The sequence below is a fragment of the Mesorhizobium sophorae genome (assembly GCF_002270415.1).
Taxonomy (GTDB): domain Bacteria; phylum Pseudomonadota; class Alphaproteobacteria; order Rhizobiales; family Rhizobiaceae; genus Mesorhizobium; species Mesorhizobium sophorae.
Genome location: NZ_NNRI01000013.1, coordinates 336,278 through 673,613 on the forward strand (window position 1 = coordinate 336,278; position 337,336 = coordinate 673,613).

Below are 337,336 nucleotides of genomic sequence, written 5' to 3' on the forward strand. Positions count from 1 at the left end.
TACAGAAACATCGTTACCGGGGGGTTATCGAGAGCTTAAGCAAACCTAAATTTGACCGGTTTCTCTCAAGATACGCAAAAAACCCAGTTATATTAGGAGCTTATGGGTTGGCTCCGCGCAGAAAATTAATGATTCCGGAAAAATCGGCGCCTGCATGCCCCTGGGCGTTGAACAGCGCATAGAGCTGAGCTGCCTCAGCACCAAGCGGGGTCACCGCGCCGGAACCTTGCGCTGCCTCCTGCGCCAGCTTCAGGTCCTTCAGCATCAGAGCGGCGGCAAAGCCCGGCTTGTAGTCGCGGTTGGCGGGCGAGGTCGGCACAGGGCCGGGCACCGGGCAGTAGGTGGTCAGCGACCAGCACTGGCCGGACGAGGTCGAGGCGACGTCGAACAGCGCCTGGTGAGAGAGGCCGAGCTTTTCCGCCAGCACGAAGGCTTCGGCGACGCCGATCATCGAAATACCGAGAATCATGTTGTTGCAGATCTTGGCGGCCTGTCCAGCGCCGCCGCCGCCGCAATGGACAATGCGCCCCGCCATCGGCTTCAGGATCGGCTCGGCGGCGGCGAAGGCATCGTCGGAGCCACCGGCCATGAAGGTCAGCGTGCCGGCCGCCGCACCGCCGGTGCCGCCCGATACCGGTGCGTCGATGGACAGCAGGCCGTGCTTGGTGGCGACGGCATGCGCCTTGCGGGCCGATTCGACATCGATGGTCGAGGAATCAATGAACAGCGCGCCCTTTTTTGCCTTGGGAGCAATGTCTTCATAGACCGACAGCACATGCTTGCCGGCCGGCAGCATGGTGATCACCACATCGGCGTCCTTCACCGCGGCCGGTGCATTGGCCATGATGATGACGCCATGCTCGCGGGCGACCGTCAGATTCTCCGGCATCAAGTCGAAGCCATGCACGGCATGCCCGGCCTTGACCAGATTGGCCGCCATTGGATTGCCCATATTGCCGAGGCCGATGAAGGCGATCGTCGTCATTGTCTGTCTCCCAGGTTCGTCTGGCGTCAGCGGCCGATCAGGGCTCGCGCGATGATGACGCGCATGATCTCGTTGGTGCCTTCGAGGATCTGGTGGACGCGCAGGTCCCGCACCAGCTTCTCGATGCCGTAATCGTGCAGGTAGCCGTAGCCGCCGAGCAGCTGCAGCGCGTCGTTGGCCACGGTGAAGCCGGTGTCGGTGACGAAGCGCTTGGCCATCGCCGACCATTTGCCGGCGTCCGGCGCCTTGCGGTCGAGCTTCGAGGCGGCGGCGTAGAGGAAGATGCGCGCCGCCTGCAGTTCGGTCTCCATATCGGCCAGCCTGAACTGCAGCGCCTGGAACTGGTTGATCCTGGAGCCGAACGCCTTGCGCTCGGCGGCGTAGGACAGCGCCTTGTCGAGCGCCGATTGCGCACCGCCCAGCGAACAGGCGGCGATGTTCAGCCGGCCGCCGTCGAGCCCGGCCATGGCGATGCCGAAGCCGGCGCCTTCGCCCGACAAAAGGTTTTCCGCCGGCACCTTGCAGTCCTCGAAGATGACCTGGCGGGTCGACTGCATATGCCAGCCCATCTTGTGCTCGTTGGCGCCGAAGGATAGGCCGGGCGCGTCTTTGGGGACGACGATGGTGGAAATGCCTTTCGGCCCATCGGCGCCGGTGCGCACCATGACGGCGTAGATATCGCTGTCGCCGGCGCCCGAGATGAACTGCTTGGTGCCGTTGAGGACATAGTTGCCGCCGCTTTTCACCGCGCGCGTCTTCAGCGCCGCGGCATCCGACCCGGAGCCCGGTTCGGTCAGGCAGTAGCTCGCCAGCCATTCCATCGTAGTGAGCTTCGGCAGGAATCGCTGGCGTTGCTCCTCATTGCCGAAACGGTCGATCATCGAGGCGACCATGTTGTGGATCGAGATGAAGGACGAAAAGGCCGGATCGGCGTGCGAAAGCGCCTCGAAGATCAGCACAGCGTCGAGCCGGCCGAGCGCGGAGCCGCCGACATCGTCTCGGACATAGATGCCGCCGAGGCCCAGCGGCCCAGTCTCGCGGATCACGTCGGCGGGGAAGTGTTTCCTGCGGTCCCAATCGAGTGCGTTCGGCGCGACGCGGTCGGCGGCGAAGGCCTGCGCCATCTCCTGGATGGCGCGCTGTTCCTCGTTGAGTTCGAACTGGCTGGTGCTCGCATCGACCGCGGCGTCCATGGCGTGCTCCCTATGTGCTGGCCAGCTAAGATGTGTTGATATTCAGGTGATGCCGGCCTGCAAACGTCGGTTTCCTGCGCTTCCGGTGCTCACGTACTTTAAGTACGCTCCGCTCCGGTTCTCGAAAACCGCCGTTTTCGGCTCGGCCTGACCTGAATCTCAACACATCTTAAGCTCGCTGGCCTGTTGTTTTTGGCTTTGCGCGCGCACCAATCTAGACCAATGATGCCGCCGCGCAACCCGACCTCCTGCGGAGCGGCTGTGCACCAATGCATGTTCGGAGCGAGACGTGGCGACAAAATTCGATGAACTGCTGGAACAGTTCCACGCCTATCTCGCTTCCGTGGACGACGCCCTGGTGCGCTACGCCGTGGCGGGGATCGCCTGGGACATGCCAGCCCGCGCGCTGGAGCCGCATCCGCTTGGCTGCCTGCGCCACCTCGATCGCGCCGCCGAACTGGCGCCGCCCGATGCCAAGCCGCTGGTGCGATTGCTTGCGGAACGTCGGAATGATCTCCGCTGGGGGCAGACCTATAGCAAGGCGGATTTCGGTGAGGCATTCATCGACAATTACGGCTGGCTCGAAGTGTTCGGCACCCGTGGCCACTTCGCCAATGACCAGGTTGCGGCCGGCCTGCTGATTCTTGGCCCCGATATCGTCTATCCCGACCATCATCATGTTGCCGAGGAGATCTACATCCCGCTGACCGGCGGCACTGAGTGGCGGATGGGTGAGAGCGGGTTTCGCCGGCGCGCGGCCGGCGAGGTGGTCCACCATGCTTCCAACGTCAACCACGCCATGCGCACCGGTATAGAGCCATTGCTGGCGCTCTACATCTGGCGCGGCGGGCCACTGGCTGCAAAATCCACGATCACCGGAACCGTGGCGCAGGGCAGGGGCTGATGGCCAAGGCGATCATGCTGCAAGGCACGGGTTCGGATGTAGGCAAGACGGTGCTGGTCGCCGGCCTTTGCCGCGCAGCAAAAAAGCGTGGGCTGAAGGTGCGGCCGTTCAAGCCGCAGAACATGTCGAACAACGCTGCGGTCGCCGACATTCCCGGCGACAACAAGGCCGGCGGCGGCGAGATCGGCCGCGCGCAATGGCTGCAGGCGATCGCTTGCGGTGTGGCGCCGTCGGTCCACATGAACCCGGTGCTGCTCAAGCCGCAGACCGATGTCGGTGCGCAGGTCATCGTGCAGGGCAAGGTGTTTGGCGAAGCGCGGGCGCGCGACTATCAGGCACTGAAGGGCCAACTGATGGACGCCGTGCTGGACTCCTGGAACAAGGTCGGCGAGGGCGCCGACCTGGTCATCGTGGAGGGCGCCGGTTCGCCGGCCGAGATCAACCTGCGCAACCGCGACATTGCCAATATGGGCTTTGCGACGCGGGCCAACGTGCCGGTGGTGCTGGTCGGCGATATCGATCGCGGCGGCGTCATCGCCTCGGTGGCCGGCACGCATCTGATCCTGCCGGAAGAGGACCGGCGCATGATCGTCGGCTACCTCATCAACAAGTTTCGCGGCGACGTCTCGCTGTTCGACGATGGCATAAGGTCGATCGAGAAATTTACCGGCTGGCGGTGTTTTGGCGTGGTGCCGTGGCTGAAGGCGGCAGCGCAGCTGCCTTCGGAGGATTCGGTGGTGCTGGAACGGCTGGCGTCCGGCGAGGCGCGCGCGCTGAAGGTGGCCGTGCCGATGCTTGGCCGCATCGCCAATTTCGACGATCTCGATCCGCTCAAGGCCGAACCGCAGGTCGAGGTGGTGTTCGTGCCGCCCGGCAAGCCGCTGCCGGCCGACGCCGGGCTGGTGGTCATTCCCGGCTCCAAGTCGACGATCGGCGATCTCCTGAAATTTCGCGAGAATGGCTGGGACCGCGACCTTCTTGCCCATCGCAAGCGGGGCGGCCATGTCGTTGGCATTTGCGGCGGCTTCCAGATGCTTGGCCGCTCGGTGCACGACCCGAACGGCATCGAAGGCAGTGTCACCGAAGCCGAAGGACTCGGCCTGCTCGACGTCGAGACGATGATGGAACCGGAGAAGACGGTGCGCAATGTCAGTGCCCGCTCGGTACAATTCGACCTGCCGCTCGAGGGCTACGAGATCCACCTTGGCCGCACCACGGGTCCGGACACAATGCGACCGTCGGCGATCATCAATGGTGTCGAGGATGGCGCTGTCTCCGCCGACGGCAAGGTGATCGGCACCTATATGCATGGCCTGTTCGGCGCCGACGGCTTTCGCGGGAAATTCCTTGAAAGCCTCGGCATCAAGGGTGGCGGCATCGATTATCGGGCCGAAGTCGAGCGGGCGCTGGATGAGGTCGCAGCCGAGTTGGAAACCCACCTCGACTGCGACGCGATTTTCGCGCTGGCGCGCTAGACCTTGCCTATGCCTTTTCGCCAGCCTTCGGCCAGTAGGTGCCGAACGACCAGACATTGCCTTCCGGATCGCGGCAGATGAATTCGCGGCTGCCATAGTCGCGGTTGGTCAATTCCTGGATGATCGTGGCACCGGCCTTCCTGGCCTTGGCATAGGCGGCATCGGCGTCGTCGACGGCAATATAGATCGACTTGCCGCCGCCTAAGCCGGGCTCGCCGACCATCTTGCCGTAGTCGTCGTCGCGGACGGTGCCCAGCATGATCATCGACGAGCCGAAAACCAGTTCGGCATGGTGCACGACATCGCCTTCGCCATAGCGGGCACGGACGCTGAAGCCGAAGGCTTCGCACAGCCAGTCGATCATTCTTGCCGCGTTCTTGTAGCGCAGGGCGGGGTAGAGGCGCGGCGCTTCCGTGGTGGTGGGCATGGGAACTCCTTCAGTTGGGTTGGTCGATGAACCTTGATTGTGCATGCCCAAAACCGCTGCGCACTTTTGGGCGACATGCATCACTCTGGTCGAAGGCCGTTCCAGCGTCTTGAAGAAATGTTACCTGGCAAGTGCGGTCGGCGTCTCGCCGGCAAGGTCGCGGAATTCGCGTACCAGATGCGCCTGGTCGGCATAGCCGCAATCGGCGGCGATATCCGCCCAGTCGACGGTCTGCTGCCTCGACAGGCCGAGCGCCCGGTTGAAGCGCACGATGCGCGACAGCGTCTTGGGGCCGATACCGATCGCATCGGAAAAGCCGCTGGCGAGATGCTTGCGGCTCCGGCCCAGCCTTTCGGCGATTGACGAAATGCGGGTCCGGCCACCAGAGGTGATGATGCGGTCATAGGCCCAAGCGATTTCGAGCGGCGTTTCGGCGGCATTCTCGAGACGGGCCGCGACGAAGGCTTCGGCGATGTCGAAACGCGCTGCCCAGTCCGGCGCGTTGCCAAGCCGCTCGCGCAGCGCCATGCCTTCGGCGCCAAGCACGTCGTCGAGCACGACCATGCTGTCGGTGAGCTCGCTCATCGGCAGCTTGAAAAACCGGCGTGCGCCGAGCGGCGTGAAGTTGACCTGGACGCAGCAGGCGCCGCCGAAGGATTCAATCACCACCGGTCCGGCAAAAAGGCCGGCGGCGAAACTGGCGAAACGGTCATTGTCGCCCGGCGCCTTGCCGAGGCCGATGGCGAAGGGTTCGGCAAAGCTGATCACCAGCGGCACCGTCAGCGATGCATATTCGACATTGTGGAAATGGCCAGCAGCCGTTTCGCGATAGCTGCAGATGTCGGTGACGATGCCTTCAAGTGCAGGACTGGGCAAGCGCCGGCGCATCTCGAACCGCCCGGCAATGGAGCGGTCCTGTTCCTTCCGTTGCTGCATCTCGACTGGCATCGGCCATCCTTCTGCCGAGGCAAATCTAGCAGACCATTGGCCAGAATCAAAAGCGCCCGGCTTTTGGCCGGGCGCTCCAGGTCCCCACTTGAAGGGAAACTGGTCAGGCGCCGCGCATCAAGCAGCCGCCGGCAAGCACGATGAAGGCAATAAGAACAATCCACACCGATGCGAGTGGAATGAACGCAAGAACGCCAAGCGCGGCAAGAACACCGATGATGGCGATAACAACTGCAATGATGAAAACAATTTGGGTGGGTGCGCTAAGATTCATGTCTGGCTCCTCGCAACATGATTCGAACAGCGGCATTCTATCAGGGCGGGTGTTCACACACCAATCATGACACGCAGCGGGTTCGCCGGGTCGGCCAAGAGCTTCACGGCCAGCGCAAGGCAGACGACCACCAGCAGCGGCTTGATCAGTCTTGCACCGATGCGCATGGCCAGGCTGGCGCCGACGCGAGCGCCGAGGAATTGGGCAACGCCCATCATCAAACCGATCTTCCAGTAGACGACGCCGACCGCGGCGAAGACGATGAAGCCGCCGATGTTGGAGGCGAAATTGAGCAGCTTGGTATGCGCAGTCGCCTTGAGCACGCCGAAACCGGCGAGTGCGACGAAGGCCAGCATGTAAAAGGAGCCGGCGCCGGGTCCAAACAGGCCGTCGTAGAAGCCGATTGCGGGCGCGACAGTCAACCCGAACAGGAACGGTGACAGCCGCTCGGCACGGTCGACATCACCCATGTTGGGTTTTATGGCGAAATAAAATGCGATGGCGATCAGCAGAAGTGGCAGCGAGGCGCGTAGAATATCGCCCGGCACAATCGTTGCCAGCAAGGCACCGGCAGTGCCGCCGGCAACCGCCAGCAAGGCTGACGGCAGCTGTCGTCGCAGGTCGACATGGCCATTCGCGGCATAATGCATTGTGGCCGAGCCAGAGCCGAACATGCCTTGCAGTTTGTTGGTTCCAAGCGTTTCGATCGGTGAGAAACCGGCGAGAAGCAGTGCGGGAATGGTGATCAATCCGCCGCCGCCGGCGATCGAGTCGACAAAGCCCGCGGCAAAGCCGGCAAACGCCAGCATGGCGACGGTCTGGGTGGTGAGGTCGATCATTTGTTGTATGGAAATGTCCGGTCGGCTGAGATATCGGGCGTTCGACCACGACGGCCCTGTTTGCGCAAGGCCGATTCCGCGCTACCTCTATCCAAGCGCGTCGCGCTTGGGTGAAATCATGCGACGCATCTGAATCGGAAAGGGGCTCCTGATGGCATTCGCATTGCTGGACCAGATACGCTCGATCTTCGACGGCGACCCGGGCGTGCGCAAGGTGGCGGACGATCCGGTCCTGTCGGCGGAACTCTTGATGCTGTTCCGCATGATCCTGGCCGACGGGTCGGTCAGCGAGAGCGAGATGGTTGCCTTCCGACGCATCTGCAAGGACGCCTTCGGCATTGCCGAAACCAGCATCGATAGCGTCATCGAATATCTCAACGAGTTCGGCTACGAGACCAACGGCTCGCAGGCCATTGCGCTGTTCCGCGATCTCGACCTCGAGCGGCGCAAGCAACTGGCCCGCCATATGGCCGAGATCGCCAAGGCGGATTCGCAGCTAGCCGAGAGCGAGGTGCGGCTGCTCCGGCGCACGCTCGACCTGCTCGACATCAGTCCGGTCGACGTGGTCAAGCCGGAAGGCTGAGGTGTTGCTCGCGCAACGGTTTCGCTAGCTGCGGGGAGCGTTGGAATGGCCTTTGCCGACAGCTATCTGGGACAATTGCGGGCGCTGATCGGGGATCGTCTGGTGCTCATGCCGGGCGCTCGCATCGTCATCGAACGCGCCGACGGCAGCATCCTGTTGCAGAAACGAACTGATTTTGGCCTGTGGGGCCTGCCTGGCGGCAATGCCGAGGAAGGCGAGGGCCTGGAGACCCTCGTGGTCCGGGAGGTACTCGAGGAAACCGGGTTGATCGTCAGCGATGTCGAGCCGTTCGGGTTCGGCTGTGACCCGCACTATGAAACCTTCCAGTTTCCGAATGGCGATCGCGCCCAGTTTTTCGCGCTGATGTTCTACACGCGCTCCTTTGAAGGTGAGCCGGCCGTTACCGATGACGAGAGCAGTGCCGTCGGCTGGTTCGCGCCCGACGACTTGCCCGAAATGCTGCCCAATATGGCGCGCAGCATCGAGGCCTATCTCCGGTTCAAGACCACCGGAATATTCCAGATGATCTGATGGGCTAACCCTGTTCCTGCATCCGCCGAGCGATTGCCCGCTGCAGGTTCGGGGCAGCAGTGACCAGCACCTTGGCCGCCTCGGATTGCGGGTGATCCAGCACCTCGTTCGTCTTGCCGCGCTCGACGATCTTGCCGTCATGCATGACCAGCACCTCGTCCGTGACGGCGCGGGCGACGGACAGGTCGTGTGTGATGAAGAGATAGGCGATGCCGAGTTTTTGGTTGAGCTCGGCGAACAAATCCAGGATCTGGGCGCGGATCGAGACATCGAGCGCCGAGACCGGCTCGTCGGCGACGACCAGCTTGGGGCGGGTGATGATGGCGCGGGCGATCGAAAGGCGCTGGCGCTGGCCGCCGGAAAACTCATGCGGATATTTGTCCATGTCGCGCTGGTCGAGGCCGACTTCATGCAGCGCATGCGCCACCATTTCGTGGCGCTCGGCGCGCGTCGGCTTCTTGTCCAGAACATGCAGGGGTTCGGCGACCAGTTTTTCAACCTTCTGGCGCGGGTCGAAGGAGCCGTAAGGATCCTGGAAGACAACCTGCATGTCACGCCGGGCCGGCTTCAGTTCCGCTTCGCTCTTGTCGGTGATGGACTCGCCGCGAAACCGGATCGTGCCCGAGCTTGGTCGGTCGAGCGCCAGGATCATGCGGGCGAGCGTTGACTTGCCGCAGCCGGAGCGACCAACCAGCGCCACCGATTGGCCTGGCGCCATCGACAGGGATACATCGTCCACGGCACGGATATCAGGCGCACGCCTGAACAGCGAGGTGCGCCGGCCGGGATAGTCGCGCGTCACGCCCTCGACCTGAAGCAAGAGTTGGCTCGATCCGACGCCATGCGGCCTCGCCCGCGCCGGCACATGCATCGAGGCCTGCGCCAGTTGGCGCGTGTAGGGGTGGAGCTGTTCGGACAGCGTGCGCGCCGTGTCGCCGGCCTCCATCACCTCGCCGTGGCGCAGGATAGTGATGCGGTCGGCCATCTCGGTCACCACCGCAAGATCGTGCGAGATCAACAGCAAGCCCATGCGGCTCTCCGTGACGAGGTCGCGCAGGAGGTCGAGGATCTGGGCCTGCAGAACAACGTCGAGCGCCGTCGTCGGCTCATCGGCAATCAGCAGCTTCGGCTTCAACGCACAGGCGATGGCGATGACGACGCGCTGGCGCTGGCCGCCGGACAGTTCGTGTGGATAGCGCGAGAGAGGGAATTTTGCCGAGGGCAGGCCGACGCGGTCGAGCATTTTTCGCGCACGCTCCTCGGCCTCGGCGCGGCTTGCCCTGGTGTGCCAGCGTATGCCCTCGGCGACCTGTTCGCCGATCGTCTTGACCGGATTGAGCGCCGTCATCGGCTCCTGGAACACAATGCCGATGTCGTCACCGCGCAGTGCGCACATCTGGTCCTCGGTTGCCGCAAGGATGTCGATGCCGTCGAACAAGACGCGCCCGGACGCGCGCGCGGCATGAGGCAGAAGCTGCATCACCGTCAGCGCCGTCATCGACTTGCCCGAACCGGATTCACCGACCAGTCCCATGACCTCGCCGGGCGCAACGGAAAGCTCCATGCCTTTGAGGATCGGCGTGTCGCCTATGGTCAGCGACAGGTTCTCGACCTCGAGCAGGCTCATCGCTGCCGCCGCGATTTCGGGTCGAGGATGTCGGCGATGCCATCGCCCAGAAGGTTGAGCCCAAGCACGGTGACGACGATCGCCATGCCGGGAAAGATTGCCATCCACGGCGCCACCACCATGCGGGTCTGCGCGTCGAACAGCATGCGGCCCCAGCTCGGCATTGGCGGTTGGGCGCCCAGGCCCAGATAGGAAAGCCCGGCTTCGGCCAGGATGCCCAACGCGAACTGGATGGTGCCTTGCACCAGAAGCAGCGTGGCAATGTTGGGCAGGACATGTTCGATGCTGATCTGCGTGCTGCTCTTGCCGGCGGCGCGCGCGGCAAGGATGAACTCGCGCGGCCAGATCGCCAGCGCGCCGGCCCTGGCGACACGGGCAAACACCGGAATGTTGAAGATGCCGATGGCGATGATGGCGTTGACGGCGCCCGGTCCGAAGATGGCGGTGATCATGATGGCCGACAGCAAAGCGGGGAAGGCGAAGACGAGATCGTTCAGCCGCATCAGCGCCTCGTCGACGAGGCTACCGCGCGCCGCGGCAAAGGCGCCGAGCGGCACGCCGACACCCATGCCGATGCCGACCGCGACCAACGCCACGGCAATCGAATTGCGGGCGCCGACCATGACCATCGACAGGATGTCGCGGCCGAAATGATCGGTGCCGAACCAGTGCGCCAGCGAGGGGGCCTGCGTCTTGTCTGATATCACCAGTTTCGTGACGTCGTAGGGTGTCCAGACGTAGGAGATGATCGCCATCGCCAGGATCAGCAAGGTGATGACGAAACCGGCAACGAACGCGGTGTTCCTGAAAGCCTTGGCCAGGATGCTGCCGAACGTCTCCTCGGGGATTTCGATGTGCAGCGTCATTGCCGGCTCCTCAGACGCGGATCGACGACTGCATAGGAAAGGTCGACGAGGAGGTTGACGGCAATGACGGCGGCGACCAGCAGCATGACGACGCTTTCGACGACGATCAGGTCGCGCTGGGTGATCGCCTGGAATACCAGCCGGCCGAGGCCGGGCAGATAGAAGACATTCTCGATGATGATGGTGCCGGCAAGCAGGAAGGCGAACTGCAAGCCGAGGATGGTCAGCACCGGGATCATTGCGTTGCGCAGCGCGTGCCGCCACAACACCGCGCGGTAAGGCAGGCCCTTGGCGCGGGCGGTGCGGATATAGTCCTCGTTCAGCACCTCGATCAGCGCCGAGCGGGTGACGCGCGCCAAGATCGCGGCCTGCGGCAAGGCAAGTGCCACTGCCGGCAGCAGCAGCGATTTCAGCGCCGGCCAGAGGCCTGCGCCCCAGCCGGGAAAGCCGCCGGCCGGAACCAGCCGCAGCCAGACGGCGAAGACATAGATCAGCATCAGCGCGAACCAGAAATTGGGGACAGCGACGCCAAGCTGTGCGGCGCCCATCGCCACTGTATCGCCGGCCCGTCCGCGCCGGCTGGCCGAAAACAGGCCGACCGGAATGGCGATGATGGTGGAGAGCGCCAGCGCAATCAGCGCCAGCGGCAGGGAGACAGCCAGCCGCTCGCGTACGAGATCGATGACCGGCACCGAATAGGTGTAGGAGCGGCCGAAATCGAGACTGAGCAGGCCGCCGGCCCAATGCAGGTAGCGCCAAGGCAGCGGTGCGTTGAGCCCCATCTGATTGCGCAACAGCTCGACCTGGTCGGCGCTGGCGTTCATGCCCAACATCAGCCGCGCCGGGTCGCCGGGCAGGATCTCCAACACGGCGAACACCACGATGGAGGCCAGCACCAGCGTGGCAATGGCGATGGTGAGGCGCTTGAGGAGATAGACGGTCATGAGGCCGCTGCGTTGCCGATGGCAAAGAGCTGGGAATGGTGTGGCTCCGTCCCACCCCACTCAGCCCTGCCGGGCATCTCCCTCGCAAGGGGGGAGATTGCGCTCTCACCGCGGCTTTCGCCAACCACCGATGTCGTGCAAATCAATAAGATCGCAAAACGGGAGCCATCGGCCGAACTGCCGATCTCCCCCCTTGCGGGGGAGATGCCCGGCAGGGCAGAGGGGGGTGGGACGGAACGCAAGTTCCGCAGGAAAGAATGAGTCTTCAATCCGACCACTTCACCTTGGTCAGGTCATTGGCCTGGATCGGTGCGTTTTCCCACAGCCCTTGCAGCTTGGCATCCCAGACGCCGACCTTGGGCAGTTCGAAGAGGAAGCCGACCACGGCATCATCGGCCAGGATCTTCTGCGCCTGTCCGAGCAATTCCTTGCGCTTGGCCTCGTCGGAGGTGAGGTTCAGGTCGGCAATCACCTTGTCGAAGGCCGGATTTTCGTAGTTGAAGTAATAGTCCTTGCGCGAATAAATATCGATGTCGTTGGGCTCGGTGTGCGAGACGATGGTCAGGTCGTAGTCCTTCTTGGTGAACACCTGATCCAGCCACTGCGCCCATTCGACCGGGATGATCTCGAGATCGATGCCGACGTCGCGAAGTTCCGAGGCGATGATCTCGCCGCCGAGCCGCGCGTAGGAGGGCGGCGGCAATTTCAGCGTCGCCTTGAAACCGTTCTCCAGTCCCGCTTCCTTCAGCAGTTCCTTGGCCTTGGCGACATCATGCGGATAACGGCCGGTGAGGTCGACATAGTCCTTGTTGGCCGGTGACATGTGCGAGCCGATCGGCTGGCCGAGGCCGGCCGAGGCGCCGTCGATGATCGCCTTGCGGTCGAGCGCATAGGAGATCGCTTGTCTCACCTGCAATTTATCGAAAGGCGGCTTCTTGTTGTTGATCGACAGGAGGGTTTCGCCTTCGGTCGCGCCGATCACCACTTTGAAGCGCGGGTCGTCCTTGACCTGCGCGACGCTGTCGGCATCGAAGAACGGAAAAGCCTGGATGTCGCCCGACAGCAGCGCCGGTACGTAGGCCGCCGCATCCGGCACGATGCGGAACTCGGCCTTGTCGAGGGACACCGGCGTGCCCCAGTAATTGTCCGACTTGACCAGCGTGATCGACGACCCCTTGGCCCAGCTCTGGAATTTGAACGGGCCGGTGCCGATCGGCTTCTCCTTGTTGGTGTCGGCCGATTCAGGCGCCACGATCACCGCGTCGCCCCAGCCCATATTGTAGAGGAAGGAGCCTTGCGGGTTCTTCAGCGTCACCTTGGCCGTTGCCGGATCCACCACGTCGACCTTGTCGATCGCGGCGAACAGACCCTTCTGCGCATTGACCGAATTGTCGGCGCGGGCGCGGTCGAGCGAGAACTTAACGTCACTGGCGTCGAAATCGGTGCCGTCGTGGAATTTGACGCCGGTGTGCAGCTTGAAGGTGTAGACCTTGCCGTCATCGGAAATGGTCCAGCTTTCGGCCAGATCCGGCAGCACCTCGCCATTTGGCCCGATGCGGGTCAGGCCCTCGAACACATTGGCGTAGAGAACCTCGTCGATGGCTGCGGCAGCACCGGCGGTCGGATCGAGATGCGGCGGTTCGAGCGGGATGCCGATGACGAGGTCGGTTCGCGCGGCGAATGCCGACGTGCCAGTGGCCAGCGACAGCACCGCTGCGGCCAGGATGGTTTTCCACAATCTCATCGTGCAACTCCCCATGCGTTTTCAGACACGTGCTCAAACCCGGGCGATAGAAGCGTGATTTGGCCACGGAGTAAATTGCGTTTCGTTCTGCCCGGCAGGATGGCTGGGAATGTTTTTGCCGTGACAGCCCTGTCGGCTGGTCGAAGCTTGTTGCGATGCGACTATCCCGTGGCTGTGCCGCGCAGCAGCACGTTGAGCCCGATCGCCATCACCTTGGCCGCTTCCACCATGTCCGATATCCCGACCCATTCGTCCGGCCGGTGGGCGAGGTCGAGAATGCCCGGACCGTAGGCGATGCAATCATAGATATGGCCGATGCGGGCAATGTGCTTCTGGTCGTAGGTGCCGGGCGAAATGACATAGTCCGGTTCGCGGTCGAAGATCGCCATGATTCCTTGCGCCACCGCCTTGACCACGGGCGCGTCGCGCTCCGTCATCAGCGGCAGCACTTCCATCAGGTCGCGGATCTCGTAGTCGAATTTCTTCCGCTGGCGCTTCAGCCGGTCGAGAATGCCAGTCACTTCACCTTTGACCGTGTCGAGGTCCTCTTCGAGCAGGAAGCGGCGGTCGATGGTCAGCCGGCAGGAATCGGGCACATTGGGCGAAGGCAGGCCGGGCCGGAAATCCTCGGTCTGGCCACCGTGGATGGAGTTGATGTTCATGGTCGAGCGCTTGGCGCCTTCGGGCACCACCGGCATGCGCGTCGTCTTGCGGTCGAGCGCGGGGAACAGTTCATCCTCGAAGGCCTGCAGGACGGCGCCCATATGGCGCACCGCATTGTCGCCCAGAAACGGCATCGAGCCGTGCGCGATCTCGCCCTTGGTCTCGATCTCGGCCCACCAGACGCCGCGATGACCAAGGCAGATGCGGTCCTTGTTCAGTGGCTCGGGGATGATGACGTGGTCGACCCTGGGTTTCGAGAAGTAGCCGAGCCTCGCCAGATGGGCGACGCCGCCGAAGCCACCGGATTCCTCGTCGACAGTGCCCGATATTTCGATGGCGCCTGGAAAGTCGGGAAACACCTCCATGAAGGCTTCCGCTGCAATGACCGAGGCGGCAAGGCCACCCTTCATATCGCAGGCACCCCGGCCGTATACCTTGCCGTCGCGGACGACGCCGGCAAAGGGATCGACGCTCCAGCCGTCGCCGGCTTCGACAACGTCGATATGCGAGTTGAAGTGGACGCAGGCACCGGGCGACCGTCCGTCGAACCGTGCAACGACATTGACACGCGGGTAGCGATCGGTGTCGCCGGGTGTGCCTTCGGCGCGGATGAATTCGGTCTCGAAGCCACTCTTCCTCAGTCGCGCACCGAGATATTCGGCGCATGGCCGGTAGGCCTCGCCGGGTGGGTTGATGGTCGGAAATCGGATCAGGTCGGCGGTCAGCGCGACGACATCGTCGCGCCGGTCATCGATAGCCTTGAGGAGTCGCTCGTTCATGCGACGAGTTGAGCAGCGATATCAGCGGTTTTGCAAGCCCGACGGTGAACAGACCGGTGCGGCGTGTCGTTGCGGCAACTATCGCGCGAAATCGTTCAAATTCGCTGCTTTGGATTGGCGAATTGGTCAAGGAGTGTGTGCTATCGCATCACTTGCCATTAAAAAGATGAAAAACAACGTGATGGCAGGCAAGTAAGGGGCAATCAAAGGGGTTTGATCGCATGAAAAAGACTGTTCTCATGGCAGCCGTGTTTGTCGCGATGCTGTTCGGTGCCGCGGGGCAAGGCTGGGCGGCCAGCCTCGTTGCAAACATAGATGTGTCGTCGCAGACGATGACGGTCAGATACGGCTTTTCGGTTTACCGGTGGAGCGTGTCCACCGCGCGATCCGGCTATTTCACGCCGCGTGGCACCTATCGGCCGCAACGCACGGCACGGATGTGGTATTCGCGCAAATACCATATGTCGCCAATGCCTTATTCCGTGTTCTTCCATGGCGGCTATGCCATCCATGGAACCGGCGCCGTCAGGCAACTCGGCAGGCCGGCATCGCATGGCTGCGTGCGGCTGCACACGGCCAACGCCGCGACCTTCTATTCGATGGTGCGGGAAGTGGGTTTCGGCAATACGCGGATCGTCGTGACGAACTAGGGCCGTCGGTCGGGCATCGTCCGCGGCGCAGTCTTGTCTTATGTTAGCCGGTTCAACGTCGGTGGATTGCTGAACCGGTCCAAGTCGGAACGCATAACAATCCTGGCATGGTCACTGCCGGCTGCCGGGGCCTCTTTCTAAAGCGGCGCCAATTTTCATTACCATGTGGAAAGCATTGGTATGAGACGTTCCGCCGGTGGTGGCGGCACCTGGGCGACCAGCTTCTATATGAGATGTCTCTTACTTTTTGCAGGCCGGTCAATCGGTAACCAGAAGTCTCGCCACTGCGCACCGATTGTCGGATTTGACGGATGCTCTCCCAGCCAGAAATGGACGATCGTGTTTCCAGTCGGCCCGCCGGGGTGGTTATTCTTGGTGGGGCGCACGGGACGCTGGCGCTGGCCAGGAGCCTTGGCGCGCAGAAAGTGCCGGTCTGGCTGATAAGCGCCGACACGCCTTTGCCCCGCTTTTCGCGTTACGCTCATCGGCAGATGACGTGGCCCGGCCCCGAGGATGACGGCGCCGTTGCCTTCCTGCTCGACCTGGCTGCGACCCAGGGATTGGGCGGCTTTCTTCTGGTTCCCGGTGGCGACCCTGAAGTTCGCCTGGTGTCGCAAGCCATCGAGCAACTGTCCGATGTATTCGACGTGGTCCTGCCACCATGGCAGCAGCTGAAATGGGTCTGTGAGAAGCCGCTTCTGTATCGCCGTGCCCGCGAACTGGCGCTCGCCATTCCGCTGACCTACGAGTTGACTTCGGTTGAGCAGGCAGGGGCGGCCGAGCTTCGCTTTCCCGTCATCCTGAAGCCGAACATGGGCGGGCGCAGCCGTTTCGCCCGTGCAAAGGCCATTCTCGCCAACGACCAGGCGTCGTTCCTGACAGCCTACAAATGGGCCGCCGAAGACATTGGTTTTGAGAATGTCGTCGTCCAGGAAATGATACCGGGAGGAGGAGAAAACCAGTTTTCCTACGCGGCGCTTTGGAACCGGGGCGCACCGGTGGCCGAGTTCACTGCCCGCCGCAGCCGGCAATATCCGGTCGATTTCGGCTATACCAGCACGTTCGTGGAGGTCGTCGACGAGCCGCAGCTGATCGACGCCGCGCGCCGGCTTCTTGGATCGATCGGTCACCACGGACTGGTGGAGGTCGAATTCAAGCGCGACCCCCGCGATGGCTCGTTGAAGATACTCGATGTCAATCCGCGACCCTGGACATGGTTTGGGCTTGCCGCTGCCGCGGGCGTCGATCTCGGCGCCATGCTTTGGGCGATCAGATCGGGCCGCGAGGTCAGGGCGGTCTCGGCGCGGCCGAATACATCCTGGATGTACCTGGCTCGGGATATAGTGGCCGTCAGCAAGTTGATCTCAAGTGGCCGGCTGACAAGGCGGGCCTATTTGCGCTCGTTCGGTTCGGTGCGGGCATGGGCGACATTCACGGCAAGCGACCCGATGCCGGGCCTGATCGACATACCCTTGACCATGTGGAGAGTGCTGACGAGGCGAATACTTCGTAGGCGGTGAAAACATTAACCGACAACGCCAGGTCATCTGTCGGACAGGCGGTAGGATGCGGTTCATTTCCGCATTCTTAACCTGGGAATGTTTAGGACGACGGGGTGTCCGACCGGGTTTCAGTCGGGATCAGGCGTCGAGAAAACGGGACCACGAGACCAGTGACATGATCGCTCCCATGCCCAGGACCGATTGCGAGGTGGCTGTGATCGGTGCCGGACCGTTTGGGCTGGCCGTTGCTTCCGCCCTCAAGGCGGCGGGCATTGAAACGATTGCCCTCGGCGGCGCCATGTCCTTCTGGCGCGATCACATGCCGAGAGGCATGAGGCTGCGCTCACCCTGGCATGCGACCTATATCGGCCACACCAAAGGTTCGCTCTCGCTTGATTCCTACGCAGCGGTCCTTGGAATCTCGCCGCGCGAACCGCTGCTGCTCGAAAACTTCGTCGACTATGGACTGTGGATACAGGCCCAGGCGGTTCCCGATCTGGATACGCGCATGGTTGGCCGTGTCGAGACGGCGAGGGGAGGGTTTCGCCTCGCCCTTGCTGATGGTGATGCCGTCCAAGCGCGGCGTGTCGTCGTTGCCACCGGGCTGATGAATCAGCAGATGATCCCCGCCGTCTTCAATGGAATGCCCGCCGAACTGGTCAGCCATGCCAGCGAACATGCCGGCTACGAGGCCTTTCGCGGCAAACGGGTTGCCGTCATCGGGCGCGGGCAGAGCGCCTGCGAATCCGCGGTGCTGCTCAAGCGTAGCGGGGCGGATGTCGAACTTGTCTGCCGTGGCGACATCCATTGGCTTGGGTATCGAACGCTGTCGGGAAACAAAAGCTGGAGTTTGCGCGACTTCGCTTCGGAGCGTCTTGCGTCTCCCTCCAGGGTCGGCCCCTTCCCACTGTCCTGGCTGGTCGAAGTTCCAGGCTTCGTGCACCGGTTTCCGGAGGCAGCCAGAGACGGGCTCAACACGCGCAGTCTTGGGGCCGGCGCGTCAGGCTGGCTGAAGCCGGACTTCGATGGAATAAAGGTCAATGCTGGCAGCAGGATTGTCGGTGCTGCCGCCAAGGACCACGCCATCGAACTGCGGTTCGAGAAGGATGCCGCCACCTTCGATCATATCCTGCTGGGAACGGGCTACCGGATCGATATCGCCAGGCTCGGGCTATTCGCGCCAGATGTGCTTGCCGCCATCGCGCGTCGGGAAGGAGCCCCGGCGCTCTCCGCGGGGTTCGAGTCGAGCATTCCAGGCCTGCATTTCGTCGGTGCGAGCGCCGTCGGCAGCTTTGGTCCGCTGATGCGTTTCACTGCCGGCACGCCATACGCCGCGCGCAACGTCACGCGTTTCGTCAAGGCCAGAGGCAAGGGTTACGCCGCGGCGCGAAACTGAAAGACCGCGTAGTCGATGGTTCGGATCGCATCGAGGAAGCCGGGCATCGGCGGCACGGGAAGTTCCATGAAAATGCCGGCCTCGCGGATTGCAGGCCTTGCCCAATCGATGGCGCGATGGCTTGAGCTTCCGTAGACGACGAAGCAGTCCCGCTTGTTTCGTTCGAGCGACGACACGAGATTTTTCAGCACGATGTCGAAAACGTCGTTGGAAAAAGGATTGTAGAAATAGACCACCAGGGGCGCATCGGGAAATTCGTAGGTCGCCGCGTCCGCCTCGACGACACTGAGCGCGCGGCATTTCTGCGACGGGTTCCTGAAGCGCCTTATGTTGCTCCTGGCGATTTCGACCAGCTCGCGAGCGAACTCCACCCCGATGATCTCTGCAAACGGATAGCGCGACGCCAGCAACAGCGTCCGCGATTTTCCAGAGCCGATGTCGATGAATGTGCGGCCCTGGAGGTCCTGGGGCAGCGACTTCATGATGAAATCAAAGGTTTTCGGCGAGGTGCATACCGCTTCGTTGCCCTTGCTGCGATGCGGGCCGACAACATCGAGCGCGGCGAGCTGGATCGAACCGGCCGTATCGACATCGTGCCGGCGATCCCATTTTCGCGCGAGGCGGTCGGCGACGATATAGCGGACGTTCCGCAGGACAAAGCCAACGCTCGCGCCGATCCCATGCTGACGAACGAGCCTGACCGGCTCCAGCAAGCCTCGCTGGCGGATAAGGGACCAGGCCCTGCCAAAACGGCCAAACGAGCGGTCCTCGAGCCTATCCCGGTCGGCGCGACGCGTTTCGAGACTAACCATGCAACGGTCCCAGCCGATGAACATCCCTGGGATATCTGCGCCCTGGTCGTTTAAGATTCCCTGACCAACAAAGCTACGAATGTCAGGACCGGTGGCCAATCAACGGGCTTAGGCGCCAGCGACTGGCGCTCCCACCTGCGGGGGCCGCTTTCTGCGCCGGCCGCCGATCTCCCACCTTTTGTGGAACCACATCCACTGACCAGGGTCTTCGCGCACCCAGCGCTCGACCACGTCGTTGAGAAGCTGGGTGGTGGCACGGACGTCGACGATGCCGTCAGCGGTCCGAGGCAAGGTCAGTTTGTCCTCGATCTCGAGCCGGAAGCGGTTGCCCGGAAGCCTGACGCAGCGCGCCGGATAGACGTCGCAGTCGTAGTGACGGGCAAGGGTTCCCAGGACGCGATTGCTCTGGCAGGGGCGGCCGAAGAACGTCGTCTCCAGGCCGTTGGTGAATTTCTGGTCGACCAAGACGCCGATGTTGCCGCCATTCTCCAAGACCCCGGCCAACGCAAACGAGGCGCCGGCCATCGATGGCAGCAGTGATCCCATCGTCGAGCGGCGCGTCGAGAGGATGTAGTCGGCGAGATAGGGGTTGTTGGGCGGGCGAAACAGCGCCGTGATGTTCATGCCGAAGGTTGCGGCGGCCACCGGCAGCAATTCGAAATTACCGAGATGGCCGGTGAAGACGATGTGCGGCTGCTTTTCGGCGGCGATCTCGATGAAATGTTCTATCCCCTTGACCTCGACGCGTCCCGGGCTGGTGGCTGCGGGATCGTAGTCGAACAGGGCATCGAGAAAGATGTATTCGGCGGCCAGGCGGGCCATGTTGCCCCACATGTCGGAGGCGATGGCCTGGATCTCGGCTTCGCTCTTTTCCGGATAGGCCCTGCGCAGATTGTCGACGGCGACCTGATGGCGCCCGACCCGAGGGCCGACACGGCGTGCGACGCGGTCGGCAAAATTCAGCGCGCTGTCGGCCGGCAGCAGGCGCAGCGCCGAGATGACCATCATCGCCGCACGCGCCACCAGCCAGTAGTTCAACTGGCGCAACTGCCTGCCATAGCGAAATTTGAGATCCCGGCGAAACTTCTTGAGCACTGAGGTCAAGCTCTAGTCGACGCGCAGGATGATCTTGCCGAACACGTCGCGGCCTTCCATGCGCTTCAGCGCGGCATCGATATCGTCGAAGCCGACTTCGGTGTCGATGACCGGTGCGACCTGTCCCGCCGCCATTTTCTGCATGGCGTTGGCCATGTTCTCCATGCGGCAGCCGAAGGAGCCGAGCAGTTTCAACTGCTGCTGGAACAGCTGCATCAGGTTGATCTGCGTCGACACGCCCGAGGTCGAGCCGCAGGTCACCAGGCGACCGCCGCGCTTTAGGCACAGCATCGAGGCGGCAAAAGTGTCGGCGCCGACATGTTCGAAAACGACGTCGACGCCCTTCTTCTTGGTCAGCTTGCGCACGACGCCTTCGAAACGGTCGTCGCGATAGTTGATGACATGGTCGGCGCCGAGCGCCCTGGCCTTGTCGATCTTGTCGTTCGAGCCGACCGTGGTGATGATCGTGCAGCCCATCCGCTTCGCCAGCTGGATGGCCGCCGAACCGATGCCGGAGCCACCGGCATGGACAAGGATGGTCTCGCCTGGTTGCAGCCGGGCATTGTCGAACAGCATGTGCTCGACGGTGCCGAAAGTGACGGGCGCCACTGCGGCACCGATATCTGTCACGCCGGGCGGGGCGGGGACCAGAAGGCGCGCCGGCAGGTTGATCTTTTCCTGCGCGAAGCCGTCGAGATGGAAGCCGTGAACCCCCGAAACATGCTCGCAGAGATTGTCGCGGCCTTCGCGGCAGGCACGGCAAAGGCCGCAGGTGCGCGCGCCGTAGATCGAAACCAACTGTCCGGGCAAGAGACTGGAAAAGCCGGGACCGACCGCCTCGACCTCGCCGGAGGCTTCCGCGCCGACGACCAACGGCAGCTTGCGCTTGGCGAAGGCCATGCCGCGCCAACCCCAGACGTCGATGTGGTTCAGCGCCACCGCCTTGATGCGCAGCGTGACTTCGCCGAGTGCCGGCGGCGGGGGAGGCGGCAGGTCCACCGTTTCAAGACGGCGGTCCTCGATAAGTTGCAGTGCGCGCATGGAGCCTGTCGGTTCTGTTGAGCGGAAAAAGGTCGCTTAGACCGGTTCCCGCGCCATGACAAGGCAGGTGTTCTGGCCGCCGAAGCCGAAGGAGTTCGACAGAACGGTGCGAACCTCGGCATTGCGCTTCTTGTTCGGCACCACGTCAAGCACGATCGCCGGGTCGGGATTGTCGTAGTTAATGGTCGGCGGAATGACGCTTTCGCGCATCGTCATCAGCGAGAACGCCGCCTCGACCGCGCCAGCCGCTGACAGCGTATGGCCAATCATCGACTTGTTCGAAGAGATCGGCATCGAACCGATCCGCTCGCCGAACACCGTCGACAGCGACAGATGCTCCATCTTGTCGTTTTCCGGCGTCGAGGTGCCATGGGCGTTGACGTAGTCAATCTCGTCTTCGCCCAGGCCGGCATCGGCAAGGGCGGCACGAACCGCCGCGATTGCCGGCGAACCGTCGGGCTTCGAGCGGGTGCGATGGAAATCGTCGGCCTTCTCGCCGCAGCCGCGCAGGATGCCGAGAACAGTGGCGCCGCGCGCGAGCGCTGCCTCCAGAGATTCCAGCACGAGCGCGCCGGAACCCTCGGCCAGCACGAAGCCGTCGCGGTCCTTGGAGAAGGGTTTTGAGGCCTTTTCCGGAATGTCGTTATGGGTCGAAAGCGCCGACAGCAGCGAGAAGCGGATCAGTGCCTCGGCGGTCGCCGAACCATCGGCGCCGATCGACAGCGCGCGGTCGCATTCGCCGCGGCGGATCGCCTCGACGCCGAGCTGGATGGCAGTGGCGCCGGAGGCACAAGCGGTCGACAGCGTGATCGGGAGGCCGCGTGTGCCGAAACGGTCTGCGAGACGGTCGGCGATCGAGCCGAATTGGGTGGTCTCGAAAATGTCTGTTTCCTTCAGCCCGCGCGCCACCCGCAGCAGCCTTTCGGCGCCGGCATCCTGTTTGTCGGAATTGTAGAGCGAGAAGCGTTCGTGCCAGTCGAGTTCGACCGGTGGCGAAGCCAGGAACAGAGGGCCACCGAAATCACTGGAATTGAGACCGGCTTCGGCCACGGCCTCGTGCGCGGCGGTTTCGGCCAGTTCGTAGGTGAGGGGGCTGGCGCCCTTCGAACTCGACGCCAGGAAGTCGACGGTGCCGGAGATACGGGTGTTCAGATGATCGACCGGAAAGCGGGTGATCGGGTGGATGCCCGACTTGCCCGAGGTTAGCGCCGCCCAATTGTCGGCCTTGCCGACGCCAAGCGAGGTCACCACGCCGATGCCGGTGACGGCGACGATCGGCCTGCCCATGTGATCGTTCAGATTGGCCATCCGGAAGCCCTCGACCTTTTTGTATCGTTGCAGCATGGATCGCAGGGCACCGCCTCAGGCGGCGTTGACCAGCGCCATGCCCTCGAATTGGTGATAGCCGATCGCCGTTGCAAGGACGGTGGCGGGAACGCCTTCGAATGGCGTCTCGGCAGCGGCATCAAAAACAGGGTAGGCGGCCTTGCGGTCGACGGCGAGTGCGGCCAGCGCCACGGCGAACGGAAACTGCGCTTCCTTCATATGTCCGGTCAGCGTCGAGAAGCCGCGAGAAGCGATTGCCGGATTGGCATCGAGCGCCGCTTTCTCCGCGCCGGTTGCCGCATGCGCGCCCGACGCGCCCGACAGGGCAAGCAGCTTGCCGTTCGGCAGCGCCGCCTGGCTGAGCAGCGCCGCGATCTCGGTGTCGAGTTCTCCGCGCCGCCGCCTGGCGCGGCCGGAGACGACCGGCCCGAGTTCGGCATAGATCTTGCGCCCACGGCTTGTCGCGTGTTCGCGCTGCTCCAGCACCAGGAAGGCACCACCGGAGCCCGACACCACGCCGCCACCTTCAGCGCCCCGTCTTTGCCAGACCGGCTTCCACGGGCCGCGATGCAGGTAGCCGGCAAGCTCGTAGCCGAGCAGCATGTCGGAATGTTCGGTCTGGAAGGCACCGCCGACCAGGATGTGCGTCGACTGGCCGGAGCGGATGCGCGCGGCAGCCGTCTCGACGGCGGCGACGCCCGCACCTTCCTCACCCATGAAGGTTCTGGACGAGCCGGTCACCTTGTGGACGATGGAGATGTTACCGGCGAGCAGATTGGAAAGCTGCGCCAGGAACAGTGTCGGCCGCAGTTCGGTGGTGAGCTTCTCGTTAAGCAGCACGTCGCGGTCGTTGCGGCTTTCCGAAGCGGCGAGAATCGCGGCATCGACCGCCTCGTCGCGTTCGCCGCCACCGGCGGCCACAACCATGTCCATGGTCGTGCAGAGTTCGTCATTGCCCTTGATGCCGGCGTCGTCCAGCGCCAGGCCGGCGGCATAGGTGCCGAGCCTCTGCCAGGTTTCCATCTGACGCTGGTCGCCGCGCTTGGCGATCTGCAGGTTCCAGTCGATCTCCGGCAGCGGATGGACGGTGTAGGGCGCGAAACGCGCGGCCTCGAGCACCGGCTGCAGGCCGGGCTGGGCGAGCTTCTGCCAGTGGGCGTCCGGACCCTCTCCCAGAGAGGAGACAAGGCCGATACCAGTGATGACGACGTCGCGGGGGCTGCTCATGGGCGGCTTTGTGGGTCAGGCGGCAGAGCACGTCAAGATCGCGCGCTCAACTGACGTCAAGCAGTCTTGGCGGCGACCAGCGCGTCGATCTTGGCGCACAGGTTCTTCATGACGAAGTAATCGTCGGTCGAAGCCTTGCCGTCATTGACCTCCTGGGTCCACTTTTCCAGCGGCACCTTGATGCCGAATTCCTTGTCGATGGCGAAGACGATGTCGAGGAAATCGAGGCTGTCGATGCCGAGATCGTCGATCGTGTGGCTCTCGGGCGTGATGGTGTCGATATCGATCTCGCTGGTGTCGGCAATGATCTTGGCGACTTTGTCGAACGTGGTGGACAAGTGGCTTTTCCTTCGGTTGCGGGCGGAATCTGTCCGCATGTGTTTGGGCGCTGTCTAATCGGTTTTTCCCGGCAGGAAAAGGCCTGATACGCGGGGCGCAGATGGGTAGGGCGCTCAAGAAACGCAAGAAGGGCCACCGGTCGACCCGGCAGCCCTTCCCTTGACGATACGTAAGCTCAGCTGTCGCGGAGCTTGACCAGGTCGTTGAGCAGCCCGCCCGTTCCGTTGTGGACGGTCAGCCGCTCGACCTTGCCGGCGATGGTTTCCAGAGCCTCGAGCTCCTTCAGCCGCAGCATCACCGGGTTCTCCGCCATCACCTTGGCCGTGTTGAGCAGCGAACGCGTGGCGTTCGTCTCCTCACGGCGACGGATGATGTTGGCCTCGGCCTGCTTTTCGGCCGACACCACCTGGTTGAGGATCTCGCGCATCTCGCCCGGCAGGATGACATCCTTCAGGGCGATATCGCTCACCTCCACGCCGATCTCGGCCATGTCGGCGCGGACCTTGGCCGCCGCTTCCTCGTCGACCGTCACCTTCTTCTCAAGGATCTGGTCGAGCGTCAGCGCGCCAAGCGTCTTGCGGAAGGCGTACTGCAGGGCACGGTAGAGGGCTTCGGAGAAGTCCTTCACAGCGCTCACCGCCTTGACCGGATCGACGACCCGGTATTCGGCGGCGATGTTGACGCGGATCGTAACGCGATCCTTGGTCAGCACTTCCTGCCCGGCAACGTCGAGCGACTGGCGCTTGAGGTCGACGACCTTGATCTGCACCATGCGTCCGACGTTCCAGAAAGCATGCACGCCCGCAGACAGCGTCCAAACGAGGACACCATCGATGAACAGCAGTCCGGCCTGGCCGTCGACGACCGGATGGACGGACATCAGTTCCGCCTTCCGGGCCTGGCCGAGCCGGCGCATGACCGCCGCATCGATGGCCAGATCGGCCGACGTGTCGATCAGCGTCACCTTCCACGGACCGGCATCCGTCCACAGCACGAGCTTGCGATCCGGCGCCAGCACGGCATGCAGGTTGCCGTCACGCTCGATGACGGCGACGTCCGTGCGCCCGGTGCGAACGACGGTGAAATGACGCGCGGCTACATCCGGGAGCTTGTCGAACAACGCCTTCTCGTATGCCGAAACGAATTCCGGGTTCTTCAGATCGTGCCGCGACACTTCGAGGCTTCCGCGCCGGTTGGCGAGCCAATGTTCGCCCGGCAGCAGGACAGCCTTGATCTCACCCTTGTAGAGGGTGAGGGCACGTTCGTTTTCCCTTACGAGGACGCGCTCGCGTCCAAGAACCTTGTCGAGAATGGTCATTGTCTTACTCCTGTCGGGCATGGCCCCATGCGAGGCGTCAAGTCATGCGTCGATCTTCCCTTCGTTTCTCGTTTCACATCGTCTCTTGCGTCATGGTCCGGGCACGAATGATCCGGGGACTGGTGGCATCAATCCGTGGCGGGCCTGCGGGAGCGGATCGCGGGGCAGCGAAGCGGGCGCCGGAGGCCTTGGCCTCCCTTGCCGGCGACGTTGCGCCTTGACCATCACCGCGGGCCTGGCCGCGAGCCGATGGCGTCAGACTTTCAGGATGACCCACGCCCTAAGGCTTGGGCCGTCCGTCAGATCTTCAGCATTCCAGTCCCCGGACCGTTTTTCAGATAACACCGTGGCAGGGTGCTGGCTTATCAGGCCAATGGAGAAGGATTCGAACCTTCGACAATCAGAACCTAAATCTGATGCTCTACCAAACTGAGCTATCCGTGGTGCAGACAGCAGGAATCGAACCTGCGACCTCCGGACCCAAATCCGGCGCTCTCCCGCTGAGCTATGTCCGCGATCCCAATCCCCAAAGCGGCGCCGTATACAGGGCGGCAAAGCCGCCTGCACGGGCGGAGACGAAAGCTCCAACCGTTGTGCTCACTTCGGTTTTCGTGACCGGGTGCGCGCCTATAGCCCCTGCGACGGGTTGTCGCAAGCGGCATTGTCGTGACCAATTTGCGGCTTCTTTCAGTGGTGGCATTTCGGCAACACAAACGGCAGTCGCCGGCGTGCGCTTGTGTGTACCAATGTACCCTGGTACACGATGGCCATGGATATAGAGCGCGTGCAGACAGGGGTTCGCCTGGAAAAGCGGCTGGTGAAGGTCCTCAAGGCCTTGGCTGAACATCGCGACATGAGCCTCGGCGATCTCATCGAGGGCATCGTGCTGCATGCTTTCGAAGGGCAGTCGCCGTTTTCGCCGGCGACACTCGAAACAATCGGCCAATTGAAGCGCATCTATGGGCTGGAGCTTGGCGCCGCGGACAGCCACCGTCTGACCGAACGGAAGGGCGAAGGCGGATGACGAGCCATCTTGAGCGTTGCCACAGCATCGTCCTTTCCGGTCCGGTCGATCGCGTCTTTCCGCTGTTCTCGCCGATCGGCGAGACCTTGTGGGTGGAGGGCTGGGATCCGGAGTTTCTGCATCCGCAAGGCCGCGAAACGGAGCAAGGCATGGTCTTCCGGACCGCCCACGGTGACGAGACGACGCTCTGGGCCTGCGCTGACTGGGATCCTGTCGGGCATCGTGTCCGCTATGTCAGGGTCACGCCGGATTCACGTTTCGGATTTGTCGAGGTGGCTTGACATCCGGCGGCGGATGGCGGCACCGAGGCATCGATCGCCTACACGTTCACCGCCCTGAACGCGTCAGGCAGGTCGTATCTATCGGCGCTGACGGAGGACGCGTTCGCGCGCATGATCCAGGCGTGGCAAGTCCGCATCGATGCGTGGCTGCTCACCGACGCGTCAGTCGGTCATCGCCACGACTAGAACGTGACCCGGCCGAGCACGCGCAGCCCATCGCCCTGCGGCTCGACGATCACGGCTTCGCCTTCGCGGGGCGAGACGCCGGTCAGCGCCACGATGTCTTCCAGATGGGTGACCATGACCAGATTGTCGGAGCCGGAATAGGCGCGGATTTCCTTCATGATCGCCGCGATCTGCGCCGCCTTCTGCGTCTCATCCCCCTTCAGGAGATCGAGCGGCGCAAACAGCTCCGGCTCGGCCTCGAAGGCGATGCGCGCGGTGTCGAGGCAGCGGCAATAGCGGCTGGACAACACCCGTTCGATGGGTGCCGCCCGCGCCGCAAACAAGGCGCCGATCTTGCTCGCCTGCTGCTTGCCGCGCGCCGACAGGTTGACCTGGGTGGCACAGCTGTCGATGTCGAAATTGGCCGGATCGGTGGTGCCGGTGACCATGGCATGGCGAAGTAGCACGACATGGCCGCCGTCGCGTAACAGCGCCCAGCCAGCGTCCGTTGCATGGGCCGCGGCCGGGATGGCGATGAGAAGCAAAGCCAACAAAAATCGAATCATAGGCTATCCTTCTCCGGTTCCCGGCATGGGCTCCGGTGACTCGACATATAGGGACGGTAAAGCCAGCCGAAAGACAAGGCGCGGTCGGACAGAGCCCTACTTCTTCGCCAGTTGTTTCTTCACCAGATCGATCTTCTGGTCGGTCAACGGGATGGGCATCGTATAGCCGGCTTCGGTAAAGCCCTGCTTGGCGTTCTCGAAGAATTCGATCGCCTTTCGATATTCGGCCTTGCCGCCGCCATAGCTGGCGCGGTTCCAGTGGATGTCGCCGAGATTGTTCTGTTCGAAGGCCCACTGCATCGGCTGGCTTTCGCGGGTGAACACCTTCAACGTTGCCGTGAAGGCGGCCTCGGCATCGTTGAGATATTTGTCGGTCCGCTGGAGATTGCCGAGGTTGAGAAGGCTCATGCCGATGCCGTTCTGCGCATTGGCCCAGTCCACGGGGGCGGCTTCGACGGTCAACACTTCAAGTGCCGCCCGCCGCGCGGCGATGGACTCAAGCAGGGGTTTGGGGTCGGCATTGCTCATGCTCAGCCAGTGCAGCGTCGAGCCAAGGCCGGCCTGGGCCAGCGCCCATTGCCGCGGGTTCGTCTCGCGCTTGTATTCGCGCAACGCATCGCGGTAGGCGGCGATCGCCTCGCCATAGTGTTCCGGCTTGTCGGTCACGCCGCCAAGCAGCTGCAGCGTGTTGCCGAGATTGTAGTGGCTCATTGCCCAGTCGAGCGGGAATTTCCGTCTGACATAGACCTGTCGGGCGGCCTGGAACGCCGCCGCCGACTGTTCTAGCCTGGCCGCGTCGCGGGTGCGCTGGCCAAGCGTCTGGTAGATCGAACCGAGATTGTTCTGCGCCGACGCCCAGTCCATCGGAAAACGCTGCCGGGTAAACACCGTCAGCGCATCGTCATAGGCCGCCGCAGCCTCCTCAAGTGCACTGGTGCCCAAGTCGAAGCGGGCGACGCCGCTTAGGGCGTTGCCGAGGTTGAGCCGGCTGGTGGCCCAGGAGACCGGGAAGGTTTCACGGGTTCGCACCTCGAGAGCGGCGCGGAAGGCGTCGGCCGCCGCGTTGATCTTTGCCTTGTCGTTGAGCTGGATGCCAAGCGACACAAGCGTGTTGCCGAGATTGTTCTCGACCATCGCCCATTCCACAGGCGCCTTTTCGCGCGTGTATTCCTCAAGCGCCAGCCGGTAAGCCGCCTCCGCTTGCGTCAGATGCTCGCCGGCGGCCTCGCGCTCGGAAAGCGCATAGAGCGCCAGGCCGAGATTGTTCTGCGAAGCGGCCCAGTCGAGCGGCACCTTATCGCGCGGGCGCTTTTCGAGGGTGGCGCGCATTGCCGCCACCGCTTCATTCAGGCGCTTCGGGTCGCTCTCGCGTTCGCCGATCTTCAAGAGCACATTGGCGAGGTTGTTCTGCGCGGCGGCCCAGTTGAGGTCGTCCTTCTCGCGCTCGAACACGATGAGGGAATCGCGAAAAATCTGTGCCGCTTCGTCGAGATGAGCGGTTTCGGTCTCGCGCTCGCCGATGGTCTGCAGCACCACCGCCATGTTGTTGCGGGTGATCGCCCAGTCGCGATTCTGTTCGCCATTGGGGATGAAGTTCAGGATGATGCGATAGGCCTCGATGGAGCGCTGCAGCGCATCGAGATCGCCGGAGGCATAGCCATAAGCATTCAACGCCTCGGCTTCCTGGTTCTTGTAGTTCCAGCGCAGCTTGTCGTCCCATTTTTCGGCCAGCGAAAACGCCTTGGCGTAGTCGCCGGCAGCGGACTTGTAATCGAAGACCAGCGCTGAGGCATCGGCGCGCCTGACGTAGATCGCGGCATCGGCGAGGCGCTTCTGCTTGACGAGATCTTCTGCTTCATCGACCGCAGCGCCTGTCTGCTCGACCCGGCCGACCGCGTCATCGAGGAATTTACGCGCCGTCACGATGGCGCCCTGGGCGATGGCCTTGTCGGCGGAAGCGACGAGGCGTTTGATCTCGGGATCGTCGGTGCGCAACGCCGCGCGCTCGGACATCATCTTCTTCAGGCGCTCGGCCTGGGCATCGAGCACCTTTTGCAGATCTGTCGGATCCTCGGGGATTTTTTCCGTGCCAAGCGCCTTCAGCACGCCATAAAGCGCGTCGAGCGGCACGCCCTCCTGCAGCGAGGCCAGTTCCACCTGGGCCCGCTTCGGGTCGGGCAGGTCGGAAATGGTCAACAGCAACTGCCGCCGCTCGCCGGTGATCAACCCGTCGTCACCGGTCGGCTCCGGTGGCGCAATGCCGAAATAGAGCAGGCGGCGCAGGCTCTCATTGACCCAGGGGCGCTGCTTGGCCTTGGTGTCGAGGTAGACCTCCTCGGTCACCATGCGCATGACCGAGCCGAACTCGGTGCCTTTCATCGCCGCGAGGTGGCGCAGCAGAGCGGCCGCGTAAGGGCTGTTTTCGCCAACCGCGCCATCGAGTGCCGGGCGACCGGGTTCGGCGGCAAAGCCGACCACGGTCCCCAGGCTCGCGTCTGTCCCCGCCGCGTTGCCGAGGGCCTTGGCACCACGCACCGGTTCCAGGCCGCCAGCGCCAATCTGCGATGCGGAGGCGGTCGGGGCGCGCCGCACCACTGCGTCCGCCGGAAACGGATTTGTGCGGCATGCATCGAGCAGCACGATCGCCACCGGCACGGTCGTCTTCAAGGCACCCATGACGGCGGAAATCGGCACCAGGGCCGCGTCGGCATCCTTCAGGGACGATATGTCGGCATCGACCGGTACCAGATAGTTCTCGCCGCCGGCCTCGATGCCATGACCGGAATAGTAAATGAAGGCGACATCGGCGCCTTCGGCATCCTCGGTGAATCGCTCCAGGTCGCGCTTCAGCTTGGCGGCGTCGCGGTCGGTGACGTTACGGGCGTCGAAGCCGAGGTCGGTCAGCATCTTGGCCATGTCGCGGGCGTCGTTGGCCGGGTTGGGGAGGGCGGCGATATGTTCGTATTTCGACTGGCCGATGATCAGCGCCACACCCTTCAGGCTTTTCGTTTCGGCGGCCTGAAGCGCTGTCGCGGCAAGGCAAAACAGGGCAGTGGCGAAAGCTGTCAGCCACGCCTGCCGGAAAAGATTACGCTTCGAAGTTTCGACAAAGGCCATTTGTCGTTCGCGCCCGCCCCGGTGATCCAAACCCTCTATAACGCTGCCAGCCGACCATGATCAAATTCAGGCGCGATTGCGCCACGATCGTGGCTCGCCTATCACGGGAAAAATGTCTCCGCTCACCGAAACCGTCCTGTTCGTCTTCAGCCTTGTCGCGCTCGGCTGTCTCGCCGGGTTCACGGGGTATCTCAGACCGGCGAGCGGCGAGGGGATATCCGATTTCGCGGTCAGCGTGGCCATGCCGCTGCTGTTGTTCCAGACCATGGTGAACGCCGATTTCCATGGCGTCGCGCCATGGTCCCTGTGGGGCGCCTATTTCGCGGCAGTAGCGATCACCTGGGCCGCTGGCCATCTCGTCACCACGCGGATCTTCGGACGGGATGCACGTGCCGGGGTCGTCGGCGGCGTGTCGTCGGCCTACTCCAATGTCGTGCTGCTCGGTGCCCCCTTCATTCTCGGCATATTCGGCCCGAGCGGCTTCGAAGTGCTGTCGCTGCTCGTCTCCGTCCATCTGCCGGTCATGATGATGGCGTCGATCGTCCTGTTCGAGATGTTCGGCCGGGGAGGCAGCGAGCCTATGCACCCCTTGCGTATCGTCCGCAGTTTCCTGCGGCGGCTCTTCATCAATCCACTGATCATCGGCATTCTGGCGGGACTGGCATGGCGCCTCAGCGGCGTGCCGCTGCCCGACCTTGCCATGCGACTGGTCGATGCGCTGGCCGATACGGCGGGGCCGGTGGCGCTGTTTGCCATGGGGCTCAGCCTGCGCCGCTTCGGCATTTCGGGGAATGTCCGTCCGGCGCTGGCGCTTTCGGTGCTGAAGCTGTTCCTGATGCCGGCGCTGGTTCTCGCCTTCGTCTGGCTGCTCGGCCTGCCGCCCTTGACGGCGAAGGTGGCGGTCGTGATCGCGGCGCTGCCATCCGGCATCAATTCCTATCTCATCGCCGTGCAGTTCAACACCGGCCAGGCGCTGGCATCGAACCAGATGACCATCGCCACGGCCTGCGCCGCCGTGACGACTGCTTTCTGGCTGACGGTGGTGCTCCACGTTTTCTGACAGGTTATGCTGATATTCAGACAATGTCGGCCTGCGATCTTCATGCCATATGTCGGCCTGCTCTCGCCTCGGGCTGGCCCAACCCCTATATGCCATGTAGCGATTGCTTGCGGGCCTTGCCCTAGGTAAAGAGCAGTGGCTCCGGCGTGCCGGCTTCAGTTCCATGGCGCACGCTCACCGAAGACTTCACAGACCGGCCCGTCAGTGCGCCGAACGGAGGATAGACCATGCTTCAGAAAACCAGCCATTTCATGCGGCAGGCCAATCTCATCAACGGCGAATGGGTGCAGGCCGACAGCGGCCAGACGGTCGACGTCAACAACCCGGCCACCGGTCTCAAGATCGGCACTGTGCCGAAGTCGGGCAAGGCCGAGACCCGCCGTGCCATCGAGGCCGCCGAAGCTGCCTTCAAGTCGTGGCGCAAGACGACCGCGCTCGAGCGCTCGAAGCTGCTGCGCAAGCTGCACGACGCGATGATGGACAATCAGGACGTGTTGGCCGAATTGCTCACCATCGAGCAGGGCAAGTCCCTGTTCGAGTCCAAGGGCGAGATCGGCTCGGCCGCTTCCTACATCCTGTGGTTCGCCGAGGAAGGCCGCCGCACCTATGGCGACGTCGTGCCCTCGCCATGGGCGGATCGCCGCATCCTGGTGACCAAGGAACCGGTCGGCGTCATCGCCGCCATCACGCCGTGGAATTTCCCGTCCTCGATGCTTGCCCGCAAGCTCGGACCGGCGCTTGCCGCCGGCTGCACCGCGGTCGTCAAGCCGGCCTCGCAGACCCCGTACTCGGGTCTGGCCTGGGGCGCGCTCGCCGAGGAAGTCGGTTTCCCCAAGGGCGTCATCAACATCCTGACCGGTTCGGCCAGCGAGATCGGGGATGAGATCTGCGCCAATCCGCTGGTGTCGAAGATCACCTTCACCGGATCGACCGAGGTCGGCAAGCTTCTCATCCAGAAGTCCTCGGTCACCGTCAAGAAGGTGTCGATGGAGCTTGGCGGCAACGCGCCGTTCATCGTCTTCGACGACGCCGATCTCGAGCGTGCCGTCGCCGGCGCGATCACCGCCAAATACCGCAATTCCGGCCAGACCTGCGTCTGCACCAACCGCTTCCTGGTTCAGGCCGGCGTCTATGACAAGTTCGTCGAAAAGCTCGCTGCCGCAAGCAACGGGTTGAAGGTCGGTTCCGGCCTCGAGGACGGCGTGCAGCAGGGACCGCTGATCGACGAAAAGGCTGTCGAGAAGGTCGAGGAGCTGATTGCCGACGCGACTGCCAAGGGCGGCAAGATCGTCGCCGGGGGCAAGCGTCACGCGCTCGGCGGTTCGTTCTTCCAGCCGACGGTCATCGCCAATGCGACGCCCAAGATGCGCTTCATGAAGGAAGAAATCTTTGGCCCGGTCGCACCGGTGTTCAAGTTCGAGACCGAAGAGGAAGCCATCGCGCTCGCCAACGACACCGAATTCGGCCTCGCCTGCTATTTCTACACCGGCGATCTCGGCCGCGCCTTCCGCGTCATGGAAGGGCTGAAATACGGCATGGTCGGCGTCAATGAAGGCCTCATCACCACCCCCGAGGCGCCGTTCGGCGGCGTCAAGGAATCCGGCCTCGGCAAAGAAGGCGGACATCAGGGCATCGAGGACTACCTCGACACCAAATATGTCTGCATCGGTGGCCTCGGCCTCTGATAGACTAGCTCCAAGCGGGCAGGTCTGTGACCTGCCCGCTTGCGTCGAGAAAACCAGCCGAAATTCTCTGAATCAACTGGCGTTTGCGAGCATTGCGAATGAAGGACGGTGAGGTTTTCGGTACGACGCAGGCAGGCGAGCCGGTGCGTCGCTTCGCGATCAGGGGTGGCGGTCTTACCGCCAACATCATCGGGCTCGGCGCAATCATCCAGGATTTGCGCCTCACCGGACACGATGCGCCGCTGGTGCTCGGCTACAACAATTTGGCAGCCTATGAGACTGACACTGCCTTCTTCGGCGCCGTCGTCGGCCGCTATGCCAATCGCATCCGGGACGGCCGCTTCACCATCGCCGGCCAGCGCTACCAGACCGAACGCAATTTCCTGGACAAGCACACGCTGCATGGCGGCTCGCAAGGCTATTTCCACCGGCCGTGGACGGTTTCGCTGCATGGCAGGGATTTCGTCACGCTGACGCTGCATGATCCCGACGGCACGATGGGCTTTCCCGGCGCGCTCGACGTCACCTGCACCTACCGGCTGAAGATCCCCGGCACGCTCAGCGTCGAACTCACCGCGACCTGTGAGGAGCCGACGCTGTGCAACCTCACCCAGCATTCCTATTTCAACCTGGATGACGGTGGCGCCGGCGACATTCTCGACCACAGGATGATGCTGAATGCCGGCGCCTATCTGCCCGTCGATGGCGACATGATCCCGACCGGCGTGGTCAAGCCGGTTGACGGGACGCCCTTCGATTTCCGCCAGGCGCGGCCGCTACGCATGGAGACTGAGGGCGAACAGCTGCCCTATGACCAGAATTTCTGCCTCGCTCCAACGCGCGGGCCGCTCAAACAGGCAGCTTGGACGCAAGGGGCGAGTTCCGGTGTCGAGATGGAGGTCTGGACAACGGAGCCCGGCGTCCAGCTCTACACCGGCCAGTATGTGACGCCGCGCAAGGGGTTGGAAGGGCGAGACTACAAGGCCTTCTGCGGTTTCTGCCTGGAGCCGCAGGTCTGGCCGGATGCTCCGAACCGGCCATATTTCCCGCAGGCGACGCTGTGGCCGGGCGCGATCTACCATCACGTCACCGAATACCGCTTCCGGCTGCCGTAGTTTTCAGGTCATTCGTTCTCGAACGCCGCTCGTAACGTCTCAAATGGCGCCAGCGCGCCGCGCACCTGTACTACGGCTGCGGCGACGCGGTGCGCGCGCAATACGGCATCCACCGGGGCGTGACCGGCGAGGCGTGCGGCCAGATAGGCGCCATTGAAGGAATCGCCCGCGCCGGTTGTGTCGACGGGTGCGGCGACATGGATCGCCGGCACGTCGTGCGATGTTCCGTTGTCGGCAATCAGTGCCGGCGCCTCGCCGTTCTTGACGACAACTTCGCTGACCAGTTGCCCAAGCCGGGCGGCGGTCGCTTGCGGCGTTGCATCGCCGAACAGCATCTGCTCATCGGGAAAGGTCGGCAAGGCGATGTCGGTGACGGCAAGCGCTTCGGCAATCGCTGCCTGCGCATCCTCGCGCCGGCGCCAGAGCCGCGGCCTGTAGTTGGGGTCGAACGCGACAGTCGAGCCTGCCGCCCGCGCCCTGGCCACGGCCGCCAGCAGCGTAGCCCGCGCGGCGTCGTCCAGAATTGCCAAAGTAATTCCGCTGAAGTAGACAAGCGCCTGATTTTCTAGGTTTTTCGACAATGCCGCCGGATCGGAGGCGAGCTGCCGGGCGGCGGCGTCGCCGCGCCAGTAGGTAAAGGAACGCTCGGCGCCCGTCAGCGTGATCGCATAGAGGCCGGGCCGCGCCCCGGCTATGACCGGGCTGGAACCGATGCCGATGCCGTTTTCAGCGAAGAAAGCGATCTGGCCTTGCGAGAAGGGATCGTCACCAAAGGCTGAGACATAGGTTGCTGGCCGCTCAGTGCTCAACGCGTGCAGCGCCCACAGCGTGTTGAACGTGTCGCCGGCAAAACCCATGCGCCAGTTCGGGCCTGTCTGGCCAGAGAGTTCGAGCATGCATTCGCCGATCGAGGCGACGCCGTTTCCCGCCATCTACAATCCTCCAGTGATCCCGGTGCTGTAGCTTTTTGCCACGGGCAGCGCCATGCTTGGCAAGCAGGGTTTTTTCCGCCACAGCGTTTTCCCACAGGCCGGCGGGATGCGATCCGTCCGGCAAAGCGTTGTCTGCAGAAGAGGAACCGGTTTGGCATCGTTATGGCGTTACCTTTTGGCGGGTCTTGGTCTGGCTGCCTTGCTGGTCGGCATTCTTGCGGTCGTCTATCTGACGGCGCCGCGATCGTCGCAGCCTGCCGGCCCGGATGTCTCGCGGACGAAGAACACCGACAACGGGCTTTTCGTGGCAAGTTTTTTGCCGGAGCGGGGCGTCGTGCGGCAAGGCGAACTGGAATCCTGGTTGCTGACCCTGAAGACAAAGGCCGGCGCGCCGGTGGAGGGGGCCGCGATCGCGATTTCCGGTGGCATGCCGCAGCACAATCACGGCCTGCCGACCAGCCCGCAAGCGACCGACTATCTCGGCGACGGGCGCTATCGGATCGAAGGGGTGAAATTCACGATGAGTGGCTGGTGGCAACTGCACTTCGCCATCTCGGCCACGGCCGGCTCGGACACGGTGCTGTTCAACGTGGTGCTGTGAGCGACCGATGAGGCACTTTCCACGTTTTCTGGCGCTGTTGGCGGCCATCATCCTCGCTGGTTGCGGCAAGCCGGATTTTTCCGACGCCGAGAAGAAGACCGTCGCCTCGCTGGCACTGTCAACGCTGCCGTCCCTGAAGCCAGACTCCACCAACCGCTTTGCCGATGTGCCGGCGGCCGCCGCACTCGGCTCGACGCTGTTCTTCGATCAGGGGATGAGCCGCGACGGCACGGTCTCCTGCTCGACCTGCCACAAGATCGACCGCCAGTTCCAGGACGACCTGCCGCAAGCGGTCGGCGTCGGCCACACCAACCGGCGCACCATGCCGCTGGCGGGCGTGGCGCGCGATCCCTGGTTCTTCTGGGATGGCCGCCGCGACAGCCTGTGGGCGCAGGCGCTGACGCCGCTCGAAAATCCGCTGGAGCAGGCGGGAAACCGTACCGCCTATGCGCATTACATGAAGACGCGATTCGGCGAACGCTATGAGCGCATCTTTGGACCGCTGCCCGATTTTTCCGGCATGCCGTTGAATGCAAGCCCACTCGGAACTGATGCCGAGAAGGCAGCCTGGAACGCGATGAGTGATACGCAGCGCAACGCGCTCAACGGCGTCTATGCCAATATCGGCAAGGCGATTGCCGCTTTCGAACGGTCGATCGAGCCGGCGCCGACGCGCTTCGACCGCTTTGCGCTGGATCTCGGCACCGGCGCCGAGGCGAAAGGCGATGCCGCCTTTTCCCAGGAGGAAATCCTCGGGCTGAAACTGTTCATCGGCAAGGCCAATTGCGTGACATGCCACAATGGGCCACGCTTCACCGACAACAGTTTTCACAACACCGGCGTGCCACCCGTTGCGGATCTGCCGCCCGACCGCGGCCGCATCGATGCGGTACGCCAAGTCGAGGCCGACCCGTTCAACTGCCTCGGCGCCTATCGTGACGGCGACGCCAGCGCCTGCGGCGAGTTGCGCTTCATGGTCAAGGATGGGCCGCAGCTGATCCGGGCCTACAAGACGCCGTCGCTGCGCGGTGCCGCCACGCGTCCACCCTACATGCATGCCGGGCAGTTTTCGTCGCTCGAGGAGGTGGTCGCGCATTACGCCAAGGCCGCGCCCAGTGTCGAGGGAACATCCGAAATCCATCCGCTGGAACTGTCGGATCGCGAACGTGCGGCGCTGGTGGCCTTCCTGAAGACGCTGACCGAGTGATCTACCGATCCTTGACCGTCTCCATCGCCACGAAGGTCGAGGTCTGGGCGACATGGGGCAGGGCCGAGATGCGTTCGCCAAGCACGCGGCGATAGGCGGCGATGTCCCTGGTGCGGACCTTCAGCAGATAGTCGAAGCTGGACGCCATCATGTGGCATTGCTCGATCTCCGGTACCGCCTGCACGGACCGGTTGAAGGCATCGAGTGCTGCGGATCGGGTGTCGGACAGTTTCACCTGGACGAAGGCGACATGACCTTCGCCCATGCGCTCGCGATCGATGATCGCCTGGTAGCCCCTGATGTAGCCGTCCTTCTCCAGCCGTTTGACCCGCGCCTGCACCGGCGTCTTCGACAGGCCGACCTTTGCCGCCAGTTCGGACATCGAAAGCCGGCCATCACTTGCCAGCGCCGACAGGATATTCCGGTCGATGCGGTCCAATTGGTCTTCTGTCATCGAAAACACAGTCCATATGCCAAAACTAGACCGTAATGTTAGACCGAATGGCCTAAAATGTCGATTTCTTCGGACCGACTGAAATTCGCACTTGTGCTAGCTTGCGCCATTCGGTCCGGTGACCGCCGGCCCGATCCCCTTTGCTCGATCCACGGGACCGCCATGCCACTAGATTCCATCCGCCAGCAGATCCGCGCCAACTATCTGCCCGACGAAGATGAGGCCGTGCAGCGACTGGCCGAGGCGACGGAGCTTTCCGCGAAAGACCGCAAGGCGATCTCGACCCGGGCCGCCGATCTGGTGCGGGCGGTGCGCGGCTCGTCGGACCCCCGGCTGATGGAAGTCTTCCTTTCGGCCTACGGCCTTTCCACCAAGGAAGGCGTGGCGCTGATGTGCCTGGCCGAGGCGCTGCTGCGCGTGCCCGACACCGAGACGATGGACGATCTCATCGCCGACAAGATCGCGCCGCACGACTGGTCGGCGCACTCGGGCGGTTCGAGCTCCATCTTCGTCAACGCCTCGACCTGGGCGCTGATGCTGACCGGCCGAGTCCTCGATGAAGGCGAGGGCGGCATCGAAGGCACGCTGCGCTCCATGGTGCGCCGGCTGGGCGAGCCGGTCATCCGCAAGGCGGTGGCGGCGGCTATGCGCGAGATGGGCGAGCAGTTCGTGCTCGGACGCACCATCACCGAGGCCGTCAAGCGCGGCCGGCCGATGACGCAGAAGGGCTATCTCTATTCCTTCGACATGCTGGGCGAAGCCGCACGCACCGAGGCCGACGCGTTGCGTTATCACAAGGCTTATGCCGACGCGATTTCCTCGCTCGATTCCGGTTCTAACGGCCCGGACATCCGCCAGAATCACGGCATCTCGGTCAAGCTCTCGGCGCTGCATCCGCGCTACGAGGTGGCGCAGAAGGACGAGATGCTGCCTGTCATGGCCGAGCGGCTGTTGTCGCTGGCGCTGGCCGCGCGACATTCGCGCATGGGTCTCAACATCGACGCCGAGGAGGCCGATCGCCTCGATCTGTCGCTCGACGTCATCGAGCGGGTGCTGGCCGAGCCGGAGCTTGCCGGCTGGAACGGCTTTGGCGTCGTCGTCCAGGCCTATGGCCCGCGTGCCGCCTTTGCCATCGACTGGCTCTATGCGTTGGCCAAGAAATACGACCGCACCATCATGGTGCGGCTGGTCAAGGGCGCCTATTGGGACACCGAGATCAAGCGGGCGCAGACGCTCGGGCTTACCGGTTATCCCGTCTTCACCCGCAAGGCCAACACCGACGTTTCCTACATGGCATGTGCCAAAAAGCTGCTGTCGATGACCGACCGCATCTATCCGCAATTCGCCACCCACAACGCCCACACCGTCGCCGCCATTTTGTCGATGGCCGGGGACCGCGATTCCTTCGAGTTCCAGCGTCTGCACGGCATGGGCGAGGCCCTGCACGAGACGGTGCGCAAGGCCGAAGGCACGCGCTGCCGTATTTATGCGCCGGTCGGCGCGCATTCCGACCTGCTTGCCTATCTGGTTCGGCGGCTGCTGGAGAACGGCGCCAATTCCTCCTTCGTGCATCAGCTGACCGACGAGGAGGTCGAGCCGGAGGACATCGCCCGCGATCCGCTCGAAACGGTCGAGAGCCAGGGCCCCGCCGCCAATCCGGCGATTGCCCGGCCTTCCCAGATCTTCGGTGCTGGTCGCCGCAATTCGAAGGGTTTCGATATCACCGACACGGTGACGCTGGCGGCGATCGACAAGGCCAAGGCTGCGTTCGCCGGCCCCGATCGCTGGCATGCCAAGCCGATCACGCGGGCCGCCGGCTATGGCAAGCAACGGCCGATCGTCAATCCGGCCAAACCCGCGGAAGTCGTCGGCACGGTCAGTGAAGCCGCCGCCAAGCAGGTGGCGACCGCCGTGCGCATCGCCGTGGAGGCGCAGCCGGCCTGGGCAAAGCGTCCTGTCGCCGAGCGCGCCGCCATCCTCAATCGCGCCGCCGATCTCTATGAGGCCAACGCCGTCGAGTTCTTCGCACTGGCCACCCGGGAAGCCGGCAAATCTCTGGCCGACGGTGTGGCCGAGGTGCGCGAGGCCGTCGACTTTCTCCGCTACTACGCGGCCGAAGCGGCCAATGCCGAACCGGGCACGCAGGCGCGCGGCGCCATCGTCTGCATTTCGCCGTGGAATTTTCCGCTCGCCATTTTCACCGGCCAGATCGCGGCGGCACTTGTCACCGGCAATTCGGTGATCGCCAAGCCTGCCGAGCAGACGCCGCTGATCGCGTTCCGCGCCGTCGAAATGCTACGCGAGGCCGGCGTTCCGGAAGACGTCATCCAGCTTCTGCCCGGCGACGGCCCCTCGGTCGGTGGCCCGCTGACCGCTGACCCGCGCATCGCCGGTGTCTGCTTCACCGGCTCGACCGAGGTCGCCAAGCTGATCGAAAAGCAACTGGCCGAGACCGCCGCGCCCGACGCCATGCTGATCGCCGAGACCGGCGGCTTGAATGCGATGATCGTCGATTCCACCGCGCTGCCCGAACAAGCGGTGCGCGACATCCTGGCCTCGGCCTTTCAGAGCGCCGGCCAGCGCTGCTCGGCGCTGCGCGTGCTCTATGTGCAGAAGGATGTCGAGAAGAAGATGCTTGAGATGCTGAAGGGCGCCATGGAGGCGCTCAGCATCGGCGATCCCTGGCGGATTTCGACCGACGTCGGGCCGGTCATCGACGACGAGGCGCAGACTTCGATCCGCGAGTACTGCACGAAGATGGGCCTGCAGGGCCGGCTGATCGCCAAGCTCGAGGCGCCGAAGGATGGGCGGTTCGTCGCGCCACACGTCTTCCGGGTCAAGGGTATCGAGGACATGGAGCGCGAGGTGTTTGGGCCAGTGCTGCATGTCGCCACGTTCGACGCCGACGAGATCGACGCGGTCATCGCCGCCATCAACCGCAAGGGCTATGGCCTGACCTTCGGCCTGCACACCCGCATCGAGGGCCGCGTGCAGCATTTCGTCGACGGCATCCATGCCGGCAACATCTACGTCAACCGCAACCAGATCGGCGCCGTCGTCGGTTCGCAACCGTTCGGCGGCGAGGGGCTGTCGGGCACCGGGCCGAAGGCCGGCGGCCCGCACTATCTCCGTCGCTTCCGCAAGGGGCCGGAGGCCGGCACGCACATTGCCGAAGGCCACAAGGTGACGGCGACCGAGCTTGCCGACAATCTGCCCGATCCGGCATTGGGCGGCTGGTCGACGCGGCCCGACCGGATTGCCATCCTGAGGAAGCATCTGCGCGGCAAGGGTGCCGCGGCCATTGGCGCCGCCGCCGGCATCGACTTCGGCCAGGTTGACCTGCCCGGCCCGACCGGCGAAGCCAACACGCTGTCGCTGTCGCCGCGCGGACGGGTTCTGTGCCTCGGTCCCGATCAAGACACGCTGCTTGCCCAAGCGATCCAGGCACTCGCCGCCGGCAACGCGGTGCTGGCCGTTGCACCGGGCGCACCGGCGGCGCTGTCTGCGCTGACCGGCAAGGGCCTGCCGCTGGCCGCCATCGACGGCCGTCCGGATCCGGTCGAAGCGCGCTCGCTGCACGTTGACGTCGTCGCCTTCTCGGGCACACCGGAGGCTGCCCGCATCGTGCGCAAGGTCATCGCTGACCGCTCAGGGCCAATCGTGCCGCTGGTCAGCGAGGTGCTCAACCCGGCGGCCTATGCGCATGAGCGCGCCGTCTGTGTCGACACCACCGCAGCGGGGGGCAATGCCAGCCTGCTGGCCGGCTCCTGACGGGCCGGCTGCTCACACCTCTTCGGGTGCGCAGCCGAACTTCAGCAGATTGCCGTGTGGGTCCCGGATATGGAATTCCTTCATGTTCCACGGCCGCACCGTGAACGGACTGAGTTGCCTCACACCGCGCCCTGAAAATTCGGCATGCAGCGCCGGCACCTCGCCGCCCCTGATATAGCAGGAGGAAACTTCGGGAAGTTTGCGGTCATCGCTCTTCCAGAAATGGATCTCGATGTCTCCCCGGCGCACGATCAGATAGTCGTCCATCTCCGGCTCGACGACACCAAAGCCGAGCTTATCGCGGTAGAAATCGCGCGTTGCCTCGATGTCGGGCGAGGGCAGGATCGGAATGCTGCGCGCAGGATCTTGGGCAGGCATTGCCATCTCAGGCCCCTTCCACGACGGAAAAGCCCTCGAACTGCGGATGGCCGAGATAGTGGACTTTCGTGGTGCCGACATTTCTGTGGGCGGCGCGGAAATTCTCGGACTTGGTCCAGGCGACGAAATCATCGCGGCTCGCCCACACCGTGTGCGAGGCAAACAGCGTGTAGCCTTCGGCCTCGTTGACCGGGCCACGCAGCAGATGGAACTCCCGGAAACCTTTCATCTGTGCAAGGCTGGAATCGCGGTTCTTCCAGACGGCTTCGAAATCGGCTTCCGAGCCGGTCTGCACCTTGAAGCGGTTCATGGCGATGTACATGGAGGTTCCTTTCATTCGGGTGTTGATCGTTGACGCCGCGACAGTTTCAAAATGGGCCGATTTCGGCCTCGAACGCTAAACTCTTGCTCGCGGCCTGTGGTGGAATTGGAGAAAAAGGAGCTGCCTTGCGCACGATGCCGAGCGCGACCTTGTCGAAGTTCGGCGATCCAGAGCTTTGCACAATGCGCAGGTCATCAATGCCGCCGCGGCTGCCGATGACGAATGTCACAACGGCATTGTTGCGAGCGGCCAACTGTACCGAAGGCGGGACGCCGCGATTGACACGGCTGAGCTTTCGGAAGACGTCGCCGCGGTAATTGTCTTCCGCCGCGCTGCCTGCCTCCTTCTGTTTTTTGCCCTTGCTGGCCGCCTGCGCCAATCGGTCCTGGCCATTTGCCGTGCCACGCTTCTCATCCGCTTGGCTGGTGCTGGGCGGGGCGGCTGCCGGAGTTGGCCTGGCGCTGGGAATCGGTGGCTGCTCCGGGACGGCGACAGGCTCGGCCTGAACGGTCGGCTGTGGAGGGGTTTCAGTCTTTGCAACGATGCTCTTGTCATCGGCGCGCGGGGCTCTCGCCACCAGAATGTCCGGCGTGACGAAAGGCTGTTTGACAGGCGCTGACAAAGGCTCGACCGGCTGTTTGGCGGTTTCTTGAGCAGGTTGAGACGGCTCTGTTGGTGGCGTCGGCCTGGCCGCCTTTGAAGGCTCTGATTTGGTCGGCCGTGGATTGGGCACCAGCTTGATATTCACAGCCGCCGGATCCTGGTCCAGTGCGCTGCCGACCACCTTGTCTCCAGACTGATCACTGCCTTCCGACCGGATGGCGTCCTGGGAATCGAATGTCCCCGAGGGCGAAATCAGAAAACCCGCCGCCACCGCCGCATGGAGCAAACAGGAGACGATGATCGCCGCCGTCCATTTGCGGTTCCAGGCAGATGGCCGCGGCGGCGCAAGCGGCTCGGTTGGCACGATCGCCAGTTCGGCGCCGGGTTCGGGGAGGGGACTGATGTCACGCATGTCGCGGGACGAGACCTGCAGCGACCCGTGCGGACTTGTCAAATCAAGATCGCTTGGTCCAAACGACAAGCCGGCCAGGGGCCGTGCCACCGTGCTTTGCAGGAATGCGGGATGCAGTCCCATCTCAGACGCCGAAGGCGATACCGGTCTTGGTGTCGGTCTTGAGCTTGCGCATGCAGGCGTTCGGTTCGACGGCAGCGCCGGCGCATTCCGTCGCGCTGTTGATCAGCACACGGCTGACCTTGGCGCAGTCGGTGCCGGCCAGATCGAAGCGTGTCACCTTGGTCTTGCCCGCAGGCAATTCCTTGAAGTCGAGCACGGTCAGCCGGTCGACGACGCCTGTCTCGTTGAACAGGGCGATCTCGAACGCCGCCTTGGAGAGGTCGGCGCCGAGGTTGTTGCTGACCACGAAGGTCAGGCGGCAGCCCTTGTCGGAGGCTTGCGCGCCGTTGAGTTCGAGGGCCAGCGCCGACTGCTCAGCCCACGCCGAAACCATCGCAAGCGACATCGCCAACGTCGAGGTGAGCAGACGAAGGGATGTCCTCAAGCTCGTCATTGCCGTCAGCGTCCAAATCGCATCGTTGCCGCCAGCTTCAGCGTTATGCCCGGTTCATAGACCACGACCGTCGTGCTGCCGTTCAAAGGATTGGCGTATTTGACATCGAACAGATTGTCGGCGCGGAAATCGACCTTCAGATTGTCGGTCGCCTGATAGCTGGCGAAGGCGTTGACCAGCGTATAGTTCTTGGCCACTGCATTGCCTTTCGGCTTGCCATTGTACTGCACTTCGCCACCGACGGTCAGCTTGTCCTCGAGGAAGCGCAGGCCGAGTTGAGCCGTGACCTGTGAGGACGGGATGGTGGCAAGGTCTGCCCGGTCGCCTTCATAGGATATGGTGTGACCATTGATGATGGAGGCGGAAAGTCCGGCGTAGCCCCATGCCGCATCGTAAACCCCCTCCATCTCGAAGCCGTCGATCTTGGCCTTGGCAAAATTCTGGTACTGGAAGCAGATCGGGATGCCTGGGCCGAACGGGCAGCCGCTGGTCGGGTCGAACGGCGACAGCGTCACGCCGTCGATATAGTCATCGACATTGTTGTTGAAATAGGCCGCCTTGATGCGAAGCGCGTCGCCGGCCTCCAGGATGTCATTTTGCTTGTAGTTGACGCCGAATTCCGTCGTCTTGCCGGTTTCAGGCCGCAGATTGGGATTGGGCAGGAACGGGAAGGAAACACCGGCCGGATGGTTGCCGCTGATCAGCGTCTCCGTCAGCGAGGGCGAACGGTAGCCTTCCGCATAGGTGCCATAGAATTGCAGGCCGGCAAGGCCAGCGCTTTCGAAGGGCGAGACGCCGACAGTGATGCGCGGCGACACTCTATCGCCGGAAGTTTCGTGGGTATCATCCTTCAAGCTGTAATTGTCGTAACGCAGACCGGCGATGACTTCGAGCCAGTCCCAGGTGAGCTTGTCCTGGACATAGGCGCCGGAAACGTTGCGCTTGCCGGAAGGCGTGTAGAAGCTGTCACCACCGGCCGTGCCGCCGGTCTTGACGTTGTCGCCCGCCCAGTCACCGCCATAGGTCAGTTCGTGCGCGATGCCGGCGGTCTCGAATCTGGACGTGTTCCAGATGTCGATGCTGGTCGTGCCGACATCGAAGGTCGAGGTCGAACCTGTCGGCAGCACCACAGGCAGGCCAGTGACCGGATCGAAGCGTTTTAGCGGGACGAGGCTCGTCAGGTCGACGTTGGTCTTGTTGTAGGAGGTGTTGATGTGGAGATCGAGCCAGCTCTTGTCTTCGTCGGTGACGTTGTAGCGGGCTATGAATGTGTTCGACTTCAGGTCCACATCATTCACCGGCGCGCCACCGCTGATCTCGTTCCAGCCATCGCTTGAGCCGACCCAGCCGAGCTTCAGCTCACTGTTGTCGGTCGGTCGGATGGTGGTCTTGAGCAGGCCGCTGAGCACGTCGAAGCCAGTGCCCTTGACGCTGTCGCCATCGCCATCCTTGTAGTCGTCATAGTTGCGGTAGACGATGTTGCCGAGCGCATCCCAGTTCTCGTTGAAGCGATGGGCGCCGGATGCGCTGGTGGTCCAGCCCTTGCCATTGCTCTCATAGCTCCCGGTGACGGAGCCAGCCCATGTCTCGTTCGGCTTGAGGAAATCCTCGGCATCCTTGGTGTCGAAGAAGACCACGCCGCCGATGGCGCCCGAGCCATAGGTGTTGGCGACAGGACCGCGGATCACGTCGACGGATTTGACGAGCTCAGGATCGATGTAGAAGGTCGACTGCGTGCCGTGGTCGGAACGCTGGAAATTCTGGCGGGCGCCGTCGACGATAACCGCGACGCGACCGAAATCCTGCAGGCCACGGATGTTGATGCTGGTGCTGACACGCCTGGCGTCGGCCTGCGCCGCGACACCGGGCACACCAAGCAGCATCTCGTTCGGCGTCGTCGCCATGCGGCGGTCGAGTTGTTCCTGGTCGATATGGCTGGCCGAAGCCAGCGATTCGATCGCTGTCTCGCCGGTGCGGCTCAGCACCAGGATCTTGTCGAGCAGTGTTGCGCCCGCCGGGGCGGGCCTTGCCTCTTCAGCCTTCGGTGATTGCGCCGCTTGCTGGGCGCTGGCTGGTGGCGCCAGCAAAGCGACTGCCGCGACGCTTGCCAGCAAGGCTGCCATTGCTCTTGCCGTGGATCGCCCGCCGAGACCCTCATCAGACGGGCCAGTGTCAAACCGGCCGCGCCATTCCCAATTCATCAACCCCATGCCCCAACTCCAAAGTCCAGGTTCGGTGCTGGCTGGCCTGGGGCTCGCTGGCGTTTTTTGATCGTGTCCGGGGTCTTAAATGTTGACTCATTTACTCCGGTATTGCACTGACTAGTAAACATGATTATTATAGTCAAGAAATTAATCGGCATTTATGCAACGCCTGGCCAGGCGCCCGGCACAGGAAAGGGATCGATCCAGATGAACACACACAATCCCAATGACTTTCGCTATCGCGTCCGCCGTTCCGACGACACCTCCGCCCGTTTAGACCGGGTTCCGCTGGCGGTGCGAACGCTGTCCAGCAACACCCTGTTCCAGGGCGAGCACGAGATCGGCATCGAGCATCATGGCGCGCTCTACCGGCTCAAGATCACCCGCCAGGGCAAGCTCATTCTCAACAAGTAAGGCAAGGCAGTAGGGACGAAACATGGACCAGCGCGTAAAACCCGCCCCGCATGAAATCCGGCGGGCACGGACAGAGAATCCGAAGACGCGCGAGCGTGATCTGGCTGCCCAGCTCGGCATTTCGGAGGCCGAGCTCATCGCCGCGCATTGCGGCGACGGGGTTGTCCGCATCGAGCCGCGCGTCAACGATCTCCTGACCGGCCTCGAAGCAGTCGGCGAAGTCATGGCCTTGACCCGCAACGAAAGTGCGGTGCACGAGAAGATCGGCGTCTACGACAAGATCGTCACCGGCAACCACAATGCCATGGTGCTCGGCGAAAACATCGATCTGCGCATCTTCCCGAAAGTCTGGGCGCACGGCTTTGCCGTGGAAAAGCGCGATGGCGACGACATCCGCCGCAGCCTGCAGTTCTTCGACGCGGCGGGCGAGGCGGTGCACAAGGTGCATCTGCGGCCTGGCTCCAGTCTCTATGCCTACCAGAAGCTGGTCGCCGCGCTCGAATCGTCGAACCAGGAGTCGACGATCGACATTTCTGGACACATCCCCGACGACGAGGTCCATGGCGGGGAAACCACCGCCAATCTCGACGATCTGCGCGACCGCTGGAGCCGGCTGACCGACGTGCACCAGTTCTTCGGCATGCTGAAGACGCTGAAGCTCAGCCGCCGGCAGGCGGTGCGCATGGTCGGCCAGGACTATGCCTGGCTGCTCGACAATGACGCCGTCCGCGTCATGTTCCATCATGCCTCCGAGGGCGAGATGCCGATCATGTGCTTTGTCGGCAATCGCGGCTGCATCCAGATTCACTCCGGTCCGGTCAAATCCATCAAGCCGATGGGGCCATGGATCAACGTACTGGATGAGACCTTCCACCTGCACTTGCGCACCGACCACATCCATGAGGTCTGGGCGGTGCGCAAGCCGACCAAGGACGGTCATGTCACCTCGCTCGAAGTCTATGACGCAGACGGCAAGATGATCATCCAGTTCTTCGGCAAACGCCACGAAGGCGAGAGCGAGCGCGACGACTGGCGATTCTTGGCGGAACACCTGCCGCGCATCCCAAGCCCAACCGCAGCCTGAGGACGATACCTATGGTTTCCTTTTCCAGACTGGCGCCTGTTCTCAGGCTGGCGCTTGGACCGGCAATCGGTCTCTCCCTGGCTTTTGTCGCCTTGCAACCCGGCAACGCCGCCGAGGGTGCGACCGTCTTTGCCGATCGCTCGAAGATAGTTGCCATTGGCGGCTCCATCACCGAGATCGTCTACGCGCTCGGCGAGGAGAAGCATCTGGTGGCTCGCGATTCCACCAGCCGGTATCCGAAAGCCGCACTTGATCTGCCTGATGTCGGCTACATGCGCCAGCTGTCGCCGGAAGGTGTGCTGTCGGTCAACCCGACCGGCGTCCTTGCGCTGCACGGCAGTGGTCCCAAGGAAGCCGTCGATGTGCTGAAGAAGACGAGCGTCCCGTTCATCGAAGTGCCCGAACACTATAGCCACGAAGGCATCCTGGAGAAGGTCCGCATCGTCGGCAAGGCACTCGGCGTCGACGCCAAGGCCGAGGTGCTGGCCAGGGAGCTTGATGCCAAGCTCACCGCGGCCGAAAAGCAGACGGCCTCGATCAAGCAGCGCAAGCGCATCCTGTTCGTGCTGTCGATACAGGGCGGCAAGATCCTGGCGGCCGGCAGCGAGACGGCGGCCGACGGCATGGTCAAGCTGGCGGGCGCGGGCAATGCCGTGGAAGGCTTTTCCGGCTACAAGCAAATGTCCGACGAGGCGATCATCACCGCCAGGCCGGACGTGATCCTGATGATGAGCAATGCCGGGCCACCGGTATCGGACGACGAATTGTTCGCCAATCCGTCCATCGCCTCGACGCCGGCGGGTGCCGCACGCAAGCTGATCCGCATCGACGGCGCCTATCTGCTCGGCTTCGGGCCGCGCACGGCCGATGCTATCCACGATCTCGCCGTCTCGCTTTATGGCGGGCAGGTCACGGATTGAGCGGGCAGATCATGGTCGATCAATCAATCGCCGGCCCGGTGAAGGTGATGGCGGGTGCATCCGACGGCGATCGCTCGGATCGCGCCCGCATCGTCACTCTTCTGCTGTGCCTGGGGCTCGTCATCGCCGTGCTTTTGTCGCTGACGTCCGGAGCATCGGACGCATCGGCCGTCAATGTCATCAGCGACTGGCTGTTCGGCACCGTGCCTGATAACGCCGCGTTGAGGGCCCGCGACAGCCTGATCGTCTACGACATCCGCCTGCCGCGCATCATCCTGGGCTTGCTGGTCGGCGCAGCACTTGCCGTCTCCGGCGCTGTCATGCAGGGGCTGTTCCGCAATCCGCTCGCCGATCCCGGCCTGATCGGCGTTTCGGCCGGGTCCAGCCTCGGCGCGGTTGCCGTCATCGTGCTCGGTGCCACGGTGCTGGCGCCGGTGACGGCCTGGTTTGGCACGCTTGCGCTGCCATTGGCGGCATTCTGTGGCGGGCTCGCCACGACATTGGTGCTCTACCAGGTTGCCACGCGACGGGGACAAACCTCGGTTGCCACCATGCTGCTCGCCGGCATCGCACTGGCGGCGCTTGCCATGGCGCTGACCGGCATCCTGATCTTCATGGCCGACGACCGCCAGTTGCGCGACCTGACCTTCTGGCAACTCGGATCGCTCGGTGGCGCGACCTGGGCGAAGATCGCTTCGGTCGGACCGATCATCGTGCTGGCGCTGGCGGCGATGCCGTTCCTGGCGCGGGGCCTCAACGCACTGGCGCTGGGCGAGGCGACCGCCGGCCATCTCGGCATTCCGGTGCAACGGCTGAAGTACACGGCCATCATCGGTGTCTCGGCGGCGGTCGGCGCATCCGTCGCCGTCAGCGGCGGCATCGGTTTCGTCGGCATCGTCGTGCCGCATCTGCTGCGGCTGCTAATCGGTCCCGACAATCGCTACCTGCTGCCGGCATCGGCGCTGCTCGGCGCCTCGCTGCTGCTGTTGGCCGACGCCGCCGCGCGCACCATCGTGGCGCCGGCTGAATTGCCGATCGGCATCGTCACCGCGATCGCCGGTGCGCCGTTCTTCCTGTGGATACTGCTGCGCAAGCGCGGCGTCATTGATTTGTGAGATTCTGGGATTTGTGATTTGGGGACCTGTGAGGCTCGGATGATCGAGGCAAGGGACGTTTCCGTGGCGATCGCCGGCAAGCGCATCGTTGCCGGTGTCGATTTCGCTGCACGCCCCGGCGAAGTGGCGGCAATCGTCGGCCCCAATGGGTCCGGCAAGACGACCTTCCTCAAGGCGCTGTCCGGCGAACTTGCCTACACCGGACATGTCGTCCTCAACGGCGGCGATCTCTTGGCGATGAAGCCGGTCGAGATCGCCATCCATCGGGCCGTGCTGCCGCAGGCGACGACGCTGTCGTTTCCGTTCACGGTGCGGGAGGTGGTCAAGCTCGGCCTTGTCGGCGGCCGCTCGGGCGTCCTGCAGGGCGAGGACGCGCGGCTGCCGGAACGGGCGCTGGCGCGCGTCGACCTTGATGGTTTTGCTGGGCGTTTCTACCAGGAGCTTTCGGGCGGCGAGCAGCAACGTGTCCAGCTTGCGCGCGTGCTGTGCCAGGTCTGGGCGCCGGTGCTCGACGGCAAGCCGCGCTATCTGTTCCTCGATGAGCCGGTTTCCAGCCTGGATATCAAGCACCAGCTGATCATCATGAACATCGCCCGCGACTTCGCCAAAAGGGGTGGCGGTGTGGTCGCCATCCTGCACGACCTCAATCTGACGGCCATGTTTGCCGACCGGATTTTTGTCATGCATCGCGGCCTGCTTGCCGCCACCGGCTCGCCGCGGGACGTGCTCAGCGACGATCTGATCGAAAAAGTGTTCGACTGCCGGCTCAGGGTCGGCGTGCTGCCTGCCGGCGACATGCCATTCGTGTTGCCGCAGTCGACGGTCTGTTGATACTCAGGTGAGGCGGCCTGCGAATGGCGGTTTCCTGCGCTTCCGGTACTCACGTACCCGAAAGTACGCTCCGTTCGTTCTCGACTCAGCGTGACCTGATTCTCAACGGACCTACTCAGACTCGGGAGACTTGCTCAGGCAGCAGGTGCGCGGCGCTCCACCAGCATGTCGATACCGAGCAGGTTGCGCACATTCGGCCGCGCCGCCACGAGATCGGCGATCGTGTAGCGCTCCAGCACCGCGAAGAACGCGTTCAGCGCCTCGCGCAATGCCGAGTTCAGCGCACAGCTGTCGACCAGCGGGCATTCGGCGGCATCGTTCTCGAAGCATTCGGCCATGGCGAAGCTCTCTTCGGTCACGCGCACGACATCGAACAGGCTGATGGACTCAGCGGCACGGCCAAGCCTGACGCCGCCATTCCTGCCACGCACGGTCTCGACCAGGCCGTGCTCGACCAGCGGCTGCAGGATCTTGAACAGGAACAACTCCGACACCGAATAGGCGGCCGCGATCTCGGGGATGCGGCTCAATCGGTCATTGTTGGCGGCACAATACATCAGGATGCGCATGGCATAGTTGGTCTGGCGCGTAAGCCGCATTTTGTCCTCACAACGCGCTGGTGCGGTAGAACCGCGCCAGATTTCAAAACTTTACTGATGCGGCTTTGACTCCGAAATTTCGGATTCGCCACATTGGCCTGGGCGGAATATGGCCTATACCTTGGAACAATTCCAGACTAGCCGGGCACAATAGATGAACATTCTCGTCAACTTTGTGTGTGCATCTGGGCAAGGTGCGAGCGAAACCGGCTGTAACGGGCATTTCGCCTGACGAAACACTAAATAGGCCCGAGATTGACGAGGAGCAGCTCATCCATGTCACAATCGGTCCAGTCGCTGGCGCCTGTCCGTTTCGATGCCGACGCGGAGGCCAAGCTTTCCGCCTTGCGGTGGACAAAGTTTATCGCGGCGGCGGCGCTGGCGCTTTGCGTGCTGGTGTTTGCGCTCGCCAAGTCGTTCGAGCACACCTATCCGTGGCTCGGCTTCGTCGCGGCCTTTGCCGAGGCCGCGACCATCGGCGGTCTGGCCGACTGGTACGCAGTGGTGGCGCTGTTCAGGCGGCCGCTTGGATTGCCGATCCCGCACACCGCCATCATCCCCGAGAACCAGAACCGCATCGCCGACAATCTCGGCCGCTTCATCGAGGTCAATTTCCTGGCGCCCGAACCAGTGCGTGAAAAGCTTGCCGAGGTCGATTTCTCGGCGCTGGTCGCCGACTGGCTCGCCGATGCCGAACGTGCGGCCGGCCTGTCGCGCTTCGTCGTGCGGCTGGTGCCGCAGACGCTTGCCGCCGTCGAGCAATCCGGCCTGCGTGGTTTCGTCACCAGCCGCATGCTCGAGCAGATCGAAAAGGTGCCGCTGGCGCCGCTGGCGGCCGAGCTGTTGTCGGCGCTCACCGAGGACCGTCGCCACCAGAAACTTGTCGACGAATTCACCAAGGTGATCGGCCGGTTCCTAAACGACGAGCAGGCGCTGGCGACGATGCGCGAGAAGATCCGCGAGGAGTTGCCGTCGCTGTTCAACCTGTTCCGCGCCGACGCCTACCTGCTGAAGAAGATCGTCGCCTCGGCCGGTTCGCTGCTCGACGAGGTGCGGGCCGACCCAGAGCATCCAATGCGCGCCGAATTCGACCGTTTCGCTCAAGCCTTCATCGAAAAGCTCAGGACATCGAAGCAATATGCCAAGCGCGCCGAGAAGCTGAAACGCGATTTCCTGGCCCGGCCGGAGGTCAGGGGATTGGCCGGCGACATGTGGGCAAGCCTCAGCCAGTTCATCGAGCAGGACGCCAAGGCGCAGGAGTCGATCATCCGTACGCATCTCGCCAACATGTTCGTCGAGATCGGTCGCCATCTCGCCGGCGATGCGCAGATCCGGGCCGACATGAACCAGGGGTTCGTGGTGGCGCTCGCTTCGTTCGTGGAGAGCCAGAAGAGCGGCGTGTCGAAATTCATCGCCGACCAGGTCAAGCGCTGGGACCTGGCGCAGCTGACGCGGCTGATCGAGATGAACATCGGCAGGGACCTGCAATACATCCGCTTCAACGGCATGATCATCGGTGGGCTTGCCGGCGTCGTGCTCTATGTGGCCGAGCGGCTGTTCCTCGTCGGCTGACGCCCATTCGGCCCTGGACCGATTCCACTGCGTCCGAATGGACACGCAGCACTTCGGTGCTATTCTCCCGTCCGGGAGCCCAATCGGCGGCAACAGGGGAGAGAGACCATCATGGCCAAGCAACCGGAATCCGATTCCTTCATGGACATGTTCGGCAAGTTCGGCCGCGACCTGAAAGTGCCCAACGTCGATGTCGAGGCAATTCTTGCGCATCATCGCAAGAACCTCGAAGCGCTGGAAAAATCGGCCCGCGCCAGTGCCGCCGGCGCGACCTCGCTGTTGTCCAGGCAGCGCGAAATGCTGCAGGACACGCTGCGTGAAGTCACCGAGATGGCGCAAAGCTACCGGGCGCCGGGCAATCCGCAGGAACTGATGGCCAAACAGACGGAATTCGCGCGCAAATCCTTCGAGGCTGCGTTGAAGAACGCCGGCGAAGTGGCTGAACTGGTCAAGAAATCCGGCACCGAATCGGTCGACATCCTGCGCACGCGCATCAAGGAGGCGATGGAAGAAATCCGCGCCGGCTACGACAGGAAGTAGCGGTCTCCGGCCAAGGTGGCATTGTTGCCGCAGACAGCCCGAAAGCCAAAGAAATCCCGATTTACCCTGCCGTTGCGGTGGGCGGCATGGCATGATCGCGGCCGAAGTCGGCGGAACGGATTCGCGCAGGGCGAATTGACAGGGGCCGCCAGTTCGTGGTCCGGAGGCGTTGGAAGCTATCGGGAAACCAGGAATGACTGAAATACGGCCCAAGACGCCGCCGACCTACGAGCAATTGAGGACGATGGCCGGGCAGGAGCTTGGCGTGTCTGAGTGGACCACGGTCGACCAGAATCGTATCAACCAGTTCGCCGAATGCACCGGCGACCATCAATGGATCCATGTCGACCCCGTGAGGGCGCGACGGCAAAGCCCGTTCCGCACGACGATCGCACACGGCTACCTGACGCTGTCGATCATCGGCGCACTGGCGCTCGGCATGGGCATCGTGCCCGAAAACACCCAGGCCGCCTTCAACTACGGCTTCGACAAGGTGCGTTTCCTGGCGCCGGTCAAGGTCGGCGCGCGCATCAGGCTGCGCACCACGCTGCTGTCCATGGAGGACAGAGGCCCTGGCCAGTATCTGATGAAGGCGGCCAATACGGTCGAGATCGAAGGCGAGGAAAAGCCGGCGCTCACCGCTGAAACGCTGGTCATGCTCTACGAGCGCCGCAAACGGGCAGGGGCCTGAGCCTTACGAAACGCTGGGCTGCGCGCGGCCAACGGTGCGGGCCGAGAGCAGCGCAAGGAACAGCGCGACCAGTGCCAGTGCCGTTGCCGTCTGAAAGGTGACCTGCATTCCCCGGGCGGCGGCCACGGAACTCAGAATGTCTTGTTCCCCGGCCGATGCGATGGCGAAGACGACGCCCATCAACGATGCGCCGGTGATGAGGCCGAGATTGCGCGACAGATTGAGCAGGCCAGAGACGACACCGCGCTCGCCGGCGCCAACACCGGTCATGATCGCTGCATTGTTGGACGTCTGGAACAGCGCGTAGCCGATGCAGGTGACGGTGATCGGCACGACATAGCTGGCAATGCCGAGTTTCGTCATGGCGAGCGACAGCAGGAACGTGCCGATGGCAAGGCTGGCCAAGCCGGCAACCATCATCCTGTGGGCCCCGAAGCGATCGGTCAGGCGTCCGGCCAGCAGCGCCGACAGGGCCGACACGAGCGGACCGGTCGACAGCACGAGGCCGACCCTTGCGGCATCGAGCCCGAGCCCGCGCGACAGGTAGAACGGGGCAACCACCAGGGTCGCCATCATCACCGTTGCGACGACGAGGCTCATCGCCAGGCTGGCGCTCAACTGGAGGTCACGAAAGCTGGCAAGCTTGATCAAGGGGTTCTTCACTTTCGCCTGCGCTGCGGCGAACAGAACGACGCCGATGCCGGCAGCTATCAGCAGGCCGAGGTTGAGTGCGCCGAAATTGCCCCTGCCAAGCGTCATGGCCAGCGCATAGGCGGCCAGCGTCAGGGCCAGCAGGGCAGTGCCCACGGCGTCGAACTTGCCCCGATCAGCCTGGGCTGGCTTGCCGCGCGCCGGCAAGGCACGATAGGCGAGAGCGAAGGTGAGCATGCCCAGCGGCACGTTGACGAGGAAAATCGCCCGCCAGCCGAAGCCCGCGATCAGAAGGCCGCCGAGCGAGGGCCCAAGTGTCGTGCCGATTGCCGACATGGCGCCAAGCAGGCCCATGGCGCTGCCGGTTTTGGCCTTGCTCACCGTTTCGGCGACAAAAGCCAGCGTCAGCGCCATCATCAGCGCCGCACCAAGTCCTTGCACGGCCCGCGCGGCGATCAGCAGCCAGAGCGTTGGCGCCAGGCCGCAGAGTATGGATGCCAGCGTGAACAGCGCGATGCCGCCAAGCAGCAACGGCCGGCGCCCGAACATGTCGGCCAGCCGTCCGGCGCTGACAATCAATGTGGTGATGGCGAGCAGATAGGCCAGAACAACCCACTGCACCGACTGGAACGAAGCGCCGAACGCCTGCATCAGCGACGGCAGGCCGACGCTGGCAATGCTGGTTCCCAGCGACGACAGCAGCGTGGCGAGCGAAAGGCTCGCCAGCGCCCCGCGGGCGGATTGAGCCTGGGGCGGCACCGATAGGCGCTCATTTTGCTCTGCGATTGCCAAGGCGATCTCCTTTCCATCGGCTCCATAACCGGGGCTGTCGGAGATCTAGTCTCTTGGTTGATATGGCGGAAGGCGCAGCATTCGCATGTTATTCGTGCACCAAACGCCATATCATGTGCTATGATTCGCCGATGGCATCGCCCGATCTCAATTTGCTCGTCGCTCTCGACGTTCTGCTGGCCGAAGGCAGCGTGGCCCGCGCCGCCAATCGTCTCAGTCTCAGCCCCTCGGCGATGAGCCGGACGCTGGCGCGGCTGCGCGAGGCGACGGGCGATCCGCTGCTGGTTCGCGCCGGCCGCGGCCTGGTTCCGACACCGCGTGCGCAGGAGTTGCGGCAGCAGGCTGGTCGCGTCGTCCAGGATGCGGAAGCACTGCTGCGCCCTGCCAGGCTCCTCGACCTTTCGGACCTCGCCAGGACTTTCACACTGCGCACCAATGAAAGCTTCGTGGAAGAGTTCGCGCCGCGACTTGTTGCTCGCATCGAAGCGGAGGCGCCATGCGTGCGACTGCGTTTCGCGCCGAAGTCCGACAAGGATGTCACGTCGCTGCGCGAGGCGGCGGTTGACCTGGAAATCGGCGTCGCCGGTGAAACCGGGCCCGAGATGCGCATTCAGGCCCTGTTTCGCGACAGCTTCATCGGTGCCGTGCGCGCTGGCCATTCCTTGAGCGAGGGCGTCGTGACGGCCGAGCGCTACGCGGCCGGTCGCCACATCAGTGTTTCGCGGCGTGGCCGCGAGAAAGGGCCGATCGATGAAGCCCTTGAGCGGCTTGGACTCCAGCGGACTGTCGTGTGCATGGTTTCAAGCTTCTCGGCCACGCTTGCCCTGGCGCGTGCATCGGACCTGATCGCCAGCGTGCCCGAGCGGCACACCGAAGGCGCGCGCACCGGCATGCACAGCTTTCCGCTGCCGGTCGCCACCGTGGAGGTCACCATCTCCATGCTCTGGCATCCGCGTCTCGATGCCGATCCGGCGCAGCGCTGGTTGCGCGACTGTGTGCGCGAGGTCTGTGCGACATCTCGCTGACCACCTTGCAACATCAACGCGCCATCGCCGCCTCAACCACCTTGAAAATCCGTTCGTCCGCGCACTGGGCGACGTTGAAGCGCAGGAAGCGGCTGGCTGTCTGGGACAGGCTGAACGCATTGCCGGGCGCCAGCACGATGTTGTCGGCGAGAGCGCGGCGGGCGACTTCGGCCGCATCGACGCCATCCGGCAGGCTGCACCACAGGAACAGCCCGGCCGGCTGGTCGATCCAGGGCGTGATGCCGATTGCCTTCAGGCGGGTGCTCGTCTCGCCCATTGCGCGCGAAAGCCGCGCCCGCAGCAGATCCATGTGCTTGCGGTAGCTACCGTCCTTCAGCAGCGTCAGCACCAGTTCGGCCGCAAGCCGCCCGCCGCCGAAGGTGGTGGCGATCTTGAGATCGGTCAGGCGCTCGATCCAGTCGCGAGGCGCTGCGATGAAGCCGCAGCGAACCGACGCGGACAGCGTCTTGGAGAAACTGCCGATCTGGACGACCCGGCTCAGTCCATCGAATGCCGCCAGCCTGGGGGCGGGCGCATGTTCGAAATCGGCAAAGATGTCGTCCTCGACGATGGTCAGGTCGGATTGATCGGCGAGCTTGAGCAAGCGGTGGGCCGTGACTGGCGACAGGATCGCGCCGGTCGGGTTGTGGATGGCCGAATTGGTGATGTAGAGCCGAGGCCGGTGCTCGGCCAACGCCTGCGCGAACAGGTCGATGTCCGGCCCTGACTGCGTGTAAGGAACGCTGACGACCTTGGCGCGGTGGGCGCGCAGCAAAGCATGAAAATTGAAGTAGCAGGGATCGTCGACCAGTACCGTGTCACCGGGCTCGATCAGAAACCGGCACAGGAGATCGATGGCCTGCGTGCCCGATTCCGTCAGCATGATCTGTTCGGGAGAGGCTTCGATGCCATGCTCGGCCATGCGCCGAGCCAGCAGGTTCCGCAGCGGCGGCAGGCCGAGCGGCGTGCCGTAGTCGGCGAGCGCGACATCCTCGGCACGCGCCACGGTGCGCAGCGCGCGACGCAACCCTGCCTGGGGCATCCACGCGGCCGGCAGCCAGCCGCAGCCGGGTTTCAGACTGTCATCGCCTGCCTCCAGAGACTGGCGCGAGATCCAGAGCGGATCGACCGCGCGATCGAGCCGGGGACCGATCTCGGCCAGAGACAGCGGCGCCAGCGAGCCGGCGGCATAGAAGCCTGAGCCCGGCCGGGAACGGATAGCGCCTTCTGCGGCGAGCCGCTCATAGGCTTCGACCACGGTGGATTTGGAAACCTGCATGGATTTGGCGAAGGCGCGGATCGACGGCAATCGCGCTCCCGGCGTCAGGCTGCGCGCGGCAATCCGCTGGCGGACAGTCGCCATCACGCTCTCGACCAAAGTGACCGTGTCCTCAGTCTCAAGCGCTGTTATCGTCATCTGTACTGACTAGTCGACCATTACAGTTTTGCAAAATTGTACCCCATTGTCTCTGGCGACGCCATAGGTGCAGGCCCGATAGAGGGCGAAACAAACGGAGCCTGTGATGGACAAGATGGCGAGCGGCTGGGTGAACGGATTCGTCGGCGTGCTGATTTTCAGCGGCTCGCTTCCGGCAACGCGCGTCGCTGTGATGGATTTCGATCCAACCTTCGTGACATCGGCCCGCGCGGCGATTGCCGGACTGCTTGGTCTCGCCCTGCTGCTGGTGTTCCGCCAAAAGCGCCCGGAGCGAGGGGATCTGCTGTCGCTGGTCATCGTCGCGCTCGGCGTGGTGGTGGGTTTTCCCCTGCTGACGGCACTGGCGCTCAAGCACGTCACCTCGGCCCACTCCATCATCTTCGTCGGCCTGCTGCCGCTGGCGACGGCGATTTTCGGCGTGCTGCGCGGCGGTGAACGTCCTCGCCCGGCGTTCTGGCTGTTCTCGTGCGTGGGCAGCGCGCTTGTCGCGGGCTTTGCCCTGATGCAGGGCGTGACAGCCTCGCCGGTCGGCGATGGTCTGATGCTGGCCGCCATCGTCGTCTGCGGCCTGGGTTATGCCGAGGGTGCAGCGCTGTCGCGCAAGCTCGGCGGCTGGCAAGTGATCTGCTGGGCGCTGGTGCTGTCGCTGCCGATCATGCTGTTGCTGACTTTCGCGACGCTGCCGCCATCCTTTGCCAGCGTCGGCTCCAACGCCTGGATCGGGCTCGCCTATGTCTCGCTGTTCAGCATGCTGATCGGCTTCGTGTTCTGGTACCGCGGCCTTGCGCAAGGCGGCATCGCCGCCGTCGGACAGTTACAGCTTTTGCAGCCGTTCTTCGGCCTGGCGCTGGCGGCGACGCTGCTGCATGAGCAGGTCAGTCCGCTAATGGTCGTCGTCACGCTCGGCGTGGTGCTGTGCGTGTTCGGCGCGAAGAAATTTGCCAGGTAGTTCCGGGGCGGCGGCTCCTTTCCCTAGAACTTCGTCACCACCCCGATGCCGATACCCTCGAAGCCGCCCATCGCCATCAAGGCCGCGGGCGCTTCTTCGAGGCTGATCTTCTTGCCGACCAGAAGTTCGGGCTTGAGCTTGCCGTTGCGGATCATCTCCATCATCGCCTGGTAGCGATAGGCCTGCATGCCGTGGCTGCCGAGGATCTCGAGCTCGAAGGCAATCACCTTGTCCATCGGCACCTGCGGGCGGGCGTGCTCCCCCAGCATCAGGCCGACCTGCACATGGCGGCCGCGCCGGCGCAGGTTGGCGATCGAATTGAACGAAGTGGTGGGATGGCCGAGCGCGTCCATCGACATGTGCGCGCCGCCATTGGTGATCTGCTTCACGGCCTTGACGACATTCGGCGTTTTCGACGCGTTGATGGTGGCGACGGCGCCGATCCTCCTGGCGAAATCGAGCTTCTCGTCGGTGAGGTCGATGGCGATGACATTGGCGCCCATCGCGCTGGCGATCATGATCGCCGACAGGCCGACGCCGCCGCATCCATGCACGGCCACCCATTCGCCCGGCGTCACCCGACCCTGATCGACGATCGCGCGAAACGAGGTCACGAAGCGGCAGCCGAGGCTGGCGGCGGTGGCGAATTCCATCTCGTCGGGTAAGCGCACGAGATTGGTGTCGGCGTGTTCGATGGCGACATATTCGGCGAACGAGCCCCAGCCGGTAAAGCCGGGCTGTGTCTGATGTTCGCAGACCTGGTGATTGCCCGAGGTGCATTCGAAGCAGTGGCCGCAGCCGACGGCGAACGGCACGGTGACACGCTCGCCGGCCTTCCAGCGTGTGACATGCTTGCCGGCGGCCACCACGACACCGGCCAGCTCATGGCCCGGCACATGCGGCAATCGGATGCCGTCGTCATGTCCCATCCAGCCATGCCAGTCGCTGCGGCACAGCCCGGTCGCCTCGACCTTGATGACGACGCCATCGGCAGCCGGTTTCGGATCGGGAACGGTCTGGATCGTCGGCGCTTCGCCGAATTTCTCGAAGACGACGGCTTTCATTGGCAACTCCCAACCTTCAAACGGCCTGTGGGAAACGATAGCCGATTCCCTGTGCGGTCAAGCGGAAATCGATTCCGCCAGACGGGCTGACCGGGTCGCGCCGGTACCGGCGCTACCCGTCGGCGGCCTTACTCGGCATCGATCTGGTTCTGAGGAGCCGCCTTCTGGAACGCCGAAAGGGCCATGCAAGCGGCGTTGATGCGCGCGATCGTCGGGTAAGGCGTCATGTCGAGGCCGAAGCGGGCATTGCTGGTGACCTGCGCGGCCAGGCAGATGTCGGCCAGGCCCGGCATGTCGCCATGGCAGAATGCTCCGGTCTCGGCCGCGGCAGCCAGGATCTTTTCCAGCGGCTGAAAGCCCTCATTCACCCAGTGACGGAACCAGTTGGTGATGTCCTCGTCGCCGGCGCCGAATAGAGTGCGCAGCGAGGTCAGCACGCGCAGATTGTTCACCGGATGGATGTCGCAGGCGATCATCTGCCCCAGCATCCTGACCCGCGCCCGGCCAGGCGCATCCTTCGGCAGCAGCGGGGGTTCGGGACGGGTCTCGTCGAGGAATTCGATGATCGCCAGCGATTGCGTCAACAGCGTTCCATCGTCGAGGATCAGCGCCGGCACCAGACCCTGCGGATTGACCGCGAGATAGGCTGGCTCCAGATGCTCGCCGTGGCGCAAATGATGCGGGACATAATCATAGCTCAGCCCCTTCATCTCCAGCGCAATCCGCACCCGATAGGAGGTGGAGGAGCGATAGTAGTTGTGCAGGACGATGTCGCTCATGCGCTTACTTCGGCTGGCCGACGGTGATTTCGATCGTGCCGATGCCGTCGACGCCGCCAGTCATCGTGTCGCCTGGGCCTACCGCGCCGACGCCGGCCGGCGTGCCGGTGAAGATCAGGTCGCCGGGTTCCAGTTCCACCGCCTCGCTGCAGATCGATACGATATCGGCGATCGGCCAGATCAGTTCGGCGAGGTCGGCATCCTGCCTGACCTTGCCATTGACGGCGAGCCAGATGCGACCCTTTTGCGGGTGGCCGGCTTTCGCCGCGGGGACCAGCGGGCCGCAAGGCGCGGAGCGGTCGAACGCCTTCGACCAGTCCCAGGGCCGCGCCGTCTTCTTGGCTTCATCCTGCAGATCGCGGCGGGTGAGGTCGATGCCGACGCCATAACCCCAGACATGATCTAGAGCCCGCTCACGCGTGATGCGGAAGCCTGGCTTGCCGATCGCAGCGACCAGTTCGATCTCGTGGTGCAGATTGCCGGTCAAGGGTGGGTAGGGGATGGTGGTGCCGGAATCGACCACCGCATCGGCCGGCTTGGTAAAGAAGAAGGGCGGATCGCGCTCGTCATTGCCGAATTCGCGGGCATGCGCCGCGTAGTTGCGGCCGACGCAGAAGATGCGGCGCACCGCAAAACGCTCGGGCGAGCCGGCAACGGCCACCGATGATGTTGCGGGCGAGGGAAGGACGAAGGCGGTCATGTGGGTCTCTGCTTGGTTGCCGGAACATTCGGCCGATTTGTGCGGCCGGGCAAGGCGAATGGATCGAGAAAGCGCCGACGGCGCTTTCCGACGGAGATGGCGATGTACTATTTGGCAATAATCTGGCCATGGTCGCGAGGGTATTCTAAAGCGCGTCGCGTTTGAACGGATTTGAGGCGACGCGCTTTAGGTCTTTGTCTCCTGCATGTCGTTCACCCAAAACCGGGGCCACTTTTGGGCGACATGCATCAATCGCCCCTAACTGAAATGAACCCCATGACCGCAATCCACGATCGCGCCCGGTTCCTCATCATCGACGACCACCCGCTGTTTCGCGAGGCGCTGCACAGCGCGGTGCAGATGGCCTATCCGGAAGTCGACACGGTGGAGGCGCGCTCGATCAGCGAGGCGCTCGATCTTCTGGCCGGCGCCAAGCCGTTCGATCTGGCGCTGCTCGACCTCAGCATGCCCGACGTGCACGGCTTCGACGGACTGCTGCAACTCCGAACCCGCTATCCGCGCCTACCGGTGGTTATCGTCTCGGGCTATGAGGAGCCGAAGATCATTTCCGAGGCGCTGTCCTACGGTGCCGCCGGCTTCATCCCGAAATCGGCGCGCAAGAGCGACCTCGCCGCCGCCATACGCTCGGTGATGGAAGGTGCGATCTATGTGCCGGAAACCTATGAAGCCCGCACGCCCGACGCCGACAGCATCGACCGCGCCGACATGGTGCAGCGCCTGTCGACGCTGACGCCGCAACAGCTGCGCGTGCTGCAGATGCTGCGCCAGGGTCTGCTCAACAAGCAGATCGCATACGAGCTGCAGGTGGGCGAGACCACGGTCAAGGCGCATGTCTCCGAAATCCTGCGCAAGCTCAACGTGTATAGCCGCACGCAGGCGGTGATCGAGGTTTCGAAGCTGGACAATGCGGAGTTGTTTCGGGATCAGGCGGGGTTTTGAGTTTGTCCACAGCGATGGTCAGGAGAACATGGCAAAAAGTGCACTGTCACCGCGATTCACCCGAATTTGAACCGCTCCTTGGCCGCACTAAATACCAACTTAGTGTCCGTGTCCGACCCTGCATCTCCATTACAAAAAGGCGTGCGACCTTGGAGTAACGACGCCGGCTTTCCTAGACATTCAAGAATCCCATTGATCATTCGCTAAGCCAGTAGATGCGCCAGCAGCGCCCTCAATTGCGCCGGCTTCAGCGGCTTGCGCATCAGTTCGATGCCGCCGGTGCGCGCCGCCTTGGCGACGGCTTCGGAACTGTCGGCGGTGACGATCAGGGCCGGCACGGCGCGGCCGAGATAGTCGCGGACCTCGGCGATGGTGGCCGTGCCGAGGTCGCCGCCGTCGAGATGCTGGTCGGCAATGACGATGTCGGGCACCCAGTCGGTATCGCCCAGCATATCGAGGGCGTCGTCGGTCGAGGTCGCGGCCCGCACCAGGCATTGCCAGCGTTCGAGCAGGAAGGTCATGGCCTGCAGCACCTCGACATCGTTCTCGATCAGCAGCACCTTGGTGCCGAACAGGCCGTAGCCGCGCGGCCGTTCCATGTCGGCGCTGTTGGCGATGGCGTCGGCCGGGGCGCCGAGGCCGACCGGAACATCGATGTGGAAGATCGTGCCGCGCCCGACCTTGGATGAAAATGTCACGGGATGGCCTAGCGCGCTGGCCATGCGGCGCACGATGGCAAGCCCGAGCCCGAGACCGCCGCCGTCCAACTCCGCATTGGCCGACGAGGTGCCGCGATGGAATTCCTCGAAAACCGCCTCGCGCTGGTCTTCGGGAATGCCGCAGCCGGTATCGGCGACGTCGATGCGGATGGTGTCGCCACGATGCCTGGTGCCGACCAGCACACCGCCGGAGCGTGTGTAGCCCAGCGCATTGGAGAGAATGTTCTGCAGGATGCGGCGCAGCAGCGTGCGGTCGGAGCGGACCACGGCGTTGACCGGCCGGAATTTCAGCGACAGTCCCTTCAGTTCCGCCACCGGCAGGAAATCCGAGCGCAGCGACGAGAACAGCGCTTCCAGGCTGACGTCGCCGGTGTCGGGTTGCACCACGCCGGCGTCGAGCTTGGAGATGTCGAGCAGGGTGCGAAGCAGGTCCTCCATCGTCTCCAGCGAGCGCTCGACTTGCCGCACCAGCTTCCTGCCCTCGTCACTGGTTTGCACTTCGGCCAGCGCCGAAACCGAGAGGTGGGCCGCGTTCAGCGGCTGCAACACGTCGTGGCTGGCGGCGGCGAGGAAGCGGGTCTTGGACAGGTTCGCCAGTTCGGCGTTTTCCTTGGCGGCGCTGAGGTCGATGTTCGACTGCTCCAGCCGGCGCAAGGTCGAATGCAGTTCCTCGGTGCGCGTGCGCACCCGATTTTCCAGCGAAATCGCGGTTTGGAACAGCGAGAAGGCATTGCCTTGCTGGTCCATCGACCGCTCGACGCGGCTGACCAGTGCGGCGTTGATCTTTTTCAGCTTTTCGAGATCGTTTATGTCCCTGAGCGGCATCTTATTCCGCCGCCTGTCGTTCGCCAAAGGCGATGCCGGTGAAGGTCTGGTTCAAATGCATCGACCGGTATTGTTCGCCATAAGTGCCGAAGCCGATGACATTGTTGACCCGGTAGAGCTCCGAGATATCGCGAAACACCTGGCGGTTGTGCGCGTCCAGGCGGCGCAGCACGCAGTCGAAGCCGAGGATCATGTCGATGCCGCCAAGCCGCTCCTCGACATCCCTGAGCGCGGCGCGCGTCGATTCGACCATGTCCTTGGGCTGGGCGATCGACAGCACGACCCCGTCGTCTATGGCGCAGAAGAACGACAGCGAGCCATCGGGATGCATCTTCTGGATCGACCGGCAATAATACTCGCCCCCCACCTTCACCACCACCGGATGCGAGGCGAAACTCAGCGGCGTCAGCGTCTGCGCGACGATGCCGACGGACGCGGCATATTCCTCCGCCGCATTGGTGGCGTTGAACTCGCGCACGATGCGGTGATCGGGATCGGCCGAGGTCACCACCAGCTTCTCGTCGGTGGGAACGAAATTGTCGGTCTTGAAGACGTGGAAAGGGATTTCGGTGGCGATCAGCACGATGATGGCGCTGTCGGAGGTGACGTCGCCGTTCGAGATCAGGCGCGTCGTCTCGAACTTCAGGTCGTCGCCGGCCGAGCCGCCGAGCAGCGGTATGTCGTCGAGGCCCCAATGGATGGCCGAACTCACCGCTTCCTCGGCATAGCAGAGCCCATCGATGAAGCAGAGCGCGAACGTGCCTTTGGTGCGGTCGCAACCCAGGCGCGCGCGCAGCGACCGCCGCAAGGCCTCGACCTCGCTGGTGATCCTGTCCATGCCCGACGAGGACAGATCGTCGACCATCACGCTGACGGCGGTGAACGCGGCGGACGGAAGCAGCATGGCGAGCACGTGGCCATCCTCGAGGCCTTGCGGCGTGATCTCGCCGGCGGTCGAACAGCCCGCGTGATGAAGCGCCGGCGCGTGGCTCATGAGCGCCCGGGAAAGGGTGTCGGCCTCGACCAGGCTCTGGGAAAAAAACAGGAGTGCGAAGCCGGCGTCGATTGCCGCAGCCTCCAACGCGATCGCCTTGGCGAATGCGTCCATGTCGGGCTCATCCGTGGTGAGCGCCGACAGGCCGCATGCATAGCGCGTCCGTGAACTGGCCAGCCGTGTTCTCCGCATTTCCTCCGACGCTGTTTTATGCGCGGCTGTTTTTACATGCTTCTGGCGCGCGGGCGTCTGACAACATTGTTGCCCTCAAACCCTGTTTTGGCAATGGGCGACCGGGGTCGCACGTTGGGGCTCGGCCATGACCGAAAGTACAAGGTAACGAGTTTGCGACGTGCTGTTTTTTGTCGATTGTGCAGTGTACGAATAACCATGGCCGAAGCGCCAACACCGCGTCGGCAGCGTGATGACCAAGGTTGATACCCAGGGAGGAAGCATGTCGGACGTTTCGTTGATGGTGAACGGAAAACGGGTCAGCGGCGCTGCCGAGGATCGAACGCTTCTGGTTCACTTCCTGCGCGAAAATCTCGGCCTTACCGGAACGCATGTCGGTTGCGACACCTCGCAATGCGGCGCCTGCGTCGTCCATGTCGACGGCAAGGCGGTCAAATCCTGCTCGATGCTCGCGGTACAGGCCTCCGGCTCGACCGTGGTGACGATCGAGGGCTTGGCCAATGGCGCCGATCTGCATCCGGTGCAGGCCGCCTTCAAGGAACATCACGGGCTGCAGTGCGGCTTCTGCACGCCGGGCATGATCATGACGGCGACAGACATGATCAACCGCCACCCCGAAGGCCTCGACGAAGCGACGGTGCGCACCGAACTCGAGGGCAACATCTGTCGCTGCACCGGCTACCACAACATCGTGAAGGCGATCCTTGCCGCATCGAAGACGATGTCCAAGGGGTCGAAGGGCAAGGCCAGGCAAGCGGCGTGAGAAGGAAGTGGGTAGCGAACAGGGAGTAGCGAATAGTCAGCAGTCTGACGAAACGCCACCTCACCACAATTCGCCATTCACTACTCGCTATTCGCTATTTCAGCATTTCGGGAGGAATTTCTGATGGGCATTGAAGGTGTTGGCGCTCGGGTCGCGCGCAAGGAAGACAAACGATTCATCACCGGCGCCGGCCGCTATGTCGACGACATGGTGGTTCCCGGCATGAAGCACGCAGCCTTCGTGCGCAGCCCGCACGCGCATGCGCAGATCAAGAAGATCGACGTCAAAAAGGCTCAAGCGATGCCCGGCGTCATCGGCGTGCTGACCGGCAAGGAGCTCAAGGCCGACGGCATCGGCAACCTCATCTGCGGCTGGATGATCCACTCCAAGGATGGTTCCCCTATGAAGATGGGGGCGTGGTCGCCACTTGCTTTCGACCGGGTCCGATACGTCGGCGATGCCGTCGTCATCGTCGTGGCCGAGACCAAGGGGCAGGCGCGTGATGCCGCCGAGGCGGTCGAGATCACCTACAAGGAGCTGAAGGCCGTCGTCGATGCCTCGAAGGCGATGGACAAGGGCGCGCCGCAGATCCACCCCGAGGCCGACAACAACCTGATCTTCGACTGGGACATCGGCAATGCCGACGAGACGGCCGCGGCGTTCAGGAAGGCGGCCCATGTCGTCAAGATGGATATCATCAACAATCGCCTCGTGCCCAACGCCATGGAGCCGCGCGCGGCTCTTGGCCACTACGACAAGGCAGAGGACCACTACACCTGCTGGACGACCTCACAAAACCCGCATGTGGCGCGGCTGGTGATGAGCGCGTTCTACAATGTCGCGCCGGAAAACAAGCTGCGCGTCATAGCGCCCGATGTCGGCGGCGGCTTCGGCTCGAAAATCTACATCTATCCCGAAGAGATCGTCTGCCTGTGGGCGTCGAAGAAGACCGGCGTGCCGGTCAAATGGGTGGCCGACCGCACCGAGAGTTTTTTGACCGACGCACATGGCCGCGACCATCACACCCATGCCGAAATGGCCTTCGACAGCGATCACAAGATCCTCGGCCTGAAGGTCGAGACCAAGGCCAATCTCGGCGCCTACATGTCGCTGTTCTCGTCGGCGACGCCGACATACCTCTATGCGACGCTGCTGTCGGGCCAGTACAACATCCCCGCCATCCACGCCAATGTGAAGGCGATCTACACCAACACCGCACCCGTCGATGCCTATCGCGGGGCAGGGAGGCCGGAAGCAACTTTCGTCATGGAACGCATGATGGAGACCGCCGCGCGCCAGTTCGGCGTCTCACCCGCCGAGTTGCGCCGCAAGAACTTCATCACCTCGTTCCCGCACCAGACGCCGGTCATCATGTGCTACGACGCCGGCGACTATGCCGCTTCGCTCGACGCGGCGATGAAGGCGTCGGACTATGCCGGCTTTGCCAAGCGCAAGGCTGCCGCAGCCAAGAAGGGGCTGCTGCGCGGCATCGGCATGAGCTGCTACATCGAGGCCTGCGGCATCGCGCCCTCGGCGGCCGTAGGTTCACTGGGCGCCGGTGTCGGCCTCTGGGAATCAGCGGAAGTGCGGGTCAATGCCGTCGGCACGATCGAGGTGCTGACCGGCTCTCACAGCCATGGCCAGGGCCATGAGACGACCTTCGCGCAACTGGTCAACGAACGCTTCGGCGTGCCGCTCGATTCGGTCTCGATCGTCCATGGCGACACCGACAAGGTGCAGATGGGCATGGGCACCTATGGCTCGCGCTCGGGTGCTGTCGGCATGTCGGCCATCGTCAAGGCGCTCGACAAGGTCGAGGCCAAGGCCAAGAAGATCGCCGCTCATCTGCTCGAAGCGGACGAGGGCGACATTATCATCGAGAACGGCGCGCTGAAGGTCGCCGGCACCGACAAGAACGTGCCATGGTTCCAGATGGCGCTCGCCGCCTACACCGCCCACAATCTGCCGGGCGGCATGGAGCCCGGGCTGAAGGAAACGGCGTTTTATGATCCGTCGAACTTCACCTTCCCGGCCGGCTGCTACATCTGCGAGGTCGAGGTCGATCCGGAAACCGGCATGACCGAGATCATCCAGTTCGTCGCCGCCGATGATTTCGGCAACATCATCAACCCGATGATCGTCGAGGGCCAGGTGCATGGCGGACTGGCGCAAGGCATCGGCCAGGCGCTGCTCGAAGGCGCCCACTATGACAATGGCGGCCAGCTGCTAACCGCGAGCTTCATGGATTACACCATGCCGCGCGCCGGCGACCTGCCGTCGTTCAAGGTCTCGACGTCGAACACGCCATGCCCGGGCAATCCGCTCGGCATCAAGGGCTGCGGCGAAGCCGGCGCCATCGGCTCGCCGCCGGCGGTGATCAACGCCATCACCGACGCCATCGGCAGCAACGATCTTGCCATGCCGGCATCGCCGTCCACCGTGTGGGCAGCGATCCGCGCGACGACGAAACACTGAGGAGGAACGAGCATGTATTCGGTCAACTATCACCGCGCCGCCTCGGTCGCCGACGCCGCCAAACTCGTCAAGGCGGGCGATGCGAAGCTGCTTTCGGGCGGCATGACGCTGATCCCGGCGATGAAGACACGGCTTGCCGCGCCCTCCGACCTTGTCGACCTGTCGAAGATCAAGGAGTTGCAGGGGGTCAAAGTGTCGGGCAAGACGGTGACCATCGGCGCCGCGACCACGCATTACGACGTTGCCAATGACGAGAAGCTGAAGAAGGCCTGCCCGGCGCTTGCCCATCTGGCGTCGCTGATCGGCGATCCGGCGGTGCGCCACCGGGGGACGATCGGCGGCTCGATCGCCAACAACGATCCGGCGGCCGACTATCCGGCGGCGCTGCTGGCGCTGGGCGCCACTATCGTCACCAACAAGCGCGAGATCGCCGCAGACAAGTTCTTCAAGGGTCTGTTCGAGACGTCGTTGAAGGACGGCGAGATCGTCACTGCGGTCAGCTTCACCGCGCCGGCCAAGGCGGCCTACGAAAAGTTCCGCAACCCGGCATCGCGCTACGCGATCGTCGGGGTGTTCGTGGCCAAAGGCAAGGATGGCGTCAGCGTCGCCGTCACTGGCGCCGGTGATGACGGCGTCTTCCGTTCGAAGGAGATTGAGGCGGCACTGGCCAAGAATTTCGCGGCCTCGGCGCTCGATGGCGTGAAGGTGCCGGCGAAGAATTTGATGACCGACATCCACGCCTCGGCCGATTACCGCGCCAATCTGATCGCGGTGATGGCCAAGCGCGCGGTGGCAGCGGCCAACGCCTGACGTTATCAGCGCCGCGCACAAGGAAAGGGGCCACTGCGGCCCCTTTTTCGCCTGCGGTGACTTGCAGCCGTCCAGTTGCCGATGGAATCGCCGCCGCGCGCCAACCGTTTGCTCGAAGCAATTCCCGTCCATACTTCGCCAGGAACTGCGTCAGCGACAATCTCGCACTTGCACAAAGCGATATTGCACTGCACTATGCCGGTGACCAAACGCGAGCCGGGTTGTTAGTGTCGATCACGGCCTGCGACCCTTTCAGCATCTTTCAATGCGAAGGGAGCCGGCATGACCGACATCTCCGCGACGCATGTCGTTGCGTCCCGACCCGTCGCCGACAGAGCGGCCAGAACAAGACTGGCCTATCTCGATGGCTGGCGCGGCCTGTCGATTGCCCTGGTGCTGATCGGCCATTTCTTTCCTGTTCCCGGGATCAATCTGGGTGTGCTGGGCGTCGAATTCTTCTTCGTGCTCAGCGGCCGGCTGATGAGCGAGATCCTGTTCATCGAGCGCTACCCGCTGAAGAAGTTCTTCAAGCGCCGTTTCTCCCGCATCTATCCGGCACTTCTGGTCTTCGTGGTCGTCGCCATGATTGCGCTCTCCGGCACATTCATCGCCTTCAAATGGAAGGCGGCGCTGACCGCGCTGACATTCACCTACAATTATGCCGGCATTCTCGTCACGCGGGCGGGCGCGCTCGACCATATCTGGTCGCTCTGCATCGAGGAGCACGCCTATATCATCCTGGCGCTGATCAGCGTCGTCGTCTTAAGCCGCTCTCGCGTCGTCGTGCTGCTCTTGGCGCTGGCCTTGCTTGCCATGGCCAACGGCGCGGTTTCGTACTGGGTGTTCGGGATGGACTACGAAACCACCTACTGGCGCACCGATGTGCATATCGCCTCGATCCTGCTGTCGGCCTCGATCTGCCTGCTCAAGGCCGATGGCAGGCTGCCGGCGATCTTCAGAGGCAGGCAAGTGGCTCTGGCGGCATCGGTCTTCGCCGTTCTTCTGTTCCTCGATCCAGTACCGACGCCGATCCACTATCTCTTCGCGGTGCCGCTGCTGGCGCTGGCCGTCAACGCACTCGATTTCAGCCCGCGCTATCTGACTGGATTGCTGTCCTCCTGGCCGATGGCGACGCTCGGGCTGTGGTCGTACTCGCTGTATCTGTGGCAGCAGCCGTTCTACAAATTCGTCTATGAGCAAGGCAGCGCTCCGATCCCGATGCTGGCCGGGGTCTTTGTCTGCGCGCTTTGCAGCTACTACATCGTCGAGCGACCGGCACGCGAATGGCTTAACCGCAACTGGTAATGCCGCAGCGCTGTCGGCGCTAAGCCGACCGGCGCTTCTTGTCCGTCAGATACCGCTTGAGGCCGGCTTCGCCGCGCGGCGTCGTCCAGCGATGGTTCCAGGCGAAGGCCTGCCGTAGCAGCGGTGCGAGGAATTTGAGGATCGGCCGCAGCACCGTGACCTGCCAGGTCAATTGCACATGGGTGCCGGTGCCGGACGGCGACAATTCCGCCCGCCACAGCCCGTCGAAATCGCCAAGGGTTTTCACCACCACCAGCCTGCCGGGTTCGAGTTCGGCGGCCTCGATGATGAAGTTCAGCTCGTAGGGCAGGGCGCCGCGAGCCCGCGCCCTTGCGCGAGAACCGATGGTCGCCTTGCCCTTCCTGTCGAGCGGCACCACCTCCTTGTAGACATCGCCCCACCAGATCGGCAGCAGTTCGGCATCCGAGAGCACCTCCCACACTTCCTGCGGTGTGCCCTCGGGGATGTGCCAGCTTTCGTCGAAGCGAAAGACGTTGCTCGGCATCGCGTTTCCTCCGGTTGGCGGAAACGTTCATATTAGCTGCGGCTTCTTTGTGTGGCCAGCGCCAGCGGGATCAGGCGGAGATTCGCCTGATGTATCAGTCGGAAATCTGTCTGATGTAGTAGCGCACCGCCTTCTTGCCGCCGTGGATGACGGCGTCGCCGGCTTCGGCGAAGCCAAGCGCGGCGTGGAAGGCATCCGAGGCGGGGTTCGGCGGGTCGGTGTTGACTTCGCAGGTGACCAGAGTGTGGCCGGCGCGCTCAACGTGGCCGAACAGATCCTGGTAGAGCAGGCGGGCATGGCCGCGGCCACGCGCTTGTGCTGCCACGACGACACGGTCGACATAGACAAAGCGGGGGTAGCGTTCGCGGAACCAGACGAAGTTCGGGCTGTCGTAACGGGCGTCCTGGTCGAAGGTCATGATGAACGCTTCGAGATTGCCGATGCGCCGCGTGTAAAACGCCTCGCCGAGCAGGAAAGACAGCCGTTCGGGCTCCAGCCATGACAGTTCGGCTGCGTGCTCGTTGTTGAGCGCGAGGATCGCCGCTTCGTCTTCGGCCGATACAAGGCTGATCGGGGCAGGGGTCGCGCTCATGCCTTCGCAGCCGCAATGGTGGCCGCCACGAGGTCCGTGTCGGTCAAGGTGTTGCGGTACTCTCTGTCGAGGTCGGAGCCGCCCATGCCGACATGCGGGTTGCGGTAATCCATGGTGCTCGGCACATCCTTGAGGGCGGCGAAATGCATTTCTGACAACCCGGTCCTTCTGCGCACTTCGGCGATGTTGCCGAGGTCAAGCCCGCCACAGCCGAGGATGACGATGCGGGCGCCGGCCTGTCGAACCAGATCCGCCAACAGCGACATGCCCTCGACCGCCGTGTCGCGCTGGCCGCTGGTCAGCACGCGGCCAACCTTGCTGCGGATCAGCGCTTCGAGCGCCTCGGTGGGGTCGCGGGTCATGTCGAAGGCACGGTGGCAGGTGACGTTCAAGGAGCCGGCGGCTTGCGTCAATTCACTCATGCGCGCCTCGTCGATGGTGCCATCGGCGTTCAGGCAGCCGAATACCACGCCAGGCACGCCGAGGTCGCGCAGCGCTGCGACATCGGCGAGCATCGAGGCGTACTCGGTTTCGCTGTAGAGAAAATCGCCGCCGCGCGGCCGCACCATGACGTGGAAAGGCACGGTCGCCTGGTCGAGGGCAGCGCGCACCGTGCCTAGGCTCGGCGTGATGCCGCCTTCAATGAGGCTGGCGCACAGTTCGACCCGATCGGCGCCGGCTGCCTGCGCGGCCAGCAGGCCATCAATGCCTTCGACACAGATTTCGATCAGCGGCAGGCGAGTTTCTTTGGTCAAGGGGCAATCCAATCGATGATGTCGCCGCAAGCCCTAGCATCGGGCCGGTTGGCGCGAAAGCGTGAACAGCGCGTGGCCATTTGGGCCAGACGGCAAACTCCGCGCTTGACAGTCAAATAACCGTGGAGTTATGGAATAATCATAACCGGATGGTTATTAATCTCAGCTGTCCGAACTCAGAAAGCCTGGATGCGCGGCATCCGGGCCCGACGAGGCACGCCCTGACGAAACCCTTCAAAAGGAGAAGACCATGCAAGCAAGGATCAAGAATCCGGTGGTGCTCATTCCCGGATCCCTGCAGGCGCTGCTGGCGCTGGACAAGTCGTCCGAGGCGGCCGAACTGCCCTATGTGACGCGCAAGCTCATCCATCTGCGCGCCAGCCAGATCAATGCCTGCAGCCTCTGCGTCGACATGCATGCGCGCGAGTTGAAGAAGGCCGGCGAAAAAGACGAGCGCATCTTTGCCCTCGCGGCATGGCGGGAGACGCCGTACTTCACCGATGCCGAACGCGCGGCCCTGGCGCTGGCCGAGGCCGGCACACGGCTCGCCGACCGGCCCGACGCGGTGCCGGACGACGTCTGGGACGAGGCCGCCCGGCATTATGACGAAAAAGCGCTTGCCGCCCTGGTCATCCAGATCGCCCTGATCAATGCCTGCAACCGGCTGAACGCCACGACACGGCAGATTGTCGGCGCCTGGGGCTAGCCTTGGAGCAAAGGCGCGTCGGCCTTGGCCGCTACTGGCGCAACTCCGTGTTCTTGGCGCCTTCCTCGACCTGATCGATCACCAGCAGCTTGACCGGACCGTCGCCGATGTTGGTGGCCTGGTGCCATTGGCCGATCATCTCGATGATGAAATCTCCGGTCTTGTAGGTGTTGCTGTTGCCGGTCTCGACATTGGTGACCTTCAGCGTCCCGGCCTGGACGTAGGCGTAGCGCGGGAAGGGGTGCCTGTGGACTGGCAAGGTTGCACCCGGCGCGATGTCATAAGTCGACACCAGAACCTGCACGTTCTTCTGCGGCAGCGTGATCGGCTGGCCGGAGGCAGTCGTCGTGCGCGATGCCAGCGGCGTCACGACGACGGGCGTGCCGCTGCTATCCAGCGCGAGGGCAGGGTGTACAAATGACGCGACCGCCAGCAGCAATGCCGATGCCAAGATTTTCCGCATGAATCCTCCAAAAGCAACACATCTATCGCGCGGCGGCCTAGCGCGTGCAAGCACGCCTTCTCGACGCGAGCGGCTTTCTCAAGGTTCCATTGCCTTGAGCGCGGCCGGAACCGGATAGCGATTGCCGTCGTAGCGCAGCCGGTAGGTCCGCTTCACGGACTTGCCGGGATGAGATTGGCACTCGCCGTCCTTGTCGGGCAAGGGTTCGTCGGTATCCGCCTGCTCGATCGCTGTGATGTCGTGATAGCCATGGTGGCTCGCCGCGCCCATCGCCAGGCTGACCTGGCTGGAATGAAAGGATCCGGCGCAACTGGCGTCGCCTTCGCCGCCATGGCCGGTCACGGCAAGGCCGCTGAGCACCAAGCGCAAGGCATCGCCGGCGACTGCATAGAGCCGCAGGCCGGTTTCGTCGAATGGATTGGCCTGCGAATGGGTTGCCAGTTCGATGCGCAGGCCAAAGGCGGAGACATCGGGTGCCAGCCGGTAGCGACCGGTATCGAATTCGACCTTGCGGATGGCGATGGCGTCATCGGTCATCAGGCCGGGCTGGAGCAGGCGCTGGCGTACGCCCAGGCTCTTCCTGTCGACGACCAGAAGCTCAATATCGCCAACATGCCCGTCATCGCTGGATACGGCGCTGTCGATCAGCGGCACTGCGACCAGTAGCAGGTCATCATGGGCAGGCCAGATCTTGCAGACCAAGCCAACTGGGTTTTCGTAGTCCGGGAGCGTCAGGGGGATGCTGATATGGGGTTCGAGGGTCAGCGAGGTGGCGTCGACGCTCCTCTTGGCCTTGGGATAGGCTTGCTGCACCAGGGCGACAACGTCGCCGCAATCGCCGGCCACGACCCAGGCGGGCGACAGACTGGCCGCGGCGAGGCCGAGGAAGAGGGTGCGCAACACTGTTCGCATGGGGATTCTCACGTTGCAGGGCCGAGTTCGCTTGGCGATCCGCGTGTACCACAGTTGTTGCGTTTGGACGGGCCCGGATTTTGCAACGTCACCCTCATCAACAGATCAGTCGCCACTCCGCCTTCGCGGCTTGATGGAACGAAGCGTCTTATATTAGCCAGCAACGATATATTAACGGCTGTGGTGCAGCCTTTCCGATGGGGATGGGGGAATGCCCTCCCCATCGACGTTCCAACGCGCGTCCTTGGAGCCGCGGGACGCTCGACCAATGCGGGGAAAACGCATGAGTGTCGGAACAGCTCTCGAACAATTGCTGCGATTGATTCATCGCAGGGCCATGAAATTGGCTGCGTTACCGGAGGATGAAAGGGATTTACACTACGATCTCATTCGCCGCACATGTTGCGATGCCGCCGAGCACGTTGGGCAAAGCCCCGACAAGGCAGCCATCACGGCAAACGATATGGTTGAGTTTGTTCGCGCACTGGTCGGAATCATTGAAGTGGGTCGTGAACCAGACCAAGGGCGAAGCGCGGATCGCCCGCTGCCAGCACGCCATTTTGGCAGCCGGGAGAATGTCACTACGCCTAGCGTCGGCGCTTCATTGGTGTCGCCGATTTGGCGTGACATTCGGCGTACTTCGGGGGCTGGATCTCGCTAGTCCAGGCTGCCAGATCGAAAGCGACGCCTACGGCGAAATCCACTCCCAGTTGTTGCGTAGACGCCGGCGTTGCCGCCAGAAGGTCCGCTGCCCGCCGCAAGGGAAGCGCTAACTTGGGTTCTCCAGGCGGTTGGCTTTTCGCCACGCCTCGTACTCCCCGCGGGCATCGTCATGCAGCGGATAATATCGTTGCAAAGACCCGCCCTCCATGAGCTTCGCTCGCGAGAACTCCTCCCAATCGTGATGCTTCTGCGATTCATCGATCACTTTTGCGGCCATTGCCACGGGAAGCACCACCACCCCGTCGTCGTCGGCGACGATGATGTCGCCAGGGATCACCGTGACACCGCCGCAGGCAATCGGAACGTTGACGGCATTGGGATAGATGCTGGTCTGCACATGATAATTTGGCGTCCAGCCGCGCAGCCATAGCGGCAGATCGAGCTTTTCGACATTGGGCCGGTCGCGCATGCAGCCATCGATGACGATACCCGCGCCGCCTCTGCCCTTGAAATACGTCGACATCATATCGCCGAAGACGCCAGAGCTCATGTCGCCACGCGCGTCGACCACGACCACGTCGCCCTCCTGCGCGTGATAGAGCACGTGCCGGTGCAGTTGCGTCTCCGGATCGGCATATTCTCCCTCGTTGAAGAGGTCCGGCCGCTGCGGCAGGAATTGGAGCGTCAGCGCCGGCCCGACGATCGACTTCCCGTGGTTTTGCGGCACGGGACCAACCATGTGCGGATTGCGGAAGCCCATGTGGCCAAGCGTGCCGGCAACCGTCGCGGCGCCGATTTCCCTCAGCGCGTCGATCAGGTCTTTAGGCGGTCGCGTAATGTCGGGGGTATGCGTCATTTTAGACTCCGGTGGATGGAACTACCAGTTCGTAACAGAACCGTCGCGGCGCTTAAGGTGAGGCGCTTCCCAAAAGCGAAAGCTCTCCGCCTGGACTGCCTCTTCGTTGACCTCGACGCCGAGCCCCGGCAGGTCGCTGACTGGATAGTCGGGGCCGTCGAGCTGTGGTTGCACAGGGAAGAAGTCGGAATTGTTGAAGCCCAGCTTTCTTTCGGGCGCCCTAGTCTCAAGCCACGCGAAGTTGGGAACCGCGGCAGCGAGATGCACGGTCGCGGCCGTGCACACTGGGCCAAGGGGATTGTGCGGCATCAGGTCCACATAGTGCGCTTCGCTCCAGCCAGCGACTTTCATCGCCTCGGTGAACCCGCCGACATTGCAGATATCGAGCCGGTTGAACTGATGGATGCCGCGCTCGATGTAGGGGAGGAACTGCCACTTGCTGGCAAATTCCTCGCCGATGGCAAAGGGGATGTCGGTCATCGTCCGCAGGGATTCGTAGGCCTCCGGTGTCTCGTCGCGTATCGGCTCCTCGAGGAAATCAAGCACGCCACGGCCGAGCTTGTTGCAGAAGCTCGCCGCCTCGGCCACCGACAGCCGATGGTGATAGTCGATGCCGAGGACGACGTCGTCGCCCAGCGCCACGCGCGCCTTGTTCAGCATGGTCGCGGTAACGCCGATCGACTCGCGCGGCTCGAAGATGTCCTTGCTGCTTTGCCCGACAGGGAAGAAGCGGATCGCCTGCCACCCCTGTGCGCGCAGTTCGCGGGCTCGTTCGATGGCAACATCGCCCTCGGCCTCGTCTCCGGTCGAGGCGAAGGTGGGGATGCGGTCGCGCTGCTTGCCGCCGAGCAGTTCGTAGACCGGCACTCCAAGCGCTTTGCCCTTGATGTCGTGAAGGGCGATGTCGATGGCGGAAATCGCCGCCTGCAGAACCCGCCCGCCTTCGAAGTACTGGCTGCGATAGATTTCCTGCCAGATCCGCCCGATCTGCATGGGATCGCGGCCGATGAGAAACTCGCGATAGTGCTCGACCGCGCCGGCCACGGCCCTCTCGCGACCACTCAAGCCGCTCTCGCCCCAGCCGAAAATGCCGTGATCGGTCTCGACCTTGACGAGCATCTGGTTGCGCGTTCCCACCCACACCGGATAGGGCTTGATCGCAGTGATCTTAAGCTTCGTAGTCATCCAAGCCCACGTCCCACAGGCATCCGCCCGGTCTCAATCGGCCTTGAGGGCCATTTCAGTTTCGCCGTCGAACAGATGCATGCGCTCCTGGTCGAACTCGAGCCAGATCTGCTCGTCGGGCGCGACGGCAATGGTCGGCGGCACGCTGACATTGACGATGGCGCCGGACAGGAACGCCTGAACGAAGGTGACGTCTCCGGTCGGCTCCACCGTGTAGGCCTTTGCCGGGACGCTGCCTGGCACTGCACTCTTGTGGAGCTTGATCGTCGAGTGACGTGCGCCGAGCACGACTTTCTTGGTCGTTGCCTCCGCGACTTTGCGGGCGTTGCGCGGCGAGAGCTCGAGGGTCCAGCCCTCCGCGCTGGTCAGCACGGTGTTGCCGTTCGCTGTCGATGCCTGCAGAGGAATAAGGCTCATCGCCGGGCTGCCGATGAAGCTTGCGACGAACATGTTCATCGGATGGGCAAAGACCTGTGCCGGTGAATCGTATTGCTGCAGGAAGCCGCCGTTCATCACCGCCATCTTGTCGGCCATGGTCACGGCTTCGAGCTGGTCGTGAGTCACATAGATGATCGTCGCCTTGAGGTCCTGGTGGAAGCGCTTGATCTCCGACCGCATCTGCACGCGCAGCTTGGCATCGAGGTTGGAGAGCGGCTCGTCCATGAGGAACACGGCCGGGTCGCGGACGAGGGCACGGCCCAGGGCTACACGCTGCTGCTGCCCGCCGGAAAGTTCGCGCGGCTTGCGCTCGAGCAGGTGCGTCATGTCGAGCACTCGCGCCGCGTCCTTGACCTTCTTGTCGATCTCGTCCCTGGGCAATTTGCGCATCTGCAGCGGGAACGCCAGGTTCTTATAGACCGATTTCTGCGGATAGAGCGCGTAGTTCTGGAACACCATTGCGATGTCCCGATCCTTGGGGTCGAGGTCGTTGACTACCCGGTCGCCGATGACGATGTCGCCCGACGTGATCGGGATCAGCCCGGCGACGAGATTGAGCGTGGTTGTCTTGCCGCAGCCTGAAGGACCGACGAGCGCGACGAACTCGCCATCGTTGACCGTCAGCGAAACGTTGTTGACAGCTTTGAAGCCGCCATAGGTCTTGACGAGATCTTTGAGGACCACGTGGGCCATCGGCAACTCCCTAGTGTTTGACCGCGCCTTCTGTAAGGGCGCGTACGAAGTATCGCTGCAGGACGAGGAACAACACGACGACGGGCACGCTCATCATAAAGCTGGCCGCCATCAGGCCCGGAAAGTCCGTCGTGTTTTCCGAGAAGAAGCGCTGGATGCCGACCGGCAAGGTCAACTGCTCGTTCTTGGAAAGGAAGGTGTAGGCGTAGATGTACTCGTTCCACGCACCGATGAAGGAATAGATCGCGGTGGCGATGATCCCGGGCGTCGAAAGCGGCATCACGATCAGGATGAAGGCCTGGAACCGCGTCGCCCCGTCGATGCGCGCCGCCTGCTCGAGCTGCACCGGGATGTTGTCGTAGAAGCCCTTGAGCAGCCAGATCGCCAGCGGCAGGCCGAAAGTGAGATAGGTGAGGATCAGCGAGCCATGCGTGTTCACCAGCCCGAGCATGCGCATCAGTATGAACAGCGGCACGAGAAAGATCACAGCCGGGAACATGTTGCGCAGCAGCACGGCGAAGAACAGGAAGTTCCGGCCGGGGAAACGGAAGCGCGAGAAGGCGTAGGCCGCCGGGACAGCCACGATCACCGAAAGGATTGTCGTGGCAGTCGACACGAAAAGGCTGTTCCAGAAGAAGCGGAGGAAGTCCTGGCCGACGCTGTTCTGCGGATCGAGCAGCTTCTGGTAGCTGGCAAGGGTAGGCTCGTCTGGCCACCATTGCGGCGGAAATTGCATCGCCGCGAAGCCGGACTTGATCGAAGTGAGCAGCATCCAGATCATCGGCAACGCGGTGTAAAGCAGCATGAACACAAGGAAGATGCGCCCGCCCCACCGCCATCCGTCAACGCGCATGCGGCGACGGGTCTGACCCCGAGGGGCTGTCTCGGCAATCGTGCTCATGCGCTCCCCTCTTTCCGTTCGTTGCCGCTTAGCGCACGGACATAGAAATAGCCCAGCGTCATCAGGATGAGGAACAGGAGCACCGAATAGGCCGATGCCACGCCCCATAGCTGTCGTCCGAAGGCGAGCTCATAAATGTGGGTGATCCAGATATGCGATGCGTTGGACGGCCCGCCGCCGGTCATGATCCAGGGGATGATGAAGGAATTGAAGTTGGCCACTGCGAGCAGCAGGATGGTCACCGTCGAGACGCTGCTCAGATGCGGGAAGGTGACGTGCCAGAAGCGTTGCCACGCACTGGCCCCGTCGACTTTTGCGGCGCTCAGCAGCTGTTCGGGGACCGTCTGCAGGCCAGCCATCATCATGATCATGGCAAACGGAAACTCGCGCCAGATATTGACGACGATCAGGGAGGGCAGCACCGTGGTGACGTTGTCGATGAAATTCGGCGGCCGGTCGGCCCATCCGAGACCAACCAGCACCGCACCGATGACCCCGAAGTCCGAATGGTAGATCCACTTCCAGATGTAGGAGGCGGCGACGGCGCTGATAACCCAGGGAATGATCAGGATAGCGCGCAGGACGCCACGGCCGATAAAGTCGCGGTGGAGCGCCAGCGCGGAGCCAAACCCCAGGACGAAGGAGATGAAAGTCGATGCCAGTGTCCAGATCATAGTGTTCCAGGTGACTTTCCAGAACACCGGACTGGTGAGGATGTTCGTGTAGTTGTCGAAGCCGACGTAGATCTTGTCGCGCAGCTGTAGGCCAGGCGGCGTCTTAAAAAACGACAACTCGATTGTGTAATAGATCGGATAGGCGATGACGATGAGCATCACGGCGATCGCCGGGAGCACGTAGGCGTAGTCTGCGCGATGCTCCCATACCCTCCGCAGCACGCCGGATCTGGCGGATTGCAATCTTCGGCGAGCCTCGGCCGTACCGGTCACGATCGTCACTGTGGCGCGCCCTTATTTTCCTTGGAACGAACCGGCTGCACCGTCGGTGCAGGCCGGTCGAATCGTAAGCCAGGTTCAAACTAGAGTTTGCCTTCCACCAGGCTCTTCACCTTTTCGGCCGCGTCGTCCGCTGCCTGATCGACGGTCATCGCTCCGGTCAGGGCATTCTGCAGCATGTCCGGGACGATGATGTTCATGATCTCGGGAGACTGCGGCAGCGCTGGAAACGGGATGCCGTATGGCAGCATCGACGTCGTGACATCGAGGAACTTGATGCTGTCCAGACGTTCCTTCATCCATTTGGTCTTGAAGCCGTTGAGGTTGCCCGGGTTCGAGCCGGCGTAGGCCATCTTCAGCGACCATTCAGGGCTTGTCCACATGCAGATGATGGCCTTTGCAGCCGGCTCGTCCACCTTGCCGCCCTCGACATATTCGGGCTTGAGGATGTGAATGTTCGAGCCGCCGAATACAACGGCGCGCTTGCCGTCTGGGCCAGTCGGAATCAGCCCGTAGCGCATGTTGTCGATGACGGTCTGCGCCTTGTCCTTGTCGGTGCCCGTCGCCTTTTTCTGCAAGTCTAGCATGACGTTGTAGTCGGACGGGTGCGAGACCATCATGCCGAGTTGGCCGGCGAGGAACAGCGGCTGGTTATCGGCCTGCTGGTTGGTGAGTGCCGACACCGGAACCGACTTGTCGCGAACATACATATCGTACGAGGCTTGCAGCGCCGCCTTGCTCTGGGGACTATTGAGTTCGACCTCCTTGTAGGTCGGGTTTGCGGTGGCTTCGTCGAAGACGCCGCCGCCGTAGGCCCACAGCTGCGGCATGAACCGGTACGGCGTGTTGCCGGCATTCTTGCGAGCCACGAGGCCGTAACCGGAAATGCCGAGCTTGTCGTGGATCTGCTTGGAATATTTGACCACGTCGTCCCAGGTCGCCGGAGCCTTGTCCGGATCAAGGCCGGCACGCTTGAAGACGTCGGCGTTCCAGATGAACGCCATCGTCTCGTTGTTGGTTGGAATGCCGTAGGTCACCCCGTCCCAGGTCACCGCCTTCATGGCGCCGGGCCAGAAATCCTCAGTCGAATACCCCACATCCTCGGGCTTGAGCGGCTGCAGATAGCCCTTTGCGGCGAACTCGGTACCACCCAGGATTTGCAGGCGGACCGCCATCGGCGCGGCATTGCCCAGGAGCGCCGTCCGGAACTTGTCAAGAAGGTCGTTGTAGGTGAGGGCCTGTTCCTCAAGCTGGATGTTTGGATAGGTCTTGCGGAAGGTCTCGAAGAATTCCTTGTAGTACTGGCGCAGGAGGTCGGGATCGCCCTCGAACACGCCCTGATACCAGAAAGTCAGTCGCCCCTTGTAGTCGAGCGGGGTGACTTTGCCGCAATCGGCCGCCGTATCAAAATCCTGCGTGCCCGCAATGGAACGCACATATTCCGGCGACCACTTGCTCAAATCGACCGGCGGCGCACCCAGCGCCGATGCGGACAGCGATACCACTAAAGCAGTGGAGACAGTGCCGCGCAGGACGGCACCGCCGAGTGTAATCCTCGTCATAGGTATCCTCCAGGTTCTCTCCCATGCCGCTTTGCTTCGAGGCAAACGGTCCATGCTCGTTCGATCGCGGAACGTCTTCCTGTTCTGTGTATCCCTTCGAGCACTTTGTACGTTTTCAGATCATGGATTGTCTGTCAACGCGATAAATCGTACATTGTTTATGGAAACCGTGCGTGATATCAATTAAAGTGTGTATTGAATTGGGGAGCCGGCCTTGGCCGAAACAAGCGATTTCAAAGCAGAGCCACCCGCGGGGATTGATCCCATCGGGGCCTCCAGCGAGGGCGCCTCGCTTTATGAACTGATCAGGGAAGACATCATTGAGGGGCGGCTCGCCGCCAACGAGCGGCTTGTGGTGACCGATCTCGCCCGGCGCCACGGCACCTCGACCAACCCCGTGCGAGAGGCTCTGCAGCTGTTGCGCGGGGAGGGCTTCGTCACTTTTGTCGCCAACCGCGGGGCGCGAGTCCGACCCATAGATCAGGATTTTGTCCGCGATATCTACGAGATCGGAGTCCTGATCGAGCCAGCCCTGACGCGATGGTTTGTGAATATGGCGACCGTCGAAGACATAGCCGAACTCGAACGTATCCAAGGCCTGATTGAAGAGAACAACTTTGCTGACACGTTCAGGCACAGTGAGCTGGATACCGCCTTTCACACCGTGATGTACCAGCGGCACTATAACCGCCATGCCGCCGAGCTTTGGTGGAAGCATCGCGAGGTGCTGCGGGCCGTGAGCCGGCGATTCAATTTCACGCTCGCACGGCGCGCCGCAATCCTTCGCGAGCATCGCGAACTCATCGCACTCGTGAAGGCGGGAGAGGCAGACAAGGCCGCCGAACTCATTTCCCGCCATGTCGAGGGTTCCGGCCGGCATGTTCTCGAACAGATGCGTGCGCGCAACGCCGCTCGGGCCGGATAGACTCTCCGATCTGGAACATCGTTAGCCTGACAATCAGACAGAGGTAGTTGAGAGATGAAAATCACGAGCGTTCGGCCGTGGCTGATCAAGTCCGATGCTTCATATTGGGGAGAGTACCTGTTCGTCGAAGTGACGACCGATGAGGGGGTGAGCGGCTGGGGAGAGATCACAACCACCACCAGGCTCGCCAACCGCGCTCTCTGCACGATCCTTCGGCAGATCGGCATCGCCGTGACCGGCGAGGATCCCGCGCGGATCGAGCACCTCTGGCACAAGATTTTCCGCAGCTTCACCTATATGGGCAGCCGCGGCGCCGCCGTCGAATGCGTGAGCGCCATCGACATAGCCCTCTGGGACATCCGGGGCAAAGTCCTTGGTAAGCCGATTTACGAACTGCTGGGTGGACCGGTACGCGATAAAATCGCGCTCTACACCCATCCCAACCAGGCCAAATTTACCAGCAAGGAGGCCGTGGTCCGCGAAATTCGAGACATCGTCGAGTCCGGACACACCGGGCTCAAGTTTGATCCTTTCCCCCACCAGGGGCGCACCGCCGATGGCCTGTCCCGCGAACAGCGGGACGGCTACCTCGACGGCAGCATGACCCGCAAGGACGAGCGCGAAGCGGCCGAACTGACGGCGCTGATCCGCGAAACGGCGGGACCCGATGTCGACATCCTGATCGACGCGCATGGCCGCTTCGACGTTCCCACCGCCATTCGCCTGTGCCGGAGCCTTGAGGAAGCCGGCCAGATCGACTGGTTTGAGGAGCCTTGCCCGCCAGAGAGCCTCAACGCCCTCAAGCAGGTGCGTGAAAAGGTCAGTGCCGCCATCTCGTGGGGCGAGCGCGGCCACACGAAGTGGGATTTCGTGCCGGTGCTCGAGAACAAGCTCGCTGACTACATCATGCCGGACGTTACCTGGACCGGCGGCATTACCGAACTGAAGAAGATTTCCGCCCTGTGCGAAGCCTATTACATCCCGGTCTCGCCGCACGACGCCGCGGGGCCGATCAACGTGGTTGCGGGAGCGCAGGTGATGATGACGGTGCCTAACTTCTACAAACTCGAAACGTCGGAGTGGAACCTGGGCAAATACGATCACCTGATCGACAGACCGCTCGACGTTTCGAACGGCAGCCTCAAGCTGACGTCGAAGCCTGGTCTCGGCGTTGAGATGAACCGCGACTACCTGCAGGCCAACGAGATCGAGCTGGGCTAGCAACGCTCCATGCCGCCCCGGCGTGTGGCGACAAGCCTCGCGGACCAGAACAAGGATAAGTCATGCCAAAGACAGGTGGAGCCGACGGGGCGCTCAATCGGGTGAACACGAATTCCAAGCCGACTGACCTGCGCATCACGGACCTGCGCGTTGCCGAAATCGTCGGCGCGCCGTTCACCTCGGCGCTCGTTAAGATCTACACCAACCAGGGTATTGTCGGCCTGGGCGAGGTGCGCGACGGCGCCAGCGCCACCTATGCGCTGATGCTGAAGAGTCGGTTGCTGGGCGAGAATCCCTGCGACATCGACCGACTGTTCCGCCGCATCAAGCAGTTTGGCGGTCATGGGCGGCAGGGTGGTGGTGTCTCGGCAATCGAGATCGCTCTCTCGGACCTCGCCGGCAAGGCCTATGGCGTGCCGATCTACCAGATGCTTGGAGGACGGTTCCGCGACAAGGTGCGAGTCTATTGCGACACCGACGCGGACAAGCCCAGCGGCACCGAGACCGGAAGGCGGCTCAAGGCGCGGATGGACCTCGGTTTCACCTTCCTCAAGATGGACCTCGGGCTGGCGCAGATCTCCCACATCCCAGGCGCGGTCGTCGCGCCGGCCGGCGTGCTCGACGGTTTCCGCACGCATGCCGGCCGCGGGCGAGCAGGCACGCTGGACGAGCGCCGGGCGCGTAATGCCGCTTACGACGCGCAGAACGTGCCGCATCCCTTCACCGGCCTCCACTTCACCGAAAAGGGCATCGACCTGCTCGATCAATATATCCACGAGGTCCGCGAGGTGATCGGCTATGAGATTCCGCTCGCCATCGACCATGTTGGCCACGTCTCGCTGCAGGACGGCATCCGTCTCGCCCGGCGGATCGAGAAATACGCGCCAGCCTGGCTCGAAGACGTGATCCCCTGGCAGTACACCGACCAGTATCGGCGGTTGCAGGAGGCAACGTCCGTGCCGATCTGCACGGGTGAGGACATCTACCTCAAGGAAGGCTTCGAGCCGCTGCTCAACTCAGGCATTTCGGTCATCCATCCGGACTTGCTTACCACCGGCGGCATCCTCGAGACCAAGAAGATCGGCGACGCGGCGCAGGACCACGGCGTTGCCATGGCCATTCACATGGCGGAAAGCCCGATCGCGGCAATGGCCGCCGCGCATGTCGCGGTGGCCACGGAAAACTTCATGGCGCTCGAATATCACAGCGTGGAAGTGGACTGGTGGGACGACATCGTCACCGGCTTGCCCAAGCCGCTGGTCAAGGACGGGTTCATTACAGTGCCCGACAAGCCGGGCCTGGGCATCGACGACGTGGTCGATGAAGTCATCAGCCAGCATCTGCAGCCCGGTGTCACAGGGATATGGCAATCCACCGAGCATTGGGACAATGAATATAGCTGGGACCGGACCTGGAGTTAGCCCAGACCCCATTCCCACATTCCCCCCAGGCTCACAGGGCCAACGACGGACCATTCGTGTCGACCTCCTCCCAAGGGAGAGGCGAAGAAAGAAACGGACGAAACCATGATCTACGAACTGCGTATCTATGACTGCCTGCCGGGCAGGCTGCCGGCTTTGCTCAAGCGCTTTTCCGACCAAACGCTGGCCATCTGGGAGAGGCATGGCATCCGCCAAGCCGGGTTTTTCACCACGGCTATCGGCGAAAACAGCAATCGCCTCACCTATTTCCTCGCCTGGGAATCGCTGGCCGAGCGTGAGGTGAAATGGGCGGCTTTCGTCGCCGATCCGGGATGGCACAGGGCTCGGGACGAGTCTGAGCGCGACGGGCAGATCATTGCCAATATCAGCAGCCAGCTGCTTACGCCGACAGCTTTCTCGTCTGTGAAATAGGACTGCGCCATGAAGATCACCGACCTGCGCTGCGCCGTCATCGGGCGGCATCCCATCGTTCGCGTCGTCACTGACGAGGGCCTCTACGGTCTGGGCGAGGTGGAGTACACCAAGCCTTATCTCAAGCCTTGGGTGCTGCATTTTCGCGACGCACTGATCGGCGAGGACCCGACCGACGTCGAGCGCTGCATGCTGAAGATCCGCCAGCGCGGCTCGTTCAAGCCCTATGGCGCCGCTGTCTCTGCAATCGAGCATGCCTTGTGGGACATCGCCGGCAAGGCGGCAGGCATTCCGGTCTACAAATTGCTCGGCGGCAAGGTCCGCGACAAGGTGCGGGTCTATAACGGCTCCATCCGCAAAAAAAGGACCGGCGACAGGCCCGAGGACTATGCGGCGGATGTCAAATGGATGATGGAGCGGCCGCAGAACTTCTTCATGGTGAAACAGGGGATCAGCTTCCACTCCAACATGAAGACGAGCGTACCCGACTTCCATTACGGAGTCCGGCAGCCGCCGACCTATCACGGCGCGATGGACCAGGGGCAGATCAGCGAGCGCGGCATGGCGCATATGATCGACTGCGTCATCGCCATGAAGGAAGTGCTCGGCGACAAGGTTTCGCTCGCGCTGGATTGCGGCCCCGGCTGGTTCCTGCCCGACGCCATCCGCTTCGCGCAGGCGGTGGAAAAATACAATCTCATGTGGCTCGAGGACATGCTGACGGGCGACTATGTGCCGTGGGTCAATCCGCAGGCCTACCGCGAACTCACCACATCCACCTCCACGCCCATCCACACGGGAGAGCAGATCTACCTGCGTCACAACTTCAAGGAACTGATCGAAACGCAGGCGGTCCGTATCATCGGTCCGGACCCCGCCGATATTGGTGGCATCGCCGAGCTCAAATGGGTGGCCGAGCACGCCTATATGCACTCGATCCTGATGGCGCCGCACGGCACCGCGAATGGCCTCCTCGGCCTCGGCGCGCTGATCAATGTTTGCGCCACCTTGCCCGCCAACTACATCGCCTTCGAATACCCGAGCGCCTCGGACCCTTGGTGGAACGACATCGTCATCGGCCTGCCCAATCAGATTGTGAAGGATTCGATGATTGATCTGCTCGAAGCCCCCGGGCTTGGTCTGGACATCGACGCCAAGGCCGCCAAGAAGTATCTGCTGGAAGAGGACGCCGGGTTCTTCGACTGAACCACCCCGATTGAGCGAGACCGCGCCTTACGTGGCCGCCATGCCTTCCGAAGCCGCTGACATACTCGTCATAGTCCTTGATCAGGACATCAACTATCGCTGCGGCACGAGGCTTACCATTTGCCTCGTCAGTACCGTCAATCAATGTGCCATCGAGCCGGGGAAAATCGTCCTGACGCCCGGTGTCCTTTTTGGGCCCAATCTGCTCAGCTGTGGACTCATAGGAATCCACGCCGGTTTTTGTAACGTCCGCCGACCTTCTGTCTGAGATATTAATCACATAATCTGAAACATCGCAACAGTGTTAGCGCCGTCTACTCGACAGGTCAGGCTATTCGGAACAGGCGTTACTGTTACAGCGCGGTTCGCGCGTCGACAGGCGGCCTGTCGAGTTGATCGTGCGGCAGCACGTCTGGCTGTGCCCATTGCCTGCGGGCCGCTTCGGAGAGGACAAGGCCATGGCCCGGGCGCTCGGGGGCCTGAATCCACCCATCGACGATTGCCATAGGCTCATCGACAAGGTGGTTCAGATTCTGGAAGGAATATTCGAGCCACTCGACTTCGGGCAGGGCGCAGGCCATGTGCACCCCGATTTCAAGAAACGTATTGCCGAGGGTCACCGGGATGCCGAGTTCCGCCGCCAGCCGGCCGATGCGCATCACGTCGGTCACCTGTCCATGAACATTCAGCATGTCGGTCGCCCCGGCCTGCATCAACAGGCGCTTGCCGGCGGCATCGAGATATTCGCCTGAATTGATCATGGTTTGGGGGGTTGCCGCCTTGAGCATCCGAAGGCCTTCGAAGTCATGGCGCAGAATCGGATCCTCAACCCATAGGAGTTCATAGCCAAGGTTATGAATTTTATGGATTTTTACCGATGCTTCCTTTGCGCCCCAAGCCTCGTTTGCATCGATCATGATCGATGCGCCCGGCCGCACCGTCTTTCTCAACAGCTCCAGCCGGGACAAGTCGCGGTCGAAATCGGGGTGCCCCACCTTGATCTTGAACGCGCGGTACCCGAGGGCGTCGGCATGGGCAAAAAACGTTTGGAACTCATCGTCGCCAAGGTGGAAATCGAGACCTGAGGCATAGGCTCTCACGCGCTTGCGGCGGCTTCCCAGCAGGCTGTGCAACGGTAGGCCGGCCTGCTTGGCGCTCAGATCCCACAAGGCAACCTGAAGGGCTTCTTCGAAAGGCAAGCCGAAGAGGCGCCGGTTGCCGCCGCGCGGCCGCTGGACCCGGTGCACGAGCGCCAGCGGCGCCTGTCCGACAAGACCGGGCCAGACCTCTTCCTCAAAAACGCGGACGATCTCCGCCTGGGCGGGTAAAGGGTGAAACAAGCTCTGCACAAAGCCCAGTCCGATTTGGCCGTCCTCGCCAACGAGCTCGAGCGCGGCTACATGCACCGCATCGATGCGCACCTGACTGTCACCTATGATACGGTCACGAGCGAATTGATAACGAGTGATGCGGTATTCTGCGATGCGCATATTAAGTCTCTATATCTGATATGCCAGAATGTTGTTTAGATATTTCAGATTCAGTGAGGTGAAGCAAGTGGCAGAGCGTGAAAGGAAGCCCGACGGAAACGACGGAGCGGCAGCGGGCCAACGCCTTGGCGATCGTGCCTACACGCGAATTCTCGAAACGCTGTTTGACAGAAAGATCCCCGCAGGGGCCTTTCTGTCGCAAGGCGATCTCGTCAAAATGCTCCAGATCCCGGTTGCGCCGCTGCGCGATGCACTCAAGCTGCTCGAGGCGGATGGGATCGTCATCATCCACTCGCGGTCGGGCATCCAGTTCGTGAAGCCCGGGTTCGAATTGACCAGATCGACCTATCAGTTTCGCAGCATTCTGGAACGGGCGGCGACAGGTGTTTACGCGCAAACCGCCGAAGAGGCGGAGTTAGCGGAACTGGAACGACGACATCTGGCGACCATCGAAGAGATCGAGCGCACCGGGCTCACCGACCATGTCAGAGCCGACCTCGAGGAACTCGAGACCTTGCTGCATCACTCCATCATTGCCAGCCTGAACAATCCATTGATCGAGAGTTCTTACAAGCGGCTGCACAACTACGTTCGGCTGATCCGGCTGGACAGAAAAGTCACCGTGCCACTCGTGCTGCAATCCCTGCGCGAGCACATGCAGGTCATCCTGGCATGCAAGGCACGTGACCCGGAGGCAGCAGCAGCGGCGATGCAGGCGCATCTGGCATCGGCCCTGCAGCGGGGCCTGGGGCTTTACTACGGTTACTAGGCTCAGGACCCTGACGCGTCAGGCAACGGAGCGCGACCGTTCGATGCCACGAGGCGTTTCGCCGATCTCGCGCCGCATCCAATGGGAAAGGTGGGATTGGTGAGCGAAGCCCGTCAGATGCGCCACCTCGCTGATGCTCAAGTCGCTTGCCAACAGCAACAAACGCGCCCTTTCGACCCGGCGACGAAGCACATAGCGATGAACGGTCAGTCCCGTCGCAGCTTTGAACCAGGTTCTGAGGTGTGAATTGCTGACCCCAGCGACCCTGCTCAATGTTTCCAGGGACAGCGGGGTTTGGATTTGGGCTTCGATGAAGTCGACTACACGCTTTAGTTGGATCTCCGACAAACGGCTTGCTCGCTCGGTCTCCTTTTCATCAAGACCCAGCAGGCGAACCGCCAGCGCAACGCCGATGCTGTCCGCGAACAGCGATCCGCTCGGTGTGCCTGAGCGGAAATCTTTCTCGAGCGCGCGCGCGAGATGCTCAATCCGTTCGTCACGGAGAAGGTGACGCGTCTCAAGCCGTCGAAGGCTCCCCGAACCCAGTTCCGCAGCGACGTTCTCCATCAAGGCTGGTGAGAGGCTGAGTTCAATGGTGTTGAACCGCGTCTCGGCTTCAAATCCTCCTTCTTCTCCCGCGGGCACGAGATCGATATCGCCGGCGCGCCGTACGAAATACCTCCCAACCTGGCTGCAATAGGAACGCGTCGCTGCGCTTGCGTGGACGAAGACGCGGTGCCGATGGGCTTGGGGTAATTGGAAGCTGCCGGCCTCAACCTGCAATGCCGCGACGGTAACGGCGTTGGCTGCGGACGAAGCAAACTGCGGATGCATGGGCGGCCTCAACGATTGGCGAAACATGCTGAACATTTGGCGAATGCCGCGCGATTTTCAATGCGTTGCCTCGCTAACGTTGACGGTATCGCAATGTTCGAAGGGATTTGACATGAGTACCTATGTTGTTGTGGGCGCCGGTCCGGTGGGGCTCGAAACCGCTCGCCTGCTTGGAGAAGACGGACATGAAGTTGTTCTCACAAGCCGAGGTGTCGGCTCCATTGATCTGAAGCACGTGCGCGCGGTCCAGGGAGATGCCACGGACGCCGACGCGCTTGCGCGGATTAGCCGGGGCGCGGACGCCATTTTCATGTGCGCCATGGCCGCCTATGACCGTTGGCCAACTGATTTTTTCCCGATCATGGATGGGGTAACGCGCGCGGCCGAGATGATCAGCGCAAAACTGATCGTTCTGGGAAATCTCTATGGATACGGCGCAAATGCCAAGGGCCAGCTTCGCCCCGATCTGCCGCTTGATCCCACCTCGCGCAAGGGCACCGTTCGAACCATAATGTGGCAGCGAGCCCTTGGCGCCGGTGTTCCCACCATTGAGGTTCGTTCCAGCGATTACCTTGGATACGGCGCAGTCACCTACTTCTCGATTTTGGCATTGCCTTCTCTGTTGGAGGCGAAACCCGTTACCTTCCTGGGCAATCTTGATGCGGATCATGCCTGGACCTTCACGAAGGACGTGGCCAGAACACTTGTGGCTGCCTCATCCTATGCTGGAGAATGGGGCCGTGCATTTCACGTTCCGTCCCAGCATGCTTCGCCCCGGGTCATCATGCAGAAGACCTCGGCGATGCTGGGAAAAAAACTTCCCGAAGTCAGCACCTACTCGCATGCCCAGATGGACGCGTTGGGGATGCACGAACTCGTGGAAATGAGCTACCTCTTCGAAAGTCCGTTGCTGGTCGATTCCTCCGATTCCGAGGCGATCCTGGGAGTGTCGGCACAGAGTATCGATGTCATGATCGCCGACACGCTTCGCGAACATATCCAGTTGCCTGCCGAGCATGGCCGGCATGGTTGACCGGGGTTTCAGGCTGCCGCGACGTGGGCCAGCAGTGACGCGGCATCGGTGCCTGCCAAGCCAAGGTCGCGGACGCTGCTCATGTGGTTGGCAGCTGCAAGGGTCGTGCGTGAAACATCCAGTCCTTGTTGCTCCAGGTGGTCCGCATAGATTGCGGCCTGGCCGTGGAAGGGAGGCGTTTCGTCGGCTCCGACCGAGATTTCGACAGCCACTGTCGGATCGCAGGTTTTGCTGATTGGCGAGAACCGGCGGACCTCTTCGTCTGTGATCGCAATCTCGCTGGCAAGGAATGAGGTCTGCAATGGTTTCAGGTCGTAGAGGCCGCCAAGCAGCAGTGCGGCTCTTATGCCGCATGGCCGGCTATCGTCATCAAAAAGCATTGTTGCCAGATGCGCTCCGGCTGAATGACCGCTAACGGTCAGCCGGCCGGGATCGCCCCCATAGTCCGCGATGTGGTCGGCTACCCACTGTCTGGCGCGGCGTACCTGGTCCACGATCGCCGCCATTCTAACGGCGGGCATGAGGGCGTAGTCGACAATGACCGCGATCGCACCTGCAGAGGTGACGGTCTCGGCGACATAGGAATAGTCGCGTTTGGAGAACATCCTCCAGTAGCCACCGTGGATGAACATGTGCACCGGCAGGCGCTCGCGTTTGCCTTTCGGGAAGAACAGATCAACGGTTTCAGTTGCATCAGGTCCGTAGGCTACGTCGGCGACCATGGGTATGTTCGCCCTGCTTTGTGTGCTGCGGCGAACAATCTCGGCGACGATGGCGTCGAACTCGGCCACGTGATCGCGAATGCGGAACGGATCTTTTTGCATCGTATGCTCAGATGGTCACGGCGATGTACTTCGCCTCCATGAACTCGGCAACGCCGTGCTTCTGCCCACCTTCGCGGCCCAGTCCGCTCTGCTTGACCCCGCCAAAGGGCGCCGCAGGATCCGACATCAGGCCGCGGTTCAGGGCGATCATGCCCGACTCGATCTTCGATGCCACACGCATTCCCCTGGCTAGGTCGCGCGTATAGATGTAGGCGGCGAGACCGTATTCGGTGTCGTTGGCCTTTGCGATCACTTCCGCCTCGCTGTCGAAGCGCAGAAGCGGAGCCACCGGACCGAATATCTCCTCATGGGCCATGACAGCGTCAGGGGGCACGTCGCGAAGCACTGTCGGCGGGTAGAAGTAGCCCTTGCCTTCGGCGATCGTCCCTCCGCACAGAACCTTGGCACCACGGGCAACTGCGTCCTGGACGAGCCGATCGATCTTGTCCACGGCCTTCCTGGTGATCATCGGGCCGCATTCGGTTTCCGAGTCTGTGCCAGGGCCTACCTGGAGGGCTGCCATGCGTTTGCGCAATCCATCGGCGAAGGCATCATGGATGCCGGCCTGGACGTAAAGCCGGTTGGCGGCGGTGCAGGCTTCGCCGGCATTGCGCATCTTGGCAACCATCGCACCGTCGAGCGCTGCCTCCAGGTCGGCGTCGTCGAACACAACGAACGGTGCGTTGCCGCCAAGTTCCATCGAACAGGAGATGACGTGTTTTGCGGCTTCAGCCAGGAGCACGCGGCCGATGCCTGTCGAGCCGGTGAATGACAGTTTTCTCACTCTTGGGTCGGCAAGCATGGCGGCCGTCACCGGCCCGGGGCTTGAGGTCGTCAGCACGTTGACGACGCCAGGCGGCACGCCTGCTTCCTCATACAGGGCTGCAAGCGCGTAGGCCGTTAGCGGCGTCTCGCTGGCGGGCTTCAAGATAACGGTGCAGCCTGCCGCGAGCGCCGGCGCGATCTTGCGTGTCGCCATGGCGGCGGGGAAATTCCATGGCGTGATAAGCACGCAAATGCCGATGGGCTGATAGTCGACGACGATCCGGTTCGCGCCCGAGGGGGCGAGACCGAACTCGCCGCTGATGCGAACAGCCTCCTCGGCGTTCCAGCGAAAAAATTCCGCCGCGTAGGCGACTTCGCCGCGCGCATCGCGCAGCGCCTTGCCGTTTTCCAGCGAGATCAGCGCAGCCAACGTGTCCGCCCGTTCGGTCATCAGTTCGAAGCAACGCCGCAGGATTTCCGAACGCCTGCGTGGCGGGGTTTCACGCCAACCGGCCGCTGCCTTCGCAGCCGCGTCGACGGCGAGGGCAGCATCGGCGAGCGTGGCGTCGGGGACCGCCGCGATCACCGCCTCGGTCGATGGATCGATCACTTCAATCACACGGCCATCCGACGACGGCTGCCAGCGGCCACCAATGTAGAGACCGTGCGAAAACGTGGCGTAGTCGGACATACTTTCATCCTCGTCGAATATGTCTGCGGAAATGTTCATTGGACCAGCTCCTGTCGCATCGTGGCTGCAGACATATCGCCGTCGTAAGCGGCTCTGATCAGTCGTCGCATCGCGGTGAGGTCGAAGGGGCGGGGATTGTTCTTGATCAGCCGGTCGATGCCGAGCGCCTGCTCAGCCGTCCAGTCGATCTTGTCCTCGGGAAGACCAAGTTCAGCCAATGTCGGCGTGATGCCGATGGCACCGAACAGCCGGCTCACCTCGCTTATGGTGGCATGCGCCAGCGCATCAGGTCCGCTGCTGCTCCGATCTGACAGGCCGAGGGCGGTGCCGACTTCGGCAATTTCCGGGGCCGCCGCCGCAAGATTGTATGTCATCACATAAGGCATCATGGTGGCGACGCCGAGTCCATGCGGCGTGTGGGTGATCGCGCCGACGGGATACTGCACCGCATGAGCGGCAGCCGTTCCAGCCGTGCCGAAGGCGCAGCCTGCGGCCAGCGCCCCCATCATGACGTCGGCGCGTGCATTTTCGTCCGATCCGTCGCGATATGCCTTTTCCAGGCTGCGGCCAAGCAATCTGATGGCCAGAAGCGCGAAATGGTCGGTCAGAGCGCTCTTGCCGACGAACACATGCTGTTGCGGCAAATTTGGATCAATGCCGCGCTTAGCCGCCGTGAAGGCTTCGATTGCATGCGTCAGCGCGTCGGCGCCGGCGATCGCCGTCAGGGAAGGTGGACATGTGGCCGTGAGATCCGGATCGCAGAGTGCCACCGCGGCGATGAGATGAGGACTCGAGATGCCGACTTTCAGCGTTTGCTCCGGATCGGATATCACGGCGACGGGGGTCACCTCCGAGCCGGTGCCAGCCGTTGTCGGCACGGCGATCACGGGGAGGGTAGGGCCTGGCACCTTGAACTCGCCATAGTAGTCCTGAAGCCTGCCGCCATGGCTGAGCAAAAGTGCGGCGCATTTTGCCATGTCGAGGCAGCTGCCGCCGCCGATCCCGATGACCATGTCCGGCTTGTAATCCATCGCCTCCGCAATGCAGGCGGCGACGCTATCGCGGGGCACATCCGGCAGCGTTCGGTCGTAGACCAGCGTCTCCACCGCGGCTTCGCGCAAGCCGGCAAGAATCTCGGCGAACTCAGTTGTCGTGGCGAAACGCCCATCAGTGCAGACGAACGCACGCCGTCCATACCTGGCGGCAACGGCTGGCAGCACATGGCGCTGGCCTTTGCCGAACAGGATCTCGCGCGGCAGGCGCACGGCTGCGAACAACGTCATGGACAGCATCCTTCGAAGAGAGGTTGAGAACTGAGTGAATTGGGGCAGAGACCGGCCCCGATCTCGAAGTCGTCGTTCAAAGCGCGAGCGCGCCTGCCGGACGCCCCGAAACCGGGGACGATGCCTGGGTGCGCGAGATCTGCTCTCGCGGCGCCTTGAGTTGGTTTCACGAATATCCCCTATAAAATCGTATAGGATATAGTATTGAATTGGCCGAAGCATCATGTTAGTGGGTGCTCCTGTCAAGAGGTAAAACCATGCAGAACCCCGACCTGACGGTTGACAATGAAGCCCGCCTGAGCGGCCGCATTCAGCGTGCCAACAGCCTGGCTGGCGATGTGTACGAGGCGATCTTCGGGCAATTGATGTCGCTGCGGATTGCTCCGGGATCGCGCATCACCGTCGATAACCTCGTCAAGGAATTCAACGTCTCGCATACTCCCATTCGCGAAGCGCTTGGCCGGCTGGAAGGCGAGGGGCTGGTGGTCAAAACCCACCTGATCGGCTTTCGGGCCGCACCGCAGATCACCCGCCGCCGCTTTGACGAGCTCTATGAGCTGCGTCTTCTGCTCGAGCCCGCTGCGGCAGCCAAAGCCACCGCAACGCTCGATGACGAGCGTCTAGCCGTACTGCAGGAGGCCGCAGGCGTCATGGCCCGGCGAGTGGGGAAGGACGAACGCCTGCGCTATTCGAACTTCGCCCGCCAGGATGCGATCTTCCATGACAAGATCGTGGAGTTCGCTCAGAACGAGCTCATTCGCGAGACCCTGAATCACCAGCATACCCATTTCCACATCTTCCGCCTGATGTACCACTCGCGAGTGACCGAAGAGGCGCTCGACGAGCACGAGGCAATTCTCGCCGCCTTTTCCGCGGGTGACCCGGACGCCGCTGAAAAAGCGATGCGTGTGCACATCGAGAATTCCCGGGACCGGCTCCTGCCTGCGTTCGAGTAGCCGTTGCGATGTCCCTTGCCATGCGATTTGAGACAGATACCGGCACCTTGCCGGCGCGGCCTGAACGGCAAGCTGAGCCCGTGCTGCGCGCCGAGGGCCTTTCAAGGAAATACGGCCCGGTCACAGTACTCTCGGATGTGACGCTGGATATCTTGCCGGGCGAGATCCACGCGATCATCGGGGAGAACGGCGCGGGCAAGTCGACGTTCATGCGACTGCTGTCCGGCTACATCGAGCCGACCCAAGGCATGTTGTCCATGGCCGGAAATCGGGTGCGCTTCACCAAGCCTGATCAGGCTCAGGCAGCCGGCATTGCGCTCGTTCACCAGGAAATCCTGCTGGCCGAAGCACTCACCGTTACCGACAACCTTTTCCTCGGCCGAGAACTCACGAGGGGCGGCCTTGTCGACGACAAGGGCATGCGTCATGTCGCGGCGGCGAAACTGGCTGAGATCGGCTGCGCGGTGTCGCCAACCTCATTGGTGCGAGACATCTCACTGGCCGACCGCCAGCTCGTCCAGATCGCCCGTGCTTTGCTCGACGAGCATCGCCTCGTCATCTTTGACGAGCCGACAGCGGTGCTGACCGGGGAGGAAGTCGAGCGCCTGCTTGCCATCATCTTTGGCCTCAAGTCGCGCGGCATTGCCGTCCTCTATATCAGCCACCGCCTCGACGAGGTTCAGCGGCTGGCAGACAAGGTGACTGTCTTGCGTGACGGCAAGATGGTGGGCACCTACCCGGGGCATTCATTGAGCCAGTTCGACATGGCGCGGCTCATGGTGGGCCGTGAGCTCGCCGCGCTCTATCCGCAGAAGCGCGCAGTGCGGACGAACCAGCCAATGCTGAGCGTGCGGAACGCAAGGGTGCCCGGCTACGTGCAGGACGTGTCCTTCACCGTTCACAAGGGCGAGATTCTCGGCTTTGCCGGGATGATCGGGGCAGGGCGGACCGAGCTCTTCGAAGGCATCCTGGGTTTGCGGCCGGCGAATGCGGCCATCGAGCTGAACGGTTCCCCAGTGCATATTCGTTCGCAGCGGGAAGCCATGGATGCCGGCATCGGCTACCTCACGGAGGACCGCAAGGGCAAGGGTCTGCTCCTGCAGGAAGAATTGGCACCGAACCTCACTCTATCCGCGCTTGCCCGCTTTCATCCCGGTCTCATGGTTCGACGGCGCTCCGAGGCGCAGGCGCTGGCGCAAGCCGTTTCCAGCTACGACATCCGGGTGAAGAGCCTGAATGTCAAAGCCGGACAGCTTTCAGGCGGCAACCAGCAGAAGCTGCTTTTGGCCAAGGTCCTGCTGACCGAACCTTCAGTCGTCGTCATCGATGAGCCGACGCGCGGCATCGATATCGCCAACAAAGCCCAGATCTACGCCTTCATCCAGGAATTGGTCGCCCAGGGCAAAGCCTGCGTCGTCATCTCCTCGGAGATGCAGGAGTTGGTCGGCATCTGCGATCGCATCGTGGTGATGCGCGAGGGCAGGATCAGCGGCGAGGTATCGGGTGAGGCGATGACCGAGAGCAACATCGCGCTGCTTGCGACCAGCGAGAGGGGTCACGACGTTGACCCCGGAGGAAAACTGTGACCGCACTGACAAGTTCCACGCCAGCCCGCACCGAACGACAATACCATGTTTCGTGGGCCGATGCCGGACCCTTCCTCGCGCTCGTCGCGCTGCTGGTCATCGGGTTTCTGGTCAATCCCGATTTCCTCTCGGCGACCAATCTCGGCAACGTCGTCACGCGCAGCGCCTACGTCGCGATAATTGCCGTTGGCGCGACGTTCGTGATTTCCTCCGGCGGCCTCGACCTCTCCGTCGGTTCGATGGTCGCCTTCATCGCGGGCATTACCATCATGTTCATGAACATGATGGCGCCGAGCCTCGGTCTGTGGGCAATCCCCGCGGGCATGGCGATGGCGGTCGCCGCAGGTCTGCTATGCGGACTGGCCAACGGTCTGATCGTCACCGTCGGGAGGATCGAGCCGTTCATTGCCACGCTCGGCACGATGGGCATTTTTCGGGCACTGATCACCTATATGACGAATGGCGGCACCATCCCCATCGATCGATCGCTGCGGGAGGCCTACAGGCCGGTCTATTTCGGTACCCTCGCCGGCATTCCGGTTCCGATCCTGATTTCGGCCGTTGTGGCATCGATCGGCGCCTTCGTACTCTACAAGACCAAATACGGCCGCAAATGCGCGGCTGTCGGCGCCAATGAGGACGTCGCCCGCTATTCGGGCATCTCGGTCATCAAGACGCGAACCATCGCCTTCGTCATCCAGGGCGTGTGCGTCGCCGTCGCCGCCATCTGTTACGTGCCACGGCTTGGAGCGGCGACCCCGACCACCGGAGTGCTGTGGGAGCTGCAGGTGATAACCGCCGTGGTTATTGGCGGCACCGCTCTTCGCGGCGGCAAGGGTCACATTTGGGGGACGGTCGCAGGTGCCGTGATTCTCGAGCTCATCGCCAACCTGATGGTGCTGTCCGATTTCGTCTCCGAATACCTGGTCGCCGCGGTGCAGGGCGTCATCATCATCATCGCCATGCTCGTGCAGCGGTTTTCGAAATAACCCGTCCTTGGACCCGACGGGTGCCTTGTGTTGTCTGGTCCAAATCTCTGGGAGGTAGTTGATGTTTAGTAGAAAATGGGTCGCGGCCGCGGCAGCTGGCGCGCTGTTGTTGGCCGGCCAGGCGCTTGCAGCCGACAAGAAGGTGGTGGCGGTCTCGATCCCAGCGGCGGATCATGGCTGGACGGCTGGAATCGTGTATCACGCACAGGCTGCCGCCAAGGAAATCAACGCGGCGTTTCCGGATGTCGAGGTGGTCGTCAAGACCTCGCCATCGGCGGCCGACCAGGTGAGCGCGCTGGAGGATTTGTCCGCCAGCCGCAAGCTGGATGCCCTGGTCATCCTGCCATACACGTCCGAGGAACTGACCCAGCCGGTCAAGGCCATCAAAGATATGGGGACGTTTATTACCGTCGTCGATCGGGGGCTGACCGATGCTTCGATCCAGGACCTCTACCTTGCCGGCGACAATATCGCGGTGGGCACCAATACGGCGAAGTTCATGATCGACAAGCTGGGTGGCAAGGGCGACCTCGTCGTGCTGCGCGGAATTCCGACCGTCATCGACGACGAGCGCATCAAGGGCTTCGAGGATACGATCAAGGGCACCGGCCTGAAGGTGCTCGACATTCAATATGCCCATTGGAACAGTGATGAAGCCTTCAAGCTCATGCAGGACTACCTGGCCAAGTATCCGCATATCGACGCAGTCTGGGCCAACGACGACGATATGCTGCTCGGCGTGCTGGAGGCCGTGAAGCAGTCGGGCCGGACGGACATCAAGCTGGCGCTCGGCGGCAACGGCATGAAGGATATCGTCAAGAAAGTGATCGACGGCGATGCAATGACGCCGGTCGAGACGCCATACCCGCCGTCGATGATCAAGACGGCAATCTATATGACTGTCGCCAATCTGATTGGCCAGGCGCCGGTCCGCGGCACGGTCAAGCTTGACGCACCGCTGATCACCCAGGCCAACGCCAAGGAATACTACTTCCCCGACTCCCCGTTCTGATCCCGACTTCGAGCCCTGAGGGGCAAGACGCGGGGTGCGCCTTGCCCATCACAAACACCGAGAGGAAAGAGCCATGCCAGGCAAAAAAATCCTGATGCTGACAGGTGAGTTCACCGAGGAATATGAAATCTTCGTCTACCAGCAGGCGATGGAGGCCGTCGGCCACACTGTTCATGTCGTCTGCCCCGACAAAAACGCCGGCGACTTGATCAAGACGTCGCTGCACGACTTCGAAGGCGACCAGACCTACACGGAAAAACCCGGTCACAACGCACTGATCAACAAGACTTTTTCCGAGGCCGAGAAGCAGCTTGACCAATATCATGCGGTCTACTGCGCCGGCGGACGCGGACCGGAATACATCCGCACCGACAAGCGCGTGCAGGCGATGGTCCGCCACTTCCACGAGGCGAACAAACCGATATTTACGATCTGCCACGGCGTCCAGATCCTGGTTGCCGTGGACGGCGTCGTCCGTGGCAAGAAGGTCGGCGCGCTAGGGGCTTGCGAGCCGGAGGTGACGCTTGCTGGCGGCACCTACATCGATCTGTCACCGACCGATGCCTATGTGGATGGCACGATGGTTTCGGCCAAAGGTTGGACGGCGCTTGCGGCCTTCATCCGCGAATGCCTGAAAGTGCTGGGAACGGAAATACGCCACACGTGAGCCTGGCCCGACGCATTCCTCAGGGGGTGCGTCGGTTCCCTCGATGGGCCACGTCGTGGGCCGTCATGAACCCGCCGGGCGCGTTCGCCAATCATGTTCCTGCTTGAACCCCAGGACCTCGCGCAGCTTTCGATTTGAGATTGGCCCCTCGAACACGTCCATGGAGCGCGTAATCGGCGTGTCGGGCGCGTGCTTCTTGAGAAACTCTGCCGTTGGTATGTCCGAGACGATGTTGTCGTTGACGGCGTTGAATACCTGGAACCCCAAACCGTCCTTCTCGATGCACAAATGCACGATCTGGCCCAGGTCGCGCGCGTCCATATAGGTCCAGCCGTCGCGCCGCCGCTTTGAGGGCTCCGCCAGGAACTCCGGAAACCGGGCGTAGTCCTGCGGTTCGACAACGCCGCCGATCCTCAGAGCGTAGATATCGCTCCCTGTGCGGGTAGCGAAGGAGCGCGCGATCTTCTCGCCCAGGACTTTTGAAAGGCCATAGCTGTCGGTCGGATCGGTGTCGTAGTCCTCTTCCACCGGAAACGATGTGAAGGCGCGTTCGCCTTCGGCAAAGCACACGCCATAGACCGTTTCGCTGGAAGCTGTGACGATCTTGCGAATGCCGAGTTTGGTGGCGGCCTCGATCACATTGTAGGTCGACTGCACATTGGCGGCGAACATGGCGTTGTCCGGCCGCAGGAATATCCGCGGGATCGCCGCGAAATGGACCACGGCGCCGACCGGGCCGCGGCCCTTTCCGCCGAAATATTCGTTGAACCCGAAATGCAGCGTCAGCGCATTGTAGGTCTCGCCGGCATCCGCAAGGTTGGTGATGACAGTCTCCACCCCAGGTACATCGAGAGGTGTGAGGTCGAGGTTCAGAACCTGATGCCCGCGTTCGAGCAGATAGGGTATGACGTGGCGGCCAATCTTGCCGCTGCCACCGGTGAAAACGATCCGCTTGCCCATGGTTTCCTCCCAACGGACCTCATTTCGTCGAGCGGCAGAAACGTGGCCAAAACGCACTTCCGCTTAGCCGCATGTTGTCCGGTCAGCGCCTATTCAAAGATGCCGAAGCCAGGCACGGCGTATTTGTGCACGCCGTCCATGTTGAGCTCGACACCGATGCCGGGCGTGTCGGGTATGACGATGTGGCCATCCTCGACGATCGACTTGGCGCCATCCGGCAGGCGCACATAGCCATCCCACGCTTCCCGCTCTTCGAGGGCATGCCACTCCAGGACGAGGAAGTTCGGAACGCTCGCGCACACATGGCATGTCGCCATCGTGCCCAGCGGTGTCGACACAAGATGCGGTGCGAATGGCACGTAATACATTTCAGCGAGATTCGCGATCTTGCGGCTTTCGGCAAGGCCGCCGCATTTCGGCACGTCGGGCATGATGACGTCGGCGCCGTAATTCTGGAACAGCTCCCGGAAACCCCAGCGCAGATAAAGATTTTCGCCGACGCAGATTGGCGTCTTGGTTCGCATGCGGATCTGTTTCAGGGCCTCGACGTTCTCAGCCGGAATTGGCTCTTCCAGCCACAGAAGGTTGAACCGCTCCATCTCCGACGCTATGCGGCTGGCGCTGAGTACGTCATAGCGCGCGTGCAGGTCGATGCAGAGGTCTACGTCAGGACCGATCGCGTCGCGCACCGCCGCAACGCGCTCCACCATTGAGCGGAGCTCGGCGCCGTTGATGGTGTGGTTCACCGCATCGAACTTTGCCGGATGACGCACGTTGTCGATGTCGAATTTCACCGCCGTGAAGCCCTCGGCCACCATGCGGCGGGCGCGCGTTGCGCACCCCTGCGGCGATCCCGCTTCGTCATCGCCGTGGCCGCAATCGGCATAAAGCCTTATCCGGTCGCGGAACTTGCCGCCGAACATGCGATAGAGCGGCTGCCCCGCCGCCTTCGCAGCTACGTCCCACAGCGCCATTTCAAGCCCGGTCAGCGCGATGAGAAAGACGCCGGCCTGCGCACCGGAAAAGACATGGTCGCGACGGATCTTGTCCCAGCAATATTCGACGTTGCGGGGATCCTGGCCAATGAGTTCCGACTTCAATTCCGAAATAAGTCCGACGATCGCGGCCGCGCCCGCGTCGGGATTTGCCTCGCCATAGCCGGAGATACCGGCGTCGGTATCGATACGGATCAGGGTCGCCTTGCCGTGATAGGCGACGACCGCCGTCTTGATGTCCACGATCTTCATCGAAGCTCCTCCCGGGGTGGCTCACCCCATACCTGTGCACTCACCTTGCGGGTAAGGCCTCAACTTGTCCGATGAGCATATAAGAAGAGAAGATGAAACGTAAGCCCCCTTTTCCGACCGTTTTGCCGAATGTGTTTTTGGCAGTTACGCCGGCGCAGGACGGTTTAACGGCCCGGATGGTGGAAATTTCTATCTCCGATCAAAAATAAGGGGCAGGTCACGATTTACTTGTCAGACGAGCATATAAGTCTATAAATGTCGTGGCAAACTGGGCGACGTGCCAAGACGGGCATGCCGCCGATCAGGAGGAGCAAATGCAACAGCGACAGTTAGGATCGTCGTCGGTCAAGGTATCCAAGATTGGCCTGGGTACCTGGGGTATGTCGGGCGCGTTCTGGGGCGCGGCCAATGACAAGGAATCGATACGGGTGATTCAACGCGCCATGGAACTCGGCATTACCTTGATCGACACGGCCGAAGCCTATGGGCATGGCCATGCCGAGCAGGTTGTCGGCAAGGCGCTCGCCGGCAACCGGGAAAAAGCGGTGATCGCGACCAAGGTTGCCCCGAACCATCTCGAACCCGCGGCGCTCGAGGCGGCGCTCGACGGCTCGCTGAGACGGATGCAGACGGACTATGTGGACATCTATTTCGTCCACTGGCCGAACGCAGACTTCCCGATTGGCCCGACCATGGAAATGATGGAACAGCTGCGGTCATCCGGGCGGATCAAGGCGGTCGGCGTTTCCAATTTCAGCACTGCTGATATGAACAGCGCACGCCAGTATGGCGTCATCGACGTGCTCCAGCCTCCCTACAACATGCTGTGGCGTGAGGTTGAGGCGGAAACTCTGCCCTATTGCCGCAAGCACAATATCGGCGTCATGCCCTACAGTGGTCTTGCCCAGGGGCTGCTTACCGGCCTACTCTCGCCAGATACCAAGTTCGTCGAGGGAGACGAGCGGCGCACCACCGTGCTGTTCCAGCCGGGCACCTACGAGCGAGCCGTCGCCGCTGTCGACGCCCTCAAGCCGATTGCGGCCAACTACGGCAAGACGGTGCCACAGCTTGCGATCCAGTGGCTTACCAGCAGACCGGGCGTGAGTTCGCCGCTGGTCGGCGCGCGGACTGTCAGGGAACTTGAGGAAAACATCGAGAGCGTAGGCTGGACGATTTCCGACGCGGACGTCGCCGCCATCGACAAGCATACCACGCCTATCTGGGCGGAAATCAAGGACAAGGGCGATATGTTTGGTTTTCGCGCCCGGCAGCGCCAGGAGCGGGAAGCGAAAAGGGCTTAAAACGCGCCGCGTTGAAAGGATTCAGGCGATGCGCTTTTGCATGTCGTTGCCCCAAGACCGGGGCCAGTTCTGGGCGACATGCATTGAATCCGGCCGTGTCCTCCCAACACGCCACGGCGCGGCCAGTGAGTTTGCTGGCCGCGCCGCACCAGGGATGGTCAAACGGCTAATCCTTATACGGTAACCCGACGGCGGTGGTTGCCTTCAGGTGTCGGCGCATCGCTTCTTCCGCACGTTTTGCGTCGCGCGCAACGAGTGCCTCATAGATTGCCCTGTGATCTTCCGTCGCGAAGGACAGGGCATGAGGCATCAGATTGCTGACGCGCCGGCTCGCCGCCTGCCACCATCGCGACGAGTACATGAAGCGGTCGAGGATCCTGTTTTGGGTAGACCGGCAAATCTCCATGTGGAAGTCGAGGTCTAGCTTCAGATAGACATCCGGATTGTCCTCGGTCGCGGACATGGCTGCCAGCAGTATGCCAAGACGCTCAAGGTTTTCCTTCGTCATATGCTTGGCAGCGATGGCGGCGATGGCAGGTTCGATGATAATTCGCGTCGCGTGTGCTTCCGCCAGCAGTTGCCGGATCTGCTCGGGCGGCAGCCAGTCGATGAGCAATGGACTGAGATAGTCCCATTCCTCGGCCGGACGCAGCACCACGCGCCGTCCCTGTGCGATCTCGATCATGTCGAGGGAAGCCAGAATCTTCAACGCCTCGCGTGCCACCGCGCGCGATACCCCGAATTCTTGCAGGATCTGTTGCTCCGACGGTCCTTGGCCCCCGGAAACACCGTCGGTGGCGATGCGACGCGCGAGCACGCCTGCCACCTGCTTGGGCAAAGTTTGAAGCTTGACCTCCATGGCATCCATCATTAACATCCACTTGTCTGATAAGCTTATAGGCAGATGGCTAGATATGCAGTCAACTATCTCATAAAAATGCTCACTAGCCTATAACTCGTGCCGCGGGAAGGGAGGATTGGACGTTGGAGATATCCAACCCCGGCGTTCGCCACCCGAGATGAGGATCGATATACTGTCGCTGAACGCGGCGGCCATCGTTGCTCAATCGCCCAGCGGGCTCGCAAGGGTCGCCTGGTTTCCGTGAGGAGAAATGTATGCGCGTAGCAAAGCGCGCCGGAACAAACGGAACACCGGAAGACCGACAAGAGAATGACAGAATCTCCGCCAGAAGCCGGCGAGGGCCATAGGCCCACTGCACGGCAAAGGTGGTGTCTGCACGGGAGTGATCCAGACAGTCTCCTGGCGGGAGGAGCAAGCCGCCGCGGACTTTGACGGGAATGCTGAACGTCGTCGCCCGACCCAAAGGGCCGACCAATCATGACCAAGGAGGAAATTGTGATGTCCGGAAACTTATCGAGACGCAAATTCCTGGCGGCTGGCGCCACGGTGGCGGCAGGCTCGCTCGCCGCGCCGTGGATCGCCAGGGCGCAGGCCAACGAGATTACGGCGCTGCTGATCACGGGCGGCCCGCTCTATCCCAAATATTGGGAGAAGATTGTCCAGGATTTCACGGCGAAGACCGGCATCAAGGTCCGCTATGATCTGCTGGAATTCACCCCACTGACGTCGAAAGTCGTCACGTTGAGCGCCGCGCGATCGAGCCAATATGACGTCTACAGCACCCACACGGCGCAGATTGACTCCTACTTCAGCCATTTTGCGCCGCTGAATAGCTATTTCAGCGAGTCCGAATTGGCGGACTTCTATCCGGTCGCGGTCAAATATCTGCGCGATCCCAAAAACGGCAATCTGGCGGCCATTCCGCGCAACATGGATGCGCGCGTTCAATATTACCGCAGCGACATCTACCAGGAGAAAGGCCTGAAGCCGGCCGAGACCTGGGAAGAACTCGTCGACGTCGGCCTGAAACTCACCGGTAATGGCCATTACGGGTTGGTTGTCCCAGGGCAGGGCGATCCGGCCCAGCGTACATTCAGCGATCTCCTGTGGCAGGCCGGCGGGGATTGGGTCGATCAGGCCAACAAACCGGCCTTCAATTCCGAAGCCGGGATCAAGGCCCTCACATTCTACCGTGACCTCGTCCAGAAACACAAAATCGTCCCCCCGGATGCCGTCGGCTATCAGTGGAACGAAAATTCGACCGAATTCTCGTCTGGAACGGTCTACGCCAATTTTGACTGGCCGGGCGCTTTCGCCACTCTCTCCAATCCGGACACCTCCCGCGTTGTCGGCAAGTGGTCGAGCGCGCCCTATGTGCGGGACAAAGCGGCAATTTCCTGCGCCATCTCGCACGCCATGGCCCTCAACGGCCAGTCGGGGCGCAAGGATCCCGCGGTCGAGTTCATCAAGTATACGGTCGGCCCTGAGGCGCAGCGCCTGCAGTTCGACGAGTTCACCAACTTCCCCAGCAGTCAGGCGATCGCCAAGGAGGTGATCACGGCGGCGAAAGGCCCGCAGGCCGCATGGCTGCAGCAGCTCGAGACGACGATCGCGAACGGCAAGGAATGGCCCAAGCTGCCTGGCTTCTCAAAAGTCTGCACCCTGATGTTCTCGGCCATCGAACAGGCGCTCACCGACCAGGTTTCGCCAAGCGATTCGCTCAATCAGGCGGCCGTGGAAGCGGAAGACGCCATGCGTCGGGCCGGAGCCTACGACTGAGGATGTCGTCCGTCCCGCACGGCCGGGTGTCGGGGCGTCGGCGGCGTTCGCCGCTGCCCTACACCTGGCAGAAGGGGTACCTTCTGGCCGGCCCGGCGTTCGTCGTCATGCTCGCCATCTTCGTCTATCCCCTGGGGTATTCGTTTCTCATGAGTTTCTTCCGGTGGGATCTGAGCGGCTCCGCGCCGTTCATCGGGACAGGAAACTACACAGACGAGCTGTTTGGCCGCCAGTTCAACCAGGCCCTTCGAAACCAGATCATCTTTAGCGTCGTCTCCATTACGGTCGAGGTGGTGGCGGGAATGGCCATCGCGGTGCTGGTCAACGGAGAATTGCGGGGCATGCGGCTGGCCCGCACATTGCTGTTGGTGCCACCGATGATCGCTCCTGCCGTCGTCGGCCTCAATTTTCGGTGGCTTTTCAATACGCAATACGGTCTTGTTGATGCATTGCTGCGCATGTTCAACCTGCCCAGCATTCCCTGGCTCAGTGACCCGACCTGGGCCCTGGTCTCGGTCATTATCGCCGATGTCTGGCAGAACACGCCGCTGATGGTGCTGCTGTTCCTGGCCGGCCTGCAATCCTTGCCCCAGGAGCCGCTCGAAGCCGCGACGGTGGACGGCGCCGGGCCGTGGCAGCGCTTCTGGCATATTGTTCTGCCGTTAATGCGTCCGGTCATCATGATCGCGCTGATGCTGCGTATCATAGACACGTTCCGAACCTTCGACGTCGTCTGGCTGATGACGCAGGGCGGGCCGGGGGGCGCTTCCGACCTGCTTACCGTCTACGCCTACCTGCTGGCATTCCAGGCCGTGGATTTCGGGCACGCTGCGGCGGTTTCCTACATTGCTCTGGGGATGTCCCTGGTCGTGCTCGGCCTGCTCTACGGAGTGCCGTGGCTGATCGCAAAGCGGAGGGCCATCTGATGGACACTGCGGCCGTGAGCACGCATCGCAAGCCAAGACGCCGCCGCCGCCGGTTCACAGCCGGCGTTGCCGGACGCTACCTCGCTCTCATCCTGACCATCGCCTTCACCATTTTTCCGTTGGTGTGGCTGTTCCTGACGTCGATCCGCAGCTCGGCCGACATCTTCTCCGTGCCGGTCCACATCATCCCCGTGACCGCGACGTTGGCGCAATACGTGTCGGTTTTCCGCGAATATGACACCATGGATTATGTCTGGAACACGGTCATCGTATCGTTCGTGACAGTCATTTTGGTCCATTTGCTGGCCATCCCCTGCGCCTATGCGCTGTCACGCTTCAGGATGCCGGGCGTCATGCTGATCTTCGGCCTGCTCTTGATCATGCGGATGATCCCGGTCATCGCGCTCGCCATCCCGCTCTTCGCCGTGTTCGCGGCAATCGGCCTCCTGGATTCGGTCTGGGCGCTGATCCTCGCCCATACGGCTGCCAAACTGCCTGTCGCCATCTGGCTTCTGCTGGGCTTCATCCAGGATGTCCCGAGAGAGATCGAGGAAGCTGCCCAGTCAGACGGCGCCGGCACGATGCGCACGCTGGTCCAGATTGTCACGCCGCTGATCGCGCCTGGCATCGGGGCCAGTGCGGTGATCACCTTCCTTTTCACTTGGAACGATTTACTGCTCGCACTGACCCTGACGTCGAGCAAGTCCGCGCAGACCCTGCCGGTCGGGCTCACCAATTTCGTTTCGCAGTTCGGCATCAACTGGGGCGCCATGTCAGCTGCCGGCGTTCTCATGGTCATGCCGACTTTGGTGTTTGTCTGGTTTGCCCAAGGCCTGTTGGTCAAAGGCCTGACCACCGGTGCGGTCCGTGGCTGAGCGGCGGGCAAGGGAGCAATGCGCTCGATGCTTGCGACGACAGTTGGTTAGGCAAGTGAGACCGGCGCGGTGGATAAAAGTGGTGCTGCGCTAAGGGAGGACGACGAGTGGAAGCGGACCAAATACCGGCGATATCAGACATTTCCCGGCCACCGAGGCAATTGGTCGATGCGCTTGCAGCGATCGGTTCGGCGACACTGGCCAGTGAGCTCTATCATAAGATGGGAATTCGTGATCCGCACATCCGGGGCCCGCGGCCGTTGAGGCCCGGCCGCACGGCGGCAGGCCCGGCTCTCACGCTCCAATGCATGCCGAAGCGCGAAGATCTCTATAACGAAACAGAGTATGAGGACCCGGAGCGACAGCTCCACCGTCACGTTCTCTACCCCACGCAGCCGGGCGACATGGTTGTCGTCGATGCGCGCGGCGATCTGGGCAGCGGCATCTTCGGCGAGATGATGCTCACCTATTTCGCAGGTCGCGGCGGGGCCGGGGTGGTCGTCGACGGCTGCATCCGCGATTCTGCCCAGGCCGCGGCCCTGGATATCGGTATCTGGGTAAAGGGGGCGACGCCGAATTTCCACGCCCAGACCAACATTGTCCCCTTCGCCGTCAACGTCCCCATCGCGTGCGCGAATGTGCTCGTCATTCCCGGCGACATCATAGTGGCTGACGACGACGGCGTGGTCGTCGTGCCGATCGCACTTGCGCCCAAGCTGGTCGCGCTTGCCGGCGAGCATATCGAGTGGGAAGAATTTACCCGCGCGCGCTTGGCCGAAGGAGGGGATTTGCGGAAATACTACCCGTTGAGCCCGGAGGGCGAGACCGAATACCGCGCATGGCGGCACGCTCAGCGAAAATGAGCAGGGCCTGCACGAGAGGAAAATAGATGTCCGCAATCCAGATAGAGCAGCTCGGCAAGAGCTTCGGCGCCGTGGAAGTTCTTCGCGACGTGAACATTGAAATCGCCAGCGGCGAGTTCGTGGTCCTTGTCGGTCCCTCGGGCTGCGGCAAGTCAACTCTGCTGCGGATGATCGCCGGCCTGGAAGAACAGACGACGGGCGAGATCCGCATAGGCGGGCGCGTCGTCGACGAGATGCCCGCCAAGTCGCGCGACATCGCGATGGTCTTCCAGAGCTACGCGCTCTATCCGCATATGAGCGTGGCCGACAATATGAGCTTCGCCCTTCGACTGGCCAAGGTCCCAAGGGAAGAGATCGTCTCGAGGGTGAAGGCAGCCGCCGAAATCCTCGGCTTGCAGGATCTGCTGCGTCGTATGCCGCGCCAGCTGTCTGGCGGCCAGCGCCAGCGTGTCGCCATGGGCCGCGCGATCGTGCGCGACCCGGCAGCCTTCCTGTTTGACGAGCCGCTCAGCAATCTCGATGCAAAGTTGCGCGTCAAGATGCGTGCCGAGATCAAGAAGCTGCACCAACGGCTCGGGCGCACCAGCATCTACGTCACGCACGACCAGACCGAGGCGATGACGCTTGCCGACCGGATAGTGGTGCTGAACCGAGGCCAGGTTGAGCAGATCGGTACCCCTTCCGAGCTCTACGAGAACCCTGCCAACCTTTTCGTTGCGAGCTTTATCGGCTCACCGGAAATGAACCTGATCAAGGGCCGAATTGACAATAGCGCATTCGCCGCCGAGCAGGGCCTGCGCTTGCCCTTGGCCGATGGCGCTCGGATCGGTGACAGGGAAGGGGTGGTATACGGGATTCGCCCACAGCACATCACGGTCGGCGGCACCCACGCAAAGGCAACGGTTCAGGTGGTGGAACCGACCGGCGAGGCCCAGGAACTTACCTTAAATGCGAATGGCGTCGATCTGATTGCCGAAATCCGGGAACAGCCCCTGTTCAAACCTGATCAAGAGGTGAAGTTGGAGATCATGGTGCATAAGGTGCACCTGTTCGACGCCCAGAGCGGCACCAGGATAAACTAGAGCGCTTGTGCGATCGGATCGTCTAGGCGTTGGTATCCATCCCATCGAATACAATCAGCGAACGCATCAATGTTTCCCTTGCCGAAGCCAGATGGGCTCGGCAGGCCCGCTCGATCCGCTCGGAATCGCGGCTTTCGAGCGCATCGATATAGGCGAGATGCTCCAGGATCGCCGCCTGGTTACGCTGTTTTTCGTCATGCTTGTTCCACTGATAGTGGTAGTGGAAAATGAAGCTGATGATATCGTAGAAATCGTCGATGAAGCGGTTCGGCGAAGCCTCGTTTATGAGCCGGTGAAACCGGTTGTCGAGACTGGAGAAGTCGTGAAAGCGGCTTTCAATCTGCTTCAGCAGTTCGGTATGCGCGCTCTTGAGCACGCCCAGCTTCTCCCACAGGGGAGACGTGTCGGGCTGTCGTGAAAACAGATGCGCCGAGCGCAGCTCGAACATCACCCGGATCTCGAACAACTCAAGTGCGAAATCTTCCGTAAAGCCCTTGAAAAGCCAGCCCGTATTCGGCCTCTTCTCGAGCAGTCCAAACCGGCTGAAGCGTATCAGGAACTCGCGAATTCCGTTGGTCGCGACGCCGAACTGACGCGCAAGCTCGAGTTCGTTGATGCTGGTACCGGGTCTGGTGTCACCCCGCAGCATCCACTCCATGAACTGCTGTTCCACATGCTTGGCCCGCGAGGTGGTTTCGGCGTCGGGATAGTAATCGCTATCCTCGACCGCACGACCTGCCGTCCTGACACCGCTGCGCTCGGCGATAAGGTCGCGGTGGGCAAGTTCTCCCAGGACCTTTCGGACAGTCGTGCGGCTGACTCCCATTTTCCGTCTAAGCTCATTTTCGGAAGGGAGCTCTCCGGTCAATTGTCCGTCGCGCAGCATACTGGCGACGCGATTGAAAGCCTTCTTGTAGACAGTGTCGGTTCGCATCGGATCTTCCTCTGAGCAAGACCTTGTCCTTTCTACCATGAACTTTATCCATAAAAAACAACTTGACCAAGTCATGCAGGTTGTTTTTTATCGATAAGAGGGAACTAAAATACAGCATGAGTTTTTGACGACGCGGCTTGCACGGCCCGCGGCGGGGAGGGAACTTTGCCTGAAACGCGAAACACCGGCACCACTGTCGGCGACGCGGTATTGCCAGCACCCAAGAAGCAAGAAGCCGTTCCCGGCCTCGCGCTTGGCCTGGCCCTGCTGAGCGCCGGTCCGGTCGTCATCCTGGTGTTGCTGATCGTCGTTCTCAGTTTTCTGTCCCCCTATTTCCTGACTGGACGCAACCTTAGCAACATCCTCGCCCAGACCGCCGTCATCTCGGTGGTGGCGATGGGCCAGCATCTGGTCATTCTGACACGAGGGATCGACCTCTCCGTCGGCTCGAACCTGGCACTGGCTTCCGTCGTCGGCGCGCTCAGCTTTTATGCCGGCGCTCCCGCCTTCGTCGTGATCGCGGTGATGGTCGGCTGCGGTGCGGCGGTCGGCACCATCAACGGGCTCTTCTACGTCTTCGGCCGGTTGCCGCATCCGTTCATCATCACGCTGGCGACATTGAGCATCGCCAAGGGGCTGGCGCTCCAGCTGGCCGACGGGCGCGCCATCCCTGGAATGCCGGATGCCATCGATGCGCTTGGCCGCGAGGCGGTCTGGGGTCTGCCTGGATCGGTTTTTGTGGTTGCGGGCGTTGCCGCGGTGCTTTTCGTCATGGCCAAGACGATGGTCTGGGGGCGCTGGATTTATGCCGTCGGCGGCCGGCCCGACGCTGCCGTGCGCATGGGCATTCCGGTGTCCTGGGTCCTGGTTTCGGTCTATGTGATCTCGGGGCTATGCGCCGGCATCGGTGCGGTCATCCTTGCCGGCCGCACCGACGCCGGTTCGCCCTTGTTCGGCAATCTGCTGGAACTGGATACGATCGCGGCGGTGATCATCGGCGGTGCCAGTTTTCTCGGCGGCCGCGGACATCTTGGCCATGCCTTGATTGGCGCCATCATGATCGGCGTCATCCGCAACGCGCTCAACCTGCTCAACGTCAACGTCTTCTTCCAGCTCATCGTCATCGGCGTGGTCATCGTCATCGCGGTCGAGGCCGACGTGCTGCGCAACTATCTCGAAGGGCGCGTGCGGGTCATGCAGGCCGGGAGGCAGTCATGAGCGCCGTTGCGGCCAGCGTCGATCCTGCAGCCACCGCGGTTCATCCCGTCCTGGCGGTGCGCGGCGCTACCAAGCGTTTCGGCTCAGTCGTGGCGCTGGACGATGTCAGCATCGAGGTCCGACGTGGCGAGATCCTCGGGCTTCTCGGCGACAATGGCGCCGGCAAGTCGACGTTGACCAAATGCATCAGCGGGGTGCACCAACTCGATGCCGGCGCGATCCTTCTGGACGGTGCGCCAACGCAGATACGCTCCCCTGCGGACGCGCGCTTCGCCGGCATCGAGACCGTCTATCAGGATCTGGCGCTTTTCGACAATCTGACGCCGGGACAGAACTTCTTTGCCGGTCGCGAGTTGGCCTGGCCGCAATGGCTTCCTCGCGGCATGCGATTTCTCCAACAGCGCAGGATGGATGCCGAAACGCGCATTCTGCTTGCCAATCTGAAGGTCACGTTGCCAAGGCTGGACGCCGTCGTCGCCATGATGTCGGGCGGTCAAAGGCAAGCCATCGCCGTGGCCCGGTCGACCGTGTTTGCCCGCAAGGTTGTGATCCTGGACGAACCGACCGCCGCACTTGGCCTGCGTGAATCGCGGCAAGTGTTGAACCTGGTCGCGACGCTGCGCGACCAGGGCAACGCCGTCATCCTGATCACCCACAACATGGAACACGTCACTGAGCTTGCCGACCGCGCCGTGGTGCTTCGCCAGGGCCGCAAGGTCGGCGAACTGGTGCCGACCAAGGACAACAAGCAGGAGCTGGTCTCCATGATCGTTGGAGCCTGACTCGCTCGAAATTTGGGGACTGTTCCGGTCCGCAAATGCCTGAAGCGACTTCCGCCGGAAGACGCCTCAATCCAAGGGAGGAATGGAATGCCAATGAACCGAAAACTGTTCACCGGGCTGGCGATCGCCGCTGCGTTTGCGATGCCGGCTTCGGCCGCCGACAAGATCAAGATCGGCCTGATTACGAAATTCCCGGTGCCGTTCTACTCGACCATGGAGGATGCAGCCAAGAAATACGCCGCCGCCCATCCCGAGATCGAGCTGGTTACCGGCCAGGGCCAGGCGGCTACCGACATCGAAGGGCAGATCGCGCTGATCGAGTCGATGATCACGCAAGGCGTCAAGGGCCTGGCGATCACTCCGGTCGATCCAACCGTTGCGCCGGCGCTCGACAAGGCGGTCGCCGCCGGCATCAAGGTGGTTCTCGTCGACAACAGCATCCCGGACTGGAAAGGCCAGACAGCGCTGGTCTCGACCAACAATCTCAACGGCGGCAAGATCGCCGGAGAGTACCTCAAGACCGTGCTCAAGAGCGGCGACAAGGTCGGCATCCTGCAAGGTGTTCCCGGAGTGCCGGCGCTGGACGACCGGGTGACCGGCATGATGGAGGGCCTCGGCGACGTCAAGATTGATGTCGTCGGCAAGGGTGCAACCAATTGCACGCTCGAACTTGGCACGTCGGTGACCGAAGACATCCTGACCGCCAATCCCGATCTCAAGGCGATCTACTCGGCTTGCGGCCCGCCAATCCCGGGCGCCGTCAAATCGATCAGCAATGCGGGCATCGCCAACGACAAGATCATATTGGTCGGCTTCGACGCCTGCTGCGGTGAGATCGAAGCGATCAAATCGGGCGCGGAAGATGCCAGCGTTGCGCAATTCCCGACAAAAATGGGCGAGCTTGGCATCGACACGGTCGTCAAGGCGATCCGCGGGGAAGCCGTCGAGGCCAATGTGGACACCGGCGCCGGTCTCGTGACGCTGCAGAACGTCAAGGACTTCGAGTGATTCACCAGTGGTCCGGTGGATTGCACCCCCGGACCACTTCCTGTTTCCGCGCTCCAGGAATTACGCCGTTAGCGAAGGGGGTGGAATTACACTTATGGACGCCACCATCAAGATCGTCCGATGCGCCGAGCCCGGCAGGCTGGCGTTCGAGGAACAGGCAGCGCCAGGCGCTCCGCCGGAAGGCTGGGTGCTGGTCAACGTCGCCCACGTCGGCATCTGCGGAACCGATTACCACATCTTCCAGGGCAAGCATCCGTACCTCGCCTACCCACGCGTCATGGGCCATGAGGTTTCGGGAACCATTGCGGCAATCAACGGGCCCGTGGACATGGCGGTCGGGCAACACGTCGTCGTCAACCCCTATCTTGCCTGCGGCAATTGTCCCGCCTGCCGCCAGGGCAAGCCGAACTGCTGCCTCGCGATCGAGGTGCTTGGCGTGCACCGTGACGGTGCCATGAGCGAGCAGATTCTCGTGCCGGCGCAGAACCTCATTCCTGCGACCGGTCTGTCTTTGGTCGAGGCGGCGGCGGTCGAGTTCCTGGCCATCGGCGCGCACGCGGTCCGCAGGTCCATGGCCGGGCCTGGCAGCCGCACCTTGGTTATCGGCGCAGGGCCAATCGGCCTCGGTACCGCGCTTTTTGCCCGCATAGCGCGGCAGTGCGTGACCGTCATGGATGTCGATGCCGAGCGGCTGGCTTTTGCCGCAAGGCAAGGTTTTCTGGTGATCGACGGGTCGAAGGGTTCGATTGTCGAGACGATAGCGGAGCGAACGGCCAGGACAGGTTTCGATGTGGTCTTCGACGCAACGGGAAACAGCCGTTCGATGCGGTCTGCCTTCGCCTATGTTGCCCATGGCGGCGTCATGGTGATGATCAGCGTCGTGCAGGACGACATAACCTTCTCCGACCCAGAGTTCCACAAGCGGGAAATGATGCTGATCGGCAGTCGCAACGCGACGCGCGCCGACTTTCAGCACGTCATGGCTTCGATCCGCGCTGGAAAAATACCAATCGACGAACTCGTCACGCATCGTACGACCCTGCGTGACAGCCCTCGCGATATTGCGATCTGGGCGCAGCAGAAGTCCGGTCTGATCAAGGCTGTTATCGACGTGGCGGGATCTGGCTGATTTTGCCAAACGCCGTCGTGCGAAAAAGTCTCTCCGGAGCGTGAGGTACCTGCGAGGAGAGGAGGACCAGCCTGACGGGCAGGGATACCCTGGTAAGATCGCTACGGGCTGAGGAGGTCGCCATTGACGACGACGTGATGCTCGACGAATTCCGGCTTGTTGATCAGGTACTGATCGTCCTTGGGATAGTAGTGGGCCCGCTCAGGTTGCTCGCCCGCATAGGCCTTTACCGCTTCCATATCGGTCCACCAGCTCAGAGCGCATATCTCCGTAACGCCGTCGCTGAGGTCGCGCAGCGTGATCTGGTGACCGAGATTGCCTTTGGTGGCGCCAAGCTCGTCGCCACCAGTCCCGGCCACGTAGCGCGCGTATTCGGCGGCCATCTGCGTGCGCACCGTCCCGCACCATCTTCGAAGAATTACCTGCCGGACCACTAACCCTGGCCTCCGCAACCTATTTCCCGTCACCCATCTTGAACATCACCCCGCCGCCGCCATTCTTGGCAATGACCTCGACCCCGGCTGGGCACGCGGGAAGTCGTCCAGGGTTTCACTCTGCCTTCAGTACCTGGTATCTGATCGACCAGTCACGAATGATCAGTCGGACGGCCTCAGGTCGCGAAACATCATGCTCGGCAGCAAATTGATCGACGCCCGCGAGCATGTCCGGTTGAAGGCGGACCATGATTGGCACGCCCTTTCCAGTCGGGGCCGGTCCCCGCCGTTTCTTTGATACCACGGTTTCCTGCTTTGCCATAAAACCGTGATATCAGAATTCTTGCTCTTACGGAAGCACTAGAGCCTGACACTAAATCGAATTGGCGAAGATCCGATGTCGAACACCATTGTTCGGGCAGCCGCCGAAGGCCGCCCGCTCTCAACCGCCGCGGCTGCTTCAACCGCCGCCGTAGCGGTCGAGCCAACGAATGGCCGAAGCTGCGCGCAAGGGCGAGTTCATGGCATCGTGCAGGATCGAATAGAATGACTTTGACCAGGTCCAGTTGATCAACGCTCTGAGGCCGGGTGGGGAGGGCATTGGCGGCACTGATCTCATTGGCAAGGCACTCGGCCCGCAGCCCCACCAGCGGCGGGTTTGGTGCACTCGGCAGGGCTCGAACCTGCATCTGCCCGGGAAGGTCCCGCTCTGTCCTAGATTGAGCTACGAGCGCCAATATTGGCACGCTAGTAGAACGGGCTCATTCGATCAAATTAGCGATTGGGATAGCCGGCACATGCATTGGAAGTAGGTCGAGGTGGGAGGCCGAGCTACCCTCTGTATCGCCCTTTCTCGCACCAATATCGAACAACGACACCGGGTTGCGCCCGAAACAGACTGGCCGCAAGTTGACAATTCTCTCTGTTGTACGCCTCCGCCTCGGTCGCATCGAACGTGGCCACATGGATACGCATTTCGGCGGCAGCGGAGCTTCGGTACAGCGTATAGGTTTTGGAGTCATCAGCCTGGGGCGCGCAGCCAGCCAAGGCCGAAACCACCGCCAGAGCAAGGAACAACCTCATTTCAGCATCATAGGTGTGGCAAGAAGACGATCTAAGGAATGGAAAGGTCACGTTGCGCGGCGAACCTTTCGATCGCCAACGTGAAAGTGACATGATCTACGCCGGCTATGTGGAGGTGCTCGTTGCATCAGGCCCCGACGCACCGAAAAGCAGCGATGCTTTGGCCGGCGAGTGAAACTTACGGCGGGCATCCTGGTACCGTTCAGCGCTTCGCGAGGTCGTCAAATGTGATCCCGGTGCCATAACCGCTTGGTAGATCGGCGGTTGCCTCCCGGAAACTGCGTTCAACGGCGGCCGTGTACCGGCCGTCATTCGCCAGCCTATCCCAAATGACGAAGGCGACAGCTAAGGCGATGACGACGAGCACCATTCGCATCGGAACCTCCCTCAAAGAGTTCCAGCAGGCATAATACAGCCTGTTGCTAACATGCGCCAGCGTGGACGATGGCGAGGCTCGCGTCGGCCTATGTCCAACCTCGCGGTCAGCGACGTCAATCAGCGCTAGCTAATATAGATGAGCCCGCGTCATCCAATCGAGGGATGGCGCGACTTATCCCGCTGCTCCACTTGATGGCAAGGCAAAGGGCGGCAACCCGGTTTTGCTGCCCAAGGGGCCTGCTAGCTCTAGGGGGGCTAAATATGAGCAATACGACTCTCATTGCTATCGCTATCCTTGCGATCAGCATCGGCCATGCCGATGCCAAGGGCCGGAAGGTGGACCTGCCGGTTTGCACCGCGTCAAACCACCTCTTCGAAGTTCTCGGTGACAAATGCTTTCTCGTCAAAGGTTCGATGATCTATGGCGACATCGCCGGTCTTTCCCAGATAGTCACCTGGGCTGGGGGTGGATCTGGCGGTCTGTGAGGTGCGCCCTTAGGTGCCATCGACGGGGACAGGCTATAAAAAAGCCTATGCCGCAATGGCCGGTGCGCTCACAACCTAAGCACCCTCGCACCGGCCATTTCGGCAAGCCCTAAGCGTAGCCGCTGGCCCTCTGCATAGGCGAGAGCGAAAGATTCCAGTTCGAATGATCGGGTTAGTTCCTGGTCGTCTTCGACCACGCGGACGAACCATTCTCCGCAGGCTTCGACCACTTCAACGCAAGGGTAAACCTTGCCGTTCGACGTTACGCTATCCATCGCAGCCTCCCTAGAAAGCAATGGGGAACGTCCATTTTTATAAAGCTCGTCCGAGACGAATTTCAATATCAAATGTGGTTGCAATAGCCGACCGGTGCGGCCAGCCCGGCGCCCTGTTTTTACACTGAACAAACCAAAAAGGGCGCCGAGCCTTCACCGGCGGCGCTTTGAGGGAAGCGACGCCGAGAAGTGAACATAGCGCTCTCGCTAGAGTTGTCGGAATACAACCTTTAGGATGATGGCCGCTGCTGCCCTACATCCTGATCGAAACATACGACAACAGGTAAACGATGGCGATGGTCGCCGTAGCGAGTACGACCCATACGCCCAAGCTGCTCATGCTTCCTCACTTTCCGCCGGCGCACCGTTGGGCAGGATGTTGGGGTGGAGGACGCCGGCCCAGGCGGAAAAGGCACTACAAGCACAAGCTAATATAATCGAGATGCAGGCGCCTATGGTGTGATCGCGGAAGCCTTGGCGTAATCGCTCCCGTCGGTGTCGCTTTCCTCATCAATTCCCGAGCACCTTCCTGAGCGCTTGATGACGGTGCATCGGATCGCCGTCCTGATAGCAGCCTAATCCTCTAAGAACGCCCGCCACTTGCCGCAGGCGCTGAGCAACCGCGACTGGAAACTCTCGCTTAGCTCATTACGATTTGGGTCTTTAGGGCCGGCAAGCCAAGGACTTCAGTCTCAATTGCGCGATTGCTAATGTAATATAGACTTATCACCAGCGGGGGCTTTTCTCGCGATGGCCGGTGCTCGCTTACAACCCCTCGTCGTCTGCACCGGCCATTCCTTCGCGAGGCTACTAGCGGCCCAGCGGCCAAGGGCGGGGGGCTGGGGTTTGACCACCGGGCCTAACCGGCGCGGGGTTGGGGCTCGCCGGCTGGCGAATTATACGCCGTTCCCGCTTAGTCGACCATGTCTCACAGTGACTTCTTGCGTGTCGGAGAGCTCCGCCTTACGTGGCGGGCTTTTTCCCTGGTTCACTCTGAGCCGGTGCTAAGTACGGTGTACGACGACGTTGTCACCGCCCCGGAACCGTTACCACGCGTGACGCGCACTGTGGCAGGTCGGCTCTTTGCAGGGGCAGGGGTTGCCGTCGAAGCGACTATCCCGATCACGTCTGTGGCGCTGGCGTAGAATAGCTCGCCATTCGGCGAGACGCCCCATCTCGCGATATCATTCTCATCTCTGATCACCTGGCAACGCCCAACCGTTTTTTGACCAGCGTGCGGAACTCTCGATATGTGCTCAGCCAGCGCTTCTTCGCATTGGGATGTGGTCGAAAAGATCATGGGCTTTGCGGCCGGCGCTCGGCATAGCATCAAATCGGGGCTGCACGACAACAGCACCATAATGGCAGACGTTACCGTATCCATCGCCCTTCGCCTCCGCCACGCAATATAGCCTCAATGCCGAGACTGTGGAATGGGTTCAAACGATCGAGCCCGCTGCCTTACGGTGGTGGGCCAGGACCAAACTTCACAAGCAGCTTGCAGAGGCTGAAATCGAGCGCTTTCCGGTGGAGGCGGAACGGCAGCACAAGAGCATCGTCCAGCCGCTCCTATCGCCTGGCAGCGACCATTACGAGGCGCTCCAGCGCACCACTAGCGCTATTGAAGACGGTCAAGGACATCACCGGCAAGGATGCGCCGTTCATTCAATGGTTTGGGACCGGACCGGTTTCCTACGCAGGGGTTGGGACTTCAGTCTCAGTTGAGCTATCGCTAATATGCCTATACCTTAGGCAGTGCGGGGACAACCCGAAAACCTAATCCCGCAATGGCCGGTGCGGCTCGCTTACAACCCCAAGCACCCCGCCGGCCATTTCTTTTGCGTCTGGATGGCGCGGCCTGCCAAAAGCTGGATCGCGCGGGGGACATATGCGCAGGTCAGTCAAGATACTCGTGCCGGTCTTGGCCGTCGTTTCGACTGAGGCCATGGCTCACGAATGGTATACGGGGAAAAAGGACCCCGTCACTGGCTTCGACTGCTGCGCAGGGTCAGACTGCGCACCGATCCCGGAATCTCAAGTCAGAGAAATGCCGGGCGGCTATATCTATCTTCCCACTGGCGAGTTCATCCCGCTTCGTCGCGTGCAACATAGCCATGATCGGCAGTATCACCGCTGCATCTATCACTCGGAATTTCTCAACCTGGATCAGGGACGTTTCAGGAAGGGCGACACACGCTGTTTCTTTGCGCCGCATACCGAGATCGGCGCTGCGTATTAAAGCGGCCCGGCATCCGGCAGCAGCGGGAGCCCAGCCACAGCACCGGGCCTGACCTGCGCGGCAAGAAGTTCTGGATCTGCTGTGGATCGCCCGCGACATGGCAGGGCAATTGGCCGTTAATGCTGCGGCTTGCCATCAAAAGGTGGTGGCGGAGGCTAAACGCTTATACCGACAGGAAGAGGCAGATACCGCCGCCTGATCATTCGGCGAGCGAAACGATGGCCCGTTCCCCAAGTGGCGGGCTCTTTTGTCGGAAGGGTTATTTCTTGGCCATCAGTCGCTGCACCATCACGGTTGAGACTTGCCCCACCAGGATTCCGATGCCTCCTGCGATGGGCATGTAGATGTGTCTATTCCAGCCTTCTGCCTTGCAGAACTTTACAAGCAAGATAGCCAAGGGAAGACCCACCAGAAGAATGCCAAGAGCCTGCCAACGTCTCTTTTTGAGGCTCTCAATATGCGCGGACGTTTCGTCGGTCGCCACCCTCAACCCCTCCCATGTCGCACGGACCTGCCGATAGTTGCAGGAATGACCTGGCAGCGCAATTGGCACCGGGCGGGTGGGGCTGGGAGGGTAGGAAGTCCGGCCGCGGCTGCTTAGCGTAGCCGGGCGTCTTCACTTCTTGGTTGCGTTAGGCCCGCCCAATTGCCCTGAATTCCACATCTCATTCATGGTTTGCTGTATGGCGGTCGAACGCCTGTCCTTTGCTTCCTTGGTGACGCGGGTAGCATCCATCTTTCCCAGCATCTCCAAGGCGGTCTTGTTGAGAGTGGCCGATGGGCTTCAGTGTGGTTTCGGTCGGTTGCTCATGTAATCCACGGCCACGACCGCGACGAACGCCAAAACGACGATGGCTGTTCCACCTACCCAAATAACAGACATTTCGACCCCCCCACGCGCGACTATCCTACGGCCGAGAAGCCATGGTCGCAACGGTCGGTCTTTAGGGTCAGTAAACGAGGGACTTCAGTCTTAATTGCGAGACTTCTAAAACAATATAGATTTATCAGCGCGGGGGCCTTTCCCGCTATCGCGATGGCCGGTGCGGCTTCGCTTCCCCAAGCATCCCCTGCGCCGGCCATTCCTTCGCGAGGCTACCAGCGGCCCAGCGGGAGGGTGCCATGCGAGATTTGCCCATCGACATCGATGCAGATGCCGTGATTGCAGTCGGCCGGTATCTTGATGATCACGCCAAGACCACTGCAGTTTCGATATCTGAAGCGCTCCGTGTAATCAGGCGTGGCGTCAACAAATCGCGCGTCGGCGATATGTGGCTGGAGGAGCTGATTGTCGAAAGCGCCGCAGCCAGAAAGCTTGCCATCTTGTTGGACAACCACAACTAAGGCGCGATCCGGCTTGCTTTCGTACGCAGTGCGTGCGTGAGCTACATTTTAGCGATGCCTGATAAGCCGGTAACAACCCATGTGGTCAGCGTGTTCGAGAAGCCGCACTGGCGCACGGTGCTAACACCAAGGACAGGACAAGGCCTTGGCCATGGCGAAGGAGATCGGCGACAATGCACGGATCGAGGAGATCACGCCGAAGGGCGCTGACCGCGACAAAATTAGCCGTGCAAACGATAAGATTATGAAGCGCGAAGATCCGCGATTCGTGATCAGGAACTACGCCTGACTAGATGCGTTGCATGGAAATGCCTGCTCTTCCTGTAGGCGAGAGCGGGAGATTTGTATGGATCGGCGATCCTTCTTGACAGCAATGTTTGGCATTGCAGGGGCAGCGGCATTTGCAAGCGCAGTTCGGCCTATCGACGCAGTGGCCGGCGTTCCAGGCGCCAGAAGCGGCATTCTCGATGAACTCGAGGCGCCAGAGGCCGAGACCTTCGACAACGACGGTACCCCGGCAGAAGTGGATCGGGTCCACTACCGCTACTACCGCCGCTACCCCCGCAGAGGTTGGAGAAGGGTCTGCCGTAGCTATTGGCGACATGGTCGTTGGCGCGTTCGATGCTGCCGCAGGAGTGCTTGGGGTTATTATCCCCGTGGATACTAGCGAGTGAGCTCCGCCCGAATTAGTCCCGGATTGAAAAGCCCGCCACGGGAGCGACCTGTGGTGGGGCTTTCGGAGTGGCTACAGAAGCGCTGAGCGGATTTTCACCAGGGCGGCGCCAGCGAGCATCGAGGCGGTGATCGCGGCGATGTAGATCGGAACCACGCCTACATCTTGGTCTTCAGGCTGGGCGCGCTCGGCTTCATGTTGTCCCGCATCATGTCCACGAAGGCGCAAGCTCCCTTGGTGAACTGCGAATCCACGCCCACGCCGAGATTCATATCTTCCTTTGTCATCGCGAACACCGCATCGAGTAGTTGATCGTTCAAGACACCACGGTGCGTTAAGATAAGAAAAAGCGATCGGATAAGAGCTGTGTTAGCAATTAATATTTCTGGCGTTGTGTACTCGCGAGATTTTGAGATCATTTTGCCCCTCCACTTTCCCCAAGGCCAACATCGCGCCAGTCGAGCCCAAACGCAAGCAGGCTCCCCGAAGGGAGTAGCGAGCTCCCCTCTGATGCCTACCCTGTTGATGCTTCCGATTTCAGAAGGCGCTCCGCCAACTTCTTCAACACCACCCGATCAACCTTATCCGTGGCGCTGAGGGGCATCTCATCCAGCAAAAAAACGCTCTCCGGTGCCTTATAGCCAACGCTGGCGCGAGCGAAATGGATAAGCTCCTGCGGGGCTGGCTGCACGGCGCCTGGCTTGAAAGTTACGAACGCGTGGACATTTTCGCCATGGACGGTGTCAGGGACCCCGACAACTCCGGCGATTGCCACAGCGGGATGCCGCATAAGGGCTTCCTCCACGTCCTGCGGGCTGATGTTCGAGCCATCGTGTACGATGATCTGTTTTCGCCGCCCGCAGAACCAAAGGTATCCGTCCTCGTCTATCTTCATCACATCGCCGGTGTCCAGCCAGCCATCCCTGATGGTGGCACGCGTTGCATCTGCATCACCCCAATAGCCGACCATGTTGCAAGGCGAATTGATCCAAAGGCGCCCCTGAGCGCCGGGAGGCAGTTCATTGCCGTTATCGTCGCGGATGGATATCTGGTAGCCGACTATCTGACGCCCGATCGAACCCGCTTTGTTGAGCCCGTCAGGAGGGTTGATCGTGGCAACTCCAATTTCAGACATGCCGTACAGCTCGTTGACGGACAAGCCGCTGAGCGCAGTAACTTCGAGCGCCAGCTCGAGCGGCACTTTATCGCCGCCGGCACAGAGCAGTCTGAATGACGAAAAGTCTTCGCGCCTGGCATTCTTCGCCCGAACCAACCCGAAGAGGACCGAGGGCAAAGCGATGAGTATGGTTGGGCGATGCTCGCGCAGCATCAACAGGAGCCCGGGTCCATCGAAGCTCGGCGGGACGACGACACGAGCGCCGGCTGCGAGTCCCATGAGAGCGTCCAGGAGCGCTCCGATGTGCGACATGGATCCGCTCAGTAGAACGATGTCGTCTGCCGCAGTTTGGCAGCCCTGTGCGAAGCTGGCAATCATACTGCCCAGACTTTCGAAACTATGGGCTACGCCCTTTGCCGGGCCGGTACTGCCCGAAGTGAAAAAGATAACCGCAGGATCAGTAGGCGCAGGCATAGGCAAATTTTCGGCCGCGATCGGGCTCTCCAAGAGCGTCGCGAAGTTTGAATGGCGATCGTGCTCGGAGCCGTAGTTGATGACCCCAAGTGGCAAGTTACGCGCGACACTGGAAGCGATGTCTTCCTGACGGTCAACATGGGCCAATAGCGCCCGAGCGCCGCTCGTCTTGAGTCCATGATCGATCTCGGGAGGCGTGTATCGGTAGTTCAAGGGTACTGCCACGATCCCCGATTTGAAGCAGCCCAGGTAGTGAATCATCAGCGCAGCGCTATTGGGCATGAGCGACGCAATTCTATCGCCCGGCTTCAGCCCATAGGCCAGCAAGCCAGCGGAATAGCGTTTGCTGGCGCGCTCGAGTTCTTGCCAGCTCAAGCTGCCCTCGGGGCTAACAAGTGCCAGATCATCTGGCTTGCGTCTTAGCCCGACGTCGAGCAGACGTGGTACCCAGATTGGCTCGTCGTGCTTGGTTCGTGACTGAGGCACTTCGTTCCCGCCGCGGGATTGACGACCGTCGATGGTCCTGACTTGCTGAATTTGGATCGTGCACGGCCTAAGTTGTAGCCATGTTAGCAGTCGCTCATTTTAGATTGAAGGCCTGGTTCACTCGACCTACCCGGAAAACGGATGTGGCCCCCCGGGCGGCCATCAGCAGGCAAGCGGCCATGCCGATCATATCGCGCTGCCGGTAGCGCCAGGACGCGCGAGGCGCATCGGCGGCGTAGGAGAGCGGCCGGAGAGAACGCCCGCTGGCGAGGACTCTAAGCGGCGCGTTATAATGCCTCCCTCGTCAGGGTGCTGCTGCATTTTCAGGTTTGCAGGGCGGTTGGCCTTTGAAGTCACGAGCAAGGCACCCATACTTGTCGAACGTCTGCCCGGTTTCCCTCGCGGCTTTGGCCATACGGCAGCCCGAAATGGCCAGGCAGGAGAGCAGTAGCAATCGCGGTTCTCATAACGAGCATCGATTCATGTCTGCGCCTCATTTTCCGTCCTTTTGCCATGCCCGAATTGCCAGAGGTTGACCTTGGTCGGCGCCGGGGTCAACCGTCCCGAAGAATCACACGATTGAGCATCGTTGCGTATTTCGGCGCGTGCCGGCGCCATCGAGATCAGGAATATAATCCTTCGTTGCGGCGAACCCCTTCAATGGAGATCGCCATGCCCAAGACCCTCGCCGACACCCTGGCTGCCAACGATTCGCTGCACGTCAATTGAGGACATCCGGCATGCTGCAAGTCGACAAAGCTCGACATCCAGGCCCTGATCGACAGGCTCGGCGCCGACCACGGTTCGATGCATTGGGATCTAGTTGGCCGCTTCGGCTGCTCGGATTGCAAGGCTGCGGGCCGCGACCGCCGGCCGGTGTTTTTCACTGTGGTTCCTGATTACGAAGGGATCAATGCGAAGCGCAACCGCGACTGGAAATCTACGTTCGATCGACGCTAGACGGCTGGGCTGGGACTTCAGTCTTAGTCCAGCCAATAGGCTTAATTGCTCAGTTGCTATTGTGCCCATAGTTTAGGCAGCGCGGGGGACGTCCAAACCAAAAACCCGCAGTGGCCGGTGTGGTCCGCCACCCCAAAGGAGCCCAACGGCACCGGCCATTTCCCTAACAAGACGCGGCCGGGCGCCGCCACCCTTAGACGCCTATGGTTTGATCGCGGAACCTCCGGGCTTACGCGCTCGTTTACCCTATGCTGGCTTGATCCCCAGCACTCCATAAGACTCTGGCCCGCTGCCGAAAGGTGGCGGGCTCTTTTGCCTGCAAGTTTGGTGGCAGCGTCCCAACCGCCCTGCTATGTTCCCGCCTGGTGGGTTAGTTGGGAGTTCCGATCATGGACACGGAAGAGATGCAGGCGATAGGCGACACCCTCATGCGGATCGTCACGCCAGAAATGACACCGAAGCAATTGGTCAAAGCGGCTCGGAAAGAGCACCCAAAAGCCTCGAAGAAGGATATCGCCAGGGCGGCATTCTTCTCGATCATTGCCCATGCCGACGAGGACCACGGCAAGGCAAAGAACCTGCAGGCGTTCGCCATTGCCGAGCGTATTAACGGCAGCTAGAGAGCTAAAAAGAAAGCCCGGTTTGAAGCCGGGCCTTGGGAGGATCGATTGGGAACCCCGAAGGGGGGAGGGATCGATCGAACCCCCTTCAGCGTTTACTAATCTGCATCGCTATTATGACGCCCGCGTGAAGCAAACCAAGCGCTGTGCTAGACGCCACCGACAGGTAGGCTATATTTTAGCGATGCCTGATACGCCCGTAGCGACCTACATCGTCAGCGTGTTCGAGAAGCCGCATTGGCGAACGGCGCTGACCACCAAGGACAAGGAAAAGGCCTTGGCCATGGCGAAGGAGATCGGCGACAAGGTGCGGATCGAAGAGATAACGCCGAAGCCGAAGCGGCGGTAGACTTTGAAGATGGTGAGAAGTTTAGCCCTTACCACCACCGTCATTGCATCGATAGCTGCCGCTATCGTGCTGACATTTATGGCAGCTAAGAGATTTGAGCTACGGCGTCCAAATCCGATCGAGGCTCATATCGAGAGGAACATCTGAGGGGCCAACGAGGCGGTACGCTAGGGCGCTGAAGTCCTCAGCCTCAGCCCGCCAGCGCGCAGCAAGCGGAGTAGGCTTCGTTGCGCTGGCATGCGGTCGTCATGCTTGGCGAACCGGCGGACGATCGCGAAGGCGACGACGAACGGGAGCAGTCCGACTTCTACTGATAGCCCGCTGCCTCACGGTAGCGGGCTTTTCAATGAGTTACGATGCCTATGGCGCGTCCAACTTCAACGATCGCCATTGAGACCGTCGCGACTGTCAACGCCAATGCCAGCCGGCGCTCATAGTTGGATAGACGTTTCTCAGTGACGATAGGCTGGCCATCCCAGTGCAACTCGCCAGTGCTTTCATGGATGCCGAACAGGCTAACGCCATCGATGCTGATCGGTCGAACCCCGACTGGCCAGGTCGCCGGAGCAGGGGAATCGCTATAGCGAAATTTCCTGATGGCTTCCCAATCGATCACTGACCCCTTCCGATTGTAGCCCCGAATGTAGCCCTGAGCGCGAAAGCGGTATTTTCGCGTTGTCTAATCATACTCGGCAAGTACTTGAAAAGATTTGGCTCCCCGGGCCGGCCAGCGCTGACAAGCATGACCGCCTGGCTCTGTCCCGCTGGCGTCGTGCTGGCGCTGGCTTGGCCTCTCTAGTTCCAAGAGACCCTGTGCGCAGTCTTACAAAAAGCGTGCCGCAATATCCACGTAACGTAACAGTTACGTGCTTCTCGGGCTCACCATTGCCGGCGCTAGTGTAGCGGCATGAGGGGCGAACTGCATTTCTGGCTAGGTCTCGCGTGTGGCGTCGGCGTCATCGCGATGTTGTTGTTGTTGCTCGCGATGCTTAGCTTCGGTTTCGGCTGAATTCCACACATGACCCACTACCCCAATATATGCGGATAGGTCCGATTAACCGGCGATCGGATGCCGACGCTGAGGCCGATAGCCGTATCACCCGTTGGCAGGTCGGCCGCTGCCTACCAGAAGCTGCATTCCACATCGGCCGTATATCGGCCTTCGTTCGCCACCCTGTCCCAGATAACGAAGCCGACTGCCAAGGCGAGACTAGGGCAGAAACCCCGCCAGACCAGCGAGTAAATAGGCGGCAAGCAAGATGCTTGCCGCCAGCACAAGGCCCCCTATAGCGGTGTACCAATCATGCATCCCCCAGAGTGCACGAGACGGGATTTGGATTCTATTAGCCATAGAGGAAGTATGCGCGACCGCGAACTGACAGAGCGGCCGGGCAAGGGCTGGACGAGATGGGCCGAGGGCGCAGGCGAACACGACATCGAGCGCACATGGTGGCAGGCCAAGGCGCTGCATTTTCCCAAGCTCAACGTGTCTGTCTGGTTCGACGGATCCGAGATGGTCGAGCTCGAGCATTGGGGCTTTCGAGAGCCGAAATGGTGCATGCGATTACCGCCGGCCGATTGGCAGCCGATGCCACAGGGCTACAGAGCCGCGGCGGAAGCCGTCTGGCAAGCCTGGCAGGCGCGGGAGGGCTTAACCGGCCAGAGCGTGCCCGATGGCAATGCCAAGGCCGATAGCGAGGCCACCAGCAAGCTTGTAGGCCAAGTCTAGCGCGAAGGTGCGGACAGCGCTCCAAGCGTCCCCACGGGGCGCTGTGAGGGCGTTCGACAGTTCATCGAAGATCGCGTCCATGCCGGCAATATAGATCGAAACCGCGATTCTGTGAATCCCCACCTTCATGGCGTTATCGCACCAGTAGATTGTAGCTCGGTTCCTCACAGTGATAGACGCGGCATTGGCCGTCGCGGGTTGGAACGGCGGCGGACATCGGCACGTCGGGCCAGTCGCACTCATTGCCGAACTGGCGCACATAGCGGTTATATGTGTTGGGGCCGGTGGTCAGCACCACGGCGTGCCGGCTCTGGATCAACTGCTGAAGCTGCTCGCAGCTCATCGTGCGCGTGTCGGGCCGAGCCTCGGCGACGCTCGTGGCACAACAAACTGCCATCCCGGCAAGAAAGGCGATCGACGGACTTTTCGTGGCCAACACAACGGAACTCCCGATCATGGTCCGCAGCATCGCGCGCAAGCTTCGTTCCCGCAAGGGCGCGCTTGACGATTTCAGCGAGTACGCGGCCGGTTCGGTGGGAGGGGCACCTCCGAGGGCAAGGAAGGTTGAGTCGCAGGAAGTGCTTGTGCATCCCGGCTGATCAAACTGTAAACTTTGGGAGTTTGAAGCCCGCTGCCTCACGGTGGCGGGCTTTTACATTTCGGGCGAGTAGTCCTCAGGCCTGAGCAGCTTGGGCGCCGAAAACCACAGATCCTTGAATTCATTCATTGCCGGAGTCCACGGGTGCCACTTATCCATGGCCCGCAGAATGAACAGTCCTGCCTCGAATGAAACCAAAGCCCTCGTTTCAGGCGTCCGATTATGTTTCAGCCAGTCCCTTGTCTCATTGAGACGGCCGATCCACGCCCTGCTTTCCTGCATTGGACGGCTCGGGCTATCGCGCAGAGTTGCCCAGACCCCTCCCTGCTTTTCGGGTGCCATTCCCTCGGCTGCACCGGCTAGTGTGATGGTCACTGCAAATTGGCCGGCATGGAAAGCGGAGATTGCCGCCTCTATCTGTTGGGCAGCAGCCTCCTGCTGGGTAACCGTGAACACACCGTAGAAAGGGCGTGTCTCTCTCATCGCTAGGCCTTCCGGGATTTCAACTTGCCACTTTGATCAACGACTCCACCGGCTCGGCGCCGAAGTGGTTGGTAGCGAACCGGAGCTGCTTGTCATCGCGCCCGATTACCAACTTGGTGGCCTGTTCGACGACCTTCTGGTTCGTGATCCGGACCAACTTTTGAATGGGAATTTGTTGGACCTGCTTAAGGGTGTCTGCGTTGTTCACGGCTACAAACAGGAGCCGTGGGCCGATCGGCAGAATCACATGCGCCAGATCATCCCGCAGCGGTGTGCGAATAATTGGCCGGTCGGAAGTCAATAGATCGAAGCCAGCCGTTTCTGTATGAACGACTGACCAAACCATATCGTTGATCACGTTGCCGATGTTCTTGTTGTCGACCAACGGCACAAAGACCTCAAACAGATGCTTCTCCACCGTCTCGACCGGCATCTGAGCGATGTATTCGCTGAAGGTTGGCGGGTCGCCATCCTTTGCCAGTTTTGCATACTCGGCTTCCGACTCGGGGTCTGTTGCAGGGAAGAGGTCCTTCCATCTGGCGCGAAGCGCTGCAATGTCAGCGGGCATTCTGAGCACCAGGGAGATCATGAAGCGAGACCATGCCGACCGCATGGGAGACGACCAGTATCCTGCCGGGCCAGTGGTCTCAAGGCGCTCCAGAGCATCGGCAGCAAGCGAATCCGCTATGTGGAAGAACCTCTGTTCAACCTGTTGTGCTAGCTCCGGATCGAATCCCTTTAGGGAGTAAAGGTCTACCTCGTAGCCTGTTCCAGCCGGATGGGTCCGTCTTGGGACTACGCGGTCAAACGGCCTGCTAAACTCACAGATTCTCGCGTCGGAACCAGCCCAGCGACGGAGATAGAACACCGGCAGGTAGTGATGTTTCCTCGGAGGGTTGTTCGCTGCCATTGACCTGGCCGTTGCCCCAGATGTTGCCCTGCGGCCAGAACAGTCAAATCTGCCGGATCTCAAATTTTCGCTAAGCGCTTGAAAAGATTTGGCTCCCCGGGCCGGATTCGAACCAGCGACCAACCGGTTAACAGAGGTTTTCCTTAGCATCTGCACGCGTCGGCTTGCGACACACTGATACAAGCAATCCCGTTGCTATGCAAGGCATTGCGTGGCGCAGGACGTTGCGACGCGTCGCATTGTGTATCGACAAAGCGCAGGGTTTTGTGTAGATCATGATGTAGATCACACGAACCGGTTTCTCGGGGGACGCTATGCCGACCGTCGAACTTACCGACAAGTTTTGCCAATCGGCCAAGTCGGTTTCAGGCCGCAAGACTGATTATTTCGACACGATCGTAAAGGGCCTCGTCCTTCGCGTATCGAGCGGCGGCCAACGCTCTTGGTATGCCGTCTATGGGCCCCCAGCAAAGCGGCAGTGGCTCAAGCTAGGCACCTATCCCGAGGTGCCGCTCGGAACCGATAAGGGTGCCAGGCAGCGAGCCAAGGATACACGCGCCAAGGTTGGCGATGGCGTTGACCCGATTGCCGAGAAAAAGGCTCTGGCAGCCTCGCAGACGGTTGCCAATATGGTCGACAACTACGTCGCCCGTCGAGCCTCGGGGAAGCGTTCCGCAGATGAGATCGCTCGGCGCCTCCGCAAGAACGTCAGCGACTTGATCGGCGACGTCAAGCTGGCCGAGCTGCATCGCCGAGACCTCACAAAGTGCATTGATACCGTCAAAGATCGCGGCGCTCATGTCGAAGCGAATAGAGTCTTCGAAGATCTGAGGGCCATGGTGAGATGGGCGCGCGGACGCGGCGACCTCGACGAGAACCTTGTGGAGGGCATGAGGCGACCGACTGAGACGGCCGAGCGCGACCGTGTTCTGTCTGCCGACGACATCAAGACCATGTGGGCAGCGCTGCCCGAGGCCGACATGCGGGAATCAACGCGGCGCATTCTTCGCCTTTGTCTTGTCACTGCGCAGCGTGTGGGCGAGGTCGCCGGCATGGTCCGCGACGAACTCGACTTGGACCGCCGGGCTTGGACCATTCCGCCTGCCCGAGCCAAAAACAAGCGTGAGCATGTCGTGCCGCTGTCCGACATGGCTGTCGCCATCCTCCGAGAACAGATTGCAGCCGTCGACGCACTGGACGAGCGGAAAGACCGGACGCCGACACCGTTCATTTTTCCCGGACCCGGAAGCCGTGCTGCTGTCACCGGTGCGTCGATCCCGAAGGCTGTGAAGCGTGAGGAAGTGATCAAGCGTGGCGTGTCGACCATCATGGGCGTTGCGCCCTGGACACCGCACGACCTTCGCCGATCAGCGGCTACCCACATGGAGGAGATCGGCATTTCGCCTTTTATCATCGGTCATGTGCTGAACCATGTGTCGGCGACGAAGGCCAGCATCACCAGTCGCGTCTATGCCCGATATGACTATGCGAAGGAAAAGCGCGAAGCCCTGGAGCTATGGGCCGAACGACTGGCCGGTATCATCAAGGGCGGCGCCGATGTCGTGCCGATGAGGGCGACCAAATGATAACGGGCGCCAACTATGTGGAGGCCATTCGGTCGCTAGAGCAGTTGCGGCCTAAACGCCCCGATGACTTGAAACAGTTGGGGGAACTCATGTTGAAGGCTTGCCAGCGTGCGAGGGATTGGGACGAGCAGAGCGACCCATATCATCGACGCCGTGAGCGGGACCGGATCTTCGTTGAAAGCGGTGTCAAATCCATCCTATCCACGGTTCGGAAGCTCGCAGCCCTTTCCAATCAGTATGATGAGGAGTTTGACCGGATAGTGTGGCGAGCGGTCCACGCGACAGGCATATCGCCAGACATACTACGAGACGCCGGCTTCTCATACGCCAACACGGCGCGAGGCGGCGAGAGCGGACTAGGCGGCGCATTCGTTCGAGCGCTTCTTAAGGAAATGGAGGGCCGGTTCGATGCGGAAACCGATGCAGCCAGTCGAATATCGGTCAAGGGTGCGGCCCGCGAGAAGCACCGGTGGGTGCAAAGCCCCCTTCTCTTTCCGAAACTGGTGGACGTAAGCCGGTCGCCCGACGCGCGCCGGACCGGACTGCTTTTCGAGCTAACCTTCTACCTCCGACGTTTCACCGCCGGGCGCCAAATGGTGCCAGTCAGTATCATGAACAAGATGCCGGCTTACGGCGATACTCACTACGACATAAGTGCCTTGTTCGTGCATGGTGCTCTGGGCGTCTATCCGAATGACGGCGGTGAGGCATTCGAGAAAGCGCTCAGCTCCAACACTGGTCCGAACGGCGAGCCGATCCGCTGGTGGGGATGGGGTAAGCAAGAGGAAGAGGGGCATGGCGGAGACGTCGACGTCTTTGCATATTGGCCAGAACCCGAAGTCGACGATCCTGCCTAGAAAAATCCGATAAGTCGTCCGTTCCGCGATCGCGTCAATGCGGTCCAACTCCTCGCGTGAAGTCGCAACACCGCGCTAGGAGCTGCAAATGGAGTACAACGACGACGACAACATCACCCTTGAGGTGGCATGCCAGGTTATCGGCGGCCGCCACTCGCCGATCCACAAGGCGACTTACTATCGAGGTGTGAAGGCGGGGATCTTTCCGAAACCACACCACCCGTCGCCCGGCATTTCCCGGGTTAAGTACGGCCAGGTCAAGGCGGCGGCTGATCGCGCAAACCATGTGGAGGCCGCATGATGCGCGCGCTCTCCTACGCCGTCGCAGGTGCTGCCGTCCTCTTCGTGGCCGCAATCATGCTCGGGTGGCTGCCATGATGACCGCTGCCGAGAAATTCATTCCCAGCCGGGAAATGGTGGACTGTGTCAGCGATTGGCGCCAGCGCCATGCCGATGTCCGTTTTCACAAGCCGATCGTGCCGTTGCTGGTCGAGCGCTTCGGCCTGAAGCCCCTGGAGGCAATCGCTGTCATCCGGGCTTCGAAGTCGGGAGGCGCCAATGCGAGCGCCTCTTAAGCGAAAGCCGGCGGCGTTGGCGACGCGCACCGGCTCCCAAAACCTCGACATGCTTCCCGGCAAAATCGATACTTCGGAAGATATCCACTTTCCGCACCTCCTGCAAGCGCGCCGCATCCATCGGCGGTTCAACGTCTCTTGGCCGTTGGCGCGCACCATCGCAGAACACGCCTTTGGCCAGATCGGCGGTGCCGCATGATCAGCACCATCGACACTCCGCACCAATGCCATATCGACTGGCTGATCAAGAACGGCGTCACCACCATGGCCATGGTCAATCCGGAGGCCATGCTTCTCGCCCAAGGTGAGCGCGCGCCAGACGGTAGATTCGAGCCTGAAGAAAACGGGATGTTTTGGTTTGTGTTCGAGGAACTTGACGACGTGGTGTTTTGGCATCCGCGTTCAAACCGGCTCGCCACGCTGGACGGTCGCGCCTTCGCACTTGGCCAGGACGCGATTTGGAACGCTTCGACGTACTCATTCGACGGCCATCTCAATATCTTTTCGGATCCCCTCGATTGGCTCCGCGCAAAGCGTGACGGATGCGTGGTGCTCGACTGGACACGGGCCTTCGACCGCCTTGCGGGCGCGCCGCGCGTCTCTGTCGATGAAAAGGTGCTGTTCCTGTACCGGCGACACATGCACCCGCCGCAACTGCCCGAATTGTACGTGCTGCAGACTAACGGGAGGGCAGCAGCATGAAGGGCGCACCCATCCCGATTGAGAAATATGATAACGACCCGTGGCGCTTCGTCGACTATGACGGCAAACCGCGTAAGGGTGGCTTTCTGGTGAAGGCAAATCCCTTCGTATGGCGCGAGCCGGTCGACATTCCTCCGCGCTGCTGGCTGTTCGGTGGTCACTACATCCGAGGCTATGTCACCGGCACCGTGGCGCCTGGCGGCATGGGCAAGACGTCCGTGGTGCAGACCGAAGCGCTGTCGATGGTCACAGGCCGCGATCTGCTCGGGATCAAACCCGAACTCACATCGCTCAATGCCTGGATATGGAACCTCGAAGATCCGACGGAAGAGGTTGAACGACGCTTTGCCGCGTCTGTCGTGCATCACGAGATCAATCCGCAAGACCTCGCCGGCCGGCTGTTCGTCAACTCGGGTCGCGACACGCCGCTGGTGATCGCCAGGAAGGTCAAGGATGCGATCACTGTTCTGGAACCTGTCATTGATGCCCTGGTGGCCGAGATCATCGCCAACGGCATCGACGTGTTGATTGTTGACCCATTCGTCAGCAGCCATGGGCTTCCCGAGAATGACAATGCGGCGATCGATGCCGCCGTGAAGGCCTGGGGACGAGTAGCCGGGCGCGGCAATTGCTCAGTCGAGCTTGTGCACCATGCCCGCAAGCTCAATGGTGACACCATCTCGGCAGAAAGCGCACGCGGCGGCAGTGCCTTTGTAGACGGTTGCCGCGCTGTCCGCGTCATCAACCGCATGTCCGAAGATGAAGCCGCCCGGCTAGGGATAGACGAGGCGCGCCGATATTTCTTCATGCTCGCCGACAAGCAGAACATGGCGCCGCCGGCAGACAAACGCGACTGGTATCAACTGGTTTCCGTGCCGTTGGCCAATGGCGACAACGTGGCCGCCGTCGATAGGTGGACGCCTCCAAACCCGTTCGATGACGTGACACCTGACCATCTCCGCCGCGCTCAAGCCCTCTTTGCCGGCGGCGACTTCAGGGAAAGCGAGCAATCGCCGGAATGGGGCGGCAATGCCGTGGCCACCGTGCTGGACCTCGACGTTGGTGCAGGCAGGAAGGCAAATGAGCGGACAAGCCAGCAAAGGGCCGCCCGGGCGAAGATCAAGCGCATCCTGCTCACATGGCAGGATACAGGCGCCATCACGATCGAAACCCGTCTGGACAGCAAGCGCAATGAGCGGCGCTACTATGCCTGCGGTGACCCGGCATGAAGAGGGATCATCCGTCATCTGCCTCACTGCCTCACCTAGTAGTGGGGCAAGGTGTGGCAACCGTGGCAAAAGCACTGCCTCACCACCACCCTTATAGGGGTGTGGGGGTGTGGCGGGGCAGATTAAGCAGGGCAATTTCAGGTGGGGCAAAATCCCGACCATGCAGTGCTATTCGGCGACCCGTGGCCATGGGGCTGCGGGGGGCACTTCGATCTCTACAGAAATCGGCTACCCCGACACCGCTCCGGGGTCACGGAGAGATTTTTTCTACCTGTTTGATTTCAGCCAAATCAAAGGAAAATCAAAACCCACGCCAAATGCGGACGCCGCAGTCCTCGTTCAACATTTTCCTCGGCGTGTTCGAGGGCGGCATCGCACTGCTTGTCGGGGCGATGCCATGAGCCGGGAGCGCGAGCGCGAACTTGCTCGGCTGCGCCAGCGGCGATGTCGACGGCGTGCGGCAAAGAAGCTGTTGCCTGCCAACGTCGATTTCCCGCGTCACCATGTCGAGTGGATGGATGAGCAAGGCATGTTCGGGGCCGGTGTCGATTGCACAGACCCGGACGTGCTCGGCCGCGTGATCGGCGACCTGGCGGAGGCTCATATCGTCCACGTCAAAAATCTGTCACGCCGTGACCCGCAACGCTGATCCGACCTGCTACGCCTGGGACCAACACGACGGAGCAAGGACCGATGCTGGGAATGACCCGGAAAGAGATTACCCCCGAACTCACGGACGCCGAGCGCCTACGCGACCGCATGGTGCTGCCTCAGTCGGCGAACTTGCTGAAGCTGGCCGAGCAGATCGTCACCAAGCTTCGCGCCGACCAGCGGAGCGCCAAGGAACGGCTTACCCCGCTTTATGACGACCTCCGCCAGAATTCGGTGTCGACCACTAAAGATCGAATTGCCGAAGTCGAAGCTGAACTGAAGGCGATAGAGAAGCCGCTACAGGACGCCTTCGTCGAGCGTGACCGCAGGCGCCAGCAGTTCGGCGAGAAGGCCAGGCAGGATCTTGGGCCTGTGATCAACGAATTTTCCGATGCCGTGAATGCCAAGCTCGATGAACTCGATGAGCTGTTTCGGCTTGCTCTCGGCCTGCACGTCGCCGCCACAATCTCGGGCATCGAGATGCCCAGGATCATCGAAAGCAGTCAGTCGCTTGCCGCTCACATCCATTCGATGCGGCGCGTTCTGCGCGGCGGTTTCTGAGGGCCGAGCGGAATGAAAATCCCGGCGCGCGGTTCATTGAGGGCGACACATGGGCGCGTCCAAAAGCAGATCGACGATCTCCGGCGCGCGTCGGGCGCAAGTGCTACCGGTCAAGGTCGTCAACGCCCTGAGTGCGAGCCGGTTAAGACACATGACCCGGCGAACGGCTTGGCTGCTGCGCGCTCGTCATCGCCCGTGACGAGTGCGCGGCAATCCGCCAACGACGAAGTCATGCTCGCAGAAGCTCGCTTCTGGAGCTTTCTAAACGCGACGGATCCGAATCGGAGGGGTGATGCGCAAGGATGAAATCCTCGTCGCTGGCGGTTCCGCAGGTCGGCCCCCGCCATCTCGACAAGCGGCACCTCCAACCACGTTCTTTCCAGGCCCGCGCCTGCGCATGGCAGAGGCTCGGCGAGATATGGCGGTCCAGGCTCGCGCTGATGGTCAGGCGGGGCCGCAATACATCTCGATCGCCATTGAGGGCGAGATCGACGAGCGCATGGTCGCCAGGGTGAAGACGCAACTCGACGCTGCGCCGCACGCCAGCACGCTGCGCATGAGGGTCAACAGCAATGGCGGCAACCTGCATAGCGCGCTACGCATTTACAACGCGATCTGTGAGCATCCGGCGTCCCGCAAATCCGCTCGCGCCGCCGGCCGCTGCCAGTCAGCCGCCCTAGTGGCTTTCCTCGCGTGCGATCACAGAGAAGCCGCTGCCGGTGTACTCATCCTCACACATGAAGCCGCCGTTTCACCGGTTCGCAATCGTCGCTGGACACGAGGTGTGCACCAGTCGGCAGCCGATCGTCTGCATGCGGCAGATGAGGCAATCCTCGACCTCATCTGCGAACGCACCGGCGCCACCCGAGCTACCGTTCGCACGCTGATGGAAGCCGACGAGAACATCCACCTGGTTCGTGCTCTCAGTGTCGGCCTTATCCACGAATTCGACGGCTGCACGAGACCGTGCTCACGCGACTGGCCGGAGCGTGTCCGCAATGCCTGGAAGACGCAGGCGGTTGTTGTCGGGATGCCTAACTATCTGTTCAGCCCTGGCTACCTCGCTGCATGCGCAGCCACGCTCAGGAGGCAGCCATGAAGCCCCGCGCGGCTAATCTCGCTGCAGCCTGGGACGCAATGACCGGGATGCTGCGTCGGATCATGGCTCTAGAACAGAAGCAATTCGGCCTACGCATCGGCAGCGCCTTCGCCGCGCCGGCTGGCCAGGCCTTCCATGTGCGTGAACTTGAAGTCGAAGGCAAAACGATCAAGGTCGTGACCGTCGAGGACGCATGATGGTGGTACGGGACGCGGAGCGAGCCATGACCCCAGGGGGGCGGGCAAATCCCTGCAGGCATTGGGTGCCCCAACCGCTCCGGGCCTTCATTTGCAGTTTCGTCTCCCCGGTTCATCCCATGCGCGCGAGGAGGCTAATTGATGGGCAATAGAGGGCCTATATCTGCAGCGGCATTGTCCGTTGTCCCACCGGCAACGCCACCGACACCGACACCAAAGCCGATCCGAAAGGCTCCGGCTCCAAAGCATCTGGAGGCGGCAACCCGCGCCTGGTGGGAAAGTGTCGTGGCTGACTTCGATTTGGAGCAGCATCATTTGCGTCTTTTGCAGGCGGCGGCCGAAAGCTGGGATCGCATGCAGGCGGCGCGCGCCGCGATCGGCAAACATGGCCTGACCTTCGTCGACAGCAACGGCAATCCGAAGGCGCGGCCTGAAATCGCGATCGAACGAGACGCGAAAATCGGCTTCGCCAGGTTGATCCGCGAGTTGGATCTCGACGTCGAGGCGCCGACAGAAGGCCGCCGGCCGCCGGCAATTCGAAGCAACCGAGGCTGACACCCATGCCTGTGAAACGTCGACATCAAAAGCGCCGCAAAGGGGAACTGCCGGAGCAAATCCGCGAGTGGTTTGCCTCGGGCAAGGATAGCTTTTTCCACGACGATCTTCCGGCATGGTGGGAGGCGTGGCGGGAGCCCTTCCTCGCGGAATGGGTCCAGCACCAGCCGGGAACGCGTCCTTGGGCCTGGTGGCGCCACGACGCGCCGGAACCGCGATTGCGGCTCGGCGGCACTGGAACGGCGAAGCACGATTGTCTGGCCCATGTGAGGCAATTCGCCTTTGGCCTCCCGTCTGCCGGTTTCCTGGATCGGTGGACGTTCGATTATTTCAACGGACAAGCGCGCGACATTCACGGCCGGCTGATCGCCAACGGGTACAAGCCTGGCGACTTTTCGCGAGGCGAACCGTTCGATCCCGACGATCCGCCACGCTTCGAGACAGAGGCCGAATATCTCGCCCGCCTTGGGCTGCTCTTTGACGGGGAGGTCGCTCGATGCCAGTGAAGCGCCGCTCGTCGAAGGCCAGGCAGTTCAAGATCACTCCGGCCGTCCTTGCCGCGTTTCGTGCCGATGATGACCGTGCATTGCACGTCGCCCTCAACTTGCCTCCCTGGTTTCCCAATCCGCTTTTCGTGGACTGGCCGGAGCCGCCGGTATGGGCGAGGAACGACGGCACCGCGTGGACGGCGTGCTGGCCCGAGGCGTGGGCGCTTCGGCAAGAGCTGGAGCGCGGCCGTTGACGGCGATATTTACCTATGCGGCACCCGATGCAGCCTATGCCCTTGGCGATGGCGCGTTCGTCGGCTTTCATTCCGGCCGTCTGCGCGAGATCAAGACCAAGATTCTGGACGCTGCAGCGGACAAATCGGCCGTTTTGGCAGTTTCCGGTCCACAAAAACTCAATTCCCGACTTTCCGCACAGCTTCGCCAATTCGCGAGCTTTGACGACGTGGTCGATGGGCTCGAGGCCGAGGTGATCGAGATCGCAAAGACCTTGGCTTTCGGGTTTTTCTCAATGCGGCTGGTCGGCTGGTCGAGGGCGCGCAGCAAGGCCGAAGTGTACAAAATCAGCGGTGGCGCGTGGCCTGGTGCTGAAGCCAAGACCCCGGTGCTGATCGAGACCACCGGTTTAAGCGTCATCTCGCCCCAGGAAGAGCCTCCAATTCCCGATGCCACGCGCCACTTTTATCAGGCGCACAGGCTGGGGTGCGCGCCGCAGTTCTCGGCTACAGCGCACGCGGTTCCGTACTTCTTCGCAACGCGCGCCAAGCCATCGCCGCTCAACGGCAAACACGTCGTTGGGGGCTTCATCGAAGAGGTCAAAATCACTGCGGCCGGCACGCGCAGGCGCATCGTTGGCGAGTGGGCTGACGATCAAATTGGCGAGCTCATCAATCCCCAGATGAAGGCTGCCTGAGCCATGTTCTGGAATATCATCATTGCCATCGCATCCTACGCGCTGCAAATCCTGCTGACGCCGAAGCCGCAGAACGCAAAACCGAAATCGCTGGAGGACTTCAAGGCACCAACCGCAGAGGAAGGCCGTGAAATCCCGGTCTGCTTCGGGACAAACGACGTCGCCGATCCCAACGTCACATGGTATGGCGATCTGAAGCGCGACGCCATCAAGGGCGCCCGTCGCTACGGTTTCTTCGGCCCGCGCCAGATACTGGGTTACAAATACTCCCTCGGCGTGCAAATGGGCCTCTGCCACGGCCCAGCCGACGCCATCTATAACATCTATGTCAGCGACAAGCTGGCTTGGGAGGGTGCTTCAGCCGGTGGCCGGATCACCATCAACAAGTCCGACCTGTTCGGCGGCGACCAGAGCGAAGGCGGCATCGAGGGCGCTGTCGATATCGAGATGGGTGCGCCGACCCAATTGCAGAACGACTACCTGATCGACCAGCTTGGCGCCGACGTTCCCGCCTTTCGCGGTGTCGTCACCATTGTTCTCAGGCAAGTCTATCTCGGCACCTCGAACTACATCAAGCCGTGGGCGTTTCGCATCCAGCGCATCTTCCTGAGAAGCGACGGTTCTGAACAATGGTATCCCGAAAAGGCGGGCATCGGCGAAAGCTCGGTTTTCGTGCCAGCCGTCAATCAGGAGGTTCTAGCTCCGGAGGGCACCGGAACCGCTCAGGACATCAAGAACGGTTACGTCGTAACAGCCGGAACGAATCTCACCTGCTGGAAGTACCCGAACTTCTCCGCTCCACTGTGGGTGACTGAGGACGTTGGTGGCCAGGGAGTAACCATCGATGACCTCGGGCATGTGTACGTGAGCTACCAGAACGGCACGCACGTCGACGTGTACGACATCACCAATGGCGCGCTTCTCGGGTCCGTCTCTATGGGATCCCTCGGCAACGGTGCGATCACCTGCCGAACCACGCCAGGCTCCGTAACGAATGTCTTTTTCTTCGAGGGAGCCACCATCTATATGGCGTCCGGCTCCGGAGCCTCCCCGCTCTACATCGGCTCGTCCCCCACGGGTCTCGGCTTCATAACCGGGTCGGTGACGTGGAGCGTGTCTCCGACCACGATCTACATAGCCAACAATGGCTTCCTGGTGACGTCCGGAACTCGGAGGAAGATCACCATGATTCCGTGGGACGGTGCAGGGCCCGGAGTGGCTACCGTGGTCGATCTGACGGCTGACATGTTTGGGGACATCGTCTTGGTAACCCCAATGGAGGACACGGGATCCGTCCTGATAATCGATGAGGACAGTGGCATCCATCTTTACAACTCCGACCTGTCGACTCGCCTGATCTACAAGCATGGGGCAGAGGAAAACGACTGGAACCTTGGCGCGCAGGGCATCGGCAGCATTCGACTGTCCGCAGGGGACGACCTGATAGCGTTTCGTGCTGATGGCGCGGGCGGGGACTACGTCGGCAACGTTATCGTGAAATACCGACCGTCCGACCTGACGCGCGTCTCGATAGTTGACGCCAGCGACATTCCATACTTCAACCACAACAACACCGCCTACAACTCCAGTGCCGTGGACCCCGACAACGACTACATACTCATCAAGGGTCTGGAGACGGCTCCGCTCGTGGCATGGTCTCTTCCACCCAGCGCAGCACTGGACATGAACCCGGCCCACATCATCCGCGAATGCCTCACCAACTCCGAGTGGGGCATGGGCTTCAACGATAGCGACATAGACGCGATTTCAAACCACTGGACAGGAACCCACACATGAGCTGGCACCTAAGACAAGGGTTCTACGGCGGCAACCCAGCCGCAACACATGTGCCGCAGCCAGCGGCGATATGGTCCCCCTTGTCACTCGGTGCCGCTTTGCTCGGATGGTACAAAGCCGACGAGATAACCGGGTCTGATACTGATCCTCAATCAGGCTTTACGGATGCGTCCGGCAACGGCAACGATATGACCCAGGTGACGAGTGGGTCTCGCCCGACGCTGGCGGCGGCCAATCTCAACGGCAAGAATGTCGTTCGGTTCAACGCCCCGGTCGCCAACCAGTATTTCGATGTGCCGAACGTCTTTAACGGAAAATCGTCCGGCTCGATGTACCTGGTGGTAAAAAAGAACGCCGATCCGGCTGGTTCCGGCGGGGCAAACGCCGACCAATACTCTGGCATTCACCGCTTTGGGTCTTCAACCGGCACAAGTTCCTCCGGCCACATGACCTACACCGATGGCAACATCTATTCCGAGTTTGGAACGACCGTCAGAAAGTCAGCAGGCAACCCGACGCCCTCCCTGGCCTCGTGGCGGATCATCAGCATCCATAGCGTGGCATCTGATTATGGCATCTTCATCGATGGTGGTGTCTACACAGCAGGCGTTGCCGCGCCGTTCTTCTCGACGGGGACCAATACCGTAGGGTTCGATTCATCTCCCAAATTTGGCCGGTCTGTCAGAGACCCCGCAGGAACCCCGATATTCAAATACATGGAGGGGTGGGCCGCCGAAATTCTCTTGATCGACGGCAAGCTTTCCACCGCCAACCAGCAAAAGGTCGAAGGCTATCTGGCCGCAACTGCTCGATGGGCGCTTCAGGCAAATCTTGACGCAGCCCATCCTTATAAATCCAGCCCGCCACCACCATGATCTACTTTGCAAGGCAAGAATTCGCTGCTACGAGTTCTGTTGATGGGGACTGGGGAAAGAAACAACGCCCTCGATGGGGTTCGGGCGCTCGCGATCATGGTTGTGATCGCGCATCACGCCCATGCGCCTTTCGCTCGTGGTGGGTTCATCGGCGTCGATCTCTTCTTCGTATTGAGCGGCTATCTGATTTCATCGATCCTGTTCAAGGAACGCGACCGCGACGGCACGATCAATGTTTTGCGCTTCCTGAAACGGCGGGCGAAGCGCCTTTGGCCGCCGCTGCTGATCATGCTGGCGGCAGCCGCCGTGATCGTGCCGATGCTCTGGCCGGATGTGCCGACCCTTCTGGTGCTGTTTCTGGCGGCGTTCTACCTGACTGACATGTTCGGGAAAGAAGTGCCGATCGTTGGCCACACATGGTCGCTGTCGGTCGAAATGCAGTTCTACCTGATCTGGCCGATCGTGGTCTTCTGGCTTGGTCCTCGCATTCGAACGAGGGCGCTGCTTTTGATGTTCGCGGCGGTGACGCTGTGGCGGCTGGGCAATGGCATCTACTTTCATGACTTCGCGCAAACGGCGTTTCGCTTCGACATGAGATTGAGCGGCCTGATCCTCGGCAGCGCCATTGCAGCCGGCGGGTTTTCACTCCGGGGACGGAAGGCCGAGATTGTCGGCTGGGCCTCGACCGCCCTACTGCTGTTCCTGTCTGTCGTGCTTTGGCAGGACGCTGTGACGATGGCTTACATGCAGCCGACCATCGATCTGGCAGCAGCGGGTCTGGTCGTGAGCCTTGTCGGAAGCGAAGGGACCATCATCAACAAGGTGTTCTCATGGCGGCCTCTCGCCTGGGTGGGGCTGATCTCCTATTCGCTCTATCTCTGGCATCTGCCGATCGCCCGTGCCGCCATGCTCTACAGCGGCGACTGGCGCGTGGTGTTGGCGGCGACTGTGGCGCTTTCAGTTCCGATCGCCGCGCTCTCTTACGCCTTCATTGAAAAGCCCATGCAGCGACGGCGTACGGCTCAACTGGCGATCTAAACTCACCATCCCGGCGGTCGGCAGGCGCTCGACGTTCTAGCGTGGTGAGTGAAGGACAGATTTTCCTTGCGCAAGGAAATATCGAAGAGGCGGCCCGACTGCAGGGGGCTCTTGGAGGACACAACGGCAGCCGAGCCATGCCGGAGAGTCTCCTCCCGGCGACCGTGATGATGTTCCTATATTAGCAGGAATGCAAATAGTGGCCGGCGCCAGTCTTCGCAGCAGTGTCGGCGGTGAAGCGATCGGCCGGCTGCTTGTCGCCAACTTGGCGAGAAGCATATTGATTGCCCTTTGGCGCATCGGCCTTCGTCTCCGGATGCAGAGCCTCATAGGCCTGCTTGCGGCGGCGAGATCAGCTTCGGACCGTGATCTGTTCAGATCCGGCAGAGGATTTGCCTCATGTCAGGATCATCGAGCCTGTAACCTTGCCGTGGGGCGTGAGACTTTTCATCGGTCACCTTGCACTCGAGCACATTGCTTAGGCGCAGAAGCTCCCAGCGGGATTCGGACGGATCGATTGCGAAGTTCGCAACCTCAAAAACACGTGCCGCCGGAGCGCTACCATTATAGGTGAGCCCCACAGCATGAACCTCAAGGATGCGAAAATCCTCCAAGCGGTAAATCTTGCCTCGCTTGTCGATGACTTTCAGCCGTTTGCCGGTGCGGAGAGCCGAACAGAACGTGTCGATGAACTCATGTCCGTCACCCTCTGACACGATCTAGCCGGCGACAGCGTGGACGATGGCGAAGCCTATGCCGATCGCGAAGCCGGTGAAGATCTTGCCGGCGAGATCGACGGCGACGACGCGGACCTCGCCCCAAACGTCTGCACGGGGCTCTCTGAGGGCGCTGGAAAGGTCGTCGAAGATCGCTTCCATCCTCAAAGCATAGATCGAAAACTCGAATCTGTGAATCCCCTGTTTGTTCATGGTCGCGCGGACGTTCGCTGTGATCGATCAGCCGCCTTTGTATCGGGCGGCTTCTTTCCACCGCTTCAAGGCAGTGGATCTGGTGCGGTCTGTGGTTCTTATGGACTCGCCCATGTAGTCACCTACAGCCTCCCAAACGGTCTTGGATTTCTGGTAAACACTGACCTCTACCTTCTTCCCCCAGACCTCGACTGTTGTGTCCATCTCGTTCCCCTAAAGCGCTGCAAACAACGGTGGCGCTTTCACCGACAGAAAGCAAGCCGGCTCCCCGGAGGGAGTGCTTGACGATTTCGGCGAATGAGAACATCGTGCCAGGCGGAGCGTGACAACTCCCGCGAATGGCCTTTGCCGGGCCATTGGCAACCAGAGCGTAGGCAGGGCGGTCCCTGCAAGGATCTTTCAGCCTACGAAATCGACCGTGCTGACAGCCGTCGGCGCGACCGGCACCACTATGCCGGGAGAGCGGCGGCTATACAAGACCCGCAAGGGAAAAGCCGTCGCGCATGGTCTCTGGCCATGTTGTCACCCTCCCGGCGCCAGTGCTGTCCGCTGGCAAACCGGCCGTGACAAGCCGTCAATCCAGAGAAACCACATGACCATGTACATCTTAGCCATAGGGCTGCTGCTTGCCGCAGCGGCCTTGCGCACGCGCCTGGGGCGACTTCACCTCGCCTTGCGGCTCTTACGCCTCTCCAACGCCCTGCATGACGCTGGCGCCCGTATCATCGACCGTGAAGAGCGGGAGATGGGCCAATGAACGCGATCAGCACACTGCAACCCTTCGCCATGCCGGCGGGCATGGACCCGCGCACATGGCGGCAGGAGATCCAGAAGCGCATCAACGAACTGCTCGACCAGTCGATGGCACTGATCACCGCGCTGGACGTCATGGAAAGCGATTGCGACCTGGAGGACACGGCTGACGATGAACCGTCTCTAGGCTGGGGACATCGCGGCGGGCAGTCATTCCTGTCTGGCTCCGCGCCCAACCTACCGACCGGCGACACTTGCGATCTTGAGCTCGACAACAGCGACGACGAGGACACCGGCGACAACGAGCCTATGCACGGCGCCGTAGAACGCCATCCTACGTCACGAGAGAGCCCATGGGGCCGCAGCGGTGAGTTGACGGTACAACTCTATGGAAACAGCAGCCAAGCCCATTGGGCGGGCGATCGTGCCACGGCGCCGGCATGGGACGAGTGCGAGGCTGAAAACGAGCATGGCGGCGATGTGCTGGACGTCCCGCACGACCGCGAGGCCGACGAGCCCTCTCTGGCTTGGACAGAAGCAATCAACCAAGTGCGCCGGCTGGAAACGGACCCGAATATCTGGCTGATCGAGGATGGCGAGGAAGAGGGCGGCGACATTCGGGAAGGCGATGACGAGCGGGAGCAGCCAGACCACTATTGATCATTCAAGCGAAACGATGGCCCGCTGCCGATGGTGGCGGGCTTTTGATTTAGACGTCGGGGAACAACAAGACTGGCGACGAGTTATCTGGATATGCCAATCAAGGTCCAAGAGCCAGCGGCGAAGCCCGACCCGAAGAAGCGACCTGTCCGTCGTCCCGATCAGGAAGCGTCGCCAGAGCCCAAGCATATCGATCCGCCACCACGCGATGTGCGAGAGGCACCGGCGCCAAATCCAAACGGCGATAAGCATTAACTGGCGGCCTTCTTTTATCTTGTGGCGGAAAAGTCACGCAGCTTGAATATCCAGAGATGCAACCGGCGCGAGCTTATTATCCAACTAAGCGAGGCGTACCTTTGTTCACGGGCAAAGGGGACGCGCCCGCACTCCTCCCGAATTAGCGCCCGCTGCCTGCTCCCTGGGTGGCGGGCCTTTTTCTTGCCCAACAGCACCCATATTCCGCCTTGCGGCACCCGTTCCAATCTGGAGGCCGCGCCATGCCCGAAAAGACGATCGCAGAAGCCATCAGCAGCGGCGAGCGGCTTTACGTGAACTGCGGGCATCCCATGTGCCAGCACTCCCACCAAATCGACCTTGCCGCATTGGGCGCCCGCCTGGGGCTCGACCACGGCGCCATGCATTGGGATCTGGTGAAGGTGTTCCGGTGCGAGCGGTGCCAGACGGCAGGGCGAGATCGCCGGCCGGTGTTTTTCACCTGTGTTCCTGATTATGCGGGAATCGATGCGCGGCGGAACGGCAGAGCGGTCTGACTTTCAGTGCCGCTGCCGCTGCCTCACGGTGGCGGGCTTTTCATTCCGGCTTTTTGAAACCCGATGGAAGATTGGTATCGCGGCCGTTGTAAACGCCTAGCGAAGTCGAGTTGTGTAGATATGCTGTAGATCAGCCATTTTTTGGCCAATCCTGAAAACTCTGAAGACCTTGGAAAAGTTGGCTCCCCGGGCCGGATTCGAACCAGCGACCAACCGGTTAACAGCCGGTTGCTCTACCACTGAGCTACCGGGGAACAGAGGCTCTCATGTGAGTGGCGCAGCCTATAGCAAACCCTTTTCCGCTTTGCAAAGAAGCATTTCGCATTTTTCCGAGGCTTTTTCGCTCAGGCGTTTCTCGCAATCGTTCGCGGATGCCCTCATATTAGCCGTCTTGCTGGGGATATGGAACCGAAAGCGCGGTTGCGGCTTAGATTCAACGGTGCTCCTGAACGGTCAAAAGGGTTAATCTTTCGAGACGATGACAGCACAAGACAACCACATGCCGGCGCGGAAAATTTCGCTTTTTGGGCGTGAGTTCAAAATGCCGCGCTCGCGCGGGCTCAGAATCACCATCGGCATCGTGCTGACCATCGGCGGCATTCTCGGTTTCCTGCCGATCCTCGGCTTCTGGATGGTGCCGCTTGGATTGCTGGTGCTGTCCTATGAATTCGCCATGGTCCGCCGCCATCGGCGCCGCTTCGTTGTCTGGTGGGAACGGCGCCGCCGACCGGATTGATGCCGACAGCGCCCGGTCTCAGCGGCCGGCGTGCTCTTCCAGCGCTTCGCGGATCTGCTTGAGAATCGCAGCCGCCGAGGCGAGCTTTGCCCGGTCATGCGGTAACAGGCTGCTCGCGCTCCCGATGCACAGGCGGTCAATGGCGTAGCGCAAGAGCTCTTCGCACTGCGGTAGCGACAGGCCGGACGCCGCATTCATGTCGTCTGCCTTGCCTTTTGCTGCCGTTGTCCGACGCATGGCATGTCTCCCGCCATGTTCAACGTATCGGCTGCTGAATGAGTTTCTTCCGGCGTCGAGCCATGCTTAACAAGCAGCTAACGTATCGTCGTCAGGCCCGGGCTCGGGATTTGACGGGATGCTGCCCAAACCGGCGAGAGGAAACCGCTCGGAATGCACGGGTGGCCGCTTGACGGCATTTTCGCCGCAACCTATTGGAACCGGGTGGAACGCCGGGAGCAATGAGGCCTCGTGGCGGAGTGGTTACGCAGAGGACTGCAAATCCTTGCACCCCGGTTCGATTCCGGGCGAGGCCTCCAATACCCGGGCCCCCGCGCACCAGCGCTGGGGCCTGAAGTTCCGATCGTAATGAACCGCGGTTCTGGCGCGGCAAGCGGATTGGTTGGAACATGAGCGCTGATTTCTCCGAGCTTCGCGTCAAGATGGTCGACGGCCAGGTCCGCACCACAGATGTGACCAGCGCACCATTGCTCGAAGCGATGCTTGTCGTGCCAAGAGAAATCTTTGTCGGCGCCGAACAGCGCGAACTCGCCTATATCGACGAGGACATCCGCATTGCCGCCGGCGCGGACGGCGCGCGTTATCTCATGGAAGCCTCGCCGCTGGCCAAGCTCATGCAGCTGGCCGAGATCAGCCCGGCCGATTCGGCGCTCGATGTCGGCTGCGGCACCGGCTATGCCTCGGCCGTCCTGTCTCGGCTGGCGAAGTCCGTTGTGGCGCTCGAAAGCGATTCGGCGCTGGCTGAGACCGCCAGATCGACGCTTTCATCGCTCGGCTGCGGCAATGTGACCGTTGTCCAGGGGGCGTTGCCGCAAGGACATGCGGCCAAGGCTCCCTATAACGTCATCTTCATCGGCGGCAGCGTCGCAGACGTGCCGGCACCGCTGCTCGACCAACTTGCAGAAGGCGGCCGACTCGTTGCCGTCGAAGGCCAGGGCAATTCCGGCGTGGCCCGGCTTTTTTTTAAAGCGGGGGGGGTTGTAACCGGAAGACGCGCATTTAATGCGGCAATTAAGCCACTACCGGGATTCGAACGTATTCGCGCCTTCGAATTCTGAATGATTTTGCCTTGCAGGATAGGCGTTGTCATGGTCGCTTGTGTTTGAAATCGTTGCTGATCCGCAAAACTGGGGGCACTTTGGGGCTGAGCAGCAGGGAACATTGAACACGCGGCGCCGGCTGCTCAAGAAGGAGAAGCCGGCGTGGCGTGGTTCCCATGGACAACGAATGAGGGATACATGGTCCTGCCTATACGCAAGAGTCTTTTCGCCGCCGTCCTCGTTTCCGCGACCGCGCTTTCTCCATTCTCGGCCTCGGCGGAATCCATCCTCGGCGCGCTGGCAAAGTCCTATCAGTACAATTCTTCGCTGAATTCGGCCCGGGCCGGCGTCCGCGTCACCGACGAGAGCGTCGCCATCGCCAAGTCGGGATGGCGCCCGACCATCAACGGGTCGGCGGACATCGACTATTCCAGCAGCCATCTCAACGGCACGAACTCAAGCGTGCGGCTGACCACCGGCAATTTTGGCGTCCAGATCAATCAGACGCTGTTCGACGGTTTTCAGACCAGGAACAATGTCGCCGCCGCCGAAGCGCAGGTCCGCGCTTCTGTCGAAACCCTGCGCAACACCGAAGAGAACACCCTGTTCAGCGCGGCGCAGGCGTATATGAACGTGATTCGCGACCGCCAGATCGCCGTGTTGACCGAGCAGAACCTGCAATTCCTGACCGAGACGGCGCGCGCGGCGCGTTCGCGTTTTGAGGTTGGTGAAGGCACGCGTACCGACGTCGCGCAGGCCGACGCTTCGCGGGCCGCCGCCGTGGCATCGTTGAGCGCCGCCCGTGCGCAAGCGTTGTCCAGTGCCGCAAGCTATCGCCAGATCGTCGGCGACGAACCGGGCAAGCTCAAAGCCGCTTCCCCGGTGGCAAAACTGTTGCCGTCGAGCCTCGCAGTTGCCGTCGAGGTGGCCGCGAACGAGCACCCGGCCATCCTTGCCACCCAGCATCTGGTCGACGCGGCCGCGTTTTCGGTGAAGTCGGCCGAAGGCGCGCTGCTGCCGCAACTGACTGCAAGCGCGGGTGTTTCGAGCGATTATCGCAACACTGTACCGGGCGCCTTCGCGTCGCAGGACGGCACCACCAATTCGGCCAATATCGGGGCCACACTGAGCATCCCGATCTATTCCGGTGGCCGCAAATCGGCGATTGTGCGCCAGGACAAGGAATCGCTCAGCCAGGCCCGCATCGAGGTCGACGTCAGCCGGGACCAGGTGCGCCAGGCCGTCACCGCCGCCTGGACCGAGTACACTGCCGCGCAGCAACAGCTCGCGGCCAACAAGCAAGTGATCGAGGCCGCGAAGCTGGCGCTGAGCGGCGTCATCGAAGAGCGTAATGTCGGCCAGCGCACCACGCTCGATGTCCTCAACGCGCAGGCGTCAGTCATCACCGCCGAGATCAACCAGGCTGGCTTTGAACATGATGTGGTGGTGGCGAGCTATGCCATCCTGCAGGCGACCGGCCGCCTGTCCGTCGACCGCCTTGGCTTGCAGGTGACGAAGTACAGACCTGAAGAGCACTACAACGCGGTCAAGGACAAATGGTTCGGCCTGCGTACGCCGGACGGCCGCTGAGAGGTTCGGCTCGGACTTTTTGGTCCCTCCTGCCTGAGCCAGCTCTTTGGCTGCACTCCCCGTTGGTTCGGCATCTGGTCTAATCTGTTGAAATCCCACAAGTCCCCAGATTGGGGATTCTCGTGCGGCGATCCGTCGGTTACGCTGTCGTCATGATTCGATCCGGCTTTGCCGGAGCGGAAATCTGCAACGGGTCACAAGGGCGGCGGATGTGACGATGGCGACGGCAAGCAGCGCACAGCGCGAACCTTCCATGGAAGAGATACTGGCTTCCATCAGGAGGATCATCGAGGACAGCGACGGCGGCCGCAAGCAGCCGGGCGACACCGATGAGCTGCGCCAGGACCTGGAGCCGGCGGCGAGCGCCGGTGCAGTTGCCGACGTCGAGGCATTCCGAGCCGACCTGCAGGCCCCAGAGATCAAGAAGCCGGTGACGCTGGCGGAAGTCCAGGCACAATTGCCGGCGGCCGAGCCGGTGATTGCGCGGATGGAAACGCCGGTGCGCCCCGAGCCCGTCCCGGCAAAGCCATCGATGACACTTGCGGAAGTCAGCGCCCGGGTCGCCGCCGAGCCGATCCCGCCGGTCATGGCCGACGCGCCGGAAGCGCGTCCTATTGCCGACTCGCCGGCAGTGCGTCCTGTCGCCGAGGCCCCCGTTGCCGATTGGCGGCGCGAGATCGCCGCTGTCGGTGAACAGGCCAAAGCGGTGCCGGACACAGGCGAGGCCCTTAAGCCGGTTGTCCAGCCGCCGGTGGAGGCTCCGAGGGACGAGCCGACTGCCGAAGCAGCCACCGAGCCGTCTCATCCGGGCGCAAGCGTGGTGCGACCGGCGGTGGCCAGCGATGCGCCGCGTCCGGCCATCGTATCCGAGCACACGGGCCGGCAGGTTGCCGCCGCCTTTGGCGAGCTTTCCGATGCGTTTGCCAGCCGTAGCAAGAAGACATTCGACGAGATGGCCGAAGAGATGCTGCGGCCGATGCTGCAGGATTGGCTCGACAACAATCTGCCGACACTGGTCGAGCGGCTGGTGCGCGAGGAGATCGAGCGCGTGGCGCGCGGGGCGCAGTAGTCTCAAGTGCCATCACCCTCGAAACGCCGCCCGTGAGGCGGCGTTTTTGTCGACGAGGTCAGCCCGCGCTGGTCGCGAAGCAAATGAGGTTGTCGTCGGGATCCCTGACGATGAACGTGCGGGCGCCCCACGGTTCGGTTCGCAATGTCTGGTGGAACGGAGCCTCGGCTGCCTGAAACTCCAGGAACAGCGCCTTGATGTTGTCGAGTATGATCGTCGCCGCCAGCAGGTCATCGGCCGAATTGGCGGCCAATGGCGGCTTGTCGACATGGCGCAGGTTGAGCCTTGCGCCATCACGCATGATCTGGGCGTAGAAGGGTGGCTCGCCATAGGTGTAGCGCGTCTCGAAGCCGAGCTTTTGCCGGTAGAAATCACAGGCCGCTGCGATGTCGCAGACAAAGAGCTGTGGCTCGGCAAAGGCGAGATGCGGTTTTGCTGCGTCTGGTGCTGCACGATCGGTCACGGTTTGAAGGCCTTCCTTCAGCGCCTGCCAGCTCTCGAAACCTGACTTCCTGGCGACGAGTTCCTGGGCATCGGCAAGCTTGAAGCCGTGATCGAGGATCTGGCTGTCGCTGAGATCGCGAAAACGCGGCAAGAGCCATCCAATCACAGCAGCGACGGGATAGTACCGCTCGCGATGCCATTTGAGATAGAGCTTGGCCTGTTTCTTGTGGTGTTCGAGGGTCGGCATGGGCGCACTGCGGGGTTGAGGTGGCGTAGGCGGGCAATGCCCCTCCGGCCGGAAGCCGATGCGCCCTACAGCAGCGTTGGCAGCGTAGGATGGCTGAGATCAGTCGTCAAGGATCCACCCTTTCAAAGCCATATGCAGCTGTTATTCTTGCGCGATGGATAGAAGGCTGACTTACAGTTATCGATTGCGGGCAGAGGTTCCAATGCTCACGGACGAGGAATATCTGAAGATCGTCGACGACCCGACAACCCTTTACTTGCAGGTTAAGCAGTTCGTTTCCAAGAATGGTCTCCAGAGAGAAATGAAGCATCCGGCTGCCGATCGCTATCGCGAATGCACTGGAGTTGCACTCGCCCATACATTTTGGCTCCTGCATGTGCGCCGTTCCGACTACGGCCCTGACTGCCCGGCCTGCGGAAAGCCTTACCGCACGCAAATGGCGAAGTTTTGTGCCGAGTGTGGACACGGCCTTCCGTTGAAATGAACACGGCCACGCCTATTTGCCTGTAGTGATCCAAGGCCGCCCCTGCGGTTGACTTGGCCAAAACCTTCCGATTTACACCGGACCAGCAAAACTCCCGACAGCGCGGACCATTTTCCCATGCTTGAAAAGACCTACGACGCAAAAACCGTCGAGCCGAAGATCGCCAAAGTCTGGGAAGACGCCGACGCGTTCCGCGCCGGCGCCGGGGCCGAGGAGGGGGCGGAAGCCTTCACCATCGTCATCCCGCCGCCGAACGTGACCGGCTCGCTGCATATGGGCCACGCGCTCAACAACACGCTGCAGGACATATTGGTGCGCTTCGAGCGCATGCGTGGCAAGAACGTGCTGTGGCAGCCGGGCATGGACCATGCCGGCATCGCCACGCAGATGGTGGTCGAGCGCCGGCTGATGGAAAAGCAGATCCACCGCCGCGACCTGACGCGCGAGCAGTTCATCGAAAAAGTCTGGGAGTGGAAGGACGAATCGGGTGGGGCGATCTTCAACCAGCTGAAGCGGCTCGGCGCCTCGGCCGACTGGTCACGCGAACGCTTCACCATGGACGAGGGCCTGTCCAAGGCGGTGCTCGAAGTGTTCGTCACGCTCTACAAGGAAGGGCTGATCTACAAGGACAAGCGCCTTGTGAACTGGGATCCCAAGCTGCTCACCGCGATCTCCGATCTCGAGGTCGAGCAGCACGAGGTCAACGGCAATCTGTGGCACTTCCGCTATCCCATCGAGGGCGAGGTCTTCGATCCGGAAAATCCAAAGACCTTCATCACCGTGGCGACGACGCGCCCCGAGACAATGCTGGGCGATACGGCCGTCGCCGTGCACCCCGACGACGAGCGTTTCCGGCATCTGGTCGGCAAGAACATCATCCTGCCGATCGTCGGCCGCAAGATCCCAGTGGTGGCGGATGAGTACTCCGACCCGGAGAAGGGTTCGGGCGCGGTCAAGATCACGCCGGCGCACGACTTCAACGATTTCGAGGTCGGCAAGCGCCACAAGCTGCCGGCGATCAACATCCTCACCGTCGCGGCGGCGATAAGCCTCAAGGACAATGAGGATTTCCTCGCCGGACTCGAGGTGACGCCGGAGCGGCAGGCAGTCTGGGATGAACTCAACGGCCTCGACCGCTTCGTCGCGCGCAAGAAGGTCGTCGAGCTGATGGAAGAAGGCGGCTTCCTGGAAAAGGTCGAACCGCATCGCCATGCGGTGCCGCATGGAGACCGCGGCGGGGTGCCGATCGAGCCGTTCCTGACCGAGCAATGGTATGCCAACGCGGCGGAACTGGCCAAGCCAGCGATCGCCTCGGTGCGCGAGGGGCGTACCAATTTCGTGCCGAAGAACTGGGAGAAGACCTATTTCGACTGGATGGAAAACATCCAGCCCTGGTGCATCTCGCGCCAGCTGTGGTGGGGTCACCAGATTCCGGCCTGGTATGGGCCGGACGGGCGCGTCTTCGTCGAGAAGACCGAAGAAGAGGCGCTGGGTGCGGCGATCGAATATTATCTGGCGCTGGAAGGTCCGTGGAAGGCCTGGGTCGAAGACAAGCTCGAGAACTTCAAGCCGGGCGAGATACTGATCCGCGACGAGGATGTGCTCGACACCTGGTTTTCGTCGGCGCTGTGGCCGTTCTCGACGTTGGGCTGGCCGGACGAGACGCCCGAGCTGAAGACCTACTACCAGACCGACGTGCTGGTCACCGGCTTCGATATCATTTTCTTCTGGGTCGCCCGCATGATGATGATGGGCCTGCATTTCATGGACGAGGAGCCGTTCCACACCGTCTATGTCCATGCGCTGGTGCGCGACAAGAACGGGCAGAAGATGTCGAAGTCGAAAGGCAACGTCATCGATCCGCTCGACCTCATCGACGAATACGGCGCCGACGCGTTGCGTTTCACCCTGACGGTGATGGCGGCGCAAGGCCGTGACGTGAAGCTCGATCCGGCGCGCATCGCCGGCTATCGCAATTTCGGCACCAAGCTGTGGAACGCGACGCGCTTTGCCGAGATGAACGAAGTCGCGCGCAACGACGATTTCTGGCTCAACGATGCCAAACTTGCGGTCAACCGCTGGATCCTCACCGAACTGACACGGGCGGCGCGCGAGATCACCGACGGCATCACCTCATACCGCTTCAACGAGGCGGCCGGGTCGGCCTACCGGTTCGTCTGGAACCTGTTCTGCGATTGGTACCTGGAACTCCTGAAGCCGGTGTTCATGGGCACGGACGAGGCGGCCAAGGCCGAAAGCCGCGCCTGCGTCGCCTTCGTGCTCGACGAGATCTACAAGCTCTTGCATCCGATGATGCCGTTCATGACCGAGGAACTGTGGGCGCAGACCGCTGGCGAAGGCAAGGAACGCGCCTCGCTGCTGTGCCATGCGGCGTGGCCGTCGCCGGACTTCGAGGACGCCGACGCTGCCGCCGACATCAACTGGCTGGTCGATCTCGTCTCGGGCATCCGCTCGGTGCGATCGGAGATGAACGTGCCGCCGGCGGCGATCGCGCCGCTGGTCGTGGTCGGCGCCAACGAGGTGACCCGCGAACGGCTCGTTCGCGAGGACTCGGCGATCAAGCGGCTGGCGCGGGTCGGCGACATCTCGCTGGCCGATGTCGCCCCAAAAGGCTCGGCGCAGATCGTGCTCAACGAGGCGACGATCTGCCTGCCGCTTGGCAGCCTGATCGATCTCGCCGCCGAAGCGGCACGGCTGCAGAAGGAACTGGCCAAGGTGACCGAGGAAATCGCGCGCCTGCACAAGAAGCTGTCGAACGAACGATTCGTCGCCAGTGCGCCGGCCGAGATCGTCGATGCCGAGCGCGAAAAGCTCACTGAGTACCGCGACGCGCAGGACAAGCTTTCGGTGGCGTTGACGAGGGTTCGCGACGCTGGTTGAGGGCAGATTCGTGGCGCCTCGGCGGCTTCGAAATCAGACCTTCTTGCCTCGAAAATAGGCATTCCGCTGCGTTAATGTTGACGTAAACGGAAAGTTTTGGCCCCATTGTTGCCATAATGTAACAATGGGGCCCTGAATCCCCAAAAACATATATTTTTGAGCCTTTTGGGCGGATTTTTCTCGCGTTTTGAGGGCGGCACACACTCCGGAGGCGGCTTTTTGGCCTAACGGCAGTGGCTTGTTTTGTGTCGAAAATGCGCTTGGCGAACATGTACATGTACGCCCCAGGAATTCGTTATTGCACCGTTAACCCGAATTGGTTCTAGCTTGCCGCACTCGAATTCGGGGAGGACATTCATGACTATTTTGCGACATAAAGCACTGCTGGGGGCGGGGTGCTTTTCGCTGGCTTTGATCGGGACGGCGTTGAACTCGGCGCATGCTGGCGGCCTGGAGCGCGGCGGCTACGACATCGACTTGCTGTTCGATCCGGCGCAGGTCACAGGGGAGCTTTCCGGCACCTATGTGATGCCGCAGCGGGACCTGAAGAATGCAACGGATACGGATCCATCTGACGGCAATCTCAATGCGCTGGGCAAATCGAGCACGGCGCGCGACACCGAAAGCTATTGGGTGCCCTACGGCGGCATCAAGATCGGCATGGGACCGGTCGATTGCCTGGGCGACTACTCCCAGCCGATCGGTGCCTTCAGCAATCCTGGTGCGAACTGGGCGGGTGCACAAGGCAATGTCGAGACGAAGGTAGAAAGCAAAGCCTTTAGCGCGACCTGTTCTTACAAAATGGACCTCAGCAAAGGTCAGTTTCGCTTCATCGGCGGCGTGTTCCATGAGGATGTTTCGGGTTTCAAGGAACAGTTGGTTGCTCCCATTCCCGCCTTTCTCGGCACAGGCATTGGCCGCCTTGATCTCGAAGGAGATGGATGGGGATGGCGTGCTGGTGTCGCCTATGAGATCCCGGACATCGCCTTGCGCGCCAGCCTGGTCTACAATTCGTCGGTCAAGCTCGACAATTTGAGTGGAACGCTTGATTTGACCCAGGTGCCTGGGCTTATCAATCCCGCAAATCCGCTTCTGGGCAACGTCACTGACGTCTATGGTTCTTCGCAGGTTCCGGACTCTGTTGAACTCAAACTTCAGTCAGGCATCGCTCCCGGCTGGTTGGCTTTTGGATCCATCAAGTGGGTGAATTGGAGCGATCTGCAGAGCATTCCGTTCTGCCCGACCTCGACCCAGGGGCTTATTGCCTGCACGACGACCAGCCCGGTGCGCGCCACCTCGCTTGATTTGCTCTATCGCGACGGTTGGACGGTTTCCGGTGGCATCGGCCACAAATTCAACGATCAGTGGAGTGGGGCCGCGGTTCTCACCTGGGATCGTGGTACGACCACCGGCCTGAGCGCGCAGACCGACACCTGGACGGTGAGCGGGGGCGTGGCCTACACGCCGACCCAGAACATCGAAATTCGTCTCGGTGGCGCGCTGGGCGTGCTTACCAGCGGGTCGATCCATTCGGTCGTCGGCAGTGACGGTGTTACCTACGGTACCGACTACACCGCTGACTTTGGCAATGATCTTGTTTCGGCGGTCTCCACTTCCTTGAAGGTAAAGTGGTAACCATCTGAAGTGAAAAGAAAAAAGGCGGGGCATTGCCCGGCCTTTCTTGTTTGGGCCGGTGCTGTTTGTGACCTGGCATCCATGCTGCGTTGCAGATAAGCCGCAGCGCTTTCGCCTCGTGCGATTGTGACGTTTTGGCAACACTTTCTGAACAACCCCTGCGCTAGAAGTCAGGCTAGGGAAATTGCCCATTTCCCGCCATAAACCCGGCGCACCTCGATCTTGTCTCGGGACACGCGCCAAAAGGCTCGGCGATGGGGCAGGCCGCACCGCCCGCGGCAAGGAAGAGTATGGACGCCAAAGTTATTTCCAAGGCCAAGCTCCCGAGCCGCCATGTGACCGTCGGTCCGGCGCGTGCACCGCACCGTTCCTATCTCTATGCGATGGGATTGTCGGCGGCCGAGATCGCGCAGCCGCTGGTCGGCGTCGCGTCCTGCTGGAACGAGGCAGCGCCCTGCAACATTTCGCTGATGCGCCAGGCGCAAGTGGTCAAGAAGGGCGTCGCGGCCGCCAACGGCACGCCGCGCGAATTCTGCACCATCACCGTTACCGACGGCATCGCCATGGGCCACCAGGGCATGAAGTCGTCGCTGGTGTCGCGCGAGGTCATCGCCGATTCAGTCGAACTCACCATGCGCGGCCACTGCTACGATGCGCTGGTTGGGCTGGCCGGCTGCGACAAGTCGCTGCCCGGCATGATGATGGCCATGGTGCGTCTCAACGTGCCGTCGATCTTCATCTATGGCGGCTCGATCCTGCCCGGCAGCTATCGCGGCCGCCAGATCACAGTGCAGGACGTGTTCGAGGCGGTCGGCCAGCATTCGGTCGGCGCGATCGGTGATTCCGAACTGCTTGAAATCGAGCAGGCGGCCTGTCCGTCGGCCGGCTCCTGCGGCGCCCAGTTCACCGCCAACACCATGGCCACCGTTGCCGAGGCGATCGGCCTGGCGCTGCCCTATTCCTGCGGCGCGCCGGCGCCTTACGAGATGCGCGACCGTTTCAACTTCGCCTCGGGCGAAAAGATCATGGAGCTGATCGCCAAGAACATCCGGCCGCGCGACATCGTCACGCTGAAGGCGCTGGAAAATGCGGCGACCGTGGTTTCGGCCACCGGCGGCTCGACCAATGCGGCACTTCACCTGCCGGCGATCGCCCACGAGGCCGGCATCAAGTTCGACCTGTTCGACGTGGCGAAAATCTTCGAGAAGACGCCCTACATCGCCGACCTCAAGCCAGGCGGCAAGTACGTCGCCAAGGACATGTTCGAGGCGGGCGGCATTCCGCTCCTGATGAAGACGCTGCTCGACCACGGCTATTTGCATGGCGACTGCCTGACGGTGACCGGCCGCACTTTGGCCGAAAATATGGAGCACGTTGCCTGGAATGAACATCAGGATGTGGTCCGCCCGGCCAACACACCTATTACCCAAACCGGCGGTGTCGTGGGGTTGAAGGGAAACCTCGCCCCCGAAGGCGCGATCGTGAAGGTTGCAGGCATGTCGGAGCTGAAGTTCTCCGGCCCAGCGCGCTGCTTCGATTCGGAAGAGGAATGTTTCGAAGCGGTGACGCAGCGAAATTACAGGGAAGGCGAGGTGCTCGTCATCCGTTACGAGGGGCCGCGCGGCGGCCCAGGCATGCGCGAGATGCTGTCGACGACGGCAGCCCTCTACGGCCAGGGCATGGGCGGCAAGGTGGCGCTGATCACCGACGGGCGCTTTTCGGGCGCGACGCGCGGTTTCTGCATCGGCCATGTCGGGCCCGAGGCAGCGGTGGGCGGCCCGATCGGGCTGCTCAGGGATGGTGACGTGATCTCGATCGACGCCGTGAACGGCACGATCGATGTGGCGTTGTCCGATAGCGAACTGGCGGCGAGGGCAAAGACCTGGAAGGCGCGCACGACCGACTATCAGTCGGGCGCGATATGGAAATATGCACAGACGGTAGGGCCGGCGCGCGATGGCGCGGTCACCCATCCGGGCGGTGCGAAAGAAACACATTGTTATGCGGACATCTGAGTTGTTGAGGTCGTCTGTCTTTTCGGCACTGGTCGTGTTCGCCACTTTTGGCGCGACCTTTGGCGCCGTGGGCCAGGCTATGGCCTTTGACGACAAGGTGTTCGACGACAAGACCGGCGTGAAGCCGCAATCCAGCCCATGGGCGGTGTTCCAATTCGGCTTTTCCGCCTACAAGAACGGCCACAAGGAACAGGCCGCCGAGGCCTATAAATACGCCGCCGAGAACGGCCAGATCGGCGCCACCTGGAAGCTTGCCCGCATGTATGCCGAGGGCGACGGCGTGGCGCGCGACGACTATGAGGCGTTCAAGTTCTTCTCAGAGATCGTCGACCAGGATGTCGAGCCCGGCTCGCCCGAGGAAAGCTATGTCTCGGACGCGCTCGTGGCGCTTGGCGATTATCTGCGCAAGGGCATTCCCGGCAGCCCGGTCACCGAGAACGAGGTGGCGGCCCAGGAATATTACATGCGCGCCGCCGCCAACTACCGCAATCCGAACGCACAGTTCGAGATGGGCCAGATGTTCCTGAAGGGCGAGGGCGGGGTGAAGGCCAGCGTCAAGCAGGCCGGGCGCTGGTTCCAGCTTGCCGCCGAGAAGGGCCATGCCGGCGCCCAGGCGACGCTCGGCCATTTGTTGTTCCAGAGCGGCAAGATCGTTCGCGGCCTGGCGATGATGACGGCCGCGCTCGAACGCGCGTCGCCGGCCGACCAGCCGTGGATCCGCGGCATGCAGGAAGAGGCATTTGCCACGGCCGGCGAAGCCGACCGCCGCACCGCGATCTCGCTGGCCGATGACATCCTCACCAAGGGCGGCAGCGCGGACCAGTAGTCTCGCGGCTGCGCTGGCCTTACCAGAGGCGCTCGATTTTGATTAATTCTCGGTCGGTTCCGTCGGCACCATGCTGGGGGCCGGCGTTGAGATCGGCGTCACATGGAGATGCGGCGCCATCGTGTTCTCAGGACAGCTGTCCCCGACCTTGGTCCACGACGTGTTGTTGAGCACCATGTCGCAGCGGGCAAGATGGCTCTGGTCGGCGACCGTCAGGCAGGCGACCTGGCCAACCGTATACGATTTTCCATTGGCAAGACATTCGGGGGCGGCGAAAGCCGGCACGACTGCGGCCATCGCAAATGCCAAGCCGATCGGACAAAGAACAATTCGAATGGTCATGGGAACCCCGGCCGCCATGATGATCTCCCATCATGCGCTGGAATGTGGCCATATGAGGTCAAACGCCTGCCTGTCCGGCGTCAGGGCCTGCTGGACAGGGGTTCTCCGTCAGGCAGGCTGCAACGCGAGATCGATCGCCACCGGCACGTGGTCGGACGGCTTTTCCCAGGCACGCACATGCTTTTCGATCGAGGCCGCGGAAAACCGGTTGGCGGCTTCCGGCGACAGCAGCAGATGGTCGATGCGGATGCCGTTGTTCTTCTGCCAGGCGCCGGCCTGATAGTCCCAGAACGTGTAGGTGTCGGGCCTGTCAGTGACCGCGCGGACCGCCTCGGTGAAACCAAGATTGAGCAACCGGCGGAAGGCCTGCCGCGTCTGCGGCTGGAACAGCGCATCGCCCAGCCAGTTCTCCGGAAACCTGGCGTCTATCGGCTCGGGAATGACGTTGTAGTCGCCAGCCAGAACCAGTGCCTCTTCCAGCCTCAGCCGCTCCTGTGCCCACCGCTCCAACCGCTCCATCCAGGACAGCTTGTAGGGGAACTTCTTATCGTCATCGATCGGATTGCCGTTCGGCAGATAGAGCGAGGCGATGCGCAGCGCGCCCTTGTCGGTCGAGAAAACGCCTTCGATGAAACGCGCCTGCTCGTCGGCATCGTCGCCGGGCAGACCTCTGGTAACTTCGTCGAAGCGCAGTTTCGACAGGATGGCGACACCGTTGAAGCCCTTCTGGCCGTGGGTCTCGACATTGTAGCCAAGCGCCTCGATCTCGGCGCGCGGGAACTGGTCGTCGAGCGTCTTGATCTCCTGCAGGCAGACGATGTCGGGCGCGCTCTCGGTCAACCAGTGGGTCAGGTTGCCGATGCGGGCGCGCACGCCGTTGATGTTCCAGGTGACGATTTTCATGGCGGTCTCGATGCTGTTCAGTGGGGTTCTTGCGGCGGATGGCGTTCGACCAGGCCGATCGTATTGCCTGCCGGGTCCTTTAGAAAGGCCATCCATTCGCTTTCCCCCGCCGGACCGAACTGACCTTCGGTGTCGTTATGGACGAGCGCCGGCGGCGCGGTGAAGGGGACGCCCGCGGCTTTTGCCTCGGCATGGAAATGGTCGAGGCCCGACATGTCGAGATAGACGGATCCCGCCGGTACGCCGTCGGTGAACAGCAAGCGCACATCGCCGGCCATGATGAAGGCAATGCCCGGCGGATCGAAGCGCGCATGCACGGCCATACCGAGCACATCGCGCCAGAACGCCAGCGTTACGTCGAGGTCGCGTCCGGCCGACAGCGCGATCTGGCGGACCGCACCGATCGCGGACATTTCTATATGGAAAAGCTCGTGCCGCAGCCGCAGGAGGCGACAGCGTTCGGGTTCCGGATCTGGAACGACTGGCCCATCAGGTCGTCGACGAAGTCTATCACCGAGCCGCCCATATAGACCAGCGACAGATCATCGATCAGCACCGTGGCGCCGTCCTTCTCGATGGCGACGTCGTCGTCGTTGCGCGTGTCGACCAGGTCGAACTTGTAGGAAAAGCCGGAACAACCACCGCCTTCGACCGAAACGCGCAGCGCCGTCTTGCCAGCTTCGCCAGAGACAATCTTGGCGATCCGCCTGGCGGCGGCCTCGGTCATGTCGACTTTCATGGCAGTCTTGGCATCCGCGCCCATGGGCGTCACCTTGCTTTCGGTTTCACATGATAGGTATGAAGCGCGAGCGGCCAAGTCAACTAGACCAATCAATTGCGGCATCGATCATGACCAACGAGTTGGGCGACATCGGATTCGGCTATCGGCCACGCGCCGCCTATGCCTGCGATCCGGCAAAGTCGCGCGGGCGGCTTTTCGATGAGGTCGAAAGCCCGACCCGCACGCCGTTCCAGCGCGATCGCGACCGCATCATCCATTCGACGGCGTTCCGGCGGCTGAAACACAAGACGCAGGTCTTCATAGCGCATGAAGGCGACCACTATCGCACCCGTCTGACCCATTCGATCGAAGTGGCGCAGATCGCGCGGGCGCTGGCGCGGGCGCTGCGCGGCGACGAGGACCTCGCCGAAGCCGTCGCGCTGGTGCATGATTTCGGCCACACGCCCTTCGGCCACACCGGCGAGGACGCGCTGAACGAGAAGATGGTTGCCTGGGGCGGGTTCGACCACAATGCGCAATCGCTGCGCATCGTGACGAGGCTGGAGGCGCGCTACGCCGAATTCGACGGGCTCAACCTGACCTGGGAAACGCTGGAAGGCCTGGTCAAGCACAATGGACCGCTGACCGATGGCAATGGCCAGGGCCTGAAAGGGCCGGTGCCGCAGACGATCCGCGATTATTCGGAGCTGCACGATCTCGAGCTGGACCGGTTTGCCGGCATCGAGGCGCAATGCGCGGCGATCGCCGACGATATCGCCTACAACACCCATGACATCGACGATGGTTTGCGGGCAGGGGTGCTGACGCTGGACATGCTGGAGACGGTCTCGCTGCCGGGAACGATCCTCAAGGGTGTGCGCGCCCGCTATCCGGCGCTCGATGACGTGCGCACCGGCCACGAGCTGATGCGGCGCCAGATCACCGCCATGGTCGAGGATGTCATTGTTTCGACCAATGCCAATCTGGACCGGATCAAGCCGCAGAGCGCGGACGCGGTGAGGGCAGCCGGCGAGACGATGGTGACCTTTTCGACCGAAATGGCTGCCTTCGAGAAAGAACTGAAGGCCTTCCTCTACAAGCACCTCTACCGGCACGCGGAGGTGATGCGGGTGCGCGCCGACGCCGAGCAGATCGTCAGGGACCTGTTCGACGTCTATTTCGCCGACCCGCGCGCCATGCCGGACGGTTGGCGCGAGGGGCTCGATCGGGCCGACGATCGCATCAAGGCGCGCAGCGTCGCCGACTTCCTGGCCGGCATGACCGACACCTACGCGCTCAAGGAACATCGGCGTTTGTTTGACCGAACCCCGGATTTGAGCTAGGGCGGGCTCGATTTTGCCGGCCAACGAGCCGGATTCGCCACAAAGCCGCCAGAGCCAGTCCAAATGAACATCTTCGCCGATTTCACCGCGCGAATCATAAAAGCCGTCGAAGCGCTTGATCTAAAAGACAATGATGGCGTTTCGCCGGACCTGTCGCGCATTGCCGTCGAGCCGCCGCGCGACGCCAGCCATGGCGACCTGGCGACCAATGCGGCGATGGTGCTGGCCAAGCCGACCGGCCAGAATCCGCGCGCGCTGGCCGAAAGACTGGCGCAGGCGCTGCGTGGGGATAAGGACGTTGCCGCCGCCGAGGTCGCGGGGCCCGGCTTCGTCAATCTCAGGCTCAGGGACGGTTTCTGGCAGGCGCATCTGACCGGGCTGCTTGGCGAAGGCCGCAACTATGGCCGCTCGACGGTTGGTGGTGGCAGGAAAACCAATGTCGAATATGTCTCGGCCAATCCGACGGGCCCGATGCATGTCGGCCATTGCCGGGGCGCGGTGGTTGGCGATGCGCTCGCCAACCTGATGGCCTTCGCCGGCTACGACGTGACCAAGGAATATGTCATCAACGACGCCGGCTCGCAGATCGACGTGCTCGGCCGTTCGGTCATGCTGCGCTATCGCGAGGCGCTCGGCGACGATATCGGCGAGATTCCGGCCGGGCTTTACCCCGGCGACTACCTGGTTCCTGTCGGCGAGGCGCTGGCCAGGGAGTTTGGCCGCTCGTTGCTGGAGATGCCGGATGACGAGGCGCTGGCCATCGTCAAGGACCGCACCATCGATGCGATGATGGCGATGATCCGCGATGATCTGGCGATGCTCAACGTGCATCACGACGTGTTCTTCTCCGAACGCACGCTGCACGCCGACAACGCCAAGAAGATCCGCTCGGCGATCAGCGACCTGACGTTGAAGGGGCACATCTACAAGGGCAAGCTGCCGCCACCCAAGGGCGAGAAGCCCGACGATTGGGAGGATCGCGAGCAGACGCTGTTCCGTTCGACTGCGGTCGGCGACGACATGGATCGGGCGCTGGTCAAGTCCGATGGCTCGTTCACCTATTTCGCCGCCGACGTCGCCTATCTCAAGGACAAGATCGATCGCGGCTTCGTCGACCTGATCTATGTGCTCGGCGCCGACCATGGTGGTTATGTCAAGCGGCTGGAAGCCTTGGCGCGCGCGATTGCCGGCGACAGGGTGAAGCTTACCGTGCTGCTTTGCCAATTGGTGAAGCTGTTTCGCGAGGGCGAACCTGTGCGCATGTCGAAGCGGTCGGGTGATTTCGTGACGCTGCGCGAAGTGGTGGAGGAGGTCGGCCGCGACGCGATCCGCTTCATGATGCTCTACCGCAAGAACGATGCGCCGCTCGATTTCGACTTCGCCAAGGTGACCGAGCAGTCCAAGGACAATCCGGTGTTCTATGTGCAGTACGCCTCGGCGCGCTGCCATTCGGTGTTCCGGCAGGCGAGCGAGCAACTGGGCGAGGCCAATTTCGACCGCAACAGCCTGGCGTCCGCCGTGACCTTGCTGACCGACGAGGGCGAGATCGGCCTGATCCGCAAGCTCGCAGAATATCCGCGTTTGATCGAGTCGGCGGCACTTGCGCTGGAGCCCCACAGGCTGGCATTTTACCTTTATGATCTGGCTTCTAGTTTCCACGGACACTGGAACCGTGGCACAGAAAATCCAGACTTACGTTTTGTTAAGGTTAACGACCGACAATTGACGCATGCCAGACTAGGGCTGGTGCAGGCTGTCTCGGACGTTCTGACGTCCGGCCTGACGTTGATCGGAGCCGCCGCGCCCACCGAAATGCGTTAGGTTTGACTAAAAAACCTGTCACCTTTTGCCCACATTGCGCTGGTAAGGGCCAACCCTACGCGACGTCCATGGCGTCCGAATGAGTGCGAGTTCGGGAACAATAATGGCAGACAGAACCCAGCTGAGAGTAGCCGATAACAACGACATCGTTGATGATGATCCGTTCGCGGAACTGACCAGGATCATGGGATTCGACCCGCGCCAGCCGGTCAAGCCGCAAGCGCCCGTCCAGCCGAAAGCGCCCGTCGCCGATCAGCCGGCGCAAGAGGACGATTTCGAAATCGATCTCGAGAAGGAACTGATGGGCGAGTTCGGCGCTGACGACAGCGACGCCGCTCCAGTCGCCGAGGCGCATGAGCCGACAGCCGAGGCCAGCGCGATGGCCGACGATCTTGCGATGTCGCTCGACGACGATTTCCACCTGGACATGGCGGATCTCGACGACCACGCACCGGTCGCCAACCATGCGGATGTCGCCAGCCATGCCGATTTGGACGCTGCCGAAACCGCGCCAGCCATAGAGCCGGCTTTCGATTCTGATCTCGACAATACCGTCGCCAGTTCCCTCGAAGACGTTTCGCCCTTCGAGGACGACCGGCCGATTGAGGATGAGCTTGCCGCGTCGCTCGATCAGGACTTCCGGATTGACGACGAAGCCGACGAAGTTCGGTACGCCGCCGCCATTGCCGACGCGCCTGCTGCAGTCGAGCCTGCTGCTGTTGGGCCGGCCTCCGATCCTGAATTCGACGATGCGATCTCGCTCGAAGACGAGCTGATACTCGACGACCGTTGGGCCGTGGAGCAGTCCGACGCGGCTGCTGAACCGGCGGCTTCGGAACCTGTCGAGTACGCCATGCCGGCGCAAGCGACTGCGCGTGACGCCCAGGCAATCTCTAGCGAGGATTTTGCCGGTCATTTCGACGACGCCATGGCTGATGTCGATATGGATTTTGACAGTCGTGATGAGCCGGTCGCCTTCCAGGAGCCGGAAGCGCATGATGTGCTTGCCGATACCGCGGACGCGAAGGGCGAGATTTCCGACCCTGAAGGCTCGCTGGACGATGGGTTCGACTTGAACTTGGACGACTCGTTTGCCGAAACGGCTGAAGAGCCGGTCGCCGTGGTTGCCGCCGCTGCGGTCCAGCCGCTGGCGCCAGCCGCCGTTGCGGCCGAGCCGGTAGATTCGCTGATCGCGGATGAACGAAGCCTGGAAGACGAGTTGAATGCGCTGCTGGGTGCCATGACCGCGCGCCCGATGCCGGTGGCCAGGGAGCCCGTCGTGGCTCGGCCGGTCGTCGTCGCCGCTCAACCGCCCGTCGCCGCAGTTGCAGAGACCACTGAGGAGCCGGCCGATCTCGCCGAGCTCGAATGGGATATCGACGGACACGCGCCTGAGGAGCAGCACCGCCTTGAAGCTGTCCAGGTCGCCGATTCGGATCTCGACGTTCTACAGCTCGATGACCTGCAGGAGCAGGATCAGCGCTCGCATGTCACCGCGCAAGGCGATGTCGATTTCGACGATGATGCGTTCGACGCGGCTTTGGCGAACAGCTTGGATTCGCGCGACGCAGCCGCTTCTCGGCACGATCAGGACGATTCTCATGATTGGCTGGCGGAACGCTCCGAGCCGACGGAGCCGACCCGTTCGTGGAGCCGCGTGACGCCGGTTCCGCAGCAGCCGGCATTTAATGCTCAGCCGACCGCTTCGATAACACCCTGGGCCGCGGCGCCGGCAGTCGCCGCAGTGCTGTCCTACCGTTCGAGCGAGCCGGTCGAGACCGTCGCCCCTGCAGCCCCTGTATCCGTGCCGCAACCGCGACAGTCCTCGCACTACGAAGACATGCCCGATGTCGAGACGATCGACGTGCCCGAGCGTGTCGTGGCGTTGGCGGACGATCTCGACATCCCGGAACTGTACTTCGAGGAAGACAAGCCGGCGACGCCTGCCTATGACGATCTCGACGCGGAATTCTCCAGCCTTCTCACCGAGATGAATTCGGTGGAGGTCGCTCCTGCTCCCGCAAGCAGTGCCGCTTATGGCGATGAATCCCCCAATGCCGGCTATGAGGAACCCAAGTCGGCCTATGACGCCATCAAGCCGGCCTATGACGGTGTCAAGCCGGGCTATGACGGGGTCAAGCCGGCCTATCAGCCGGAAGCGCGGACCTATGCCGCGAGGCCGGCCGAAATGCCTGCCCGCGCGACAGCTTCGGCAGGCTATGCGGATGCCGCTGGCTTCGACCTCAACAATCTGCCCGGCAGCCAGCCGGTTTCACAGGCGGACGATTTCACCGTCGACGAACTCGACTACGATCCCGAACTGGATGAGGCGATGGCTGTTCCGGGTCTCGGCGAGCGGGAGGCCGCGAGGCCCTCGCGCCGACGTGGCCTGTTCGTTGCAGCTGTTGTCGGCGCGGTGGCGGTTGCTGGCGGCCTCGGCGCCTTTGCGCTGTCTTTCGGCGGCAAGGGCGGCAGCGATGCACCGGTGATCGTCAAGGCCGACAACGCGCCGATCAAGGTCAAGCCGGAAAATCCGGGCGGCACAGTGGTGCCGAACCAGGACAACAAGGTTTACGACGCGGTGGTCAAGGGGACCAAGCCCGCCGAGCCTGTCCAGGATAAACTGGTCACCAACGTCGAAGAGCCGGTGGATGTGCAGGCCAAGGATCCTGCCCGCGCGATCGATCTTTCCGCTGACCAGAACGCCGCGGCAACTGGAGCGGACGACGGCAACGCCGCGCCGGTCGCCAATGCCGCGCCGGCCGCCAGCGCGGCGCCGGCCGATAACGCGGCGCCGGCACCGAAATCCGAAGATCGCATCGCGCAGGTGCTGCAGGAGGCCGACAAGGGCACCAACGCCGATGTTGTCGCCGTTGCGCCGCGCAAGGTGAGGACCATGGTGGTCAAGTCAGACGGTTCGCTGGTGCCGCGTGAGGATCCGGCGCCCGCGGCACCGCAAGTGGCGGCCGCTGAGCCGGCCGACCCGGCGCCGCAGCAAGTTACCCCGTCGTCCCAGGCCGATGCGGACCAAACCGGCACCGTGACGCCCGCCACCGCCCAGGCAGACGACGAGCCGGCCCTCAAGCCGGCAGCCAAACCGGCCGCGGCGCCCAAGGCTGAGGCCAAGGCCCAATCGGCAAACACGCCTGCCAAGGTTCCGGTCGCGCCGCAGCGCCCGTCCGACCAGCCGGTTGATGTCGTCGGCGAGGTCAAGCCCGACCAGGTTGCATCCATCGATCCGGGATCGACCGCGACCGGCGGTGGTTCGTGGTCGATGCAGATCGCTTCGCAGCCGACGGTCGAAAGCGCCCAGTCCAGCTACCAGGATCTGCAGCGCCGCTACGGCAGCGTGCTTTCCGGCCGCACCGCCAACATCGTCAAGGCGGAGATTGCCGGCAAGGGCACATTCTACCGTGTGCGCGTTCCGGCGAAGTCGCGCAACGACGCGATCAACCTGTGCACCAGCTACAAGGCTGCCGGCGGCAATTGCTTCGTCTCGCGCTAGCAACTGAAGTCAACCAATCAAAGCCGGCTCGGTCTCAGACCGCGCCGGCTTTTTCATGTGGATGAGATCTGTCTTCAAGCGCATGCGGCGGGGGACGATTCCCTTTGACCGCGCGAAGCCCTAAACTCCCGTCATGACCGAATCAAAATCCATGATCCTCGGCTGTGCCGGGAAATCGCTCACTCGCGAAGAAATCAATTTCTATCGCAACGAATGCCCGTGGGCCTTCATCCTGTTTGCGCGCAACATCGGCGAGACCGAGCAGATCCGCGATCTGGTCGCCGAGATGCGCGACTGTATCGGGCGTCCGGACGCGCTGGTGTTCATCGACCAGGAAGGCGGCCGGGTGCAACGCCTGCGGCCGCCACTGGCGCCGAATTATCCTGCCGGTGGCGCACTCGGCGCGCTGTGGCGCGACGATCACGATGCCGGCGCCCGCGCGGCCTGGCTGATGGCGCGGCTGCATGCCTTCGACCTGCTACGCTACGGCATCACGGCGGATTGCCTGCCGGTGCTCGACGTGCCGATCGAAGGCGCCAGCGACGTCATCGGCGCGCGTGCCTATGGCAAGGAGCCGCGACCGGTGATCGAACTCGGCCGTGCTGCCGCCGAAGGGCTGATGTCGGGCGGCGTGCTGCCTGTGATGAAGCATATTCCCGGCCATGGGCGCGCCCTTGCCGACACGCATTTCGAATTGCCGACGGTGAATGCGTCGCTCAGCGATCTGCAACGGCATGATTTCGCCCCGTTCCGGGAGCTCAACCATCTGCCCATGGCGATGACGGCGCATGTCGTCTACAGCGCCATCGACCCCAAGAACCCGGCGACGACCTCCGGCAAGGTCATCGACGAGATCATCCGTCGTGAAATCGGCTTCGACGGGCTGCTGATGAGCGACGACACCTCGATGAAGGCACTTTCTGGGGATTTCCCGACAAAGGCGGCCTCGATCCTTGCGGCGGGCTGCGATCTGGTCCTTCACTGCAACGGTGTTTTCGAGGAAATGGCCGGCATAGCGTCGCGCACCACGGGGCTTGAGGGCAAGTCGCTGGAGCGCGCAAGACGGGCGCTGACCTATATTAGGAAACACGACGCGGCTGAAGAAACCGAGATACGCGCAGAATTCGCCACCTATTTCGATGCGGTGGCCTGACAAAGGAAGCGAGAGAAAGTGGCGGAAACATTGGAAAGCAAGGCCGCGAAGGCCGCACCGATGGACCGTCTGTGGGCCGAGAACGACGATTCCCGCGTCACCGGCGATCCGTCGCTGGTCGTCGACGTGGCCGGCTTCGAAGGTCCTCTCGATCTGCTGCTGCATCTTGCCCGCACCCAGAAGGTCGATCTGGCGCGGATCTCGATCCTGGCGCTGGTCGAGCAATATCTGACCTTTGTCGAGACGGCGAGGGCGCTCAGGCTCGAGCTTGCCGCCGACTATCTGGTGATGGCCGCGTGGCTGGCCTTCCTCAAGTCGAAGCTGCTCATTCCCAAGCAGCCGGGCGACGAGGGCGAAAGCGGCGAGGAGCTGGCGGCGGTGCTGCAGTTCCGGCTGAAGCGGCTGGAGGCGATGCGCGACGCCTCGGCGCGCCTGGTCAACCGCAACCGGCTCGGCCGCGACGTGTTTGCGCGCGGCATGCCGGAAATGGTCATCGTCGAAAAGCGCAACGCCTATTCGGCCTCGCTCTACGATCTCCTGACCGCCTACGCCCAGCAGCGGCAGAAGCAGGCGATCAACAATGTGACGATCGCCAGGCGCGGTGTCTGGTCGCTCAAGGACGCCCGCGACATCCTGACCCGGCTGGTCGGTGCGGTGCGCGACTGGACGGCGCTGGAGAGTTTTCTGATCGAATACATGACCAGCCCCGAGGAGCGGCGCACGGCGATCGCCAGCTCGTTCGCGGCCACGCTGGAACTGGTGCGCGAAGGCAAGATGGACATGCGGCAGGACGACGTGTTCGCACCGATCTACCTGCGCGGCCGCGCACAGGCAATCAAGGCAGTCGAGGTGGCATCATGAGCGAGCGCGCCAACGCTTCGGTTATCCCGTTCAAGGTCGATGACGAAACGGAAGGGGAGTTGTTTCCCCAGGAACCAGCCGAGCAGGTCCAGAACCCGGCCGAGCGCCTCTATATGGCGGAAGCCGTGCGCATGGCCGAGGCGATCGTGTTCGCCAGCGCTGAGCCGGTCAGCGAAAAGCAGCTTGCGGCGCGTCTTCCAGATGGCATCAACATCGCTATGGCCATGGCCGACCTGCAGCAGATCTATGCGCGGCGCGGTGTCAATCTGGTGCGCGTCGGCGACGCCTGGGCGTTCCGCACCGCCGGTGACCTGGCCTTCCTGATGAGCCGCGACACGGTGCAGCAGCGCAAGCTGTCGCGCGCGGCGCTCGAAGTGCTGGCGATCATCGCCTACCACCAGCCGGTGACGCGTGCCGAGATCGAGGACATCAGGGGCGTCGAAACCTCGAAAGGCACGCTCGACACCTTGCTGGAAACTGAATGGGTGCGCATGCGCGGCCGGCGCAAAACACCGGGACGCCCTGTCACCTATGGCACGACCGAGACCTTCCTCGACCATTTCGCGCTGGAGGAAATCCGCGATCTTCCCGGCATGGAGGAACTGAAAGGGGCAGGGCTGCTTTCGGGCCGCATGCCGTCGAATTTCTCCATTCCACAGCCGCCGGCCGATCCCGATGCGCTGGCCGACGACGAGGATGCGCTGACCGACATCGACCTCGAGGAACTCGGCCTGCTGACGCCGCGCGTCACGGAAGATTGACTGGCAATCGCGGCCAATCTGTCGAGGATGCGCGGATTCGTAGCGGGGCATCACGCCGAAAATGCGTGACATCCGCCACCCTTTCATAAACTCTGTCGCAGTTGTGTTTGAATCCCAACGCGAAAACGCATAGATCATCGCCAGGGAAAACATTCGAGAGAGATTTGCTATGGGTTCATTTTCGATTTGGCACTGGATGATCGTGCTCGTGATCGTGCTGCTGGTGTTCGGCCGCGGCAAGATTCCTGAGCTGATGGGTGACATGGCCAAGGGCATCAAGAGCTTCAAGAAGGGCATGGCGGACGACGACGTTGCCGAAGACAAGCGCACCGTCGAACACCGCGCCGACGAGACCGTTTCGGCCGCGAAGGAAAAAGCCAGCAAGAGCTGAGCCAAAGGTTCTAGTCGGAACAGAGTGCCATGTTTGAAGTCGGCTGGACCGAAATGCTGGTCATCGCGATCGTCATGATCGTGGTCGTCGGGCCCAAGGATTTGCCCAATATGCTGCGCACCTTCGGCCGCACGACGGCCAAGCTGCGTGCCATGGCGGCCGACTTCCAGAAGCAGTTCAACGAGGCGCTGAAGGAAGCCGAGCTCGACGACGTCAAGAAGTCGGTCGACGAGCTCAGGGGCCTCAGCCCGATGTCCGAGATCAGGAAGCAGCTCAATCCGTTCGAGCAGGCGGCGGCCGATGTGCGCTCAGGCGTCGACGCGGTGATGAAACCGAAGCCGGCAGACGATCCGACAGCGCCAGCCGCTTCGACGCCGCAGGCGGCCGAGCCGTTGAAGAACGGCGCGACAACCATGCCTGGCGTCAGCGGGCCGGAAGCCGCACCAGCAGCGCCGATTTTCCCGGCAATGACCGATGAATCGGTGGTGACCGCGTCAGTGCCGGCCGAACCGGTTGTCGCGGCGAAGGCCTCGGCGGTGAAGAAAGTGGCCAAGGCTGCGCCGGCAAAAGCGGCTGCGAAAGCGCCTGCCAAGGCGTCGGCAAATGGCACGATGGCTTCCGCGCCGGCAAAGGCGGCGACCGCCAAGGCCGCACCTGCGTCCAAGGCGGCGGTAAAGCTTGAAAAGGCTGCGAAGCCCGCTGCGGCCAAGACGGTCGCGACTAAGCCGATCGTTACCAAGCCAATCTCTACCAAGACAATCGTTACCAAGACTGGGACGAAACCTGAACCGAAGCCTGCCGCGGCAAAGAAGCCGGCGGCCAAGAAGACGGCTGGAGCCGCCAAGTGAGCGTTTCGGACAAGGAAAGAGACGAGATCGAGAAATCGTCGGCGCCGCTGATGGAGCATCTGATCGAGCTGCGCCGGCGGCTGATCTGGTCGCTCGGCGGCTTCTTCGTCGCCTTCCTGGTCTGCTTCTTCTTCGCCAAGAGGCTTTTCAACCTTCTGGTCGTCCCGTTCAAATGGGCGACGAAGTGGGCCGGGCTCGATCCGCACAAGGTCGAGCTGATCTACACCGCGCCGCAGGAATTCTTCTTCACCCAGGTCAAGCTCGCCATGTTCGGCGGCATGGTCATCGCCTTTCCGCTGATCGCCACGCAGATCTACAAGTTCATCGCGCCCGGCCTCTACAAGAACGAACGCAACGCCTTCCTGCCGTTCCTGATCGCATCGCCGGTCCTGTTCCTGATGGGCGCATCGCTGGTTTATTTCTTCTTCACGCCGATGGTGATGTGGTTCTTCCTCGCCATGCAGCAGGCCGGCACCGACGATCAGGTGCAGATCTCGCTGCTGCCGAAAGTGTCGGAATATCTCAGCCTGATCATGACGTTGATCTTCTCCTTCGGCCTGGTGTTCCAGCTGCCGGTGGTGACCAGCCTGATGACGCGCGTCGGCATGCTGTCGTCGAAGGCGCTGGCCGAAAAGCGCAAATGGGCGATCGTCATTGCCTTCGTCGTCGCGGCGGTGCTGACGCCGCCCGACCCGATGAGCCAGATCGGCTTGGCCATTCCGACGATCCTGCTCTACGAGGTCTCCATCTGGGCCGCGCGGCTGATCGAACGCGATCAGGAAAAGCAGCGTGTGGCCCGCGAGAAGCAGGACGCGGCCGAAGAGGTGGCCGAAAAGCCGGCGGACGCGTCTTCCACATAGGCCATGGGGCTGCCCCCGCCGGGGGGCGGCGGGCTTGGCATCGGTTGCCTTGTGACGGCAATTATGCTATAGATTTGGGCATGGTGCTGATTTGCGCCAACGACCCGCCGCAAGGCGGGTTTTTTATTTCCGGCTCTCGCGCCATCCCCGGTAAAGCGCGCTAAAGCGAGCTCGAAGCCCTGGCTTGATCGCGCCTGATCTTGCATCGATCAACGATGCGGTTTACGCCCTCTGACTGAAACGCATCGCCATCGTGGCGATGCGTTTCAGTTTTGTTTGAAGCATGTCAACCGCTGCGCACTTTTGGGCGACATGCTACCCAGGAGCGTTCAAACCATGCTTGACATCAAATGGATTCGCGACAACCCGAAGGCCCTTGTCGAGGCGCTGGTGAAGCGCTCGTGGTCGGCCGGCGAGGCGCAGTCCACAGTCGACGGGCTGATCGCCTCGGACGAGGCGCGGCGGGAACACGTCACCGAGTTGCAGACCAAGCAGGAGCGCCGCAACGCCGCCTCGAAGGAGATCGGCAACGCCATGCGTTCGGGCGACGCGGCGCTTGCCGAAAGGCTGAAAGCCGAAGTCGGCGAGATCAAGACCTTCATCCAGAATGGCGAGGCGCGAGAGCGCGAGCTCGACAAGACGCTGAACGATGCGCTGGCGGTGCTGCCCAACGTGCCGTTCGACGATGTGCCGGTCGGCAAGGACGAGCACGACAATGTCGTCAAGCATATCGTCGGCAAGCTGCCGACGCGTCCGAATTGGGTGAAGGAGCATTTCGAAATCGGCGAAGCGCTCGGCATGATGGATTTCGAGCGCGCGGCGAAGCTTTCAGGTTCGCGCTTCACAGTGCTGAAGAGCGGACTGGCGCGGATGGAACGGGCCCTCGGCCAGTTCATGCTCGACCTGCACACCAACGAACATGGCTATGAGGAAGTCATCCCGCCATTGATGGTCAAGGACGACGTTCTTTTCGGCACCAACCAGTTGCCGAAATTCGAGGAGGATCTGTTCTTCACGGCGCACGGTGAGGGCAGGCTTGGCCTGATCCCCACAGCCGAAGTGCCTCTCACCAATCTCGTGCGCGAAGAAATCACCGCGCATGAAAAACTGCCGCTGCGCTATACCGCACTGACGCCGTGCTTCCGATCGGAAGCAGGTTCGGCCGGGCGCGACACGCGCGGCATGCTGCGCCAGCACCAGTTCTACAAGGTCGAGCTGGTGTCGATCACCGACCAGGAATCGTCGCTCGCCGAGCACGAGCGGATGACGCAATGTGCCGAGGAAGTGCTGAAGCGGCTTGATCTGCCGTTCCGCACCATTACGCTGTGCACCGGCGACATGGGCTTTGGCGCGCGCAAGACCTACGACATCGAAGTCTGGCTGCCCGGCCAGAACGCCTATCGCGAAATCTCGTCCTGTTCGGTGTGCGGCGATTTCCAGGCGCGCCGCATGGACGCCCGCTACAAGGACAAGGACGGCAAGGGCAACCGCTTCGTCCATACGCTCAACGGTTCGGGCACCGCGGTCGGCCGCGCGCTCATAGCCGTCATCGAAAACTACCAGAATGAGGATGGCAGCGTAACCATTCCTGAAGCGCTGCGGCCTTACATGGGCGGCCGGGAAAAGATCGAATCGAAATAATGCGCATCCTGCTGACCAATGACGACGGCATTCACGCCGAGGGCCTGGCGTCGCTCGAACGGGTTGCGCGCACGCTGTCCGACGATGTCTGGGTGGTGGCGCCGGAGCAGGACCAGTCCGGCTATGCGCATTCGCTGTCGATCTCCGAGCCGCTGCGGTTGCGCAAGATCGGCGAGAAGCATTTTGCCGTGCGCGGCACGCCGACCGATTGCGTCATCATGGGGGTCAAGAAGATCCTGCCCGGCGCCCCCGACCTGATCCTGTCCGGCATCAATTCCGGCGCCAACATCGCCGACGACGTCACCTATTCGGGAACCGTCGCCGGCGCCATGGAGGGTGCGCTGCTCGGCATCCGCTCGATCGCGCTCAGCCAGGGCTACAGCTATGTCGGCGAGGATCGGGTCGTTCCCTACGAGACGACCGAAGCGCTGGCGCCGGCATTGCTGCAGAAACTGGTGGCGACGCCGCTGCCGGACGGCGTGCTGCTCAACGTCAACTTTCCGAACTGCCTCCCCGAAGAAGTTGCCGGTACGGTAGTGACCTCGCAGGGCAAGCTCGTGCACAGCCTGTGGGTCGACGAGCGCCGCGACGGGCGCGGCCTGCCTTACTACTGGCTGCGTTTCGGCCGCGAGCCGGTCGAAGGCAAGCGAGGCACCGATCTCCATGCCTTGCGCAACAGGCTGGTGTCGGTGACGCCATTGCAGCTCGACCTCACCGCGCATGAAATCCGAGACCAACTGAGCAAGGCGCTTGCATGAACCAGGGCCTCCCAACCGACGACCGCGAAGGTTTTGCTGCCTTTCTGCTGCGTTTGCGCGGCAGGGGGACGGTGCCGAAGGCGCTGATCGCGGCCTTCGAGGCGACGCCGCGGCGCGGTTTCCTTGGCGCCCAGTACCATCCGATCGCCTGGTCGGACCGCATGCTGCCGATCGAATGCGGCGAGGCGATCGAAGGTGCCGACCTGCAGGCGGCGGTGATCTCAGCCCTCGCCATCGAGCAGGGCAACCGCGTGCTCGAGATCGGCACCGGCTCGGGCTACACGGCGGCGGTGATGTCGCGGCTGGCGGCGCGGGTCGTCACCACCGACCGCTACAAGACGCTTGTCGAGCAGGCCAAGCAGCGCTTCGAGGCGCTCGGCATCGGCAATGTCATCGTGCGCCAGGCGGACGGTTCCGGCGGCCTGCCGAACGAAGGGCCGTTCGATCGCATCGTCGCCTGGGCTGCCTTCGACAGCCTGCCGCGCTTCCTGCTCGACCAATTGTCGAGCGGCGGCATCGTCATCGCCCCGATCGGACCGGAAGAGGGCGAACAGGTGCTGGCCAAGCTGACCAAGGTCGGCAGCCGGTTCGAACGCGAAGACATCGGCCTCGTGCGCCTGCAGCCGATCCTGCGCAGCGTCGCCGCCGTCATCTAGAGTGATATTTCATGCGGCGCCGGCCTGCGAATTGTGAGCCCGGAAACCGCTGCATCCGGTTCAGCGGGGCGACTTAGCCAGCCCGGCCTGGGCATAGCTTCGGCACTCTGCAAGCGATCTCAAATATTTTAAGAAAATTCGCATCGGATTCTATGGGGTTAACCGACGAGTAACATTAACGCGCTTTAATCATGCCTAGTTTGTACCGGGTATGTGCGGGTTAGTGCGATGCAACTCAGTGTTTTGAAGACAAACGGACGCAACCTGATGCGTGGTTGTGCCGTACTCATGGTCGCAGGCGCTGCTGCAGGGTGCAGTTCCCAGGCCTCGCGCTTCAACAGCGTCGATGACGTCTTTACCTCGTCGACCAACAATCAGCGCGCCATCATCAACAAGCAGGACGCCGTGCAGGCCTATCCGGGCGATGTCGAGGCCGCTCCGGTCGACGGCAGCCATACGCAGTCGATCAGCCGCTCCAGTCTCGAACCGGTCTCGACGCGGCCGCTGCCTCCGCCCGTTGCGCAGGCACAGCCGGCTCCGGCACTCGCGCCTGCCGCAAAGCCGGTCCGCACCGCATTGGCCCCGGCGCCGCATGTCGACCGGACCACGACCGGCACCGTCGCTCCGGCGGCATCGCCGTTCAAGGTCGCGCAGCCCGACGCACCGCGCGCCGCCGCGGCCGGCACGCCGCATGCAACCGAGATCGTCGTCAGGGATGGCGAAACGATTTCCGGCCTGGCGCAGCACTACAAGGTGCCGGCCGACGTGATCATGAAGGTCAACGGGTTGAGCCCGACCAAGGGGCTGAAGACCGGCCAGAAGCTGGTCATCCCGGCCTATGCCTACTCCAGCAAATCGGAAGCGAAAGTCGCCGACGCCAAGCCGGCGAAAAACGGCAAGCACGACCTGCCGGCCACCGCGCCGGCCAAGGTCGCCGTCCTGCCGCAGCAGCCCAAGCTTAAGGAGGGCAAGTCCGCCGCTCAGGTCGATACTTCGGCCGCCGCAACCCAGCCCAAGGAGCCCAAGCCGCAGATGGCCGCGGCCAAAGCGACCGGCGCTGCCGGCACCTACACGGTCCAGTCGGGCGACACGCTTTCTTCGATTGCCAGGAAGACCGGTGTCGGCACCGTTGCGCTGAAGCAGGCCAACGGCATGAAGGACGGCTTGCTCAAGATCGGCCAGACCTTGAAGGTGCCGGCCGGCGGAACCGCGACCGTCGCCAGCGCCAAGCCGGCCAAGATCGATCCGGTGACAACGGCGACCACGCAGCCCGCGGCAAAGACGACGCCATCGGAAACGCTGGCGTCCTACACGCCGCCGAAGAAAGATTCCAGGGTCATCCAGCAGGCCGAGGACGACGACGCGGTTGCACCGGATGCAACCGGCATCGGCAAGATGCGCTGGCCGGTGCGCGGCCGTGTGATCTCCGGTTTCGGCTCCGGAAAGGACGGTGTCGACATCGCCGTGCCGACGGGAACGCCGGTCAAGGCGGCCGAGAACGGCGTCGTCATCTATGCCGGCGATGGCCTCAAGGAATTCGGCAACACGGTGCTGGTGCGCCACGAGAACGGTCTGGTCACCGTCTACGGCCATGCCAGTTCGATCGAGGTGCAGCGCGGCCAGAAGGTCAAGCGCGGCCAGGAAATCGCGCTGTCGGGCATGAGCGGCACGACGGACTCGCCGAAGCTGCACTTCGAAGTGCGCAAGAACTCTGCCCCGGTCGACCCCTCTGGCTATCTCGAATAGTCGGGCTGTCTCGAATAGAACAAGAAAGCGATTTTGCGGGCCGTCTGACCTCCAGTCCGGCCCGCCGGCTCAGCCCGCCCCGCAAGGAGCGGGCTTTTTCAGTGGCTTTTCTCCGACCCTAATCCTTGAGCGGCTTGCCGAGCCGTCCTGCCAGGTCCTGGGTGAACTGCCAGGCGACACGGCCGGAGCGGCTGCCACGCGTCGTCGCCCATTCCAGCGCTTCGGCGCGCAACGTCTGCGGATCGACGGAAAGATCGTGATGGCGGACATAGCCGTCGATCATGTCGAGATATTCGTCCTGCGAACATTTGTGGAAGCCGAGCCACAGGCCGAACCGGTCTGAGAGCGAGACCTTCTCCTCGACCGCTTCGGACGGGTTGATGGCGGTCGAGCGCTCATTGTCGATCATGTCGCGCGGCAAGAGATGACGGCGGTTCGAGGTGGCGTAGAAGATGACGTTGGCCGGGCGGCCCTCGACGCCGCCTTCAAGCGCTGCCTTCAGCGACTTGTAGGAGGTGTCGTCGTGGTCGAAGGAGAGGTCGTCGCAAAACAGGATGAAGTGGAAGGGGGCTGACTTCAGCAGTCCCATCAGCTTCGGCAGCGTGTCGATGTCCTCGCGGTGGATTTCGATCAGCTTCAGCGGCAGGTCGGACTTGGCCCTGGCGTTGATCTCCGCATGCACGGCCTTGACCAGCGACGATTTGCCCATGCCGCGCGCGCCCCACAACAACACGTTGTTGGCTGCGTAGCCGGCAGCGAAGCGTTCGGTGTTGTCGACAAGGATATCGCGGACGCGGTCGACGCCACGGATCAGGCCGATGTCGACGCGGTTGACCTTCCGCACCGGCTCCAGATAGCCGGGATCGGCCTGCCAGACGAAGCAGTCGGCCCCGCCGATGTCCGTTTCAGGCACCGGCGGCGGGGCGAGGCGGCTAACCGCTTCGATCAGGCTGTCGAGCTTCTTGTTGAGGGCGTCAATGCTGTTGTCGGTCATGTCGGTCTTTTGTTTTTCGCGTTTTGAAGTGGGGGGCGTGCCGATTCCGTCGGGTTCGAAACCGGTTGCAACCTTTTGTTCGAGCGTGATCTTTTCCGAAAACCGGCTCGTGCTGTTCGCGATCATGCTCTAACACGGCTCAACAGGCCGGAAAAGCAGCCGATTTGGCGGGCCACGCAGTTGCATTGGCAACTTTACCGACTATATTCCGGCCAAATTTCAAGGGGCCGCCAAACTCCACAAGGACGGGTGGCGGCTGTTTTCAAAATTCAGGAGTACCTCGATGTTCGTGACACCGGCATACGCCCAAGGCATCGGCGGCGCCTCTCCCGATATGTTCATCAGCATTTTGCCGTTTGTCCTGATTTTCGTGATCATGTATTTTCTGATCATCCGGCCGCAGCGCACGCAGCTGAAGAAGCGCGGCGAGATGCTGGCCGCGGTTCGTCGCGGCGACACGGTCGTCACTGGCGGCGGCTTCGTCGGCAAGGTGACCAAGGTGATCGACGACAACGAACTCGAAATCGACCTCGGCGGTGGCACCAAGGTGACCGCGCTGCGTTCGACGATCGCCGATGTGCGCGTCAAGGGCGAGCCTGTGGCGAACCAGAACGCCAAGAAATAACCGAATTTCAGGCGGAGCGATCCGCGGATACGCTCTGACGGACGACGCCATATGCTTTATTTTTCGCGCTTCAAGATGATCCTGATCTGGGTGGCCGTGGCCATCACAGTGATCCTCGCCGCGCCCAATCTGTTCTCCGCCAGCACTCTGGCCCAGCTCCCCAGCTGGGTGCCGAAGCGCCAAATGACGCTCGGCCTCGATCTGCAGGGCGGCTCGCACATCCTGCTGGAGATGAATCAGAACGACCTGATCAAGGACCGGCTGGAGACGACGCGCGACGAAATCCGCACACTGCTGCGTGACGCCAAGATCGGCTATACCGGGCTTGCCGGCACGGGTCGGACCTTGCAGGTCCGCATCACCGATCCCGCCCAGCTAGATGCCGCAAAGAAAGCGTTGAAGTCGCTGACTGATCCCGTCGCTGCCGGCCTGTTCACCGGCGGCTCCATCCAGGAAATGACGCTCGACGATTCCGAGCCCGGCCTGCTCAAGTTCAACGTCACCGATGCCGGCATCAAATACCGCACGTCGACCGCCTTGACGCAGTCGATCGAAGTGGTCGAACGCCGCGTCAACGAACTCGGCACGACCGAGCCGATTGTGCAGCGGCAGGGCGACGATCGTATCCTTGTCCAGGTGCCGGGCCTACAGGACCCGCAAAGGCTGAAGGAAATCCTCGGCCAGACCGCCAAGCTGACGTTCCAGATGGTCGACCAGTCGATGCCGGTGCAGGACGCGCTCAATGGCCGCCCGCCTGCCGGCTCTTCGGTGCTGTATTCGCAGGACGATCCGCCGGTTCCCTATCTGATCGAAAACCGCGTCATCGTTTCGGGCGAAAATCTCGTCGATGCCCAGGCGACATACAATTCGCAGAACAACGAGCCGGTGGTTTCATTCCGCTTCGATTCGAAAGGTGCGGCGCGCTTCGGCCAGGCCACGGCGCAGAATGTCGGCAAGCTGTTTGCCATCATCCTCGACAATCAGGTGATTTCGGCGCCGCAGATCCGCGAGCCGATCCTCGGCGGCACCGGCCAGATCTCGGGTAATTTCACAGCCCAGAGCGCCAACGACCTCGCCGTGCTGCTGCGCGCCGGCGCATTGCCCGCGACGCTGACGGTGATCGAAGAGCGTACCGTTGGTCCAGGGCTCGGCCAGGATTCCATCCATGCCGGCAAGGTCGCCGGCATCATCGGCTCGGTCCTCGTCGTGGCCTTCATGTTCGTTGCCTACGGCTTCCTCGGCTTCCTCGCCAACATCGCGCTGGCGGTGCACGTGGCGATGATCGTCGGGCTGTTGTCGCTGCTTGGCGCGACGCTGACCTTGCCGGGTATCGCCGGTATCGTGCTGACCATCGGCATGGCCGTCGATTCCAACGTGCTGATCTACGAGCGTATTCGCGAGGAGCGACGCGCCGGCCGTTCGGTGATCCAGGCGATTGACACCGGCTTCTCGAAGGCGCTGGCGACCATCGTCGATTCCAACGTCACATCGCTGATCGCCACCGTGGTGTTGTTCTATCTCGGCACCGGGCCGGTGAAGGGCTTTGCCATCACCTACGCCATCGGCATTCTGACCACGGTCTTCACCGCCTTCACCTTCACCCGGATGCTGGTATCGATCTGGTTGCGACGCGCGCGGCCGAAGGAGTTGCCTCACGCGCCGGTGACCTTCGTCAAGCCTGGGACGAAAATTCCATTCATGGGCATCCGTCGCTGGACGTTCACGCTATCGAGCGCGCTTTCGATCCTGTCCGTGGTGACGTTCATGACCGTCGGCATCAACTACGGCATCGATTTCAAGGGCGGTTCGCTGATCGAGGTGCAGTCCAAGAGCGGCAATGCGGATATCGCCGACATCAGAGGCCGGCTGTCGGACCTCAACATCGGTGAAGTGCAGGTGCAGCAGTTCGGTGCGCCGAACGACGTGCTGATCCGCGTTGGCACGCAGGATGGCGGCGAGAATGCCGAGCAGACGGTCATCGACAAGGTGCGCGGCGAACTGCAGGACCAGTATGATTTCCGCCGTGTCGAAGTGGTGGGCCCGACGGTTTCCGGCGAGTTGGCCAAGCAAGGTACGATTGCCATGCTGGTCGCGCTGGTCGGCATCCTGATCTATGTCTGGTTCCGCTTCGAATGGCAGTTCGCTGTTGGCGCCATCGTCGCCACCGTGCACGACGTTGTCATGACGCTTGGCTTCTTCGTCATCACCGGGCTTGAATTCAACCAGTCGTCGCTGGCGGCAATCCTGACCATCATCGGCTATTCGCTGAACGACACCATCGTCGTCTATGACCGCGTTCGCGAGGATCTCAGAAAATACAAGAAGATGCCGCTGCCGCAGCTTTTGAATAACGCCATCAATGAGACGCTTTCGAGAACGACACTGACCTCGGTGACGACCAGCTTGGCATTGCTGGCGCTGGTGCTGTTCGGCGGCGAGGTTATCCGCTCCTTCACGCTGGCGATGCTGTTCGGCGTCGTTTTCGGCACCTATTCGTCGATCTTCATCGCCGCGCCGCTGCTCATCCTGTTCAAGTTGCGGCCCCAGGCCTCGACCTCGGATGAGGAGAAGCCGCTCGGCGGCGGCAAGGCGGTCGCGACCTGACGCGCGGCCCCGAAGGGGGTGACAAAACGGTGACCGGCAAAGGCATCGTCATCCGTGAGGCGCATTTCCCCGGCCGCGCGCCGATCGAAGCCTATGGCAATGGCGGGTTCCGCTTCGCCGACATGTCGCATCGCGGCTCGCTGCTCTGTCTGCCATCCGGCATCCATGGCTGGGAACCGGCTGATCCTGCGGCGCTGACGGTGGCGGATTTTGACAGGCTGCTGGCTGAAGCCGACAAGATCGAGATCCTGGTGGTCGGCATGGGCAGGGATCTCAGGCCATTGCCGTCGGCACTGCGAGCCGCGCTGAAGGCGGCGGGCATTGCGTCCGATCCGATGTCGACGGGTGCCGCGGTGCGGACCTACAATGTCCTTTTGGCGGAAGACCGCGCCGTGGCCGCCGCGCTCATCGCCGTCGATTGACATGTCTCAGAATGCCAAAATCGTCATGGATGCGGTGCGCGCCTCCGATCACGACCGCTATCTCACCGCACTTTACGCGCCGGCCGACAAGCGCGATGCGCTGCTTTCGCTCTACGCCTTCAATGCCGAGATCGCCGGCATTCGCGATCGCATCCACGAAGCACTGCCTGGCGAGGTGCGGCTGCAATGGTGGCGCGATGTCATTGCCGCTGAAGATGACGGCGCAAGCATCGGCCACCCCGTTGCCGACACGCTGAAGGCGACGATTTCCGCTTTCCGCCTGCCGAGACCGGCCTTCGACAACATGCTCGAAGCGCGCATTTTCGACCTCTACGACGATCCGATGCCGTCGCGCACCGATCTGGAAGGTTATTGCGGCGAGACGGCGGCGGCACTTATCCAGCTTGCCGCGATGGTGCTCGATCCCGTCGCGGCGCCACGGTTTGCCGAGCTTTCAGGCAGGGCAGGCTGTGCGCAGGCGATGACCGGCCTGCTGCTTCTGCTGCCGCTGCACCGCAAACGCGGGCAATGTTTTGTCCCGGCCGATATCCTGGCCGCGGCTGGATCGTCGCCAGAAGAGTTTGTTGCCGGCGATGGTGGCCCTGGCGCCAAGCGTGCGGTGGCAGCGATGATGGCGCTGGCGCGCGACCATCTTTCCGCCTTCGAGCAGGGCGCGTCTGCTCTGCCGGTCTCGTTGCATCAGGCATTCCTGCCGTTGGCCCTGTCGCGTGCCTATCTCAGGAAAATGGAGAGTGGTTCGCCGCTCGATGGGGTGGCGCGGCTGTCGGCCTTGCGCCGGCATTGGCTGCTGCTGCGGCGCGCGAGCAAGGGCTGGCCGGCACTTTGACGTAAACGTCAATCATGTTAAGGAGTCTCCCGGCCAAAACTGTTGCCAAAGACGACAGACCGGCCGGAGGAGATACCCATCCATGAGCTTGCCTTTGCTGGTCGCGATCGTCGCCCTTGGCATTGCGCTGTCGGTCGCCGCCGTACATTTCACCGGCGGCAGCAAGACGGCCACGCTTGCTGGCACGGACCAGGCGCTGAGCCGTTTCGCCGAGGACTTTCCCGACGAGGTGGCCGCAACAGTTCGCCTGACGGCTGATGCCGGGACGGCGTTCCTGGATCTCGGGCGAGGGCGCACCGGCATCGTTCACAGCGTTGGCGACTGTTTTTTGACCCGCATCGTCACATCTCGGGACGTCACGGCTTTGACTGCCGGCGACGCAGACACGGTCTCGTTTCGGCTAGCCGACTTCACCTGGAAGGGCGGTCGCTTTCGCTTTGCCAGCGCAACAGATGCGCAAGGCTTGCTGAAAGCGCTTGAGCCGCGACATTCAAATTCCGCTGGGGAGGCGACGTGATGGACAGCTACAACTTTCCGCAGGTCACCCAACTGGCTATCCCGTTCTTCGTTGCCGCGATCCTGATCGAGCTTTGGCTGGTGCGCAGCGGCCGCGCCAAGGGCTCGTTCGAGACGCGCGACACGCTGACCAGCCTGATGATGGGCACCGGCAATGTCGTTGCCGGGCTGCTGCTCGGCGTGGTGTCCTACTGGGCGCTGCTGTGGCTGTGGCAGTTCCGCGTCTTCAACCTTGGCCTGTCGGTCTGGGTGTTCCTGGCCGCCTTCCTGCTCGATGACCTGCGCTACTATGTCTACCACCGCATAGCGCACAGGGTGCGCTGGGTGTGGGCCGAGCACGTCAACCACCACTCAAGCCAGCACTACAATCTGTCGACGGCGCTGAGGCAAAGCTGGACCAGCCTGTTCACCTTCATGTTCGTGCTGCAGGCGCCGCTGGTGCTGCTTGGCTTCCATCCGGCGGTGATTGCCTTCACCTTCGGATTCAACCTGGTCTGGCAGTTCTGGATCCACACCGAGACGATCGGCAAGATGTGGGGCTGGTTCGAGTTGGTCTTCAACACGCCGTCGCACCACCGCGTCCACCACGCCACCAATCCGCGTTATCTCGACGCCAATTATGCCGGCACACTGATTATTTGGGACCGCCTGTTCGGCACCTTCGTCGAAGAGCTGGAAGAGGACCGGCCGCGCTACGGCATCGTCAAGAACCTTGGCACCTTCAATCCGCTGAAAGTGGCGTTCCACGAATGGATCGGCATGTTCACGGATGCCTTTGCACCGGGGCTGAGCTTGAGCGATCGGCTGAACTACCTGATCAAGCCGCCGGGCTGGAGCCATGACGGCTCGCGCGAAACCTCGGAGAGCCTGAAAGCCGCCTATGTCAGGCGGAATCCGGGCGAAGCCGGCAAGCCGGGCTTACCGGAGGCGAGTGCTGCGCCGGCCGAATAGTGAAGTAAACTACGACCTGGTGGCAATTTGACAGCATGATGGCTTGGTACTATTTTTGATATCCTAGTACTTTTGAGGGTGGTGATCATGCTTCGTCTTGTATCCACTTGCTTTTTTCTGCTCGTCACAACATTGACCTACGCTGCGCCAGCCATCGACTGGCGGGTCAAGCATCCTTTCCGGTATTTCACCGAAACCACCGATTTCGATATGCAGCGGGAAGCCATGGCCGAGGTCATGGCAACGCATGGCGGCGCCTTAACGGCTACGGCTGTTTCCGATCTCGAACGGCTGCTCAACGATCCGCGTTGGCTGCGTGAGTGGTACAAACAGGACGCCACGCTCTATCCAAATCCCAAGGGCGCGGGCCGGCCCGAACGCGGCTGGGCGAACCCTATCAATCGTCGCCGCTCCACCTGCTGGGACGCCCGAGAACAGTGGCATTCGTCCTGCGCCAGCGACAGTTTCGGAACGGCACTTCAGAGCGACTACGTGCGCCCGCAAGGGCACACCGTTGTCTTCAGCTTGACGGATGCGCCGGCCGGCATCTGCCGATGGCAAGCCGCGCGGCCGATTTTCATTGCCGGACGTGGCCGGCTTTCGGCGACGGCGGAACAGCCCTGCGCCGCGCTCTTTGAAGCGCGCATTCCCTTTGAACCAGATATCCCGGAAGCTGCGCGCGGCGTCGATGTGTCTGTGACCCTGCCGAACGGCACGGTGCTTTCGCAACCTTCCATCTGGGTTCGTGACCGGCTCATCGCCGGTATCGGTGACAGTTTTTCGTCGGGCGAAGGCAATCCCGATACACCGGTCGAGATCGATCCGCTGTCAAGACGGAGACTTCTCAACATCTCCTTCGTCTACGACCCCGACACCCAGGCGATCAAATCGGTACCAGCCTATTCGTTGCCGGTCCGCTATCAGAATGCGCCGGCTGGCTGGCTCGACCGCAAATGCCATCGTTCGGCCTATAGCTACCATCTGCGCACCGCCTTGCAGGTCGCTCTTGCCGATCCCAAGCACAGTGCGGTGACGTTTCTCGGCTTTGCCTGCTCGGGAGCCGAAGTGACGGAAGGGCTGCTTTTTCCCTATGCCGGGGTTGAGGCAGTCAACAGTTCCTATTTTTCGTCGGGCGGCAAACTGCGTCGCGACTTGCCGCAGATCGATCGGCTGATGATCGAACTGTGCCGCGATGATCTTCTGCGCACGCATGCAACCCGTACAGTGGCTTTCGACACGCCGCTCACCGACGAGCGAGGCCGCGCATTGCGCAGCGCCAAACTCCTCGACTGCAAACCGGGGCGGTTCCTGCGGACGATCGACATGCTGATCGTGTCCATCGGTGGAAACGATGTCGGCTTCACACCGCTCATCGTGGAAGCGCTGACCAAGACAAGGCCTCCATACGCAAACGCCAACAGCAGTTTCCGCGCCGACGCCCTCGGCGCGTCAGTCATTCGAACTGTCGCTCGGATCGCCAAAGCGCATGATGTCGCCACGGCGCGAATCCGCGCAAAGGAGCTGCCGGCGCGCTTTGCCGCCTTGCGAAAGGCGCTGGCGCCGCTGCCCATCGCCAGCAACGGTGGAATGCCCAACATTGTGCTGACCGCGTTTCCCAAGATCGAATTCAACCAGGACGGAAGGCTCTGTGGCGAAGCCACACCGCGTGAAAGGCTTGAAGGCTTCAATGTCGGCGGGGTGCTGTCGATCGACGTGCCTACGCTGCGCCCCATCAGCGATTTCGCCAACAATGTGCTTTACCCGGCGACGCGCGACGCCGCCCACGCAGGAAACTGGCATTTCGTCGATGCCCAGCGTGCCGCGTTCGCCAAGCATGGGATCTGCGCGCAAAAGAGCTCGTCGAGCGGCGTCACGGCCGCCGAGAGCCTGATGTTGCCCTACTACCATGCGGACGGGCCGCGACCGGACAAATGGTCGGAATTCGAGCCTTTTTCCGCTCGTCGCGATGCCGATTTCAAGGCTTCTCGCGACACGCGTGCCTACGCGCCGCGCGAGCGCTGGTTCCGCACCATCAACGACATCTGTCTTTTCGTGCAGTCCAAGGCGAGCGGCACGCCACCGCCGCCGCAAGATTGGGCGTTGCTGGATCTGGTCGAGGTTTGTTTGGGCGGTCCGTTCCATCCGACCGCGGAAGGCCATGCCCACATCGCCGACGCGGTGTTCGCGGCAGCAACCACGATGCTCAACTTGCCACGGCCAACGGTCGCGGATGTGCGACCGCACTGAAGGGAGGAGCAGGGCTACTCGGCTGCTTCCGCTTGGGATGCCAGCCCCAGCCACTGCCGGCAATCAGCGCGCGCACGTGCGGTTATCCCCTGCCGCTTGGCGACGGTCTTGTCCTTGCCGCGCAGGCGCTTGCCTTCTGACTTCGGTGCTTCCATTGGCGGGAACAGGCCGAAATTGACGTTCATCGGCTGGAAGGAGCGTTTTCCCGGTTCGTCATCGGAGACGATGTGGCCGCCGGTGATGTGGTTGAGCAAGGCACCGAAGGCCGTGGTGAGCGGTGGCAGGGACGGTGCCTGGCCGAGCCTTTCGGCGGCGGCGAAGCGTCCGGCGAGCAGGCCGATCGCGGCACTTTCGACATAGCCCTCGCAGCCGGTGATCTGGCCGGCGAAGCGCAGGCCGGGGCGCGACTTCAGCTGCAGCGAAGCGTCGAGCAAGGTCGGCGAGTTGATGTAGGTGTTGCGATGCAGGCCGCCGAGGCGGGCGAAATCGGCGTTTTCCAGGCCCGGTATGGTGCGGAACACGCGCACCTGCTCGGCATGCTTCAGCTTGGTCTGAAAACCGACCATGTTGTAGAGCGTGCCCAGCGCATTGTCCTGCCGCAACTGGACGACGGCATAGGCCTTGACCGTTGGATTGTGCGCGTTGGTCAGCCCCATCGGCTTCATCGGCCCATAACGTAGCGTCTCGATGCCGCGTTCGGCCATGATCTCAATCGGCAGGCAGCCGTCGAAATAGGGCGTGCCTTCCCATTGCTTGAATTCGGTCTTCTGGCCGTCGACGAGCGCCTGCACGAAGGGGAGGTATTGCTCCTTGTCCATCGGGCAATTGATGTAGTCCTTGCCGGTGCCGCCCGGCCCGACCTTGTCGTAGCGCGACTGGAACCAGCAAATGTCCATGTCGATCGTGTCGAAGTGGATGATCGGCGCGATGGCGTCGAAGAATGCCAGCGCATCGGCACCGGTTGCTTCCGCGATCGATTGGGCAAGCGAAGGCGCGGTCAACGGACCGGTGGCGATGATCGCCTGGTCCCAGTCCGCCGGCGGCAAGCCCGGCACTTCCTCGCGCTGGATGGTGATCAGCGGATGGCCTTCGAGCTTTTTCGTCACGGCGTCGGAGAAACCATCTCGGTCGACGGCAAGCGCACCGCCGGCCGGCACCTGGTTGGCGTCGCCGGCGCTCATGATCAGCGAGCCGGCCAGCCGCATTTCGGCATGCAGCAGGCCGACGGCGTTGTTTTCGGCGTCGTCGGAGCGGAAGGAATTGGAGCAGACCAGCTCGGCCAGGCCATCGGTCTTGTGCGCATCGGTGCCGCGAAGGGGCCGCATTTCGTGCAGGATGACGGGCACGCCAGCCTCGGCTGCCTGCCAGGCGGCTTCAGAACCGGCGAGGCCGCCGCCGATGATGTGGATGGGATTTTTGCTCATGAGCGCCGGAATAATCGCTTGGAGCGATGATTGCAATTGCCGCGCGTGGCGCAGGGCAAGCGGCTGCGGCGGAACCAACCCCTGAAAACAACAACACCCGCCGGGGGAGGAGGTCCGGCGGGTGTCGTTTTTGGGGTCGACCCTCGGGAGGAGGTGAAGGCCGACCGTATTCGTCATCGCCGGGGAGGAGGTCGGCTTTGACGAAATCTCTTTCGCCATTTTTGAAAGGGGCGAAACCTCTGGGGCAAAATTCGTTTTGCCCCGGGGGAACAACGCCCGCCGCGGGAGGAGGTGCGGCGGGCGCCGTTTTGTTGGTCAACCCTCGGGAGGAGGTGAAGGTTGACCGGATCCGTCAGGGTCGGGGAGGAGGTCGACCCTGGCGAAATTCTGGTTAGATCGCCCGGCGGGCTACGATCTTGATTTCGTCGCGGACGATACCGAGATCATGCAGCTGACGGTTCGAAAGGCGACCCAGCTCGGTAACCGTCTCGCGATAAACGCGCCAGTTACGATAGTTGCGGATCAGGTTCATTGTCTTTCTCTTTTCAAAACTTGTTCGGACCATTTGCGGTCCGAAGAAATTAGACCGCCTTGCGAGCGACGTAAGGAATGTCGCTGCGGCTGATGCCGAGGTCGGTCAGTTCACGGTTGCTCAGGCGGCTCAGCTCGGACACGGTGTCCCTGTAGCGGCGCCAGTTGCGGTAGTTGCGGATCAGGTTCATGGTATTTCTCGTTTCGTCTTTCTTTCGGATCATTCCGTCTTTGTGTACGAAGCATAGATAGGCGGGCCTATATCGATTTAAAAGCGCTATGGCTGCATGGCAGCAATGCAAATTGTGCAATGCAGCATTAACGCGCGTTCACGGACCTGACACAAAGAAGCCCGAATCGGAAAATGCCGTTGCGTCAACGGTTTGACCGGGTCGGTTGAAAAAAAGACCAAGCTGGGGGAGAAGCGGCATGGGGGGCTATTCGTCACGAGTGAGGTCGGATATCGCGCGCTGGCGGCAGGCCGGCCTGATCGACGCCGCGACCGCCGATTCCCTGACTCGCGATGTCGAGGCAAACGAGCGCAAATCGCTCAGCTTCGGCTCGATCCTGGCGATGATGGCCGCCTTGCTGTTCGGCGCCGCCATCCTGATTTTCGTCGCCGCCAACTGGGATGCGATCCCAAGGCTGGCGCGGGTCGCGGCACTCTTTGCCATCGTCCTTGGCGGCTATGTCGGCGGCGCGCTGTTGAAGACGCGCGACCATGCGGCGATCGGCGAGGCCTTGTGGATCGTGGCCGCGGCGGCCTTCGGCGGTTCAATCGCGCTGATCGGCCAGATGTATCATCTCTCCGGCGACATGACGTCGGCCTTGGTCACCTGGGGCGCGGGCACGGCACTGGCGGCGGTCGCGCTTCGTTCGAACCCGCTGACTGTCGCTGCGGTCGGCATCGCCGATGCCTGGCTGTTCCTGAAAGGCTTCGACTATTACAGCCGCAGCGATTTTCCGCATCTCTTCGTGGTCATGGCGATCGTGCTGTTTGCCGTCTCGTTCTGGACCCGCAGCCAGCCGGCGCGGCACCTGATCATCCTGTCGCTGCTGTCCTATCTGGTGCTGCTGGTGACGAGCCACAACACACTGCAGGTGGCGATCCCGCTCGTCGCCGCATCGGCACTGCTGTTCGCGACCTCCGTCTTCGCGCCGGAGCCGGTCGACAGGATCGTGCAACTCGGCGGCCGCTTGCCGTTGCACGCGCTGCTCGGCTTCCTCACTGGCCTGGCAATGGTCCAGTTCGAACTGGCTGATGAAAGCACCTACAACAGCGGATTCGCCATCGCTTCGGTGATTGCATTGGCCGGCATCGTCGCTGCAATCATGCTGGCGGGGCGGGAAAGCCGCGGGTTGCGCTGGCTTGCCTATGCCGGCTTCGCCTTTGAAATCGCCATCATCTATGTGGTGATGCTGCAATCGATGCTCGATACGGCCGGCTTCTTCCTTGCCGCCGCGGTGCTGCTCGGCATCCTTGCGATCGTCATCATCCGCATCGAAAAACGCATGAAGGGCCCAGCCGCCAAGGGAGCCACGGCATGATGACCGGAAAGAGGCTAATCATCTCGGCGCTGGTGCTGGCGCTCGTGCAGATCGGATTTTTGAGCTGGATCATCGCCGGCAGGGCGGCGATCCTGCGCAACGGCAAGGAAGTGCTGCTGAAGATCGAACCCGTCGATCCGCGCGATCTTCTGCGCGGCGATTACATTATCCTCGGCTACCCGATTTCGCGCATACCGATAAAAATGATCGCCAACATCCCGGCCGACAAATTTTCGAGCGACGATACGCCAATTGTCGTCCGCTTGAAGAAGGGTGCCGACGGCTATTGGCAGCCCACCACTGCCTGGTTCGGCAAGGCGCCGATGCCGGCCGCTGCCGACGAGGCCGACATATCAGGCCACGTCGCCGAGGGCTGGGATCTTCGCAGCGAAGGCATGACCATCGCCCCGGATTACGGCATCGAGCGCTTCTATCTGCCGGAAGGCGAGGGGACGGCGATCCAGAACGACATGCGGGTGCGCCCATTCGGCATCCGGCTCGCGCTCGCGGGCGACGGCACCGCGCAGATCAAGGCGCTGGTGGACGGCGACAAGATACTGTTCGAGGAACCCCTCTACTAGAGGGACAGCCAGAATGGGCGCTCATCGAAACGAAATTCAGCTCATCCACCTGTTAAGGGGCGTCGCTCCGTTGCCTGTGATGTGGTTGCATCTCTCGGGCTTGACCGTCTGGCATTACCACGCCGACTGGACGCCCTTGAGGTATTTCCAACGCCTGTTGGGGACACCGCTTGGGCTGTACCAAAGTGGCGCCCACCTGGGCGTCGTGATCTTCTTCCTGATCAGCGGCTTCATCATCAGCTATGTGGTCGAGGAAGAGACCCGGATGTCTTTCGCCATCAAGCGCGTGTTTCGTCTGTGGCCGCCTATCTTGTTCGCTCTTATCGCGACCGCGATCGGGACCTATGTCGGGACGGTCGTGCCCATTCCGTTCTCATTCGCCGACTATGCGAGGACATTCTTTCTGGTGGATCAGTTCGCAGGGATCGGGAGGCATGTCTTGCCCGTGACCTGGACGCTTTTCCCCGAGGTTGTATTCTATATTATGGTCTGGTGCATCGCGCCCATGATGAGGAGCAAACCACTCCAGTCCACGCTCATACTGACCGCTGCATCTTATGCGATCATGGCTAGCGCGAACATCAATGGAACCCCTGCCGTGCAATTCTCGCCGCTTGGGTATCTGCCGCTGTTCTTGATTGGCCGCCTCTTCGTCCTGTTTCGTGAGCAGCGTATCAGCGGCCAGATGGCGATGGCTCTGGGGACTGCTGAAGTCTTTTTGTTCTATGCGGTGCGGGTGGGCATCTGGTGGGGCATCTGGCGGCCCCAGGTTCTGCTCGATGAATCGTTGTTCCCGATTTTGGCAACATATCCGTTGGCTATCATCGTGTTCTGGCTGTGCATGCAATGGACGGCAAAGACCGTTCCTCAACCATTCCGCTTCTTTGGCGACATCAGCTATTCGCTCTATCTGCTGCACATGCCGGTTGGGTTCGCCGTCATCTACTACCTCTACCCGGCCTTGAATTTCTCACTGGCCTTCGCCGCCGCCGTCGTTGCAACGCTGTTGGTCTCGTGGCTGAGTTTCAGATTTGTTGAAGAGCCGAGCCGGGGCTTCTGTCGGCGGCTCATCGCAAGACGAATTGTTACACGCGAGACTGCTTTGGCTGGAGCGCAGGTATAGTCGACAGACGCCTTCGGCGGTCTCCCACTTGGACGGTAAGAAGCATGCCAATCACCCTGTCGACGCGTGAAGACATCAACCTCGACACGGTTTTTCGTGTCGCCTGGAAGAAAGAGACGGTGGAGATCGGCGAGAAGGCGTTGCAGCGCATTGCCGAATGCCGAGCCTCGTTCCTCAGGCTCATCGAATCCGATCCGCCACCGGTCATCTACGGCGTAACCACCGCCATGGGGGAGTTGGCGAGCCGCAAGCTCGAACTTGACGAGCGGGATCGCCATGCGCGCATCAAGGCGTTCGCCGCCGCCACCTCGTTCGGCGATCCCTTGCCTGATCGGGTGGTCCGGGCGATCGTGCTTGCCCGACTGACCAACTTCATCGAGGGCAACGCAGCCACCACCCCACGCATCGCGCTCGCCGTTGCCGCGATGCTCGACGGTGGCCCGATGCCAACGGTACCGGCCTCCGGCCAGGGCGGCGCCGGCGAGATCCTGGCGCTCTACCCGCTGTTTGCCGAGCTTTCGGCGCGCTTCGACCTCGAGGTCAAGGAACGGGGCTCGCTGATCAACGGCTCGCCCTGCGCCGCCGCGCTGGTGGCCGACGCGGCGCTCGCGGCTCGCCGCCGCATCCGCATGGCGCACAAGGTGTTCGCACTGTCGATCGAAGCGTTTCGCGCCCCGCTCGAGCACTACGACGCTGCGCTCGATACGCTCTGGGGTGACGACCATGAAGCGGCGGCCCTCCAGGGGTTGCGGGAATTTCTGGTCGGCGCTGGAGACGGGCGGCGCAATTACCAGGCGCCGGTCAGCTATCGGATCGTGCCGCGCGTTCTCGGCCAGGCGCATCGTGCGCTGTCGTCCGCCGAGCGGGCGGCTACCGTCTCGCTGGCCGCGATATCCGACAATCCGGTCTACATCCCGCCGGACGACGCACATCCGCTTGGCCGCTGCATCAGCACCGGCGGCTATCACAACGCCATGGCGACGCCGGCGCTGGACGATCTGGCGGCCATATGGGCCGACATCTGCCTGCTCTGTGACCGTCATGCCTCCAAGCTTTTGAACGGCAAGGTGTCGCTGCTGCCCGATCTTCTGATGACCGGGCGGCATTGGGCCGACAGCGATGGCCACGGCAGTGTCGGCTATGTGCCGATGGCGATCACCGGCTATCTCGAGCAGGCCAAGCTCGCCGCGCAACGCACCTTCATTCCGGGAACGGAATCGGCCGGTGCCGGACAGGACGACGTCGCAACCACGCCGTTCTTCGCATGGACCAAGGAGGCGACAGCGGGCCGCTGTGTCGATGCGGCAATGGCGATGCTGGCGATGATGGCCTCGCAGGCGCTGCACGTGACCGAACGCGCGCCGCCGCCGGCGCTGCAGCCATTTGTCGATGACATCAGGGACATCATGCCGCCTGTCGGCGACGATCGCGTGCTGGGGCCCGAACTGGCGAACCTGGCCGCATGGTTCACAGGGAGAGCGTTCGAGGCTTAGGAGGACACTCTTCAGCTAACGAGCTTCAGCCGGCCTGCCACCCGAAGCGTGAAGAGTGGTGCGGATGAAGGGACTCGAACCCCCACGCCTTTCGGCACTGGAACCTAAATCCAGGGCGTCTACCAGTTCCGCCACATCCGCATGGACCGGCAATCCCATGTAGCCATCATTCTGTCAATGTCGGGAACAAGTGTTGGGGCCAGGACCAAAGGTTGGGTCAGGGCCAAAAATGTTGGTTGTTCGCCGAAATGCGAAGATGGTTGAAAATTAGCCTCGCCTGTGACAAAAGGCGTGTCGAATGTGACGGGACGCGACGATCCGCTTCTGCAAAATGTGATAAGAAGTAGGAAAAACAAGAACTTATTCACATTTTGGAACGCAGTTTGGGAGAGTTTGAGCCGTATTTTCGGTCAAATCGCCAGGTTCCGTACCAAAAGCCATTCCCGGCAAGATTATACCGGCAGGCTGTGAGCGGCAGAGGCCGTGGCAGTCTCATTGGTGAAAACAAAGGTTTTACGATGCAGGTCACCGAAACACTCAACTCCGGTCTCAAGCGCGAGATCAAGGTCACCGTGCCGGCCGGTGACATGGAAGCCAAGCTGATGGCGCGGCTTTCGGACGCCAGGAACAAGGTCCGCATCAACGGCTTCCGCCCCGGCAAGGTGCCGGTGCAGCACCTGCGCAAGGTCTACGGCAAGTCGTTCATGGCCGAAGTGGTCAACGAAATCCTCAATGATTCGACCCGCACGATCATTACCGGGCGTGGCGAAAAAGCTGCCATGCAGCCCGAGGTCATCATGACCGAGGACGAGAAGGAGGCCGAGAAGATCCTGGCCGGCGGCGCCGATTTCGAGTTCCGCCTCAACTACGAGATCATTCCGGCGATCGAGATCAAGGATTTCTCCGACATCAAGGTGACGCGCCAGGTGTTCGACGTGCCGGATACCGAGATCGACGAGCAGGTCCAGCGCGTTGCCGAATCGGCACGCAGCTACGAGCCGAAGAGCGGCAAGGCCGCCAATGGCGACCGCGTCACCATCGACTATGTCGGCAAGATCGACGGCGAGGCCTTCAATGGCGGTGCCGGCACCGATCAGCCGCTGGTGCTGGGCTCGAAGGAGTTCATCCCGGGCTTCGAGGATCAGCTGGTCGGCGCCAAGGCCGGTGACGAAAAACAGATCACCGTAACCTTCCCGGAAAACTACCAGGCGGCGCATCTTGCCGGCAAGGAAGCGACCTTCGACGTCACCGTCAAGGAAGTGTCCCAGCCCGGCGAACTGGAAATCAACGACGAGACCGCCAAGAACCTTGGCCTGGAATCGCTGGAGCGCCTGCGCGACGTCGTGCGTGGCCAGATCGAAAACCAGTTCGGCGCCATGACGCGCCAGAAGGTCAAGCGCCAGCTGCTCGACCAGCTCGACGCGTCCTATTCGTTCGAGGCGCCGTCGAAGCTCGTCGACGCCGAGTTCAACAACATCTGGGCCCAGGTCAATCGCGACCTGGAAGCGGCCGGCCGCACCTTCGCCGACGAAGAGACGACGGAAGACGAGGCACGCGCCGAATATCTGCGTCTTGCCGAGCGCCGCGTGCGTCTTGGCCTGGTGCTGGCTGAAATCGGCGAGAAGGCCGGCGTCACGGTGTCGGACGAGGAGCTGCAGCGCGGCCTGTTCGAGCAGGTCCGCCGCTATCCGGCCAACCAGCAGCAGGAAGTCTTCGAGTTCTACCGCAGCAACCCGGAAGCGTTGAACACGCTGCGGGCGCCGATGTTCGAGGAGAAGGTGGTCGACCATCTGCTCGGCCAGATCTCTGTCACCGATGTCAAGGTCAGCAAGGAAGAACTGATGGCCGACGACGAGGAGGCCGATACCGCCGTCAAGGCGAAGCCGGCGAAGAAGACCGCTGCGAAGAAGGCTGACGACAAGAAGGCCGACGACGCGGAAGAGCCCAAGAAGAAGGCCGCGCCGAAAAAGAAGGCCGCCAAGGACGCCGAATAAGCCCGGCGCTCCATAGAATCGACGAAGGCCGCCCTTTGAGGCGGCCTTTTTCGTTGCTAAGCTGCAACAGCCGGAACGCTTCGCGGGTGGCGGCCATTGGTGATACGAAGCTTTGATGATTATCTTCTATCGCAAGCCGCTTGGGTCGTCGGAGACGCGCGTTGAGACTGTTCGTCGAAGTGGGACACGCCTCGGCAATGGCGCTGGTCCTCGTTTCGGTCTGCGGCATTGCCCGCGCCGATACGGTGCTTGACAATTGGCGGTTCGACACGGCCGAGGACGGTCTCGTCACGGCATCGCTCTATGCCACCAACAAGCTGATCACAGGCGGCGGCGCGTTGAGCTACAGCCCGATCCTGACCATTGGTTGCCGGGTAGACAGCGAACCGCGCTGGACCGAATGGCTGCAACTGAACGACACCGTTTCGGCCAGCCGGAAGATCACCGTGTCGGTCACGCTCGACCAGGGCGGCAAGTTCGATGAAAGCTGGTCGGTCGGGCCGCGCGGCCGCAGGCTGATGCGCGACGGCGCCGACGGCATCAAACGGCTCGGCGCCGCAAACCGACTCCAGCTTTCCTGGCGGTTCGGGTTGCTGTCGGGGCGAGGGGAGGCCGATTTCGATCTCGCGGGATTCGATGAAGCCATCAGCCAGGTTGCTGGCAGCTGCAATACGAATGTGCCCTGAGCCGCTGCAGACGACCTAAACCTTTGCGCGGCCGACCTCTTCTACCCGCCGGCCAGAATCCGTGGTACATAGGTGCCGCAATTCCATTTGGGGGAGAATCCGATAATCTGTTCTGCCGTGCAAGGCGCGTTGCTGGTGGGCCCGGTATGCGCAGATTATCTCAGGCACATTTGACGATCAGGGAGGAAAAGTCATGCGTTTGGTCGCGTTTTTCGCCGTCGTGTCTGTTGCAACCTTCGTTGCCAATCCATCGCAGGCTCAGGATGCTGTGGCTGGCGAGAAGGTCTTCACCAAATGCAAGGTCTGCCACGTCGCAGACGAGGACAAGAACAAGATCGGTCCATCGCTGCATGGCGTCATCGGCCGCGTCGCCGGCACGCATCCGGATTTCAAATATTCCGATGCCATGATCGCGGCCGGCAAATCCGGCGTCAAATGGGACGAACCAACACTGACCACCTATCTTCACGATCCCAAGGCCATGGTCAAAGGGACCAAGATGGCGTTTCCCGGCCTCAAGAACGATGCAGACGTGGCCAACGTCATTGCCTATCTGAAAACGTTCTCCAAGTGACCTGGCTCGCTCGCGCGCATCCATCGGTCCGAGATGTCGACTAGGGAAAACCGCCTCAAGGATACCGGCATCCGTCTCTCGGAAGCGACGGCGGGTGATTTCTTCGCGCTTTTGAAGCCCAGGGTCATGGCGCTTGCCGTATTCACCGCCTTCGTTGGCCTGATGGCGGCGCCTGGCGCGATGAATCCGGTCATCGCCGTGATTGCAATCGGTGCGATCGCGATCGGAGCAGGAGCGGCCGGGGCCCTCAACATGTGGTACGACGCGGACATTGACGCGCTGATGTCGCGCACGTCAAAGCGGCCGGTGCCGTCGGGCCGCGTCACGCCGGGTGAAGCTCTCGGCTTCGGCCTGGTGCTCTCCGCGCTTTCGGTGATGACGCTCGGCGTGCTGGTGGACTGGCTTGCCGCATCGCTGCTGGCCTTCACCATCTTCTTCTACGTCGTCATCTATACGATGTGGCTGAAGCGATCGACGCCGCAGAACATTGTCATCGGCGGCGCGGCCGGTGCCCTTCCTCCTGTCATTGGCTGGGCGGCTGCAACCGGCGCCGTCAGCGCTGAAAGCGTCGTCCTGTTTCTGATCATCTTTCTGTGGACGCCGCCGCATTTCTGGGCGCTCGCGCTCTTCAAGGTCGGCGACTACGCCGCTGCCGGCATCCCGATGATGCCGAACGTTGCCGGTCAGGCCTCGACCAGAAAACAGATGTTCGCCTATTCACTGCTGCTGGCGCCAATCGGCGTGCTGCCCTGGGCGTTCGGATTCGCGAGCGGGTTCTATGGAATTGTTTCGGCCGCATTGGGCGCGGGGTTCATCTGGCACGCCTGGAAGGTTCTGGTCGTTTCAGACGAGGAGATGAAGCCTGCAAAGGCGCTGTTTGCCTTCTCGATTTTTTATCTTTTCGCGGTCTTTGCCATACTGCTTGCCGACAACGTCGCAACGCGAGCGTTCATGCCAGCCGGAGGTTGACGGCATAAAGGAAACCCGCCGGATCGATATGGCCGAACTGTAATTGCTGCATTGAAGACGTTGCAGACCAGGGCCTGCTCGAACATCACGATGGTATTGCGCAGAATCCCAGGATCAGCAGGGCGACTATGCCAAGGCCGAGTATGAGAAGCGTCCTTCCGTCCATGACCTTCAACCTTTGCGCGGCCAAAAAGGGCGCGCGGCGCTGTACGAGAATAGCGAAAAAGCACCACCAGAGCTAGCCGGACAGCCGGAGGTCTTCTGACAAAGGGCGACAAGTCCCTGGCAAGAGAGTATGTTGATTCCGGTGCAGGTCGCGGTTTTGCGTGGCCAGTCTCGCAGAACGACGGCACCGCGAAACCGCGACCTTACCGGACCTGGTCTGGAGGGAAATGGTCATGGCAAGCTTTCATGTGATCGCAGGCGCCAGCGAGACGCTGGAACATACCAAGATTCGAAAAATCGGTGTTTCCGACCTTTTCGACGCGCTCAAACGGGGCGTTGACGATTTCATGGTCAAGCCGTCGCACATCGTATTTCTCTGCCTGATCTATCCGCTCGTGGGTGTCGTGCTCGCCGCCTGGACTTCGGGCGCCAATGCGTTGCCGTTGCTGTTTCCGCTGGTCTCCGGGTTTGCGCTGATTGGCCCCTTCGCGGCGATCGGCCTCTATGAAATCAGCCGCAGACGGGAGGCCGGTCTCGACACCTCCTGGAGGCACGCTTTCGAGGTCAGGAATTCTCCGGCGCTGCCGGCCATCGCGGCGGTTGGAATCATGCTGTTTGCGATCTTCATCGCCTGGCTTTTGACCGCGCAGATGTTCTACGAATATCTTTTCGGCCCGGCGCCGCCAGAATCGATATCCGGCTTCATCAATGAAATATTTGCCACCGGCCGCGGCTGGACGCTGATCATCCTTGGGCACGTCATCGGCTTCGTCTTCGCAGTGGTGGTGTTGTGCACAACGGTCGTCGCGTTCCCATTGTTGCTCGACCGCGACGTCGGCGCCTACGAAGCCATCCACACCTCGGTGCGTGCGGTGCTGGCGAACCCGATCACCATGGCTGTCTGGGGACTGATCGTCGCCGTTGCCCTGATCATCGGCTCGCTGCCGGTGTTCGCCGGACTGGCCGTCGTATTGCCGATCCTCGGTCACGCCACCTGGCATGTCTACCGCAAGGTCGTGGAGTCGCCCGCCAGACCGGCGAGTTGAGAGGCAGGTTCTGCCGGACTGCACCGGCGAAGGACCGGTGCAGTTCGATCGAGGCCGTCAGTAAGCCGGGTGACTGAAGCTAGCCTGGTATGCGCCCATGGTCAGGTTGCGGAAATCCTTGCCGCTGACATGCACCAGCGTTCTATGGTCGCCGCCTTCGAAGTAGATATCGGCGGCATCGCCAAGGCTTTCATCGACAATAACCGGCACATCATAGGCTGCGCCGATCGGCGGGATGGCGCCGGTATCGCAATCATCGAAGAGCGAAATCACCTCGTCCTCGGAGGCGAGTCCGAGACGCTTGTCCATGACGTCTTGCAACCTGCCAAGTTCGATCCTGTGGGTGCTCGGAACCACGGCCAGCGTGTAGCCAAGCTCGTGGTGAACGACCACGGATTTAGCCATGATGCTGCCGGGGACATGCGCGGCTATTGCCGACTGCCGGCTTGTTGACGTGCGATGATGAGCGACGGTGTCGTAGGAAATTCCCTTGCCGTCGATGAAGTCCTTCAGCCTGTTTGCGATCGTCATCTTGGCCTCCTTGCCGGAGTTCGCGACGCACGGGTTTGCGCGTCAGTGCCCGGATCCGAAAAACGCCAGCCTGGTGAAAAGGGTGTAGTCGGCTTCGAAGACCATCATTGTCGTGAACACCAGCACCAGTATCGGCGGCAGGATGATCGCATAGGCCAGCGCCAGCCGTTCCCAGGCCATGTGCATGAAGACGGCGACGATCAGCCCTGCCTTGAGGATCATGAAGATCAGGATCAGCGACCATCTGAGATAGCCTTGCAGGCCGAAATAATCGACCAGGTAGGAGCAGGTGCTGAGGATGAACAGCCAAGCCCAGACCACCAGATAAAGCTTGATGGGATGTTCCTGATGCTGGTCGGCGTGGGCGACGGCCGCCGGCGCCTCATGTGCATGACCAGCATGTAGCGCGTGTTGTCCGAGGCCGTTTGCGGTTGCTTCTGCCATGTCTGCCTCTCACCAAAGATAGAAGAATGCGAAGATGAACACCCAGACCAGGTCGACGAAGTGCCAGTACAGCCCCATGATCTCGACGTTCTCGTAGCGGCCCGTTCGGCTGGTGAAGAAACCACGCCGTCCGGTGTCGAAATCGCCGCGCCAGACCTTTCGCGCCACAATGATCAGGAAGATCACCCCAATCGTCACATGAGTGCCGTGGAAACCGGTGATCATGAAGAAAGACGAACCGAATTGTGCAGCGCCCCAGGGATTGCCCCAGGGCCGCACCCCTTCAGTGATCAGCTTGGTCCATTCGAAGGCCTGCATGCCGACAAAGGTCGCGCCGAGTGCCGCGGTCAGAAGCATGAGGATTGCCGTCTTGCGGCGGTCGCGGCGATAGCCGAAATTGGCCGCCATGGCCATCGTTCCGCTGCTTGAGATCAGCACGAAGGTCATGATGGCAATCAGGATCAGCGGGATATCCGAGCCGCCGATGCGAAGCGCAAAGACTTCGCTCGGATTGGGCCACGGCACGCGTGTCGACATACGCGCGGTCATGTAGGAGAGCAGGAAGCAGCCGAAGATGAAGGTGTCGCTGAGCAGGAAGATCCACATCATGGCCTTGCCCCAGGACACGTTCTTGAACGCACGCTGATCCGAGGACCAGTCGGCGGCAATGCCTTGCCAGCCTGAGGGCCGTGGCTCCGTCTTGCCGATATGCGTCAGTGTCTCTGCCATCCGCTTGATCCCTTCAGGTCAGCAACTGTCGGCAAATGTCGATGAACGTAGCGGCCCAACCGGCCAGCAGGGCAAAGATGGCGAGCCAGACTAAGAGCAGGAAATGCCAGTACATGGCGCACAGTTCGACGCCGAGGCGAAGCCGCTCGGGTCGTGCTCCGTTCCATGCGCCGACAGTTGTTCTGCCCAGGCCCACCAGCCCGCCCAGTATGTGCAGGCCATGCATGCCGGTGATCAGGTAGAAAAAGCTGTTGGCCGGATTCGAGCTCAGCAGATAGCCGTCGTCGGTCATCTGCCGCCATGCCATGAGCTGTCCGATCAGGAAGGCAAGCGCCGTGAGCCCGGCCGTCGCAAGGCCAAGCCTGACCATGTCGATCTGACCGTTGCGTGCCGCCACCACGGCGCATTGCAGCGCGATGCTGCTCAGGACCAGCACGCCCGTGTTCAGCCAGAGCAGGCGCGGCAGCGGCAGAGGCCGCCAGTCCGACAGGCCCATGCGCATAAAGTAGGCGCTGGTGAACAGCGAAAACAGGCAGCCGACGACGGCGAGGAAGACGCCGAGGCCGATCTTGGCGGTGGGCAGCGCCGACCGGTCGAGGCCGACAAAATCGCCGGCCAGACCTTGTTCTAGCCATGGCTTGGCGGTCAGCCGCTGGTGCGAAAGCCACCATCCGGCAAACCCGGCAATGACGAGCAGGAAGACCAGGATCACGCTCATGCCGGCTCCCTCGAGGGGCCGAAGGTGCCCGGCATGTTCTGCGGGATGAAATCCTCCTTGGCGCCCGGTACGCTGTAGTCATAGGGCCAGCGATAGACGATCGGCAGATCCTTGCCGAAATTGCCGTGCGTCGGCGGTGTATGCGGCGTCTGCCATTCGAGGGTCGTGGCCCGCCACGGATTGCCGCCGGCCTCGCGGCCATGGCGGATGCTCCAGATCAGATTGAACAAGAACACCATTTGGGCAAAGCCGACGATGAAGGCCATGATGCTGATGAACGAGTTCAGGTGGTGGGCCGATTCCGTCATGATGGTCATGTCGGTCAGTTCAGCGTAGCGCCGCGGCACGCCCATCAGGCCTAGGTAGTGCATGGGGAAGAAAATCAGGTAGGCGCCGAGGAACGTGACCCAGAAATGGAACCGGCCCAACATCTCGTCGAGCATCCGGCCGGTGACCTTCGGGTACCAATGGTAGATCGCGCCAAAAACCACGAGGATCGGGGCGACACCCATGACCATATGAAAATGGGCGACGACGAACATCGTGTCGGACAGCGGAACATCGACGACGACATTGCCGAGAAACAACCCGGTCAGCCCGCCGTTCACAAAGGTGACGATGAACGCCAGGGCGAAGAGCATGGGTACGGTGAGATGGATGTCGCCCCGCCATAGGGTGAGCACCCAATTGTAGACCTTGATGGCGGTCGGAACGGCGATGATGAGCGTCGTGGTGGCGAAGAAGAAGCCAAAATAGGGGTCCATCCCGCTGACATACATGTGGTGCGCCCAGACCACGAAGCTCAGCGCGCCAATGCCGACGATGGCCCAGACCATCATCCGGTAGCCGAAGATGTTCTTGCGTGCATGGGTGCTGATCAGGTCGGATACGATGCCGAACGCCGGCAGCGCCACGATGTAGACCTCGGGATGGCCGAAGAACCAGAACAGGTGCTGGAACAGGATCGGGCTGCCGCCATTGTGCTGCAGTTGCTCGCCCATCTCGGAGATCGCCGGCATGAAGAAGCTGGTGCCGAGGGCGCGGTCGAGCAGCATCATCACGCAGGCGACAAACAGCGCCGGAAAGGCGAGCAGGGCCATGACGGTCGCGGTGAAGATGCCCCAGACGGTCAGCGGCAGGCGCATCATTGTCATGCCGCGCGTACGGCCCTGCAGCACGGTCACCACATAGTTCAGGCCGCCCATCGTGAAACCGATGATGAACAGGATCAGCGAGGACAGCATCAGGATGATGCCCCAGTCCTGGCCGCCTGGTGTGCCGCTCATGATGGCTTGCGGCGGGTAGAGCGTCCAGCCGGCCCCGGTCGGTCCGCCGGGCGCAAAGAAGCTCGACACCAGAACCAGCACGGCGAGCAGGTAGATCCAGTAGCTCAGCATGTTGACATAGGGAAAGACCATGTCACGCGCGCCGACCATCAATGGGATCAGATAGTTGCCAAAGCCACCGAGGAAGAGGGCGGTGAGCAGGTAGATCACCATGATCATGCCGTGCATGGTGATGAACTGGTAGTAGGCTTCCGGAGTGATGAAGTCGAACGTACCGGGGAAGCCGAGCTGCAGCCGCATCAGCCAGGACAGCACCAGGGCGACCAGGCCTATTCCCGTCGCTGTCGCCGAATACTGGATGGCGATGACCTTGGCGTCCTGCGAGAAGACGTATTTCGTCCACCAACTGTGCGGATGGTAGAGTTCCACCTCCGCGACTTCGGCCGGCGGGATGCCATCTGCAGGCGTGATGTCGACCATAGGAACACCTCCGTGTCCTTTTCAGCGAGACCCGACCGTTTCGAGCTTTGCTGCAATATTCAAACCTGACGCCGTCGTCTTGCCCGGCGCCTGGTCTGCCGAGCCCGTTTGCTGGGGTGCCGACAACTGGGCGAAAGTCTGTTGCTGGCCAAGCCAGGCCAGATAGTCTTGCTGGGTGTCGACCATGACCACACCATGCATCAAAGGATGGCCTTGGCCGCAAAGTTCGGCGCACAAGACCTGAAAGGTTCCGGTCTTGGTCGGGGTGAACCAGAAATAGGTGACCGAGCCAGGGATCATGTCCATCTTGGCGCGGAATTCCGGCACATAGAAATCGTGCAGCACATCGATCGAGCGGAGCAGCATCTTGACCGGCTTGCCGACCGGCAGATGCAGATCAGCCGCCTCGACCACGACATCGTCCTGACCATTGGGATCGCTGGCGATCACGCCCAGCGGATTGTCAGAGGTGACGTCACGGGTGTCGGATGTGCCAAGCTTGCCGTCCTTGCCCGGCAGGCGGAAACTCCACTGCCACTGCTGGCCAACGACTTCGACGTCGGTTGCGTCGCTCGGGACGTTGACAAACCGGCTCCAGACGAACAGGCCGGGAACCAGCAACGCCGTGACCCCTACCGCCGTGACGATCGTCAGCCACGATTCGAGCCGTTTGTTCTCCGGTTCGTAGGCAGCCCGGTTTCCGTCCCGATGACGGAAGCGGAAGACGCAATAGGCCATGAACAGAACCACCGCGGAGAAGACGACGCCGGTGATCCAGAAGGTGATGATGATGGTGTTGTCGATATAGCTCCAGTTCGAGGCAATCGGCGTCCACCACCATGGGCTCAGGAGGTGAAACAACACCGAGCCCACGACGACCAAAACGAGTACAAGCGCTACGGCCATGTCCCGTCCTCCCGGCATTCGAGGGCGCGCGAAGCTGTCCCGGCGAATGCCAAGGTCATCATGCTTGATTTGCGATCGAAATTCCAGAGCCGACTATCTTGACGGGAAAAATGCACCCTTTTTGCCGCCGCGACCTTTCGAAAAGGCCGTTTCCAGGCCCTCATGCTGGATTGGCCTTTCCGCCTGATGGTTGCCGGCAGTTGCAACACCGATTCGCCCCAGATCCGCGGCGCTCGCGTGAATGGCGCTCAAATCCGTTGCAGCGCCGGCAGCCAAAAGCTTCCGCGAAACCGTGCGGATCGATTACGCGCCGACAGCAATCTCCTGGATGAAATCCAGAAGCGCCCTGACCTTCGCCGGCGGGAGATGGCGCGAGGGGTGATAGGCATAGAGCGGATAGAGTTCCTCCGACCATTCCGGCAGGATCTGAACAAGCTCGCCTCGCGACAGTAGAGGCGCCAAGCCGATCGCGAGGCTCTGGAAAATGGCTTGACCGGCCAGGCAAGCGGCGATCGCGACCGAAGGGTCATCCATCACCAGACGACTGGAGACCTTGACCTCCTTGACCTCCCCGCCGCGCCGGAACTCCCAGGGAAAGGGCAGGCCGGTCTGGGGATCGCGGAACAGAAGCGCTTCGTGATGGACGAGATCATGGGGTGATCGCGGCTCGCCGTGCTTTTCGAGATAGGCCGGAGCGGCGACCGTCAGGATGCGGGTCTCCAGCAGCTTGCGCACGATGAGGGACGACTCATCGGGAGGCCCGAAGCGCACCGCCACGTCGACGCCGGTCATCATCTCCTGGCGATAGTTGCTGGTCAGGAAATCGACCGACAGCAGGGGATAGCGAACCAGAAACGCCTGCAGCTTCGATGCAAGCACCATACGCGCGAACCACGGGTCCACCGAGACGCGCAGCCGGCCGCGCACCACCGCCGCCGCGCCCGCGGCCTCGGCGGCCGCCTCATCCAGGCCAGCCAGAAGCGGCATCACCTGCGTGTGGAAGCGGCGGCCTTCCTCGGTAAGGCTGACCTCGCGTGGATTGCGATCGAAAAGCCGAACACCGACCCGCGCTTCCAGGCGCGCGACGGCCCGACTCACCGCTGACGGCGTCAGGCCGAGCATCTCCGCGGCGCGGGCGAAATTCCCTGCCTCCGTTACCGCTGCCAGGACACCGACACCGGTCAGAAGCCGTGTATCGAAAACCATTCGATCTCCCTTCGCCCTGCACGTCTCCGCCGGAGCCTAACGCGATCAGCAGTGAATCTGAGTCACTTTAGCACTGATCCTTATGCGCGTGAATCATGTCATGGCACGACTTACAAGGGTGACGTCCTGGCAACGCCGGGGGCGAACGGCCGAGCAAATCGGATTTCCTTCGATCCGGAAAGGAGTTAGCCATGGACCACCTCACACGCAGGACGATGCTTCAGCGCGGCGGAATGCTGGGAGCCATTCTGGCTCTCGATACGGTCAGCCCCGCTTTGGCCGGAACAACGGCGGCCGGTTCGTCCGTGCGGTTCAAGGCGATCGACGCCGCCTTGCGACGGCGTCTCAAAGAACGACGTGGCCGGCGTCATCGCCGTCGCGGCGACACCGAAAGGCATTGTCTACGAGGGTGCCTTCGGCAAGGCGAACGTCGCAACGGGCACACCGATGACGCTCGACACGGTGTTCTGGCTGCTGTCGATGACCAAGGCCTTCACGGCGACGGCCTGCATGCAGCTGATCGAGCAGGGCCGCCTGCATCTGGATGACGACGCGGCGAAATACCTGCCTGAACTGGCCGCGCCGCAGGTTCTCGACGGCGTTGCCGAGGACGGAACGCCGCGACTGCGGCCGGCCAGGCGTGCGATCAAGGTGCGCCATCTGCTGACGCATACCTCCGGCTACACCTACTCGATCTGGAGCGAGGCTCTGACCCGCTACGAGAAGGTGACGGGTATGCCCGACATCGCGACCTGCAAAAATGCTGCCTTCGCGGCTCCGCTCGAATTCGAGCCTGGCGAGCGGTGGGAATACGGCATCAGCATTGACTGGGTCGGCAAGCTGGTCGAGGCGGTGTCGGATCAGTCGCTCGAGATCTACTTTCGTGAGAACATCTTCGCGCCGCTAGGCATGAAGGATTCAGGCTTTCTGATCGGGGCCGGGCAGAAGCGGCGCGTCGCTACCTTCCACAATCGCCGCGCCGACGGCGGGCTGGAGCCGGCGCCCTTCGAGATGCCGCAGCGGCCGGAGTTCTTCATGGGCGGTGGCGGTGCTTTCTCGACGCCGCGAGACTACATGGCGTTCCTGCAGGCGCTGCTGAACGGAGGCGCGCTGCATGGCGTCCGAATCCTGCGTCAGGAGACGGTCGCCATGATGATGCAGAACCAGATCGGCGAGCTGAACGTCCAGCAGATGCGCTCGGCGCAGCCGTCCTATTCCCGCAGCTTCGACCAGTTCCCGGAACAGCCGCATAAATGGGGCCTGTCTTTCGACATCAACACCCAGCCGGGACCGAACGGGCGCTCCGCCGGCAGCATCGCCTGGGCAGGCCTGCTCAACTGCTACTTCTGGCTCGACCCGGTGAAGCACATCACCGGCGCGCTGTTCACCCAGGTCCTGCCCTTTTTCGACGAGCAGATCGTCGCGCTCTACGGCGAATTCGAGCGCGGTCTCTACCGCGGGCTCGATCTCGCCTGCCGGCCTGTCCGCGCCGTGGTCAGGGACGCCAACAAAGGTGAAGAATGGGCGGCACGCGGCTGCGAGGTCGTACTTGCCGGACTTGAGGACGCCGCGGCGCTGACAGCTGCGTTCACCGGCGCCGAGGGGGTCTTCATCCTGCCCCCATCGGAGTTCGACCCCGAGCCCGGCTACCCCGAGGCTCGCAAGGTCATCGACGCCATCGTCGAAGCGCTGAAGGCCGCGCTGCCGGACAGAGTGCTTTGCCTGTCGACGATTGGAGCCGATGCAGCGCAGGACAATCTCTTGTCGCAGCGCACGATGCTGGAAGAGGCGCTCTCGGCGCTGCCGTTGCCGGTGACCTTCCTGAGACCGGGTTGGTTCCTCGAAAACGCAATGTGGGATGTCGCCTCCGCACGCGACACAGGTGTGCTCTCGAGCTTCCTGATGCCTGCCGACAAGCCGTTCGCGATGGTCGCGACGAGCGATGTGGGGCGGATTGCGGCGGACCTGATCCAGGAGCATTGGACGGGCAGGCGCGTGGTCGAACTCGAAGGCCCGCGCCGTGTCTCGCCCAACGACCTGGCGATCGCCTTCACCAAGGCGTTGGGACGGCCGGTGCGGGTCGAAACGGTGCCCCGGGACACTTGGGAGGGCCTGTTCCTATCCCAAGGCATGAAAAATCCGGGGCCGCGCATGCGCATGCTGGACGGCTTCAACGAGGGCTGGATCGACTTCGCCAATCAAGGCGCAAGTGCTGTCAAGGGACGCATTGGCCCCGAAGAAATTATCGCGACGCTTTGTTCAACGTGAAAGTCGAGACCAGGAAACAGCAACGCCGCCAGGCCAGGCCCGGCGGCATCTTCCTAGACTGCTGTTTTGGGTCGCGATACCTACGGTGTCCCCGCCTTCTGGAGCGCGTCGGCCATTTGGTCGATCTTGTCGGCAAGCACGCCCTCGGCCCAATCCGTGACATCGGCGTCGACCGGCTTGTTGGCCATGTCCGTCAGCGCCGCGTCGAGCGATGCCTGATCGGTGCCGACCGTTGCCGCGTCAGCCGCCGCTTGGGCCTGGGCGGCCGTCGCGTTGTCGGCGGCGACAACGGCCTGCTGAGCAGCGATCTGATCGTTCAGGTCCTGGATTTGTTCAGGCGTGGCGGACGGGTCCGCCTGCAGCGTGGTCAACTGCGCATTCAGGGCATTCAGCTTATCCTGGGCGTCGGCCGCCGCCGCGGCCGCCTCGTCAGCCGCGATCTGGGCGTTCTTGGCTATCGCGGACTGCGTCACGAAGGCCTGAATGCCGGCGAACTTCTTGCTCTTGGAGTTCATGTAGGCGTTGATGTTGCGCTGCAGCGAGTTCAGCCGGCCAAGCTTGGCATGGATGTTCTTGTCCTTGTGCACGGACTTCGTATTGACCGTGGTGTCGGTCGTTGTGTCCGTTACCGCCTTGGCCGCCCGCCCCGGAGCCGACGCAGACTTGCCATGCGAAGCCCCGCTCTTGCCGTTGCCGCCGGCGTGGCCGTGCCCGTTGCCGTTGCCTCCACCATTGCCGCCAGCATTGCCACCGCCGTTGCCGTGCCCGTTTCCGGCGAGCGCCGGAGACGCAAGAAGCGCCAATGCGGCGAGCGCCGCTAACAGAGTTTTTCGGTTTGTCATGATATCTCCTCCTTGAGGAACCTCCGCCCAACCGCTAGAGCAGCGTCATATGAGGATTCACTAATCGTGCGCAATAAACTTTAGACAAATACGGTTTCAATGCGCGAGCCTGACAACCAACGAACTCCATAACCATTTGATATTCCAATATAAATCAACGCCATGAGACCGTCGCGGCACTGAAGTCCCATACCGGCCAGACCATGGTCCTAGTCTGCCCACCAGCGGCACGGTAACGGTGGTCGAGTGGTTGTCGGAAAGGCGTTGAAACAAGGGAAGTCGGTGGGTGCGATCCAGTGCGGCGCCACCGATATGTCACGCGCGAACGCCTGGCTTCTCCCGGCAAACACGACTTCGCCAGCGTATAGCTCATCGCACTAGATCAGCAGCAGGCCCTTCATGCTGGAATAGCCTTTGCGCCCGATGATGATGTGGTCATGCACGGCGATGCCCAGTCGCTTGGCCGCGTCGACGATCTCCTTCGTCATCTCGATGTCGGCGCGCGATGGCGTCGGATCGCCTGACGGATGGTTGTGCACCAGAATGATCGCGGTCGCCGAGAGGTCGAGCGCGCGCTTGATCACCTCGCGTGGGTAGACAGGCGTGTGGTCGACGGTGCCGACCTGTTGCACCTCGTCGGCGATCAGCGCGTTCTTCTTGTCGAGGAACAGGATGCGGAACTGCTCGCGCTCCTCGAAGGCCATTGCCGAGCGGCAATAGTCGAGAAGCTGCGTCCATGAGGAGAGGACCTCGCGGCCATGGACCTCGCCGCGCGCCATGCGCTGCGCGGTCGCCGCGACGACCTTCAGGTCGAGCGCCACCGCGGGGCCGATGCCCTTGACCTCCTGCAGCAATGCAAGCGGTGCGCCAAGCACTTCGGCCAGCGTGCCGAAGCGCGCCAGAAGCGCCTTGGCCACCGGTTTGGTGTCGGCGCGGGGGATCAGGCGAAAGAGCAGAAGTTCCAACAATTCGTAGTCGGGCAGGGCCTCCGGACCGGCCGTGGCAAAGCGCTCGCGCAAGCGGTCGCGATGGCCGAGATAATGCGGCTTGTCGTTGAGCGCCTTTGCTTTCGCCGCTGGCCGGACCGGCACTTCGGAGAAGAAGCCTCGCTCGTCGTCGTCGCTTCCGGTCCCCACGAGCTGCTCCGCATTTTCCTGGGCCGGAAAGAACCGGCAAAACAAGGCTAGGCCGGCAGGCCGGGGCGGTCGAGCTTGTTGGGCGACAGGGTGAAAATCTCGCAGCCGGTGTCGGTGACGCCGATCGTGTGTTCGTACTGTGCCGACAGCGAGCGGTCGCGTGTCACCGCGGTCCAGCCATCCGACAGCACCTTCACATGCGGCCGGCCGAGATTGATCATCGGCTCGACGGTGAAGATCATGCCTGGACGCATCTCGACGCCCTCATTGGCGCTGCCATAGTGCAGGATGTTGGGTGCGTCGTGGAAAAGCTGGCCGACGCCGTGGCCGCAGAAATCGCGCACCACCGAGCAGCGCTCGGCCTCGGCATAGGTCTGGATGGCGGCGCCGATGGCGCCGGTGCGGGCGCCGGGCCTGATCGCCGCAATGCCGCGCATCAGGCATTCATGGGTGACCTCGAGCAGGCGCTCGGCGGCGCGCTTGATGGTGCCGACCGGGTACATGCGCGAAGAATCGCCGTGCCAGCCGTCGAGGATGTAGGTGACGTCGATGTTGACGATGTCGCCATCCTTGAGCGGCTTGTTGTCGGGAATGCCATGGCAGACGACATGGTTGATCGAGGTGCAGGACGATTTCGTGTAGCCGCGATAGTTGAGCGTTGCCGGCAGCGCGCCGTGGTCCATGCCGAATTCGAAGACGAAGCGGTCGATGGCTTCTGTGGTGACGCCGGGCTCGACCATCGGCACCAGTTCGTCGAGACAGCGCGCGGTGAGATCGCATGCCTTGCGCATGCCGGCAAAGCCTTCCTCGCCATAGAGGCGGATCTGGCCGGTGTTTCTGAGTGGTGCCGTGGCGGCGTCGAGATAGGTGACCATTTTGTCCGTGCAACCGATGAGGCCCTTTGAAAGAGCCGACGTGAAAATCTCCCCAGATTTGGCATTTGAGGGCAAAAGGTTCAAGGAAGAACTGCCCGATATAGCCGTGCACTTCGGATATTCGCCTTGCAGGAGGTGATGTCTTGCCGGTTTTTGCCCGGCTTGCTTTCCTTTCCGGCCATCGTGCGCTAGGGCGGGCGATGTTTTCGAGACCGCTTCCCTTCACGGCGGCCAGGCGCACCAGATTGCTTCAAGCGCCGCTGACGGCTGCCTGCTCATGCCTGATGGGCATGGTGCTGCTGGCGATGCTGTGCCTCGGCTGCCCGGACGTGCCAGCCTTCGTGCACGCTGCATCGGGCGATGCCGCCAGCGTCGGCCTGGAGCGGTCTGGCGAGGCGGCGGCGCCGTTGCGTGTCACCGGCAAGGCGCAGGCACTGGAGGTTCGCGCCGGGCGGCCGGCCCTGGTCAAGTTCGCCAGCGGTCATCCCGCTTTGCCGGTTCTCGACGCTGCTTTTCTTTGGATTGTACGGACTTCGCCGAAAGCGGTTGTTTCGGGATACGGAGCACCCGCCGGCCCCGAGGCAAATGCCCATCAGCCGCGCGCACCGCCGGCCATCGCGGCCTGAGCGGTCCAGGACCGCAGCTTCACCTCATTTCCATCCCTGTTCGCGTCGTGATCGTGCCGCGGCCGTCGGCCGAGCACCAATCGCGCGGCGTGTCGTTTCCGGACCATTTCAATGCAACGCATCAAGACATTCAAAACCCTGTCGCGCGCCATTTCGGCTGCCGCGTTCCTCTCCGTCCAGGCGCTCATCTGCATCGGAACCGTCTATTGGGCGGTTGCCGAGACTCTCGGCCTGTCGGAAATGGCGGCACTTGTCCTCGGGGGCATCTTCGCCGTGCCGACGATCCTTGTGCTGATCACGGCCGTGCGCATGGCTTTCGACGCTGAGACGGATTCGGCGAACCAGTAAGCCTGGCGGCCCTTGGCGCGGTCGCGATCACAAAGGGGTCGCGACCGCAGTGACGACACATTTCTGCGCCAAAGGCGGTCGAAGCAATTTTTGACGACGAACAGCATTGGGACGCCGGTTCGGGAGATAGGGACATGGACAGACTGCAATTCGAGGTTCCGGTGCGCATAGCACCCGCGCCCGGCCTGCCAGTCGAGGAGATCTACAGCGTCGAACAGGCGCCCGATATTCTTCAGGGCTGGCCTGTGCGCCGTCAGGGCCCGATCTATCAGAAGGCATTCAACGCCTGCTTTGGCGCCACGGTGGACGTGGTCAAGACCGAAGATGCCTGCCGGGCGTTCATGGCGTTTTGTCGGGCGAGCGGACTGATAGCCAGGGACATGATGAGGCCGCGCAAGCGTGGCGGCGAGGCGAGAACGCTGCAGGCTTGAAGGCCGCCGCCGTTTTCACCTCCTCCGATTGAAATGCCGACGATCGCGATTGGACCGACACGGCGATGCCGTGGGCGGATCTGGACGCGTCAATGCCAGCGCCGTTAAGCTTCCGTTTCCACATTCGCGGCTACGCCATTGCTTGTTCAGCAATGGTTGATTCGTTGCGTCAGTTCATGGTTCGGAAGATGTCCCCAGAAAAAGTCCGCGCATTCCCGATTGATCGTCAAACAGTGCTGGTGAGGGAAGTCGCCGCCAAACTCGACAACCTGCATGGCGATACCGCCACTTCGTTCTGGAGGGCCAAGGCGTCGGAGTTGCTCGATCTCGTTGTCGGATCCGGCAGAGACAAAATAGCGGCTAGCGATGAAGTGCGCAGATTCTTCCTTGCCGTACAGCGCGAGATGTCGGCCAGAGCGGCCGCCGGGTCGACACCAATTCTATCCGCGTGAAGTCCGGGCCATCCGGCAAGCAGGGGCACGTGTAACTCGCTTCGCAATTGCCCAGTTAGCAAATGGTAAACTATCTCCGGCGCGAGCTTTCTGCTCACCGAGCTGTCCTGTGCGCGTTGATTAGCCAACAAACAGCTTGTTTTGGAAGCCAATAGATCACTGCTCAAAAATGAACCGAACTTTTTAGCCCTTCGTTCATATATGCATGTTTTCTAATCTATTTCATGACCCTCAGTTGCTTTACCCGAATTCGGCTTAGAGAGAACGGCTTTTGCCGGGGTACGAACGCAAACGTCGCCACCATCTTCGCCCTGACCTTGCCGATCGTCGTCGGCGCCGCAGGCTTAGGGGTGGAAACCTCCTACTGGTACTACAACAGCCTGAGGCTGCAGGCGACCGCCGATGCCGCGGCCTATGCCGGCGCGCTCGAACAGATCTCAGGGTCCGACAAGCCGACGATCGTCGCGGCCGCAACCCAGTCGGCCGCATCAAATGGGCTGGGCTCCGGTACGATCGTCGTCAATACGCCGCCAGCATCCGGGCCGAACACGGCGAAGAAGGCGGTCGAGGTCATCGTCGGCCAGAACCTCGACCGGATGTTCACCTCGCTCTTCACGCAGGGCCAGGTTCCCGAACAGGCGAGGGCGGTGGCCCTGATCACAAATGCTTCGAAGGCCTGCGTGCTCGCGCTCGATCCGTCCGCTTCGCAGGCGGCATTGTTTTCCGGCAACACCAGCGTCAAGCTCATCGGCTGCTCGGTGATGTCCAACTCGATCGCGTCTGACGCCATCAAGCTTCAAGGCTCGGCGGGGCTCCAGGCCGATTGCCTGATAACGGCGGGCGGCGTCTCTCTCAGCAATCCCGTCACGACCGTCTGCGCGGCCCCGATCACCCAGGCTTTGCCTGCCGCCGATCCATTTGCCGACCTGCCGGCCCCCGCGGCCTCGAACCCTTGCCAGAACGCCAACAAGTCGACGCTGAAACCCGGCACCTATTGCAGCGGGCTCAGCCTCAGCGGCACCGTTACGCTGCAGCCCGGCGTCTATGTCATCCAGAGTGGCGATTTCAAGGTGAATGCGAACGCCAATGTCTCTGGTGACGGCGTCACCATTTACCTCGCTGGCTCCTCGCGCGTGTCGATGAACGGTAACGCCACCGTTTCTTTGAGCGCCCCGACATCAGGCACTTATTCCGGCGTGCTGATGTATGGTGACAGAACGAGTACAGGCGGACAGAGCACTTTCAACGGCACGGCCGCTTCGCTGCTGACGGGCGCGCTTTATTTCCCCAAGCAGCAGGTCAACTATCTCGGCAACTTCTCTGGCCAGAACGGATGCACCCAGGTCGTTGCGGACACGATCCAATGGTCCGGCAACTCAACCATCAGTCAGGATTGCACGAGCCTCGGAATGCGCGACATTCCGGCCACGCAGTCCGTGGCACTGGTCGAGTAGCCGCCATGGAACGCCGATCGATGCCGATGCTGCACGATAAAGCCGGGGTTGCCGCGGTCGAGTTCGCGATGGTCCTGCCCTTCCTGTGCGTGGCGCTGCTCGGCATCGCCGATGGCTGGTCCTATATGACGAACTCGATGTCGATGCGCGCCGGCGTGAAGACCGCCGCGAACCTGGTCATGGGAGGATCGACCAATGATACGGCGACCCAGGCTGTTGCCATTTCGAGCTGGGAGAAACGGCCCTCGGATGGCCAGGTCACGCTAAGCCGGATTTACATGTGCGGGACGACCGTGGTCGACGCTTCGGCCTTGTGCAGTGGGCCGAAGGTGCCATCGGTCTATGTTCAGATCCAGGCATCGGCCACCTGGGTGCCGCCCTTCACCTTCGGCGTTTTTTCCGGCTCCAGCGTCATCGGCCACTCGGAGGTTATCCGTGTCCGCTAGGGCAGGCGCATTCAGACGGGATCGATCGGGTGGCGCCGGGTTGGAATTCGCGCTGATCGCGCCCTTTCTCATCATGCTGCTGTTCGGGATCTTCGCCTTCGGCTGGGCTATGAACTCGGTGTCCAGCGTTCGCTATACGCTGGAGACATCATCACGCTCGTTGCAGCTTCAGAACACGCTGACCCAGGCCGACATCCAATCCATCGCCACACAGAAATTGCAGGCCCTGGGTTTGAAGGATGTGAACGTCACGATCGCCATCGATCCGGCGAGCGGTGGCTTCCGCATGGCGCATCTGACCGCAACCTATGCCTTCGCCATCAACTTCCCCTACTTCAGCGATTTCCCGATCAACTACGCGACCACCGTTACCGTGCCGCTGGTCGGCAGTTAGGCGCGTGGTCTGCCTAGTGTGGGCTTTTGGCGTGACGCAAGACGGGTACGGTTCTCAGGGCTATTGCGTCAAGACGCACGCGATTGATTGGTGTCACAGCGGCGAGCAGCACGATACCGACTTCAACGAGCAGCAGACGACAAACATACGCCCTGCGCGGGTTGCAGGGCGGCAGACACAGCGTGCATCAGTGTTTTTGCCCGGCGCCGCCCCGGCGACGGGCTCGTCTCCATTCCGTATCAGCGACCGCCAGCCTGCCGCGCGCGGGCGCGAGATTGTTGGCTGGACTTCTTATCCTTACCGCTCGCCGGGTACGGGGCTCAACCTTCACCTGCTCGGAACGAGGCCGTCCAATGCTACGGTAACTTACCTGCCCGATTCTTGATCGTTGCCTCGCTCCAGCGATCAATCTTCGTCGGGAGGAACTAGCGTGACCTCGGTGGCTCCGTGACCTCGGTGGCTCATCGATGTCAGCGCACTTTGGCCGCCGCGGTCAACCTCCACCGCCTTGCAATGACGCCAAGCGCAAGAGGCTCATCGGGAGCCAGCTTGGTTCCCGCCGACGCACAAGGGTGATCAAAGCTTTGAGGGCATAAGACATGCTGGGACGCACGAACATTCAGCTCAAAATGCGCGCTCTGATTGTCGATGACGAGCTGGCGAAGCCAGGCAGCTCACGCGGGCGTGCCGTAGCAGAACTGGTGGAGGAGTTTCGCCACCAGAACGTAGGGGTCGCTGAAGCAACCTCATATGAGGACGGCCTGGCGATCGTGAACTCGGATGCCGGCCTGCACTGTTACTTCGTGGATTGGACGCTGGGAATGAACGACGAGGGCAGTCACGCTGCAGCGACCGAGGTGCTGCGCGCCATCCGGGCGCGCAACTCGCGAGCACCTGTGTTTCTCATGGCCGACCGTGATACCAGGGCTTCGATGACAGTCGAGGCGATGCAGCTCGCCGATGAGTTCGTTTGGATGCTGGAGGACACGGCGACGTTCGTTGCCGGCCGGGCGCTCGCAGCAATCCGGCGGTATCTGGCACAACTTCTGCCGCCGTTTACTGATGCACTTTTGCGTTACAGCCAGTCTGACGAGCACTCCTGGTCGGCGCCCGGCCATCAGGGCGGAATTGCCTTTGCCAAGTCGCCGATAGGGAGGGTATTCTTCGATTTCTTTGGTGAGAACCTATTCAGAACCGATAGCGGGATAGAAAGGGGCAATCTCGGCTCACTTCTCGATCACAGCGGTGAAGCAGAGTGAGGCCTTCATCGCCCGCGTCTTCGGTGCAGATCTATCCTACTCTGTGCTCAATGGCACGTCGGGATCCAATCGGACCATCTTCATGGCCTGCGTGGGCGAGAATCAGTTCGCGCTTTGCGACCGAAACTGCCACAAATCGATCGAGCAGGGGCTGGTGCTTTCCGGCGCCATACCGATCTACATGACCCCGACGCGCAACCGGTACGGGATCATTGGGCCGCTACGGCGCGACAGCTTCAAGCCTGAGGCAATCGCCGCTGCTGTCGCCTCCCACCCGTTGCGCGCGCAGGCAAAGGGCGACAAGCCTGTCTACGCGGTCGTCACGAACTGTACCTACGACGGCATGTGTCTCAATGCCGAGGCAGCCGAGGCCGAGCTGGGCAAAACCATTGACAGGTTGCACTTTGATGAAGCGTGGTATGGCTATGCCCGCTTCAATGCCATGTACGCCGGTCGCCATGCGATGCGGGGCGACCCTAAGACCCGTGCCAAGGATGGTCCCACACTTTTCGCTACGCACTCGACGCACAAACTGCTGGCGGCGCTGTCTCAGGCGTCCTTCATCCACATACGCAACGGGCGTAATCCCGTTGAACACAGCCGCTTCAACGAATCCTTTGTAATCCAGGTGACGACGTCACCGCTTTATTCGCTGTTCGCGTCGAACGAAGTCGGCGCTGCAATGATGGACGGTGAAAGTGGCCGGACGCTTACCCAGGAGGTCATCAGAGAGGCAGTGGATTTCCGCATGGCGCTGGCAAAGGTGCATCGCCACTTTGCGGGCAGGGACGAGTGGTTCTTCCATCCCTGGAACGCCCCGCAAGTTCGCGACACGAAGACCGGTGCAATGGTCGACTTCGCCGATGCCGACCGCGACCAGCTGGCCAACGACCCGGAGGCCTGGGTCCTTGAACCTGGCGCAGCGTGGCACGGATTCGCCGACCTTGAGGAGAACTGGTGTATGCTTGATCCCATCAAGGCAGGCATCGTTACGCCGGGCATGGGTGACGACGGCAAACTGCTGGAGCGGGGCATTCCGGCCCCCGTGGTGTCTGCCTATCTCGGCCGCAATGCCACGATACCCTCACGCACGACTGACTTCATGGTGCTGTGCCTCTTCACCATGGGCATAACGAAGGGCAAGTGGGGCACACTGATCAGCACGCTGCTGGACTTCAAGACCGACTACGACGCGAACGCGCCGCTTTCACAGGTACTGCCGGCAATCGTCGCAGTCGCGCCGGATCGCTACCGCGACATGGGCCTCCGCGATCTTGCTGACGAGATGTTCGAGGCGATGCGGGCGATGCGCGTAGATGCGCTTCAGGCCGCCGCCTTTGGAAACCTGCCCGAGATCGTGACGACGCCGCGTGCCGCATTCCAGCAGCTGCAGAGCGGGAATGCCGAGCTGCTCGAGTTGGACAAGACTGCGGGCCGTGTCACCGCGGTCGGGATCATGCCGTACCCGCCCGGCATACCCATCGTGATGCCCGGTGAGCGCATGGGCCCGGTTGACGGCCCTTGGCTCTCGTTCATCCGTGCCCTTCAGGAATGGGGCGAGCGCTTCCCCGGCTTCGAAAAGGAGGTCGAGGGCGCCGTACACAAGCAAGGCGGTTACCACATCTGGTGCTTGAATGAGGCACACAACCCGCTTTGATCGTAGTCCGAGCAAATAGATGGCTCGCGCCATTGCATCCGAGCTTCGCCGGCGATTAGCTGCTGGTGTCAGAAAGTGCCAGGACCCACGAGCTAGGACCGTATTACATTGCCGGGCTCCGTTGTCCGTGTTCCTCTGCCTGGAGGGCTGCCGCGCCTCGGCGTCAATTGTCGGTTCGCATAGGTCGGTGCTGCGGGTTCGCTAGCCCGATACCCTTCGCCAGCCCGATACCCAGGGTGCATAACCACTTGCCTTCGAGATCCGGCCGAAAAAGAACTCAGACCAGTCGAAATCGTAGCACTTCTGCTGTTCTTTGCGCGTCGCAGCCACGCCCTCCAGCCCAAACTGGTGATATGTTTTTTCGCTTGGCAGCCCTGTGTCCACAGCAACCACCAGCACAGGCAGTAGCGGGCAGCTATGTTTGCGCAACCGGCCAGCTATCACTGTAAGGATTGACTGCCAGCCGTTTGGCAGGTCGCCAAACTTGGCGCTCAACTCTCCATAAGTGGTCTTGCGTCCCACACACGCCGCATGGGCAATGTAGAGGGCGACGTCCAATCGAAATCTATCTGACATTTGGTTTGTCACAAGCTCTATGAAGATCGGGAGCAGTTAGCCTGAATGACCAGCTAGATGGGAACCCTGTGGCACAGCCCGTTGGGTCGCGACGCCAAAATTCTTGCTGATTGGTGCCACTGCGCAGATCGTCATGTGCGAATAGTGCATTCGACTTGCCTGGGCGCCGCCTGACGTCGTGTCCCCGCCAATTTCTTCATGCTTTGATTAATCGGCTCGGAGGACAGCGGCGCAAAGTTGGATCCCTTTGCGCCGCCGCCTCCTCGACGCAGGTGTCCTGCCGTCAGTCGCAGGAACAGGATCGCGAAAACACGTCCCAGTTTCCGCCAGCCGTTCAGCGACTGCGGTTGGATCTTTTCCCTGCGTACCGTTTGCATCGATGATTCGTGCGAATTGATCTTGCAACGTGCGACAAGTATTTGCGCTTAGCTGCCAAGCTTCATAATGTGAGGGTCGAGCGGGTCCGAGAGGTGTGCGCCAGTGGTCGAACAGAGTGCAACGGCCGTTCTAACACCGGCAGCCATACCGACTGCGGTAGGTCTGGCCGCGCGCTTGGCCTCTGCTGAGCTTCCGCGACACAACATCGATCCCGCGCGGTTGCTGACGCGCGCTGGCCTGTCTGCCTACGCGGCGCGTTCTAATGGCCCCCCCGGGGTTTGTCGGTGGCGGGGGTGGGGGTGGCTTATGGGGCCCTGTCAGGCGCGCGATTCGCATCGCCTTCATAGGGTTCAAAGCGAGGCTGGCCGTCTTGCTAGCAGCCTGGCTGCCGAGCCCCTGGGGAAGAAACCAACGCGAATTTGCGGTGTTGCCGTTCGCACCTGCACCCAGCGAACTCGCTAAGGCGGCCTCGGCCGGTGTCCTCCCTCCCGCAGGTGGGGACGCGCTTGATGGGCCCCGCAGCGGTGGGAAGTCAGCGCGGTGAGGAGCTAGAGGCCCCCAAATGGAGGGACTAGATCACCAGGAAATCCGCGTTGGTCAGCGCCAGGTTTGCGGCCAGTGTGGCGAAATGGGTCGAGCCGCCGGCGGCACTGCCGTTGCTGTCATAGTAGAGCCAGCCGGTGTCGGTCTCGTAGATGATGTGGTCGTTGCCGTCACCCGCAAGGCCAGTTGTGTTCTTGACGAACTGGTCGGCCGTCAGCGTGCCGTTGCCGCCAAGCGCTGCAAAAATGGCGTTATCGACCCGGATAGTGTCGTCTACCACCGAGAAGTCTGTGATGCGGTCGACATTGCTCGAGGCGTTGAGCGCCGTCGTAAAGACGAAGCTATCGTTGCCGGTGCTGCCGGACAGCGTGTCGTTGCCGAGCAGGCCGTTGATGACGTTGTTGCCGGAATTGCCGGTGATGACATTGGCGATGGAATTGCCGGTGCCGTTGATCGAGGCCGCGCTGCGCAGCGCCAGGTTCTCCAGTTCCTGACCGGAGAGGTTGAAGGAAACGTAGGCCTGCACGTTATCAGTGCCCTGGCCATTGGCCTCGATCACGTGATCGCCGGCATTGTCGACATAATAGGTGTCGTTGCCGGTGCTGCCGCTCATCGTATCGGCACCGCCGAGACCATTGATGATGTTGTTGCCACTGTTGCCGGTGATGATGTTGGCAATCGAATTGCCGGTGCCGTTGATGTTGGCAGACCCGAGCAGCGTCAGGTTTTCGACCGAGCCCAATACGTGCGCACTGTCGGAGAGGCTGAAGCTGATCGACGACTGCACGGTGTCAATACCGGTCGAGCCGGAGACGCTCTCGTTGACTACGTCGTAAGTGCTGTCAACGACATAGGTATCGGACCCACTGCCCCCGACCATCGTATCGATGCCCGTGCCGCCGTTGAGGTAGTCGTTGCCGGCCATCCCGCTGAGATAGTCGTTGCCGGCCATCCCGCTGAGATAGTCGTTGCCGTCTTCGCCATAGGCGATGTCGTTGCCGGCGTAGCAGTAGATCGTGTCGTTGCCACCGAAGCCGTCAAGTACGTCAGCGTAGTCGCTGCCATAAACGGTGTCGGCGCCGGCCAGCGCTGTCCTAACGATGGCGACGTCATCTGCAGTTGAAGGCGACAGTGCAGCATCTATGATCAAGCTGGCCGGTACGCTGATTCCAGACACATCGATAAGCAAGTCGGACGACCAGTTGCCATACAGGGAATACTCTGTGACCGTGCCGGTGCGCATCGGAACGCCGTTGATGTCGTAAGCGAAGCCGTAGCCCCAGAGCGCATCGATGGTACCATCTGAATGACCGGCGGTGAACCCGCCCGAGTTGCCGTAGTAGCTGTCAGCGTAGAGCAGTTTGCTGAAGTTGAATCCGTTCAACATGTCCAATGGTATATATGTGTCTACGACTGCCAAGATGATCTCCAATAAATTTGAGGGATTGAGAGTTTCTAGTCTGACCAATACCTTTCGCAGGCTGGTCGGTCTTGTCACGTCACGCCAAAAATTTCCGGTTGGCTGCCTAGGGAGCGCCTATGCGACCCATATTCCGGCCCCGGCCAACCGCGGTGCACTATTGTCGGAACGCCCTGTGCATCTGGTCCGACAGCGGCTTCATTGCGTAGGAGAAGACATTGCGCTCGCCGGTCTGGATGTGGACTTCCGCTGGCATCCCCGGCTGCAGCCGTCTGGCATCCTGCAAGCAGGCCTGCAGGTCGTCGACGGTCGTGCGTGCGACGAAATAGGAAGTTTGCCGCTGCGGGTCCTTGATCAGGTCAGCCGACACCCTCTGCACGGTGCCCTCGCATTCGGGCGTCGTGGCAGCGTCGAAGGCAGAGAAGCGGATCGACACAGACTGGCCGGGGCGAACGTCGTCGACGCTGGCCGGGGCGATCATGGCGTCGACCACGAGCCGGTCCTGCTCGGGCACGATCAGCATGATTGTCTCGCCCGGAGCGATGACCCCGCCGACAGTGTGGACGGCAAGCTCCTGCACATACCCTGACTGGGGTGCACGGATTTCGGTGCGGGCAAGCTGGTCCTGCGCGACCACCTTGCGCTCGACCAGTTCGACCTCCTTTCCATCAAGCTCGCGCAACTCCTCGTTAACGTCCTTGCGCATCTCCTCATCGACCTGGAGGGCCTGCAGCTTTGTCTCGCTGATCTTGCCTTCTGTCTCGGCGATGGCGGCCATAAGGCGGCCGGATTCGCCCTTGAGCCGCGACAGCTCGAGCTGGAGTGTGCTTACCCGCTCGAGCGAGACGAGCTTTTGCTCATAGAGCGTCTGAAGGCTGTTGTAGTCCCTTTCGACGAGCGCTGCCGATTTGTCCGTCGCCTCCCGCTGGGCAGTCAGGCCTTCAATTTGCTTCGCCAACTGTTCAGAGCGAACCTCGAGCTGGGCTTTCAGCCCTGTCGAAGCCTTGGTCCGGCTTTGGAACAACGCCTTCTCGCCGGCAACCAAGGCGTCCACATCCGCCTCTCCGGTGCGCCTGGCAAGGCTGTCGGGCAGCTTGATCTCGGGCAAGCCCAGCCGCTCCGCTTGCAGACGCGCCTGGCGGGCGAGCGTGCGGTCATATTGCTGTGCGATGATCTGTAGGTTGGCGCGGGCAGTTGTATCGTCGAGCCGCACAATGGCATCGCCCGCCGAGACGCGGTCGCCTTCGCGAACCAGGATCGCACCAACGACGCCACCAGTCTGGTGCTGGACTTTTTTGGCGCTGCTTTCGACGACAACGGTGCCCGACGAGATGACGGCCCCTGCGAGTGATGTCGTTGCCGCCCACGCGCCGACACCGCCCACGAGCAGGATCGATATCGCCAGGCCGAACAGGATGTTGGCCCTGATGCCTTCGCCGGAATGCGTATTCTTTTCTGAAACGGACATTGAAATCACCGAGGTTACTTTCGATCGTGTAAGGGGACGACAGTCGAGGTCTGCCGCAAGGCCGCATGAGCCGCTGGCTGTTGCGTATGGACTGACGGGCGGGTGATGCTGGCAAGCACTTCTTCCTTCGGGCCGAAGGCCTGTAATGTCCCGCCTGCCATGACCAGCACCTGATCGAGATTGGCCAGCGCCGACGGGCGGTGGGCGACGACGATGACAATGCCGCCCCGCTGGCGCACGCCTTGAATGGCGGCAGCGAGCGCGACATCGCCGTCGGCATCGAGATTGGAGTTAGGCTCGTCGAGCACTACCAGAAAAGGTTCTCCGTAGAGTGCCCGCGCCAACCCGACGAGTTGCCGCTGCCCGGCCGAGAGGGCGCTGCCGCCTTCGCCGATGCGCGTCTGGAACCCATCCGCCAGCCTGAGAATCATTCGGTCGATTCCAGCCGTCCGCGCCGCCGCCAGGATGTCCTTGGGATCGGCGTCCCTGTCGAAGCGGCAGATGTTTTCTGCAACGGTTCCGTCGAACAATTCGATAGCCTGTGGCAGATAGCCGATATCCCGCCCAAGGGCTTCGGGATCCCACTGTTCGAGCGCTGCATTGTCTAGCCGGACCGTCCCGCGCAGCGACGGCCACGCACCGACAATGGAGCGCACCAGGGTCGACTTGCCGGATGCGCTCGGCCCGATAACGCCCAACCCGGTCCCCGCTTGCAGCGTGAAGCTGACGTTCTGGATAAGAGCATTCTGCTGGCCTGGCGCAGTAACTGTCAGGCCTTCGACGGACAGCGTGTGCTGCGGTCGCGGCAGCGCCATCGGCTGACGCTGCTCGAAAAAGGCGTTCAACGTTCTGGATAGCTGTTCGTAGCTTCTTCGCGCAGAGATAAAGCCCTTCCAGTTTGCGAGCGCGACATCGACTGGCGCAAGCGATCGGCCCAGCATGATAGAGGAAGCGATAATGACGCCCGAAGACGCCTCGCCTGCCATAACGAGGTAGGCGCCGAGGCCGAGCATGAGCGATTGCAGCATCATGCGGAACGTGCGTGAAAGCGCGCCGGTCGCACCGATGACGTCGAAAACCCTCCGCTGATCCTGCAGGAAGCGCAGGCTCTGCTCACTCCAGAGTCTGCCGAAGCGGTTGGAGAGGCCCATAGCGCGGATGACTTCGGCATTGCGGCGGCCCGCGTCGGAGCAGGAAGTGCGGGCAACTATCGATTCGGATGCACGCCTTGACGGCGCGCGCGCGAGCCCTTCGGCGACGAGGGTCAGTAGTACGATGACCACTGCTCCAAGCGTCGCTAGGAGCCCGAGTGATGGATGCAGCATGTAGATGATGACGAGGTAGAATGGAATCCACGGCAGGTCGAAGAAGGCGGTCGGACCGCTTCCGGAGACGAAGCTCCTGATCTGGTCGAGGTCACGGATCGGCTGGATGCGCGATCCCTCTTGTCCTGCGCTCAGCGGCAGCAGCAGCGAGGCTGCGAATGCCTTGCCATGCAGCTTCTGGTCGAGTGCGTTGCCAATCCGAACGAGCAGGCGCAGGCGGACGAAATCGAGCAGGCCGTAGACCGCGTACAGAAAGACCGCGATGATGGTGATGCCGACAAGCGTAGGTACACTGTGCGACGGCATCACGCGATCGTAGACCTGTAGCATGTAGAGCGAGCCGGTCAGGCCGAGGATATTCACTATGCCCGAGAAAACGGCCACCGCCGTCAGCGCCCCGGCAAATTGCCGGAACGCAGACTTCAGTTCATTGCCCCGAGTCGCTGCGGCGAACACCTGCAATGCCATGGTATATCCTCGATCCTTCTTCCTGCACCAACCCGAACCGACCGCGTCGAGCCATGTGTGACTGGCCTCAATCCGGTGGGTCTGGCGTTCTTCGCTCATGTGGATGCCTTGTGCACTGACGCAAGGACAGTGGCGGCTGGGCGCAAGTCGTTGGCGGTGCCGATCAACTACATTGGCTGCAACGGCGGCAGCCGCCGCTCAGGATCTGCTAGGACGATGACAAGCCACGCCGGTACTGGGACGGAGTCTTGCCGGTCCAGCGCCGCGCGGCATGACTGAAGGCGCTTGGCTGATGGAAGCCCAGCAGCCATGCGATCTGGGAGATTTGCAGGCCCGGCTCCTCCAGGTGGCGAATGGCGAGATCACGCCGGAGATCATCCAGAATGGCCCCGAAGCTGAGCCCTTCTGCCGCGAGGCGGCGTGCGAACGTCCTCTCGCTCAGCCCGAGGCTGCCGGCCACCTTCTTCGCGCTCGCCTCGGCGTGGGGCAGGAGCGGCGCGATGGTGTTCTCGACTATCGTGCGGAACGGGCCCACGTTGGTGGGCCGGGCCGCCATCGCCTGCTCGCAATTCTCGACCATCAGCCGGTTCAGGAATGGATCGGCGGCCACCAGCGTCCGGTCCAGCAGCGCAGGGTCGAATATCAACTCGTCCGAGTCGGCGCCAAAGTTGACGTCGCAGCCCAGCAGGTTCCGCGCACGGCGCAGATCGCCCGAGCGCTGGTGGACGAAGTTCGCGACGAGCGGAGAAATCCTGTGGCCGACGAGTTGCCGGCAGAGCCGGACGAGCGTCAGTGCGAAGGACTCCATCTGGTGCCGGTCGAGGTGCCGCGGCACGCCTGCATAGGAAAGCGCGAGCCGGAAGGTCGAGCCCTTGTGCATCCGCAAGATCAACGCATGATTCGCCGCCTGGGCGTACCGTTCGAGGCGGCGTAGAGCGTCGCCGAGGCAATGCGACGAGGCGGCGACGTAGTAGAGCATGCCGAGTTCGCGCAGATCGAATTGCTCGGCCAGGGTCAAGCCGAGGAAGTCGTCGCCGAGGGTGCGCGAAGCCTGCTCGAGGAATTTGATCTGCGACCTGACATCGATCCGACCGTCGTGATCGGGGGCGACCGCTGACAGTCCGGCGCGGGCGAGCATAGGGGCCGGATCGATGCCGCGGCGTCGGAGCTCGGCTACTGCGAGGCGCGTGGCCAGGCCGGCCGTAGTCGGCGCCGCTGCGAGTTGTCGGAAAACAGGCTCATTCTGGTCGGCCACGGTCGCCCGGTATCACGACGCGATTAACGCTTTATGAGCCTTTGGCGGCTCAGCGCAAAACTTTGTACCGTGCCGCAAGACGGGTGTGCCCGTAGCCTTTATCCGCGGCGGTCCACAGGACCAACAAAAGCCTGAAGGATTCTCGGCATGCCGCATCAGGCTGGGACATGGCCCCGAGCAGCGTAACGCGAGTTCGAAGGCGGCCTGTGGCGAAGGAGCGGTGTCGCAGCTTCCAGCAGATCGGGCGCTACGGCACGTCATATGGGCATCCGGCGGCGCTGGTTGCCTTCCTCGCCCACGGGCAACAATGCTGCTGCGTGCGTTGCTCCTCGGCGTCGAGCCTGTAATTCAAGTCTGAACGGATGCTGCGCATTGTCTGCTATGTTGGGTGGGCGCGCAACCGGGCGAGCACGCTTGTCGCCGGAATTCATCGATCGACATTTAGTTACTGTTGAGGATGGAAGTGCTAGGCTGTTTGAGATCCAAAGGGGAGCGTCATGCCAAAGAAAATCCTCTGCGCGGTCGATGGTTCAGATGCATCGGACCGGGCCGCCGCCTGCGCTGTCGAACTGGCCAAGGAAACTGGCGCCAAACTCACCTTCGTGCACGTCAACAGCGTACAGCAGGACCGCATCGCGAAACGATGGTTCTGGGACGAGACTCTGTTGTCGGCTATGAACGCCGAGATCCAATCACGATTGGCGAACGGCCAAAAGATCGCGGCCAACCACGGGCTGGCGGATTTCAGCAGTGTCGTTCTGAAAAGCAATCGAGTCTCTTCCGCGATCACTTCCTATGCCAAGGAAAAGGAGTTCGACTATATCGTGATGGGAACCGGAGTGACGAACGACATGGAACGACTCTTCCTCGGTTCGGTCGCCACGGAAGTTGTATCGGGGGCTCACTGCCCCGTGACGATCGTTCGCTGAAGGGCGGCCTCGCAAAGCCGCTCGCTCGCTACGGCGCTGTTGAGGGCGCGCTCGCGAGCAGCTTCGCTACCGACGAGCTACACCACCTGAGGGGACGCGACCACGGCGCGTCAATCTCACCAATATGTGATGGTGCGTATCCCCCATATTCTGACACGATACCGCAGTCGGAGCGCGCTCTTTCTGCCCCGTCCCGCTTCGGCTAGGCCCGCGCATTTCACTGGAACGCAGGCCTTTCGGTGCCATCTTCGAACAGCCCAAGGCGGGGGGCGCTTTACGGGAGGACAGCTTGACCATGAAACGCTATTTTGCGCTGCCAATCGCAGTTGCAACCATCGGTTTGGCCGGCCAGGCAATGGCCAAGGAATTGGACATGTCGAAGCTCACCTGCAAGGAGGTCCGAGCTATGAAGGCCGGCAAGGTTGCTGCTATCGCCATGTGGATGAACGGGTATGTCCATGGCAAGGAAGGCAACACCATGGTGGATGGTGACAAGGCGGAGGCCAATGCAGCCAAAGTCGGGGCCTATTGCAAAAAGAACGAGACTGCCACGCTGGCGGACGCGATAGGCGCGGTCAGCAAGATGTAGCGGAAGGCCGGGCGAAGCGTATTGACGCGGCGGTCCTGCCTCCGTAGATTCTGGGGCCAACTCAGAAACGTTTTAGGCTCGCCTAATCCACAGGCGTTCGTCCCTCGCATGTCTGTTGAAGATCGGCCCTCCGATCGGGGCCCGCGTCTCCGCAAGGCGCGGGCTTTTCTGCGACTGGGACTAAGGTCCGTCTTGCGCGCGAAGCGACGCGCCGTTTCTTTGAGCGGACGTTGCTGCTGATCCATGTCAGTCCCTTTCGCAGCTCAGCTAGTTCCAGTTGGCAACTGGAAGACAGCCCCCACAATGAGGGACCTTGATCGAAGCCTACGACGCGACTGCATCGAGCATTTTTGCGCGGCTCTGCGGCCGATCCGCCCGTGCAAACGAAAAATGCTTCCGTTAGCGAAGGACATCGATGATGACGGTGCCCCAGAGCGCCAACAGCACGTTGCCCACGGCATAAGGCACTCCGTATCCAAGCGTCGGAATCTTGCTGTGCGCTGTCTCCTGGATCGCCGCCAGCGCTGGTCCGGAAGTCCCCGCCCCGGCGCAAATGCCAAGCAGGATGGCGGGATTTATCTTCATCAGCCTGTGTCCAACCAAGACTGTGATCAGGTGCGGTAACATGACCACGCACAGGGCAGCGAGCACCAGCGAGACGCCGGAGTCAACCAGGCCCGTGAAGAAGCGCGGCCCAGCGGACAGGCCCACGACCGCGATGAACGCGGTAAGCCCGAGCGAATCGAAAATCCAGAGCGCAGCCTCCGGAATTCCCGCGAAAGAACGGCGCGTTGCCCTTAACCAGCCGCACACCAGTCCGCCCAACAACGCACCTACGCTGGTGCCGAGCCCGATCTCAAGACTGCCGAAATGGATTGCCGGCAAGCCCACAAGAGCGCCGATAAAGATCCCCGCCGACACGACGATCATGTTGGTCGCGCTTGTTGGCCGGTCGGCGTAGCCCAGATACTTCGTCGCCTTGGCAACGTGGCGCTCGAGGCCGACAATCGTGAGGACGTCGCCGCGATTCACCACGGTTGCTGGCGCAATCGGCAATTCATGGCCGCCCCGGGTCATCCGGCGAAGGAAGATTCCACGTGCATCGGGCTTGTCGGCGAGGTCGGCGAGGGTCTGGTCCGAAACTTGCGAGTTGGTCACGACGATATCAACCGCGGTCGCCGGAACCCCCAACATTGCCTCGTCTTCGACCTCTATAAATGGGCGCATTTGTTCACCGACAAGATACTCACGGCGGCCAGAAACGGCGATCACATCTCCCTTGGCTAGAGTGAGATCAGGGGCGGACTCGATCACTCGCCCATCGCGCCGGACCTGCTCAACGAACAGACGGGCGCCTACCTGAGCTTCTATTTGTGCGACTGTCTGGCCGGCGAGGTTTACGGGAATTCGGAAGGCTCTTAGCTCAAAGGAACGGCGCGCGGAAACCAGATCCGATACCATTTCCTGCGCGCGCCCCATCTCGGCTTCCAGCTTTTGGCATTCAGCAGCTATATCCACTGCCATGATGCGTGGAGCGAGATTGGACAGAAACCATGTGACGCCGATGATCCCGACAAGATAGGCGACGGCGAAGGCAGTGGCGACATTGGCGGTCAGGATTGAGATCTGCTCGGGAGACTGGCCCATCCGTCGGATCGCGTCGCCCGCCGTTCCTACGGTTGCAGACTCGGTCAGGGCGCCAGCCATCAGTCCGGCTGCCGTTCCCGCGTCAAACCCAAACAGAACGGAGAGAGCGATCGCTATGACAAGCCCGCTGCCGCACAGGATTGCTGTCAGCGCCAGTTGCGGCAATCCCTCCTTCTTCAGCCCGGAGAAGAATTGTGGGCCGACTCTGTAGCCAATGGAGAAGAGGAAAAGCAGGAAGAATGTGGTCTTGAGATCGTCCGAAACCGAGACGTGAATTTGTCCGATCAGGACACCAGCCAGCAGTGTTCCAGTGACTGCGCCAAGAGTGAAGTTGCCGATACGCACGCGCCCGGCAGCATAGCCGAGTGCCAAGGTCAGGAATATGACCATTTCGGGATGTGTCTGCAGCTTTGAAACGAGCCAGTTCACATGCCCACACTACATTACGCCGGACTGCGATCCAGCCCCGTCAGTGACCCTCGAGAAAGACATAAACCTCCCAGCTTCGAATTCGTAGCAGAATTTCGCCGGGGCAACGCCACGCGGTGCCAATGGTGGGTCAGCATTGCAGTTTCTGCCGTCGCGGCGAGGGGTATCTGGCAGTTCTTGGTATCGGCGGGGATCTCGATCTCGGCGAGAGCCCGGGCATCTTCCCCTTGCAGGTTGAAGTCCTGCAACACCCCGGTAGCCTACGGTTGACCCGCAGCGGTGGCGTCAATGACGTGCGCGACCCTGCTCTTGAAAATCCTCCCGGCACGGCCGTGAAGGCGATCTCGGCATCGTCACCGGCCCGGACGCGCTGCAGCGAATTCTGTTGGCAGGCTCCGATCAGCTTCTCGTCGCCGCTGCCCCCGTTGATGAACACAATGACCGGACGTAACGGCGCCGGAACGACACACATTCCCGGACGAAGCCCGACCTGGGTCACGAAGCCGGCGGTCGGCGCACGCACTGCACAACATTGCTCGACGACACGGCACACAAGTCGGTGAAGAAGATTGCTCCGTTGACCATTCCCCATCGGGCTCGCCAGACGATGTCATTCCAGCGTTGCACTGGTGTGCGATCTGTAAAGGCGGTACTTAGAAACAAGGCGTTGCTGCCCACCTGACCACGGAGTTTCCCGCGAGCCGAACTGCGTTCCGCCCCCTAGACATCTCAAGAGGTGATCCATGACCAGCCTGCCGACCCCCGACGATGCTCTAGCCTATGCGACGGACGCCGGTCAGCGCGCCGTGCTGTTCATGGACGTGATGCGCCAACGATCCGAACAAGCGGCAGCGCACAATGCAGAAACCGTGCCACACGTGCTGAGCTTCGACGCGGATTTGGTCTGTGACGGACGCAACCTGCCACGGCCGGTGAACTACCTTCTGGTTCGTATCCAGCCGCCCGGGAGCGTGGTGATCGACCCCATAAAACGCCCTTTCGTGGTGGTGGACCCGCGCGCCGGTCATGGACCAGGCATTGGAGGATTCAAGGCCGACAGCGAGATCGGCGTGGCGCTGAAGGCGGGGCACCCCTGCTATTTCGTAGGCTTCTTGCCCGATCCGGTGCCCGACCAGACGATCGAGGACATCGCGATGGCCGAGGCAGCCTTCCTTGAGTGGGTCATTGCCCTGCATCCCGATGCCGAGGGCAAGCCCTGCGTGATTGGCAACTGTCAGGCTGGTTGGGCGGTGATGATTCTGGCGAGCCTCCGTCCCGAGCTATTCGGACCGATCATCATCGCGGGTTCGCCACTTTCCTACTGGGCGGGGGTCGAGGGGCAGTATCCGATGCGCTATTCGGGCGGTCTTCTCGGGGGAAGCTGGCTGACGGCGCTGACGGGCGACTTGGGCGCAGGCGTATTCGACGGCGCTTGGCTCGTGACGAATTTCGAGAACCAGAACCCCGCCAACACGCTCTGGAGCAAGCAGTACAACCTCTATTCTAAGATCGACACCGAGGCCGAGCGCTATCTCGGCTTCGAGAAATGGTGGGGCGGGCATGTTTCTTTGAATGCTGCGGAGATGCAGTTCATCGTGGATGAACTGTTCGTGGGCAACAAGCTCGCCGCGGGCCAGATCACCACCAGCGATGGCACGGCGGTTGACCTGCGCAACATCCGCTCGCCCATCGTGGTGTTCTGCTCGAAGGGTGACAACATCACACCGCCGCAACAGGCGCTGGGCTGGATCCTCGACCTATACGATAGCATCGAGGAAATCCGCGCGCATGGGCAAACTATCGTCTACACGATACATGAAACCATCGGGCATTTGGGCATTTTCGTCTCGGCCGGAGTGGCACGGAAGGAGCATGATGAGTTCGCCTCGAACATCGACCTGATCGATGTGCTGCCGCCTGGACTTTATGAGGCAGTGTTGACCCCGCGCGGCAGCGACGCCATGGCTCAGGGAGACTGGGTGATGCGTTGCGAGACGCGCACGCTGGAGGACATCCGTGCGCTGGGTGGCAATACGGTGGAAGAGGAACGCATGTTCGAAGCCGCCGCCCGCGTGTCGGAGGTGAACCTTGCGCTGTACCGGACATTCGCACAGCCCTTCGTCAAGGCCGTGGTGACGCCCGAGGTGGCGCAAGTGTTGAAGGCGCTGCATCCACTGCGCATTCAGTATGATCTGTTTGGGCCGAATAACCCCTTCATGGGCTGGGTTGGCGCGGCGGCCGAGAATGCTCGTGCAGACCGCCGACCGATGTCTGTCGATAACCCCTTTCTTGCCCTGCAGGAGAAGATATCGAATGCAGTCGTCGAGGGGCTGGAGGGCTACCGCAAGGCGATAGAGCGGATCTCTGAGGATAGCTTCCGCCGCATCTATGGCAACGAGGCGTTCCAAAAGGCCCTTGGCCTCGACACCACCTCGGACCAGCGGCCTCGCCGTGCGGCTAAAAGCCTGCTGCACCGGGAACTGACGGAACAGCGCATCGCCAGCCTGCGCACGGCCATGGCTACAGGAGGGCTGCGGGAGGCTGGCATCCGGGCATTGCTCTATGTGGGTAGGCCTCGAGGCGCGGTGGACGAGCGCGGCTTCGAGGCGATCCGCCGCCTGCGCCGTAATGATGCGGCGCTGAGCCTGCACGAGTTCAAGGCGACGGTACGGCAACAGTTCCTGATGCTGGTGATCGACGAGGAAGCGGCGATAGCGGCCCTGCCTGGTTTGCTGCCGCCTGACGAAGCCAAACGTCTCGCGGTGCTCGACATGCTGCGCGGCGTGCTGGCGGCGGGACCGCCGCTGGATGGCGAAAGCGCCCGGCGGTTGGAGCGTGTGACCGAGATCTTCGCGCCGCCAACTGCCTCGGCCCCCCGCCGGGCGGTAGCAGCAGCAAAGACCGCCTGAGAGCGCCTCGAGGAAGTAGAGGAGAACGGCGGCGTGACCGACCTGACAACGGCCGCAAGGTCAAAACATCACATACTGATCGACGCGGCCAATGAGCTGCCGCCCGCTCCCACGCTGGTGGTGCATCCATGCGATGCCACCTCGCTCCGGGGCGCAATCGAAGCGCGGGATGCGGGCCTGATTCTGCCGATCCTTGTCGGTCCTGAGAAAAAGATCCGGGATGCGGCGGGGCAGGCGGAGATCGAACTGACAGGGGTCGAGATTGTTGACGTTCCGCACAGCCATGCCGCCGCCGCAAAAGCGATCGAACTAATCCACGCCGGCCGAGGCGAGCTTTTGATGAAGGGCAGCCTGCACACTGACGAACTGATGCGCGAGGTCACTGCCTCGGCCTCCGGTCTTCGGACGGGGCGGCGGATCAGCCATGTATTCATCATGGACGTGCCCGGCCATGCTGAGACGCTGTTAGTGACCGATGCCGCGATCAATATCTTCCCCGATCTGGATACCAAACGCGACATCATCCAGAACGCGATCGACCTATGCCACGCCCTGCGGATCGAAGTGCCGCGTGTGGCAATCCTTTCGGCGGTCGAGACAGTAACGACCAAGATCCCCTCGACGCTGGAAGCGGCCGCCCTGTGCAAGATGGCCGACCGGGGTCAGATCACCGGCGGCTTGCTGGAGGGGCCGCTGGCCTTCGACAATGCCATCGACCCCGAGGCCGCGCGGATCAAGGGCATCGGCGGACCGGTGGCGGGTCACGCGCAGATTCTGGTGGTGCCGGATCTTGAGTCCGGAAATATGCTGGCCAAGAACCTGACCTTCATGGCCAAGGCCGATGCGGCAGGCATAGTTCTGGGTGCGCGAGTGCCGATCATCCTGACCAGCCGAGCGGATACGGTGCGGACGCGCCTTGCCTCGGCCGCGGTGGGAACGATCCTCGCCGCAGCGCGGCGCGCGAGCACGCTCCTGCCCAAAGTGTGACGCGCATGGATGTGATCCTTGTTCTGAATGCCGGTTCGTCGAGTCTGAAGTTTCAGATTTTCGCCGTGGGCCCAACCGGGCTCGAACGGCAGATAAAAGGCCAGATCGACGGCATTGGCGTGCATCCTCGCTTTCGCGCCGCAGATGCCGCGGGCGCAACGATGATCGACGAGCGACTCGAGGTGCAGGCAATTCCAGATCTGCCCGCCGCGACCCGCGCACTGAAAGTCTGGCTGCGAGGACTTTCGGGTTATTCGCTGCAGGCGGTCGGCCATCGCGTGGTACATGGCGGGCCGGATTATTCCGCTCCCGTGCGCATCGACGAGGTCGTTCTGGAGCGGTTGCGAGCCTTCGAGGCGCTGGCCCCGCTGCATCAGCCTAATAACTTGGCGCCTATTCGCCTGGTGCGCGAGCTTGCCCCCGACTTACCGCAGGTAGCCTGTTTCGACACGGCCTTTCACCGCAGCCATCCGGCGGTGGCCGATTTCTATGCAATCCCCCGGGCCCTGCATGACGAAGGCGTGCGGCGCTACGGCTTTCATGGCCTGTCCTACGATTATGTCTCGCAGCGCCTGCGCGTCGTGGCCCCTGAGATCGCGAAAGGTCGCGTAGTCGTGGCGCACCTGGGCAGCGGAGCTTCAATGTGTGCGCTGAAGGCCGGGAAGAGCGTGGACAGCACCATGGGCTTCACCGCGCTGGACGGTCTACCGATGGGTACGCGGCCGGGGCAGATCGACCCTGGCGTAGTACTGTATCTAATTGGCCAGAAGAGGATGACTACCGCCGAAGTATCGAGCCTCCTTTACACGGACTCCGGCATGAAGGGTCTCTCGGGTGTGTCGAACGACATGCGCGACCTTCTGGCCAGCACCGATCCCCGCGCGGTCTTTGCAATCGACTATTTTGTGCAGCGCTGTGCCGTGAGCATCGGCGGGCTAGCGGCTGCGATGGATGGCGTGGACGCGCTGGTCTTCACCGCGGGCATCGGCGAGAACGCGCCGGGGATCCGCGCCCGCATCGCGGCCAGGCTGGGCTGGCTAGGGGCGGCCCTCGATGAGCAAGCCAATGCCATCTCCGCCACGGTAATATCTGCCCACGGTTCGGCGCTGCGCCTTATGGTGGTGCCTACCGATGAAGAATTGATGATCGCACAGCAGACCCTGGCTTTGCTGCCCCCGACAATTTGATCAACCGGAGACAGAGATGACCCTTCCCTCCGCCAAGGCAAAGCTGCTTGAAGGAAAGCGCGGCCTGATCGTCGGCATCGCCAACGACCAGTCGATCGCTTGGGGCTGTGCCCGTGCCTTCCGTTCTCTCGGAGCCGAGCTTGCGATCACCTACCTGTCTGACAAGGCCAAGCCCCATGTCGCCCCGCTTGCGCGCGAGGTCGAGGCCAAGCTGTTCCTGCCGCTGGACGTGATGCAGGAGGGACAGATGGAAGCGGTATTTGACCGCATCGCGCAGGATTGGGGCAAGCTGGATTTCGTAATCCACTCCATCGCGTTTTCGCCAAAGGACACTCTGCAGGGCCGGGTCACCGATGCCCAGCGCGACGGGTTTCTGAAGACAATGGAGGTGTCATGCTGGTCATTCCTACGCATGGCCCATCTGGCCGAGCCACTGATGCAAGAGGGCGGCACGCTGTTTACAATGACCTATTACGGCGCACAGATGGTGGTCGAGAACTACAACATCATGGGCGTCGCCAAGGCAGCGCTGGAAAGTGCCGTGCGCTACGTGGCAGCAGAACTGGGTCCGAAGGGCATTCGCGTCCATGCGATATCGCCAGGCCCATTAGCCACCCGCGCGGCTTCGGGGATCGCAGAGTTCGATCTGCTGCTGGACAAGGCCCGCATCAGGTCGCCCGCACGCAAGCTGGTGACGATCGACGAGGTGGGCGCGACCTGCGCCTTCCTCGCTCTGGATGCCGCGCGGTCGATGACCGGGCAGGTGATCTATGTGGATGGTGGCTATCATATCGTAGACTGAGGCAGAAGACGCAGCGCGGGTATGCGACCGGCCCCGGTTGGTGATTCAGGTTGTCGATTTGCAGCAAGAGGTTTAACTTCGTAGAGCAGAGGTCGGTGCTGAATCCGTATCGGAGTTGCAACCGAGATGCTCGTCAAAGATGAAATGACGACTGAGATCGTCAAAATATCACCTGATAACAGTGTCCGGCAGGCAGCCAAAGTCATGCTGGATAATCACGTCAGCGGCATCCCGGTCGTTGACGATGACGGTCATCTCGTCGGCATTATCAGCGAAGGCGACTTGATCCGAAGAACGGAATTGGGAAGCGGAGGGGTCGCGTCGCCAGCCGAGATGGCCATGCCTGCCGAAGAGAGAGCCAGCGCATATGTGAAACGCAGCTCGTGGAAGGTGGGCGACGCGATGACGCATGACCCAATCACAATTGATGAGGAAGCCCCACTGACGCAAGTGGCAAAGCTAATGCAGGAGCGTGGCATAAAGCGCATTCCGGTGACAAGAGCTGGTGAACTGGTCGGCATCGTTAGCCGAGCGGACCTGCTCCGGGTAATACTTACGGCCAAGCGTGATGAAACAGCAGCAGGCGATGATGCCATTCAGCGCAGCATCGCGATCCGCCTCGGAGAAAACACCGGTCTGGAGGGGCTCGACGTGAAAGTGATCGTCGATGACGGAATCGTGCATCTTTGGGGTAATGTCGAGACCACAGAATGCAGGAGAGCCGCGCGGACCGTCGCAGAAAGTGTTCGCGGAGTCAGAGGTGTCGTCGAGCACTTTTCCCAATCTGGTGCGTGACGACGGCAAAGGTATCTGAGGCCCAATTCCCTCGCTCCCAGATTTTATGCGCTGAAGCAATGCATTGCGTTGCGGACGTGTTCAAACGGTGGAGACAAATCATGGCACAGACTATGAAGGCGGCGGTCGTACGAGCCTTCCGGACACCACTCGTCATTGAGGAGCTGGAGGTTCCAAGTCCGTCGGCCGGACAGATCGTCGTAAAGTATGAAGCGACCGGCGTCTGTCACACAGATCTCCATGCGGCAAGTGGTGACTGGCCGGTGAAGCCCATTCCACCCTTCATACCAGGGCATGAGGGCGTCGGGTTCGTCTCCGCGGTGGGAGCGGGTGTAAAGAGGGTAAAAGAAGGTGATCGCGTTGGCGTGCCCTGGCTGCATACCGCCTGTGGTTACTGCCCCTATTGCCGAACCGGTTGGGAAACTCTGTGTGCATCCCAGTCGAACACTGGATATTCCGTGAATGGGACCTTCGCACAATTCGGACTCGCTGATCCTGAGTTTGTGGGCCAATTGCCAGACAGCCTTGACTTCGGACCAGCGGCTCCAGTGCTGTGCGCCGGCGTAACCGTCTACAAGGGGCTGAAAGAAACCGAGGTCCGCCCTGGCGAGTGGGTAGCTGTTTCAGGAGTGGGCGGCCTAGGTCATATGGCGATTCAGTACGCCAAGGCGATGGGTATGCACGTGGTCGCAGCGGACATATTCGAAGACAAGCTGGCCTTGGCCAGGCAACTCGGTGCGGACATTACCGTCAATGGCAAGGAGAAGGATGCCATCGGGCAGGTCCATAAGGCCACGGGCGGGGTCCATGGAGCGCTTGTGACGGCGGTTTCACCGGCGGCGATGGAACAGGCCTTTGGATTCATGCGGCCGAAGGGAACGATGTCTCTTGTCGGCCTTCCGCCCGGGAAAATTTCGCTGCCTGTTTTCGAGACTGTGTTGAAGCGTATCACCATACGCGGCTCGATAGTGGGAACACGTCAAGACCTCGATGAATCGCTTCAGTTTGCGGCAGAGGGCAAGGTCGCCCCTCATTTCTCTTGGGACGAGATGGAAAATATCAATGATATTTTTCACCGCATGGAAGAAGGCAAGATTGACGGTCGAATTGTTATGAGGCTGGGCTAGTTCACGCCCGAGGGCAAACCGTTGAGCCAATCTGCGAATTTGGAGCATTTCGCGAAAAAGTCTGACTTTATGAGGAGGCCCGCGATGGCATCGGTTCAGAAGGCAAAGGTCCAACAGCGTTCAACGGACGAGACCCTAACAACAAGCGCCCTGTCTGCGGACGAGCTTCGCTTGATCGATGCTTATTGGCGGGCTTCCAACTATCTCTCGGTTGGCCAAATCTACCTCCTCGACAATCCGCTTCTAACTGAACGTCTGAAACGCGAGCACATTAAGCCACGTCTGCTTGGTCACTGGGGAACGTCTCCGGGATTGAACATGCTTTATGTTCACCTCAACCGGATCATCAAACGCGACGATCTCAACATGATCTACGTCATCGGCCCTGGCCACGGTGGGCCGTCGTTGGTCGCTCACGCGTACCTCGAAGGCACTTACAGCGAGTTCTACCCGAATATCAGCCAGGATACGGAGGGCATGAAAAAGCTGTTCAAGCAGTTCAGCTTCCCCGGCGGTATTCCGAGCCACGTTGCGCCCGAGACGCCCGGCAGTATTCACGAGGGCGGTGAGCTTGGATACGCCTTGAGCCATGCCTATGGCGCAGCCTTCGACAACCCGGACCTGATCGTCGCCTGCGTCGTGGGCGACGGCGAGGCTGAAACCGGCCCGCTCGCGACCGGGTGGCATGGCAATAAGTTCCTCAACCCGGCCCGCGACGGTTGTGTGCTCCCGATCCTCCACCTCAACGGTTACAAGATCGCGAACCCATGCTTTCTCGCCCGCATCCCAAAAGAGGAACTGCGGAAGTTCTTCGAAGGCATGGGCTACGCGCCATACTTCGTCGAGGGGCACGATCCGGCCGACGTCCACCAGCAGCTGGCAGGCGTGCTCGACACTGCAGTGGCCGAGATCAGGCGGATCTGGGCTGAGGCACGCAACAAGGGCAACCTGAAGCGGCCTGCCTGGCCGATGATCGTTTTTCGCACGCCGAAAGGATGGACGTGCCCGGAAGAGATCGATGGCAAGAAGTGTGAAGATTATTGGCGTTCACACCAGGTTCCCATGGGCGAAATGGACAAGCCGGAGCACATCCGAATTCTCGATAAGTGGATGAAGAGCTACCGACCTGAAGAGTTGTTCGATGACGATGGCCGGCTCAAATCCGAACTGGCGGCGCTGGCCCCCACGGGCCATCGCCGCATGAGCGACAATCCGCATGCTAACGGCGGACTGCTCCTCCGCGACCTCAGGATGCCTGACTTCCGCGACTACGCGGTCGACGTACCCAGCCCGGGGACTGTCATCGTGGAGTCCGCGCGGACGATGGGCAAATTTCTGCGCGATGTCATGAAACTCAATCTGGACAGCAAGAACTTCCGCCTTTTCAGTCCGGACGAGAACAACTCCAATCGCTGGCAGGATGTATTGGAGGTCACGAATCGTTGCTACATGGCCGAGATATACCCGGAGGACGACCATCTCTCGCCGGACGGCCGCGTAATGGAGGTTCTCAGCGAGCACCAATGCCAGGGATGGCTCGAAGGCTACCTGCTGACAGGCCGCCACGGTTTCTTCTCCTGTTACGAAGCCTTCATCCACATCATCGATTCGATGTTCAACCAGCACGCCAAGTGGCTGAAGGTGTGCAACCACATCCCGTGGCGACGCTCGATCGCATCGCTGAACTACTTCCTCAGCTCGCACGTGTGGCGGCAGGACCACAACGGCTTCAGTCACCAGGATCCGGGATTCCTCGATCATGTCGTGAACAAGAAGGCGGAGGTGATCCGGATCTATCTACCGCCGGACGCGAACACCCTACTGTCTGTGACCGACCACTGCCTGCGCAGCCGCAACTACGTCAACGTCGTCGTGGCTGGCAAGCAACCGGCGCCACAGTGGCTGAGCATGGACGAGGCCATCAAGCATTGCGACCAGGGGCTTGGCATCTGGAAGTGGGCGAGCAACGATGAGGGCGTTGAGCCGGATGTCGTCATGGCCTGTTGCGGCGATGTACCGACCTTGGAGACGTTGGCCGCCGTCGAGCTTATCCGCAAGCACCTGCCGGACCTAAAGGTGCGTGTGGTCAACGTGGTGAACCTGATGAAACTGCAGCCTCGGAGCGAGCATCCGCACGGGTTGTCGGACCGCGATTTCGATGCGCTTTTCACTAAAGACAAGCCGATCATATTCGCATTCCACGGCTACCCGTGGCTAATCCATCGTTTGACCTACCGCCGGACGAACCACTACAACCTGCACGTTCGGGGATACAAGGAGGAAGGCACGACGTCGACTCCGTTCGACATGGTGGTGCTGAATGACCTCGACCGGTTCCATTTGGCGGAGGACGTGATCGACCGCCTGCCGCAGCTAGGCGCTCGCGCCGCCTACTTCAAGCAGGCGATTCACGAAAGGCTGATCGAACACAGGCAGCACATTGAACGGTACGGCGATGACATGCCGGCAATCAGCGGCTGGAAGTGGGGTATGAAAGGCACTGCAAAAGCCCCCCGGAAAACCTCCACGGAAGGAGACAACCTCTAAGAGGGAACAGATCGGTCGGAGGAGCACAGCGCGGTCCAATTTCTATGTCGGCGATTGAAGCAAAGCGGGGGCTGCAGGCAATCGCGATGGTTGGGCCAAGCGCATCACCGAAAGAGAAACGCGATGGTGAGTTTGGTCGACGGTGTGGGCGATCCCCCGCAATATTGCGGTCCTGCGGACGGAAAGGCTCCGAGCCTTGCCGTGGCGTTGCTTTCCAACGGTAGCTACAGCGTCTTGCTCACCGCCGCCGGGGCCGGCTGTGGGTCTTGGAGAGAGCTGGACGTTACGCGTTGGCGGCAGGATTGCACGCGCGATTGCTGGGGGCAGTTCTGTTATATTGAAGATCGGACGTACAACAAGCTTTGGTCCATCGGCAAACAACCTATTTTTCAGTCTGACAACGTCTACGAGAACGCCTTTTTCGGAGATCGTGCCGAATTCCGCTGTCTCGCCGAGGACATCGAAGTGTCCTGGGCAGTCTGTGTCGCACCCGATATCGATGTGGAAGTGCGGATGCTCAGGGTCTCCAATCATGGCAACACCGCGAGAAGCCTCGAACTGACCAGCTATGCCGAAGTCTGCCTGAACAACCGCCGCGCGGACCGAGCACATCCGGCCTTTGCCAAGCTCTTTGTGGAAACGCAGTTTGATCACAGGACCGGCGCCCTGTTTGCAAGACGCCGACCGCGCAGTGCCGAGGAAACGCCTGTCTGGGCAGTACATGTTTCCGCTTCGAGCATACGGGATCGTCAGTTGGTCGAGTATGAGACGGATCGGCTCAGGTTCCTCGGCCGGGGCCGCACGACCGCCAACCCTAGGGCATTCGAGAGAGCAGCGAGTCTCTCTGGGATGGCCGGTCCCGTTCTCGATCCGATCTTCAGCCTGCGAACCGCAATTCATCTCCAGCCGGGTGCGATGGAACGCGTCGCTTTTGTGACGGGCGCGGCTGACAACGAAGCGACGGCGCAAACGATCGCCGAGCGATATGCGAGCCTCGAAGCGGCCGACAAAGCGTTCTCCGATTCAGCGGAAAGCTACCGCAACCAGCTTCGGGATTCGAACCTGACCCCCGACGAGGTTGCCCTGTTCAACCGATTGGCCGGAGACATCGTGTTTTTGGACCCGGCGCTTCGGGACTCATCCGCGCTCGGGAAAAAACTACTGAGCAGAGCGGCACTGTGGTTTCATGGAATTTCCGGCGACCTTCCGATTGTGTTGGCTCGCATCGAGACGGGCGCGGACGAGTCGCTCATTCGCGAGGTGATGCGCGCGCACGAGTTCATCTCCCGCCGAGGCTTGCGCTTCGACCTTGTCCTGCTCGACGAGCGTGACGCAGGCGAGGCCAAGCGATTGGCAAGCGAATTGACCTCCGGCCTGCAATCCGAACTGGTGGGCAAGCCGGGCGGAGTATACGTCTTGTTTGCAGCCGAGGTGCCGGAAGATCGTAAGGATGCGATCACGGTTGCAGCAGGCACCATTCTTGCGAGCAGCAGTGGCTCACTGGCCGACCAACTTATGGGGCGACCAGGTGTTGCAACGCCCCCTTCGCGAATATCGACGTTCCGTCCCTACGAGACGCCCGTGCAACACTCGGGCGAGACTGGCGCAGACCTGCTCCATTGGAACGGGTTCGGGGGCTTCCGCGCGGACGGAGGCGAATATGTTATCGTGGTGGATGGCGCGGAACAGACTCCGACGCCGTGGTGCAACGTCATTGCCAACCCAGACTTTGGCTGCCTGACGAGCGAAGGCGGCCTTGGCTACACCTGGGCAGGCAACAGCCAGCTGAACAGGCTGACGCCCTGGTCGAACGATCCAGTTTCGGATCCGCCCGGCGAAATCATCTACATCCGGGACGAGGAAACTGGAGAACATTGGACGCCGACACCCTTGCCCCTGGGGCAGGGGACGGTTGTCACAGTTCGACATGGGCAGGGCTACAGCCGGTACGAAAGCAACAGCCGATCCCTGCACCAGGAATTGACGGTCCATGTTCCGTCCAAGGATCCGGTCAAGATCATCCACCTTGCTCTTCGCAATGACGCACTGCAGGCGCGCCGTTTGACGGCAACGTACTACGTCGAATGGGTGCTCGGGACGCAACGTGAAGACGCTGGGATGCAAGTTGTCTGCAGACGGGATCTTCAATCGCAAGCCATCATTGCGCGGAACGTCTGGGAGGGTGATTTTGCCGCAAAGCTGGCATTTGCTGCGACAAGTCGGTATGTGCGCTCGGCCACTTGCGATCGCTCCGAGTTCTTGGGCATTTACGGTTCCGCATCGCAGCCTGCGGGACTGGGAAACGCCGACCTTGCAGGGCGCTTTGGCTCGCTAGTCGATCCCTGCGCTGCGCTGACAGTGGACATTTCAATGGCCCCAGGCGAGAGCTCGGAGGTCGTTTTCGTTCTCGGACAGGCTGACAGCCTCGCCCAGGTCCGCACCCTCGTGCGGAAATGTGCCAACCCCAAATACGCACGGAAAAGCCTGGCCGTCGTCTCGCGTCAATGGGACGAAATCCTGAATGCGATCGAAGTCAAAACGCCGGACACCGCCTTCAATCTGCTGATGAACCGCTGGCTGCTGTATCAGGTCCTTGCCTGCCGCGTCTGGGCGCGCACTGGCTTCTATCAATCCGGAGGCGCGTTCGGCTTCCGGGACCAGCTCCAGGATGTGATGGCACTGGTCCATAGCGCGCCGAACGAGACACGTGCGCACATTCTGCGAGCAGCCGCGCGCCAATTCACGGAGGGTGATGTCCAACATTGGTGGCACCCTCCGTCCGGCGTTGGGGTACGCACGCGCATTACCGACGACCTGTATTTTCTGCCTTTTGTGATGCACCACTATGTTTCGACCACTGGCGATTTCAGCCTGCTCGATGAGCAGGTGCCTTTCATCACATTCCCGGTGCTGAAGGAGGACCAGGAAGAGGCCTTCGGCAAGCCTGAATCCAGCGAACAGGCTGGTACCCTCTATGAACACTGCATCCGCGCGTTGAAACACGGGTTCAGGCTCGGCAGTCACGACTTGCCGCTCATGGGAACAGGCGACTGGAACGACGGCATGAACAAGGTCGGAGCCGAGGGCAGCGGTGAAAGCGTCTGGAACGGCTGGTTCTTCCTGACAGTATTGAAATCCTTCGCCGCAATCGCATCGTCGCGCGGAGACGAGACACGCTCAACCTGGTGCCTCGAACGAGCTGAAGGACTGCGCGCCGCCTTGGAAGCACACGCCTGGGACGGCGCCTGGTATCTCCGCGCCTATTTTGACGATGGCACGCCTCTCGGTTCATCCTCGAACGACGAGTGCCAGATCGATGCCCTTCCGCAGGCTTGGGCTGTCATCTCCGGAGAGGGTGACAAGGAGCGTGCGTCGATGGCGATGAGCGCGGTCTATGAAAGGCTTGTGCGCAGGCGGGACAGGCTGATTCAGCTGTTCGATCCGCCCTTCGATAAGGGTTCTCTGCAACCGGGATATATTAAGGGGTACGTTCCCGGCATACGGGAAAATGGCGGTCAATATACCCATGCGGCTGCCTGGGTTGTGCTAGCCGCCGCACTTCAAGGTGATGGCAATCGGGCCATGGAGCTTTGGAACCTGATCAACCCCATCAATCACGCTTTGACGAAGCAGGACGCTCAGCACTACATGGTCGAGCCCTATGTGGTCAGCGCTGACGTCTACGGCGCACCACCGCATACCGGACGCGGCGGCTGGACATGGTATACGGGTTCAGCTGGCTGGCTGTATCGTGTGGCCCTGGATGCGATCCTTGGTCTTAGGCGACAGGACCGGGTTCTCCTAGTTGAACCATGCATTCCGGCATATTGGCCGGAGTATGAAATGAAATACAGGTATGGGTCGGCAACATACCGCATCCACGTAGACAACAAGGCCGGAGTCGGCCGCGGGGTGCGTTCTCTTGCGCTGGATGACGAACTGCGGACTGACGCAAAGGTGCCGCTTACCGATGATGGGCGGCTCCACGACGTCCGAGTGGTCCTCGGCTGAGCATATGTCCCATATGCTCTCGACTGCCCCGGAGCTACATCGGATGCCGACCGAACAGGATCTCGGCCGGCTGCAGTTCACGACGCTACTGTACTATCTTCACTGCACCAACCCTGACAATGGACTCGTTCGCGACAAGACCGAGCCAAATGCCCCGGCAAGTATCGCCGCAATCGGGATGGCACTGGCAACGATCCCGGTCGTCGTGGAGCGCGGCATCATAATCCGGAAGTTTGCGGCCAAGATCGCCCGAAGGCGGCTGGAGTTCTTGCTGAAATGTCCCCAGGGACCAGAGCCCGATGCCTCCGGCTACAAGGGGTTCTTCTACCATTTCCTCGAAATCGAGACCGGCCGCCGGGTCTGGCAGTGCGAACTATCCACCATCGACTCGGCATTCCTGTTCGCTGGAGCACTGACCGTCGCCGCGTACTTCGACGGCGATACCGCTGAAGAGGCAGAGATCCGTAGGCTTGCCAATGCACTTTACGAGCGGGCGGACTGGAATTGGGCTTGCGACCATGGACTCACGCTGACCCATGGATGGCGACCTGAAAGCGGGTTCATTCCCTACCGCTGGCGCGGCTACGACGAGGGCCTGCTGCTCTACATTCTCGGCCTTGGATCGCCAAGCCATCCATTGCCCTCCGAAGCCTATTCCGCCTACACCGAAAGCTACGAATGGAGGAACATCTATGGACGCGAACTGCTCTATTCAGGACCGCTTTTTACCCACCAGCTCTCGCATTTGTGGATCGACTTCCGCGGTATCCGCGACGAATTCATGCAAGACCACAACAGCGACTACTTCGAGAACAGCCGCCATGCGACCTACGTCCAGCAGGAGTATGCCATCCGCAATCCACTGAACTTTGTCGGCTATGGCGAACACTGCTGGGGGTTTACAGCGAGCGACGGACCCGGTTGGCTCAAGAGCAATGTGGATGGCTTGGAAAGGGAATTCTTCGACTATATCGCCCGCGGCGCGCCTTTCGGACCGGACGACGGGACTGTCTCGCCGTGGGTGGTCGTTGCCTCATTGCCTTTCGCTCCGGAAATCGTCATTCCGACCGTGAGGAACTTTGCGCAAATGCACCTCGGCATGACACATCTCTACGGGTTCAAGCCATCTTTCAACCAGACCCACACAGTGGAAGGAAGTGATACGGGATGGTGGGTTAGTCCCTATCATTTTGGCATAGACCAGGGCCCGGTCGTGTTGATGACAGAAAACTACAGGACAGGCCTGCTCTGGAACATCATGCGCCGCTGCCGGCCGATCGTAACCGGACTGCGCAGGGCGGGATTCACTGGGGGCTGGCTTTAGGATGCCAACCAGAGCGCGGTTGGCAGACATGGCATTCGGCCGGAACCTTGTCGTCTTCCAATATCAAGGTCGTTCCCTCTGGGACGGCGTCTCGGAAATCCAATTGCGGGGCGCGCTCCCAAACGAGGCCGAAACCTGGCAAGCCAGCCATCGCAGGTTTCATTTGGCCGATGCATAGTGATTGCTATTGGCCGGATATTCCGACGTAGTAGGTGAAGGCACTAGGAAAGGTCGGAGCAAGAACCCAGGCTCCCAATGCTCCAGAGGCTTTATCATGCCGATCTTGGTTCCCAGCACGGAGGTGATCGTCAAATACATTGACCGTTCAACCCAGACGACGGCTGGGAGGTCGTCACGACTGATGCAGCCATGCCGCGACTGAAGAAGTTGCCGAATGCGTTGCTGCGCGCCGCCATCATCGGCAAGCTGGTCCGGACGGATGTCCTGGTTCGGCTCATCGTGCTGGCACTGGTCCTCGGCCTTCCGATCCATTCCTTTGCTCAGACCCCCTTTGGCGCAGATGCACCCGCACCAGAGATTGGCGCGCGCAAGATATTCTTCATGCTGTTTCTGATGCTAGGACCGATCAAGATCCTCGTTCCCTTTGTAGCGATGACGAGAGGCTCCGATCCTCATTTGCGCCGCCGGCTGGCCACCAGGGCAACTTTGTTCTCAGCGGCAGCACTGGCCATCGCAGGAGTGCTCGGACGGGCCATGCTGGAGAACCTTGAAATCTCATTGCCTGTATTGGCAATGACCGGGGGCGTTATCCTGTTTCTGGTGGCCTTGCAGACCGTGCTGCAGCAGTCTGCCGGCCCGCCACCGGATTCCGGCAGGCCGGGGGATCTCAGCCTCGCACTCACACCCCTTGCTTTTCCAACGATTGTCACGCCTTACGGCATTGCCGCGGTCATCGTGTTTGCCACCCTGGCCACCGGTCGCTACGATCAGGAATTCACGGTTGCAGGAATTGTGCTCTTGATCCTGATCCTGGACTGCCTTGCGATGCTGTTCGCAGAAGCCATTCTCCGATGGACCGGGACCGCACTGCAAATATTCGCGGTGGTGCTTGGCGTGACCCAAGCCGCGCTGGGCCTCCAGATAATCCTTCAAACTTTGAGCTTGATCGGTGTTTTCGCCGAAAGCGCGAGGTAGATTACTTCTCGGAAGAAGCGGGGGTGGTACCGGCACGCACCATCCTCCAGCAGAGGAGAAAGCCTCGATGCTTCGTTTCGAGCGATTGGACGATCGAAAAATCCTGATCATCACCACAGAAGGGGCTGCAGGACGCGACCGCTGGCCCGTGTTCTTCACGGTGGTTCCTGACTACGAAGGTATCCAGGACGCGCGCGGCGCTTCGGGGTCTAGGACAGCGGCCGGCGGGAAAACCCAACTGGCGAGGCATTGCAAGCGTTTCAGCCTGCGAAGTCCAGGAGTCTGGTGGCGGGATCACGACGATGTTCGGTATGGGTGCGATCGATGCCTTCCACGGTGATCGCGAACGTCCCATTTTCTATCCTTCCTATCCAGCCTTTGGCTTTCAGATACCAAAGATGAAACTCCAGATGTTCACGCGGGCAGTCGGCCAGGCGCTCGAGTTCTGTATCGCCAACGCCAGCATTGTTGACGTCTTGTCGACGTTTGACATAGAGGAGCGAGAGCACTTTGGCCTGGATGACGGCATCCCGTTCTATGCCTTTGGTGTTGCTGGCTTCCTCGCTCAACCCGCGGCGAATGTTCAAATGCTCTTTATACTCGATGTCGTACTGCGCGCGCTTGACCGGATCTTTGAGCGTATTGTGGGCATCTATGATTTCACTAAAGCGGGATTCGTCCCCGGTATCCCGGTTGTCGGGATGGTAGCGCATGGCAAAATAACGAAATATCCGTTCTATCGTTTCCGAGTTGGCGTTCGGACTGATTTCCAAAAGTTCATAGTAATCAACGAACAAAGTGATCCTCCCTCGACATCGAGGCAGAGTGTTACGACGCCCCTTCGTCGCGCAATTGCGGTGAGGGTCTCCAATGCGGGTTCCAACACCCGGCGAGGACCAAGCAATAGTGGTGCCAGACGCATTGACCCATTGCGGGACATCCGCGCACGTCGCTAAACGTATCGGGCAGCGGCCCGGACGAAAACGCGCGCTGGCGAGGACTCTAAGCGGCGCGTTATAATGCCTCCCTCGTCAGGGCGCTGGCCGAAGTTAATTTCCGGCCAACGCTCCTCCCGAGGTGACAACTGGATTCTCGAGGTCAAGTTCGACGGCTACCGCTCGAAGATCTATCGGCGCGTGAAGGATCTGGCACATGTTAGCGCCAGAGCCCTATACTGCGACTCCGAGCGACCGAGCCTTGGCTGTTTGGCAATTAGACGTCCGCGAATGATCGCCGCCTTTGTTAAAGGTCTAAACTAGTGTCTCCAGCAGAACGCAAACGGCGAGAGCGTGTTTATACTGGGGACAATGCCACTTGGTTTTGGAGGGTTTCTCGGCCGATAGTATTGCGAGGCTTGGCGCTGGTTCACGACGGCATAATGGGTGCTGCCGCGATGTTGCTTTCGCTCGTGTTGAGGCTTGATTTCGATATTGTCGTTCAAAACCTGACGTATTTCCTTGGTGCAGCGGCTCTGTTCGGGGTCATTGTCAGCGGCGTCGGTTTCTTGTTTGGACTGAACCGTGGTATTTGGCGCTATGCGTCGCTGACGGATCTCCTAGCAATCACCTATGCTGCTAGCGCGTCCGTCGCTAGTTTCACAGTGGCTCAATTCCTGCTGGATCGACTGGGCTCGATTCCCCGTTCTTCGATCTTGATCGCCTGGGCCTTCCTAATCGTCCTGCTAGCCGGGCCGCGTGCCGCGTATCGGCTCTATCGCAACCGCCACGACACCGGTCGCTTGTTCGATCGCGGCACCTGCAAGTTCGTTCTGCTGGTGGGAGCCACCGACAACGCCGACGCCTTCCTGAGGACCACTAAGGAGAGAGATAATGCGTCATTCAATATCCTCGCGATAATCGACGAACGGGGGCGCAGGACCGGACGTTCTATTCGCGGGGTTCCAGTGTTGGGTCCGCTGGAAAGACTGCCGCAGATCCTCAATCGATTTGAGGCCCAGGGGCGCCGACCCGAAGCGCTCATCCTGACGCGTTCCCGCGAGGACTATCAACAGCACGCCAGCATCGAGGCGTTGGTTGAGATTGCGGCGCAGCAGAAAGTCGAAATCCTAAAGCTCCCGAACCTTCTTGATATGCAAAGCATCGATGCTGAAATTGAGCCGCGTCCGATCAAGTTGGAAGATCTCTTGCATCGGCCGCCCGTTAGACTTGATGCGCTCAAGATCGCCTCAATGATCGAGGGCAGGACCGCAATGATCACCGGCGCGGGCGGTTCGATTGGATCCGAGCTGGCACGTCAGGTCGCGGCCCTGAACCCACGTGGCCTCATTCTCGTGGACGCCAGCGAGCACCTTCTCTACTCTATCGAGACTGAACTCGCTGGCACCCGCCCGAGCCTCAAGTTGCATGCTGCCCTCTGCAACGTGCGCGAAAAGGACGCCGTCGACAGAATCGTTGCCGGCCATAGGCCCGACGTGCTCTTCCACGCAGCAGCACTCAAGCATGTGCCGATCGTTGAGGCTCAGCCGCTTGAAGGCCTTTTCACCAACGCGATCGGGACGCGTAATGTCGCTGAGGCCGCGCTTCGTGCCAACGTCTCCACGATGATTATGGTGTCGACCGACAAGGCTGTGAATCCCTCTAGCGTTATGGGCGCGACCAAGCGGATGGCGGAGATGTTCTGCCAGGCGATGGATCTGGACTCGGCGGTCAACGGCACACGTTTCGTCACCGTTCGGTTCGGCAACGTCCTGGGCTCGGCCGGATCCGTGGTCCCACTGTTCGAGAAGCAGATCAGGGCCGGCGGCCCCGTGACAGTTACCCATCCGGAAATGGAACGCTTTTTCATGACAATTTCGGAAGCCTGCCTCCTCGTCCTGCAGGCGGCGGCGCATAGCCGCGAGCGGCAGCAGGAGCGCGGCCGAATTTACGTTCTCGACATGGGCTCGCCGGTGAAGATCGTGGATCTTGCTCGAAATCTCATCCGTCTCTCGGGGCACCGCCCGGACACCGACATTCAGATAGTCTACACCGGGCTTCGGCCTGGGGAAAAGCTTTGCGAGGAACTCTTCGACAACAAGGAAACCTTGAGCGGGACCGGTGCGTCGGGGATCCTGGCCGCATCTCCACGGTCGATCGAGGGAGCGCTGATCGTGCGCATCTTCGACGAAATGAAACGCAGGATCGACGCCCAAGATTTGCCCGGCGCCCTACGGCTTCTGAAATCGACCGTCGGGGAATTTAATCCGGGGAGCGAGATTCACCTGCTGATGGGCGGGGAGGACTCGGGCAAGCACTGATCCTCTTCGCGGTGCCACCTGCGAAGCTGACAATCGGAAGACCCTCATTCGCCATCGCGCCGGTTGCCTGCCAGAAGTGAGGGCAGGCGGCGCATCGTCTTTGAGAATCGACGCAAGGCCATGAAGCAGGGCCGCCGCCGAAGGGGAAGAAGCGGCCGGCGACAAAGTTGGTCAAGCCGGGGCTGATCGGGCGCGTAGTGCACCTACGGGGCGAGTAAGACCTGCGGCACGCCTCGCTGCAGGATTTCAGGGAAGAGTAGGTGTGGCGCGTGCCGCTGCTCCCGCCGTCGCTGGTACATCCGCAGTCGACGACGGGTGCCGGATCTAAAGCTTGCACCGTGCGGGAGGTCCCCGCGCTAGTGAATTTACAGCCACAGCAGCAGTCATTCAATTACGGCTCAAAGCGGCCGATCATCATCCTTTCAGCGGGGCTGCATGGCGCTTGCCCGCGTCATTGGGATGAGGAATAATATCCTAGTTGCGGCGATCCCATTTGAAGGAGATCGCCATGCCCCCAAGACCCTCGGCTACACCTTGGCCGCTCGCGAAACCGTCTATGTCAATTGCGGTCATCCGATGTGTTGCAAGTCGACAAAGCTTGATATTGCGACCCTGATCGAAAGGCTCGGCCCCGATCATGGCTCGATGCATCAGGATTTGGTCGGACTATTTGGCTGCTTGAAATGCAGGGCCGCCGGCCGCGACCGCAGCCCGGGTGTTCTTTACATACATTCCCGATTACGAAGGCCAGCAGCGGGGGCGGAACCGAAACTGGAAACCGACTTTCGAGAGCAGCTAGGATCATCTCTGATGGAAGTTGGCCGACGCCTATTGGGCGGGGGGCTTTGGGGTAACAGGCGCCGGCCAGAGACGGGCTCGAAAGTCCGCCGCCGCCTTCAGGTAGTGTAAGACGGTCCGTACTCGTATGGTGTGATCGCGTAGGTTAGGGCCTTGCCGTCAACGGAGGACCACCAACAGGTCGATCACAATAGCTTTCACAACAGGACCCATGATCCACCGCTATCGCGTCAGCCTGGGGCTTCCCCTATAGTCCCCCGATGTTCGGCGAGGGTATGCTTATGCGGATGCGATACTTAAGGCTCTTGCAGATTCGGAGGGGCCTCATGCGTCACAGCGGAGCCCGCCGAAGACACGACCATCTCTTTGTGGCACCGGCTGCATCGCGCGCTTGTTCCGACAATCTCGCAGGCATAATCGCCCGATAGGATGAGGCGTCGGCATTTTGGGCAGCCGTAGCCACCGGCTGATCGCACAAAATCGTATTCCGGGCCAACATACGCGCACATCATATGATGGAACACCGGGAACAGCTTGAGGGCGCCACCACAAGCGGGGCACTGCGACTGGTCGGTTTCAATTTGCATCAGGTGTTGCCGTTCAGTCGAGTCGCAGCAGCTGGATCAACCACTTAGCGATTCGGGCGGTGAAGTGGGTGTAATACATGTGAACGTAAACCGTTGAGCTGAGCGGCGGCGGGGTCACGCCGTTGTTGAAGCGGACTCGCGCAATCTGGGTAGCCTGTCGGTCGCCGCCGAACTGCGGCTGCCGGCCAGCGTAAATATCCGAGACCGGCAGAATGTCGATTATCGTCCCAGGAATTCGACGGTTGCCGAACAACACCTGGACCTGATCGTCTATCGTGGGATTGGCCAGACGCTCGTTGGGAACGTACCAGTCGACGAAGATGTCCGTCGGATCGAGGATCTCGGCGATCGGCGCGCCCGCCACCAGGGACTGGCCGGCATACGCGACATTGGTTGAGACCACCCCCGCGACCGGCGCCAGGACTTCGCCGCCTGCGAAACTGCCCTCGATGGCATCCATGTGACCGCGAATCTTCTGGTTGAATTTGTCTAGGTCGGTAAGCTGAACAGTGGCCTCGGCGATTTCCGCTTCTTGCGAAACCACGGTCCTGAGGGCTTGCGCTCGCTCGCGGTACATGTCGACGCGATAACTGAGGCTGGCGGACGACATCTCCTCGATGTGTGCGATGGTTTCCTCGGTGAGTCGTAGATAGGAGCGCGAGGACGCCAGCGATTCCTGTGCCACCCGGAGTTTGACCCGTAGCTCGGCCCGGCGAACCGCGATGTCCGCCAGAGCGTTCATGTAGGTTGCGATGACGCTGTCGACCTGTGGCGAGTTGACCGTACCTATCACTTGACCGGCCTTGACCGTGGCTCCGGGCACCACGTTCATGGTCTTGATCTGTACGATATGGGGCAGTGAGACCACATAGCGGGGAGCTGTTACGGTGCCGGGTCCGCTCAGCAACACCAAGGGCGCGCCGAAATAGACGACGAAGAACGCAAGGATGCCAAATACGGTAGCGCCATATGCGAACCGCACAAGGCGTCCGGCCGCGCGCCGGCGGCTCTCGATCGGGTCAGGCACATTGGGATCGAGGCGGTTGATCGTTATGTTCATGACACCCTCCTTCAAACGGGGCCTCCGAACAGCGCACGACGGACGCGCGGTGGAACAAAGTCGTCATGCCGCGATGTGGCAAAGATGATCTCCGACGAATAGGAGAAGAAGCGGGCGCATTTCAGGTAGACACCTTGGTAGAATGGAAAGATCAGCGCCAAGCCCAGCCGAAAAAAACTGGCCGATCGGTCAAACATAACCAAGGCGAGTGCCATGTTGAAAAATGATAACCAGAGCAGCAGGACATAGATTGCGACGAGGAACGTAAGCGCTTGGCTGCCGAACAGCAGCACCACATAGGCCAGATAGAACGGAAGGCTCAGGGTCGGGACGAGGTCGAATATGATGAAGTCCAGCCGTTGCAACGAGTCCCTCAGGCGCTCGCGGCCTTGGAACAAGCCTAGCTCGCCATACATCATCAGACGGACACGCAGCGCATCACGATCCCATCGGGCGCGTTGGCGCAACAGGCTGACGCCACTGACCGGACCGAGCGTTCCGGCCCAGGCGTTGGGGACGAAGCGAACCACATAACCCAGTCGTCGCAGCCGCAGCGTGAACTCCAGATCCTCACCAGGTCCGACGTCGAGCCCGCCCTGCCGCAGGAATACCTCGCGCCGATAGGTCGAGCAGGCGCCCGAAAGGCACGCGATGGCGCCGACGATGTCGAGCACGGACCGCCCAGCGCTGATCGACATCAGGTACTCGATGCTTTGAAGACCGGTCCAAAGCGATTCGCTCTCGTTGACAATCCCAATGTTGCAGCTCGCGCCACCCACCCGCGGATCGCTGAACACCGAGGCGAGCCGCTCGACCGCGGTGGATTCGAAAATCGTGTCCGCATCAACGGTCATGAGTAGGTCAGCGCTTGCGAACCTGGCCGCGGCGTTGATTGCCGCGCTTCGTCCGCAGCGAGTACCATGGCAAATCACCATGTCGACAAGGCCGAGAGCGCGCGCCTGCTCCGCGGTCGCGCGCGTATCGTCTGTCGAACCGTCGTCGACGATGATGATTTGGACCGGCCGTTGGGTCTGGCGATGCAACGAGGCGATTGTCGGATGCAGTCCAGCCCCGCCGTTGAACGTCGGCACTATCACGCTCACCGAAGGATGGTCGAAACGCACCGGGCCGTACTGGGACTTCCGCCATATTCCGAACAGAACCAATGACACCAGCGACAAGGTGTAGCGCGGTATGTCGAAGATCAACGCCGAAAAGGCAAGCAAGAACAGATTGGTTTCGGACAGCGTTTGCACCATCGCGAGCATGCTGGCCATCTCCCGAAATGTAACTTGGTAGCTAAGCACGAAAGCGCTGAAACCACGACTATCGGCGCTTAGATTCATCGGGCTTGCTTAATGGACCACGAAGCGCACCCTTCCAGTCGCCGGCTGCTGCCGGGCTACATTGTCGGCATTGCCCTTGTTGGCTGGCTGGAGGCGCTGGCGCTTGCGTACGCGGTGGCTGCAAGGACGCGCCACGTCAGCGTTTAGCGCAAAACGAGAGGAACCGATCCGAAGACCATCGCTTGCGTAACATTCAGAAAGTGGATTCTGTGGGTTGCTTTTCGGGTCTCTTATCGGGACCGCAAATCTCAGATAGTAATTAAGTTATTGATTTATCTGGTACGCCCAAGGGGAATCGAACCCCTGTTACCGCCGTGAAAGGGCTTCTAAGCCGTCCACCCTTGTCCACCCGAATTTAGCCAAACCCCTTGCGCCATATGGCTTGCGTTCAGTTATGTTTATGCTTGTCCAACGCTGTCCAAGCCGGTATATTGGACAGATTGCTGGACACGGCAGGGCTGAGACATGGCAAAGAGAGTTCATGATGCTACGCTCGATAGCAAAGATGCGCGGGCAAAACTAAAGTCGCGCGGCAAGCCCTATTACAAGAGCATCGGCCCTGGTCTTCATGTCGGCTACCGCAAGGGCAAGGAAGCCGGCCGCTGGGTCGTTCGAATGTATGTCGGCGATCAGGACTACCGTGTCGAGACGGTCGCGGATGCCGATGACAAGCTAGATGCAAACGGCAAGTCGGTGCTCACCTTCTGGCAGGCACAGGACAAGGCGAGAGAGCTTCATAAGTCGATGTCGGGCGATGCCGGCAAAGTGGCCGGCGCCCACACCGTCAAGGAGGCCCTGGACGATTACCTGCTTTGGATGGACGGGAACCGGAAATCCTCCAAAGACGCCCGTTACCGTGCCGAGGCGCTTATCCTCCCCGAGATGGGCAAGATCGACGTTTCCAAGCTCACTGCAAAGCAGATCAGGAAATGGCATAGCGACGTTGCAAAGACGGCACCACGCCTTCGCACGAAAGCCGACGTCGAACAGCGCTTCAAACAGCAAGGGACAGACGCGGAATCCATTCGGCGCCGTCGCGCGACTGCCAACCGCGTCCTGACCATCCTAAAGGCTGCACTCAACTACGCATGGCGGGAAGGCAAGGTCGCATCTGATCGGGAATGGCGGCGCGTCGAGCCTTTCGAAGATGTAGAGAGCGCGCGCGTTCACTATCTGACGATCGCCGAGGCGCAGCGGCTTGTGAACGCGTCCGCCGGCGCCTTCCGGGATCTGGTGCAAGCTGCCTTGCAGACCGGCGCCCGCTACAGCGAGCTGGCCCGGCTGCGCGTCGAGGACTTCAACAGCGACGTCGGCACCATCGCGATCAGGGCGAGCAAATCGGGCAAAGGCCGCCATATCGTCCTGACCGACGAAGGGTCGGACCTCTTCAAGCAGCTTTCCCTTGGCAAGGGACACGGGCAATTGCTGCTGACCACGACGGCCGGCGGAGTGTGGGAGAAGTCCCATCAGTTCCGGCCGATGAAGGAAGCCTGCACGAACGCGAAGCTTGTACCGGCGATCGGTTTCCATGGTCTCCGCCACACATGGGCGAGCCTGTCCGTCATGAACGGGATGCCGTTGATGGTTGTCGCCAAGAACCTCGGCCACACCGACACGCGGATGGTGGAAAAACACTACGGCCATCTGTCGCCGTCCTATGTCGCCGATGCAGTAAGGGCAGGAGCACCTCGGTTCGGGACGGTCGCGAAAAGCAACGTCGCCGACATTCGGCAGGCGTGACGATGGCGATCTCTGACGACGACGACATGATGTTAGAGGCTTACCAGGGCAACTTTGAGCATGGGGATCAGATGTCGCTCATGCTGGCCTTGAAGCACTGTCTGAAAAGGAGCCAGCCCGCGCCCGAATGGGCGGCGACTGCCTTACTCGCCGCTATCGGTCAGGTGCAAAAGTATGAGGCCACGTCATGGGACGAAGTTTTTGGTGTTCCGCATCCTGGGCGCAAGGTCGATCAATTACGCGTCGAACGCCGGCTGCGGTGGGAGGTGCTGCACCGCGTAACGAAGTATCGCCGGCAAAGGCCAAAGCCAAAGGACATCTTTCAGATTGTCGCCGACGAGCTGAGCATCAGCCGTGCCACATGCAAACGTTACTTCGACAACCTGCATAGATGGTTCAGTAAGTCACCTTCTTAATGAACCGGACATCATAGCCGGCCCGGCCGTATCCATTGTGGACATCCCTCGAACAAAGGAGACCGCGATGGATACCAACTTCGAAGCATACTCAATTCCGGAATTCTGCGTCGCGCACCGCATTTCCCGCGCGACATTCTACAATCTCATCAAAGCAGGCGTTGGCCCGCGCACCATGCACGTGGGCGGCCGTGTGCTCGTCAGCAAGGAAGCTGGCGCTGAATGGCGAAGAGCTCGTGAGGCAGCCTCCACGACGGAGGCCGCATAATGGAACAGATCGACCTGCAACCCGATGAAGCTGTCAGCCTTGCCGCCGACTGGCTGCGCAAGCACCGCAACGATCGCCGCGAACTGGCGATCGTGCCAGACTTGAAGTGCCGCTTCGGCATCAGTGCAATACAGGCGGTTGAGGCAATCCGTCTTGCCCGTGCAGGGGGCGCCAATGCGACCGGCTGAAACGGAAAGACCGGCTCCTGGCAGGGAACCGGCCTCCAATTTCAAAGCGGCAGCAGATACCGCAAACACTACCGAAAAGAAGCTCACGCCGCAAGCGCGGTGGCAGGCTGCTCACCCTGTAGCACGCTGGAGCCACGTCGCCGTCGCCAGTGCGATTCGACGCGGCATCTTGGTGAAGCCGGAGCGCTGCGAAAACTGTGGTGAAGCAAAGCCGCTCGACTGCCATCACGACGATCCGCGCCACGCCTTGGACGTGAAATTTTGGTGCAGGGCCTGTCATGTCCGACACCATGCGCGCCTGCGCAAAGGCGGTGTCGCATGAGCGCCAGCAACCGTCTCCCTGTACTGGCGGCCGAGATCCGCGCCTCCCACGAACAAATGCTCCAGGCGACGCTTACAGCCGCCGCAAAGGCAATGCAGGCAGGCCATGCGCTCATCGAGGCGAAGAGCCTTGTCGCGCATGGCGAATGGCTTCCGTTTCTGAAGGAGGCCGGCGTCGCTGAGCGACAGGCGCAACGATACATGGTCTTGGCCCGGTCTGGCCTCAAACCCGACACCGTGACGGATTTGGGCGGCATCAAAGCCGCTCTGCAATATGTCAGCGCAAGGCGCCTGCCACCTTCCGGTCAGTGCCTCGTAGCATATCCCGACATCGGCGCACCGCATCCCGTCATCGTGGTCTGGGAATCCGAGGAACATCCCGGCTTCTACAACTTGGGCGCCACGTTTTGCGAAGAGGATGCCCGGATCGAGTGGATGAGAAAGCCAATCAAAGGCGAGCCATTCGTTTGGATCGCTTTCGAGAAGATGGCTGGCAACCATCTTCCGCAGCTCGATCTCATCACAGTGCCTGACATGGTTCCCGCCAACATCATGGCTGGGCTGATCGCGGAGGCTTCGCAATGAGCCGGGAGTTCAGCAAGATCAGCCCGAAAGTCTGGCGGTCTCGCCGCTTTCGCGCTCTCCCTTCCGACGACGCCCGTTACCTCTTGATGTTCATGTTCACATGCGAACACCAGACTAGCGCGGGCTGTTTCAGGATGCCGGATCAGTACGGCGCCGCCGACCTGGTTTGGCCGATCGACCGTATGCAGAAGGCGCGGCAAGAACTGGTCGACGGCGGGTTGCTCGCCTTCGATCCGGCCACCGATGAGTATTTCGTCCCGGGCTGGTACAGCCACAACAAACCCATGAACGCCAACCATCAGAAGGCAATCGTGAGGCTGGTTTCAGAACTGGAAAGCGATCACGTCCGTGAAGCTGCCGAGGCTGAACTGCAGCCTGCGCTACTGCCTAGCACCGTCGAAACGTTGAACGCTGGAGGTTCGCGCCTGACCGGGACGAACTTCATGACAAGGCGCTCGGCATCATGAAATCGAACTGTTTCCGAACCGTTGCCGAACCGTTTCTTACTACAGAGACTGAGACTGAGACAGTTACACGAGACGGAGAAGAGACCGTTACCCAGACTTTTTACCGAGAAGGAGATTTTAGACCGTCAAAATCGCGAAAGTTCGCGCTCGTCACCAGCGGCGCAAGAGGGCTTTGGAGGAAAGGAGAGCCAAGACGAAACGTCGGCGCCCTTCCTGTCGAGGTCCGCGAACAACTATGCCCTTGCATCAGGGACAGGCTGATGCGCGGCTTCGACCAAAACGGCTGCAGCTTCCTCGACCTGATTGGCCATGCGGTCGACCTTGTCGAAACGCCTCAACACCCGTCTATGCAACGCCTCCAGCCGTGCGGCATGGTACAGCGCACTTCGCTTTTGGCCCTGTCCGTCAAGCAGTTCAAACAGCATGGCGCCGGCTCCTCACTGAAAGCGTTCTACGATAACGCCGCATCCTCACGGTTTGCGATCCCTTCAAAAGGAGAACCTCCGCTAACCGCGATAGTTCCTGCGACGTATCGGCCAGTCGGGGGTCGAGCATGACCGCGCTGCTCGCCGTGACCCTGACACTCGCGTCCTTCGCCTTCGTCATCACCCTCGTCGCCGGGGCGATGCCATGAACGACGCACGCAAACTAGCCGCCGCCGGCCGAATGCTCGCTGACCTCAGCGCGATCATTGCCGAACTTCAGGTTTCGGCAGAGCAGGAGAAATCAGCCAGCCTTGAATGGGTATCACCCGCCGTCGCTGCCGAGCGCTTCGGCGTCCCGGCAGGTAGCATCCGGAGCCTCTGCCAGCGAAAGCGCTTCGGAAGGAAGGTTGGGGGACGATGGGAAACGGACCTCTCGGCTCTGAGAAACTATTTTGGCAAACGCGACAATCGCGACGAGACGGTTCGCGTTTCGCGCTCCACAACAGGCACATGAACCTGATGAGCAAAATAATATCTCCGACCGAAGCCGACCGCCACAGGGCTGCGTTACGGTTGCCTCGGCCGAGCCGGGAATATGTTTGCGCCGAGAAATCACTTCGCGATGCGACTGCCAATCTTCACCGGCTCACCAATCGCCGCGAAGCACTGAAGATCGAGGCGTCAGTCCACAATCCTGTCAAAGCTCGGCTTCCGACCTATGCTCTGGAAGCGGCGCTAGATGGCCTCACAGTTGAGATAGCCGACGCGCAGAACGTCGAGCGCACCGCAAGAGCCGAGTTTCAGACGCAGCGAAACACCTACCAGCAAGATGCATCTGCTGCGCTCCAGGCCGATATCGAAAACTTCGGGGCAGCAATCACCCAGCGCCTCGATGAAATCCTCGAACTGTTGGATATTGGCACCGAGCTCGCCACCCAGGCCCGTGAAATGGGTCTTAGTCTTCCAAGCGCCATCAGCGATGCCCCGGTCGGGCGAAGGCTGGCTGAGACGATGTCTAGCACCATCAGCCGAATGTTTTCAACGAGAGGAGCGCGGCGATGAGCGCTGAATGGAACAAGTTGATCACCTACCGCGAAGGCGAGCGTTGCCGTTTCAAGGGCGTCGTGCTCGAAGCGAAAATGGACCTCGTAAGAGGTCTTCGCCCAGACGGCGAACATTGGAAAAGGTTCTGGCAAACTGTGCCGACCATTTCTCCTGTGAAAGCGAGCAACAACTTCGCCGGCAGGAAGCGCACCAGCAGCGGCTATCTCACCCGCAGCATGAGCCATAACTAAGGGCTCTGACAGTGCGTAGGCAGGAAACCCACGACGAGACGATCGCAAGGCTCTGGCTGGAAATGGAGGCCAAGAGGATTGCCGATCTTGAAGCGCAATATGCGCCACGGGCGGGGCCGGAACAGCTTGGCCGGCCGACATGGATCAAGCGCCAGGACTGCACGGACGACATGTCGATACCTGCTCGACCAGGTGCTCGAATGATCCATGGCCTCGCATCTAGCTCGAGCATCAACACCCACGGGTATTCTCTCATTGCCAATGGCATGGACTGCGAACTGCCAGTTCCGCTTCTGTCCAGCCACAAGGGCTACGATGCGCCGATCGGAGAGGTGTTTTATGTCAGGCGCACGCAAGACAGGATCTATGTCCGCGCGCAGATCAACGACAACGAATCCGGTGACTTCGCCTGGGAAATGATCCGCTCTGGTGAGTTGCGGTGCCTCTCTGGTGCGGCGAACAATTCCACCCTGCGCATTCAGGGGATCGTAGAAGGCAAGACCTTCTATGGCGCCTGGAAGCTTCTGGAGGTGTCAGTCTGCGCGAGCGGTGCAAACCCCGATGCCGTCTTCGACATCTATCAACCTGGGTTGAGCGAAACCAAATTCTTCAGCTGGCCTATCGCAGACAGAGCAGCCAAGACCCTGGTGAAGCACGCTGAGCCTAAGGTGCCATACGCCGGCATATGGGCAGAGAGCGAACAATACGAGCGCGGACAATTCATCACTGCCAGCGGTGCGCTCTGGCACGCTGAGACAGCAAGCAAGGGCGTAAAGCCGGGTACCGCACCGGGAATATGGCGGCTCGCAGTGAAGCGCGGCGATGCACAGAGGTTAGCGGAGAAGACACATGCCAAAGCTTGAACAGGTCGACGTCGTGCTCTGCGAGGATGGCTGCACTGTCATGCTTATGGGCTACGACCGGCATGGTGGCTGCTTCATGCAGACTGCTGGCGTGCTGCCCGACCCGACCGACGAGGACAACCTCGACCGTCAGCAATTGCGGGATGCAGCCCGTGCTGACGCATGGAGGGCAATCCCATGAGGCAGACCAGACCCTCCGGGGGGCGAGCAGACCCTTTTTCGACATCGGGTGCCAGACCGCTCCGGGCCTTCCTTCAGCTATGCGCGTAGAAACGTGGATTTGACATGACAAAACCTGGCCGAAAATCGGCAGCAGCAATCGAGATCGCCTTGCTTCGACAGCCGCAGGCCGAGCAGCGACCCGATGCTGATTATAGCCTGACCGATGAGGAAGCCGCCGTCTGGAAGGCGACGCTGGAAGCTTTGCCGGCAGGCTGGGTTTCGGCCGGCGGCTTGCCGGTCCTCTCAGCGTACTGCCGCGTCGTCGTCAACATGCGCCGGCTCGGCCAGCTCGCGCATCAGGCCGCTCACAAGACCAAGCCCTACGACTATCAGCACCATTTTTCCTGCATTCGCGAACACGGCCGACAGGCCCAAGTCCTCAAGACTTTGGCGACGGCGCTGCGCCTCACGCCGCAAAGTACGATGCGAGCGGACGCCAGTGGCCGGACATTGCGGGACTTCGATCCCGATGAGGTGAAGCCATGGGAATGACCGCGCTCGTCTGGTGGCCGCGCTATAGCGACATAGGAGACTGAAGGTGGCAAGCAAACCTGAGAAAAAGCCGAAACAGCCTAAGACCGTGCTGCCACCGCCGGGCAAGCCGCAGCAGATAGCCGACGCCTGGGGAATGGTCGCCGGCTTCGGCTCGTTTGGCATGGGAGCGCGCTTATCATGACGGCATACTACGTACGTTCTGGAGCAGGAGGTGCCGGGACCGGAGCCGATTGGACGAATGCCTACACGACGCTTGCTGCTGCGTTCTCAGGCAAGTCGGTCGGCGATGTCTTTTATATCTCGGATGATCACGCCGAGAGCACGGCTGGCGCTGTTACCCTGTCGCCACCGGGGACGATTGCGAACCTAACTCAAGTCATTTGCGTCAACCACTCGGGCAGCGTTCCGCCTGTCGCTGCTGACCTTAGAGCGACAGCAACGGTCACGGTAACAGGCGCCAACAATCTGACATTCGCGGGAGGGACGGGTGTCTATTACAAGGGGATAATTTTCAGCGGTGCTTCGAGTATCACAATGCCGAACACCGCGAATTTCGTCGGCATTTTCGAGGATTGCTCGCTCAGGATGACTGGTGCTGGCGCCACAAAAGTAGGAATCGCCGCCTCTGGCCTCGACACTGTTCTTGTCGAATGGATAAACACCACTCTTTCCTGCGCTGCCACAACTCAGGGCATTAAGAATGCCGGCGCCACTTTCCGTTGGCGCAATACCCCATCTGCCCTATTGGGCACGATCCCCACCACGCTTATCGAATGGAACACTGGTCGCGGTGGAGACACCGTCCTGAAGGGTGTTGATTTGAGCGCAGCGGGATCGGGCAAGACCATCGTCAGCAACACTGCATCATGTGCAAGCCGCGCTCAGATCATCGACTGCAAGCTCAATGCGAGCGTCACGAAATCAGCGGTGCCGACCGCTCCTGGCAGTGTGGATGTGGATTTCTACCGCTCGGGCTCGTCCGGTGTGAATTACAACTACCACCGTGAACGTTACGCCGGCACGCTCGACGAAGAACTGACCATCGTTCGTACCGGGGGCGCCTCAGATGGCACAACACCACTCGCCTGGAAGATCGTCACCTCTGCCAACACGACCTGGCTTACCCCGTTCGAGTGCCAGCCAATCGCGATCTGGAACGATGTCACAGGCTCATCGGTGACCGCTACAGTTCAATGCATTTGGGGCGGCGGTGCCGTTCCGAACAATGATGAAATCTGGGGCGATGTCGAATATCTCGGCGATGCATCCTCGCCGCTGGCCTCATTTGTCAACGACAGCAAGGCCACTGCGCTGACGACGGCCGCCGGCCAGACGGCAGGCAGCGGCACATGGGGCGGCTCGACCACGAAGTTCGAACTCGCGGTGACGTTCACGCCCCAACAGAAGGGCTGGATTTTCTTCACCGTGAAGGCGGCGAAAGCGTCATCCACCTTCTACATCGATCCGAAGGTGACTTTGACCTAGCCGGCGCTGACCGCCGTTCTGACGTGGCGACGTTGTGATGTCAGGGCTTAAATTTGAATCTGACCTCGTGGCCGTAGGTGCCGACAGATAAATCAGCGGAAGCTTGCCGGAAACTTCGCTCCACCTCTGTCGTATATCGGCCCTCGTTTGCTAGCCTGTCCCACAGGATGAAGCAGACGGCCAGGGCGATCACAATCAATACCGGACGCGTCGGAAAACCTCCCTCAAAAGAGTTCCCGAAAACCTATGGCAAGCATGATCCTGATCGAGGCGGAATACAAGCTGGCGCTATATATTGTGGTTACCGGGTGGCACGCGGCCCACAGGCGGGCGCCAGGATGCGGCGGCTGGCGAGATCCTGCAGGCCGCCTATGGCCAGCCAGAGGGCAGCGCATGATCGCCTGGCTCGCCTTCGCCATCGGCTGGCGTCGTGCTGGCGCTGGCGTGGCCTTTCTGTACGGTTCCAACACACTCTTGCAGGCGCTTTTGACTGGGATTAAATTCGTGTTTTCGTTTTCGAGGGAGAGCGGAAACCATGCACGTCAACGGCGTTGTCGAACCAGATCAATTGGCGATGCTGACGACCATTTTGGAAGAGCATTGCCAATCCTGCGGCATCCCGGCTGATAGCCTAGATCGCGAGAACCTAGCCGCCCGCATCGTGACGCTTTTTATGTCCGGCATGACCGGCCTTGACGACCTGAAGCGGGCGCTTTCCGGCCAGAGCGACAACGCTTAGAGGCCGAGCCGGGACGAGGACCCATTCCATTTGAGAAGACGAGCTTCACGCAGGATGGAGGCGCGATCGAAGCCTACAAGCGATACAATCTCACGTATCTGCTGCTCTGTAGCACCCGATTGGCTTGCAAGTTCGCGAACGGCCTCGGCCGACAGACTGGGTCTTTTGGGCTCAGTTGCCATAACACCATGCCTCCTGCTGGGGCAGGAGTGCGATGGTCGCTCCCAGGCGTCAACGCCCGTTGCTGTGTTGCTGACGATTTGTGTTTCTACGCTTTCGTACAGGAAATGAATAGCCGTTCCTCGCCTTCATCGCCTCGTGCGCCGTCGTGCTGGCGCTGGCTTGGCTGTTCTGACGCTCATGTGAGTTGCGGCGCTTGTGGTGAGCTTGCTACCCTGCCAAACCATGGATCGGACGCTGAAAATCACCATCCTCCTGGTATTGTTGGCAATCATCTTGGTCATAGGTGCCATGTGGCTGTTCGAGCCACCGCCTGTGATCTCGCGATTGTAAAACGGAAGTGGGCGGGGCGGCCCGGCTGCCGGGGGCAATAGGTGGCCGGCGCCACTCTTCGTTGGGAGATTGCCTGAGAAGGCGCCGGCCGAGCGGTCCACCTGAGGGCCGCCGCATATTCAAAATGCAGAAGGATTAGGCCTTTCGCAGCCTCACGCCAGCGCCGCCACGGTCCGGACGCGTCGCAACAGGCCTCAGCAACTTTGTCGTTGCGAATGCGGCAATGAGCGCCTTGTCCTCAACAACAGTCTCAAGACCGGCAACAGTTGCTCGAGCGGCTGTCACTGCTGCCGCTGCTCCCGCTCGATGTAGACGCGGTTGGCGGTGCGGGTGGAGCCTCGCCGCGTGGTGCTGTCATGCAGCCAGTCAAAAGTAATGCCGAAAACAGGATGAAAAGGCGCATATCGATAACCTCCTTTGGTAGGGTTTTCCATTGTCTGGCGCTTCGCGAGGTTGCGGGGTAACTCCGAGGAACTGAGGCAACAGGCCGTCGCCCCGCTTGGCGTACGTGGAGGGCAATCAACAGCGATATCATGGCAAGCCTCCTTTGTGAGGCTTCCAGTGTCCAGCCGATCAATAGCCAACGCCACCCGTTTCCTGACGCCTTTGGCAGACGACCGTAAGCGGTCTGGCTTTTGGATCAGCCGGCACCATCATGGCCGCCCTTCCGTAGCCTCACACCAGCACCGCCGCCATTCTCGGGGATGAACTCGACGCCGGGCGCTCGCCTTCATCGCCTCGTGCGCCGTCGTCGGCGCGCTGATGTTGCACTGAGGAATGAGGCGGCCCGGCTGCCTGGGGGTCGAGGGGGACAGGCAGCCGAGCCATGCCGGAACTCCTCCCGGCAGTTGATCATGTCCTCTATTAGCGGGAATGCAAATACGCACTTTCCTTCCTTGCCGCATGCGCCGTCGTGGGCTGGCGCCTGGCGCGGCCTGGTCGGCTCATCGATCGGTGGCGGCGACTCCTGAACGCACCTTACCCCGCAAAACGATATTGCGTTTCTACATTGGTTTACGTCGGTGGATTGCGCACTCGATCTTCCAGATCGCGCTGCTTTTCTTCTTTCGAGGCCAGCCGGTTGAAGGCGTATTCGGCAAGCATGGAGCCGGCGAATATGATCAGGAGCGGCGCGGTCCACGTCCAGAAGGAATGCAAGGCAAAAAAGGCCAAACCGGCAACAGCGGCCGAAACCGCAAAGATCGCGAACCGGATCGTCTGGGCCATCTTACTCCCTGTCCAAATTAGGAAGGATCGAGATCTTCGGCTAAGGTGTCAATCGGCCTTTTGTGGCCATAGCTCGATCCTTTCTGTTGATCGCAGCAGTCATGCAGCGGGCCACAGGCAGGCGCCAGGATGCGATGGGAAACGCGCGCTGGCGGGGCTGCCTTACATGGCGCTGGCGCTATACCGGTGACGGGCTTTCTTGGCAGGTTCTTGTTCGGCGCGAGCGTGGGCGCTCCTCATGATCTTGAGGGCTTCGTCTCGGGTTAGGCCGCACTTGCGAGCATAGTACTCCGCTTCGCGCGCAAGCTCGCGAACGGCATCGCTTTCAGGGTTACGCTTCGGTTTCTTGGCCATAAGCTCGATTGTGACTGATTCTGCCGGTCTCGTCCCGTAGTGCTAGAACTTCACCGGCCCGGTCCCGTTCCATCGAATGAACGTGGCATCGCCACGTCAATGTTCGATCCCGTATTCATTCGGCTGCTCTCTTCGGCAGGTAACCTTTGTCCCGCAGGTACATGGTCAAGATCTTCTCGACCATCGACGACACTGACCGCATGTCGTCTTTTGCCGCACGCTCTAACGGTAACAACAGCCAAGCGCATTGGGGAGGCTCCAGAGCCACGGCGCCAAGCCAGGACGAGTGCGAGGCCGAAAACGAGCATGGCGGCGATGTGCTGGACGAGCCGCACGACAGGGAGGCCGACGAACCCTCCCTTGCCTGGACCGAAGCAGTCAACCAAGTGCGCCGGCTGGAGACGGACCCGAACATCTGGCTGATCGAGGATGGCGAGCAGGATGGCGGCGACATGCCGGAAGGCGGCGACGAGCGGGAGCATCCTGACCACTACTGATCATTCCGCAAGCGAAACGACTGGCCCGCTGCCTCACGGTGGCGGGTTTTTTTCTGCGGACAGCAGCGCTCCTATTTGCCGCCTACGCGGGGTTATAATCCGGCGCGTCATAGGGTCGGGCAACAGCCCACCGCTCGTCCAACGCCAAGATTTAAGATATAGAACATATTCGGGCAGATCACCCGACCTGCCCGATTATCGAGGGAGGATGTCTTATGCCAACGTTCATAGTTACAGGGTCCTATTCAGCCACGGCAGCGATGGGAATGATTCACACTCCATCAAACCGAGAAACGGCGGCCCGTGCCATCTTTGAAGCAGCAGGCGGGAAACTGCATTCTTTCTACGTCACGACGGGCGAAAATGACTGGATGGCAATCACGGAATTCGGGGACGGTGCTGACCTGATCCCCGCACTTCTCGTCGTCGGCGCAGCGGGAGCAGTATCGAATGTCAAAACCGTGCGAGCGTACACCGGCGCGGAGTTCAAGGCGGCTCAAGAGAAGGCCGGCAAAATCGCTTCTTCCTACAAATCCCCGGCAAAATAAGCAGTGGTGCACCAGCACGGGCGAGTAATTTATCACGCTGATAAGTCTGGCCCGGCGGCTTCGGCTTCCGGGCCATTCAGCCTGCAGTATAGCCAAGCCACGCCAGGACGACAGCTACCGGGAGGGCGACCCAACTGACCCACACCGGGACCGTTGTATGCCCGATGACGACCTGAAAGCCTGTGGCAAGCCGCACGACCTGCACAACGGCGGCGATGGTGAAGATAAAACCGACAAACATCGCATATTGAGAAGCGGTCATTGCAGCCTCCTTGGCGCTGTGAGACGAGTTCCCAACTTACTCCGTTAACTCAGGTTTCTCAATCGTCGTCGGGTTTTCCGGCCTGTTATGCGGGAATCGATGGCGGCGGAATTGGCCCGGCGGCATCGGCTTCCGGGCCTTTTTGTTAGCGGCGTTCCTGACCAAAGTGGAGATAGAGCAGGCCGGCGCACAGGATCAGACCGCTTCCAGCCAAAAAGATCAATCCGATGGAAATGACCCAAACTAGCACTCGCTGCCTGTCGGTCATTCCGTTGTACCACGATTGCATAGGCAGCCCCCGATTTTCGCGAACTGGGTACCACTCAATTGGGGATTAGCCAATGGCTCGCTGCAGGTGGTGGCGGGCATCAGTTCAGCTAATGGCAGGTGTAAGGCGGCTGCCACGGACACCTGAGGACGCCGAGCCTTTTTCAAATGGTTTCGTCCCCATGGAGAGGTCGAAGAACTCCCAATATAGGAGATCCAGGTCAGCGGACGTTTTGCGAAGTGACTCTAGGTCGATCTCTACACTGACAGGGTTGAGAATGTTTTTGGGGCTGTCGAACCTCATGTGCAGCACAGCCAACCGGTCAGGCGCAATGAGATTATCTGAAGAGATAGAAAAATTCAGCCGTCCATGAGCGAGCATGTCGCGCACATCTTTAAGGGTCAACATCCGCTGGAACGTAGCTTCGACCATGCTGACGGAGAGGCCGCGCTTGGAATTTCCGCGCGAAAGGACTTTCCGAATGTCCTTCATCTTTGTTGCGATCGGTTGCTTCATCACTTTCGCGATGCGATCGTCGATCTTGCCGGAACTGACGCCTTCGAACGCCACCTCACTCAGTACCAGCAGGTCAAACTGCTGTTCGACATAAGACCACAAGGCGAGAATACGACCTATCTCGGCCAACATGGCGTCCGACGGCAAGGGGACAGACGATATCGTATTTTGCCTATGAATCATGTTGCGTCCATGTCGCGTGGACCTGCCGATAGTCGCCTTGGCGCCGCTTTCCACGCCCCTATTTTGCTGGGTCGCAGTCCGCATAAAATGTAGAGGCCATCGGGATTTCTCCCATCGAAGCCTTGGTAAGCTGATTGACCACCAAGCCAGTGTCGAAGACAGTGTCCATCATCGCCACGCCTCCAAACACGTAGACCAGCACGGTATAGGGTTGCGCCCGATCATATCTGTTGACGACCAGCCCTTCCGTTGTCTCATTGCCAAAGACAACCTTGGCGATGCCGCCTATCACTGGCTCGAAGATATAAATTGTTTCACCGTAGCGAATTCGATCCACATCGGTTTGGAAACCGGCAGCAAGTCGCGATAGCGAGACACCCGCCCACACTCTCGCCGAACAGTGAACTACTTTAGTTGGGTTCTCTGCCGCCAACGAGGATGCGGCGAAAGAGAAGGCGATGAGCGAAGCGATGGGACCCATCCACCTAGCTTTTTTCAGAAGTCTCACAGTGTGGCCCCCAGCTCGAAAAAGAAACTGGCAACATTGCAGGAAAGAACTGGCACGGCAATGTAGAAGGGCGGCGGGTGCGTTAGCCAGCGGCCGGTGTTCTTCACCTGTGTTCCTGATTATGCGGGAATCGATGCGCGGCGAAACGGTGGAGCGGTCTGACTTTCAGTGCCGCTGCCGCTGCGTCACGGTGGCGGGCTTTTTACGGTAGGAAGGTCACCTCGTGCCCGCATTCGCGGCACTTGAACAAATCGCTTTCACCTCCGCTCACTTGGCAAACCATGGGCTCGTGCTTTGCTCGGGATATCCAACAGCGCGGGCATTGTGGCGCCTCGTCTATGATGGGCTGATACCTATGCACGCGGCTAGCCGCAGAGGCAGCGTTGTCCAAATTGGATTTCAGTTTTGCCCCAGTTTCATCGTGAAGGGCCATCTTGTGCCGTAGTGTTCCGGCCTTCCGTTGCTCCCTGAAAGCTAACTCTGCGGCCTCGGCCTTGAGCGTTTCCCTTAGATCGACCATCCCTCCCCAGGCAAAGCCCCCATGTCGCGTGGACCTGCCGATAGTCGCAGGGTCGCGGCCAATTGCAAGCAAGAGGATTCGCGGAGGGATATTGGCCAAAAATTGGACAGGTGAGGGGAGATTTTCGCTAAGTGCTTGATTTAACTGGTACGCCCAAGGGGAATCGAACCCCTGTTACCGCCGTGAAAGGGCGGTGTCCTAACCGCTAGACGATGGGCGCGCTCAGACGAAGCGGCTTATACTGGCGTTGTGCGCAACCGGCAACCCGTCAGGTGCCGCCTTGGACAACTTTTTTCCAGCCTGCCAAAACAGGGATGTTGTCGCGTACGGCAAGGCGCCGGTGTGCTGCCAATCATGCCGAGTGGCGGCCCTGCCAAAGTGGGCAAGGGTAAGGGAGGGAAGACTTTGGTCTGGGCAGGGCGCATGCCATGGCGATCGGCGGAGACGCGCCTATCGCTTCGTTATCCACGGGCGGAGCAAAGGAGCGAAGTGACGCTGCACGGCGCGACTAGCCGTCGCCGCCGCTGCGCCTACGGCAGCGCCAGTTCCAGTCGCGTTCGGGGCCGACGTCGACGTGAACGGATTCGGTGTGGCAGTAGGTGCCGACGCCGCCGCGGCCGGGCATGCTTCTGATGTAGTTCGCCAGCTCCCATTTCGAAACGCCGGGGACCTGGATGTCGGCGGCGGCGCAGTACATGTGCAGCGAGTTCTTGGCGCCATTGGCGCGGCGGTTGCGGGCCGGATCGCGATAGCCTGATGTCACCATCATCTTGCGGCCGTAGTGGCCTTCGATCGTCTTCAGCACGCGGACCAGCGACGGCTTCAGGCAAGCCACATCGACGCTCTCGTTCTGCTTGAGCAAGCCATTGGGCGCCAACCGCGCCATGCCGGCGGCGGACGCGACCTGATAGGAGCCGCCGATTGGACCCTCGTCCTCGTTGAGGTCGACGTCGCTCTCGTCATCGAGGCCGGATTTGCGCTTGATTTCGAACAGGGCTGTCTGGCGCACGCCTGGCAGCGCATCGCTACCGGTGATGTGGCCGCTTTCGCCACCGGTCGAGGCCAGTTGCAGCGGCTTTGCCGTGGAATCGGCCGAGGCCAGTGTGATGATCGGTTTTACGGCTGCTGGCGCCGGCTTGGCTTGCGCCGCGGGCAGGTCGCCCGACCTCGTGTTGATGAGCGGGGAAGGCGCGGCCGAGGCGGGCGTGGCGCCAAACATCGAGGCCAGGAAGCCTTTTTTCTTCGGCGCGTCGGCCTGCGGCATCTCGCCTGCCGTCACGTAGACCGCATTGTCCAACACTGGCGCGGCAGACGGTTTCGGCGCGTTTACGCCGGCATCGGCGGCGGCAATCTGCTGGGCAACCGCGTCGTTCTGCTGCGCCGTCTGCGCCGGCTGCTGCAGGGACTGCGGGGTTTGTCCCGCGATCGTCTCGGTGCCAGCCGGCGTGGTCAGCGGAAAGGCGGCCTGCGGGTTGGCCACGGGCACATAGGCGACCTTTTCAGGGAGTGCCGTATCGCTTGCCGTCATCACGGTCGTCTGCTCGGTCGTGGTCTGCGTCGAATCGACGACGGTGGTCGACTTGCCATTCGAGGCAGCGCTTATGTCCGATGCGGTGGCATTGTAGCCGGGCATTCCAACCGACATCGTCGGGTCGCCGGCCGAGGTGCAGGAGGCCAGAAGCAGGGAGCAGAGCGCTGCCACGACGGCGCGGCGTTCTCCCTTTGCGAGGCTCCATCCTGCTGATTTCAAAGTCAAATTCCCCCTCGATGTCCGGTCGGTATATCCTTGGCGCGGCCCTGATATCGGTGCCAAGTGACCGTTGTCTCCGATCCGGAAACGAGACCTGTGTCAAATCCGCAAGCCTGGAAGTATTTTTGCAGTTATTGCCGAATTACGGCCGCGCGGTGGTTGACGACACCATTTCGCCCGCTTTTACCGGCCCGTCAACTCACCAGACATTACAGTCCGTTACACACGCACTTTCACATAGGTGCCGGGGGCATCGCCCAAGGTTTTCATATGCTTGCCGGGTTTGCGGGCCGGAACGCGGGTGTTGTCCTTGGCCTCTATCCAGCTTTGCCAGTGCGGCCACCACGATCCGGGATGGTCGGTGGCTTTGGCTATCCACTCACCGAAATCGCCCGTCGGCGTCCCTCCGGTCCAGTACTGGTATTTGTTGGATGCCGGCGGATTGACGACCCCGGCGATATGGCCCGATCCCGCCATGACGTATTCGACCTTGCCGCCGAAATATTTCGAGCCGAGGAACACCGAAAGCGCCGGCGCGATGTGATCTTCCTTGGAGGCGAGGTTGTAGATCGGGATGGTGATATCGCCGAGCGAGACCGTGTGGCCCGCCAGTTCCATCATGCCTTGCGAGAGGTTGTTCTCGAGGTAGCAGTTGCGCAGGTAGAACGAATGATTGGCCGCGCCCATGCGGGTCGAATCGGCATTCCAGTAAAGCAGGTCGAAGGGCAGGGGATCCTTGCCGCGCATGTAGTTGTTGACGACATAGGGCCAGATCAGGTCGCCCGAACGCAGCATGTTGAAGGCGGTCGCCATCTTGGTGCCGTCGAGGTAGCCCTTTTCGCTCATCGACTTTTCCACGGCCGCGACCTGCTCTTCGTCGACGAACACTTTCAGGTCGCCGGCATAGGTGAAGTCGACCTGCGTGGTGAAGAAGGTGGCCGACTTGATGCGGTCGTCGCCTTCCCGCGCCATCAGCGCCAGTGCCGCCGCCAAAAGCGTGCCGCCGACGCAATAGCCGATCGCGTTGACGTCCCGCTCGCCGGTGGCCTTCTCGACCATGTCGAGGCCGTATTGCAGGCCCTCGCGAATATAGGCTTCCCAGCCCTTGGCGCCGTGGCGCTCGTCCGGATTGATCCAGGAGATGACGAAGACGGTGTGGCCCTGTTCGATCGCCCAGCGGATGAAGGATTTCTGCGGGTTGAGATCAAGGATGTAGAACTTGTTGATCCATGGCGGGCAGATCAGCAGCGGCCGCTTGAGCACCGTCTCGGTCGCCGGATCGTACTGGATGATCTCGGCGACGTCGCTGCGGCCAACCACCTTGCCGGGGGTGGTGGCGATGTTCCTGCCGATCTCGAAGGGCGAGTAGTCGGCTTGGCGCAGCTTCAGGTCGCCCTTGCCGGCGGCGATGTCCTCGGCCAGCATCTTCATGCCGCGTACCAGGTTCTCGCCGTTCGAGGCGACGGTTTCGCGAAACAGTTCCGGGTTGGTCAGGATGAAATTCGACGGCGAGATGGCGTTGGCCACCTGCTTGACGTAGAAGCCGGCCTTGTGGCGGGTGTGCTCGTCCAGACCGTCGGCGTGCTCGACCAGATCGGCCGCCCAGCGCGAGGTGACGAGATAGGCCTGCTTGAGAAAATCGAAGAAGGCGTTGCGGCCCCATTCGGGATCGAGGAAGCGCTTGTCGCCACGTTCCGGCTTCACGGCATCTTCGGTGGCTTCCGCGGCATTGCTGGTGCGCTGAATGGCGTTGGCCCAGACGGTCATGTAGCCGGAGAACAGCCGCGTCTGCGCTTCCAGCGCGCGCTGCGGATCGGACAGCCAGTATTCGCTGAGCTTGGAGAAGGTCTTCACCATGTCGACAACAGGCTCGGCGACGTGATCGCGCACATCGCCTTTTTCGCGCGGCTCGGCCCATGCGGAGGCCGCTTTGCCGGCTTGCTCGATCATGCGCGCCATGTTCAGGGCGAAGCGTTCCGGGTCCTTCACCAGATATTGCTCGACGGTCGAAGGCTCGTCATCTTCCGCTTTGCCCGAATCGGGTGTCTTGGACATGGTTCGCGGGGTTCCTCCCGAAGCGTTTTCTTGACATATTAACATGGGACATCCGACGGGGTCCAATCTCGCTCTACCGCGGCTGCCAAGGAAACAATATGACGATTAACATTGGCGAGACTGTTTTTTTCGGTGCCGGACGTTTTTGCCGCATTGGGGCGGCAATCGTCCTCATTGGGATTGCCGGCTGCTCCAGCACCGGCGGCCCGGCGCCTGTGACGGGGGCGAAGGATACCGGCACCTTTCCGAACCTGAACATCAAGCCGCAGGTGGCGGCGCCGCAGTTCACCGACGCCGAGAAGAACGCCAAGCTCGCGCAATTGAAGGCCGATGAGAGCGCGCAGGCGGCAAAGAACGGCAAGCCCGACGTGGCCGACCAGGCGGCGCTCACTGATCTTGCCAAAAAGCATGGCGACGAAACGCTGAAGCAGATCGAAGGCAAATGCGATCCCGCCCTCGACCCTACCTGCAAATAAGTATATAGCGCGCGCCCAAAGCCCTTAGATATCTGGCCCCTTTGCTGTCTGGAACTGCCATGGAAGAATTTCACAAGGTTCGCCGGCTTCCGCCTTACGTCTTCGAGCAGGTCAACCGGCTCAAGGCCAGCGCCCGTTCGCGCGGCGCCGACATCATCGACCTCGGCATGGGCAATCCCGATCTGCCGACACCCAAGGCCATCGTCGACAAACTGTGCGAGGTCGTGCGCGATCCGCGTACGCATCGTTATTCCTCGTCTCGCGGCATTCCGGGCCTGCGCCGCGCCCAGGCCGCGTACTATGCCAGGCGCTTCGGTGTGAAGCTCAACCCCGACACGCAGGTGGTGGCGACGCTCGGCTCGAAAGAGGGCTTCGCCAACATGGCACAGGCGATCACCGCCCCTGGCGACGTGATCCTGTGCCCCAATCCGACCTATCCGATCCACGCCTTCGGCTTCATAATGTCGGGCGGCGTCATCCGCTCGCTGCAGGTCGAGCCAGACGACGGCTTCATCCCGGCGCTCGAGCGCGGCGTCCGCCACTCGATCCCGAAGCCGCTGGCGCTGATCCTCAACTATCCGTCGAACCCGACGGCGCTGGTCGCTTCGCTCGATTTCTACAAGGACGTCGTCGCCTTCGCCAAGAAGAACGACATCATCATCCTGTCCGACCTTGCCTATTCGGAGATCTATTTCGACGGCAATCCGCCGCCGTCGGTGCTGCAGGTGCCGGGCGCGATCGACGTCTGTGTCGAATTCACCTCGATGTCCAAGACCTTCTCCATGCCCGGCTGGCGCATGGGCTTTGCGGTCGGCAACGAACGGCTGATCTCGGCGCTGACCCGGGTGAAATCCTATCTCGACTACGGCGCCTTCACGCCGATCCAGGTGGCAGCGGCACACGCGCTCAATGGCGACGGCGCCGACATTGCGGAGGTGCGCGACATCTACCACAAGCGCCGCGACGTGATGGTCGATGCCTTCGGCCGCGCCGGCTGGACCATTCCGGCACCCGCGGCATCGATGTTTGCCTGGGCGCCGATCCCGGAGCCGTTCCGTCATCTCGGCTCGCTCGAATTCTCCAAGCTGCTCATCGAACACGCCGACGTGGCGGTGGCGCCCGGTGTCGGCTTCGGCGAACATGGCGACGATTTCGTGCGCGTGGCGCTGGTCGAAAATGAGCACCGGATCCGGCAGGCGGCGCGCAACATCAAGCGCTTCCTGTCGGCCAGCGCCAAGCAACCCAACAATGTGGTGCCGCTTTCCGCTCACCGGTAAGTTTGCCGCAGACAATTTCGATCTGACTTGAGGGACGTCGCCGGCCATGGCTGAAGCATTGCGTGTTGGAATTGCCGGTCTTGGCACGGTTGGCGCGTCCGTGGCGCGCGTGCTGCGCGACAAGGCGGCGGAACTGACCCGGCAATGCGGGCGCGACATCGTCGTCGCCGCGGTTTCGGCGCGTGACCAGAAACGCGATCGCGGCGTCGATGTCAGTTCGGCAAAGTGGTTCGACGATCCCGTCAAGATGGCGCAGACAGCCGATATCGACGTGTTCGTGGAACTGATCGGCGGCGACGAGGGGCCGGCGCGGTCGTCGGTGAAGGCGGCACTCGAAGCCAGCCGTCATGTCGTCACCGCCAACAAGGCGCTGCTCGCCAAGCATGGCGTGGCGTTGGCCGAGATCGCCGAGAAGCGCGGCGTGCTGCTCAACTACGAGGCTGCGGTGGCGGGCGGCATTCCCGTCATCAAGACCATGCGCGAGGCGATGGCCGGCAATTCGGTCAACCGCGTGTTCGGCATCCTCAATGGCACCTGCAACTACATCCTGACCCGCATGGAGGCCGAGGGCATCTCGTTCGACGCCTGCCTGAAGGACGCGCAGCGGCTCGGCTATGCCGAGGCCGATCCGACCTTCGACATCGAGGGCCACGACACCGCGCACAAGCTGTCGATCCTGACCAGCCTTGCCTTCGGCACAAAAATCGCTGCCAACGATATCTACATGGAAGGCATTTCCAACATCACCCAGGCCGACATCCGCGCGGCCGGCGATCTCGGCTACCGGATCAAGCTGCTGGGCGTTGCCCAGCGCACCGACAGCGGCATCGAGCAGCGCGTGCACCCGACCATGGTGCCGACCGCCTCGGTCATCGCGCAGGTGCACGGCGTCACCAATGCAGTGGCGATCGAGACCGACATATTGGGTGAATTGCTGCTTTCCGGCCCCGGCGCCGGCGGCAACGCCACGGCCTCGGCGGTCATCGGCGACATCGCCGACATCGCCAAGAGCCGGCCCGGCTTCCAGCATGGTCCGGTCTTCGGCCGGCCGGCGAAGGAACTGAAACCCTACAAGAAGGCGCAGATGCGCAGCCATGCCGGCGGCTACTTCATCCGGCTGACCGTGCATGACCGCATCGGCGTCTTTGCCGCGATCGCCAAGCGCATGGCAGACAACGACATTTCGCTGGAATCGATCGTCCAGCACGCGGTCAACGGCGAGGCGGCGGCGCAGAAGACAGTGATCCTGGTGACGCACGAGACGACCGAGGCCGCCGTACGCAAGGCCGTCGACGGGATCACCAAGGATGGCCATCTGACCGACAAGCCGCAGGTCATCCGCATCGAGCGGGCAGGGTAGCTTCTCCATTCAGGTCGCCGCGCGGGAGAGGAATCCCGCCGGTATTGCGCGTCGGTCTGGTGGCAAGCCGCCACGACCGACCGGAACGAATTCGCTTGGGCACCGTTTCCTTGGTCAGCAACCAAAGGAACCGCTTCATGGCCGATACCAACAAGTCCGACAGCCCCCACATCGACGACATCCAAAAGACGCTGGAAAAGCAGATCGCCGAACTGCGCAAGGAGATCACCAAGATCAACAAGAGCATTTCGGCGCGGAGCGCGGAAATGCTCGACGACGCCAGCGAGCAGGCTTCGGATTTGTACGATACAGCCGCAGCCCGCGCGTCGCGAACCGCACAGCAGTTGCGCAGCCAGGCGCAGGCGGTGTCGGATGTCGCGCGCGACAATCCCGGTACGACGACGGCTGTGATCGGCGTGATCGGCCTGCTCGGCTTTCTGGCCGGCCTCGCCATTGGCCAGTCGATGAACGACAACTCGCGCCGCTGGTATTGACCGCGGAGTGATGGAGCCGGCCTTGCCGGCTCATTTCTCTGTTTTCAGCACGTCATTGCCAGGAGGGCACCATGGCTTCATCGATGTTGATCAGCATCCTGATCACGTTCCTCGTCATCATCCTCGTTCTCTATCTGGTTCAGCGCCTTCCGCTGGACGCCCGGATGAGACAGATCGCCCAGATCATCGTCATCATCATCGGCATCATTTCACTGCTCAAATACCTTGCGGTTTTCTAGGCCGCAGCGGCTCGATTTTCCACTTTACAAGCCGGCCCGGTTCTTTACGACCGGGCCGGCCTCGTTTCAAGAATGCGGTTTAATCGATTGATATTGCTGGTTATTCGATAAAAATCCTGTGAGGTCTTGCCGTTGTCATGCTCGTTTGACAAAAGAGACGCGCCTCCGGCGGGAGGCCGCATATCAACGAGGAAAATTGCCAGATGAACGTGGCCCAGAACATTGTCGCCGGCCTTGACCGGATACTCACCATGGAGCTGGTGCGCGTCACTGAACGCGCCGCCGTCGCGGCTGCCAGGCTGCGCGGGCGCGGCGACGAAAAGGCGGCCGACCAGGTCGCCGTCGATGCCATGCGCCAGGAGCTCAACCGGCTTGCCATCAGGGGCACGGTGGTGATCGGCGAGGGCGAGCGGGACGAGGCGCCGATGCTCTATATCGGCGAGGAAGTCGGCTCGGGCAAAGGCCCGGCGGTCGATATTGCGCTCGATCCGCTCGAAGGCACGACGATCTGCGCCAAGAACCTGCCCAATGCGCTCGCCGTTATCGCGATCGCCGAGAAGGGCAGCCTGCTGTTCGCGCCCGACGTCTACATGGACAAGATCGCCATCGGTCCCGGCTATGCCGACGGCGTCATCGATATCGACGCCTCGCCGGCCGACAACATCGCCAGCCTTGCCCGCGCCAAGGGCGTCGCGGTGTCGGACATCACCGCCTGTATCCTCGACCGGCCACGCCACACCAAGCTGATCGACGCCGTGCGCGCCACGGGTGCAGCGATCCGGCTGATCGGCGATGGCGACGTCGCCGGCGTCATCCACACCACCGATCCCGATGAAACCGGCATTGACATCTATCTCGGCACCGGTGGCGCACCGGAGGGTGTGCTGGCAGCGGCGGCGTTGCGCTGCACGGGCGGCCAGATGCAGGGCCGGCTGATCCTCGACACGCCGGAAAAGGTCGCACGCGCCGCCAAGATGGGTATTTCCGATCCGAAGCGGGTCTATCGGACGGAAGACATGGCGCGCGGCGATGTGCTGTTTGCGGCCACCGGTGTCACCGACGGCAACATGCTGGCCGGCGTCAAGTTCGGCCGCAACACCATCACCACCCACACGATCGTGCTGCGCTCGTCGTCGCGGACGGTGCGCGAGATCAAGGCCAGGCACCAGGATCTGGATAAGTTCTAGCTTTCTTCCCGTTGTTGGCTTAGGCGCTTGCGGACCAGCATCGCAGTTGTTAGCCCTGTGGCTGCGTCGGATGACGCAGGCCGCAAGGATTTGAGGATGAAACCGTTCGACTGGCATGCGGATGCGATTTCGCGTGCCACCGCTGTCACGAAGTCCTATCGCAACACGCAGAACGTGCGCCGCTTTTTCACCCGCGAATGTGGCGATGCGTTCAGGTTCGACCGGCCGTTCATGGCTTGGCTCAAGGACGGTGTGGACAAGACCATGGGCGACGCGGCCGACGAATGGCTTCGGCGCCAGGCTGAAAAGCGGAAAGCGTAGTTTTCTTGGCATCTTCCCCGACGGTGCATCACCGCGAACCGCTTGGCTTTGCCTGCCTTAGGCTGTTGCCTGTGCATGTCGTTGTCCCAAAACCGCTGCACAGTTTTGGGCGACATGCACTATCCTGCGGCCAACCATGAGTTGGCAAACCGCATGACCGGCGACAAACGCCTCTTCCTCGATGTCAGGCAGTCGGCTACCGGGGTTTCCTGGGAGCACCGGCTGACCGAGCGGCAGGACATGGTCGCGCTCGCCATCGCGCAAGGCCACGGCGTGCCCGACATCGTCGCGCGGGTGCTTGCCGGTCGCGGCGTCACCGCCGAGCAGACCGAGAGGTTTCTCGACCCGACGATCCGCGACCTGTTGCCGGATCCGGCGTCGCTGACCGACATGGACAAGGCGGCGGCCCGCATCGCGGCTGCGGTGATGGCCAGGGAAAAGGTGGCGATCTTCGGCGACTACGATGTCGACGGCGCTGCCTCGTCGGCCTTGCTGAAACGGTTCCTGGCGCATTTCTCGGTACCGTCGGAAATCTATATCCCTGACCGTATTTTCGAGGGTTATGGTCCCAATCCGGATGCGATGCGCGAACTGGTTTCGCGTGGCGCGACGCTGATCGTCACTGTCGATTGCGGCACCAACAGCGCCGTTTCCATCGACGCCGCCAATGCAGCCGGCGCCGATGTCGTCGTGCTCGACCACCATCAGGTCGGCGGTGCCTTGCCGGCGGCAGTTGCCGTCGTCAATCCCAACCGCGATGACGACCTTTCCGGACAGGGCCATCTCTGCGCCGCCGGCGTGGTCTTCCTCGCCCTTGTGCAGACGGCCAAGATCCTGCGCGGGCGGACAGTAGATGCCACGCCGCCGGACCTGCTTTCCCTGCTCGATCTCACCGCACTTGCCACCGTCTGTGACGTGGTGCCGCTGACCGGCGTCAACCGTGCTTTCGTGGTCAAGGGACTGCAGATGGCGCGCCAGCAGAAGAACGAAGGGCTGGCTGCACTTGCACGGGTGTCGCGCATCGGCGAGCCGATTAGCACCTTCCATCTCGCCTATCTGATCGGCCCGCGCATCAATGCAGGCGGGCGCATCGGCGATGCCGCGCTTGGCAGTCGCCTGCTTGCCACCGACGATCCGGTCGAGGCCCGCACCATTGCCGAGACGCTCGACCGGCTAAACCAGGAACGGCAGATGATGGAGCAGGAGATGCTGGCAGCGGCCCGCGCCGAGGCCGATGCCGAACTTGCCGGCGGCAACGGCCCGGCCATCGTCGTCACCGCCAGCAACAACTGGCACCCGGGCATTGTTGGCCTGCTCGCTTCACGGCTGAAGGATCATGCGCGCCGGCCGGCCTTCGCCATCGCCTTCAATGCCAGCGGCACAGGTACCGGCTCGGGCCGCTCCGTATCGGGCTTCGACCTCGGCCGGCTGGTGCGCGAGGCGGCCGATGCCGGGCTGATCATCAAGGGCGGCGGCCACGGCATGGCGGCCGGAATCACAGTGGAGCGGGCGAAGCTTGGCGAGCTCCGGGCATTTTTCGAAGAGCGGGCGGCGGCCGACGTGTTCCGCCTGCAAGGCGAGGAAAGCCTGGCGATCGATGGGGCACTTGCCGCCGAAGGCGCGACGCTCGTCCTTCTCGACGCGCTAGAGAAAGCCGGACCGTTCGGCGCCGGGCATGCGGCGCCGGTCTTCGTGCTGCCGCGTCACCGGCTCGCAGATGCACGGCCGGTTGGCACCAACCACATCCGCGTCGAGCTGCAATCGGACAGCGGCGGCCGCATACAGGCGATCGCCTTTCGCGCCGTCGATACCGCACTTGGCGAATTCCTATTCAAGAACCGGGGCAAGACGGTGCATGTCGCCGGCTCGCTGTCGGCCAACTACTGGAACGGCAACCGTACGGTGCAATTTCGCATCATTGACGCGGCACGTGCGTAGGGTCACCGTGGGGCGGCCTAGCTAGTTTCCGTCCACAAACGCCAATATATTGATATTATTACGTGAATCGGAGCTTTGCGTAAGCAAGGCCCGGCGGTTTCAGGTACACTTTGGTTTCATGCCACTGATTCCAAAGCACAATCTGCCACCGCCGGAGCCGACAATGCGCCAAGAACGCACCGTCCAAGCGAGCATATTCGATCTTTTCGCCACACACGAGATCGGCCATGAACTGAAGGCGATGTCGCAATGGCTGGATGAGCATCGCGACCTACTCGGGCTGGTGGCGCGGGACCTGTGTCGAGATGGCGTCAAGGCCACTGGACGGCAAGGGTTGCCCGCCGAAGCAGTGTTGCGTTGTGCGCTGCTCAAGCAATACCGCCAGCTGAGCTATCAGGAGCTGGCGTTCCATCTTGAGGACTCCGCCTCGTTTCGTGCCTTTGCGCGGATGCCATGGTCGTGGAGTCCGCAGAAGTCGGTGCTGCAAAAGACGATCAGCGCGATCAGGCCCGAGACCTGGGAACAGGTCAATCGGACACTCCTGTCGGGCGCTCGGCAGGCGAAGCTCGAAGACGGCACGGTCGTGCGATTGGACAGCACCGTGACCTCGGCACTCATGCACGAGCCGAGCGACAGTAGCCTGCTTTGGGATGCCGTGCGGGTCATGGTGCGCCTTCTGAAGCGGGCCGATAGCTTGGTCGGCGGCGCTGGCGCATCATGGCGCGATCATTGCCGCGCAGCCAAGAAGCGCGCCCGCAAGATCCAGTTCACGCGCGGCCGACCCAATCGCGTCCAACTCTACCGCGAACTGATCGTAATCACTCGCGCGACCTTGGCCTATCTGAAGGAGGCGACCGAGCGATTGGCCGAGGCGAGCACTCCGCCGCCCATCGCACTGTGGCAGGCCCAGGTTCGTCACTATCGGCCGCTGATCGAACGCATCATCAGACAGAGCGAGCGGCGCGTGCTGGCCGGCGAGCCGGTGCCGGCCCGCGAGAAGTTGGTCAGCCTGTTCGAACCGCATGCCGATATCATCGTCAAAGGCAGCCGCGACACCGAATACGGCCACAAGCTCAACCTGACCTCCGGCAGGAGCGGCATGATCCTCGATCTGGTCATCGAAGCAGGCAACCCGGCCGACAGCGACCGCTTGCTGCCGATGCTGGAACGCCACATCGACATCTATGGTCAAGCGCCGCGGCAAGCCGCCGCCGATGGCGGCTTCGCCACGCGCGACAACCTGGTTAAAGCGAAGGCGTGGGGCGTCTCCGACATGGCATTCCACAAGAAAGCCGGCCTCAGGATCGAGGACATGGTCAGAAGCAAGTGGGTCTATCGCAAGCTACGCAACTTCCGCGCCGGCATCGAAGCTGGCATCTCTTGCCTCAAACGTGCTTACGGCCTGGCTTGCTGCACCTGGCGCGGCCTCGACCACTTCAAGACCTACGTCTGGTCCTCGGTCGTGGCCTACAACCTCGTCCTCTTCATTCGCCTCAAAGCGACCTGACGCCGACCAGGCATCGCAGTCGCACCCGCACCGGCCAATCCGGTCGCGGGGCGTGCGCCTAATCGCGCTCGTAGCACCGCTCTGACCAAACCAGCGCCGGTAGTTCCGTCGCATGCCTTCAAATGCTCTGCCAACCGAGGATAAGCGATTGTAAACGCTGTAAAAAACGCAGGTTTATGGACGGAAACTAGCTAGGATCGTATTTGCTTCCGAAATTCGCCTGGCGCCATTCGCGTTGGTCGGCGCGCGTCATGAGCCTGTTTCCTTGCCTTGGAAGACGTGAATCAGGCGAGAACGGACTGCAGCCGGGTCAGTTCACCGATCTGCGCCATCGTCGCCTGATAGCCGAGGCTGATCGCCTCTTCGGCGCGGTGGAATTCGGTCAGGCCGACATGGCTGAGCTTCGGCTGCAGCGACATGTCGGGCGGATCGCCGGCAAGCCTGGCGCGCGAGATGCGGTCCTGGATGATGTTGAAGGCCTCGACCATGACGCCGGTGATGCCGAGCCGCGTCTGATGCGAATGGTGCTCGGGATCGACCCGGCCGGGCCGCGGCGCATCCTTTTCGATGACCAGCTCGCCGGCGCTGTGCTTGATGACGGCGGCGCGGCCGAACAGATCGTAGTGGAGGTTGACCGCCACCACGAGCGGCTGCTCATAGGCGCGGCAGACCGAAACCGGCACCGGGTTGACCAGCGCTCCGTCGACCAGCACGCGGCCGTTGCAATTCACCGGCTCGAACACGCCGGGCAGCGCATAGGAGGCGCGCATTGCGGTGATCAATGAGCCGCTCGACAGCCAGATTTCGTGGCCAGTGCGGATTTCGGAGGTGACGGCGACGAACGGCTTGGCCAGGTCCTCGAAACGAATGCCGGCCATGTGCTCGCGCAGTCGGGCGTCGAGCTTCATGCCGCCGAACAGGCCGCTGCCGCGCAGATTGAGATCGAGCAAGCCAAAAATGCGTCGCTTGGTCAGGCTGCGGGCGAATTCTTCCAGTTCGTCCAGTTTGCCTGAGAGGTAGCAGCCGCCGACCAGTGCTCCGATCGACGTGCCGGCGATCATCGAGACTTCGATGCCGGCCTCATCGAGCGCGCGCAGCACGCCGATATGCGCCCAGCCTCTGGCGCAGCCGCCGCCCAAAGCGAGCGAAATACCGGTTTTCCTTGGTGGTTTTGTTTCGGATGCGCCGCCCGACGAGGACAGGCCATTGGCCTCCCTGACATCTGGTTTGTTACGCAATGACGCCCACTCGAGCATCATGATCTCCCTTGTCCCACGGCTAATATAAGGGCGGGCCGTATCGAAATGGTGAATCTATGTGACTTGGATCAGGCAGGAGGTTCAAGCTGATGGTTTCCGATACGTGGTTTCCGCATCGAACAGCGGCTTGCTGCCGTCGTCAACAAGCGTCCCCTTGCCGTCGACCAGCCCCACCGTCCGATAAAAGCATGAACGTCGACCCGTGTGACAAGTTGCGTCGTGGCCCAACACTTTGACGCGCAGCCACAATGCATCCTGATCGCAATCGGTGCGCATCTCGACGACATGCTGAAAATTGCCTGACGTTTCGCCCTTCTTCCACAGCGCGTTGCGCGAACGCGACCAGTAGTGGGCGATGCCTGTCTCCAGCGTCAGCGCCAGCGCTTGCGCATTCATGTGCGCAACCATCAGCAGCACGCCGTCTTCGGCGTCGGTGACGACGACCGTGACGAGGCCGGTCGCGTCGAAGCGCGGTGAAAACACCGCGCCTTCCTCCAACGCTTTCTTGTCCGACGGAGCTTTCGGAAATTCCAGTGCCGACATCGCCGGTCCTTATCTAGCGATATTGGCTAGGGGTTTACAGCCCGCCACCGCGCACCATTGTGACGAAACGAACCTGCTCTTCGGGCGTGTCCTTGAAGACGCCGGTGAAGGTCGAGGTGAGGGTGGTTGAGCCCTGCTTGCGGATGCCGCGCATGGCCATGCACATGTGCTCGGCCTCGATCATGACGGCGACGCCGCGCGGATTGAGCACATCCTGGATGACACCGGCGATCTGCGCCGTCAGCGCCTCCTGGGTCTGCAGGCGATGGGCAAAGATATCGACCACGCGCGCGATCTTGGACAGGCCGACGACCTTGCCGTCCGGCAGGTAGCCGACATGCGCCTTGCCGATAATCGGCACCATGTGGTGTTCGCAATGCGAGTGGAACTGGATGTCCTTGACGATGACCAGGTCGTCATAGCCGGCGACCTCCTCGAAGGTGCGACCGAGCTCTTCCGACGGGCACATGTCGTAGCCGCCGAACATTTCGCGGAAGGCCTTGGCCACCCGCTTCGGTGTGTCGACCAGCCCTTCGCGGTCCGGATTGTCGCCGGTCCAGCGCAAAAGCGTGTGCACGGCGGCCTCGACTTCGGCTTCGCTCGGCCGATCGGTGACCGGCTTCTCCATATAGGCTGACTGGGGCATGAGTTTCTTGATGACGGCATCCATAAAGGCGTCTCCCGTAGTCCCTCTCGGCGGAGGAACGAGTTGAACGGACCACGACCTTTCGGTGTCAGAAACTTGCCCGGTTTCCAGCCCGTAAGTGGCGTGAACTTCCCGGCAAGGACACTGGCTTTCGTTGTCTTGTCGATACCGGACTGCCAGCATTATATAAGGTCATGACGAGCGAAAGGAAGACACGACAGCGGCAATCGCTGTTCGCTTGGCGGCGACGGATTGGAAAATAATGATCAACGACGTCTATAATGCGAAAATTCTCGGTTTTGCCGGAAACATCGCCCGCATCGGCCGCCTCGACCATCCTGACGCGACCGCAAAGGCGCATTCCAAATTGTGCGGCTCGACCGTCACCGTCGACCTCACGATGGAGGACGGCGTCGTCACCGACTTCGCCCACGACGTGAAGGCCTGCGCGCTCGGCCAGGCGTCATCCTCGATCATGGCGCAGCATGTCGTCGGCGCGAGTGCCGAGGAATTGCGCGCGGTGCGCGACACTATGCTGAAGATGCTGAAGGAAAATGGCGCCCCGCCTGACGGCCGCTTCGCGGACCTGAAATATCTGGAACCGGTGCGCGACTACAAGGCGCGGCATGCCTCGACCATGCTGACCTTCGACGCCGTGGTCGACGCGATCGGCCAGATCGAGAAGAAGCGCGCCGAAGAAGCGGCCTAGACTTCGCTATCCTCGGTCCCGCGAAGCTCTTCGACAAGCCAGTCCGCAAAAATCTCCGCCTGTCGGCTCAGGCGCTGGAAATCAGGCGCGACAAGCCAATACGCACCATAAGGTATTTCCATCTCAAATGGACGAACCAAGAGCCCGGCCCGAAGGTCTGCGCCGTTCAGGATGCGGTCGCCCAAAGCGACGCCGTGCCCGAGTTTCGCGGCCTGCATGGCAAGCGCTGCGTCGGTATAAAGTGGTCCTCTCTGCTGGGCGAGATCTGGAAGGCCCAGTGCCTGAAACCATGTCGCCCAGCCATCGCGATTGTAGTCATGGAGCAAGGTATAGTGCCGCAGGTCGGCCGGCGATGTCAGAGGCACGCCCGACGAGAGCAACTCCTGTGCAAGGACCGGGGTAACCAGAACGTCGACCAGATGCCGCGCTTGAGTGCGCGGCCAAGACCGGGCATTCGCTCCGTATCGAATCGCGATTTCTGCTTCGTGTCCGCGAAACTCTATGAGCCGAGAGTCCGCGTCGACTGAAATGTCGATCTCGGGGTGGCGCTGCTGAAACGAATTCAGTCGCTGTATCAGAAATTCGCCAGCAAAGGACGGTTCGACGCTGACCCGCAAAGGGCTCTGGGCCGGCTTGCTCAGAACCTGTGATAGCTGGCGATCGATGTCGTCAAAGCTGGTGGTTAACTGAGTCAGGAGAGTTCGCCCTGTTTCCGTCAGTTCAACCCTGCGATGAAGCCGCTCGAACAACGGCCTGCCGATCAGCACCTCTAGTTCTCTTATTTGCCGGCTGATCGCCGCCTGCGAGACGAAAAGCTCCTCGGCGGCCTTGCTGAAGCTCAGATGCCGGCCCGCCGCCTCGAAGCTCCTCAGTGCCGTCAGCGGCAGGCGTCCGCGCTTCATTCGCATAACCTCAGATTATCCGAAGTGGAAATTATACTCGTTTGAAGGCGAGGGCCAGCGGCGGTCTAATCCGCGTCAAAGGAGACACGGTCATGATCCAGATACTGAGCATCTTCGGCGATGTCATGCGGATCGTAACGTTCCAATGGCGTGACGGCAGACCGCATGCAAAGCGCCGCGAAGAGCCGGTCAGTCCTGATCGGTGGGCGCCTTCGGCCGGCCGGCAGCCGTTTCGCCGTTTCCGACCCTGATGGCATGGCGAGTGGGCAGAAGGGATTGCGTTCTCCAGCCGAAGCCCACATCTATCGCGTGGGAGACGCGATTGTATCGAGCATGGTCCCTGGACAAACGGTTTCCGTTTGTCAGAGGAAACCGGTTCCACTTTCGGGATCATGCTCTGGAGCGGAGACTGCGGTGGGTCACCAGCACGGGCATATCGCCGGACCGCCAAAGCGCGGCCGCAACTGGCCCGGCCCGTGGCGCAAGACGCCCGGCCGGCTCCTGGGAACGTCGCTCGTGCGCCTGTACCAGCTGACGCTGTCGGGCTTCGTCGGCAATTCCTGCCGGCACCTGCCGACCTGTTCCGAATATGCGCATGAGGCGATCGCCCGCCATGGTCTGTGGGCCGGCGGCTGGATGGGATTTTTCCGGGTGCTGCGCTGTGGGCCCTTCGGGACGCATGGCATCGACCTTGTGCCGGAGGTGCTGGCGGATCGCTACGTCTGGTTCACGCCGTGGCGGTATTGGCGGATCGGCAATAAGCGCGGCCAGGCGCAGGGCTGATGGAGCTGCCGAGGTTTCTGTTTACGATCCGGTAGGGTTAACGCGAAGCTGCACAAACACTGCGCATTTGAGACAAAATCGAGACAAGAGACCTCGCTAAGCCGCTCTCGGACCCCCTTCTGGAGAGCATCAAATGCGTAATATCGACCGTCTTCCCTTCATCTTTGCCGCGATCCTGTTCCTGCTCGCCTGGCTGCTGGGATTTCCGTTGCGCGCGCAATCGGCGCCGCTTGGGGATGTGCAGTGTACGCTGATCCTCGACGCCGCGAGCGGCAAGACGCTTCACCAGGATGGTGTGTGCGACCAGAGGTTCAGCCCGGCTTCGGCGTTCAGGGGGCCGCTGTCGCCGATCGACGCGCGCGGATGATGTGGCCGCCGGAGTTGGTTGGCGCTCGCCTTGGTGCCCTGGAAAAACGAGCGGCGATATCGCCGCTTTCGAGATCTTCGATTTCATCGAACCCAAGGTCGAAGAGTGACTTCGTCAGTTCGCCAGGGACGAAAAAGCTGATCCACGGCTCGCCGACAGAAGCGACGCGTGCCGCGTAGAAAGCCAGGGCGGCCTGTCCGGCCGCATCGCGATTCTCATACGGTTCGCTGTAGTCGAACACCACCTCCGAACCCGGGGTGGTGGCGATGTAGGACAGCGTGCTGAAGATCGCGCCTTTCGTCAGGTATGGCACGACCCCCAGCCAAATGAAGAAGCTTGGCTCGGTCGACTTCAAGCCGGCGAATGCCAGTTCCTTGGATAGACGCTGCCGCTCGAAATTGACCGGCACGAATGTGGTGGTGGGCGGTTCGGCAAGACCGGCATCGGCGATGCACCTGCGTTTCCAGGCTTGGGTTGCCGGATGATCGACCTCGAACACCAAGAGATCCGGGTACGGATTGCGCAGCGAAAACGTGTCGAGGCCGGCACCGAGCACGACGAGCTGGCGGATGCCACGACGCACCGCCGCCGCCAGCCAATCCTCGGCTATGCGGGCGCGCGCCGCCACGAACAGGCGCATACGCTGGCTGTGGGCATCCTCTTGCGCACGCTGTTGCTCGACGGGAGCACCTTCACCGAGAATCGCAATCGCGTATGGGTCGCGAAACAGCGCCGCCTCGGGTGAAATCTGATGGAGAGCCCTCAAACGCGCTACGCGCAGGGCGGTTCGGCTGGGGGATGCGTCTTCCATGTCGGGGATTCCAAGCCATGCCGGCGATATTCGCAAGCCTTGACGACCGACCCGCGACATCTCTGCCGACGTTTCCTGACGGCCAGGCCAATCAGCGCTCTTTACCTGGCGCGGCGCTGCCTCTAAAACCCGCCCGCCGCCGGACGCATCCGGCTTTACCCCCATGCATGTCGCCCAAAGCGTGGCACACTCTGAACGACATGCAGTTGACCACCCGCGCTCGTTTGCGGGACTGGATAGGAGAACTCCATGCTGAATTCCGTTTCCCTGACATTTCCCGATGGCTCCGTCCGCGAATACGACGCGGCGATGACCGGTGCCGGGCTTGCCGAATCGATCTCGAAATCGCTGGCCAAGAAGGCGGTCGCCTACAGTATCGACGGCGTCGTGCGCGACCTCAGTGATCCGCTGGGCAAGTCCGGCAAAGTCGAGATCGTCACCCGCGACGATCCGCGCGCCCTGGAGCTCATTCGTCACGACACCGCACATGTGCTGGCGGAAGCCGTGCAGGAATTGTGGCCGGGGACGCAGGTGACCATCGGCCCGGTGATCGAGAACGGCTTCTATTATGATTTCGCCCGCAACGAGCCTTTCACGCCCGACGATTTCCCGGTGATCGAGAAGAAGATGCGCGAGATCATCGCGCGCAACAAGCCGTTCACCAAGGAAGTCTGGTCGCGCGACAAGGCGAAAAAAGTGTTTGCCGACAAGGGCGAGCGCTACAAGCTGGAACTGATCGACGCCATTCCCGAGGATCAGGACCTCAAGATCTATGCGCAAGGCGACTGGTTCGACCTCTGCCGTGGGCCGCACATGGCCTCGACCGGGCAGATCGGCAATGCCTTCAAGCTGATGAAGGTGGCCGGCGCCTATTGGCGCGGCGACAGCAACAATCCGATGCTGACGCGCATCTACGGCACGGCCTGGGCCGACCAGGCGCAGCTCGAGGCCTACCAGACGATGCTGGAGGAGGCGGAGAAGCGCGACCACCGGAAACTCGGCCGCGAGATGGACCTGTTCCATTTCCAGGAAGAGGGGCCGGGCGTCGTCTTCTGGCACGCCAAGGGCTGGAAGATGTTCCAGAACCTGGTCAACTACATGCGCCGCCGGCTCGACGAACAGGGCTATCAGGAGGTCAACGCGCCGCAGGTGCTCGACAAGAGCCTGTGGGAGACCTCTGGCCACTGGGGCTGGTACCGCGACGCCATGTTCAAGGTGACGGTTGCCGGTGACGATACCGACGACGACCGCGTCTTCGCACTGAAGCCGATGAACTGTCCGGGCCATGTGCAGATTTTCAAGCATGGGTTGAAGTCTTATCGCGATCTTCCCGTAAAGCTTGCGGAATTCGGCAATGTGCATCGCTACGAGCCATCCGGCGCGCTGCATGGGCTGATGCGTGTGCGCGGCTTCACCCAGGATGATGCGCATATCTTCTGCACCGAGGAGCAGCTTGCGTCGGAGTGCCTTCGCATCAACGATTTGATCCTGTCGACCTATGCCGATTTCGGTTTCGACGAGATCAGCGTCAAGCTGTCGACGCGGCCGGACAAGCGCGTCGGCACCGACGAGGCGTGGGACCACGCCGAGGCGATCATGGGCAGCGTGCTGGAGACGATCAGGACGCGATCCGGCAACCGGATCAAGACCTCGATCAATCCGGGCGAGGGCGCCTTCTACGGGCCGAAATTCGAGTATGTGCTGAAGGATGCCATCGGCCGCGAATGGCAGTGCGGCACGACACAAGTTGACTTCAACCTGCCGGAGCGTTTTGGCGCCTTCTATATCGGTTCGGATTCCGACAAGAAGCAACCTGTCATGGTGCATCGCGCCATCTGCGGTTCGATGGAGCGGTTTCTCGGCATCCTGATCGAGAACTATTCCGGTCATTTCCCGCTGTGGTTCGCCCCGCTGCAGGTGGTGGTGGCGACGATCACGTCGGACGCCGACGATTATGCGACCGAGGTGGTGGCAAAGCTCAAGGCCGCCGGATTGTTGGCGGAAGCGGATTTGCGCAACGAGAAGATCAACTACAAGGTCCGCGAACACTCGCTGGCCAAGGTTCCGGTGATCCTCGTCTGCGGCAAGCGCGAGGCGGAGGAGCAGACGGTCAACATGCGCCGGCTGGGCTCGCGCGACCAGGAATCGCTTGGCCTTGCCCAGGCAATCGCGCAATTGACCGAAGAAGCGGTCACGCCGGACCGCAGGCGCAAGCGCGCTGCCTGATCTGCATGGTCCAGACGACATGGCGGTGGAGCGATCCACCGCCATTTTCATATCCCTGTCACGCCAACCTTGTAACGAGCCCTTATGCTCAAGCTGAAATTGCGCGAACGGTCCTTTCCCGAGCTTTCCTATGCCAATCCGCGCCAGCCGGCGCTGACGCGCTGGTTCATTCATTCGGTCGAGGGCCTGTCGGGTCGCGACCGTTACACCGCGCTTTATGATTTCTGGCGTCGCCAGGTCGTGCCGACCGGCGAGCGCGTTTTCAGCCGCATGCTCGACCTGATCGACGTCCGGGTGCGGACAGCGGATCAATGGCCGCCGGCGCAATTGCCGGATACACCGCTGGTGATCGTCGCCAACCATCCGTTCGGCATCGGCGACGGCATCGCCGTGCTGTCGCTGGCAGAGCAGCTGGGGCGGCCGTTCCGGGTGATGATCCACAAGGATCTGCTCAAGATCCGCGAGATGGAGCCTTATTCGCTGCCGATCGACTTTTCCGAGACCAAGGACGCGCTGAAGAACAACATGGCCGTGCGCCACGAGGCGGTTCGGCTTTTGAAAGAGGGCGTCACCATCGTGGTGTTTCCGGCCGGTGGCGTCGCCACCGCGCCCAAGGGCTTTGGCCGGGCACGCGACCTGCCGTGGAAGATGTTTCCGGCCCGTCTCGTCCAGGACGCCAAGGCGTCTGTCATTCCGATGCATTTTTCCGGGCAGAACGGCCGGCTGTTCCATCTGGTCAGTGGCCCGATGAACATGGCCGAGAGCGATGGCCGCCTGGCGAAATTCGTCGGCAAGGCGTCGCTGACGCTGCGCACGTCGCTGCTCATCCGCGAATTCGCGCGATTGTCCGGCAAGGCGATCGAGGTCCGCGTCGGTGATGTGCTGAGCTGGAGCGAGCTGGAGCCACTGCGCGACCGCAAGGCATTGCTCGACCGCCTTTATCGCGGCGTCTTCGACCTGGCGCCAATCGTGGCGCGTCGCCGGCTTCCGTTCCTGCCGGCACGGACCAAGCTGGCGGCCTGAGGTCGGCAAGCCTGCAGCGGAAGGTTAATCAGCACCTTCTTCGGGATCAATTGCCGCGGCCTCGGTGGCCAGAACCTCGATTTCCTGGTTCTGTCCGGCAACTACCGTAAAATCCTTCTGGTAGATGCGGTCGCGGTTCTTGGCAATGATGGTGTAGTCGCCCTCGGCGAGGACCATCGAGGCGAAGGCGCCGACGGATTCCTTGATCGGATCGCCGGATTCATTGAGCAGCGACCAGGACGTGTCGGCGATCGCCTCGCCACCGGTTTCGCGCACCAGCTTCATCGTGATCTCGGCGGCATGATGCTCGACGGTGGCTTCGGTCAGCTTGCCGGCCTCGACCCGGATGTCGGAGCGGATGACCGCGTTGACCGCGCCATAGGTCGAGACGACATGGTAGGTGCCGGCGTTGAGCCGCACGACACTGTTGGGTTCGACATCGGGTATGATCAGCGCGCGCTCGCCATTCGGCGCAGCGGTGCCTTCGTAGATCGAGAAGCGCAGGTTCTTCGGTGGAATGCGCACCCCGCCGGACAGAACCGCGTCGAGCTTGAGGCCGCCGGCGTCGAGCACGAGGCTTTCGCGCTTGGCGTCTTTGCCGACCACGGTGATGCGTTTGGTGGCGCCGGCCCGGCCATAGGAGGCATGAACCAGGTAACTGCCGGGTTCGAGCTGGAAGACAGCGGTGCCGCCATGCGCGGAGGCGACCATCGGCAATTTGCCGTTGACGGCCTCGGGCTTGAAGACGCGCCAGACGATACCGCGGGTGATGTCGGCGCCCTTGTCTGTCAACTGGGCGGACAGGGTAATGGCGCCGCCGCTGCCGAGGGCCAGCGACCTCTCGCCTTTCGGCGTCGCGTAGCTCGAAATTCCGGGAAGCTTGAGATTGCTAACGCCATCCGCGTTCTGTGCCATGGCGAGCGAAACCGGCGCCATGAACAGCAAGGCGACCAACCAGACCAGGAAAAGACGCAGTGTCCCCTCAAACATACCTTGCGTTGAAGCCCATGGCGGTGGCAATTTCAAGGCTTAAGAGTCCAACCGATACGACTCTTCCGTCCGGCGCGCCCCGCGCTATTGCCCGAGCCGCCCGAATTCCCGATGGTGCGCTCCAGCTCAAAACAGAATGTTTTAGGAGACTTGCGCCCATGGCGTCGCCGATCATCGATTTCCTGCTGACCCGAAACTCTGCACCGATCCCTGATTTGAAGGAGCCGGCGCCGAGCGACGCGGAGATCGCGATGATGATCACTGCTGCCTCGCGGGTACCCGACCATGGCAGGCTGGAACCCTGGCGCTTCATCCTCTATCGCGGTGACGCCCGCGTCGAGATCGGCAGGCAACTGGCAGCACTTGCCGAGCAGCGGGAGGGGCCGTTGCCGGAAGGCCGCCGCAACCAGGAACTGGCGCGGTTCTCGCGCGCGCCGCTGGTGATCGGCGTGGTGTCGATCCCAAGGGAGAATCCGAAGATCCCGCAATGGGAGATGTTCCTGTCGGGCGGCATGGCGGCGATGAACTTGATGATGTCAGCCAATGCTTTGGGCTATGGTACCAATATGATCAGCAACTGGTATTCGGATGTGCCCGAGGGCAGGGCGCTGCTGGGGCTGGCGCCGCAGGAGCGCGTCATTGGCTTCGTCCATATCGGCTCCTATTCCGGCCCGGCGCCGGAGCGGCCCCGGCCCGATCCGGCGAGGCTCTATGCTGATTATTCGGGGCCGTGGGCTGGCTGAAATGTTCTACGAACCTTCAAAGGGCCACGGGCTGCCGCACGATCCTTCCAAGGCGATCGTGGCGCCGCGTCCGATCGGCTGGATATCGACGCTGAACGGGGCCGGCGAGATCAATCTCGCGCCATACTCGTTCTTCAATGCCGTTTCGACGCGGCCGTTCATCGTCTGGTTTTCCTCCGAAGGTGAAAAGGACAGCGCCACCTTCGCGCAGGAAACCGGCGAGTTTGTCGCTAATCTGGTCAGCCGCGATCTCGCGGAAAAGATGAACCGCACGTCCGTCGACGCGCCGCGCGGCGTCAATGAGTTCGCCTATGCAGAGCTTGCCATGGCGCCGTCACGCCTCGTCGCGCCGCCGCGCGTGGCGGCAGCACCGGCCGCGCTCGAATGCCGGGTGACGGAAGTCTTTCGCCCAAAGGCGCTGGACGGATCGGCGACGAGCGCTGTCGTCGTCGCCGGCGAAGTGGTCGGCGTGTACATCGACGATGCCTTCCTGACGGATGGCCTGTTCGATATCACCAAGGCCGGCAATGTCGCTCGTCTCGGCTACATGGACTATGCGAGCGTCAACGAGGTGTTTCCGATGCGTCGGCCGCGCTGGAACAAGGACTAGGCTGAAATCCCGGCCGCCTTGGCCCGCGCCAGAAGCCTTTCGGCCAGTCGCAGATGCGGGCGGTCGACCATCTTGCCGTCGATGCCGACGACGCCGGGATTTCCCGCAGCCGCGAAAGCCGCGACGATTGCCGCCGATTGTCTCAAGGCTTCGGCCGAAGGCGTGAAAGCTGCGTTGATGACGGGCACCTGATCGGGGTGGATCGCCATCTTGCCGGTGAAGCCGTCGCGTTCGGCCTCGGCGCATTCCGTTTCGAAGGCCGCCATGTCGCGAAAATTCGGGAAGACGGTGTCGATCGCCGCAACCTCCGCCGCACCCGCGGCAAGGATGGTCATGGTGCGAGCCAGGCGGAACACGTCGGTGTAGCCGCCGCGCTCGTCGCGGGCCGTGCGCGCGCCGATCGCCGCCGACAGATCCTCGGCGCCCCAGGTGAGACCGGCAAGCCGTGCGCTTGTCCCGGCATAGGTGGCCGTCGCCAGCACGCCTGCCGGGGTTTCGGTAATGATCGGAAGGATTTTGATCGCGCCGTCGGCAAGGCCACTTTCGGCCTCGTGAACCCTGAGCTTTGCCGAGAGATGCTGCACATCCAGGCCGCTGTTCGATTTTGGCAGCATGATGCCGTCGGGCCCGGCCGAAACAACAGCAGCCAGATCGTCATCCGTCATGCCGGTCGACAGATCGTTGACGCGCACATAGATCACTGAGCCGGTTTGCGCCCTGCGTTCGGCGATGAAGCGCGCCGCGATTTCGCGCGCCAGCGCCTTGTTGTGCGGCGCCACGGAATCCTCAAGATCGACGATGACCACGTCGGCGCCGGCGCCAAAACCCTTTTCCAGCTTCCGCTCGGAATCACCGGGGACGAACAGCAGCGAACGCATCAGCCCGCCTTCTTCAGCATCATCGCTTGCCTCGTGCATTTGGCGACGAGATCGCCGTTCTGATTGTAGGCCCGATGCTCGAATTCAACGATGCCGCGGTCGGGCTTCGACTTGGATTCGCGCACCGAGATCACCGTCGTTTCGACACGGATGGTATCGCCATGGAAGACCGGGTGCGGAAACACCGTTTCCTTCATGCCGAGATTGGCGACCGTGGTGCCGACGGTGATGTCGTTGACCGAGATGCCGATCATCAGGCCGAGCGTGAACAGCGAGTTGACGAGCGGCTTGCCCCATTCGCTCTTGGCGGCAAAATCGAAGTCGATATGCAGCGGCTGTGGGTTCAGCGTCATCACCGAAAACAGCATGTTGTCGCTCTCGGTGACGGTCTTGCGCAGCGTGTGCTGGAAGACATGGCCGACGACGAACTCTTCCAAATAAAGCCCGGCCATATCCCGCTCCTCTACTGCCTGTGGGGTTGATAGGCGCTGCATTCAGGGCTCGCAAGCCAGTTAATGAACATGGTGAACCGTTCGTAAACCTTTTCTGCCTACCGTCTGCATGGGGCCAGGAGCGTTCTGGCAAGGGGCGTAAGCAGGCGGCAATGGTTGTTTCGCATTTTTTGAGATGGATTTGCACCGCCAGGGTCTCGGAGCGCGCCGCCGCGGCCAATGCGCTGGCTCGGGCCTACGTTAATTCCGACCTGCCTTTCGAGGACCGCTGCGCCGCCGAGGCGGCGCTGACGCTGTTGCTTGACGACGCTTCGTCGAAAGTGCGGCTGGCGATGGCCGAAGCGCTGTCGATGAGCCAGCACGCGCCGTTGCAGATCATCAGCGCGCTGGCCTGCGACCAGCCGGAAGTCGCCGGCGTGGTGCTGGCACGTTCGCCGCTGCTTACCGACGCCGATCTGATCAACCGTGTGGCCAGCAGTCCGAAGGTGACGCAAAAATTGATCGCCGACCGGCCGTTCGTTTCGATGGCGCTGTCGGCGGCCATCGCCGAGATCGGCGAGGCGGAAGCCTGCGCCGTGTTGCTCGCCAACAGCGGCGCCGACATCGCCTTGCTCAGCTTCCGCCGCATGGCCGAACGCCACGGCCATCTGCCCTTGGTGCGCGAAGCCCTGATATCGGATGCCCGCCTGCCTGCCGACTGCCGGCACATGCTGCTCGTCAAACTCGGCGAGATGCTGAAAACGTCGCCGCTGGTCATGGCCTTGATGGGCGCGGCGCGAGCCGATCGCGTCATGCGCGACGCCTGCGTCAAGGCTTCGGTGACGCTGATCGAAGGCACGCGCCAGGAAGAACATCCTGCGCTGATCGAGCATCTCAGGCTGCGCGGCGACCTCACCGCGAGCTTCCTCATCCGCACCATCACGCATGGCAAGGTCGATTTCTTCGGCTCGGCGCTGGTCGCGCTCAGCCAGCAATCCGAACAAAGGGTGAGGGCGCTGCTGGCCGGCGGGCACGATGTGGCTCTGCAGGCGCTGTTTCGCAGCGCGGGTCTTGCCGCCGTCACGCATGCCATCATCCTGCGCGCTCTGAAAATCTGGCGCGAGGTGGCCAACGGCAAGCGTGTCGCCGGCGTTCAGGAGGTCAGCTGGCTGATGCTGAAGGAATTGGGCGGACAGTCAGCGCAAAGCGATCTCGCCACACTGGTCAAGTCGATCCATCTCGATGCGCTGCGTGAGAATGCGCGTGGTCACGCGCTGGCGATCGCCGCGGCCTAGCCTTTATCCCTCGCGAAGAAATCGGGAAAATCCTCCATCGCCGCGGCAATGATGCGCAGCGATGCCGCGATCTGCAGCATCTCGCCGGTGGCGTTGCGCTGCGCGATGCTCGTCGCATACTGCCGGGCGACGGCGACGGTCGACGTTTGCGGATCGCCGGGAGCGCGGAAGAGCAGTTCCCGCGCCAGCCCCCTCAGACAGTTGGCGATCGAATGCGCGGTCTCGGATGGGATGGCATGGCCTTCGCTTGCGTCGCGCAGCCGCAGGACTTCCAAGCCGACGGTGACGGCGGCGACGCCGCCGCCCAGAACCGTATCGCCTTTCCTGCCGGCATTCTGCACCAGCGGCATCAGTTGGTTGATGCGGTCGTAGGCTAGGCTCTCGAAGGCCGAACGCCTCGGCACGCGCTCATGCAGGCAAAGCCGCGCCAGATCTTCGCGCATGGCGCGCACGATGCGGTTGGCTGCAAGCCACGGATCGGCGGGCAGCACGAGGATGAAGACACCGATAGCCAGCAGGATGCCGACCAGGACCGACGCCGAACCGGCGAAGAACGGGGCGGGATCGTAGGCCATCGCCTGGTGCGGACTGAGGAAGGCGAGGAAGTTGATGGCGAAGGCCGTCGCCACGCCGACATGGCGCGGATTGGCCATGGCGAGCGCCGTCGGCACCAGGATCGGCACGACAAGCAGCATGAACCAGCCGAAGCCGGGCAAAGCGGGCAACGCGACCTGACCGACGAGAAAGGCAAAGGGAAGCGCCAGCAGCGTTCCCTTGAAGAAGCCCCAGGACACTTGCACGGGGTCGGGGCGAGCGGCAAACAGGCTCGACACGACGGCAACGAGAATGACCGTGCCTGCGGTTTCCGACCATTTCGTCGTCAGCCAGAAGGCCGTGACCAGCAAGGTGGCAAGAGCAGCGCGCACGGCATTGCGCGATGCGCCGGCGTAGTCACGGTGCACCACCAGCGCGGGTTGCCTGCTGCCCCGGACAGGACGGGTGACAGGCGCGCGCAAGGCGTCGAGGCCGCGCAGCACCTGCTTGAGCGCCTCGGCGAAATCGGCGGCGATGGTGAGGCGGGTGATGGTGCCGACCCTGTCGTCGCCCTGATCGGCCGAGGCATCGGGCATTTGCCGGGCCTTGACCGAGATCGCGTCGAGCCGGGCCACCCAGGGTGCGGTGTCGTCCAGCGCGCCGGGTTTAGCCGCCAACTCGCTAACCAGAGCCTGCAACTCCGAGCGCACCGGAATGAGTGCTGCGTTCTTCGGGGCAGCGTGCGAATGCAGCGCGCGCGCCGCCGACAGGGCCGAGAGCAGTTGCCCAATAGTGCGCCGGACCGGATGGGCGCGCGGCGCGAAGCTCGCCGTTTCGAGCCTGGCGTAGGCGCGCATCTCGCCAAGCGTCTGGGTGTCGGCGACCAGCTTTCGGTGCATGCCCGACAGGATCGCCGGATCGCCGCCGGAGAATGCGCCGCCGGCATAGGTGGCAAGATCGAGGATACAGCGTTTCAACCGCGAGATGATGGCGTCGCTGGCCAGTTTCGGCAGGATCAGCCGGCTGGTCAGGCCGGCGCAGACAATGCCGAGCACGATTTCGGCACAGCGCGCGACCGCGAGGTCGACGATGAGGTGCGGCTGTCCGAAGGCAGGCAGGCCGATGATCATCGCGGTGTAACCGGCAAGGGCGGCACCATAGGCTTCGGGATTGCGCAGCAGCGACGAGACGAAGGTGCAGATGCCGATCCAGACGGCAAGCACCGTCACAAGCACCCAGGGGCTGGTGCCGAAGATCGTGGTGATGCCGATCGCCGCTATGCCGCCGGCAAGCGTGCCGAGCAGCCGGTAGAAGCCCTTCGCCAGCACCATGCCAGCGACGGGCTGGGCGACGATGAACACCGTCATCATGGCCCACTACGGGTGGTCGAGCTCAAGGGCGTAGGCGACCAGAAGCGCGATCAGGCCGGCCGAAACGGTGCGCAGCGAGAAAATCCAGTCCGAACGCGTCGGTTGCGTCAGCCCGGCCAAACTGGTTTCGAAATAGCCTTTCAGCCGCGCCCAGGTCACATGCCGGTCTCCGCAAGTCGAGCCTGTTATGGACCGGCTGGCGGCTAGATATCCAGCACTTCCGTCTCGGCGAATTCGGCGCGTTCCTGGATGAAGCGGAAGCGGGCTTCAGGCTTGGTGCCCATCAGCGCGTCGACCGCGTCCTTGGTCGCGGCCTCGGCGTCGATGACATCGATTCGAAGTAGCGTGCGCTTTTTCGGATCCATGGTGGTTTCCTTGAGCTGCGCGGCCATCATCTCGCCCAGACCCTTGAAGCGGCCAAGTTCGACCTTGCCGCGCCCGGTGAACTCGGTGCGCAGAAGCTCGTCCTTGTGCGCATCGTCACGGGCATAGGCGACCTTGCCGCCTTGCCGGATCGAGTAGAGCGGCGGCACCGCCAGATAGAGATGGCCGCCACGCACCAGGGCCGGCATCTCCTGGTAGAAGAAGGTGATCAGCAGCGAAGCGATGTGGGCGCCGTCGACGTCGGCGTCGGTCATGATGATGACGCGGTCGTAGCGCAAATCCTCGTCGCGGTATTTCGACCGCGTGCCGCAGCCGAGCGCCTGGATCAGGTCTGAAATCTGCTGGTTGCCGGCAAGCTTGTCATTGCCGGCGCTGGCGACGTTGAGGATTTTTCCGCGCAGCGGCAACACGGCCTGGCTGGCACGGTCGCGTGCCTGCTTGGCCGAGCCGCCGGCCGAGTCGCCTTCGACGATGAACAGTTCGGCGCCGGCCGCAGCATTCTGCGTGCAGTCGGCGAGCTTGCCCGGCAGCCGCAATTTGCGCACCGCACTCTTGCGTGACACCTCTTTTTCCTGGCGCCGGCGCACCCGCTCGTCGGCGCGCGCGATCACCCATTCGAGCAGCTTCGAGGCTTCCTGCGGATTGTCGGCCAGCCAATGGTCGAACGGATCGCGGATCGCGGTCTCGACAATGCGAATTGCCTCGATCGTCGCCAGCCTGTCCTTGGTCTGGCCAACGAATTCGGGCTCGCGGATGAACACCGACAGCATGCCCGCCGCCGAGATCATGACGTCTTCCGAGGTGACAATCGAGGCGCGCTTGTTGCCGACGAGATCGGCATAGGCGCGCAGGCCGCGCGTCAACACGTTGCGGAAGCCGGCCTCGTGGGTGCCGCCTTCGCCGGTCGGGATGGTGTTACAGTAGGAATTGATGAAGCCGTCGCCGCCGAACCAGGTCACCGCCCATTCGAGCGAGCCATGGCCGCCTTGCCTGTCGCTCTTGCCGGCGAAGATTTCGCGCGTCACCTGGAACTCGTCGCCAAGCGATGCCTTGAGATAATCCTTGAGGCCGCCGGGAAAATGGAACTCGGCCTTGGCCGGCGTCTGGTCCTTTTCCTTGATCAGCGTCGGATCGCAGGTCCAGCGGATTTCGACGCCGCCGAACAGATAGGCTTTCGAGCGTGTCATGCGGTAGAGCCGCGCCGGCTCGAACGCAGCGCCCTTGCCGAAAATCTGCTCATCGGGGTGGAAGCGGATCTTTGTGCCGCGCCGGTTGTGAACCTCGCCCAGCTGTTCCAGGCCGGTTACCGGCACGCCGCGCGAAAAGCGCTGGCGATAAAGCTGGCGGCCGCGCGCGACCTCGACCTCGAGATGGTCCGACAGCGCGTTGACCACCGAGACACCGACGCCATGCAGGCCGCCTGATGTCTCGTAGACCTTCGAGTCGAACTTGCCGCCCGAATGCAGCGTCGTCATGATCACTTCGAGCGCCGGCTTCTTGAATTTCGGATGCGGATCGACCGGGATGCCGCGGCCGTTGTCGGTGACGGCAAGATAGCCGTCGGCGGAGAGCTCGACATCAATGAAGGTGGCATGGCCGGCAACCGCCTCGTCCATCGAATTGTCGATGACCTCGGCGAACAGGTGGTGCATCGCCTTGTCGTCGGTGCCGCCGATATACATGCCTGGCCGGCGCCGCACCGGCTCCAGCCCTTCCAGAACCTCGATGTCGGCGGCGCTATAGCCCTCACTGCCATCCTTGGTCGCGGCGGGACGCCTGGTCGCCTGCACCAGCGGATCCGCCGGGCGCGCCGGTGTGCGGACCGGTTGCGGCTGCTTGTCCAGATTGCCGAAAAGATCGTTGTTGTCGTCCATGCCTGCCATAGAGTCCGATGCTGCGAATCACCTCGCGATACTGGCACGCTTTTCAGCGCCAAGCGACCGAGGTTCCTGTTCCGTTCGGGGAATTGCCCGTGCTAACCCAGAACCATTCGATAACCAATCCGGCGGAAATAGGTCAAATGCCACCGCGTTGGATTCCTGATTCTTTAACAATGCCGCCTAGCATGAGCCCAACAAAACAAGAAACTGCGGGCATCAGGGGTTTCGGGCGTGAGGGGCAAGGCCATATCGATGATCGGCATCGCCGCCGTTTTTGGCGCGATATCGATCTTTGCCGCGGATTTCTGGGTCAAGAGCCAGGCCAGGGCAGATAGCGAAGCGAAGACGGCGTCGATCCCCGCGCCAGTTGCACCCAAGATCGAGTTCAAGACCATCGTGGTGGCCAATGCTCCGTTGCGCTATGGCATGGAGCTCGACCGCACAAAGCTCAGCGAAATTCCCTGGCCGCAGGATTCCCTGCCGCAGGGCGCCTTCCCGACCATCGATGGATTGCTTGGCGACGGCAATCGCGTGGTGCTGACGCCGATCGAGGTCAACGAGCCGGTGCTGCTCACCAAGCTGTCGGGGCCAAATGGCCGCGCGACGCTCTCCAACATGCTGACGCCCGGAATGCGGGCGGTGACCATCCGCACCGACGAGATTGCCGGTGTCGGCGGCTTCGTCACACCGGGCGACCGGGTTGACGTCGTGCTGACCCGCGATGCCGGCGAAATCCAGGAGGTGGCCAAGAACGCGCAAGGCGCCGCCGGTTCGACCATCACCTCCGAAATCGTCGTCTCCGATGCCAAGGTGCTGAGCGTCGGGCAGGGCGCCGACGAGCGCCAGACCACGCCGCAGATTGCCAATTCCGTGACCATCGAGGTGACCACCGAAGGCGCGAAGAAAGTGGCACTTGCCCGCACCGTCGGCTCGCTGTCGCTGTCGCTCCGCTCCGCCAGCGAAGGCGATGACGGGAAGAACGGCGTCACCACCATCTCTTCGTTCGGCGGATCGGTCGCCTCCAACGTGCAGGCCGCGGCCAGTTCGTTGTTCAATGCCGTGGCGAAAGAGCCGGAGAAACCGAAATTCAAGACGGTCATCGTGACGCGCGGCACGAAGGCAGAGGAATACCAGGTTCCTTCGCCGGACCAGCAATAGAAACCAGTGGGGACTGGGTGAGGGACGGGACAATGTTCGGGCTGATTGCATATCGGGTCATGGGACGGTTGCGCGTGTTGCGCACCGTGGCTGTGGCGGCTTCACTGGCTGCCGCAGGGACGCTGGCCTTCGGCGCCTCGGCAAGGGCCGACAACGACATCGTCTATGTGTCGACGACCAAGAATGCGTCGATCAAGGTGGCCAAGGGCAAGCCGAAGACGATCATGACCAGCGCCGCCTTCTACCAGATCGTCATCGGCGATCCGGAGATCGCCAACGTCAATCCGCTGACCGACAAATCCTTCTACGTGCTCGGCAACAACCTCGGCACCACCGGCATCGCGCTGTTCGATGAGAAGAAGCAGCTTGTCGGCACCGTCGACATCGAGGTGACGCTCGACACCGACCAACTGGCCAGCACCATCCGCGCCAGCGTGCCGGACGCCAGGATCAAGGTCGGCTCGGCCAATGGCCGTGTCGTGCTGTCGGGCGAGGCCGATGACGCGGTCGCCGCAGAAAAGGCAAACAAGATCGCGACGCGTTTTTCCGGCGCCGAGGAGGTGATCAACTCGGTCAACATCTCGTCGTCGCAGCAAGTCCAGCTCAACGTCCGCTTTGTCGAGATCAACCGCCAGGCGGGTCAGGATCTCGGCGCCAAATACAGCGCCAATTTCGCCTACGGCCTCGGTGGGCGCGACGTCACCATCGATCCGGGTGCCCTGCCGGGGGCCGGGACCGGCGAGATCATCGGCCGGTTGCTGTCGAACGGTGTGTCGATCGATATCGCCATCAAGGCGCTGGAAGAGCGCGGCCTGGCCCGTCGGTTGGCCGAACCGAACCTGATCGCCCGTTCCGGCCAAACGGCAAGCTTTCTCGCCGGCGGCGAATTTCCGATCCCGGTTTCCGAGGACAACGGCCAGATCTCGGTCAGCTACAAGAAATATGGCGTCAGCCTGGACTTCACGCCGACGGTGCTGAAGGACGGGTTGGTCAGCCTGGACATCGCGCCGGAAGTCTCTTCGATCGACGCGTCGGCCTCCTACAATATCGGCAGCATATCGGTGCCCGGCTTCATCGTGCGCCGCGCCAGGACGTCGGTCGACCTGAAGAATGGCCAGAGTTTCATGATCGCCGGATTGCTGCAGTCGCAAAACGACATCATCACGTCGCGCATTCCCGGCCTTGGCAAAATGCCGGTGCTTGGGGCGCTGTTTTCGTCGAAATCCTATCAGCGGCGCGAGACCGACCTGGTCATGATCGTGACCCCCTATCTGGTCAAGCCGGTCGATCCGTCGAAGAAACTCATCGTGCCGACCGATGGTACGCAGGCGGCCAGCAACGCCGACTATTTTCTCAACAACACCGACGAAGTGAAGACCTCCGACACCAATCGCGCGTTGGCAATGGCCGGCGGCACAGTCGCGCAACCGGCTGCCGTAACCACGGTCGGGCATTTTCTCGACCTGCCGAAGGACTGAAACCATGCGTCTGGCCTTGAGATCGAGCATTGCCTTGCTGCTGGCCGGCTTCGCCGCCGGCTGCACTAGCGACGACTATGTGCGCACCGAAGGGGTGACGCCGGCCGCTGGCAATGCACAAGCCGCCGACACCGTCATGCAGATGGTCGATCCCTGGAAATACGGTGTCCAGAACACAAAACTTCTCGTTCCAGCCCAGCGCGGCGACGTGGTGGCCATCACTCCCGATCAGGCGGCCGAGGCGAAGGCGTCGCAATCCACGACAGGCAACTGATCCAACAGGCGGCGACCGGACAGGCTGAGAGAATGGCAAACGGCATCAAGACCAGGAAGATCCTGCTCGTATCGACCGACAGGACCTTTGTGCAGGACACGCGGACCGCATTCGCCGCCTCCGAGGTCATCCAGCTGTCGACAGTGGAGAAGAATGTCACGGAGTTGCGCGGCGAGATCCAGGAGGCCGATTTCGGCGCCATCATCGTCGACATGGATGCGGCAAGGCTGGAGGAGGTCGAGTCGCTGCAGCGCATCATGCGCCGGCTGGAGGACAAGGTGCCGGTCGTCGTCGTTACCCAGGAGTTCAATGCCGCCGCGGTGCGCATCCTGGTACAGCTCAAGGTCGCGGATTTCCTGGTCAAGCCGATCACCACCGCCGACCTGGTGCGCTCCGTGGTGCGGGCTCTGCAAGGGCCCGGTCGCGAGGAAAACACCGAGTCGCAGATCTACACCTTCATGCCGGCTGCGGGCGGCGTCGGCACCACGACGCTGGCACTTCAGACCGCCTTCCAGCTGCATCACTCGGTGACGCGCGGCGCGTCGACTTGCGTGGTCGACCTCAATTTCCAGCAGGGCGCCTGTGCCGAATATCTCGACCTCGAACCGCGTTTCGACATCACCGAAATCGAGAACCAGCCCGAACGCCTCGACCGGCAACTGCTCGACGTGATGCTGTCGAAGCATGCCAGCGGGCTTTGCGTGCTGGCGGCGCCGACGCATCCGGCGGAAATGCGCTCGTTCAAGACCGATGTCGTGGTGCGCATGCTGGACCTCGTTTCGGCCTATTTCGACAATGTCGTCATCGACATGCCGCGCACCTGGTTTCCGTGGACGGAGACCGTGCTGCTCGGTTCCAACAAACTCTACATCGTCGCTGAAATGACGGTACCGTGCCTGCGCCACACGCAGCGTCTGATCCAGGCGGTCTACGAGACCGCCGGCAAGGAAGTGAAGCCGAACGTCATCGTCAACCGTTTCGAGCAAAAGATGTTCGACAACGGCATCAAGCAGGCGGACGTACAGCAAATCCTCGGCGAACATTTCGTCGGCGGCATTGCCAACAACTACCGGCTGGTGCGCGAGGCGGTCGATCGCGGCGTGCCGCTGCACGAGATCGACCCGAACGCCAATGTCGTCAACGATCTGAAGAAGATCATCCTGCCGGAGGAAGCAGTCCAACCCCGGGCGAAATCGCGCTCGCTGTTTGGCATGGGCCGGGGATTGCTGAAGAGGAAGGCCGGATGACCAGCCGCTTTTCCACCCTGCAGAACCGCGATGCGCGTCCGCAGCGCGCTGCCGAGCCGATGCCGGTCGCGCATCATGCCGTCGTCATTCCGACGAACCGAAAGGCTTTGACGGCAAAGCCGGAAGCCGCACCGGCAAAGAATGCCAACAAGGTGCTCGATGCGCGCGTGCGTATCCACCGGCTGCTGCTCGAGGAGATCAACCTTGTCGCGCTGGAGCGTTTGCCCAAGGATGAGATGCGCCGGCAAGTATTTGATTTCGTGTCGGAAAAGACCAAGCAAGAGCGGATGGCGATCAACACCGTCGAGCTTGACGCGCTGGTCGACGACATCGTCGACGAGATGGTCGGCCTTGGTCCGCTGGAGCCGTTGCTCAAGGATCCCGACATCAACGACATCCTGATCAACGGCCACCAGAACTGCTTTGTCGAAAAGAAGGGCAAGCTGCAGCCGGTCCATATTCCGTTCAAGGACGAGGCGCATCTGCTGCGCATCGTCAACAAGATCGTTGCCGCGGTCGGCCGCCGCGTCGACGAATCACAGCCGATGGTCGACGCACGCATGCTGGACGGCTCGCGTTTCAATGCGGCCATCCGCCCGGTTGCGGTCGACGGGCCGCTGGTGTCGATCCGCAAATTCTCCAAGAACAAGCTCGGCCTGCACAAGCTGGTCGAATTCGGCGCCATCACCCAGAACATGGCCGAAGTGCTGGCGGCGGCCGTGCATGCCCGCAAGACGACAATCATTTCGGGCGGCACCGGCACCGGCAAGACGACCATGCTCAACGCGCTGTCGGCATTCATCCCGGAAGATGAGCGTTTGATCACCATCGAGGACGCGGCTGAGCTCCAGCTGCAGCAGCCGCATGTCGCGCGCATGGAGACGCGTCCCGCCAACATCGAAGGCCATGGCGAACTAAAGCAGCGCGATCTGGTTAAGAACGCGCTGCGCATGCGCCCCGACCGCGTCATCCTCGGCGAATGCCGCGGCGAGGAGGCCTTCGACATGCTGCAGGCGATGAACACCGGCCACGAAGGATCGATGGCGACCATCCATGCCAACACGCCCCGCGACGCCATTTCGCGCCTGGAGCAGATGCTTGGCATGACCGGCATGCCGATGACGGTGCAGTCCATCCGCAGCCAGATCGCCAGCGCGCTCGACCTTATCGTGCAGCTGACGCGCCTGTCCGACGGCAAGCGCAAGGTGACCAGCGTCGCCGAGGTGACCGGCATGGAAGGCGACGTCATCCAGATGCAGGAGATCTTCCGCTTCGTGCGCACCGGCATGGACGCCGACGGCAAGATCCTCGGCCACTACGAGGCGACCGGCATCCGGCCGCGTTTCCTCGAGGATTTGCGCGCCATGGGCATCGAGTTCCCCGGGCGATACTTCGAACCCGGCCGGCCGCAGGAGTAGTCAGGTGTTCGACGGGCTCAGCGCGATCTATGTCGTCTATGCCGCAGCGGCACTTACCGGCATCCTGATCGCCGAGGCCTGCTACCTGCTCTATGCCGGCCGCAGTGACAAGCGCACCGCTATCAACCGGCGCATGAAACTGCAGGAAAACACGATCAGCCAGGAGCAGGTGCTTGTGCAACTGCGCAAGGAGCGCGGCCTTGACGCGGGTACGTCGCTGTTCTCGCCGGAACGGTTCCGCGCCTTGCGAACCCAGTCTGGCATGGTCATGCCGCTGCCGAAATTCCTGATGACCACCTGCGGCGCGGCATTCGCCGCGGCTCTGGCCGCCATGTGGTACGGCTTGCCGCCGCTGCTCGGGCTCGTCCTGTTTGTCATGCTTGTGCCGATCCTGCCGGTGATGACGCTGCGCTTCAAACGCGGCCGCCGGCTGAAGCGGTTCGGCACGCAACTGCCGGAGGCACTGGAACTGATCACGCGCGGCCTGAAGGCCGGCCATCCGGTGCCGGTGGCGGTCGCTATGGTGGCGCGCGAGATGCCCGACCCGATCGGCAGTGAATTCGGCGTCATCGCCGACGAGGTGACCTATGGATCGGACCTGGTTTCGGCCTTGAATTCGCTGTTCGACCGGGTCGGCCATGAGGACCTGCCGCTGTTCGTCACCGCCGTCTCGATCCAGAGCAGTTCGGGCGGCAATCTGCGCGAGATCCTCGACGGCCTGGCGTTGACGATCCGCGAGCGTGGCAAGCTGCGCCGCAAGGTGCGGGCCATTTCGACCGAAGGCCGCATGTCGGCCTACATTCTGACGGCGATACCAGCACTGCTGTTTGCCGCCATCATGACGCTGATGCCAGCCTTCTACCGCAACGTCTGGGGTGAGCCGCTGACCTGGTACCTGATTGGCGGCTCTGTCGCCTGGCTAATGCTGGGCAATCTGATGATGTTCAAGATGTCGAATTTCAGGTTCTGACATGCAAGCCTTCATCGAATTCCTCGCCTCGCTTGCGCCGACCTCGTTGATGCCCGTAGCCATCCTGTTGCTGGCCGTGGGCGCCGTCGCGGTGGCCTGGCCGATGGTGGCGGCGAAGGGCGACCGCAACGACGTCATGCGCCGGCTCAAGGTGGATCACGGTGCGGTGGCCGCGAAGCCCGAGCCGGTGCCGAAGAAGAATACCAGCATCGTGCGCGAGAAGGCGGTGAAGAGGGCGCAGGAATTCTATGCCAAGAGCGATCCGGAAAATGTCGCCCGGCTGCGCATGACGCTCATCCAGGCGGGCTACATGGAGCCGCGCGCCGTCGGAATGTTTTTCCTCGTCCGGTTCATTGCGATGATCGGCACGGCCATCGGTGTCTTTGTGCTCAACCAATGGATGGCCAGTCCAGACGCGACGATGGCCAGCCGGTGGACGTTCGTCATCCTGTCGGGAGCGGCCGGCTACTTCCTGCCTGGGCTGGTGCTGAGCCAGAAGGTGCGGGAAAAGCGGCGCGAATACCGCAACGGCTTTCCCGATTTCATGGACCTGATGATCGTTTGCTCGGATGCCGGCATGAGCATGGAGGCCGGCATCGAGCGCGTTTCGAAGGAACTCGCCAAGACCTATCCCGCGCTCAGCCAGAACCTGCAGCTTGTGTCGCTGGAGCTGAGGGCAGGGCGCAGCCTCGACGATGCGCTGAAGGCGCTTGCCGACCGCCTCAGCCTGGACGAGGTGCGTTCCTTCGCCACGCTTCTACAGCAGTCGAAGGAACTCGGCACCAGCCTGTCGGGCGCGCTGCGCGTCTTTTCCGATGAAATGCGCCACAAGCGCATGTCGCTGGCCGAGGAAAAGGCGCACGCCCTGCCGGCCAAGATGTCGGTGCCGGTAACGGTGTGCATCCTGCCGGTGGTGCTGATGATCGCCATCATCCCGATCATCGTCAAAATGATGACGGAGCGCTAGGAAGCGCGTCCCTCGAACGCCCAGTCCAAGCTGTGTCTTGCACGCGGCCCGGTCAAGATCCTCTGGCCTGCACCGGGTGGTTAATGGCTGGTGTGCCCAAAGCTTAATTTTGAGCGTGTTTCGGCACCGAAGTTTAATCGCCTTTCCTGTAATGTGTTTCCTGAAGAACGACCCGGCAAATCGGGCGATGAGGCAGGGGCATGCGTCACAGTAATTTCACGGCAATGGCTGCGGTGGCGGCCGTCTTAATGATGTCTGGTTGTACGACGAGTGGCGTCGACACCACCAAGACCACGGCCATCCAACCGGTGGCAAAGGACATCGATACTTCCGATCTGGCGCAAGGCAAGGCGCAGTTTCGCGACGCCAATTACGGCCTCGCCGAACAGCATTTCCGCAAGGCCGTCGAGTTGAAGGCCGACAATGCCGAAGCCTGGATGGGGCTCGCCGCTTCCTATGACGAACTTGGCCGCTTCGACTTCGCCGACCGAGCCTACGACCAGCTTCTGAAAGTCGCCGGCCGCAAGCCGCAGATCGTCAACAACATGGGGTATTCGCAACTGTTGCGTGGCAATCGCAAGAAGGCCAAGGCGCTGCTGCTCGAAGCGAGGGCCGGCATGGCCGATCCGACGGTCGTCAACGCCAATCTCGCCCTCTTGAACAAGGGTTGATCTGGTCGTCGCGTCCTGGAGCCGGATGATTTCAGGTCGAATCGACCTGACATCTGAATCCGCTTCTAAATCAAATGGATAGAGCAAGATGTTGTCCGAAAATCGCTCACACTTTTCGGCATCATGCTCCAGGGTGCTGTTTCGGGACACAGGGCATGGACGCTTTGTAAACCCTATGCGCAGGTTGCGTCGGAAGACCGGCTGAAAACCCGTATCCGAGGGCTGCCGCTGACCTAGAATGCAGTGCAACCGCCGACTCTCGAGAGGCCCTCGCCCAACATGTTGGACTTCAGTTCGCTCCTGCTCGCGGCCGCGCTGTCGGGCACATGCCTCAGCGCTACCATGTTTGCGATCTGGTTCACCGCGCCCAAGGCACGCTTTGTGCTGACTGTGGCGTGCGGCATCCTGGTGCTCGTCGCGCATGTGATCCTGTTTTGGCGATACACCAAGGAACCCGATCCGGTGCTCTGCCAGATCGTGCTTGCGCTGCTCAGCCTGGGGTTCCTGATCCTTTGCCTGTCGGCCATGCAGTATCTCGGCGTGCCCAGCCACAGACGTGCCGTTGCACCGACGCTCGCCGCCATGACTATTTGCGCGGCCGTGACCTCCATCGGCCTCGACGGTGTCGGCTTCATCATCACGTACGCGACGGTGACGGCGCTGCTCTCGGCGATCGGCGCCATGTTCTGGATCAACGGCAGCCATGATCGCCGGATCCTGCTGGTGGTTTCGTTTCTGAGCGGCACCTGTGCGGTGTCGTTCGCGCTCTGTGGCATGGTTTTGCTGGGCAGGGGGCAGTGGGCGCTCGCGATCGCGCCCGACAATTGGGCCGAACGGCTGAACTCCGTCGTGGCGGTGGCCTGCATGACCGGGCTCGGCGCCTTGACGCTCTCCCTCCATCATCTCCAGGCGCAGATCGAACTGAAGGCCGAGACCATGACCGACCCGCTGACCGGGTTGATGAACCGCCGGGGATTGATGTCGCTCTATGGCGAGCGGAGTTTCGGTCCATTCATGTCCGTCGTCATGTTCGACCTCGACCACTTCAAGCGGACGAACGACGTCTACGGTCACCCGATCGGCGACCAGGTGCTGTGCCGCTTCGCCGCCGTCATCAAGAAATATGCCCGGACCGGCGTCGACGCCTTTCGCCTGGGCGGCGAGGAATTTGCCGTCGTTATGTCGCGGATGACGGAGGAAAGGGCCTACGACCTCGCCAGCAAGATCGGCGTTGCCTTCGGCACCGAAATCGTTGCCACCCCGCTCGGCCCGTTGCGCAGCACGGTCAGCGGCGGCATCGGCTTTGGCGAGGCCGATGGCCGCAGCCTCGACGAGGTGCTGGCCGAGGCGGACATAGCGCTCTATGCCGCCAAGCGCGCCGGGCGAAATTGCGTCATCAGCCGCAAAGGAATGAGCAAGGCCGAACCGGGCAAGCCGGCCTTGCGCTCAGCGTAGTTACTCGGCCGCACCCAGATAATCCGACAAAGGCGGGCAGGAGCAGACCAGGTTGCGGTCGCCTGCAACATTGTCGATGCGCGACACCGGCGGCCAGTATTTTGCTGCCGTGTCGGCGTCACCGGCGGGATACGCCGCCTCCAGACGCGAATAGGGATGGTTCCACTGGCCGGCCAGCGCCTCGGCGGCGGTGTGCGGTGCGTTGACCAGCGGATTGTCGGCCAAAGGCCATTCGCCCTTGGCGACTTTCGCTGCCTCTCCGGCGATGGCGATCATCGCCTCGCAGAAGCGGTCGAGTTCCCGCTTGGGCTCGGACTCGGTCGGCTCGACCATCAGCGTGCCGGCGACCGGGAACGACATGGTCGGCGCATGGAAACCATAGTCGATCAGGCGTTTGGCGACATCGTCGACACTGATGCCGGCGCTCTCCTTGAGCACGCGCGTGTCCAGGATGCACTCATGGGCAATGCGATCGTGTCTGCCCTTGTAGAGGAGCGGGAAGTGCGGTGCGAGCCGCGTCGCCACGTAGTTTGCCGAAACGATCGCCGTCTCGGTCGCCTGCTTCAGGCCGGAGCCGCCCATCATGCGGATGTACATCCAGGTAATCGGCAGGATGGAAGCACTGCCGAAGGGGGCGGCCGACACGGCATGCGCCGAGCCTTCGGTGACATGACCCGGCAGATAGGGTTTTAGGTGCGCCCTTACGCCGATCGGGCCGACACCTGGGCCGCCGCCGCCATGCGGAATGCAGAAGGTCTTGTGCAGGTTCATGTGGCAGACATCGGCGCCGATGTCGCCGGGGCGAGCGAGGCCGACCAGCGCGTTGAGATTGGCGCCGTCGAAATAGACCTGTCCACCATGCTCATGGATGAGGGCGCAGAGATGGCGCGCGCCTTCCTCATACACGCCATGCGTCGAGGGATAGGTGAACATCAGCGCCGCGAGATTCTTGGAATGCTCATTGGCCTTGGCCCGCATATCGTCCATGTCGATATTGCCATCCTCCAGGCAGCGCACGACGACGACGCTCATGCCGGCCATCGCCGCGCTCGCAGGATTGGTGCCATGTGCGGAAGATGGGATAAGGCAGATGGTGCGATGGCCTTCGCCGCGCGAGCGGTGATAGGCGCGGATGGCAAGCAATCCGGCATACTCGCCCTGGCTGCCGGCATTGGGCTGCAGGCTGACCGCGTCGAAACCGGTGATCTCCGACAGCCAGCCTTCCAGTTCGCCGGCCATGGCGCGGTAGCCGGCCGAATGGTTGGCGGGCGCGAACGGATGCAGGTTGGCGACGCTTGGCCAACTCACCGGCATCATCTCGGCGGCGGCGTTGAGCTTCATGGTGCAGGAGCCCAGCGGGATCATAGTGCGGTCGAGCGCCAGATCCTTGTCGGCCAGCCGGCGCAGGAAGCGCATCATCTCGGTTTCCGACTTGTTCTCGTGGAACACAGGCTGGGTCAGAAACTCCATGCCGCGCGGCTTTCCCGGCACCGTGCTGTCAGCCGAGGGACCAGCCTTGGCGCCGAACAATGCCGCGATCGCGTCGAGATCGGCATCGGTTGAGGTTTCGTCGAAGCTGATGCCGATATGGTCGGCATCGACGACGCGCAGCAGCCGGCCGGTCTTTTCGGCCGCAGCGGCGATCTGCGCCGCCTTGCCCTTCGTCTCCACCGTCACCGTGTCGAAGCGGCTGGCGCCGATCACCGCCACGCCTGCCGCCTCGAGGCCGCCTGCCAGACGGTTGGCCAACGCGTGGATGCGCCCGGCAATCGCCTGAAGCCCGGCGGGGCCGTGCCAGATGGCATAGGCGGTCGCCATGTTGGCAAGCAGCGCCTGCGCGGTGCAGATGTTGGAGGTCGCCTTGTCGCGGCGGATATGCTGTTCGCGTGTCTGCAAGGCAAGCCGGTAGCCGGGCCGGCCCTTGCTGTCGGTCGACTGGCCGACCAGGCGGCCAGGCATCAAGCGCGTCAGCCTGTCGGCGACGGCGCAATAAGCGGCGTGCGGGCCGCCAAAGCCCATCGGTACGCCAAAACGCTGCATTGGTCCGACGGCAATGTCGGCGCCGAGCTTTGCTGGCGCGTCGGTAAGCGTCAGGCCGAGCGGGTCGGCGATGAACACGACCAGCGCGCCGGTGGCGCGTGCCTTGTCGATCGCCGCCTTGTGGTCGCCATAGACGCCGAACGTGTCCGGCCAGGAGACAAGCAGGGCGGCGGTGTTGTCGTCGATCGCCTCGCCATCGATCTCGATGCCGAGCGGTTCGGCGCGAGTGCGCACCACGTCCAGCGTCTGCGGATGCGGCGTGCCGGCAAGCGCCACCTTGGTGCGTTTGTCGCGGTGATGGCGCAAGGCGATGCCGACCGCTTCGGCGACCGCCGTTGCTTCATCGAGCAGCGAGGCCGACGCCACCGGCAGGCCAGTCAATTCGGCGACCAGCGTCTGGAAATTGAACAGCATTTCGAGCCGGCCCTGGCTGATCTCCGCCTGGTAGGGCGTGTAGGCCGTGTACCAGGCTGGGTTCTCGAACAGGTTGCGCTGGATGACCGGTGGCACGTGGACGCCGTGGTAGCCGGCGCCGATGAAGCTCTTCAGCACCGTATTTTTCGCCATGATCGCCGACAGTTCGGCCAGCGCTTCCGCTTCGCTGGCCGGAGCTGGCAAGGCGAGCGGCTGGTCGAGGCGGATCGATCTCGGCACGGCCTGGCTGATCAGCGTCTCGATCGAGGGAACGCCGATGACGGCGAGCATTGCTCTGGTGTCGTTGACGCCCGGGCCGATGTGGCGGGCCATGAAAGGGTAGGGTGCTGCGGTCATGTGTCGAGATCCTGATGTCAACCGATATGGGCTTTATAGGCGGCCTCATCCATGAGGCCGGCGAGTTGGCTTTCGTCGGCAAGCTTCATCTTCCACAGCCAGCCGGCGCCGGTCGCCGCCGAATTGACCAGCGACGGATCCGACGACAGCGTCCCGTTGGCCTCGGTGATCTCGCCGTCGACGGGCGCATAGACGTCGGAGGCCGCCTTGACGGATTCGACCACCACGGCGGTGTCGCCCTTGGCCAGCTTCTTTCCCGTCTCGGGCAGTTCGACGAAGACGAGATCGCCAAGCTGCTCCTGGGCGTAGTCGGTGATGCCGACGGTGGCGATGCCGCCTTCGACGCGGAGCCATTCGTGATCTTCGGTGAAATAGGTCGTTGCCATCGAATTCATCCTTTGCGGTAGCGATGCGGTGTGAAGGGCAGGGAACTGATATCGACTGGGATCTTCGTGCCGCGCACATCGGCGAAAACCCGAGTGCCGGGCTTTGCCAGCGGCGTTGCGACATAACCCATGGCGACCGGATGGCCGGCCGAGGGGCCGAAGCCACCCGATGTGACATGGCCGGCGGGATTGCCGTCGGCATCAAAGAGCGCGGCGCCGGCGCGCACCGGCTGGCGGCCGTCGGGCTTCAGCCCGACCCGCTTTTGCGCCGGTCCCCGCTCCACGGCGGCGCGCAGGGCGCCGGCGCCGATGAAGGCGCCGGTTGCTCGGATTTCTTTCGGGATCGCCCACATCAATCCGGCGCTGGCCGGGTCGGTCTCCGGTGTGATGTCCTGGCCGTGCAGGCAGAGCCCGGCCTCCAGCCGCAGGCTGTCGCGCGCGGCAAGGCCGATCCACAGTACGCGTTCATCGCCGAGCAATTTTGCGACAAGGTCGCGCGCATCGGCCTCCGGCAGGCCGATCTCGAAACCGTCCTCGCCGGTATAGCCGGAGCGGCTCATGAACCAGTTCTGCCGAGGCTCGACACCATGCATGAACAGCAGCGAGCCGGTCTCGATGCCGGCGCGGGAAAGGGTGGCCCAGGCTTCAGGGCCCTGGATGGCCAGGAAGACACGGTCGAGCGGCTCGACCTTGACGTCAAAATCCGCGGCAAGCGCACGCAAATGCTTTTCGTCGGCCACGGCGTTACCGGCGTTGGCGACCACCATAAAGCGGATATCGCCCAGCCTAGTGACGATCAGGTCGTCCAGGATGCCGCCTGACTCATTGAGGAAGAAGGACAGTTTGGACTGCGAGATTTCGAGCGCGGCTGCATCCAGGGGACAAGCGCGGTTGAGTAGCGCAACCGCCTCCGGCCCACTGACCTCGAACAGCTTCATATGCGAGATGTCGAAGAGGCCGGCATGCTCGCGGGTGTGAAGATGCTCCTTCATGACGCCGGCCGGATAGGTCAGCGGCATCGACCAGCCGGCAAAGGCGCCAAAGCGCGCACCAGCGGCCACGTGGATATCTTCGAGGGGAAGGTGTTTGGTGTCGTCGCCCGTCATGTCATCTCCAGAGTCGCACGCAATCGGTCGCGAATGGCGACCAGTCCGTGCCCCTCTGTCTGAAGCCTGAGAGACTCGCGCAACCGGAACTCTGTCAGCGGCGCTTACACCTTCGGCGCGGGGGCAAGCCCCGACTTTCCAGAGTGTCTTTCCCGTCTACGGTTCTTTTGCCTGAGAGATTTCGGGCGATTTCCCCTTCGGCGACAGCTTTCGCTGTTCTCTCCCGCAAACAGGTAGGACTCGCAAGAGCCCTCGACTCGTCATCCATAGCCTGTCGACGACACATTGTCACCTGTCAGCGACGTCTTTGATGCATGTCGTTTTCCCAAGACGGCAGCACACTTTTGGGTGACATGCATTGGCTGACAAGTCTTCGCTAACCACGCCGTTTGCCGGTTTTTCAAGACACTGCTGATATCGTGGCGGCGGTGAGGCTTTTGGGCAGGCGCTTGCCGGCAGCGGACGGGGACGACAAATGGGCGAATTGATCATGAGCGCGCCGGTGGCGGGGCTGGCCTCGAAAAGCCGCATCACCGGGGAAGACGTGGCCATGTTGCGCCATGAAGTGTTCGGTGACGGCGTGGTGACGCGCGGCGAGGCCGAGGCGCTGTTCGCGCTGGACACCACGGCCAAGGACAAGTGCCAGGAATGGCCTCCGTTCTTTGTCGAGGCCGTCACCGACTACATCGTCCACCAGGAGAAGCCGTCCGGCTACATCTCGCAGGACAATGCCGACTGGCTGATCCGCACGATCTCGCGTGACGGCATGGTCGACAGCCGAACCGAACTCGAGCTGCTGGTCCATGTGCTGGAAGAAGCAAGATCGTCGCCGAGCCAGCTTTGCGTCTATGCGCTGGAGCAGGTCGCCCACGCCGTCATCGACGGCAAGGGGCCGTTGATGCTCGGTGGTGCGTTGGTTCCCGGACTGATCGCCAAGGCGGAGGTCGAGCTGCTGCGCCGGATCCTCCACGCCCATGGCGGCGACGGCAACATCGCCATTACCCGCCCAGAGGCCGAGGTGCTGTTCAAGATCAACGAGCGCACTGCTCAAGGACAAAACGATCCGTCCTGGAACGATCTGTTCGTCAAGGCGATCGCCAATTTCGTCATGTGCTCGGCCGGCTATGAGGCGCCGACACGCGATGTGGCGCTGCGCCGTGATGCCTTCCTCGAGCACGCCGATCCGGAAATCGGCGGCTTCTTCAGCCGCATGGTCTCCGGTGGCCTCGCCGGCATCATGGAGGCCTATCGCTCCCCCAGCGACATCGAAGCCGAGTGGGAAGCCAAGAACAGGGCGGCCGAGGCCCTGGCCCGCCGCGCCGAGACGATCGATGCCGGCGAAGCCGGCTGGCTGATCGAGCACATCGGGGTAGGCAGGCCTTTGTACGAGAACGAACGTGCGCTACTGACGCTGATCAAGCACGCCTCACCGGAGATTCACCCGGCGCTTAAGCCGCTGCTCGACAAGGTTGCCTGAACCGGCGGGCAGCGCTCCCTACGCCCCCGGGCCGATCATTATTTTGCGGTGCGCGGTTCAGATTCCACCGTACCAGTCGTAGCCATTGTCTTCCCAATAGCCGCCCCTGCCGCCGCCGACATTGGCGAAGCCGTCGACCAGCTCGATCTTGTAGAGATATTTCGGCATCTTGTAGCCGAGCTGACGTTCGACGCGGGCGCGCAGCGGCGCGCCGTTCTCGACCGGGAGCGGCTTGCCGTTCAGGCCATAGGCAAGGATCGTCTGCGGGTGGCGGGCGTCGATCAGGTCGATGGTGCCGTAATATTTGATGTCGCCCGACAGGCTGCGGTCGATCGTGTCGAGGCAATGGAACATGACGTAGCGCGCCTGCGGCTTGACCACTGCCTGGTCGAGCACCAGCGACAGCGGCGTGCCGGTCCATTTGGCGATGCAGCTCCAGCCTTCGACGCAGTCATGGCGGGTGATCTGGGTGCGGCTCGGCATGTTCATCAACTGCTCGCGGCTGAGCGACAGCGGCTTTTCGACAAGGCCCGAAACCTCCAGCCGCCAGTCGGCGAAGTTGTTGGCGAGCAAGCCCTTGTAGACGTCGTCATCGGGGGCCGTGACGCCGTTCGGCCGCTGCGGCTGGCGGATGTCGGCCTCGGTGAACTCCGGCGCCAGCGCGTCGCGGCCGGCGAGCAGGCGTTGCGCCCGGTATGTCAGGCCATTGGCGTTTTCGAGGAAGCTGCGCAGGCCGCTGCCAATACTCAGCTGGCTGTCGAAGGCGTCGCAGCCCGACAGCATGATGCCGGAGGCGCCAAGGCTGGCGCCCGTCAGGAATTTCCGGCGGCTGATCTCGAACTTCGCCATGTCAAGCACTCCTCTCGGTGGAATTGTCGTCGCGTGCAGGAGGATCGGTGCGGTACCAGCCGGTGATGATCGAGCGCAGTTCGTTGATTGGGCCGGCAGCCAGGATCATCAGGATGTGGACGACGAAGAAAGCGACCAGCAGCACCATGACGGTGAAATGGATGGTGCGCGCCGTCTGCCGGCCACCGAGCAGATCGTTGAGGAACGGCAGCACCGAGTCCATGCTGGGCGACATCGCCAGGCCGGTGATGATCATCAGCGGCAGCAGCACGAACAGCACGCCGCCATAGGCCATCTTCTGCAGCGTGTTGTATTCCCGCGTGTGGTGAAATTTGAGCTTGGCGTGGTCGACGATGTCTTGCGGCAGTCGCCTGAGATCGTCGAGGCGCGGCGCGAGATCGCGGCGCAGATGGCCGTTCACGGTGCTGGCGACCAGCCAGACGATTAAGGTCGTGGTCAGTATCCAGGCAAAGAAGAAATGGATGACGCGAGCGGTGCCCAGATCATAGTAGGACGGGATGGTCGCCCAGGATGGGAAGCCGCGCGCCGTTTCCTGGCCTGCCGGACCCGACCAGCCGAGCACGCCCGTCGTGTCGAAGCGATGCCCGAAGATTTCGGTGTAGCCACGCGCACCGGCGTTGGTGTTCTCGGCGCCAATGGCGAAGATGGTGTTGTTGTAGTCGAAGCCCGACTGCTTGCCGATGTAGAGCTGCGGGCGGGCGTTGAAGATCTGCAGGCCGGAAAGCAGCATGAAGAACAGCGAAATGGCCCAGATCCAATGCGTCAGCCGCGTCCAGCGCGACTGGCGGTAGATCAGCGTTTCATCCTTCCGCGCGGCGGGGTCCGCTCCGGCGGTGGGTTGGCTTCTGGCAACCGATTCCATCTGTCTCGTCTCCCGGCCTCGCGGCGTGACCTACACGCTCATTGTCCTCCTGATACGTCGCTAACCAAACCGATGTTTCATCCGATCACGGAATTATTACGGGCTGCCCAGGCTGACGGCGAGATTGACGGCCGCGGCGACGATGACCGTGTTGAAGAAAAACGACAGGATCGAATGGACGAGCACGACACAACGCATATGCGTTGTCGAGATGTTGGTGTCGGCAGTCTGCGCGGTCATGCCAATGACTGCCGAGAAGTAGAGGAAATCCCAGCCTTCCGGCCGTTTGTCGCCGGGGAACAGCAGCCCGCCGACCGGGATCTTCTTCTTGGTCTCAGCGTCGACCGCATCGCCGTCCATCCAGTAGACATGGGCATAGTGGAGCGCTGCCATGGCATGCATGGTGAACCAGCCGAGCGGGATCGACAACAGCGCGAAGCCAAGCTCGACAGGATGGCCCCTGTCCTTCTGATTGATCAGCAGGAACAGTGAAACAATGGCAACGACGACCACGACCAGCGTTACAGCGAAGATAACCAGCACCGGCTGGTCGGTGGCGCGCGCGTTCTTGCTGAGGTAGCGACCGGTAAGCCTTGGCATCTGAGCGACGACCAAAATGACATAGACGGCGAAGAACGCATTGGTGCCGATCGAATAAGGGAGTGGCGCGCGCAACAGCAGCGCAGCCGCCAGTGCGACGGCCCCTGTGCCGGCCGCCACGACGAATTGCTTGTGCCGATGCATTGGTGAATTGATCGAGGTGTCGGTGACCATGGCCCAGCTTTCGAAAAGCGCCCGGATCAGTCCGGTGTGGCGGATTTGAGCGCCCGCCGCAAGATGCGGTCAAGTTCACCGAGAAACCGCGAACGGTCCTGCGGCGCGAAGCTGGCATTGTAGCCCTTGCTTTCGCCGGTCTCGCGCAGATGCTGCTTGAGATCGCGCATCGCCACTGCCATGCCGATCGTTTCGGGTGTGAACGGGCGCCCGGTGGGCCCGAGCACATGGGCGCCGAGCGCCACCGCGCGGGCAGCCAGCGGAATGTCCGATGTGATCACGATGTCGTTGGTCCGCGCATTATCGACGATCCAGTCATCGGCGGCGTCGGCGCCCTTGGACACCACGACGTTGCGGATCATCGGATCGCGCGATGGCCGCAGGCCGCCATTGGAGACGTAGGTAACGACGACGCCATGGCGCTCGGCGACCTTTTCCACCTCGGCCTTGACTGGGCAGGCATCGGCGTCGACGAGGATGGCGGGTGCAGGCATTTACTGTTCCAAAAGGCATGGGGCCGGGCGATTTCGGCCGGCCCCATGGAGACAATCTGATCGGTTGTTACGCCGGCAAGGCTCCGGACTTCTTCGCGGTCCAGGTCGCCATATAATCCATCAGGCCGGGATTGAGGCAGTCATAGGGTTCCAGCCCGATTGACCTCAGCTGCGCGCGGATGCCGTCCATGCGCTTCGGGTCGACACCGGATTCGATGATCGACGAGACGAAGGCAGTGAAGCCCGGCGGCGACCAGCCGTCCTCCTCGAAGCGCTCGGGATGAATGAACGACAGGCCCTTGAACGGATGATCGCGCTCGACCGGCCCGTGCATGTGGACGCCGCAGCCGGTGCAGGCATGGCGCTGGATCAGCGCGCTGGGATCGACCACCTTGAGCTTCTCGCCGTTCTCGGTGACGGTGACGTCGCCGGTGCCGGCCACGGCAACGACCGAGAACAACGCGCCCTCCGGCTTCCAGCATTTGGTGCAACCACAAGCGTGGTTGTGGGCGATCTGGCCTTTGACCTTCACCTTGACCGGCTTGCTGGTGCAGGCGCAGACCAGCGTACCGCCGGCAAAGCTCGCGCTTTCCCTGGGCAAGCCATTGTCGATTTTCGGATGCAGTTTTTCCGGCATTCTTTTCTCCTCCCAGTTGTGAACCACGAAGGCCGCAGGCCGGTTGGTCGGCGGCTCGTGGTCTTCTTCAGTAAACGACGACGCTTCGGATCGACTTGCCCTCATGCATGAGGTCGAACCCCTTGTTGATGTCCTCGAGCTTCAGCGTGTGAGTGATCATCGGATCGATCTGGATCTTGCCGTCCATGTACCAGTCGACGATCTTCGGCACGTCGGTGCGGCCGCGCGCGCCGCCGAAGGCGGTGCCCATCCAAGTGCGCCCGGTGACCAACTGGAACGGTCGCGTGGAAATCTCCTGGCCGGCACCGGCCACGCCAATGACGACCGACTTGCCCCAGCCGCGATGCGAGGCTTCCAGCGCCTGGCGCATCACCTTGGTGTTGCCGGTGCAGTCGAACGTGTAGTCGGCGCCACCGATCTGGTCGGCGCCGCGCTTGGTCATGTTGACCAGATGGGGAACGATGTCGCCGTCGATCTCCTTCGGATTGACGAAATGCGTCATGCCGAACTTCTCACCCCAGGCCTTCTTGTCGTTGTTCAAGTCGACGCCGATGATCATGTCGGCGCCGGCAAGTTTCAGCCCTTGGATGACGTTGAGGCCGATGCCGCCGAGGCCGAAAACGACGGCAGTGGCGCCTTGCTCGACCTTGGCGGTGTTGATCACAGCACCGATGCCCGTGGTGACGCCGCAGCCGATGTAGCAGATCTTGTCGAAGGGCGCTTTGGGATTGACCTTGGCAACCGCGATCTCGGGCAGCACGGTGAAGTTGGAGAAGGTCGAGCAGCCCATATAGTGAAAGATCTTGTCCTTGCCGATCGAGAAGCGCGAAGAGCCGTCGGGCATCAGGCCTTGCCCCTGCGTGGCGCGGATGGCGGTGCAGAGGTTGGTCTTACGCGACAGGCAGGACGGACACTGGCGGCATTCGGGCGTATAGAGCGGGATGACGTGATCACCCTTCTTGACCGAGGTGACGCCCTTGCCGACGTCGACGACGATGCCGGCGCCCTCATGGCCGAGGATGGCCGGAAAAAGCCCTTCGGGATCGGCGCCCGACAGCGTGAACTCGTCGGTGTGGCAGATGCCGGTCGCCTTGATCTCAACCAGCACCTCGCCGTCGCGCGGACCGTCGAGGTCGACCTCCATGATCTCCAGCGGCTTTCCGGCGGCGACAGCGACAGCGGCGCGCGTTTTCATCAGGCAATTCCTCCATAGGCGATTTTTGCCCAAGCTTTCAGGTTTTAATGATGCGATCAACTGGAAGCTGGTTCCAGGCTTGGGCCAGTGCGGAGAATTTTATCCCAAATCGATTGAAAGACCGCGATTGACCCGGCCGGCTTGACCGCGCCGACACAGGCCATAAAAGGAACGGCCGACCCGAGGGATATTTTGCATGTTCACCAAGATCCTCATCGCCAACCGCGGCGAGATTGCCTGCCGTGTGATCAGGACGGCGCGCAAGATGGGCATCGCCACCGTCGCGGTCTATTCCGATGCCGATCGTGATGCCGTGCATGTCGAGATGGCCGATGAGGCGGTGCATATCGGGCCTTCGCCGGCCTCGCAGAGCTACCTCGTACCGGAGAAGATCATCGCCGCCTGCAAGGAGACGGGAGCGCAGGCCGTGCATCCCGGTTACGGCTTCCTGTCCGAGCGGGCGGCGTTCTGCGAGGCGCTGGAAGCGGAAGGCATCATCTTCATCGGCCCGAAGCCCAAGGCGATCAGGGCGATGGGCGACAAGATCGAATCGAAGAAATTCGCCAACGCCGCCAAGGTTTCCACTGTGCCCGGCTGGCTCGGCGTCATCGAGAATGCCGACCATGCCGAAAAGATCGCCGGCGAGATTGGCTATCCGGTGATGATCAAGGCCTCGGCCGGCGGTGGCGGCAAGGGCATGCGCATCGCCTGGAGCCAGTCGGAGGTGCGCGACGGCTTCGACCGGGCGCGCTCGGAAGCCAAGAGCTCGTTCGGCGACGACCGCGTCTTCATCGAGAAATTCGTCGTCGATCCGCGGCATATTGAAATCCAGGTGCTGGCCGACGCGCATGGCAACGCGCTCTATCTCGGCGAGCGCGAATGCTCGATCCAGCGCCGCAACCAGAAGGTCGCCGAAGAGGCGCCATCGCCGTTCCTCGACGCCAAGACACGCAAGGCCATGGGCGAGCAGTCGGTGGCGCTGGCGAGGGCCGTTGACTATCAGAGCGCCGGCACGGTGGAGTTCATCGTCGACAAGGACAAGAACTTCTATTTCCTTGAAATGAATACACGTTTGCAGGTCGAGCACCCGGTGACGGAGCTCGTCACCGGTATCGACCTGGTCGAACAGATGATCCGCGTCGCCGCCGGTGAGAAGCTCGCCTTGACGCAGAGCGATGTGAAGCTGAATGGCTGGGCGGTGGAAAGCCGGCTCTATGCCGAGGATCCGTACCGCAATTTCCTGCCCTCGATCGGCCGGCTGACGCGCTACCGGCCGCCGGAGGAAGGACAGTTCGGCGATATCGTCATCCGCAACGACACCGGCGTCACCGAAGGCTCCGAGATCTCGATGTTCTATGATCCGATGCTCGCCAAGCTGTGCACCTGGGCACCGACGCGCATCCAGGCCATCAATGCCATGTCCGAAGCGCTCGACAGCTTTGTCGTCGACGGCATCGAGCACAACATTCCGTTCCTCGCCGCCCTGATGCAGCATCCGCGCTGGCGGGAAGGGCGGATATCGACCGGTTTCATCGCCGAGGAATATCCCGACGGCTTTGCGCCAATTGTGCCGAACAACGATGAGAAAGCCGTGCTGGCCTCGATTGCGACCGCGGTGGAACTGCTGCGCCGCGACCGGCTCGACCGGCTCGGCGGGCGCCTGGCGCCGCATTCGGGAGCGCTGAAGCGCGACTGGGTGGTGAAGATTGGTGAAGACTATCTGTCGGCGTCCATCCTCGAAGGCATGATCTCCATTCCAATGGAAATCGATCTGTCGATCGAGGGCGGCAAGGCGCTGACCGTCGCCTCAGACTGGCGTCCGGGCGACCTGATCTGGCGCGGCACGGTCGGCACGCACAAGATCGTCGCTCAGATCAGGCCGGTTGCCAATGGCTTGCGCATCGCCTGGAAAGGCATGTCGGTGACCGCGCGGACCATGTTGCCACGCATCGCCGAACTGGAAAGGCTGATGCCGGAGAAGGTGGCGCCGGATACGTCGAAACTGCTGCTTTGCCCGATGCCCGGCCTTGTCGTGTCGATTGCCGTTGCCGAAGGCCAGGAGGTCAAGGCCGGCGAGACGCTGGCCGTCGTCGAAGCGATGAAGATGGAAAACGTGCTGCGCGCCGAACGCGATCTTGTCGTTGCGAAACTCAACGCCAAGCCAGGCGACAGCTTGGCCGTCGATGCGGTGATCATGGAATTCGCCTGAGATTGTTTGGAAACTTTAAGGCGAGCCGGGCAGGCCGCTGCAAGCCTGTGGTCAGCGGCGGTTTGTGCTGGACTGGTATCGCCCGGTCCCGGACAATACATCTCCATCGACTCAGGTCCTTCGGGCAGCGCGAAAAACCATGGCAGATGACAGACTTCCCCGCGATCCCCTGATGCGCGAAGCCGCGATAGCGGCTGCGCGGCCGGAGGCGCCTGCGCGGCCGTTCGTACATCTGCGCGTGCATTCGGCCTATTCGCTGCTGGAAGGCGCCTTGCAGATCGGCAAGGTGGTGGCCCATGCGGTCAAGGACGAGGCCCCGGCGATTGCCGTCACCGACACCAACAATCTGTTCGGCGCGCTCGAATTCGCGCAGAAGGCGGTGAAGGACGGGATCCAGCCGATCATCGGCTGCCAGATCGCGGTCGCCTTGTCCGGCGAGAACAGCGATGGCCAGCGCGACCGCAGGCGGCAAGGTCCGGATATGCGGCCGGTCGTCCTGATCGCGGCGACTGAGGCCGGCTACGCCAATCTGGTGAGGTTGGTCAGCCGCGTCTATTTGGAAACGCCGCCGGGCGAGGCGGTGCACCTGACCACGGAAATGATGGAGGGCTATTGCGACGGGCTGATCTGCCTCAGCGGCGGGCCGCGCGGCCCGGTCGGTTTTGCGCTCAAGGAAGATCGCCGCGATCTTGCCGAGGCACGGCTCCTGACCCTGAAGACGATGTTCGGCGACCGGCTCTATGTCGAACTGGACCGGGTTTCCGGTTATGATCGCGTGATCGAGAAATCCTCGATCGATCTCGCCTATGCCCATGAATTGCCGCTGGTCGCCACCAACGAGGCCTTCTTCTCCGCGCGCGACGACTATGACGCGCATGACGCGCTGATCGCCATCGCCGAGGGCTCGGTCGTCGCCGCCGACAATCGCCGGCGGCTGTCGCCGGACAATTTCCTGCGCAGCCAGGCCGACATGGCCAGGCTGTTCGCCGACCTGCCGGAGGCGATCGACAACACGGTCGAGATAGCGCTGCGCTGTTCCTACTATCCCAAGAACCGCAACCCGATCCTGCCACGCTTCACGGGCGGCGATGTCGCCGACAATGAGGCCGCCGTGCAGGCGGAAGCCGACGAGCTTGCCCGCCAGGCACATGAGGGGCTCGACGCGCGGCTGGCCGCACACGGGCCGACACCAGGCTATACGGTCGAGCAATATCGCGAGCGGTTGAATTTCGAGCTTGGCATCATCACCAAGATGAAGTTCCCCGGCTACTTCCTGATCGTCGCCGACTTCATCAAATGGGCAAAGGCGCAAGGCATTCCTGTCGGGCCGGGCCGCGGATCGGGCGCAGGCTCCCTGGTCGCCTATTCGACGACCATCACCGACATTGATCCCCTGCGCTTCTCCCTGCTGTTCGAGCGCTTCCTCAACCCCGACCGCGTATCGATGCCCGACTTCGACATCGACTTCTGCCAGGATCGCCGCGAGGAGGTGATCCGCTACGTCCAGCAGAAATACGGTCGCGACCAGGTCGGCCAGATCATCACCTTCGGTACGCTCCAGGCCCGCGCTGTGCTGCGCGACGTCGGCCGCGTGCTGCAGATGCCCTACGGCCAGGTCGACAAGCTGTCCAAGATGGTGCCGCAGAACCCGGCCAATCCGGTCAAGCTCGCCGACGCCATTGCCAACGAGCCGCGCTTTGCCGAAGAGGCCGAGCGGGAGCCGATCGTCCAGACGCTGCTCGACATGGCGCAGAAGCTGGAGGGCCTCTACCGCCACGCCTCGACGCACGCCGCCGGCATCGTCATCGGCGACCGCCCGCTGTCGGAACTGGTGCCGATGTACCGCGATCCGCGCTCGGACATGCCGGTCACCCAGTTCAACATGAAATATGTCGAGCAGGCCGGGCTGGTGAAGTTCGACTTCCTCGGCCTCAAGACGCTGACGGTGCTCGAAACGGCAGTCAAGCTGATCCGCCGGCGCGGCATTGAGATCGACCTGGCGACGATCCCGCTCGACGATCCCGAGACCTATGCCATGCTGTCGCGCGGCGAGGTGGTCGGCGTGTTCCAGGTGGAAAGTGCCGGCATGCGCAAGGCGCTGATCGGCATGCGGCCGGACTGCATCGAGGACATCATCGCCCTGGTCGCGCTGTATCGGCCGGGACCGATGGAGAACATCCCGACCTACAACGCCAGAAAGCATGGCGAGGAGGAGATGGCGTCGATCCATCCCAAGATCGACCACCTGGTGAAGGAGACCCAAGGCGTCATCGTCTACCAGGAACAGGTGATGCAGATCGCGCAGGAGCTTGCCGGCTATTCGCTCGGCGAAGCCGATCTGCTGCGCCGCGCCATGGGCAAGAAGATCCGCGCCGAGATGGACAAGCAGCGCGAGCGCTTCGTCTCGGGCGCGGTCGAACGCGGCGTCGGCAAGCCGCAAGCCGACTTCATTTTCGACCTGCTGGCCAAGTTCGCCGACTATGGTTTCAACAAGTCGCACGCCGCCGCCTACGCGGTGGTTTCGTACCAGACTGCCTATCTCAAGGCGCACTATCCGGTCGAGTTCCTCGCGGCATCGATGACGCTCGATATGGGCAACACCGACAAGCTCGCCGATTTCCGCCAGGACGCGCTGCGCCTTGGCATCGAGGTATTGGCTCCGTCGGTGATATCAAGCTTTCGCGCTTTCGAGGTCGGCGAGAACCGTATCTATTATTCGCTGGCCGCGCTGAAAGGTGTCGGCGACGCGGCGGTCGAGCATATCGTTGCCCAGCGCGGCGAAAAGCCATTCAAGAACCTCGCCGATTTCTGCGAAAGGGTCGATCCCAAGATTGTCGGCAAGCGCGTCTTCGAAAGCCTGATCATGGCCGGCGCGCTCGATTGCTTCGGCCACGACCGCGCTGCAATGATGGCGGGCGTCGAGCGCATGATGGGGCTGGCATCCCTGGCACAGCAGAACGCGGTCTCCGGCCAGCACGATATCTTCGGCGCCTCGCTCGGCGCCCAGTCGCAGGCGCTCAATCTGCCGGCGACCGATCCATGGCTTGCGGCCGATCGGTTGCACCGCGAATTCCAGGTGGTCGGCTTCTATCTCTCCGCCCATCCGCTCGACGAGTACAAGGCGGCTTTGCAGAAGATGCGGGTGCAAAACTGGGCCGAGTTTTCGGCGGCCGTCAAGCGCGGGGCGGCCGCCGGACGGCTGGCCGGCACGGTCACCTCCAAGCAGGAGCGCAAGACGCGCACCGGCAACAAGATGGGCGTCGTCGCCTTTTCCGATACGTCCGGCCAGTATGAGGCCGTGCTGTTTTCCGAAGGACTGGCGCAGTATCGCGACCTGCTCGAGCCCGGCCGCTCCGTCGTCATCACCGTTGCGGCCGAGGACAGGCCGGAAGGCGTCAATTTGCGCATCAACTCGGTGCAATCGCTGGAGGACGAGGCAAGCCGCATCCAGAAGGCGTTGCGCATTTTCGTACGCAATGCGGCGCCGATCGGCACGCTGGCCGGCCAGCTTTCAGTGAGGGGCGAAGGCCAGGTCAGCTTCGTGCTGATCAAGGAAGATGGCGAGGGGGAAATCGAGATCGAGCTGCCCAATCGCTACCGGATCTCGCCGCAGATCGCCTCGGCGATGCGCGCCGTGCCCGGCGTGGTCGAAGTGGAACTGGTGTGACGCCCGCTCTTGCGGGCCTCCGGCAGCCTGCCGGGCGGCAGTTGTCGCGAACGCCGCCGCGATCGTCATGAAAGCGGGGGAAGACAGCTCAACAATCGCGCAGCTGCGCGACAGGCTGCGCAGGCTCTATCACGGACGCACCCCGGCGGCTTTCCGCTTCCAGGTGGTGGCTGTCGTCATCGACCTCGCCATCATTGCCTTCTTCATCGCGACCCCGGTTCTTCAGGACAAGCCGTCATTCCTCTGGCTCGACTATGCGGTGGCCGCGCTGGTTGCTGCCGACATGGCCGCCCGCCTACTGGCGTCCAACGACATGTTTCGGCTTATGAAGCAGCCGACATCGTGGGTCGATGGCTTCATCCTCTTGACGCTGCTGATGCCGACGGCGCTCGCCAATCTCGGCTTCCTGCGCATTCTGCGGTTGTGGTCACTGTCGCGCAACGGGTCGTTGTGGCGGCATTTCGAGATGCGCGGACTGCGGCCCTGGCGCGAGGCGAGCCAGGCGGTCATCAACCTATTGACCTTCCTGTTCGTCATCACCGGCTTCGTCTACACGTTCTTCTTCCGCACCGGGACGGGGCTCGAAAACTATATCGATGCCCTTTATTTCACTGTCGCCACAGTGACCACGACAGGCTTCGGCGACATCGTCCTGCCGGGCATGGCCGGCAAGCTGACCGCGATCGCCACCATGATCATCGGCATTTCGCTGTTCGTGAGGTTGGCGCAGGCGCTGTTCCGTCCCCACAAGGTATTCTTTCCCTGTCCGCAGTGCGGGCTGCAGCGGCACGAGCCCGACGCCGTCCACTGCAAGGCCTGCGGCCATCTCCTCAACATACCCGACGACGGCAATTGACGGGCTGGAGGCCCATCCCGCAGGAGTAAGGATGCTATCCGCTCAAAACTGCGGGCCACCTATCTGGCTGTAGTTGACGCCGCCGAAGCTGATGCCGGTCAGGCCGGGAGCCGCCATCTTGCGCTTCTGACCATCGCGGCATTCGAACACGGGCCACTCCGTCTGCTTGCAAGGTATCTCGCGGCACATTCGGCTCAGGCAATCGCCCTCGGTGAGCAAGAACAGGCTGTTGCCCAGGCGCCGAACCGTGCTTCCGTCGTCGGAACGCCAAGTCCAGGGAATGCGCAACGAGGAAACGAAGTCGCCGACAAGGCCACCGGTCCCGGAATGCGCGCGCAGGCTTGTTCGATAATGCGCCATGGACGCGGAATAGTCGGCCACGATCGTCGGGCCATAGGCGGAAGCCATAGGGCCATCCGACTCAAGAAGGTGCGTTCCCGCTTCGGCTTCCGCTTTGCCGGTGGCTACTAGCGTCGACATCAGTAAAACAGCGACGATCACAAGAGGCATCGTTGCACCATCTCACGCTTGCTCTCCGTTTCCAGGAGCGTCTCATCCCGCCGCCCCAGCTACAAGGCGGCAACGTCGGATCAGGGCACGAAATTCTCGTAGACTCAATCTCCCCCGGACTGGATCAAGGTCTAGGACGCGGCGATCTTCACCGGTTGTGGCGCTTTTCGCTGCAGATTGAGCAGATTGCCCATCAGGATCAGCAGTGCGCCACCGGCGGTGAAGGCGTCGATCTGTTCCTGATAGAGCAGCCAGCCGATCAGTGCCGACAGCGGCACGCGCAGGAAATCCATCGGCGAAATGACGGTGGCGTCGGCATAGGCAAGCGCACGGGCCATGCAGAAATGCGACGACATGCCGGTGAAGGCGATCAGCAGGATCCAGGGCCACAGCTCGAGCGGCGGGTTGCGCCACTCGTAGAGCGCCGGCACGAGGCCGAGTGCCGACTGAATGATCAGCATCCAGAAGATGATGCGCACGACGCTGTCCGTGCGCGTCAGCGACTTGACCAGCACCAGCGATATGCCGAAACAGACGGCGGCACCGAGCACGACAAGATGACCGGGATCGACGGCGCCGACGCCGGGGCGCACGATGATCACCACGCCGATCAGCCCCAGCACGATCGCTGCAAGCCTGGGCCGGGAGAGCCTTTCGCCAAGAAACGTCACCGCCAGGATTGCCGTCCAGATCGGTGTGGTGAATTCGATCGAGATCAACACCGCCAGCGGGATCAGCGTCAGCGCGTAGAGCCAGGCCGCCTGGCCGGTATAATGGATGACGTTGCGGGCGATATGGGCGACGGGGCGCTGCGTGCGCATGGCTGCAAAGCCGCCGCTCATCATCACCAGCGGCAGAAGGATGAAAAAACCGATCACCGAGCGCAGTTCCAACACCTGGAAGACGTTGAGCTCGGCTGTCGTGGCGCGGCCGGCGACCGACATCGCCAGGAACGAGGCGATCGACAGCGCCATCCAGAATGCGGCCTTTGGGATGGAGGGGGTAGGGACCATGCCCGCTATCTCGCAGGCCGGGGCCTTTGCCGCAATCGCTAGAAGCTGCATTCTTCTGGGCCAGTCGCAATGGCTGGATGTTGCAAAACAGTCATGCTGCGGGCGGAACCTGATACGGCAAGGGGCGTTGAGTCTCGATATTGCCGTGCCTTGCCCTGCGAGCCGTCCTGCCTTTTCGAAATCGATAGGGAGAGCTTCGATGAGATCATTCGCGCAATTCGCGCTTGCTGGCTGTCTGTTGGCTGCGGCTGGCGCGGCACGTGCCGACGAAGGGAAATTTCTTCAGTCGTTCCAGGGCAATTTCGCCGGCAAGGGCATCGTCAAGGTCACCACCGAGGCACCGACGGTGAACGTGTCCTGCACGTTCAAGTCCAACGCCACGTCGACCTCGCTGTCGCTGGACGGCAATTGCCGCGGGCTGGTTATGGTGACGCGCGCCATCAGCGCGGATCTGACATCCAGCGGTGCGAAGTACAGCGGCACCTATGTCGGCTCTCGCACAGGGCCGGCACAGCTCAATGGCAGCCGATCGGGCAACGCGATCAATCTCGGCATCCGCTGGGCCAAGGCGGTCAACGGTGATCGAAAGGCCCAGATGAAGTTCGAGAAGCGAGGCGAGAACGGCATGCGGCTGACCGTCACCGACACCGACCCGAAAACCGGCAAGAGCGTGGTGACGAGCAGGATCGATCTGCAGCGCACCTGACGAGCGTGCCGATGTTCAGGTGAGGCCGGCCTGCCAACGGTGATTTCCTGCGCTTACGGCGCTCAGGTGCTTTAAGTACGCACCGCTCCGGTTCTCGGAAGCCAACATTCTCGGCTCGGCCTGACGTGAATCTCAACAAACCCAACAAGCAGGGTCAGTCCTCGATCGGCTCGGGCGGGTGGGCGTCGCGGCCCTTGCCGAACGTATAACCGGTTTCCACCGCCCTGCGGCCGAACTTGTCGCGCAGGGCATCGATGGCGCTTTCAGCCATGGCGCGTTTGCGCGACTGGACGTCGACCAGGTCGGGCGGGTCGGCCTTGTCGTCGTCCGAGAGGTCGCTGACGCCGATACCGAGCAGCCGATATTTCGTACCGTCGGTCTCCTTGCGCAGGAGCTCCACCCCGGTCTGAAAGATGCGATCGGCGAGCCGGGTCGGGTCGCCGAGCTGGCGGTTGCGCGTGCGGAGCTTGAAATCCTGGGTCTTGAGCTTCAGCACCACGGTGCGTCCGGCGATGCCGGATTTCTTCAGCCGTGCCGAGACCTTTTCCGAAAGCCCCCTCAGCACCGCGACAAGCTCATCGAGCGAAGCGATATCGGTGTCGAAGGTGGTTTCGGCCGATACGCTCTTGGCGTCCTGGTCCGGATCGACGCGGCGGACGTCCTCGCCGCGCGAAAGGTGGTAGAGCCGGTCGCCCATCGTGCCGTAGCGGCGCATCAGGTCGCCACGATCCATCTGCTGCAGCTGACCGATGGTGCGGATGCCATCGCGTTCCAGCGTGGCGTTGAACGCCTTACCGACACCCCAGATCATCGTCACCGGCTGGGCTGCCAGGAAGCCGACCGCCTCGGCCTCGCCGATGACCGAGAATCCGCGCGGCTTGCGGAAATCGGACGCTATCTTGGCGAGGAACTTGCAGTAGGACAGGCCGGCTGAAACGGTGATGCCGATCTCCTTCTCGACCGCAAGCGCGAAGCGCGCCAGCACCACTGCCGGCGGCAGGCCGTGGAGACGTTCGGTGCCGGCGAGGTCGAGAAATGCCTCGTCGATCGAGAGCGGCTCGACCAGCGGCGTCAGCGCCTGCATCATGGCGCGCACCTCGCGGCCGACGCGCACGTATTTTTCCATGTTGGGGCTGATGACGACCGCCTCGGGACAGGCTTCGAGCGCCTTGAACATCGGCATTGCCGAGCGCACGCCCTGGATGCGGGCGATGTAGCAGGCGGTGGAGACGACGCCGCGCTTGCCGCCGCCGATGATCAGCGGCTTGTCCTTGAGTGCTGGATTGTCGCGCTTTTCGATCGCTGCATAGAAGGCGTCGCAGTCGATATGGGCCAGATGCAGCCGGTAAAGCTCGGGATGGCGCGCCAGCCGGGGGCTGCCACAGCGCTCGCAGCGACGCGTCTGGCTGCGCTGAAACGTCAGGCAGTCGCGGCAAAAACCGTGATCGGGATTGTTGACAGGGGCCGCCATCGCTGCGAACATAAAGAGAACAGAAGCAATGGTACGACAGTGCAAGGCCTGCGACAAGGCTGGCCTGGGGAGAACGCATGAGCACGACCATAGCGCCGCTGGTGCCCGAACTCTGGGCGGATTTCGAGGACCTCTTCGGCAAGCAGGGCGCCTGTTATGGCTGCTGGTGCACGCATTTCCGGCTGGCGCCGGCGGTGCGGCGCGAGAGCAGCCGCGAACGCAACAAGGACCACATCAAGGCGCGCATCGAAGCCGGTCCGCCGCCAGGCCTGCTGGCATTCGAAGACGGCAAGGCGGTCGGCTGGATGCAGATCGGGCCACGCGCCGACGTGCCCGAATGGAACAATCAGGGCAGGGGGTCGGCACCAGTCGATGCCGCCGACGCCATGGATCCGGCCGTATGGGCGATCTCGTGCTTCTTCATCCGCACCAAGGCGCGCGGCAGGGGCATCACGCATCGCCTGGTCGAAGGCGGTATCGATTTCGCCCGCAGCAACGGAGCCCGGTTGGTCGAGGCCTGCCCGATAGACCTGTCCCGGGATTCGCGTTCGATCGGCCTGTTCGTCGGCTCGTCGCGGGTGTTCGAGAAGGCCGGTTTCGAGCGGCTCGTAGAGCGCAAGGCCGGCCGGCCGTTGATGCGGCTTGTGCTATAATCAGTTTTGCGCCTTGACGGTGTTGTATCTCACCTTGCGGTTGTGGCGGTAATTTCATACCAGACGAACGAGGCGTTCCTTCCAAGACGCGTTGCACGGAAACGGATTCAGTCGACGCGCTTTGGGCTTTTGTTTTATGCATGTCGTTGTCCCAAACCGCTGCGCGCTTTTGGGCACTATTAGGTCAAACGGAGAATTCGCGTGAACCGTGCCTTGCCATTCGTTTTTCTTCTTGCGTTGAGCGCGCCTGCTTTCGGCCAGACCGTCGACAGTCAGGGTGCGAAGCAATTGTCCGAAGACCTGGCCCGCTATGTCGGCAAACAGGCGCTCGACAAAGGCATTCTGAAGGTGTCGCTGGAAGGCGATGCCTACAAGATCTTGTTTGATTTCAAGGCGCTTGCCGGATCACTGCCCGATCAAAAGCTGCTGAAAGTCGACGTCGCGCCCGCCCTGATGGTCAAGCCGCGCAGCGACGGATCCTGGGATGTCTCGATGGATTTTTCGCAGAGCGCCTCCTTCGAGTTCAACGGGCCCGAGGGTCTGCAAAGCACGCAGTTTTCGATCAAGGACGGCAAGGGTTCCGGCGTCTACGACCCCAATCTGGCTGCCTTCACCAGCGGCAGCAGCTCGATGACCGGCATGACGATGGCATCGAAGGATGCCAAGCAGCATATGGAAGCGAGCACCGGCGCCGGCACTGCAACGGTCTCCGCGAGCAAGTCCGCGACCGGGGGGGTCGATTTCACAACCTCGCAAAAAGTGTCTGATTTCGTCGAAACGATCAATTTCGACGATCCTGAAAGCGGACTGAAATTCCCGGTCAACGTCAAATCGCCGGAGCTGTCGGTCGAGGCCAGCGGCAAGGGGGTGCGGACAAAGCCGCTGCTCGATCTCCTGGCGTTTGCCGTAGCCAATGAAGACGAGGCGACGCTGAAGGCAAACCAGGCGCAACTCAAATCGCTTCTGCTCGCCGCCTTGCCGGTTTGGGAGCATGTCGAGGGAACCTATGGCTTCAAGGATTTCACGGTGGAAAGCCCGGTTGGCAATTTCGGCGCGACGCAGCTTAGCACTGCATTCGGGTCCGATGGCGTCGCCCAGAACGGCAAGATCAACTATGCCATCAAGGCTTCGGGGCTGACCGTGCCGCAACAGCTTCTGCCGAGCTGGAGCGTGGGGCTGTTGCCCACCGATCTCGACTTGAACTTCGGCGGCGCCAATATCGATCTCGACAGTGTGGTGAAGAAGGCGATCGAAGCCTTTGATCTCAATAAGAATCCGCCGCTGTCGGCTGATTTCGGCGACCAGCTCAAAGCCGACTTCATGGCCAAGACGCCGAAGGTCGTGATCGGCCACAGCACCGTGAAGAACAAGGATACGGAGATCGCCCTGGAAGGTGAAATGACCTTCCCCGACGAGAAGCCGGAGGCAAGCTTGACGGTCGACGTCACCGGCTTCGACAAGCTCGTCGAGGGCCTGCAGACGGCGGCAAAGTCGGAGCCGGAGGTGGCGCAGTACGTACCTGCCGCTCTCATGGTGAAGGGTTTTGGCAAGACGCTGCCCGATGGACGCATCGAATGGGTCGTCAACGCCAAGGCCGACGGATCAGTCATGGTCAACGGCGTCATGGTCAAGCCGGCTGATCCGGCTGTGGATGACAGTGTCGATGACAGCGGCGACGACAGTGGGGACGACAGCGGCGGGGCGGGAGCGAAGCTGAATCCCTGAGGGCTGGCCTCTATCTCTCTGTTTTGGCGCAATTCCGGGCGGAAAACCGTTTCAAACTTTTTCCTGGAATTGCGTTAGAGTCCCAGCGCGTTCGCAATCTTCGGCGCGGCTTGGTGCCAGTCCTGGACGACGATGATGTCGTCCGGCACCGGCGGCAGGAATGCGCGCAGCGAATTGTCGGCCATCAGATGGAACAGGCCGGCATCGGCGACGGATGCCCGCACCGACGCCAGATTGTGCGGCTGATCGTCGACGAAAACCACCGGCCGGCCGGTCTTGCCGCGAAGCCTGGCCACTGCCGGTCCCTTGGCCATTTCAGTGGTCAGGAGCGGGTAGCTCAGCCCGAGTGCATCGAGATGGGCGCGACGCGCGGCGCGGTGCTTGTGCGGCATGGCCGTCAGCAGAATGATCTCGGTGCGATCGCCCAATCCCGCCAGGGCATCCGCGGCACCGTCGGTGATGCTCTGCCAGTCGGCTTGCGCGTCAAAGAAATCGCCCAGAAGTGCTGTGACTTCTGGCTGTTCGATCAGGCGGCCGCTCGCCGTCTCGGCGATGTTGCCGGTCAGCCGGAACGAGGCCAGCGTCAGGCCGAAACCGCGCGCCTTGAGGAAATGCGGGAAAGGGCGGATGAATTCGAGCACCACGTCGTCGACATCGAGCACCAGCAGCGGGCGGCTGTCCGCCGCCAGTTCCTCGATCTGGCGTGCGGTCTCCGGATCATCGCTCATATGGAATGCTCATGGTTGTCGTCGCCCAGCGGCAGCGCCCGCAAGGCCTTGCCGACAGCTGCCGGCGGCGTGCCGGTTTCCTCGGCAAAGCGCATCAGCGTCGGCTCGTGGGCGAGAATGAACTGCAGGACGCCAGCCAGGAATCCTGGTTCGCCGGCAGCCTTGCGGATCGAATGCGCCTCGATGCCGGTGATTGCCAGAAAGCGCGGCAACAGTTCCGGATCGGAGGCGACGAAGCCTAGAGCCTTCACTGCAATCGATTCCGCTTCCTCGCGCATTGACGCTGCGTTTGCCATCACTACCTTCGGTGTGTGGAATGAGTCTCTCCCGCAGTAATGGCAAGAGATGCTTGCGGCAAGCCATTAGAGCGGCGCCCGAGGTGGAATCCAGACAGCTTTTTGCGCCACGGATTTCCGTTTCGTCAATGATATTGCCGTAGAGTGACGCAGGGTTTGGTGCGTCTTTCAGATGGACGCATGACGGCTGCCTTCGAGCGGAAGGACGGCCGGGACGGGATATCGATGCCGAAGAAGGTCATGATCGTCGAGGACAATGAGCTCAATATGAAGCTCTTTCGGGACCTCATCGAAGCAAGCGGTTACGAGACCGTGCGCACCCGCAACGGCCTGGAAGCGCTCGATCTGGCGCGCAAGCACCGGCCGGATCTCATCCTGATGGACATCCAGTTGCCTGAAGTGTCGGGGCTGGAGGTGACCAAATGGCTGAAGGAGGATGACGAGTTGCACGTCATCCCGGTCATCGCGGTGACCGCCTTCGCGATGAAAGGCGACGAGGAACGCATCCGCCAGGGTGGCTGCGAAGCCTATATCTCCAAGCCGATCTCGGTGCCGCGTTTCATCGAAACCATCAAATCCTATCTGGGCGATGCGTGATGCGCCCTTCCAGCCAAGCCGGAGCCTTGTGACATGACTGCACGGATCCTCGTCGTCGACGACATCCCTGCCAATGTGCGGCTGCTGGAGGTCCGGCTGCTGGCCGAATATTTCGAGGTGTTGACCGCCACCAACGGGCCGGACGCCATCGAGACCTGCGAGAATGGCAAGGTCGATGTCGTGCTGCTCGACGTGATGATGCCCGACATGGACGGGTTCGAAGTCTGCCGGCGGCTGAAGAGCGACCCGGCGACGTCGCACATTCCCGTGGTGATGATCACCGCGCTCGACCAGGTTTCCGACCGCGTGCGCGGGCTCGAAGCCGGCGCCGATGATTTCCTGACCAAACCGGTCAACGACCTGCAACTGATGACGCGCGTCAAGAGCCTGGTCCGGCTGAAGTCGCTGACCGACGAGTTGCGGCTGCGCGCCTCGACGACGCGCAACATCGGTATCGAAGAATTGCTGAGCCGCAATTTCGCCTCCGAGGACACGACGCCGAAAGTGCTTTTGATCGACGAGCGCAAATCCTCGGTCGAGCGCATCCAGAAGATGCTGCGCGACCGTGCCGACCTCGACGTCACCAGCGATCCGCATGCCGGCTTCTTCCAGGCCGCCGAGACGCCCTACGAATGCGTGATGATCTCTACGGCCTTTGCGGATTTCGATCCGCTCCGGCTCTGTTCGCAGTTGCGCTCGCTCGACCGCACCCGTTTCGTCCCGATTATCCTGCTGGCGGAGGCGGGCGAGGACGAGCGCATCATTCGTGGCCTGGAGCTCGGCATCAATGACTATCTGATGCGGCCGATCGACCAGCAAGAACTGACAGCGCGGCTGCGCACCCAGGTGCGCCGCAAGCGCTACAACGACCAGCTGCGCGCCAGCGTGACCCAAACCATCGAAATGGCGGTGACCGACGGGCTCACCGGGCTGCACAACCGCCGCTACCTCGACAGCCATCTGCAGACGCTGTTCGATCGCGCGGTGGCGCGGCGGCGGCCGCTGTCGGTGATGATCACCGACCTCGACCGTTTCAAGTCGATCAACGACGCGCACGGCCATGACGGCGGCGACGAGGTGTTGCGGGAATTCGCGCGACGGCTGCGCAAGAATGTCCGCGGCATCGACCTTGCCTGCCGCTTTGGTGGCGAGGAGTTCGTTGTGGTGATGCCGGACACTGACGGCACGGTGGCCGAAAAGGTGGCCGAACGCATTCGCGCCGAAATTGCCCAGGCGCCTTTTGCCATCGGCCCGGATGGCAAGACGATCGAGGTCACCGTCAGTGTCGGCGTGTCGTCGGTGCTGAAGGGGGTGGATACGGTGGCGGCGCTGATGAAGCGCGCCGACCTGGCACTCTATGAAGCCAAGAGCGGTGGCCGCAACCGCGTTGTCGCCAAGGCGGCGTAACCCGCAAAGGCCCAATTTTCCTGTCAACCCGATAGGGTTACCCGTTTACCTTAATCCAAGCGATTCGCGAGCCTTGGTTAAGAAATGGTTGATTTTGATAAGCTCTTGCGCAAATGTGCAGGCCAAGACGAAGCCGGCACGAGGATAGACAGCCGGCTCGATCCCTAGAAATACCCCATGATGCTCAGGTCCGCCGCATCTCCTGGGTCCGTGGGGTCGGCCGGCCGGCGCTGGCGCATAGTGGCCTCCTCGTACCGCTGCCAAACGCCGACCGGCCCCCTTCTCCAAACAGAACATCGGAGCTCCGTGCCAAGGCACGGATGACTCTGCTTTTTGCGTGTGAAAAATCCGGATCCCGTTCTCTTGGATCAGCGGCGATAGCCATATGGCGCGCACTGTCATTGCGCGAGAGGCTGTGTTCGTGGCTGGCGACCTGCAGGGAAGAGTACCTCTGCAGTTCATACATATGGCGCACAAGGGGCTTGCGGCAAGACCCGGCTCCTCCCGTAAAACCGTCGGCCTAACCCAAGGGTACGGAACGGAGAGTGCGATAATGGCTGTAATGACCGATCATGCGGTGGTGATTGCCGGAGGTGGCCCGACAGGGTTGATGCTGGCAGCTGAACTCGCGCTGGCGGGTGTCGACGTTGCCATTGTCGAACGGCGTCCCAACCAGGAGCTAGTTGGCTTGCGTGCGGGCGGCCTGCATGCTCGCACGATCGAAGTTCTGGATCAGCGTGGGATCGCCGACCGGTTTTTGTCGCAAGGACAACGCTTTCAGGTCGTGGGCTTCCACATGATCCGGCTGGACATCAGCGACTTTCCAACGCGGCACAACTGCCTGCTCGGGCTGCGTCAAAACCACATTGAACGTATCTTGGCCGGTTGGGTCGACGAGTTGAAAGTGCCGATCTATCGCGGGCAGGAGGTCGCGGCGTTCGCGCAAGACGACAGCGGGGTCATAATCGAGTTGGCCGATGGCCAACGTATGAAGACACATTATCTGGTGGGCTGTGACGGAGGGCGAAGCCTCATCCGAAAAGCGGCCGGCATCGAATTCGCCGGATGGGATCCGACGATGAGTTGGATGATCGCCGAGGTCGAGATGTGTGAGGAGCCGCCATTGGGCTTTCGGAACACGGACTCCGGTATCCACGCTTTGGGCAAGACCGGGGAGGGTGGGACAGTCGGCGTCGTGCTGACAGAACCGCGACTGGAGACCGGTGGAGAACCCACGCTTCGCGATCTCAGCGAGGCGCTGGTAGCCATCTATGGGACCGACTATGGAGTCCACAGTCCGACTTGGCTCTCACGATTTACCGACATGACGCGGCAAGCCGCGACCTATCGTGACAGACGCGTCCTGCTGGCGGGCGATGCCGCGCACATCCATCCTCCGATGGGCGGGCAGGGTCTCAACATCGGCGTACAGGATGCGGTCAACCTCGGCTGGAAGCTGGCGCAGGTGGTCAAGCGGATCTCACCTGAGAGCCTCCTTGATACCTACCAGGCTGAGCGCCACCCGGTCGCCGCCCGTGTCATGCAGAACACGATGGCACAGGTTGCGCTTCGGCGTATGGACGACCGCGGCAAGGCGATGGGCGACATCGTTGCCGAACTGCTCGGGATGGACGAACCGCGCAGACGAATGGCCGGCGAGATGTCCGGTCTGGGCGTTCACTACAATCTCGGCGAGGGGCATCCTCTGCTCGGCCGGCGGATGCCCGACCTCGACCTGCTCACTGCCAACGGCCCACTGCAGGTCTTTGCGCTGCTGCACCATGCCAGGCCGGTCATGCTCAACTTCGGTCAGCCAGGCGGCTTCGACATGACACCGTGGGCAGATCGGGTCCAGCAGATCGACGCCACATATTCCGGACCATGGGAGCTTCCGGTGCTCGGTCCCATCGCCGCTCCGCCCGCCGTATTGATCCGGCCCGACGGCTACGTGGCCTGGGTAGGGGACGGAACCCGTCTTGGGCTTGCCGAGGCGCTGACCGCCTGGTTCGGACCGCCTGCCGTGGCGCCCCAGTCACAATGAAGTAGGCGCAGCCTCCCGAAATACCTCCTGAATGCATCGCGTCGCCGCTTGTGGCGGCGCGGTCTGCTGACAACCGATTGACAGGAGCTTTTATCCATGCAGAAATTGGTTGGACCATTGGACCACTTGGAGAGAGCGTGGACCAGAACAGCCTGCCACCCATTCAGACGACGGCGCGCGATGACGCCGTGCTGAAGGCGTTGGTTGGGTTTGTTCGCGCCGAAGCCTTGCAGCCCGGCGAGCGACTTCCGACAGAGCGTATTCTTGCCGAACGGTTGAAGGTCAGCCGCAACACGGTGCGTGAGGCGCTGACGCGCTGGGAAGGGCTCGGTCTGGTCGAGCGCCGGCAAGGCAGCGGAACCTATCTCAAGGCGGCCGTTTCACCCGGCATGCTGCATATGCCGCTGACGCTGGCGGGGGGCAACGATTTCACCAGCCTGATGCAGACGCTGGAAATCCGCCGCGCGCTGGAAGCGGAGGCCGCCGCACTCTGTGCCGAGCGTGCAAGCCAGACCGACATTGCCGAGATCGCGCGCAAGCTCGACATCATGGAGCAGGCGTTTCGCACGCGCGACGGCATGTCGTCGGAAGAGGACTGGGAGTTCCACCAGGCGATCTACCGGGTCTCCGGTAATCCGCTGTTCGAGCAGATCATCGCCGCCATGCACGAGTTGTTCCATCGCTTTTGGGAGCATCCGCTCGGCGTGCGCGACTTCGGCCATGCCAGCTTTCCCTATCACCGCACCATCTACGAATGCATCGCCGCGCGCGACCCGGAAGGCGCCCGCGCCGAGGCGCTCAAGTTGATCGCCACCGTCGAGGACGATCTGAAGCGCGGTGCGGCCAAACTCAAACTTTCGAGCCAGACATGAACGAGCAGCCATCCGGTTTCGACCACGATTATCTCGCCGAGGCGGCAACGCTGCTGGCGCATGACGAGCCATTTCCGGGCGGCGCGGTGGTGCCGCCGATCTACCAGACCTCGCTGTTCACCTTTGCCAACTATGCCGAGATGGCCGACACTTTCGCCGGCAAACGAAAGCAGCCGATCTATTCGCGCGGCGACAATCCGACGGTGATGGAGTTCGAGGCGCGGGTAGCGGCGCTCGAGGGCGCTGAGGCCGCGCGCGGCTTTTCCAGCGGCATGGCCGCGATCAGCGCCACCGTGCTTGCCTTTGTTGGTGCCGGCGAGCGCATCGTGGCGGTGCGCAACTGCTACGGCGATGCGTACCGGCTTTTCGAGCGGCTCTTGCCGCGGCTCAACATCAAAGTCGATTACGTCGATGGCTCCGACCCTGACGCGGTCGCCGCGGCACTTCCCGGCGCCAAGCTGCTCTACCTGGAAAGCCCGACCTCGATGATGTTCGAGCTCCAGGACATCGCGCATCTGACGCGGTTGGCGAAGGAGCAGGGCATCATCACCAGCATCGACAATTCCTGGGCCACGCCGGTGTTCCAGAAGCCGATCACGCACGGCGTCGACCTGGTGCTGCACTCGGCCTCGAAATATCTCGGTGGCCACAGCGACACCGTGGCCGGCGTTGTGGCCGGATCTGCCGCCCATATCAAGCATATCAACGAGCAGACCTATTCCTATCTCGGCGGCAAGCTGTCGCCGTTCGAGGCCTGGCTGCTCCTGCGCGGCTTGCGCACACTGCCGCTGCGCCTGCCGCACCACATGAAAAGCGGCCTGACCCTCGCCGAGCGGCTGAAGGCGCATGCCAATGTCGAGCGCGTCAAC

Annotated in this window: 329 protein-coding genes, 7 tRNA genes, 4 pseudogenes and 1 riboswitch; of the genes and pseudogenes, 203 read left to right on the top strand and 137 right to left on the bottom strand. The window is 61.9% G+C overall.

All coding sequences use genetic code 11. The features are described 5' to 3' along the window. Nucleotides 1–100 precede the first annotated feature (100 nt). Entirely contained in the window at nucleotides 101–985 is an 885-nt protein-coding gene (gene mmsB, locus CGZ66_RS20870) for a 3-hydroxyisobutyrate dehydrogenase (protein ID WP_095087422.1), read from the bottom strand. Nucleotides 986–1,011: 26 nt separating this feature from the next. Then, a complete protein-coding gene (locus CGZ66_RS20875; RefSeq protein ID WP_095087424.1) occupies nucleotides 1,012–2,178 on the bottom strand; it encodes an isobutyryl-CoA dehydrogenase in 1,167 nt (388 codons plus the stop codon). 289 nt (nucleotides 2,179–2,467) lie between these two features. Between CGZ66_RS20875 and CGZ66_RS20880 the strand changes: the two genes are divergently transcribed. Beyond that, on the top strand, nucleotides 2,468–3,082 hold the full coding sequence (locus CGZ66_RS20880; protein WP_095087426.1) for a dimethylsulfonioproprionate lyase family protein: 615 nt from the start codon (nucleotides 2,468–2,470) through the stop codon (nucleotides 3,080–3,082). Beyond that, on the top strand, nucleotides 3,082–4,557 hold the full coding sequence (locus CGZ66_RS20885; RefSeq protein ID WP_095087428.1) for a cobyric acid synthase: 1,476 nt from the start codon (nucleotides 3,082–3,084) through the stop codon (nucleotides 4,555–4,557). Before CGZ66_RS20880 ends, CGZ66_RS20885 begins: the two co-directional genes overlap by 1 nt. 7 nt (nucleotides 4,558–4,564) lie before the next feature. Here the strand turns inward: CGZ66_RS20885 and CGZ66_RS20890 are convergent, their stop codons facing one another. The 4 genes from CGZ66_RS20890 to CGZ66_RS20905 form a co-directional block, all read right to left on the bottom strand. Beyond that, entirely contained in the window at nucleotides 4,565–4,984 is a 420-nt protein-coding gene (locus tag CGZ66_RS20890; protein WP_095088016.1) for a VOC family protein, read from the bottom strand. A 120-nt stretch (nucleotides 4,985–5,104) separates the two neighbouring features. Further along, nucleotides 5,105–5,932, bottom strand: coding sequence for a helix-turn-helix domain-containing protein (locus tag CGZ66_RS20895; protein WP_095087430.1), 828 nt, complete (start codon nucleotides 5,930–5,932; stop codon nucleotides 5,105–5,107). 103 nt (nucleotides 5,933–6,035) lie between these two features. Next, nucleotides 6,036–6,206, bottom strand: a complete 171-nt coding sequence (locus CGZ66_RS20900; protein ID WP_095088023.1) for a hypothetical protein — start codon at nucleotides 6,204–6,206, stop codon at nucleotides 6,036–6,038. A gap of 53 nt (nucleotides 6,207–6,259) precedes the next feature. Beyond that, nucleotides 6,260–7,045: a TSUP family transporter gene (locus tag CGZ66_RS20905; protein ID WP_095087432.1), complete on the bottom strand. Its 786-nt coding sequence runs from the start codon at nucleotides 7,043–7,045 to the stop codon at nucleotides 6,260–6,262. A gap of 151 nt (nucleotides 7,046–7,196) precedes the next feature. Here CGZ66_RS20905 and CGZ66_RS20910 point away from each other — a divergent pair, with 151 nt between their 5' ends. Both CGZ66_RS20910 and CGZ66_RS20915 read left to right on the top strand, forming a co-directional pair. After that, on the top strand, nucleotides 7,197–7,628 hold the full coding sequence (locus tag CGZ66_RS20910; protein ID WP_095087434.1) for a TerB family tellurite resistance protein: 432 nt from the start codon (nucleotides 7,197–7,199) through the stop codon (nucleotides 7,626–7,628). Between the two features lie 45 nt (nucleotides 7,629–7,673). After that, nucleotides 7,674–8,159, top strand: a complete 486-nt coding sequence (locus CGZ66_RS20915) for an NUDIX domain-containing protein (RefSeq protein WP_095087436.1) — start codon at nucleotides 7,674–7,676, stop codon at nucleotides 8,157–8,159. 4 nt (nucleotides 8,160–8,163) lie between these two features. Here CGZ66_RS20915 and CGZ66_RS20920 read toward each other — a convergent pair whose 3' ends face one another. The 5 genes from CGZ66_RS20920 to CGZ66_RS20945 form a co-directional block, all read right to left on the bottom strand. Beyond that, nucleotides 8,164–9,786, bottom strand: a complete 1,623-nt coding sequence (locus CGZ66_RS20920) for an ABC transporter ATP-binding protein (protein WP_095087438.1) — start codon at nucleotides 9,784–9,786, stop codon at nucleotides 8,164–8,166. Further along, nucleotides 9,783–10,652, bottom strand: coding sequence for an ABC transporter permease (locus tag CGZ66_RS20925; RefSeq protein ID WP_095087440.1), 870 nt, complete (start codon nucleotides 10,650–10,652; stop codon nucleotides 9,783–9,785). Before CGZ66_RS20925 ends, CGZ66_RS20920 begins: the two co-directional genes overlap by 4 nt. Continuing rightward, a complete protein-coding gene (locus tag CGZ66_RS20930) occupies nucleotides 10,649–11,596 on the bottom strand; it encodes an ABC transporter permease (protein ID WP_095087442.1) in 948 nt (315 codons plus the stop codon). The genes CGZ66_RS20925 and CGZ66_RS20930 overlap by 4 nt, the downstream gene beginning before the upstream one ends. Before the next feature lie 265 nt (nucleotides 11,597–11,861). Further along, nucleotides 11,862–13,340 carry an ABC transporter substrate-binding protein gene (locus CGZ66_RS20940; RefSeq protein ID WP_095087446.1) on the bottom strand — a complete coding sequence of 493 codons (1,479 nt, stop codon included), beginning with the start codon at nucleotides 13,338–13,340 and terminating at the stop codon, nucleotides 11,862–11,864. Nucleotides 13,341–13,501: 161 nt separating this feature from the next. Next, complete coding sequence (locus CGZ66_RS20945) at nucleotides 13,502–14,782, bottom strand: acetylornithine deacetylase/succinyl-diaminopimelate desuccinylase family protein (protein WP_095087448.1); 1,281 nt, start codon at nucleotides 14,780–14,782, stop codon at nucleotides 13,502–13,504. Here CGZ66_RS20945 and CGZ66_RS39235 point away from each other — a divergent pair. The 4 genes from CGZ66_RS39235 to CGZ66_RS20960 all read left to right on the top strand — a co-directional run bounded on the left by CGZ66_RS39235 (nucleotide 14,781) and on the right by CGZ66_RS20960 (nucleotide 18,330). Continuing rightward, on the top strand, nucleotides 14,781–14,978 hold the full coding sequence (locus CGZ66_RS39235; RefSeq protein ID WP_143748794.1) for a hypothetical protein: 198 nt from the start codon (nucleotides 14,781–14,783) through the stop codon (nucleotides 14,976–14,978). The two genes, CGZ66_RS20945 and CGZ66_RS39235, sit on opposite strands and share 2 nt — an antisense overlap. 25 nt (nucleotides 14,979–15,003) lie before the next feature. After that, nucleotides 15,004–15,432, top strand: a complete 429-nt coding sequence (locus CGZ66_RS20950; protein WP_095087450.1) for a L,D-transpeptidase — start codon at nucleotides 15,004–15,006, stop codon at nucleotides 15,430–15,432. A 311-nt stretch (nucleotides 15,433–15,743) separates the two neighbouring features. Next, on the top strand, nucleotides 15,744–16,952 hold the full coding sequence (locus tag CGZ66_RS20955) for a carboxylate--amine ligase (protein WP_095087452.1): 1,209 nt from the start codon (nucleotides 15,744–15,746) through the stop codon (nucleotides 16,950–16,952). Between the two features lie 169 nt (nucleotides 16,953–17,121). Next, nucleotides 17,122–18,330 carry an NAD(P)-binding domain-containing protein gene (locus tag CGZ66_RS20960; protein WP_245331152.1) on the top strand — a complete coding sequence of 403 codons (1,209 nt, stop codon included), beginning with the start codon at nucleotides 17,122–17,124 and terminating at the stop codon, nucleotides 18,328–18,330. Here the strand turns inward: CGZ66_RS20960 and CGZ66_RS20965 are convergent. The 9 genes from CGZ66_RS20965 to CGZ66_RS21005 all read right to left on the bottom strand — a co-directional run bounded on the left by CGZ66_RS20965 (nucleotide 18,309) and on the right by CGZ66_RS21005 (nucleotide 26,003). Further along, a complete protein-coding gene (locus CGZ66_RS20965; RefSeq protein WP_143748795.1) occupies nucleotides 18,309–19,142 on the bottom strand; it encodes a class I SAM-dependent methyltransferase in 834 nt (277 codons plus the stop codon). The two genes, CGZ66_RS20960 and CGZ66_RS20965, sit on opposite strands and share 22 nt — an antisense overlap. Nucleotides 19,143–19,250: 108 nt before the next feature. After that, on the bottom strand, nucleotides 19,251–20,237 hold the full coding sequence (locus CGZ66_RS20970) for a lipid A biosynthesis lauroyl acyltransferase (protein ID WP_167392216.1): 987 nt from the start codon (nucleotides 20,235–20,237) through the stop codon (nucleotides 19,251–19,253). 12 nt (nucleotides 20,238–20,249) lie between these two features. Beyond that, complete coding sequence (locus tag CGZ66_RS20975) at nucleotides 20,250–21,278, bottom strand: zinc-binding dehydrogenase (protein ID WP_095087456.1); 1,029 nt, start codon at nucleotides 21,276–21,278, stop codon at nucleotides 20,250–20,252. A 36-nt stretch (nucleotides 21,279–21,314) separates the two neighbouring features. Beyond that, nucleotides 21,315–22,586, bottom strand: a complete 1,272-nt coding sequence (locus CGZ66_RS20980) for a beta-ketoacyl-ACP synthase (protein ID WP_095088040.1) — start codon at nucleotides 22,584–22,586, stop codon at nucleotides 21,315–21,317. Nucleotides 22,587–22,640: 54 nt separating this feature from the next. Beyond that, complete coding sequence (locus CGZ66_RS20985; protein WP_095087458.1) at nucleotides 22,641–23,831, bottom strand: beta-ketoacyl-ACP synthase; 1,191 nt, start codon at nucleotides 23,829–23,831, stop codon at nucleotides 22,641–22,643. Between the two features lie 56 nt (nucleotides 23,832–23,887). Continuing rightward, nucleotides 23,888–24,169, bottom strand: coding sequence for an acyl carrier protein (locus CGZ66_RS20990; protein ID WP_010909964.1), 282 nt, complete (start codon nucleotides 24,167–24,169; stop codon nucleotides 23,888–23,890). A 176-nt stretch (nucleotides 24,170–24,345) separates the two neighbouring features. Further along, complete coding sequence (locus CGZ66_RS20995) at nucleotides 24,346–25,488, bottom strand: slipin family protein (protein ID WP_167392190.1); 1,143 nt, start codon at nucleotides 25,486–25,488, stop codon at nucleotides 24,346–24,348. 370 nt (nucleotides 25,489–25,858) lie between these two features. Continuing rightward, nucleotides 25,859–25,927: transfer RNA gene (locus tag CGZ66_RS21000), tRNA-Leu, on the bottom strand. A 2-nt stretch (nucleotides 25,928–25,929) separates the two neighbouring features. After that, nucleotides 25,930–26,003: transfer RNA gene (locus CGZ66_RS21005), tRNA-OTHER, on the bottom strand. A 269-nt stretch (nucleotides 26,004–26,272) separates the two neighbouring features. Between CGZ66_RS21005 and CGZ66_RS21010 the strand changes: the two genes are divergently transcribed. Both CGZ66_RS21010 and CGZ66_RS21015 read left to right on the top strand, forming a co-directional pair. After that, a complete protein-coding gene (locus CGZ66_RS21010; protein ID WP_245331153.1) occupies nucleotides 26,273–26,512 on the top strand; it encodes a hypothetical protein in 240 nt (79 codons plus the stop codon). Then, the gene (locus CGZ66_RS21015; RefSeq protein ID WP_095087462.1) at nucleotides 26,509–26,793 is read left to right on the top strand and encodes a hypothetical protein; all 285 of its coding nucleotides are present in this window, start codon (nucleotides 26,509–26,511) and stop codon (nucleotides 26,791–26,793) included. The genes CGZ66_RS21010 and CGZ66_RS21015 overlap by 4 nt, the downstream gene beginning before the upstream one ends. A 182-nt stretch (nucleotides 26,794–26,975) precedes the next feature. Here CGZ66_RS21015 and CGZ66_RS21020 read toward each other — a convergent pair whose 3' ends face one another. Together CGZ66_RS21020 and CGZ66_RS21025 are read right to left on the bottom strand one after the other, a co-directional pair. Continuing rightward, on the bottom strand, nucleotides 26,976–27,524 hold the full coding sequence (locus tag CGZ66_RS21020) for a histidine phosphatase family protein (RefSeq protein ID WP_095087464.1): 549 nt from the start codon (nucleotides 27,522–27,524) through the stop codon (nucleotides 26,976–26,978). 96 nt (nucleotides 27,525–27,620) lie between these two features. Beyond that, entirely contained in the window at nucleotides 27,621–30,641 is a 3,021-nt protein-coding gene (locus CGZ66_RS21025) for a caspase family protein (protein ID WP_095087466.1), read from the bottom strand. 112 nt (nucleotides 30,642–30,753) lie between these two features. Here CGZ66_RS21025 and CGZ66_RS21030 point away from each other — a divergent pair, with 112 nt between their 5' ends. From CGZ66_RS21030 to CGZ66_RS21040, 3 genes are all read left to right on the top strand, one after another. Beyond that, nucleotides 30,754–31,701, top strand: coding sequence for an AEC family transporter (locus CGZ66_RS21030; RefSeq protein ID WP_095087468.1), 948 nt, complete (start codon nucleotides 30,754–30,756; stop codon nucleotides 31,699–31,701). A gap of 227 nt (nucleotides 31,702–31,928) precedes the next feature. Then, the gene (locus CGZ66_RS21035; protein WP_095087470.1) at nucleotides 31,929–33,386 is read left to right on the top strand and encodes an NAD-dependent succinate-semialdehyde dehydrogenase; all 1,458 of its coding nucleotides are present in this window, start codon (nucleotides 31,929–31,931) and stop codon (nucleotides 33,384–33,386) included. Nucleotides 33,387–33,478: 92 nt separating this feature from the next. Continuing rightward, nucleotides 33,479–34,501, top strand: coding sequence for an aldose epimerase family protein (locus CGZ66_RS21040; protein ID WP_095087472.1), 1,023 nt, complete (start codon nucleotides 33,479–33,481; stop codon nucleotides 34,499–34,501). An 8-nt stretch (nucleotides 34,502–34,509) separates the two neighbouring features. Here the strand turns inward: CGZ66_RS21040 and CGZ66_RS21045 are convergent, their stop codons facing one another. After that, nucleotides 34,510–35,433 carry a sugar kinase gene (locus CGZ66_RS21045; protein WP_095087474.1) on the bottom strand — a complete coding sequence of 308 codons (924 nt, stop codon included), beginning with the start codon at nucleotides 35,431–35,433 and terminating at the stop codon, nucleotides 34,510–34,512. Nucleotides 35,434–35,584: 151 nt separating this feature from the next. On the opposite strand from CGZ66_RS21045, the gene CGZ66_RS21050 reads away from it, so the two are divergent. Together CGZ66_RS21050 and CGZ66_RS21055 are read left to right on the top strand one after the other, a co-directional pair. After that, nucleotides 35,585–36,034 (top strand): FixH family protein, encoded by a 450-nt coding sequence (locus CGZ66_RS21050; protein WP_095088046.1) that lies wholly within the window; start codon nucleotides 35,585–35,587, stop codon nucleotides 36,032–36,034. Between the two features lie 7 nt (nucleotides 36,035–36,041). After that, nucleotides 36,042–37,241, top strand: coding sequence for a cytochrome-c peroxidase (locus CGZ66_RS21055; protein ID WP_095087476.1), 1,200 nt, complete (start codon nucleotides 36,042–36,044; stop codon nucleotides 37,239–37,241). Nucleotide 37,242: 1 nt separating this feature from the next. Here the strand turns inward: CGZ66_RS21055 and CGZ66_RS21060 are convergent, their stop codons facing one another. Beyond that, entirely contained in the window at nucleotides 37,243–37,695 is a 453-nt protein-coding gene (locus tag CGZ66_RS21060; RefSeq protein WP_027029407.1) for an Lrp/AsnC family transcriptional regulator, read from the bottom strand. 162 nt (nucleotides 37,696–37,857) lie between these two features. Between CGZ66_RS21060 and putA the strand changes: the two genes are divergently transcribed. Next, on the top strand, nucleotides 37,858–41,466 hold the full coding sequence (putA, locus tag CGZ66_RS21065) for a bifunctional proline dehydrogenase/L-glutamate gamma-semialdehyde dehydrogenase PutA (RefSeq protein WP_095087478.1): 3,609 nt from the start codon (nucleotides 37,858–37,860) through the stop codon (nucleotides 41,464–41,466). A 12-nt stretch (nucleotides 41,467–41,478) separates the two neighbouring features. Here putA and CGZ66_RS21070 read toward each other — a convergent pair whose 3' ends face one another. From CGZ66_RS21070 to CGZ66_RS21090, 5 genes are read right to left on the bottom strand one after another with little or no spacing between them, the layout of a single operon-like run. Continuing rightward, nucleotides 41,479–41,850 (bottom strand): bleomycin resistance protein, encoded by a 372-nt coding sequence (locus CGZ66_RS21070; RefSeq protein ID WP_095087480.1) that lies wholly within the window; start codon nucleotides 41,848–41,850, stop codon nucleotides 41,479–41,481. Nucleotide 41,851: 1 nt separating this feature from the next. Further along, nucleotides 41,852–42,166: a heme-degrading protein HmuQ gene (gene hmuQ, locus CGZ66_RS21075; protein WP_095088049.1), complete on the bottom strand. Its 315-nt coding sequence runs from the start codon at nucleotides 42,164–42,166 to the stop codon at nucleotides 41,852–41,854. A 46-nt stretch (nucleotides 42,167–42,212) separates the two neighbouring features. Then, the gene (locus CGZ66_RS21080) at nucleotides 42,213–43,304 is read right to left on the bottom strand and encodes an energy transducer TonB family protein (protein WP_342586867.1); all 1,092 of its coding nucleotides are present in this window, start codon (nucleotides 43,302–43,304) and stop codon (nucleotides 42,213–42,215) included. Nucleotide 43,305: 1 nt separating this feature from the next. After that, nucleotides 43,306–43,737, bottom strand: a complete 432-nt coding sequence (locus CGZ66_RS21085; RefSeq protein WP_095087481.1) for a hypothetical protein — start codon at nucleotides 43,735–43,737, stop codon at nucleotides 43,306–43,308. Nucleotides 43,738–43,742: 5 nt separating this feature from the next. Then, nucleotides 43,743–45,947 carry a TonB-dependent hemoglobin/transferrin/lactoferrin family receptor gene (locus CGZ66_RS21090; protein ID WP_167392191.1) on the bottom strand — a complete coding sequence of 735 codons (2,205 nt, stop codon included), beginning with the start codon at nucleotides 45,945–45,947 and terminating at the stop codon, nucleotides 43,743–43,745. A 201-nt stretch (nucleotides 45,948–46,148) separates the two neighbouring features. Here CGZ66_RS21090 and hemP point away from each other — a divergent pair, with 201 nt between their 5' ends. Genes hemP through CGZ66_RS21115 form a run of 5 tightly spaced genes read left to right on the top strand, consistent with a single transcriptional unit; the run spans nucleotide 46,149 to nucleotide 50,305 of the window. Continuing rightward, nucleotides 46,149–46,355 (top strand): hemin uptake protein HemP, encoded by a 207-nt coding sequence (gene hemP, locus CGZ66_RS21095; protein ID WP_095088056.1) that lies wholly within the window; start codon nucleotides 46,149–46,151, stop codon nucleotides 46,353–46,355. Between the two features lie 22 nt (nucleotides 46,356–46,377). Beyond that, nucleotides 46,378–47,439 carry a hemin-degrading factor gene (locus CGZ66_RS21100; RefSeq protein ID WP_095087485.1) on the top strand — a complete coding sequence of 354 codons (1,062 nt, stop codon included), beginning with the start codon at nucleotides 46,378–46,380 and terminating at the stop codon, nucleotides 47,437–47,439. 11 nt (nucleotides 47,440–47,450) lie between these two features. Further along, nucleotides 47,451–48,359, top strand: a complete 909-nt coding sequence (locus tag CGZ66_RS21105; RefSeq protein WP_095087487.1) for a heme/hemin ABC transporter substrate-binding protein — start codon at nucleotides 47,451–47,453, stop codon at nucleotides 48,357–48,359. Between the two features lie 11 nt (nucleotides 48,360–48,370). Beyond that, entirely contained in the window at nucleotides 48,371–49,474 is a 1,104-nt protein-coding gene (locus CGZ66_RS21110; protein ID WP_095088059.1) for a FecCD family ABC transporter permease, read from the top strand. A 39-nt stretch (nucleotides 49,475–49,513) separates the two neighbouring features. Further along, the gene (locus tag CGZ66_RS21115) at nucleotides 49,514–50,305 is read left to right on the top strand and encodes a heme ABC transporter ATP-binding protein (protein ID WP_095087489.1); all 792 of its coding nucleotides are present in this window, start codon (nucleotides 49,514–49,516) and stop codon (nucleotides 50,303–50,305) included. 134 nt (nucleotides 50,306–50,439) lie between these two features. Here CGZ66_RS21115 and rirA read toward each other — a convergent pair whose 3' ends face one another. Next, nucleotides 50,440–50,904, bottom strand: coding sequence for an iron-responsive transcriptional regulator RirA (gene rirA / locus CGZ66_RS21120; protein ID WP_095087491.1), 465 nt, complete (start codon nucleotides 50,902–50,904; stop codon nucleotides 50,440–50,442). A 276-nt stretch (nucleotides 50,905–51,180) separates the two neighbouring features. On the opposite strand from rirA, the gene CGZ66_RS21125 reads away from it, so the two are divergent. The 3 genes from CGZ66_RS21125 (at nucleotide 51,181) to CGZ66_RS21135 (ending at nucleotide 53,707) form a co-directional block, all read left to right on the top strand. Continuing rightward, nucleotides 51,181–52,476 carry a DUF445 domain-containing protein gene (locus CGZ66_RS21125; protein WP_095087493.1) on the top strand — a complete coding sequence of 432 codons (1,296 nt, stop codon included), beginning with the start codon at nucleotides 51,181–51,183 and terminating at the stop codon, nucleotides 52,474–52,476. Nucleotides 52,477–52,587: 111 nt separating this feature from the next. After that, complete coding sequence (locus CGZ66_RS21130; protein ID WP_095087495.1) at nucleotides 52,588–53,016, top strand: phasin family protein; 429 nt, start codon at nucleotides 52,588–52,590, stop codon at nucleotides 53,014–53,016. Between the two features lie 193 nt (nucleotides 53,017–53,209). Then, nucleotides 53,210–53,707, top strand: coding sequence for a MaoC family dehydratase (locus CGZ66_RS21135; protein ID WP_095087497.1), 498 nt, complete (start codon nucleotides 53,210–53,212; stop codon nucleotides 53,705–53,707). A gap of 3 nt (nucleotides 53,708–53,710) precedes the next feature. Here CGZ66_RS21135 and CGZ66_RS21140 read toward each other — a convergent pair whose 3' ends face one another. Continuing rightward, complete coding sequence (locus CGZ66_RS21140; RefSeq protein WP_095087499.1) at nucleotides 53,711–55,150, bottom strand: MFS transporter; 1,440 nt, start codon at nucleotides 55,148–55,150, stop codon at nucleotides 53,711–53,713. Nucleotides 55,151–55,281: 131 nt separating this feature from the next. Here CGZ66_RS21140 and CGZ66_RS21145 point away from each other — a divergent pair, with 131 nt between their 5' ends. After that, nucleotides 55,282–56,175 (top strand): LysR family transcriptional regulator, encoded by an 894-nt coding sequence (locus CGZ66_RS21145; protein WP_095088062.1) that lies wholly within the window; start codon nucleotides 55,282–55,284, stop codon nucleotides 56,173–56,175. Nucleotides 56,176–56,188: 13 nt separating this feature from the next. On the opposite strand, the gene CGZ66_RS21150 is transcribed toward CGZ66_RS21145, so the two are convergent. Continuing rightward, nucleotides 56,189–57,592, bottom strand: a complete 1,404-nt coding sequence (locus tag CGZ66_RS21150) for an aminotransferase-like domain-containing protein (RefSeq protein ID WP_095087501.1) — start codon at nucleotides 57,590–57,592, stop codon at nucleotides 56,189–56,191. A gap of 106 nt (nucleotides 57,593–57,698) precedes the next feature. On the opposite strand from CGZ66_RS21150, the gene CGZ66_RS21155 reads away from it, so the two are divergent. Next, nucleotides 57,699–58,562 carry a DMT family transporter gene (locus CGZ66_RS21155; RefSeq protein WP_095087503.1) on the top strand — a complete coding sequence of 288 codons (864 nt, stop codon included), beginning with the start codon at nucleotides 57,699–57,701 and terminating at the stop codon, nucleotides 58,560–58,562. A gap of 23 nt (nucleotides 58,563–58,585) precedes the next feature. Here CGZ66_RS21155 and CGZ66_RS21160 read toward each other — a convergent pair whose 3' ends face one another. From CGZ66_RS21160 to CGZ66_RS21170, 3 genes are all read right to left on the bottom strand, one after another. Continuing rightward, nucleotides 58,586–59,626 carry a zinc-dependent alcohol dehydrogenase family protein gene (locus CGZ66_RS21160; RefSeq protein WP_095087507.1) on the bottom strand — a complete coding sequence of 347 codons (1,041 nt, stop codon included), beginning with the start codon at nucleotides 59,624–59,626 and terminating at the stop codon, nucleotides 58,586–58,588. A gap of 128 nt (nucleotides 59,627–59,754) precedes the next feature. Continuing rightward, the gene (maiA, locus tag CGZ66_RS21165; RefSeq protein ID WP_095087510.1) at nucleotides 59,755–60,405 is read right to left on the bottom strand and encodes a maleylacetoacetate isomerase; all 651 of its coding nucleotides are present in this window, start codon (nucleotides 60,403–60,405) and stop codon (nucleotides 59,755–59,757) included. A 4-nt stretch (nucleotides 60,406–60,409) separates the two neighbouring features. Then, nucleotides 60,410–61,105 (bottom strand): fumarylacetoacetate hydrolase family protein, encoded by a 696-nt coding sequence (locus CGZ66_RS21170; RefSeq protein WP_095087512.1) that lies wholly within the window; start codon nucleotides 61,103–61,105, stop codon nucleotides 60,410–60,412. A 276-nt stretch (nucleotides 61,106–61,381) separates the two neighbouring features. Here CGZ66_RS21170 and CGZ66_RS21175 point away from each other — a divergent pair, with 276 nt between their 5' ends. Next, nucleotides 61,382–62,065, top strand: coding sequence for a response regulator (locus tag CGZ66_RS21175; protein ID WP_167392192.1), 684 nt, complete (start codon nucleotides 61,382–61,384; stop codon nucleotides 62,063–62,065). A 203-nt stretch (nucleotides 62,066–62,268) separates the two neighbouring features. Here CGZ66_RS21175 and CGZ66_RS21180 read toward each other — a convergent pair whose 3' ends face one another. Together CGZ66_RS21180 and CGZ66_RS21185 are read right to left on the bottom strand one after the other, a co-directional pair. Further along, nucleotides 62,269–63,609 carry a hybrid sensor histidine kinase/response regulator gene (locus tag CGZ66_RS21180; RefSeq protein ID WP_095087516.1) on the bottom strand — a complete coding sequence of 447 codons (1,341 nt, stop codon included), beginning with the start codon at nucleotides 63,607–63,609 and terminating at the stop codon, nucleotides 62,269–62,271. 1 nt (nucleotide 63,610) lies between these two features. After that, the gene (locus CGZ66_RS21185; RefSeq protein ID WP_095087518.1) at nucleotides 63,611–64,795 is read right to left on the bottom strand and encodes an FIST signal transduction protein; all 1,185 of its coding nucleotides are present in this window, start codon (nucleotides 64,793–64,795) and stop codon (nucleotides 63,611–63,613) included. 262 nt (nucleotides 64,796–65,057) lie between these two features. Between CGZ66_RS21185 and CGZ66_RS21190 the strand changes: the two genes are divergently transcribed. The 4 genes from CGZ66_RS21190 (at nucleotide 65,058) to CGZ66_RS21205 (ending at nucleotide 70,148) form a co-directional block, all read left to right on the top strand. Then, nucleotides 65,058–65,558, top strand: coding sequence for a (2Fe-2S)-binding protein (locus tag CGZ66_RS21190; protein WP_095088065.1), 501 nt, complete (start codon nucleotides 65,058–65,060; stop codon nucleotides 65,556–65,558). A 123-nt stretch (nucleotides 65,559–65,681) separates the two neighbouring features. After that, nucleotides 65,682–68,033, top strand: coding sequence for a xanthine dehydrogenase family protein molybdopterin-binding subunit (locus tag CGZ66_RS21195; protein WP_095087520.1), 2,352 nt, complete (start codon nucleotides 65,682–65,684; stop codon nucleotides 68,031–68,033). Nucleotides 68,034–68,045: 12 nt separating this feature from the next. Further along, a complete protein-coding gene (locus tag CGZ66_RS21200; protein ID WP_095087522.1) occupies nucleotides 68,046–68,843 on the top strand; it encodes an FAD binding domain-containing protein in 798 nt (265 codons plus the stop codon). 282 nt (nucleotides 68,844–69,125) lie between these two features. Further along, a complete protein-coding gene (locus tag CGZ66_RS21205) occupies nucleotides 69,126–70,148 on the top strand; it encodes an acyltransferase family protein (protein ID WP_095087524.1) in 1,023 nt (340 codons plus the stop codon). 19 nt (nucleotides 70,149–70,167) lie between these two features. Here the strand turns inward: CGZ66_RS21205 and CGZ66_RS21210 are convergent, their stop codons facing one another. From CGZ66_RS21210 to CGZ66_RS21220, 3 genes are all read right to left on the bottom strand, one after another. Continuing rightward, nucleotides 70,168–70,653 (bottom strand): SRPBCC family protein, encoded by a 486-nt coding sequence (locus tag CGZ66_RS21210; protein WP_095087526.1) that lies wholly within the window; start codon nucleotides 70,651–70,653, stop codon nucleotides 70,168–70,170. A gap of 94 nt (nucleotides 70,654–70,747) precedes the next feature. After that, nucleotides 70,748–71,245 carry a GNAT family N-acetyltransferase gene (locus CGZ66_RS21215; RefSeq protein WP_095087528.1) on the bottom strand — a complete coding sequence of 166 codons (498 nt, stop codon included), beginning with the start codon at nucleotides 71,243–71,245 and terminating at the stop codon, nucleotides 70,748–70,750. Continuing rightward, complete coding sequence (locus CGZ66_RS21220) at nucleotides 71,242–72,000, bottom strand: copper homeostasis protein CutC (RefSeq protein ID WP_245331155.1); 759 nt, start codon at nucleotides 71,998–72,000, stop codon at nucleotides 71,242–71,244. The genes CGZ66_RS21215 and CGZ66_RS21220 overlap by 4 nt, the downstream gene beginning before the upstream one ends. Nucleotides 72,001–72,250: 250 nt before the next feature. Between CGZ66_RS21220 and CGZ66_RS21225 the strand changes: the two genes are divergently transcribed. Next, nucleotides 72,251–72,706 carry a carboxymuconolactone decarboxylase family protein gene (locus CGZ66_RS21225; protein WP_095087532.1) on the top strand — a complete coding sequence of 152 codons (456 nt, stop codon included), beginning with the start codon at nucleotides 72,251–72,253 and terminating at the stop codon, nucleotides 72,704–72,706. Between the two features lie 31 nt (nucleotides 72,707–72,737). On the opposite strand, the gene CGZ66_RS21230 is transcribed toward CGZ66_RS21225, so the two are convergent. Next, nucleotides 72,738–73,169, bottom strand: coding sequence for a cupin domain-containing protein (locus CGZ66_RS21230; protein WP_095087534.1), 432 nt, complete (start codon nucleotides 73,167–73,169; stop codon nucleotides 72,738–72,740). Nucleotides 73,170–73,247: 78 nt separating this feature from the next. Then, on the bottom strand, nucleotides 73,248–74,081 hold the full coding sequence (locus tag CGZ66_RS21235; protein WP_095087536.1) for a PA3715 family protein: 834 nt from the start codon (nucleotides 74,079–74,081) through the stop codon (nucleotides 73,248–73,250). Between the two features lie 283 nt (nucleotides 74,082–74,364). Here CGZ66_RS21235 and CGZ66_RS39240 point away from each other — a divergent pair, with 283 nt between their 5' ends. Beyond that, entirely contained in the window at nucleotides 74,365–74,742 is a 378-nt protein-coding gene (locus tag CGZ66_RS39240) for a hypothetical protein (RefSeq protein WP_143748796.1), read from the top strand. Between the two features lie 108 nt (nucleotides 74,743–74,850). On the opposite strand, the gene CGZ66_RS21245 is transcribed toward CGZ66_RS39240, so the two are convergent. The 6 genes from CGZ66_RS21245 to CGZ66_RS21270 form a co-directional block, all read right to left on the bottom strand. After that, the gene (locus CGZ66_RS21245; RefSeq protein WP_095087539.1) at nucleotides 74,851–75,600 is read right to left on the bottom strand and encodes a ribonuclease activity regulator RraA; all 750 of its coding nucleotides are present in this window, start codon (nucleotides 75,598–75,600) and stop codon (nucleotides 74,851–74,853) included. Nucleotides 75,601–75,621: 21 nt separating this feature from the next. Further along, on the bottom strand, nucleotides 75,622–76,785 hold the full coding sequence (locus tag CGZ66_RS21250; protein WP_095087541.1) for a mandelate racemase/muconate lactonizing enzyme family protein: 1,164 nt from the start codon (nucleotides 76,783–76,785) through the stop codon (nucleotides 75,622–75,624). A gap of 33 nt (nucleotides 76,786–76,818) precedes the next feature. Next, entirely contained in the window at nucleotides 76,819–77,916 is a 1,098-nt protein-coding gene (locus CGZ66_RS21255) for an ABC transporter ATP-binding protein (protein ID WP_095087543.1), read from the bottom strand. Nucleotides 77,917–77,926: 10 nt separating this feature from the next. Further along, a complete protein-coding gene (locus tag CGZ66_RS21260; RefSeq protein WP_095087545.1) occupies nucleotides 77,927–78,817 on the bottom strand; it encodes a carbohydrate ABC transporter permease in 891 nt (296 codons plus the stop codon). Next, complete coding sequence (locus CGZ66_RS21265) at nucleotides 78,814–79,773, bottom strand: carbohydrate ABC transporter permease (RefSeq protein WP_095087547.1); 960 nt, start codon at nucleotides 79,771–79,773, stop codon at nucleotides 78,814–78,816. The genes CGZ66_RS21260 and CGZ66_RS21265 overlap by 4 nt, the downstream gene beginning before the upstream one ends. A gap of 80 nt (nucleotides 79,774–79,853) precedes the next feature. Then, entirely contained in the window at nucleotides 79,854–81,332 is a 1,479-nt protein-coding gene (locus CGZ66_RS21270; RefSeq protein ID WP_095087549.1) for an ABC transporter substrate-binding protein, read from the bottom strand. A 214-nt stretch (nucleotides 81,333–81,546) separates the two neighbouring features. On the opposite strand from CGZ66_RS21270, the gene CGZ66_RS21275 reads away from it, so the two are divergent. The 5 genes from CGZ66_RS21275 to CGZ66_RS21295 all read left to right on the top strand — a co-directional run bounded on the left by CGZ66_RS21275 (nucleotide 81,547) and on the right by CGZ66_RS21295 (nucleotide 86,537). After that, nucleotides 81,547–82,257, top strand: a complete 711-nt coding sequence (locus CGZ66_RS21275) for a GntR family transcriptional regulator (RefSeq protein ID WP_095087551.1) — start codon at nucleotides 81,547–81,549, stop codon at nucleotides 82,255–82,257. A 54-nt stretch (nucleotides 82,258–82,311) separates the two neighbouring features. After that, nucleotides 82,312–83,478, top strand: coding sequence for a mandelate racemase/muconate lactonizing enzyme family protein (locus CGZ66_RS21280; protein WP_095087553.1), 1,167 nt, complete (start codon nucleotides 82,312–82,314; stop codon nucleotides 83,476–83,478). Between the two features lie 62 nt (nucleotides 83,479–83,540). Beyond that, a complete protein-coding gene (locus CGZ66_RS21285; protein WP_095087555.1) occupies nucleotides 83,541–84,899 on the top strand; it encodes a mandelate racemase/muconate lactonizing enzyme family protein in 1,359 nt (452 codons plus the stop codon). A 105-nt stretch (nucleotides 84,900–85,004) separates the two neighbouring features. After that, complete coding sequence (locus CGZ66_RS21290) at nucleotides 85,005–85,331, top strand: NIPSNAP family protein (protein ID WP_095087556.1); 327 nt, start codon at nucleotides 85,005–85,007, stop codon at nucleotides 85,329–85,331. A gap of 9 nt (nucleotides 85,332–85,340) precedes the next feature. Further along, entirely contained in the window at nucleotides 85,341–86,537 is a 1,197-nt protein-coding gene (locus CGZ66_RS21295) for a mandelate racemase/muconate lactonizing enzyme family protein (protein ID WP_095087558.1), read from the top strand. A 353-nt stretch (nucleotides 86,538–86,890) separates the two neighbouring features. Here CGZ66_RS21295 and CGZ66_RS21300 read toward each other — a convergent pair whose 3' ends face one another. Then, nucleotides 86,891–88,027: a mandelate racemase/muconate lactonizing enzyme family protein gene (locus CGZ66_RS21300; RefSeq protein WP_095087559.1), complete on the bottom strand. Its 1,137-nt coding sequence runs from the start codon at nucleotides 88,025–88,027 to the stop codon at nucleotides 86,891–86,893. Nucleotides 88,028–88,094: 67 nt separating this feature from the next. On the opposite strand from CGZ66_RS21300, the gene CGZ66_RS21305 reads away from it, so the two are divergent. Further along, the gene (locus tag CGZ66_RS21305; protein WP_245331156.1) at nucleotides 88,095–88,796 is read left to right on the top strand and encodes a GntR family transcriptional regulator; all 702 of its coding nucleotides are present in this window, start codon (nucleotides 88,095–88,097) and stop codon (nucleotides 88,794–88,796) included. A gap of 18 nt (nucleotides 88,797–88,814) precedes the next feature. On the opposite strand, the gene CGZ66_RS21310 is transcribed toward CGZ66_RS21305, so the two are convergent. Further along, nucleotides 88,815–89,630, bottom strand: a complete 816-nt coding sequence (locus CGZ66_RS21310) for an AraC family transcriptional regulator (RefSeq protein ID WP_095088068.1) — start codon at nucleotides 89,628–89,630, stop codon at nucleotides 88,815–88,817. 112 nt (nucleotides 89,631–89,742) lie between these two features. On the opposite strand from CGZ66_RS21310, the gene CGZ66_RS21315 reads away from it, so the two are divergent. Continuing rightward, the gene (locus tag CGZ66_RS21315; protein WP_095087562.1) at nucleotides 89,743–90,663 is read left to right on the top strand and encodes an NAD-dependent epimerase/dehydratase family protein; all 921 of its coding nucleotides are present in this window, start codon (nucleotides 89,743–89,745) and stop codon (nucleotides 90,661–90,663) included. Between the two features lie 8 nt (nucleotides 90,664–90,671). Here CGZ66_RS21315 and CGZ66_RS21320 read toward each other — a convergent pair whose 3' ends face one another. The 3 genes from CGZ66_RS21320 to CGZ66_RS21330 are packed head-to-tail and all read right to left on the bottom strand — an operon-like array spanning nucleotide 90,672 to nucleotide 94,226. Continuing rightward, on the bottom strand, nucleotides 90,672–91,487 hold the full coding sequence (locus CGZ66_RS21320) for an alpha/beta hydrolase (protein ID WP_095087564.1): 816 nt from the start codon (nucleotides 91,485–91,487) through the stop codon (nucleotides 90,672–90,674). Between the two features lie 7 nt (nucleotides 91,488–91,494). Then, nucleotides 91,495–92,982 carry an NAD-dependent succinate-semialdehyde dehydrogenase gene (locus CGZ66_RS21325; RefSeq protein ID WP_095087565.1) on the bottom strand — a complete coding sequence of 496 codons (1,488 nt, stop codon included), beginning with the start codon at nucleotides 92,980–92,982 and terminating at the stop codon, nucleotides 91,495–91,497. Further along, entirely contained in the window at nucleotides 92,979–94,226 is a 1,248-nt protein-coding gene (locus tag CGZ66_RS21330) for an iron-containing alcohol dehydrogenase (protein WP_095088071.1), read from the bottom strand. The genes CGZ66_RS21325 and CGZ66_RS21330 overlap by 4 nt, the downstream gene beginning before the upstream one ends. Nucleotides 94,227–94,483: 257 nt before the next feature. Between CGZ66_RS21330 and CGZ66_RS21335 the strand changes: the two genes are divergently transcribed. From CGZ66_RS21335 to CGZ66_RS21355, 5 genes are all read left to right on the top strand, one after another. Further along, entirely contained in the window at nucleotides 94,484–95,182 is a 699-nt protein-coding gene (locus CGZ66_RS21335; protein WP_095087567.1) for a GntR family transcriptional regulator, read from the top strand. Nucleotides 95,183–95,202: 20 nt separating this feature from the next. After that, complete coding sequence (locus tag CGZ66_RS21340) at nucleotides 95,203–96,768, top strand: sugar ABC transporter ATP-binding protein (RefSeq protein ID WP_245331157.1); 1,566 nt, start codon at nucleotides 95,203–95,205, stop codon at nucleotides 96,766–96,768. Then, entirely contained in the window at nucleotides 96,765–97,757 is a 993-nt protein-coding gene (locus CGZ66_RS21345) for an ABC transporter permease (protein WP_095087570.1), read from the top strand. The genes CGZ66_RS21340 and CGZ66_RS21345 overlap by 4 nt, the downstream gene beginning before the upstream one ends. Nucleotides 97,758–97,818: 61 nt before the next feature. After that, on the top strand, nucleotides 97,819–98,769 hold the full coding sequence (locus tag CGZ66_RS21350; RefSeq protein WP_095087571.1) for a substrate-binding domain-containing protein: 951 nt from the start codon (nucleotides 97,819–97,821) through the stop codon (nucleotides 98,767–98,769). A gap of 73 nt (nucleotides 98,770–98,842) precedes the next feature. Continuing rightward, nucleotides 98,843–99,436 (top strand): DJ-1/PfpI family protein, encoded by a 594-nt coding sequence (locus CGZ66_RS21355; RefSeq protein ID WP_095087573.1) that lies wholly within the window; start codon nucleotides 98,843–98,845, stop codon nucleotides 99,434–99,436. A 63-nt stretch (nucleotides 99,437–99,499) separates the two neighbouring features. On the opposite strand, the gene CGZ66_RS21360 is transcribed toward CGZ66_RS21355, so the two are convergent. Together CGZ66_RS21360 and CGZ66_RS21365 are read right to left on the bottom strand one after the other, a co-directional pair. Continuing rightward, entirely contained in the window at nucleotides 99,500–100,396 is an 897-nt protein-coding gene (locus tag CGZ66_RS21360; RefSeq protein ID WP_095087574.1) for an NAD-dependent epimerase/dehydratase family protein, read from the bottom strand. Nucleotides 100,397–100,485: 89 nt separating this feature from the next. Next, nucleotides 100,486–101,643 (bottom strand): mandelate racemase/muconate lactonizing enzyme family protein, encoded by a 1,158-nt coding sequence (locus CGZ66_RS21365; protein WP_095087576.1) that lies wholly within the window; start codon nucleotides 101,641–101,643, stop codon nucleotides 100,486–100,488. A 260-nt stretch (nucleotides 101,644–101,903) separates the two neighbouring features. On the opposite strand from CGZ66_RS21365, the gene CGZ66_RS21370 reads away from it, so the two are divergent. Next, nucleotides 101,904–102,944, top strand: a complete 1,041-nt coding sequence (locus CGZ66_RS21370; RefSeq protein WP_095087578.1) for an aldo/keto reductase — start codon at nucleotides 101,904–101,906, stop codon at nucleotides 102,942–102,944. Nucleotides 102,945–103,110: 166 nt separating this feature from the next. Here the strand turns inward: CGZ66_RS21370 and CGZ66_RS21375 are convergent, their stop codons facing one another. Then, nucleotides 103,111–103,812, bottom strand: a complete 702-nt coding sequence (locus CGZ66_RS21375) for a FadR/GntR family transcriptional regulator (RefSeq protein WP_245331158.1) — start codon at nucleotides 103,810–103,812, stop codon at nucleotides 103,111–103,113. A gap of 492 nt (nucleotides 103,813–104,304) precedes the next feature. Here CGZ66_RS21375 and CGZ66_RS21380 point away from each other — a divergent pair, with 492 nt between their 5' ends. The 5 genes from CGZ66_RS21380 to CGZ66_RS21400 all read left to right on the top strand — a co-directional run bounded on the left by CGZ66_RS21380 (nucleotide 104,305) and on the right by CGZ66_RS21400 (nucleotide 109,331). Continuing rightward, nucleotides 104,305–105,585, top strand: coding sequence for an ABC transporter substrate-binding protein (locus CGZ66_RS21380; RefSeq protein WP_167392193.1), 1,281 nt, complete (start codon nucleotides 104,305–104,307; stop codon nucleotides 105,583–105,585). A gap of 2 nt (nucleotides 105,586–105,587) precedes the next feature. Next, entirely contained in the window at nucleotides 105,588–106,511 is a 924-nt protein-coding gene (locus CGZ66_RS21385) for a carbohydrate ABC transporter permease (protein WP_167392194.1), read from the top strand. Next, the gene (locus CGZ66_RS21390; RefSeq protein ID WP_095087585.1) at nucleotides 106,511–107,386 is read left to right on the top strand and encodes a carbohydrate ABC transporter permease; all 876 of its coding nucleotides are present in this window, start codon (nucleotides 106,511–106,513) and stop codon (nucleotides 107,384–107,386) included. Before CGZ66_RS21385 ends, CGZ66_RS21390 begins: the two co-directional genes overlap by 1 nt. A gap of 122 nt (nucleotides 107,387–107,508) precedes the next feature. Continuing rightward, nucleotides 107,509–108,249 (top strand): RraA family protein, encoded by a 741-nt coding sequence (locus CGZ66_RS21395; RefSeq protein ID WP_167392217.1) that lies wholly within the window; start codon nucleotides 107,509–107,511, stop codon nucleotides 108,247–108,249. A gap of 26 nt (nucleotides 108,250–108,275) precedes the next feature. Next, entirely contained in the window at nucleotides 108,276–109,331 is a 1,056-nt protein-coding gene (locus CGZ66_RS21400; RefSeq protein WP_095087588.1) for an ABC transporter ATP-binding protein, read from the top strand. Between the two features lie 22 nt (nucleotides 109,332–109,353). Here the strand turns inward: CGZ66_RS21400 and CGZ66_RS21405 are convergent, their stop codons facing one another. Then, on the bottom strand, nucleotides 109,354–110,265 hold the full coding sequence (locus CGZ66_RS21405; protein WP_095087589.1) for a GntR family transcriptional regulator: 912 nt from the start codon (nucleotides 110,263–110,265) through the stop codon (nucleotides 109,354–109,356). 165 nt (nucleotides 110,266–110,430) lie between these two features. Between CGZ66_RS21405 and CGZ66_RS21410 the strand changes: the two genes are divergently transcribed. The 4 genes from CGZ66_RS21410 to CGZ66_RS21425 all read left to right on the top strand — a co-directional run bounded on the left by CGZ66_RS21410 (nucleotide 110,431) and on the right by CGZ66_RS21425 (nucleotide 114,402). Next, a complete protein-coding gene (locus CGZ66_RS21410) occupies nucleotides 110,431–111,483 on the top strand; it encodes an ABC transporter permease (RefSeq protein WP_245331159.1) in 1,053 nt (350 codons plus the stop codon). Then, entirely contained in the window at nucleotides 111,480–112,265 is a 786-nt protein-coding gene (locus tag CGZ66_RS21415) for an ATP-binding cassette domain-containing protein (RefSeq protein ID WP_095087591.1), read from the top strand. The genes CGZ66_RS21410 and CGZ66_RS21415 overlap by 4 nt, the downstream gene beginning before the upstream one ends. A gap of 93 nt (nucleotides 112,266–112,358) precedes the next feature. After that, nucleotides 112,359–113,273 carry a sugar ABC transporter substrate-binding protein gene (locus CGZ66_RS21420; protein WP_245331160.1) on the top strand — a complete coding sequence of 305 codons (915 nt, stop codon included), beginning with the start codon at nucleotides 112,359–112,361 and terminating at the stop codon, nucleotides 113,271–113,273. 106 nt (nucleotides 113,274–113,379) lie between these two features. Then, nucleotides 113,380–114,402 carry a zinc-binding alcohol dehydrogenase family protein gene (locus CGZ66_RS21425; protein WP_425352301.1) on the top strand — a complete coding sequence of 341 codons (1,023 nt, stop codon included), beginning with the start codon at nucleotides 113,380–113,382 and terminating at the stop codon, nucleotides 114,400–114,402. A 101-nt stretch (nucleotides 114,403–114,503) separates the two neighbouring features. Here CGZ66_RS21425 and CGZ66_RS21430 read toward each other — a convergent pair whose 3' ends face one another. The 3 genes from CGZ66_RS21430 to CGZ66_RS21440 all read right to left on the bottom strand — a co-directional run bounded on the left by CGZ66_RS21430 (nucleotide 114,504) and on the right by CGZ66_RS21440 (nucleotide 115,570). Continuing rightward, nucleotides 114,504–114,797: a hypothetical protein gene (locus CGZ66_RS21430; protein ID WP_206073733.1), complete on the bottom strand. Its 294-nt coding sequence runs from the start codon at nucleotides 114,795–114,797 to the stop codon at nucleotides 114,504–114,506. Between the two features lie 154 nt (nucleotides 114,798–114,951). Continuing rightward, a complete protein-coding gene (locus CGZ66_RS41365) occupies nucleotides 114,952–115,158 on the bottom strand; it encodes a ribbon-helix-helix protein, CopG family (protein ID WP_095087597.1) in 207 nt (68 codons plus the stop codon). A gap of 337 nt (nucleotides 115,159–115,495) precedes the next feature. Next, nucleotides 115,496–115,570, bottom strand: a tRNA-Gly gene (locus tag CGZ66_RS21440). Between the two features lie 401 nt (nucleotides 115,571–115,971). Between CGZ66_RS21440 and CGZ66_RS41370 the strand changes: the two genes are divergently transcribed. Beyond that, nucleotides 115,972–116,094 carry a hypothetical protein gene (locus CGZ66_RS41370; protein ID WP_280952819.1) on the top strand — a complete coding sequence of 41 codons (123 nt, stop codon included), beginning with the start codon at nucleotides 115,972–115,974 and terminating at the stop codon, nucleotides 116,092–116,094. Nucleotides 116,095–116,121: 27 nt separating this feature from the next. Here CGZ66_RS41370 and CGZ66_RS39940 read toward each other — a convergent pair whose 3' ends face one another. Further along, entirely contained in the window at nucleotides 116,122–116,289 is a 168-nt protein-coding gene (locus CGZ66_RS39940) for a hypothetical protein (protein ID WP_167392195.1), read from the bottom strand. Nucleotides 116,290–116,558: 269 nt separating this feature from the next. Between CGZ66_RS39940 and CGZ66_RS21450 the strand changes: the two genes are divergently transcribed. Next, nucleotides 116,559–116,783, top strand: a complete 225-nt coding sequence (locus CGZ66_RS21450) for a hypothetical protein (RefSeq protein ID WP_095087600.1) — start codon at nucleotides 116,559–116,561, stop codon at nucleotides 116,781–116,783. 68 nt (nucleotides 116,784–116,851) lie between these two features. Here CGZ66_RS21450 and CGZ66_RS21455 read toward each other — a convergent pair whose 3' ends face one another. Both CGZ66_RS21455 and CGZ66_RS21470 read right to left on the bottom strand, forming a co-directional pair. Further along, nucleotides 116,852–117,058, bottom strand: coding sequence for a hypothetical protein (locus tag CGZ66_RS21455; protein WP_095087601.1), 207 nt, complete (start codon nucleotides 117,056–117,058; stop codon nucleotides 116,852–116,854). A 2,498-nt stretch (nucleotides 117,059–119,556) separates the two neighbouring features. Continuing rightward, nucleotides 119,557–119,781: a hypothetical protein gene (locus CGZ66_RS21470; RefSeq protein WP_143748797.1), complete on the bottom strand. Its 225-nt coding sequence runs from the start codon at nucleotides 119,779–119,781 to the stop codon at nucleotides 119,557–119,559. A 638-nt stretch (nucleotides 119,782–120,419) separates the two neighbouring features. Between CGZ66_RS21470 and CGZ66_RS21475 the strand changes: the two genes are divergently transcribed. Both CGZ66_RS21475 and CGZ66_RS39945 read left to right on the top strand, forming a co-directional pair. Further along, entirely contained in the window at nucleotides 120,420–120,641 is a 222-nt protein-coding gene (locus CGZ66_RS21475; protein WP_095087607.1) for a hypothetical protein, read from the top strand. A gap of 151 nt (nucleotides 120,642–120,792) precedes the next feature. Continuing rightward, on the top strand, nucleotides 120,793–120,930 hold the full coding sequence (locus CGZ66_RS39945) for a hypothetical protein (RefSeq protein ID WP_167392180.1): 138 nt from the start codon (nucleotides 120,793–120,795) through the stop codon (nucleotides 120,928–120,930). Between the two features lie 542 nt (nucleotides 120,931–121,472). On the opposite strand, the gene CGZ66_RS39245 is transcribed toward CGZ66_RS39945, so the two are convergent. Together CGZ66_RS39245 and CGZ66_RS21485 are read right to left on the bottom strand one after the other, a co-directional pair. Then, nucleotides 121,473–121,733: a hypothetical protein gene (locus CGZ66_RS39245; protein WP_143748798.1), complete on the bottom strand. Its 261-nt coding sequence runs from the start codon at nucleotides 121,731–121,733 to the stop codon at nucleotides 121,473–121,475. A gap of 95 nt (nucleotides 121,734–121,828) precedes the next feature. After that, the gene (locus CGZ66_RS21485; protein WP_206073734.1) at nucleotides 121,829–123,391 is read right to left on the bottom strand and encodes a class I adenylate-forming enzyme family protein; all 1,563 of its coding nucleotides are present in this window, start codon (nucleotides 123,389–123,391) and stop codon (nucleotides 121,829–121,831) included. 579 nt (nucleotides 123,392–123,970) lie between these two features. Here CGZ66_RS21485 and CGZ66_RS39950 point away from each other — a divergent pair. The 3 genes from CGZ66_RS39950 to CGZ66_RS39955 all read left to right on the top strand — a co-directional run bounded on the left by CGZ66_RS39950 (nucleotide 123,971) and on the right by CGZ66_RS39955 (nucleotide 125,320). Continuing rightward, the gene (locus CGZ66_RS39950; protein ID WP_167392196.1) at nucleotides 123,971–124,120 is read left to right on the top strand and encodes a hypothetical protein; all 150 of its coding nucleotides are present in this window, start codon (nucleotides 123,971–123,973) and stop codon (nucleotides 124,118–124,120) included. 620 nt (nucleotides 124,121–124,740) lie between these two features. Continuing rightward, nucleotides 124,741–124,971, top strand: a complete 231-nt coding sequence (locus CGZ66_RS21490) for a hypothetical protein (protein ID WP_095087610.1) — start codon at nucleotides 124,741–124,743, stop codon at nucleotides 124,969–124,971. A gap of 184 nt (nucleotides 124,972–125,155) precedes the next feature. Beyond that, a complete protein-coding gene (locus tag CGZ66_RS39955; protein ID WP_167392197.1) occupies nucleotides 125,156–125,320 on the top strand; it encodes a hypothetical protein in 165 nt (54 codons plus the stop codon). A 343-nt stretch (nucleotides 125,321–125,663) separates the two neighbouring features. Here the strand turns inward: CGZ66_RS39955 and CGZ66_RS21495 are convergent, their stop codons facing one another. After that, on the bottom strand, nucleotides 125,664–125,936 hold the full coding sequence (locus tag CGZ66_RS21495) for a hypothetical protein (protein WP_206073735.1): 273 nt from the start codon (nucleotides 125,934–125,936) through the stop codon (nucleotides 125,664–125,666). Nucleotides 125,937–126,680: 744 nt separating this feature from the next. Here CGZ66_RS21495 and CGZ66_RS21500 point away from each other — a divergent pair. Next, nucleotides 126,681–127,049, top strand: a complete 369-nt coding sequence (locus CGZ66_RS21500) for a hypothetical protein (RefSeq protein ID WP_095087613.1) — start codon at nucleotides 126,681–126,683, stop codon at nucleotides 127,047–127,049. Nucleotides 127,050–127,182: 133 nt separating this feature from the next. On the opposite strand, the gene CGZ66_RS21505 is transcribed toward CGZ66_RS21500, so the two are convergent. From CGZ66_RS21505 to CGZ66_RS21515, 3 genes are all read right to left on the bottom strand, one after another. Further along, the gene (locus CGZ66_RS21505; protein WP_095088080.1) at nucleotides 127,183–127,446 is read right to left on the bottom strand and encodes a hypothetical protein; all 264 of its coding nucleotides are present in this window, start codon (nucleotides 127,444–127,446) and stop codon (nucleotides 127,183–127,185) included. A gap of 255 nt (nucleotides 127,447–127,701) precedes the next feature. Beyond that, nucleotides 127,702–128,130, bottom strand: coding sequence for a hypothetical protein (locus tag CGZ66_RS21510; protein WP_095087614.1), 429 nt, complete (start codon nucleotides 128,128–128,130; stop codon nucleotides 127,702–127,704). Nucleotides 128,131–128,149: 19 nt separating this feature from the next. After that, nucleotides 128,150–129,040, bottom strand: a complete 891-nt coding sequence (locus CGZ66_RS21515; protein WP_167392198.1) for a DUF4238 domain-containing protein — start codon at nucleotides 129,038–129,040, stop codon at nucleotides 128,150–128,152. 314 nt (nucleotides 129,041–129,354) lie between these two features. On the opposite strand from CGZ66_RS21515, the gene CGZ66_RS21520 reads away from it, so the two are divergent. The 18 genes from CGZ66_RS21520 to CGZ66_RS21600 all read left to right on the top strand — a co-directional run bounded on the left by CGZ66_RS21520 (nucleotide 129,355) and on the right by CGZ66_RS21600 (nucleotide 142,181). Then, entirely contained in the window at nucleotides 129,355–130,626 is a 1,272-nt protein-coding gene (locus CGZ66_RS21520) for a tyrosine-type recombinase/integrase (protein ID WP_095087617.1), read from the top strand. Then, nucleotides 130,623–131,483: a hypothetical protein gene (locus CGZ66_RS21525; RefSeq protein WP_095087619.1), complete on the top strand. Its 861-nt coding sequence runs from the start codon at nucleotides 130,623–130,625 to the stop codon at nucleotides 131,481–131,483. Before CGZ66_RS21520 ends, CGZ66_RS21525 begins: the two co-directional genes overlap by 4 nt. Nucleotides 131,484–131,571: 88 nt before the next feature. After that, the gene (locus CGZ66_RS21530; protein WP_095087620.1) at nucleotides 131,572–131,784 is read left to right on the top strand and encodes a helix-turn-helix transcriptional regulator; all 213 of its coding nucleotides are present in this window, start codon (nucleotides 131,572–131,574) and stop codon (nucleotides 131,782–131,784) included. A 73-nt stretch (nucleotides 131,785–131,857) separates the two neighbouring features. Next, nucleotides 131,858–132,058 carry a hypothetical protein gene (locus CGZ66_RS21535; RefSeq protein ID WP_095087621.1) on the top strand — a complete coding sequence of 67 codons (201 nt, stop codon included), beginning with the start codon at nucleotides 131,858–131,860 and terminating at the stop codon, nucleotides 132,056–132,058. 16 nt (nucleotides 132,059–132,074) lie between these two features. Then, on the top strand, nucleotides 132,075–132,257 hold the full coding sequence (locus CGZ66_RS21540; RefSeq protein ID WP_095087623.1) for a hypothetical protein: 183 nt from the start codon (nucleotides 132,075–132,077) through the stop codon (nucleotides 132,255–132,257). Further along, complete coding sequence (locus tag CGZ66_RS21545; protein ID WP_095087624.1) at nucleotides 132,254–132,760, top strand: hypothetical protein; 507 nt, start codon at nucleotides 132,254–132,256, stop codon at nucleotides 132,758–132,760. The genes CGZ66_RS21540 and CGZ66_RS21545 overlap by 4 nt, the downstream gene beginning before the upstream one ends. Then, nucleotides 132,757–133,989, top strand: coding sequence for an AAA family ATPase (locus tag CGZ66_RS21550; protein ID WP_095087626.1), 1,233 nt, complete (start codon nucleotides 132,757–132,759; stop codon nucleotides 133,987–133,989). The genes CGZ66_RS21545 and CGZ66_RS21550 overlap by 4 nt, the downstream gene beginning before the upstream one ends. Before the next feature lie 397 nt (nucleotides 133,990–134,386). After that, on the top strand, nucleotides 134,387–134,638 hold the full coding sequence (locus CGZ66_RS21555) for a hypothetical protein (protein ID WP_095087627.1): 252 nt from the start codon (nucleotides 134,387–134,389) through the stop codon (nucleotides 134,636–134,638). Between the two features lie 44 nt (nucleotides 134,639–134,682). Then, on the top strand, nucleotides 134,683–135,201 hold the full coding sequence (locus CGZ66_RS21560) for a hypothetical protein (protein WP_143748799.1): 519 nt from the start codon (nucleotides 134,683–134,685) through the stop codon (nucleotides 135,199–135,201). Between the two features lie 292 nt (nucleotides 135,202–135,493). Next, entirely contained in the window at nucleotides 135,494–136,300 is an 807-nt protein-coding gene (locus CGZ66_RS21565; RefSeq protein WP_095087630.1) for an ATP-dependent Clp protease proteolytic subunit, read from the top strand. After that, the gene (locus tag CGZ66_RS39250) at nucleotides 136,297–136,497 is read left to right on the top strand and encodes a hypothetical protein (RefSeq protein ID WP_143748800.1); all 201 of its coding nucleotides are present in this window, start codon (nucleotides 136,297–136,299) and stop codon (nucleotides 136,495–136,497) included. The genes CGZ66_RS21565 and CGZ66_RS39250 overlap by 4 nt, the downstream gene beginning before the upstream one ends. 285 nt (nucleotides 136,498–136,782) lie before the next feature. Further along, complete coding sequence (locus CGZ66_RS21570; RefSeq protein WP_245331162.1) at nucleotides 136,783–137,052, top strand: P27 family phage terminase small subunit; 270 nt, start codon at nucleotides 136,783–136,785, stop codon at nucleotides 137,050–137,052. A gap of 5 nt (nucleotides 137,053–137,057) precedes the next feature. After that, nucleotides 137,058–137,558, top strand: a complete 501-nt coding sequence (locus CGZ66_RS21575; RefSeq protein WP_095087632.1) for a hypothetical protein — start codon at nucleotides 137,058–137,060, stop codon at nucleotides 137,556–137,558. Then, on the top strand, nucleotides 137,549–137,794 hold the full coding sequence (locus CGZ66_RS21580) for a hypothetical protein (RefSeq protein ID WP_095087633.1): 246 nt from the start codon (nucleotides 137,549–137,551) through the stop codon (nucleotides 137,792–137,794). The genes CGZ66_RS21575 and CGZ66_RS21580 overlap by 10 nt, the downstream gene beginning before the upstream one ends. After that, complete coding sequence (locus CGZ66_RS21585; RefSeq protein WP_095087635.1) at nucleotides 137,791–138,471, top strand: hypothetical protein; 681 nt, start codon at nucleotides 137,791–137,793, stop codon at nucleotides 138,469–138,471. Before CGZ66_RS21580 ends, CGZ66_RS21585 begins: the two co-directional genes overlap by 4 nt. 3 nt (nucleotides 138,472–138,474) lie before the next feature. Continuing rightward, a complete protein-coding gene (locus CGZ66_RS40840; protein ID WP_245331163.1) occupies nucleotides 138,475–140,268 on the top strand; it encodes a hypothetical protein in 1,794 nt (597 codons plus the stop codon). Beyond that, on the top strand, nucleotides 140,265–141,143 hold the full coding sequence (locus CGZ66_RS21595) for a hypothetical protein (protein WP_143748802.1): 879 nt from the start codon (nucleotides 140,265–140,267) through the stop codon (nucleotides 141,141–141,143). The genes CGZ66_RS40840 and CGZ66_RS21595 overlap by 4 nt, the downstream gene beginning before the upstream one ends. Before the next feature lie 42 nt (nucleotides 141,144–141,185). Next, nucleotides 141,186–142,181 (top strand): acyltransferase family protein, encoded by a 996-nt coding sequence (locus CGZ66_RS21600; RefSeq protein WP_095087638.1) that lies wholly within the window; start codon nucleotides 141,186–141,188, stop codon nucleotides 142,179–142,181. 374 nt (nucleotides 142,182–142,555) lie between these two features. Here CGZ66_RS21600 and CGZ66_RS21605 read toward each other — a convergent pair whose 3' ends face one another. The 3 genes from CGZ66_RS21605 to CGZ66_RS39965 all read right to left on the bottom strand — a co-directional run bounded on the left by CGZ66_RS21605 (nucleotide 142,556) and on the right by CGZ66_RS39965 (nucleotide 143,314). Next, nucleotides 142,556–142,897, bottom strand: a complete 342-nt coding sequence (locus CGZ66_RS21605) for a hypothetical protein (RefSeq protein WP_095087640.1) — start codon at nucleotides 142,895–142,897, stop codon at nucleotides 142,556–142,558. Nucleotides 142,898–142,900: 3 nt separating this feature from the next. After that, a complete protein-coding gene (locus CGZ66_RS39960) occupies nucleotides 142,901–143,059 on the bottom strand; it encodes a hypothetical protein (protein ID WP_167392200.1) in 159 nt (52 codons plus the stop codon). Between the two features lie 78 nt (nucleotides 143,060–143,137). Continuing rightward, nucleotides 143,138–143,314 (bottom strand): hypothetical protein, encoded by a 177-nt coding sequence (locus tag CGZ66_RS39965; protein WP_167392201.1) that lies wholly within the window; start codon nucleotides 143,312–143,314, stop codon nucleotides 143,138–143,140. A gap of 388 nt (nucleotides 143,315–143,702) precedes the next feature. On the opposite strand from CGZ66_RS39965, the gene CGZ66_RS39970 reads away from it, so the two are divergent. The 3 genes from CGZ66_RS39970 (at nucleotide 143,703) to CGZ66_RS21620 (ending at nucleotide 145,293) form a co-directional block, all read left to right on the top strand. Continuing rightward, nucleotides 143,703–143,867 (top strand): hypothetical protein, encoded by a 165-nt coding sequence (locus CGZ66_RS39970; protein ID WP_167392202.1) that lies wholly within the window; start codon nucleotides 143,703–143,705, stop codon nucleotides 143,865–143,867. Beyond that, nucleotides 143,864–144,523: a hypothetical protein gene (locus CGZ66_RS21615; protein WP_095087644.1), complete on the top strand. Its 660-nt coding sequence runs from the start codon at nucleotides 143,864–143,866 to the stop codon at nucleotides 144,521–144,523. Before CGZ66_RS39970 ends, CGZ66_RS21615 begins: the two co-directional genes overlap by 4 nt. A 497-nt stretch (nucleotides 144,524–145,020) precedes the next feature. Continuing rightward, nucleotides 145,021–145,293, top strand: a complete 273-nt coding sequence (locus tag CGZ66_RS21620) for a hypothetical protein (RefSeq protein WP_095087647.1) — start codon at nucleotides 145,021–145,023, stop codon at nucleotides 145,291–145,293. Nucleotides 145,294–145,472: 179 nt separating this feature from the next. Here the strand turns inward: CGZ66_RS21620 and CGZ66_RS21625 are convergent. After that, nucleotides 145,473–145,547 (bottom strand) — tRNA-Asn (locus CGZ66_RS21625). A gap of 224 nt (nucleotides 145,548–145,771) precedes the next feature. Between CGZ66_RS21625 and CGZ66_RS21630 the strand changes: the two genes are divergently transcribed. Further along, on the top strand, nucleotides 145,772–146,029 hold the full coding sequence (locus tag CGZ66_RS21630) for a PGPGW domain-containing protein (RefSeq protein WP_095087651.1): 258 nt from the start codon (nucleotides 145,772–145,774) through the stop codon (nucleotides 146,027–146,029). A gap of 18 nt (nucleotides 146,030–146,047) precedes the next feature. Here the strand turns inward: CGZ66_RS21630 and CGZ66_RS21635 are convergent, their stop codons facing one another. Beyond that, nucleotides 146,048–146,266, bottom strand: coding sequence for a hypothetical protein (locus CGZ66_RS21635; RefSeq protein WP_095087653.1), 219 nt, complete (start codon nucleotides 146,264–146,266; stop codon nucleotides 146,048–146,050). A 225-nt stretch (nucleotides 146,267–146,491) separates the two neighbouring features. Here CGZ66_RS21635 and CGZ66_RS21640 point away from each other — a divergent pair. From CGZ66_RS21640 to CGZ66_RS21655, 4 genes are all read left to right on the top strand, one after another. Next, nucleotides 146,492–146,565 (top strand) — tRNA-Cys (locus CGZ66_RS21640). Nucleotides 146,566–146,655: 90 nt separating this feature from the next. Next, the gene (locus CGZ66_RS21645; RefSeq protein ID WP_095087656.1) at nucleotides 146,656–147,324 is read left to right on the top strand and encodes a protein-L-isoaspartate O-methyltransferase family protein; all 669 of its coding nucleotides are present in this window, start codon (nucleotides 146,656–146,658) and stop codon (nucleotides 147,322–147,324) included. A gap of 180 nt (nucleotides 147,325–147,504) precedes the next feature. Beyond that, a complete protein-coding gene (locus CGZ66_RS21650) occupies nucleotides 147,505–148,896 on the top strand; it encodes a TolC family outer membrane protein (RefSeq protein ID WP_206073736.1) in 1,392 nt (463 codons plus the stop codon). 217 nt (nucleotides 148,897–149,113) lie between these two features. Next, nucleotides 149,114–149,965 (top strand): PopZ family protein, encoded by an 852-nt coding sequence (locus CGZ66_RS21655; RefSeq protein WP_095087659.1) that lies wholly within the window; start codon nucleotides 149,114–149,116, stop codon nucleotides 149,963–149,965. Between the two features lie 58 nt (nucleotides 149,966–150,023). On the opposite strand, the gene CGZ66_RS21660 is transcribed toward CGZ66_RS21655, so the two are convergent. After that, nucleotides 150,024–150,656: a bleomycin resistance protein gene (locus tag CGZ66_RS21660; protein WP_095087662.1), complete on the bottom strand. Its 633-nt coding sequence runs from the start codon at nucleotides 150,654–150,656 to the stop codon at nucleotides 150,024–150,026. A gap of 202 nt (nucleotides 150,657–150,858) precedes the next feature. Between CGZ66_RS21660 and CGZ66_RS21665 the strand changes: the two genes are divergently transcribed. From CGZ66_RS21665 to CGZ66_RS21685, 5 genes are all read left to right on the top strand, one after another. Then, entirely contained in the window at nucleotides 150,859–151,140 is a 282-nt protein-coding gene (locus tag CGZ66_RS21665; RefSeq protein WP_095087669.1) for a hypothetical protein, read from the top strand. 117 nt (nucleotides 151,141–151,257) lie between these two features. Beyond that, nucleotides 151,258–154,041 (top strand): valine--tRNA ligase, encoded by a 2,784-nt coding sequence (locus CGZ66_RS21670; protein WP_095087677.1) that lies wholly within the window; start codon nucleotides 151,258–151,260, stop codon nucleotides 154,039–154,041. A 357-nt stretch (nucleotides 154,042–154,398) separates the two neighbouring features. Continuing rightward, nucleotides 154,399–155,676 (top strand): OmpP1/FadL family transporter, encoded by a 1,278-nt coding sequence (locus CGZ66_RS21675; RefSeq protein ID WP_095087683.1) that lies wholly within the window; start codon nucleotides 154,399–154,401, stop codon nucleotides 155,674–155,676. Between the two features lie 290 nt (nucleotides 155,677–155,966). After that, nucleotides 155,967–157,691: a dihydroxy-acid dehydratase gene (ilvD, locus tag CGZ66_RS21680; RefSeq protein ID WP_095087684.1), complete on the top strand. Its 1,725-nt coding sequence runs from the start codon at nucleotides 155,967–155,969 to the stop codon at nucleotides 157,689–157,691. Next, complete coding sequence (locus tag CGZ66_RS21685) at nucleotides 157,678–158,517, top strand: tetratricopeptide repeat protein (RefSeq protein ID WP_095087686.1); 840 nt, start codon at nucleotides 157,678–157,680, stop codon at nucleotides 158,515–158,517. Before ilvD ends, CGZ66_RS21685 begins: the two co-directional genes overlap by 14 nt. Nucleotides 158,518–158,559: 42 nt before the next feature. Here the strand turns inward: CGZ66_RS21685 and CGZ66_RS21690 are convergent, their stop codons facing one another. The 4 genes from CGZ66_RS21690 to erpA all read right to left on the bottom strand — a co-directional run bounded on the left by CGZ66_RS21690 (nucleotide 158,560) and on the right by erpA (nucleotide 160,525). Beyond that, nucleotides 158,560–158,877, bottom strand: a complete 318-nt coding sequence (locus CGZ66_RS21690) for a hypothetical protein (protein WP_167392203.1) — start codon at nucleotides 158,875–158,877, stop codon at nucleotides 158,560–158,562. 90 nt (nucleotides 158,878–158,967) lie between these two features. Then, nucleotides 158,968–159,762 carry an exodeoxyribonuclease III gene (xth, locus tag CGZ66_RS21695; protein ID WP_095087687.1) on the bottom strand — a complete coding sequence of 265 codons (795 nt, stop codon included), beginning with the start codon at nucleotides 159,760–159,762 and terminating at the stop codon, nucleotides 158,968–158,970. Nucleotides 159,763–159,779: 17 nt separating this feature from the next. Continuing rightward, on the bottom strand, nucleotides 159,780–160,175 hold the full coding sequence (locus CGZ66_RS21700; RefSeq protein WP_095087689.1) for a VOC family protein: 396 nt from the start codon (nucleotides 160,173–160,175) through the stop codon (nucleotides 159,780–159,782). A gap of 2 nt (nucleotides 160,176–160,177) precedes the next feature. Further along, nucleotides 160,178–160,525 carry an iron-sulfur cluster insertion protein ErpA gene (erpA, locus tag CGZ66_RS21705; RefSeq protein WP_027024881.1) on the bottom strand — a complete coding sequence of 116 codons (348 nt, stop codon included), beginning with the start codon at nucleotides 160,523–160,525 and terminating at the stop codon, nucleotides 160,178–160,180. An 86-nt stretch (nucleotides 160,526–160,611) separates the two neighbouring features. Here erpA and CGZ66_RS21710 point away from each other — a divergent pair, with 86 nt between their 5' ends. The 13 genes from CGZ66_RS21710 (at nucleotide 160,612) to CGZ66_RS21770 (ending at nucleotide 176,827) form a co-directional block, all read left to right on the top strand. After that, nucleotides 160,612–161,826, top strand: a complete 1,215-nt coding sequence (locus CGZ66_RS21710; protein WP_095088088.1) for a deoxyguanosinetriphosphate triphosphohydrolase — start codon at nucleotides 160,612–160,614, stop codon at nucleotides 161,824–161,826. 63 nt (nucleotides 161,827–161,889) lie between these two features. Continuing rightward, entirely contained in the window at nucleotides 161,890–163,647 is a 1,758-nt protein-coding gene (gene argS / locus CGZ66_RS21715; RefSeq protein WP_095087691.1) for an arginine--tRNA ligase, read from the top strand. A gap of 103 nt (nucleotides 163,648–163,750) precedes the next feature. After that, nucleotides 163,751–167,152, top strand: a complete 3,402-nt coding sequence (locus CGZ66_RS21720; RefSeq protein WP_095087692.1) for an SPOR domain-containing protein — start codon at nucleotides 163,751–163,753, stop codon at nucleotides 167,150–167,152. Between the two features lie 133 nt (nucleotides 167,153–167,285). Continuing rightward, nucleotides 167,286–168,305, top strand: a complete 1,020-nt coding sequence (nagZ, locus tag CGZ66_RS21725) for a beta-N-acetylhexosaminidase (protein ID WP_095087694.1) — start codon at nucleotides 167,286–167,288, stop codon at nucleotides 168,303–168,305. A 60-nt stretch (nucleotides 168,306–168,365) separates the two neighbouring features. Then, complete coding sequence (locus CGZ66_RS21730) at nucleotides 168,366–169,166, top strand: segregation and condensation protein A (RefSeq protein WP_095088090.1); 801 nt, start codon at nucleotides 168,366–168,368, stop codon at nucleotides 169,164–169,166. Beyond that, entirely contained in the window at nucleotides 169,163–169,927 is a 765-nt protein-coding gene (gene scpB, locus CGZ66_RS21735; protein WP_095087695.1) for an SMC-Scp complex subunit ScpB, read from the top strand. The genes CGZ66_RS21730 and scpB overlap by 4 nt, the downstream gene beginning before the upstream one ends. Before the next feature lie 169 nt (nucleotides 169,928–170,096). Next, nucleotides 170,097–170,318: a twin-arginine translocase TatA/TatE family subunit gene (locus CGZ66_RS21740; RefSeq protein ID WP_095087696.1), complete on the top strand. Its 222-nt coding sequence runs from the start codon at nucleotides 170,097–170,099 to the stop codon at nucleotides 170,316–170,318. Nucleotides 170,319–170,347: 29 nt separating this feature from the next. Further along, nucleotides 170,348–171,166, top strand: coding sequence for a Sec-independent protein translocase protein TatB (gene tatB / locus CGZ66_RS21745; protein ID WP_095087698.1), 819 nt, complete (start codon nucleotides 170,348–170,350; stop codon nucleotides 171,164–171,166). Beyond that, nucleotides 171,163–172,026 (top strand): twin-arginine translocase subunit TatC, encoded by an 864-nt coding sequence (tatC, locus tag CGZ66_RS21750; RefSeq protein ID WP_095087699.1) that lies wholly within the window; start codon nucleotides 171,163–171,165, stop codon nucleotides 172,024–172,026. The genes tatB and tatC overlap by 4 nt, the downstream gene beginning before the upstream one ends. 336 nt (nucleotides 172,027–172,362) lie before the next feature. After that, nucleotides 172,363–173,667, top strand: coding sequence for a serine--tRNA ligase (gene serS / locus CGZ66_RS21755; protein WP_095087701.1), 1,305 nt, complete (start codon nucleotides 172,363–172,365; stop codon nucleotides 173,665–173,667). Beyond that, nucleotides 173,667–174,425 carry a 5'/3'-nucleotidase SurE gene (gene surE / locus CGZ66_RS21760; protein ID WP_095087702.1) on the top strand — a complete coding sequence of 253 codons (759 nt, stop codon included), beginning with the start codon at nucleotides 173,667–173,669 and terminating at the stop codon, nucleotides 174,423–174,425. Before serS ends, surE begins: the two co-directional genes overlap by 1 nt. Continuing rightward, complete coding sequence (locus CGZ66_RS21765; RefSeq protein ID WP_095087704.1) at nucleotides 174,422–175,081, top strand: protein-L-isoaspartate(D-aspartate) O-methyltransferase; 660 nt, start codon at nucleotides 174,422–174,424, stop codon at nucleotides 175,079–175,081. Before surE ends, CGZ66_RS21765 begins: the two co-directional genes overlap by 4 nt. A 228-nt stretch (nucleotides 175,082–175,309) precedes the next feature. Continuing rightward, the gene (locus CGZ66_RS21770) at nucleotides 175,310–176,827 is read left to right on the top strand and encodes a peptidoglycan DD-metalloendopeptidase family protein (protein ID WP_095087705.1); all 1,518 of its coding nucleotides are present in this window, start codon (nucleotides 175,310–175,312) and stop codon (nucleotides 176,825–176,827) included. A 118-nt stretch (nucleotides 176,828–176,945) separates the two neighbouring features. Here the strand turns inward: CGZ66_RS21770 and CGZ66_RS21775 are convergent, their stop codons facing one another. Beyond that, complete coding sequence (locus CGZ66_RS21775; protein ID WP_095088095.1) at nucleotides 176,946–177,821, bottom strand: ATP-binding protein; 876 nt, start codon at nucleotides 177,819–177,821, stop codon at nucleotides 176,946–176,948. 283 nt (nucleotides 177,822–178,104) lie between these two features. Here CGZ66_RS21775 and yajC point away from each other — a divergent pair, with 283 nt between their 5' ends. The 7 genes from yajC (at nucleotide 178,105) to CGZ66_RS21810 (ending at nucleotide 186,033) form a co-directional block, all read left to right on the top strand. Then, nucleotides 178,105–178,446, top strand: a complete 342-nt coding sequence (gene yajC, locus CGZ66_RS21780) for a preprotein translocase subunit YajC (protein ID WP_010909882.1) — start codon at nucleotides 178,105–178,107, stop codon at nucleotides 178,444–178,446. A gap of 51 nt (nucleotides 178,447–178,497) precedes the next feature. Next, nucleotides 178,498–181,050 carry a protein translocase subunit SecDF gene (gene secDF / locus CGZ66_RS21785; RefSeq protein ID WP_095087707.1) on the top strand — a complete coding sequence of 851 codons (2,553 nt, stop codon included), beginning with the start codon at nucleotides 178,498–178,500 and terminating at the stop codon, nucleotides 181,048–181,050. A 29-nt stretch (nucleotides 181,051–181,079) separates the two neighbouring features. Then, nucleotides 181,080–181,472: an Mth938-like domain-containing protein gene (locus CGZ66_RS21790; RefSeq protein ID WP_095087708.1), complete on the top strand. Its 393-nt coding sequence runs from the start codon at nucleotides 181,080–181,082 to the stop codon at nucleotides 181,470–181,472. Between the two features lies 1 nt (nucleotide 181,473). Continuing rightward, a complete protein-coding gene (locus tag CGZ66_RS21795; RefSeq protein ID WP_167392204.1) occupies nucleotides 181,474–182,319 on the top strand; it encodes a phytoene/squalene synthase family protein in 846 nt (281 codons plus the stop codon). 82 nt (nucleotides 182,320–182,401) lie between these two features. After that, nucleotides 182,402–182,836, top strand: coding sequence for a hypothetical protein (locus CGZ66_RS21800; protein ID WP_095087710.1), 435 nt, complete (start codon nucleotides 182,402–182,404; stop codon nucleotides 182,834–182,836). After that, nucleotides 182,836–183,786: a sterol desaturase family protein gene (locus tag CGZ66_RS21805; protein WP_206073737.1), complete on the top strand. Its 951-nt coding sequence runs from the start codon at nucleotides 182,836–182,838 to the stop codon at nucleotides 183,784–183,786. Before CGZ66_RS21800 ends, CGZ66_RS21805 begins: the two co-directional genes overlap by 1 nt. 87 nt (nucleotides 183,787–183,873) lie before the next feature. Next, a complete protein-coding gene (locus tag CGZ66_RS21810) occupies nucleotides 183,874–186,033 on the top strand; it encodes an SGNH/GDSL hydrolase family protein (protein WP_143748803.1) in 2,160 nt (719 codons plus the stop codon). A gap of 14 nt (nucleotides 186,034–186,047) precedes the next feature. On the opposite strand, the gene trmFO is transcribed toward CGZ66_RS21810, so the two are convergent. The 3 genes from trmFO to CGZ66_RS21825 form a co-directional block, all read right to left on the bottom strand. After that, entirely contained in the window at nucleotides 186,048–187,457 is a 1,410-nt protein-coding gene (gene trmFO, locus CGZ66_RS21815; protein WP_095088099.1) for a methylenetetrahydrofolate--tRNA-(uracil(54)-C(5))-methyltransferase (FADH(2)-oxidizing) TrmFO, read from the bottom strand. Nucleotides 187,458–187,848: 391 nt separating this feature from the next. Continuing rightward, the gene (locus CGZ66_RS21820; RefSeq protein WP_013895120.1) at nucleotides 187,849–187,989 is read right to left on the bottom strand and encodes a DUF1127 domain-containing protein; all 141 of its coding nucleotides are present in this window, start codon (nucleotides 187,987–187,989) and stop codon (nucleotides 187,849–187,851) included. 49 nt (nucleotides 187,990–188,038) lie between these two features. Next, a complete protein-coding gene (locus CGZ66_RS21825; protein ID WP_013531315.1) occupies nucleotides 188,039–188,179 on the bottom strand; it encodes a DUF1127 domain-containing protein in 141 nt (46 codons plus the stop codon). Nucleotides 188,180–188,417: 238 nt separating this feature from the next. Here CGZ66_RS21825 and CGZ66_RS21830 point away from each other — a divergent pair, with 238 nt between their 5' ends. From CGZ66_RS21830 to CGZ66_RS21845, 4 genes are read left to right on the top strand one after another with little or no spacing between them, the layout of a single operon-like run. After that, nucleotides 188,418–189,536 (top strand): DUF2157 domain-containing protein, encoded by a 1,119-nt coding sequence (locus CGZ66_RS21830; RefSeq protein WP_095087716.1) that lies wholly within the window; start codon nucleotides 188,418–188,420, stop codon nucleotides 189,534–189,536. Then, on the top strand, nucleotides 189,533–190,117 hold the full coding sequence (locus CGZ66_RS21835) for a GDYXXLXY domain-containing protein (protein WP_095087718.1): 585 nt from the start codon (nucleotides 189,533–189,535) through the stop codon (nucleotides 190,115–190,117). Before CGZ66_RS21830 ends, CGZ66_RS21835 begins: the two co-directional genes overlap by 4 nt. Before the next feature lie 13 nt (nucleotides 190,118–190,130). Then, nucleotides 190,131–191,240 (top strand): acyltransferase family protein, encoded by a 1,110-nt coding sequence (locus CGZ66_RS21840; protein WP_095087720.1) that lies wholly within the window; start codon nucleotides 190,131–190,133, stop codon nucleotides 191,238–191,240. 44 nt (nucleotides 191,241–191,284) lie between these two features. Next, nucleotides 191,285–192,733: an aromatic amino acid lyase gene (locus CGZ66_RS21845; RefSeq protein WP_095087721.1), complete on the top strand. Its 1,449-nt coding sequence runs from the start codon at nucleotides 191,285–191,287 to the stop codon at nucleotides 192,731–192,733. Between the two features lie 56 nt (nucleotides 192,734–192,789). Here the strand turns inward: CGZ66_RS21845 and CGZ66_RS21850 are convergent. After that, nucleotides 192,790–192,874, bottom strand: a tRNA-Leu gene (locus tag CGZ66_RS21850). A 377-nt stretch (nucleotides 192,875–193,251) separates the two neighbouring features. Here CGZ66_RS21850 and tig point away from each other — a divergent pair. From tig to CGZ66_RS21875, 5 genes are all read left to right on the top strand, one after another. Next, nucleotides 193,252–194,727 (top strand): trigger factor, encoded by a 1,476-nt coding sequence (tig, locus tag CGZ66_RS21855; protein ID WP_095087722.1) that lies wholly within the window; start codon nucleotides 193,252–193,254, stop codon nucleotides 194,725–194,727. Nucleotides 194,728–194,888: 161 nt separating this feature from the next. Further along, the gene (locus tag CGZ66_RS21860) at nucleotides 194,889–195,413 is read left to right on the top strand and encodes a hypothetical protein (RefSeq protein ID WP_095087724.1); all 525 of its coding nucleotides are present in this window, start codon (nucleotides 194,889–194,891) and stop codon (nucleotides 195,411–195,413) included. 193 nt (nucleotides 195,414–195,606) lie between these two features. Further along, a complete protein-coding gene (locus tag CGZ66_RS21865) occupies nucleotides 195,607–195,987 on the top strand; it encodes a c-type cytochrome (RefSeq protein WP_095087725.1) in 381 nt (126 codons plus the stop codon). Nucleotides 195,988–196,020: 33 nt separating this feature from the next. Further along, nucleotides 196,021–196,956 carry a heme o synthase gene (locus tag CGZ66_RS21870; protein ID WP_095087727.1) on the top strand — a complete coding sequence of 312 codons (936 nt, stop codon included), beginning with the start codon at nucleotides 196,021–196,023 and terminating at the stop codon, nucleotides 196,954–196,956. A gap of 398 nt (nucleotides 196,957–197,354) precedes the next feature. Beyond that, the gene (locus CGZ66_RS21875; RefSeq protein ID WP_095088101.1) at nucleotides 197,355–198,167 is read left to right on the top strand and encodes a DUF2189 domain-containing protein; all 813 of its coding nucleotides are present in this window, start codon (nucleotides 197,355–197,357) and stop codon (nucleotides 198,165–198,167) included. Nucleotides 198,168–198,224: 57 nt separating this feature from the next. Here CGZ66_RS21875 and CGZ66_RS21880 read toward each other — a convergent pair whose 3' ends face one another. From CGZ66_RS21880 to CGZ66_RS21910, 7 genes are all read right to left on the bottom strand, one after another. Continuing rightward, nucleotides 198,225–198,698 (bottom strand): aminoacyl-tRNA deacylase, encoded by a 474-nt coding sequence (locus CGZ66_RS21880; RefSeq protein ID WP_095087728.1) that lies wholly within the window; start codon nucleotides 198,696–198,698, stop codon nucleotides 198,225–198,227. 42 nt (nucleotides 198,699–198,740) lie between these two features. After that, nucleotides 198,741–199,142: a cytochrome C oxidase subunit IV family protein gene (locus CGZ66_RS21885; protein WP_095087730.1), complete on the bottom strand. Its 402-nt coding sequence runs from the start codon at nucleotides 199,140–199,142 to the stop codon at nucleotides 198,741–198,743. 9 nt (nucleotides 199,143–199,151) lie between these two features. Next, a complete protein-coding gene (locus CGZ66_RS21890; protein ID WP_095087731.1) occupies nucleotides 199,152–199,871 on the bottom strand; it encodes a heme-copper oxidase subunit III family protein in 720 nt (239 codons plus the stop codon). A 13-nt stretch (nucleotides 199,872–199,884) separates the two neighbouring features. Then, on the bottom strand, nucleotides 199,885–200,589 hold the full coding sequence (locus CGZ66_RS21895; protein ID WP_095087733.1) for a cytochrome c oxidase subunit 3: 705 nt from the start codon (nucleotides 200,587–200,589) through the stop codon (nucleotides 199,885–199,887). Beyond that, nucleotides 200,586–202,355, bottom strand: coding sequence for a cytochrome c oxidase subunit I (ctaD, locus tag CGZ66_RS21900; RefSeq protein ID WP_095087735.1), 1,770 nt, complete (start codon nucleotides 202,353–202,355; stop codon nucleotides 200,586–200,588). The genes CGZ66_RS21895 and ctaD overlap by 4 nt, the downstream gene beginning before the upstream one ends. 21 nt (nucleotides 202,356–202,376) lie before the next feature. Then, nucleotides 202,377–203,261, bottom strand: coding sequence for a cytochrome c oxidase subunit II (locus CGZ66_RS21905; protein WP_095087736.1), 885 nt, complete (start codon nucleotides 203,259–203,261; stop codon nucleotides 202,377–202,379). Nucleotides 203,262–203,564: 303 nt separating this feature from the next. Then, entirely contained in the window at nucleotides 203,565–204,467 is a 903-nt protein-coding gene (locus CGZ66_RS21910) for a LysR family transcriptional regulator (protein ID WP_095087738.1), read from the bottom strand. A 357-nt stretch (nucleotides 204,468–204,824) separates the two neighbouring features. On the opposite strand from CGZ66_RS21910, the gene CGZ66_RS41550 reads away from it, so the two are divergent. After that, nucleotides 204,825–206,735, top strand: a complete 1,911-nt coding sequence (locus CGZ66_RS41550; protein ID WP_342586868.1) for a serine hydrolase — start codon at nucleotides 204,825–204,827, stop codon at nucleotides 206,733–206,735. Nucleotides 206,736–206,815: 80 nt separating this feature from the next. Here CGZ66_RS41550 and CGZ66_RS21920 read toward each other — a convergent pair whose 3' ends face one another. The 3 genes from CGZ66_RS21920 to map all read right to left on the bottom strand — a co-directional run bounded on the left by CGZ66_RS21920 (nucleotide 206,816) and on the right by map (nucleotide 209,588). After that, nucleotides 206,816–207,577: a hypothetical protein gene (locus CGZ66_RS21920; protein ID WP_095087739.1), complete on the bottom strand. Its 762-nt coding sequence runs from the start codon at nucleotides 207,575–207,577 to the stop codon at nucleotides 206,816–206,818. Between the two features lie 377 nt (nucleotides 207,578–207,954). Then, nucleotides 207,955–208,713 (bottom strand): RadC family protein, encoded by a 759-nt coding sequence (gene radC, locus CGZ66_RS21925; RefSeq protein WP_095088103.1) that lies wholly within the window; start codon nucleotides 208,711–208,713, stop codon nucleotides 207,955–207,957. 47 nt (nucleotides 208,714–208,760) lie between these two features. Continuing rightward, nucleotides 208,761–209,588, bottom strand: coding sequence for a type I methionyl aminopeptidase (gene map / locus CGZ66_RS21930; RefSeq protein WP_095087741.1), 828 nt, complete (start codon nucleotides 209,586–209,588; stop codon nucleotides 208,761–208,763). Nucleotides 209,589–209,788: 200 nt separating this feature from the next. On the opposite strand from map, the gene CGZ66_RS21935 reads away from it, so the two are divergent. The 9 genes and pseudogenes from CGZ66_RS21935 to CGZ66_RS41560 all read left to right on the top strand — a co-directional run bounded on the left by CGZ66_RS21935 (nucleotide 209,789) and on the right by CGZ66_RS41560 (nucleotide 216,655). Further along, nucleotides 209,789–210,214: a hypothetical protein gene (locus tag CGZ66_RS21935; RefSeq protein WP_095087742.1), complete on the top strand. Its 426-nt coding sequence runs from the start codon at nucleotides 209,789–209,791 to the stop codon at nucleotides 210,212–210,214. Between the two features lie 111 nt (nucleotides 210,215–210,325). After that, complete coding sequence (locus CGZ66_RS21940) at nucleotides 210,326–210,562, top strand: hypothetical protein (protein ID WP_095087744.1); 237 nt, start codon at nucleotides 210,326–210,328, stop codon at nucleotides 210,560–210,562. A 134-nt stretch (nucleotides 210,563–210,696) separates the two neighbouring features. Beyond that, a complete protein-coding gene (locus tag CGZ66_RS21945; protein ID WP_095087745.1) occupies nucleotides 210,697–210,993 on the top strand; it encodes a DUF982 domain-containing protein in 297 nt (98 codons plus the stop codon). 65 nt (nucleotides 210,994–211,058) lie between these two features. Then, nucleotides 211,059–211,445 carry a DUF6074 family protein gene (locus CGZ66_RS21950; RefSeq protein WP_245331165.1) on the top strand — a complete coding sequence of 129 codons (387 nt, stop codon included), beginning with the start codon at nucleotides 211,059–211,061 and terminating at the stop codon, nucleotides 211,443–211,445. A gap of 224 nt (nucleotides 211,446–211,669) precedes the next feature. After that, a complete protein-coding gene (locus tag CGZ66_RS21955) occupies nucleotides 211,670–212,899 on the top strand; it encodes a pilus assembly protein TadG-related protein (protein ID WP_167392205.1) in 1,230 nt (409 codons plus the stop codon). A 5-nt stretch (nucleotides 212,900–212,904) separates the two neighbouring features. Then, the gene (locus CGZ66_RS21960; RefSeq protein ID WP_167392206.1) at nucleotides 212,905–213,345 is read left to right on the top strand and encodes a TadE/TadG family type IV pilus assembly protein; all 441 of its coding nucleotides are present in this window, start codon (nucleotides 212,905–212,907) and stop codon (nucleotides 213,343–213,345) included. Further along, the gene (locus tag CGZ66_RS21965; protein ID WP_095087747.1) at nucleotides 213,335–213,739 is read left to right on the top strand and encodes a TadE/TadG family type IV pilus assembly protein; all 405 of its coding nucleotides are present in this window, start codon (nucleotides 213,335–213,337) and stop codon (nucleotides 213,737–213,739) included. The genes CGZ66_RS21960 and CGZ66_RS21965 overlap by 11 nt, the downstream gene beginning before the upstream one ends. A 629-nt stretch (nucleotides 213,740–214,368) precedes the next feature. After that, nucleotides 214,369–214,761: pseudogene (locus tag CGZ66_RS41555) on the top strand (Orn/Lys/Arg decarboxylase N-terminal domain-containing protein); the annotation flags it as partial. Nucleotides 214,762–214,809: 48 nt separating this feature from the next. Then, a pseudogene (locus CGZ66_RS41560) lies at nucleotides 214,810–216,655 on the top strand (Orn/Lys/Arg family decarboxylase). 201 nt (nucleotides 216,656–216,856) lie between these two features. Here the strand turns inward: CGZ66_RS41560 and CGZ66_RS21975 are convergent. The 6 genes from CGZ66_RS21975 to CGZ66_RS21995 form a co-directional block, all read right to left on the bottom strand. Then, entirely contained in the window at nucleotides 216,857–217,213 is a 357-nt protein-coding gene (locus CGZ66_RS21975; protein ID WP_095087748.1) for a hypothetical protein, read from the bottom strand. Between the two features lie 149 nt (nucleotides 217,214–217,362). Further along, the gene (locus tag CGZ66_RS39255) at nucleotides 217,363–217,608 is read right to left on the bottom strand and encodes a hypothetical protein (protein WP_143748804.1); all 246 of its coding nucleotides are present in this window, start codon (nucleotides 217,606–217,608) and stop codon (nucleotides 217,363–217,365) included. Nucleotides 217,609–218,180: 572 nt separating this feature from the next. Next, complete coding sequence (locus CGZ66_RS21980; RefSeq protein ID WP_143748805.1) at nucleotides 218,181–219,572, bottom strand: calcium-binding protein; 1,392 nt, start codon at nucleotides 219,570–219,572, stop codon at nucleotides 218,181–218,183. A 157-nt stretch (nucleotides 219,573–219,729) separates the two neighbouring features. Next, nucleotides 219,730–221,040 (bottom strand): HlyD family type I secretion periplasmic adaptor subunit, encoded by a 1,311-nt coding sequence (locus tag CGZ66_RS21985; protein ID WP_095087751.1) that lies wholly within the window; start codon nucleotides 221,038–221,040, stop codon nucleotides 219,730–219,732. 14 nt (nucleotides 221,041–221,054) lie between these two features. Next, nucleotides 221,055–222,833, bottom strand: coding sequence for a type I secretion system permease/ATPase (locus CGZ66_RS21990; protein ID WP_095087753.1), 1,779 nt, complete (start codon nucleotides 222,831–222,833; stop codon nucleotides 221,055–221,057). A gap of 208 nt (nucleotides 222,834–223,041) precedes the next feature. Beyond that, nucleotides 223,042–224,088 carry an AraC family transcriptional regulator gene (locus tag CGZ66_RS21995; RefSeq protein WP_245331167.1) on the bottom strand — a complete coding sequence of 349 codons (1,047 nt, stop codon included), beginning with the start codon at nucleotides 224,086–224,088 and terminating at the stop codon, nucleotides 223,042–223,044. A gap of 497 nt (nucleotides 224,089–224,585) precedes the next feature. On the opposite strand from CGZ66_RS21995, the gene CGZ66_RS22000 reads away from it, so the two are divergent. Beyond that, the gene (locus tag CGZ66_RS22000) at nucleotides 224,586–225,017 is read left to right on the top strand and encodes a universal stress protein (RefSeq protein WP_095087754.1); all 432 of its coding nucleotides are present in this window, start codon (nucleotides 224,586–224,588) and stop codon (nucleotides 225,015–225,017) included. A gap of 295 nt (nucleotides 225,018–225,312) precedes the next feature. After that, a complete protein-coding gene (locus CGZ66_RS22005) occupies nucleotides 225,313–225,606 on the top strand; it encodes an HdeA/HdeB family chaperone (protein ID WP_095087756.1) in 294 nt (97 codons plus the stop codon). A gap of 399 nt (nucleotides 225,607–226,005) precedes the next feature. Here the strand turns inward: CGZ66_RS22005 and aspT are convergent, their stop codons facing one another. Beyond that, on the bottom strand, nucleotides 226,006–227,682 hold the full coding sequence (aspT, locus tag CGZ66_RS22010; RefSeq protein WP_143748806.1) for an aspartate-alanine antiporter: 1,677 nt from the start codon (nucleotides 227,680–227,682) through the stop codon (nucleotides 226,006–226,008). Nucleotides 227,683–227,804: 122 nt separating this feature from the next. Here aspT and CGZ66_RS39260 point away from each other — a divergent pair, with 122 nt between their 5' ends. The 11 genes from CGZ66_RS39260 to CGZ66_RS22060 all read left to right on the top strand — a co-directional run bounded on the left by CGZ66_RS39260 (nucleotide 227,805) and on the right by CGZ66_RS22060 (nucleotide 244,526). After that, nucleotides 227,805–228,245: a hypothetical protein gene (locus CGZ66_RS39260; protein ID WP_143748807.1), complete on the top strand. Its 441-nt coding sequence runs from the start codon at nucleotides 227,805–227,807 to the stop codon at nucleotides 228,243–228,245. A gap of 180 nt (nucleotides 228,246–228,425) precedes the next feature. Further along, on the top strand, nucleotides 228,426–230,591 hold the full coding sequence (locus CGZ66_RS22015; protein WP_095087759.1) for a DUF3141 domain-containing protein: 2,166 nt from the start codon (nucleotides 228,426–228,428) through the stop codon (nucleotides 230,589–230,591). A gap of 33 nt (nucleotides 230,592–230,624) precedes the next feature. Beyond that, on the top strand, nucleotides 230,625–231,578 hold the full coding sequence (locus CGZ66_RS22020) for a phosphate acetyltransferase (RefSeq protein WP_095087760.1): 954 nt from the start codon (nucleotides 230,625–230,627) through the stop codon (nucleotides 231,576–231,578). Between the two features lie 5 nt (nucleotides 231,579–231,583). Continuing rightward, nucleotides 231,584–232,765, top strand: coding sequence for an acetate/propionate family kinase (locus CGZ66_RS22025; protein WP_095087762.1), 1,182 nt, complete (start codon nucleotides 231,584–231,586; stop codon nucleotides 232,763–232,765). Between the two features lie 16 nt (nucleotides 232,766–232,781). Next, the gene (fabI, locus tag CGZ66_RS22030) at nucleotides 232,782–233,567 is read left to right on the top strand and encodes an enoyl-ACP reductase FabI (RefSeq protein ID WP_095087763.1); all 786 of its coding nucleotides are present in this window, start codon (nucleotides 232,782–232,784) and stop codon (nucleotides 233,565–233,567) included. A gap of 126 nt (nucleotides 233,568–233,693) precedes the next feature. Continuing rightward, nucleotides 233,694–234,362 (top strand): CBS domain-containing protein, encoded by a 669-nt coding sequence (locus tag CGZ66_RS22035; protein WP_095087765.1) that lies wholly within the window; start codon nucleotides 233,694–233,696, stop codon nucleotides 234,360–234,362. Nucleotides 234,363–234,463: 101 nt separating this feature from the next. Then, nucleotides 234,464–235,489, top strand: a complete 1,026-nt coding sequence (gene adhP / locus CGZ66_RS22040; RefSeq protein ID WP_095088113.1) for an alcohol dehydrogenase AdhP — start codon at nucleotides 234,464–234,466, stop codon at nucleotides 235,487–235,489. A gap of 84 nt (nucleotides 235,490–235,573) precedes the next feature. Then, nucleotides 235,574–238,036 (top strand): phosphoketolase family protein, encoded by a 2,463-nt coding sequence (locus CGZ66_RS22045; RefSeq protein ID WP_095087767.1) that lies wholly within the window; start codon nucleotides 235,574–235,576, stop codon nucleotides 238,034–238,036. Nucleotides 238,037–238,159: 123 nt separating this feature from the next. Then, nucleotides 238,160–242,047, top strand: a complete 3,888-nt coding sequence (locus tag CGZ66_RS22050; RefSeq protein WP_095087769.1) for a GH36-type glycosyl hydrolase domain-containing protein — start codon at nucleotides 238,160–238,162, stop codon at nucleotides 242,045–242,047. A gap of 4 nt (nucleotides 242,048–242,051) precedes the next feature. Beyond that, a complete protein-coding gene (locus CGZ66_RS22055; RefSeq protein WP_095088115.1) occupies nucleotides 242,052–243,371 on the top strand; it encodes a glucoamylase family protein in 1,320 nt (439 codons plus the stop codon). 369 nt (nucleotides 243,372–243,740) lie between these two features. Beyond that, a complete protein-coding gene (locus CGZ66_RS22060; protein WP_245331168.1) occupies nucleotides 243,741–244,526 on the top strand; it encodes a MarC family protein in 786 nt (261 codons plus the stop codon). Between the two features lie 260 nt (nucleotides 244,527–244,786). On the opposite strand, the gene CGZ66_RS22065 is transcribed toward CGZ66_RS22060, so the two are convergent. Beyond that, nucleotides 244,787–245,323 carry a DnaJ domain-containing protein gene (locus CGZ66_RS22065; RefSeq protein ID WP_095087771.1) on the bottom strand — a complete coding sequence of 179 codons (537 nt, stop codon included), beginning with the start codon at nucleotides 245,321–245,323 and terminating at the stop codon, nucleotides 244,787–244,789. Nucleotides 245,324–245,904: 581 nt separating this feature from the next. On the opposite strand from CGZ66_RS22065, the gene CGZ66_RS22070 reads away from it, so the two are divergent. Continuing rightward, nucleotides 245,905–247,782, top strand: coding sequence for a polysaccharide biosynthesis protein (locus tag CGZ66_RS22070; RefSeq protein WP_143748808.1), 1,878 nt, complete (start codon nucleotides 245,905–245,907; stop codon nucleotides 247,780–247,782). 1,398 nt (nucleotides 247,783–249,180) lie between these two features. Here the strand turns inward: CGZ66_RS22070 and CGZ66_RS22080 are convergent. Together CGZ66_RS22080 and CGZ66_RS22085 are read right to left on the bottom strand one after the other, a co-directional pair. Beyond that, complete coding sequence (locus tag CGZ66_RS22080; protein ID WP_095087775.1) at nucleotides 249,181–250,227, bottom strand: HlyD family secretion protein; 1,047 nt, start codon at nucleotides 250,225–250,227, stop codon at nucleotides 249,181–249,183. 11 nt (nucleotides 250,228–250,238) lie between these two features. Further along, nucleotides 250,239–251,495 carry a glycosyltransferase family 2 protein gene (locus tag CGZ66_RS22085; RefSeq protein ID WP_095088119.1) on the bottom strand — a complete coding sequence of 419 codons (1,257 nt, stop codon included), beginning with the start codon at nucleotides 251,493–251,495 and terminating at the stop codon, nucleotides 250,239–250,241. A 543-nt stretch (nucleotides 251,496–252,038) separates the two neighbouring features. Here CGZ66_RS22085 and CGZ66_RS22090 point away from each other — a divergent pair. The 6 genes from CGZ66_RS22090 (at nucleotide 252,039) to CGZ66_RS22115 (ending at nucleotide 255,558) form a co-directional block, all read left to right on the top strand. Then, a complete protein-coding gene (locus CGZ66_RS22090; RefSeq protein ID WP_095087776.1) occupies nucleotides 252,039–253,313 on the top strand; it encodes a tyrosine-type recombinase/integrase in 1,275 nt (424 codons plus the stop codon). A gap of 2 nt (nucleotides 253,314–253,315) precedes the next feature. Beyond that, on the top strand, nucleotides 253,316–253,729 hold the full coding sequence (locus CGZ66_RS22095) for a hypothetical protein (protein WP_095087778.1): 414 nt from the start codon (nucleotides 253,316–253,318) through the stop codon (nucleotides 253,727–253,729). Between the two features lie 67 nt (nucleotides 253,730–253,796). Beyond that, nucleotides 253,797–253,997: a helix-turn-helix transcriptional regulator gene (locus CGZ66_RS22100; RefSeq protein WP_095087779.1), complete on the top strand. Its 201-nt coding sequence runs from the start codon at nucleotides 253,797–253,799 to the stop codon at nucleotides 253,995–253,997. After that, a complete protein-coding gene (locus tag CGZ66_RS22105) occupies nucleotides 253,997–254,185 on the top strand; it encodes a hypothetical protein (protein WP_095087780.1) in 189 nt (62 codons plus the stop codon). Before CGZ66_RS22100 ends, CGZ66_RS22105 begins: the two co-directional genes overlap by 1 nt. Before the next feature lie 318 nt (nucleotides 254,186–254,503). Beyond that, nucleotides 254,504–255,091 carry a DUF3102 domain-containing protein gene (locus CGZ66_RS22110; protein WP_095087781.1) on the top strand — a complete coding sequence of 196 codons (588 nt, stop codon included), beginning with the start codon at nucleotides 254,504–254,506 and terminating at the stop codon, nucleotides 255,089–255,091. After that, complete coding sequence (locus CGZ66_RS22115) at nucleotides 255,088–255,558, top strand: hypothetical protein (RefSeq protein WP_095087785.1); 471 nt, start codon at nucleotides 255,088–255,090, stop codon at nucleotides 255,556–255,558. Before CGZ66_RS22110 ends, CGZ66_RS22115 begins: the two co-directional genes overlap by 4 nt. Before the next feature lie 233 nt (nucleotides 255,559–255,791). On the opposite strand, the gene CGZ66_RS22120 is transcribed toward CGZ66_RS22115, so the two are convergent. Beyond that, nucleotides 255,792–255,983 carry a hypothetical protein gene (locus tag CGZ66_RS22120; RefSeq protein WP_095087789.1) on the bottom strand — a complete coding sequence of 64 codons (192 nt, stop codon included), beginning with the start codon at nucleotides 255,981–255,983 and terminating at the stop codon, nucleotides 255,792–255,794. A gap of 205 nt (nucleotides 255,984–256,188) precedes the next feature. Here CGZ66_RS22120 and CGZ66_RS22125 point away from each other — a divergent pair, with 205 nt between their 5' ends. The 9 genes from CGZ66_RS22125 (at nucleotide 256,189) to CGZ66_RS22160 (ending at nucleotide 261,082) form a co-directional block, all read left to right on the top strand. Further along, the gene (locus CGZ66_RS22125) at nucleotides 256,189–256,497 is read left to right on the top strand and encodes a hypothetical protein (RefSeq protein WP_095087792.1); all 309 of its coding nucleotides are present in this window, start codon (nucleotides 256,189–256,191) and stop codon (nucleotides 256,495–256,497) included. Continuing rightward, nucleotides 256,494–257,045, top strand: a complete 552-nt coding sequence (locus tag CGZ66_RS22130; RefSeq protein ID WP_095087799.1) for a hypothetical protein — start codon at nucleotides 256,494–256,496, stop codon at nucleotides 257,043–257,045. Before CGZ66_RS22125 ends, CGZ66_RS22130 begins: the two co-directional genes overlap by 4 nt. After that, nucleotides 257,042–257,278, top strand: coding sequence for a hypothetical protein (locus CGZ66_RS22135; protein WP_095087801.1), 237 nt, complete (start codon nucleotides 257,042–257,044; stop codon nucleotides 257,276–257,278). Before CGZ66_RS22130 ends, CGZ66_RS22135 begins: the two co-directional genes overlap by 4 nt. Nucleotides 257,279–257,289: 11 nt before the next feature. After that, the gene (locus tag CGZ66_RS22140) at nucleotides 257,290–258,141 is read left to right on the top strand and encodes a hypothetical protein (RefSeq protein ID WP_095087803.1); all 852 of its coding nucleotides are present in this window, start codon (nucleotides 257,290–257,292) and stop codon (nucleotides 258,139–258,141) included. Next, on the top strand, nucleotides 258,128–258,322 hold the full coding sequence (locus CGZ66_RS22145) for a hypothetical protein (protein ID WP_095087804.1): 195 nt from the start codon (nucleotides 258,128–258,130) through the stop codon (nucleotides 258,320–258,322). The genes CGZ66_RS22140 and CGZ66_RS22145 overlap by 14 nt, the downstream gene beginning before the upstream one ends. Before the next feature lie 104 nt (nucleotides 258,323–258,426). After that, nucleotides 258,427–258,855: a hypothetical protein gene (locus tag CGZ66_RS22150; protein ID WP_095087807.1), complete on the top strand. Its 429-nt coding sequence runs from the start codon at nucleotides 258,427–258,429 to the stop codon at nucleotides 258,853–258,855. Nucleotides 258,856–258,901: 46 nt separating this feature from the next. Continuing rightward, entirely contained in the window at nucleotides 258,902–259,039 is a 138-nt protein-coding gene (locus CGZ66_RS39975; RefSeq protein WP_167392207.1) for a hypothetical protein, read from the top strand. Further along, the gene (locus tag CGZ66_RS39265) at nucleotides 259,036–260,343 is read left to right on the top strand and encodes a hypothetical protein (protein ID WP_143748809.1); all 1,308 of its coding nucleotides are present in this window, start codon (nucleotides 259,036–259,038) and stop codon (nucleotides 260,341–260,343) included. The genes CGZ66_RS39975 and CGZ66_RS39265 overlap by 4 nt, the downstream gene beginning before the upstream one ends. Nucleotides 260,344–260,878: 535 nt before the next feature. Then, entirely contained in the window at nucleotides 260,879–261,082 is a 204-nt protein-coding gene (locus tag CGZ66_RS22160; RefSeq protein WP_095087811.1) for a hypothetical protein, read from the top strand. A 794-nt stretch (nucleotides 261,083–261,876) separates the two neighbouring features. Here the strand turns inward: CGZ66_RS22160 and CGZ66_RS39980 are convergent. Both CGZ66_RS39980 and CGZ66_RS22175 read right to left on the bottom strand, forming a co-directional pair. Next, nucleotides 261,877–262,029 carry a hypothetical protein gene (locus CGZ66_RS39980; protein WP_167392208.1) on the bottom strand — a complete coding sequence of 51 codons (153 nt, stop codon included), beginning with the start codon at nucleotides 262,027–262,029 and terminating at the stop codon, nucleotides 261,877–261,879. A 580-nt stretch (nucleotides 262,030–262,609) separates the two neighbouring features. Then, entirely contained in the window at nucleotides 262,610–262,822 is a 213-nt protein-coding gene (locus CGZ66_RS22175; RefSeq protein ID WP_095087815.1) for a hypothetical protein, read from the bottom strand. A 500-nt stretch (nucleotides 262,823–263,322) separates the two neighbouring features. Between CGZ66_RS22175 and CGZ66_RS22185 the strand changes: the two genes are divergently transcribed. Beyond that, nucleotides 263,323–263,673, top strand: a complete 351-nt coding sequence (locus CGZ66_RS22185; RefSeq protein ID WP_143748811.1) for a hypothetical protein — start codon at nucleotides 263,323–263,325, stop codon at nucleotides 263,671–263,673. A 215-nt stretch (nucleotides 263,674–263,888) separates the two neighbouring features. Continuing rightward, the gene (locus CGZ66_RS22190; protein WP_095087818.1) at nucleotides 263,889–264,221 is read left to right on the top strand and encodes a GYD domain-containing protein; all 333 of its coding nucleotides are present in this window, start codon (nucleotides 263,889–263,891) and stop codon (nucleotides 264,219–264,221) included. A 76-nt stretch (nucleotides 264,222–264,297) separates the two neighbouring features. On the opposite strand, the gene CGZ66_RS22195 is transcribed toward CGZ66_RS22190, so the two are convergent. The 6 genes from CGZ66_RS22195 to phaC all read right to left on the bottom strand — a co-directional run bounded on the left by CGZ66_RS22195 (nucleotide 264,298) and on the right by phaC (nucleotide 270,283). Continuing rightward, nucleotides 264,298–264,483 (bottom strand): hypothetical protein, encoded by a 186-nt coding sequence (locus CGZ66_RS22195; RefSeq protein WP_095087819.1) that lies wholly within the window; start codon nucleotides 264,481–264,483, stop codon nucleotides 264,298–264,300. A gap of 373 nt (nucleotides 264,484–264,856) precedes the next feature. After that, nucleotides 264,857–265,399 (bottom strand): hypothetical protein, encoded by a 543-nt coding sequence (locus tag CGZ66_RS22200; protein ID WP_206073740.1) that lies wholly within the window; start codon nucleotides 265,397–265,399, stop codon nucleotides 264,857–264,859. Between the two features lie 109 nt (nucleotides 265,400–265,508). Then, nucleotides 265,509–265,958 carry a hypothetical protein gene (locus tag CGZ66_RS22205; protein ID WP_143748813.1) on the bottom strand — a complete coding sequence of 150 codons (450 nt, stop codon included), beginning with the start codon at nucleotides 265,956–265,958 and terminating at the stop codon, nucleotides 265,509–265,511. 665 nt (nucleotides 265,959–266,623) lie between these two features. Further along, nucleotides 266,624–266,698 (bottom strand) — tRNA-Glu (locus CGZ66_RS22215). 288 nt (nucleotides 266,699–266,986) lie between these two features. Beyond that, nucleotides 266,987–268,234: a YcbK family protein gene (locus CGZ66_RS22220; protein WP_095087828.1), complete on the bottom strand. Its 1,248-nt coding sequence runs from the start codon at nucleotides 268,232–268,234 to the stop codon at nucleotides 266,987–266,989. A gap of 213 nt (nucleotides 268,235–268,447) precedes the next feature. Beyond that, on the bottom strand, nucleotides 268,448–270,283 hold the full coding sequence (phaC, locus tag CGZ66_RS22225) for a class I poly(R)-hydroxyalkanoic acid synthase (RefSeq protein WP_095087830.1): 1,836 nt from the start codon (nucleotides 270,281–270,283) through the stop codon (nucleotides 268,448–268,450). A 98-nt stretch (nucleotides 270,284–270,381) separates the two neighbouring features. On the opposite strand from phaC, the gene CGZ66_RS22230 reads away from it, so the two are divergent. The 9 genes from CGZ66_RS22230 (at nucleotide 270,382) to CGZ66_RS22270 (ending at nucleotide 279,082) form a co-directional block, all read left to right on the top strand. After that, nucleotides 270,382–270,759: a hypothetical protein gene (locus CGZ66_RS22230; RefSeq protein ID WP_095087832.1), complete on the top strand. Its 378-nt coding sequence runs from the start codon at nucleotides 270,382–270,384 to the stop codon at nucleotides 270,757–270,759. A gap of 59 nt (nucleotides 270,760–270,818) precedes the next feature. Then, entirely contained in the window at nucleotides 270,819–272,036 is a 1,218-nt protein-coding gene (locus tag CGZ66_RS22235) for an LL-diaminopimelate aminotransferase (protein WP_095087834.1), read from the top strand. Between the two features lie 46 nt (nucleotides 272,037–272,082). After that, nucleotides 272,083–273,396, top strand: a complete 1,314-nt coding sequence (locus tag CGZ66_RS22240; RefSeq protein WP_095087836.1) for a homoserine dehydrogenase — start codon at nucleotides 272,083–272,085, stop codon at nucleotides 273,394–273,396. 137 nt (nucleotides 273,397–273,533) lie between these two features. Beyond that, nucleotides 273,534–273,890 (top strand): hypothetical protein, encoded by a 357-nt coding sequence (locus tag CGZ66_RS22245; RefSeq protein ID WP_095088121.1) that lies wholly within the window; start codon nucleotides 273,534–273,536, stop codon nucleotides 273,888–273,890. Nucleotides 273,891–273,961: 71 nt separating this feature from the next. Further along, nucleotides 273,962–274,129, top strand: a complete 168-nt coding sequence (locus CGZ66_RS22250; protein WP_095087838.1) for a Thivi_2564 family membrane protein — start codon at nucleotides 273,962–273,964, stop codon at nucleotides 274,127–274,129. Nucleotides 274,130–274,332: 203 nt separating this feature from the next. Next, nucleotides 274,333–275,316: a class II fructose-bisphosphatase gene (glpX, locus tag CGZ66_RS22255; protein WP_095087840.1), complete on the top strand. Its 984-nt coding sequence runs from the start codon at nucleotides 274,333–274,335 to the stop codon at nucleotides 275,314–275,316. A 96-nt stretch (nucleotides 275,317–275,412) separates the two neighbouring features. Further along, nucleotides 275,413–275,637: a DUF6434 domain-containing protein gene (locus CGZ66_RS22260; protein WP_095087842.1), complete on the top strand. Its 225-nt coding sequence runs from the start codon at nucleotides 275,413–275,415 to the stop codon at nucleotides 275,635–275,637. 153 nt (nucleotides 275,638–275,790) lie between these two features. Beyond that, entirely contained in the window at nucleotides 275,791–277,575 is a 1,785-nt protein-coding gene (gene recJ, locus CGZ66_RS22265) for a single-stranded-DNA-specific exonuclease RecJ (RefSeq protein WP_095088123.1), read from the top strand. Between the two features lie 163 nt (nucleotides 277,576–277,738). Beyond that, nucleotides 277,739–279,082 (top strand): ISNCY family transposase, encoded by a 1,344-nt coding sequence (locus CGZ66_RS22270; RefSeq protein ID WP_095088125.1) that lies wholly within the window; start codon nucleotides 277,739–277,741, stop codon nucleotides 279,080–279,082. A 284-nt stretch (nucleotides 279,083–279,366) separates the two neighbouring features. Here the strand turns inward: CGZ66_RS22270 and CGZ66_RS22275 are convergent, their stop codons facing one another. The 3 genes from CGZ66_RS22275 to folE all read right to left on the bottom strand — a co-directional run bounded on the left by CGZ66_RS22275 (nucleotide 279,367) and on the right by folE (nucleotide 281,554). Beyond that, the gene (locus CGZ66_RS22275) at nucleotides 279,367–280,338 is read right to left on the bottom strand and encodes a patatin family protein (protein WP_095088127.1); all 972 of its coding nucleotides are present in this window, start codon (nucleotides 280,336–280,338) and stop codon (nucleotides 279,367–279,369) included. 84 nt (nucleotides 280,339–280,422) lie between these two features. Further along, nucleotides 280,423–280,884: a phosphoribosyl-AMP cyclohydrolase gene (gene hisI / locus CGZ66_RS22280; RefSeq protein WP_095087844.1), complete on the bottom strand. Its 462-nt coding sequence runs from the start codon at nucleotides 280,882–280,884 to the stop codon at nucleotides 280,423–280,425. Nucleotides 280,885–280,918: 34 nt separating this feature from the next. After that, entirely contained in the window at nucleotides 280,919–281,554 is a 636-nt protein-coding gene (gene folE / locus CGZ66_RS22285) for a GTP cyclohydrolase I FolE (RefSeq protein WP_095087846.1), read from the bottom strand. Nucleotides 281,555–281,792: 238 nt separating this feature from the next. Here folE and CGZ66_RS22290 point away from each other — a divergent pair, with 238 nt between their 5' ends. After that, nucleotides 281,793–282,239 (top strand): iron-sulfur cluster assembly scaffold protein, encoded by a 447-nt coding sequence (locus tag CGZ66_RS22290; RefSeq protein ID WP_095087848.1) that lies wholly within the window; start codon nucleotides 281,793–281,795, stop codon nucleotides 282,237–282,239. Here the strand turns inward: CGZ66_RS22290 and CGZ66_RS22295 are convergent. After that, a complete protein-coding gene (locus CGZ66_RS22295) occupies nucleotides 282,236–283,141 on the bottom strand; it encodes a LysR substrate-binding domain-containing protein (RefSeq protein ID WP_095087850.1) in 906 nt (301 codons plus the stop codon). The genes CGZ66_RS22290 and CGZ66_RS22295 overlap by 4 nt on opposite strands. A 92-nt stretch (nucleotides 283,142–283,233) precedes the next feature. Between CGZ66_RS22295 and CGZ66_RS22300 the strand changes: the two genes are divergently transcribed. From CGZ66_RS22300 to CGZ66_RS22310, 3 genes and pseudogenes are all read left to right on the top strand, one after another. Then, complete coding sequence (locus CGZ66_RS22300) at nucleotides 283,234–283,392, top strand: hypothetical protein (RefSeq protein WP_095087852.1); 159 nt, start codon at nucleotides 283,234–283,236, stop codon at nucleotides 283,390–283,392. Nucleotides 283,393–283,555: 163 nt separating this feature from the next. Next, nucleotides 283,556–283,924, top strand: a complete 369-nt coding sequence (yidD, locus tag CGZ66_RS22305; protein WP_095087854.1) for a membrane protein insertion efficiency factor YidD — start codon at nucleotides 283,556–283,558, stop codon at nucleotides 283,922–283,924. Between the two features lie 133 nt (nucleotides 283,925–284,057). Next, nucleotides 284,058–284,276, top strand: a pseudogene (locus tag CGZ66_RS22310) (class D beta-lactamase); the annotation flags it as partial. Here the strand turns inward: CGZ66_RS22310 and CGZ66_RS22315 are convergent. Beyond that, entirely contained in the window at nucleotides 284,254–285,102 is an 849-nt protein-coding gene (locus tag CGZ66_RS22315; protein WP_095087856.1) for an SAM-dependent methyltransferase, read from the bottom strand. The pseudogene CGZ66_RS22310 and the gene CGZ66_RS22315 sit on opposite strands and share 23 nt — an antisense overlap. 249 nt (nucleotides 285,103–285,351) lie before the next feature. On the opposite strand from CGZ66_RS22315, the gene thrS reads away from it, so the two are divergent. Both thrS and CGZ66_RS22325 read left to right on the top strand, forming a co-directional pair. Continuing rightward, nucleotides 285,352–287,328 carry a threonine--tRNA ligase gene (thrS, locus tag CGZ66_RS22320; protein ID WP_095087858.1) on the top strand — a complete coding sequence of 659 codons (1,977 nt, stop codon included), beginning with the start codon at nucleotides 285,352–285,354 and terminating at the stop codon, nucleotides 287,326–287,328. 84 nt (nucleotides 287,329–287,412) lie between these two features. Then, entirely contained in the window at nucleotides 287,413–288,351 is a 939-nt protein-coding gene (locus tag CGZ66_RS22325) for a lysophospholipid acyltransferase family protein (RefSeq protein ID WP_095087860.1), read from the top strand. Nucleotides 288,352–288,375: 24 nt separating this feature from the next. On the opposite strand, the gene CGZ66_RS22330 is transcribed toward CGZ66_RS22325, so the two are convergent. Further along, nucleotides 288,376–289,341: a hypothetical protein gene (locus CGZ66_RS22330; RefSeq protein WP_095087862.1), complete on the bottom strand. Its 966-nt coding sequence runs from the start codon at nucleotides 289,339–289,341 to the stop codon at nucleotides 288,376–288,378. A 158-nt stretch (nucleotides 289,342–289,499) separates the two neighbouring features. Between CGZ66_RS22330 and CGZ66_RS22335 the strand changes: the two genes are divergently transcribed. Continuing rightward, nucleotides 289,500–290,084, top strand: coding sequence for a nitroreductase family protein (locus CGZ66_RS22335; protein WP_095087864.1), 585 nt, complete (start codon nucleotides 289,500–289,502; stop codon nucleotides 290,082–290,084). A gap of 1 nt (nucleotide 290,085) precedes the next feature. Then, nucleotides 290,086–290,694: a flavin reductase family protein gene (locus tag CGZ66_RS22340; RefSeq protein WP_095087866.1), complete on the top strand. Its 609-nt coding sequence runs from the start codon at nucleotides 290,086–290,088 to the stop codon at nucleotides 290,692–290,694. Here the strand turns inward: CGZ66_RS22340 and CGZ66_RS22345 are convergent. Both CGZ66_RS22345 and CGZ66_RS22350 read right to left on the bottom strand, forming a co-directional pair. Continuing rightward, nucleotides 290,691–291,572, bottom strand: a complete 882-nt coding sequence (locus tag CGZ66_RS22345) for an HpcH/HpaI aldolase/citrate lyase family protein (protein ID WP_095088129.1) — start codon at nucleotides 291,570–291,572, stop codon at nucleotides 290,691–290,693. The genes CGZ66_RS22340 and CGZ66_RS22345 overlap by 4 nt on opposite strands. Beyond that, nucleotides 291,572–292,024, bottom strand: coding sequence for a MaoC family dehydratase (locus CGZ66_RS22350; protein WP_095087868.1), 453 nt, complete (start codon nucleotides 292,022–292,024; stop codon nucleotides 291,572–291,574). The genes CGZ66_RS22345 and CGZ66_RS22350 overlap by 1 nt, the downstream gene beginning before the upstream one ends. Before the next feature lie 152 nt (nucleotides 292,025–292,176). Between CGZ66_RS22350 and CGZ66_RS22355 the strand changes: the two genes are divergently transcribed. Further along, nucleotides 292,177–293,298, top strand: coding sequence for a DUF2336 domain-containing protein (locus tag CGZ66_RS22355; RefSeq protein ID WP_095087870.1), 1,122 nt, complete (start codon nucleotides 292,177–292,179; stop codon nucleotides 293,296–293,298). Here CGZ66_RS22355 and CGZ66_RS22360 read toward each other — a convergent pair. Both CGZ66_RS22360 and parE read right to left on the bottom strand, forming a co-directional pair. Beyond that, nucleotides 293,295–295,361 (bottom strand): annotated as a pseudogene (locus CGZ66_RS22360) (FUSC family protein). The gene CGZ66_RS22355 and the pseudogene CGZ66_RS22360 overlap by 4 nt on opposite strands. A 44-nt stretch (nucleotides 295,362–295,405) precedes the next feature. Further along, nucleotides 295,406–297,460, bottom strand: a complete 2,055-nt coding sequence (gene parE, locus CGZ66_RS22365) for a DNA topoisomerase IV subunit B (protein ID WP_095088132.1) — start codon at nucleotides 297,458–297,460, stop codon at nucleotides 295,406–295,408. Nucleotides 297,461–297,697: 237 nt separating this feature from the next. On the opposite strand from parE, the gene cpaB reads away from it, so the two are divergent. The 9 genes from cpaB (at nucleotide 297,698) to CGZ66_RS22410 (ending at nucleotide 307,104) form a co-directional block, all read left to right on the top strand. Beyond that, the gene (gene cpaB / locus CGZ66_RS22370) at nucleotides 297,698–298,624 is read left to right on the top strand and encodes a Flp pilus assembly protein CpaB (protein WP_245331172.1); all 927 of its coding nucleotides are present in this window, start codon (nucleotides 297,698–297,700) and stop codon (nucleotides 298,622–298,624) included. A 59-nt stretch (nucleotides 298,625–298,683) separates the two neighbouring features. Then, on the top strand, nucleotides 298,684–300,102 hold the full coding sequence (locus tag CGZ66_RS22375; protein WP_425352302.1) for a type II and III secretion system protein family protein: 1,419 nt from the start codon (nucleotides 298,684–298,686) through the stop codon (nucleotides 300,100–300,102). Between the two features lie 4 nt (nucleotides 300,103–300,106). Further along, a complete protein-coding gene (locus tag CGZ66_RS22380) occupies nucleotides 300,107–300,376 on the top strand; it encodes a hypothetical protein (protein ID WP_095087876.1) in 270 nt (89 codons plus the stop codon). A 32-nt stretch (nucleotides 300,377–300,408) separates the two neighbouring features. Continuing rightward, nucleotides 300,409–301,623, top strand: a complete 1,215-nt coding sequence (locus tag CGZ66_RS22385) for a CpaE/TadZ family protein (RefSeq protein ID WP_095087879.1) — start codon at nucleotides 300,409–300,411, stop codon at nucleotides 301,621–301,623. Further along, a complete protein-coding gene (locus tag CGZ66_RS22390; RefSeq protein ID WP_095087881.1) occupies nucleotides 301,620–303,041 on the top strand; it encodes a TadA family conjugal transfer-associated ATPase in 1,422 nt (473 codons plus the stop codon). The genes CGZ66_RS22385 and CGZ66_RS22390 overlap by 4 nt, the downstream gene beginning before the upstream one ends. Nucleotides 303,042–303,045: 4 nt before the next feature. Next, a complete protein-coding gene (locus CGZ66_RS22395) occupies nucleotides 303,046–304,011 on the top strand; it encodes a type II secretion system F family protein (RefSeq protein WP_095087883.1) in 966 nt (321 codons plus the stop codon). A 1-nt stretch (nucleotide 304,012) separates the two neighbouring features. Next, complete coding sequence (locus CGZ66_RS22400) at nucleotides 304,013–304,978, top strand: type II secretion system F family protein (protein ID WP_095087885.1); 966 nt, start codon at nucleotides 304,013–304,015, stop codon at nucleotides 304,976–304,978. Between the two features lie 200 nt (nucleotides 304,979–305,178). Next, nucleotides 305,179–305,649 (top strand): tetratricopeptide repeat protein, encoded by a 471-nt coding sequence (locus CGZ66_RS22405; RefSeq protein WP_095087887.1) that lies wholly within the window; start codon nucleotides 305,179–305,181, stop codon nucleotides 305,647–305,649. Between the two features lie 279 nt (nucleotides 305,650–305,928). Next, nucleotides 305,929–307,104: a GGDEF domain-containing protein gene (locus CGZ66_RS22410; RefSeq protein WP_095087889.1), complete on the top strand. Its 1,176-nt coding sequence runs from the start codon at nucleotides 305,929–305,931 to the stop codon at nucleotides 307,102–307,104. Here CGZ66_RS22410 and gcvP read toward each other — a convergent pair whose 3' ends face one another. Genes gcvP through gcvT form a run of 3 tightly spaced genes read right to left on the bottom strand, consistent with a single transcriptional unit; the run spans nucleotide 307,105 to nucleotide 311,407 of the window. Continuing rightward, nucleotides 307,105–309,915 (bottom strand): aminomethyl-transferring glycine dehydrogenase, encoded by a 2,811-nt coding sequence (gene gcvP, locus CGZ66_RS22415; RefSeq protein ID WP_095087891.1) that lies wholly within the window; start codon nucleotides 309,913–309,915, stop codon nucleotides 307,105–307,107. A gap of 17 nt (nucleotides 309,916–309,932) precedes the next feature. Continuing rightward, nucleotides 309,933–310,301 (bottom strand): glycine cleavage system protein GcvH, encoded by a 369-nt coding sequence (gene gcvH / locus CGZ66_RS22420; RefSeq protein ID WP_095088133.1) that lies wholly within the window; start codon nucleotides 310,299–310,301, stop codon nucleotides 309,933–309,935. Between the two features lie 5 nt (nucleotides 310,302–310,306). Continuing rightward, a complete protein-coding gene (gene gcvT / locus CGZ66_RS22425) occupies nucleotides 310,307–311,407 on the bottom strand; it encodes a glycine cleavage system aminomethyltransferase GcvT (RefSeq protein ID WP_095087893.1) in 1,101 nt (366 codons plus the stop codon). Between the two features lie 149 nt (nucleotides 311,408–311,556). Continuing rightward, nucleotides 311,557–311,643: riboswitch (glycine riboswitch) on the bottom strand. A gap of 239 nt (nucleotides 311,644–311,882) precedes the next feature. Between gcvT and CGZ66_RS22430 the strand changes: the two genes are divergently transcribed. After that, nucleotides 311,883–312,884 (top strand): hypothetical protein, encoded by a 1,002-nt coding sequence (locus CGZ66_RS22430; RefSeq protein ID WP_095087895.1) that lies wholly within the window; start codon nucleotides 311,883–311,885, stop codon nucleotides 312,882–312,884. A 57-nt stretch (nucleotides 312,885–312,941) separates the two neighbouring features. Here CGZ66_RS22430 and CGZ66_RS22435 read toward each other — a convergent pair whose 3' ends face one another. The 6 genes from CGZ66_RS22435 to CGZ66_RS22460 all read right to left on the bottom strand — a co-directional run bounded on the left by CGZ66_RS22435 (nucleotide 312,942) and on the right by CGZ66_RS22460 (nucleotide 317,716). Then, nucleotides 312,942–313,733, bottom strand: a complete 792-nt coding sequence (locus CGZ66_RS22435; RefSeq protein ID WP_095087897.1) for a molybdopterin-binding protein — start codon at nucleotides 313,731–313,733, stop codon at nucleotides 312,942–312,944. Between the two features lies 1 nt (nucleotide 313,734). After that, the gene (locus CGZ66_RS22440; protein WP_095087899.1) at nucleotides 313,735–314,616 is read right to left on the bottom strand and encodes a cytochrome b/b6 domain-containing protein; all 882 of its coding nucleotides are present in this window, start codon (nucleotides 314,614–314,616) and stop codon (nucleotides 313,735–313,737) included. Between the two features lie 96 nt (nucleotides 314,617–314,712). Then, nucleotides 314,713–315,390: a DUF1345 domain-containing protein gene (locus CGZ66_RS22445; protein ID WP_095087901.1), complete on the bottom strand. Its 678-nt coding sequence runs from the start codon at nucleotides 315,388–315,390 to the stop codon at nucleotides 314,713–314,715. 26 nt (nucleotides 315,391–315,416) lie between these two features. Continuing rightward, complete coding sequence (locus CGZ66_RS22450; protein ID WP_095087903.1) at nucleotides 315,417–315,884, bottom strand: YaiI/YqxD family protein; 468 nt, start codon at nucleotides 315,882–315,884, stop codon at nucleotides 315,417–315,419. A gap of 67 nt (nucleotides 315,885–315,951) precedes the next feature. Beyond that, the gene (gene gfa, locus CGZ66_RS22455; protein ID WP_095087905.1) at nucleotides 315,952–316,521 is read right to left on the bottom strand and encodes an S-(hydroxymethyl)glutathione synthase; all 570 of its coding nucleotides are present in this window, start codon (nucleotides 316,519–316,521) and stop codon (nucleotides 315,952–315,954) included. A gap of 67 nt (nucleotides 316,522–316,588) precedes the next feature. Next, a complete protein-coding gene (locus tag CGZ66_RS22460) occupies nucleotides 316,589–317,716 on the bottom strand; it encodes an S-(hydroxymethyl)glutathione dehydrogenase/class III alcohol dehydrogenase (protein WP_095087907.1) in 1,128 nt (375 codons plus the stop codon). Between the two features lie 196 nt (nucleotides 317,717–317,912). On the opposite strand from CGZ66_RS22460, the gene CGZ66_RS22465 reads away from it, so the two are divergent. From CGZ66_RS22465 to CGZ66_RS22475, 3 genes are all read left to right on the top strand, one after another. Then, complete coding sequence (locus tag CGZ66_RS22465) at nucleotides 317,913–319,925, top strand: acetyl-CoA carboxylase biotin carboxylase subunit (RefSeq protein ID WP_095087909.1); 2,013 nt, start codon at nucleotides 317,913–317,915, stop codon at nucleotides 319,923–319,925. 172 nt (nucleotides 319,926–320,097) lie between these two features. Next, complete coding sequence (gene dnaE / locus CGZ66_RS22470; RefSeq protein ID WP_206073745.1) at nucleotides 320,098–323,592, top strand: DNA polymerase III subunit alpha; 3,495 nt, start codon at nucleotides 320,098–320,100, stop codon at nucleotides 323,590–323,592. A gap of 67 nt (nucleotides 323,593–323,659) precedes the next feature. Next, nucleotides 323,660–324,448 (top strand): potassium channel family protein, encoded by a 789-nt coding sequence (locus tag CGZ66_RS22475; protein ID WP_095087913.1) that lies wholly within the window; start codon nucleotides 323,660–323,662, stop codon nucleotides 324,446–324,448. Between the two features lie 42 nt (nucleotides 324,449–324,490). Here the strand turns inward: CGZ66_RS22475 and CGZ66_RS22480 are convergent, their stop codons facing one another. Both CGZ66_RS22480 and CGZ66_RS22485 read right to left on the bottom strand, forming a co-directional pair. Beyond that, a complete protein-coding gene (locus CGZ66_RS22480; protein ID WP_143748814.1) occupies nucleotides 324,491–324,949 on the bottom strand; it encodes a hypothetical protein in 459 nt (152 codons plus the stop codon). Between the two features lie 140 nt (nucleotides 324,950–325,089). Next, a complete protein-coding gene (locus CGZ66_RS22485) occupies nucleotides 325,090–325,971 on the bottom strand; it encodes a DMT family transporter (RefSeq protein WP_095088135.1) in 882 nt (293 codons plus the stop codon). A gap of 199 nt (nucleotides 325,972–326,170) precedes the next feature. Between CGZ66_RS22485 and CGZ66_RS22490 the strand changes: the two genes are divergently transcribed. After that, nucleotides 326,171–326,677: a hypothetical protein gene (locus CGZ66_RS22490; protein ID WP_095087917.1), complete on the top strand. Its 507-nt coding sequence runs from the start codon at nucleotides 326,171–326,173 to the stop codon at nucleotides 326,675–326,677. Between the two features lie 154 nt (nucleotides 326,678–326,831). Here CGZ66_RS22490 and CGZ66_RS22495 read toward each other — a convergent pair whose 3' ends face one another. After that, nucleotides 326,832–328,160, bottom strand: coding sequence for a DNA polymerase IV (locus CGZ66_RS22495; protein ID WP_095087919.1), 1,329 nt, complete (start codon nucleotides 328,158–328,160; stop codon nucleotides 326,832–326,834). A gap of 65 nt (nucleotides 328,161–328,225) precedes the next feature. Here CGZ66_RS22495 and CGZ66_RS22500 point away from each other — a divergent pair, with 65 nt between their 5' ends. Then, on the top strand, nucleotides 328,226–328,801 hold the full coding sequence (locus tag CGZ66_RS22500) for a GNAT family N-acetyltransferase (RefSeq protein WP_095087921.1): 576 nt from the start codon (nucleotides 328,226–328,228) through the stop codon (nucleotides 328,799–328,801). A 201-nt stretch (nucleotides 328,802–329,002) separates the two neighbouring features. After that, the gene (locus CGZ66_RS22505; RefSeq protein ID WP_095087923.1) at nucleotides 329,003–330,526 is read left to right on the top strand and encodes a hypothetical protein; all 1,524 of its coding nucleotides are present in this window, start codon (nucleotides 329,003–329,005) and stop codon (nucleotides 330,524–330,526) included. A 74-nt stretch (nucleotides 330,527–330,600) separates the two neighbouring features. On the opposite strand, the gene CGZ66_RS22510 is transcribed toward CGZ66_RS22505, so the two are convergent. Together CGZ66_RS22510 and CGZ66_RS22515 are read right to left on the bottom strand one after the other, a co-directional pair. Further along, nucleotides 330,601–331,254, bottom strand: a complete 654-nt coding sequence (locus CGZ66_RS22510) for a hypothetical protein (RefSeq protein ID WP_095087925.1) — start codon at nucleotides 331,252–331,254, stop codon at nucleotides 330,601–330,603. Further along, on the bottom strand, nucleotides 331,251–331,550 hold the full coding sequence (locus CGZ66_RS22515; RefSeq protein WP_095087927.1) for a DUF3572 domain-containing protein: 300 nt from the start codon (nucleotides 331,548–331,550) through the stop codon (nucleotides 331,251–331,253). Before CGZ66_RS22515 ends, CGZ66_RS22510 begins: the two co-directional genes overlap by 4 nt. Nucleotides 331,551–331,775: 225 nt before the next feature. On the opposite strand from CGZ66_RS22515, the gene CGZ66_RS22520 reads away from it, so the two are divergent. The 5 genes from CGZ66_RS22520 to CGZ66_RS22545 form a co-directional block, all read left to right on the top strand. After that, a complete protein-coding gene (locus tag CGZ66_RS22520; RefSeq protein ID WP_095088146.1) occupies nucleotides 331,776–332,147 on the top strand; it encodes a response regulator in 372 nt (123 codons plus the stop codon). A 33-nt stretch (nucleotides 332,148–332,180) separates the two neighbouring features. Further along, entirely contained in the window at nucleotides 332,181–333,554 is a 1,374-nt protein-coding gene (locus CGZ66_RS22525) for a PleD family two-component system response regulator (protein WP_095087929.1), read from the top strand. Between the two features lie 562 nt (nucleotides 333,555–334,116). Continuing rightward, nucleotides 334,117–335,595 carry an FAD-dependent monooxygenase gene (locus CGZ66_RS22535; protein WP_167392218.1) on the top strand — a complete coding sequence of 493 codons (1,479 nt, stop codon included), beginning with the start codon at nucleotides 334,117–334,119 and terminating at the stop codon, nucleotides 335,593–335,595. A 137-nt stretch (nucleotides 335,596–335,732) separates the two neighbouring features. Continuing rightward, complete coding sequence (locus tag CGZ66_RS22540; protein WP_095087933.1) at nucleotides 335,733–336,467, top strand: FadR/GntR family transcriptional regulator; 735 nt, start codon at nucleotides 335,733–335,735, stop codon at nucleotides 336,465–336,467. Further along, a partial coding sequence (locus tag CGZ66_RS22545; RefSeq protein ID WP_095087935.1) for an aminotransferase class I/II-fold pyridoxal phosphate-dependent enzyme occupies nucleotides 336,464–337,336 on the top strand: 873 nt, incomplete at its 3' end. The genes CGZ66_RS22540 and CGZ66_RS22545, both read left to right, overlap by 4 nt.

Bases quoted from the DNA above. Each gene is read 5' to 3' on its own strand.
- CGZ66_RS21295 (WP_095087558.1), top strand. From the start codon at position 85,341: ATGAAGATCACCGACCTGCGCTGCGCCGTCATCGGGCGGCATCCCATC.
- CGZ66_RS21820 (WP_013895120.1), bottom strand. From the start codon at position 187,989: ATGAACCTGATCCGCAACTATCGTAACTGGCGCGTTTATCGCGAGACG.
- CGZ66_RS21335 (WP_095087567.1), top strand. From the start codon at position 94,484: ATGCAGAACCCCGACCTGACGGTTGACAATGAAGCCCGCCTGAGCGGC.
- CGZ66_RS20950 (WP_095087450.1), top strand. From the start codon at position 15,004: ATGAAAAAGACTGTTCTCATGGCAGCCGTGTTTGTCGCGATGCTGTTC.
- recJ (WP_095088123.1), top strand. From the start codon at position 275,791: ATGACCGGCGACAAACGCCTCTTCCTCGATGTCAGGCAGTCGGCTACC.
- CGZ66_RS22135 (WP_095087801.1), top strand. From the start codon at position 257,042: ATGAGCGCTGAATGGAACAAGTTGATCACCTACCGCGAAGGCGAGCGT.
- CGZ66_RS20965 (WP_143748795.1), bottom strand. From the start codon at position 19,142: ATGGTTAGTCTCGAAACGCGTCGCGCCGACCGGGATAGGCTCGAGGAC.
- mmsB (WP_095087422.1), bottom strand. From the start codon at position 985: ATGACGACGATCGCCTTCATCGGCCTCGGCAATATGGGCAATCCAATG.
- CGZ66_RS21205 (WP_095087524.1), top strand. From the start codon at position 69,126: ATGACCGACATCTCCGCGACGCATGTCGTTGCGTCCCGACCCGTCGCC.
- yajC (WP_010909882.1), top strand. From the start codon at position 178,105: ATGTTCGTGACACCGGCATACGCCCAAGGCATCGGCGGCGCCTCTCCC.
- CGZ66_RS21555 (WP_095087627.1), top strand. From the start codon at position 134,387: ATGAGCCGGGAGCGCGAGCGCGAACTTGCTCGGCTGCGCCAGCGGCGA.
- thrS (WP_095087858.1), top strand. From the start codon at position 285,352: ATGCTGAATTCCGTTTCCCTGACATTTCCCGATGGCTCCGTCCGCGAA.
- CGZ66_RS21885 (WP_095087730.1), bottom strand. From the start codon at position 199,142: ATGGCAGAAGCAACCGCAAACGGCCTCGGACAACACGCGCTACATGCT.
- putA (WP_095087478.1), top strand. From the start codon at position 37,858: ATGCCACTAGATTCCATCCGCCAGCAGATCCGCGCCAACTATCTGCCC.
- CGZ66_RS21210 (WP_095087526.1), bottom strand. From the start codon at position 70,653: ATGCCGAGCAACGTCTTTCGCTTCGACGAAAGCTGGCACATCCCCGAG.
- CGZ66_RS21340 (WP_245331157.1), top strand. From the start codon at position 95,203: ATGCGATTTGAGACAGATACCGGCACCTTGCCGGCGCGGCCTGAACGG.
- ctaD (WP_095087735.1), bottom strand. From the start codon at position 202,355: ATGGTCGACATCACGCCTGCAGATGGCATCCCGCCGGCCGAAGTCGCG.
- xth (WP_095087687.1), bottom strand. From the start codon at position 159,762: ATGAAAATCGTCACCTGGAACATCAACGGCGTGCGCGCCCGCATCGGC.
- CGZ66_RS22355 (WP_095087870.1), top strand. From the start codon at position 292,177: ATGGTTGTTTCGCATTTTTTGAGATGGATTTGCACCGCCAGGGTCTCG.
- CGZ66_RS21910 (WP_095087738.1), bottom strand. From the start codon at position 204,467: ATGGTTTTCGATACACGGCTTCTGACCGGTGTCGGTGTCCTGGCAGCG.
- CGZ66_RS22095 (WP_095087778.1), top strand. From the start codon at position 253,316: ATGGCGATCTCTGACGACGACGACATGATGTTAGAGGCTTACCAGGGC.
- CGZ66_RS21090 (WP_167392191.1), bottom strand. From the start codon at position 45,947: ATGGGGTTGATGAATTGGGAATGGCGCGGCCGGTTTGACACTGGCCCG.
- CGZ66_RS22460 (WP_095087907.1), bottom strand. From the start codon at position 317,716: ATGAAAACGCGCGCCGCTGTCGCTGTCGCCGCCGGAAAGCCGCTGGAG.
- CGZ66_RS21665 (WP_095087669.1), top strand. From the start codon at position 150,859: ATGCTCACGGACGAGGAATATCTGAAGATCGTCGACGACCCGACAACC.
- CGZ66_RS22245 (WP_095088121.1), top strand. From the start codon at position 273,534: ATGGCCGATACCAACAAGTCCGACAGCCCCCACATCGACGACATCCAA.
- CGZ66_RS21575 (WP_095087632.1), top strand. From the start codon at position 137,058: ATGCCTGTGAAACGTCGACATCAAAAGCGCCGCAAAGGGGAACTGCCG.
- CGZ66_RS22535 (WP_167392218.1), top strand. From the start codon at position 334,117: ATGACCGATCATGCGGTGGTGATTGCCGGAGGTGGCCCGACAGGGTTG.
- CGZ66_RS22070 (WP_143748808.1), top strand. From the start codon at position 245,905: ATGGGTGCTGCCGCGATGTTGCTTTCGCTCGTGTTGAGGCTTGATTTC.
- folE (WP_095087846.1), bottom strand. From the start codon at position 281,554: ATGGATGCCGTCATCAAGAAACTCATGCCCCAGTCAGCCTATATGGAG.
- CGZ66_RS21940 (WP_095087744.1), top strand. From the start codon at position 210,326: ATGCAACGCATCAAGACATTCAAAACCCTGTCGCGCGCCATTTCGGCT.
- CGZ66_RS20890 (WP_095088016.1), bottom strand. From the start codon at position 4,984: ATGCCCACCACCACGGAAGCGCCGCGCCTCTACCCCGCCCTGCGCTAC.
- map (WP_095087741.1), bottom strand. From the start codon at position 209,588: ATGGTCACCTATCTCGACGCCGCCACGGCACCACTCAGAAACACCGGC.
- CGZ66_RS21215 (WP_095087528.1), bottom strand. From the start codon at position 71,245: ATGAGCGCGACCCCTGCCCCGATCAGCCTTGTATCGGCCGAAGACGAA.
- CGZ66_RS22350 (WP_095087868.1), bottom strand. From the start codon at position 292,024: ATGGCCGGGCTTTATTTGGAAGAGTTCGTCGTCGGCCATGTCTTCCAG.
- CGZ66_RS21550 (WP_095087626.1), top strand. From the start codon at position 132,757: ATGAAGGGCGCACCCATCCCGATTGAGAAATATGATAACGACCCGTGG.
- CGZ66_RS20875 (WP_095087424.1), bottom strand. From the start codon at position 2,178: ATGGACGCCGCGGTCGATGCGAGCACCAGCCAGTTCGAACTCAACGAG.
- CGZ66_RS39970 (WP_167392202.1), top strand. From the start codon at position 143,703: ATGACCATGTACATCTTAGCCATAGGGCTGCTGCTTGCCGCAGCGGCC.
- CGZ66_RS22440 (WP_095087899.1), bottom strand. From the start codon at position 314,616: ATGGAATCGGTTGCCAGAAGCCAACCCACCGCCGGAGCGGACCCCGCC.
- CGZ66_RS22315 (WP_095087856.1), bottom strand. From the start codon at position 285,102: ATGGAAGACGCATCCCCCAGCCGAACCGCCCTGCGCGTAGCGCGTTTG.
- CGZ66_RS39980 (WP_167392208.1), bottom strand. From the start codon at position 262,029: ATGGAAAACCCTACCAAAGGAGGTTATCGATATGCGCCTTTTCATCCT.
- CGZ66_RS21675 (WP_095087683.1), top strand. From the start codon at position 154,399: ATGACTATTTTGCGACATAAAGCACTGCTGGGGGCGGGGTGCTTTTCG.
- phaC (WP_095087830.1), bottom strand. From the start codon at position 270,283: ATGTCCAAGACACCCGATTCGGGCAAAGCGGAAGATGACGAGCCTTCG.
- dnaE (WP_206073745.1), top strand. From the start codon at position 320,098: ATGCGCGAAGCCGCGATAGCGGCTGCGCGGCCGGAGGCGCCTGCGCGG.
- CGZ66_RS20975 (WP_095087456.1), bottom strand. From the start codon at position 21,278: ATGCGCGCACTGCAACTTATCGAGGACCGCCGTCTTGAAACGGTGGAC.
- CGZ66_RS21270 (WP_095087549.1), bottom strand. From the start codon at position 81,332: ATGACGAGGATTACACTCGGCGGTGCCGTCCTGCGCGGCACTGTCTCC.
- CGZ66_RS21125 (WP_095087493.1), top strand. From the start codon at position 51,181: ATGTCACAATCGGTCCAGTCGCTGGCGCCTGTCCGTTTCGATGCCGAC.
- CGZ66_RS21035 (WP_095087470.1), top strand. From the start codon at position 31,929: ATGCTTCAGAAAACCAGCCATTTCATGCGGCAGGCCAATCTCATCAAC.
- CGZ66_RS21530 (WP_095087620.1), top strand. From the start codon at position 131,572: ATGGAGTACAACGACGACGACAACATCACCCTTGAGGTGGCATGCCAG.
- CGZ66_RS21620 (WP_095087647.1), top strand. From the start codon at position 145,021: ATGCCCGAAAAGACGATCGCAGAAGCCATCAGCAGCGGCGAGCGGCTT.
- CGZ66_RS21805 (WP_206073737.1), top strand. From the start codon at position 182,836: ATGGACAGCTACAACTTTCCGCAGGTCACCCAACTGGCTATCCCGTTC.
- CGZ66_RS22490 (WP_095087917.1), top strand. From the start codon at position 326,171: ATGAGATCATTCGCGCAATTCGCGCTTGCTGGCTGTCTGTTGGCTGCG.
- CGZ66_RS22055 (WP_095088115.1), top strand. From the start codon at position 242,052: ATGTCCCATATGCTCTCGACTGCCCCGGAGCTACATCGGATGCCGACC.
- CGZ66_RS22105 (WP_095087780.1), top strand. From the start codon at position 253,997: ATGGAACAGATCGACCTGCAACCCGATGAAGCTGTCAGCCTTGCCGCC.
- CGZ66_RS39260 (WP_143748807.1), top strand. From the start codon at position 227,805: ATGGTGGGTCAGCATTGCAGTTTCTGCCGTCGCGGCGAGGGGTATCTG.
- CGZ66_RS21450 (WP_095087600.1), top strand. From the start codon at position 116,559: ATGAGCAATACGACTCTCATTGCTATCGCTATCCTTGCGATCAGCATC.
- CGZ66_RS21380 (WP_167392193.1), top strand. From the start codon at position 104,305: ATGTCCGGAAACTTATCGAGACGCAAATTCCTGGCGGCTGGCGCCACG.
- CGZ66_RS21810 (WP_143748803.1), top strand. From the start codon at position 183,874: ATGCTTCGTCTTGTATCCACTTGCTTTTTTCTGCTCGTCACAACATTG.
- CGZ66_RS22000 (WP_095087754.1), top strand. From the start codon at position 224,586: ATGCCAAAGAAAATCCTCTGCGCGGTCGATGGTTCAGATGCATCGGAC.
- CGZ66_RS21505 (WP_095088080.1), bottom strand. From the start codon at position 127,446: ATGGCAGTTTGTTGTGCCACGAGCGTCGCCGAGGCTCGGCCCGACACG.
- CGZ66_RS21615 (WP_095087644.1), top strand. From the start codon at position 143,864: ATGAACGCGATCAGCACACTGCAACCCTTCGCCATGCCGGCGGGCATG.
- CGZ66_RS21235 (WP_095087536.1), bottom strand. From the start codon at position 74,081: ATGCGAACAGTGTTGCGCACCCTCTTCCTCGGCCTCGCCGCGGCCAGT.
- CGZ66_RS22100 (WP_095087779.1), top strand. From the start codon at position 253,797: ATGGATACCAACTTCGAAGCATACTCAATTCCGGAATTCTGCGTCGCG.
- CGZ66_RS21945 (WP_095087745.1), top strand. From the start codon at position 210,697: ATGGACAGACTGCAATTCGAGGTTCCGGTGCGCATAGCACCCGCGCCC.
- CGZ66_RS20905 (WP_095087432.1), bottom strand. From the start codon at position 7,045: ATGATCGACCTCACCACCCAGACCGTCGCCATGCTGGCGTTTGCCGGC.
- tatB (WP_095087698.1), top strand. From the start codon at position 170,348: ATGTTTGAAGTCGGCTGGACCGAAATGCTGGTCATCGCGATCGTCATG.
- CGZ66_RS21290 (WP_095087556.1), top strand. From the start codon at position 85,005: ATGATCTACGAACTGCGTATCTATGACTGCCTGCCGGGCAGGCTGCCG.
- CGZ66_RS21055 (WP_095087476.1), top strand. From the start codon at position 36,042: ATGAGGCACTTTCCACGTTTTCTGGCGCTGTTGGCGGCCATCATCCTC.
- CGZ66_RS22015 (WP_095087759.1), top strand. From the start codon at position 228,426: ATGACCAGCCTGCCGACCCCCGACGATGCTCTAGCCTATGCGACGGAC.
- CGZ66_RS21955 (WP_167392205.1), top strand. From the start codon at position 211,670: ATGACCCTCAGTTGCTTTACCCGAATTCGGCTTAGAGAGAACGGCTTT.
- CGZ66_RS21840 (WP_095087720.1), top strand. From the start codon at position 190,131: ATGGGCGCTCATCGAAACGAAATTCAGCTCATCCACCTGTTAAGGGGC.
- CGZ66_RS22005 (WP_095087756.1), top strand. From the start codon at position 225,313: ATGAAACGCTATTTTGCGCTGCCAATCGCAGTTGCAACCATCGGTTTG.
- CGZ66_RS21730 (WP_095088090.1), top strand. From the start codon at position 168,366: ATGGACCGTCTGTGGGCCGAGAACGACGATTCCCGCGTCACCGGCGAT.
- CGZ66_RS22510 (WP_095087925.1), bottom strand. From the start codon at position 331,254: ATGAGCGATGATCCGGAGACCGCACGCCAGATCGAGGAACTGGCGGCG.
- CGZ66_RS21865 (WP_095087725.1), top strand. From the start codon at position 195,607: ATGCGTTTGGTCGCGTTTTTCGCCGTCGTGTCTGTTGCAACCTTCGTT.
- CGZ66_RS22330 (WP_095087862.1), bottom strand. From the start codon at position 289,341: ATGTTTGAGGGGACACTGCGTCTTTTCCTGGTCTGGTTGGTCGCCTTG.
- CGZ66_RS22085 (WP_095088119.1), bottom strand. From the start codon at position 251,495: ATGCTCGCGATGGTGCAAACGCTGTCCGAAACCAATCTGTTCTTGCTT.
- CGZ66_RS21360 (WP_095087574.1), bottom strand. From the start codon at position 100,396: ATGGGCAAGCGGATCGTTTTCACCGGTGGCAGCGGCAAGATTGGCCGC.
- CGZ66_RS22335 (WP_095087864.1), top strand. From the start codon at position 289,500: ATGGCGTCGCCGATCATCGATTTCCTGCTGACCCGAAACTCTGCACCG.
- CGZ66_RS22110 (WP_095087781.1), top strand. From the start codon at position 254,504: ATGAGCGCCAGCAACCGTCTCCCTGTACTGGCGGCCGAGATCCGCGCC.
- CGZ66_RS21420 (WP_245331160.1), top strand. From the start codon at position 112,359: ATGAACCGAAAACTGTTCACCGGGCTGGCGATCGCCGCTGCGTTTGCG.
- parE (WP_095088132.1), bottom strand. From the start codon at position 297,460: ATGGACGACAACAACGATCTTTTCGGCAATCTGGACAAGCAGCCGCAA.
- CGZ66_RS22045 (WP_095087767.1), top strand. From the start codon at position 235,574: ATGGCATCGGTTCAGAAGGCAAAGGTCCAACAGCGTTCAACGGACGAG.
- CGZ66_RS21845 (WP_095087721.1), top strand. From the start codon at position 191,285: ATGCCAATCACCCTGTCGACGCGTGAAGACATCAACCTCGACACGGTT.
- CGZ66_RS21045 (WP_095087474.1), bottom strand. From the start codon at position 35,433: ATGGCGGGAAACGGCGTCGCCTCGATCGGCGAATGCATGCTCGAACTC.
- CGZ66_RS21150 (WP_095087501.1), bottom strand. From the start codon at position 57,592: ATGACGATAACAGCGCTTGAGACTGAGGACACGGTCACTTTGGTCGAG.
- CGZ66_RS39250 (WP_143748800.1), top strand. From the start codon at position 136,297: ATGAAGCCCCGCGCGGCTAATCTCGCTGCAGCCTGGGACGCAATGACC.
- CGZ66_RS20940 (WP_095087446.1), bottom strand. From the start codon at position 13,340: ATGAGATTGTGGAAAACCATCCTGGCCGCAGCGGTGCTGTCGCTGGCC.
- CGZ66_RS21250 (WP_095087541.1), bottom strand. From the start codon at position 76,785: ATGACTACGAAGCTTAAGATCACTGCGATCAAGCCCTATCCGGTGTGG.
- CGZ66_RS21990 (WP_095087753.1), bottom strand. From the start codon at position 222,833: ATGGCATTGCAGGTGTTCGCCGCAGCGACTCGGGGCAATGAACTGAAG.
- CGZ66_RS21875 (WP_095088101.1), top strand. From the start codon at position 197,355: ATGGCAAGCTTTCATGTGATCGCAGGCGCCAGCGAGACGCTGGAACAT.
- fabI (WP_095087763.1), top strand. From the start codon at position 232,782: ATGACCCTTCCCTCCGCCAAGGCAAAGCTGCTTGAAGGAAAGCGCGGC.
- CGZ66_RS21830 (WP_095087716.1), top strand. From the start codon at position 188,418: ATGGGGGGCTATTCGTCACGAGTGAGGTCGGATATCGCGCGCTGGCGG.
- CGZ66_RS21650 (WP_206073736.1), top strand. From the start codon at position 147,505: ATGGTCCTGCCTATACGCAAGAGTCTTTTCGCCGCCGTCCTCGTTTCC.
- CGZ66_RS39965 (WP_167392201.1), bottom strand. From the start codon at position 143,314: ATGGACACAACAGTCGAGGTCTGGGGGAAGAAGGTAGAGGTCAGTGTT.
- CGZ66_RS21180 (WP_095087516.1), bottom strand. From the start codon at position 63,609: ATGCCGCTCAGGGACATAAACGATCTCGAAAAGCTGAAAAAGATCAAC.
- CGZ66_RS20945 (WP_095087448.1), bottom strand. From the start codon at position 14,782: ATGAACGAGCGACTCCTCAAGGCTATCGATGACCGGCGCGACGATGTC.
- CGZ66_RS21025 (WP_095087466.1), bottom strand. From the start codon at position 30,641: ATGGCCTTTGTCGAAACTTCGAAGCGTAATCTTTTCCGGCAGGCGTGG.
- CGZ66_RS21890 (WP_095087731.1), bottom strand. From the start codon at position 199,871: ATGGCAGAGACACTGACGCATATCGGCAAGACGGAGCCACGGCCCTCA.
- gcvT (WP_095087893.1), bottom strand. From the start codon at position 311,407: ATGACGGGCGACGACACCAAACACCTTCCCCTCGAAGATATCCACGTG.
- CGZ66_RS21225 (WP_095087532.1), top strand. From the start codon at position 72,251: ATGCAAGCAAGGATCAAGAATCCGGTGGTGCTCATTCCCGGATCCCTG.
- CGZ66_RS21660 (WP_095087662.1), bottom strand. From the start codon at position 150,656: ATGCCGACCCTCGAACACCACAAGAAACAGGCCAAGCTCTATCTCAAA.
- CGZ66_RS22270 (WP_095088125.1), top strand. From the start codon at position 277,739: ATGCGCCAAGAACGCACCGTCCAAGCGAGCATATTCGATCTTTTCGCC.
- ilvD (WP_095087684.1), top strand. From the start codon at position 155,967: ATGGACGCCAAAGTTATTTCCAAGGCCAAGCTCCCGAGCCGCCATGTG.
- CGZ66_RS39265 (WP_143748809.1), top strand. From the start codon at position 259,036: ATGACGGCATACTACGTACGTTCTGGAGCAGGAGGTGCCGGGACCGGA.
- CGZ66_RS21500 (WP_095087613.1), top strand. From the start codon at position 126,681: ATGCGCGACCGCGAACTGACAGAGCGGCCGGGCAAGGGCTGGACGAGA.
- CGZ66_RS21835 (WP_095087718.1), top strand. From the start codon at position 189,533: ATGATGACCGGAAAGAGGCTAATCATCTCGGCGCTGGTGCTGGCGCTC.
- CGZ66_RS21375 (WP_245331158.1), bottom strand. From the start codon at position 103,812: ATGGATGCCATGGAGGTCAAGCTTCAAACTTTGCCCAAGCAGGTGGCA.
- CGZ66_RS22240 (WP_095087836.1), top strand. From the start codon at position 272,083: ATGGCTGAAGCATTGCGTGTTGGAATTGCCGGTCTTGGCACGGTTGGC.
- CGZ66_RS22435 (WP_095087897.1), bottom strand. From the start codon at position 313,733: ATGGCGAAGTTCGAGATCAGCCGCCGGAAATTCCTGACGGGCGCCAGC.
- CGZ66_RS39960 (WP_167392200.1), bottom strand. From the start codon at position 143,059: ATGGAAGCGATCTTCGACGACCTTTCCAGCGCCCTCAGAGAGCCCCGT.
- CGZ66_RS21950 (WP_245331165.1), top strand. From the start codon at position 211,059: ATGCCGTGGGCGGATCTGGACGCGTCAATGCCAGCGCCGTTAAGCTTC.
- CGZ66_RS21355 (WP_095087573.1), top strand. From the start codon at position 98,843: ATGCCAGGCAAAAAAATCCTGATGCTGACAGGTGAGTTCACCGAGGAA.
- CGZ66_RS21300 (WP_095087559.1), bottom strand. From the start codon at position 88,027: ATGCGCATCGCAGAATACCGCATCACTCGTTATCAATTCGCTCGTGAC.
- CGZ66_RS22405 (WP_095087887.1), top strand. From the start codon at position 305,179: ATGCGTCACAGTAATTTCACGGCAATGGCTGCGGTGGCGGCCGTCTTA.
- CGZ66_RS39245 (WP_143748798.1), bottom strand. From the start codon at position 121,733: ATGATCTCAAAATCTCGCGAGTACACAACGCCAGAAATATTAATTGCT.
- CGZ66_RS21880 (WP_095087728.1), bottom strand. From the start codon at position 198,698: ATGACGATCGCAAACAGGCTGAAGGACTTCATCGACGGCAAGGGAATT.
- CGZ66_RS22050 (WP_095087769.1), top strand. From the start codon at position 238,160: ATGGTGAGTTTGGTCGACGGTGTGGGCGATCCCCCGCAATATTGCGGT.
- trmFO (WP_095088099.1), bottom strand. From the start codon at position 187,457: ATGAGCAAAAATCCCATCCACATCATCGGCGGCGGCCTCGCCGGTTCT.
- glpX (WP_095087840.1), top strand. From the start codon at position 274,333: ATGAACGTGGCCCAGAACATTGTCGCCGGCCTTGACCGGATACTCACC.
- CGZ66_RS22410 (WP_095087889.1), top strand. From the start codon at position 305,929: ATGTTGGACTTCAGTTCGCTCCTGCTCGCGGCCGCGCTGTCGGGCACA.
- CGZ66_RS21190 (WP_095088065.1), top strand. From the start codon at position 65,058: ATGTCGGACGTTTCGTTGATGGTGAACGGAAAACGGGTCAGCGGCGCT.
- CGZ66_RS21740 (WP_095087696.1), top strand. From the start codon at position 170,097: ATGGGTTCATTTTCGATTTGGCACTGGATGATCGTGCTCGTGATCGTG.
- CGZ66_RS21325 (WP_095087565.1), bottom strand. From the start codon at position 92,982: ATGAACATTTCCGCAGACATATTCGACGAGGATGAAAGTATGTCCGAC.
- CGZ66_RS21960 (WP_167392206.1), top strand. From the start codon at position 212,905: ATGGAACGCCGATCGATGCCGATGCTGCACGATAAAGCCGGGGTTGCC.
- CGZ66_RS21670 (WP_095087677.1), top strand. From the start codon at position 151,258: ATGCTTGAAAAGACCTACGACGCAAAAACCGTCGAGCCGAAGATCGCC.
- CGZ66_RS21385 (WP_167392194.1), top strand. From the start codon at position 105,588: ATGTCGTCCGTCCCGCACGGCCGGGTGTCGGGGCGTCGGCGGCGTTCG.
- CGZ66_RS21020 (WP_095087464.1), bottom strand. From the start codon at position 27,524: ATGATTCGATTTTTGTTGGCTTTGCTTCTCATCGCCATCCCGGCCGCG.
- CGZ66_RS21655 (WP_095087659.1), top strand. From the start codon at position 149,114: ATGGCGACGGCAAGCAGCGCACAGCGCGAACCTTCCATGGAAGAGATA.
- CGZ66_RS22300 (WP_095087852.1), top strand. From the start codon at position 283,234: ATGATCCAGATACTGAGCATCTTCGGCGATGTCATGCGGATCGTAACG.
- CGZ66_RS20920 (WP_095087438.1), bottom strand. From the start codon at position 9,786: ATGAGCCTGCTCGAGGTCGAGAACCTGTCGCTGACCATAGGCGACACG.
- CGZ66_RS20885 (WP_095087428.1), top strand. From the start codon at position 3,082: ATGGCCAAGGCGATCATGCTGCAAGGCACGGGTTCGGATGTAGGCAAG.
- CGZ66_RS22250 (WP_095087838.1), top strand. From the start codon at position 273,962: ATGGCTTCATCGATGTTGATCAGCATCCTGATCACGTTCCTCGTCATC.
- surE (WP_095087702.1), top strand. From the start codon at position 173,667: ATGCGCATCCTGCTGACCAATGACGACGGCATTCACGCCGAGGGCCTG.
- CGZ66_RS21255 (WP_095087543.1), bottom strand. From the start codon at position 77,916: ATGGCCCACGTGGTCCTCAAAGATCTCGTCAAGACCTATGGCGGCTTC.
- CGZ66_RS21795 (WP_167392204.1), top strand. From the start codon at position 181,474: ATGTCTCAGAATGCCAAAATCGTCATGGATGCGGTGCGCGCCTCCGAT.
- CGZ66_RS21870 (WP_095087727.1), top strand. From the start codon at position 196,021: ATGTCGACTAGGGAAAACCGCCTCAAGGATACCGGCATCCGTCTCTCG.
- CGZ66_RS22515 (WP_095087927.1), bottom strand. From the start codon at position 331,550: ATGGCAAACGCAGCGTCAATGCGCGAGGAAGCGGAATCGATTGCAGTG.
- CGZ66_RS20925 (WP_095087440.1), bottom strand. From the start codon at position 10,652: ATGACGCTGCACATCGAAATCCCCGAGGAGACGTTCGGCAGCATCCTG.
- CGZ66_RS21160 (WP_095087507.1), bottom strand. From the start codon at position 59,626: ATGAAAGCCGTCGTCTTCGAGAAATTCGGCGAAGCGCCGACGATCCAG.
- CGZ66_RS20995 (WP_167392190.1), bottom strand. From the start codon at position 25,488: ATGACCATTCTCGACAAGGTTCTTGGACGCGAGCGCGTCCTCGTAAGG.
- CGZ66_RS22430 (WP_095087895.1), top strand. From the start codon at position 311,883: ATGGGCGAATTGATCATGAGCGCGCCGGTGGCGGGGCTGGCCTCGAAA.
- hmuQ (WP_095088049.1), bottom strand. From the start codon at position 42,166: ATGTACATCGCCATGAACCGCTTCAAGGTGCAGACCGGCTCGGAAGCC.
- CGZ66_RS21490 (WP_095087610.1), top strand. From the start codon at position 124,741: ATGGACACGGAAGAGATGCAGGCGATAGGCGACACCCTCATGCGGATC.
- hemP (WP_095088056.1), top strand. From the start codon at position 46,149: ATGAACACACACAATCCCAATGACTTTCGCTATCGCGTCCGCCGTTCC.
- CGZ66_RS21635 (WP_095087653.1), bottom strand. From the start codon at position 146,266: ATGCGTCGGACAACGGCAGCAAAAGGCAAGGCAGACGACATGAATGCG.
- CGZ66_RS22130 (WP_095087799.1), top strand. From the start codon at position 256,494: ATGAACCTGATGAGCAAAATAATATCTCCGACCGAAGCCGACCGCCAC.
- erpA (WP_027024881.1), bottom strand. From the start codon at position 160,525: ATGGGCGCGGATGCCAAGACTGCCATGAAAGTCGACATGACCGAGGCC.
- CGZ66_RS21200 (WP_095087522.1), top strand. From the start codon at position 68,046: ATGTATTCGGTCAACTATCACCGCGCCGCCTCGGTCGCCGACGCCGCC.
- CGZ66_RS22260 (WP_095087842.1), top strand. From the start codon at position 275,413: ATGAAACCGTTCGACTGGCATGCGGATGCGATTTCGCGTGCCACCGCT.
- CGZ66_RS21720 (WP_095087692.1), top strand. From the start codon at position 163,751: ATGGCAGACAGAACCCAGCTGAGAGTAGCCGATAACAACGACATCGTT.
- CGZ66_RS21535 (WP_095087621.1), top strand. From the start codon at position 131,858: ATGATGACCGCTGCCGAGAAATTCATTCCCAGCCGGGAAATGGTGGAC.
- CGZ66_RS21030 (WP_095087468.1), top strand. From the start codon at position 30,754: ATGTCTCCGCTCACCGAAACCGTCCTGTTCGTCTTCAGCCTTGTCGCG.
- CGZ66_RS21185 (WP_095087518.1), bottom strand. From the start codon at position 64,795: ATGCGGAGAACACGGCTGGCCAGTTCACGGACGCGCTATGCATGCGGC.
- CGZ66_RS21280 (WP_095087553.1), top strand. From the start codon at position 82,312: ATGAAAATCACGAGCGTTCGGCCGTGGCTGATCAAGTCCGATGCTTCA.
- CGZ66_RS21765 (WP_095087704.1), top strand. From the start codon at position 174,422: ATGAACCAGGGCCTCCCAACCGACGACCGCGAAGGTTTTGCTGCCTTT.
- CGZ66_RS22080 (WP_095087775.1), bottom strand. From the start codon at position 250,227: ATGAACATAACGATCAACCGCCTCGATCCCAATGTGCCTGACCCGATC.
- CGZ66_RS21520 (WP_095087617.1), top strand. From the start codon at position 129,355: ATGCCGACCGTCGAACTTACCGACAAGTTTTGCCAATCGGCCAAGTCG.
- CGZ66_RS22125 (WP_095087792.1), top strand. From the start codon at position 256,189: ATGAACGACGCACGCAAACTAGCCGCCGCCGGCCGAATGCTCGCTGAC.
- CGZ66_RS22450 (WP_095087903.1), bottom strand. From the start codon at position 315,884: ATGCCTGCACCCGCCATCCTCGTCGACGCCGATGCCTGCCCAGTCAAG.
- CGZ66_RS21690 (WP_167392203.1), bottom strand. From the start codon at position 158,877: ATGGCGGCCGGGGTTCCCATGACCATTCGAATTGTTCTTTGTCCGATC.
- CGZ66_RS39240 (WP_143748796.1), top strand. From the start codon at position 74,365: ATGAGTGTCGGAACAGCTCTCGAACAATTGCTGCGATTGATTCATCGC.
- CGZ66_RS21800 (WP_095087710.1), top strand. From the start codon at position 182,402: ATGAGCTTGCCTTTGCTGGTCGCGATCGTCGCCCTTGGCATTGCGCTG.
- CGZ66_RS39955 (WP_167392197.1), top strand. From the start codon at position 125,156: ATGCCTGATACGCCCGTAGCGACCTACATCGTCAGCGTGTTCGAGAAG.
- CGZ66_RS21415 (WP_095087591.1), top strand. From the start codon at position 111,480: ATGAGCGCCGTTGCGGCCAGCGTCGATCCTGCAGCCACCGCGGTTCAT.
- CGZ66_RS21195 (WP_095087520.1), top strand. From the start codon at position 65,682: ATGGGCATTGAAGGTGTTGGCGCTCGGGTCGCGCGCAAGGAAGACAAA.
- CGZ66_RS20895 (WP_095087430.1), bottom strand. From the start codon at position 5,932: ATGCCAGTCGAGATGCAGCAACGGAAGGAACAGGACCGCTCCATTGCC.
- CGZ66_RS22195 (WP_095087819.1), bottom strand. From the start codon at position 264,483: ATGACCGCTTCTCAATATGCGATGTTTGTCGGTTTTATCTTCACCATC.
- CGZ66_RS21105 (WP_095087487.1), top strand. From the start codon at position 47,451: ATGGTTTCCTTTTCCAGACTGGCGCCTGTTCTCAGGCTGGCGCTTGGA.
- CGZ66_RS21350 (WP_095087571.1), top strand. From the start codon at position 97,819: ATGTTTAGTAGAAAATGGGTCGCGGCCGCGGCAGCTGGCGCGCTGTTG.
- CGZ66_RS21770 (WP_095087705.1), top strand. From the start codon at position 175,310: ATGCAACTCAGTGTTTTGAAGACAAACGGACGCAACCTGATGCGTGGT.
- gcvP (WP_095087891.1), bottom strand. From the start codon at position 309,915: ATGACCGCAGCACCCTACCCTTTCATGGCCCGCCACATCGGCCCGGGC.
- CGZ66_RS21080 (WP_342586867.1), bottom strand. From the start codon at position 43,304: ATGGGACTGCATCCCGCATTCCTGCAAAGCACGGTGGCACGGCCCCTG.
- CGZ66_RS21630 (WP_095087651.1), top strand. From the start codon at position 145,772: ATGACAGCACAAGACAACCACATGCCGGCGCGGAAAATTTCGCTTTTT.
- CGZ66_RS20930 (WP_095087442.1), bottom strand. From the start codon at position 11,596: ATGACCGTCTATCTCCTCAAGCGCCTCACCATCGCCATTGCCACGCTG.
- CGZ66_RS21365 (WP_095087576.1), bottom strand. From the start codon at position 101,643: ATGAAGATCGTGGACATCAAGACGGCGGTCGTCGCCTATCACGGCAAG.
- CGZ66_RS21135 (WP_095087497.1), top strand. From the start codon at position 53,210: ATGACTGAAATACGGCCCAAGACGCCGCCGACCTACGAGCAATTGAGG.
- CGZ66_RS22485 (WP_095088135.1), bottom strand. From the start codon at position 325,971: ATGGTCCCTACCCCCTCCATCCCAAAGGCCGCATTCTGGATGGCGCTG.
- CGZ66_RS22230 (WP_095087832.1), top strand. From the start codon at position 270,382: ATGACGATTAACATTGGCGAGACTGTTTTTTTCGGTGCCGGACGTTTT.
- CGZ66_RS20985 (WP_095087458.1), bottom strand. From the start codon at position 23,831: ATGAGCAGCCCCCGCGACGTCGTCATCACTGGTATCGGCCTTGTCTCC.
- CGZ66_RS21155 (WP_095087503.1), top strand. From the start codon at position 57,699: ATGGACAAGATGGCGAGCGGCTGGGTGAACGGATTCGTCGGCGTGCTG.
- CGZ66_RS41365 (WP_095087597.1), bottom strand. From the start codon at position 115,158: ATGGCAAAGCAGGAAACCGTGGTATCAAAGAAACGGCGGGGACCGGCC.
- CGZ66_RS21285 (WP_095087555.1), top strand. From the start codon at position 83,541: ATGCCAAAGACAGGTGGAGCCGACGGGGCGCTCAATCGGGTGAACACG.
- CGZ66_RS22160 (WP_095087811.1), top strand. From the start codon at position 260,879: ATGCACGTCAACGGCGTTGTCGAACCAGATCAATTGGCGATGCTGACG.
- CGZ66_RS21700 (WP_095087689.1), bottom strand. From the start codon at position 160,175: ATGTCCGCGATCGGTGCGGTCCGCCAGATCGCGCTGTCGGCCGGACGC.
- CGZ66_RS22495 (WP_095087919.1), bottom strand. From the start codon at position 328,160: ATGTTCGCAGCGATGGCGGCCCCTGTCAACAATCCCGATCACGGTTTT.
- CGZ66_RS21175 (WP_167392192.1), top strand. From the start codon at position 61,382: ATGACCGCAATCCACGATCGCGCCCGGTTCCTCATCATCGACGACCAC.
- CGZ66_RS21070 (WP_095087480.1), bottom strand. From the start codon at position 41,850: ATGGCAATGCCTGCCCAAGATCCTGCGCGCAGCATTCCGATCCTGCCC.
- gfa (WP_095087905.1), bottom strand. From the start codon at position 316,521: ATGCCGGAAAAACTGCATCCGAAAATCGACAATGGCTTGCCCAGGGAA.
- CGZ66_RS22340 (WP_095087866.1), top strand. From the start codon at position 290,086: ATGTTCTACGAACCTTCAAAGGGCCACGGGCTGCCGCACGATCCTTCC.
- CGZ66_RS21400 (WP_095087588.1), top strand. From the start codon at position 108,276: ATGTCCGCAATCCAGATAGAGCAGCTCGGCAAGAGCTTCGGCGCCGTG.
- serS (WP_095087701.1), top strand. From the start codon at position 172,363: ATGCTTGACATCAAATGGATTCGCGACAACCCGAAGGCCCTTGTCGAG.
- CGZ66_RS21510 (WP_095087614.1), bottom strand. From the start codon at position 128,130: ATGAGAGAGACACGCCCTTTCTACGGTGTGTTCACGGTTACCCAGCAG.
- CGZ66_RS21145 (WP_095088062.1), top strand. From the start codon at position 55,282: ATGGCATCGCCCGATCTCAATTTGCTCGTCGCTCTCGACGTTCTGCTG.
- CGZ66_RS21895 (WP_095087733.1), bottom strand. From the start codon at position 200,589: ATGAGCGTGATCCTGGTCTTCCTGCTCGTCATTGCCGGGTTTGCCGGA.
- adhP (WP_095088113.1), top strand. From the start codon at position 234,464: ATGGCACAGACTATGAAGGCGGCGGTCGTACGAGCCTTCCGGACACCA.
- CGZ66_RS22175 (WP_095087815.1), bottom strand. From the start codon at position 262,822: ATGGCCCAGACGATCCGGTTCGCGATCTTTGCGGTTTCGGCCGCTGTT.
- CGZ66_RS20960 (WP_245331152.1), top strand. From the start codon at position 17,122: ATGCCCAGGACCGATTGCGAGGTGGCTGTGATCGGTGCCGGACCGTTT.
- CGZ66_RS21905 (WP_095087736.1), bottom strand. From the start codon at position 203,261: ATGGCCGTAGCGCTTGTACTCGTTTTGGTCGTCGTGGGCTCGGTGTTG.
- CGZ66_RS21545 (WP_095087624.1), top strand. From the start codon at position 132,254: ATGATCAGCACCATCGACACTCCGCACCAATGCCATATCGACTGGCTG.
- secDF (WP_095087707.1), top strand. From the start codon at position 178,498: ATGCTTTATTTTTCGCGCTTCAAGATGATCCTGATCTGGGTGGCCGTG.
- CGZ66_RS21060 (WP_027029407.1), bottom strand. From the start codon at position 37,695: ATGACAGAAGACCAATTGGACCGCATCGACCGGAATATCCTGTCGGCG.
- CGZ66_RS22295 (WP_095087850.1), bottom strand. From the start codon at position 283,141: ATGAAGCGCGGACGCCTGCCGCTGACGGCACTGAGGAGCTTCGAGGCG.
- CGZ66_RS21515 (WP_167392198.1), bottom strand. From the start codon at position 129,040: ATGGCAGCGAACAACCCTCCGAGGAAACATCACTACCTGCCGGTGTTC.
- CGZ66_RS21825 (WP_013531315.1), bottom strand. From the start codon at position 188,179: ATGAACCTGATCCGCAACTACCGCAACTGGCGCCGCTACAGGGACACC.
- CGZ66_RS22275 (WP_095088127.1), bottom strand. From the start codon at position 280,338: ATGCTCGAGTGGGCGTCATTGCGTAACAAACCAGATGTCAGGGAGGCC.
- CGZ66_RS21920 (WP_095087739.1), bottom strand. From the start codon at position 207,577: ATGACAAACCGAAAAACTCTGTTAGCGGCGCTCGCCGCATTGGCGCTT.
- CGZ66_RS22465 (WP_095087909.1), top strand. From the start codon at position 317,913: ATGTTCACCAAGATCCTCATCGCCAACCGCGGCGAGATTGCCTGCCGT.
- CGZ66_RS20955 (WP_095087452.1), top strand. From the start codon at position 15,744: ATGCTCTCCCAGCCAGAAATGGACGATCGTGTTTCCAGTCGGCCCGCC.
- hisI (WP_095087844.1), bottom strand. From the start codon at position 280,884: ATGTCGGCACTGGAATTTCCGAAAGCTCCGTCGGACAAGAAAGCGTTG.
- CGZ66_RS21115 (WP_095087489.1), top strand. From the start codon at position 49,514: ATGATCGAGGCAAGGGACGTTTCCGTGGCGATCGCCGGCAAGCGCATC.
- CGZ66_RS22145 (WP_095087804.1), top strand. From the start codon at position 258,128: ATGCCAAAGCTTGAACAGGTCGACGTCGTGCTCTGCGAGGATGGCTGC.
- CGZ66_RS21525 (WP_095087619.1), top strand. From the start codon at position 130,623: ATGATAACGGGCGCCAACTATGTGGAGGCCATTCGGTCGCTAGAGCAG.
- CGZ66_RS22345 (WP_095088129.1), bottom strand. From the start codon at position 291,572: ATGCGTTCGCTGCTGTTCGTCCCCGGTGATTCCGAGCGGAAGCTGGAA.
- CGZ66_RS39235 (WP_143748794.1), top strand. From the start codon at position 14,781: ATGCGACGAGTTGAGCAGCGATATCAGCGGTTTTGCAAGCCCGACGGT.
- CGZ66_RS21710 (WP_095088088.1), top strand. From the start codon at position 160,612: ATGACCAACGAGTTGGGCGACATCGGATTCGGCTATCGGCCACGCGCC.
- CGZ66_RS21560 (WP_143748799.1), top strand. From the start codon at position 134,683: ATGCTGGGAATGACCCGGAAAGAGATTACCCCCGAACTCACGGACGCC.
- nagZ (WP_095087694.1), top strand. From the start codon at position 167,286: ATGACCGAATCAAAATCCATGATCCTCGGCTGTGCCGGGAAATCGCTC.
- CGZ66_RS21130 (WP_095087495.1), top strand. From the start codon at position 52,588: ATGGCCAAGCAACCGGAATCCGATTCCTTCATGGACATGTTCGGCAAG.
- CGZ66_RS21015 (WP_095087462.1), top strand. From the start codon at position 26,509: ATGACGAGCCATCTTGAGCGTTGCCACAGCATCGTCCTTTCCGGTCCG.
- CGZ66_RS22380 (WP_095087876.1), top strand. From the start codon at position 300,107: ATGCGTCTGGCCTTGAGATCGAGCATTGCCTTGCTGCTGGCCGGCTTC.
- CGZ66_RS21580 (WP_095087633.1), top strand. From the start codon at position 137,549: ATGCCAGTGAAGCGCCGCTCGTCGAAGGCCAGGCAGTTCAAGATCACT.
- CGZ66_RS21315 (WP_095087562.1), top strand. From the start codon at position 89,743: ATGAGTACCTATGTTGTTGTGGGCGCCGGTCCGGTGGGGCTCGAAACC.
- CGZ66_RS22525 (WP_095087929.1), top strand. From the start codon at position 332,181: ATGACTGCACGGATCCTCGTCGTCGACGACATCCCTGCCAATGTGCGG.
- gcvH (WP_095088133.1), bottom strand. From the start codon at position 310,301: ATGGCAACGACCTATTTCACCGAAGATCACGAATGGCTCCGCGTCGAA.
- CGZ66_RS21260 (WP_095087545.1), bottom strand. From the start codon at position 78,817: ATGAGCACGATTGCCGAGACAGCCCCTCGGGGTCAGACCCGTCGCCGC.
- CGZ66_RS21775 (WP_095088095.1), bottom strand. From the start codon at position 177,821: ATGACCGACAACAGCATTGACGCCCTCAACAAGAAGCTCGACAGCCTG.
- CGZ66_RS22150 (WP_095087807.1), top strand. From the start codon at position 258,427: ATGACAAAACCTGGCCGAAAATCGGCAGCAGCAATCGAGATCGCCTTG.
- CGZ66_RS21330 (WP_095088071.1), bottom strand. From the start codon at position 94,226: ATGACGTTGTTCGCAGCCGTGCGCCTGCCGCGCGAGATCCTGTTCGGC.
- CGZ66_RS40840 (WP_245331163.1), top strand. From the start codon at position 138,475: ATGTTCTGGAATATCATCATTGCCATCGCATCCTACGCGCTGCAAATC.
- CGZ66_RS22475 (WP_095087913.1), top strand. From the start codon at position 323,660: ATGAAAGCGGGGGAAGACAGCTCAACAATCGCGCAGCTGCGCGACAGG.
- CGZ66_RS22090 (WP_095087776.1), top strand. From the start codon at position 252,039: ATGGCAAAGAGAGTTCATGATGCTACGCTCGATAGCAAAGATGCGCGG.
- CGZ66_RS22400 (WP_095087885.1), top strand. From the start codon at position 304,013: ATGCAAGCCTTCATCGAATTCCTCGCCTCGCTTGCGCCGACCTCGTTG.
- CGZ66_RS22375 (WP_425352302.1), top strand. From the start codon at position 298,684: ATGGGACGGTTGCGCGTGTTGCGCACCGTGGCTGTGGCGGCTTCACTG.
- CGZ66_RS21170 (WP_095087512.1), bottom strand. From the start codon at position 61,105: ATGACCGCCTTCGTCCTTCCCTCGCCCGCAACATCATCGGTGGCCGTT.
- CGZ66_RS22060 (WP_245331168.1), top strand. From the start codon at position 243,741: ATGCCGCGACTGAAGAAGTTGCCGAATGCGTTGCTGCGCGCCGCCATC.
- CGZ66_RS21320 (WP_095087564.1), bottom strand. From the start codon at position 91,487: ATGCAAAAAGATCCGTTCCGCATTCGCGATCACGTGGCCGAGTTCGAC.
- CGZ66_RS21310 (WP_095088068.1), bottom strand. From the start codon at position 89,630: ATGCATCCGCAGTTTGCTTCGTCCGCAGCCAACGCCGTTACCGTCGCG.
- CGZ66_RS21100 (WP_095087485.1), top strand. From the start codon at position 46,378: ATGGACCAGCGCGTAAAACCCGCCCCGCATGAAATCCGGCGGGCACGG.
- tig (WP_095087722.1), top strand. From the start codon at position 193,252: ATGCAGGTCACCGAAACACTCAACTCCGGTCTCAAGCGCGAGATCAAG.
- CGZ66_RS21600 (WP_095087638.1), top strand. From the start codon at position 141,186: ATGGGGACTGGGGAAAGAAACAACGCCCTCGATGGGGTTCGGGCGCTC.
- CGZ66_RS22520 (WP_095088146.1), top strand. From the start codon at position 331,776: ATGCCGAAGAAGGTCATGATCGTCGAGGACAATGAGCTCAATATGAAG.
- CGZ66_RS21685 (WP_095087686.1), top strand. From the start codon at position 157,678: ATGCGGACATCTGAGTTGTTGAGGTCGTCTGTCTTTTCGGCACTGGTC.
- maiA (WP_095087510.1), bottom strand. From the start codon at position 60,405: ATGAGCGACATCGTCCTGCACAACTACTATCGCTCCTCCACCTCCTAT.
- CGZ66_RS21475 (WP_095087607.1), top strand. From the start codon at position 120,420: ATGCGAGATTTGCCCATCGACATCGATGCAGATGCCGTGATTGCAGTC.
- CGZ66_RS21985 (WP_095087751.1), bottom strand. From the start codon at position 221,040: ATGTCCGTTTCAGAAAAGAATACGCATTCCGGCGAAGGCATCAGGGCC.
- CGZ66_RS22445 (WP_095087901.1), bottom strand. From the start codon at position 315,390: ATGGTCACCGACACCTCGATCAATTCACCAATGCATCGGCACAAGCAA.
- CGZ66_RS21110 (WP_095088059.1), top strand. From the start codon at position 48,371: ATGGTCGATCAATCAATCGCCGGCCCGGTGAAGGTGATGGCGGGTGCA.
- CGZ66_RS21085 (WP_095087481.1), bottom strand. From the start codon at position 43,737: ATGACGAGCTTGAGGACATCCCTTCGTCTGCTCACCTCGACGTTGGCG.
- CGZ66_RS22120 (WP_095087789.1), bottom strand. From the start codon at position 255,983: ATGCTGTTTGAACTGCTTGACGGACAGGGCCAAAAGCGAAGTGCGCTG.
- CGZ66_RS21390 (WP_095087585.1), top strand. From the start codon at position 106,511: ATGGACACTGCGGCCGTGAGCACGCATCGCAAGCCAAGACGCCGCCGC.
- CGZ66_RS21645 (WP_095087656.1), top strand. From the start codon at position 146,656: ATGAGCGCTGATTTCTCCGAGCTTCGCGTCAAGATGGTCGACGGCCAG.
- CGZ66_RS39255 (WP_143748804.1), bottom strand. From the start codon at position 217,608: ATGCAAACGGTACGCAGGGAAAAGATCCAACCGCAGTCGCTGAACGGC.
- CGZ66_RS21935 (WP_095087742.1), top strand. From the start codon at position 209,789: ATGTTTTCGAGACCGCTTCCCTTCACGGCGGCCAGGCGCACCAGATTG.
- CGZ66_RS20915 (WP_095087436.1), top strand. From the start codon at position 7,674: ATGGCCTTTGCCGACAGCTATCTGGGACAATTGCGGGCGCTGATCGGG.
- CGZ66_RS21230 (WP_095087534.1), bottom strand. From the start codon at position 73,169: ATGCGGAAAATCTTGGCATCGGCATTGCTGCTGGCGGTCGCGTCATTT.
- CGZ66_RS22200 (WP_206073740.1), bottom strand. From the start codon at position 265,399: ATGTTGGCCGAGATAGGTCGTATTCTCGCCTTGTGGTCTTATGTCGAA.
- CGZ66_RS21245 (WP_095087539.1), bottom strand. From the start codon at position 75,600: ATGACGCATACCCCCGACATTACGCGACCGCCTAAAGACCTGATCGAC.
- CGZ66_RS21565 (WP_095087630.1), top strand. From the start codon at position 135,494: ATGCGCAAGGATGAAATCCTCGTCGCTGGCGGTTCCGCAGGTCGGCCC.
- CGZ66_RS22235 (WP_095087834.1), top strand. From the start codon at position 270,819: ATGGAAGAATTTCACAAGGTTCGCCGGCTTCCGCCTTACGTCTTCGAG.
- CGZ66_RS20910 (WP_095087434.1), top strand. From the start codon at position 7,197: ATGGCATTCGCATTGCTGGACCAGATACGCTCGATCTTCGACGGCGAC.
- scpB (WP_095087695.1), top strand. From the start codon at position 169,163: ATGAGCGAGCGCGCCAACGCTTCGGTTATCCCGTTCAAGGTCGATGAC.
- CGZ66_RS22290 (WP_095087848.1), top strand. From the start codon at position 281,793: ATGATCAACGACGTCTATAATGCGAAAATTCTCGGTTTTGCCGGAAAC.
- CGZ66_RS22325 (WP_095087860.1), top strand. From the start codon at position 287,413: ATGCTCAAGCTGAAATTGCGCGAACGGTCCTTTCCCGAGCTTTCCTAT.
- CGZ66_RS22035 (WP_095087765.1), top strand. From the start codon at position 233,694: ATGCTCGTCAAAGATGAAATGACGACTGAGATCGTCAAAATATCACCT.
- CGZ66_RS21595 (WP_143748802.1), top strand. From the start codon at position 140,265: ATGAGCTGGCACCTAAGACAAGGGTTCTACGGCGGCAACCCAGCCGCA.
- CGZ66_RS21455 (WP_095087601.1), bottom strand. From the start codon at position 117,058: ATGGATAGCGTAACGTCGAACGGCAAGGTTTACCCTTGCGTTGAAGTG.
- CGZ66_RS39945 (WP_167392180.1), top strand. From the start codon at position 120,793: ATGGCGAAGGAGATCGGCGACAATGCACGGATCGAGGAGATCACGCCG.
- CGZ66_RS22190 (WP_095087818.1), top strand. From the start codon at position 263,889: ATGCCAACGTTCATAGTTACAGGGTCCTATTCAGCCACGGCAGCGATG.
- CGZ66_RS22500 (WP_095087921.1), top strand. From the start codon at position 328,226: ATGAGCACGACCATAGCGCCGCTGGTGCCCGAACTCTGGGCGGATTTC.
- rirA (WP_095087491.1), bottom strand. From the start codon at position 50,904: ATGCGGCTTACGCGCCAGACCAACTATGCCATGCGCATCCTGATGTAT.
- CGZ66_RS22025 (WP_095087762.1), top strand. From the start codon at position 231,584: ATGGATGTGATCCTTGTTCTGAATGCCGGTTCGTCGAGTCTGAAGTTT.
- CGZ66_RS22115 (WP_095087785.1), top strand. From the start codon at position 255,088: ATGAGCCGGGAGTTCAGCAAGATCAGCCCGAAAGTCTGGCGGTCTCGC.
- argS (WP_095087691.1), top strand. From the start codon at position 161,890: ATGAACATCTTCGCCGATTTCACCGCGCGAATCATAAAAGCCGTCGAA.
- CGZ66_RS20900 (WP_095088023.1), bottom strand. From the start codon at position 6,206: ATGAATCTTAGCGCACCCACCCAAATTGTTTTCATCATTGCAGTTGTT.
- CGZ66_RS20980 (WP_095088040.1), bottom strand. From the start codon at position 22,586: ATGGCCAATCTGAACGATCACATGGGCAGGCCGATCGTCGCCGTCACC.
- CGZ66_RS22385 (WP_095087879.1), top strand. From the start codon at position 300,409: ATGGCAAACGGCATCAAGACCAGGAAGATCCTGCTCGTATCGACCGAC.
- CGZ66_RS39940 (WP_167392195.1), bottom strand. From the start codon at position 116,289: ATGGTGCTCGTCGTCATCGCCTTAGCTGTCGCCTTCGTCATTTGGGAT.
- CGZ66_RS21405 (WP_095087589.1), bottom strand. From the start codon at position 110,265: ATGCGAACCGACACTGTCTACAAGAAGGCTTTCAATCGCGTCGCCAGT.
- CGZ66_RS22390 (WP_095087881.1), top strand. From the start codon at position 301,620: ATGACCAGCCGCTTTTCCACCCTGCAGAACCGCGATGCGCGTCCGCAG.